The following is a 388,519-nucleotide window of genomic DNA, read 5'->3' on the forward strand; positions in this document are numbered from 1 at the left end:
GATCTCCGCGTAGGAGTCGTACTGGTCCAGCAGGCCGGCGCTGCGCAGCGCGTACGCGCCGGTGGAGCGGGAGTGCCGGGCCCGGGGCGTCTTGTAGTAGTCGTGGAACTCGCGTACGGACGCCGGGGTGGCATCGTCGACCGTGTCGGGCAGCACGGGGACCATCCGGACCGGGCCGCCGAGCGCCTCCTGGGTGCGGGCCCGTCCGGATTCCTCGACGAGCTTCCGGAAGCCTTCGGGGTCGGCGCTCCGGAAGAAGGCCGGCACATCGGCGGCGCTGACGGTGGCCACGGCCTTCATACGGTGGTCGGTCTGGGCGGCGTACGGCACATAGCCTCCGGAGCCGCAGATGCCGAGGACGCCGATGCGCTCGGGGTCGGCATCGGCGCGGGTGGTCAGGTAGGTGACGGCGTTGCGGAAGTCCTCGGCTCGCTGGAACGGGTCCTCCAGACCGCGCGGCTCGCCCTCGCTGGCGCCCTGGTGGGCGGCGTCGAAGGTGAGCACCAGATAGCCCGCCGCGGCGAGCCGGGGCGCGTACGAAGCGGGGGCCTGTTCCTTCACCCCGGTCGTCGGGTGGCCGATCACGAGCGCGGGAAGGCGGTCGCCCTCGGCGCGGTCGGCGGGGGCGTAGAGGTGGCCGGCCAGGTTCATACCGCTGCTGGGGAAGGTGACATCTGTCTTCGTGTCCTTCGCCGTGTTCTTCGCCATATCCTTGATCCTTCACCTTTTCTTTCGCGGGGAAATTCCTGTGGGGGGGAATTTTTGTGGGGGGAATTCCTGTGGGGAGGGTGCCGGGTAGCCGGACAGTGGATTCGTGATTCTCCGGCGCGCAATCCTTCGGCACGCGGTCCGGTATCGGTGAACCCGATTACGGATCTCATCGGCCGCCTCATTCACCGTCGCACCCCGCCCGCCCTCCCACAATGGGACGGTTCCGGCCGGACAACACGGTCCAGGGACAGAGTTGGCCCCCTCTCCGCGGGCGCTCGCGCTGGCACACTTGTCGGCATGGGCAGCGATGCGAACGAGTTGGGGGAATTCCTGAAGGCCCGCCGGGCCGAGGTTTCCCCCCGGGCCGCGGGGCTCCCGGAGACCCGGGCGGGCCGGCGCGTCAAGGGGCTGCGCCGTGAGGAGGTGGCCCTGCTCGCCTCGATCAGCACCGACTACTACACCCGGCTCGAACAGGGCCGCAGGCAGGCGTCCGCCCCGGTCCTGGCCGCGCTCGCCCGGGTGCTCGACCTGGACGAGGAGGAGCGGGCCTACCTCTTCGAACTGGCCGGGAAGGCCACCGCGAAACCGCGCGGGCAGGCCGCGCAGCAGGCCCACCCCCAACTGCGGCGGCTGCTCGACGAACTGCCGGTCAGCCCGGCCCTCGTCCTCGGCCGCCGTATGGACGTACTCGCCTGGAATCCGATGGCCGCCGCACTGCTCACCGATTTCGCGGCGCTTCCGCAGAAGCAGCGGAATTACGCGTGGCTGGTTTTCTCGGACCCGGCCATGAGGGAAATCCACGTGGATTGGGAGGGCACCGCGCGTGCGTGCGTGGCGATGCTCCGTATGGAGGCGGGGCGTAATCCGGATGATCCGCGTATGGCGGCACTCGTCGGCGAACTGTCGATAAAGGACGCGGACTTCCGCCGCTGGTGGGGCGAGCACCACGTCGCCGCGCGGACCCGGGGCAGCAAAGTCCTGCGCCACCCCGTCACCGGCGACCTCACGCTCGACTGGGACGCTCTCGCCTGCGCCCACGACCCGGATCAGCAGTTGGTCGTCTGGACCGCCGAACCCGGCACCCCGTCCCACGACGGCCTGCGCATCCTGGCCTCCTGGGCGACGACGGGAGCCGCGGGCTCCGCCCCCGCGCCGTCCGGCGGTCGGTCCCGCGCGGACGCGGAACACGGGCATCGCGGGGATCGCGAGGATCGCGAGGATCGCGAGGGTCAGCGCGGCGGACACGACGGGAACCGACGCTGAGGGGCGTGCGCCCCGCCGCCCCCACCCGGTCGGCCGCGCAGGGCCCATTAGCGGCCTGTTAGCGGAACGGCAGGGCGCTCTCCCAGAGTGGTGGTCGTCCGGGAAACGGGACACCCAAGACACTGCATCGGGAGCACATGATGATCACCGCCACCGCCCACCGCTTTCGCGGTCGCGCCGCCCGCCGTATCGCCCTCGCCGTGGCCGCCGCGGCGGCGCTGGGGACGGGGCTCACCGCCTGCGGCCAGAGCGACACGGGCGTGGGCAAGGTGAACTCCTCGTCGGCCATGGAGGAAGCGGACCGGTCGCAGTCCGCGGGCGGCTCCGACGGACAGGGGCAGGGCGGCGGCGAGGGATCCGCGCGGAGCACGGGGTCCGGTGCGCACTCCACGACCGGGGGCAGCGGGTCCACCGGGGGCAGCGGATCCACCGGAAGCGGCGGGTCCACCGGGGGCGGCACCGCGCCGGGGCAGGCGCGGACGATCGTCGGCAAGCTGTCCTACCTCGCACCCGGCAAGCTGATCGTCAAGCCCGACAGCGGCGGCATGGACCAGGCGTTCCTCGTCGCCAACGCCACGAAGGTGCTCGGCGCGGCCGCGATCTGCGGTGACCCGGAGGGCAACGTCGCCATCGACAAGGAGGGCTTCGGCACCTACAAGTGCGACGTGGAGCAGTTGGAGACGGCCGCCAAGACCAACAGCGTGACCGTCCGCGTCACCCTGGACGCCAAGCTCGGCGCCGCCGAGGTCGTCGCGGAGAAGTACCACCCGTAGAACCGGTGACCGTCGTCGGCCGGGGCGGATACCTCGCCGGCGACGGGACCGGCGACGCGCCCGGCCGCCGCTGACAGCGGCTCCGCCGGGCCCGGGTGCGGTTTCCCGGCGCCCGCCCGCCCAGCGCCTCGCCCCGTCGATCGTCCGGTCGGCGGGGCGAAGCGCCGCGGCTGCGGCTGCGGGCTCAGAGCAGCGGTGCCGCGCCGGACAGCAGGGCCGCGGCGGTGAAGAGTTCGACGCCGGTGCGGATGGCGGACTCGTCGACGTCGAAGTCGCCGCGGTGCAGGTCGTGGCGGTCGTTGCTGCCGGGGGCGCGGACGCCGAGGCGGGCCATGGCGCCGGGGACCTGCTCCAGGTACCAGGAGAAGTCCTCGCCGCCCAGGGACTGTTCGGTGGACTCGACGGACGCGGGGCCGCAGCGGGCGGTCATCGCGTCGTGCAGAAGCTGCGCGGAGGTGGCTTCGTTGACGACGGGCGGGACGCCGCGGACGTAGGTGATCTGCGACTTCGCGCCGTGCAGGGTGGCGATCTCGTCGATGGCGGCGTGGACGAGGTCGGGGGCGCGCCGCCAGGCGTCGAGGTCGAGGCAGCGGACCGTGCCGGAGAGTTCGGCGTGCTGCGGGATGACGTTGCAGGCGTGCCCGGCGTCGAGGCGGCCCCAGGTGACGGCGAGACCGGAGCGGGCGTCGACGCGGCGGGCGACGAGCGCGGGGACGTCGACGGCCACCCGGGCGGCGGCGGTGACCAGGTCGGTGGTCAGGTGCGGGCGGGCGGTGTGGCCGCCGGGACCGTCGAGGGTGACCTCCAGACGGTCGCAGGCGGAGGTGATCGGTCCGGTGCGCAGGCCGATGCGTCCGGCGTCGACGCGCGGATCGCAGTGGACGGCGAGGATGCGGCCGACGCCGTCCAGGGCGCCGGACTCGATGGCGTCGGGGGCGCCGCCGGGCAGCACCTCCTCGGCGGGCTGGAAGAGCAGCCGGACCGGGTGCGGCAGCAGACCCCGGCGGGCGAGGTCGGCGAGGACCAGTCCGGCGCCGAGGACGACGGTGGTGTGGACGTCGTGACCGCAGGCGTGCGCGCGGTCGGGGACGGTGGAGCGGTACGCGACCGTCTTGGTGTCCGGGATGGGCAGCGCGTCGATGTCGGCGCGCAGGGCCAGCAGCGGGCGGGCGCCGTCGCCCGTCCCGGTGGCGCCGTCCGCCCCGGTGGCGGCGGCCGTCCCGGTGGCGGCGCGGGCGGGGTCGGCCGGGTCGGTACCGATGTCGCAGATGAGGCCGGTGCCGACGGACAGCACCCGGGGCCGCAGCCCGGCCGCCTCCAGCCGGCCGCGGATCGCCTCGGTGGTGCGGAACTCCTGATTACCCAGCTCGGGGTGCATGTGCAGGTCGCGGCGGAAGGCGATGAGTTCGGTGTGCAACGCCTCGGAGAGGGCTCCGGGGAGCAGGTCCTGCGGGTCGGCGGGGTCAGGGGCGGCGGCAGGGTACATCAGTTGGTTCACGCCGGGAAGGTTACGGTCCCGGCGGGGGCAACTGTCCCTGGATCAACAAAAGTTCAGCCCGTCAGGGGAAGATTTCCGATCCGAACGCCGCATGGATGACCCGGTGGTGGGGTACTTCCTCTGGTTTTCGCATCGCCCCGGGCCGGGCCGCGTCGCCGCCCGGGGCCGTCCGCTCATCCCCGCTCCGGCCGCTCCGGGGTCAGCCGGTCGACGCCCCGGGCGGTGCCGGTGACGTCGTCGAGGAAGCCCTGGGCGCGGGGCGAGGCGCGGCTGGTCAGCCAGGCGGGGTCGACGTCGCAGACCGCGACGCGGACGCCGGTGCCGACGAGGGCGAGCGGCAGGGTGTGCACGACCGTCGAGGGGAAGCTGACGATCAGCCGGCCGATCGGTCCGCGGCGGGCGATCAGCTCCAGGGGCAGGTCGGGGCGGACCACCTCCAGACCGGTCTCGGTGGCGAGGCGGTGGAGCTTGTCGGTGTGCTCGCGGCGGTGGGCGAAGTAGCGGGTGGCGCCGTGCGTACGGGCGAGACGGGCGACGGCCTCCAGATAGCGGTCGGTGTCGACGACGCCGGTCTCGACGAGGGAGGTGCCGACGATGTCGGCGGCGCGGGTCAGCCGCGGCGGGCCGAAGCGGCGGCGGGTCCAGGCGAAGGCGTTGGTGGCGACGCGGACGCCGGGCGGCGCCTCGACCGGCATGGAGCTGAAGACGCCGACGGTGCGGTGGCCGCCGTCCGGCGCCGGGGTGAGGCGGCGGCGCGCGGCCCGCGCGAACGGCGCGAAGATCAGATCGCGCGCCCCCCGGCCGCTGCCGTGCCGGTGCCAGCGCACCAGCCGCTCCCCGCGCGCCAGTTGGGCGATGAACTCCATCGTCGCGGTGCCGTCGTCGACGACGACCAGGTCACGGGCGCGCGCGAGGGTGAGCAGCAGTTGGACGTAGCGGGAGAAGGGGTCGCCGATGACGATGCGCTCGGCGCGGCGCAGCAGAGGGGCGAGCCCGCCGATGGTCCGGACGGGGGCGGTGGCGCCGTCCCGGGCGTCCTCCCAGCGGACGGTGTGCCCCTCCTCGCGGGCGAGTTCGGCCATCCGGCGCAACTGACCGCGGGTCATCGGGTCGTGCGGGGAGAGCACGACGACGGTGAGGGGGACGGAGCCGGGCGCCCGGGTGCCCACCGGGGTGCCGGGGGCGTGCCCCGGGGAGGTGGCGGCCCCGGGCCCGCAGATGTGCCCCGGGGCGACCGGGGGCGCGACGCCGGGCGGCGGGCCGGCCGGGGCGCCGGTGGCCGCCGGGCCGGAAGCCGCGGGCCCGGAAGCCGCCGGGCCGGAAGCCGCGCCGGGGGCCGGGGTGGCCGGTGTCCCGGCGCCGTCCGGGCCGCCCGCACCCCCTTCTTGGTACGCCCACTCCAGCACGTTGAGGAGCTGGACCGGGCTTTCGACGAAGGCGAGGGTGGCCGGGGGCAGGGCGGTGGCGCCGGTGGCGGCGCGGTCGCGGGGGCGGGGCACCCCCGGGAGCCGGCGGGGGGTGCCCGCCGCCTCCCGGGGCGGGGCCGCCGCGCCGGGCGCGGGCGGCTCGGCGCGGGGGCCTTCGGATGCGCTCACGGTGGTGTCCCGCCGTTTCCCGGGGCCGGTCAGACCGCGGCCGGGGTCTGGGCGGCCTCCGCCTCGGCGACGACGCCGGCGTGGCGGCGGAGCTTCTTCATCGGGCCCAGCTCGCTCTCGTAGACCTTCTTGACGCCGTCGCCGAGGGACTCCTCGATGGTGCGGATGTCGCGGACGAGGCGGGACAGGCCCTGCGGCTCGACGGAGGCGGCCTGGTCGGAGCCCCACATGGCGCGGTCGAGGGTGATGTGGCGCTCGACGAAGGTGGCGCCGAGGGCGACGGCGGCGAGGGTGGTCTGCAGGCCGGTCTCGTGGCCGGAGTAGCCGATCGGGACGTTCGGGTACTCGTCCTGGAGGGTGTTGATCATCCGGAGGTTCAGCTCCTCCGCCTTCGCCGGGTACGTGGAGGTGGCGTGGCAGAGCAGGATGTTGTCGCTGCCCAGGACCTCGACGGCGTGCCGGATCTGCTTCGGGGTGGACATGCCCGTCGACAGGATGACGGTGCGGCCGGTGGCGCGCATGGCGCGCAGCAGCTCGTCGTCGGTGAGGGAGGCGGAGGCCACCTTGTAGCAGGGGACGTCGAACTTCTCCAGGAAGGCGACGGACTCGACGTCCCAGGGGGAGGCGAACCACGCGATGTTCCGCTTCTTGCAGTACTCGTCGATCGCGCGGTAGCCCTCCTCGTCGAACTCGACGCGGTGGCGGTAGTCGATGTACGTCATCCGGCCCCAGGGGGTGTCGCGCTCGATGTCCCACTGGTCGCGCGGGGTGCAGATCTCCGGGGTCCGCTTCTGGAACTTCACGGCGTCACAGCCGGCGTCGGCGGCGGCGTCGATCAGCGCGAACGCGTTCTCCAGGTCGCCGTTGTGGTTGATGCCGATCTCGCCGGTGACGTAGACGGGGCGGCCGGGGCCGGCCTCGCGGTTGCCGAGGTTGCGGATACGGGAGTTGCCGCTCATGGGGAGGTCCTTCGTGTGTGGGTGGGTACCGGGCGTGGTGCCCGGGGGCGTGCGGTTCGGGATGTTCAGAGGGACGGGCCCAGGAGCCAGGAGGCGATCTCGCGGACGGCGCCGCTGCCTCCGGGTGTGGCGGTGACGGCGCGGGCCGCGCCGCGCACCACGTCGTGCGCCCCGGCGACGGCGACGGGCCAGCCGACGACATCGAAGCAGGGCAGGTCGTTGACGTCGTTGCCGACGTAGAGCACCCGCTCGGGCGCGACGCCGGACTCCTCGCACCACTGCTTGAGGGCGAGGTCCTTGCGGTCGATGCCGTGCAGGACGGGGATGCGGAGCTTGCGGGCGCGGGCGGCGACCACCGGGTTGCGCTCCGAGGAGAGGATCAGCAGCTTCAGGCCCGCCTTGCGGAGCGCGGCGATGCCGAGGCCGTCACCGCGGTGGACGGAGACGAACTCCCGCCCCTCCGCGTCGATCAGCACCCGGTCGTCGGTCTGGGTGCCGTCGAAGTCCATGACGACCGCGTCGATGTCGTCCGCGCCGGGCAGCGCGCCGGGCAGCGCCCCGTCGAGGAGCGGCGCGAGGGCGCGGGCGCGCGCCAGGTCGTGCGGGTCGTCGATCTCCAGGACGCGCGCCGGGTCGGTGCGGACCGGTTCGGTGCGGCCGAAGAAGCGGTGGCCGACGGCGCGGAAGCCGGTGGCGTCCATGGCGTAGGCGGCGCCGGTCTCCAGCAGGTCCTGGGGGCGGTCCTGGCGGCGGGGGCGGAAGGACTTGTCGTGGTTGACGCCGTAGCCGCCGGACGGGGCGACGGCGGTGACGGTGGCGCGCCGGCCGGCCGGGGCGGCGCCGGCAGCCGCCTCCAGGGCGCCGTCCTCCAGGGCACCGGCGGCCTCCGCCATGGTGTCGGCGTCACGCCAGACGAAGCCGTGGAAGGGGGCGACGGTCAGCGCGGTGTCGGCGCCGCCCTCGACGACGGCGGAGGCGACCTTGTCGACGTCCTCGGCGGTGAGGAACGGGCTGGTGCACTGGACCAGCAGCACCGCGTCGACCCGGGTGCCGTGCTCGGCCTCGTACGCGTCCATGGCGTGCAGCACGGCGGCCTCGCTGGTGGCGGTGTCGCCGGCGATGTCGCCGGGGCGGCGGACGACGACGGCGCCGGCGCCGCGGGCGGCCGCCGCGATGGCGTCGTCGTCGGTGGAGACCACGACGTCGGTGATCAGGCGGGCGCCGCGGCAGGCGCGGACCGCGCGGGCGACCAGCGGGACGCCGCCGACGGCCGCGAGGTTCTTGGCGGGCACGCCCTTGGAACCGCCGCGCGCGGGGATGACGGCCACCACGACGGGCGGGGAGGCGGGCGGGCGGTGCGGCATGGCGGGCTCCTTCCGGGGGCCGCGCGGGCTCCCCTGGCGGACGGGCGGAACGGTCACAACTGCCCCCAGCGGCGGATGGCGGGCGCGACGCGCTGGACGCCGTGGCGGTAGGCGCCGCGGGCGGCCTCGCGGACCGCGTCGCGGGCGACCTTGCGCAGCCCGCCGGGCGCCTCGCGGCCCTCCGGCGCGTATCCGGCGACGGGCACGCCACGGGCGTCCAGGCCGTGCCGGGCGAGGATGCCGGGGAGGTAGCCGGGGGCGGTGCGCGGTGTGTAGTACGGGGCGAGCGGCGGCAGCGGCCCGGCGGCGTGCAGGGCCGCGACCTTCTCGCGGACCGCGTCGAAGGCCCGCCCGTAGCCGCCGTCGGCGCAGACGCCCTGGCGGGCGAGCCAGCGGGCGTCGGGCTCGGGCCGGTGCCCGGCGTCGAGCTCGTCCCAGGAGGCGAGGCAGCCGGAGCCGAGGAAGTGGTGGTTGCCGAGGACCTCGCGGATGCCGAGGTCGGTGAGGACGGCGGTGGGCACGCCGCGGTGCAGCGACTCCAGCGCGGCGGTCGAGGAGACCGTGACCATCAGGTCGGTGCGGTCCAGGACCTCGCCCATGTTCCCGTACACCAGGCGGCAATTGGCGGGCAGTCCGCCGGGGACCTTCGCCGCCAGCTTCTGGTAGGGCAGCTCCTCGATGTGCGTGGTGTGCTCGCCCGGCTTGCTGCGGAGCTTGATCAGCACCTCGCGGTCGGGGTGCTTGCGGGCGTGCTCGACGGCGCGGCGCAGCAGGTACGCCCGGTCGGCGCGGTTGTCCGGTACGGACGGCTGGGCGGCGAACACCACGGTGTACGGGGAGTGTTCACCGGTGTAGGGGTCGCCGCCGAGGAACGGCAGGGCGCATTCGGTGACGGCCGAGTCGTCGGCGCCGACGCCGCGGTAGACGTCGCGGAAGCGGTCCGCGTCGTGCCGGGAGTTGGCGAGGACGACGTCCGCGCCGTGGCGCAGCAGCAGCCCGTCGGCGAGCTTCTCGTAGACCACGCCGACGTAGCCGGTGACGACGGCGGGGCGGCGTTCGGTGCCCTCCCAGGCGCGGGCCAGTCCGTGCAGCATCGCCTGGACACCGCCGCCGACCAGCGCGAGGACGAGGGTGTCGTACGGCTCGGCGGAGCCGGCGTCACCGCGCATCAGGTCGAGGAAGTCGGTGCCGCGGATCTCGCGCAGCGTCTCGGCGCGGGCGCCGACCTCGTGGAGCTGGCGGACCGTGGGGGTGGCTCGGCCGCGCAGGAGGTAGCCGTCGAGCCGGGCCTCCGGGTGGATTCGGTACGCTGTCGAAGCGCCCCATTTCCACCGGGTGTCCGAATCGGCGAGTACCGCGACCCGCGGCGTAGAAGGGGTACGTGAGGGCACGTCGATGACGCTAGGAATCCATTTCGTTCGGCGGACCAACCACCGCGCAACAAAGGGTTAACAGCCGGTCGCCGAATGGCGAACCGGGCGCCGGATCGGGCCGGTTAACCGTCCCGCCATTCTTCGTTCACCGTGCCGTCCGCCGCCGGTAAAGACGAATGGCGGCGCCGCCCCTAACGTCACCCGGGTGGTTAAGCTCTCCGTCATCGTGCCGTTCTACAACGTGCAGACATACGCGCCCGACACCCTCAAGAGCCTGGCGGCGAACGCCCGGGAGGACTTCGAATTCCTGCTCGTCGACGACTGCTCGCGCGATGAGACCCCGCAGATCCTTCAGCGCGCCGAACGCGAGCTGCCGGGCGCCCGGCTGCTGCGGCACGAGAAGAACGGCGGACTCGCCACCGCCCGCAACACCGGTCTGGACGCGGCGCGCGGCGAGTACCTCACCTTCCTGGACGGTGACGACTGGCTGGCGCCGGGCCATCTGAGCGATCTGCTGGGCGCCATCGAGGAGTTGGGGTGCGACTTCGTCCGCACCGACCACGTCCAGTGCACGGCGCGGGCGCGCACGGTCAGCCGGGTGCCGCACGGGCGGCGCGGGGTGGTGATGAACCCGCGCGACGTGATCCTGCCCGCCGACCGTTCGACCTCCGTCGACTACGCGTACGCCTGGGCGGGGATCTACCACCGGCGGCTGCTCGACAGCGGTGTGCTGCGCTTCCGCGACGGACTGCGGACGGCGGAGGACCGGCCGTGGATCTGGCGGCTGCACCGCGAGGCGGAATCGATGGCGGTCGTCGGACTGCTCGGTATTTTCTACCGGCGCGGAGTGGCATCGTCGCTCACACAGATCGGCGATGTCCGGCAATTGGATTTCCTGCGCGCATTCGATCAGGTAATCGAGGAAACCGCCCAGGACCGCGATGCGGACAAACTGCTGCCGAAAGCGGTCCGGACGTATTGCGCGATCATTTCCCACCATCTCGGCTCCATTGAACGATTTGAGCCGCAGGTGGCCCGCGCCCTGCGGGAATTGAGCGCGGCGGCGCTGAGGCGTATGCCGCAGGACGTACTGAAGGAAGCGTTGGATTCCATGGATGTGCAGCGTGCGTCCCGGCTGCGGCGGCTGCGCCGCCGGCCCGTCGCCTCGGGGGTCGCCGCCTGATGGGTACCCGGCCGCTCACCCGCATCTTCCTGGCGTCGACCCTGTACGGCACGGCGACCCTCGCCGCCGCCCTGGACAGCGGCGCCTTCTCCCCCGCCGACCGCAACCTGCTGCTGATCTGCAACAACGCGGCGACACCTGAGACCACCCTGGCGCTGGACGCGGCACCCGGCTTCGCGAAGCTGCGCGCCCGCTTCGACTCCGTGCTGTCCTGGAACGAGACCATCCACCCCTTCCACCCCGGCGGCTGGTCCCCGCGCCCGGACGACGTACCGCTGTGGGAGCGCTATCTGCGCAAGGAGTGGGACCTGGGCGACGACCGCGTCGCGCTGGCCGTCGAGTCCATCCAGGTCAACCCGGCGCTGGCGGTGGCCCAGCTCTTCCCGGACGCGCCGGTCGACGTCTACGCGGACGGGCTGATGAGCTACGGCCCGACCCGCAACAAGCTCGACCCGCTGGTGGGCACCCGGATCGACCGGCTCCTCCACCTGGACCTGGTGCCGGGCCTCACCCCGCTGCTGCTCACCGAGTTCGAGGTGGCGCCGCAGACGGTGCCGACGGAGGCGTTCACCAAGGTCCTCGGCGAACTCGACGACGCCTCCGGCCCGTTGGACCTCCCCGAGGGCGGTGCGCTGCTGCTGGGCCAGTACCTCTCCGCGCTCTCCATCCTCACCCCGCAGGAAGAAGAGGACCTGCACGTCCGGATGGTGCGCGGCGCCGTCGCGCGCGGCCACCGCACGCTGGTCTTCAAACCGCACCCGTCGGCCCCGGCCCGCTGGTCGCGTCTGCTGGAGCGGGAGGCCGAAAAGCTCGACGTGGCGCTGACGGTGCTGGACACCCCGGTGCTCGCCGAGGTCGTCTACGCCCGGATGCGGCCGGATCTCGTCGTCGGCTGCTTCTCCACGGCGCTGCTGACGGCATCGGCGTTCTACGGGCTGCCGGTCGCCCGCACCGGCACCGCGCTGCTGCTGGAGCGGCTCACGCCGTACCAGAACAGCAACCGCATCCCCGTGACGCTCGTCGACGCGACCGTGCCGGACCTCGACGATCCGGCGGCCACCGCGGTCAAGCCCGTCCCGCCGGGGCTGGTCGAGGCGGTCGGCTACGCGATGCAGCACCAGATCTATCCGGGACTCCGCCCGGCCGCCGAGCGGTACCTGACGGCGCATCTGACGCCGTACACCCGCCGTTACTTCAAGCGGCGCCGGCTGACCGCGCTCGCGCTGCCCGGCGCGATCCCCTCACAACTGGCGTTCCTGCCGCGCAACCCCGCCGTGCTGCGGGTGGCGCGCCGGGCGCGGGCGGTGCAGCGGCGGCTGAAGAAGCGGGTCGCGACCGGATGACCGGGCAACTGACCGTCCCGGCGCCCGCCGCCGGAGCGGGCGCGCCGCCCGCCGCCCCTCAGCGGGCGCGCCGGGCGCCGTCCCGGCTGCGGGCACTGGACGGGCTGCGGCTGCTGGCCGCGCTGATGGTCGCCGCGTACCACTACGGCGGGCGGGACGGCGAGATCGGTACGGCGTGGGGCTCCTCGCCCGCGGAGCAGTTCCCGACCGCCTCCGGCTTCTTCGCGTACGGCTGTCTGGGCGTGCAGATCTTCTTCGTGATCAGCGGTTTCGTGATCTGCCTCAGCGGCTGGGGGCGCACCCTGCGGGCGTTCATCGCGTCCCGGATCTCCCGGCTGTATCCGGCGTACTGGGTCGCGGTCCTGCTGGTCACGGCCGTCTTCGCGCTGCCGGGCGTGGTCTACGAGGCGGTGGCGCCCAGCGAGGTGCTGACCAATCTGACGATGCTCCAGATGCCGCTGGGCGTGCACCGGGTGCTGGGCGTGTGCTGGACGCTCTGGGCGGAGATGCGGTTCTACGCCCTCTTCGCGCTCTGCGTGGTGCTGCCCGGGGCGACGCGGCGGCGGGTGGTGCTGTTCTGCGCGGGCTGGACGCTGGCCGCCGCGCTGGCGCAGGCGGCCCACGAACCGCTGCTGGACACCGTCCTGATGCCGGAGTACGCGCCGTTCTTCATCGGCGGCATCGGGCTGTACCTGCTGCACCGCTACGGTGCCCGCGACCCGATCGCCTGGTCGATCGTGCTGGTCAGTTGGTTGATCGGGCAGCATTTCGCGGTGGCCGGACTGTGGCACCCGGCGTCCGCCGGCGGCTTCTCCTACCGCTCGCAGTTCGGCATCGTCGCCGTCGTCACCGCCGGTTTCGTCCTCGTCGGGGCGATCGCGCTGGGCCACCTGCGGTGGGCGAACTGGCGTTGGCTGACCGTCGCCGGGGCGCTCACCTATCCCTTCTACCTCGTCCACGAACACCTGGGCTGGGTCGTCGTCCACGCCCTGCACATCGGCGCCGGACTGCCGTCGTACGCGACGCTGGCGCTGACCGTCACCGCGATGCTGGCGCTGGCCTGGCTGCTGCACCGCTGGGTGGAGCGCCCGCTGACCCCGCTGCTGAAACGGGCGATCGACCCGAAGCGGTGAGCGGCGGACGGTGAGCACACGGGGGGCGCGGGCCGACGGGGCTCGCGCCCCTGATGCGTGGCGGGGGCGCGGCGCGGTGGTGGCCGGGGGCGCGGCGTACCGGGACGGCCGGGCGCCGTGGTGGCTCACCCTCCGGCCGGACGTATCTCCGCCGTCGCCTCGATACCGGCGATGATGATCCGCAGCCCGGTCTCGAAGTTCCGCTCGATGTCGCCGAACAGCTCCCCGCCGGCGCGCGCCGCGTACGGGTACCGGCCGCCGAGCCGCCGCTCGCGCTCGATGTCGTCGTAGGCCGGATCGCGGTACTCGGGGCGGGCCGGGTCCGGGTGGACCGACTGCTCCTCGATGACCAGGCCGACGGTGAAGTTGTACGCCGTCCACCACGCCTGGACCGCCTCGGGGAAGCCGAAGCCCGCCTCGACCAGCCGCCGTATGAAGGCGTCGAACGGCGCGGCGTACCCCTGGCCGACCATCCGGGTGCCGCCGAAGACCTTGGCGCCGTCGCGGTAGCCGAGCAGTCCGCGGCGCAGCCCGCGGCAGACCTCGGCCAACTGCTCCTGCCAGGTGACGGCGGGGTCCGGCTCGGCCATCAGCGGGGCGGCCATCCGGCGCATCATCTCGGTGGCCATCTCGTCGAGAAGCTCCTGCTTGTTGCGGACGTGCCAGTAGAGCGCGGGCGCCTGGACGTGCAGCTCCGTGGCGATGCGGCGGACGGTGAGCTTGTCGAGACCGACCTCGTTGAGCAGTTGGAGGGCGGTGTCCACCATCTTTTTCCGGTCGATGCGCGAAACCATGTTGACAACTTAACACCGTTAAGCGCAGCCTCGGAAGCATGGAACTTAACGCTGTTAAGGAAACCTCCGCCGTCCCCCTGCCCACCCCCGAGGGCGCCGGCGCCCCGGTCGACGTCCTGATCTCCGGAGCGGGCCCGACCGGCCTCGCCCTCGCCATCGACCTCACCCGCCGCGGTCTGCGCGCCCTCGTCGTCGAGCGGCAGCGGACCCTCTCCCCCGGCGCCCGCGGCACCGGCCACCAGCCGCGCTCCCTGGAGGTCTACGACGACCTCGGTCTGCTGGACGCCGTCGAGGCGGCCGGCGGCCTCTACCCGGAGATCGGCGTCTGGCGCGACGGCCGCATCGTCAAGACCTTCCGCGCCGTCGAGCGCTACGAGCCGACCCCCGCCGCCCCGTACGCCAACACCGTGATGGTGCCGCTCTTCCGCACCGTCGAGCTGTTCCACACCCGGCTGCGGGAGCTGGGCGGCGAGCTCCGCTTCGGCACCGAACTCACCACGTTCACCCAGGACGCCGACGGCGTCACCGCCGTACTCCGCGGGCCCGACGGCGCCGCGTACCCGGTCCGCGCCCGCTATCTGGTCGCCGCCGACGGCGGCCGCAGCACCGTCCGCCACACCCTGGGCATCACCATGAGCGGCCCGTCCCTGGAGGAGGGCGCGGCCCTCCTCGCCGACGTCCGCGTCGAAGGACTCGACCGCGACCACTGGCACCGCTGGCCCCTGCCGGAGGAGCAGGGCGCGGTGTGGATGCTCCCGCTGGCCCGCACCGATCTCTTCCAGGCGTTCGTCATCGCCCCGGGCGAGACCCCCGACCCGAGCGAGGCGGGCACCCGCGCCGCCCTCGCCCGCCACACCCACCTCGCGCCCGAGCAGATCCGCGAGGTGCTGTGGACCTCCGTCTACCGCCCCCGGGCCGCCCGCGCCGACGCCTTCCGCGCCGGCCGGGTCTTCCTCACCGGCGACGCCGCGCACATCCACTCCCCCGCCGGCGGTCAGGGCCTCAACACCGGTGTCCAGGACGCCTACAACCTCGGCTGGAAGCTCGGCCAGGTGCTCCGCCACGGCGCCCCCGCCACCCTCCTCGACTCCTACGAGGCCGAGCGCCGCCCGATCGCCGACGACATCCTCGCCACCAGCACCCGCCTCCACCGCGCCCGTAGCTGGCGCCGCGACCGCGACCTCCACCAACTCGGCATCGGCTACCGCGACAGCCCCCTCACCCAGGAGCTGCGCCCGCACGTCCCCGACACCACCCCGCACGCCGGCGACCGCGCCCCCGACGCCCCCTGCACCACCCCCGGCGGCGCCCCCGTCCGCCTCTTCGACCTGCTGCGCGGCCCGCACTTCACCCTGCTGGCCCTGGGCGACATCGAGCTGGACGCCGCCGGCCTGCCCACCGACCCCGCCGTGCTCCGCACCGTCCGCACCGAGGGCCCGGCCGCCGATCTCCTCGACACCCACGGCCATCTCCGCGCCGCGTACGGCCCGGACCCGGCCCTGTACCTGATACGGCCGGACGGCTATATCGCCTGGGCGGCCCCGGCGGAGGGCGCCGCGGGCCGGGCGGCCAAGGCCCTGCGCTCCTTCTTCGGGGAGGAGGCACACCCCGGGCGGTGAACCGGGGCGGACCGGCTGCGGGCGCCGGGGCCTCTCCGCCGCCCCACCGGTGCGGAAGGCAGTGGCCCGCCTCCGCGGAGAAGGAGCGGCGGCCGGGCCCCGCCCCCGCACGGCACCGCACCGGCGGCGACGCGACGCCCCGCGCCCGCTCCGCCGGGCGCCCGGACACCACCGCCGGTTCCCCGCCGCGGCACGAACCCGCCGGTGGGAGCGGTGTCCGGTTTACGCTCCCTTGGCAGCCGGGCCGAGGAGAAGGGCCGGGCCAGGTACCGGACCCCGCCGGCCCGCGGGCGGGCACCGCGCGTTCCGGCGGGCCGAGTACAGGTGGAGCGATGGCAACGGCGGCGGAACGGACCGAGGGGACACCGGAGGCGATACCTCCGGGGCAGGCGGGCGGAGCGGACCCGGATGCGTCCCCGGAATCCGGCCCCCGGATACCCGGGCCCCGGGAGAGCGTCGAGCCCCGCCCGGGAAGGCTTCTCCCCGCGCTGCGTGACCGCATCCCCGGGCCCCGGCCCCTCGCCTGGTCCCTCACCGCCGCCTGCTTCGCCCTGTACACCGTCGTCGCCCTGCTGCGCCACCGTCAGATGCTCAACGCCGGCTACGACCTGGGGATATTCGAGCAGGCGATCCGCGCCTACGCCCATGGCCGGGCCCCGGTCGTGGAGTTGAAGGGCCCCGGCTTCAACCTGCTCGGCGACCACTTCCACCCGATCCTGGTCCTGGTCGCCCCCGTCTACCGGCTCTTCCCCGGCGCCACCACGCTGCTCGTCGTCCAGGCCGCCCTGATGGCGCTGGCCTGCTATCCGCTGACCCGGTGGGCGCACCGCGCGGCCGGACCGGTCGCGGGCCTCGTCATCGGCTGCGGCATGGGCGCCTCGTGGGGCATCGCCACGGCGGTCACCAAGGACTTCCACGAGATCTGCTTCGCGGTCCCGCTGCTCGCCTTCGCCGTGACGGCGCTCGGCCACCGGCGGTGGGGCGCGGCGGTGGCCTGGGCCGCGCCGCTGCTGCTGGTGAAGGAGGATCTCGGGCTCACCCTGGCCGCGATCGGCGGCTATGTGGCATGGCAGGCGGCCCGCGACCGCCGCGCCGCCCCCGCGCACCACCCCCGGTGGCCGCTGTTCCTCGGGATCGGCGCCATGGTCGCCGGAGTGGCGGGGACCGCGCTGGAGATGCTCGTCCTGCTGCCCGCCATGAATCCGCACGGCGGTTTCGACTACTGGCAGCAGTTGCCGGGCGGCGGCGCCCCGTCCGGCGGGGCGGCCGGTCTCGCCCCGGCCGTCCTGCGTCTCTTCTGGCCGCCGATGAAGTGGCTGCTGCTGTTCATGCTGGCCGCGCCGGTCGCCTTCCTCGGTCTGCGCTCCCCGCTGGTCCTGCTGACGCTGCCCACCCTCGGCTGGCGGCTGATCGCCGGCAACGAGCACTACTGGCAGCCGAACTTCCACTACAACGCGGCGTTGATGCCGCTGGTGTTCGCGGGTCTGATCGATGTGCTGCACCGGCGCCCGGAGCTGTTCCCGGGCCGTCTGCGCCGCCGGGCGCTGGCCTTCTCCGCCACGTTCACGCTGATCACGGCGGCCGTCTACCCCTTCCACGACCTGGTGCTGCCGTCGGCCTGGCGCACCCCCGCGCACGTCCGCACCGCCGAGCGGGTGGCGGCGCGCATCCCCGACGGCGTACGCGTCGCCTCGTCCAACCGGCTGGCGCCGATGCTGACCGGCCGCACCACCGTCAGCCTGGTCTGCTTCGGCACCGGCGGCGATCCGGCCGCGCCCACCGGGCTGCCGCGCGCCCTGCCGGACTGGGTGATCTCCGACCGGCACGACCCCACCGTCAAAACCCCCTGCCCGGCGGCCGGCACGGCCCGCATGCTCGGCCTCTACCGGGCCCACGGCTACCGGCAGATCACCGAGGAGGACGGCATCGTCCTGCTGAAACGCCCGTCCGCACCGTCCTGACCCGCGGATACGCGACGGGGCCGCACCGGCGGCTCCCCGCCCGTACGGCCCCTCGCGCGGCGGCGTCGCGCGCCGCTAGACGACCAGTGACAGCAGCAGGACGCAGGCGATGCCGACCACCGAGATCAGGGTCTCCATCACCGACCAGGTCTTGAGGGTCTGGCCGACGTTCATGCCGAAGTACTCCTTGACCATCCAGAACCCGGCGTCGTTGACGTGGCTGAAGAACAGCGAGCCGGTGCCGATGGCGAGGACCAGCAGGGCGACATGGGTGCTGCTCATATCGGCGGCGAGCGGGGCGACCAGGCCCGCCGCGGAGATGGTGGCCACCGTCGCGGAGCCGGTCGCCAGCCGGATGGCGACGGCGATCAGCCAGGCCAGCAGCAGTGCGGAGATGTTCCAGCCCTTGGAGATGTCCAGGATCATCTGGCCGACGCCCGCGTCCACCAGCGTCTGCTTGAAGCCGCCGCCGGCACCGACGATCAGCAGCACCCCGGCGATCGGGCCGAGCGACGACTCGACGGTGGTGGCGATCTTGCCCTTGGTGAATCCGGCCGAGCGGCCCAGCGTGAACATCGCGACGAGGACGCCCGCGAGCAGCGCGATCATCGGCGAGCCGACGACGTCGAAGACCCGCTGCACGGAGTCCTCCGGATCGTCGACGACGATGTCCACCAGCGCCTTGGCCAGCATCATCACGACCGGCAGCAGCACGGTGGCGACGGTGACGCCGAACCGCGGCCGCTTCGTCAGCTCCGCCGAGGCACGCTCGGGAACCATGTTCTCGGGCGGCCGGATGTCGACCCAGCGGGCGGCGTAGCGGGCGAAGAGCGGCCCGGCGACGATCGCGGTGGGGATCGCCACGACGACGCCGAGGGCGAGGGTGATGCCGAGGTTGGCGCCGACCGCGTCGATCGCGACGAGCGGCCCGGGGTGCGGCGGGATCAGGCCGTGCATGACGGAGAGTCCGGCCAGGGCGGGGATGCCGATGCGCATCAGCGAGAAGTTGCCGCGCTTGGCGACGAGCAGGACCACCGGGATCAGCAGCACGATGCCGACCTCGAAGAAGATCGGCAGCCCGACGACGCAGGCGATGAGCACCATCGCCCAGGGCATCGACCGCCGGTTCGCCTTCGCCAGGATCGTGTCGACGATCTCGTCGGCGCCCCCGGAGTCCGCGAGCAGTTTGCCCAGGATCGAGCCGAGGGCGATGAGGACACCCGTCCCGGCGACCGTCGAGCCCAGACCGGTGGAGAAGCTGGCGATGGCTTTGTCCAGCGGCGCCCCGGCGACCGCGCCGAGCACCAGCGAGCCGATGATCAGCGACAGGAAGGCATGCAGCTTGAACTTGGTGATGAGCACAACGATGACGGCGATGCCCGCCAGAACGGCGATGCCCAGCTGCGCATGACCGGCCGAGGTGATCGGTTCGGCCGCGTCCGCTGCGAGCATCTCGACGCTGAGATGAGTCACGGCGATTCCTAGAGGAAGGGGGGAAGGAAGGACGGGATCCGGGCGGGCCCGGACCGTACGGTTCGGCGGAGGGCGGGCCCGGGGGCCCCGGGGGTCAGGCGGCGGGGACGGCGCGGAGGGCGTCGGCCGCGCGGGCGGCGATCTCCTCGGGGGTGCCCGAGACATCCACCGCGACGCCGCGTTCATCGGCGCCGAGCGGTTCGAGGGTGGCGAACTGCGAGTCGAGCAGCGCGGTCGGCATGAAGTGGCCCTTCCGCTCGGCCATCCGCCGCTCGATCAGCGCGCGGTCGCCGGTGAGGTGCAGGAAGAGCACGTCGGGGGCGGCGGCGCGCAGCCGGTCGCGGTAGTGGCGCTTGAGGGCGGAGCAGCTCACCACGCCGCCGTGTCCGGCCTGTCCGTGGGCCCAGGCGCCGATGGCGTCCAGCCACGGGCCGCGGTCGGCGTCGTCCAGCGGGGTTCCGGCGGACATCTTGGCGATGTTGGCCGGCGGGTGGAAGTCGTCGCCCTCGGCGTATGTCACACCGAGCGCTCGGGCGACCAGCGGGCCGATCGTCGTCTTGCCGGTGCCGGCGACTCCCATCACGACGATGACGTGGGGCGTGCTCATACCCGTGTACCTCGCTGTCTTCTTCGACCTCGGTATGACACCCCACTGAAACCCATTACATACGACTTATTCAAGGGGATGTGGCGCAAACGTCATACTTAAAGTGGGAGCCGGGCGGAACGTAGGGTTATCCCATGGAGAACCAGGGGCAGGGGCCGCACGCACGGGTGCTGGAGGCTCTCGGCCCGGCGATCACCGCGGGCGATCATCCGCCGGGCACGGTCCTGCGCGCCGAGGAGCTGGCGGCGGCGTTCGACGTCTCCCGCACCGTCGTCCGCGAGGTGATCCGGGTCCTGGAGTCCATGCGGCTGGTGACCTCCCGCCGCCGGGTGGGCGTGACGGTCCTGCCGCCCGAGGAGTGGAACGTCTACGACCCGCGGGTCATCGGCTGGCGCCTCGCCGGACGCGACCGCCCCCGGCAACTGCGCTCACTGACCGTGCTGCGCTCCGCCGTCGAACCGGTCGCCGCGGGGCTCGCCGCCGTCCACGCCGGCCCCGCCCAGTGCGCCGCGCTCACCGAACACGCCATGGGCATGGTCGCCACCTCCCGCGGCCAGCAGCTCGACGCGTACCTGGTGCACGACACCGCGTTCCACCGCGTGGTGCTGACCGCCTCCGGCAACGAGATGTTCGCCCGGCTCGGCGATGTCGTCGCCGCCGTACTGACCGGCCGCACCGCGCACCACGTCATGTTCACCGACCCGGATCCGGCGGCGGTCTCCCTGCATGTCCAGGTCGCCGAGGCGGTACGGGTCGGGGACGCGGCACGCGCCGAGGAGCTGACCCGTCAGATCACCGTCGGCGCCATGGCCGAACTGGACGTCCTCGCCCCGTAGCGCACCCGGACGTCACGGAGCGCCGCTCAGAACAGCGGCTGCTGGCCGGGGAACGGCGGTTCCTCCGGATCGAAGAGCTTCTCCGCGGGCGCCATCATCGGGGCGATCCGCCGCGATCCCGGGCAGGAGACCAGCTCCAGCACCGTGCGCCGCCCGGGCGGGTCGTGGCGGGCGAAACGGCCGCCGACAACGGCGATCTCTCGGGTGCAGACGGGGCACGCGCGGCGGGGTGACGACATGGCACCAGTGTGACGCAGCCCCCGCACGGCCCGCCCGGGGGCCGGGGGCCACCCGCCGGAAAGCCGCTGAGGAAGAGCCGTAAAGCCCCTCGGGCCGCCACCGGGGAAGAGGGGGCGCGGGCAGGGCCGGGGGAACGTGCCCCGCCCGCGCCATGTGCGCGAGGCCCTGGGTACGGGGGGAACCCGGCCCACGCGCCGCCGATGACCAGTCGGCTCACTCAGTACTGCGCCGGGCCCCGAAAAAACGTCACACCGCCACCGGCCGCCGCGCGTCCGGAGAAGCGGCGCGGGCCGGGGACACGGCGCCCGGGGAGACCGCCGACGCCGGGGACGCGGTGCCCGGCGAAGGCGTGGGCGCCGGGTCAGGGACGTCCGGCGCCGGAGAGCTGGGGGCGGGGTCCGGGTCGCCCGGCGCGGTCGGCGGTTGTCCGTCGTCGTCCTCGTCGCCGCCGCCCTTCCCACCGCCCTGTCCGCCGCCGGCGTTCCCGCCACCGCCACCGCCGTGGCCGTTCTCCCCGCCCGTGCCGGAGCCGTCGCCGCCGTCGCTCCCGTCGCCGTTGCCCTGCTGCTGGAGGTAGCGGCGGCAGAACGCGTGGATCTTCGCGGGGCCCCCGGCGGCGCGCTCCAGACGCTGTACGGTCTCGCGGTCCATCGCACCGCGTTTGCCCGCCTCGTAGTCCCGGCAGAGCGCGAGCACCACCGCGCGGCGCTCCGCGGAACCGTTCTCGCCGTCGCCGGGCACCGCACGGCCCGGGCTCCGGGAGGCGCCGGAGGACGGCGGGACGGTGGCGCCGTGCGAGGAGCCCGGGGTCGGGGAGACCGTCGCCGGGCCGGTCGGCCGCTCCCCCGCGGTCGCGTCCGGAGTGCCGGGGGCGGTGGTGCCGGAGGCGTCCGGGGATTCGAGGGCGCCGGGGGTGGCGTCCGTGGAGACGCTGGTCGCCGGGGCGGGGCCGGGGCGGAAGGGGCTGGGCAGGACGCCGGTACCGGCCGCCACCGCCACCCCGCCCAGCGCGCAGGCCGCCAGCGCCACCACGAAACCGCGCCGGAAGGGCCGGGCGATACCGGCACGGCCCCGGGACGGCGCGCGGGCCCCCGGGCGGGCCGGGACGTCGTTACGGGCGCGGCGGAAGGCGGCGAGGGCGGCCTCCTCCCCCGGGAGCGGCGCCGCGCCGGGGCCGGCCGGGGCCGCGTCCGCCAGCAGCCGGGCGAGTTCGGGGGCGCCGGGTGCGGTGGTGCCGACCGGCTCGCCGCGCAGCAGGCGCTCCGCGGCATCGTTGTCGAGCCAGTTGTACCGGTCGTCGGCCATCACATGTCCTTCTGCGTTCGCGCGGCCGTTTCCGTCACACCCGGTACGTACGATTCCGCCACGCCGTCACGGCGTCTTCGCCCCTGGACGGGCACCCCGCCCATCGTTCCACCACCCCCGCGCGGCCCGCCCGTCGCCCGGCGGGCCGGGTCACCTTCCGCCACGCCGTCACCCTCCGTCACGACCGCGGTCCCGTCGTTCCCCTCACCGACGAGTTCGGCCAGGCGCCGCAGTCCGCGGTGGGCCGCCGTCCGGACCGCGCCGGGCCGCTTGCCGAGGACCTTCGCGGTGCTCTTGGCGTCCAGCCCGACGACCACCCGCAGCACCACCGCCTCCGCCTGATCCTGCGGGAGCGTGGCTATCAAGCGCAGCGTGCGGCCGGTGCCGAGGGCGGCGAGCGCCTCGCCCTCGGTGTCGGAGGCGCCCGGGGTGCCGAGGAGTTCGCTCTCGTCGCCGCCGGTCACCGGGCGGCGGCCGCGCATCCGGATGTGGTCCAGGGCGCGGTTGCGGGCGATCCGGGCGGTCCAGCCGCGGAACCGGTCGGCGTCCCCGCTGAACCGCCCCAGGTCACGGGTGATCTGGAGCCAGGACTCCGACGCGACGTCCTCCGCGTCCGCCTCGCCGACCAGCGTCCGCACATAGCCGAGGAGCCGGGGATGCACCGCACGGTAGACCTCGCGGAACGCCGCCTCGTCGCCGTCCTGTGCCGCCTGCACGGCAGCGGTCAGCCGGCTGTCGTCCGGCTGAGTGTCGTCCCCTCGCACGGGTCCATTCCTGTCGCGTGCGGAATCTCCGCTGCCCGGTCCTTGCTGCTGCCCACTGCTTCCGCTACCGGCCGCCGCCTCCGGCGACGTCCGCGGAACCCCCGGTAACACCGGTGGCTTCGCAGACGGTATCCCGGCTGATCACCCCGGAGGGCCCCGGGCCCGGAATCCGCCGCGGACGACCCGGGGCGTACGGCGCGTACGGATCCATCGAACCCCCCGTCGGCGGCGGCCCGACCCGGCCGCGGCAGTCGTACGACAAGCGCGCCGACCGGCGCGAACTGGCACGTTACGGGCCCCTCCCGGCCGTCGTCCAGACCGCCGGGGTGCGGCCTTCCACACCCCCTGTGACGCTTTTGGCGCCTACGGCGCTGTATCGGATGAGGGGCCCGCGACGGCCCCTCCCGCGAACGACGGCCGGAGCCTCTCCTGTGGGGGGTGGCGGCTCCGGCCGTCCCTTTCGACTCCCTCCGCTCATCCGGGGCAGCATGGTCCGAGACACCCGCGTGACCCGCCGTGGAACCGGCGCGGCCGGTTCCGGACGGGCCCGCCGCTCAGTCCGTACCGGACACCTTCGTCGCCAGCTTCTTGAAGTCCGCCCAGCTCAGCGCGGGTTTCCGCAGGTCCCACACCTTCTGCGACAGCGCCGCCAGCGGCAGCCGGATGCCCTGGGCGATCTGCTGCGGCGTCTGCGCCTGCGACCGGTCGCACCAGATCGCGAAGCGCGCGCCCGGGATCCGCTCCGGGGTGGTCATGCTCGCCGGGACGTCGACGGGCGCGGTGTGCCGCAGCACCGCGGGCGTCCACTCGCGGTAGATCCGCTCACCGGTCGGATAGGTGAACTGATTCGGCTCACCGAGGACGTAGTAGAGGTACGCGTCGTTGAGATTGACCACGGTGCGGCCCTCACGCAGGAAGCGGGCCGGGTCGTTGGCGCCGATCTCGGTGCCGGTCCAGTAGCCGACGGTGCGGTTCTTGTCGGCCTTGACCCGCGTGTTCGCGAAGAAGCCGTCGTTCCACGCCTCGACGCGGTCGCGCCCGGCCTTCTCGGCGGCGCGCTGCCGGTCGTTGAGCCAGCCGGTCGTCAGATCCTCGATCGTGCCCTTCGGCCCGTACTTCTTCCGCGCCGCCTGCGCCAGCCCCGGGTAGGACGCGGCCGGATCGGAGACCGTCAGCGCCTGGTACTCGTCGCCGCCCAGATGCCAGTACGCGGCCGAGCCCTCGGGTACGCCGAAGAGCTTCGCGTACTCGCCGATCAGCTCGTCGATGAGCTTCCCGGCGGCCGGTTTCGAGATGTCGATCGCGCCGCGCAGCACCCTCCCGCTCGCGTTCCTCAGCTGAAGCTCGGGGTAATGGTCGAGGACGGCGCCGAGGTGGCCGGGCGAGTCGATCTCGGGGATGACGCTGATGTGCCGGGAGTGCGCCAGCCGCAGGATGCGCCGGACCTCGTCCTTGGACAGATGGTCCTGGGAGACGATCTCCGGGTGGGTGTCGCTGGCGATACGGAAGCCCTGGTCGTCGGAGAAGTGCAGTTGAAGCTGGTTGAGCTTGAGATCGCCCAGCTCCCGTACGCGGTCCTCGATCCAGCTCGCGGTGAACGGTTTCCGGGCGTTGTCCAGCAGCATCCCGCGCTGCGCCCGGTCGGGCCGGTCCTCGACCGTGCCCTCGGGCAGCCCCCCGGCCGCGCGGACCGCCTGTTTGACGGTGCGGGTCGCGTAGAAGATCCCGGCGTCGGTGGGGGCGGTGAGGGTCAGCCGGGTGTCCCGGGCGGTCAGCGTGTACGCCTCGTCGGCGGTGTCACCGGTGGGCGCGTCGTCCGGCCGCGCCGGAGCCGCCTTGCCGTCCTTCCCGGCGAGCTTCACCTCGACGTCCCCGGGCCGTACGGGCTGATCGCCCAAGGCCACCGGCATACCGCCGAGATCCTGCCCGAGCAGCCGCGCCTCGTCGGCGACGGTGCTCTTCTCCCCGGCGGGCACCACGATCCGGGCGCCCTTGGAAGGCCGCCAGCCGCGCCCGTCGGCCGCCCGGAACTCCCGTACGGCCGGGACGGTACGCGGCGTCCCGGTGACCTTCTGCCAGGTGGGGGTGGGCGCCGGGGAGGGGCCGGTGGCGCCCGGCGCCCGGGAGTCGGCCGCGTCCGAGCAACCGGCCAGCGCGAGCGCGGTGACCAGCAGCGCGGCGGGCAGCGCGGCCCGGCCCACGGGCGGCCGGCCACCGCACGGGGCGGCCCGCAGGCCACCGGACCGGCCACCGCGCCGCCCCCGGGGCCGCTCCTCGCACCGCTCCCGGGGCCGCTCCCCGCGCCGGTCGCCCGGCGGGCCATTCTCCGGTGCCGCCTTCGGCCGTTCGGGGCGTCCGGGCCGGTTCGGGTACGACATCGCGCGCTCCTTACTGCTCGGTTCACTCCTCGGTGTGCAGCCGCGCCCCGCACCGGACGCACCGGTACGGACAGCGCGGTTCCCGCCGCGCGGACCCGCCGCGCCACGGGCGTTCGCCCTCCCGGAGCTCCCCGGGGCGGTGCCCGCCCCGTCCGGCGCCCGCCCACCGCCCGCGGGCGCTCACGGACGGACACCGCCCCGTCACAGGGATTCCCTGAAGAAAACCTCTCTCATCCGGGTGAAATTCGCGCATCCGTCGGACAGCGGCCGCCCGGCGTCGTTACGGTGGCGTTTCGGTTCATCACACCGCGCGCAGGGCCTCCGGATCTCCGGACGGCCCCGGCCGGCGCCTCCGTCGCCCCGGCCCGCCCCGGCCGCCGCGCCCGCGATCCGAAACCCCGCACCACAACCCCGTACCGCCTCCACCGCACCCCGCCATCCGCTCGTCCGACCCGTCCGAGGAGCCTCCGCTGTCCGGTGACACTCCGGCCGCCCGGCCGACGATGCTGCGCCCGCCGCGCGCGCCCTGGCGCGGTATACCCACGCAGAGCCACGGCGTCCGGCCGCCGCTCCCGGACTCCACGGTGCCCGCCACCTTCAACACCCTCCCGCCCGACGACGTCCGCACCGCCCTGCTGTCCTGCTGCGGCAGCGACCGCTGGGCCCAGCGGCTGGCCCGGCACCGCCCGTACCCGGACCTCGGCGCGCTGCTCGCCGCCTCCGACGAGGCGTGCTACGACCTCTCCGCCGCCGATCTGGACGAGGCGCTGGCCGCCGAATCGGCCTCCCCGCTGCCGGCCGGCGCGCCCGGTCCGGGCACCCTCGCCGCACACACCGCACTGCGCGCCGCCCACGCCGAGTACGAGCGCCGCTTCCGCCACGCCTTCGTCATCTGCCTCGACGGCTTCGGTGAGGACGAGGTTCTGGACCAGATGCTGGCCGGGATCCGTACCCGGCTGGGCAACGACCCGGACGAGGAGCGCGCGGTCGCCGCCGATGAGCTGCGCCGTACCGTTCGCGGGCGTCTGGCGCGTCTTATCACGGGTTGCCCATAACATCCCGTTTTGCTCTTGTGTGATAGCCCGTTGGTGGCTGTTTGATCACACCTAAAGGGCCCGGGGGCAATGAACCGACAAGGCGTCGCTACGATGGCCAGGGCCGGTGGACCGTACCCGGCCGGGCCCGACCGACAGAGAAGCCGGCAGGCCCCAATCCCCGCTCCCGGAGGGTTTTTCCGTGCCGGCTGGAACGCTGTACCGCGGCCGGGAAGGCATGTGGTCCTGGGTGGCTCATCGAGTCACTGGCGTCCTCATCTTCTTCTTCCTGTTCGTACACGTCCTCGACACCGCTCTCGTCCGCGTCTCGCCCGAGGCGTACGACGACGTCGTCGCGACGTACAAGACACCCATCGTCAACGTGCTGGAGTACGGCCTCGTCGCCGCGATCCTCTTCCACGCGCTCAACGGTCTCCGCGTCATCGCGGTGGACTTCTGGTCCAAGGGCCCGAAGTACCAGAAGCAGATGCTGTGGACCGTTGTGGGCGTCTGGGTCGTGCTCATGGCCGGTGCCTTCTACCCCGTGCTGCAGCACACCCTGCGCACGCTGTTCGGGAGCTGATGACGCGAGATGTCTGCTGAAACGACCTCCCCCGCGGGTGCCTCCGACGTCACCCTCTACGACGTGGACAACCCCGCGCCCGTCATCGAGCCGCCCCGCAAGCGCACCGGGAAGACCCCGAAGTCGACGCGGACCAACTTCGAGCTGTACGGCTGGCTCTTCATGCGGCTGTCCGGCATCGTGCTGGTCGTCCTGGTCCTCGGCCACCTGCTGATCCAGCTCGTGCTGGACGGCGGCGTCTCCAAGATCGGCTTCGCCTTCGTGGCCGGCCGCTGGGCCTCGCCGTTCTGGCAGGGCTGGGACCTGCTGATGCTGTGGCTGGCGATGCTGCACGGCGCCAACGGCCTGCGTACGGTCATCAACGACTACGCCCAGCGGGACAACACCCGTTTCTGGCTGAAGATGCTGCTGTACACCGCCACGGTGTTCACCGTCCTCCTGGGCACGCTGGTGATCTTCACCTTCGACCCGAACATCCGCTAACGCCGGGGCTGACGAGACCAATGAAGATCCACAAGTACGACACCGTCATCGTCGGCGCCGGTGGCGCGGGCATGCGCGCGGCCATCGAGTCGACGAAGCGCAGCCGCACCGCGGTCCTGACGAAGCTCTACCCGACCCGCTCCCACACCGGCGCGGCACAGGGCGGCATGGCCGCCGCCCTCGCCAACGTCGAGGAGGACAACTGGGAGTGGCACACCTTCGACACGATCAAGGGCGGCGACTACCTGGTCGACCAGGACGCCGCCGAGATCCTGGCGAAGGAGGCCATCGACGCCGTTCTCGACCTGGAGAAGATGGGCCTGCCGTTCGGCCGTACGCCCAAGGGCGAGATCGACCAGCGCCGGTTCGGCGGTCACTCCCGCAACCACGGTGAGGCCCCGGTCCGCCGTGCCTGCTACTCGGGCGACCGCACCGGCCACATGATCCTCCAGACGCTGTACCAGAACTGTGTCAAGGAGGGCGTGGAGTTCTTCAACGAGTTCTACGTCCTGGACCAGCTTGTCGTCGAAGAGGACGGCGTCAAGAAGTCCGCCGGCGTCGTCGCCTACGAGCTGGCCACCGGCGAGATCCACGTCTTCCAGGCGAAGTCGGTCATCTACGCCTCGGGCGGCACCGGCAAGTTCTTCAAGGTGACGTCGAACGCCCACACGCTGACCGGTGACGGCCAGGCCGCCTGCTACCGCCGGGGTCTGCCGCTGGAGGACATGGAGTTCTTCCAGTTCCACCCGACCGGCATCTGGCGCATGGGCATCCTGCTGACGGAGGGCGCCCGTGGTGAGGGCGGCATCCTCCGCAACAAGGACGGCGAGCGCTTCATGGAGAAGTACGCGCCGGTCATGAAGGACCTCGCGTCCCGTGACGTCGTGTCCCGCTCCATCTACACGGAGATCCGTGAGGGCCGCGGCTGCGGTCCCGAGGGCGACCACGTCTACCTCGACCTCACGCACCTCCCGCCGGAGCAGCTCGACGCCAAGCTCCCGGACATCACCGAGTTCGCGCGGACCTACCTCGGTATCGAGCCCTACACGGACCCGATCCCGATCCAGCCGACCGCGCACTACGCGATGGGCGGCATCCCGACCAACGTCGAGGGCGAGGTGCTGGCCGACAACACCACCGTCGTCCCGGGCCTGTACGCCGCCGGCGAGGTCGCCTGCGTCTCCGTGCACGGCGCCAACCGCCTGGGCACCAACTCGCTGCTGGACATCAACGTGTTCGGCCGCCGCGCGGGCATCGCCGCCGCCGAGTACTGCGCGGACCACGACTTCGTCGAGCTGCCCGAGAACCCGGCGCAGCAGGTCATCGACCAGGTCGAGCGGCTGCGGAACTCCACCGGCACCGAGCGCGTCACCGAGATCCGCAAGGAGCTCCAGGAGTGCATGGACGCCAACGTGATGGTGTTCCGCACCGAGCAGACGATCAAGACCGCGGTCGAGAAGATCGGCGAGCTGCGCGAGCGCTACCTGAACGTGTCCGTCCAGGACAAGGGCAAGCGGTTCAACACCGACCTGCTGGAGGCCATCGAGCTGGGCAACCTCCTCGACCTGGCCGAGGTCATGGCGGTCTCCGCCCTGGCCCGCAAGGAGTCCCGCGGCGGTCACTACCGCGAGGACTTCCCGAACCGCGACGACGTCAACTTCATGCGGCACACCATGGCGTACCGCGAGGTCGGCGCGGACGGCAAGGAGTCGATCCGTCTCGACTACAAGCCGGTCGTCCAGACCCGCTACCAGCCGATGGAGCGTAAGTACTGATGAGCACCCCGACTCTCGACAAGCACTCCGCGGCGCTGGACGCGGCCGAGGACACCGCGTCCCACACGATCAAGGTCACCTTCCGGATCCGCCGGTTCAACCCGGAGGTCTCGGAAGAGGCGAGCTGGCAGGACTTCCAGCTCGACATCGACCCGAAGGAGCGTGTCCTCGACGCCCTCCACAAGATCAAGTGGGACCAGGACGGCACCCTGACGTTCCGCCGCTCCTGCGCCCACGGCATCTGCGGCTCCGACGCCATGCGCATCAACGGCAAGAACCGTCTGGCGTGCAAGACGCTGATCAAGGACATCAACCCGCAGAAGCCGATCACGATCGAGGCCATCAAGGGCCTGACGGTCCTCAAGGACCTGGTCGTGGACATGGAGCCGTTCTTCCAGGCGTACCGCGACGTGATGCCCTTCCTGATCACCAAGGGCAACGAGCCGACCCGCGAGCGCCTGCAGTCCCCCGAGGACCGCGAGCGGTTCGACGACACCACCAAGTGCATCCTGTGCGCCGCGTGCACGTCGTCCTGCCCGGTGTTCTGGAACGACGGTCAGTACTTCGGCCCCGCCGCGATCGTCAACGCGCACCGCTTCATCTTCGACAGCCGCGACGAGGGTGGCGAGCAGCGTCTCGAAATCCTCAACGACAAGGACGGCGTCTGGCGCTGCCGTACGACCTTCAACTGCACGGACGCCTGCCCGCGCGGTATCGAGGTCACCAAGGCCATCCAGGAGGTCAAGCGAGCGCTGATCACCCGGCGCTTCTGACCCCCTTACGGGCCTGACGTCACCTGCTGACCGACGGCCCGGGGCAGCGAAGAGCCCCGCATCCGGTTTCCGGGTGCGGGGCTCTTCGCGTCGGCATCGGCATCCGGTTCTGTCGGGGGCGGGGCTCTTCGCGTCCGCGTCCGGATTTCCGGGTGCGGGGCTCTTCGCGTCCGCGTCCGCGTCCGGTTCGGGTGCGGGGCTCTTCCTGTCCGCGTCCGGCCTTCCGGCGGGGCTCTTCGCGTCGTGAGGCTCGGGCGGGGCGCGCCGGATCACCGCCTGCGGGCCGCCGACGCACCCGCCGTGACCTTCTCCAGGAACTCGTCCAGGTTCCGCGCCATCCGCGCGATCCGCTCCTCGACCGGCAGCGTCTCCTCGTACCGCGCGGCGAGCTGGGACCGCTTCTTGCCGCGGACGTAGAGCGAGCACGCGAGGTCGGCGCAGAAGTACGCCCCGACGGTGTTCCCCTCGCGCCCGGAGGCGCCCGCGCGGCGGGCGGCGAGCAGGCTGACACCGGAACCGGGATGCCCCGTGAGACACACCGAACAGACCGTCGTCTTCGTGAAACTCCGCCGCACCCCCTGCGGCACCCGCAGCGTGACCCCCGTCAGCCCGTCCGCCCGCGGCACCACCAGATAACTCCGGTCCGGCGCCCCTTGATCCCGCCACCCCAGGAAGTCGAGATCTCCCCACGGCAGCTCCCCCAGATCCCGGGGCAGATTGATCCGGCTCGCCTCCCCCTTCGAACAGTTCACAAAGGAGGCACGGATCTGTTTTTCACCTACGGGGTCCATGAGCCAGAACGTAGCAGCGGGCTCCGGAAGGTGTCGTCCGAATTTCTCTTCGGGTGGCCGGGCGACGCTCGGAGAGGGAGGCGTCATGAGCGGGGCTGCCTGGTCGTGTGCGACGGCCGCGGCCTCGTCGCTCGACCTACGCGCATCTCGCGGTCTCGCGGTCTCGCGGTCTCGCGGTCTCGCGGTCTCGCGGTCTCGTACAACGGTTGAGGCCGCCGCCCGGTGTCGGGTGGCGGCCTCAATCTTGGGTCACGGGCGGAGCTGTGCGTTCCGTCTTACATTCGTACGTTCATGTGCGGCCCGGGGGCTGCGCAGGGGCTCGGCTCCGGAGCTAGCTGACCGCGTTCGCCTTGCGCCGGGCCAGCGCCACGCCACCGATGATCACACCGAGCACGATCACCACGCCCAGCCCGATACCGCCGTACAGCAGCACCGCCTGCTTCCCGCCCATCGGCGGGTCGGGGTCCTTCCCCTTGTCCGCCCCCGCGACAACCGGAGTCTTCGACGCCTTCCCCTCCGGCATCGGCAGCGGACCGGCGGCGGGGCCGGCGGGGATGTCCCTCGTCAGCGCGACCAGCGGCTTGATGAATCCGTAGCCGTAATGCGCGTCAGGAAGCTTGAGCCCTTCCTTCTGCGCCGACGCCGGCAGCCCCGCGGTCTTCACCAGCCGATTCGCGATCTGCCCCGGCGTGAGATCCGGGAACTTCTCCTTGAGCAGCGCGACGGAGGCGGAGACGTAGGCGGTGGAGATGGAGGTACCGCTGGATTTGCCGTAGCTCTTACCGTCACCCGTGAGAACAGGTGCCTCCACGCCCGGGGCAAGGAGATCGACAGTGGAGTTGTAGTTGCTGCCGTCCCAGAACTTCCCGTACTCGTCCACGGCGCCCACACCGATCGCGCCCGGGCAACCCGCCGGAAGGTTCTTTTCCGACAGCCCGTCATTCCCCACACCTGCGACGACAACCGCACCCTTCTCCACCGCGTAGTGGACGGCAGGGCACAGGTCCGGAGTGTTTTTATCCGCCACAAATGCCAAGTTGATGACATCGGCACCGTGATCGGCCGCGTACCGGATGGCCTCCGAAGATTTCTTGTCCGCTGACAGCGGCAAGATCTTCGCATCGGGCGCCAGCCCCTTGAGGCCCTGCCTCCCTCCAGCACCATGCCCATGACCGGCGATGAGGGCAGACATGGTGGTGCCATGCGTACGCGGATCCTCGCCCGGCGTGGGCTGAAAATCACCTTCCGCGGTGGAATTCGGAAAGTCGTGCCCTGCCAGGAACTTACCGGCGACGTCCTGGTGGTCGACGAAGAAGCCCACGTCCACGACGGCGACTGTCACGCCCTTGCCCGTGGCTTGCTCGTGGATTTTCGCCGCGTCAAAGGCAGTGAGCGGCCATTGATCGTTGCCGGACTCGTCCGCGGCGGCCCACCCAGCGGTGCCGAGGAAAAGCGCTCCGGTCAGCGCAGCGCCAACGGTCGCGCGAAGGGTACGTGTGACCCTCATGCCTTGCTCCTCACTTGCTTCTTCCCGGGCGGCAGCCGACCGCCTGCGAAGGTGCCCCGTACCAGGCTGTACGGGGCACCCGTGAGCACCGGCGGGTCGCCGGAGCCGTCTTCGTGCTACTCGATCACGCGCGGCGCCACATTACGTCGCGAGGCCCAGGTCTCCTCGTCCTCGACAAGGTAGTCGGGGCGCTCCTTGCCCTCGCGCTTCTTCTCCTTCTTGCCCTTGCCGGCGGCGCCGGCCATACCCGGGCCGCCCTGAGCCCCGCCGCGGCTGCGGTGCAGTCCGGCACCGCCCTGCTTCAGGCCGCCGGCCGGGCCGCCCGGCTTCCCCTTCCCGGCGCCGGGAACGCCACTTCCCACCGCGCCCGGTCGCGCACCGCCACCGATACCGGCACCGGACCGCATACCTCCGGAACCCGGCATGCCGATGAGGCCCGGCGGGACCATTCCCCCCGTCCCGACACCGGCGTTGGTGCCACCGGAGCTTCCGCCGCTGCCCGGAAATCCACTGCCGACGACGGGAGAGTTCGAGATTCCACCGTGGACACTGTCGAGGTCGGTCCGAGGAACCGGCCCGAGCGACTTGATGTTTCCGAGTGCGTCACGCTGAATTCCGGGACCGACACCCCGGGGGTGAGTCGATACCGATGTCGGACGAGGGGAAGTCCCCCCGATGATCGGCATGCTGACCGGCGTCGGCGGCACATGCGGAACAGGCTTGGTAGGCCATTCGACCCCGTTGCCCGGAGGCTCTCCCGGCACGACCTGTTTGGTCTGCGCACGGTAATTCGCAGCCAGTTCCTCCATCACGATGACCGCTTCCACCTGGCGCTCCTTGCTCAACGAGAGCTTGTCCCGGTTGAGTTCGAGGGCCATCTTGGCGTCCATCTTGGGGTTCGCCATGTCCTTGTGGAACTGGGTGTCGTCGCCGGACGAGTTGAACGCGCTCTCGACCTTGCCCGGGTCCTCGATCTTGGACATGGCCTTCTTGGCCTCACGCAGGTTGTGGGCGACCCCGACCTCAGCTCCCATTCCCCGGGTACCGATGAGCATCGCCTCGACATTGCGCGCATGACCGTACGTGTTGTCGATCTTCACCAGGACTTTTTTGGCTGCGCTCTGGAAGGCTTCGGATGCCTGCCCCTGCCAATGCTGGGCCGCGTGCTCCACCGCATCGACAAATGCCTTGCGGATACCGCCCCGGCCATCCTCCCCGGCAAGCCGGTCGGCCGACGCCCGCCAATGGTCACCGGCACGCTCAATCGCCTCGGGTGAAGAGTTCTTCACCATCTCGCGTAGCGCGTTGATCCCATGATGATGGAAGTCCGAGTTGGATTTCAGTACGGGCCGGTACCCCTCGAACTGCTTCATCCGATCCGATCGATGCATGTCATCGATCGATTTCGCGTATGCCTTGTTCCCGTCAGTGTCCATCGAGCCGGGCATGATCTCTCCCCCTGGTCCTCGGCGATGCGTCCGTCCTTCGCGCAGTGAAGTCACTCACTCATCGACGACTTCGTCTCCTGCTCCTGGTCGTCGTACGCACCGTGACTGCGTTCGGCCTTGCCACCGAAGTCCCGCATGAGGTCCTGAAGTGCGGCGATGACCTGCGCCATGTAGTCGTGCATCTTGTCGTGAGCGCTGCTGATGTCCTCAGCCTCGTTGAAATTGACACCGAACGCGGACTTGGGGATGACCGTGCTGTATTTGATCTTCTCGTTCGGCTCATCCATGTCGGCCTGCAGGCGCTTGAGCCTGCGTACGACCCCGTCCAGCTCGTCCAGGTCGACTTGAAACTTGTCGCTCACCGCGATCACTCCCCCGTTGTCCTTCGTTCCGCGTCCGGCAAACCTTCACTCAGAGCGGCGTCAAAGAGTGTCAATACTAGGGAGTTAACGTCTGCTCGGGCAACGTCGAAAGTCCTGATGTGTCCGATTTAGTGCCAGATGGCGCGACGCTCTGTAGGGCTGTTGTTACCAAGTCGAGGCAACCTGTCCCGCGAAGAACGCATCCGGCGGAATGTGTACGAGGGGCCTCAGGCGCAGCCGTGGCGGCGGCCGGGAGCCGGTGCCGGGTGCGGGTCCGCGTACGGCGGCGCGGACCCGCGGGCGTGAGCGCGTGGGAAGGCACGGGCGGGCGCGGAGAGCAGCCAGGCCGTGCGGGGTGGGTGCCGTGTGTTCAGGGGTGTGGCTCCGGAAGGGTGGCTACGGCTGTTCGCCGGTCGGAGCCGTCGGGACGCCGGTCGCCGACCGTTCGCGGTGGTGGGCGCGGACCGCGCGGAACCCGATCACGCCGATTGCCGTCCCCAGAAGAAAGGAAGCCACCGCGAGCAGCAGGTGGACCCAGAAGTAGGCGGTCGGGTCACCCGCGTCGTCGAAGGCGAGGCCGCTGCCGTCCTTCCAGAGGTTCTTGACGAAAGTGATCCAGATGAACCAGCTCCAGACCCCGAAGGCGAGCAGGAACCAGGAGACGGGGCGCGAGAGCTTCATGGCTTCCAGTATGGGCAGGGCGGTCGGGAAGCGGGCGGCCGGGGCAAGAACGCGCGGGGTCCCCGGCGCGGGCACAGGGGCGGCGGGTACGTTCGCGGACGTGTCGACGATGTCCTCCTCCCCGGTTCCCCTGCCCGTTCCCCGTGGTGCCGTCCGTCGGGCTTCCGTGTCCGCGTCGCGGTCGGCGCGGATTCCCGGTCCGCGGCCGGCGCGGATCCCCCGTCCGCGGTCGCCGCGGGCGGTGTCCGCGCTCGCGCTGTCCGCTTTGCTGGTGCCGTCCGTGGTGGGCGGTGGCCAGAGTGCGTACGCCGCGGACGGTGACGGGGGGAAGCGGGCGAAGGAGCCGGCGCCGCCCGCCGTGATGTCGCGGGTCGGCGGGGAGCGGCTGGGGACGCCCGGCGTGCAGGTGCAGCTCAAGGACGGGGCGCCGGCGCTGCCGAAGGAGATTTCGGCGCGGTCGTGGATCGTGTCCGACGCGGAGTCGGGTGAGGTGCTGGCGGCGAAGAATCCGCATTGGCGGCTGCCGCCCGCCAGCACGTTGAAGATGCTGTTCGCCGATACGGTTCTGCCGAAGTTCCCCAAGAGCGAGAAGTACAAGGTCAAGCCCGCGGACCTGGCGGACATGGGGGCGGGCAGCAGCCTGGTCGGGATAAAGGAGAACCTGACGTACACCGTCCACGACCTGTGGCTCGGTGTCTTCCTGCGGTCCGGCAACGACGCGGTGCACACGCTCGCGGCGATGAACGGCGGTACCGAGGCGACGGTCGCCGAGATGCGGCAGCGGGCCAAGGACCTGAACGCCGTGGACACCCATGTCGTCACGCCGGACGGCTACGACGCGCCGGGGCAGGTCTCCAGCGCGTACGACCTGAGCCTGTTCGCCCGCGCCGGGCTGCAGAACGCCGACTTCCGCGAGTACTGCGCGACGGCGACCGCGCAGTTCCCCGGCGACACGGACAAGAACGGCAAGCGGATGACGTTCGGTATCCAGAACACCAACCGGCTGCTCACCGGTGCCCCCGGGCTCAAGCCGTACCCGGGGATCGCCGGGGTGAAGAACGGCTACACGACGCACGCCGGGAACACGCTCACCGTCGTCGCCCAGCACGGCAAGCGCAAGCTGCTGGTCACCGTCATGAACCCGGCGAAGAACGAGGCCAACGAGTCGTACAAGGAGAGCGCGGCGCTCTTCGACTGGGGGTTCGCGGCGGCGGGCAAGGTCGAGCCGGTCGGGCGGCTGGTCGGGCCGCGGAGCGAGGAGGGCGACGCGGCGGCCGCCGGGCACCACGGAGCCGGTGGCGACGACGCGAAGTCCGGCGATCGGTCCGGGAGGAGCGGTGACGCCGCCGCGCCGGAGGCGGACGATGCGTCGAGCGGGGTGTGGACGGCGGTCGGGGTCGCCGGCGGGGCGCTGGTCGCGGTGGGCGCGGTGGCCCTCGTGGTACGCCGTCGCCGTCCGCTGCCGGAGGCGGTGCGGCGGCGGAGGAAGAAGTAGGAGAAGGAAGCGGGAAGAAGCAAGGAAGGGGGAGCGGGGAGGAGCAAGGAAGAGGGGCGGGGAGGAGCAAGGGGCGGGACGGCGGCCCTGGCAGCGGGGGCGGGGCCGTGCTGCCGGGTTCCGCGGGGCCGGGCCCGTAGGGGAAATCCCGTAAGGGTCCGGAATCCCCCTTGCGGGCCAACTCCCCCTCGCCCCAGCGGAGTTAACGCTTCCGAACGGCGGGATCTCCGTCCTTCTCCGGCTCCCGCCGGTCAGCCCGCCTCCGGCGCATCCCGCCCGCCCCTCGGCTCAGCCGACTCACCCTCCTCGCCCGCCTCATCCGCCTCATCCGCCGGTTCCTGCGTAGCCGTCCACGCCGCGCAGAAGACCAGGAGCTTGGCGGTGAAGTTGATCCACAACAGGAGAGCGATGGGGGTGCCGAAGGCGCCGTACATGCTCTTGGAGGCGACGCCCTGGAGGTAGCCGCTGAGCAGCAGTTTCAGGGCTTCGAAGCCGACGGCGCCGATGAGTCCGGCGATGAGGACGGCGCGGCGCGGGGGCCGGACGCCGGGAAGCCGGGTCAGGACGTAGACCAGGAGCAGGAAGTCGGCCAGGACGGCGATGCAGAAGCCGGCGGCGGTCAGCAGGGCGCCGCCGATGCCGCCGCCGGCCAGTCCGACGCTGTGGGCGGCGCGTCCGACGGCGGCGGAGGCGAAGGCGGAGCAGGCGACGGAGAGCAGGGCGACGCCGCCGAGACCGATGAGGACGGCGCCGTCGCGGAGCTTGCCGAGGAAGAAGTTGGTGTCGTCGTCCGGCTTCTCCCAGACGGCGCGGAGGCAGTCGCGGAGCGCCTGGATCCAGCCGATGCCGGTGAAGAGCAGGGCGGCGCCCGCGATGAGGCCGACGGTCCCGGCGTTGTCGACGAGTGCGCCGAGGTCGAGCTGGCCGGAGATGCCGGGGATCTGGGCGGCCAGCCGGCCTTCGAGGGTGTGGAGTTGGCTCTTGCTGAGGACGGTGGCGCCGATCGCGGCGCCGACGGTGATCAGCGGGAAGAGCGCCACGAAGCTGGTGAAGGTGATCGCGGCGGCCAGCCGGGTCCAGTGTGCCCGCTGTATCCGCGTCCAGGCCCGCCACAGGTGCGTGGTCATCAGCCAGGTCACCGCCGGTCCGATCAGCGGCAGCCTGCTCAGCCAGTCCATGGCGTTCCCCTCGTCGCGCGTCGTACGCCCGGTGTCCCGTGTTCCGTGTTCCGTGTCCCGGGTGATCCGGAACCTTAGCGTCCGCGTACCCCGGAACCGGGTGTTGTACGGGTGCGGGGCCGGGCCGTCGCGCGGAGGCGGCCACCCGTTCGGGCGAGACGCGGTCGCGGTGGGCGGTTCGAGCCGCTAATAGGGATGTCACACCGTTTACCGTCGCCGCATGAACGACGCCTGTGGGAGCCCGCGGTCGCTGCTGGTGCTCGGCGGGACCTCCGAGATCGCGCTGGCCACCGCGGCGCGGCTGGCCGCCCGCCGCACCCGCACGATCTGGCTGGCCGGGCGCCCGTCCCCGGGCCTGGAGGAGGCGGCGGACCGGCTGCGGACGTACGGCGCGGAGGTGCGGACCGTCGCGTTCGACGCGCTGGAGACCGCCGGCCACCGGGAGACGCTGGAGGCGGTCTTCGCCGAGGGCGAGCTGGACATGGTGCTGCTGGCGTTCGGCGTCCTCGGGGACCAACCGCGCGACGAACGCGACGCCCGGCACGCGGTACGGCTCGCGCAGACCAACTACACCGGCGCCGTCTCCGCCGCGCTCATCTGCGGCCAGGAACTGCGGCACCAGGGCGGCGGCTCCCTCGTCGTCCTGTCGTCGGCGTCCGGCGAACGGGCCCGTCGCTCGGACTTCCTCTACGGATCGAGCAAGGCGGGCCTGGACACCTTCGCGCAGGGGCTGGGCGACGCCCTGCACGAGTCCGGGGTCCACGTCATGGTGGTGCGGCCCGGCCGGGTGCGGACGCGGATGACACCGGAGCTGTCGTCGGCGCCGCTGGTGACCACCCCGGAGGAGGTCGCCGAGGCCGTCGAAACGGGGCTGCGCCGCAGGTCGGAGGTGGTCTGGGTGCCGGGAAAGCTGCGGTATGTGATGGCGGCGCTGCGCCATGTGCCACGGCGGACGTTCCGGCGGCTGGCGCTGTAGCCGTCATGGGGGCCGGGGTGGGCCGGCTGCGAGGGCCGGTGTGCGCCTCATCCGTCGGGTACGGGCCGGGGCCGGGGGGCGCACCAAGGCCGGGCCCGTACGGGAGATCCCGTAGGGGTACGGCGGCCCCCTTGCGGGCCAATTTCCCCTCGGACCAGCGGATTTAACGCTTCCGGCCGAGGGACGCACCGTCCGTCACCGGGCTCCGGAAGCCCCGAACCTCGGAAGCCCTCGGGAGCCCCGAACCTCGGAAGCCACGGGCCCCGGAAGCCCCGGCCCCGGAAGCCTCAAGGCCCGTGCGTCACGCCGTCACGGGTTCGGCCCGGAGCCCGGCCGTCACACCAGCGCCACGTACGGGCCCGGGTCCCGGAGCCCGGCACCGCGCATCCCGCCCCTACGGCCGCCGGAACGGCCGTCCAGCGGGACGGGCCCGCTCAGCAGGACGGGGCCCGTTCAGCGGGACGGGGCCGGGGGCCGGGTCAGGTCGGCCTGGCGGGGGACGGCGGCGGAGTGGGGGCCGAAGGGGTATTCGCGTTCCAGGCGCCAGACGGCGTCGGGGCCCTGTTCGTAGAGGGCGAAGCCGCCGATGGTCCAGGTGGCGCGGAAGTCGCGGAGGTCGTGCTGGGCGCGGTCCATCGCGGCGTCGTCGAGGTGGTGGGCGACGGTGACGTGCGGGTGGTACGGGAACTGCAGCTCGCGGGCGCAGGGGCCGCCGGGGGCGCGGACGCGGGCCTGGAGGGCGGCGCAGCCCTCCTCGCCCTCGGCGACCTTCACGAAGACGACGGGCGACAGCGGGCGGAAGGTGTCGGTGCCTTCCAGACGCAGCGGGAAGGGGCGGAAGTCCGCGGCGACCTCGGCGAGGTGCTGTTCGACGGCGGGCAGCGCGGCGCGGTCCACCTCGGTCGGTGGCAGCAGGGTGATGTGGGTGGGGATGCCGTGTGCGGCGCTGTCGCCGAAGCCCTCGCGCTGCCTTTGGAGGTAGCTGCCGTAAGGCTCCGGGACCGCGATCGAAACGCCCAGCGTTACGGTCCCCACTGTGTTCTCCCTCCACTGTGTGCGCGGTGCCGGGCGGCCGCCCCTCCGGGGGCCGCACGAGCGGGTGCGCCGCTTCGTCCGAGGCGTCGCACCGTTACCAGTGTGACGCGTGTGGGCACCGCCCGGCGGCGGTGCGGGCCCCGGGCGGGTGGGGCCGGGGCGGCCGGCGGGGCCGCTTCCGGTGGCCCGTCCGGGGGCCGCCGGGCCGGTCGGCGACCGGCCCGGCGGGGTGCCGTCAGTGTGCGGCGGGGAGGAATCCCAGCCGGTCATAGGCGGTGGCCAGGGTGTCGGCGGCCACCGCGCGGGCCTTCTCGGCGCCCTTGGCGAGGATCGCGTCGAGGGCCGCGGGGTCGTCGAGGTAACCCTGCGTACGGTCCCGGAAGGGTGTGACGAAGTCGACCATGACGCCCGCGAGGTCGGTCTTGAGGGCGCCGTACATCTTGCCCTCGTACTCCTTCTCCAGTTCGGGGACGGCGGTGCCGGTGAGGGTGGAGAGGATGGTGAGGAGGTTGGAGACGCCGGGCTTGGCCTCGCGGTCGAAGCGGATGACGGTGTCGGTGTCCGTCACGGCGCTCTTGATCTTCTTCGCGGTGACCTTGGGCTCGTCGAGCAGATCGATGATGCCCTTCGGCGAGGACGCCGACTTGCTCATCTTGATCGACGGGTCCTGGAGATCGAAGATCTTCGCGGTCTCCTTGACGATGTACGGGTTGGGGACCGTGAAGGTGTCGCCGAAGCGGGTGTTGAAGCGGTCCGCGAGGTCGCGGGTCAGCTCCAGGTGCTGGCGCTGGTCCTCGCCGACCGGGACCTGGTCGGCCTGGTAGAGCAGGATGTCGGCGACCATCAGCACGGGGTAGGTGAACAGGCCCACGGTGGTGCGGTCCTGGCCCTGCTTGGCGGACTTGTCCTTGAACTGCGTCATACGGGACGCCTCACCGAAGCCGGTGACGCAGTTCATCACCCAGCCGAGCTGGGCGTGCTCGGGCACATGGCTCTGCACGAAGAGGGTGCACTTCTCCGGGTCGAGCCCGGCGGCGAGCAACTGGGCCACCGCGACGCGGGTGTTCTGCCGGAGCGTGGCGGGGTCCTGCGGGACGGTGATCGCGTGCAGGTCGACGACCATGTAGAAGGCGTCGTGGGACTCCTGGAGCGCCACCCACTGGCGGACGGCACCGAGGTAGTTGCCGAGGTGGAACGAGCCTGCGGTGGGCTGGATGCCGGAGAGCACCCGCGGGAGATCGTGAGCCATGCCGTTGATTGTCTCAGGTCCGGCGAACTCCCCCACGCGAGGTCGCCCGCGGGCGGCGGCACCCGGGGCGCGCGGCCCGGGACGGCGGGCGCGGGGACGCGCCCCCGGGGACCGCGGGGCGCGCACGGGAGCACAGCGGGGCGGGCGGGGAGGGGACGGGGCCGTGGCGGGGCGGGCCCGGACCCGGCGGCCCGTTGCCCGTCTCCGCCGCCCGGCTCCCCCACCGCTCCGGCCCCGGTCACCGCCCTCAGAGGATCACGTGCGGCAGGAACCGTGCGTACTCGTCCGTGATCAGGCCGGAGGATTCGCGGATGCCCAGGCCCGCCGCCTCGTTCTCGACGACCCAGGCGCCGAGGACGACGCGGTTGCCGTCGAAGTCCGGCAGGGGCGCCAACTGCTGGTAGCAGCACGGGTCCTCGGGGCCGCGCGGGGCCGCCGGGGTGCCCGGCGGGTGGAGGGTGACGCCCTCGCCCTCGCGGCCCAGCAGCGGTTTGGCGGCGTAACCGGCCGTGCCGGCCAGTTCGCGGGGCCCGTCGAGGTAGGCGGGCAGGAGGTTCGGGTGGCCCGGGTACAGCTCCCAGAGGATGGCCAGCAGCGCCTTGTTGGAGAGCAGCATCTTCCAGACCGGCTCGATCCACAGGGTGGTGCCGGTGCCGCCGCCGTTGTCGAGGGTGTCCAGGACGTGCGGTCCGAAGGCGTCGGTGGCCAGCCACTCCCAGGGATAGAGCTTGAAGCAGGCACGGATGAAGCGGAGCCGCTGGTCGACGAAGCGGCCGGTCAGACCGTCCCAGCCGATCTCCTCGACGGGGATCGCGACCGTCTCCAGGCCCGCCTGGCGGGCGGTCTCCTCCAGGTAGGCGACGGTCATCAGGTCCTCGCCCAGTTCGTCGCCCGTGGAGTGCGCGAAGTGCAGCGGGGCGCCGGGCGGCAGCAGCGGGGCCTGCCGTTTCCAGGCGTCGACGAGGCGCTCGTGGAGGGAGTTCCACTGGTCGGCGCCGGGGAAGCGCTCCTCCATCCAGAACCACTGCGGGCTCGCCGCCTCCACCAGCGACGTCGGCGTATCGGCGTTGTACTCCAGCATCTTCGCCGGGCCGCTGCCGTCGTAGTGCAGGTCGAACCGGCCGTAGAGGGAGGGCAGTTCGGCGCGGCGGTGCCAGGACTCACCGATCAGCTCGGCCAGCCGCGGATCGCGGATGCCGAGGTCGGCGAGGCGGCCGTGGGTGACGAGGTGGTCGGCGGCGGCCAGGCACATGGTGTGCAGTTCCTCGACCGTCTCCTCCAGCGCCTCGACCTCGGGGAGCGTGAAGGAGTAGTACGCGCTCTCGTCCCAGTACGGGCGGAGTTCACCGTCCGGGTAGCGGGTGAGCGGGTAGATCAGGCCCTGCTCCTCCACGGTCTGCTGCCAGCCGGGGCGCGGGGTGAGGGTGTGGCGTTCCACGGTCCGGTCACCCGCCGCTGGAGCCGGAGTGGCCGAAGCCGCCGCGGCTGACCGAGCCGCCCTTGCTGAACGAGCCGCCGTCGGCGTACGAGCCGGACTTGCCGGGGCCGTAGTACCACTGGCCGAGGACGGACTTCTTGCCGGTGCGGCCGTTGCCGGTGCGGCCGGTACCCGTGTGGGACGAGGTGTCGCCGCCGGGGCGGCAGTACTTGGCGTCGACGACGCGGTAGCCGCGGGTGGCGTCGTAGCTGTTGCGGTCCACACAGCGCTTGTCGGGCTCCGAGCTGCAGGCGGTGAGCGTCGCGGCGAGGACGCCCATGCCGCCGAGGATCACCGTGCCCGAGCGCAGCCGGCGGTGTGCTTTTTCGGCCATCTTCCGTCTCCCCCGTGGAGCAGTAGCAGGAACATGCCAACCCTAAACGGTGTCCGCGGACGGGTCAGGGGGCAGGGCCCGCAACAGGGCCTCCAGGGCTCCGGTGAAGGCGTGCTCCGGGGGCCTGCCGTACGGGACGACGAGGCCGTCGCGGGCGGGCATCGCACGGGCCGCCGGATCGCGGAAGGCGTGCAGACCGTTCAGTTCCAGACCCTGCCAGCGGGCCGCCTCGATGATCGACCGTTCGGTGCCGGGCGGGAGTTCGAGGACGGCGTGGAGTCCGGCGGCGATACCGGAGACCTCGATGTGCGGGGCGCGCTCCGCGAGCGCGGCCACCAACCGGTCGCGGCGGCGCCGGTAGCGCAGCCGGCTGCCGCGCACATGGCGGTCGTACGCGCCGCCGGCCATGAACTCGGCGAGGGTGAGCTGGTCGAGGGTGCCGGACTGCCACTCACCGCCGCTCTTGACCGCGAGAACGGGGTCGACGAGGCGGTCCGGGAGCACCAGCCAGGCCAGCCGCAGCGCCGGGGCGAGGCTCTTGCTGGCGGTGCCGAGGTAGATCACGCGGTCCGGGTCGAGGCCCTGGAGCGCGCCGACCGGCTGCCGGTCGTAGCGGAACTCACCGTCGTAGTCGTCCTCCAGGATCCAGCCGTCGTGCGCCACGGCCCAGTCGAGGGCGGCGGCGCGGCGGTCGGGATGGAGCGGGACGCCGGTGGGGAACTGGTGCGCCGGGGTGAGCAGCGCCGCCGACACGCCCTCGTACGACGGGAGTTCGGCGGTGCGGGCGCCGAGCGCGTCGACGGGGAGGGGGACGGTGCGCAGTCCGGCGCGGGCGAGGACATCGCGGTGGAATCCGAGGCCGTACCCCTCGGTGGCGACGGCGGGGGCGGTGCGGGACGGGCCGCGGACGGCGGTCAGCGCGCGGGCGACGAGGGCGAGGCCCTGCATGAACCCGGCGCAGATCACGATGCGGCCCGGGTCGGCGCGGACGCCGCGGACGCGGGCGAGGTAGTCGGCGAGGGCCGTCCGCAGTTCGGGGCGGCCCTGCGGGGCGCCGTAGCCGAGCGCGTCGTACGGGGCGGCGTGCAGCGCGCGGCGGGCGGCGGTGAGCCAGGCGGCGCGGGGGAAGGCGGAGACGTCCGGGGTGCCGGGGGTGAGGTCGAAGCGGGGCGCGGGGCGGCCGGGCGGGGTACGGCGGGCCGGTGCCGGGCGCGGCGGGGTGCGGTCGGCGACGCGGGTGCCGGAGCCCTGGCGGGCGCTGAGCCAGCCCTCGGCGACGAGGTCCGCGTACGCCTCGGCGACGGTGTTGCGGGCGATGCCGAGGTCGGCGGCGAGGGTGCGGGAGGACGGCAGACGGGTGCCGGGGGCGAGCCGTCCGGTGCGGGCCGCCTCGCGCAGCGCCCGTGTCAGCGACAGGCGCAGCCCGCCCGGTCCGGCGAGGTCCAGATGGAGGTCGCGGCCGAAGGCGTCCCAGGAAGTGGCCCAGGAATTGTCCATGGAAGTGGACCATACGCGGGTGCCACCACGGTCGTAGATTCGGTGGCATGACGACGAACGACACCACCACGAACGCGACCGAGCACGCTCCCCGTCTGCGGATGGCCGAGCTGGCGCCCGAGGTCTACAAGTCCATGATCGCGCTGGACGCGGCGGCCCGTAAGGGCATCGACCCGACCCTGGCCGAGCTGGTCAAGATCCGCGCCTCGCAGCTCAACCACTGCGCGTTCTGCCTGGACATGCACACCAAGGACGCCCGGAAGAACGGCGAGAGCGAGGAGCGGATCTACCTGCTGAGCGCCTGGGAGGAGGCGGCCGGCTACTACACCGAGCAGGAGCGGGCGGCGCTGGCACTGACCGAGGCGGTGACCGTCCTGACCGACGGTTTCGTCCCGGACGCGGTGTACGCGCGGGCCGCGGCGCACTTCGACGACACCGAGATGGCGCAGCTCATCGCGCTGATCACCACCATCAACGCGTGGAACCGCTTCGCGGTGACCACCCGGATGGCCCCGGGCCGGGTGTGATTCCGGTGGCCGCCGGGTTGACGCCCGCGCGCCCGGGCGGGGCGCCGTGCTGACCGGCGCCGCCGCGCTGCGCGCCCTCCACCACGGGCCCGTGCTGCCGCTGGTGCTGCCGGGCCCGTGGGACGCGGCGAGCGCGAAGGCGTTCGCCGACGCCGGGTTCCCGGCGCTCGCCACGCCCTCCGCCGGGGTGGCCGCCGCCCTCGGGTACGCGGACGGCGAGGTGCCGCCGGACGAGATGTTCGCCGCGATCGGCCGGATCGCCCGCGCCGTGGACATCCCCGTCACGGCGGACGTGGAGGACGGCTACGGACTCGGTGCCCGGGAGCTGACCGAGCGGCTGGCCGAGGCGGGCGCGGCCGGCTGCAACCTGGAGGACGGCGACCGCGCCACCGGCAAACTCGTCGACGCCCAGCGTCAGGCCGAGCGGCTGGCGGAGGTCCGCGCCGCGGCGGGCGACGCGCTGGTGCTCAACGCCCGCGTCGACACGTACGTCCGCCGGGCGGGCGGTGCGGCGGAGACGGTGCGGCGCGGCCGGCTCTACGCCGCGGCCGGGGCGGACTGCGTCTACCCGATCCTGGCGCCCCCCGCGGAGCTGGCGGCCCTCGCCGACGGCATCGGCCTGCCGCTCAACGCCCTCGCCGTACCCGACGGCCCCTCGCCGGACGAGCTGGGCGCACTCGGCGCCACCCGGGTCACGTTCGGCCCCTGGCAGCAGCGCCGGGCGATGGCGGCGGTGACCGCCGAGGCGCGGAACCTGCGCGGCGCATGAGAAAGGGCGGGGCGGTGGCCTCGGTGCCAACGCCCCGCCCTTTCGGTGCCTCAGCCGCTACGGCGCAGATGCAGGGCGCCGTCGAAACCGCGGAAGCCTTTTCGAGCACAGGAACTCCCCTTAACTCTCGGTGGCGAAGTCACTACCCAAGCGGCTCAGGCGCCCTACAGTCGGACTGCCCTCAACTTGCGTAGATGAGACGGGGAGTTGGATATCCAGATGGTCAATCGCAAGGACCTGGACCCCGAAAGGTCGCCCGCCGCGCGCTTCGGACAACTGTTACGCGCACTACGGGACGAGCACGGTTGGACACAGGACGAGCTGGCGGAGCGCATGGGCTGTTCCGCCACACACATTTCCGCTGTCGAAACCGGCCGTCGCCCGCCAACTCCCCGCTTCTCGGTGAGCGCGGACAGGGCACTCGGCACGGGAGACCGGCTCCAACGCCAGGCGCGTGCGGTGCGGTACACCGCGCTCATCGAAGGGTTCCCCGAGTACGTCACGCATGAGGCGAGAGCCGCGGAAATCAGGCTGTACGAGGTGGGGGTGATCCCCGGGCTGCTCCAGACACCGGAGTACGCGACGGCGCTGGAGGCAGATGCGGTACGGCGGGAAGCGATCACTCCTGAGCAGGCCGACGAGCGGGTCGGTCTGGTGGCGCAGCGGCAGGGCGCCCTCATGCGGTCGCCGTCGCCACTGATCCTCGCAGTGCTCGACGAAGGATGCATCCGGCGACCTATGGGCGCCCCTGCCGTCATGGCGGCCCAGTTCGCGCGCCTGCTCGAGTTCGCCGAGCTGCCGAACACCCTCTTACAGGTCGCACCGTTCTCCATGGGAGCGCGCAGACCGTTCAGCCTGCCCGTCACCCTGCTCACGATGCCGGACCGCTCGCTGATGTCCTACGCGGAGTCCACTCACCGAGGCCATCTTGAACGCGAAAGCGCGTTCGTGCTGCCCATACTGACGGCCTACCATCAGCTGCAGGCCGAAGCGCTCTCCCAGGCGGAATCCGTGGCCATGATCGAGCAGTTGAGAAAGGGCTCCCCGTGACGACCGAATCCCCTCGCTGGTTCAAGTCCTCCTACAGCGGCAACGGTGGCCAGTGCGTCGAGGTCGCCGCCAACCTCGCCGCCTCTCGCGCCATCATTCCCGTCCGCGACTCCAAGGACCCGCACGGCCCGGCGCTCGCCTTCCCCACCGCCGCGTTCTCCTCCTTCGTGGCAGGCGTCAAGAACGGACAGTTCGGCGCCGTCTGATCCGCAGGAAACGCAGCCGGGGCGCGGCCCGAACCCTCAAGGGATACAGGCCGCGCCCCCGTTGCGTTCAACGGCTGCCGACGGTCACTTCTGCGCCACCCACCGCTTCCACACGTCCGGATGGTTCTTCACCCAGCGTTCGGCCGCCTCGTCGGCGGTCAGGCCCTGGGAGGCGATCATCTCGGAGACCTCGTTCTGGTTGTCCTTCGTCCAGTGGAAGGACTTCAGGAAGGACGCGGCGGTGCTGCCGCTCTTCGCGAAGTCGGTGTTGAAGAACTTCTTGAGCGGGGTCGTCGCGTAGGCGCAGTCGACGGTCGTCGGGTCCTTCGCGCCCTTCTCCGCGCACGCGTCGGTGTACTTCGGCAGTTTCACCTCGACCATCGGCACCTGGTTGAAGAGCCACTGCGGCTCGTACCAGTACGTCAGGAAGGGCTTCTTCTCCTTGGCGAACTGCTGGATCTGGGTGATCTGGGCGGCCTCGGAGCCGGCGAAGACCACCTGGTAGTCCAGCTTGAGGTTGTTGACCAGCGCCTTGTCGTTGGTGACGTAGGACGGGGAGCCGTCCATCAACTGGCCCTTGTCGCCGCTCTCGGGGGTACGGAGCTGCTCGGCGAACTTGTTGAGGTTCTTCCAGTCGGTGACCTCGGGGTGCTCGTCGGCCCAGTACTTGGGGACGAACCAGCCGATGTGGCCGGTGACGCCGTTACCGCCGCCGTCGGTGATCGTCTTCTTGTCCTGGACGTAGCGCTTCTCCTGGTCCGGGTGGCCCCAGTCCTCCAGGATCGCGTCGACGCGGCCCTGGCTGAGCGCGTCCCAGGCGGGGATCTCGTCCACCTGGACGGTGTCGACGTGGTAGCCCAGCTCGTGTTCGAGGAGGTACTTGGCGACCGCGACGTTGGACTGCGCGCCGACCCAGGTCTGCACGGAGAGCGTCACGGATCTGGTGCCCTTGGCGGCGGCGAACGGCGACGCCTGCTTGGTCATGTCGGCCTTGCCGCAGCCGGACAGCGCCAGCAGCGCCGCCCCGGCCAGCAGCGAGGCTCCGGCGGTGGTACCGATCCGTCGGGTACGGGACATGGTCAGGCTCCCTTCGCGGCGCGGCGTTCGGTCGGCTGGGTGACCCGGTCGAGCATCAGCCCCAGGCAGACGATGGCGACACCCGCGACGAGGCCGAGGGCCAGATCGCCGGTGGCGAGGCCGGTGACGACGTCGTAGCCGAGGGCGCCGCCGCCGACCAGACCGCCGATGATGACGACGGCGAGGACGAGGACCACGCCCTGGTTGACGGCGAGCAGCAGCGCCGGGCGGGCCAGCGGCAACTGGACCTGGCGCAGGATCTGCCAGCGGGTCGCGCCGAGCGAGGTCGCCGACTCCATCGCCGCCGGGTCGACCTGGCGCAGGCCCTGGGTGGTGATGCGGATGACGGCGGGCAGCGCGTAGACGACGGCCGCGGCGGCGGCCGGGGCGCGGCCCACGGCGAACAGTGCGACGACCGGGATGAGGTAGACGAACTGCGGCATGGTCTGCATGACGTCCAGGACCGGGCGGAGGATCGCCTCCAGGCGTTTGCTGCCGGCCGCGAGGATGCCGGTGCCGACGCCGATGACCAGCGTCACCACGAGGGCGGCGAGCACCTGCGACAGGGTGTTCATCGACGGCTTCCACACGCCCAGCACGCCGATGACGGCCATCGCGAGGACGGCGGTCAGCGCGGTGCGCCAGGTGCCGATCAGCCAGGCCAGCGCGGCGACGATGAGCAGTGTGGCGTACCAGGGCAGGGCGGTCAGGCCGTCGCGCAGCGGGTTGAGGACCCAGTTGGTGAAGTGCGCGGCCCAGTCGGCGGTGCCGCCGACGACGGGGATGCCGGAGTAGAGGTGGTCGACCATCCACTCCTTGGCGTCGTTGACGGGCCGGGCGATGGCGACGGTCGCGCCGGTCGGCCAGACCGCGGAGCCGGCGAGCCGGCCGGCCACCGCGACCACGGCGGTCGCGACGGCGACACCGGCCCAGCCGCGCCATCCGCGCAGGGCGGCGGGTCCGGCGGCGCGGGCGCCCCCGGCCTTCTCGCCCGCCGCGGCGGTGGTGCGGTCCATGACGATGGCGAGCAGCACGATCGGGACGGCGGCGGCGAGGGCCGCGCCGACATCGACGGAGGCGAGGGCCTGGTAGACGCGGTCGCCGAGACCGGCGGCGCCGATCATCGAGGCGATCACGGCCATGGACAGCGCCATCATGATCGTCTGGTTGAGGCCGAGCAGCAGTTCCTTACGGGCCAGCGGCAGCCGGGCGGTCAGCAGCCGCTGCCGTCCGGTGGCGCCGAGCGAGGTGACGGCCTCCAGGACCCCGGCGTCCGCGCCGCGCAGCCCGAGGGCGGTGAGCCGGGCCATCGGCGGCGCCGCGTAGACGACGGTGGCCAGCAGCGCGGCGGGCACCCCGATGCCGAAGATCAGCACGACGGGCAGCAGGTACGCGAAGGCCGGGAGCACCTGCATGGTGTCCAGGACCGGGCGCAGCAGCCGGAACATCCGGTCCGACAGGCCGCCGGCGAGACCGAGGAGCGCGCCGACGACGACCGACGCGAGCACCGCGACGATCATCAGGGCGAGGGTCTGCATCGTCGGCACCCACATCCCCAGCACGCCGCTGACCAGGAAGGACACCAGGGCGGTCGCGGCGATGCGCCAACCGGCGACGCGCCAGGCGACGAGGGTGACGCCGACGGTGACGCCCGTCCAGCCCAGCGCGAGCAGCACCAGGTACACGCCGCGGACGGAGAGCACCACGGCGTTGGAGAGGTGGCCGAGGAAGTAGACGAACAGCGGGTGGCTGTCGCGGTTGTCGATGATCCAGTCGCTGGCGCTGCCGAGCGGCCCGGAGACGTCGACGGTCAGCGCCTCGGGCCAGACGCCGCCGGACCACTTGGCGTGCAGCAGCGGGACGAGGACCGCGGCGGCGACGGCGAGCAGCACCAGCTTGGCCAGGCCCCGGCGGCGCAGCAGGGCGCGCAGCGGGCCGGCGGACGGGGCGTCGGGCACGGCGGTGGTGGTGGCGGTGGCGGCACTCATGCGCGGCCCCGTTTCACCGTGCCGGCGGGCACGTTCATCGCGGCGGCGCGCTGCGCCTGCCGCCAGTGGCGGCGCAGCGCGGCGCGCAGCCGCGGCAGCACCGGGGTGCGGGGGACGCGGGCGCCGCGCAGCGCGACGCCGTGGGGGGTGGCGGGGTACATCAGGCGGCCACCTCGGTGCGCGCCACGTCCACCCGGGCGACGACGTTCAGCAGGCAGGCGTGGTCGACGATGCCCAGGCAGCGGCCGTTCTCGGCGACGCGGACGGCGCCGCCGGAGCGGGCGACGGCCTCGATGGCTTCGGAGATGAGGGTGGACGGCGCCAGCGCCGGTCCCTGTTCGGCCTCGTCGCCCTCAGCCGGGCGCATGGCGCGGCGGACGGTGAGGACCTGCTCGCGCGGGACGTCGCGGACGAAGTCGCGGACGTAGTCGTCGGCCGGGGAGCCGACGATCTCCTCGGGCGTGCCGAGCTGGACGATCTCGCCGTCGCGCATCAGGGCGATGCGGTCGCCGACGGTCAGCGCCTCGGCGAGGTCGTGGGTGATGAAGACCATCGTCCGGCCCTCCTCGCGATGCAGGCGGACGACTTCCTCCTGCATGTCGCGGCGGATGAGCGGGTCGAGGGCGCTGAACGGCTCGTCGAACAGCAGGATCTCGGGGTCGACGGCGAGGGCGCGGGCCAGGCCCACGCGCTGCTGCTGGCCGCCGGAGAGCTGGCCGGGGCGGCGCTTCTCCAGTCCGGCGAGGCCGACCTTCGCCACCATCTCGGCGGCCCGCGCGCGGCGTTCGGCCTTGCCGACGCCCTGGATCTCCAGGCCGTAGGCGACGTTGTCGAGGACGGTGCGGTGCGGCAGCAGACCGAAGTGCTGGAAGACCATGGCGGCGCGGCGGCGGCGCAGGTCGCGCAGGGCGGCGCGGTCCATGCCGAGGACGTCCTCGCCGTCCATCTCCAGGGTGCCGCCGGTCGGTTCGATGAGCCGGGTCAGGCAGCGGACGAGGGTGGACTTGCCGGAGCCGGAGAGGCCCATGACGACGAAGACCTCGCCCTTGTGGACGTCGAAGGAGACGTCACGGACGGCGGGCGTGCAGCCGGTGCGCTCGCGCACCTCGGGGACGCTCAGGCCGGTCAGGGAGGTGTCGCCGGGGATGCGGTCGGCCTTGGGGCCGAAGACCTTCCACAGGTTGCGGGCGGAGAACACGACCTCGCGGGCGGTGGTGTCCTCGGGGCTCGCGGCGGGGGCCGGGACGGCCGGGGCCGGGGCCCCGGTGCCGTTGCCGTTGCCGGCCGCGGATATGCCGGAGGTGCCGGAGGCGGTGGTACCCATCAGGCATCACCGCCTCGGGCCGGGGCTTCGCGGAGCAGGTCGGCGGCCTTCTCCCCCAGCATCAGGACGCCGATCATCGGGTTGACGGCGGGCATCGTCGGGAAGACGGAGGCGTCGGCGATCCGGACGTGCGACAGGCCGCGGATCTTCAACTCAGGGTCGACGACGGCGAGTTCATCGTCCTCGGCGCCCATCTTGCAGGTGCCGGCGGGGTGGTAGACGGTGTGCGCGGCCTTGCGGACCAGTTCGCTGATCTCCGCGTCGTCGGTGACCTCGGGGCCGGGGAAGACCTCGCGCTTGAGCCACTTCTTGAACGGCTCGGCCTCGGCGACCTTCCGCGCCAGCTTGATGCCGTCGACGAGGGTCTTGCCGTCGTAGTCCTCGTCGTCCTCGAAGTACTTGAAGTCGAGGGCGGGCTTGACCTCGGGGTCGGCGGAGGTGAGGTAGAGGCGGCCGCGGGCGCGGGACTTGGGGATGTTGGGGGTCATCGAGACGCCGTGTTCGGGGCGCTCGTAGCCCAGCCGCTCCGGGTTGTCCGTGAACGGGATCTGGTAGAAGTGGAACATCAGGTCAGGACCCTTGTGGTCGGCGTCCCGCTTGATGAACAGGCCCGCGTCGGAGTCCATCGCGGAGTTGCCGGGCAGCGGCCCGTTGGTCTCCCAGACGATGACCGACTCGGGGTGGTCGATGAGGTTCTCGCCGACGCCCGGCAGGTCCAGGACGCAACGGATGCCGAGCGCCTCCAGGTCCTTCTTCGGGCCGATGCCGGAGAGCATCAGCAGCCGCGGGGTGTCCACCGCGCCGGCGCAGAGCAGCACCTCGCGCCCGGCCTCGACGAACAGCTCCTCGCCGTCCTTCGTCCGGGCGTGGACGCCGGTGGCACGGGAGCCGTCCAGCTCCAGCTTGTCGGCCCAGGTCTCCAGCAGCAGCGTGAGGTTGGGGCGGTCCCCGGCCTCGATGTGCGGGTGGAGGTAGGCGACGGAGGCGGAGGAGCGCTTGTTGTTCTCCGGGTGGTACGAGAGGTCGAAGAAGCCGACGCCCTCGTCGAAGGGCTGGTCGTTGAAGCCGACGACCTCGGGCACGTCCAGGGCGGTCTTGACGGCCTCGACCCAGTCGGTGGCGATGGCGTTCTGGTCCTTCTTGGCGACCCGCACGATGTTGTTGCGGAGCTTGCCGAAGTAGGGGTCCATCTTCGCGGCGCCCCAGCCGGCGGCGCCCGCGGCCTCCCACTCGTCCCAGTCGGACGGCAGCGGCTTGAAGGAGATCAGCGTGTTGTGCGAGGAGCAGCCGCCGAGGACCTTGGCGCGGCTGTGCAGGATGTGGGAGTTGCCGCGCGGCTGCTCGGTGGTGGTGTAGCCGTAGTCGAGGTCGCCGCCGAGCAGACCGAGCCAGCGGCGCAGCGTCAGCACGTCCTCACGGTCGATGTCGGTGGGGCCGCCCTCGATGACGACGACGCTGACGTCCGGGTCCTCGGTCAGCCGGGAGGCGATCACCGAACCCGCGGTACCGCCGCCGACGATGACGTAGTCGGCCGTGACGGTGCGGGGTGCGGGGGAAGACGGGGGCATACGGGTACTCCTTCGTGCACAGTGCCTGAGCTGCTGCGGGTGGTGCGGGGCCGCGGGGGTTCGGCGGCGCCGCGGGGCGGGGGCGGCCCCGGGCGGCCGGGGCGCGGGGCCCCGGCACGGCGGGCGGCGGTCAGGGGCGCCGCCCGCCGTGCGGCGAGGTCAGCCGCCGAACCAGCGGACCGGCTCGGGCCGGAGGTTTTCGTAGATGTGCTTGGCCTCGCGGTACTCGTCCAGACCGGACGGGCCCAGCTCGCGGCCGATGCCGGACTTGCCGAAGCCGCCCCACTCCGCCTGCGGGAGGTAGGGGTGGTAGTCGTTGATCCACACGGTGCCGTGGCGCAGCCGGGCGGCGACGCGGCGGGCGCGGGCGGAGTCGCCGGAGAAGACCGCGCCGGCCAGGCCGTACTCGGTGTCGTTGGCGAGGGCGACGGCCTCGTCCTCGGTGGTGAAGGTCTCGACGCTGAGGATCGGCCCGAAGGTCTCCTCACGGACCACCTTCATCTCCCGGTGGCAGCCGTCGAGGACGGTCGGGGAGTAGAAGTAGCCGCTCGCCGGGCGGATGTCGCTGGGCTCGGGGCGCGAGCCGCCGGCGCGCAGCTTCGCGCCCTCGGCGAGCGCGGAGGCGACGTACGCCTCGACCTTGTCGAGCTGCTGCTGGGAGACGAGCGGGCCGCACTCCACACCGTCCTCGGTGCCGCGGCCGAGCTTGATCTTCTCGGCGCGGCGGGCCAGCTCGGTGACGAAGCGGTCCTTGACGGACTCCTCGATGATCAGGCGGGCACCGGCCGAGCAGACCTGGCCGCTGTGGATGAACGCGGCGTTCAGCGCCTGGTCGACGGCGGTGTCGAAGCCCTCCTCGGTGGCGCAGGCGTCGGCGAAGACCACGTTGGGGTTCTTGCCGCCCAGCTCCAGGGCGATCTTCTTGGCGCCCGAGACCGCGGCGGCACCCGCCTTGGTGCCGCTGACCAGGCCGCCGGTGAAGGAGAAGAGATCGACGTCCGGGTGGTCGGCCAGCCGCTGGCCGACCGGCACCCCGGCGCCGGTGACGATGTTGGCGACACCGTCCGGCAGACCGGCCTCGACCAGCAGCTTCACCAGGTACACCGTCGACAGCGGGGTGACCTCGCTGGGCTTGACGACGAAGGTGTTGCCCGCGGCGAGCGCCGGGGCGACCTTCCAGCTGACCTGGAGCAGCGGGTAGTTCCACGGTGTGATCAGCGCGCAGACGCCGACCGGCTCGTGGACGACGACGCTGTGCACATCGGCGGAGCCGGCGTCGACGACACGGCCGCCGCTCTCGTTCATGACGGTGTCGGCGAAGTAGCGGAAAGCGCTGGTGACGTCGTCGACGTCGACCCGGCCCTCCTCCAGCGTCTTGCCGGTGTCGCGGCTCTCGATGAGCGCGATCTCCTCGCGGTCGCGCTGGAGCAGGTCGGCGACGCGGCGCAGCAGCGCGGCGCGCTCGGCGACCGGGGTGGTGGGCCAGGCGCCGTCGTCGAAGGCGCGGCGGGCCGCGGCCACCGCGGCGTCGGTGTCCTCCGCATCGCCCTCGGCCACCAACTGGATGACCGTGGCGTCGGCGGGATCGAGGACCTCCCGCGTGGCGCCGGATGCGGCGGCGCGCCACACCCCGTCTACGTGAATGGTCTCGCTTGCCGACACGTCTGTTCTGCCTTCCGTTACCGATTTGTTCCACTGGTTCACACCAGCAACGGGGACCCCTCCCCGAAACCTCTACAGCTATGCCCAACCATTCGTCGAAAGTGGCCCGAGTCACTCAATGTGCGGCCGAATGTCCTCATACGTACCCTGAATAGCCGTACGTCCCCGCGTACGCCCCTTTCGGTGCGGAGGTGCCCACGGATGAGCAGCAGACGCCGAACCGCGACCACCCTCACCGCCCTGACCTGCGGCGCAGCCCTCCTCGGCGGATTCGCGGGGTCCGCGCCCGCCCGGGCGGGCGACTCCGGGGACGAGGGCGATCTGGCCGGGAAGTCCGCCGAACAGATCTCGGAGCTGGCCCGCAAGGAACTCCTCGCCGCGACCTCACTGCGGCTGCGCACCAGCACCAGCGTCGACGCCACCCGCCTCGACCTCACGATGAACCGCTCCGGCGACTGCACCGGCGCCATCAGCAAGGGCCGCTACGGCAAGGTCGAGCTGATCAAGCACGGCCGGGAGATCTGGCTCAAGCCGGACGACGCGTTCTGGAAGGGCCAGCTCTCCGCGGACGCCGCCGCCTCCGTCATCGCCCGCGTCAAGGGCCGCTACCTGCACGGCACCACCGACGATCCGCTCCCCGCGAGCATCGCCGCCGCCTGCGACCTGGCCGCCTTCCAGAAACAGACCGCCGGCTCCGGCAGCTCCGAATCCCCCACCCCGCCCCCGCCCGGCTCCTCCCCCGAGCCGAAGCTCACCCTGCGCAAGGGCAAACCGACCGTCCAGGAGGGCACCCGCGTCCTGCCCATCCTCAAAACCCGCGGCAACGCCAGCCAGACCCTCTACGTCGCCATCGACGGCAAACACGTCCCCCGCCGCATGACCGCCGAGGTCGACCACCAGACCGCGACCATCCTCCTCAGCGACTACGGCGCGCACGTCTCGTCCAAGACCCCGACCCCCGCCCAGAGCCTCGACATCTCCGAGGTCGAGGACCAACTCCCGGGCGCGAAACCGCCGTCCCAGGAGACCTGAGGGGCCGGAACGGGCAGCGCCGCCAACTCCCGTCCCCCGTACGCAAAGAGGAACGGTTTTCGCACGTACGCACGTAACGCCTCCCCGCGCGTATCGTTGGACCGTGCGGCTGCCCGCGCCGCGCGGCAGCGGGGAGGAGCGGCACGATGACCATCAGCCTCGTACGGACCGACGTAATCGAGACCGACAGGATCGACATGCCCGAGAACGGCGACCTCAGCTTGGACGACCTGTTCGAGCGCCTGGAGAAGATGCCAGTCCCCGAGGGTTACAAGGCCGAGATCGTCGAGGGGAACGTCTTCATGTCGCCGCAGCGGGACGCGCACTGGCAGACCATCCGCAGGATCGTACGGGCGCTGGAGGACCGCCACGGCATGGGTGCCGTCATCCTCTCCGATGTCCGCATCGACTTCCCGGGGCAGGCCAACGGCTTCGCCCCGGACGTCGCGAAGTTCGCCGCCGACGCCGAGAAGGACGCCCACGGGCGCTGGCGCCACCAGGACATCGAGTTCGTCGCCGAGGTCATCTCGAAGGGCACCGGCATGAACGACTACGGCCCCAAGAAGACCGCCTACGCGCAGGCCGAGGTGCCGGTGTATCTGATCGCCGACCCGTACACCGCCCGCTGCCGGGTCTTCACCCACCCGGAGGGCGGCGACTACAAGAGCGATCTCACCCTCGCGTACGGCGAGCCCGTCGATCTGACCGGCACGGTCGTCGGCATCACGCTCACCACCGAGGACTTCCCCCGCGACTGACCGGCCGGCCCGGAGGCGCGCCCGCCCTCAGGCCCGCTCGGCCCGGCCCCGGCGCACCGTGTAGGTGAGGAGGCCCGCGACGATCAGGGCGGTCAGGGTCAGGCCGACGACCGCCGGGGCGGCACGGCCGAAGGCCGCCGAGGCCAGGGCGAGCGTCATCGGGATGGCGATCTGTACGGCCATCACCAGCACGATCAGGCCGACGCCGACCCGGGCGATGAACCCGAGGCCGGGACGGCGCAACCGCTGGACCTCGTCCTCCAGCCGCTCGATCTCGGCGGCCATGCGCCGGTGGTTCTCCTCCAGGGCCGCGATCCGGGCGTCCGCGTCGGCGCCGCCGGACGGCGGTGTGGTGGGCGTGTTCATTCCCACACCCTATGCGGGAGCCGCGGAGCGGACCGCCCGGCCGTCATGCCGCGCGCCCGGGGAATCCAACTCCCCTGTGAAACACATCAGTTGAGAATCCCGCACACCTCAGCCATGGCCCTGGCCGCGTTCCGGGGCGCCCTCGTGCCGCCGGGCGCGTTCCGCGGACGGAGTGTCCGGGTCCGGGTCGGAGGGGCGCGGGCCCTCCGGTCCGTCCGGGCCGATCCGGACCAGCCGCTCGACGCGTACGACCTTGAAGCAGCGGCCCGGGTGCCCCTCGACGCGGATGTCGTTGCCGGGGCGCCGGGCCAGCCGGTCACCGGCCCGCTCGTACGCCTCCCGCTCCGCACCGGCGAGTTTGAGGGTGACGGGGGCGAGGACGCGCAGCCACATCGTGAGCGCGTCGCGGGCGTCCTGCGGGGTGTCGCAGGACGCGGTGTGGGCCTGCCATTCGCCGCCGGTGCGTTCGGCGACCATGAACGCCGCGGGGAGCAGCACCCCGCCCGGGTGGCTGACGGCCGCCCGCCGCTCGTCCCGCTCGACGTCCGGCGGCGCCGAGCCCGCCGCCCGGACGAACTGCAGCAGATCGAGTTTGAGGACGCCGTCCGACATGCCCGTACCGGCCGCCGGATCGATGACGAACCCTTGTGTCCGGCCCGGGTGGCAGGCATCGCCGTACCGCGCCGGGTCCGGGTCCGAGGGGCGCGGCGGCTCCGGTCCGTCGGGGCCCATCCGGACGAACTCCTCGCAGCGCACGACGCGGTAGCGCTCCCCCAGGACGGTCAGGTCGTCGGGCCGCTCGCGCTCCAGCCGGGCGGCGGCCGCCAGGAACGCGGGGGCGTGCGCGGTACGGGCGGAGCGGCGGGCCCGGCGCCGGAACTCCGCGGCCAGGGCGTCCCGGGCGGTCTGCGGGCCGCTGCCGCCGAAGCACCGCACCTCCCAGCCGCCCTGCTCCCGCTCCCGCGCGGCGCCGAAGACCGGGCCGCCCGTCCCCAGAAGCTCCGGGTAGCGCTCCCGCGCCCGCCATGCCTCCTCCTCGGACAGCTCCGCCACCGGGCCGTCCTGGGCGGTGACCCTGATGGTGCGGTACGCGGGCACTTCCTCACCGTGTTCCGTCATGTCCGCAGTGTGGGCAGCGGCCCGCCCGCAGGGCGTCGGGTCGGCGGACAAACCACCTGTGGGGGTGGCGCCGGGGCCCGGCCGGAAAGCGTCCGCCGTCCGTGCGCCCGTCGCCGCCCCGGCGCGTACCGCGTCGGCGTGGTGCCGCCCGGCGACGGCGGGCGGCGGACGACAATCCGGGCATGGCTGACACCGAGACGAAAGCAGTGCTGAGCGGCGGACCCGCCGACTTCCCGGAGCGGATCGTGCCGATCGAGCCACCGGGACCGGAGATCAAGATCGCCTGGCGCAACGGCTACGAACACTTCCGCGCCACCGGCCGCCACGAGGAGACGGCGGAGGGCCGGCTGCCGGTCTACGAGTGGTGGGAACGGACGGAACTGCCGGGCTGAGTGCCTGCGCTGCCGGGGTGCGGGCCTGTACTGCTGGCGTGTGCGGGGCGCGCCCCGCCGGGTGAGTGGCGGGGCGCCCAGGGTCCGGGGCGCCCGGTGACGGGCCGGGGCCCGGACGGCGGGCGGCAGGCGGCGGGAGGCCGGCGGCGGGGCCGGGCCGGAGCGCCTGACGGCCGGCCAGGCCCCGGGGCGCCGGCCCGCGCCCCGGCCCGCCCGCCAGGAGACCCGGACGGCCGCCCGCCCTGGCCCGGCGTCAGGACCGCGCCCCGTCAGGGGCCGTCAGCCCCGCGTCCTCCCCGCCCTCCTCACGCATGCGGAACGAACGCGTTGAGCGCCGCGCGCAGGGTGGATTCCTGTTGGGGCCAGTCGGTGACGGGACCGCGGACCAGGACCGCGAACTGGCGGCCGTCGGGGGTGCTGAAGGCGCAGTCCACCACCTGGACACGCTCGCCCAACTGCGCGCTGTCGTAGGCGTAGACCAGCTTGGCGGCGTCCGAGGAGGGCGCGCCGTCACCGAACGCGCCGCGCTCGATCTCCGTGTAACCGGGGTTGCCCGCCAGGCTCTCCGAGGCGGTCTCCAGGGAGTGGCGGGGCGTCTCGTCCGGATCGCTGATCTCGAAGACCTGCACCAGACCGCGCTCGTCGGGCGAGGTGTAGAACTCACCGTCCGTACGGGAGCTGTGCTGCCAGCCCTCCGGTACGGCGAGGGTGAAGTCCTTGTCGGTGTTGTGGACGAGGTGGAAGCCCTCGGGGAGGCCGGTGCCGGTCGGCGTCGGCTCCGTCGGTTCGGTGGGCAGCTCCGGGTACGACGTCCCGCCGTTCGCCGCGGCGGTGGGCGAGGGCGCCGGTTTCGGATCGGGTGCCGCGCCGCTGCCCCACAGCAGCCAGCCGCCGCCGAAGCCCAGTCCGATGACGGCGACCGCGGCACCCGCCACGAGCGCGGCGGTACGGCGCGGGGAGCGGCGCCCGGCGACCGTCGGCCGCTCGTCCCACGTCATGCTCCCCGGCAACGCGTCCAGCGCGGCCTGGCCGGGGTACGGCGCGGGGGCCGCCGCCGGCTCCGCTCCGGACGGCGGCGGGGATCCGGGCGCGGCGGCCGGAGCGGCCTCGTCCGGCGCGGACGCGGCACCGGCACCGGATGCGCCCGCGCCGCTCTCCGTCCCCCCGCCCGCCGGTGGCGCGGACGGGGCCGCGGGCGGCGGGGTCCAGGCCGGGCGGGGCGGCGGGCCCGTGTACGGGGCGGGCGGCGGGGCGCCGTCCTCCCACCGCTGGGTGTCGCTGTTCCAACGGGCGGGGCCACCGCCGTGTGCGGTCATCCGCCCACCAGCGCGGCGACGGCCTCGACGACGGCCGTACCGGAGGAGAGCAGTCCGACGACGGACCCGGCGTCGGTGAGCGCGGTCCGCAGCCGCTCCAGGCGCCGGGGGCCCGCCGCGCCCCGCGTCGCGATCTCCGTCTCGGTGTCCGCCAGTTCCCCGCCCAGCGCCTCGGTCTGCGGGGTGGTGACCGCGCGGGCGAGGTCCTCGCGGAGTGCGCGGACGGCGCGCAGCAACTCCTCGTGCGCCGGGTCGGTGGCCGGGCCCGCGCCGGTGTTCTGGGTGACGGTGTTGTGGTTGCCGATGGCGAGGGCACCGTTCACCGTGCCGATGTGGATGCCGTTGCCCTGGTCGTCAGTTGTTGCCACGGGTGGCCCCTTCTCCGGGCGCGCCGGTGCGCCGGTCGTTGTGGGTGACGGTGTTGTGGTCGCCGATGGCCACCGCGCCCTGGGCGGACTCGACGTAGACGCCGCCCTCGGCGACGTTGATCACGCGCCGTTCGAACTCCTCGGTGACGTACCCGGCCTCGTGCAGCGCGGTGGTCACCCCTGCGGCGACCCGCTGCTGCACGGTCTTGAGGTACCGGGCCGCGTCCATGCCCTGGAAGAGCGAGGCGTCGCCGTACGAGCCCAGCTCCCGCACCGCGAGGCCGGGGCCCTCGGGCAGCGCGGTCCCGTGGCCGCCGATGGCGAGCCGCCAGGCGGAGCGCAGCCACCGCGCGACGCCGGTGGCCGCGTGCGCGCACGCCCGCGACGTCCCGGTCAGCGCCCGCAGGCCCTGCACGACGGGGTGGAGGTGGGCCTCCTGGTGGGCGAAGCGGTCGGCGTCCTGGAAGTCCTGCCGAAGCGGCCACAGCACATGCGGCGCGACCTCCAGCATCAGCATGCCGCCCTGGGTGTGGACCCGTACGAAGAGCGTCGTCACCACGCCCTCGTGCCAGCCGCCGACCCGGATACGCAGGAAGTGCCGCCGGGTCTCGCCGCCTTCCTCCACGGCGTCGGCGAGGTGCCGGGCCAGCTCCTGCGGGGCGTACGGGGCGGCGGCGCGCGAGGGGAGGCCGTCGGCCGGGAGGAAGACGCACTCGTCGGTCTCCAGCTCCCGCAGCCGGTCGCGGACCGCGGAGCGCGCCCGCGGCGAACGGTGCGCCGAGGGCACCCGCAGCGCCTGCACCAGCGGGACGATGCGCTCCAGGAACGCGGCGTTGTCCAGCGGCCGGACCTCGGTGTCCGTCCGGGGCCGCAGCTCCACCGAGAGCGACCAGGTGCCGTACGCCTCCCCGGCGCCGCGGAACGGCTCGCCCGGCCGGTACATCGCGAGCCGGCTGTGCTGTTCGGTACGGATACGGTCGCGCAGCCGCTGGAAGCGGGCGCCGGTGTGCGCCTCGGCCGGGTCGCGGCGCAGGTCGGGGAAGCGGGTGCGGGAGAGTTCCTCCCGCAGGACGCGGGCGACGCGGCGGCGCTGGAGGGCGACGAGGACGGCGGTGGCGACGGGCAGCATCAGCGCCGTCCACATCTGCACCACGCCCGGACCGGACGAGGAACCGCCGTCGAGTCCGCCGGAGCCGGCCCAGCCGGTGGCGTCGGCGCCGTCGCCCGCGTAGGTCGAGTACCCGTCGTCGGAGACGCCCGGGACGAGCCAGTCCAGCATCGACGCGGTGGAGCCGAACGCTCCGGCCGCCAGGAACACCACGATCATCGCCGCCGTGATCCGTCCGTACCAGCGGAGCAGGAAGGCGCCGCCCGCCGCCAGCCAGAACGGCAGCGGCAGCCGCCGGACGAACCGGCCCAGGCCCAGCAGCAGTACCGGCCAGACGTAGAGCCCGCTCAGGCCGAACGAGATCGGGACGGAGAGGAGCCACAGGCCCAGGAGGGCGGCGGCCCAGCCCAGTTGGAGGCGGCGGGCGCGCAGGGCGTGGGCGAGGACGCGGGCCGCGTCGATGCCCAGGGACGGAGCGGCGAACCGCTCCTCGTGGACGTACAGCTCGTCGATGACGGCGTCACGGAAGGTGTCGTCCAGGTAGGTGCCGGCGCACAGCAGGCGGGTGGCCTCGCTGGCGGCGGGCGGCACGGCGGCGGACGGCGGCGCCGCGGGCGGCGGAGGCGCGGCCGGGCCCTTGCCGAAGGAGGTGTGGTTGTCGTGGTCGCCGGGCTGGGCAGGCACGTTCGTCTGACTCACCGCTCTTCCCCCAAGGCGCGTGCCGGAGCCGTGATACGGGCTCTGCCGGCCCCTTTGCCGCGCGTTCTACGGAGCGGCAGCATAGGCGAGCCGACCGCTTCGGGCCAGCGCGTTCGGCGGGCGGGCGGGGCAACGGCCGGGCCCGCGCGATCCGTTGGGGACCGCGCGGGCCCGTGGCCGTGCGCCGGGTGTCCGCGCCGGTGCCGTCGTCCCCGGTCGGGGCGGCGGCCCGGCGGCGCGGATCAGAGCAGGCCGAGACCGCGGACGGCGTCGCGCTCCTCCGCCAGCTCCTTGACGGAGGCGTCGATGCGCTCGCGGGAGAAGTCGTTGATCTCCAGGCCCTGGACGATCTCGTACGCGCCGTCCTTGGTGGTGACGGGGAACGACGAGATGAGGCCCTCGGGGACGCCGTAGGAGCCGTCCGAGGGGATGCCCATGGAGGTCCAGTCGCCGGCGGCGGTGCCGTTGACCCAGGTGTGGACGTGGTCGATGGCGGCGTTGGCCGCGGAGGCGGCGGAGGACGCGCCACGGGCGTCGATGATCGCCGCGCCGCGCTTGGCGACGGTCGGGATGAACTCGTCGGCCAGCCACGCCTGGTCGTTCACGGCCTCGGCGGCGTTCTTGCCGGCCACCTCGGCGTGGAAGATGTCGGGGTACTGGGTGGCGGAGTGGTTGCCCCAGATCGTGAGCTTGCGGATCTCGGAGACCGGGGTGCCGGTCTTCTTCGAGAGCTGCGAGAGCGCACGGTTGTGGTCCAGGCGGGTCATCGCGGTGAAGCGCTCACGCGGCACGTCCGGCGCGGCGGCCTGGGCGATGAGGGCGTTGGTGTTGGCCGGGTTGCCGACGACGAGGACCTTGATGTCGTCCGCGGCGTGGTCGTTGATGGCCTTGCCCTGCGGCTTGAAGATGCCGCCGTTGGCCTCCAGCAGGTCGCCGCGCTCCATGCCCTTGGTACGGGGGCGGGCGCCGACGAGGAGGGCGACGTTGGCGCCGTCGAAGGCGACGTTCGGGTCGTCCGAGATGTCGATGCCCTGGAGCAGCGGGAAGGCACAGTCGTCCAGCTCCATGGCGGTGCCCTCGGCGGCCTTCAGGCCCTGGGGGATCTCCAGCAGGCGCAGCTTGACCGGCACGTCCGCGCCGAGCAGGTGACCGGAGGCGATGCGGAAGAGGAGGGCGTAACCGATCTGGCCGGCGGCGCCGGTGACGGTGACATTGACGGGAGTGCGGGTCATGGCGATCTCCTGCGCGATGTGTTCCGGGGGCAAGCCCCGGTCCACCTTGGGTGGCGGTGGGTGTCTGCCCGTTTTCGAGGTCTCATCGATGACTCTCGACGAGTCTCTTGGTATCGAGAGACCTGTCCGTCAGGCTATCGGACCCCGTCCCGCCCCCGGCGCCGGGCCGGTGTGGCGCGGCTCACCGGCGCCCTCCCGGGCGCCCGGACGGGCGCGGCGGGCCACCGGCGCGCGCCCTCGCGCCTGTCCCCCGTGGGAGTGACCGCGTCTCCCCGGCGGGTGCGCCGTACGGGCCGGTGGGGGGCCGGCCCGTACGGGGCGGGCCCGGTGCCGTGGGGGTCCGCGCGGCCCGTGCCGGTCCGGTCCTTCCGGTCCGTGCCGTCCGGTCCGCGCGCCGGCGCCCGGGGCCCCGTCCGCACGACGCGGCGGCCGCCCGCTGATGGAGGGGCGCGGGCGGCCGCCGGGTTGTGCACACCCGTGGGGGGTTGATGTCCGCCTGCCCGGGATGGACGGCGGCATGCCCCACGACACGGGCCACACCGGCCCCTCCGGTCATTACCGGCCAGTTCACCGGAGGCCGTCCGCGCCCCGGCACACGACCGCGCACCGCCGGCACCTGGGGAATCGTCCCGGGGGCGCGGGTTCCTGAGGCGATGCCAGGAGCGCGCGGGTCGGCCGGGATGTGCTGGGCGAGGACCGGGTTCTTCCTCACGGGGCGGGCCCGGGCGCCGGGGAAGCCGTGGGCGCGTTCCCCGGAGCGCTCTGCTCGGCGCCCCTCAAGAGGTGGGAGCGGATGCGCGGGGTGAAGTAGGGCCGGGCGGGGCCGGGTTCCTGGCCGATGTCCTCGTTCGCCCTTGTTGCCCGGGGCTTTGCGAGGCGGGGCCCGGTGCCGGGGCGGGCGTCGGGCGCCGGGCCGGACGGGCGGTGAGGGCGGCCCGTACGGGGCGGGCCCAGGGGCGCGCGCCGGGCCGCCGCGCGCCGGGCCGTCGGTCTCCTACGATCCGGCGCCCGGCGCCGCCACCGGTACCGGTGTGGCGAGTGGTTGGGCGCACCCTTGGGCGCCGTGGGCGGTGGTGCCGCAGGCGGTGGCGGTGCCGGGGGCGCCGGGCACGGTGACCATGGGGGTGGTGGCGCCGCCGGAGCGGCCCGCCGCGGCGCGGGCGCTGTGGCCGTGGGCGCTGACGCTGACCTGGCTGCCGGGGTCGGCGCCCACCATCCATGCCCAGGCGGCCCGGCAGTCCGCGTTGTAGCGCACCTCGATCAGTACGCCGCCGGCCGTGCCCCGGGCGGTGGTGACCGCCTTCGCCGCGCAGCCGGACGCCTCCGGGTCGCGCCCCAGGCAGCCGTCGGCCGTGCACCGTACGCCCGGGGGCGGGAGGGGGCGGGCGCTCCGCTCCGCCGTCGCCGTGGCGGCGGGGGTCCGGGGTACCGCGTCGCTGCTGCCGGGCCGGACCAGCAGTACGGCGGCGGCCACCAGCAGCAGCGCGCCGCCCGCGCCCGCCACCGGCACGACCCGGCGGCGCCGGCCGCCCCGCGCACCGCCCCGGGACGCCGCGGGCGTCCCCCATGCCCCGGACTCCCCCGGGCTCCCGGGCTTCCCCGGCGTTCCCGACGGGCCGTCACCCCGCTCGGCCCGGCGGCGCCAGGCCGCTTCGGCGTCCTCCCCCATGGCGGCTAGGTGCTCGGCGGGGACTCCGGCCGCCCGGGCGAGCCCGTCGAGCGCGGTGCGCGGCGGTGGCTGCCGGCCGTCGAGGTAGCGCACCCAGTCGGCGCGGGGCGTGCCGGTCCGCTCGGCGACGTCGGACACGCTGAGCCCGCCGCGGTCCACGACGCCGCGCAACTGCCGGACGAACTCCCTTATCTCCGGCTCCAGTTCCGCCGGAAGTGCCCGCCAGCGCGGCATGCCTTCCCCTCTCCCCCGTACGCGTACATCGCGCCGTACGGTCGCCGTCCGTCCCCGGGCCGCCCACCGGCACCGGCCGTTCCACAGATCCCCCGCCCCATCGAACCAGGCGCCCCCGGCACCCGCGCACGCCCCCGGCGCTCACGGTCACCACACGCGCGGCTCCCGTACGGAAATCCCCCCGGGAAGCCGTCCGTGCGCCCACGGGGTGCGGACGCCGGCCGGAGGGTCCTGGCCCGAGCCCCGCGGCTCCCGGCACGGGGCGCCTCGTAGCACCGCCCCTGACCAGCCACTTCAGGCCCGTCATGAACCGCGGCTCTCCGGATGCGGGGGGCGCTCCGCCGCCGCGCCGCTCCAGACCCCGCCCCGGGGCGATTCGCAACTCGCCCTTGGGCCGCGTGACTTCGGGTGCCGCCCCCGGTACGGGGCCCCATCGCCGCGTGGCGCCAAGGCCCTGCCGGGACCAGGCACTTCGCCCCGTCGGCACCGGGGCCCGGGCCGAGCCGCCCCGGGCCCCGGTGCGGGGGAGGCGCCACGCCTCCCCCTCGGACCCGGCCGCCCTCCACGGCCGGGCCCCGGGGCCGGGCCCGACCCCGGCCCCGCCGAGGGGGCCGATGCCGCACCGGACGCGGCGCCGGCCCCCTCTTCGGACGCACCGGCGGACGGCGCGCCGCAGGCGCCTCCCACCGGTACGCCGTCCTCGGGCGCCGCGTCACACGACGCCCCGCTCCACCGCGCCCGGGAGAGGGACGGGCCGGCGCCGGCCGGCCGCGCGTGGGGAGGACGTGATCCACCCGCGCCGGTCCACCGCCCGCACCCGGCGGGCGCCCCGCCCGCCCGGGAAGGAACCCGTCCCGGCACCGCCCCGCCCAGCCCCCGTACGCCCTGTCGTTCATCGCCGCAACGCCCCCCAGGTGTCGGGGCCGACGATGCCGTCCCGGGCCAGTCGCGCCGCCTTCTGGAACGCGCGGACCGCGCGCTCGGTCCGTACGCCGTACACGCCGTCGGCGACGCCCGGGTCGAGGCCGTGGTGGCGCAGCAGGCACTGGGCCTCGACGACAGCCCAGCCGGTGCTGCCGGTGCCCAGCAGCCGGACCTCGGTGCGGCTGTGCCCGGCGTACAGGAAGCCGCCGCTGCGGGTCAGCACACAGCCGCGTTCCTGGCCGCGGCGGACGGTGAACACGCCCTGCGCCGCGTCGACCGGCTCCGGGCCCAGCCAGGGACGGCCCGCCAGCAGCCCGGCGACGAAGGTCGCCAGCATCACGCCGCCCAGCACCCCGACCACCTTGGTCCGGGCGCCGCCGTCCTCACCCGCGTCCTCACCGCCGTCGAGCGGCCGCGGAGCCCCGGGGCGGGGCAGTTGGGCCGGGAGCACGGGGCGCTCCGGCACCGCCGCGCGCCGGGCGGCCGGCCGCGCGCGCCGCTCCTCCCACGCCTCGGCGGCCGACCGCCACAGCGCCAGCAGCCGCACCGGATCGGCCGCGCAGAGCCGCGCCAGCGCCTCGACGGCGTCGCGCGGCGGCAGTTCCTCGGCGTTGAGGTAACGCTCCCAGGACGCCCGTCCGTACGGGGTCCGGGCCGCGAGCGTGGTGAGGCTCAGCCCGCTGCGGCGCTTCAGCGTCCGCATCCGTACCGCGAGGTGTCGCACCCGGTGGTCCGGAGGGACGGGCAGTTCCTGCCAACGTGCCATGTTCACCCCATAGGCATGCGGTGTCTCCCGGCAAGGAGGCGCCTCGATCTGCCTACAGATACCAAGGTTCCGGCCACCGGTGAGCGGCGGAAACGGGGGCGGTGAGGGCCTTCCCGGCGCGTACAGGTCCCCCGCGCCCGCGCTCCGCGCTCCCTCCCCCGGACCCCGCGCCCGCCGCCCGGCGCGCCCCGTCCGCACCGTCCCGTCAGGTCGGCGAGGCACCGCACCCGAGACAACGCCCGCCCCGGGGCCGCCGGCCGGGACGTACGGACTGATGGACGGGCCCGACCCCGTCACCGGCGGGCACGGACAGCGCCGGACAGGCTTCAGGAAACCTCCCTGAACGAGAAGCCCCCTGCACGATCCGGCCGGACCGGCGGCACCGGGAACGGCGGCCCGCCCGCCCCGACGGACCACCGCCGAGCCGCGGGCCCGGCCCCGTCCGCACGGAAAACGGCGGGCCGCCCTCCCCGGAGGAAAGGGCGGCCCGCCGTCAGGAACGGCCCGGCTACCGGACCGTGAGATGCACCAGATCGTCCAGGAACGGCAGGTGCAGCCACGGCTTCGGCTGCACCATCAGCGCCAGGATCACGATCACGAAGCCCAGCACGCCGTACGTCAGCATGTCCGTGAAGCGGGAGCGGACGGCCAGCATGCCGACCGAGGGCAGCGCCCAGCGCAGCGCGGCGCCGCCCAGCAGGGCCAGGCCGATCACGATCGAGCCGATCCGGAACACATCGACCGCGACGAGCAGCAGCCCGAGGCCGACCCCGCCCATGACCGAGAGCAGCGGCCACTGGCGGACCGGTGCCGCGTGGTCGCCCGGTGCGGCCCGGCCGCCGCCCTGCGGGCGTGCGGTGTCCCTCGTGAGCTGCGGGAAGCGGCGCGTCAGGCGCCGGGGCCCGGACGCGCCGTCCGGGTGCGCTGCGTCGCCCATGGCCGCCTGTCCCTCCGTGTTCATTCGTGCCGTCCGTCGTCCTGGATCGTGGGGGTCGCTCAGCCTGCCGCGCGCTCGGCCGCCTCGACGACGTTGACCAGGAGCTGGGCGCGGGTCATCGGGCCGACGCCGCCCGGGTTGGGGGCGACCCAGCCGGCGACCTCGGCGACGCCGGGGTGCACATCGCCGACGATCTTGCCGTTCTCGTCCCGGCTGACGCCGACGTCGAGGACGGCCGCACCCGGCTTGACGTCCTCGGGCTTGACGAGGTGCGGCACACCGGCGGCGGCGACGATGATGTCCGCCTGCTTGAGGTGCGCGGACAGGTCGCGGGTGCCGGTGTGGCACTGCGTGACCGTGGCGTTCTCCGACTTGCGGGTCAGCACCAGCGGCATCGGGCGCCCGATGGTGATGCCCCGGCCGACCACGACGACGTGCGCGCCGTCGATCTGCACGCCGTGGCGGCGCAGCAGCTCCACGATGCCGTACGGGGTGCAGGGCAGCGGGCCGGTCTCGCCGAGGACGAGCTTGCCCAGGCTCATCGGGTGCAGGCCGTCGGCGTCCTTGGCCGGGTCCATCAGCGCGAGGACGCGGTTGGTGTCGATGCCCTTGGGGAGCGGGAGTTGGACGATGTAGCCGGTGCACTCGGGGTTGTCGTTCAGCTCACGGACGACCGCCTCGATGTCCTCCTGGGTGGCGCTCGCGGGCAGCTCACGCTGGAGGGAGGCGATGCCGACCTGGGCGCAGTCGCGGTGCTTGCCGTTGACGTACCAGCGGCTGCCGGGGTCGTCGCCGACCAGGACGGTGCCGAGACCGGGCTGGACACCCTTGGCCTTCAGCGCTTCCACCCGCTCGGTCAGTTCGGACTTGATCGCGGCGGCGGTGGCCTTGCCATCGAGAATCTGGGCGCTCATACCCCCATCCTCCCGGATGGAGGCGGCCGCGTACCAATCGGGCCCGCCGCTCGGCATCCTCGCTGCTCAATGCCGAGAAAACGGAAGTTGATCATTGCACTTGCACAACACCTTCCCACCGCGACTGGACAACGTTCATCGACAACTAGAAGGATTGCCCGCCAGTGCCGCAGGCATCATCGGGGGCAAGCCAAGTGAAACAACCTGTATTCCTCCGAAGTCGCGCCGCGTCGTCCCCCACTGACCCAACGGAGGAAAACACCACATGAGCTTCGGCGACCCGAACAACCCGTACGGCCAGCAGCCGCAGCAGGCCCCGTACGGCCAGCAGCCGCCGGTCCCGCCGCAGGGCCAGCCCGGTTACGGCTACCCGCAGCAGCAGCCCGCCGCTCCCCAGCAGCAGCCCTACGGCTACCCGCAGCAGCAGGTCCCGCAGCAGGGCTACGGCTACCCGCAGCAGGCCGGCATGCCCGGTATGCCGACCGGCTACGCGAGCTGGGGCGCCCGCGTCGGCGCGTACCTGATCGACGGTCTGATCGTCGGTGTCGTGCCGATGGTCCTCTACGTCATCGCGCTCATCGTCGCCGCCTCGTCGGCCAGCTCGGTCCAGTCGGACCTCAACAGCTGTGCGCCGGGCGACCTCCAGTGCGTCAACGACGTCTCCCACTCCGCCTCCGCCGGTATGCCGATCTTCGCGATCCTGCTGATCATCCTGGCGGGTCTGGCCGGCCTCTGCGGCGGCATCTTCCTGATCGCCAAGGAAGGCAGCACCGGCCAGACGCCCGGCAAGAAGGCGCTGCACATCAAGCTCGTCAGCGAGGCGACCGGTCAGCCGCTCGGCTTCGGTATGGCCTTCCTCCGGAAGATCTGCCACGCCGTGGACAGCATGCTCTGCAGCCTGGGCTACCTGTGGCCGCTGTGGGACGAGAAGTCCCAGACCTTCGCCGACAAGATCGTCAGCTCGGTCGTCGTCAAGACCCAGTGAGCCGGTGCGGGGCCGGCTCCCCGCGTCTCACGAAGGCCCTCGCCGCACCGCGGCCGGGGGCCTTCGCGGCGCCATGAGGACCCGGCCACCGTCCCCGCTCATCCGGCCACCCCGCCTGAAGGACACCGCTCGTGAGCTATCCGAACCAGAACCCCTACAGCCAGCCGCCCGCGCCCCAGCCGGGATACGGCTACCCCGCCCAGCAGCCCGGCCCTTACGGGCCCTTCCCGGGTGGCGGTATGCCGCCCGGGACACCTCCGGGCGGCATACCGCAGCAGCCGCTCACCGGTATGCCCGGCGGGGTGAAGGCCGCCCGGGTGCTGCTGTTCGTGCTCGCCGGGCTGAACCTCATCGGTCTGTGCCTGGCGGTGGCCGGACTCGGCGCGGTCAGCAAGGCGGCGCGCACCGCCATGGGGGAGAGCCGTGACACGACCGCCGTCGGCAAGGGCCTGCTGATCTTCCTGATCGTGATCATCGCGATCTTCACGGTGCTGGCCGTCGCGCTGGCGCTGCAGTTCGCGAACGGCGGCAACGGCGTCCGCGTCGGCGCCGCCGTCTTCGGCGCGGCGACCCTGGTGGTCAGCTTCTGCGTCTTCCCGTTCGGTCTGGTCCACACCGTGATGGGCATCATGATCATCGCCTTCACCTCGAAGGAGGACGGCAAGGCGTGGTTCAACCGCCCGCGGTACTGACCCCGTACCGCCCGTCCGCAGGCCCCCTCCGCACCGCGCGAGGGGGCCTGCGGCCGTTCCGGGCGCCTCCGCCGGACGGGACGGTGGCGGAGCCCGCCCCGTCCGACGAAGGCCCCGGCGCCTTTGCCCGTCCCGCCCCCTCACACGCGGGACACAGATCGAGACCGGAAACGACGCGATCACGGGATCATCCCCGCGCACGCGGGGCGCAACCGAAATCCGCGACACACCACGGGGTCGCCACGGGGGCATCCCTGCTGACGCGGGGCACGCCCTTCCTTCCCGAGCTGCGATTTCAGCAGAACTCGGTGTGGAGTGGGGGTGGTTCGGCGGATTGCGGTGGGCGGGGCGGCTGCGGGAGCGTTCCCGTCCCGTCCGCGCGAAGGCGCCTCGGCCCACTTCATCAAGTTTGCTCACCGAGCACCATGGGGCGGGGTAGCGCCGCAGGTCGGGGAGGGTGAAGCCCGCGTGCGCGGGGGTGGTCCGACGCGGGCCCATGGGCCGAGGCCGCGCTGGGTGTGAAGCCCGCGTGCGCGCCGACGGACCGCACGCCGTCACAGAGGACGACGCACGGCCCGTCGGTATGCCCGGTAGGGGGCGGCGGCTCAGTGGAAGAAGTGCCGGGTTCCGGTGAAGTACATCGTCACGCCGGCCTTCTCGGCGGCCTCGACGACCTGGTCGTCGCGGATCGAACCGCCGGGCTGCGCCACGGCCTTGACGCCCGCCTCGGCCAGCACCTCGAAGCCGTCGGGGAAGGGGAAGAACGCGTCGGAGGAGGCGTACGCGCCGCGCGCCCGCTCCTCGCCCGCGCGCTGGACGGCGAGCTTGGCGGAGTCGACGCGGTTGACCTGGCCCATGCCGACGCCGACGGTGGCGCCGTCCTTGGCGAGCAGGATCGCGTTGGACTTCACCGCGCGGCCGGCGCGCCAGGCGAAGGCCAGCTCGGCCAGTTCGGCGTCGGAGAGCGCCTCGCCCGCGGCGAGCGTCCAGTTGGCCGGGGAGTCGCCGTCGGCCTGGAGACGGTCGGTGACCTGAAGGAGCGCGCCGCCGTCGATCGGCTTGACCTCGACGGGCGCCGCCGGGGCGCCGGGCACCCGCAGCACCCGGATGTTCTTCTTGCCGGTCAGCGCCTCCAGCGCGCCGTCCTCGTAGCCGGGCGCCACGATGACCTCGGTGAAGATCTCCGCGACCTGCTCGGCCATCGCCTTGCTGACCGGACGGTTGACGGCGATGACACCGCCGTACGCGGAGAGCGGGTCGCACGCGTGGGCCTTGCGGTGCGCCTCGGCGACGTCGTCACCGATCGCGATACCGCAGGGGTTGGCGTGCTTGATGATCGCCACGCACGGCTCGTCGTGGTCGTACGCGGCACGGCGCGCGGCGTCCGTGTCGGTGAAGTTGTTGTACGACATCTCCTTGCCGTGCAACTGCTCGGCGTCGGCGAGGCTGCCCGGCGCGGCCGGGTCGAGGTAGAGCGCGGCGCCCTGGTGCGGGTTCTCGCCGTAGCGCAGGACGTTCTTGCGCTCCAGGGCGGAGCCGAGGAAGTCGGGGAAGCCGGAGTCGTCGACGGCGGCGTAGTCGGCGGCGAACCAGGAGGCGACGGCCACGTCGTAGGCGGCGGTGTGCCCGAACGCCTCGGCGGCGAGCCGCTTGCGGGCGGTGAGGTCGAAGCCGCCCCGGCCGACCGCGTCGAGGACCTCGCCGTAGCGGGCGGGGTTGACGACGACGGCGACCGACGGGTGGTTCTTGGCGGCGGCGCGGACCATGGAGGGGCCGCCGATGTCGATCTGCTCGACGCACTCGTCGGGGGTGGCGCCGGAGGCGACGGTCTCCCGGAACGGGTAGAGGTTGACGATCACCAGGTCGAAGGGCTCGACGCCGAGGTCGGCGAGCTGCTTCTGGTGCTCGGTCAGCCGCAGGTCGGCGAGGATGCCCGCGTGGACCTTGGGGTGCAGGGTCTTGACCCGGCCGTCCAGGCACTCGGGGAAGCCGGTCAGCTCCTCGACCTTGGTGACCGGCACACCGGCGGCGGCGATCTTCCCGGCGGTCGAGCCGGTCGACACCAGTTGGACACCGGCCGCGTGCAGCCCCTGCGCCAGCTCCTCCAGACCGGACTTGTCGTAGACGCTGACCAGAGCGCGGCGGATCGGCCGCTTGCTGTCTTCGGCGGTGGCGGTCACGAGATACGTACCTTTCGTCCCTCAATGCGATAGCCGTGACGGGCCAGACGCCCCACGACCTCGACGAGCAGAGTGCGCTCGACTTCCTTGATGCGCTCGTGCAGCGCGGCTTCGTCGTCCTCGTTACGGACCTCCACCACGCCCTGCGCGATGATCGGCCCGGTGTCGACGCCTTCGTCGACGAAGTGGACGGTGCACCCGGTGACCTTGGCGCCGTACGCGAGCGCGTCGCGGACGCCGTGGGCCCCGGGAAAACTGGGCAGCAGGGCGGGGTGGGTGTTGATCACCCGGCCGCCGAAACGGGCCAGGAACTGCGGCCCGAGGATCTTCATGAATCCGGCGGAGACGATGAGGTCCGGCGCGTGGGCGGCGGTCGCTTCGGTGAGCGCGGCGTCCCACGCGGCGCGCGAGGCGTGGTCGCGGACCTGGCAGACGAAGGTCGGCAGCCCGGCGCGTTCGGCGCGCTCCAGACCGGCGATGGCGTCACGGTCGGCGCCGACGGCGACGATCCGCGCGCCGTACGCGGCGGGCCCCGCCTCGTCGATGGCGTCCAGCAGCGCCTGGAGATTGGTGCCGGATCCGGAGACGAGGACGACGAGCCGGACCGGGGACGCCTCGGCGTCCGGACGGCGCGGGGGGAGAAGGGGATCCACGGTGCGGGTCTCTCTCGCGTGGTGCTGCTGCGGTGCGGTGGGCGTGGGTGCTGCGGGCCGGTGCCCGCACCCGCCGCCCGACGGCCTTGTCCGGCGTTTGTGCGGTCGTACGAAGCCATGGGTCGCGTGAATACGGGGAACCCTACGAAGGCGCCGACCGTCAGCAACGATACCGGCACACCGAGCGGCCCCCACGGGACGGGGGCGGGCACGGGAGGTAGCGTCGGGCGCAGGAACGCACGCAGTTCACGGTGCTCGTCCCCCGGCCCCGGCCGGAAGGGCGGCCGAGACAAAGGGAAGACTCACTCCAGATGCCGGACCGACGCCGCCGCGCGGCCCCCCTCCTCCCGCTGCCCGCGACGGCCCCCGGCGCGGCCCGCCTGCCGGGCGGGGGAGCCCTTTCCACCGCCGGTGCTTCCTCCGCCCCGTACTCCCTGCGGCTCCCCGCCGCCGGCCCGCACCTCCGGCCCGGCGGCGGCCTCGCGTCGCGGTCGGGCGAGCCCGGGGGCGGTACGGGTCCCGGCCCGGACGGCGGTACGGACAACGACTCCGGGGCGGGCTCGGGCTCCAGCTCCGGGGCGGGCTCCGGCGCGGACAACGGCTCGGGCGGCGGGAACGGCGACGGATCAGGCAACGGCTCCGGCCGGCAGGAGCGCAACCCCTTCGCGCCGCCGCCCGAGGGCGCGCCGGACCAGGAGTGGCGGCCGCGGCGCCGGGCGGGGCACGACGGCGACCAGGGGGCGCACCCCGAGGGCGGCCAGGGTGAGGACGGGCCGCCGGCCTGGGGCAGCCAGTGGAGCAGCCGGCAGCCGGGGCGGCAGAGCGGCGGTTTCGGCAACCGTCCCGGGCGCCCCACCGGACAGGGCGGCTCCGAAGGACGCCCCGGCGGACTGCGCTGGGACCCGACCGACCCGGCCCAGCGGCGCGCCCGTTACGCCCTGCTCGCCGGTATGTGGGCGTTCTTCTTCGCGCTCTTCAGCCTCCCGGAGATCGCGCTGCTGCTCGGCGCGCTCGCCCTCTACTGGGGCATCAGCTCGCTGCGGGCCAAGCCGCGTGCCGGGAAGCCGTCCGCCGCCGCGACGACGGCGGCCATGGAGGGCCGCCCGGCACCGTCCGCCGCCCCCTCCGCAGCGGACCGGACCGCACCGGCCTCCACCCGCCCGCAGACCACGGCGGCGATCAGCGGCCTGGTCATGGCGTCCCTGGCGCTGCTGATGGTGGCCGCGACGTTCTTCGTCAAGCTCGCCTACCGCGACTACTTCACCTGCGTCGACGACGCCCTGACCCGCTCCTCCGCCCAGTCCTGCGAGAAGCTGCTCCCCGAGGAGTTCCGCCCGCTGCTGGGCTCCCAGGACTGACCCCCGCTCCCCCACCGCACCGGACCGTGCGGCCACCAGGCGCCGGTCCTCGCATCATCGTGAACGTCCCGAGCCCCTGGCCCGGCCGCCGAACCCGGCGGTTGTGCCGGGGGCTCGCCGCTTTCCGGACGGCGGGGCGGGCGTCGGAGGGACGGGCCCGCAGAAGCCGAGCCCTCCGGCTCGCGGCCCCGGCCGCACCTGCCCGGCACCGCCACCCGCGTACGCGCCGTCCGCCGGCGCCTCGGCGCTCTCCCGTTCCCTTCCCCGCCCCGGCCGTCCCGCCCCCGCGGCGTCCTTCGCCCGCGCACGCGCGAGCCGTCGGGCCCGCGTAACGCGCGAGCCATCGGTGTCATCCGGCCCTCACCCGATGACCCCGGTGCCACGGGCGCCCCCGGCAAAGCGGCGCCCGCCCGTTTCCGCCGGTTCTCCGGGCGCTCCCGGCGAGGTGGTCTCCCCCTCACGTTCCGGCAGGTCGTCGTCGGAGTGGGCCCGTAGTTCCGCCCAGCGGGCCGTCCGGGTGTCGGCCTCGTGCCAGGGGTCGAAGCGGTGGAGGAGGATGTCGAGCCCGTACTCGTCGGACGACGCCCGGTCCGCGCCCTGCCGCCCACCGCCGGCCCGCGCCGCCCGCGCCGCTCTCCGCTCCGCCTTCGCGGCCTTGCGCTCCGCCTTCGCGGCCTTGCGCTCCGCCCGCGTGGCCTTGCGCTCCGGTGCGGCGGCCCGCCGCTCCGGCTCGGTCGCCCGGCGCTCCGGCCGCCCGGCCTTCCCCTCCGGCACCGCGGCCCGCCGCTCCGCTCGCCCGGCCTTCCCCTCCGGCTCGGCGCCCGCGCGCGCCGCCTCCGCGGCTTCCGTCCTCCCGGTCTTCTCCGCCCCCGCCGCCTCTCCCCGCGTGCGCCGGGCCTCGCGGCCGGGCCGCCGGGCGCCGTCTGGAGCGCCTTCCCCGGTGCCCGTACGGCGGGACCGGCGCTTCCGGGCGGGCGCGGGCGCACCGGCGCCGTCCGCCGCGTCCGCGCGCGGCCCGGCGGGTGACGGGACCACGGGCGTCGTGCCGGAGCCGGCCGGCGGGGGCGGCGCGTCGACGCTCTCCGCCGGACCGGGCGGTACGGCCGCGCTCCCCGCCGGTACGGCCGGGCGCGCCGCCTTCCCGCCGCTTCCGGAGGCCGCGTTCCGGTCCTCGGGGCGCTGCGGTGTGCGCGGGGCGCCGGGGGCGCTCGCCGTGCCGTCCGCGCCCTCCGTTCCGGTCGTACGCCCCTCGGCTCCCGGTGCGTCCGGTGTGCCGCACCCGGGGCGGGTACGGGCGCGCTTGCGCTGGGAGCGGAGGCGGCAGGCGCGGAGCAGGAGGGCGGACGGGAGGCCCGTGAGGGCGGTCCAGCCGGTGGCGGCCAGGCCGGTCAGCCACCAGGACGGGCCGAAGAGCGCGAGGCGTCCGGTGCCCAGGGCGCCGCCCGCCGCCGCGGCCAGTACGGCCGTCGCGACGCCGCAGGCGAGGGCGGCGAGGGCCGCCACGCCCACGGTGGTCCGGCGCCGCCAGGGCCCCCCGGCGTCCGGCCGCGTCGCGCAGTGGGCCGCGTACCGGCCGAGCAGTACGCCCGCGAGGACCGGTCCGGCCGCGGCGGCCCAGGTCAGCGGTGTGCCGGGGCCGGGGTCGGGGAGGGCGGCGAGGAGCGGGACGTGCGGGAGAGCGGTGGGTGCGGAGGTGCCCAGCGGGCTCGCGAGGGCGCCCGCGCCCGCGGTGAAGCCGGGGCCCAGGCCGTACGCGGCGCCCCAGACGGCCGCGTTGGGGAGCAGGGCGAGGCAGAGCAGCAGCACGGTGCCGCGGCCGACCCAGTCGGGGGCGAGGGTGAGCAGGTCGCGCCGGGCGTCACCCACGTGCGGGGCCAGGCCGACGAGGGTCAGCACCAACCCGGAGGCGAGCAGGGCGAGGGTCGCGGCGGTGGCCGCACGGCGCACCGCCTCCCCCCGCACGCCCCCCGAAACGGCCCGCAGCCATCGGGGCGCGGGCCCCGGGGACCCGTAGCCGTACCAGGCGCCGAGGGCCGGTGTGCCGACGGTGACGGCGGGGACCCAGAGCGCGGCGCTGAGCGGGTCGACGCGCAGCGGGCCCGTCGACGTATAGGCCACGGCACCGGCGGTGACCAGCAGGTATCCGGTGACCAGAGCGGCCAGACGGGCGCCCGGCGATGCCTCGGAGGGCACGGGCGGGGCGGTCGCGGGGCCGGCGTCGTACGGTCCGGCGAGGACATGGCGGGCGGTCCGGTGGAGCAGCCAGACGGGCAGGACGGCGAACAGCAGCGGGGTGAGCGCCACCGGGGCCGGTGCCCCGCCGAGCGTGACGGTGCGGACGAGGTCGGCGCCGTGCGCGAGGAGCCACAGACCGGCGGCGAGGTGCAGGGCCTCCTCCGGGTCGCTGCCGGGGTAGGGCGAGGCGACCCAGAGCAGGAGCACGACGACGGTGACCGCGCCGAGGCCGAGGCCGGCGGCCGTCGCCCCGCCGAAGAAGGCCGCGCCGATCGCGGAGGGGCGGCGCGCGGCGGGGCGGCCGGTCGGGAACGGTCCGGGGCCACGTTCGGTCAGCTCGCTCACGGCGCCATGCTGCCAACAACACCCGATTCCTTCGCGTAGTGACCAAATGACCGACGTGTCGCACATGATCCGCTTATCTGGTTTTTCACACTGTCTTGTGTTCCGGATTACGCACGATCCCCTGAGCGACCCCGAGGCGACTTCGATCGGCGAATCCGGTGCGCCGCGTACCGGCCTGTCGGGCCGCGTACCGCCGGGGCGCCGGGGCCGCGTGGAGAGGACGGCATGAGTCACCGCAAACGACAGCACCCACGCCGACGGCACCCCGAGCCCCCCGCCCGGCGGCCCCGGGCCCGGCGGACCACCCCCCCGCCCCCCGAGGCGGGCCCGGCACCCGAGGCGGGCCCGGAACCGGCGGCCCCCCACCCGCGGCCCGGCCCGGCGACGCCCCCCGGGGACGCCGGGCCCGGCCACCGCCGGGGCGCCGCCGGGCAGGCCCCCCGCACCGCCCGCCCCGTACCGCCCCGCGACACCTCGCTCGACGACACCGCCGAGCTGCCGATCCTCACCGGGGACCCCGCGGACACCATGGAGATCCCGGTCGTCACCATCGCCCCGCCGCGGCCCGGCGTCCGGACCGGTCCGGGCCCGGGCCCGGCGCAGGACCCCGGCGCCGCCGCCGTCGCCGCGTTCGACGTGCTGTACGACCGTCACGCGCAGGCGCTGATCCGGCAGGCGTATCTGCTCACCGGGCGGCCCCGGCGCGCCCAGGAGGCGGCCGAGCGGGCGTTCCGGCTGGCGTGGCAGCGGTGGCCCGAGGTGGCCGGCGCCCCGGACCCGGTGAGCTGGGTACGGGCCGCCGCCCACGAGTACGCGCTGTCGCCGTGGCACGGACTGCGTGTCGGCCGCCGTACGGCGGAGCGCCCGACGCCCACCGCGCCCGCGCCGCCGCCCGCCGGGCCCGGCGACCGGGCGCTGCTGGGCGCCCTGCTGGAGCTGCCCGCCCCGTACCGGCGGGTCCTGGTGCTGCACGACGGCGTCGGGCTGGGGCTCGGTGCGACCGCCCTGGAGGTCGAGGCGAGCACCCGGGCGGCGGGCGGACGGCTGGCCCACGCGCGGGCGACCGTCGCGGAACGGATGCCCGAACTGGAGCTGTCCGACGTGTCCCCGGAGCGGCAGGGCGCGATCCTGCACGGCCGGCTCACGGCGCTGGCCGCCGCGCAGCCGGTGGCGCCGCCCGACCCCGAGGCGGTGCGCGGCGGCAGCGATCTGAGCGTGCGCCGGCTGACCTACGGGGCGCTCGGGCTGACCGGACTGCTCGCCGCGACCACCGTCTTCGCGCTGGTCACCGCGGTGTGGCCGGACCGGCCCGCGCCCCCGGAACACCCCCGGGCGACCGCCCGCCCCGCCACGGCCCCGAGCGGCCACCATCCGCCCCGGGACGCCGCCGGACCCGCCCACGGCAGCCCGTCACCCGGCACCGGCCCGGCGCACGACCGGGACGACCCCGGGGGCGACGCGTCCGACCAGGGCTACGGCCCCGACCCGGCGGACGGCGGCGGGGACTACGGGGACGACGAGGACGGCAAGCCCGCCCGCCCCGCCCCGGGCGGCCACCCCGGCCCCCGGCCCGCACCGGGTACCGCCCCGGGCGCCGCGCCGAAGACCGCGCCCTCCACCGCTCCGGGAACCGCCCCGCCACGGAAACCGGGCGCCGCGCCCCACCCGGCCCAGCCCGGCCCCTCCGCACCGGCGCCCGCCGCACCCGGACCGGCCGCCCGCGGCTCGGCCGCACCCCGGTCCGTCACCCCGCCCACGGCCCACCCGACCGCACCACCCGCCCGGCCCGCGTCCTCCCCGGCCCCGCACGGCTGACGTACGCCCCGCCACCCGCCGCCGTACGGAACCGGCCCCGTACGTACGGCCACCGGCCCGGGCACGGCACCGTACGGAACCGGCCACCGGCCGACCGCACCACCCACCCGCGCAAACGCCACCGGGCCCGCACCCCCGAAAGGGTGCGGGCCCGGTGTTGCCGGAAGGCTTGGCGTCAGCCGACGAGGATCTCGCGGGCCAGACGGGCGGTCTCCGACGGGGTCTTGCCGACCTTGACGCCGGCGGCCTCCAGGGCCTCCTTCTTCGCCTGGGCGGTGCCGGAGGAGCCGGAGACGATGGCGCCGGCGTGGCCCATGGTCTTGCCCTCGGGCGCGGTGAAGCCCGCGACGTAGCCGACGACCGGCTTGGTGACGTTGGCCTTGATGAAGTCGGCCGCACGCTCCTCGGCGTCGCCGCCGATCTCACCGATCATGACGATCAGCTCGGTCTCCGGGTCGGCCTCGAAGGCCTCCAGAGCGTCGATGTGGGTGGTGCCGATGACCGGGTCGCCACCGATGCCGACGGCCGAGGTGAAGCCGATGTCACGCAGCTCGTACATCATCTGGTAGGTCAGCGTGCCCGACTTGGAGACGAGACCGATCTTGCCGGGCTTGGTGATGTCGCCCGGGATGATGCCGGCGTTGGACTGGCCGGGGGTGATCAGACCGGGGCAGTTCGGACCGATGATCCGGGTCTTGTTGCCCTTGGTCTTGGCGTGCGCCCAGAAGGCGGCGGAGTCGTGGACCGCGATGCCCTCGGTGATCACGACGGCGAGACCGATCTCGGCGTCGATCGCCTCGACGACGGCGGCCTTCGCGAACTTCGGCGGCACGAAGATGACGGAGACGTCGGCGCCGGTCTGCTCCATCGCCTCGGCGACGGAACCGAAGACGGGCACCTCGGTGCCGTCGAAGTCGACCTTCTCGCCGGCCTTGCGGGGGTTCACGCCGCCGACGATGTTGGTGCCGTCACCGAGCATGAGCTTGGTGTGCTTCATGCCGGTGGCACCGGTCATCCCCTGGACGATGACCTTGCTGTCCTTGGTGAGGAAGATAGCCATGGTGGTGTCTGACCTCGTCCCTTACTTCGCAGCCGCGAGCTCGGCGGCCTTGTCGGCCGCGCCGTCCATGGTGTCCACGCGCTGCACCAGCGGGTGGTTGGCGTCGCTGAGGATCTTGCGACCCAGCTCCGCGTTGTTGCCGTCGAGGCGGACGACCAGCGGCTTGCTGACGTTCTCACCCTTGGACTTCAGCAGCTCCAGAGCCTGGACGATGCCGTTGGCGACCTCGTCACAGGCGGTGATGCCACCGAAGACGTTGACGAAGACGGACTTGACGTCCGGGTCGCCGAGGATGATCTCCAGGCCGTTCGCCATGACCTCGGCGGAGGCGCCGCCACCGATGTCGAGGAAGTTGGCGGGCTTGACGCCACCGTGGTTCTCACCGGCGTAGGCGACGACGTCCAGGGTCGACATGACCAGACCGGCACCGTTACCGATGATGCCGACCTCGCCGTCGAGCTTGACGTAGTTCAGGCCCTTGGCCTTGGCGGCGGCCTCCAGCGGGTTCGCCGCGGCCTTGTCCTCCAGGGCCTCGTGCTCCGGCTGGCGGAACTCGGCGTTGGCGTCCAGGGACACCTTGCCGTCGAGGGCGATGACCTCACCGGAGGCGACCTTGGCCAGCGGGTTGACCTCGACGAGGAGCGCGTCCTCGGCGACGAAGGTCTTCCACAGGGTGACCAGGACGTCGGCGACCTTGTCGGCGACCTCGGCCGGGAACTGGCCCGCGGCGACGATCTCCTGGGCCTTCTCCTTGGTGACGCCCTCGTTGGCGTCGACCGGGATCTTGGCGAGCTTCTCGGGGGTGGTCGCCGCGACCTCTTCGATGTCCATGCCACCGGCGACGGAGGCCATGGCCAGGAAGGTGCGGTTGGTGCGGTCGAGGAGGTACGAGACGTAGTACTCCTCGACGATCTCGGGAGCGGTCTCCGCGATCATCACCTTGTGGACCGTGTGGCCCTTGATGTCCATCCCGAGGATGTTGGTCGCGTGCTCGACCGCCTCGTCGGGGGTGCCGGCCAGCTTGACGCCGCCGGCCTTGCCGCGGCCGCCGACCTTCACCTGCGCCTTGACGACCGACTTGCCGCCCAGACGCTCGGTCGCCTCGCGGGCTGCCTCAGGCGTGTCGATGACTTCACCGGCCAGCACCGGTACACCGTGCTTGGCGAAGAGGTCCCTCGCCTGGTACTCGAACAGGTCCACGCGCGTCCGTCCCTTGTCTTCTCAGAATCGCCGTAGTGATCGCGGGTCGTTCTCTGCGATGGGCGTGCCGCGAAGGGCAACGTGACGGCGCTGTCACAGGGGAGGCGTACACGGTGACCGAATACGCGGCATGTCCGTCTCGCAGGTTATCGCCGCAGGCGGTGCGGCCCTAAATCACAGCTCACGCTGGAGCGGTGATTACGGTCACAGAATCCCAGGCAGCACCCGTACGGACGCCTTGGACCGGGGGTTTCGCGGCGTCCGGGCGCGTCACTGTGGAACGCCTCACGTCACCGCCCGAACGGCCGTCCGCCACGGAATCCGCATACCGTTCCAGCCACCCCGGCCGCCCCGTAGAGCGCACCGGCGCACGACGACCCGCACGGCGCACGACGACCCGGTGCACTACCCGCCGCCCACCTGGGTACAAGGGGAGTGCCCGGCCCGGGGCCGGGTGCCCGCGCCGTCCGGCCGTCCCCGCGACGACCGGCGCGCGGCCGCCGGGACCGTCCGTCCCGCTCCGGCACGGCCGGCGGCGACGGCCACGACGACTGCATGGGGGAATCCGATGGCGACACCGCTCACCGCGTCCGGCCTGCTCAAGGCGTTGCGCGACGAGGGGCTGACCGTCCACGAGGTACGCGACTGGCGTACCCACAACCGCAACGCCCAGGGCGCCTGGGGCCCGCTGAACGGCGTGATGATCCACCACACCGCCACCAAGGGCACCGACGACTCCGTGGCGCTCTGCTACGAGGGCCGCTCCGACCTGCCCGGACCGCTCTGCCACGGAGTGATCGACAAGAAGGGCGAGATCCACCTCGTCGGCAACGGCCGCGCCAACCATGCCGGGTTGGGCGACGGCGACGTCCTGCGCGCCGTCGTCGCCGAGGAGAAGCCGCCGCGCGACAACGAGAGCGACACCGACGGCAATCCGCACTTCTACGGCTTCGAATGCATCAACCTCGGCGACGGCGACGACCCGTGGCCCGAGGCCCAACTCCAGGCGATCGTCCGCGCGTCGGCGGCGCTCTGCCGCGCCCACGGCTGGGGCGAGCGCTCCGTCATCGGCCATCTGGAGTGGCAGCCGGGCAAGGTCGACCCGCGCGGCTTCACCATGGACGCGCTGCGCGCCCGTATCCGCGCCCGGTTGGCCGGACCGGCCGGCGCCGGGGAGACGGAGGGCGGCGGAACGGACGGCGGCGGGGACGCCCCCGCGGCCCACGAGCCGTTCCCCGGGCGGGACTTCTTCCGCTCCGGCACCCGCAGCGCGGTGATCACGGCGATGGGCGAACGCCTGGTCGCGGAGGACTGCGGCCGCTACCGCCAGGGCCCGGGCCCCGAGTGGACCGACGCGGACCGCGAGTCGTACGCCGCCTGGCAGCGGAAGCTCGGCTTCTCCGGCGACGACGCGGACGGCATCCCCGGCCGGGTGAGCTGGGACCGCCTGAAGGTCCCCGCGTCCTAGCACGCCGCCACGGACGGGCGCGGCACGGAGCCGCGGCGGTGCGGCGGTGCGGTGTCACGGGCGTACGGTGCGCAACCGCGGTGTCGCGGGCGTACGCATCGGCCCGATCACCCGCACCGCCGCGGGCCGGGGCACACGCCCGGGCCGGGCCTGTACGCGAGCGGGGCTCCGGACGTACGCCAAAGGTTCCGGACGTGCCTGCGGGGCCGGGCCGCCGCCGACGGCCCGGCCCCGCAGGCAGCCGGAAGACATGACGAAGCCGGGTGGCCCTCCCCCACAGAGGGCCACCCGGCTGTTCATGGTGCGACGTCACCCGCGCAGGGGGTGCGTCGCGGAGTTACCTCCGTCAGACGGTCTGGGCCGGGAGCGCCGGGACGGAGGGAACGCTGTCACCGGCCGGGATGCCGGGGAGCGCCGGAATCGAGGGCACGGTGTGACCGACCGGGATGCCCGGGAGCGCCGGGATCGCGGGCACGGTCTCACCGGCCGGGATGCCCGGGAGCGCCGGGACCGAGGGCACGGTCTCACCGGCCGGGATGCCCGGGAGCGCCGGGATCGCGGGCACGGTCTCACCGGCCGGGATGCCCGGGACGGCAGGCACGGACGGGACGGCGGGGACGGCGGGGACGGCGGGGACGGACGGCACACCGGCCGGGAGGGCCGGGATGGCGGCCGGGTCGGTCAGGCCGGCGGGCACGGTGCCGGCGGGCAGCAGCGTCACGACGACGCTCTGCACGGCGGCCGGGGTCACCCCGTTGACGGTGCCCTTGGTGACCGGGAGGACGAGGGCGAGCGCGCCCTTGACGAGGGAGCCGGTGGCACCGTGCGCGGGCTTACCGGGGATCGCCGGGACGGACGGCACCGTCGAGTGGGCCGGGAGCGCGGGGATCGACGGGACCGAGGGAACGGCCGGGGTCGTGGGCAGCGCCGGGACGGACGGAACCGGGTCGGTCAGGTTCGTGAGCTGGGTCAGGTCGGTGAGCTTCGTCAGCTTGCCCAGGTCGGTCAGCTCGGTGGCCTTGGTCAGCTTCGTGACCTTGGTGAGCTTCTCCAGCTTCGTCAGGCCGGTCAGCTCGGCGCCGGGAACCGCGCGGTTCAGGTCCTCCTGGAGGCGCCCGTACTGGTCACCCTTGGCGATCGTGGTGTGGATGCCGCCCAGGGAGTTGAGGACCGGGCCCAGACCGTCGGTGGCGGGCAGGGCGTCGGTGGCGGGCAGCGCCGGGACCTCGGGAACGCCCGGCAGGTCGGCCAGGTCGGTCAGGTCCGAGGCGGCCGGGACGCCGTGCTGCAGCGGGATCGAACGCGTCGTCTTCTTGGCCGCCTTGGAGAGACCGGCCGGGACGCGGGGCTGCGCCGGAATGACGTGCGGGGTCTTCTTCGCCGCGTCCGACAGACCGGCCGGCAGGCCCTTCTCGGCGGGGAGGGCGGGAACGGTGTCGGTCACCTTCTTGCCCGCGTCGGACAGCGAGCCGACGGCGGGAAGGTCCGAAGTGCCGGGCAGTTCGGCGGCGTTGGCGGCAACGGTGCCGAGGGCCCACAGCCCGGTGGCGGTGGCGGCGACGGCGATGGAACGGCGGATGGCGATACGCATGGGAAGGGATCCTTCGAATTCAGGGGAGTGAACGGGCAGACCTGTGCCGCCCCCGCGCGGCAGGTCACAAGGGACGCGGAACGGTCCGCCCTACCCGGGGAATTCGAGGATGTCGTGGGGCCGGTGACGCGTCGGCGCGCCCTCGGTCCGGTGCGCACCGCCGGGCATCCGCCCGGTGTACGCGGCCTCCGCCACGTATGCGGCGTGCTGATGATCACCGCGGGGCCCGTGGCCGTCGCCGGTGGTCGGCGAGGCGGGGGTGAACGTCACCCCGGGGAGCGGCGCCGACGCACCGTCCCGGCCCGGCACACCCGGCGCACGAGAGGCGTCACGCGCCCCCTCGCCACCTCGTGCCCGCTTCCCGCCGTCCTGCGGCAGGTTCGCCTTCTTCGCAGGTCCGACGCGGTGCGCTGGGCTCTGCGGAGTGCCGTGCGGAGCGCCACCGTGCTGCGGCCGGCCACCGTCCCCGGGGTGCCCCGGGTGCGTTCCGGACGGCAGCGGCAGCGTGGCGCCCACCGTGTCACCCAGCCGCCGTACGAGACCGGTCACCGGGTCGATGACGGCGCGCTCGGCGGTGGGCCGTACGGCGTCGGCGAGGTCACCGGCCGCGGCCCGTGCCCGGCGTTCGGTCGCCGCGCCCGCCCGGGATCCTTCCCGCGTGACCGCGGTTGCGGAGTCCTCCGGACGGTCCGGCGACGCGGTCCGGGTGGCGGCCCGGACCGGTGCCGCCGCCTCGGCCGTGGCCTCGGCGGGCGAGGCCGTCGCGCGATCCACGGGCACGGCCCGGACCTGCGGTGACGGCTGGTCCGACGGCTGATCCCCGGTCGGCGCGACGGCGTTGGCCGGGGAGAGCTTCCCCGGCAGCCGCGCCGTGCGGCCGTCCGCGTGGGCGCCGGGGCCGAAGGCGAAGCCGAGGGCCACGAAACCCACCAGGAAGAGCCCCGCCAGCAGCGCACGCCGCACGGCCACGGTGCGCGGCAGGCGCACGGCGGCAGACACGGCGAACACAGCGGACAACGGAGGGGACCTTCCCAGAAGGACGGGGACACCGGGCACAGGCCACGGCGTCACTCTCGTCACGGGTGATCAAGCGATGTCCCGATCCTTGCACGAGAGGCCAGGGCGCCCGCAAGTCCCCTCGGCGCTCCTGTCACGTTCCTCCGCCATGTCCGGTATGACGTACGAACGGGTTTCGATTTACCGGGGGATGGAGGCCGAACACGGGGCGACCGGAGGGCGGGGCGAGGCAGGCGAGACGCCTGGCCGGGGCCCCTCTTGGTCTTCCTCGGAGGTCTACGCGCGTTCCTTGTGCACGTGCGTCGCGCGGGCCCCTGGTACGGCCCATGGATCGGCAGGTTCATGACAGATCGTCAAGTGCGTTCGGGGTACGCGAACCACGGCCAGGGCCGGGCGGACGCACAGGCCGGAAGGGAGCGGGAGGTACGGGGCCGGGGCCCTGCCGAGGACCGGATCGCGGCGAGGTCGCATCACCATATCCAGCTGCACATACGTGAGTTGAAGCGCTCAAGACCCCCGCCACCGGAGCCGGAAACGCCGAGGCCGGATGATCCTCCCCCACAGAGGACCACCCGGCGGTTTCGGGGCGTCGGCGCGTCAGTCACGCCGACGGGAGTGCGGCGGGGTGCCGCCGCCGTACCGGTTCGGTACGTCAGCCGACGGGCAGGCAGACGACGCGGCCACCGTCGGTGTGGATGCAGCGAACCTCACGGGGGAGGTCGCCCTTCTCGGCCGGGATACGGGGGATGATCTCACCCTCGTCGCCGGACGGGAGCGACGCCTGCTTGACGGAGTAACCGGTCGGGCGCTCCGGGTCCACGCGGCAGATCTCGCCGGGCCCGGGGTCGCAGTCGTCGGACGGCGGCAGGACCACGCGGCCACCGTCCTCGGCCGCGGAGAAGATCTGGCTGCCGATCTTGTCGGTGCCCTGCCAGTCATCGGCCTGGGCGGCGGTAGCGCCGAAGGCGAGCAGGCCGGCTGCGGCGGCGGCCACGGCCAGGGAACGGCGAACGGGATGACGCATGGTGACGATCCTTCGCTTCTGGAATTGACGGACTGACCTGCCCCGCCCCGCTCGGCAGAGCCCGGCGCCGACGGTGCAGGCGCACAACCGGGCTTCTCCGACGCCCCGTTGATGGCGGGAGCCGGCCGATCCGGGCGTGCGGGGTGCGGGTGTGCCGCGCCCGCCGCGCCGCTCTCCCCGGACACCGCGCGTGCGCGGACAGGGCGTACGGGTACGGCGGAAACGGTGAGTGCTTCGCGGGAGGACGGGAACGGTCACAGCCCGCGGGCCGTGGTGCCGCTCACGTCGTGGGCGATACGGCGACCTTGCCCGGAGCGGCGGCCGGGCCGCAAGGTCCGCCCGTACGACCCGTCAGCGTTGCTCCGGTATGTCGGCTATGGATAGGGGTCGCTTTTCGATTGCTGCGGCCATGACATCCGGGAATCGGTCCGGCGTACAGGCGAACGCCGGTACACCCAGGGCCGCCAGAGCCGCGGCGTGCTCCCGGTCGTAGGCGGGCGCGCCCTCGTCGGACAGGGCGAGCAGGCAGACGAACTGCACCCCCGCCGCCTTCATCGCGGCGACCCGCCCGATCATTCCGTCGCGGATCCCGCCCTCGTAGAGGTCGCTGATGAGGACGACGATGGTGTCGGCGGGGCGGGTGATGCGGGACTGGCAGTAGGCGAGCGCGCGGTTGATGTCCGTGCCGCCGCCGAGCTGTGTGCCGAAGAGGACGTCCACCGGGTCGTCGATCCGGTCGGTGAGGTCGACGACGGAGGTGTCGAAGACGACCAGCCGGGTGTCGAGGGTCCGCATCGAGGCGAGGACCGCGCCGAACACCGAGGCATGGACGACGGACGCGGCCATGGACCCGGACTGATCGAGGCAGAGCACCACCTCCTTCCGCACGGAGCGCGCGGCACGCCCGTACCCGATCAGCCGCTCGGGGACGACCGTGCGGTGCTCGGGCAGGTAGTTCTTGAGGTTCGCGCGCAGGGTGCGGCCCCAGTCGATGTCGCGGTGGCGGGGGCGGGCGGTGCGGGCCGAGCGATCCAGCGCGCCGGTGAGGGTGGCGCGGGTCCGTGCCGCCAGCCGTCGCTCCAGCTCCGCGACGACCTTCCGGACCACGGCCCGTGCGCTCTCCCGGGTCGTCTCGGGCAGGGCTTTGCCGAGCGTCAGCAGGGTGCCGACCAGGTGGACGTCCGCCTCCACCGCCTCCAGCATCTCCGGCTCCAGCAACAGTGCGGCCAGGCCGAGCCGGTCGATGGCGTCCCGCTGCATGAGCTGGACGACCGGGGTAGGGAAGTATCTGCGGATGTCGCCGAGCCAGCGCGCCACACCGGGTGCGGACGCGCCGAGCCCGGCGGTGCGCCGCCCCCCGGTGCCCCGTCCGGCGCTGTCCCGACCGGCGCCGCCCCGGCCGTAGAGGGCGGCGAGCGCCTCGTCCATCGCCCGGTCCTGACCGCGCAGTTCGCGTCCGGTGCCGTCCGCCTCTCCCCCGCCGAGCACCAGCCGCCAGCGCCGCAGCCGCTCGTCCGCCGGTACAGAGGGAGCGAGGGCGGCGGGCTCGGGTGCGGTGGGGCAGGTGGTCGCGGCGCCCGGGTCGGTACGGTCGGTGGCGTTCAACAGGCCCTCCCCAAAGGGTCGTCGGCGTACGAGGCGGAGTCGAGCAGCAGGTGGAGGACGGGCAGGACGGCGGCGGCGCGGTCACGGTCGAGCCCGGGGCCGAAGCCCGGTACCGGTACGGCGTCGTCCGGGCCCGCGCCGGGCCCCGGCGCCCGTGGCGCGAGGGCGGCGGGGCCCCGGCGTATCAGCTCGCCGAGGGCCCGGCGGACCCCGGGCCCGTACCCGGCGAACGTCCGGCGCAGCAACGGCAGGACGTCCGTGAACGCCTCGGGCGGCACCCCCGTCAGCCAGCCGTCGACGAGGGCGAGCAGCCGCTCGTCGTGGACCAGCAACATGCCGTCGCCGTCCCCGCCGCCGGCGAAGCCCTCGATCCATCCGGCGGCGTCCGCGGGCGGGGCGGCGGGTGACAGGGCGAGCCCCATCAGCCGCTCCACATCCTCGTCACCGAGCCGCCCGTCATCCCGCAACAGCCGCGCCGCCCGCCCCCGGAGCAGCCCCGGCACCCGCTCCCGCCCGGCGACCGCACGCAGCGCCCGCGCCCAGCGGTCACCGGGGGTCACGTCGGAGGTGGCGGGCCCGGGGGTGGCCGGGGGTGGCTCGGTGGTGGGTGGGTCTGGGGTGGGTGCGTCTGTGGTGGGTGCGAGGGCGGTGAGGGATGCGGTCACGTTGACGTGCTGGGTGGGGCCTGAACTCGCCGTGATTTCAGTACTTTCGGCCGACTCGCCCGCACCGGCACGTTCGGAGGAAACGGAACTCACGCTGGCATCAAGACCATTGGCCGATTCGGCCAAACCCGCGCACTCGGGGGTCTCTGCGAGCCTGGTGCCCTCGGTGGCTCCGCTCTCGGCGGATTCGGTGGCTTCGGTGGCCCTGGCCCTCTCGGTGTCCGCGTCGGCTCCGGTGACCCCGGCCACCTCGGCGGATTCGGGGGCTCCGGCTCCCCCGGTGGCCTCCGGGCGGCTCAGCAGGGTGACCGCCCGGTGGGTGGCGTCGAGATGGCCGCGCATCTCGGTGGCGGCGTCCGCGTCGAGGCCGGCGCAGGCGGGCGGCAGTCCGACGAAGACGCGCTCGGCCAGTCCGGCGGCCACCTCGCGCAGCGCCGCGCCGTCCGTGCCGCGCACATCGCCGTAGCGGACGGCCCGGACGAGGGCGGGAAGCGCCTGGGCGAGCCGTCCGACGTCGGTGTCCAGCGCGGCGCGGTCCGCCAGGACGCGCATGACCTGCGGCAGGGCAGCGGAAAGCCCGGCGAGCAGACAGCTCTCGACGACGGCGGTGACCTCGGCGAGCACGGTGGCGGCGCTCGCGTCCGCCTCGGCCTTGGCGGTGGCCGCGGAGCGCACGGTCGTCCCCCAGATCCCGGCCTCGGCGACCTTCACCGACAACTCGGGCTCCCAGCGCAGCCGCCAGGTCTCACGGAACGTACCGGTGGTGGTGCGCGACCGGACCGGCTCGCCCCAAGGGATGCCGAGGAGGCGCAGCCGGTGCAGCAGGCGGCTGCGTCCGGCGTCCGTCTCCTTGCGCAGATCCAGCTCCAGTTCGCGCTCGGCGGCCTCCGGCTTGAGGCGCAGGGTGCGGGCGGTGCGGGTCAGATCGCGTTGCAGGGGGACGGCGGGTGCGTCGTCGGGCACCTCGCCGAGGGCGTCCCCGACCACGAGCCGGTCGTGGATCAGGGCGGCCGGGACGTCGGAGCCGTCGCCCATCACGGCGCGGATCGCGTCGGTGGTCTCGGCGAGCCCCGGGAGCGGCCTGCCGCGGACCGCGGCGAGCCCTTGGGCGAGGCGTACGGCCTCGATGACGTATGCCGGGGAGACGGCGTAGTCCTCCTCCCGGAGCAGCCCGGCGGCCCGGGTCAGCCAGCGTTCGACGGGCCGGTCGGGCGCCCGGAAGAGGTGGCCGTACCAGCCGGGGGAGGCGATACCGGCGCCGTACCCGCTGTACCGGGAGAGGCGGCGGTGGGTCCAGGGCACCCAGGTCAGCTCGGTCTTGACCTTGGGCAGGCCGGTCAGGAGACGGCGGTCGGCGGCCACCGTCGTGCGGCGGGTCAGCGCCGGGACGTGCCAGGCGCCGCAGACCACGGCGACGCGGTCCCCGAACTCCCGCCGGGCGGCCCGGATCCGCAGCCGCATATGGGCCTCGCGGACCGGGTCGTCGGACCGCCCGCCGTCGCCGTACGTCTCGCGCAGAGCGGACATCGCCTCGGCGACGGCGGCGAACGGGGCCAGGGCATCCGTCTCCCCGGCTCCGCCCCCGGTGCGGTGCTCGACGACGTCCTCCCACCACGCCTCGGCATCGTCGTATCCGGCGGCCCGGGCGAGCGCGCCCAGCGGATCGGTCCGGAGCGCGGCGTCCGCCGTCCCCGGTGCGGCTTCATCGCCGGCGCTCTCCTCACCCGGGAGGCCGGGTGCGGTCGCCGCGTCCGGGGTGCCGTCCGGGGTGCCGTCCGGACCCGGCGCGGCGTCCCGGGTTTCTGCGATGTCCGGGGGTCCGCCCCGGTGGGGGCCGTCCGGCGCCCGTCCGGCACCGGTGTCCGGCCGGGCCTCGCCGCCCCGCTCCGGTGCGGGCCCGGGTGCGGGCTCCGGCATGGCCAGGGAGTGGGCGGCCGGGAGGTCGATGAAGCGGACCGGCACCCCCCGCTCCAGGGCCCAGCGCAACGCCACCCACTCCGGGGAGAACTCCGCCAGCGGCCAGAACGCCGACCGTCCCGGTGCGTCCCGGACATGGGCGAGCAGGGCCACCGGCGGACGCATACCGGGATGCCCGGCGAGCGGTACCAGGGCGTCCGCCTCCGGGGGCCCCTCGATGAGCACCGCGCGCGGCGCGGTCCGCTCCAGGGCGGCGCGCACCGCCCGCGCCGAGCCGGGGCCGTGGTGCCGCACCCCGAGCAGCACCGGCTCCGTGGCTCCGGCGGCACCGGAGCCGCGCCCGCCGGCGGGCCCGCTCATCTCACCGGGCGTGTCCGCTCCGTGTGGCCCGCTCATACCGTCACCTCCCGGCAGGCGCGGTAGAAGTCCTTCCAGCCGTCCCGCTCGCGGACGACCGTCTCCAGGTACTCCTGCCAGACGACGCGGTCCGCGGCCGGATCGCGGACGACGGCGCCCAGGAGCCCCGCGGCCACGTCGCCGGGGCGCAGCACACCGTCCCCGAAGTGGGCCGCCAGCGCCAGGCCGTTGGTCACCACGGAGATCGCCTCGGCCGTGGACAGCGTCCCGGAGGGGGACTTGACCTTCGTACGGCCGTCCGCGGTCACACCGCCGCGCAGCTCCCGGAAGACGGTGACGACCCGCCGGATCTCGTCCAGCCCCTCGGGGACGGCCGGCAGGTCCAGGGAGCGGCCGAGCTGTCCGACCCGGCGGGAGACGATCTCCACCTCGGCCTCGGGGGTGGCGGGCAGTGGCAGGACGACGGTGTTGAAGCGGCGGCGCAGGGCACTGGAGAGGTCGTTGACCCCACGGTCGTGGTCGTTGGCCGTGGCGATGAGGTTGAAGCCCCGGACCGCCTGCACCTCCTCGCCCAATTCCGGGATGGGCAGCGTCTTCTCGGACAGGATGGTGATCAGGGTGTCCTGGACATCGGCCGGGATACGGGTCAGCTCCTCGACGCGGGCGGTCGCCCCCCGCGCCATCGCCCGCATCACCGGACCGGGCACCAGCGCCTCCCGCCCGGGGCCCTCGGCGAGGAGGCGGGCGTAGTTCCAGCCGTAGCGCATCGCCTCCTCGGGGGTGCCGGCGGTGCCCTGGACGAGCAGGGTGGAATCGCCGCTGACCGCGGCGGCCAGATGCTCCGACACCCAGGTCTTCGCCGTCCCCGGCACCCCCAGCAGGAGCAGTGCGCGGTCCGTGGCCAGCGTCGTCACGGCCACCTCCACGATACGGCGCGGGCCGACGTACTTCGGTGTGACGACCGTGCCGTCGGGCAGCGTGCCGCCGAGGAGATACGTCGCCACCGCCCACGGCGACAGACGCCAGCGCTCCGGCCGCGGGCGGTCGTCGGCGGCGGCCAGCGCGGCGAGTTCGTCGGCGAAGGTCTCCTCCGCGTGCGGCCGCAGCACCTCTCCCCCGCCGTCCGCCGCACGCCCGGCGGCCCGCTCACGCGGCGCCGCGCGCACCCCGCCGGTCGCTTCCGGCGTCGCTTGCTCCGCCGCTGCTTCCGCCGTCTTCCACCCGTCCGCGGACATGACTCCCCCTCATCGAACGAACTGCCACCGACGCCCGGCAGGCCGTCGGCCGCTTGCTGGATCCCACTCTGCACCCGACCACTGACAACGCCCTCGAAACCGCACTTGACCTGCGGTTTCCCCATGCCGTCCGGCCGATTGTCAGTGGTGGGCCGTAGCGTCGGTGACATGAATCAGCAGGGGGAACGCTGGACGGCGGAGCAGGTGCTCGCGCTCGCGCCTGACACGTCATCACGCAAGGCGGGCGGCAGGCTCGCCCGGCCCGGCCCGTGGTCGGGCGCGGGCACCGGCGACGACGCGGTGTGGGGCCTGTGCGAGGGCAGCGGCTCGGCGCCGTACCGAGCCGTCGTGGACCTCACCGGCCCGGCGTACAGATGCGGTTGCCCGAGCCGTAAGTTCCCGTGCAAGCACGCGCTGGGGCTGCTGCTGCTCTGGTCCGGCGGGAGCGAGTCGGTCCCCGCCGGTACGCCTCCCCCCTGGGCGGAGGAGTGGCTGGCAGGCCGCCGGGAGCGGTCCGACCGCCGGGCGGCCGCACCCCCTGACGGCGAAAGGCCGCCGCCCGCGTCCGACGGCGCGGAGTCCGCGGCCCGGCGCGCGGCGCGGCGGACGGCCCGGATCGCCGCGGGCGCGACGGAGTTGGAGCAGCGCCTGGAGGATTTGCTGCACACGGGGCTCGCCGCCGCGGAGGGCGCAGGCCACGCCTCCTGGGAGGAGACCGCCGCCCGCATGGTGGACGCCCAGGCCCCCGGACTCGCCACTCTTGTCCGGGAGTTGGGCACCCTGCCCTCCTCGGGCGGCGACTGGCCGTCGCGACTCCTGGAGGAGTGCGCGCTGCTCCACCTCCTCGACCAGGGCTTTCTCGCCGTCGAGCGGCTGCCGCCGCCGCTCGCCGCGACGGTACGGGCCCGTGTGGGCCTGACGACGGGCACCGCTGAGCTGCTGACCGGCCCCGAGGCGGCGCCGGTGCGGGACCGCTGGCTGGTGCTCTCCCAACAGGACACCGAGGAGGGCCGGTTGACCGCCCGGCGCATCCACCTGCGGGGCGAGCGGACCGGCCGGATGGCGCTCCACCTCTCCTTCTCCGGCGGCGGCCGCCCCTTGGAGCCGACACTCCCACCCGGCCTGCTGCTCGACGCCGACCTCGCCTTCCACCCGGGGGCCCGGCCCCTGCGCGCCGCCCTGGGCGAACGCCACGCGCCACCGGTCCCCGGGCCGGTGCCGTCGGGGTGCGGCGTCGACGCGGCACCGTGCGCGTACGGCGAGGCGCTCCGCGACGATCCCTGGCTGGACTCCTGGCCGGTGGTGCTCGCAGACGTCATACCGATCCCCGCGGACGGCGGTCCGGAGTGGCAACTTGCCGACGCGGACGGCGAATCCGCGCTGCCGCTGGACCCGCGCGGCCTGCGCCGGCCGGGCCTGTGGCGGCTGGCCGCGATATCCGGCGGCCGCCCCGTCACGGTCTTCGGCACCTGCGGCCACCGCGGTTTCCTCCCCCTGACCACCTGGGACCCGACCCCGGTCTCCCTATGACCGGAAGGGCGCCCCGGGGCGGGCTACAGGGAGGGCCGCAGCCGGGCCACCCGGAGCAGACACCTCGTGCACGGGGCGGCCCCGGACGGGTGGCCTGGGAGCCTGCAGTGCCCTGCGCCCAGGGTTTCCTGCACTCGGATGGTCCCGGGCGGAGGGCTCGCGAACCGGAGCGTCGTAGGCCGGGAGGCCCCGGGCGGGTGGCCTGAAAGCCTGAAACGCCCTGCCCCAGAGGTTCCCGGGCTCGGATGGTCCCGGGCGGAGGGCTCGCGAGCCGGAGCCTCGTAGGCCGGGCCTTCCTGAGCCCAGGCGGCCCGACCTGGGGCTTCCGAGCCCGGATGCCTCTGAGCCGGGGCCTCGCGCCCCGAGTCCGCCCCGCCCCGAGCCCCCGCAAGCCCGATCCACCCGGCCGCACCGTCCCGAGCAGTACGAGCCCGAGGCGACCTGAGCACCAGACGCCCTCGTACTCCCAACCTCCTGAATCCGCCTGCCCCGTACATCAGGCAGCCCCCGCACCCGCGCGCCGCCAAGAACCCACCGGACAACCCCACCCGGCCCACCGCCCGCCGCTCTCCCGCCCCCTTCTCCCCAGCTCACCCACTCACCCCGCAGCTCCAGCCCCACGCCCTCACCCGACGACTCCTGGAGTACGGCATGACACCCACAGGCCCCAGCTCTTCGCCCGCCCTGAGCACCACCGGCCCCACCACCGGATCGAGGTCCCGAGGACTCCCACCGGAGCGAGGCGGCGCAGCCAGCGCCCTCGCCACCGGGGCAGGCACACCGCCACCGACCAGCAGCTTCGCCACCGTCCGGTCCGCCACTCCCCCGCCCCCGGCCGCCCCCTGGTCCGCCCTGGTGAGCGCGGCGCTGCTGGGGACGGAGCGGCGGACGCCGCCCGTGGCGGTGCGGCCCGGACGGAGTGCGGCCGCGGCGCTGCTGGACGCGGCGGCCGTCAGCACGGTGCGCCGCCGCGCCGCGCTGCGGCCCGCGCCCGCGGCCGACCGGCCCGCGCCCGCCCCGGACGATCCGCGGCCGGTGATACCGCCGGCCGCCCGCCGCCGTCTGGCACTGCTGCTCGCGGACCGTGGCGGCACGGGCGGCAGCAACCGCCGCGGCACCGCGCCCGACCTCACCGAGTTGCTGCCCCAGTGGCTGGCCGCCGCCGGGGCCCACGGCTACCGCGCCCCCGAGGCGCTGCTGCCCGCCCTGCTCGACGCCGCCCGCGCACGGACCGACCTACGTCCGGCGGCGCTGGCGCTGGCCGGTCCGCGGGCCCGCTGGCTGGCACGGCTGAACAGCGACTGGAAGTTCGCGCTCCGCGGCACCGGTGGCCCAGCGACGCCGGGCTCCGACGCCCCCGAGGCGGTGCGGCGCCTGTGGGACGAAGGGCTGTTCGCGGAGCGGGTGGCCCTGCTGGCCTCGGTTCGGCGGAGCGCGCCGGACGCCGGCCGGGAGCTGCTGGCCGGCAGTTGGGCGACGGAGCACGCCGAGGACCGGCTGCTGTTCCTCGACACCCTGCGCGAAGGCCTGTCGCCCGCCGACGAGCCCTTCCTGGAACGGGCGTTGTCCGACCGCAGCCGCACCGTCCGCGCCACCGCCGCCGAACTCCTCTCCACGCTCCCGGCGTCCGCGTTCGCCACGCGGATGGCGGCCCGCGCCCACGCCTGCGTCGTCCTCTCCCCCGGAGCGGTCCCCCGCGCGGCCCGCCACGGACAGGCAGGCCCGGTGCTCGTCGTGACGCCGCCGGGCAACTGCGACGAAGACATGCGGCGCGACGGGGTGGCCGCCAAGGCCCCCGCGGGACGGGGTGAACGCGCCTGGTGGCTGGCGCAGTTGCTGGAGTCGGCGCCGCTCCACCGCTGGTCCGAGCGGTTCGGCGGACGTACACCGCAGGAGATCGCCGCTCTGCCGGTGGCGGACGGCTGGCGCACCGAACTGCACGACGCGTGGTGCCGCGCGGCGGTCCGGCAACGCGATGCCGCCTGGGCCCGGGCCCTGCTGGGAGCCCCCGGGGCGGCGCCGGAGGACCCCGAGGGCGCACCGTGCGGCTCGTCCCGCGACACGGCGAAACTGCTGACCGTCCTGCCACCGGAGGAACGCGCCTGCTGGGTGGCGGGGTTCATCGCGGCGCACGGTCTGGCCGACGCGTTCCGGATGCTGGGGGTCTGCGCGGTGCCGTGGTCCGAGCCGTTGGGCCGGGCGGTGGTCGACGCCCTGGACATCGCACGGGACGCGGGCAGCTATCCCTGGAGTTTCAGCGGCGTGATGGGCCTGGCCGAACGCTGCCTGGACCCGTCCGCCGCGGACCGGCTCGACATGCTGACCGCGGTCACCGACGAACCCGAGGGCGCGTCCCCGGGCTCCGGTGGCTACTGGTCCGAAGCGTTCCAGCGCCTCGTCGGCACCCTCCGCCTGCGCGCCACCATGCTCGCCGAACTCACCGACACCTCCGGCACCAGCAGCGACAACGCCGCTCCCGGCCACGCGCCCGGGAGCGCGATACCCGCCCCGGGCCCAGCCCCGGACTCCGCCGCCTCTCCCTCACCCCGGACGGAGTGACCCGATGTCCGAAGCCTCACGAACCCCCGCCCGGCGCCCCGGAGCGCCCCGCCGCCCACCACTGCCGGGGCACGGCGCCCCACCCGACGGCGCCCCACCCGACGGCGGCACGCCACCGGAACACGGCACGCCGCCCGGCAACGGCCCGCGCCCGGACCACGGCGTCCCATCCGGAAGCGGGCCGCCACCAGGACGCGAGCCCCCGGGGCCGCCCGCTCGCCCGGTTCCCTCAGGCCGACAGGGAGCGGACGTTCGCGGTCACCCACTCCACGATCGAGGTGGTCGTGGCGCCCGGGGTGAAGATCTCCGCGACGCCCTGTTCCTTCAGCGGTGCGATGTCCGCCTCCGGGATGATGCCGCCGCCGAAGACCTTGATGTCGTCCGCGTCGCGCTCCTTGAGCAGCGCGATCACCTTGGCGAAGAGGGTGTTGTGGGCGCCGGAGAGGATCGACAGTCCGATGGCGTCGGCGTCCTCCTGGATGGCCGTGTCGACGATCTGCTCCGGAGTCTGGTGCAGCCCGGTGTAGATGACCTCCATACCGGCGTCGCGGAGCGCCCGCGCGATGACCTTGGCGCCCCGGTCGTGCCCGTCCAGCCCCGGCTTGGCCACCACGACGCGGATCGGGCCCTGCGTACCGGCCGCGCCCCGGCCGTGCGCCTGCGCCTCGTCATGCCGTGCCACACCCATAACCGCCTCCAAGTCATGCACGGCACGTCGTGTGTGCCGCCGAGCCGACAACCGATCGTGCGACCGTCCGGTCCGGCGGCCACAGGTGAACGAACGTTATCCCCAGCATCGCGTACCCCGCGGCCCCGTGACATGCGGGGAGGGGGAAATCACACGGCGCACACCCCGCCCCGCCGCACCTCCCCGCCTCCGCGCCCCGCCCCGGACCACCTCCCGGGCCGGAACGCCCCCGACGGCGCCGGCCCCACCGGACCTCCCGCCAACAACCGCACCCGCACCGGAACATCCACCGGAATTCGCCCGATATTCATGGCGCCATTCGTCCGCGCCGTCCGCATTTCCGCTCACAGCGCCCCTTCCGGAACCGTCCGGCGCCGACAAAAGATCGATATCAAGCCATCCCTCGCCATTCCGTGGCGGGAATCCCCGCATTCGGCGGCGGCCCGGACGCCACGCCCGGCATCCACCGGACACGTCAAGGGAATTCCGGCCTCGCGGGCCCGTCCGGGGCGCGCCCCGCCGGGCGCCGCGTCCCCGTACCGACCGGACGGGGACGCCGCGAGCAGGCGGGGATGCCACCGAAAGGCGGCCAAATGCCCGGCCCGGGTCGCGCCGAAACCTGAGGAAGATTGTCGGCGTCGCGTACCGCCGGGTACAGTCGCCGCTAATTCTCCTGCTGCCGAGGCGAAAGAGAAGCTGGTGGTGAACGACCGTCACCCGTCGGAGGTTCCGCTCCCGACAGGCCCCGCTCCCGACGCCTCGTACGGGCACTCCCCCGCGTACGACACCTACGGGCAGCACTCCGCGGCCGGTTACCCCGGATACGACGCCGCCGATCCGCTCTTCGGTTCCCTGCCCGGCGGCTACGACACCGGGCAGTACCCCACGGCCGGTTACGGCACCGAGCCGTACGACGCCGCCTACGACACCGGCACCTACGCCGCGTCGTACGGCACCGGCACCCACGACACCGGGACCTACGCCACCGGCGCGTACGACACGGCCGGGTACGACACCGGTACGCACCACACCATGACGTACGGCACCGGCTACGGCCCGGACACGCAGGACGGCGCCTACGACCCGTACGCCCACACCGGCCACGAGACCCCCGGCGCCCACGCCTACGGTTATGACGACGGGTACGGCCAGGGCACCGGTGCCTACCCGACCGGTGCGCACACCACCTACGCCACCGGCGCCTACGACACGAGCGGGTTCGGCACGGAGACCGGCACCGGTGCGTACGGCTACGGCGACCCCCTCGGCAGCGGCTCCTTCGACGGGCAGGCCGCCGGGTACGACGACCGGACGGCGTACGGCACCGGCGGTTACGAGGCGGCGACCGCCACGATCGTGCAGCCGGCCGTCACCGAGGACGCCGGGCACGACGCGTCCGGGCACGACGCCACCGCCGTGTGGCCCGCGATCGACCAGGCGGCCACCGCGATCATCCCGGCCCAGGGCGGCCCCCCGGCCGAGGACGCCCTGCCGCACGAGCCCGCCGAACCGCCGCTCCCCGAGGCCGGATCCCCGGGGTCCGGTTCGGGTGCGCGTGCCGCCGCGGTCGCCGACGCGATGACCCAGGCGGTCCCCGTCGTCCCGTCCGGCCCCGCCGACGACGCCCCCGGTCACGGCCGGGCCACCGCCTCCGCGGTGCGGGGCCGGGGCCGCCGCCGGACGGCGAAGCGGTCCGCGCTGCTGACCATCGCGGTGCCCTCCGTCGCCGCCCTCGGCGTCTGCGCCGCAGCCGCGGCCACCGTCAGCAACTTCGGCGGCGACGAGAAGGACGAGGCGGCGCAGGCCGCGCCGGAGGCCGGAGGCGTCAAGCCGTCCGCGGCCAACAGCAAGCTCGACACCCAGCTCGCGGGGCTCAGCGCCGGCGCCGACGACTTCGCCAACCGGGCGAGCCGCACCCAGGAGCGCCTCGACCTCAAGGCCCGGCAGGCCGCAGAGAAGAAGCGCAAGGAGGAAGAGGCGCGGCGCAAGGAGGCCGCACGCCCGAAGTTCCTCCTGCCGGTCGCGCAGCACGGGCTGAGCGCCCTCTTCGGCCAGGCGGGCGTCAACTGGATGTCCGTCCACACCGGCATCGACTTCCCCGTGCAGTACGGCACGCCCGTCATGGCCGCGACCGACGGCACCGTCCGCACCCAGTGGAACTCCGCCTACGGCAACATGGCGATCGTGACGGCGCCCGACGGCACGGAGACGTGGTACTGCCACCTCAGCAGCACCAAGATCCGCTCCGGTTCGGTCAAGGCCGGGGACCAGATCGCGTACTCGGGCAGCTCCGGCAACTCCACCGGCCCGCATCTGCACTTCGAGGTGCGGCCGGGCGGCGGCTCGCCGATCAACCCGCTGCCGTGGCTGCAGAGCCACGGCCTCAACCCCAACTGACGCCCGGCGCCCGGCGGCTCGAGACCGGCGGGCGCCCGCGCGGCGGCCCGGCCCCTGAGGGCCGGGCCTTTTTCACGGCTTCCGGGCGTTCACAACTTCTCGACCGGCGCGTACCGCAGCAGCAGCCGCTTGGGCTTCTCGCCGCCGAAGTCGATCGTCGCCTCGGCGTTGTCCCCGCTGCCCTTGACGCCGGTGACCGTACCGAGGCCGAAGCTGTCGTGGGTGACGCGGTCGCCGACGGCGAGCGCCACCACCGGGCGGTCGTTGCTCCGCCGGGTGGCGAACCCGCTCGGACCGCTCTTGGCCCGCGAGGGGGTGAACCCGGAGCTGATCCCGCCGCTGCCGCCGGAGGAACGCATCCCGCCCATGGTCGCGGACGGGGTCGCCGGGCCGGTGCGCCGCCAGTCGACGTACGCGGCGGGGATCTCCTCCAGGAACCGCGACGGCGGGTTGTACGACGGCTGGCCCCAGGCGCTGCGCATCGTGGAACGGGTGAGATAGAGGCGCTCGCGGGCGCGGGTGATGCCGACGTAGGCCAGGCGGCGCTCCTCCTCCAGCTCCTTGGTCTGGCCGAGGGCGCGCAGGTGGGGGAAGACGCCGTCCTCCATGCCGGTCAGGAAGACGACCGGGAACTCCAGGCCCTTGGCGGTGTGCAGGGTCATGAGGGTGACGACGCCGCTGCCGTCCTCGTCCTCGTCGGGGATCTGGTCGGAGTCGGCGACCAGCGCGACCTGCTCCAGGAAGTCGGCGAGGGTGCCGCCGGAGACGGGCTCGTCCGCGTCCGCCTCGTCGGCGGCGGGGCCGGCCACCCGGTCCTGCTCGAACTCCAGGGCCACGGCGGCGAGTTCCTGGAGGTTCTCGATCCGGGTCTCGTCCTGCGGGTCGGAGGAGGACTGCAGCTCGGCCAGATAGCCGGTGCGCTCCAGGACCGCTTCGAGGACGGTGGCCGGGCCGGCGCCGGATTCGACGATGGTGCGCAGCTCTTCCATCAGAGTGTTGAAGCGCCGGACGGCGTTGGCGGAGCGGGCGGCCATACCGTACGCCTCGTCGACGCGGCGCAGCGCCTGCGGGAAGCTGATCTTCTCGCGGAGTGCCAGGGCGTCGATCATCGCCTCGGCGCGGTCGCCGATGCCGCGCTTGGGGACGTTGAGGATCCGGCGGAGCGGGACGGTGTCCTCCGGATTGGCGAGCACACGCAGGTACGCGAGGATGTCGCGGACCTCCTTGCGCTCGTAGAAGCGGACGCCGCCGACGACCTTGTAGGGCAGCCCGACGCGGATGAGGATTTCCTCGAAGACGCGGGACTGGGCGTTGGTGCGGTAGAAGATCGCGACGTCCCCGGCGCGGGCGTCCCCGGCGTCGGTGAGGCGGTCGATCTCGTCGGCGACGAACTGCGCCTCGTCATGCTCGGTGTCGGAGACGTAGCCGGTGATGCGGGGGCCCTCGCCCGCTTCGGTCCAGAGGTTCTTGGGGCGGCGGTTCTCGTTGCGCTCGATGACGGCGTTGGCGGCGGAGAGGATCGTCTGGGTGGAGCGGTAGTTCTGCTCCAGCAGGATCGTCGTGGCGTCCGGGTAGTCCTCCTCGAACTGGAGGATGTTGCGGATCGTGGCGCCGCGGAAGGCGTAGATCGACTGGTCGGCGTCGCCGACGACGCACAGCTCGGCGGCGGATTCGGCCGGGCCGACCAGCTCGCGGACGAGGGTGTACTGCGCGTGGTTGGTGTCCTGGTACTCGTCGACCATGACGTGGCGGAAGCGGCGGCGGTAGTGGGCCGCGACGTCCGGGAACGCCTGGAGGAGGTTGACGGTCGTCATGATGATGTCGTCGAAGTCCAGGGCGTTGGCCTCGCGCAGCCGCGCCTGGTAGAGCGCGTACGCCTGGGCCAGGGTCTTCTCGAAGCCGTCGGCCGCCTGCCCGGCGAAGGTCTCCTCGTCGATGAGCTCGTTCTTGAGGTTGGAGACCTTGGCGCTGAAGGACTTGGGCGGGAACCGCTTGGGGTCGAGATCGAGATCGCGGCAGACCAGGGCCATCAGGCGCTTGGAGTCGGCGGCGTCGTAGATCGAGAACGACGAGGTGAAGCCGAGGTGCTTGGACTCGCGGCGCAGGATGCGGACGCAGGCGCTGTGGAAGGTGGAGACCCACATGGCGTTCGCCCGGGGGCCGACCAGCTCCTCGACGCGCTCCTTCATCTCACCGGCGGCCTTGTTGGTGAAGGTGATCGCGAGGATCTGGCCGGGGTGGACGCCGCGGGCGGCGAGCAGATGGGCGATGCGGTGGGTGAGCACACGTGTCTTGCCGGAACCGGCCCCGGCGACGATCAGCAGCGGGCCGCCGGAGTGCACCACGGCGGCCTTCTGGGCGTCGTTGAGCCCTTCCAGGAGCGCGGCCGGGTCGACGGCGGGGCGGGCGGCGCCGTCGCGGTAGTGCGCGTCCCGGGGCACGGGCGCGTCGAACTTTCCGCTGAAGAGGTCGTGCGGGACCTCCTCCGGGGCCGGGCCGTGCTCGTCCTCGGGGGGCGGCGGGGGCTCCTCGTCCTTGGGGGCGAGGTCCGCCAGGAAGCTGTCGTCAAAGAGGCTGCTCATCGCCCACCGAGTCTAGGCCGCCCCACTGACAGTCGGGCCCGGAGCCGGGGAAAGGCCGGAAGGAGGAGGGTTCCGCCCCCAGCTCCCACGAATCCGGCATTCACCGCAGAAACCTCGCCCTGCCCACGCGATCGTCACTTCATGCACACAGGTCACGGAAAGGTTTCGGGCAATTCGAACACCTGCCTTCACAGGAGCCACACGAGTTGGCTAGGTTCACGCTCGGGCAGCCCGCATCCCGCGGACGACAGCGTCCGCACGGGCCGCCTCCGCCGAGTCCGGCCCTGCCCCACGGCACCCGGAGCCGGGGACCCACCAGCACCACCGGGGTGAATCGACCTGCACGGCCGCCGCGCGCGGACGTACCGGCCGTAGGGCAAGCCTTCCGTTGCGACACCGCCCGAACCCGACAGCTAACCCGGTAGGCGGTCCACGGAAGGAGTCGCCGGCCTTGCCGTCGCACCGCAAGCCGCGCACCCGCGCCCTCACCTCGCCCGGCAGCCGCCGGACGGCCGCCGGACTGACGACCGCGGCGTTCGCCACCGTCACCCTGCTGTCGCAGTCCGCCGAGGCGGCCCCCCGGGCCCCGAAGCCGACCGTCGAAGAGGTCAAGAAGAAGGTCGACGCCCTCTACCACCAGGCGGAGGTCGCGACCCAGAAGTACAACGCCGTCAAGGAACGCGTCGACGCGCGGCGGGCGGAGGTCAGCGACCTCCAGGACGCCGCCGCCCGCCGCACAGGGAAGCTCAACGAGGCCCGCCGTGAGCTGGGCACCTTCGCCGCCGCGCAGTACCGCAGCGGCGGGATGAGCACCACGGCGCAACTGATGTTCGCCAAGGACCCGCAGCAGTTCGCCGACCGCAGCCACCTCATGGAGCGGCTGACCGGACGGCAGCAGCAGGCCGTCGACGCCTACCAGGAGCAGCAGGCGGCCGCGGCCCGCCAGCGGGCCGCGGCGACCCGCAGTCTGGAGCGCCTCCAGGAGTCGCAGAGCGAGCTGGCCGGCTCGAAGCGGACGGTCCAGGGCAAGCTGGCCGAGGCCCGGCAGTTGCTCTCCGACCTGACCGCCCAGGAGAAGGCGCGCCTGGCGGAGCTGGAGCGCAAGAAGGAGGAGGCCGCCCGCCGCAAGGCCGAGGAGGAGGCCCGCAAGCAGCGCGAGCGGCCCGGTGGCGGCGGCACGGACACCGGCTCCCCCGGGACGACCGACCCCGGCCAGGGCGGCGGACCGGCCGACGGCTCGTACCGTACGAAGGCCGCGAAGGCGCTCGCGTTCGCCCGCGCGCAGATGGGCAAGCCGTACGTCTGGGGCGCCACCGGCCCCAACTCCTACGACTGCTCCGGGCTGACGCAGGCCGCGTGGAAGGCCGCCGGGGTGGACCTGCCGCGGACGACCTGGGACCAGGTGAAGTTCGGCCAGCGCGTCGCCACCAAGGACCTCGCCCCCGGTGACCTGGTGTTCTTCTACAACGACATCAGCCATGTCGGGATGTACATCGGCGACGGCAAGATGATCCACGCCCCGAAGCCGGGCGCGAGCGTACGCATCGAGTCGATCTACTACATGCCGATCTACGGGAGCGTCCGCCCGGCGTGACGCCCCGCCGGGCCGCGTGACCGCCCCGGAGAACGCCACCGGCCCGGCCCCTTCGGTGAGGGGCCGGGCCGGTGGCGTGCGCGGGGTGGGCCGGGGGCGCGGGGGAATCGCCGCGCGCCCCTCCCGGGGTCAGACCCAGAGCACCGCGATGAAGATGTTGACCATGGTGAGCAGGCCGACCGTGCCGAACAGCGGCTTGGCGACGCTCTCCTCGTCCCGCTTGACGTAGACCAGCCCCAGGATGACGACCAGGACGGCCAGCTTGATGCCGATCTTGATGTTGTCGACCGGGCTGCCCTGGGCCTGGTTCAGGCCGACCAGCACGATGCCGGTGACCAGCATCGTCAGCGCACCGTGCAGCATCGCCGGCACGAACCGGGCGGTGCCCGCGCTCATCGCCTTCATCTGCGTCAGAAAGCCTCCCAGCAGGGAGGCGATACCGATGATGTGCAGACCGACGAAGATATTGATTACTACGTCCATAGTGCGGATCGTAACGGTCTCCCCCATACCTCCTCCCGGGGGCCTCGTCGCGGCTGTTCCTGGCCTGTTCACGGCCTGTCCGCGCCGTGGGGGCGGCTCTAGGGTGCGGCGCATGGACCGTGCCGATGCCGCCCGCCGCCCCGTCCCCGACACCCCGGAGCGGGGCCCTGGCGCCCCGGAGCGAGGCGGACATACGGGCGGCCCGGCCGGGCCGGGTGCCCCGGCCGGTCCGCCGGTGGCGGGTGACCCCGCCGCTCTGGCGCGGATCGCCGCCGTCTGGGCACACGGGTGGGCACGGTCCCGCGCGACGCCGCCGCCGCGAGCGGTTCTGGGCGGCTACCGCATCGAGGTCGGCCGCCCGCGGCACGCCGCCCGCTACGTCCTCCCGGCCGCCGACCCCGCGGTCCTGCGCGAGCTGGCCCGTACGGTGGCGCCGGACGTCTGGCTCAAGATCTGCGCGCCCCGCGACCGCGTCGCGCCGCTGCTCACCGGCGCCTGGCGGTACGACGAACCGCAGTACCTCATGACCGCCCCGTTGCCGCCGTCTCCCCCGGACACCGTGCCCCCGCCCGGCTACCGCCTCGTCACCGAGGAGTGCGACGGGATCCTGGACGTACGGATCCTGGTCACGGGCCGGGCGGCGGCCGACCGGCCCGCCGCGAGCGGCCGGACCGCGCTGACCGGCGGCACGGGCGGTGCCCCGTTGTCCGCCGTCCACGACCTGATCGGCACGGAGCCGGAACACCGCCGCCGGGGCCTGGGCCGCCTGGTGATGGCCGCGCTCACCGCCCATGCCGTCCGGCGGGGCGCCTTCGAGGCCGTACTCGTCGCCGGCCCGCCCGGCCGGAATCTCTACACGGCCCTCGGCTGGCACCTCCGCTCACCGGTCACGGCGGTGGTACGGGAGGGGTGAGGGCCGCTTCCTCGCGGTGAGGGCCGCTTCCTCGGGGTGAGGGCCGCTTCCTCGGGGTGAGGGCCGCTCGGGGCGTCGGCTCGGCCCCGGGGCCCCGGGGTGCGGGGCTTCGGCTCCGGGCGGTAGCCGCTGTGGGGCGGAAGGCTTCAGGGACGGAAGCCTTCGGCGGGCGAACGGTGCCCGGGCCGGGTGCCGCTCGCTCGGGAACCGTGGCGGGTGAGGCGACGGCGCCGGCTCGGGGCATGGCCGGGTGGGACGGCTTCGGCCCGTGGCGGGCGGCTTCGGCCCCTGGCGGGCGGGCCGTCCCTACGACGGGCGGGCTCGGCCCCGGCCGCCGGTCCCCCGATCGCCGCCGCTCGGCCGTCAGCCCCTGACCTGCCCGCTCAGCCAACGGAAGACCTCGGGAACCTGCTGGCGCCAGACCGCGGTGGTGTGGCCGCCGGCGTCCTTGCCGATCCGCCGTACGGTCACCGTGGTCGGCCGCCGGGCCTCCCGCTGGAGTCCGAGCGCGGCCTCGTAGCCGTCGCCGGGGGCGCCGGAGAGGAAGAGCGCGGTGCGCGGCGGGCGGCCCGCGGCGTTCGCCTCCCTCAGCTCGTGCAGCGGATTGCTCTCGATCCGCAGCTTCGGGTCCTTGCCGGCGAGTGAGGTGGCCTCGCCCGCCGGGTCGTTGTACCCGGACATACTGACCGCCGCGTGGTAGCGGTCCGGGTGGGCCAGGGCGAGCCTGGTCGCGCAGTGCGCCCCGGCGGAGTACCCGGCCAGCGCCCAGGAACCGGGGCGGTCCCCGGCCCGGAAGGTGTTGATGACCATCTGGCGCACATCGACGGTCAGCCAACTGTCGGCGTTGACCTTCCCGGGGATGTTGACGCAGCCCGTGTCGGCGCCCCGGTAGATGTTGGTACGCGGCGCGACCAGGATGAACGGCTCGATCTCCCCGCGCTCCATCATCGGCTGGAGCTGACGGGCCACCCCCAGCGTGCCGAGCCAGGACTTGGCCGACCCGGGGTAGCCGGGCAGCAGCTCGACCACCGGGAACTTCTTCGTGCGGTACGCCGGGTCGTGGTACTGCGGCGGCAGCCACACGTACACCTCGCCGCTGACGCCGGAGATACGGCCCTGGAGCTCCGTCATCTGCACGCCGGGCCCGACCACCGGATCGTCGGCGGGGCGGAACGGCTGGGCCCGGCGGGGCTCGTCGGATATCTGGAGGCCGCCCATCCCGTCGGGCCCGAGGTCGTGGGCCGCCTCGATGTGGCTCCCGGTGCCGAGGAGGTCGTCCCAGGTGTCGTAGAGGTTGTTGGCGTTGTTGACCAGCACGAAGACCACGGTGATGGCGGTGACCTGCGCGAACAGCAGCATGGCCAGCCGGATGGCGCCGCGCACCAGGCGCGGCCCCGCTATCCGGCTCCACAGCGCCAGCGGCACGACGAGGGCGACGGTCAGCAGCAGAAGCGAGGTGAGGAAGAAGGGCGTGCCCGTCAGGCTCATCGGGATCTCGCTTCCAGGACGTGTACGGCATGTACGTGGTCGACGGGTGGTGGCCGCGCCGACGGCAGCAGGCTCTCCGCGCCTTTAGATGGCGTTCCACGACGTCCTGGTTGCCCCTCTTCGCCAGGTTCTTTCCTCCTTTTGTCAGAGTTTTTGCCGATGGATCCCCGGTATGTGACGCGGACCTCTCCGGCGGCGGACCGAATCCTTCCGGTGGCGCGCCGGACGCCCGGACACCGCCGGACGGTGCGCCCGGCGCGACCGGCCGTACGTCAGGCCCGCCGCCGTGTCACACCAGGCGGCGGGCGGCGGCCCAGCGGGTCAGTTCATGGCGGTTGGAGAGCTGGAGCTTGCGCAGCACCGCGGAGACATGGGACTCCACGGTCTTCACGGAGATGAAGAGCTGCTTGGCGATCTCCTTGTACGCGTAGCCGCGGGCGATCAGCCGCAGCACCTCGCGCTCCCGCTGGGTGAGGCGGTCCAGGTCCTCGTCCAGCGGCGGCGCGTCCGTCGAGGCGAACGCGTCGAGCACGAATCCGGCGAGCCGGGGCGAGAACACCGCGTCGCCGTCGGCCACCCGGAAGATCGCGCCGACCAGGTCCTTCCCGGTGATCGTCTTGGTGACGTAGCCGCGCGCGCCGCCTCGGATGACGCCGATGACGTCCTCGGCGGCGTCGGAGACCGACAGCGCCAGGAAGCGGACCGGCCGCTCCGGGTCGGCCATCTGCGTCGCACTGCGGCGCAGCACCTCCACACCGCCGCCGCCGGGCAGATGGACGTCGAGCAGCACGACCTCGGGGCGGGTGGTGGCGATGACCGTGATCGCCTGATCGACGTCGGCCGCCTCCCCGACCACCTCGACACCGGTCCGCTCCGTCACCCCGATCTCCGCCTGGACGCCGGTCCGGAACATCCGGTGGTCGTCGACGAGCACCACCCGTACGGTGCGCTCCCCGTCCGCTCCCCCGGCGGCCGGGCCGTCGTCCGCCGGCCCCAGGGACGCGGGCCCGGCGGGGTCCGCGGTGCCGTGGGGAGCCGGTGTACCGGTGCCGACCGGTGTGCTCCGGGGAGCGTCGTCGCTGCTCACGCCCTGCTGTGCGCCGTCGCTGTGCATGTCTTCCGTCCGTCCCTCGTGGTCTGCGTCGTCATCATCGCGCGGTGCGGCGAGCGTGTCGTCGCCGCCGCGTATACGGCGCCCGGCGGGCGCGGCGGTGGGTGTGGGGGTGGATATGGATGCGGATGTGAATGTGGAGCTGGTCATGGAAGTGGCCGTGGGGGCGCGCATCGGGAGAGGTACGGGGACGGCGGCGGGCAGGGGCGCGGGTGCGGTCACGGCCGAGGGTGCGGTCATTCGGCGCGCTCCATCTCCAGCTCGACCTCGGTGCCGCCGCCGGGCACGGACCGCAACCGGGCGGTACCGCCGTTGCGTTCCATCCGGCCGATGATGGACTCGCGGACCCCCATCCGGTCGCCGGGCACCGCGTCCAGATCGAAGCCCGGCCCCCGGTCGCGTACCGAGACGAAGACGGAGCGCCCCTCCACCTCGGCGAAGACCTGCACCGGCCCGCCCTCGCCGCCGTACTTCGCGGCGTTGACCATCGCCTCGCGGGCGGCCTTCATCTGTGCGCCCAGCGCCTCGTCCAGCGGGCAGTCGCCGACGATCACGACCTCGATCGGCACGCCGTGGTGGTCCTCGACCTCGGCCGCCGCCGTCCGCACCGCGTCGGCGAGGGTGGCGGGCTCCTCGTCCTCCTCCTTGGTGCGGCTCTCGGGCCGGTACAGCCAGGCCCGCAGCTCCCGTTCCTGGGCGCGGGCGAGCCGGGCGACCTCGCGGGGGTCGTCGGCGCTGCGCTGGATGAGGGTGAGGGTGTGCAGCACGGAGTCGTGGACGTGGGCGGCGACCTCGGCCCGCTCCTGCGCACGGATACGCATCAGCCGCTCCTCGGACAGGTCCTGGATCAGACGGACGAGATAGGGGCCCGCGAGCAGGGCGATACCGACGAGGACGGCGAGCGCGGCCTGGAGCACCGAGCCGAGATGGCCCACCGAGCCCTGGAGCACGACGATGCCGGTCACCCCGACGCCGACGAGCGCCACACCGGCCGCACCGCGCAGCACCGGGAGGACGCCCTTACGGCGGCCCAGCTCCAGCCACTGCGCGCGGCGCGCGTTGTCGGCCTGCCGCCAGACGAGGGCGACACCCGCGGCTATCAGCAGCACCGGCCACAGATAGCCGCTGCCGATACCGAGCTGGAACCGGGAGGCGACGAACGCGGATCCGGCCAGCAGCGCGATCAACGCGATGACCTGGCCCGTATCGGGTCTGCGGGCGACGGGGCGCCGGGCGCCGTCGGCGGTGGTCCGGCGCTCCTCCACCCCGCCGACGCCGAGCGGGACGAAGAACCAGAACGCGGCGTAGAGCAGCGCGCCCATGCCCTCGGCGAGGAACAGCGCGACGAAGACGACCCGGACCCAGGAGACGGGGAGACCCAGATGTCCCGCGAGTCCGCGCGCGACGCCGCCGAGCAGCCGCCCGTCGGCGCTGCGGTAGAGCTTGCGCACGGGCGGCTCGTCGTATTCCTGCGCGGACGCGTGGTGCGCTCCGGCGCGCGGCGGGGCTGTGGTCATGCACCGATCGTCACACGCGGCAGGTCCGGGGACATCAGGGTCGACCCTGAGGTGATCCCTGAGATTTCGCGGGGGCCCGGCGCCGTTTCGGCACGGACGGAATCCGTCGGCGTGCGGTGGTTGACGCGACGTCGTACGAGGGGCGCGGAGCGGAGGGTGCGGCCCAGCAGGAGAAGTGCAGCCGGGGTCCGGCTGTACGGCGGAAGGAGAAGGCGGCGGTGTCAGGCGGCCCGAGGTGGGCGCGCCGCAGGTCAGCCGTCCCCGCGCTTGCGGAAGCCGTCCTTCACCTTGGAGAAGAGGTCGCGGTAGGTGGCCCAGTCGGCGCTCGGCGCGGAGACGTAGATCGCGTACTCCTTCTCGCCCTCGCGCCCGAACCCGAGGTCGATGCCGCGGTACTCCCGCACCCGGCCCTGGAAGGTGAACTCCCAGATGGCGGCCGGGTCGTTCTGGTACATCGTGTCCTGCAGCCGCTTGCGCGAGTAGCTCGGGTACTGCTTCTGCAGATCGCCCTCGACCTGCTTGAAGTGCGCCACCTGGTCGCCGGACGAGAAGTCCAGGACGCTGATCGTCAACTGGGCGAGCGACTCCTGGGAGATGTAGACGATCTGCCGGCCACCATCGTTGACCTGCCGCTTCCAGCCGTCCGGCACCGGGTAGGAGACGCCGAGCTGCCGCTCCTCGACGCGGTGCATGCCGTCGGGGGTGGGCGGCGGCGGGCCGACGGTCTGCCGGGGCGTGGTGGGCTGCCCGGAGGAGCTGCTCCCCGGTTGCGCCGTGCCGCCGATGCTCCCGTGGAGCGCGTACCAGGCACCGCCCGCGCCGCCCCCGGCGGCCAGCGCCCCGAGGGCGCACCAGAGGACGACCCGTCCGCGGCGCTTACGGGGAGTCGCGGGCACCGCGATCCGGCCCGTGTCGTCGGTGGCCGCCGGCGCCGCCCCGGTTCCGGGCGGTACGAGCGCACCGCCCAGGGAGCCGGTGTCCGCCTCGGCGACCCGCTGGGCCTCCGCGTCCACGCCGACGAGAGCGCGCGCGTCCGCCACGGCTTCCACGACCTGGCCGGTGGGCCCGGTGACAGCGGTTTCGGTGGTGCCGGTGGCCGCGGTGTCGGTGGTGGCGCCGGTCGCGGTGGTGCTCAGGGAGGCCGTTGTCCGGGGGTCGGAGACCGCCCCGGTACCGGTCGTTCTCCCGGCGATCCCGGTGGTGGGGCCCGTACCGCCGCTCCCGGTGGCGGACCGCCCGTCACCCGCGGTGTCCGGCGGGACGACCGGCCGGGTCGGCGCCTCGCCGTCACCCGCCGTGTCGGAGCCGCCGCCGCGCCCCACGGTGCCCAGGGCCAGCGTCGGCCAGCCGATCAGCGCCGTGTCCACCTCCGCCTCGGCGGAGCGCAGTGCCTGCTCGACGACCTTGGCCGTCGGCCGGTCGCCGGGCTCCTTCGCGAGCAGCGCCTCGATCAGCGCCGTCAGCGGCCCGGCATGGCGCGGCGGCTCCAACGGGTCGACGGCGATGGCGTACGCGCTCTCGACCGCCGTGGCCTTACGGAACGGCGGCCGCCCCTCGACCGCCTGATAGAGCGTCGCGCCCAGGGCCCACAGGTCGGACGCGGGCCCCGGGGTGCCGCCCTTGACCCGCTCGGGCGCCAGATAGTCGATGGAGCCGACCAGTTCCCCGGTCTTGGTGAGGGTGGACGTACCGGAGGCGACGGCGATCCCGAAGTCGGTCAGGACGACGCGGCCCTCGTCGCCCAGGAGGACGTTGCCCGGCTTGACGTCGCGGTGCAGCACCCCGGCGGCGTGCGCGGCCCGCAGCGCGGCGATCATGCCGCGGCCGATCCGGGCCGCCTCCCGGGGGTCCACGAAGCGGTTCTCCCGTGCCGCCTGCTTGATGAGGTCGCCGAGCGTCCCGGCCGGTACGTACTCCATGACGATGCACGGCAGCCCGTCGTCGATGACCACGTCATGGACGCTGACCACATTGGGGTGGTTGATGCGCGCCGCGGCCTGCGCCTCGCGGGTGGTCCGCTCGTGGCGCAGGGCCAGCTCGTCCGCGTCCAACTGGGGCGAGACGTGCAACCGCTTGACGGCCACTTGGCGTGCGAGGACCTCGTCCCGGGCCCGCCAGACGGTGCCCATACCGCCGCGGCCTATCCGCTCGATCAGGCGATACCGCCCGGCGACCAGTCGCCCCTCGTCCACCGACGCCGCCTCCGTCACCGCACGCCCCTTCGGAAACCCGTACGTATCCAGGGCGCAACGATAGTCTCCGACCCGGCCGATCCGGCCCCCGCCTGCCGCGCCTGTGCACGGTCCGTTCGCCGCGGCGGCGGATCTCGGGGGGATATGCGAACCCTCGGGCGATATCGGGGTTGCTCAGGGTCGATCTCAGGGTTCAGCCAGGGTTTCCACTGATGCCGGGATTCCACCGCGCTTGTCACCATGGGTTCATGAATCAAGCAGCCCCCGCCGAGGAATCGGCACCGCCCGGCGCCGACGGCATCGCCCCGCCGCGTCCGCCGCTGCGCCGCAGCCGGCGGCACAAGGTCGTCGCCGGTGTCTGCGGTGGCCTGGGCCGGCAGTGGGATCTCGATCCGGTGATCTTCCGGATCGCCCTCGCCGTGCTCTCCGTCACCGGCGGCCTGGGGCTGATCTTCTACGGCTTCGCCTGGCTGCTCATCCCGCTGCACGGCGAGGAGGAGAACGAGGGCCGTCGGCTGCTCTCCGGCCGGGTCGAGGGCTCGGCGCTGACGGCGCTGCTGTTCGCGCTGGTCGGCTGCGGACTGTTCCTCACCACGCTGGGCAAGGGCAGCGTGATGTCCTTCGCGGTGCTGCTGACACTGGCCGTGGCCGGTGCCGCCTACTGGTCGCGCCGGCACCGCGGCCGGACCGACAGCCCCGACGCCCGGGACGCGGCCGCCGCGCAGGTCGCCGCCGACGCACCGCCGGAGACCATGGCTCCGCCCGGCCCGCGGGCACCATCGTGGTGGCGGGGTCCGCTCGGCAAGGAGCCACCCGGGCTGATGTATCTGTGGGGGCCGGAGCTGCCCCACATCACCTATCAGCCCGGCCCCGGTGCGCACGGCGGCTCGGCCCGGCGCCCCGGGCCCTCTTCCGGCGGTGCGGCGGCCCGGACGTCCGGCGCACACGCGACGCCGCACCGGCAGCGGGCCGGGCGGCGGATCGGCGGCGCGGTCTTCCTGCTGGCCGTGCTCGGCGGGGTCGGCACGGCATTCGGCGTCGCACGGCACGCCCCGTTCGCGCACGCGCTCCAGGCGGGCCTCGCCTGTGCGCTGGTGGTCTTCGGACTGGGGCTGGTGGCCAGCGCCTGGCTGGGCCGGACGGGCGGCGGCACCGTCGTCATGGTGGTGCTGACCACGGCCCTCCTCGCGGTGTCGACGGTGTTGCCCGACAACCTCAGCGCCCATTGGCAGAACCGTCATTGGACCCCCACCGAAGTCACCGCCGTCCAGCGGCATTACGAACTCGGCTCCGGAGAAGGCAGGTTGGACCTCGGGGGGCTGCCCGTCAAGGACGGCCGCACGATCCGTACCGGCGCCGAGGTGGGCGCGGGCCGCCTGGAGGTGACACTGCCCCGGGGCGTGCGGACGACGGTCCATCTGTCGCTGGGGCTCGGCGACGTACGTCTGCCCGGCGAGTCCGCCGACGATGTACGGATCTCCGCCGGGGATCGCACCCGGACGGTCACGCTGCCCGCCGAGGGGCTGAAGAAGGGGGAGAAGCCACGCGGTTTCCTCGACCTGACGCTCCGGGTGGGCGCGGGGCAGATCGACGTCCGTCACGCTCCGCCGCCGTCCTCTCCGTCCTCCTCCGCCCCGTCGCCGTCCGGGGAGGCGTCCCCGCCGACGACCGGTTCCCGGGCCGGGGCCCTGCCGGCTGCCGTGGCCGCTCCGTTCACACCGGCCGGCTCGCCGCAGCCGGCCACCGCGCGCATATCCGCCGGCCCCCCGCCGTGCGCCGCTCCCCGCACCCTCGCTCTCGTTCCCGCCGTTCGGCCGTCCCCGGGAGGCACCTCATGAAGCGTCACCCCTTCGAACCGACCCGGTTGATCTGCGGGCTGGCGGCGGTGGCCGTCGGCGTCGGATACGGCCTCGATGCCGTGGGGGGCTGGCACGCGCCCGGCCCCTGGCTCTTCCTGGTGATACCGGCGGGTCTGCTGGCCTCCGGCATCACCGCCGTGGCCTGGGCCGTCGCCCGCCGGGGGCGTCCGGGTCCGGAGCGGTAGCGACGGGCCCCGGGCAGGCGCCGCGGTAGGGCGACGACGGAAGACGGGCCGTCACGTACCGGCCGTGGCGCCGGGGCGGCATCGCGTCCCTGACGCCGGGGGCGGCCGGGCCACCGGGGCTTCCGGTGCCTGGGCCCGGGGTGGCGGGTTACTCCCCGACCTCGGCGGTCCAGCCCGCCGTTTCCGCTCCGGAGGCGGTGATCACCCGGATCTCCGTGGGGCCCGGCTCGATATCGGCCGGTACGGGGACGGTCAGGGTGGCATCCGCGGGGTTGCTGAAGCCGCCGGGGGCGGGCACCAGCGGGACCGGTACGTGGACCGTTCCGATGCGTACGACGATGCGGGCCAGCAGGTCCGGCGTGCGGGCGCCCGGCGGGACGAAGCCGGTACCGCGGATCTCGATGTCGTCACCCGGGCGGATCGGCGCGGGCAGGTCGCCCGGCTCCCGGGCGCGGACGACCGACAGGATGACGGGGCCGCCGCCCTCACCGCACTTGGCGGCCAGGTAGCCGGCGGCCGATACCACGACGAGCGCGGCGGCGGCCCAGCCCTCCGGCGTGCGGACGAGCCCGGGCGGCCCGAGTACCGCGGTCAGGGCCAGCGCCGCCACCACCGCGTTCACCAGCAGATACTGCGTGGCGGCGAGGTCCGCGCGGCCCGCGTCGTCGGCGAACAGGTCGACGGCGCGGGGGCGTTCGGCCGCGGGCTTCTGGAGCCGCCCGGCCCGTACCCGCGCGGCCACCACGGCGCGTGCCGCCACCGCCGTACCGGACACCGCCAGCAGGGCGAGCAGCAGTGGCGGGGCGAGCGCGGCCCGTCCGGGCAGCGCACCGTCCGCGGCGCCCGGGGCGGCCGGGTACGGGCCCGTGTCGGGCAGGACGTTCCCGGCCACCGCGGTCAGCACCGCGAAGACCGTCAGGACGGACCAACCGGCCGCGACCGTACGGGAGGTGGACAGCCGGTGGTCCTCGCCGGTGAGCGGGGCCAGCACCCCGCCGTGCCCGCGGTGGCGCCACGCCGTCACGGTGCCGCCGAGCGCCAGGGCGACGGCGGCGGCCAGCGTGGCCGTGCGGTGCGGGGTCCAGCCGCCGCCGATGGCGGTCAGCGCCTGCCCGAGGAGCAGCACGGCGACCGCGCCCCACAGGGTGCGGAGGGTGCCGCGGTGCACGGCGTCGAGCCAGGTGGCGCGGGTGGCGGCGGCGCGTTCGGTCAAGTTGCGCGCGGAGAGGGCGAGTTCGTCGGAGACCCACTGGCGGGCGGCTCCGGCGGAGCGGGCGAGTCCGGCCGGTATACCGCGTCCGGCGGCGTACTCCTCGCGCAGCGCCACAAACGCCGCGACCGCCTTCCGGTGCGCGGCGTTCACCCCGTGCCCGCAGCGACACCACTCACCTCCGGGATCGTCGCCCGCCCCCGGAGTCACACCCGCGCCGGGCGCCCCCATCGCCCCGCCTGCCGTTTCCACCGCTACGCCACCGCCGCTCGCCATGACCCCGGGCCGCCCTCGGGCCGCGTCCGGTGTCAACTTCCTTTCCCCGTAAGGGATTACGTTCGGAGGGCAGTGTGCCGCAGGTGCCGGGTGGTGCGGCAAAACGTCCAGATGGCGGCGGGTGAACGCGTCACCCCCGGGTTGACGCCCCGGCGTGCGCCCGGGCGTTCGGGCATCCGGCGCCGCGCCGGGCCTTCACTAGTCGGGCCGTGCGGCCGATACTGCCGCCCTGTCCCCGCACGGTGGAGGTGGCCGGGTTGCCGAAGGATCCGCTGATGTATCTCGCACGGCGGGACGCGTACGCCGCGTTCCTCACCGCGAGCGACGCCGAGGGCGCGGTCATCTGGCGCCGGACGGAGGGCCGTTACGACTCCCCCGAGGACGCGCTCGCGGCGACGCGGGAGAGTTACGCGGCGACCCAGGCCGCGTTCAACGTGCTCGACGTGGAGGGCGTCGGCCCCGTCGAACAGGCCCGTGACCTGCGGGATCAGCTCCGGGACCTGCACCGCCTCGACACGGTGCCGGACGGCGCATGGGAGGCGTACACGACGGCGCGCGCCGCGTTCGTCCACGCGGCCCGGGGGTTCCTGGGGCGCAACTGATTACGGAGATGCCCGGCCCGGCCGGGGCGTACGGCGCTGGGGGCGGGCCTCCGGCACGCGGGGACCGCACCCGAGGGCACCTTCGGAGAAGCTGCCCGGCGCATCGGCAGGCTCGCGTCCCGGCCGGATGCAGCGGTCTTCGTCAGGCTCCCCGGCGAACCGGCAGGACCGCGCCCGCCCCGGACGCGATGGCCTCCACCCGCCCCATCGACTCTGCCGTCCAGCCCGCCCCGCGCCCTGAGCAGCCCGAGGACACCGGTCACCCCGCCCGCTCGCCCACCGAACACCCCGAATTCCCGAATCCGCGAAGCCCCAGGGAAGCAGCCCCCGGGCACCCGTGCCTCGGGCCCGCCCGAGGCACACGCCCGGCGCCCCTGAGCTGCCCGAAGAACTGGCCACCCGGCCGCTCGCCCCGCCGAGCACCCCGATATTCCGAAGCCCTCGGGCACCGGCCCCATCCCGGGCACCCGTGCCGGGCCCGCCCGATCCACACGATTCCGGTGCCCCACCCGCCGGGCCGAGGCCGCCCCGTAACCACTGACCCCAGGCCCGCCTCGTACGTCACCAGACCGCCCCACCCCGGAACCGCGAGCGGACCTCCCCGAGGCACACGGCCCACGCTCCGCCCGCAGGCTCGGGCCGCCCCGAGAGGGCGCCCTGCCCACAGAACAGCCCCCGCTCACGGGCAAACTCGCGGACGGGCATCGCCCCCTCGAACGCCCCCGGCCGAAAGGCCCCGCCCGGCCTCAAGCCCCTGCCGAACCCCCAGCCCCGCCCCGTACATCTCCCGGCACACCCCGCCCCGGAACCGCGAGCGGACCTCCCCGAGGCACGCGGCCCACGCCACGCCCCGCCCGCGGACACAAGGCCCACCCAGCGCACAGAGCCCCCGCAGGCAACAGGCCCACCCCAGGCCACACCCCCGCCTGAAAGCCCCAGCCCCCCACCATGAGCGCCCGCCGAAAGGCCCAGCTCAGCCAGCCCCCCCCCCGCCCGCAGAACCGTCCTACCGCCCGCCCCCACTGAGCAGCTCCACCCCCCGTAGCAGCCCCGAGTGGTCCAGCCCGCCGTCCCCGCGGGCGACCGCTGACGCGATCAACTGGGCGGCGACCGAGCCCACCGGGAGCGGGACACCGGCCGTGCGGGCCGCGTCCGTGACGATGCCCATGTCCTTGTGGTGGAGTTCCAGCTTGAAGCCGGGGGTGAAGTCGCGGTTCTTGAAGTTCTCCTTCTTCCGCGCCAGGACCGTCGAACCGGCCAGGCCACCGCCCAGGACCTCCAGGGCCGCGTCGATGTCGACGCCGGACTTCTCCAGGAAGACCACGGCCTCGGCGACCGCCTGAATGTTGACGGCGACGATCAGTTGGTTGGCGGCCTTGACCGTCTGTCCGGCGCCGTGCGGTCCGCAGTGGACCACCGTGGTGCCGACCGCGTCGAAGAGCGGGCGGGCGTCCTCGAAGTCCGCCGCGTCACCGCCCACCATGATCGACAGCACCCCTTCGACCGCACCCGCCTCGCCACCGGAGACCGGCGCGTCCAGGACCCGTACGCCCTTGTCCGCGGCGGCCTTCGCCAGGTCGATCGAGGTCTGCGGGGTGATCGAGGAGTGGTCGATGAACAAGGTGCCGGGCGCCGCGTGCGCGAGGACGCCGTCCGGGCCATAGGCGACCGCCTCGACCTGCGGGGACGCCGGGACCATGGTGATCACCACGTCCGCCCCGCGTACCGCGTCGGCGATCGATTCCGCCTCCTGTCCGCCCGCCGCCACCAGCGCGGCCGCCCGGCCGGGGGTGCGGTTCCAGCCGCGGACGGTGTGCCCGGCCCGGGCGAGGTTCACCGCCATCGGGCTGCCCATGATGCCGAGTCCGATGAATCCGATCGTGCTCATCGCGCGCCGCTCCTCACTGCTCCACCGGCACGCCACCGCCCCGCGGCCCGTACCGCCTACCGTTTCTCAGAAATTCCACATCACGGAGTATCGGTACCGTCATACGAAATCTCCGTCCGCCATGATGCGAGGTCCCGCCGCCGACGTCAACGCCCGCCGGGGACGAACCGCCCGCGCGGCCCCCGGCAGGGCTCGAAAACGCGCCGACGCCGCCGCTCACGGGGAGCGACGGCGTCGGCGTCGTACTGCGGGAGGACCGGCGGACCGGTCAGCGGGTCACTCCCACTCGATGGTGCCCGGGGGCTTGCTGGTGACGTCGAGGACGACACGGTTGACGTCCGCGACCTCGTTGGTGATCCGGGTCGAGATCTTCGCCAGGACGTCGTACGGCATCCGCGTCCAGTCCGCCGTCATGGCGTCCTCGGAGGAGACCGGGCGCAGCACGACCGGGTGGCCGTAGGTGCGGCCGTCGCCCTGGACGCCGACCGAGCGGACATCGGCGAGCAGCACGACCGGGCACTGCCAGATCTCGGCGTCGAGACCGGCCGCGGTCAGCTCCTCACGGGCGATGGCGTCGGCCTCGCGGAGCAGATCGAGGCGGTCCTTGGTGACCTCGCCGACGATACGGATGCCCAGGCCGGGGCCGGGGAACGGCTGGCGCTGGACGATCTCGTCCGGCAGTCCCAGCTCGGAGCCGACCAGGCGGACCTCGTCCTTGAAAAGCTGGCGCAGCGGCTCGACCAGCTCGAACTCGATGTCGTCGGGGAGCCCGCCGACGTTGTGGTGCGACTTGATGTTCGCGGTGCCCTCGCCGCCGCCGGACTCGACGACGTCCGGGTACAGGGTGCCCTGCACGAGGAACGCGACCTCAGGGCCCTCCTCCTGGAGGATCTCCAGTTGCGCCTGCTCGAAGACGCGGATGAACTCCCGGCCGATGATCTTGCGCTTGGTCTCCGGGTCGGAGACACCGGCCAGGGCGTTCAGGAAGCGCTCGCTGGCGTCGACGACCTTGAGGTTCGCCCCCGTGGCGGCCACGAAGTCCTTCTCGACCTGCTCGGTCTCGCCCTTACGCATCAGCCCGTGGTCGACGTAGACGCAGGTGAGCTGGGAGCCGATGGCCTTCTGGACCAGGGCGGCGGCGACCGCGGAGTCCACGCCGCCGGACAGCCCGCAGATCGCGCGCTTGTCGCCGACCTGGGCCCGGATCGCCGCGACCTGCTCCTCGACGATGTTGCCGGGCGTCCAGTTGGGCTCGATGCCCGCGCCGCGGTAGAGGAAGTGCTCCAGCACCTGCTGGCCGTGCGTGGAGTGCATGACCTCGGGGTGGTACTGGACGCCGTAGAGCTTCTTCTCGTCGTTCTCGAAGGCGGCGACCGGGACGACGTCCGTGGACGCGGTGACGGTGAAGCCCCCGGGCGCGGCGGAGCAGGCGTCGCCGTGCGACATCCAGACGGACTGCTCGGCGGGGGTGCCCTCGAAGAGGGTGGAGCCGGGCTTGGAGACGGCCAGCGGGGTGCGGCCGTACTCACGGGCGCCGGTGTTGTCGACCGTGCCGCCCAGGGTGGTGGCCATGAGCTGGAAGCCGTAGCACATGCCGAAGACCGGGACACCGGCCTCGAACAGCGCCCGGTCGACGCTGGGCGCGCCGTCGGCGTAGACCGACGAGGGGCCGCCGGAGAGGATGATCGCCTTGGGGTTCCTGGCGAGCATCTCGGCCACCGGCATGGTGGACGGGACGACCTCGCTGTAGACCCGCGCCTCGCGGACGCGGCGGGCGATGAGCTGGGCGTACTGCGCGCCGAAGTCGACTACGAGGACGACGTCCGGGGCGGCGGCAGGGGGCGCTGATGGCACTTCGGCGGCCTTCCGGCGGTGTGGAGCAGGGGTTGGACTTTCGATTCTAACGGGCTCATACTGAGCGCCATGTCCAAGCAGCTGACCTCCGTCTTTACCTATGGCACCGGCCCGGCCGGCTGCCATGGACGCGCTGCTTGATCAACTGACCAGCGACTTCCCAGGCGCCCCGGGCCGACAAGGCCCGGGGCGCCTGTGTCGTTCCCGGTCCGCCGTCGGCTCGCGGGGCCACCGACCCCAGGAGAGATCCGGACATGAGCAGCGACACCACCACCGCCCCCACCACGACCGCGCCCGCCGCCGGCACCGGGGCGCGTACCCCCGAGGCGGCCGGGGTGATCACCGACGCGCGCGGGCGGATCGACGACCTCGACGGCCGGATCATCGGCCTCGTCCAGGAGCGGATGGCGGTCTCCGCCGTCATCCAGCGCGAGCGCATCGCCTCCGGCGGGCGCCGGGTGAACCTCTCCCGTGAGATGGAGATCCTGGAGCACTACCGCGGGCAGCTCGGCCGGTCCGGGACCACGCTGGCGATGACGCTGCTGGAGCTGTCCCGCGGCCGCGTCTGAGCGGGCCGGACGGCGGGCGAGGACCGGCGTGCGGCACGGGCGTGCGCGCCGGGTGCAGCGGGCGCATCTGAGTTCGGTTGCCCTCTCACCCGTCCGGCGCGTGACCAGCCGCGGAACCGCTTCGTTGTGCCGGGTGCCGCGTCAGCCAGGCGCGGCGGCAGGACTACGCGTAGACGCCGCCCCCGGGGCGGAACGCCGGAGGGATGAGACGCCGGCCGCTCGGCGGCCCGCGTCGTGGGACCTCTCTCCGGTGAGGTGACCGGTCAGCAGGGGACAGCAGCCCGGTCACATCGATGGGTGGCCGGTCCTGGGGACGCCCGGGACCGGCCGCATCCGACACAGCCCGCATCCGCACACCGCGGCGGCGCCGGACCCGGCGCGGCCGCCTCGACGCCCGGCCGGTCCGCTCCGGCCGGTCCCGCTCCGTACTCCACCGAACCCGCGGCGCTCCCCTCCCCCGGCGCCGCTCCCCCGGTGCCCGTCTCCGATACGGGCACCGGCGGCCGAGGGCCCCGCTGCCGTCCGCACCTCCCCCTCGCGGACGTGTCGCGGGGCCCTTCGTGCGTCCGGTGGTCAGTCGCCGTCGGGGGCCGCCTCCGCACCGGTGGTGCGCTTCGGCGGGACGGCCGGCACCGGCAGGAGCGGCAGCTTCAGGGCGGCGAAGGCCGACGGCGGGACGGTGGGGGCGACGGGCTCGACGGGCGTCAGCCGCCGGTACTCCTGACCCGGTCCCGGCCGCGGGTCCGTCTCGCCCTTGTTGGGCCAGAACGCCATGGCGCGCTCGGCCTGCGCGGTGATCGTCAGGGACGGGTTGACGCCGAGGTTGGCGGAGACCGCGGAGCCGTCGACGACGGAGATGCCGGGGTGGCCGTAGAGGCGGTGGTACGGGTCGATGACCCCGTGGTCGGCGTCCTCGCCGATGGGGCAGCCGCCGAGGAAGTGCGCGGTCAGCGGGGTGCCCATCAGTTCGCCGACGTTGCTGCCGGGGAAGCCGTTGATCGCCTCCGCGAGGTGCCCGGCCGCCTCGTACGCCTCGGGGATCTGCTCGGGGTTGGGGGCGCCGTGGCCCTGGCGGGCGGTGAGCAGGCCCTTTCCGGGGCCGGACGGTTTGCGGTACGTCGTCAGGGAGTTGTCCAGGGACTGCATGACGAGGCCGATGATGGTCTTCTCCGACCAGCGGCGGTTGGCGAGCGACTGCGCGGTCTGGAGCGGATGGCGCAGGCCACGGGCCACCCACGCGAGGGCGCGCCGGCCACGGCGGGCGGCGAGCGGGACCTGCACGACGGAGAGCGCCCCCATGGCGTTGGAGCCCTTGCCGTAGCGGACCGGTTCGATGTGGGTGTTCTCGTCGGGGTGGATGGACGAGGTGATCGCGACGCCGCGGGTGAAGTCGGGGCGGGAGCCGTACTTCTTGCGGTAGCGGCGGTCGTTGGTCTGCGCGCCGACGAGGGCCTCGGAGTTGGTGCGGGTCAGCTCGCCCAGGCGCGGGGAGATGCCGGGCAGCAGACCGCTGTCCTTCATGCGGTGCAGCAGCGTCTGGGTGCCGTAGGTGCCGGCGGCGAGGACGACGTGGCGGGCGGTGAAGATCCGGGCGCGGCCGCGGCGTTTGTCGTCGGTGGGCAGCGTGCCGAGGGCGAAGCCGCCGCGGGAGTCCTCGGTGACGGTGACGACGGAGGTCATCGGGTGGATGACGGCTCCGGCCTGTTCGGCGAGGTGGAGGTAGTTCTCGTTGAGGGTGTTCTTGGCGCCGTGGCGGCAGCCGGTCATGCATTCGCCGCATTCGGTGCACGCGGTGCGGGCCGGTCCCTTGCCGCCGAAGTACGGGTCGTGGACCTGGCCGCCGGGCTCCGCGCGGGTGGCGCCGTCCGCGTCCTGGCCGTCGCCGAAGAAGACGCCCACGGGCGCGAGGTGGAAGGAGTCGCCGACGCCCATCTTCTCGGCCGCTTCCTTGAGATGGACGTCGGACGGGGTGGTCGTCGGGTTGAGCCGGACGCCGAGCATCCGCCTGGCCTGGTCGTAGTAGGGCGCCAACTCGTCCTGCCAGTCGGTGAGATGGCCCCACTGCTGGTCGCGGAAGAACTGCGGCGGCGGGACGTAGAGGGTGTTGGCGTAGTTGAGGGAGCCGCCGCCGACGCCGGCTCCGGCCAGCACCATGACGTTGCCGAGGAGGTGGACGCGCTGGATGCCGTAGCAGCCGAGGGCCGGGGCCCACAGGTAGTTGCGCAGGTCCCAGGAGTTCTTGGGGAGCGTCTGGCGGCTGAAGCGGCGACCGGCCTCCAGGACGCCGACGCGGTAGCCCTTCTCGGTCAGCCGCAGCGCCGAGACCGCGCCGCCGAAGCCGGAGCCGACCACGAGCACGTCGTAGTCGTACGGGCGGTCCGGGGCCCGGCGCTGCCCCGGGAGCGGTGGGTGGGCGGAGTTCTGCTGCGGCACGGGCTCTCCTGGGTGTGGGTGGGGCGGCATGTCCGTCCGGACGCGCGGACCGGACGCCGGGGCCGCGGCCGGTGGCCGGGCCCCGGGCGGCTCAGCGCAGCCGGAACGCCTTCATCGCCTGGAGGCTGCGGGTCATCAAGGCGGCGTACTTCTCGTCGGTCAGGCCGAAGGACGGGCCGAGCGGCATCACCCGCTGCTGGGCGATGGTCTGCGCCTCGGTGTACTTCAAGATGCCCTCGGAGCCGTGGCGGCGGCCGAGTCCGGAGTCGCCCATGCCGCCCATGGGCGAGCGGGCGCTGCCGTATCCGGCGGCGTACGCCTCGTTGACGTTGACCGTTCCGGCGCGCAGCCGGGCGGCGACGGCGCGGCCCCGGCGGGAGTCCCGCGTCCAGACGCTGGCGTTGAGGCCGTACGGCGTGGCGTTGGCCCGGGTGACGGCCTCGTCCTCGTCCTCGAAGCGGTAGACGGAGACGACCGGGCCGAAGGTTTCCTCGGCGCAGACGGTCATGGATTCACCGACGCCGTCGAGGACGGTCGGTTCGTAGAAGTACGGGCCGATGTCGGGGCGGGCGCGGCCGCCGGTGACGACGCGGGCGCCCTGGGCGACGGCCTCGTCGACATGGCGGGTGACGGTCTCCAGTTGGCGGGCGCCGGCCAGGGAGCCCATGTCCGCCCCGTAGGCGAGCTGGGTGCCCAGCCGCATGGCGCGGGTGCGGGCGGCGAAGCGCTCCAGGAAGGTGTCGGCGACGGAGGCGTGGACGTAGAGCCGCTCGATGGAGATGCAGAGCTGGCCGGCGGAGGAGAAGCAGCCGCGGACGGCGCCGGCGACGGCCTTGTCCACGTCGGCGTCCTTCAGCACCAGCATCGCGTTCTTGCCGCCGAGTTCGAGTGAGACGCCGACGAGCCGGGCGGCGGCGCCCTGGGCGACCTCGCGGCCGGTGCGGGTGGAGCCGGTGAAGGAGACGTAGTCGGCGTGGCGTACGACGGCCGGGCCGACGACCGGGCCCTCGCCGATGACGACCTGCCAGACGTCCGCGGGCAGCCCCGCCTCGATCATCTGCTGCCGGGCCCACAGGGCGGTCAGCGCGGTCTCCGTGTCCGGCTTCATGACGAGGGCGTTGCCCGCGACGAAGGCGGGCAGGGCGTCGCCGACGGACAGCTCCAGGGGGTAGTTCCAGGGGGCGATCTGGCCGATGACACCGCGCGGTTGGCGTACCTCGCTGACCTTCGTCAGGACCGGGACGGCGCCGGTGTGCCCCTTGGGGCGGAGGTAGGCGGGGCCCTTGCGGCCGTAGTGGCGGGAGGCCATGGCGACCGCCTGGACCTCCTCGTGGGCGTGCAGCCGGGCCTTGCCGGTCTCCAACTGGATGAGGTCGAGAACCTCGGACTGCCGCTGCAGCACCAGGTCGTGGAAGCGGAGCAGAACCGCGGCGCGCCGCTTGAGCGGGACCTTCGCCCAGCGCTCCTGGGCGGCGCGGGCGCGGTCGAAGGCGGTGGCGACGTCCTCGGGGGTGGACTCCGGCAGATCGGCGAGCTTCTCGCCGGTGAACGGCGTGTGGTTGGCGGTGCGGCCGCTGCCGGTGACACCTCTGACGAGCTGGGCGACGATCTCCGGGGTGACGACGCCGGCGGCGGTGCGGGCACCGGGCACGGCGGGGGCGACGGGGTTACGGCGGAAGGGCACGGTCGTCGCGGCGGTTGTGGGGTCCGTCGCGGCGGGCGTCCCGGGGATCTCGGGGGCCTCGCTCGCAGGTTTTCGGTTGTCCTTCAAGTCCGTCATGCGGGCGAGCGTAGGGGTACCCGGCCACTTTGTGTACCCGCTGGTAACGGCTTTTCGGCACCCCTCCGTAATGTCGCCAGCGATTGATGGCGGAATCGCCGCTGGTCAGCGACGACGCCGAACACCCGGAGGATTTCAGGGGATTTGGCATCGCTGGCACGAACCATGACGGGTCGAACGACGGCCCGGGCGCGGCGAAAGGCCAGGTGACCGCGCCGGAGGCCCGGAACGCCGAGGGCGGGGAGGCCGGATCCGGACACCGGTGTGGGAGGGCGGGACCGGCCCGTACGCGATCCCGTCCGCGGCCGGGGGCACCGCCCGGGCGGCAGGGCAGGCGCACGGCGGGCCCGGGGGCGCACGGCGGGCGCGCGGCGCCGGGCGCGCCGTCGGCAAGGCCGCCGCGCCTCAAGGGCGGGTTGACGCACCGTCCGGACGGGCCCGGGGCTTCAGGGGCGGGCCGGCCCGCCGTCCAGGCGGAGCCGGTCGCGGGCGCCCCGGAACACCGCGCGGCCGGTGTGCTCGGCCGCCGGGAGCCGGGGCATCTCCACGTACAGGTCGTAGGCGCGGCCGGTGGCCGCGGTGGTCAGGAGCTGGAGCCGCCGCGTCCTGGTGGGGGTCTGCGGCGAGAAGGTGTACGTGGCGTCGAGGAGCAGCGCGGGGCGCCCCTGGAAGCGGGCCGGTGCGGTGCGCACCTCGGCGTCCGGCCAGAACTGCCGCAGCCGCGCCGCCTCCTGGGCGCCCCAGGCGGCGAGCGTCCGGGGACGGTGGGCGTACGTGGTCAGCCGCAGCCGGTTGCTGTCGTCCCCCGGCACGACGTACTCGACGATCCGGCTGCCCCGGCGGCGGTACGAGGCGTCCCCGTCGTCGTGCACGACCGTGGCGTACGTGGTGGGGACGGCCGGCCAGGCGCGGAGCTTGCGCTCGTGGTGGACCTGCCAGTCGAGGACGACGGGGGTGGTGGGCGAGGGCGCGGGGGCGGCGCGCGGCGGGCGGGACACGCCGGGGGCGGCGCGGCGGGCGCCGTCCGTGCCGAACGGGTCCGCGGCGCTGACCAGTACCGCGGCGAGCGCCGCCGCGGCGGCCGCCGCGAGCACCCCCAGGGTGAGCCGGCCACGCCGGGTGAGGCGGACGCCGCCGTGGTGCGCGGGCCCGTCGTCCGGTGCCTCCCCCGTTTCCGTCATGGCCGCATCATGCCAGCTCCGGGGGCGCCCCGCCGCTGCCGGTGGCGCCGTCGCGCGGGGGCCGGAAAGGCGTCCCCCAGGGGGAGTTCACGGTTCGCGGCGGCGCCGGACGCGGGCTCACGGGGAAGTGCCGGGCGCACTCCGACACGGCTGGGAACCTCCCCCGCCGCTCCTGCCGTCCTTGGCACAGTGAGGCTGCGGTACGGGACGGTCCGGTTATCGCGGCCGGCGGGCGGAGCGGGGGTCTGGGGCATGGCGATGCAGGACGACGGCGCGGTGGATGTGCGCCCCGACCCCGATCCGGCCCGGGCCGACCCGGCGCACCGGGGCCGCTACCGCGCCGCGGGGACGTGCCTGGGCCTCCTGGGGCTCGCGATGGCGTGCTGGACGGTGGCGGGCGTCGTCCAAGGGGGCGGCGGGCTCTGGGACTTCGTCGAGGGGCTGTTCCATCCGGCGCTCCCCGGGGCGGTGCCGGTGCTCGGTCCGTACGAGTGGGCGTTCACCGCGGCGTTCCTCGCCGTCGCCGGTCCGGCGCTGGCCGGGCGGCGGGCGGCCCGGGCGGCGGCGCTGCTGCTCGGCTGGGTACTGCTGGCCGCCGCGGTGCGGGAGGGCGTCGGCCTGTGTGACGCGGCCTACCGCACCCGGTACGTGACCGCCACGGACTGGGGCTGGCTGCTGGCCACCCGGTGCCTGGGGCTGGTGACCGCCCTGGTGGTCCTGGGTGCGCTGCTGCCTCTCGGGGACGGCCGCCGGGGGGCGCCCGGCGGCCCGGGCGCGCCGGGGGGCGCCTGGCGCCGCCGCCCCTCGCGGATCTGCGGGGTGCTGTTCCTGCTGATGGGCGTGGTCCAGTTGGCGTGGACGGTGCGGGGGCCGGTCCTCGCCTCCGGGCACGCGGGGCGGTTCCTGCGGGCGGTCGTCGACGCCTCCGTACCCGGGATGCCGGGGCTCGCGGCGGCCCCGGAGTTCGCCTCCGCGGGCGCGGTCCTGGTGCTGCTGACCCTGGGGGCGCTGGCCTGGGGCGCCCGGTGGGAGGTGCGCAGCGCGCTGCTGGCGTACGGGGCGGTGCAGCTCTACCTGACGGTGCGGTCGGTGGTGGAACTGGCCGTGACCGACTACTTCAACCGGTCACTGGAGACGTCGCAGGGCGTGCTGTGGCTGGTGACGACGGCGTACGGGCTGGCGGCGATGACGTCGGTGGTGGTGCTGGCCTCGGCGCGGCCGGGCGGCCCGTACTGCGGGGCGCGGGGCGAGGGGCTGCGGACGGCGGCCGCGGGGCGCTGAGGGCTCAGGCGGCGGGGCCGGACACCGGGCGCGGGCTCCGGAGAGGAGCGCCGGGACGGCGGAGAAAAACGGCCGCCGCGTGTGGGGGCCGCGGCGGCCGTCGCTGTGAGCTGTACCGCCTCCGGTGCCGGTGGCCCGGCCGGTGGTGCAGCATGAAGGCACTCTGCCGGTGTACGCCCCGGTGAGGCATCGTCCCCAGGTCCCGGGCGTACCCCCGCCGCCCGGCGGGGGTAGGGACCTCCGGAGGGCGGTCCGACCGGGGCGGGCAGGGCGCGGGGGCGGCCGGACGGCGCGCGCCCGCCGGGAACGTGCGAGGAGAGAGGGGCGCCCGGTGATCCGTGTCGCTGTGGTGGACGACGAGCGGCTCGTCAGGTCGGGGCTGCGGATGATTCTGGGCACCGCCCCGGACATCGAGATGGTCGCCGACTGCGGCGGCGCCGAGGCGGTCGAGGCGGTGCGGGACAGCGGCGCCGAGGTCGTCCTGCTCGACATCCGGATGCCGGACGTCGACGGGCTGACGGTGCTGCGGCGGCTGCGCGCCGCCCCCGAGCCACCGGTGATCGCGATGCTGACCACCTTCGACGCCCAGGAGTACCTCACCGCGGCGCTGCGCGAGGGCGCCGCCGGATTTCTGCTCAAGGACTCCGACCCGGAGCAGCTCGTGCGCGCGGTACGGACGCTGGCGGCTGGCGGCAGCGTCCTGGACCCGGGGGTGACCCGGGCGGTGATCGGCGGCTATCTGACCGCCGAGGACCAGGCCGCCGCGGCGCGGGCCGTGACGGGCCTGACACCGCGCGAGTCGGAGGTGCTGGCGCTGCTCGGCGAGGGCCTGGCCAACGCACAGATCGCCGAACGGATCGGCCTCGCGCCCAGCACCGTCAAGGACCACGTCCGGGCCCTCCTGGGCAAGCTGGGCGGCCTCAACCGCATCCAGGCGGCGATCGTCGCCGACCGCGCGGGCCTGGTCGGCGGCATACCCCGCGGGACGTGCTGACGGTGGCGGGCACGGGGGACGCGCGGCGGGCGCCCGCACCCGAGGAGGAGGCGCACGAGCACAGCGGGGCGCCGGGGGCGCGGGACGGCCGGCTGCCGGCGGTATCCGGGGCACGGGGGGACGGGCCGGGAGGCGAGCAGGGCGGCACGGGGGCGCGGGTGCCGGCCGTCGCGCCGGGGGCGCGCGGGGGCCTGCGGGCGCGGGTGCCGGGGTGGCTGCGCCGGGTCGCCCCGGTGGCCGTCCCGGCGCTCCTGGGGGTCGCCGACGCGTTCCTCGTCAACGGTTTCTCGCTCCCTCTGGAGCTGGCCCTGTCGCTGGTCGCGGCCGCCTCGCTGCTGCTGCGCCGCCGCTTCCCGCTGCTGGTCTTCCTCGTCACGCTGCCGGGGCTGTACATCGGCTACATCTGGTTCGCACCGATGATCGCGCTCTACACGGTGGCGGCGCGGCGCCCGGGGCGGGCCCGCCTGGGGAGCTGCGCGGCGCTGCTGATCGCCGCGCATTTCCTCCCGTATCCGCTCTCCGACCTGGAGCTGACCGCGTACCGGGAGAACACCCTGGTGCTGATCGACGCCTGCGTCACCTCGGCGGCGCCGATCACCCTGGGGCTGCTGGTACGCACCCGGGGCGAGCTGGCCGCGCGGGTCGACGAGCTGACCCTCAGCCTGCGCCGCGAGGACCGGCTGCTGGCCGACCGGGTGCAGGCCACCGAGCGCGCCCGGCTGGCCCGGGAGATGCACGACGTGGTCGCCCACCAGGTCAGCCTGATCAGCCTCCAGGCGGGCGCCGTGCAGGTCAGCACGGGTGACGAGGCGGCCCGGGACGGCGCGCGGACCATCCGGGAGCTGTCGGTACGCACCCTGGAGGAGCTGCGGCACATGGTCGGTGTGCTGCGGGCGGCCGGCGGCCCCCAGGAGGCGGGCCGCCCCGCGCCGCAGCCGGATCTGGCGGAGCTGCCGCGGCTGATCAGGATGAGCGGCCTCGATGTGACGTACGAGCCGGGCGTCGTGGCGGGCGCGCAGGGCGCGCGGGCCGTGGAGCGGGCGGCGTTCCGTACCGTCCAGGAGGCGCTGACGAACGTCCGTAAGCACGCCCCGGGGGCGCGGGTCCTGGTCCGGATCGATCCGCTGGAGGCGCCGGACGCCGCGGAGCCGGTGGACACGGTGGACGCCGGGGGGCTGCGGGTGGAGATCCGTAACGGGCCGCCGGACGCCTCGGCGGCGCCCCCGGCGCTGCCGGGCGGCGGACACGGGCTGGTGGGGCTGCGCGAGCGGGCCCAGAGCCTGGGCGGAACGCTGGAGACGCGGCACACCGCCGACGGCGGCTTCGTCGTCCGCGCGCGGTTCCCGTACCGGGCGGAGCCCCCGTACGGGACGGATTCCCCTCACGGGGCGTGGTGACGGGCCCGGGGGCGCGTCGCTCCGGGGAGCGGCGGGCTCAGGCCGAGAGCGGGGCGGCGGTCTCGTCGACCGCGGTGTGCAGGTCGGGGTAGACCTCGAAGAGACGGCGGACGCCGAGGGCGGCGAGGACGCGGTTGACGTGCGAGCCGTCGACGGCCCCCTGGGCGGGGAGGATCAGCCGGAGACGGCCCTGACAGGAGCGCATCAGGCGGCGAGCGGCGATGAGCACGCCGACGCCGCTGGAGTCGCAGAACCGGACCTCGGACAGATCGAGGACGACGTTCCGCCGGCCGTCGGCCACCGCGTCGTGGACGTGCTGGCGTACCGCGGGTGAGGTCACCAGATCCATCTCGCCGGACACCTGGAGGACGGCCCACCGGCCCTGTTCGTCTTCTGCCACCTTCAACGACACGCGCTCGAAGCCTTTCGCTCGCTTGTGGACCGGATGCTCCCGGAATATCCGGAACTCACCCTTCCCCGGCTCGACTGCCCGGCCTCTCTCCCCTGAAACACCGCGGAATGCGTGACGCACTGGGCCGTTCCCGTCAAGGCTATGCCCAGCCCGCGGTCACTCTTTGCCGAATTTCGGTCACACACCCGTAACGCATTCTCCGATCCGGGCGGGAACGATCTTCTTCGCACTCGCCTGACCGGGCATTACCACCCCAAAGTGACGACTCTCTTACCATCCGCTCCCGTCTTCCGGGACGGTTTGCCGCAAAGAAGCATGCGGTGTCGGACCCCCCGACTACATTCGATGGCGCGCACCGCCCACACCGGCGGGACGCGGGCAAGCGGATGACCGCACGACGCACGCCCGGCCGCGCCACGGGCGGTCCGTACGGCGGCGGTGAGGAACGGGGCAGGGGCCGATGGCGAGGGACGCACCACCACGCTGGGACAGACGCATGCAGCAGCGGCTCGCCCGCGGTGAGGCCGCCGCGCTCGGCGAGCTGTACGACCGTTTCGCCTCACTCGTGCACAGCCTCGCCCACCGCGTCCTCGGCGACGAGGACGCCGCCGACCGCGTCACCCGCGAGGTCTTCGGCTACATCTGGGAGAACCCGGACGCCTACGACCCCAAGCAGGGCTCACTGCGCTCCTGGGTCGCCACGCTCACCCAGCGCCAGGCCGTCCACCGGCTGCGCCAGACCGAGGCCGCCCGCGCCCGTGACGAGGGCGGACCCGCGCCCGCCGAGGTCGAACGGAAGATCCGCGACGCCTCCACCGCCGCCCGCGCCGACTACATCGTCACCTCCATGCCCGCCCCGCTGCGCCAGGCCCTGGAGCTGGCCTACTTCCAGCGGCGGGACTACCGCCAGACCGCCGCCGACCTCGGCGTCACCGCGGACGAGGCCCGCCGCAGGCTCCGCCTCGGCCTCCAACTGCTGTCCACCGCCCACCACCAGAAGCTGCCGCCCGGCGGACCCGGCGACGGAAACGGAGCGCCCCGGTGAACGGCCCGGAGGAATGGGAGAGGTACGGCCGCGAGGACGCCTGCCCGCCGTACGACGGCCCCGGCGAGCCGCCCGGCCCAGGCTCCGCCCCGGGCCCGCCCGCGGCCCGGCCCCGGATACCGTCCCCGCGCACCGCGGCCGAGGACCGCGGCCCACTGCCCGGCGGCACGCCCCCGCGAAGCGCCGCGGATCCCGCCGCCGCGAGCGCCGGCCCCGAACGGCCGGACACCGCAGGACCCGGCCCCGGTGCACCCGCCGGCGGCCCTCCCCCGGACGCCCCGGCGGACTCCGGCGCCGCCCACCCCGGTGACGGACGCGCCGGTGACGGACACCCCGGTGACGGATGCCCGGGTGACGGGCGGCCGGGTGACGGACGCCCGGGTGACGGGCGGCCCGAGCTGCCGCACCGCGTGCTGACCTCGCTGCTCGGCGCGTGGGCGCTGGCCGCCTGCTCGGCCGAGGAGACCGCCGCCGTCGAGGCGCACCTCACCGACTGCGCCTCCTGTGCCGACGAGGCGCTGCGGCTGCGGGACGCCGTCGGTCTGCTCCACCCCGCCGACAGCCTCGACCTCGACCCGCTGCTGCGCTCCCGCGTCCTGGAGGGCTGCCTGGGCCGCCGCCCGGCACGCATCCCGGTGCCCGAGTGGGCCGCCCCGTACGACGCGGAGACCGCCAAACTGGACGCCCTGCTGCGCGACATGGGCGAGGCCGAATGGCGCGCCCCGGTGCGGCTGCGGTGGTTCGACGGCGAGCGGCCGGTGCACCGCGAGACCACCGCCGCCGGAGTGCTCGGACACCTGATGGCGGTCGACGGCCTTCTCGCCACGGCGTTGGGCCTGCCCGACCCGCTCGGCGACGCCGCGCCCGCCGCCGGCGCCGGACCCGGTGCCCGCACCCACGCCCTGTGGCGCACCCTCGGGGAGGCGCCCCGGACGCCCGCCGTCCACCGGCCGTGGCGGGAGCAGAGCCATGCACTGATCCGTACGGCCTCGTTCGCGGGCGGCGGGGTGGGTGAGCTGGCGGTGGCGTACGGTCCGGTCCGGCTGCCGTTGCGGGACGCCTTCCTCGACCGGGCCTTCGGTTGCTGGCTGCACGCCGGTGACATCGCCGACGCGGTCGCCTACCCGCACAAGGGCCCGGCCGCGGACCATCTGCACAGCCTGGTGGATCTCGCCGCCCGGCTGCTGCCGCGTGCGCTCGCCCACCGCCGGCGGGCCGGTCTGGCCGCGCCGCCCCGGCAGTTGGTGGCGGCCGGTGCCCCGGGCCGGACGCTCCATCTGGAGATCGAGGGCGACGGCGGCGGCCACTGGTACATAGCCCTGGACTCCCCGGCGGCGGTCGGCTCGCCGGAGCACACCGTGGCCCATCTCGCGCTGGACGGCGAGGAGTTCTGCCAGCTCGCGGCCGGGCACGTCGTGCCGGACGAGGCGGCCGCCGGTTCGGACGGCGAACGCGAGGCGATCCGCGACGTCCTCTACGCGACCGCCTCCCTCTCCCGGCTCTGAGCGGGCGAGGGAGGCGGCGGAAAGCGGCGGAGAGACTCTAGGCGAAGACGACCGTCCGGGTCCCGTTGAGCAGCACCCGGCGCTCGCTGTGCCACTTCACCGCGCGGGCCAGCGCCTGGCACTCCACGTCCCGGCCGATGGCGACGAGCTGGTCGGGGGTGACGCCGTGGCCGACCCGCTCGACCTCCTGCTCGATGATCGGGCCCTCGTCGAGATCGGCGGTGACGTAGTGGGCGGTGGCGCCGATGAGCTTCACCCCGCGGGCGTGCGCCTGGTGGTACGGCTTGGCGCCCTTGAAGCTCGGGAGGAAGGAGTGGTGAATGTTGATGATGCGGCCGGACAGCGCCTTGCACAGGTCGTCGGAGAGCACCTGCATGTAGCGCGCCAGCACCACCAGCTCGACCCGCTCGGCCCGTACCAGCTCCAGCAGCTCCGCCTCCGCCTGCGCCTTGGTCGCCTTCGTCACCGGGATGTGGTGGAAGGCGATGCCGTACGAGGCGACCAGCTCGGCGAAGTCGGTGTGGTTGGAGACGACGGCGGCGATCTCGACCGGCAGCGCCCCGATCCGGGAGCGGAACAGCAGGTCGTTCAGGCAGTGGCCGAACTTCGACACCATCAGGACGATGCGCATCTTCTCGTCGGCGCGGTGGATCTGCCAGTCCATCCGGAACGAGTCGCCGACCGCGGCGAAGCTGGCGCGCAGCTTCTCCACACTGTCCGGGGCGTCCGCGCTGAAGTGCACCCGCATGAAGAACAGGCCGGTGTCGTGGTCGCCGAACTGCTGACTGTCCTCGATGTTGCAGCCCGTCATGAACAGGAAGCTGGACACGGCGTGCACGATGCCCTGCTTGTCCGGGCAGGACAGCGTCAGGACGTACTGGTCGGTGGGGCGGCCCGGACCGGAACCGCCGGTGGCGGACCCGTCGTTCGGGCCGGGCGTGGAGGACTGCGACTCGCTCATGACCTCATAGGGTCGCATACCCGGACACCGCACCGGCGCGGGCCTCGGCTCACACGCCGGCCGCCGCGCCCCCGGTCATCCGCGCCAACGCCTCCAGCGGCAGCGGCGGCGCGTCCGGATCGTCGCCGTCCGCGCGGGCCAGCCAGACATGCGCCTCGCGCGCCGCACGGACCGCCTCGGGCCACGCGGGGTGCTCGACGTACGCGGCGACGGGGGCGTCCGCGCCGACCTGGTGCATGATCCGCAGCACCCGCAGCACGGCGGCGTCGACGAGCGCCGCCTCCTGGGTGTCGCGGAAGATCGTGCCGACATACTTCTCCGCGGACCAGTTGTCGAGCCAGGTGTCCTCGACGAGCCGGTAGACGGCGTCGGTCACGTCGCCGTACCCGGGGCGGCCGGTCAGCCAGGTCTCCTGGTGGAACCCTGGGTCGGAGAGCATGTGCAGCGCGGAGCGCACATTGCTGCGCCAGCGCCACCACGGCATGTCGTTGTGTGGCATGCCGTCCATGGTGGTCGAGCGGCGGCCGCGACGGGAAGACTTCTCCGAACCTTGCACAGTATTCGATCGTACGTTCCTCGTTCCCGATCACCTATCGCCCCCCGGAGTTCACCTCACCGTCACTCTCCGCTGACCTGGAATCACTCACGCGTTTCGGGCGGGCCGCGAGGCTCACGGACCATGACCGGACGGCGCCGCCCCTCCTCCCGCCTCTTCCCGCCCGCCCCCGCACGGACCGCCGCCCGGTGGGCAGCCGGTACGGCGGTGCTGGCGTCCCTGCTCTCCGGCTGCGGCTCACTGCCGGGCACCGGGTCCGGGAAGGCGCCGATCACGGTGATGACATGGGCGCCGGAGGGCACCAACGCCACCAACATGCCCGGTATGCCGGCGATGGCGCAGACGTACGCCCGCTGGGTCAACGCGTCGGGCGGCCTCGCCGGGCACCGGCTCAAGGTCCTGACCTGCAACGACCGTAACGATTCGGTGGGCGCGACCCGCTGCGCGCAGCGCGCGGTCGACGAGGGCGCGGTCGCCGTCGTCGGCTCGTACAGCCAGTTCGGCCGGTCGTTCATGTCGCCGCTGGAGGTCAAGGGCATCCCGTACATAGGCGGCTACGGCGCCTCCGACGAGGAGTTCGAAAGTCCGCTGTCGTACCCGGTGAACGGCGGTCAGGCGTCGCTGCTCGCCGGGAACGGGCGTCAGCTCGCGCGCGATTGCAGCCGCGTCGCCCTGGTGCGGCCCGACACGATCCAGGGCGACCAGATGCCCTCCCTCCTCGACTCCGGGCTCCGGCAGGGGGGCCGCTCGCCGGTCACCGACATCCGGGCGCCCGACGACGGGACGGACTACTCCGCCGAGGTGCGGCGGGCGCTGGACGCCGTCGGCGCCGACCCCGTGCGCTACGGGATGGCGGCGTACGGCGGCCGGGCGCCGGGCTCCTGTGTGGCGGCGTCGCTGGGCGATCACACCGACGCCTTCTTCGACTCCTTCCGGCGCCTGCAGCAGCAGAGCCCGAAGGTGCACGTCGCCTCGGTGCTGGGCAGTGTCGGGCAGGCGCTGGTCAACCGCACCGGCGGCCGCTCCGGACCGCTGGAGGGCGCGCTGGTCACCGGCTGGTACCCGGCGGCGGGCGATCCGCGGTGGACCCCGATGCGCAAGGTCATCAACGAGCACGCCTTCGGTGACAACCGCGTCGACCCGGCCGACCAGGGCGTACAGACGACGTGGATCGCGTACACGGTGCTGCGCGCGATGGTGGAGCGGCTCGACGCGGACGGTGTGGAGGAGATCACCCCGTACGCGCTCCAGAAGGTGCTGGACCGCGGGAAGCATCCGGTGGACACCGGCGGGCTGACGCCGAAGCTGCGGTGGCGCGCGGAGGACATGCTCGCCGTGCAGGACTTCCCGCGGATCGTGAACGCGACGGTGATGTACCAGACGGTCGCGGACGGTCAGGTGCTCGCCGCGTCCGACGGCTTCGTGAACGTCGCCGGGACGCTGGAGCGGCGGCGCACGGACATGTGAGGGGCGCGCCCCGGGCGGCGGGCGCCGGGGGCGTACGGAGCGGGCGCGGCGGTTTCGGCGGGCGCTCCGGGAAGCGTGGCCGCCGGACGGCTCCGGGGCGCGCGGAGCGCCCGGTGGGAGCCGCCCGGCGGAGGGCTCAGAGGTCGCCGGCCTGGTGCGTGCGCAGGCCGTACTTCTGGGCGATCGGGTTCCAGAGGCGGGCCGCCTGCTCCTTGGCCTTGGTGGCCGCGCCGCTGGCCGCGGTGCCCTGCGCGGTGTGGCCGGTGTTACGGGCGTGGCCCTTGTGGCAGCCCTTCTTCCCGGCGACCTGACCGGCCCACGCCGCGTAGTGGTTGTCGGCTGCGGCCGACGACTTCCACGCGGTGGTGAGGGCGGCGGTCAGCTCCGCGTGCCGCGGGACCTTGTCGAGGGGCAGCCCCTGAAGGCGGCTGACCATCTGGTTGCGCTGGTTGGCCGCGCCCTTGAGGTCCTTCGCCGCGCCCGGGAGGTTGTCGCAGCCGCGGATGTCCCGGACGGCGTTGATCACCGCGGAGCGGCTGCTGTTGCTGTCGGCGAGGAGCGCGTCCAGCTTCTTGGCCTGTTCCTCGGCCGGGTCGGCGGTCGGCGACGGCGGGGCGGCGTCCTTGGTGGCCGACCGGGCGGCGCCGGTGCTCGGCTCCTTCTTCTTCGCGTCGTCGTCACCGCCGCTGAGCGCCCAGCCCAGCCCGATACCGGCACCCGCGAGCGCCACCACGACGATGCCGACCACCACGACGGGGCTCAGCCGCCGGCGGCCGGCGGGCGTGTCGTCGTACCCGGGGTGCGGCGCCTCGTGGCCGCCACCGGGCGGGAACCCGTGCCGGTCGCCCCCGGGGCCGTACGGCGGCGGGGCCTGGTCGTCGAAGCGCGGCAGTTGGGCGGTGGCGTCGGGCGCCGGGGGCGGGGCGGCGGCCCCGGGGGCGGCGCGGAACAGGCCCTCGAACTCGGCCGGGGTGGGCCGCTCCGCGCCGCCCCCGGGCTGTGCGCCGAGCGGCGCGCCACCGGGCTGGGGCGCGGGGCCGCCGGCGCCGACCGGCGGGAGGTACTGGGTCGCCTCGGAGTCCCCGGGGGCGGCGGGCGGTGCGGCCGCGCGGTTACGGGGCGGGCGGAGGCTGCGGAGCATCTGGGTGGACTCGCCGGGCGTCTCGGGGCGGCCGGCGGTCTCCGGCGGCAGCGGCGCGGCCCCGGGCGCGGTCCCGGCGCCGACCGGCGGCAGCAGGGCGGTGGCGTCCGCGTCGCCCGAGGCGGGCGGCAGCGGCGCGGCCTGCTGCGGGGTGGCCTTCACCAACTGCCCGCTCGGGGCCTGCGGCGACGGGGCGGCGCCTTCGGGTGGCAGCGCGCCGGAGCCGAAGGGCGGGATCAGAGCCGTCTCCTCGGCGTCCGACACGGCGGGCGGCTGCGGGCCGGGCGCCTGCTGCGGTGCGGTGGGCGGCATCGGCGGCATCGGCGGCTGCCCCTGCGGCGGGGGCGGGAACGCCGGGGCGGCCTGCCCGGACTGGGGCTGCGCGTGGGGCTGGGGCTGCGCCTGCGGGGCCGCGCCCTGACCGTAACCCTGGGCCTGCGGGGGCTGCTGCGGGGGAAGCCCCTGACCGTACGTCGGGGACTGCCCCTGACCGGCGCCCTGGGGCTGGCCCGGATACGTCCCGGATATCTGGCCCTGGGGCTGCGCGAGAGGCCGGCCCTGGCCGTACGTCTGCGGGTTCTGCTGGCCGGGGCCCCAGGGCTGCCCCCAGGGCTGTCCGGCCGGGGGTGCGGCCTGCTGGGCGGGCGGCCATGCCTCACCGCCCGAGGGCAGCACCACGCCCTCCCGCGCCTGGCCGTCCGCGGAATTCTGCGGGTCGTGACCCTGTCCGCTCTGCGTCACCGGGACTCCTACCTCTGCAGACCTACGGAATCGTCGGCTCACGCTACCGGGTCGCCGACGCGTTCGACCACGTCCCCCGGTCACCGCCGCCGCCCGCCCCGGAGGCGGCGGCCGGGCCGGTGCCCCGGGGAACGCACCGCGTCCCCCGGGGCGCCGACACCGAACATCGGGGCATTCGCCGCATTTCCCCGGCCCGTTGACGCCCCGTACGCGACGGGCCCGCGGGCCGCGCACCAGGCGCGGCACCGCGGGCCCGCCCCGGGCTCCCGGCGTCCTCACACCGCGACGCGCAGCTCCAGCCGGGTGCTGAACTCCCGCACCACCGGCTCGTCCCGGTACGGCTCGACGCGCTGGCGGAAGTCGTCGAGGTACTCCACGCCCCGCTGCGAGCGGAGTTCACCGAGCAGCTCCGCGGCCTCGGTGGCGGTGTGGCAGCCCTGTTCGACCTCGCGCTGCTGCACCTGCGCCCCGGCCAGCAGCACCATCCCGATGGCGCGGCGGCGGACCTTGGTGCGCGGCAGGCCCTGGAGCGCCAGGCGGGCCTGTTCCTCGGCCGCGGCGGCCTGGCCCAGGTCACGGTGGCAGTGGGCGAGTTCATCGGCCAGATAGGAGCGGTCGAAGTGGCCGATCCAGTCCGGGTCGTCGCCCGTGTCACCCACCGCCTCGGCGCGTTCCATCGCGGTCAGCGCGCGGGCGGCGACCGACTGGAAGGCCCGGCCGTCCCCCATGAGCGCGTGACCGCGCGCCTCCGCGGCACAGAACATCGCCTCGGCGCGCGGGGTGACGCGGCCCCGCGCGCCCTCCTGCGCGGCCCGCGCGAGCTGGGCGATCTCACGGGGGGTGCCCAGTTCGGCGGCGAGATGGCTCATGCTCGCGGCGAGGACGTAACCGCCGTACGCGCGGTCGTCGGCCGCCTGCGCGAGGCGGAGCGCCTGGATGTAGTAGCGCTGGGCGAGACCGGGCTGCCCGGTGTCGACGGCCATGTAGCCGCCGAGTTCGGTCAGCCGCGCGACGGCGGCGAAGAGTTCCCGCCCCACGGACTCCCGGTAGGACCCGGCGAGCAGTCCGGAGACGACGCTGTTGAGGTAGTGCACGACGACCGGCCGGACATGGCCGCCGCCGAAGCGGTGGTCGAGGTCGCCGAGCGCCGTGGTCATGGCGCGTACCGCCTCCACGTCGGCGCGTCCCACCCGGGCGCCCGCGCTCCGCGCCACCTGGGGGTCCGCCCCGGTGATGAGCCAGTCGCGGCTGGGCTCGACCAGCGCGGAGGCGGCGACGGAGGAGCCGTTCAGGAAGTCGCGCCGCCCCACGTCGCTCCGCCACAACTCGCTGACCTGCTCGATCGCGCCGAGCACGGTCGGGGAGAACTGCAGCCCCACACCGGACGCGAGGTTCTTGCCGTCCGCCATGCCGATCTCGTCGATGGTGACCGTGCGGCCGAGCTTGCGCCCCAGGGACTCCGCGATGATCGCGGGGGCGCGGCCACGCGGCTGCTGACCGCGCAGCCACCGGGCCACCGAGGTCTTGTCGTAGCGCAGGTCGAGGCCGTGTTCGGCGCCGCACATGTTGACGCGGCGGGCCAAACCCGCGTTGGAGCAGGCGGCCTCCTGGATCAGCGCCTGGAGCCGCTCGTTGGGCTGACGAGCGACGAGTGGCCTTGCGGCCATGTTGGTACCCCCTGTTGCGGCAGTGCGTCCACCGGTGAACGCCGGTCGGTGTGATTGGTTGCGATCAATTCCCCGCGTATTCCCAGATATCCGGTGGGATTCCGGATACCGGCGATACGAGTGGGATGTGCCGTGCGGGCGGGGTGCGTCAGGTGCGCGGAGCCCGGGTGGCGGCGGTGCCCGCACGGGGCGCCACGGCGCCGGGTGCGTCCCGGCGCGCTCCACGGCCCTTCGCCCCCACGGTCCGTATGCGGCGATCCTGCTTGCCCGGAAGGGCGGGTCGCTACCCCGCACCCGGCTCACCACCGCTACGCGCCCCCGCCGATGCCTCCATGCGCCCCACGTGCCGGTAGGTGCGCCCGGGACACGCGTTTCTCCCCTCCCTCTTTCCGGTCGCTCCAGGCGGTACGGACCACATCGGGGTGGTTCGTACGGCAGGGGCGCCCCCCGTAGGGGCGGTGGACGGGCCGCTCCGGGCGGTGCCGCGGCTCCCCCGGGGCAGGCGGCCGCCGTTCGTCGCCGCGCGCGGGCGGGGCCCGGCCCGCTGTCAGTACCGGTCCGTATCGTGAACGGGGACGGGGGCCGCCCGGCCTCTGCGGGGACGTCGAAGGGCTGGACCGGTGGCGAACGGACCGGAGAAGAACGGGGAGCCGACCGAGCGGGGCGGCGGGGAGCCGGTGGCCGCGCCGCCGGGGAGCGGGGCGGCCGAGGGCGTGCCCGCGGTGCGGATCCGGGGGCTGACCAAGCGGTTCGGGCAGCAGACCGCGGTGGCCGGTATCGACCTGACGCTGCCCGCGGGCCGCTTCATCGGGCTGGTGGGGCCGAACGGCGCGGGCAAGACCACCACGCTGTCCATGGTCACCGGGCTGCTGCGGCCGGATTCCGGTGAGGTCCTCATCGGCGGGCACGACGTGTGGCGCGACCCGGTGGGCGTCAAGTCGCGGATCGGGGTGCTGCCCGAGGGCCTGCGGCTCTTCGAGCGCCTGTCGGGCCGTGAACTTCTCGGCTACATGGGGCGGTTGCGCGGCCTGCCCGGCGCCGAGACCGACAAGCGCGCCGATCAGTTGCTGGACGTCCTCGGGCTGTCCGGCGCCCAGCACAAGCTGGTCGTCGACTACTCCACCGGTATGCGCAAGAAGATCGGGCTGGCCGCCGCGCTGCTGCACAACCCCGAAATCCTCTTCCTGGACGAGCCCTTCGAGGGCGTCGACCCGGTGTCGGCGCAGACCATCCGCGGCGTCCTGGAGCGGTACACCTCCTCCGGGGCGACGGTGATCTTCTCCAGCCACGTCATGGAGCTGGTCGAATCGCTCTGCGACTGGGTCGCGGTGATCGCCGCCGGACGCATCCGGGCGGACGGGCCCCTCGCCCAGGTGCGGGGCGACGCGCCGTCGCTCCAGGAGGCGTTCCTGGAACTGGTCGGCGCCGGGGGCCGCACCCGCGCCGGGCAGAACCTCGACTGGCTGGGGGGCGGCGCCCGATGAGTGCCCCCTTCGCGCCGGGTGCCCCGCGGCCGGCGTCCCCGACCGCGCTGACGCCGCTGTTCGTCCGTCTGAAGCTCGCCCTGCTCCGCAACGGCCTGCGCCGCTCACCGGGGCGCGCCGCCGCCTACGTCGCGTCGGTCCTCGCGGGCGTGGTGTTCGCCGGGCTGGCGACCACCGGGCTGGTCCTGCTGCGCGGTGCGGCGCACATCGACGCGCTGGTGGTGCTGCTCGTCGGGCTCCTCACGCTGGGCTGGGCGGTCATGCCGCTGTTCTTCCCGTCCGGCGACGAGACGCTGGACCCCACGCGCCTGGTGATGCTGCCGCTGCGGCCCCGTCCCCTGGTCGTGGCGCTGCTGACGGCGTCCCTGGTGGGCGTCGGGCCGCTCGTCACCCTCGTCCTGGCCACCGGTGCGGCCGTCGCGGTCGCCGGCGGTCCGGCCGCCACCGCCGTCGCGGTGTGCGCGGTGCCCCTGGTGATGCTGGTCTGCGTGGCGCTGGCGCGGGTCGTCGCCACCGCGTCCGTACGGCTGCTGACGAGCCGCCGGGGCCGGGATCTGGCGGTGCTGGGCGGACTGTTCGCCGCGCTCGGCGCGCAGTTGGTCAATCTCGTCGCGCAGAAGCTGGGCCGCCCGGACGGGCTGGCCGTCCTGGAGCCGGTCGGTGAGGTGCTGCGCTGGGTGCCGCCGGCATCCGCGATGAGCGCCGTGGCCGACGCGGGCCGGGGCGCGTGGGTCACGGCCGCCGCCGGGCTGGCGCTGACGGCGCTGGCGCTGGTGGCGCTGCTGTGGTGGTGGCAGCGGATGCTGACGGCCCTGATGACCTCGCCCGACGGGTCGACGATCCAGCCGGCGGAGAAGGACGGCAAACGCGCGAGGGGTGGTTCCCGGGGGCCGTCCCGGCTGCTGCCGGACGGCCGGACGGGCGCGGTCATGCTGCGGACCCTCCGCTACGCCTGGCGCGACCCGAAGACGAAGATGGGCTGGGCCACGTCGATGGGCGTGGGCCTGCTGATCCCGGTCGTCTACGCGGCGCAGGGCAACGGCACGGTCTACACCGCGCTCGTGGCGCCCGCGCTGCTCGGCACGCAGATGTACAACCAGTTCGGCCAGGACACCTCGGCGTTCTGGATGGTGGCCTCGACCCTCGCGACGCCCCGGGACGCCTACCGCGAACTGCGGGCCCGCGCCCTGGCGCTGTGCCTGGTGGCGGTCCCGTACGTCACGCTGGTGGTGGTCGGCACCGTCGCGTTCCTCGACGCCTGGCCGTCGCTGGTGGAGATCTACGGGCTGTCGCTGGCGCTGCTCGGCACACTGGTGGCGACGGGCGCGCTCACCTCGGCGCTCTTCCCCTACTCCGTCCCGTCCGACGGCAACAAGAACATCGCGCCGGGCCAGGCGTCCATCGCCTGGTTCAGCCTCTTCGGCGGCCTGCTGGCGGGCACGGTGCTGAGCGCGCCGCTGGTCGCCCTGACCATCTGGCTGCACCTCGCCGGCCACCACGCCCTGCTGTGGATACTCCTGCCCGCCGGGGTCGTCTACGGCACGGTGGTGGCCCAGGCGGGCCTGCGGATCGCCGCGCCCCTGGTGGTGCGCCGGGTGCCGGAGATCCTTTCGGCGGTACGGCAGGGGTGAGAGAGGGGCTGCGACGCGGCGGCCCGGCCGGGGCGGCTCGCGGTCCGGTCGTCCCTGGGCACGGCCCGCGGGGGTGACCGCGAGGCCCGGCGGCGGTTCCCGGCCGGGCCCGCCTCCCGGCCCGGCCGGGCCGGTACGTCCGGGCTTTCGCACCTGCGCGGCAACGCTGCCGTCGCACCGTCGCTGACGTGCCGGAATCGCTGAATCCCGCACGTTGTCCACAGGCCCGCACGGCATCCGCGCGCGGGAGGTAGCGTCAGGGCGTCATGCGGAACGAGGGGGTGGGGGCGGTGCGTCGAGGCGCGCTGATGCTGGTCACGGGTTGGTTGGCGGTGCTGCTGGGCGGTGTCCCCGCGATGGCGCAGCCCGCGTCCCCCGGACGCGCGGCCCACCGGCCCGCGGCGGAGCACACCACCGGGGCGAGCCCGGGCGGCTCCCCCGCGGACACGGCTCCCGGCTCCGGCGCGGCCACCCCGCGCAGCAGAACGGCGTACCTAGCCGAGCAACTGCGCCGCGATCCCGTGTACATCAGCGACCAACTCCCGCGCGCCGTCCCCCGCTCCAGCGCCCCGCTCTTCGCCGCGCAGGCCGCGCGGCTCCGGGTGCCCGTGTACGTCATGGTCCTGCCCGACACCGCGCTGGGCGCCGACGACACCGGATTCCTCGCCGGTGTCCACGACCGGCTCGGCCGCGACGGTCTGTACGTCGTGCTGAGCGGCCCGGGGATGCCGGAGGCACAGGCGTACGGCACGGAGGTGCGCGGCGTCCGGGACGCGGCCCGCGCCACGCTCTACGAGCTGCCGTACGACGCGACGCCCCTGGAGCTGTTCCGGCACTTCGTCGACGTCCTCCGCTCGGGGCGGGCCCATGAGCGGGCGGAGGCGGGCCGCGCCGCGGCCGCCGACGGCGCCGAGGTCCCGAAGCTCCACCCCGACCGCACCGACCAGAAGAACCAGAGCTTCGTCGCGGGCATCGCGGTCGCCGGGCTCCCGCTCTCCGTCCTGCTGCTGGGCCTCTACGTACGCCGCCGACGCCGTCTGCACCGGGCCCGCGGCGGCTCACCGGTCCCCGGGCCCCGCGACGCCCGGGGTGCCGCTGCACCCTCGCTACGTAAATCCGGGGCCGCGGCGGCCAAGGGCGACGGCGGCGGTGCGACGGACGGGGCACGGAAGGACGGCGCCGCCCCGGGGCGCTCCGCCGGGCCGCGGCGGCCGGCCCGGGGCGTGGTGGTGCTGCTGGTCGGCGTGGTGGTCCTGGCGGGCGGGCTCGCCGTCACCGCCGCGCGGCTCTTCGACCGCTCCGACGTCGGCGCCCTCCCGACCGCGGCCGACATGGGCTCCCGTATCGAGCGGGTCACCGCCGGTCTGCGCCACGACCCCCTGTACACCGACCCGGAGAGCGAACCGGTCCTGAGCGCGGCCGAGCGCGCCCGGCTGCACGCGCGGCTCACCTCGCTCGACGTCCCGGTGCTGATCGCCGCGGTGCCCAGCGTCACCGACGACGAATCGGGCGGCGACGGCGATGTGTTCGTCCGTTCGCTCCACCAACGTCTGCACCGCGACGCGCTGTTCGTCCTCGCCGATCCGCTGTCGGACCGCCTCTCCGTCATCAACTACGGCGCGCCCGTGGACGCGTACGCCCTGGAGAGCCGGCACTCCACGTTCCCCGACGAGGACGATCACCGCACGCTGGGCGACCGGCTCGACGCGCTGCTCCGCGATGTCGCCCGCGCTCCGAAGGAGGCGGCGGGCAGCCGGCCGTACAATCCCGGGCCCGCCGCCGACCCGGCCGCGGAGCGGGGGCTGTCCAGCGTGTTCGCGGGGGATTTCGCGCCGGGGCTGATGATCGGCGCGTTCCTCGCGGCGCTGCTGCTCGGGCTGGTGGCGGCGGTGCGGGCATCGGCCGGTGCGGTGCGGCGGCGCCGGAGGCCCGGTGGCCGGGCGCCCGGCGGCGTCCCGGTCACGTTCGAGGCGCCGGACGCGCCGTCCCTGGCGTGGCTGCGGCGCACCGCCCGGCAGGAGGCCGACGCCCTCACCGCCACACTGGACGCCCACAGTGCCCTGCCCGCGGGAACGCACCGCCTGGCCTGGGAGTGTCTGGACGCCGCCGCCCTGCTCATCGACGGTGACGGTGACGGCCGGGTCGACGCGGACGCCACCCCGGTGTCCCTGGTGTGCGCCGTCGCGCTGGCCCGCGCCGGCCGGGCGGCCGCCGAGAGGTCCGCGGTGCCGGAGCGGCTGTGCCACCGCAACCCGCTGCACGGCCCGGCGTCCGCCACCCGCCGGATATCCCCGGCAGGCGGTGGCCGCGCCCGGTCGCTGCCGGTCTGCGAACGGTGCCGGGCCACCCCGGCGCCGGTGCTGCGGCTGGGCCCGGCGACGGACACCGGCCGCGCGGACCGTGTGCCGTACCCCGAGCTCCCCGGGCCGCTGGCCGCGCTCGCCGACGGCGCCCGGATCGACCAACTCGCCCGCGACGTACGGGAGTACTTCGGTGTTCACTGACCTTCGCCACCGCCGCCCGCGCCGGGCCGGGGCCCGCCGCCGGATGTCCGCCGTGGCCGGTGCCGCCGTCGCGGCGCTGGCGGCGCTGACCCTGGTCTGGTGTACGGCGGCGCCGGGAGCCGCCGCCGGGAGCCCCGGACAGAAGATCGCCGACGCGCTGCGCCACTCCCCCGTGTACGTCGATCCGTCGCTGGACTCGGCGGTCGGCGCGGCCGAGCGGCAACGGCTGGCCGAGCGGATCCGCGGGACGCGGCTGCCGATCCGGGTGGTGCTGGTGCCGTTGGTCGAAGGGGACAGTTGGGGCGGTGATCCCGCGCAGCTCGCCGAGGTGGTCCACGACCGGTTGGGCGGCGAACCGTCGATCATCATCACGCTCGGCGACTTCCCCGAGGACATCGCCGCCCGCGAGTGGCCGGCCCGTCTGCACCAGGCGCAGCAGGCCGCGGCGGCCGTTTTCCACCAGAGCGACATGGAGGGCGCCGGGACGGCCCGCCGCGTCGAGCGGGCCATCGACATCATCGCGGCGGGCGACGGTGAGAAGGAGTACGAGAAGGCCACCGCCGACCTCAACGGCCCCGCCCCGTCCGCGTCCTCCAGCGGTCCGGGAGCCTCGGGGGCTGCCGGGGCGCCGGCGTCCTCCGGGTCGCCGGTGGTCCGGATGCTCACGCTGGTGGCCGGGCCGTTGCTGGTGCTCGGCGCGGTGGGGCTGCTGTGGCGGCGGCGGGCCCGGGTGCGGGATCTGGCCACACCGTTCGCGTTGCCGCGCTCCGTCTTCGCGGCCGCCCGGCGGGCGGACGAGGCGGAGCTGCGCGAGCGGGCGGCGCGGGAGGTGGTGCGGCTGGGGGAGGAGGCCCGCGCCGCGCAGGGCGATCCGCAGGCCGTCGGACGGGCCCTCGACGCGTACTCCGCGGCCGGTTCGGTGCTGGACCGCGCGCGGGGCGTGCCGGATCTGGCGGGTGTGTTCGCGCTGATAGCCGAGGGGCGCGCGGCGCTCGGCTCCGAGGACGCCCCGCTGCCCCTGTGCTTCTTCCACCCGCTGCACGGGCCCGCCGCCCGGGTCCTGCCGTGGCGTCCGCTCGGCCGCCGCGAGGAGCTGCGGGTGGCGGCCTGCGAGTCCTGTGTCCGCGCGATACGGGCCCGCCGCGCCCCCGAGGTGCTCACCGACCGGGAGGGCGACCGCCCGGTCCCGTACTTCGAGGTGGACACCGCCCGCAGCCTCTGGGCCGCCACCGGCTACGGCTCCCTGCTCTCCGGGGAGCCCGACGACTCCCTCGCCGTACGCGTCCAACGCGGGGACTTCACCCGCACGTTGGAGGCTTCGTAGGGCAGGGAGCCGGCGGGGTGCGTCCGGCCGGGCGGTCCCGTCGGGCAGCCGGGCAGCCCACCGGACGGGCCGCCGGTGGGCCGGTCCGGTCCGTCAGCCCCGGTGCGGGGCGGCGGTGGCGTGCTGCCGGAGCCGGTCGGCGGGTTCCGGTCGGCGGATTCCGGGGCGAGGCGGGAGCGGGCACGGCCCCGGGGCGGCGGTCGCCGCCTTCTGGACGACGCGGGCCTCCTGGCTTTCCGGGCGTCGCCTTCAAGCGGGTCCTCGGCCTGCCCCTGGGCGAATGCCGCAGGCGGGCGGCGGCGTGCCGCCGGGCCGCGCGCCCGCCTCGCCCGTCGGCAGCCGTCCGCCGGGCGAGGCGCGGTGGCCGCCCCGGGCCGGGCGTCGCCTGACGCGTGCCGAGGCCGCCACGCACCGCGAAACCGCAGCTCGGTCGGGCTGATTCAGACCGCCGGCAACGCGTAGATCTCATTGCCGTGGGTGGCCAGCAGCCGGCGGCCGGAAGCGGTGACGTGCCACTGGTCGAGGCTGCCGGTGTTGTCGTTGTAGTGCCAGCGGACCTTGCCGGTCGCGGGATCGAGGGCGAAGACACCGCCGGCGTCGTCGTACGACGCGCCGTAGAGCGTGCCCCGGACGGACAGGAACTCGGTCGGCGCCCGGCGCGCGCCGGTGTCCTCGCAGAGCCAGAGTTTGCGGCCGCGCACCGGGTCCACCGCCCAGACGCCACCGCTGTGATCGGCGGCGTACACCACGCCGCCCACGACCATCGGCTGGTAGAAGCTGAGCCGCCCGGCGGAGGAGAGCGACCAGTCCTGCTCACCCGTCTCCAGGTGAACGGCGCGCAGCCGCGAACCGCCGAGGAAGATCCGCCGCTCGTGCACGGCGGGCCGCCAGGCGATGTCGTCACCCAGCTTGCGGCTCCACAACTGACGGCCGTCGGCGACGTCGCGGACCGTGACGTTGCTCCGGCCGTCGGTGTAGACGAGGCGGTCGCCGGAGACCGTGCCTTCCAGGTCGAAGTCGGTCGTCCCCTTGTCGCGCGGCTTGCTCCAGTCCTGCTTGCCGGTGCGGAGGTTGATGGCCGCGACGGCGGTCAGGTGCTCGGTGATGTCCTCGCTGCTCACCGACGCGACGACGTAGAGCCGCTGCCCGTCGACCGCGAGGATGCGCTGGACGGTGAGGTCACCGCCGAGGCGGCTGCGCCACACCTCCTTGCCGGTGCCCGGGTCGAGGGCGATGACGTCGCCGTTGTACTCGGTGCTGACGAGGAAGAGTTTGCGGTCGGCCAGGATCAGCGGGGCACCGGCGGCGGCGACACCCTTCCGGCTCCAGGCGGTGGCGCCGGTGCTCGCGCGGCGGGCGACCAGCGGGTCCCCGCTGATCAGCAGCAGATCCTCGTGGACGGCGAGCGGCTGGTCACTGTTGATGCTGTCGGTCTCGGCGGTGCGGTGCCAGAGGACGGCGGGCGCGGTGCCGGGCGGCGGGGTGGTGAAATCGTCGGCCTCCGGGGTCGCGCCCCCGCCCCCGACCCCGCCGTCATCGGCGCCCTTACCGCCCGGCGGGCCGCTGAACGCCCAGACCCCGGCACCACCGAGCGCCACCACCCCCGTCGCGGCCCCGGCGACGAGCCCGAGGAACCGCCGCCGCGAAGGCGCGGCGGCGTCACCGGGGGCGCGTGGGGCGGTCGTCCCCCCGGATATGGACGGCGCGGTCGGTGCGCCCGCTGCGGGGCCGGCCGACGCGTACGCCCCGGGCCCGTTCGGCGCGTACGGCGTTACGGCACCGGGCACGGCGGCGGGGACAGGCCCACCGCCACCGGGCGTACCGGAGACGGGGCCGGGGATACCGGGGTGGCCGCCGCCGGGCGTGCCGGGGCGGCCGCCGCTGGGCCCGGTGTCCTTGTCCGCGCCGATCAGATACGTCGGCGCCGTACCGAACTCGTGCGGCGCTCCCGGCCGTTGGGGTGTGCCGGTTCCCGGGCCGGTGGGGCCGTGGGCGAGCGGCGGGGCGCCAGGCCCGGTGGGGTCCGGGTCGGCGGGGGTCTCCAGGTCGAGGAGGCGGGCGGCGTGGGTGGCGATGGTCGACGCGACGGCGCCGGGCAGCCAGTTGGTGAAGGCCGCGCCGGTGCCCTCCGGGGCGAGCGTCCGCAACACGTCGGCGGGGGCGGGCCGTTGCTCCGGGTCGCGGTGCAGGCAGGCGGTGACGAGCCCCAGCAGCGCTTCGGGCACTCCGCCGAGGTCCGGTTCGCCGTGCACGACCTGGTAGAGCACCGCGGCGGGCGTGCCCTCGGCGTACGCGCCGTGCCCGGTGGCGGCGTAGGTGAGGACCGCGCCGAGGGCGAAGACATCACCGGCCGTGCCGACGCGCTGCCCCAGGACCTGCTCGGGCGGGATGTAACCGGGCGAGCCGACGACCACGCCCGTCTGGGTCATCCGGTTCCCGTCGACGGCGCGCGCGATACCGAAGTCGATGACGCGGGGGCCGTCCGCGGCGAGCAGCACATTGGACGGTTTCAGGTCACGGTGGACCAGCCCGACGGAGTGGATCTCGGTCAGCGCGGCGGCCAGCCCCGTACCGAGGGCGCGGACGCTGTGGTCGGGCAGCGGCCCGTGTGCCTCGACGACCTCGGTCAGCGACGGCCCGAGGACGAAGGCGGTGGCGAGCCAGGGCAACGCCGCCTCGGTATCGGCGTCGACGACCGGCGCGGTGTAACGCCCGGACACGGCACGGGCTATCTCCACCTCCTGCCGGAACCGCCCCCGGAACCCGGTGTCCTGCGCCAGATCCGGCCGCACCACCTTCACCGCGACGGTGCGCCCACCGGCGGACCGCGCGAGGTACACCCGGCCCATCCCACCCGCCCCGATCCGGCCCAACAGACGGTACGGCCCGAGGTGTCGCGGGTCGTCCGGGAGCAAGGAATCCATCGGCGGGCCTTCCACGTCTGTCGAGAAATCGGTCGGGGCTGCGGGAATACCTGACGCGGGCGCCGCACCACGGGTTCCCCGCGCAGACGGACGGCCGACGCGGCACGGCAGCGATCGTAGCGTTGGCCGAAACCCAGCACCGGCCCGTCCCGACGAGCCCCCGTCCCGACACCCCTCGCCCCGACACCGCTCGCCCTGACGAGGCATCGCCCCGGAGAAGCCCCGTTCCGACGGACGGCGAGCCCGCCCCACCGCGCATGGCGCCCCCGGACACACGCCTCCCGCCCCCGGCAGCATCCGAGCCCCGAAGACACCCGGGCAGGCAGGGCCCGTACCAGCAGCCGAGCGGGCACGCCCGGATTGCCGGCCCATCGGCGACCGGCCGAACAACGGAAAGCAGAGCCGACGACCCGGCGGGCACCCGCCACCCGGCCCGGTCGCTACGAGCGGATGTCCGGCTCCGCCGGGCGGCGCCTCGCGGAAGGCACGGCCTCCCTCCTCGGGCCGCCCGGCGCTCTCACTCCGGTATGGCCGCCCGCAGGAAAGGTTCCACGGCGCGCTGCCAGGCGTCGGGGTGTTCCCAGGGCAGCAGGTGGCCCGCGTCGGGTATTTCGGCGTAGCTGCCGCCGGGCAGGACGCGGACCATCTCCTGGGCCTCGGCGCGGCCCAGTTCGCCGTCCTGGCCCCGGACGACGAGGGCGGGACAGCGGACCTCGGCCAGCTCCTCCCAGTGGGCGTCGGTCACCCATGTCTCGCGGGCGGTGAGCATCTGGCGGCGGGAGAAGACCGGGCGCCAGCCGTCGGCGCCCTCGGCCATCACCTCGGCGAAGTACGCGCCGCGCGCCGGGCGGGGCCGCTCCAGCGACGGATCGTCCTCGCCGAACCACCGGCGGACATCCGCGAGGGTGGCGAAGGGCAGCGGCCAGGTGGCGAACCACTCGGCCCATTCGCGCTGTGAGGCGGCGCCCAGCGCGGACGCCCGCATATCGCAGATGACCAGCGCACCGACCAGGTCCGGTCGGCGGGCGGCGAGCTGCCAGGCGGTCAGCGCGCCCATGGCGTGGCCGACGAGGGTCACGGGGGCGAGGCCGAGCTGCTCGATGGCGGCTATCGCGTCCTCGACGAAGGAGGCGCGGTCGAAGGGGGCACCGGCGGGCTTCTCGCTGCGACCGTGGCCGCGCTGGTCGAGAGCGACGGCGCGGTACCGCGCGCCGAGCCAGCGGGCGGTGTCGGCCCAATGGGACGCGCGCCCCATCAGGCCGTGGAGCAGCAGGACGCCGGGGCGCCGCTCACTCACCTCCGGCCCGCCGTCGCCCTTGGGCGGGTCGGTGAACTCCCAGGCCGCGAGCCGCACCCCGCCGGCTCCCGTCACCTCGATGCGCCGCACCATGTGCTCTGACACCCCCACTCGTCCTGTGACCCGCTCCAGACTATCGAATGTCCATTCGAATACGGCGGTCCCGTGCGGAAGTCCCCTCGTTCGGGTGACGGTGCGCAGGGATAGCCGGGGATCCGCACGGGGAGACAGCTACAGGGGGACGGGCCTCGCCGGGCAGGGGGCCCATGGGGCGGGACCTTGAGAGCTCGGGGCTCCAGGTCCTGACGGGGGAGCTGGGGGAGGCGGGGCCTCGGATGTTCGCAGCGCCGGGGCCCCGAGAGCCCGCGCCGTACCGCCGGGCGCCGTGCGTCGCGGGCCCCGTATCGCACCGCGGGCCGTCGCATTCCGCGAATTCCGCGCGCCGCCGCCCGCCGCGTTCGGTCCGGTTCCGCTGCCCCCACCCGCGCCTCCTCCCCCGGAAGCCGTCAGACCCGCGGCTCCCCCGTACCGTTCCGCGTCCGGGCCGCCGCAGCCCGGACCGGGCCCGTCCGCAGGCCGTTCGGCACCACAGCGGGCATCCATGTGGGCGCCAAGGGTGACACGTCCTCGGCCGTTCCGCACCGGTTCGCGCGATTCCTCATCCCGTCCGGAAGCCGCCACGCCGCACACCGTTCCGCCTCTGCGCAGCTCAGGACGGCGGGCGGGGAGAAATCGGCGGATATCCCCACCGCGCCACCGGAGCCCGTCGGCCCCGAGCCGTAAGACGGCTCATCGGTGGCGGCCGTACCCCGCTCCCCCGCGGCCGTGGAGCCCCACGCCCTGGGCGCCGTAGCGCCAGATCCGCGGCGATGCCCGCCCCGGGCAGTGGGGCCGGGCCACGGCGATGCCCGCAAGGCCACCCCGGCCCCCGTACGGCCCATTCGCAGCGGCTTCCCGGGCCGCTGTGGACGGCCCCGGCCCCGTACGCCGGGCCCTCGACGCAGCCCACGCGCTTCCGTCAGGACGTGCTGACGCGACCGCCACGCGCTTCCGTCAGCACGTCCGCGACACACGTCCGCCCCCGTGCTCGGCGAGCACGGGGGCGGATGGTGGTCGGCGGACTCCGGGTCGTCCGGTGTCCGGCGGGTGTCAGCGCTTGGCCACGAAGACGTGCGCGGCGATTCCGGATTCCAGCTCGGCGGCCTCACCGCTGCTGCCGACGAGGACGCCGGTGGGCGCCTCGGTCACGCTGACCACCGCGCCCGGCTGGACCCCGGCGCGCCGCAGGGTGTACATGAGCTGCGCGTCGGCCTGGATGGGCTCGCCGATGCGGCGGACCACGACGTTCTTGCCGTCGGGGCCGGCGTCCAGCTCGGTGAGGCTGACCATGCCCGTCTCCAGGAACGGGTCGGCCTCGGCCTGCTCGCCCAGCTCCTCCAGGCCCGGGATCGGGTTGCCGTACGGCGATTCCGTCGGGTGACGCAGCAGCTCGACGACGCGGCGCTCGACCTCCTCGCTCATCACGTGCTCCCAGCGGCACGCCTCGGCGTGCACCTGCTCCCACTCCAGCCCGATGACGTCGACGAGCAGGCACTCGGCGAGGCGGTGCTTGCGCATCACGCGCGTGGCCAGCCGGCGGCCCTCCTCCGTCAGCTCCAGATGGCGGTCGCCCGCGACGGACAGCAGGCCGTCCCGCTCCATGCGCGCCACGGTCTGGCTGACCGTGGGGCCGCTCTGTTCGAGCCGCTCCGCGATGCGGGCGCGCATCGGGACCACACCTTCCTCTTCGAGTTCGAGGATGGTGCGGAGATACATCTCCGTGGTGTCGATCAGTCCGGACATGCGTGCCCCTAGCTGTGTCGTGCGGTGGCCCTGGATTCAATTCTGACGCATCCCGCTGACAACGGCGTCGCCCGCGCCCTCGGCGGCCGCCGCCCGGGGCCGGGAACAAGCCGTCCGGGGGCCGTCGTGTCAGCCGTATTGACAGCGCACTGGTCCAGACCGCAACGTGATCCGCGCCACGGCCGCCCCCGTCCGGCGCCTCGTGGGCCGGCCGGGGCGGGGGAAAGCGATGAGCTGCGACGAGGGAGTCCGCGGGAATGGCTGAGAGCGACCGGCTTGCCGGGCAGTACTTCGACGCCGCGATCGAGCTGCTGCGGCAGGCGCGCGACGCGGAGGGGCCCGCCGTCACCGCCGCCGGACGGCTGATCGCCGACACCGTCGAGGCGGGCGGCCGGGTCTTCTCCTTCGGCGCCGGGCACTCCTCGCTGCCCGCGCAGGACACCGTCTACCGGGCGGGCGGCCTCGCCGTCATGAACCTGCTGTCGGTGCCGGGGATGGTGGGCGTGGACGTCCGGCCCGCGACACTCGGCAGCGCGCTGGAGCGGGTCGACGGGCTGGCCGCCGCGGTGCTGGACACCAGCCCGCTGCGGGCCGGTGACGTGCTGGTGATCATCTCGCTCTCCGGGCGGAACGCGCTGCCCGTCGAGATGGCGCTGACCGCCCGGGCCCGCGGCATCAAGGTCGTCGGCCTGACGTCGGTCGCCTACGCGGACGCCACCGCCTCCCGGCACGCCTCGGGGACCTTCCTCAAGGACCACTGCGACCTGGTGCTCGACAGCCGTATCCCGGTGGGCGACGCGGAGCTGCGGCTCCCGGGGAGCGGCACGCCGTTCGCGCCCGCGTCCACCGTCGTGACCAGCGCGATCATGCAGGCGGTGGTGGCGACGGCCGCCGGTGCGCTGGCCGAGCGGGGCACCGAACCGCCGCTGCTGCGGTCCGGCAACGTCGACGGCGGCCGCGAGTGGAACGGCCGGGTGCTGCGGGAGTACGCGGACCGGATCTTCTACCAGGAGTGAGCCGGCCGACCCGGGACCGCGAACACCGCACGCTCCCGGGCGCCGCCACCGGTCAGCCGCCGGACGCCGCCGCCAGATCGAGGGCCGCGGCGATCCGGGCGGCGACCTCCTCCGCGTAGGCGGCGTCGGCGCGGTCGAAGGGGCGGCGGGCCGGGGTGCGCAGGAAGGTCACGACGCCGAGGAGGCGGCCGCGGCTGCGCAGCACCACGCAGAGCCCGTGGACCGCGCCGTCCGGCCAGCGGCGGGCCGCCGCCCAGCCGTCGTCACCGGACGCCCCCGCGCTCGTCCGCACCGAGCCGCCGCGCCCGTACGCCTGGAGGGCCGGGTGCCCGTCGGGGTACGCGACGGGGACGGCGGACGGCTGCGGCGCCGTGCAGGGGCCGGGCGAGCCCGCGGGCGAGGCGAGGGCCCGCCGCAGCCGCACGGGGGCGGCGCCGTCCCCGGAACCGTCCCGCGCCTCGTCCTCCTGGGCCGCGCCGGGGCCGGGTGCGACGACGTCGACGAGGGCGTGGTCGGCGAAGCCCGCCAGGGCGTAGTCGAGGTGGACGGCGGCCGCCTCCCGCGGGTCGGGGCAGTCGGCGGCGGCGCGGCTCGCGCGGTGGAGCTGCTGGGTGCGGAAGCGGAGCAGCGCGCCGTCCTGTTCGGCCTGTTTGGCGTCGGTGACGTCCTGGAAGAGCCAGGCGACGCCGAGCGGGGCCGGTTCCTCGGAGAGCGGGGAGGCGAGACGGACGAAGCCGCTGCGCCAGCAGCGGCGGGGGCGCTCGCCGTCGGGGGCGCGCAGCGTCACCCACAGGTCGCTCGGGCCGGGCGGATCGCCCTCCGCCAGCACGTGCTGGAGCACCGCCTCGACCTCCTCGGCACCCTGGTCCAGCAGCTCGCCGAGGGGGCGGCCGAGGAGCACGTCCCGGCCGGATTCCAGGGCGCGGGCGGCGGGTGCGTTGACGACGGCGGGCCGCAGGTCGGCGTCGACGAGGACCACGCCCCAGGGCGCGTCGTCGCAGAGCGCCTCGCTCAGGGCGAGGGAGCGCTCCAGGCCGATCTGGGCGTGAACGGCGCTGAAGACGCAGTAGACGCCGGTGGCCCGGCCGTCGGGTCCGCGTACGGCGGCGCTCTGGCCGCGCACCAGTACGCGGCGGCCGTCCTTGGTGAGCAGGGCGTGGTCGTGGACCTGGCGGCCGGGGGCGCGCAGGGCGGCGAGGAGGGCGGACTCGGTGGCGTCCGCGTCCTCGCCGCGGACCGCCCAGCCGGTCAGCCCGCGGCGGCCGACGGCCTCGGCGGCGGGCCAGCCCAGAAGCGCTTCGGCCTCGTGGTTCCAGTGGGTGACCGTGCCGTCCGCGGCGAGGGCGAGGAACGCGGTGTCCATCCCGTCGAGGAGGGCGGCGAGCAGTCCGGTGTCCCCGGCGGGCACGTCCGGGCCCGGCGGCGCGGCGGCCGGCCCCGGGGTGCGGTGTTCCGCCGAGGAACCGTACGAAGCGGAGCCGTACGAAGCGGTCACGGGAACCCCCTACGGGCGCGGTGGCGCGTTCTGGACCTGGGCACATTCAACTCGAACGTGACTCAGCACACACCCTCTTCGCGGAAATCCCGCGGCCGTCCCGGCCCTCGGGGAACCCCGGGACGGCGCGGGTGTCCCGGGCGCCGCAGCCGCCCCGTACGTGCCGGGAAATTAATTCGGTTGTGCGGGTCCGGAGGCGTTCCTAGGGTGGTGCGCACACGAGAAGGGAGGTGGTTCGGCCAATGATTTCTCACCGGACGCGTGAGGTGGCTGCGGCCTAGGGCCGCCGCTTCACACCCAGTGCAGCGCCGGCCCGCGCATACTGCAGATGCGTCGCCGGCCAATCCCCAGCAGTCACCCGACCCGTGGGCCCCGGTTCGTCCGACCGGTCGCCGCGCCACCCGGCGCGGTGGAAGCGGCCCACGGGTCGTCTGCGTTCTCCGGGCCCCGCACGGGGCCCTTTTCGCTGCCCGGGAAAGCGGGATCTCCCGCCCGGAGGCTTCGATGTCCGCCCGGAGATCCCGGTCCCCGGTCCGGGGCGGCGCGGGCCCCTGCGGCGGCGGCCCCGCCGCGTACCGGCCGCCGCCTGACCCCCGGGCCCGCGAAGGCCCTTCCCGTTCCGGGCGGTGGCCGGGGATCAGGGCGCCGGGCTCACGGCGCGAAGCGTTCCACGGTCCAGCCGGTGGTGGCGCGGGTGTAGCGGAGGCGGTCGTGGAGACGGTTCTCGCGGCCCTGCCAGAACTCGACACTCTCGGCGGTGACGCGGTAGCCGCCCCAGTGCGGGGGCGCGGGGACCTGCTCGCCCTCGGGGTAGCGGGCCGCCAACGCGGCGTAGGCGTCCTCCAGTTCGGCGCGGGAGGTGAGCGGCGCGGACTGGTCACTGGCCCAGGCGCCGAGTTGGGAGCCGTGCGGGCGGGAGCGGAAGTAGGCGGCGGTCTCGTCGCGGCCGATGCGGGCGGCGGTGCCGGTGACGATGACCTGGCGGGCCAGCGGGTGCCAGGGGAAGAGCAGCGAGATGTGCGGGTTCTCGGCGAGGTCGCGGCCCTTGCGGCTGGTGTAGTTGGTGAAGAACACGAAGCCGCGGTCGTCGAACGCCTTCAGCAGCACCGTGCGTGAGCTGGGGCGGCCCGCGGCGTCGGCGGTCGAGACGACCATGGCGTTGGGCTCGTGGAGCCCGGACGCGGCGGCTTCCTTGAACCAGCGCGCGAACTGTGCGTACGGCTCGGCCGCCAGCTCGGTCTCGGTCAGCCCCTCGGCGCGGTAATGGGCGCGCATCGACGAGGGATCGAGGGATTCGTGGGCATCGGGGGTGGGCGCGTCGGCGGAGTGCACGGCCTCATCTTGCAGCATCGGCACGCCCCCGGGGCAGGGCGAGGGCCGGAAGTTTGCCCCTCGTCGCCCGGACGTAACCCTCCCGTAGGCGAATCGACCAGTGTGCCGGACGTCACGCTTCCTTGCAGGTGGGGAAAGCGCCAAAATTGCGGGTCGGTGCACTGTGGGCTTCATATATCGGCGACCATCGTGTCCGGGCCGCCGGACCGGCGGACCCCGCCGTGAACGCGCCGGGGCCGTACGTCCCGTGGACCGCACAGCGCACCACCCCTGCCGCGCCCGAGGGCCGTCCACCCCGGGCGGGTACCGCGTCACCATGCCCTCGCGAGGCATCAGGTGACCGGCGCGGACCGCGAGCTGCCGGGCGCAGCCGTGGAGCCGTTCCGGCACCGCACACCGAGCCGATCGCACGGCAACCGGTCTCCGACCGTGGGCCGTCCGCACCTTGAGGAGTCGCCAGATGTCCGCATTCGTACCCGGACTTGAGGGTGTCGTCGCGTTCGAGACGGAGATCGCCGAACCGGACAAGGAGGGCGGTGCGCTGCGCTACCGCGGGGTCGATATCGAGGACCTCGTGGGCAGTGTGTCGTTCGGGAAGGTCTGGGGGCTGCTGGTGGACGGGGCGTTCGATCCCGGGCTGCCGCCGGCCGAGCCGTTCCCGATTCCGGTGCACTCCGGGGACATCCGCGTCGATGTGCAGTCGGCGCTGGCGATGCTGGCGCCGGTGTGGGGGCTCAAGCCGCTGCTGGACATCGACGAGCGGACAGCACGGGACGATCTGGCGCGCGCCGCGGTGATGGCGCTGTCGTACGTGGCGCAGTCGGCGCGCGGTCAGGGGCTGCCGATGGTGCCGCAGCGGGAGATCGACAAGGCGGAGACCGTCGTGGAGCGGTTCATGCGGCGCTGGCGCGGGGAGCCGGACCCCAAGCACGTCGCGGCGGTCGACGCGTACTGGACGTCGGCGGCGGAGCACGGCATGAACGCGTCGACGTTCACCGCCCGGGTCATCGCGTCGACCGGCGCGGATGTGGCGGCGGCGCTGTCCGGTGCGGTCGGCGCGATGTCGGGGCCGCTGCACGGCGGGGCGCCGTCGCGGGTGCTCGGCATGATCGAGGAGATCGAGCGGACCGGTGACGCGGCGGCGTACGTGCGCAAGACCCTCGACAAGGGTGAGCGGCTGATGGGCTTCGGGCACCGCGTCTACCGCGCCGAGGACCCGCGGGCGCGGGTGCTGCGGCGGACCGCGAAGGAGCTGGGCGCGCCCCGTTTCGAGGTGGCCGAGGCGCTGGAGAAGGCGGCGCTGGAGGAGTTGCACAACCGGCGTCCGGACCGGGTGCTGGCGACGAACGTGGAGTTCTGGGCGGCGATCACGCTGGACTTCGCGGAGGTCCCGGCGCACATGTTCACCTCGATGTTCACCTGTGCCCGGACCGCCGGGTGGAGCGCGCACATCCTGGAGCAGAAGCGCACCGGGCGGCTGGTGCGGCCGTCGGCGCGGTACGTGGGCCCGGCGTCGCGGAGCCCGCGGGAGATCTCCGGGTTCGACGCGGCGGCGCACTGAGGGGTGGCCCTCACGGGGCCTGCGGGTGAGCCCCGCAGGGGCCGGTCCGCGTCTCGTGAAGGGTGAGCCCCCCGGCCCCGTAAGGGCGAGCCTGGAGCCGCCTTCCGTACGGGCGCCCCGGGCCGTGCGGCAGGCCGCGCGCCGGTGGGAATTCCGGTGGCGGCCTGCCGGTGTGCGGTGGTGCGGGTCACCGGGGCGCGAGCACGCCCCGCCCCCGCCCCGTCCGGCTCAGCTCAGGGCCTCGTCGATCAGGGTGGCCCACTGGTCGACGACGCGGGCGCGGCGGGGGGTGTCGTCGCTGAGGAGGGTGGCCAGGCCCAGGCCGCGGGCCATGTCGAGGAGGCCCTGGACGGTCTCGCGGACGCCGGGGACGGATTCGTCGGCGCCGAGCAGGTCGACGGCGGTGCGGTGGGACTCCCGGCCGACCCGGGCCTCCAACTCCGTCACCCGGTCCCGTAGTTGGTCCTCGTAGGGGGCGGCGACCCAGAGGTGGAGGGCGGCGCGGAAGAGGGGGCCGGTGTAGAGGTCGACGACGGCGGCGACGACGGCGCGACGGTCGGCGGGGGCGCCGGTGCCGGGCGGGAAGAGGGCGCGCAGCGCCTGGGAGCGTTCCTCGGCGACGTGCTCGACGGCGGCGGTGAAGAGGTCCTCGCGGGTGGGGAAGTGGTGCTGGGCGGCGCCGCGGGAGACTCCGGCGCGTTCGGCGACGACGGCGACGGTGGAGCCCGCCCAGCCGTGTTCGGCGAGGCAGGCCACCGCCGCCTCCAGCAGACCGCGGCGGGTGGCCCGGCTGCGGTCCTGCTGGGGCACCTTGGCGGTGCGGGCGGTGTTCACCGTGCCCATCGCGGGGCCCTTCGCTCCAGGAAGGCGGTCATGCCCTCGCGTGCCTCGGCGGAGGCGAAGAGCCGCGCGGACTCGGCGGCGAGCCGCTCGGTGTCGCGGTCGAAGGTCCGCAGCACCTCGGCGGTGACCAGCGCTTTCGAGGCGGCGAGGCCCTGCGGGGAGCCCTTGCGGAGCCCGTCGAGCACGGGGGCGAGGGCGGCGTCGACGTCGTCGGCGGCGAGGGTGACCAGGCCGATGCGGGCGGCTTCGGCGGCGTCGAACCGTTCGCCGGTGAGGTAGTAGCGGCCGGCGGCGCGCGCGTCGAGGCGGGGCAGCAGCGGCATCGAGATGACGGCCGGGGCGAGTCCGAGGCGCGCTTCGGTGAAGGCGAAGGTGGCGCCGGGCCCGGCCACCGCTATGTCGCAGGCGCCGAGCAGCCCGGTGCCCCCGGCGCGGACGTGCCCGGTGACGCGGGCGACGACCGGCTTGGGCAGCTCGACGACCGCGCGCAGCAGCCGGGTCAGGCCCAGCGGCGCGTCGGCCGGGGCGCCGCCGGTCGCCTCGGTGAGGTCGGCCCCGGCGCAGAAGGCGGTGCCGGTGTGGGTGAGGACGACGGCGCGGACGGCGTCGTCGGCGGCGGCCGCGGCGAGGGCGGCGTGCAGCTCGCCGACGAGGCGGGCGGAGAGCGCGTTGCGGTTGTGCGGGGAGTCCAGGGTGAGAGTGGTGACGCCCTGGTCATGGGCGGTGCGGACGAGCGGGGCGGGGTCGGCGGCGGGCGCGGGACCGGACGTGGCGGCGGATGCGGCGGCGGGCGCGGAGCCGGGCGTCGCGCCGGATCGGGCGTCCGGTGCCGCACCGGATCCGGCAGCCGGCGTGGGGCCCGGGTCGCCCGGGGGCGTGGCGCCCGGCGTGGTGTCGGTTGTCATCGGGCCGTGGAGCTCCTTTCCCTGGCGCGGAGTTCGCGTCGCAGGATCTTGCCGGTCACCGCGCGCGGCACCGAGTCGGTGAACTCCACGCGGCGCACCCGCTTGTACGGGGCGACTCGTCCGGCAACGTACGTGAGAACGTCGTCGGCGACGAGGGCGGCCCCCGGGCGGGGGACGACGTACGCCTTGGGGATCTCGTTGCCGTCGTCGTCGGGGACGCCGATGACCGCGGCGTCGGCGATGTCGTCGTGGGCGAGCAGCAGCGCCTCCAGGTCGGCGGGAGCGACCTGGTAGCCCTTGTACTTGATCAGTTCCTTGACGCGGTCGACGACGTAGAGCCAGCCGTCGGCGTCGGTGCGGCCGATGTCGCCGGTGTGCAGCCAGCCGTCGGCGTCGATGAGGGCGTCGGTGGCCTCGGGGCGGCCGAGGTAGCCCTTCATCACCTGCGGGCCGCGCAGCACGATCTCGCCGTCCTCACCGGGCGGCAGGTCCTCGCCGGTGGTGAGCGAGACCAGCCGCATCTCGGTGCCGGGCAGCAGCCGGCCGACGGTGCCGGGCGGGGCCTCGGCGCCGGGCGGTACGAGGTGGCTGGCGGGCGAGAGTTCGGTCATGCCGTACGCCTGGAGGACGGCCTTGAGGCCCAGGCGGTGGGCGCAGGCGTCGGCGAGCGCGGCGTCCAGCGGCGCCGCGGCACAGACCAGGTACTTCAGCGAGGTGAGGTCGTACGCGTCGACCAGGGGGTGTTTGGCGAGGGCGAGGACCATCGGGGGCGCGGCGTAGACGGCGGTGATGCGGTACCGCTGGATCGCGCCGAGGAACTGCTCCAGATCGAAGCGGGACAGCACGACGACGGTGGAGCCGGCCCGCAGCGGGGCGTTCATCAGGGCGGTGAGGCCGTACATGTGGAAGAACGGCAGCACGGCGAGGACGCGGTCGTCGGGTCCGCCGCTGAGGAACGCGTCGAGCTGGGCGAGGTTGGTGGCGACGGAGCGGTGGGTGAGCATCACGCCCTTGGGGGTGCCGGTGGTGCCGGAGGAGTACGGCAGGACGGCGAGATCGGTGGCGGGGTCGAGGGCGACGTCCGGTTCGGGGGCGGCGGATCCGGCGAGGTCGAGGACCGAGCGGTGGCCGTCGGCGCGGTCGCAGACCAGGATCTCGGTGACGCCTCCGGCGCGGCGGGCGGCGTCCCGCGCGGCGTCGAGGAGGGCGGCGACGGTGACGATGCGGCGGGCCCCGGAGTCGGCGAGCTGGGTGGCGAACTCCTCGGCGGTGGCGAGCGGGTGGACGGTGGTGACGGCCGCGCCGCAGCGCCAGGCGGCGTAGCAGACGACGGGGAAGAGGACGCTGTTCGGGCTGTGCAGGGCGAGGACGTCGCCCTTGGCCAGGCCGGTTCCGGCGAGTCCGGCGGCGAGGCGGCGGGTGAGGTGGTCGAGGCGGGCGTAGCCGAGGGTCGTGCCGTCGGTGGCGTCGATCAGGGCGGGGTGGTCGCCGCGTTCGGCGGCGCCGGCCAGGACGTAGGAGTGGACCGGCTCGGTGACGGGGGCGATCGGCGGGTGGTCGCTGCGAAGGATGCGGGAGGTCATGCGGGGTTCCTTCCGTGGCGGGAGCGCGGCGCGGGCGCGGGGGTGCGCCGCGCCGCGCTCGGTGGGTGGTGGTGCCCTCCCCCGGTGCCGCCGTGGGTGCGCCCGCCGCGTACGGCCGGTGCGTACGGCCGGTGCGCGGCGCCCCGGTGCCTGCCGCCGCCTTCCCGCCGTCCGTCCGGAGGGCGGGCCCCGCGGTGTCCGGTGCGTGCCGGGCGCGGGCGGGGCGGGCGGCGGTGGCCGGCGCCTCAGTAGGACTTCGGCAGGCCCAGCGTCTGGTGGGAGACGTAGTTGAGGATCATCTCCCGGCTGACGGGGGCGATCCGTGCGACGCGGGCGGCGGTGATGAGGGAGGCGAGGCCGTATTCGTGGGTGAGTCCGTTGCCGCCGAGGGTGTGCACGGCCTGGTCGACGGCGCGGACGGCGGCCTCCCCGGCAGCGTACTTGGCCATGTTGGCGGCCTCGCCGGCGCCGATGTCGTCCCCGGCGTCGTAGAGGTGGGCGGCCTTCTGCGTCATCAGCCGGGCGCACTCCAGGTCGATGTGGGCCTGGGCGAGGGGATGCGCGATGGCCTGGTGGGCGCCGATGGGGTCCTTCCAGACCTGCCGGGTGCGGGCGTAGTCGACGGCGCGTTCCAGGGCGTAGCGGCCCATGCCGAGGGCGAACGCGGCGGTCATGATGCGTTCGGGGTTGAGCCCGGCGAAGAGTTGGAGGAGTCCGGCGTCCTCGTCGCCGACGAGGGCGTCGGCGGGCAGCCGGACATCGTCGAGGACCAGCTCGAACTGCTTCTCGGGGGCGGCGAGTTCCATCGGTATGGGGCTGCGGCCGAAGCCGGGGGCGTCGCGCGGGACGAGGAAGAGGCAGGGCTTGAGGCGGCCGGTGCGGGCGTCCTCGGTGCGGCCGACGATGAGGGTGGCCTCGGCGATGTCGACACCGGAGACGAAGACCTTGCGGCCGGTGAGCACCCAGTCGGAGCCGTCGCGGCGGGCGGTGGTGGTGATGCGGTGGGAGTTGGACCCGGCGTCCGGTTCGGTGATGCCGAAGGCCATGGTGCGGCTGCCGTCGGCGAGCCCCGGCAGCCACTGCCGCTTCTGCTCCTCGGTGCCGAAGCGGGCGATGACGGTGCCGCAGATGGCCGGGGAGACCACCATCATCAGCAGCGGGCAGCCCGCGGCGCCCAACTCTTCGAGTACGAGGGAGAGTTCGACGATGCCGCCGCCCCCGCCGCCGTACTCCTCGGGAAGGTTGACGCCGAGGTAGCCGAGCCCGGCGGCCTCCGTCCACAGTTCATCGGTGTGGCGGCCCTCGGCGACGACGCGGGTGAAGTACTCCCGGCCGTACCGCTTGCCGAGCGCCGCGACGGCGGCGCGCAGATCACGCTGTTCCTCGGTCTCGATCACGGAGTTGCGCAGGGCGGTGCTCATGGGGGCTCCCTCTGTGCGGTGGGTGAGATGTGAGACGTACGGGAGGGGTGGGTGGGGTGGTGGGTGTACGGGTTCGGGGCGCGGGGCCGGCCCGGGAGCGGCGGGCGCCCCGTCCGTTCGGCCCGCGGGCCGCTCAGCCGCTCACCACCGCCAGCAGCGCGCCCACCTCCACCTGAGTGCCGACGCTCACCGGCAGGCTGGTGAGCGTGCCGGTGGCCGGTGCGGTGACGGTGTGTTCCATCTTCATCGCCTCCAGCCAGAGCAGCGGCGCGCCGGCCTCGACGCGGTCGCCCTCGGCCAGGCCGGGGGCGAGGCGGACGACGGTGCCGGGCATCGGGGCGAGCAGGGAGCCGGGCTCGGCGCGGTCGGCAGGGTCGGGGAAGCGGGGCAGGACGGTGAAGGCGTGGCCGCCGGTGGCGGTGTCGACGTGGACCCGGTCGCCGTAGCGGGCCACCGCGAACTCCCGCCGCAGACCGTCGGCTTCGAGGACGACGGTGTCCGCGGTGTGTGCCAGCAGTTGGACGCCGGGGAAGTCCTCGGCCCGCAGGGCGCCGCCGCGCGTCAGCCGGTAGCGGATCTCGTACGGCTCGCCGCCCGGCTCGGCCGCGTACGTCTTGGTCTGCGGCCGGGAGGGGAGGTTGCGGAAGCCGCCGAAGCGGGAGCGGCCGTGGGCGTCGGCGAGGGCGGCGGCGAGCGCGGCGAGGCGGGCGCGGGCTGCGGACGCCTCGTCGGGGGCGGTGAGTTCGGCGAGGTGGCGGTCGTAGAAGCCGGTGTCGAGACCGTCGGTGGTGGTGAAGGCGGGGTGGCGCAGCGAGCGGACCAGCAGGTCGCGGGTGGTGACCGGGCCGTGGACACGGGCGCGTTCGAGGGCGTGGGCGAGGCGGCGGACGGCCTCGGCGCGGGTCGGGGCCCAGGCGATGACCTTGGCGAGCATCGGGTCGTAGTGGGCGGTGATCACGGTGCCGTCGGTGACGCCGGAGTCGAGGCGGACGGAGCCGGGGACGTCGAGGCGGTGCAGCGGGCCGGTGCCGGGGCGCCAGCCGGCCGCCGGGTCCTCGGCGTACAGGCGGGCCTCGACGGCGTGGCCGCGGGGCAGCGGCGGCGCGGCGTCCAGCGGTCTTCCCTCGGCGATGGAGAGTTGGAGGGCGACGAGGTCGAGGCCGTAGATCTCCTCGGTGACGGGGTGTTCGACCTGGAGGCGGGTGTTCATCTCCAGGAAGTGGGCGCGGCCGTCGGCGGAGACGAGGAATTCGACGGTGCCGGCGCCGCGGTAGCCGATGGCGCGGGCGGCGCGGGCGGCGGCCTCGTGCAGCGTGGTGCGCAGCGCGTCGGACAGGCCGGGTGCGGGCGCTTCCTCGATGACCTTCTGGTGGCGGCGCTGGAGGGAGCAGTCACGGGTACCGAGCGTCCAGACGCCGCCGTGCGCGTCGGCGAGGAGCTGCACCTCGACGTGGCGGCCGCCGGTGACGTACGGCTCGGTGAAGACCTCGCCGTCCCCGAAAGCGGCGGCGGCCTCGGCCCGCGCCGCCGCCAACTCTCCTGCCAGCGCGGAAAGTTCACGGACGATCCGCATCCCGCGCCCACCGCCGCCGGACGCCGCCTTGACCAGCAGCGGAAGGTCCGCCTCGGTGGCGGTGGCCGGGTCGACGGGGGCGAGCAGCGGGACGCCGGCCGCCGCCATCAGCTCCTTGGCGCGGGTCTTGGACGCCATCGCCTCGATCGCCTCGGGCGGCGGCCCGATCCAGGTCAGCCCGGCATCGGTGACGGCGGCGGCGAACGCGGCGTTCTCGGAGAGGAAGCCGTAGCCGGGGTGGACGGCGTCGGCGCCCGCGTCGAGAGCGGCCTTCACCAGCAGATCGGCGCGGAGGTAGGTGTCGGCGGGCGCGTCGCCCGGCAGCCGGACGGCGGTGTCGGCCTCGCGGACGTGCGGGGCACCGGCGTCCGCGTCGGAGTGCACGGCGACGGTGGCGAGGCCCAGCTCCCGGCAGGTCCGGAAGACCCGGCGGGCGATCTCCCCGCGGTTGGCGACAAGAACACTCGAAAGAGTGAGGGGTGTCGGGGGTGTGGTGGTCCGATCGGTCATGGGTCGCCTCACATCCGGAAGACGCCGAAGCCGCCGCGCGCGCCCTCGACGGGCGCGGTGTGCACGGCGGACAGGCACAGGCCGAGAACGGTGCGGGTGTCGCGCGGATCGATGACGCCGTCGTCGTAGAGCCGCCCGGAGAGGAAGAGCGGCAGCGACTCCGCCTCGATCTGCTGCTCGACCATGGCGCGCAGCCCGGCGTCCGCCTCGTCGTCGTAGGGCTGCCCCTTCGCGGCGGCGGAGGCGCGGGCGACGATCGACAGGACCCCGGCGAGTTGCTGCGGGCCCATGACGGCGGATTTGGCGGTGGGCCAACTGAAGAGGAAGCGCGGGTCGTAGGCACGGCCGCACATGCCGTAGTGACCGGCGCCGTAGGAGGCGCCCATCAGGACGGAGAGGTGCGGGACCTTCGAGTTGGAGACCGCGTTGATCATCATCGCGCCGTGTTTGATGATGCCGCCCTGCTCGTACTCCTTGCCGACCATGTAGCCGGTGGTGTTGTGGAGGAAGAGCAGCGGGATGTCGCGCTGGTTGGCGAGCTGGATGAACTGCGCCGCCTTCTGGGACTCCTCGCTGAAGAGCACACCGCGGGCGTTGGCGAGGATGCCGACGCCATATCCGTGCAGCGTGGCCCAGCCGCAGGTCAGGCTGGTGCCGTAGAGCGGTTTGAAGGCGTCGAAGTCGGAGCCGTCGACGATCCGGGCGATGACCTCGCCGGGGTCGAAGGGCGCCTTGAGGTCGCCGGGGACGATGCCGAGCAGCTCCTCCGCGTCGTACTTCGGCGGCGGCGCGGGCGCCGGATCGGGGTGTGCCTTGCGCCAGTTGAGGCGGGCGACGACGCGGCGGGCCTGGCGCAGCGCGTCCGGTTCGTCGAGCGCGAGGTGGTCGGCGAGTCCGGAGGTGCGGGCGTGCATCTCGGCGCCGCCCAGCGATTCGTCGTCGCTCTCCTCACCGGTGGCCATCTTGACCAGCGGCGGCCCGCCGAGGAAGACCTTGGCCCGCTCCTTGACCATGATCACGTGGTCGGACATGCCGGGGACGTACGCACCGCCGGCGGTGGAGTTGCCGAAGACCACGGCGACGGTCGGGATACCGGCGGCGGAGAGCCGGGTGAGGTCCTTGAAGAGCGCCCCGCCCGGGATGAAGATCTCCTTCTGGCTGGGCAGATCGGCGCCGCCGGACTCGACGAGGGAGATCACCGGCAGCCGGTTGGCGTACGCGATCTCGTTGGCCCGCAGCGCCTTCTTCAGCGTCCAGGGGTTGGAGGCGCCGCCGCGGACCGTCGGGTCGTTGGCGGTGATCAGGCACTCCACGCCCTCGACCACGCCGATGCCGGTGACCAGCGCGGCGCCGACGGCATAGTCGCTGCCCCAGGCGGCGAGCGGGGAGAGTTCCAGGAACGGCGTGTCCGGATCGAGCAGCAGCTCGATGCGTTCGCGGGCGGGCAGCTTGCCGCGCTCGCGGTGGCGGGTGAGGTACTTCTCGCCGCCGCCCGCGAGCGCCTGCCCGTGAGCCTCCTCGATCTCGGCGAGCTTCGCCAGCATCTCCGTACGCCGCCGCGCGTACGCGTCGTCCGCGGGGTCGAGCGCGGTGGGCAGGACGGTCACAGCAGTGCCTCCGGTATCTCCAGGTGGCGAGAGCGCAGCCACTCCCCCACCGCCTTGGCCTGCGGGTCGAAGCGCGCCTGTGCGGCGACGCCCTCCCCCAGCAGCCCCCGGACCACGAAATTCAGCGACCGCAGACCGGGCAGCAGATGCCGGTCAATGGTCAACTCCCCGGTTTCCGGGAGCAGTTCACGGAAGGTGTCGACGGTCAGTGTGTGGGCGAGCCAGCGCCACGCCGCCTCGGAGCGGGCCCATACGCCGACGTTGGCGGAGCCGCCCTTGTCGCCGCTGCGGGCGCCGCAGACCGCGCCGAGCGGGGCGCGGCGGACCGGCAGCCCGGCGGCCAACGGCTCCGGCAGCTCCGGGTCGGGCAGCCGGGTCAGCTCCCGGGTGGCGGCGGGCGGCGCCAGTACGCGGCGGGTCCCGTCGGGCAGTACCGCCGTGTGCGTCACCTCCGTACGCGCCACCGCCGCCGCCTCGAAGACGCCGTACGGGGTGCCCTTGCCGGGCGGCGCGGTGACGTGGAAGCCGGGGTAGCTGCCCAGCGCCAGTTCGACGGCGGCGCCGCTGACGGCCCGGCCGACGGCCGTCTCGTCGCGGTCGCGGACGACGAGCCGCAGCAGCGCGCTCGCCTCCTCCTGGACCGCCGCGTCGGGGTGATCGGTGCGCGCCAGCGTCCACCGCACCTCGGCGGGGCGCGCCTCCGCCGCGTCGAGCGCCGCCGCCATCTGGCTCTTGACCAGCGCCGCCTTCTCCTCGATGGCCAGCCCGGTCAGCACGAACGTGACCTCGTTGCGCCAGCCGCCGAGCCGGGTCAGCCCCGCCTTCAGCGCGGGCGGCGGCGCCTCGCCCCGCACCCCGTCGATCCGCACCCGGTCGGGCCCGTCCGCTCGCAGCCGTACGGTGTCGAGCCGGGCGGTGACGTCGGGTCCGGCGTAGCGGGCGCCGTCGGTCTCGTAGAGGAGTTGGGCGGTGACGGTGCCGGGGGTGACGGCGCCGCCGGTGCCGGGGTGTTTGGTGATGACGGCGGTGCCGTCGGCGGCGATCTCGGCGAGCGGGAAGCCGGGGCGGCGTACGTCGTGTTCGGCGAAGAAGCTGTAGTTGCCGCCGGTGGCCTGGGTGCCGCACTCCAGGACGTGTCCGGCGACGACCGCTCCGGCGAGCGCGTCGAGGTCGTCCGGGCCCCAGCCGAAGTGGGCCGCCGCGGCGCCGCTGACCAGCGCGGCATCGGTGACCCGGCCGGTGACCACCACATCGGCGCCGGCCCGCAGACACTCCGCGATGCCGTCGCCGCCGAGGTAGGCGTTGGCGGTGAGGACGCCCTCGCCCCACCGGGCGCGGTCCCCGGTGGCGAGCAGATCGTCCCCCTCGACGTGGGCGACCCGTACGGGCACACCGACCTTGTCCGCCAACTCCCGTACGGCGTCGGCGAGTCCGGCCGGGTTGAGGCCGCCGGCGTTGGTGACGAGCTTGACGCCGCGCTCGGCGGCGAGGCCGAGGCCGTCCTCCAGTTGCCGCAGGAAGGTCTTGGCGTAGCCGCGCCCGGGGTCCTTGAGGCGGTCGCGGCCGAGGATCAGCATGGTCAGTTCGGCGAGGTAGTCGCCGGTCAGGACGGAGAGCGGGCCGCCGGTGAGCATCTCGCGCAGAGCGTCGAAGCGGTCGCCGTAGAAGCCGGAGGCGTTGCCGACGCGCAGGACGTCCGCGCTCACCGGGGCGCGCTCCGGCCCGCGGAGGACGGTGCCCGGCCCGGTCCGGGCGGGCCCGCGAACGCCTGGGCGAGGGAGAGCCAGCGGTCGGCGTCGGCGCCCTCGGCACGCAGGGTCGGCAGGTCGTCGCGGTGCGCCCGCTGCGTCACCAGCAGGCAGAACTCCAGCGCGTCGCCGGTGACCCGCTGCCGGGCGTCCGGCGGCCCGTACGTCCACGTCGTACCGCCCGGCGCCCGCAGCTCGACGTGGAACTCCTCGTCGGGCGGCGGGAGTTGGCGTGCGGCGTAGGAGAAGTTCCGGGCCCGGACGCCGATCCGGGCGACGTGGCGGAGCCGGGCGGTGGGTGTCCGCGCGTCGCCGAGCGCGTCGGCGACGTCCTGGCCGTGCGCCCAGGTCTCCATCAGCCGCCCGGTGGCCATCGACGCGACGCTCATCGGCGGCCCGAACCACGCCAGTTTCGTGCCGTCCGGCACCGCCCGCAGCGCCGTCAGCAGCGCCTCGCGCCCGGCCCGCCACCCGGCGAGCAGCGCGGCGGGCTCCTGCCGCGCGCCCTCCTCGGCGCCCTCGTCGACGAAGGTGTCCGGCGCGGCGAGGGCATGCTCGACGGCGCGCGCGAAGGCGTCCGGGTCGGTCGCGGAGGCGAGCGCCTGCCGGTCGGTCCAGGCGAGGTGGGCGATCTGGTGGGCGATGCTCCACCCGGCGGCGGGCGTCGGATCCGCCCACCGCGCGGCGGGCAGCGCGGCCACCCGCGCGTCCAGCTCCTCGCTCTCGTCCCTGAGATCCGCCAGTACGGCGCCGGGATCGGCCACGCGACACTCCCTCCCCGGCCCGCCGCGAGCGGACCCGGATCAGTTCCCTGACTGTTCGGTGTGCACCTTGCTGACGTGCTGACGTGCTGCGCGTACGCGCCCGGGAAGGCCGCTCGGTCGCGGCGCCTTCACCCGTGGCGCGGTCCGAGCGTGGCAGCCCCCGGAGAAACAATCAAGCACGCCTGCATGGTTTTTGGCCGGACGGGCGGGGCGCCCCGGAGCGCGGACGGCGCCCGGCCCGTGGACGCGCGAGGGCGCCCCGCGCCGGGCCCGAAAACGCCGACGGGGCGCGGGCCCTTCGGCCCGCGCCCCGCGCGTCGTACGGAAACCGCCAGGTCAGCCGTGCCCGCTCCCCGCGCTCCGTACGGCGCCGACACTCGCGATGACGACCAGGCCGATGGCGACGATCTCCGCCCAGCCCAGCGCCTGATGGAGGACGAGGAACCCGGCGGTCGCCGCCGCGGCCGGCTCCAGACTCATCATCACGGCGAAGCCGGAGGCCGGAAGCTTGCGCAGGGCGAGGAGTTCGAGGGTGTAGGGCAGCACCGACGACATCAGGGCGACGGCGGCGCCCAGCCCGAGGGTGACCGGGTCGAGCAGCGCCCGCCCGGCGGACGCGATACCCAGCGGCAGACTGAGCAGCGCCGCGACGGTCATCGCCAGCGCCAGCCCGTCGGCCTGCGGGAAACGCTGCCCGGCCCGCGCCGACAGCAGGATGTACGCGGCCCACAGCCCGCCCGCCGCCAGCGCGAAGACCGCGCCGGTGAGGTTCAGCCCGTCGAAGCCCTCGCGGCCCAGCAGCACCACACCGCCGAGGGCCAGCGCCGCCCACACCAGGCTCAGCACCCGCCGGGAGGTCGCCACCGACAGGATCAGCGGGCCCAGGAACTCCAGGGTGACCGCGGCGCCCAGCGGAATACGGTCGATCGCCTGGTAGAAGAGCGAGTTCATCCCGGCCAGCGCGATACCGAAGCCGACGACGGTGGCCCAGTCGCCGCGTCCGTGGCCGCGCAGCTTCGGGCGGCAGGCGATCAGCAGCACCAGCGACGCCACGACCAGCCGCAGCGTGACGACGCCCAGCGCCCCGGCGCGCGGGAAGAGCAGCACCGCCACCGACGAGCCGAACTGCAGCGAGACGATCCCGCCGATCACCAGCGCCACCGACACCAGCCGGCCGCGCCCACCGCCCGCGCCACCGCCCGCCGCCTCGGCCGCGGCGACCTCCGGGGACGGCGGGACGGGATGCGGGGCGCCCGTCGCGTCCGGGGCCGCCGGATCGGGGCGGGCGGCGGACGAGGCGGAGGCGGACGCGGCGCCGTCGGGGCCGGGGGACGAGGTGTTCACGCCACCACGCTAAGGCCCGCCGATCCGGTCCGTGAAATGCCGTTTTTCCTGTTGTTATGCTCCGCGCGTATGAGCATCGAGCTGCGTCACTTCCGCTGCTTCCTCGCCATCGCCGACACCCTCAGCGTCACCCGCGCCGCCGAACGGCTGCATCTGACACAGCCCGCCGTCTCCCGCACCCTGCGCCAACTCGAACAGGAGCTGGGCGTCCGCCTCGTCGACCGCTCCACCCACCATCTGGCGCTCACCCCCGAGGGGCTGCGCTTCCGCGATCAGGCCGCCCTCGCGACCGCCGCCTTCGACCGCGCGCTCGGCGCCGCCCGGAGCGCCGCCCGGCCGCTGCGGGTGGGCCACGCCTGGTCGGCGGCGGGCCCGTACACCCCGCGGCTGCTGCGCCGCTGGCACCGGGAGCATCCGGACACCCCGCTGGAGCTGCTGCGGATCGACGACCGTACGGCGGGGCTGGCGCGCGGCGACGTGGACGCGGCGCTGCTGCGCGGCGAGGTCCGCACCCCCGGGCTCGTCACCGAACTGCTGCTCACCGAGGAACGGGTCGCGGGCCTCGCCGCCGACGACCCGCTCGCCGCCCGCCCGCACCTCGCCCTGGCCGACCTCGCCGGCCGCACCCTCGCCCTGAACACCGTCTCCGGCACCACCACCCTCGACCTGTGGCCCCCGGACGCCCGCCCCGCGTCCACCGTGACCATCGGCAACACCGACGACTGGCTGGCCGCCATCACCGGCGGCCGGGCGGTGGGCGTCACCACCACCGCCACCGCCCGGATGCACCCGCTGCCCACCATGGCGTACGTCCCGCTGGCCGACGCCCCACCGGTCCCGGTCGTCCTCGCCTGGCGCGATGAGCCGGAGCACCCGGCACTGGCGGACCTGCGGCGGCTGGCGCGGGAGGTGTTGCGGGAGGGGTGAGCCGGGGGCGGGACCGCTGGGCCGGGGCGAAGCGGTACGGCCGCCCCGGGGAGCACGGGCCGGGGCCCCGGTGGCCGGGGTCCCGAGCGGGCGGGGGCGCGGGTGCCCCGGGCGGCGCGGGTGCCCCGGGCGGAGCGGGCGCGGGTGCCCCGGGCGGAGCGGCGCGCGCCGGAAGCCGGTGCGTCCGCGGGCGGCGGGGCACCTCGGGCCTCACGCGGGCGGGGCGCCCCGGGGCGGCTGAGGGGCGCGCCGCCGGGACAGCCCTACGCGGACGGCCCGCCCCCCTCCCCCTCCGCCGCGTCCAGCCCCTCCGCCAGCACCTCCGCCAGATGCCGCCCCGGGCGCTCCCCCAACTGGGCGAGCTGGGTCCGGCAGGAGAAGCCGTCGGCGACGACCTCCGCGCCGTCCGGTGCGTCCCGTACGGCGGGGAGGAGTTGCTCCTCGGCGCAGGCGACGGAGACGTCCCAGTGGCCGTCCTCGAAGCCGAAGTTGCCGGCCAGACCGCAGCAGCCGCCGCTGAGGGTGCCGGTCAGACCGGCCTTCTCCCGTAGCCGCCGGTCGGCCGCGTCGCCGAGGACGGCGTGCTGGTGGCAGTGGGTCTGGCCGACGACCGGCCGGTCCAGGCGCGGGGGCCGCCAGTCGGGGGCGCGTTCCTCCAGCACCTCCGCGAAGGTGCGGACGGACGCGGCGAGCGCGGCGGCCCGCGGGTCCTCCGGCAGCAGTTCCGGCAGGTCGGTGCGGAGGGTGGCGGCGCAGCTCGGTTCGAGGACGACGAGCGGGTGGCCGCCGGCCCGTGCCATCCGGTCCAGGGTGCGGCGCATGACCTTCCGCGCGCTGCCGAGCTGCCCGGTGGAGACGTACGTCAGCCCGCAGCAGACACCGGGCCCCGGCATCGCGATCTGCTGCCCGGCCGCCTCCAGTACGCGGACGGCGGCCCGTCCGACCTGCGGCGCGAGGTAGGTGGTGAAGGTGTCGGGCCAGAGCACGACGGTCCGCGCGGCATCGAGCGGCGCGGTCCGCCCCCGGGTGCGCCGGGCGAACCACCGGGTGAACGGTTCCGCCGCCAGCTCCGGGATCTCGCGCTGCGGGGCGATCCCGCCGAGCCGTTTGCCAAGGGCGCCGAGCGGGGTGCGGGCCGCCGCGTTGAACAGCGGCGCGAGCGGGGCGGCGGCCCGCAGCCAGCCCGGCAGCCGCCCCATGCTGTAGTGCGCGGCGGGCCGCACCCGCCCCGCGTAGTGGTGGTGCAGGAACTCCGCCTTGTACGTGGCCATGTCCACGCCGACCGGGCAGTCGCTGCGGCACCCCTTGCACGAGAGGCACAGATCCAGCGCGTCCCGCACCTCCGGCGAGCGCCAGCCGTCCGTGACGACCTCCCCGGCCAGCATCTCGTGCAGCAACCGGGCCCGACCCCGGGTGGAGTGCCGCTCCTCGCCGGTCGCCCGGAACGACGGGCACATCACCTCCGCCGAGCCCGGCGCGACCCGCTCCGTACGGCAGCGGGCGACGCCCACGCACCGGCGGACGGCGGCCGAGAAGTCCCCGCCGTCCTGCGGATAGCCGAACTCCACCGGCACCGGCCCGCGCGGCAACACCGCGAACCGCAGGTTCTCGTCCAGCCGCGCGGGCCGCACCAGCATCCCCGGGTTGAGCCCGTCCGCCGGATCCCAGACCGCCTTGAACTCCTCGAAGACCCCGACGAGTTCGCTCCCGTACATCCGCGGCAGCAGTTCGGCGCGGGCCTGCCCGTCGCCGTGCTCCCCGGAGAGCGACCCGCCGTGCGCGGTGACGAGATCCGCGAGGTCGACGGAGAACTCCCGGAAGCGCCGCACCCCCGCCGCGCTCAGCAGATCGAAATCGATCCGGACGTGGATGCACCCGTCCCCGAAATGCCCGTACGGCGTGCCGCGCAGCCCGTGCTGGGCCAGGAGCGCGCGGAACTCCCGCAGATACGGCCCGAGCCGCGCGGGCGGCACCGCGCAGTCCTCCCAACCGGGCCACGCCTCACTGCCGTCCGGCATCCGCGTCGCCGTCCCCGACGCGTCCTCGCGCACCCGCCACAGCGCGCGCTGCCCGGCCGGGTCGGCGACGACGGTGTGCCCGGTGGTCTCCCCGCCCGCCGCCCGGCAGATCTCCTCGGCCCGCGCCGCCGCCTCCGCCGCGCTCGCCCCGCCCGTCTCCACGAACAGCCACGCCCCGCCCTCGGGCAGCCCGGTCGCGTCCCCCACCAGATCGGCGGCCATCCCCTCGACGGTCAGCGGCCCGTACGGCAACAGTGTGTGCGCCGCCTCGGCGGCACCGGACTCGTCCGGATACCCGAGCACCGCCAGCGCCCGCGCCGCCGGCGCCTCGACGAGCCGTACGGTCGCCTCCGTCAGCACCCCGAGCGTGCCCTCACTGCCGGTCAGCGCCCGCGCCAGATCCGTCCCGCGCTCCGGCAGCAGCGCGTCCAGCGCGTACCCGGAGATCCGCCGCGGCAGCTCCGGGTAACCGGTCCGCAACAGCGCCAACTCCCGCCCCACGAGATCCCGTACGCCGTTCGCGAGCCGCGGCGGCAGCCCGCGCGGCGCCCCGTCCGCACCGGCCCCGCGCCCGGCCCGCACCTCCTCCCCGCCGTACGTCAGCAGCCGCAGCTCCTCGACGTTGTCGGCGGTGGTGCCCCAGGCGACCGAGTGCGATCCGCACGAGTTGTTCCCGATCATGCCGCCGACGGTGCACCGGCTGTGCGTGGACGGATCCGGCCCGAACGTCAGCCCGTGCCGGGCGGCGGCCGCCCGCAGGTCGTCACAGACCACCCCCGGCTGAACGGTGGCCGTCCGCGCCCGCGGATCGAGCGCGGTGATCCCCCGCAGATGCCGGGTGAAGTCGAGCACCACCCCGGCCCCCGTCGCCTGCCCCGCGATACTCGTCCCGCCCCCACGCGGCACGACGGGCACCCCCCGCTCCCGGCACACCCGCAGCGCCGCCGCCACGTCCTCCGCGTCCCGCGGCGCGACCACCGCCTCCGGCACCCGCCGGTAGTTCGACGCGTCCATAGTCATGAGCGCCCGCTCGGCGGCGCCCCCGGAGACCTCCCCCCGCACCACCGCCGCCAACTCCCGCACCAGTTCCCGCCGCTGCTTCTCCGTACGTTCAGGCATGAAGGCAGCCTGCCCACCCGGGGACCGCTTCGCGCGTTACGGCGTGGCCGGGTGGGGCGGAGGGGGTGCGGGTGGCGTAGTGGGGGGGGCGGTGCGGGCCCGCTCTCACCCCCGTTTCGCCGGGCGGTCGTCCCGGTCCGCGTCCCCCTCCGGATCGTCCCCGCCGGCCTTCGCGTCCCGGGTGCGCGGGGGCGGGGTGTCCCCCTTCGCGTCCCGGGTGCGCGGGGGCGGCGTGTCCTCCTCCTCGTCCTCGTCGTCGCTGCGCGGGTCGTCGTGCGGCACCGTCTTCTGCTTGACGCCCTGGCCGTTCTCCACCCGCTGGTCGATCGCGCCGCCGCCGCCGTCGTGGTCGCTGCCGGCGGTGCCCTTGCTCAGGGGGGCCAGGATGTTGAGGGTGCGGTCGACCTCCAGCCAGGAGTCGGCGTTGGAGTTGTCGATCGTGATCAGGGACGGGCCGTGGTGGGTCTCCATGCCGCCGTCGGGGGCGTCGGCGAGGGCCGTGCCCGCCGCGTACGGCACCGCGCAGCAGACGCCGGCCGCGACCGCGAGGGCCGCGCCGGCGGTCCGGAGCGCCTCAGTGGTGCGGGTTCCGTTCCGCCGCCGGTGCGTGCGGGCCGCCGCCGGGCCCCTTCCGTTCGTCATGTTCCGTTTTCCGTTCTCTTGCCGGATGCGGGGCACCCCGTGCCGTACGAGGGGCGGCCCCTGTCGTGTGCGGGGGCCGGCGGGCGCGGCGTGTGCCACGGCCACCGGCCCCGGGTTTGCGTACGGTGGCCGGGCGTCAGACGGAGACGGGGCGGCGCGGGGTGTGGTGTCGGCTGAGGTTCTTCTCCAGCAGTTCGGTGGAGCTGCGGACGCCGACCGCGTTGGCTCCGGCGAATTCCGGCAGCCGGCCGTCGGACTTCTGGATGTTTTCCAGGGCGGCGTCGATGGCGCTGTGCGCGGCGAACAGGCAGGGCGTGCTGTAGATGGCGACCTGGCATTCCAGGTCGGTGAGTTCGGAGAGGGAGAGACGGGGGGATTTTCCGCCGGCGATCTGGTTGAAGAGCAGCGGCTTGTCGCCGATGACCTTACGGATGCGGCGGAGCCATTCGACGCTGCGGACGCCGTCGACGAGGACCACGTCCGCGTCGGTCTCGGCGAGCGCCTCGGCGCGGCGCAGGATCTCGGACTCCTCCGTCGCGTCGGTGCGGGCGACGACCACCAGGTCCTGCCGGCTCTCCAGGACCAGGTTCAGCTTCTCCAGGTACGTATCGAGCGGGAGCACCAGCTTGCCGTCGGCGTGCCCGCAGCGGCGCGGGCGCATCTGGTCCTCCAGGATGACGCCGGAGGCGCCGCCGCGCTCCAGGCGCTGCACCACGTGGCAGGCGACCTCGGGGTCGACGTAACCGTCGTCGATGTCGACCAGGAGGTGGTGGGACGGGAAGGCGAGCCGCAGCCTTTCGGCGAAGGCGACCATGTCGGGCCAGGCGATGAATCCGATGTCGGGCAGGCCGTAGTGCGAGGCGGCGAAGCCGAATCCGGAGACGAAGAAGCCGTTGTACCGGGTGGCGGCGATGGACGCCGAGTACATGTCGTAGACGCCGATGAGCGGGGTGGTTCCGGGGGACCGGATTTCGTCGCGGAGTGCGCTTCCGTAGCTCATGGGACCTCTTTTCCGAGGGACGGGAATATCACTCCTCCCCGGGCACCGGCGCGCGCTGGGCACGGTGAAGGGAGGCGTCATATCGCAAGGGGGATGGAGCCCTCGCGCTCTGCGGGGCCGTGAAGAACTTTGCAAACTTTGCCTGTCTTTTGCCTCGCGACACGCCACCGGACACGCCGTTCCGCTCTCCCGGATGAACCCCTCCATCGCAGGTCAACATGTGTACAGTTCGTCACTCCCGGCCCGATGACGGCACCTCGCACGCGCCCGCCGAAGTGTCACCCGGTGAGGATTCCTTGTTTTCCTTTTACCTACCCATTACCGAACGGGCAGGTAAGGGCGGCGGCCTCTGCCCACCCGAGGCGCAAGACGCCCACATCTCACCCGATGGACGCGGCGCCGGGCCCGCATCCGGGACGGATTAGGCTGCCTGCGTGGCTGATATCCAGATCCCCGCTGACATCAAGCCCGCCGACGGACGCTTCGGCGCGGGCCCCTCCAAGGTGCGGACGGAGGCGCTGGCCGCGCTGGCCGCCACCGGCTCCTCCCTGCTCGGCACCTCCCACCGCCAGGCACCGGTCAAGAACCTGGTCGGCTCGGTGCGCGACGGCGTGCGCGAGCTGTTCCGGCTCCCCGAGGGCTACGAGGTCGTCCTCGGCAACGGCGGCTCCACCGCCTTCTGGGACATCGCGACCCACGGCCTGATCGAGAACAAGTCCCAGCACCTCACCTTCGGCGAGTTCTCCTCGAAGTTCGCCAAGGCGGCCAAGCTGGCCCCGTGGCTCGCCGAGCCCACCGTCATCACGTCCGACCCGGGCACCCACCCGGAGCCGCGCGCCGAGGCGGGCACCGATGTCTACGCGCTGACCCACAACGAGACCTCCACCGGTGTCGCCGCCCCGGTCAAGCGGGTCGCGGGCGCGGACGAGGGCGCGCTGGTCCTGGTCGACGCCACCTCCGGTGCGGGGGGTCTGCCCGTCGACATCGCCGAGAGCGACGTCTACTACTTCGCCCCGCAGAAGTCGTTCGCCTCCGACGGCGGACTGTGGATCGCGGTCTTCTCCCCCGCCGCGCTGGAGCGCGCCCGCGCCGTCCACGCCTCGGGCCGCCACATCCCGGAGTTCTTCTCGCTGCCGACGGCGATCGACAACTCCGTCAAGAACCAGACGTACAACACCCCGGCGCTCTCCACCCTCTTCCTGCTCAACGAGCAGTTGGAGTGGATCAACGGCCAGGGCGGTCTGGAGTGGTCCACGGGCCGCACCGCCGCCTCCGCCGCCGCGCTCTACGGCTGGGCCGAGAAGTCGTCGTACGCCACCCCGTTCGTCACCGACCCGGCGAAGCGTTCGCAGGTCATCGGCACCATCGACTTCGACGACTCGATCGACGCCGCCGCCGTCGCCAAGGCGCTGCGCGCCAACGGCATCGTCGACACCGAGCCGTACCGCAAGCTCGGCCGCAACCAGCTCCGCATCGCGATGTTCCCGGCGATCGACCCCGCGGACGTCGAGGCGCTGACGGTCTGCATCGACCACGTCATCGGCCGGCTCTGACCCACCCGGGCCCGGCCGTACGGCGGCCGGCCCCGGACGGCACGGCATCGGGCCCCCGGATCCCGCCCGGATCCGGGGGCCTCGCCGTGTCCGCGGGGCCGCCGCGACCGCGCCGCGGCCCGGTCGTACGGTCCGTCGTCCGCCCGAACGGCCCCGCCCCCGCGGGCCGGACGCCGTCGCCTGTGCCTCCATGGGAGATATGAGCACTCCCCCCACCGACCCCGACCTCGCCTCCTTCGTCCGCCAGGGCGCGGTGCTGCTCACCACCTTCAAGCGGGACGGCACCGGTGTCGGCACGCCGGTCAACCTCTCCGTCGACGGCGACCACGCGTACTTCCGCACGTACGGCAAGGCGGCGAAGGTCAAGCGGATGCGGAACTTCCCCGACGTGGAGATCTGCTGCTCCACCTGGCGCGGCCGCCCCACCGGCCCCACCTACCGGGCGCGGGTGCGGCCCCTCGACCCGGCGACCCGCGAATACCGCCGCGCCGGACGCAGCCTGACCCGCAAGTACCCGCTGCTGCACGGCCTGTTCGTCCCCCTCGCCCACCGCGTCCTCCGCGACGCCACCCTCCACTACGAACTGCGCCTGACCGGCCTGAAGGAGCCGGTGGCCAGGGACACCGGGACAGAGCCGGAGACGGATGCGGAGAAACGGTGGGATGACGAGGGCGGGGCGCTGTAGCGGGGGCGGTGGCCCGGCGGGCCCTCGGGCGGGCGGGACCCGCCGGGCGGACCGGGCCACGGTCGGCCGGTTCCGCGAGAGGCGCGGTCCGGCACTCGTCCGGCATCCGCCCCCGTACTCGGCCGGGGCCCGTGGCGGGCGGCCCCCACAGCACGCCCGCCACCGGCCCGTACGCCCCCGGACGTGCCGGAGGCCGGCACCGTCGGGGGGCGGTGCCGGCGTCCGGCGGGGGTGACCCCGGCGCCGCGCGCCGCCGGGACCGGGAAGGGGAAGTCCGGTTCCGGCGGCGGGCGGCGCCGGGCCGTGGGTCGGCTCAAGGGAGGCAGGTGTTCCCTTGAGCCGGGATCAGGGGCCCGGGTGCGGGCCCCGGGCGCGGGCCCCGCACCCGGGGCCGCGGCGGGTCAGCTACCGCTGCCGGATTCGAGGGCGGAGACCAGGAACTCGTTGCCGCAGACCCGCAGGCCCTGCGAGGCGCGGGCGGTCATCATGGTCTTCGAGCCCGGCGCGTACACCTGGACCAGGTCGGCGCTCTTCCAGCACGGGCCGTCCTTGAGGCCCTCGTTGACGGTGTGCAGCACGGCGTGCGCGGAGGCACCCGGCGCCAGGGTGACGGCGGAGCCGGCCGGGCCCTCACGGTCCGCGGGGTGGCCGATGGCCACACCGTCCCGGGCGCTCAGGGCGACGCCGGGGTAGCCGCGCAGCGTGCAGCTCTTCTTGCCGGTGTTGGTGAACGACAGCGGGTAGCGGATGTTGCCCGCGCCCGCGTCGCCCTGGCCCAGCTCCAGCTTCAGGACGTCGGCCTCACAGCGGTCGCTGGAGGCGTCCTTCGAGGCGGCCGACGCCGCCGCGCGGGACGCCGCGCCGGAACCGCCGGTCGAACCGCCGGACGTCCCCGAACCACCGGTCGAACCGCCCGTCGAGCCACCGGAGGTACCGGAGCCGCCGGTGGTGGCGGAGTCACCGGGCTTGGCGTCGTCGGACCCCTGGCCCTCGGCGTTCGCCTGACCACCGGAGGTGGCGGACGCCGAGGCGGAGGAGGACGCGGCGGAGTCCGAGCCGCCGTCCGACTTGTCGCACGCGGTCAGACCGAAAGCGGCTGCGGCGACGACGGTGAGAGCGGCGGCGGTACGGACCGGACGGAGAAGAGTGCGGTGCGACATGGTGGTGCGTTCCTTTGCCATGGGGGGAGCGGCCTGCCGGAGGCGCCGGGCCGTGGGGTTCGACCACTCCAAGATGCGCCCCCGCGTTGGCATCCCGCTAACGCCCGGCTAACAGCCGCCGAAAACCCCGGCGACACCCTCCCGTACGCCCCGGACCTGCGCTCTCGTCCCCACCGTCCGGTTTCGCCCCGCCCGCCGCTCCGGCCACCGGCGGCCGCTCCCCGGACGGCGGCTCCCCCGCGTACGGGCCTGGCGTGCATTCCCTCTCCCGCGCCCGCGCCCGGCGCCTACGATCGGCCGTATGCCCCTGCGACTCGTGAACGTGAACTTCAAGGCCCGGTCCGACACGGCGCTCGGCCGGTTCTGGGCGGAGGCCCTCGGCTGGGGACTGTCCAGCGAGGGCCCCGGCGTGACCAACGCGGAGCCCGTCGGCTTCGACTGGCCCGGCCCCGAAGCCGTCTGCGTCGACGTCGTCACCGTCCCGGACCCCGAAAAGGTCGCGTACCGCGTCCACCTCGACCTCGCCACCACCTCCACCGCCCACCAGGCGGAGCTGGTCGCCCGCCTCATAGAACTCGGCGCCACCCCCGCCGACGTGGGCCAGGGCGACGTCCCCTGGACGGTCCTCGCCGACCCCGAGGGCAACGTCTTCTGCGTCCTGGAGCCCCGGGAGATCTGCCGGGACACCGGCCCCATCGCCGCGATCGTCGTCGACTGCGCGGACCCCCGCTCCCAGGCCCGCTTCTGGGACGAAGCGATCGACTGGACCCTCCACGAGGTGACCGACGACCACGCCCGCTTCCGCTCAGCCCAAGGCGTCGGCCCCTACCTGGAGTTCCTCCGCAACCCCGACACGAAGGCCGTCCGCACCCGCGCCCACCTCGACGTGATGCCGTACCGCGGCGACGACCAGGCGGCGGAGGTGGCCCGTCTGACGGAACTCGGCGCCACCCCCACCGACATCGGCCAGGGAGACGCCCCGTGGCGGGTCCTCACCGACCCGGCGGGCCAGCAGTTCTGCGTCCTCAACGCACCGCGCTGAGGGAGTTCCCCCTCCCCGGTGAGGGGGCGCCCCGCCCCCTCACCCCTTCCGCCGCACCAGCCGCCGCAGCCCGGTGACGACGACCACCGCCAGGACGAACACCAGGCCCGCCTTGACCAGTCCGGGGCTGAGCGGGGAGTCGGAGCCGTCCTTTCCGGGGCTGTTCTTCGCGTCGCCGGAGGGCTGACCGGCGGCGGATTCGGGGAGTTGCCCGCCGCTGAGGCCGACCGGTTCGACGGGGCTGTTCGCGCCCTCGGAGCCGAACATCAGGGTGCGGCCGTCGGGGGTGAAGGAGACCGATTCGCCCTGTTGCTGGACGGGGACGCCGACGCTGCCGAGGTCCTCGGGGCGGCCGTCCTTCCAGGCGTACATGCGGGCGCCGAAGTAGCTGCGGAGGATCAGCCGGGTGCCGTCGGGGGAGAACGAGCCGTCGGTGACCCACAGGTCGATCGGGGCGACCTTGCGGAAGACGTTCGTACCGGACGTCGTCAGGTGCTCGGGGGCGGCGTAGAGGGCACCTCCGCCGCCCTGTTTCTTGCTGGCGATGTAGACCCGGCCGGTCTTCGGGTGGACCATCAGCGCCTCGGCATCGCGCGGGCCGTCGGTGTACTCCACGTCGAACTGGGTGGCGGTGACCGTCCGGTCGCGCAGTTGCTTCGGCTCCGGGAAGCGGTAGATCCAGACGTGGTCCCACTTGCCGCCGAGGTTGTCGCCGATGTCGCCGACGTAGAGGTTGCCGTCCGGGCCGAGCGAGATCGCCTCGACGTCGCGGGGGTCGCCGATACCGCGCAGGGTGACGGTGGCGACGGTGCGGCCGGTGCGGGAGTCGACGGCGTAGATGTACGGGCCGTCGTCGCTGTCGTTGTGGGTCCAGTAGACGCCGGGGTGCGCGCGGCTGGCGATCAGACCGCTGGACTCGGTGATCCGGTGGTCGCTGATCCGGAAGCCCTCCGGTTCGTCGGCGGCCGCGGGAGCGACGGCCGCACTCATCAAAAGCCCCGCGGCACCGGCCGCGCACAGAAGCGAACGCATGGGCTCAGGGTGCCATCCCGCCTCCCGGCGCAGGACGCCGCTGCGGTCAGCGGGGACGATCGGGCCGGACGCGGTGGGACATCCCGCCCCTCCCGGTGGCCCGCGGCCCCGCCCTCCCCGCCGTACGCGGGCCCCGGCACCGTCCGCACACCGGACGCGAGCCCCGTACGGCCCGCACGGGCCTCCGCGCGCGTGGGCAGCGTCACGTACCGCCCGGTAACGCGGTCGGCGATCATGTCCGGATGAGGATCATGCCCGTCGGTGACTCGATGACCATCGGCAGCAGCGGTGACTTCACCTGGCGTTACCGCCTGTGGCAGCACCTGCGCGCCACGTACGACGGGCCGTTCCGGCTGGTCGGGCCGCGGGACGCGCTGCACGACGCCGCCACCGGTGCCGCCACCTCGCAGCGCTACGGGGATCCGGCCTTCCCGGCGGACGCGCGGCGCCATCTCGCCGGGTGGGGCGAGGGCTGGCTGCACATGGCGCCGCTGATCGGCGACGCGGTGCGCGCCCACCGGCCGGACACGCTGCTGGTCTCCCTCGGGCTGATAGACCTCGGCTTCTACACCGACCCGGAGCAGACCGCCGCCAACGTACGGGCGTTCCTGACCGCCGCCCGCCGGGCCGATCCGCACCTCCGGGCGGTGCTGCTGCCCGTCCTGGACAACTCCCGCGCGGTGGACGACCCGGAGTTCGCCGCCGGGTGCGCCCGCTTCAACGCGCTCCTCGCCGAGACCGCCGCCGCCCTCACCACGCCCGCCTCCCCCTTCGTCCTCGCCCCGGCCCCCGCCTGGGACCTGGCCCGCCACACCTACGACGGCACCCACCCCTCCCCCGCCGGCGAGCACGCCCTGGCCGCCGCGTTCGCGGGCACGCTGTACACGGCGTGGGGCGTCGGCGGGCCGTACACGCGAGCGGCGACCGCCCCGGAACAGGCGATATCCGCGGACCCGGCCGCACCGGCACCGGTCCCGGAGTACGCGGCGGGCTGAACCGGTCCGCCGCCCTCGCGGCACAACCAGACCCGCGGCAGACGTGTCGTACCCGGCATGACCAGCACCGATCGACCGAGACGCGCAGGCGACCGCGCAGCAGCCGTCGCCTTGTTCGCGTGCGAGCTCCTCGTCCTGCCCGTCCTCTTCGTGCTCTACGGGTCGGGCATGTGGGACGTCGGCATACACACCGGGATGCAGCATCCCGACGCGGCCACGCGTACCGAGGCGAAGTGGGACTTCGTCCGGCTCCTCGCCCTCGGCACGGTCGTCGTCGCCGGCCCCCTCCTGGCCTTCCGGCGGTGGGTTTCCGGCGTGTCGCAACTGGTGGTCCTCGGCGGCTCCGCTCTCGCCATGTGCTTCGTCGAGACGTACTGAAGCCTGCCGTCCGGCGAGGGGACGGGCCGGGCCCGCGGGAGAGGCCGCCGCGCGGCCCGTGCCCGCCCGGGCCGCGCGGCGCGGGGTCGCTCAGCGCAGGGCGGCCGCCACGATGACGACGATGAGCAGGAGCGCGAGCAGGCCGGACATGATCCGGTTCCGGGTTTTGGGGTCCACCCTGTGAGCGTACCGGGCGCGATCCGAACGTTTCAGCGACCGGGTCCGCGGGCCTCCCGCCCCGCCGTCAGGACGGGCCCGGAGCGCCGCCGAGCGGCCAGGTGTCCACCGTCTCGTAGTGCGGCCGCGCGCCCGCGACGCCCGGTGCGGGCGGATGGCTGCGAATGAGCGCGATCTCCGCGACGGTCCAGAAACTGCCCTCGAAGGACTCCAGCGCGGCGGCGAACGGCGCCAGCTCCACCCGCGGGTCGCGGTTGCGGGCCAGCGTCAGATGCGGGGTGAAGCCACGGCGCCCGGCGGCGTCGGGACCGGTGAGCCCCGCCCGGCGCCCGGCCGCCGCGGCGGTCCCCGCCAGCTTCCCGATCGCGGTCAGCTCACCGTCGGCGCCCGCCCACAGCACCCGGTCGGCGAACCGTCCGCCACCGGCGATCCGCAGCCCGTACGGGGGGTGCCGCCGGGCGCCGCGGGCCAGCCGTTCCCGCAGCTCGGGCAGGGTCTCGTCGGGGACCTCCCCGTAGAAGGCGAGCGTGAAGTGCCAGCCGTCCCGCCCGGCCCACCGCAGCCGCCCCGCCCCCGGCAGCGCCCGCAGCGTCCCGACCTCCCGCGCCAGCTCGGCGACGGCGGGGCCGGGCGGCAGCACGGCGGCGAAGAGTCTCACCCGGCCAGTGTCGCGCGGGCGGGAGGGTTCCGTCCGGGGGACGGCGCGTTCGTACGGAACCCCGTACGGGAACGGGTGCCCGGCCCGGAACGGCCACCGGCCCCCGCCTCGTGCGGCAGGGGCCGGTGGCGGAGCGGCCGGGTCAGGCGACCGTCAGCGGCTTGTCCGGTGAGTCGGCCGGCGCCGCGCCGTCCTCCGGGAGCGAGGCGCGGGGGACGAAGGCGACGTGCCGGTGGCCGCGCCGGAGGTCGATCTTCAGCCGCAGACCGCCCGAGCGGGCCAGGACCAGGCCGATGAGGACGGCGGCGAGCAGCGAGATGAGGCCGCCGGAGAGGAAGCCGATCCGCGGGCCGAAGCTGTCGGTGATCCAGCCGACGAGCGGCGCGCCCAGCGGCGTACCGCCGACGAAGACCATCATGAACAGCGCCATCACCCGGCCGCGCATCAGCGGATCGGTGGCCATCTGCACGCTGGAGTTGGCGGTGACGTTGATCGTCAGGCCGACCACGCCGATCGGCGCGAGCAACGCCGCGAAGATCCAGAACGACGGGGCGAGCGCGGCGGCCATCTCCAGCACACCGAAGAGCGCCGCGGCGCCGACCAGCAGCCGCAGCCGGGACGACGCGCGCCGCGCCGCGAGCAGCGCGCCGACCAGCGAACCGGCCGCCATCAACGAGTTGAACAGCGCGTACGTGCCCGGACCCTGGTGGTAGACGTGGTAGGTGAAGGCGGTCAGCCAGATCGGGAAGTTGAAGCCGAAGGTGCCGATGAAGCCGACGAGGACGATCGTCCAGATCAGCTCGGGCCGCCCGGAGACGTACCGCAGCCCCTCCCGGAGCTGGCCCTTGCTGCGCGGCACCCGCTCCACCTTGTGCAGTTCGGCGGTGCGCATCAGCAGCAGCCCGGCGATCGGCGCGGCGAACGACAGACCGTTGAGCAAGAACGCCCAGCCGCTGCCGAACGCGGTGATCAGCGCACCGGCGACGGCCGGACCGATGAGGCGGGCGGACTGGAAGTTGGCGGAGTTGAGGCTGACGGCGTTGCGCAGGTCCTCCTTGCCGACCATCTCGACGACGAACGCCTGCCGGGAGGGGTTGTCGACGACGGTGACGAGTCCGAGGAGGAACGCGGTCAGGTAGACGTGCCAGACCTGCACGCTGCCGGAGAGGGTCAGCGCGGCCAGCGCGAGACCGGTACCGCCCATCGCGGCCTGGGTGAACAGCAGCAGCTTCCGCTTGGGGAAGCGGTCGGTGAGCACCCCGCCGTACAGCCCGAAGAGGAGCATCGGCAGGAACTGCAGGGCGGTGGTGACGCCGACGGCGGCGGAGGAGCCGGTGAGGCTGAGCACCAGCCAGTCCTGGGCGATGCGCTGCATCCAGGTGCCGGTGTTGGAGACCACCTGGCCGGTGGCGAAGAGACGGTAGTTGCGTACGCGCAGTGAGCTGAACATGCCCTTCCGGGGGGCGGCGGGTGCGCTCGGAGGCGTTCCGCGCCCGGGGGCCTGGGGGGCCGTCCCGTTCGGTATGTGCGGTCCGGGGACGGAGTCTGATCCGGATCCCGTACTCAACGTCGGTTCGCCTCCTCGGCTTCGGTGTCGCTACAACTGGGCGAGCTTCTCCAGGACCGGCGCGGCGGCGCGCAGCTTCGCCCACTCGTCGTCGTCCAGCCCGGTGGCCAGCTCGGCGAGCCAGGCGTCGCGCTTGCGGCGGCTCTCGGCGAGCATCGCCTCGGCCTGCTCGGTCTGGGTGACGACCTTCTGCCGGCGGTCGTCGGGGTGCGGCTCCAACCGGACGAGTCCCTTCGCCTCCAGCATGGCCACGATGCGCGTCATCGACGGCGGCTGCACATGCTCCTTGCGGGCCAGCTCACCGGGGGTGGCGTGGCCGCAGCGGGCGAGGGTGCCGAGCACCGACATCTCGGTCGGGCTCAGCGACTCGTCCACCCGTTGGTGCTTGAGGCGGCGGGAGAGGCGCATCACGGCGCCCCGCAGGGCGCTCACGGCGGCAGCGTCGTCGCCGCGGGACAGGTCCGGCATGTTCGTTAGCGTAACTCATTACCCTTTCTAAAGAAAGCCGTGGGAGACGGAGGCATCCGTATCACCCGTACGAGTGAGGACGCGTGGGAAAACGACGCGACCGGCGGGGGTCTGCGGGGACGGTGTCCTCATGGGATCGCGAGTGCTCAGCCTGCGTCTGGACGACGAACTGCTGGAGCGCATCCGGCAGCACGCGGCGAAACGCGGTATGAGCGTCCAGGACTACGTCGTCCGGACGCTCGTCCGCGAGGATTTCGACGAACGCTTCCAGTGCTCCGTCGACGCGACGGAACGTCTCGGCGGCTGGGGCGACACACCGGCGGAAGCGGCCGACGGATCCCCGGCGGCGGCCTCCGGGTGAGCGGGCCGGGGCCTGGTCGGGCGGGGCGGAGCTGAGCGGGCGGGCTGCCCGGCCCGCCGCTCTCCCGCCCCGCTCCGTTCCGCGCATCCGGCCGACGCCCGCACCCGTACGGCCGCCGCGTCCCTCCCCCGCCGGGCCGTTTGCCCCCGGGGCCCTGCCCCGCTAACGTCGCCCGGTCCGCGCGCGAGGTGCGGCCGGGACGCGAGGAGTGCGCGGGCGTGACGGTCTCCGAGGAGCCGCTCGGGCGGCGGTTCAACCGGCTGTGGGCGGCGTACACGGTCAGCGCCTTCGGCACCCGGCTCGCGTTCAACGCCCTGCCGCTGACCGCCCTTCTCGTACTGCACGCCGGGCCCTCGCAGGTGGCGGCGTTGTCGGCGGTGGGTGCCGCGGTCGGGGCGGTGGCCGCCGTACCTCTCGGCCCCTGGGTGGAGCGGCGCCGCAAACGGCCCGTGATGATCGCGATGGATCTGGTGCGGTGCGCGGCGATGCTGAGCGTCCCCGCCGCGTACGCGCTGGGCCTCCTCGGCTTCGCTCAGCTCCTGGTGGTCTGTGTCGTCGTCGGCGCCGCCGACATCGCCTTCGCGGCGGCGAGCGGCGCGTTCCTCAAATCGCTGCTGCCGCCCGCGCGCCTGCTGCGTGCCAACGGCCGCCTGGAGGCCACGACCTGGACCACCACCATGCTCGGACCGCCCCTCGGCGGCGCCGCCGTCGGTGTCCTCGGCCCGGTCCTGACGGTGACGGTGGACGCGGTCAGCTACCTGCTGTCGGCGCTGGGGCTGCGGGCCGTCGGCGACGGCGAGCCCCGGCCGGGCGACGTCCCTGAACCGCGTACGGGGGGCGCGGACGGCGGGAAGGCGGGCGGCTCCGGGGCGGGTGGGCCGGGGCCGGGCGCGGCGGACGGGCGCCGGTCGGGCACCTCCGCCGCGGCCACCACGGAAGCGACGACCGGCTCCCGGGCGCGGCGCCCCCGGCCCCGCCCGGCCGATCTCCTCACCGGCTGGCGGTTCCTGCTCCAGGATCCGGGGCTGCGGCCGCTGTTTCTCAACACCGTGCTGGTCAACGGGCTGATCATGGCGACCGAGCCGCTGCTCACCGTGCTGCTGGTGGAGCGGCTGGGGTTTCCGCCCTGGCTGTACGGGCTGGCCTTCGCGCTGCCGTGTGCGGGCGGGCTGATCGGCTCCCGGCTGGCCCGGCCGCTCGTCGCGCGGTTCGGGCGGCGGGCGGTGCTGCTGACCACCGGGACGCTGCGGGTGTGCTGGCTGCCGTGGCTGGCGCTGACCGGGCCGGGCGCGGGCGGCTTCGCGCTGGTCGTCGCCGTGGAGCTGGCGATGATCTGCTGCATCGGCGTCTACAACCCGGTGCTCGTCACGTACCGGCTCGACCGGATTCCGGCGGACCGGGTGGCGCGGGTGCTGGCGGCGTGGTCGGTGACGGGCCGGGCGGCCATCGCGGCGCTGACCGCGCTGGGCGGGCTGCTCGCCGCCGTCGCCGGGCCGCGGACCGCGCTGCTCACCGCCGGAGTGCTGGCCCTCACCACCCCGCTGCTGCTGATCGGCGCCGCCCGCCCGGCGCGCGAGGCGGCCCCGGAAACACCGGAGGTGCCGGCCCGCTGACGCGGCGGCCGGCACCTCCGGGGAAGCCGTTACCTGCCGAGCAACTGCTCGATCGGGTTGAGCAGGAAGTACACCAGGAAGCACAGGCCCACGGCGTTGAGCAGCCAGGGGATCTCCTTGAAGCGGCCGGTGGCGGAGCGCAGCAGGATGAAGGCGAGCACGCCGATGCCGATGCCGTTGGTGATGCTGTACGTGAACGGCATCGCGATCATGGTGAGGAACGCCGGGATGGCGACGGTGAAGTCGCCCCAGTCGATGTCCCGGACGTTGGACGCCATGATCAGGAAGCCGACGACGATCAGCGCGGGCGTCGCCGCCTGGGCGGGCACCACGGTCGCCAGCGGCGTGAAGACCAGCGCGAGCAGGAAGAGCCCGCCGGAGACGATGTTCGCCAGGCCCGTACGGGCGCCCTCGCCGACACCGGCGGTGGACTCGACGAAGCAGGTGTTGGCGGAGGCGGAGCCGAGGCCGCCCGCGGCGACGGCGATGCCGTCGACCATCAGGATGCGGCCCATGCCGGGCAGATTGCCCCTCTCGTCGGTCAGTCCGGCCTCCTCACCGACGCCGATGATGGTGCCCATCGCGTCGAAGAAGCCGGAGAGCAGCACCGTGAAGACGAAGAGGCAGCCGGTCAGCAGGCCGACCTCCTTGAAGCCGCCGAAGAGGCTGATGTGGCCGATGAGCCCGAAGTCCGGCGCGCCGACGATCTTGTCCGGGACGTTCGGGACGGCGAGGCCCCAGGCGGCGTCCGGGATGGTGGCGACGGCGTTGATGACGATCGCGACGACGGCCATGACGACCATGCCGATGAGGATCGCGCCCTTGGTCTTGCGGACCACCAGCATGAACATCAGCACCAGACCCAGCACGAAGACCAGCACCGGCCAGCCCTTGAGCTGACCGCCCTGACCCAGGCCCAGCGGCACGGTGGTGTGCGCGGCGTCCGGGTTGCGGCTGACGAACCCGGCGTCGACCAGGCCGATCAGCGAGATGAACATGCCGATGCCGATGGCGATGGCGCGCCGCAGCCCCGGCGGGATGGCGTCCATGACGCGCTGCCGCAGTCCGGAGGCCACGAGGATCATCAGCACCAGACCGGCGAGGACGACCATCCCCATCGCGTCCGGCCAGCTCATCTTGGGCGCGAGCTGGAGCGAGACGACGGCGTTGATGCCCAGGCCCGCGGCGATGGCGATCGGGACGTTGCCGACGACGCCCATCAGGACGGTGCTGAGGCCGGCCATCAGGGCGGTGGCGGTGACGAGCTGCCCGTTGTCGAGGTGGTGACCGTATTTGTCCACGCCCGCGCCGAGAATGATCGGGTTCAGCACGATGATGTAGGCCATCGCGAAGAAGGTCGCCAGACCGCCACGGAGTTCGCGGCCGACCGTGGAGCCCCGCTCGGAGATCTTGAAGAAGCGGTCGAGCCCGTTCTTGGGCGGGTGGCCTGGGCTCCGAAGAGCGCTTTCGACCGGCGTGGTGGCCGAGGACGACATGGGCGGGACCTTTGGGGGGACGGGCCTGGATCAGGCGCGGGGGCCCGGCCCGGGGTGGCCCCGGGACGGGTGCACGGACAGTAAGTTTCCCGATCAGTTTGGAGCAATCAACGATCTAAACCAGTCAGATCCGGAAGAGTTCAGTATGAATAAACAATTCGTTGATCGCTATCTTCGCGCGTAGACCCAGGCGCCGCACGGCCGCCCGGCGCCTTCGGGGAGCGGCCGGACCACCCGCGCGGAGCCGCCGGTCCGCCCCCGTAAGCTGGGGCCCATGTGGAAGAAGTCCGAACTGCGCGCGGCTCCGGCGCCGCTCGAAGGCCCCGTCGTCGGCACGATCACCGGCGGCACCCTCATCTGGTTCGTCCTCTTCCTCGGCCAGTTGCCCTTCTACCCGGTGTTCGAGCGGAACGGCCACGCCTGGTGGGTGTGGACCTGCCTGGCCGGCGGCGCGCTCGGCTGCCTCGGCATCTGGTACGTCCGCAAGCGCGACGCCGCCATCAAGCGCGCCGCGGCGGCAGCCGCCGACGACGCCGCCTGAGCCACCCCTTCACCCGCCCAGCGGGTGCGCCGCGCCCCCTCCCCGTACCGTCGAACCATGACGCAGTGGGCGAAACCGGGCGGTGGTCCAGGGCCGGACAGCGGCGGCTCCGGAGGGCCGGACGCCGTTGACGGCGCCGGGACGCCGGGCGGCGAGCCGCCCGCGCACCCGGGGCTGACCGCCGCCGAGGTCGCCGAGCGGGTCGCCCGGGGCGAGGTCAACGACGTGCCGGTACGCTCCTCGCGCTCGGTGGCGGACATCGTGCGGGCCAACGTCCTCACCCGCTTCAACGCCATCATCGGCGTGCTCTTCGTGATCATCCTGATCGTGGGGCCGATCCAGGACGGGCTGTTCGGCTTCGTCATCGTCGCCAACACCGGCATCGGCATCTTCCAGGAGCTGCGCGCCAAGCGGACGCTGGACAGCCTCGCGGTCGTCGGGGAGGCGAAGCCGTCCGTCCGGCGGGACGGGCGCGCCACCGCGCTCTCCACCTCCGCGGTGGTCCTCGGCGACGTCATCGAGCTGGGCCCCGGCGACAAGGTCATCGTCGACGGCACCGTGCTGGAGGCGGACGGCATGGAGATCGACGAATCGCTGCTGACCGGCGAGGCGGACCCGGTGCTGAAGAAGCCCGGGGAGCCGGTGATGTCGGGCAGCTTCGTGGTGGCCGGCGGCGGCGCGTTCACCGCGACGAAGGTCGGCCGCCAGGCGTACGCGGCGCAGCTCGCCGAGGAGGCCAGCCGCTTCACCCTCGTCCACTCCGAGCTGCGCACCGGCATCAGCCGCATCCTGCGCTACGTGACGTGGATGATGGTCCCGACCGCGCTCGGGCTGATCCTCAGCCACCTGTTCACCCTGCACATGGCGGGTGACGACGCGGTGCGGCGGATGGTCGCGGGGATCGTGCCGATGGTGCCCGAGGGGCTGGTGCTGCTGACGTCGGTGGCGTTCGCGATCGGGGTGATCCGGCTGGGCCGCAAACAGTGCCTGGTGCAGGAGCTGCCGGCGATCGAGGGGCTGGCCCGCGTCGATGTCGTCTGCCTCGACAAGACCGGCACGCTCACCGAGGGCGGGATGGACGTCAGCGCGCTGCGGCCGCTGAACGGCGCCGACGAGGGGCGGCTGCGGCAGGTCCTCGGCGCGCTCGGCGGCGCCGATCCGCGGCCCAACGCGTCGCTGCTCGCCCTCATCGAGGCGTTTCCCCGACAGGACGGCTGGCGGTGCGCCGCCGCGCTGCCGTTCTCGTCCGCCCGGAAGTACAGCGGCGCCGTCCTCGACGACCCGGCGGGCGGCCGCGCCACCTGGCTGCTGGGCGCGCCCGACGTGCTGCTGCCGCCCGGCGATCCGGCGCTCGCCGACACCGAGGAGCTGAACGCCGAGGGGCTGCGGGTGCTGCTGCTGGGCCGCACCGACCGGGCGCTGGACGATCCGGCGCTCGCCCGGGACGTCGCGGCGGCGGCGCTGGTGGTGCTGGAGCAGCGGGTGCGGCCGGACGCCGGGGCGACGCTGGCGTACTTCGCGGAGCAGGACGTCGCCGCGAAGGTCATCTCGGGTGACAACGCGGTGTCGGTGGGCGCGGTCGCCGGGCGGTTGGGGATGGCGGGGGCGGCGGCGCCGGTGGACGCGCGGGAGCTGCCCGCCCGGCCGGAGCGGATGGCCGCCGCGGTGGAGGGCGGCACGGTCTTCGGCCGGGTCACCCCGCGGCAGAAGCGGGACATGGTCGCCGCCCTCCAGTCGCGCGGCCACCATGTCGCGATGACCGGCGACGGCGTCAACGACGTGCTGGCGCTGAAGGACGCGGACATCGGTGTCGCGATGGGCTCGGGCGCGGAGGCGACGCGGGCGGTCGCGCAGATCGTGCTGCTCGACAACAGCTTCGCCACGCTGCCGTCGGTGGTCGCCGAGGGCCGCCGGGTGATCGGCAACATCACCCGGGTCGCCACCCTCTTCCTGACGAAGACGGTCTACTCGGTGCTGCTGGCGCTCCTGGTGGCCTGCTGGCAGATCCCGTACCCGTATCTGCCGCGCCATCTGACGCTGCTGTCGACGCTGACCATCGGCGTTCCGGCGTTCTTCCTGGCGCTGGCGCCCAACAAGGAGCGGGCGCGGCCGCACTTCGTGCGCCGGGTGATGCGGTACGCGGTGCCGTCCGGGCTGATCGCCGGTGCCGCGGCGTTCGTGACGTATCTGCTGGCGCGCCACCACTACACCGGGCCGGACGCGCTGCCCGCGGAGACCAGCGCGGCGACGCTGACGCTCTTCCTCACCGCGATGTGGGTACTGGCGATCATCGCCCGCCCCTACACCTGGTGGCGGATCGCCCTGGTCGCGACGATGGGCGCCGCCTTCCTGATCGTGCTGGCCGTCCCCTGGCTCCAGCGCTTCTTCGCCCTGCGCCTGGTGGGCACGGTCCTGCCGTGGACGGCGGTGGGGGTCGCGGCGCTCGCCGGGCTCACGCTGGAGGTGGTGTGGCGCAGGCTGGGGCGGACAGAGGCGTGAGGGGCAGCCCCCGACACGTGATGCGGGGCGGGGCCGGGCTCCTCGGGCATGCGGGCGGCCCGGGGCCGGTCGGCGCGGGGGCCGTCAGGCGTACGTGGCGGGCCCGGCGCGTCAGGCGAAACGGGCGGGCCCGGGGCCGCCGGGGGTACGGGCGGGCCCGGCTCCGTCAGCCGGACACGCGTCCGCGCCCCGGACGCTCCTGCCCCCTGCCGCTCCCCCGGGCCCGCTCCGTCCCCGTCCCCCTCCCCCGTTCCCGCCCCCGTCCTCAGTCCTGCTGGACGACGTCCTCGCCGGGGCCGCCCGAGAGCTGGTCCTTGCCGGGGCCGCCGTAGAGGTGGTCGTTGCCGCTGTTGCCGTACAGGATGTCGTCGCCCGGGCCGCCGTTGAGGATGTCGTCGCCGGGGTCGCCGTACAGCTTGTCGTCGCCCTCGTCGCCGGAGAGGTTCTGGTCACCGGGGCCGCCCTGGAGGACGTCGGCGCCGGGACCGCCCTCGGCGAACGCGGAGTCGCCGTTCACCTCGATCGTGTCGCGGCCCTCACCGCCGAGGGCGATGGCCGCTTCCCCCACCGCGATCCGGTCGTCGCCCGCCCCGCCGACGACCGTGCTGCCGTCGGCGGCGCCGGTGGTCGTCGCGGTGTCACCGCCGTCGCCCAGCAGGACGCGGTTGAAGTAGTACGTCTCGCCCGCGGTGTTGTTCAGCGCGAGGTGGTCGTCGCGGTCGCCGAGGTCCATCGTCAGCGCGGCGTACGGGTCCTGGCTCTCGACGGTGACGACCGTGCAGCGGACGGTGGTGGCGTCGGCGGCGTCGGGGTGGGCACAGCCGCGACCTGCGGCGATGGGGACGACGTCGTCGATCAGGTAGGTGAGCCGGGTGTGGTCGCCCTTCTCGTACGTCTCGGTGACGGTGACGTCGTTGGCCTGGCCCGGGGCGGCGGTGTAGGCGAGTTCCCGGCCGTTGTCGTCGACGGCGGCGGTGGCCCGCGGCGCGGCGGGGGCGGCGACGGCGGCCGGGACGACGGCCCCGGCGGCCAGGGTCAAGGCGAGCGCGGTCGCGGCGCGGAGCGCCGGGCGGTCGGCGAAGGAACGGGACATGGCGGACACCTCCATGGGGCGGTGGCAGGTCCACCGCGGATGTATCCGCAGGTCTACGCAGTGCGGGTGGCGGAAGCGTGAACTCCCGTGTACGGCGTACGAGTTGCGTGTCACAGGCGTGCCACGACGGGCGGACGCGACGGGAGGGACGGGTGCTTCACCGGCGGGGAGCGGGCACGCGGGAACCGCGTACCGGCCCGGTCACGGTGACCGCCCGCGGGTGGCGCCGCCGGTACCGCGCCCCCTAGGGTCCCTGCCCATGGCTCTCTCCGCGGGGGACCTCACCCACGAGGTACTGGCACGGTCGCATCACTACCACCACACCTACTACTCGTCCGGCAGCGGTTCCGGTCCGGTCCAGTGGTGGGAATGGCTGATCCTCCTGGTCGGCGCGGGCGCCCTCATCTGGGGGCTGATCAAGAAGTTCGCCGGATGAGGCGCTGACGGGCGCACCGGGTGTACGGGGCGGCTTTCCGGCGGGTGCCGGGAGCCGCCCCGTGCCGTCCGGGTCAGTCGAACCAGCGGGCGCGGGCCAGTTCGTCGCCCCGGTCCGGGTCCTCCAGCAGGGCGGCGACCTCGAAGCGGCGGGGCCACTGGCCGGTGGCCCAGGCCAGTCCGGCGGCCACGCCCTCCAGCGTCGCGGCGTGCAGCGCACCGTCCGGCGTCAGGCGCCAGTCCAGTTCGGCGGTGGTGTCGCCGTCGCCGACCAGCAGTTCCTCGTGTTCGGTGTACGCCTCGGGGGTGGCGGGCCCCAGCAGCGCCCGGACCTCGTCCGGTACCGCGTGCCGGACGCCCTCGGAGCGCACCTCGGCCGCCACCGCCTCGCTCAGCCGCGCCACCTGGAGGAGGTCGGCCAGCGCCTCGGCGCGGTCCGGGGCGACGGGCAGCAGCGCCCGTCCGGCCGCCAGCGGCATCAGGTCCGGCGCGTCGGCCACCAGCGCGTCGGCCGCGTCGACCACCCGCACCGCGCCGCCGGGCCCGCCGTCGGCGTCCGGGACGACCGCGCGCAGCGCGTCGGGCAGCGTCACCGCCTCCGGGTCGAGTGACGCCAACTCACCGTGGATGGCGTGCAGTTGGGTGGCGCTGACCGGCAGGTCCGGGTCGGCGAGGCGGCCCAGCAGTTCGGCGGCGCCGCCCGGTTCGTCCAGCAGCGCGGCCAGCGAGGTGCGCACCCCCAGCGCCCGCAGCACCTGCGGATCGACATCCCCGGCGTCGGCCGCCTCGTACAGCCCGGCGAGCAGCGGGTCACCGGCGGCGGAGCGCAGTCCGGCCGGGCGGCGGCCGTCGAGGACCGGGTGGCCGCGCAGCCACCACGCGGTGTAGGGGCGGACGGATTCGGTGGTGCCGTCCGGCAGCAGGACCCGTACGGGGCTGGTCAGGGCATCGCGCAGCGGTGGCTGGGAGAGGAGGGCGAGCGCCTGCGGCCAGGCGTCGTCGTCGACGAGGTCGAGGTCGCGGACGGCGATCAGTTCGGTGACGACCGGCGGTACGGGGGTGTCGGGCAGCGCGTCGAGGATGTCCTCGCACCAGACGTCGACGGCGTCGAGCAGCCCGGCGTCGTCCGGTTCGGCGAAGTCGCCGTCGCGCGGCTCCAGTTCATCCGGGTCGAGGACCACATCGGCGGCGCGGACCAGCGCGAAGGCGGCCATCACCCCGACGGCGGTCAGCGGCTGTTCGCCCCAGCGGTCCACCAACTCGGCGTCACAGGCGGCGAGTTCACCCTCACGGAGGACCTGTTCGAAGGGGCTGCCGGGGTAGACCAGCTCGCCGGCGGGGGCGAGTTCGCCGTCCTCGTCGGGGAGGGCGAGCGCGGCCAGCCACGGTTCGTCGCCGGGGGCGAGGTGCGCGTCGCGGACGAGGGCGAGGACCGTCTCGGCGATCTCGTCGGCGCCGGGCGGCGCGCCCGGCCCGTCCGGGTCGGCGAGCAGGTCCCACGCGTCCTCGTCGGCGTCGAGGGAGCCCGCGACGGCCGCTCTGACCTGCGGGGTCGTCAGGACCGCGCGCGGTGAGGCGGGCAGGGCGCCCAGCTTCTCCAGCAGCGGGTGGACGGCTTCGGGGTGCGCGACCTTCAGCCCGAGGCGGGTCAGCGTGGCGTACCGGGCGGCCGCCGCGCCGTCCGCCGTGTCCTCACCGGGCACCGGCAGCAGCACCTGCCGCGGGCCGAGCGTCGTCCGGACGGCGCCGCCGCCGGGTGCGGCCAGCGGTACGGGGAGCCCGGAGAGCCGGTCCGGGTCGGTGCCGGCCAGCGCGTCGTACAGCCGCCACCACCAGGACGGGGCGCGTTCGACGCCCGCCAGCCGGTCGATCATCTCGCCGAGCGGGACGCGGGCGACGCCCAGCGCCCGCAGCTCCGGGCGGCGCTCCAGCCCGGCGGGGAGCAGCGTGGGGAAGAGTTCGGCGAGGACGGCGACGAGCCCGGCGCCGCCGCCCTCCAGGACCTCCGCGTCGACGGGCCGCAGTCCGTCACGGGCGGCGGAGCCGGGCTCGTCCCAGGTGTCGTCGGGCGTGGCGGGCGGTGCGGCGGCCGGGGCGGCGGCGGGCAGGAACCGCGTCCGGGGCAGCAACTGAAGGATCTTTCCGCGCAGTTCGCCGTCGATGCCGCCCTTGCCGAGCGGGCCCGGCACCAGGTCCAGGGCGGCGGTGGTCAGCGGGCGCCAGGCGCCGAGCAGCGTGGCGTAGGCGGTGGCGGCGCGGTCCACCAGGAAGTCGGCGAGCGGGCCGGGCGCGACGTGGCGGCGGGTCGGCTCCAGCGGGAACGACGCGATGAGCAGCGCCGGCAGACCCATCGGCTCGTCCGTCGGCGTCGGCGCGTGCACCACGGGCGCGGTACCGGGCGCCGCCGGGGCGCCGTCGGCGTCCACGGGCACCGCCCACGTCACCGACCACACCGGGCGCAGCCGCTCCTCCACCGGCCGGTCGGCGAGGAGCGCGGGCTGGAGCGGGCCGCCGTCGGTGACCACCCGCCAGCGGGTGTCACCGCGCTCGCTGTCCTCGATCCGCACCAGTTCGCCGTCGTGCGCGCGCCGCAACTCCCGTACGCCGTCCGGGGTTTCGACGACGATCTCGGCGAGGCCGGGGAGCGTCAGCAGCAGTGCGGCGTCGATCCCGGCGAGCAGCCGCTCGGCCAGCTCCAGCGCGGCGCCGTCACGCAGCGGCAGCACCACGGCGGTGTCGTAGCCCTCGGGCGCGGAGCCCTCGGCGGGCAGCGGCAGGCGCAGCAGCGGGACATGGCCGTCGCGGCGGCGCAGCTCCCCGCCGAGCCCGGGGCTGTGGGCGGCGATCTCGCGGGTCAGCTCGCGCGCCTCGGCCAGCGACCAGCGGACGCCGCCGGTGCGGCCGATCAGCGCCGGTTCGTCGGAGACCGACAGCACGGCGGCGAACCCGACACCGAACCGGCCGACCGCGCCCGACGCGGCGCTCGCCTCCCGCTTCGCGGAGGCACGGAGGGTGGCGAGCGATTCGACGCCGGTGGCGTCCAGCGGGGCGCCGGTGTTGGACGCGACGAGGACGGCGGGGGCGGCACCGTCGGCCGGGTGCAGGGTGAGCCGCAGGCGGCCGGGGACGCCGGCGCGGGCGGCGGCGTCGGCGGCGTTCTGGGCCAGTTCGACGGCGAGGCGGTCGCGGTAGCCGCCGAGGGCGAGGTCCTCCTCGGCGTTGGCGTCCTCCCGGAAGCGGGCGGGGGAGGCGGCCCACGCCTCCAGGACTCCTCGGCGCAGCCGGGAGGTACCGAAGGGGTCGGCCCCTTCTGGGGTCCCGTGGACCATGGGCGTACCGGGCACGTTGCGTCTCCGCTTCTACGGGTTGTGTGCCGGCCGTAGCGCGGGGCGCCTGCCCGGCGGGGGGAGGGGGCGGTCCTCGGTGGGTGGTGGGTGCGGTGGCGGGGCCGGGGGTGGTGCCGAGGACTGCTCCGCTTTACGTCCTCGGCACCACCCCCGGCCCCGCCACCTCCCGTTGTACGCCGTCTGCCGGACCGCTTCCTCGGAGAAAGAGGGAGGGAAAAGAAGAACAGACTCGGGGTCAGCTATGGCCCAGGTCTTCGGGTGGGGTGGTGTCCTCCACGGAGCCGCCGGTGGGGGCGGGGCGGAGGGTGAGGGGGTCGATGATCGTTTCGTCGATGACCGGGGCCGGGGGGCGGGGCGGGGCGGGCATGACGGCCGCTTCGGAGTGGCCGCCGCAGCCGTAGGAGAGGGAGACGACGCGGCCGTCGGCGGGGGAGAACTCGTTGGCGCAGACGCCGAACGCCTGGCGCAGGGAGCCGGCGAGCGGGGTGAGGAAGCCGCAGGAGACGCAGGTGGCGGGGGCCGCCTGGGCCATCGCGGTGCGGGCGCCGAACGCTTCGTCCCAGCGGTCGGCGGCCTCGTGCAGGCCGTAGCGGGACAGGACGCGGGCGCGGCGCATGCCCAGCTCGTCGGCGAGGGAGGTGAGGTCGCCGCGGGCGGGGACGGGCTGGACGGCGGGCGAGCCGGGGACGACGTCGGCGTCCTCGGCGTCGGCGATCTCGGCGAGCTCCGCGGTCTCGGCGGGCAGGTCCTCGGTGAGGGCGGAGTTCGGCGGCGGGGCGTCCTCACCGGTGTAGCCGGGCTCCAGGCGCAGGTCGTCGGCGTCGGTGGGCAGCAGGTCGCCGGGGCCCATGTCGCCGGGGCGCAGCCGCTCGCTCCACGGCACCCACTCGGGGGCGAGGATCGCGTCCGGGCCGGGCAGCAGCACCGACTCGTCGAGGGTGACGACCTTGGCGCGGGAGGCGCGGGCGACGGTGACGGCCCAGCGCCAGCCGCGGTAGCCGGGCTCCTTGCAGGCGAAGAAGTGCGTGACGACGCGGTCACCGTCGGCGACGGCTTCCAGGTGCTCGCCGACCATGCCCGGCAGCGCGGTCTCCTCGGCCGCCGCACGGGCCAGGTCGACCGCCTCGGCGCACAGGCGGTCCGGGGTACGGCTTCGCATCGCAGCACTCACAAGAATCGATTCTCTCTTCCACGCCGTCTCACGAGTGCGCCAGCCGGAGCTGTCCTGTCCTTGTCCGGACGACCGGCGGGGCGGGGCGGGCGGAGCGGACCTGGGGACCGCGTCGACGTCCGCGCCCGATCGCTTGGGTCGAGCGCACCTCTCACGACCCATTCTGAGGGATCGCGCAAAGGCGCGCGGCCATGGACGACCGCCGGTGGCGCGCTACACACGCTACCCCTTCGGCCGCGGACGACCCCTCGGCGGGAGCGGCAAATGCGATCACCGGGTGCCGGGGCGGCACCCCCGGGGAGTCCGAGGTGCCGCCGCCTCGCACGACAAGCCCGGGAAACCAGCCGATAGCTGACCAATTCGGGCAGTATGGCCGGATGGCTGCCGCACGGGCGTCGAAGGGGCCGGGAGGCTCGCGGTTCTCGCGCGCGTCGACCCGGAGCGGGATGCGGCGCGACCGGGTCCGCCGGGCGGGCCGGTCCGCCGGGCGGTCGCTGCACCGCCCGTTCACCGGCGCCGCCCGGGGCGTCCGGCGCGCCACCCACGCCCAGGGCGCGGGCGAGACGGGCCTGGGCAAACTCATCGAGCTGCACGCGGTGAACTCCGCGGGCGACATGCTGATCACCATCGCGCTGGCCTCCACGGTCTTCTTCTCCGTACCGACCGATCAGGCGCGGGGCCGGGTGGCGCTGTACCTCGCCGTCACGATGGCGCCGTTCGCGCTGCTGGCGCCGGTGGTCGGGCCGCTGCTGGACCGGGTGCCGCACGGGCGGCGGGCCGCGATGGCCGCCGCGATGCTGGCGCGGGCGGTGCTGGCGCTGACGATGTCGGGCGCGGTCGCCGGCGGCGGTCTGGAGCTGTATCCGGCGGCGCTGGGCGTGCTGGTGGCGTCGAAGGCGTACGGCGTGGTGCGCAGCGCGGTGGTGCCGCGGCTGCTGCCTCCGCGCATCTCGCTGGTCAAGGCCAATTCGCGGGTGACGCTCGCCGGGCTGCTGGCGACCGCGGTGGCCGCGCCGGCCGGCGCCGGGCTGCATCTGATCGGTCCGATGTGGCCGCTCTTCGGGGCGTTCCTGGTGTTCTGCGGCGGCGCCTTCCTGTCGTTCACGCTGCCGCACACGGTCGACTCGGGGAAGGGTGAGGCCCGCGCGCTGCTGGCGTCCGGGGAGTCCACCGGGCGCGGACGGCGGCCGGGGCTGCGGACCGTCGGCCCGTCGGTGCTGCACGGGCTCCAGGCCAACGCCGCGCTCCGCGCCCTGTCCGGCCTGCTGACGTTCTTCCTCGCGTTCCTGCTGCGCGAGCAGCCGCTGGACGGGCTGGGCGCCGCGGCATCGCTGGGGCTGGTCGCGGTCGCGGCGGGCGGCGGCAACGCGCTCGGCACCGCGGTCGGCGCCTGGCTGCGGGCGCGCGGCCCGGAGCGGATCGTCGCCGGGGTGCTGGGCGTCGCCCTGGCCGCGGCGGTGGCGGCGGCGGTCGGGTACGAGCCGCTGCCGCTGGTGGTCGTCCCGGCGCTGGCGGCCACCGCGGGGATCTGCCAGGCGCTGGGCAAGCTGTCGCTGGACGCGATGATCCAGCGCGACGTCCCGGAGACGGTCCGCACCTCCGCGTTCGCCCGCTCGGAGACGGTGGTGCAGTTGTCCTGGGTGCTCGGCGGCGCGATCGGCATCGCCCTGCCCCTCGTCGGCGAGGCCGGCATGGTCGTGGCCGCCGCCCTGGTGGCGCTCGGCGCGCTGATCTCCGTACGGGGCCTGCTGGCCGCGGCCCGGCACGGCGGACGGGCGGGAGCGCGGGTGCGGTGAGGCGCGGCCCGCCCGGGTCCGGTGAGAGGCCGGGGCCGCCCGGGTCCGGTGAGAGGCCGGGCCGCGCGGGCGGATTTGCGAGGCCGGGGTCCGCAGGGGGCGGGCCGCGGATGCGGGGCGTACGGCATACGGGGCGCGGCGGGGCGCCGGGCTCCGGACGCGGCGGTACGGGCCACGGGCCGGGCCGCCGGACACGCGCGGCGGCCTCCGCCGGGCCCGGACAGCAGCGCCCCTCGGGCGCGGGCGGCGTTCCCACCGGACCCGGTGGCCGCCTCCCTCGGCTACGGACACGGTCCCCACCAGGGACGGCCTCCCCCTCCGCCGGGTACGGGCGGCGCTCCCGGGTGCCGGGCCCGGCGCTGCGCAAGCGGGCGGCGTGGGGCGGCACGCCGTACCCGGGCGTGGTGAGCGCCGGGGCGCCAGATAGCCTGCCCGTCATGACCGCTGCGTTGATCTCCTGGGGCAAGGGCCGCCGTGCCGCTGCCGCCATCGGTGCCGTGTCCCTGGGCCTCATCACCCTCTCCGCCTGTGAGAAGCCGACCGACCTGGCGACCGTGACCGTCGGCTCCACGACCGTCACCGCCGAGGCCACGCCCGGCTGCGACGGCGACGGCAAGCTGCTGAGCAAGAAGCAGGTCGAGACCTGCATCTCCAAGAACGGCGGCAAGACCATCACCGTGCACCCCGGTGAGAAGGTCCGCGTCGGCGTGGCGCCGGACGTCGCCGACTCCGGCTGGATCGTCATCGGCGGCGGCCCCGTGATGCGTGAGCCCAGCAAGGAGACGTACCGCTCCTTCGACGCGGACACCCTCTTCATGCAGCAGAACCCGCAGACCGGCCAGACCAGCTACAGCAAGTCGGTCACGCTCCAGGTCGCGGAGCTGGGCAACGGCCAGGGCCCGAAGACCATGTGGCACTTCACCCTGAAGCAGAAGGACTGAGCGCGCTGACCGGGGGCGCCCGCCGGACGGGCCGTCCGGCGCGGACGCTCGTCGTCACGGCGGTCGCCGCCGAACGCGACGCGGTGTGTGCCGCGGGCGGCCCGTACACCCCGCACACCCTGCCCGGCGGCCTCGCGCTGCACCGCGGCACGGGCACCGGCCCCGTCCTCGACGTCCTGGCCGCCGGCGTCGGTCCGGCGGCGGCCGCCGCCGGGACGGCCACCGCACTGACCGCCGCCGCGCTGGACGGCGCGCCGTACTCCCTGGTGATCTCCGCCGGGATCGGCGGCGGCTTCGCGCCCGCCGCCCCGCTGGGCTCGGTGGTCGTCGCGGACGCGCTCACCGCCGCCGACCTGGGCGCCGAGACGCCCGAAGGCTTCCTGCCGGTGACGGAGCTGGGCTTCGGGACGGTCACGCACCACCCGGACCCGGCGCTGGTGCGGGCCGTCGCCGCCGCCTGCGGGGCGCACACCGGCCCGGTGCTGACGGTGTCGACGGTGACCGGCTCCGCGGCCCGCGCGGCGGAGCTGACGGCGCGCCACCCCGGCGCGCTGGCGGAGGCCATGGAGGGCTTCGGGGTCGCCGAGGCGGCCGTGGCCCACGGGGCGGGCGTGCTGGAGATCCGTACGGTCTCCAACGCGGTCGGCCCCCGCGACCGGGCGGCTTGGCGCATCGGCCCGGCGCTCACCGCGCTGACCGGCGCGTTCGCGGCACTGCCCGCCGCACTGCGCGCCCTGTGACACCCCGGCCCGGCCACCGCGCCGGGCCCGTTCGCGAGGAGGACCCGTGACCCGGCCGCTGGACATCGCCTATTCGCCGTGCCCCAACGACACCTTCGTCTTCGACGCCTGGGCGCACGGCCGCGTCCCCGGCGCACCCGAGCTGTCGGTGACCTTCGCCGACATCGACATCACCAACGGCATGGCCGAGCGCGGTGAGTTCGACGTCCTGAAGGTCTCGTACGCGGTGCTGCCATGGGTCCTTCAGGAGTACGCGCTGCTGCCGTGCGGCGGGGCGCTGGGCCGCGGCTGCGGGCCGCTGGTGCTGACCCGCGAGGGCGGCGACGCGGCGGGGCTCGCCGGGAAGACGGTGGCGGTACCCAGCGAGCGGTCCACCGCGTATCTGCTCTTCCGGCTCTGGGCGGCGGCGGAGGTGCCCGGCGGTGTCGGGAAGATCGTGGTGCTGCCGTTCCACGAGATCATGCCGGCGGTCCGGGACGGCAAGGTCGACGCGGGCCTGGTCATCCACGAGGCCCGCTTCACCTACGGGAACTACGGCCTGACCTGCCTCGCCGACATGGGCGAGCACTGGGAGCGCACCACCGGCCTGCCGATCCCGCTGGGCGCGATCATCGCGAAGCGGTCACTGGGCGAGGAGACGCTGCGCCGCCTGGCGGACGCGGCGCGGACGTCGGTGCGGATGGCGTGGGACGACCCGCAGGCGTCGCGTCCGTACGTCCTCGAACACGCCCAGGAGATGGATCCGGCCGTCGCCGACCAGCACATCGGGCTGTACGTGAACGAGTTCACCGCCGACCTCGGCGAGCACGGCTACGCGGCGGTGCGGGGGCTGCTGACGCGCGCGGCGGCCGAGGGGCTGGTGCCGCCCCTCGGCCCGGACGCGCTGGCGTTCGTCTGATCCGGCCGGCCCGGCGCCCTGCGGGAAGGCCCGCGCCCGGCGGGTCCTGACGGACCGGCCGGGCGCGGGCCTTGCCAGGGCGCGGAGCCCGGCGGCGCGGGTCAGACGTCGAGCTGATCGGCGACCGCGCGGAGCATTCCGGCGATCTTGGCGCCGTGCGCCTTCTCGGGGTAGCGCCCGCGCTCCAACTGCTGGGTGACGTTCTCCAGCAGGGTGGTCAGGTCCTGCACGATCGAGGCGAGTTCATCGGGCTTGCGGCGCTGGGCCGCGGCCACCGAGGGCGCCGGGTCGAGGATCGTCACGGAAAGTGCCTGGTCGCCGCGTTGCCCCGCCACGACGCCGAATTCGACGCGCTGGCCCGGCTTGAGTGCGTCCACGCCGTCGGGCAGCACCGACGAGTGCACGAAGACGTCACCGCCGTCGTCGCGGGAGAGAAAGCCGAAGCCCTTCTCGCTGTTGAACCACTTGACCTTGCCGGTAGGCACGTCTGTCCTCGTCCTCGTACTCGTGGGAAAATGCGGGCTGACTGCTCGGAAAATGCCGAATGTGCGGAAATTACGGAAACGCTGCCGGAAAAACTGGTCTGGATAGCAGTGCAGCGGGTCACCCGGACCCGCCGTCACCAAGGCTAATGCTCCCGGCCACGGTGACAAGACGTACCGGGCGGTTCCTCGGAGTTCGTGGCCCGGACTTACCCTGGTCAGGTGTCTGACGAAACGCCCCGGGACGGGGATCTGCTGGTCCGAATCGGCGCGATCGTGTTCCTCATTGGCGCACTGGCCACTTTGGCCACGATGACGCCGCTGTTCATCGGTGCCGAGCCGCTGCCTTCGGTTTTCTACTGGGTGTGCATGCTGATGGGCGTGGGCTTCCTGATCGCCGGGGCGGGCGTGGTGCGCTCCGTTCTCGGCCAGCGCCGCCGGGCTCAGGCGGACGCGGCGTCGCCCGCGAGGTAGCCCGCGAACCACTCCGGGAACGCGGTGAGGTCGTCGAGGACGACATCCGCTCCGGCGGCGCGCAGCTCCAGCGCGTCGCACGGCCCGGAGGCCACCGCGACCGACAGCGCGCCCGCGGTCCGCGCGCCGCGCACATCGCCGGTGTGGTCGCCGACGTAGACGGTGGCGCCGTGTGCGCGCAGCGCCTCCGCCTTGGCCTCCGCCCACAGCGAGCCGGCGAGGATGTCGACCTCCAGGCCCAGGTGGTCGAGGTGGAGCTTGGCGCTGGGCTCGTACTTCGCGGTGACCACGAGTGTGCGGCCGCCGGCGGCGTGGACCGCGGCCAGCGCCTCGCGGGCGCCGGGCAGCGCGGGCGTCGGCCCGATCGCGTACCTCGGGTACAGCTCCCGGTACACCTCGCTGACCTCGCCGATCCGCTCCTCGGGGAACCACTGGCGTATCTCCTGCTCCAGCGGCGGGCCCAGGCGGGTGATCGCGAGGTCGGCGTCGACGTACACGCCGGTGCGGGCGGACAGCTCCTGGTAGGCGGCCTTGATGCCGGGGCGGGAGTCGATCAGCGTCATGTCGAGATCGAAGCCGACGGTCGGGGCGGGCAGCCGCGCGGCGGTCGGGTCGGTGGGGGCGGTCTTGGCAGCCATGCCCTCCATTGTGCCGGGGACCGCTGACAGCCGATGGGGCCGCCCGGCCGGGCCCGGCCCGGCCCCGGGTCGTACCCTTAGCCTTGCCTTACCTAAGAGCGTGCCCCTGGGGCCGGTGGTCCGCCGCCCGACCCGGGGGCGCGTGCTGCGCCCGGATATCTCGAAATGGACCCGATGTCAGCCGACCAGGCAAGCAGCCCCCGGAGCACCGCCGCGCGCCCCGGCCCGTCCGGCCCCGGGGCCGCGCGATGAGCCGGATACGCGGGCGGCGGCTCGTCCTGACGCTGGCGGCGGTGGCGGCGTTGCTGCTGGCCGTCCTGTTCTCGCTCGCCGTCGGCAGCCGCGCGTTCTCCCCGTCCGAGGTGATCGGCGCGCTGGTGCACGGCGGGGACGGTGACGCCGCGCAGGTGGTGCGCTATCTGCGGCTGCCGCGGACGCTGATCGGCCTGATGGTCGGGGCGGCGCTGGCGATGGCCGGGACGGTGCTCCAGGGCATCACCCGCAATCCGATCGCCGATCCCGGCATCCTCGGCATCAGCCAGGGCTCGTCGGTCGGTGTGGTGCTGGCGATCTCGCTGTTCGGGGTGCACACGCTCACCGGGTACGTCTGGTTCGCGTTCACGGGCGCGGCCCTCGCCTCCGTCGTGGTGTACGCCATCGCCACCCGGGGGCGGGGCGGGGCGACGCCGGTGAAGCTGGCGCTGGCCGGGGCGGCGATCAACGCGCTGCTGGTGTCGGTGACGATGGCGGTGCTGACGACGCAGGCGGCGGCGCTGGACGAGTTCCGGTTCTGGCAGGTCGGTTCGCTGACCGGCCGGGACAGTGCGGTCGCCGCCCAGATCTGGCCGTTCCTGCTGGTCGGCGCGGTGCTGGTGCTGTCGGTCGCGCGCGGTCTGGACGCCCTGGCGCTGGGTGAGGACGTCGCCCGGGGGCTGGGCCAGAAGGTCGCGGTCGTACGGATCGTCGGCGGGCTCGGCGCGACGGTGCTGACCGGCGCGGGCGTCGCCGCGGCCGGTCCGATCGCGTTCGTCGGGCTGGCGGTGCCGCATCTGGCGCGCGCGGTGGTCGGCGGCGATCACCGCTGGGTGCTGCCGATGGCGGCGCTGCTCGGCCCGGTGATCGTGCTGGTGTCGGACACCGTCGGGCGGATCGTCTTCCCGCCGTCGGAGGTGCCCGCGGGTGTGATGACGGCGCTGATCGGTGTGCCGTTCCTGGTGACCCTCGTCCGGCGGAAGGCGGTGGCGGCATGAGCGCCCCCACGACCCGTGCGGCGGGCCCCGCGCGGCCGGCCCGCGGGCACCGTCCGGCCGGTTACGCCGTGGTGGGCGGCGGCCGTGTCTCGTTCCTGGTGCACCGCCGGGCGGCGGTCGTCGCCGTGCTGCTGGCGGCGCTGCTGGCCGGGGTGTGCCTGGCGTATCTCTGTGTCGGTGAGGACTTCGTCGCGCCGTCCGATGTGCTGGACGTGATCCTGGGGCGCCCGTCGTCGCAGGAGCTGGTGGTCGGGACGCTGCGGCTGCCGCGGATGACCGTGGGGCTGCTGGTCGGCGCGGCGTTCGGCATCGCGGGCGGGCTGATCCAGACGGTCGCCCGCAACCCGCTGGCCAGCCCGGACATCATCGGCGTGACGCAGGGCGCGGGCGCGCTGACGGTCGGCGCGATGACGCTGGGGATCACCTCGTACACCGTGCTGCCGTACCTGTCGGTGGCCGGCGGGCTGCTGGCGGCGGGCCTGGTGTACGTCTTCGCGTGGCGCGGCGGGCTGCACGCGACGCGCTTCGTGCTGATCGGTATCGGCTTCGCGGTGGCGCTCCGTTCGGTGATCCAGCTTTTCCTGACGAAGGGCGACTACCTGGTCGCGCAGCAGGCGCAGGTGTGGATGACGGGGTCGCTGAACGGCCGGGGCTGGGCGGAGGCGGCGCCGCTGGGCTGGGCGTTGCTGGCGTTGCTGCCCGCGGTGCTGTGGGCGGCGCGGGCGCAGCGGACGGTGTCGATGGACGACGCCACCGCGACGGCGCTGGGCGTCCGGCTGGGCCGCACCCGGCTGGGCCTGGTGGCGCTGGGTGTGGTGCTGGCGTCGATGGCGACGGGGGCGGCGGGCCCGGTGGACTTCGTGGCGCTGCTGGCGCCGCAGATCGCCCGGCGGCTGACCCGTACCGCGCAGATCCCGCTGCTGTGTTCGGCGCTGCTGGGCGCGGCGATCGTGGTGGGCGGCGATCTGCTGGCCCGCAAGCTGTTCGCGCCGACGGAGCTGCCGGTGGGTGTGCTGACCGCCGCGGTCGGCGCGCCGTATCTGATCTGGCTGATCATCCGGGGCCACCGCACCCGTAGCCGGGCGGCGGGCCGTGGCCGCGCCGGGATCCGTAGCCGTGCCGCAGGAGGAGAAGCGTGACCGAGACCGGCGCAACCGCCGCCCCCGCGACCGAGGGGCCCGCCCCGAGCCGGCTGACGGCGCGGGAGCTGACGCTGGCGTACGAGGACCGTACGGTCGTCGACGGGCTGGATCTGGACGTGCCGCAGGGCGCGGTCACCGTCGTCGTGGGGCCGAACGCCTGCGGGAAGTCGACGCTGCTGCGCGCTCTGGGGCGGCTGCTGCGGCCGCGGCGCGGCGCGGTCTTCCTGGACGGCGCGGATCTGGCGCGGATCCCGACGAAGCAGATCGCCCGGTCGCTGGGGCTGCTGCCGCAGACGCCCGTCGCACCCGAGGCGATCACCGTCGCCGACCTCGTCGCGCGCGGCCGCCAGCCGCATCAGCACTGGTGGCAGCAGTGGTCGGCGGAGGACGAGCGGGCGGTGACGGAGGCGATGGAGCGCACCGACGTCGCGCAGCTCGCCGAACGCGCCGTCGATGAACTCTCCGGCGGCCAGCGGCAGCGGGTGTGGATCGCGATGGCGCTGGCCCAGGAGACCGATCTGCTCCTCCTGGACGAGCCGACGACGTATCTGGACATCGCCCACCAGGTCGAGGTGCTGGACCTGGTGCGCCAGCTCAACCACGAGCGGGGCCGCACGGTCGTCGCCGTGCTGCACGACCTGAACCAGGCCGCCCGGTACGCCGATCACCTGGTGGCGATGCGCGCCGGCCGGGTGGTGGCCGAGGGCCCGCCCGGGGAGGTGGTCACCGCGGAGCTGGTACGCGAGGTCTTCGGCCTGGAGGCGGTCGTCATCCCGGACCCGGTGACGGGCTCTCCGCTGGTGGTACCGGGGCAGCCGTGGGCGAAGGGTGAGAGCTCCGGGGGCGCGGCTTCCGGGGCCGGGGCTTCCCGGAGGCGTGAGGTCTCCGGGGGCTGAGGCGGGGCCGCCGGGCCTGACGGGCCGGTGGGGCGCTGCGGGCTGTGGTTCGGGGCCGTTCCGGCCTGTACCGTCCGCTCGCGTACGGGGTGCCCCGGCGCTCCGTGCGGCTGTCGCCGTTCCAGCCGCACGGGGCAGGGTTGTCCCACCCCGTACGGGCGCGTCCCGTCCGTTCCCTTCGTACGGGGCCGCCGTTCCACCCGTACGGGATGGCTCCGTTCCAGCCTTACGGGGCGGTGCCGTCCCACCCGTAAGGGATGGCGTCGTTCCACCCGTAGGGGAGAGCGTCGTTCCACCCGTACGGGCAGCGTCCGTTCCACCTGTACAGCCGTTCCGGCCTCTCTTCCCGTACGAGATGAATACGAGTGAAAGGGCATCCCATGAGTCGTCACCTCGCCCGTCGTGCCGTCGCCCGTCGGGTCAGCCGTGGGACGTGGCCGCGTCCCGTCCGTTCCACCGCGATCGCCGTGGCCGGGACGGTCGTCGCCTCCCTCACGCTCGCCGCCTGCGGGAGCGGCGGGTCCGGCGGCGATGACGGCGGGTCCCTCAAGGCCGCCGCCTGTCCGAAGCAGCCGGTGACGCACTGGGCGCAGCCGTCCTCGGGCGGCGGTCCGCACAAGGTCGCCACGGCGATGGGGGAGGTCGAGGTGCCGGCCGCGCCGAAGCGGGTGGTGGTCCTGGACACCGCGGAGCTGGACTCCGCCCTCACCCTCGGGGTCGAGCCGGTCGGCGCCACCCGCTCCGACGCCGCTTCGGGCTTCCTCGACTACCTGCCGAAGGACAAGGTCGCCGGGATCAAGGACGTCGGCAGGATCGGCGCCCCGAACCTGGAGGCCGTCGCCGCCCTCAAGCCCGATCTGATCCTCACCAGCAAGGTCCGCGACGGCCGCAGTTACCAGCAGCTCACCCGCATCGCGCCGACGGTGATGACCGAGACCACCGGCTACCCGTGGAAGCAGAACTTCGCCGTCCACGCGGCGGCGCTGGGCCGGATCCCGCAGGCCAAGAAGGCCGTCGCGGCGTACGAGGCACACGCCCGGCAGGTCACCGCGGCGCTCGGCGGACCGGCGAAGGCGAAGGCGTTGCGGACCAACGTCGTCCGCTTCGTCGAGGGCGCCGACACCCGCGTCTACGGCTGCCAGAGCTACATCGGCACCGTCCTCGACGACCTCGGCACCGGCCCGACGGACGTCGTCAACGGCGCCAAGGACGGCCTGATGACGGAGTTGAGCGCCGAGCAGATGAACCGCGCCGACGCCGACGCCGTCTTCTACGCGAGCTACGGCTCCCCGGAGAAGTCGAAGGAAGCGCAGGTCACCAGTGGTCCGCTGTGGAAGAACCTGCACGCGGTGAAGGACGGCCGCGCCTTCCGCGTGGACGACCAGCTCTGGATCCAGGGCATCGGCTACACCGCCGCCGACAAGATCCTCGACGAGGTACGGGCACGCCTGGCGAAGGGGTGAAGCGTTCCGGGGAGGAGAGGGCCGCCCGGGGCGTCCCGGGGGGGCGTTCGCGGAACGCATTCCGGGAGGTGACCGGGAATGCGGGGTCCCGTTCCCGGAACGCGTTCCGGGCGGGCGTCGCCGGAACACGTTCCTGGACTGCGTGGCGGGTGGCAGTGGCCCGTTCGGTCTCCCCTATGGGAAGCGCCGTACGGGGATCCCGTAGGGGAGGCGAGTCCGTAGGGCAGGTGAGTCCGTAGGGGACGTCCCGTGAGGGGGCCCGGCACGGCAGATCCCGCGAGGGCGAACGCCCCCTACGGGGCAGCCCTGTGAGGAGTGGTCAGCCGCGGCGGGCCCGGCCCGTCAGCGGGCCCAGCGCCGCATCCGCCACACCAGGAACACCGCCGAGGCGACGGCGGCGACGCGGACCAGGACCGGCAGACCGTCGAGGAGCGCGGCGCCCATCTTCCCGGAGGCGATCGGGTCACCCCACCGGCCGGTGGCACGGCCCCACATCCATACGGCCGCGCCGCCCGCCAGCACACCGGGCACGCCGAGCGCCGCGAACTTCGCCTCGGCGGTGGTCAGACGGCGCGAGAGGAACGTCACCGCCCAGCCCGCGGCCAGCGCGAGCCAGCTCCCGAGGACCGCACCGGCCAGCAGCAACACCACGGCGAGCGTCACCACGGGGCTGAGCCGGGCCCGGGCGCGCGCGGGCGCCTCCTCGGCCGCCGGTTCCGGGGCGGGCGTCTCCGGGGCGGGCGCCGCCTTCTTCCGGCCGAGGGCGCGGCGCAGCAGCCCCGGCAGCGGACGGCCCCCGGCTTCCTCACCGGCGCCCTCCCCCGGCGTACCGTCCGCCGCGTCCGCCGCCTTCTCCGCGTCGTCCTGTTCCCCGGGCCGCTTCCAGATCTCCGGGATCTCGATACCGCCGACGAACCCGGGCACCGTCTCGCCCACGCCCGTCGGCTCCGGGCGGGGCAGCCACCAGTCCGCGTCGCCGTCGCCCAGTTCGTCGGCGCCGGCCAGGTGCGGCGGTGCGGCGCCCCCGGGCGGCAGCGTGAACCGGGGCCCCGCCGCGTCCGCCGGCTCCCCGGAAGCCGCGCCCCGGGCGCCCTTCTTGAACAGCCCGGACCACTGCCCGGCCCGCGCCCCGTCCCGCGGCGGCGGCACCTTCCCCGGCGCCCCCGCCGGCCCGGACTTCCCGAGCGGCACCGGCCGCCCCAGCCCTCCTCGCGCGCCGTCCTCGCCCTGCGCACCCGTCCTGCCCGCGAGCCCGCCGAGCGCGGCGGGACCGCCGAGCCACCCGCGTACGCCACGGGAGGTGGCCGACGCGGAGCCGGTGCCCTCACCGGTCCCGTCCGGACCGGACGGAGTACCGGACGGAGCGGCGCCGGATGTCCGCGTTCCACCCTCCGCGCCATCCGGTGAGGCGGGGTGGGACGGGGCCGGCGGATCGGCCGGCTCGGACGCGTCGGCGGGGCCGGGCGGGGTGGGCCGCCCGGTGGCTCCCGGAGCCCCGGCGGGTCCGGCCGTCCCGGGCCCGCCCGACGGGCCGGAAGAGGCACGCTTCCCGGACAGGCCGGAGGAGGCGGGCGGTTCGGACGCGCCCAGCGGTGCGGCGGGCCCGGTGGCCCCCGTCGGCGGAACGGGTGGAACGCCCGGGGGCGAGGCGGGCGCCGGGTCGGCCGGACCCGGTGGCACGAGCGGCCCCGACGGCACGACCGGGGCCGACGGCCTGTCAGGCACCGGCGCCTCGGGCCCCGTCGGCGACCGCCCGGCCTCCGGCCCCGGCCGCGCGGCCGCCCGCGTCCGAGGGCTGTCCGTCCCGGCGTCCGCCTCCGCCGCCGACACCACCGCCTCCGGGGTGCCCAGCCGGGACAGCACCCGTTTCACCTGGGAGACCGACGGGGACTTCTGGCCCGCGATCCTGGCCGTGGCCTCGGTCCGCAGATCGGCCACCAGCCGCATCCGCACCGACGAGGGCAGGCCCCGCTGCTGGGCCAGGTCGCCGACCCGGCTCAGATAGTCAAAAACGAGCTGATCGCTCTCGATCCCCACGAAATCCCCTGCGGCGTCCGCTGGTTACTGCCCCGACCGTACCGCCTCCCCTCCGGGGCACACCGGGGGCGGCGCGTACGGCCCCGGATACGGGAACGTCCCGCAGGGCGCCCGGCCCCTACGGGAGCCACGGCCGAACTCAGGGCACCCCGGCGGCCGGAGGGCCCGCCCCCTACGGGTCCCCCTGATCCCGGAGTCCGGGGCGCGCGGCGGGTGCGTACGGGCCCGGGTGCGCGCCGTCACAGCGGGAACCCGTTACGGCGGGCATCGGCCCGGCTAACGTAGGGCGGATGACGGATACGCCCCGCACCCTGGCCGAGGAGCTTCGGACCCGCACCGACGACGGGCTCGTCGACCTGCTGCGGACCCGCCCCGACCTGCTCAATCCGGTGCCGGGCGACGTCACCCAGCTCGCCACCCGGGCCGGGACCCGGGCCTCGGTGGCGCGGGCCGTGGAGCGCCTGGACCGGTTCGCGCTGCAGACCGCCGAGGCGCTGGCGGTGGCGCCCGACCCCTGCCCGTACCCCACGCTCGCCTCCCTGATGACCGGAGCCGGAACGCCCGCCCCGGGCACGTCCGGGGGCGCGCCCAAGGACACGGGCGCGCCGGACGCTCCCCAGGGCGGGCCGGACGACCCCTCCCTGGATGCGGCGGTGCTGGCCGCGCTGCCCGGTGCGGTGGCGGCGCTGCGGGCACAGGCCCTGGTGTGGGGGCCCGACGACCGGCTGCGTCTGGTGCGGACCGCCCGGGAACTGCTGGCTCCGAGTGCGGCGCACCCGTCGCCGACCGGCCTCGGGCCGACCCTCGCGGAGGCCGCGGCCGGGATGTCGCCGGGGCGGCTCCAGGAGGTCATCGCCGCCGCCGGACTGCCGCCCACCCACGACCCGGTGACCGCCGTCGCCGCGCTGACCTCGCTGTTCACGGACGGCGAGCGGATGGCGGCGCTGCTGGACGAGGCGCCCGCCGAGTCCGTCGCCGTCCTCGACCGGCTGCTGTGGGGCCCGCCGTACGGCAGCGTCACCGAACGGCCCGCACCGCATCTGCGCTGGCTCCTGGACCGCGGCCTGCTGCTGCCCGCGGGCGCCCGCAACGTCGTCCTGCCCCGGGAGGTGGCGCTGCACCTGCGGGCGGGGCGCGCGCACCGCGACCCCGCGCCGGTGCCGCCTGCCCTCGCGCCGGTCACCGCACGCGATCCACAGGCTGTGGACGCGGCCGCCGCCGGGCAGGCGTTCACGGCGCTGGCGACCGTCGAGGAGCTGCTGAAGGAGTGGGATCTGGGCGGTCCGGCGGTGCTGCGCGCCGGGGGCCTGAGCGTCCGCGACCTCAAGCGCACCGCCGCCGCCCTGGACACCACCGAGCAGACCGCCGCCTTCTGGCTGGAGCTGGCCCACGGGGCGGGCCTGATCGCCTCCGACGGCGAGGCCGACGAACGGTACGCGCCGACGCCCGCCGCCGAGGAGTGGCGGCAACTGCCCGACGCCCAGCGCTGGGCGGAGCTGGTGGCGGCCTGGCTGGACGCCACCCGCACCCCGGGCGTGGTCGGCACCGCCGACGCCAAGGGCCGGGCGGCCGCCGCCCTCGGCCCGCACCTCGACCGCTCCCCCGCCCCCGAGGTCCGCCGCCGCACCCTCACCCTCCTCGCCGAGCTGCCACCGGGCTCCGCCGTCCCGGAGGCCGCCGTCCTGGACCGCCTCCACTGGGAGCGCCCGCTGCGCACCGCCCCGGAGAACGCACCCGCCGCACCCGGTGCCGGTACGGGGAGCGGCCCCGGGAGCGCCGCTCCCCCGCCCGGGGAAGACCTCCGTACCCGCCTCGCCCGGTGGACGCTGGCCGAGGCCGAACTCCTGGGCGTCACCGGACGCGGCGCCCTGTCGGCCCCCGGCCGCGCCCTCCTGGACGCCCCGGGCGCCGGGGCCCCGGGTACCGGCCCCGGAGCGGGAGCGCCCCGTACCGCTCCGACCACCGCCGGGACCCGGGAGGCCGCGGCCCGCGCCGGAGCGCTTCTCGCGCCGCTGCTGCCCGAGCCCCTCGACCACGTCCTGCTCCAGGCCGACCTGACCGCCGTCGCCCCCGGGCCGCTGCGCCGTCCGCTCGCCGAGACGCTGGGCGTCCTCGCCGACATCGAGTCCAAGGGCGGCGCGACGGTCTACCGCTTCACGCCCACCTCGGTACGCCGCGCCCTCGACACCGGCCGCACCGCCGCCGAGCTGCAGGAATTCCTCACCGCGCACTCCCGGACGCCGGTCCCGCAGCCGCTCGCCTACCTGATCGACGATGTGGCCCGCCGGCACGGGCGGCTACGGGTCGGCGCGGCCGGCGCGTACGTCCGCTGCGACGACGACGCGCTGCTCGCCGAGATCCTCGCCGACCGCCGCGCCGCCCCGCTGCGGCTGCGCCGCCTCGCCCCCACGGTGCTGGCCGCGCAGATCGCCCCGGACCTCCTCCTGGACGGCCTGCGGGCGATGGGCTACGCGCCCGCCGCCGAGTCCGCCGAGGGCGACGTCGTGATCGCCCGGCCCGACGCGTACCGCACGGGGCCGCGCACCGCGCCCGTCCCGGTGCCCGAGGGGCCGCCCGTCCCCGACCCGCCCCTCCTGGAGGCGGCGGTCCGCGCCATCCGCGCCGGGGATCTGGCCGCCACCGCCACCCGTAAACCCGTCACCGCCACCGCCCCGTCACCGGGTGCGCCGCCCCGCACCACCTCGGCGGAGACCCTCGCCACGATGCAGGCGGCCGTCCTCACGGGCGCCGCCGTCTGGATCGGCTATGTCAACGCCGACGGTGCAGCCAGCCAGCGCGTCATCGCCCCCGTACGCGTCGAGGGCGGCTTCGTCACCGCCTACGACCACACCGCCGACGAGGTCCGCACCTACCCTCTGCACCGCATCACCGGCGTCGCCGACCTGGCGGACGACACGGTGTGAGCCGGGGGGAACGGGCCTTCCGCAGGCTCGGCCCGTAAGGGGCATCCCGTACGGATCCCCTACGGGCACGGGCACGCCCCGTAGGGGTACGCCCCTCGGGGCCGCCCACACCTCCGGAACATCCCCGGGCTTCTTCCTCCGTCCCATCCCCTACGGGACAAGGGCCCGGAGACAAGGGCCCGGAACAACTGCGGAACGCCGTGATCCACCCCCGTGGGACACGGCGTCCCGCAGTCCGCCCCGCCTCGCCCGTCACCGCCGGTCCCCGCCCCGCCCCGGACCGTCCGTCAGCCTGCGGGTGGCGGCGCGCAGGGCGGCGCGGGCGGCGGGATCCGCGTACCGGCGTATCTCTGCGAGCCGGCCGCGCCGCTTCAGGGCGAGGGCCACACCGAGAACCAGCAGCGCCAGCGCCACCAGCACCGCGGCGAGCACGCCGAACCTGATCAGCAGGAATCCGAGATACGCCCTCATGACATGACCCCGTTCTCTCCGTCGATTTTTCCCTCACAGCCGTGACAGAAAAAGAATTTATCACAGGGGTGATAAAAAACGTGGTAGAAAGGACCCGTGCCGAAGCTCGTGGACCGGGAAGCCCGCCGCCGGGACGTCATCGACGCCGTCTTCCGGATCGTCGTCCGGGACGGCCTCCAGCGCGCCTCCCTGCGCACCGTCGCCGACGAGGCGGCCCTCAACATCGGTTCCGTCCGCCACTACTTCGCCTCGCAGCAGGAGCTGATGCGGTTCGCGATGGAGTCGATGCTGGAGCGGGTCACCGCGCGGCTGACGCGCCGCGTCGACCGGATCGGAGCGCTGGCCGGTCACCCGGTGGCCGAGCAGCTCCGCCTCACCGCGGACCTCCTCGGCGAACTGCTCCCCCTCGACGACCTGCGCCGCGCCGAGGTCACCGTCTTCCTCGACTTCACCACCGCCGCCCGCACCGACCCGGCCTTCGCCGATCTCTCCCGCAAGGCCGCCACCGGCACCCGCACCCTCATCCACCACGTCCTGGCCCGCCTCGCCGGCAGCGGCGCGCTCGGCCCCGGCCGCGACGTTCCCGCCGAGACCGAACGCCTCGCCGCCCTCATCGACGGGCTCTGCCTCACCGCCGTCCTCCACCCCTCCGTCGTCACCCCCGCCCACTGCTCCGGCACGCTCCGGGCCCACCTGGCGGAACTGGCGACTCCGGCTCCGGCCGCGCCCTGACCCGGGAGCCGCCGGGCGTCCGGCGCGACCCGGGCCCGTTCCCTCCCCGATGCGGCACACTGGACGTTTGACCAACCGCCCGGCCACGGGCCACGGCCGGTGACCGGGCGGCGACGGTAGCGGGCAGCACTCAGGTAGGAAGGCGAGGCGCGTGAACGGACCTCTCATCGTCCAGAGCGACAAGACGCTGCTGCTGGAGGTGGACCACGAGGCGGCGGACGCCTGCCGGCGCGCCATCGCGCCGTTCGCGGAGCTGGAGCGGGCGCCGGAGCACATCCACACGTACCGGGTGACGCCGCTCGGACTGTGGAACGCGCGGGCCGCGGGGCACGACGCCGAGCAGGTCGTGGACGCGCTGGTGCAGTTCTCGCGCTATCCGGTGCCGCACGCGCTGCTCGTCGACATCGCCGAGACCATGTCGCGGTACGGGCGGCTGACCCTGGTCAAGCACCCCGCACACGGGCTGGTGCTGACCAGCACCGACCGGCCGGTGCTGGAGGAGGTACTGCGGTCGAAGAAGATCCAGCCGCTGGTCGGCGCGCGGCTGGACCCGGACAACGTCGTGGTCCACCCCTCCGAGCGCGGCCAGATCAAGCAGACGCTGCTGAAACTCGGCTGGCCCGCCGAGGACCTCGCCGGGTACGTCGACGGCGAGGCCCACCCGATCGACCTCGCCGAGGACGGCTGGGCGCTGCGGCCGTACCAGCAGCAGGCCGTCGAGGGCTTCTGGCACGGCGGTTCCGGCGTCGTCGTCCTGCCGTGTGGCGCGGGAAAGACGCTGGTGGGGGCCGGTGCGATGGCGCAGGCGAAGGCCACGACGCTGATCTTGGTCACCAACACCGTCTCGGCCCGGCAGTGGAAGCACGAGCTGGTGAAGCGGACCACGCTGACCGAGGACGAGATCGGCGAGTACAGCGGGACGAAGAAGGAGATCCGGCCCGTCACCATCGCCACGTACCAGGTGCTGACGACGAAGCGGAAGGGCGTCTACCCGCACCTGGAGCTGTTCGACTCCCGGGACTGGGGCCTGATCGTCTACGACGAGGTGCATCTGCTGCCCGCGCCGGTCTTCAAGTTCACCGCCGATCTCCAGGCCCGCCGCCGCCTCGGACTGACGGCGACGCTGGTGCGCGAGGACGGCCGCGAGTCGGACGTCTTCTCGCTGATCGGCCCGAAGCGGTTCGACGCGCCGTGGAAGGAGATCGAGGCGCAGGGGTACATCGCGCCCGCGGACTGCGTCGAGGTGCGTGTCAGCCTCTCCGATTCGGAGCGGCTGGCGTACGCGACGGCGGAGACCGAGGAGAAGTACCGCTTCTGTGCCACGACCGGCAGCAAGCAGCGGGTCACCGAGGCGCTGGTCCGGCGCCACCAGGGCGAACAGACGCTGGTCATCGGGCAGTACATCGACCAGCTCGACGAGCTGGGCGCGCATCTGGACGCCCCGGTGATCAAGGGCGAGACGACGAACGCGCAGCGGGAGAAGCTCTTCGACGCCTTCCGCGAGGGCGAGATCTCGGTGCTGGTCGTCTCCAAGGTGGCGAACTTCTCGATCGACCTGCCGGAGGCGACGGTCGCGATCCAGGTCTCCGGCACGTTCGGCTCCCGCCAGGAGGAGGCACAGCGGCTGGGCCGGGTGCTGCGCCCGAAGGCGGACGGGCACGAGGCGCGGTTCTACTCCGTCGTCGCCCGCGACACCGTCGACCAGGACTTCGCCGCCCACCGCCAGCGCTTCCTCGCCGAACAGGGCTACGCGTACCGCATCGTGGACGCCACGGAGCTGCTGTCGGCGGAGGAAGAGGACGTCTGAGCGCCGGATGACGGCGGATACCCGCCTGAGGACACGGACCGCTGAGGCACGTACCCCGGACGGACGGCGCGGACGCCCGGGGCGCGTACGTCCGTAAGGCGCGCCCGTCCGGGGGTGCTCCTGCGGAGGGAGCGGGCGTCAGCCGCGGCCGGTCGGCCGAGGCGTCAGCCGCGGCCGGTCGGCCGACGGGCTCAGCTCGCTCCCTCCGCCGTTTCCTTGCCGCCGTCCGGCGCGGCTGACGCCGGGGCCGGTATTCGGGACGCTTCGACGGGGACGGCCCGGGGACGGGGGACGGCGCCGCCGGAGAGGGCGGCCGGCAGGGCGGGGGCGGTGCGGGTGTGCCACACCACCGCGGCGAGGAGCGCCAGGCCGAGCAGCGGGTACGGCGAGGTCAGAGGCTGTTCCCACCAGGTGAAGTGCAGGTCGCGGTAGCCGGCGTGCGGGACGATCCACAGGGTGCGGGCGGTGAACGCGACGGTGACGGCGGCGAGCAGCGCGCGGCGCCAGGGGACACGGTGGGTGCGCGCGGCGAGCGTGATGAGCAGCGGCACGCACCAGACCCAGTGGTGGGACCAACTGATCGGCGAGACGAGCAGCGCGGTGACGGCGGTGCACAGCACGCCCCAGAGGTCCGATCCGCGGCGCCGGTGGACGCGGTGCGCGGCCCAGAGGCCGCCGAGCGCGGTGAGCAGTGCGGCGACCGCCCAGACGGCGCCTGGCTCGGGAGTGTGCAGCACACGGGCGAACAGACCCTGGAGCGCCTGGTTGTCGACGATCCAGACCTTGCCGACGCGGTCCGTCTCGAACATCCGCCGGGTCCAGAAGTCGATGCTGGCGTCCGGCAGCACCAGGAAGCCGAGCAGGACCGATCCGGCGAAGCCGGCCAGCGCGGTGCAGGCGGCCTTCACCCGGCCGGTGACCAGCAGATAGACCGCGAAGATCGCCGGGGTCAGCTTCACCCCGGCGGCGAGGCCGACGGCGAGTCCCTTAAAGCGGGCGCCGTCGGGGCGAGCGAGGTCCCAGAGGACGAGGCAGGTCAGGGCGAGGTTGACCTGCCCGAAGACGAGAGTCTGGAAGACCGGCTCCACCCAGATGCCGAGCGCGGTGGCGCCGAGGACGGCGGGCGCGGTGTACACGGAACGGCGTACCCCGGCGGCTTTGCAGGAGAGCTGGATCAGTACGGCGAGCAGTCCGGTGTTGGCGACGAAGCAGGCGATTTTGAGGGTGGTGAGGGAGATCCAGGTGGTGGGGATGAAGAGCAGGGCCGCGAAGGGCGGGTAGGTGGCCGGGAGGTTCCACTTGGTGGTCGTGAAGCCGTAGAGATCGCTGCCGGAGACGGCGGCCTGTCCCTCGGCGCGGTAGACCTCTATATCGGGCATCCCCAGTGGGTGGACGGTGTAGAGCACGCCCAGTCCGATGAGGGATGCCGCGAGCAGTGCTCCGGCGATGACCGTGCGGCGCGGGTGCGCGACGCTCTGCGCCCACGTACGCCGCCATGTCCATGTCCGCGTCCCGTCGGCGGCAGACACTCTTTTCCCCTCCCCATCGCCCTGCGCGCTCTCGGCGGCGACGCTAACCGATATGGGCCGATGGCCCGTAACTGTTTCCGGTCAACCAGATGTCCGGTGGTGGACACACCGGACGCGCGGCGGCACGGACGGACGGATGCCCGGTGCCGGAGTCCCGTCGGGGACGCGGACGGTCAGTGGCGTATCGGGTCGGTGGTGCGGGGGCGGGGCACGCGGTGGTGGGTTCCTTCCTCTCCGTACTCGCCGAGGAGGACGACGCTGAGGGCGGCCGAGGCGAAGACCTTCACGGCGCGCAGGGCGCTGCCGACCGGGTGGCGGCCGGCGTGGTCGGCGCCGAGGGCCGTGGCGCCCTTCATCGGGTGCAGGGATGCCGGGTGTCCGGCTGCTGGGGAGATCGTTGCGCTGCTCATGACTCCATGATGCTTTTCGCGCGAATGCCACACATCGGTCCATGGGTCCATTCCCGCGCCGACCGGTCTCTCACTGCGGTATCACCCCCACCCCCTACCGGAGATGTACGGCCCCCTACGAGAGGGGTACGGACCGACGCCGGGCGCAGGTGGGCGGGTAGTACCAGCGCGACGTGCAGCGACGCCCCGGCGGGGGCCATCGGGCCTTGGCCACGGCCCCGCCGCGTACGCCCGCCCGGCCCCCGCCGCCCCGCTTTCCCGCCCCGCGGAAATGCGTTGGCGCCCGCTGCGCCCGCTGACTAGACTCGCGCGTCTCCCTGCCTCCCGTCGGCTTTCCGTCGAGGAGCGCCGCCGACCGGACGGAAACCGGCCGGTCCTTCGCACCACGCCGATGGCCGCCCCACCTCCCGAGGGCGCGGCCCGTCCGGCGTCCGTTCCGAACGACGGCCCGCCGTGCCCGACCGCAGGGGCGCGTGCCCGCCGCAGTGAGAGTCCACCGGAGGCAACGCCCGTGCCCGCGCACGCTCATCCCGTACCCGATCCGCACGCCCCGGCCGCCGGCGAGGGGGCCGATCCGCTCCGCAGTGAGCGGGATCATCTCGCCGCCTCCCGGGCCGCGCTGCGCGCGATGCGCGCCGACGCCGAGGCGCTGAACATCGCCGACGTCACCGCGAACTGGGTCAACGCCGAGGTCCTCCAGGGCGAGATCGACGCCCGGATCAAGGCGCTCGCCGACCTCGCCCACACCCCGCTGTTCTTCGGCCGCCTCGACTATCTGCACGCGCCGGGCCTCGACCCGTCCGAGGGCGGCGCGGGCGGCCACGGGGGCGAGAACTTCTACATCGGGCGGCGCCACGTCCACGACGCGCACGGCGACCCGATGGTCATCGACTGGCGCGCGCCGGTCTCGCAGCCGTTCTACCGGGCGTCCAAGAAGGACCCGATGGACCTCCGGATGCGGCGCCGGTTCGGCTACACCGGTGGCGAGCTGACCGCGTACGAGGACGAGCATCTGAGCGATCCGGCGGAGGCGGAGCGGACGAGTGCGCTGCTCCAGGCGGAGATCGAGCGGCCGCGCGTCGGCCCGATGCGGGACATCGTCGCGACGATCCAGCCGGAGCAGGACGAGATCGTCCGCGCCGGGATCGGCGGTTCGGTGTGCGTCCAGGGGGCGCCGGGCACCGGGAAGACGGCCGTGGGCCTGCACCGGGTCGCGTATCTGCTGTACGCGCACCGGGAGCGGCTGGCGCGCTCCGGCACCCTCGTCATCGGGCCGAACGACTCCTTCCTGCGCTACATCGAGCAGGTGCTGCCCGCCCTGGGTGAGCTGGAGGTCAAGCAGGCGACCGTCGACTCCCTGGTGGGCCATGTGGAGGTGCGCGCCAAGGACGACGCGGCGGCCGCGTCGGTCAAGGGGGACGCGCGGATGGCCGAGGTGCTGCGGCGGGCGGTGTGGTCGCACGTCGCCTCGCCCGAGGAGGCGTGCGTGGTGGTGCGCGGCTCGCGGCGCTGGCGCGTCCCGGCGTACGAACTCCAGGAGATCGTCGACGAGTTGCGGGAGCGGGACATCCGGTACGGCGCGGCGCGCGAGGCGCTGCCGCAGCGGATCGCGCACGCCGTGCTGGTGCGGATGGAGCAGGCGGGCGAGGCGCCGGACGACCGGGTGCAGGACACGGTGGCCCGTAACGTCGCGGTGAAGGCGGCGGTCAAGGCGGTCTGGCCGCCGGTGGATCCGGCGAAGCTGGTGCTGCGGCTGCTGGGCGACGCGGAGTTCCTGGCCGCGCACGCCGAGGGGCTGCTGACGCCCGAGGAGCAGAAGGCGGTCCTGTGGGCGAAGCCGGCGCGGAGTGTGAAGAGCGCCAGGTGGAGCTCGGCGGACGCGGTGCTGATCGACGAGGCGATGGACCTGGTGGCGCGGACGCCGTCGCTGGGTCATGTGGTGCTGGACGAGGCGCAGGACCTGTCGCCGATGCAGTACCGCGCGGTGGGCCGCCGCTGCACGACGGGTTCGGTGACGGTGCTCGGGGACATCGCCCAGGGGACCACGCCGTGGGCGACCGACACCTGGGAGGAGGCGTTGGGGCACCTGGGCAAGCCCGGTTCGGTGGTGGAGGAGCTGACGCAGGGTTTCCGTGTGCCGCGTGAGGTCATCGCGTACGCGTCCCGGCTGCTCCCGGCGATCGCGCCGGATCTGCGGGAGGCCACCTCGATCCGTGAGGCGGCGGGCGATTTCGAGATCCGCAGGGTGCGCCCGGAGGTGCTGGACGCGTCGGTGCTGGCGGCGTGCCACGACGCCCTGGGCAAGGAGGGTTCGGTCGGTCTGATCGCGGCGGACGCCCGGGTTCCGGGGCTGCGTGCCGCTCTGGAGGAGGCCGGGCTGCCGTGTCTGGCCCCGGGTGAGGAGACGTCCGCCGAGGCGCGGCTGACGCTGGTTCCGGCGACGCTCGCCAAGGGTCTGGAGTACGACTACGTGGTGCTGGACGAGCCCGCCGCGATCGTCGACGGCGAGCCGGACGAACGCACCGGTCTGCGCCGTCTCTACGTCTGCCTGACCCGTCCGGTGTCGGGGCTGACCGTCGTCCACGCGGCGGAGCTGCCGGAGCGGTTGACGGCGGAGGGCGAGGGCGCGGCGGTGCGCTGAGCCGTGTCTTCCCGGGGCGCGGGCAGGTGCGGCGCGCGCCCCGGGGGCGTCACTCCCGCGCGCCGTCCAGGGCGGTGCGCCAGCGCCGTACGGCCGCCGCGTCGACGGGGCCGGACCAGCCGTGCGGGCGGGCGGCGCCGCCGATGTGGAAGGCGTCGAGTCCGGCGGCGCGCAGGGTGGGCAGGTGGTCCAGGGTGAGGCCGCCGCCCACCAGCATCCGAGGGGCGTAGCCGGGTTCGCCGGCCGTGGTGCGGACGTGTTCGTCGAGGAGGACGGGCAGGCCCTCGGCGACGCCGGCGGCGGATCCGGCGGTGAGGAAGGTGTCCGGGCCACCGGGGAGCGCGGCGAGTTCCTTGCGCAGCGCGTCGCGGTCGGCGGCGTGGTCGAGGGCGCGGTGGAAGGTCCAGCGGCAGCCTTCGAGCACGTCGGTGAGCGCCCGTACGGCGGTGAGGTCGGGGCGTCCGTCGGGGGTGAGGAAGCCGAGGACGAATTCGTCGGCGCCCTCCGCCCTCAGGGCGGCGGCGTCCGCGCGGAGGGCGTCGACGTCTCCGGCGGCGAAGCCGTCGTGGTGGCGCAGCATCACCCGGAGCGGGAGGGTGACGGCGGCGCGGATCGCGGCGAAGACGGCGCGGGGCGGGGTGAGCCCGTCGGCGGCGATGTCGGTGACGAGTTCGAGGCGGTCGGCCCCGCCGTTCTGTGCCGCGACCGCGTCCTGCGGGTCGAGCGCGATCACCTCCAGCAATGCGTGGTGGCGCCGAGGGTGTGTGCCCCCAAGGTGGTTACTCATGGGACCCCAATCGGTGGTGGCGATGACGGTGCGGCGGGCGGGCGTCGTGCGGGTGGCGACGCCCGGGGAGCCGCCGCGATAGGTCTAGTCCAATCACGCCCCAGCGTAAACGGTGCCTGCCGCTCCACGACTTTTTTACGGAACGGACACGGCCGGAAACGTTCCGCGATCCCCCCCGGGTGGGCGGGCCACGCACTCCGGAACCCCCGGCGGGCGCCTCCCCGCCGGGGAACGCCCCCCTCGCGGACACCTCTCCGGGCGGCGCCCCGCACCTCCGCGGGCGCCCCGTTCCGCACCTCACGGACCGAGTTGAGAAGAAGGTGTGAAACCCGGCGGATACGGGTAACACGCCTTCCCGGTAAGGGCGTTGCGGTACCGCGCACACGGTCCGCCGACGGGGGGAGACACACATGTCAGAACTGGCCACGGTGTCCGCCGAGATCGCTCCGTATCTCGCGATGGCGGCGAGCAGCCTCGGCACATCCGTGCTCGCGGCGGCCCAGCAGCGGATCACGGAGCGCACGGTCGACGCCGGGGAGGGCTTCTTCCGGCGCCTGCTGGGACGCGACGGCGACCGCCTCGGGGGCGGCACGGAGCCCGTGCTCGACATCGGCCGCGCCGCCTCCCTGGACGCACGGCTGGCGCGGCTGGACGACGCCGAGCGGCAGGCGCTGGCCAAGGCCCTCACCGCCTGGCTGGCCGGCCCCGCCACCGCGCGGGACGCCGCCGGATTCCTCTCCCACCTGGCGCCGCACCTCTCCGGCACCACGGTCAACTCCCCCGTCGCGTACGGGGATCACTCCGCCGCGATCGGTGTGGTGAACGGCACCGTCCATCTGGGCGGCGGTACGGGCGGCGGCGCCTCGTGAGGCGCGGGAGACCGTCGCGCCCCGCACGGGGCTCAGGACGCACCGGGCGCGCGGGGGCCGGAAAGCCCCCGGCCCGGCCGCGCCCCGACGGCGACGCCGCAGGTCAGCGGCGCACCGGCACCGGGGATCCGGAGCGCGCCGGAGCCGGAGGCGGGAAACCGGGCTCCACCGGGAAGCCGGGCTCCGCCCCGAAGTCGGGCCCCCCGGGGAAGGAGGGGCGCGCACGGAAGCCGGAGCCCACCGGGACCGGAGTCGGGACCGGAGCCGACGCCGGGAAGCCGCGCACGGCCGGCGCCGACGCCCCTCCGCCCCCGGGCGGGGCCGGGGACCGGGCGGCCGACGCCCCCGCCGAGGTCCACAACCACCACGTCCGGCACAACAACCCCGTCACCACCGGCCCGCACTCCATCGCGGCCAACGACATCAAGAACGTGATCATCCGCTGGGTGATGCACCCCAGCGCCCGCTGGCTGCCGCTGCTGCTGGCCTGCGCCGCCCTGGTGATCGCCCAGGCGACCGATCCGCACGGCCCGGCCGGGCAGTACACGCCGAGCATCGCGCTGGCCGCGCTCGCCGTCGCCGCGGCGGCCGTGCGGGTGCTGATCCGTAAGACGCCCAGCGTGGCGGCGGTGGGCGCGCTGTCGCTGGTCTCGGTGCTGGCCACGGTCGGCGGCTGGCTCTCGTTCCGGTACGCCGCCGCGCACGCCGACATCGATGTGACGGGGCAGGTGCGGCGCGTCGGCACGCTGCCGCTGGCAGGTCGGGCGCACACCCTGGACTTCACCCTCGGCGGCGCCGCGCTCCGCGAGCCCCGCGAGCGGCTGCGCCTGACCCTGACGGTGTCGGACTACGACCCGAGCGCCCCGGCGTGCGCCTACCGGACCGCGGCGACCGCGTACCTGATGGACGGCGGCGCACCCGCCCAGGAGGTGCCCGTCCGCTCCGGGCGGCCGCTCGATTTCGTCCTGAACGCCGGCACCCCCTCCGTACGGATTCAGGTGATGCTGACGGAGAAGGATCCCGGGCGGCACTGCCGGACGGACATCCGGGCCACCGAAGCCGTGCTGCACGACTCCTGATCCGGGCGGCTCCGGTGGCCGTGCCGCCCGGAGCGCCCACCGGGTACGCCCGCGCCCGACCGCCGCCGCGTACCGCCTGTCACACCACGCACAACGGGGAGATTCCATGACATCAGCCGCGCCCCGGCGCCGCGCCCTCGGGGGCGCCGCGCTGCTCATCCTGACCGCCCTGACCGCGTCCGCCTGCGCGGACGACCCGGCGCCGTCGCTCCTCACCCAGCGTTCGGTGTCGGTCGGGGTGAAGAACGACCAGCCGGGCACCGGTGAGGAGTCCTCCTACAAGTTCGCCGGGTTCGACATCACCGTGGCCCGGCATCTGCTCGAAGGGGTCGGCGCCAAGGCGGACTTCAGCAGTGTGCCGTCGGAGAACCGCGGCCAGGTGATCACCGACGGCGACAAGGATCTGGTCGCCGCGACGTACTCGATCACGCCGTCACGGATGAAGAACGTCGACTTCATCGGCCCGTACGCGACCACCTCGCAGGGCGTGATGATCCGGAACAAGGACGCCCGCCGCATCCGGAAGCTGGAGGACCTCAAGGGCCGGGCCGTGTGCACCTGGAAGGGCACCACCTCGTTCCAGGAGCTGAACAAGCCCGCGTACGGCCAGATCAGCGTCTATCAGGTGGCCGACGCCTCCCGCTGTATCGCCGATCTCCGGGAGGGCCGGGCGACGGCGGTCTCCACCGACCAGATGATCCTTTACGGCTTCACCCAGAAGTACCCGGGGCTCCAGGTGGTGCCCGGCATCGTCGTCGGCTCGCCCAACGACTACGGCATCGCCATCGCGAAGAAGTACCGCGCGGACTGCCGCAAGCTCAGCGACAAGCTCCGCGACTACCTCAACGGCACCGACTGGGAGCGGGACTTCGACCTCTCGCTGCCGTCCATCACCAAGAGCACGCAGAACTGGCAGACGGCCTTCAAACCGTCCGCCGACTCCGTGGGCCAACTGTCGTGCCGGGACGCGCCCGCCTCCTAGGGACGCCGCCCCCGCCGGGCCGGGGCGCGCGGAGAGCGGGAGCCGCCCCCGGCGCCCGGGGCGGGCCGCCGTCCGGCGGGCGCGCCACAATGGCGGTATGACTTCCGACTCCCGTACGGAGCCCGGCGGCCCGGCGGCGGAGCTGCACCGCCGCTGGGCGGCGACCGTGGCCCGCACCCGTGGCGCGACGGGCCCCGATCCGGCCCCGTACGCGGCGAACCTGCTGGCCCGTTGGGCGGAGCCGCAGCGCCGCTACCACACGGTCGCGCATCTGACGGCCGTCCTGGAGCGCATCGACGAACTCGCCCCGTACGCCGCCGATCCGGGCACCGTGGAGCTGGCGGCGTGGTTCCACGACGCGGTCTACCGGCCGGACCGTTCGGAGAACGAGGAGCGCAGCGCGGCGCTGGCCGAGCGCGCCCTGCCGGAGCTGGGGCTCGACGCCGACCGCACGGCGGAGGTCGCCCGGCTGGTGCGGCTCACCGTCACGCACGATCCGGAGCCCGGCGACCGGGACGGCGAGGTGCTGTGCGACGCCGATCTGGCGGTGCTCGCCGGGACTCCGGACGCCTACGCGGCGTACGCGGCGGCCGTCCGCGAGGAGTACGGCTTCGTACCGGATCCGGACTTCACCGCGGGCCGCGCGGCGGTGCTACGCCAACTCCTGGAGCTGCCACGGCTGTTCCGCACCCCGCTGGGCCGGGAGCGCTGGGAGCACGTCGCCCGGCACAACCTGGCGACGGAGCTGGCGCTACTGGGCCGCTGACCTGCGGGGACGGTCGGGGCTCGCGGGCGGGCGCGCGGTGGCCGGCACGGCGCCGGGGGCAGCCGGGGGCGACGGGGACTCGCGCCGGTCCGCGGCCGCGACCACAGGGTCACCGACACTTCCGGACATACCGGATGGCGTCGGCGTGGCGGGAATGCACCGCGGACGGGCACTGTTGGTGACGGACATGCCTGCCCCCTCCCCACGTTCCCGTATGCCCGTCGCTGTCTACATTTTGGGCCTTTCCGTCTTCGCTCTCGGTACGAGCGAATTCATGTTGTCCGGAATCCTCCAACCGCTCGCCCAGGACCTGGGCGTCTCCATTCCGCAAGCGGGGCTGCTGGTCTCCGCGTTCGCGATCGGGATGGTGGTGGGGGCGCCCGTCCTCGCCGCCGCGACACTGCGGCTGCCGCGCCGCACGACGCTGATAGCCCTGCTCGCCGTCTTCGGGCTGGGGCAGGTCGCGGGCGCGCTGGCGCCGACGTACGGCGTGCTCTTCGTCTCGCGGGTGGTGAGCGCGCTGGCGTGTGCCGGGTTCTGGGCGGTCGGCGCCGCCGTCGCGGTGTCGCTGGTGCCGCTGAACCAGCGGGCCAAGGCGATGGCGGTCATGGTCGGCGGGCTGAGCATCGCCAATATCGCGGGCGTTCCGGCCGGTGCCCTGCTGGGCCAGCACGCGGGCTGGCGTTCGGCGTTCTGGGCGGTGGCCGTGCTGGCGGCGATCGGCCTGGTGGGCGTGGTCGTCGCGGTGCCCCGTACGGAGGTGCCGACGGGTGCGGATCAGCCGCGGCTCCGCCGTGAGCTGTCCATCTACAAGGACAAGCAGGTCTGGCTGGCGCTGACCGCCACGGCGATGAACGGCGCCGCGGTCTTCGCGCTCTTCTCGTACCTCTCGCCGCTGCTGACCAAGACCGCCGGGCTGGCGGAGAGCTGGGTGCCGACGGTGCTCGCGCTGTTCGGGCTCGGCGCGCTGATCGGGACGTTCATCGGTGGCCGGGTCGCCGACGCGCATCTCTTCCCGACGCTGTTCGCCGGTATCTCCGCGTCGACGCTGGTGCTGGCGACGCTGGCGCTGACGGCGCACAGCCCGTTCGCCGCGGTCGCGCTCTCGCTGATGCTGGGCGTGACGGCGTTCACCACCGCTCCGGCGCTGAACGCGCGGATGTTCAACGTCGCGAACGCCGCGCCGACCTTGGCCGGGGCGACGACCACCGCGGCGTTCAACGTCGGCAACACCCTCGGCCCCTGGCTCGGCGGGCTGGTCATCAGCGCGGGTCTGGGGTACGAGTACACGGCGTGGCTGGGCGCGGGGCTGGCCGCCGTGGCGGTCGCCACCACCTTCGTCGCCTTCCGCCTGCACCGGGCGCCGCACCGCTCCCGGGTGGTCGCCGCATCGGGGCCGGGCGTGGCGCCGGGTGCGGTCTCCGGAGTGGAGCTGACCAAGGAGGACGACGCGGCAGCGGGCGCACGCCGCTGATCTGTCCGGTACGGAAGCCGGTACGGCCGTGGGAGCCGCCTCTTGGGCGGTGCCCGCGGCCGTTCTCCGTTGCGGGGGCGCGACGGGCCGCCCCTCCGTTCCGGGACCCGGCGAGGCCCGTCCTACCCGCCGGGCCGAACACCGGGACCGCTGCCGGTCCGGTCATCCGGCGCACGGTGCTTGGGGCGGCGCAGACCGGCCGCGGTCAGGCGATGGAGCAGTTCCTTGCTGCCGACCTCGACCGCACCGGCGCGTACCGCCTCGTCGTAGTGCTCCCGAGGCAGGTCGTAGTGGTCGCGCTCGAACGCCTTCGGAGGGATGCCGAGGGCGGCGGCGAAGCGGTGCAGCTCGTCGAACGACACATCGCTGACGAGGTGTGACCACATGCGGCCGTGACCGGGCCAGGTGGGCGGGTCGATGTAGAGCGTCACGTCAGTGCTCCGCGGGCGCGCCGAGCCTGCCGACCCGGGCCACCGCGACCGCCGTCTTGGGGCAGACCCAGTGCGGATCGGGCCCCAACTCGGGCTCCACGTCGAGCGCGTGCGGATCGCCGGACTCCGTGCACACCGGGCACAGCGGCCAGCGGCCGTACCGCTCCAGCAGGGCGTCCTGGACGTCCTGGGCTATCAGCCCGGCGACGAATTCCGCCCCGGCCGGCCACTGCTCCACCCACCAGCGGCGGTGGGCGACCGCGTCCTCGACGAGGGAGACGATGTCGGCGTCGGCGACGTCGTTCGCCACCAGGTCGGCGAGGACCAGCGCCCGCGCGGCGTGCAATGCCTGTTCCAGCTCCATGTCCTCCATTGTCGCGCGGACCGGTGACACCCCGCTCCGCCGTCCACAGCTCCGCCGCGAGCCCGGCCGGAGTTATCCACAGGCCGGGGCCGAGGTATTGACGCACCCCGGCGTTGAAATTACTTTTCAGGCGTGAGCAGCAGCGTGAAGGAAACTTTCACCGAGGCGGCCGTCGCGTCCCGGCCCGCCCCCACTCCGCCCGCCCCCGCGGCGCTGGCGGCCAAGGTCCGTACCCTCGGTCCGTCGATGACCCGCTCCATGCAGCGGGTCGCCGAGGCCGTCGCGGGTGATCCGGCCGGCTGCGCCGCCCTCACCGTCACCGGACTGGCCGAGCGCACCCGCACCAGCGAGGCCACCGTCGTGCGCACCTCCCGGTTGCTGGGCTATCCCGGCTACCGCGATCTGCGGCTCGCGCTCGCCGCGCTCGCCGCGCAGCAGGCCGCGGGCGGCGCCCCCGCCGTCACCGCCGACATAGCGGTCGACGACTCCCTGATCGACGTCGTCGCGAAGCTGGCGCAGGAGGAGCAGCAGTGTCTGGCCGACACCGCCGCCGGTCTGGACGTCACCCAACTGGAGGCGGCGGTCTCCGCGCTGGCCTCGGCCCGTCGTATCGATGTGTACGGCATAGGGGCGTCGAGCCTGGTCGGGCAGGATCTGGTGCAGAAGCTGCTGCGGATCGGTCTGATCGCGCACGCCCACGCCGATCCGCATCTCGCGGTGACCAACGCGGTGCAGATGCGGGCGGGGGACGTCGCCCTCGCCATCACCCATTCGGGCCGGACGACGGATGTCATAGAGCCGCTGCGGGTCGCCTTCGACCACGGTGCGACGACCATCGCGATCACCGGCCGCCCGGACGGCGAGATCGCCTCGTACGCCGATCACATCCTGACCACCTCCACGGCCCGGGAGAGTGAGCTGCGGCCCGCGGCGATGTCGTCGCGGACCAGCCAGCTCCTCGTCGTGGACTGCCTGTTCATAGGCGTGGCGCAGCGGACGTACGACACCGCGGCGCCCGCGCTGTCCGCCTCCTACGAAGCGCTCGCCCACCGTCACTCCCCCCGCCCGCACCGCTGACCGACCGCCGGCCGTGCGCCGCCCCGCCCGGTGGCGCCCGCCCGGCCGTCGACCGACCCGCGCCCCGCCCGGCGCTTCGCCCGCACCCGCACCACCGCACGTCGTACAGATCCGTCCGTACGAGCCGGAAAGAGCCGCCACATGACTTCGACAACCGATCAGGCCCAGCTACGGGCCCAGTTGGACACGCTCACGACCGAGGCGTTCCGTCCCGAGCTGGCCGAGATCGACCGGCGCTCCACGCTGGAGATCGCCCGGACGATGAACGACGAGGACGCCCGGGTGCCCGGCGCGGTCGCGACGCAGTTGCCGCGGATCGCCGCGGCGATCGACGCGATGGCCGCCCGGATGGCCGAGGGCGGCCGGTTGATCTACGCCGGTGCCGGGACGGCCGGGCGGCTGGGGGTGCTGGACGCCAGTGAGTGCCCGCCGACGTTCAACACCGATCCGTCCGAGGTGCTGGGGCTGATAGCCGGCGGCCCGTCGGCGATGGTCACGGCGGTGGAGGGCGCGGAGGACAGCAAGGCGCTGGCCGCCGAGGACCTGACGGCGCTGGGGCTGACCGAGCGGGACACCGTCGTCGGGGTGTCCGCCTCGGGCCGTACGCCGTACGCGGTCGGCGCGGTGGAGCACGCCCGGGATCTCGGGGCGCTGACCGTCGGACTGTCCTGCAACGCCGGATCGGCGCTGGCCGGGGCGGCGGAGCACGGCATCGAGATCGTCGTCGGGCCGGAGCTGCTGACGGGCTCGACGCGCCTCAAGGCGGGGACGGCCCAGAAGCTGGTGCTCAACATGTTCTCGACGATCACGATGATCCGGCTCGGCAAGACGTACGGGAACCTGATGGTGGATGTCCGGGCGTCCAACGACAAGCTCCAGGCCCGTTCGCGGCGGATCGTGGCGTTGGCCACCGGTGCGTCCGACGCGGAGATAGAGACCGCGCTCGCGGCGGCGGACGGCGAGGTGAAGAACGCGATCCTGATCGTGCTCGGCGAGGTCGACGCCCCGTCGGCCACCCGCCTCCTCGACGCCTCACGCGGCCATCTGCGCGAGGCCCTGGAAGCGGCCCGCACCGCCTGATCCCGGCCCGGCCGGCACCGTCCGGTCCCCGGCCGGGCGCCCGGGCGGTCCCGCACCGCCGCGGTTCCGTTCCGTCGCGCCCTCCGGCCACCCGATTCATCCTGATACGAACCGTTCTTTCCCGCCCTTCGTTGTCCGCACAGCAAGGCTCCGCACATGTCCGAAGACAAGAACCGCGCCACCGCCGCCGCGCTCCTCCCCCTCGTCGGCGGCGCCCGGAACATCACCTCCATCGCCCACTGCATGACCCGGCTGCGGCTGGGGATCCGGGACCGTTCGCTGGTCCGGGACGAGGCGCTCAAGGCGCTGCCCGCGGTCCTGGGCGTCGTCGAGGACGACACGTACCAGATCGTGCTGGGCCCGGGGGCGGTCGCCCGCGTCACCCCGGAGTTCGAGCGGCTGGCCGAGGAAGAACGGGCCACCGGGGCGGCGCCGGAGCCGGGTCCCGCACCGGAGGCGGCCGCCGGTGGCGCGGCATCCGGCACCACCGCTCCGGCCGCGTCCGGTGGCCCCACGGCGGACGGCCCGCCGGGCGCCCCGGCCGATGCCGCGCCGGCCTCGGCTTCGGCTCCGTCGTCGGCATCGGCCGGGGCGCCCGCTCCCGGTGCCTCCGCCGCGGCCGCCGGATCGTCCGCGCCCGGCGGTCCCCCGCCCACGGCCGCCGATCTGGCCGCCCAGGGGGCCGCGCTCAAGGCGCGGCAGAAGGCGCGGAACGCCACGCCGTTCAAGCTGTTCCTGCGCCGGATCGCGAACATCTTCGTGCCGCTGATCCCGGCGCTGATCGGCTGCGGCATCGTCGCCGGGATCAACGGGCTGCTGACCAACCTCGGCTGGCTGCCGTCCGTCGTACCGGCGCTGGCGGCGGTCGCCTCCGGCTTCATGTCGCTGATCGCCGTGTTCGTCGGCTACAACACCGCGAAGGAGTTCGGCGGGACACCGGTCCTGGGCGGGGCGGTCTCCGCGGTCATCGTCTTCCCCGGCATAGCGAACATCACGGCGTTCGGGCAGCAGCTCTCACCAGGGCAGGGCGGCGTCCTCGGGGCGCTCGCCGCCGCGCTGCTCGCCGTCCGGGTGGAGAAGTGGTGCCGCCGCCGCGTCCCGGAGGCGCTGGACGTCCTGCTCACCCCGACGCTCACGGTGCTGGTCACGGGCCTGGTGACGATCTACGGCCTGATGTTCGTGGCGGGCGAGGTGGCGAGCGGCATCGGTACGGTCGCCAACTGGCTGCTGGCGCACGGCGGGGCGCTCGCCGGGTTCGTCCTCGGCGGGCTCTTCCTGCCGCTGGTCATGCTCGGGCTGCACCAGGCGCTCATCCCGATCCACACCACCCTGATCGAGCAGCAGGGGTACACCGTCCTGCTGCCGATCCTCGCGATGGCCGGTGCGGGTCAGGTCGGCGCCGCCCTCGCCGTCTACCTCCGGCTGCCCCGGAACGTCTCGGTCCGCCGCACCATCAAGTCCGCGCTGCCGGCCGGTTTCCTGGGCGTCGGCGAGCCGCTGATCTACGGTGTCTCGCTGCCGCTGGGCCGCCCGTTCATCACGGCGTGTGTGGGCGGGGCGTTCGGCGGCGGCTTCGTCGGCCTGTGCAACCAACTCGGCGACGCGGTCGGCTCCACCGCCATCGGCCCGTCCGGATGGGCACTGTTCCCGCTGGTCAAGGGCAATGCCGGCCTCGGCACGACGTTGGCGATCTACGGCATCGGACTGGCCGTCGGCTACCTCACCGGCTTCCTGGCCACGTACTTCTTCGGCTTCAGCCGCCAGATGCTCGCGGAGCTGAACACGGCACCGGAGGGCGCCCCGGGGGAGGCCGCCCCGGGAGCTGCCGGGAGCGGGCTGTCGCCGGAGACCTCCACGGGAGCGGCCCCGGCGCCGCCCGCGGGTGCGTCCCCGGGAGCCGCCGCAGACGGCTCGGCGCGGATAGCCGACGGCGCCGCCCCGGCTCCGGGCGCCACCCCGGCGGGCGCCGAAGCGTCCCCCGCCCCCCCGGCTCCGGACGCCGCTCCCCCGAAGGAGTCCGCCACCGCCTGACCGCCACCTCACCGTCCGGAGACCGGCGACGGGCACCGGCCCGGGGCCCGTCAGCGGGTGCCGGCCCCGGGTGCTCATCCGAAGCTCACCGCCGGGCGCCGGCCCCGGGGCACCACCCACGGAGTGCCCGGGCTCGCCCCTCTGACCGGCTGACGGCTCCGCACAGGCGCCCGTCCGGCGCCGGTCGTTCCGGTTCCGGACACGCCGCCCTGTCCCCCATCGGCCCCGATCCCGCTTCGCCCCCGATCCCGCTTCGACCCCGACCGCCCTGCCACCCGTCGCCATGCGCCGTTCCTCGCCCGGCGATTCGCCCGGCCGCTCGCGCCGCCGTACGCCGCTCCGCGCGGACAGTTCGCCCGTCCCCGCGCTCCGCGCCGTACGTCATCCCGCCCGGGTGCCCGTGTCACCCCCGTCTCCAGCCAGTACGCTCCCCTCCCGAAGAGGGCCGACGTAACGGGGAGTTGGGAACATGCCGCGCGACACCTTCCGCACACCACCGGACCAGCCCCTACCGGACCCGAGCCCGGCACCCTCCCCGGACCCGAGCCCGGCCCCGGCCACCACACCAAGTCCGGTCCCCCACCCGGCACCGGCCCCCACGCCGACCCCGACGCCAAGCCCGGATCCGACCCCGGCACCGGCCCCGGACGCACCTGACACCCGCGCCACCGCCGACCCGAACCCCGACCCGGCCGCCGAACCGACACCGGCACCAGTCCCGGCCACCGACCCGGCGTCCCCGGGCGCGCCCCCGCCCCCGGCCACCGGCCGCCCCAGCCTCCCGCGCCGCCTCCTCCGCTGGTTCACCGCTCTCAACACGGACCGGAAGATCGCCGTGGTCGGGCTGGCGCTCGGGATCGTTCCGCTGGCCACGCCCCTGGTCTCCGCCGGGTACGACGCGGCGTTCGGGGATCCTTCGCTGGTGCTCGCCGCCGCGCAGGATGACGACACCTGTTCCACCGCTTGGCGTGTCGCCCCAGGTCAGGAGGGGCTGCGGTCGGCGCTCCCGAACGCGGACCCGCATGCGCTCACCCGGTGGGAGCGGGACCGGAAGATCACGCACCTGGGCACCGTCGCCTCCGCCATCAGCATCCGCGGCAACACCGGCCCGTCCGTGCAGCTCCGGGATCTCTCCGTCACGGTGCTGCGCCGCACCGCGCCGCTGCCGGGGACCACCCAGCCCACCGTGGACTGCGGTGGCGGGCCCGGTCCGGAGATCTTCACCGTCGATCTGGACACGCTGCCCGTCAACCGCCCGGTCTCCTCGCGCTACCTCCAGAACAGCCCGCACCAGAAGGGGGCGGCCCGCGAGTTGGGCAGAAGGTACGACCGGGAGCCGATGCGGCTGCCGGTCACCGTCTCCACCTCCGAGGTCTACGACCTGCTGGTCGTCGGCCGCAGCCAGGCCCGTTACGTCGAGTGGAAGGCCACGCTGACCTGGTGGGACGGCGAGGAGACGCATACGACGACGCTCGACAACGACGGCACGCCGTTCCGGGTCACCGCGGAGGCACGGTGAACGCCCCGGCCCCCGGGCCCGCCCGGACCGGCCGCTTCCGCCTCCGTGTCCCGCGCTCCCCCTTCGTCTGCGCCGCGCTCCTCGTCGCCGCCGTCCACCTCTCCGGCGCGCTCCCCGTGCAGCTCGACTGGGCGGGGCGCGCGGGCGCGGACGTCGCCCCCGGTGACACCCTCGACGCGCTGCGGCTGATCACCGTCTCGCCGGTCCGCCGCTTCAGCACCGCGGCGGGCGGCGCCGCGCTCGTCCTGGAGGCGGTGTGGACGGCCTGTTTCGTCTTCCTGCTGACGGCCGTCTCCCGTGCTCTCACGGCCCGTACGACGTATCCGCCCGGAGACCCGGAATCCGCGCTGACCAGGTCGTACGCGCATATCGCGGCCTGGCCGGTGCTCGCTCCGGCCGCGCATCTGGTGGCGCTGGCCCTCACCCGGCTGCCGGAGTTGTCCTTCGATCCGACGGCGCGCGGGAACGCCTCGTACGCCCTGTTCCTCGATGTCCGGTCCGGGCTCGGGCATGCCGTGCTGCTCGGCTTCGTCGGTGGTTTCACCACGGCGATGGTGCTGCTCGCCCGCGATCCGGATGTGGCCCGGAGCGCGCCGCCGACCGGTTGGCGCGACATGCTCCGCCGTTTCCGGGGTCCGTTGCCGACACTCGGCCGCCGGATCGGTGCCACGCTCCTCGCCACCGCCGCCGGGGCGCTCGTGCTGTACCTCGTGCTGAGCGCCCTGCCGGGGCACGTGCTCTCCCCGGTGGCGGGTTTTTGGTGCGCGCCGGCCGACCACGCCGACATCTGCGCCGACGATCTCCAGCGGCTGGCCGGTCTGGACGTCCCCGAACTCCTGGGCGCTGAGCCTCTGTTGCGTCGCTTCATGATGCTCTACGCCTGGCAGGCGTTCCTGTTGCTCTTCGCGGCGGCGTATTTCACGGTCACGGCGCTCACCGACGGTCTGCCGCGTACCGCCCGCGCGGCGCTCGCCGGGCTGTGCGGCTACACGGCGGGCGCGATCGGCTTCGGCGCGGTGGCGGGAGCGGTCTCCGCCCTCTGGGCCTCCCCCACCCGCCACCTGGCGCCCCATCAGGTCATCGGCCTGCTCCTGCCGCCCACGGGCCTGAACCACGCCCTGTACGCCGCTCCGCTCGCCGCCCTGCTCTGCGCCGCCCTCGCCCGCCTGCGCTCCCGGCGGACCGAGGCAGTGCCCGACGACGCGTCCCCGGCCGAAGCACAGACCTCCGAAACGCCCGAAGCTCCCGACGCTGCCGAGACCCCCGCCGCACCCGAAGCCGCCGCGCCCTGAAGCGACGCGGCGGCCCCCGCTCACGGCAACCGGCTCGCCTGGTTCACCTCCGCGACCCGGGCCCGGAGTTCTTCCCGCAGCACCGTCTCGCGCAGCGCTTGTGGCGGGCAGTCCCACTCGCGCCCGCCGCCCGCCGGCCGCAGTTGTACGTACGGGCCCTCGCGGCCCATGATCCGCCCGACGCGGCCGTCCCGTACGTCGACGGCGTAGCCACCGGGCCGCAGCCACAGCGGCTCACCGGCGGTCCGCCGCCAGGCGACGGCGCGGGGCACTCCCTGGGGCCGTCCGGTGTTCACGCGCCGCACCTCGCGATCAGGTCCACGAGTTGCCGGGCGGTGGCGAGATTGCACCGGCCCAGCTCGATCAGGGGGCGCGGGTCGACCGTCGCGCACGACACCGGGTCGACGCCCAGGGACGGCAGGACGACGCCGTGCGCCCGCAGCCCTTCGTCCAGCGCCCGCACGGCGTCGTCCGCCTCCCAGAGCGCGTCGGCCGTCAGCCGCCGCCGTTCGCTCATCGCCATCGTTCTCCACCTTCCACACTGTGTATGACGTTCGCCACACAGCGTGGCCGGTCTGGGCTAGCCTGGAAAAGGGGCGCAGACCCAACAACAACCCCTGCCTGACCTGGAGTTCTCCATGGCGAAACCCAAGCGTCTCGATCCATCCGCCTCACCCCGCGCGATGCTCGGCGCGGAATTACGGCACCAGCGGGAGAAAGCGGGCCTCTCCCAGGACGAACTGGGCCTGAAGCTCTTCGTGAGCGGTTCCTTCATCGGCCAGTTGGAGGCGGGAATCCGTCGCCTGCTGCCCGAGTACGCGCAGAAAATAGACGAAATCTTCAAGACCGACGGCTACTTCACACGCAACTGCGAGGCCGCTGCCAGGTCCAAGTACCCGGATCACTTCGCGGAAGTGGCGGAGCTGGAGACTCAGGCGACGTCGATCAAACAGTATTCGCCCAGCCTGATCCCGGGCTTGTTGCAGTCGGAGGGGTACGCGCGAGCCGTTTTCCGTGGAGGTCACCCCACTGCGCCGGATTCGATCATCGATGAGCTGGTGGTGAACCGAATCGAACGCGCGTGGCTCCTCGACAACCCAACAACACCGATGTTGTGGGCCGTTCTCGACGAGGCGGTGCTGCGGCGCAAGGTGGGCGGCCCGGGTGCGATGGCGGAGGCGCTGCGACACATCGCCGCGTTGGCCCGCCGCCGCAGGATCATCGTTCAGGTGCTGCCGTTCAGTGTGGGAGCGCACACCGCGATCGAAGGTTCGCTCAAGCTGATGGCCTTCACCGACGCCCCTCCGCTCGCGTACGTTGACGGCATGGGCTCGGGTCAACTGCTGGACGATCCAGCGACGGTGAGCCAGTACGGACTGTCCTACGATCTTCTCGCGGCCAGCGCACTGTCACCGGAAGCGTCCCTGGCCCTGATCGAAGAGGCAGCGGAGGCATTCACCGATGAAGACCAGCAAGAGTGAGTACGACCTGAGCGCTGCGGTCTGGCACAAGTCGAGCTACAGCGGCCCCAGCGGCGGCGACTGCGTCGAGGTCGCCGACGGCCTCCCCGGCATCGTCCCCGTACGGGACTCCAAGCGCCCCCAGGGTCCCGCGCTGACGTTCCAGGCCACGTCCTGGAACCAGTTCGTGAACGGCGTCAACGGCGGGACGTTCGGCAACGCCTGAACCGTACGCGCAACCGCCTCGGCCCCGGCTCTCCCCTTCAGGAGCCGGGGCCGAGGCGCGTCACGAAGCGGCCCGCATGCCTCCGCCTCCCCCGGGGATTCTCTGCGTAGCAGCCTGACCGGCCCGACAGCGGAGGCACCCACTGTGACCAGCACCATCCAGTACGACCTGTCCACTGCCACCTGGCACAGGTCGAGGTACAGCGATGCGACCGGCGACTGCCTCGAAGTCGCCGCCGGTCTCCCCGGCATCGTCCCCGTCCGCGACTCCAAGCGGCCCGACGGCCCCGCGCTGACCTTCCGGGCCACGGCATGGGCGCGGTTCGTGCGCGGGGTCAACGGCGGAACGTTCAGCGGAAGCTGAGCGGCGGGCGGGCACCGGCCGGGCGCGGGCCGCTGACGGGCACGACCGCCCACTCCCCCACCGCCACCGCCCGCCCTCCACTACCGTGCCGACGTGGACCTGACGCTGACTCTTCTCGGTGCCGCCTTCGGCGGCGTGGCCGGAGCACTCGTGCCGCGTGCCGCCTACCGCTTCGCCGTCGAACCGGCGGAGCCCTGGCGTACGCGGTGCCCCCAAGGGCACGTGCTCGCCGGGCCGTGGGGCGGATGGGTCGGGCTCGCCCGCTGCCCGTCCGACGGGCCCGCGGAGAGCGGATGCCGGTACGGGCCCGGGCAGGTCGTCGCCCCCGTCGTCTCGGCGCTGGTGTGCGGGGTGCTCGCCGCCGTGGTGGGCTCCCGCCCGGAGCTGGCGGTGCTGCTGCTCGTCACGCCGTTCGCGGTGCTGCTGGCGGCGGTGGACGGGGCCGTGCACCGGCTGCCGGACGCGGTGACCCTGCCGCTGGCCGCCACGACCGTCGCCCTCCTGGGCGCGACCGCGCTGCTCCCCGGCCACGGCGGCAACTGGCTGACGGCGGTGGCGGGCAGCCTGGCACTCGCCGCGCTCTACGGCACCCTCTTCCTCGTCAACCCGGCGGGCATGGGCCTCGGCGACGTCAAACTGGCGCTCTCCGTCGGCGCCGTCCTCGGGTGGTACGGCTGGCCCGCCCTCCTCCTGGGAACCTTCGCCGCCTTCGGGACAGGCGCGCTGTTCGGAGTGGCGCTGCTGGTGACGCGGCGCGCGCACCGGCGTACGGCGATGGCCTTCGGCCCGTTCATGCTGGCGGGGGCGCTGATCGGAGTGGTCACGGCGAGCTGACCCCGGCCACCGCGCCGGCGGCGCCCCGGGGCACCCCGCCTCAGCGCATCACCACCCCCAGCCCCTGCTCAAGCACCCGCGCCTGATCAGGGGTCACCAGCGCCAGGATCGTGTCGTAGACGCCGTACTTCTCCCGCGGAAAGTCGACGTACCGGAAGGTCCGCAGGTCATCACCACCAGGAGCCAGGGCGTCGATCGCCTCGGTGGCCGCCAGATGGTCGTAGTACTCGTCCGAGAAATGCTCGGCGGGGACGGCGACCGCTATGCCGTTCCGCTCGAACTCCAGGGTGTCGTCCCGGGAGGCGCCGTCCGGCGAACGGTCGCCCTCCACCAGACGGACCTTGGTGACGGTGACGGCACCGCCTGTCAGCTCCGCGGCACGCTCCAGCAGGGAGGCGTAACCGGGCTCCAGATAATCGATGTCATCGGCGTGGATGGACAGCGCTATGCCGAACGTCTCCAGGGCACAGGCGACCTCGTACGGCCGCAACGGCTCGTCCGCGCCCGTCACACACTCCGCGAGCACCTGCCGGACCCGCTCCGGCGCCACCACCCCGGCTTCCTCCAGGACGGCACCGACCCGCGCGTACGTCATCGTCTGCGTGTTCGACATGAGGGCATCTTGCCAGAGGGGTACGACAACACGAGGCCCTGTGGACAACGGCGTTGGTCCTCCCGCGCTCAGGCGGCGCGGACGGCCACCTCGTCGGTCAGGGCGGTCAGCAGCCAGTCGTGCGCGGTGCCGGGCGTCGGCACCGGACGGCCCCCGCACGGGCCCAGGACCTCGGCGGTGAGCGCCCAGTACGGATCGATCCGCGGATCGGCGGCGAGGCGGGCGGCGAGAGCCCGGCGGAAATCCGGGGTGTCCCGGCCGCCCCCGGAGGCGGCGTACGCGGCGACGAAGCAGTCCAGCGCCTCCCCGGCGTGCGGCGCCCGCTCCCGCCGCAGCCGCGCGCCCGCCAATTCGTACGCCTCGCCCAGCCCGTCGTAGAGGACCTCCGGGCGGAAGTCCGGGCCGGAGCGGTGCGCCGCGGGCTGCGGGCGGGCGGTGCCGTCGCACGGGCGGGTCACCAGGGCGTGCAGCCGGGCGAAGGCGAGGACCTGCGCGGGCGTCGGGTCGTCCGGCGGCACCGGCACCGCCTGGTCCAGGAAGGCGGCGAGCGCGCGGGGCGCCATCCGCGGCGGCAGCCAGGCACGCCAGAAGCGGGCGAGCGGATCGGTGCTGGGCGGCGCCGGAACCGCGCCGATCAACCGCAGCCGGTCGGCGCGCTCCCCGGGCGGGCACTCCTGGACGAGCCGCAGCCCGGCCTCCCGCCAGCGCAGCGCCGCCATCCGGTCACCGAGCTGCCGCAACTGCCCGGCGACGGCATCCTCCAACGCCCCGCCCGCCCCCGCCTCGTCCTCGACGATGCGGCGCACCTCGGGGACGGACAGATCCAGGGCCCGCAGGGAACGGATCAGCCGCAGCCGGTCGAGCGCGTCCGGGCCGTACCTGCGGTGGCCGCCCGCGCTGCGCGACCGCTCCGGCAGCAGCCCGCGATCCGAGTAGAACCGGACCGTCTTGACCGTCACCCCACCGCGTTCCGCCAGCTCACCGATGCTCCACAGCCCGTCGGACGCCGTCACTTGAACCTCCCTCAGGGGGAGTTCCTACCGTACCGGCGGACACGGCGCGGACGGCCCGGACAGGGGACGGGCCGTCCGGCCGTCCATCGGGTCCGGAGGGGCGCACGCCATGGTGGGGCGCGCCCCTCCGCACCCGGTGGAGCGTCCCGACGGACGAGACGAGCGAGGAGCGGACGATGAACGAGCGGACCGGAAACCACGGCGGGCACCCCGCCCACGAGCCACCTCCCGGCGCCCACTTCATCCTGGTGCCCGGCGCCTTCACCGGCGGCTGGGTCTGGGAGGAGACCGCGGCCCACCTGACGGCGGCGGGCGCACAGGCACACGCCGTGACGCTTGTCGGCCCCGAGGGGGCGCGCCCGGGCGGGCCCGCGCCGGACCTGGAGGCGCACATCGCGGCGGTGGTACGCGCGATCGACGCGGTGGAGGAGACGGGCACGGCGGGCGCCACCGCCGAGCCCGCCGAAGGACCGGCCGGTTCCGCACCCGCGGGCCCCGGGGACGCACCCGGCACCGAAGCCGCCGCCTCCACCCGCGCGCCCGCCCCCGGCATCGTCCTCGTAGGCCACGGCTACGGTCTGCACCCCGCCCTGGGCGCCGCGGACCGGCGACCGGACCGCGTGGCGCGGCTCATCGCCCTCGACACCGCCCCGCCCCAGGACGGACAACCGGCCTGGACCACCGTGCCCGACCAGCGCGTACGGGAGGAACTGGCGGGCCACGCGGGAGCGGCCCCGGCGGGCGGCGGGGCCGGGAGCCGGCCGGCCACCGCGAGCGGCGCGCCCGGTGGCGTGCCCGGCGTGCCCGGTGGCGCGCTCCCCGCGCCCGGCTCCCCCGCCGCCTGGCACCGCTGGGGCAGCACCGCGAGCCTCCCGGCAGCGGCCCTGGAACGCCTCACCCGGGACGCCGCCCCGCAGCCCCTCGGCACCCTCCTCCAGCCACTGCGGCTGACCGGCGCCGCCGCCGGCATCCCCACCACCGGCATCCTCTGCACCGCCAACGGCGCGAGCGTCGACCTGGTCCAGATCCAGGTCGACCTCGGCGAACCGGCGCTCCAGCCGCTCACCGCACCCGGTGTGCGCTTCCTCGAACTGCCCACCGGACACTGGCCGATGCTCTCCGACCCGGCCGGTCTCGCCGACGTCCTGCTGCGCGCGGCGGCGGGCGAGGGCCGCCGCCTCACCCCGGCGGGCAGCCAACCGCCGCCGCATCTGCGACCGTTCGTCCTCGACGTACCAGAGGTGCCGCGCGAGCGGAACGAGACCGTCGATCTGTACCTCCCCGGGGGCGGCGGGCCCCACCCGGCGGTGCTCCTCGTCCACGGCGGCCCGGTCCCGAAGAGCGCCCGGCCCGCACCGCGCGACTGGCCGGCGCTCACCGGGTACGCCCGCCTCATCGCGGCCCACGGCGCGATCGGCGCGGTCCTCGACCACCGGCTGCACGACCTCGACGGCTACCCGGACGCCGCCGAGGACATCGCGGCGGCGGTGGCGCGGCTGCGCGCCGACCCGCGGGTGGACGGCGACCGGATCGCGCTCTGGTTCTTCTCCGGCGGCGGACTGCTCACCGCCGACTGGCTGAGCGCCCCGCCGCCGTGGCTGAGCTGCCTCGCCGCGAACTACCCGATCCTCGCCCCGCTGCCCAACTGGGGCCTGGACGGTGACCGCTTCCGGCCGGTGGCAGCGGTCCGCGGCGCGGGCGACCTGCCGCTCGTCGTGGTCCGGGCCGGCCGCGAACTCCCCGAACTCGCCGCGACCGTAGAAGAGTTCCTGACCGCCGCCGCCGAACACGGCGCCACCGTCGACGTGATCGACGTCCCCGAAGGCCACCACGGCTTCGAGACCGCGGACCACCACGCCGACGCCGACCGCGACGCGCTCCGTGACGCCGTCCGCTCGGCGGTCCGGACCGTCGTGGACCACCTGACGCGCCCGTAGGGAACGCACGCGGAAACGCCGCCGGGGCGGCACCTCCTCCGGAAGATTCCGAAGGAGGTGCCGCCCCGGCGAACCGTTGGACGGTGATCCGTCCGTCCCGCCGCGTACGGCGGGACGGGGGCGGGATCAGAAGTCCATGTCACCGCCGGGCATGCCGCCCGGAGCGCCCGCCGCGGCGGCCTTCTCCGGCTTGTCGGCGATGACGGCCTCGGTGGTGAGGAACAGCGCGGCGATGGAGGCGGCGTTCTGCAGCGCGGAACGGGTCACCTTCGCCGGGTCGATGATGCCCTCGGCGATCATGTCGACGTACTCGCCGGTGGCGGCGTTCAGACCGTGGCCGACGGCCAGGTTGCGCACCTTCTCCACGACAACGCCGCCCTCGAGGCCGCCGTTGACGGAGATCTGCTTCAGCGGGGCCTCCAGGGCCAGCTTCACAGCGGCGGCACCGGTGGCCTCGTCACCCTCCAGCTCCAGCTTCTCGAAGACGCTGGAAGCCTGCAGCAGGGCGACGCCACCGCCGGCGACGATGCCCTCCTCGACGGCCGCCTTCGCGTTGCGCACGGCGTCCTCGATGCGGTGCTTGCGCTCCTTCAGCTCGACCTCGGTCGCGGCACCGGCCTTGATGACGGCGACGCCACCGGCGAGCTTCGCCAGGCGCTCCTGGAGCTTCTCGCGGTCGTAGTCCGAGTCGCTGTTCTCGATCTCGGCACGGATCTGGTTGACGCGGCCCTGGACCTGCTCGCTGTCACCGGCACCGTCGACGATGGTGGTCTCGTCCTTGGTGATGACGACCTTGCGGGCGCGGCCCAGCAGGTCGAGACCGGCGTTCTCCAGCTTGAGGCCGACCTCCTCGGAGATGACGGTGCCACCGGTGAGGATGGCGATGTCGCCGAGCATGGCCTTGCGGCGGTCACCGAAGCCCGGGGCCTTGACGGCGACGGACTTGAAGGTGCCACGGATCTTGTTGACGACCAGGGTCGACAGGGCCTCGCCCTCGACGTCCTCGGCGATGATCAGCAGCGGCTTGCCGGACTGCATGACCTTCTCCAGGAGCGGCAGCAGGTCCTTCACGTTGCCGATCTTGGAGTTGACGATCAGGATGTACGGGTCGTCGAGCGACGCCTCCATACGCTCCATGTCGGTGGCGAAGTACGCCGAGATGTAGCCCTTGTCGAAGCGCATACCCTCGGTGAGCTCCAGCTCCAGACCGAAGGTCTGGGACTCCTCGACGGTGATGACGCCTTCCTTGCCGACCTTGTCCATGGCCTCGGCGATCAGCTCGCCGATCTGGGTGTCAGCGGCGGAGATGGAGGCGGTGGAAGCGATCTGCTCCTTGGTCTCCACGTCCTTGGCCTGCTCCAGCAGCGCGGCGGAGACGGCCTCGACGGCGGTCTCGATGCCCCGCTTGAGGGCCATCGGGTTGGCGCCGGCGGCGACGTTGCGCAGACCCTCACGGACCAGCGCCTGGGCCAGGACGGTCGCGGTCGTCGTGCCGTCACCGGCGACGTCGTCCGTCTTCTTCGCGACCTCCTTGACCAGCTCGGCGCCGATCTTCTCGTACGGGTCCTCCAGCTCGATCTCCTTGGCGATGGACACACCATCGTTGGTGATCGTGGGGGCGCCCCACTTCTTCTCAAGGACGACGTTGCGACCCTTGGGGCCGAGGGTCACCTTGACGGCGTCGGCGAGCTGGTTCATACCGCGCTCAAGGCCGCGCCGCGCCTCCTCGTCGAACGCGATGATCTTGGCCATGTGAAGTGGTCCTCCCAGGACGAAGGGGGCACCTCCCGCGCCTTCGGGGCGTGGAGGCTCTTTCCTCCGGACCGCGCTGGCGCCCGCGACGGACGGCCCACCGAGGGAGCGGTTCCTTCCCGCCCCGCCTGCGGACCTCACCGACGGTCCAAAACTGTCACTCTCACCCGGAGAGTGCTAACGCAATGATTAGCACTCGACCCCATCGAGTGCAAGCGCCCTCCGCAAGGAGGGCTCGTTGAGGGGTGGTGGCCGGGCGACGGGCGGGCGCAAGGCGCCCTTCGAAGAAGGGCACGTTGAGGGGCGGCGGCCGGGCGACGGGCGGGCGCAAGCGCCCTCCGCAAGGAGGGCTCGTTGAGGGGCGGCGGCCGGGCGACGGGCGGGCGCAAGCGCCCTCCGCGAGGAGGTCGCCTCGAAGCCTCTCCGTTCCGGTGCCCTCCCCGCACACAGCAGGAGACCCGCACCCCGAGCGGGATGCGGGTCTCCCCGATGCTGCAGTCGGTCGGCGCTCAGCCGGCCGCCACCCGGACCATGTCCGCCTGCGGCCCCTTCTGGCCCTGCGAGATCTCGAACTCGACCCGCTGACCCTCCTCAAGGGTGCGGTAGCCGTCCATCTGAATCGCGCTGTAGTGGACGAAAACATCCGCACCACCGTCGACCGCGATGAAGCCGTACCCCTTCTCCGCGTTGAACCACTTGACGGTGCCCTGAGCCATGCCTAACTCCCCTATTACTGGCCCTTGCGCAGGACCGCACTCCGCGGACCCGGGTCAGACCTCACCCCGCGAATGGCCCGTGGGGTGTGCGCCGGAACGCGTCGACCGCCGCCGAATGTATCCGCACCGACGCCCAGCGCAACAGGTCAATCGGACGAGAATTCTGACGACGCGAGAAGTGGCGATATGCGCAGAACTGGCCATATTCCCGGGCAACTCGGGCCGGACAAAAGGCACTTAAGGCGCAAACACCGCACACACTTTGCACACAACTCATCGCGATCCCGGGGCGTTGGGAAGGCCGCCACACCGTGCTCGACGAGCAGAAGAAGGGGATCCGCGAAATGGTATCGCGTTTTGCAGGACTGTTTCACAACGCGGAATCGCTCCGTCCGGATATCCGAACGGAGCGATTACCAGCCAGCAAGAGAAAGGAATGGCGAAAACTATTCGCCACCCGGGTGGCGGCTCCCCGCCCCCGGCCCCGGCGTCAGCAGCCGCCGGCCACCGCCGGGATGATCGAGATGCCCGCGCCGTCCGGCGTCGGGGTCTCCAGGCCCTGCTCGAAGCGGACGTCGTCGTCGTTGACGTAGACGTTCACGAAGCGCCGCAGCTTGCCCGCGTCGTCCAGCACCCGGGCGGCGATGCCCTGGTGGTTCTTCTCCAGATCGGTGATGACCTCGGACAGCGTCGCGCCCTCGGCGGTGACCTCGGACGCGCCTGCGGTGTACGTGCGGAGGATGGTGGGGATGCGGACCTTGACGCTCATGGGTTCTGCCTTCCAACGACTGCGGATACGTCTGCGGGGCCGCCCGCCGCGTCCGGACGGGACGGGCGGCGGACGGACCGGATCGGCCGGCTGCCGGCCGGGAGCGACCGGGAGTCAGCCGGCCAGACCGGCCGAGCGGAACGCGTCCAGGCTCGGGCGGATGGTGGCCGTGGGGCCGGTGGTCGGAGCGACGGCGTCAAGCGTCTTGAGGCCGTCGCCGGTGTTGAGGATGACGGTGGTCAGGGCCGGGTCGAGCAGGCCCGCTTCGAGGAGCTTGCGGGTCACGCCGACGGTCACCCCGCCCGCGGTCTCCGCGAAGATCCCCTCCGTCCGCGCCAGCAGCTTGATCGCGTCCACGACCTGCTCGTCGTCGACATCCTCCACCGCGCCGCCCGTCCGGCGCGCGATGTCGAGGACGTACGGCCCGTCGGCCGGGTTACCGATCGCCAGGGACTTGGCGATGGTGTCGGGCTTCTGCGGGCGGACCACGTCGTGGCCGGCCTTGAACGCCGTCGACACCGGGGAGCAGCCCTCCGCCTGGGCGCCGTAGATCTTGTAGGGCTTGTCCTCGACGAGACCGAGGGCGATCAGCTCCTTCAGCCCCTTGTCGATCTTGGTGAGCTGGGAGCCGGAGGCCACCGGGATGACGATCTGGTCCGGCAGCTCCCAGCCGAGCTGCTCGCAGATCTCGTACGCCAGGGTCTTGGAGCCCTCGCCGTAATAGGGGCGGAGGTTGACGTTGACGAAGCCCCAGCCCTCGCCGAGCGGGTCGCCGATCAGCTCGGAGCAGAAGCGGTTCACGTCGTCGTAGTTGCCCTCGATGCCGACGAGGTCGCCGCCGTAGACCGCGGCCATGACGACCTTCCCGGCCTCCAGGTCGTGCGGGATGAAGACGCAGGAGCGGAAGCCGGCGCGGCGGGCGGCGGCGCCGACGGCACCGGCGAGGTTGCCCGTCGAGGAGCAGGAGAGGGTGGTGAAGCCGAAGGCGCGCGCCGCCTCGACGGCGATGGCGACGACCCGGTCCTTGAAGGAGTGCGTCGGGTTGCCGGAGTCGTCCTTGACGTAGAGGCCGCCGGTGACGCCCAGCTCGCGGGCGAGGTTGTCGGCCTTGACCAGCTTGGTGAAGCCGGGGTTGAGGCTGGGCTTCTCGGCCACGTCCGCGGGGACGGGCAGCAGCGGTGCGTACCGCCAGATGTTGTTCGGACCGGCCTCGATCTGCTTCTTCAGTGCTTCCGGGTCGCCGCTCGGCAGCTCGTACGCCACTTCCAGGGGACCGAAACAGGTCGCACAGGCGAAGATCGGGCCGAGCGGGAAGCGCTCACCGCATTCGCGACAGGACAGAGCGACGGCGGGACCGAGAGTGACGGAGGAAGCGTTTTCGGTAACTTCGACAGTTTGCGCAGCCATGGAGGCGAGGCCCTTTCTCCTCATCTTCCTCGCGGCGCATCTCGCCGCGAGACGGATTTGGCACCTTCCCTAGCCGGGAGCCTCGCGCCGCGTGACGCGGTCGAGACCGGCTGGAGGGTTGCCGGGGCTTCAACGGGCCGTATCCCTCTGCCCCTCTGGATGAGCGGTATGGCGCTGGGAAATCCCAGGCGTTTGTGGTGCGGTGACCCCGGCATGCGGCGGTCATCCGCGTTGTTCAAGACTGTAACCGACGGCACTGACAGGAGAGCCAGCCGTCCGAACCGCGAGATGGATCACATGCGCCGACGAGACGGCGCGCACCGAGGAGTCTGAAGACGTGCTGGAAGAGGTGGAGCGCTGGCTGGGGCGCCGCTCCTGGTCCGCTGCCGACCGGCCGCTGCCGCAGTTGCTGGAGGCCAAACGGCTCAGCGGCCGCACGGTCAGCGTCGTACTGCCCGCACTCGACGAGGAGGCGACGGTCGGCACGATCGTCGCGGCCATCCGGGCCGCCCTGATGACCGAGGAGGTGCCGCTCATCGACGAGCTGGTGGTCCTCGACTCCGGGTCCACCGACCGGACCGCCGAGGTGGCGGCAGCCGCCGGGGCACGGGTGGTGGCGCGGGACGACGTGCTGCCGCGGCTTCCGGCGGTGCCCGGCAAGGGCGAGGTGCTGTGGCGGTCGCTGCTGGTCACCCGCGGCGACATCGTCTGCTTCGTCGACGCGGACCTGCGGGAGTTCTCGCCGGCGTTCGTCTCCGGGATCGTCGGGCCGCTGCTGACCGACCCGGACGTGCAGTTCGTCAAGGCGATGTACGACCGGCCGCTGGAGACCGGCGGCGCGCCCGGTGGCGGCCCCGGGCAGGGCGGCCGGGTCACCGAACTGGTCGCCCGCCCGCTGCTCAACCTCCACTGGCCGCAGCTCGCCGGGTTCGTGCAGCCGCTGGGCGGCGAGTACGCGGCGCGGCGCTCGCTGCTGGAGCGGCTGCCGTTCCCCGTCGGGTACGGCGTCGAGCTGGGGCTGCTGGTCGACGCGTTGCACACGGTCGGTCTGGACGCGCTGGCCCAGGTGGACGTCGGGGTGCGCAAACACCGCCACCAGGACGGTCAGGCGCTGGGCCGGATGGCCGCGGCGATCTACCGCACCGCCCAACTCCGGCTCGCCCGAGGGCACTTGGTGCGTCCGCGGCTGACGCAGTTCGTCCGCGGCGAGAACGGTTTCGTCCCCCGGACGAGCGATGTCGACACGGAGGAGCGGCCCCCGATGGCCGAGGTCCCGGAGTACGCGGAGAGCCGGGCGGCCTGAGGGCGCCGGGGCGGGCTCGTCCGGTGGGGCGACGGCCCGCCCCCGGGTGTCCCTCCCTTGGCCTCATTCGTACGTGTGCGCCGATCCGGTGCGGGCTAGGGTCGCGGCATGGCCTCCGAACACAGCGGTACCGCCCCTGCCCGGACGCCCGCCGCGGAGCGCGGCGCCGGGGTACTCGTCGCGTCCAACCGCGGCCCGGTCTCGTACACCGTCGGCGCGGATGGTGCGCTGAGCGCGAGACGGGGCGGCGGCGGGCTGGTCTCCGGGCTGTCGGCGATCGGGCCGGAGGCGGACGCGGTGTGGGTGTGCGCGGCGCTCGGCGACGGTGACCGGGAGGCCGTACGGCGCGCGGACGGTGAGCTTCCGGTGGCCGACACCGGCGGACAGCGTGTTCTGATGCTGGACATCCCGGCGGAGGTGCACACCGCCGCGTACAACGGCATCGCCAATTCCGTGCTCTGGTTCGTCCACCACATGCTCTACCAGACGCCGCTGGAGCCGTCGTTCGACTCGGATTTCCGGAAGAAGTGGGCGGCGTACGAGGCGTACAACGCGGCGTTCGCGGAGGCGCTGGACCGGGCGGCGGCACCGGGCGCCGCGGTGCTCATCCAGGACTACCACCTGGCGCTGGCCCCGGGGATGCTCCGCGAGCGCCGCCCCGACCTGCGGATCGGTCACTTCTCGCACACCCCGTGGGCGCCGCCGGAGTACTTCGCGCTGCTGCCCGACGACATCCGGGAGCGGCTGATCCGGGGCATGCTCGGCGCCGATCGCGCGGGGTTTCTGACGCGGCGGTGGGCGGCGGCGTTCGTGGCGTGCTGCACGGCCACCCTTCAGGCGCGGTGCGCCGTCCACCATTCGGACGGCGAGGCACCGCACCTCGTCACCGCGCTCCCGGGGAGGGAGCCGCACACCACCCGCGTCGGGGTGCACGGGCTCGGCGCCGACGCGGAGTTCCTGCGGGAGCGGGCGCACCGTCCGGACGTCGAGGAGCGGCTGACGGCGCTGCGCGCGCAGATCGGCGGCGGTGACGGGCCGGACCGGCGCCGCACGATCGTCCGGGTCGACCGCACCGAGCTGTCGAAGAACATCGTCCGCGGACTGCACGCCTACCGCCGGCTGCTGGCGGACCGCCCCGAGTGGCGTGAGCGCGTCGTCCACCTCGCGTTCGCCTACCCCTCACGCCAGGATCTGGCCGTCTACCGGGACTACACCGCCGAGGTGGAGCGGGTCGCCGAGGAGATCAACTCGGCGTACGGCACGCCCGGTTGGCAGCCGGTGGTGCTGCACGTCAAGGACGATTTCGCGCGTTCGCTGGCCGCGTACCGCCTCGCCGACGTGGCCCTCGTCAACCCCATCCGGGACGGCATGAACCTCGTCGCCAAGGAGGTGCCGGTGGTCTCCGACGCCGGGTGCGCGCTGGTCCTCTCCCGGGAGGCGGGCGCCCACGAGGAACTGGGCGAGGACGCGCTGAGCGTCAACCCGTACGACATCAACGCGACGGCGGACGCGCTGCACGAGGCCCTGTCGATGCCCGGGGAGGAACGCGCGGCCCGCTCCGCCCGGTTGGCCGCCGCGGCGACGGCGCTGCCGCCGGACCGGTGGTTCATGGAGCAGTTGACGGCGTTGCGGGGGTAGGACGGGCGGGCCGGTCAGGGCCGGTGGGAGCGGCACCCGGGGGAGGCCCGCCCCGGCGGCTCCAAGGGGCGGTGCGGTGTGGCCGGGGCGGTGCGCCGCGCGGCCCGTCGCTCCGCTACCGCCCCCTGTCACTCCGTTCCGGTCACCCGGTCCGCGAGGGCTTCGAGGAGGGCGACGACGCCGGCCGGGCCGTCGGCCACCAGGTCGGCGCGGGCGGCGAGTTCGGGGACCTCGGTGCTGCCGCTGCAGACCAGCAGGCCGGTGCGGCGGGGTGTGCCGGGGGCGTCGCGGAGGCGGGTGACGGCGTCGAAGGCGGCGAGGTCGCCGAGGTCGTCACCGGCGTAGAGGACGGCCCGGGCGCCGGTCTCGCGGAGCCAGGCGGTGAGGGCGACGCCCTTGTCCACACCGGGCGGACGGAGTTCCAGGACGTAGCGGCCAGGTTCGACGAGGAGACCGTGGCGGGCGGCGAGGGCGGTCAGGGGGGCGCGCAGGGCGGCGAGTGCGCCCTGCGGGTCGGGGGCGCGCCGGGTGTGGACGGCGAGGGCGCGGCCGCCCTTGCGCTCGACGGCGGTGGCCGTCCACGGGCCGCGCCAGACGCCGGACGCGGCGAGGACGCCGGGGAGTTCGGCCTCGGCGGCGGCTACGCCGGGCGGCGGCCCGTCGGCGTGCAGCGCGCCCGTGGCCGCCTCCCAGCGCTCGGCGCCGTAGTGCCCGAGGACGGTGAGACGGTCCAGCCCGGGGGCGCCCGCGACGCCCGCCAGCCGGACGGCGACGGCGGCCGGCCGGCCGGTGATCACGGCGGCGGCCCGCAGCCGGGGCACCAGCCGCCCCAACGCCCGGGCGGCCCCGGGGTACGCCCGCGCCGTCTCCGGATCCTCGACGATCTCCGCGAGCGTCCCGTCGAAGTCCAGCGCGAGCGCGGTCTCCTCCGGGGCCGCCAGCAGCGCGGCCAGCGCGTCCCGCCCGGCTTCGGTACGGGGTACGGGGAGGTCAGGGCCGGTATCGGGGGTGCGGCCCGTACCGGGCGGGGGAACGGGGCCCGGTTCCGGGCCCGGCGAAGGTGCGGCGTCCGGGGAACTGCCCATGGGGCGAGGGTACCGGCGCGGCCCCGCGCCCACCCGGCGTACGGCGGAGACGAGGCGGGAGCCGGGGCGTCGGCCCCGGACGGGGCGGAGACGGGGGCAGGAGCCGGGGCGTCGGCCCCGGACGGGCAAGCGCGGGACGTCGACCGGCCCCGGCCCCTAATCAGCTCAAGGCACCTCGGGCACAGGCCCCGAGCGGCGGATCACCGGCCCGCCCGGACCTTCACCTCCGCCCCCGCTTGGCCTCCCGTATCCGCAGCAGCCGGTTGACGGTGACCGGGTCGTGGCGGCGGGCGCGCGGGTCGTCGAGGAGGGCGTTGAGGAGTTGGTAGTAGTGCGTCGGGGAGAGGCCGAGGTGCTCGCGGATGTAGCGCTCCTTGGGGCCGGACGACGGCCAGGAGCGGCGCTCCACGGCGAGCACCGCCACATCGAGCGCGGAGAGTTCACCCGGCCCTGGCGCCGTCGCGCCGTCCTCGGCGGCGGACGCCGGGCCGCCTTCGGGCGAGGCGGACGCCGGGCCGCCCTCCGGAGCGGAGGCCGGGCCGCTTCCGGGGCCGGACGCCGCCGTGTCCCCCTCGGTGGCGGACGCCGTACCGCCCTCGGGCGAGGCGGGCGCCGGGCTTCCCCCGGGCGGGCCGGTCACCTCCGTGCCACCGTCCGCCCCCGACCCCGTACCGTCCTCACCGCGCGTCACCACGTCCCCCACGATAGGCCCCCGGTCCGACAACCGGGCTGGTCAGGAGCGGAGCGGGAAAACCGCGCCGCGGCCGGGCACCGGCCGGGGCGCGCGCCCCGGGGCTCAGCCACCCGCCGTGTCCGCCGCCTCCGCCGTGTTCTGGAGGTCGGAGAGGATGCTCGCGGGGTCGCCCTTGGGGCCGACCGCCGCGCCCATCTGGGACTTGACGGCCTTGACGACCTCGGGCCAGGAGGTCTTGTTCGCGGGGTAGAACTGGGCCTCACGCAGCGGGCCGACGAAGTCCTGGAGGCGGCCGAAGCGCTGGTCGCCGGCCATCTTCTGGGCGGCCGACGTGGTGACCGGCAGCAGGCCGAAGTCGTGGGAGAAGGCCAGCACGTTGTCGTCGTTGTAGACGAAGTCGAGGAACTTGCCCGCCTGGGTGCGGTGGCCGTTGCGCTTGAAGGCCATCATCCAGTCGGAGACGCCCAGGGTCGACGGGGACGGGCCGCTCACGCCGGGCAGATCGGCGGTGCCGTAGTCCAGGCCCTTCGCCTCCGCCTGCTTGATCAGCGCCGGGTGGCCGTTGAGCATGCCGACCTTGCCGTCGGCGAAGGCGGCGAAGGCGTCCGCGCGGTTGAGGGTGGCCGGGTCGCCGCCGGTCAGCCCCTTGTCGACGAGTTCGTCCCGCAGCCACTTGAACGTCTTGACGTTGGCGGGCGAGTCGATGCCGTACTTGCCGATGTCGTCGGTGTAGCCGCCGCCTCCGCTGAGCATCCAGATCAGCGATTCGGCCTGCGCCTCCTCCGGGCCGAGCGGCAGCGCGTACGGGGTCTTCACCCCGTGGTCCTTCAGGAGCTGGGCGTCCTCGGCGACGTCGTCCCAGGTCTTCGGTGCCTCGGTGATGCCCGCCTCGGCGAAGAGCTTCTTGTTGTAGAAGAGGCGGCGGGTGCTGGCGCCGAAGGGGATGCCGTACTGCGTCCGGCCCACCTCGCCCGATTCGGCGAGCGTGGGCTGGAGGTCGGCCTGGACGGGTATGGAGAGCAGGTCGTCGGCGCTGTAGAGCTGGTCCTGGGCGGCGTAGTCGGCGTACGAACCGGCCTGGGCGAGGTCGGGCGCGTGGCCCTGGTGCACCAGATCGGCGACCTTCTTGTCGACGTCCTTCCAGTTGTAGATGTCGACGTCGACCTTGATGCCCGGGTTCTTCTTCTCGAAGGCGCGGGTCAGCCGGTCCCAGTACTGCTGGGAGCCGGGGCCCGTGCCGTCGCCGTAGTCCGCGGCGACGAGCTTGAGGGTGACGCGGTCGCCCTGTCCGCCGCCGCAGCCGCTCAGGGTGAGGGTCAGGGCGGTGGCGATTCCCGCCGCCGCCAGGCTCGTGTACCGCCGCTGCACTGCTGTTACCGCCCTTTGTCCGGATTGATGGTGGTACCGGGTCCGCCGTACGGCATCGGGGGTCGCCCTCCGCCGCCCGGCGGCATGCGCCCTGGACGGCGTACCGCACACGAGGTCCGCGCCACGGTCCCCGCCGCCGCGCGGCGCCGCCGGACTCCGCAGGTCACTGCGGCCTTACGGCGAACGAACCATGGGGTGGCACCAAGGATAAGGCGAACGGACGGCCAGGCCGTACCGCGAGTGGACTAGACCTTTCGTGCCGGGGCGCGCGAAACTGTTCCCGTGAGACACGTCATCGCCCTCGATGTGGGCGGCACCGGAATGAAAGCCGCCCTCGCGGGGGCGGACGGGACCCTGCTGTACGAGGCGCGGCGCCCCACCGGGCGCGAGCGCGGCACCGACGCCGTGGTCGAGGCCGTCCTCGGCTTCGCCGCGGAGCTGCGCGACATCGGCCGGGCCCGCTTCGGCACGCCCGCGGCCGCCGCCGGCGTCGCCGTCCCCGGCATCGTCGACGAACACACCGGCGTCGCCGCGTACTCCGCCAACCTCGGCTGGCGCGATCTGCCGCTGCGCGATCTGCTCTCCCGGCGGCTGGACGGCATCCCCGTCGCCCTCGGCCACGACGTCCGCACCGGCGGGCTCGCCGAGGGCCGCATCGGCGCCGGGCGGGACGCCGACCGCTTCCTCTTCGTCCCCCTCGGCACCGGCATCGCGGGCGCCATCGGCATCGGGGGCCGCATCGAGACCGGCGCGCACGGCAGCGCGGGCGAGATCGGCCACATCGTCGTCCGCCCCGGCGGGCTGCTCTGCGGCTGCGGGCAGCGCGGCTGTCTGGAGACGGTGGCGTCCGCCGCCGCCGTCGGCCGCGCCTGGGCCGAGGCGTGCGGCGATCCGGCGGCGGGCGCGGCGGACGCGGCGAAGGCCGTGGAGTCCGGTGATCCGCGCGCCGCCGCGGTGTGGCGGGACGCGGTGGACGCGCTCGCCGACGGGCTGGTCACCGGCCTCACCCTGCTCGACCCGCGGACGCTGATCATCGGCGGCGGGCTCGCGGAGGCGGGCGACACGCTCTTCACGCCGCTGCGCGAGGCGGTCGCCGCGCGGGTGACGTTCCAGCGGCTGCCCTCGATCGTCCCGGCGGCGCTGGGTGACGCCGCCGGCTGCCTGGGCGCGGGGCTCCTCGCCTGGGATCTTCTCTCCACGGAGGTATCCGCCTGATGGCACAGCAACAATCCGCGGGCCGTGCCGGTGACCGGCGCACCGTCCTGGCCGGCGCCCGTATCGCGACCCCGGACGGCGTCGTCGAGGACGGCCGGATCACGGTCGAGGGCGACCGCATCGCCGAGGTGTCAGGACCCGCCCCGGACGGCCCCGGGGACGCCGCGGCGGAGCGCGCCGATCTGACGGGCCATCTCGTCGTGCCCGGCTTCGTCGACATGCACGTGCACGGCGGGGGCGGCGGCTCGTTCTCGTCCGCGGACCCCGAGGAGTGCCTGCGGGTCGTCGACGCCCACCGCCGCCACGGCACCACCTCGATGATCGGCTCCACCGTCACCGGCGACCTCGGCGACCTCGCCCGGCAGGCGGCCGTCCTCGCCGACCTGACCGAACAGGGCGACCTCGTCGGCATCCACTTCGAAGGCCCCTTCATCTCCCCGCACCGCTGCGGCGCCCACCAGCCCGGACTGCTGCGCGACCCCGACCCGGCCGACGTCCGCGCCCTCGTCGCCGCCGGCCGCGGCAGCACCCGGATGATGACCCTCGCCCCCGAACTCCCCGGCGGCCTCGACTCCGTACGGCTGCTCGCCGACGCGGGCGTCCTCGCCGCCGTCGGCCACACCGACTCGACGTACGACGCCACCCGCGACGCCGTCGACGCGGGCGCCACCGTCGCCACCCACCTCTTCAACGCGATGCCCGCGCTGGCCCACCGCGCGCCGGGGCCGATCCTGGCGCTGCTGGAGGACGAGCGGGTCACCGTCGAGCTGATCAACGACGGCACCCATCTGCACCCCGCCGTCCTCCAGATGGCCTTCCGGGACGCGGGCGCCGGCCGGGTCGCGTTCATCACCGACGCGATGGGCGCGGCGGGCATGTCCGACGGGATGTACCGCCTCGGCCCGATGTCCGTGGACGTCACCGACGGCGTCGCCCGGATCGCCGACGGCCCCACCGCCGGGTCCATCGCCGGCTCCACCCTCACCCTCGACCGCGCGTTCCGCCGCGCCCTCACCGTCGACAAGCTCACCGTCGACCAGGCCGTACAGGCCCTTTCGGCCAATCCGGCGCGGCTGCTGGGCATCGACGACCGGACCGGTTCGCTGACCGCCGGCAAGGACGCCGATCTGGTCGTCCTGGACGCCGCGTACGAGGTCGTGGGCGTCATGCGGCGCGGTGCCTGGGTGGTCCGCCCGTCCGGCGTCTGACCCGCCGCGGGGCCGGGGCGCCGCCGTACCCCGCCATCCGGGCGGCGGCCCCGCGGCGGCCCCGGGTCTGGGCCAACCGCCGCCGACGATGGCATGATCTCTCGCGCACTTGTCCGTACGCGGCCGCCCGGGGGCGGTTGCCGGTCCGGTGGCCGCCACGGCGGCCGCCCGGCCCACCACCGCCCGGCCACCGGCCGACCGGGCCCGGCGCGGGAGGGAAACATGATCCTCACGGTCACGCTCAACGCCGCCCTCGACCTGACCTACCGGGTGCCCCGCCTGGCCCCGCACACCACCCACCGCGTCACCGACGTGGCCGAACGCCCCGGCGGCAAAGGGCTGAACGTCGCGCGGGTCCTGGCCGCGCTCGGCCACCGCACCGTCGCCACCGGGTTCGCCGGGGGCGGCACCGGGGACGCGCTGCGCGCCCTGCTCACCCAGGAGAGCGATGTCACCGACGCGCTGGTCCCGGTGGGCGGCGCCACCCGCCGCACCGTCGCCGTCGTCGACGCCGCCACCGGCGACACCACCCAGCTCAACGAACCGGGCCCGGTCATCTCCCCCGCCGAGTGGCACACCTTCCTCGGCACCTACCGCGAGCTGCTGGCCGACGCGGACGCGGTGGCGCTCTGCGGCTCCCTGCCACCGGGCGTCCCCGTCGACGTCTACGCCCGGCTGACCCGCGCCGCCCGCACCGCCGGGGTCCCGGTCCTCCTCGACACCAGCGGCGAACCGCTCCGCCGCGGTCTCGCCGCCCGCCCCGACCTCGCCAAGCCCAACGCCGACGAACTCGCCGCGCTCACCGGCACCACCGAACCGCTGCGCGCCGCCCGCGACGCCCGCCGCCGCGGCGCGCACACCGTCGCCGCGTCCCTGGGCCCGGACGGCATGCTCGCGGTCACCGCCGACGGCGCCTGGCAGGCGGCCCCGCCGCGCCGGATCGCCGGGAACCCCACGGGCGCCGGCGACTCCGCGGTGGCCGGCCTGCTCTCCGGCCTGGTCGAAGGGTTGTCATGGCCCGATCGCCTGGCGCGCGCGGTCGCGCTGTCCGCCGCGACGGTACGGGCCGCGGCCGCCGGGGAGTTCGACGCGGCGACCTACGTGGAGCTGCTGCCCGAGGTACCGGTGACGGAACTGCCCGTCCCGGCCGCACCGGGACGCTGACCGGCCCGGCCCCGGGGACGAGCGGCGGTCAGGAGATCTTCTTCTCCAGCCATAGCTGGTCGATGTTGACGTCGCACTTGTTGCCGTCCTCGCAGGAGAGCGTGACGGTGTTGGTGCCCTTGTTGAGGGGCACCCGCTGCCAGGTCTTCGTCCACTTGTCCCAGGAGCCTTCTTCGGCGTTCGCGAAGTTGCCCATGTTGAGCGGCCGGGAGTCCCGCTTGCCGTTGACCGTCAGCGTGAGGTTCTGGTCCTTGCCCGGCACGCCGTAGCCGACCCACATCTTGTACGCGCCGTCCTCCTCGACGTTCAGCGTCCACGTCGCCGACGCGCCGGGGGTGTTCATCCCGCCGACGTAGACCCCGCCGGCCGAACGGGCCCCGGGGACATCCTTGGAGGTGGTGGCGGTGCCGCCGAGCTTCAGGCTGCCCGCGTCGTCCTTGGGCAGCGGCGCCTTGCTGGGCTTCTCGCTGGGCTTGTCGGCCGGCTCCTCGGAGGTGCTCACCGTCGCGCTCGGCCGGGCCTTGTCGCCGGTGTCCTTCTCCGAGTTCGTCAGCATCACGACGCCGATCGCTATGCACACCACGCCCACCACGGCGACCGCGCCGATCAGCAGGCCCTTGTGGTTGCGCTGCGGCGGCGGGGGCGGACCGGCCGGCGCGGCACGCCGCTCACCGCCGGGCAGCGTCTCGGGCGCCGCGTAGGAGGCGTTCGGCCGGCCGTATCCGGGCTGCTGGGACGCGCCGTACTGCCGCTCGCCGACCGCGCGGACCTGGTTGTAGGAGGTGCGGGGAACGCCCTGCTGCCGCGTCGCGCCGTCGCCGCCGCCCTCGCCGCCTTCCGAGCGGTAGAGGTACCCGAACGGGTCGTCGTTCTCCGGCGTGTCCGAGCCCGTGTTGCCGGCCGTCATTGCGTGTCACTCCCCAGCGATGATCTGTATCGCGTCCGGATGCCCCTATGGTTCTCCGCGCGTTCCTGCACTTTCCGAGCCCCCGGCGGCACCGCGCCGCATCGGCGCAGCCTACCCCGTTCGCACCACACCACGCCGGGCCCGTTCAGGGCACAAGATCGCTACGGATCGGTGAACGACGGGTGCCCGTCCCCGGGCCCGTGACGGGCGGTACGGGGCGGGATCCCGGCCCCGTCACGCACGGCCCGGGGCGGGGTACCGGTCTCGAAGGCCGCGCCCGGGAGGCCCGCGGCGGGCCGGGTCGCGGCACCCCGGCGGTCACCCCGCCCGGCGGTTCGCCTTCGCCCGGGACCGCTTCTCGACGTACATCCGCTGGTCGGCGGATTGCAGCACTTCCTCGGCGGTCATCCCGCATCCGGCCCAGCTGATGCCGAAGCTGGCGCCGACCCGGACCGCGCGGCCGTCCACCCGGATCGGCGGGATGATCGCGTTCCGCAGCCGCACCGCGAGGTCCTGGGCGTCGGCGGTGCCCAGCCCGTCGGCGAGGACCACGAACTCGTCACCGCCGAGCCGGGCGACGGTGTCGCCGTCCCGGACGCCGCTGGTCAGCCGCCTGGCGACCTCGATGAGCACCGCGTCGCCGGTGTGGTGACCGAACCGGTCGTTGATCGACTTGAAGCCGTCGAGGTCGCAGAAGAGGACCGCGAGCCCCTTGGAACCGTCGTCCGCCGGCCCCTCCGAAGGCGCGATGGTGTGCACATGGTGGTCGTACGGCAGCGCCCCGCCGAGGCTCTGCTCCATGCCCTCCAGCCCCTCGTACGCCTCGGCGCCCTCCGCCGGGAAGGGGGACGGATCCCCGGCACCGGCGAAGACGGCGGCGGAGACCGCGTACGCGTCGGCGGCGTCGCCCGGCGCCCGCCCGCAGAGCCGCGCGCTGAGGCGGGCCCGCAGCTCGGCGCTGTTGGGCAGACCGGTCAGCGCGTCGTGGCTGGCGCGGTGGGCGAGCTGCAGCTCGTGCCGCTTGCGCTCCTCGATGTCCTCGACGTGCGTGAGCAGGAACCGCGGCCCGTCGGCGGTGTCGGCGACGACGGAGTTGCGCAGCGAGACCCAGATGTACGTGCCGTCCCGGCGGGCCAGCCGCAGCTCGGCGCGGCCCCCCTCGGCGGAGGTGCGCAGCAGCAGGCCGATGTCGTCGGGGTGGACGAGGTCGGAGAAGGAGTAGCGGCGCATCGCGGAGGCGGGGCGGCCCAGCAGCCGGCAGAGCGCGTCATTGGTGCGCAGCAGCCGTCCGTGCTGGTCACCGCCCATCTCGGCGACGGCCATCCCGCTCGGCGCGTACTCGAACGCCTGCCGGAAGGACTCCTCGCTGGCCCGCAGCGCCTGCTGCTCACGCTCCAGCCGGACCAGCGCCCGCTGCATGTTGGACCGCAGCCGGGCGTTGCTGATCGCCACGGCGGACTGGAACGCGTACATCTGGAGCGCCTCGCGGGCCCAGGCGCCGGGACGGCGGCCGTTGCGCGGCCGGTCCACGGAGATCACGCCGAGCAGCTCACCGCCGCCGTCGGGTGAGGTGTGCATGGGGGCGAAGAGCCGGTCCTTGGGGTGCCACGCGCCGCTGAAGCCGGGGTCGGCGCCGCCGGTGTGCCACTGCGGGACGTCGTCGTCGTCCAGCACCCAGCCCTCGGTGTACGGCACGAAGCACAGCGTGCCCCAGCGCTCCCCCATGGACAGCCGCCGCTCCCAGGAGTCACGCGAGCCGATCCGCCCGGCCATCAGCGCCTCGGCGCCCGCGCTCCCGGCGACCGCGGCCACCACCAGATCACCGTCCGGCCGTACGAGGTTGACCGCGGCCAGCTCGAACCCGAGCCCGGTGGTCACTCCGTCCGCGACGGTCTGCAAGGTGTCCGCCAGGCTACGAGCGGTGTTCAGCTCGGCGACCGCCTGGTGTAGCTGCCGCAAGGTCGTCAGGCGGACATACGGCTCCGACTCGGCCTCCATCGCTCGCTCTCCCTGAGACCTCGACAGCAACTCCACGCTTCTTTGTCGTCCGTTTCCACGGCCACTGAATCACAGTGAGCTGCCCACTCGGTACACAGGGTCAACAATTACCGCATGCTGTGACTCAAGTCACAGGCTGTGACGTGTAGTTGAGAGCCACCGCGGGAAACGGAGAACCGCCCGTTCCGCACTTCCTGAACGCAAATTCCGCGAATCGCCGGGCCGGTGGTCTCTCCGTCGCCGGACCTAGGCCACAGGTGGTCCCGGGGCCCGATGCGTGACGCTACCGCCCGGCGCTAGCGTTCATGGCGTGTTCACGAAAAGCCCCGCCGCCGTATCCGCCGATCCGCCCGCCCCCGCCCCCACCGTCAGCCTCGCGGCCGTGCCGGGAGGCGGTCCGGTCCCGCATTCTGGTGGGGTGAGTGACGACGAGTTCCGCGCCGCCCTGTCCCGCCTCGCCGCCGGCGTGGTGGTCATCACCGCGCACGATCCGGACGGCGGACCGCGGGGCGAGGACGCCGGCATGACCGCCACGGCGTTCGTCTCGGTCTCCCTGGAGCCGCCACTGGTGATGGTGAGCGTTCGCAACGACTCCCGGATGGACGACCTGCTGGCGCAACAGCCCCTCTGGGCGGTTTCGGTCCTGTCGGAGGGCCAACGCCACATCGCGGGATGTTTCGCCATGAAGGGCCGCATCAGCGACCGGCTGCTCTTCGCGGACATCGCTCACGTACGGGGCGAGGCGAGCGGCGCGCCGCTCATCGACGGCGCCCTCGCGACCCTGGAGTGCCGCACGGAGCAGCGCGTCGTGGCGGGCGATCACACCCTCGTCATCGGCCGCGTCCTGACCGCCACCGCGCCCGCCGAGGACGGCGGTCCGCTGGCGTACTTCCGCGGGAAGTACCGGCGTCTGGGCTGAGCCGCCGCGTCCGGTCAGTCCCAGCCGCGACCCGAACGGCCCTTCTTGGCGTCGCCGCGCTGCTTCTTCTCCCGCAGCCGCCGCTCGTTGATGCCGCGGGGGACGCGCGCCTTCCGCCGCTGCTTGGGCGGCGGCGCGGTCGCCTCCGCGAGCAGCGAGGCCAGCCGTACGGCCGCGGTCTCGCGGTTGCGCCACTGGGAGCGGTGGTCGGAGGCGCGGACGGAGAGCACCCCACCGGTCAGCCGGTGTGCCAGCCGTTCCAGTGCGCGCTCCTTCCACACCTCGGGCAGCGCCTGCGTACGGCCGAGGTCGAAGCGCAACTCGACCTGGCTGTCGCTGGTGTTGACGTGCTGGCCGCCCGGACCCGAGGACCGCGAGAAGCGCCAGACCAGCTCGGCCTCGGGAAGAACGACCGCACCGCGGATGACATAGGGCCCGGACATGCCCCTATGGTCGCGCGTTCCGCGCCCCTGGTCATCCGCATTTCCCGGCGGGCCGCGCCGGGACCGGGCGCCCGCGCGCACGCCCCGGCGCCTCGGCCCTTCGGGGGAAAAACCAACCGCAAAGAAAGTAAAGGGAGCTGGAACCTCCCGCCCCCTCGCTCGCGTTCAGTGGGGAAACGGTAGCTTCGTGCGCAGTACGGAGCCCGATGCTTCAACGAGGGAAAGAGGGACATCCCATGGCTGTAAGCCTGTCCAAGGGCGGCAACGTCTCGCTCACCAAGGAGGCGCCCGGTCTCACCGCCGTCACGGTCGGCCTCGGTTGGGACGTCCGCACCACCACCGGCACCGACTTCGACCTCGACGCCAGCGCCATCGCGGTCAACCCGAGCGGCAAGGTCTACTCCGACGCCCACTTCGTCTTCTTCAACAACAAGGCGACGCCGGACCAGTCCATCGTCCACACCGGTGACAACACCACCGGCCAGGGCGAGGGCGACGACGAGTCCATCAACGTCAACCTCGCCGCGCTGCCCGCCGACATCGACAAGATCGTCTTCCCGGTCTCGATCTACGACGCGGAGAGCCGCAGCCAGAACTTCGGCCAGGTGCGGAACGCCTACATCCGCATCGTCAACCAGGCCGGTGGCGCGGAGGTCGCCCGCTACGACCTGAGCGAGGACGCCGCCACCGAGACCGCCATGGTCTTCGGCGAGCTGTACCGCAACGGCGCCGACTGGAAGTTCCGCGCCGTGGGCCAGGGCTACGCCTCGGGCCTGGCCGGCATCGCCCAGGACTTCGGCGTCAACGTCTGACCCGCCGGGCAGCGGCGGGCCGCCCGCACGGCTCCGGCCCGCCGCACCGTCCGACCCCCGCGGGGACGGCTTCCCCGCACCACGGAAACCCCGTGCGCCTGAACGCCCGCGCCCCTGAATTCCCGCGCGCCGGGCGGCCGGTCGCGGGCCCCGGCCCGGGGTGAGGCGAGAGCACCGCCCGCCCCGACGACAGATGCCGTGGGCGCCCCTATGGCGCCGCCACCGCCGCGCCGCGCGCCTTTCCGGTGACGCTTCAGGCGCCGTGCCGTGTGCGCCGATCGATGCCGCCGCTCCCGTAAGACGGTGAACGCGGGCCGCGCCGGAGCGCGGCCGCTCGCGGAACATCCGGATGATCCGGGCCGCGGGAGTCCACCCCGCCTCTTCCCCTCTGCTCCACGCAGCCCTCCTTCCCCGTACGTATCTACGCGGCGGCGGACCCGTGAGGGACGGCCGCCCGTACCGGCGGCACCGGTGCCGCCCCTTCGTCCGGGGCGCCTTCGGGGGTGGCCGCGCGGACGACGTCCTCCATCGCCAGGCCGAGCGTGCCGGCCAGTGCGGCGATCGTGAAGAACGCGGGCGTCGGCACCCGTCCGGTCTCGATCTTCCGCAGCGTCTCGGCCGACAGTCCGGCCACCGCCGCGACCTCGACCATGCTGCGCTCGCCGCGCGCCGCACGCAGCAGCGCACCGAGCCGTTCGCCGCGTTCGCGTTCCCAGGGAGTCAGTGGAGTTCGCACCATGAGCGTGATACTAATACCGGTAATCCAATACCGGTAAAGAAATACCGCTCTGGTGTCGCTTCCGCTGCGCGCCGTCCCTACGGGCCCGGCCTCCGGGCCCTTGTCCCGTATGCCCGGGCTCCGGGCTCCGGGCTCCGGGCTCCGGGCTCCGGGGTGAGCGTCGGATGGGCGGCGGCGTCGGCGGTTCCGGTGCGCGAGTTCCACGGAAGGCATCAACACGATGGTCGAGATCAAAACCGATGCGGCGATGGACGCGATGCGCGTGGCCGGGCGGGTCGTGGCCGACGCGCTCGCCGCCGCCCGCGCGGCCGCCGCGCCCGGCGTACGGCTGCGGGAGCTGGACGAGGCGGCCCGTACCGTCCTGGACGAGGCCGGCGCCACCTCCCCGTTCCTCGGCTACCGGCCGTCCTTCGCCCCGACCCCGTTCCCCGCCGTGCTCTGCGCGTCCGTCAACGACGCGGTCGTGCACGGCATCCCGGACGAGACCCGGCTGCGCGACGGCGATGTGGTCAGCATCGACTGCGGCGCCGTCGTGGACGGCTGGGCGGGCGACGCCGCCGTCAGCTTCCCCATCGGCACGCCGAGCCCGGAGGACCAGCGGCTGCTCGACACCACCCGGCAGGCCCTCGAAGCGGCCATCGCCGTGGCGGTGCCCGGCGGGCGGATGGGCGATATCGCGCACGCCGTCGGCAGCGTCGGCCGGGCCGCCGGCTACGGCATCCTGGAGGGGTACGGCGGCCACGGCATCGGCCGCGCGATGCACGAGGACCCGCCCGTCCCCAACGAGGGCCGCCCCGGCCGCGGTTTCCGCCTGCGGCACGGTCTGGTCCTCGCCATCGAGCCGATGTTCCTCGCCGGCGGCAAGGACGCGTTCGTCACCGCCCCCGACGGCTGGACGCTGCGCTCCGCGGACGGCAGCCGCGCCGCCCACTTCGAACACACCGTGGCCATCACGGACGACGGCCCGCGCGTCCTGACCCTGCCGTAGCGGACCCCGCCCACCGCCGGAGCCCTCGTGAACCGGTCGGGCGGGGCGCCGCCGCAGCCGCCCGTGACGCCCGGCCTCCTTGAGCCGGGCGGGCGGGGCGCCGCCGTACGGCGTGACCCGCGCCCCGGCCCCCGGCACCTCCGTACGGCGCGGGCAGGGACATCGACGCCGCGGCCTCCCCGCCGCGGGCCCGCTCCGGCCATGACACCATCGGCACCGTGATCGACCTCGGCTACTCGCTCTCCCGCCGCTTCCCGGATCCCCCGCAGACCGACTACCGGACCGCGGACGTCCACACTCTGCGGCACGACCTCTTCTGCGGTGACGTCTACCTCGCGGACACCCGGGAGGACCGTGAGGTGTCCACGGCCTGGGGCTGGGTGCCGGTGCTCGACTTCGCGTGGGCGCTGTGCGACATCGTCGAGCAGTTGGACACCGACCCGCGGGGCAACAGGTCGGCCCGCCCGGTCCGCGCCGAGCTGGACTTCACGGAGTCCGCCGACCGGATGCTCTTCGAGCGGCGCTTCGGCTGGGTCGAGGTCACCGCCGACTGGATGACGACGGACGAACCCCCGCTCGTCCTCAACCACACCGCCCTGCGCCGCGAGGCCCGCGACTTCCTCCACGACCTGATCGCCGACCTCGGCGACATGCACGACGGCCTCACCGACAACCCCGCCATCTGGGCACTCCAGTCCCGCTTCCCCCGGGTCTGACCTGCGCGCCGCCCTCACGGGCGGTGCCTGCCGGGAGTCGCACGGCCGGTCCGTGGAGGCTGGGGTGCCGGGTGCGGAGGCTGACGCAGCGGGACGCGTTCGGGGCCGTTCGGCCTGGCCGCAGCCGGCGCGTACGTGCGTCCTGCCTGGCGGGGCCGGTACGTACGGGGCGTCTCGGCCTGCCTCCGACAGGCCGCACGGAGCGTTCGGCCTGGCCAGGGCCGGTGCGTACGTGTTTCCTGTCCGGCCGGGGGCGGTGCGTTCGTGTCCCCTGTCCGGCCAGGGCCGATGCGTACGGCTCGGTCGCCGTCGCCCCTGGCCGGGCGAGGCCCGCGCCGCGCTCGGCCCGCAGGCCGCGGGCACGGGGCACGGGGCGCGGGCCGTACGTTCTCATTCCGTGAGGCGTGCGATCCAGGGATGCGGCGCCCCGTACGTCCGGGTGATCGCTTCGGCGAGCCACCGCCGTTGCGGGGTGGTGAGGACGGGCAGGGCGGCGCGGAAGTCCGTCTCGTCCTTGGGGCGCGGGGCCTGGGCCTTGTAGTAGAGCTGCACCTCGGGCGTGAGGAACGGGATGGTGTCCGCGGACGACGGTGAGCCCGTCAGCGCGTCGAGGGGTCTGCGCACTCCGGGGTCGCGCCGGGAGACCCACTCCTCACCCCGGGACTCGTCCAGCATCACCTGGAGGCGCCATGGCGCCCGCGGGCCCGGGCGGCACCAGATGTCGTGCACCCGCGCGGGCAGGGTTTCGCCCGGCAGCCACGGGCGCAGCCGTCCCGGCGGGTCGGCGGCCCACCACTCCCAGTCCGGCAGGGCCCGCTGCACCACGAGGTGATCACGCCGCAACAGCAGCACATCGAGGTCGGCGTGGTCACGGAACCGCCGGCCCACCGCCCGCTCGATCGCGAACCCTCCGGCCACCCACCAGCGGCAGCCGTGACCACCGAAGGCGACGGCAGCCTCGGCGGGCGAGGCGGGGTCCCAATGGCTCAAGTCACCGGGGGTGCGGGGAGTTTCGTCGTCGTCCTTGGTGCTCCCCTTCCCTTCCCCCGGCCCGCCCGCCCCGCCCTCCGCCCGTGCTCCGCCGTTCCCCCTCACTCCACCCGTACTCCCAACTGAGACGCGAACGACGGCGCCAGGTCGAGGAGTTGGGCGGGGCTGATGACGGCGCCGGCGAGGCCGTCGATGCCTCGGGTCACGTCGAGGGCGGCGGCGCCGCGCAGATCGACGTCCTTCATCCGGACGCCGGTGAAGTCGGCGCGGGCGATCGTGCAGTCCTCGAAGGTGACGCGCTCCAGCTCGGCGCCGGAGAAGTCCGCCTCGACCAGGACGCAGCCCTCGAAGAGCACGTCCCGCAGCTTCGCGGTGCGCAGATTCGGGAAGTCGATCTTTCCGCCGCGCACCACGACCCGCTCCAGCACCGCGCCGTGCAGTTGCGTACCGCCCAGCCGGGCATCGGTGACCTCCACATCGCGCAGCGATGCCTGGGAGAGGTCCGTACCGACGCCCCGTATGCCGCTCAGCACGGTGTCGATGAACCGCGCGCGGCTCAGCACCGTCTCGTCGAGAGCGCAGCGGCGGAGCGTGCAGTCCATGAACCGGGCGCCGCGCGCCGACTGCCCCGCCGCGTCGACATCCGTGAACTCCAGCCCGTCGTAGTCCCCTTCGGGCTCCAGCTCGCCGCCGCCGTACGCCGTCAGCTCAGGCAGCCTCACCTCCGCCCGGCGCACCGCCCGGACCGTCTCCGTACGCCGCCCTGCCATGCTCCACCGCCTTCCGTCCGCCGCCCGCGCGCCCGCGGCCCGCCCGCCGGGCGCGGCGACACCCCCGTGACCGCCGCGCCCGGACGGCCGGCCGCGCGCACCGTGCGTGCGCCCAACCGCCATCTGCCACACATCGTGAACCACACCACTGACAATCCCCGCCGCCGAAGGCTCCCCCACGGCGCCATCCGCCCGCCACCGCCACCCCGGAACCCGCCCTGACCTGCGGTGAAGACCTGAGAAAAGTGATTCCGGGCCGCCCCGGATGCCGCACCCCCGCCGCCCGGCCGGGCGCCCGCCCCGTCCACGAGGACGCCGGAGAGCCCGCGCGACACCCCGCACCCGTACCGCGACCGGCCCGCCGCACGCCTTGTCCGCCGAGCCCTCTCTCCGCGCCCGCGCCGCCGCCCCGTACCCGTTCGCCCGCCCGCACCGGCACCAACACAGCCACAGACGCGGATACGGGCGGGCCCCGTGCCCCGGCGCCGCTACCGCACCAACGCCATCTCCCGCTCCGTGGTGTTGAGGCGGCGGCCGCCCGTCTCCGTGCACAGGACGATGTCCTCGATGCGGACGCCGAAGCGGCCCGGCAGGTAGATGCCGGGCTCGATCGAGAAGCACATACCGGGGACGAGGGGCAGGTGTTCGCCCTCCACCAGGTACGGCGGTTCGTGGGTGGTGACGCCGATGCCGTGGCCGGTGCGGTGGATGAAGTACTCGCCGTATCCGGCGGCCTTGATCACCCGGCGGGCGACGCGGTCGATCTCCTGGCACGCCACCCCGGGGCGCACCGCGTCGAACGCCGCCTGCTGCGCCTCGCGGACGATGTCGTGCACCGTGCGCTCCTCGGCGCTCGGCTCGCCGACGTGGACCGTACGGGTGGTGTCGGAGCCGTAGCCGTCCTTGAGACCGCCGAAGTCCAGTACGACCATGTCACCGTCCTGGATCACCCGGTCGCCCGCGTGGTGGTGCGGGTTGGCGCCGTTGGGGCCGGAGCCGACGATGGTGAAGTCGACCTGACTGTGGCCGTGCCGCAGCAGCAGCCGGCCGAGATCCTCGGCCACCTCCCGCTCACGGCGGCCGGCGAACGGCAGCCCGAGGATGTCGTCGTACGCCGCGTCCGCCGCGGCACCCGCCGCCGCCAGCCGCTCCGTCTCGTACGCGTCCTTGACCGCCCGCAGCATCGGCAGCGCCTCGGACAGCGCGCCGTAACCGCTCTCCGGCAGGGCCCGCTGGAGGCCGAGGAGGTGCAGCGCCCAGGTGGCGTCCGAGACGCCGTACCGGCCCTTCGGATCGAGCCACTTCGCCAGCTCTCCGTAGGGGTCGGTGCCGTCGCCCCACCCGGTGGCGGTGAGGGCCGCGGCGCCCGGGGCGGCCTCGGCATCCGGCTGTTCCAGGGCGGGCACCAGCAGCCGCGGCCGGGCACCGGGGGCGAGGAAGAGGGCGGTCAGCCGCTCGGTGACCGCCGTGACGTGGTAGCCGCACAGCCAGCCCAGATCCGGGCCCGGCGTCACGATCAGTCCGTCGAGTCCCGCCGCGGCGGCCGCGGCGGCGGCCCGTTCCATCCGTTGCCCGTAAGCGTCACGCGTCATGGAGGTCACCATGGCCGCAATCTACGCCCGCCGCTCCGGGGCCCGCACCCGCTCGGGACGGGCATTTTCCGGGCCGCTCCCCGCCGGCCACCGGCGCGAACACCTCACCCGCACGCCCGGCGCGGCCATCCGGGGACGCGCCCCTGATGGGGGCTCCGGCACGCCCCCGGGTACGCCTACCCCCTCGGCTCGGTGAAGCGGAGGTTGTTGCCGAAAGGGTCGCGCAGCCCGCAGTCCGTCCCGTAGGGGCGCTCGGTCGGCTCCTGAGTGAACTCGACGCCCCTCTCCCGAAGCGTCTCGTAGGTCCTGCGGCAGTTGTCGGTGGCGAGGATGAGCCAGCCACCCATCGCCCCCTTGGTGACCAGGTCCCGGACCTGGGCAGCCGTCTCCTCGGACATCGCCGGGGCACCCGGACGCTCCAGGAGGATCTGCCGCTCCGGGTGCCCGGGCACGGCGACGGTCAGCCACCGCATGAACCCCAGATCGATGTCGGCGGCGGCCTCCAGGCCGAGCTTGCCGACGTAGAAGTCGAGGGCTTCGTCCTGGTCGAGGACGTAGAGCTGCGAGTGCGTGATGGCATTGAACATGCCCTCAACCTACGGGCGGGAGTGGCCGGAAACTTCTCCGGAACTGCGCTCTTACGGGCGGCGCGCTCTCCCCTCCGCCCGGAGACGGTCGCGCCCCTCTCACCGGACGGGCCGCGTCCACGCCATGGCGAAACACGTCGGCACGCTCGCCGCCACCGCGTCCCTGCGGTCCTTGCGGTACGTCCTCGGCGACCGTCCGACGATCTCGCGGAACGTCCGGCTGAACGTACCGAGGCTGCCGAAGCCGACCTCGTAACAGATGCCGGTGACGCTGCGGTCGGTCTCCCGCAGCAACGACATCGCCCGCTCGACCCGGCGTCGTTGCAGGTAGCGGTGGGGGGTCTCACCGAAGGTGGCCCGGAAGGTGCGGGCGAAGTGGGCCGGCGACACATGCGCGATCCGTGCCAGCGCCGGTACGTCCAGCGGCCGCGTGTACGCACGGTCCATCGCGTCCCGCGCCCGCAGCATGCGCCGGTTGCGCTCCTCCACGGCCTCTCTCATGGGGACATCAGAGCACGGACGTCGGCCCCGAGGCGCTCTTGCCGCGGCCTCCCGGCGCCTCCACCGTGGAAGGAAGCCGCCGGTCACGTCGGCGCCATGAGGGGGGAGCGAGCCACGGTGGACTCTGTCAGCGGGTGGGCACGGGGAATCTTCGGTGAGGTGGCCGGCGCGGTGGCGAAAGCCGTCCCGGCCTGCCTCCGCCGGGCACACGAGCGGGCCCGGAACGGGCAGGAGGGGGTCCACACCCAGACGTTGGAGGCGTACGGGCACGGTCTGCACGCTGTCCAGTACGAGGAACTGGCCGCCGCACTCGCCCCGTACGGAGACCCGGTGCGCCTCCAGGGCCGCACCCTCATGCTCGTCAGCGGCCACCTCCTCTACCCGCTCCGCTACGCGGCGAAGGACGTACCCGTCACCGCCGCCCGGCTGCGGAGCGCCACCGGTTTCCGGGCCGAGCTGATCCGGCGCCACGGGCCGGAGCCCCAGCAGTTGGCGCTCGACCTCGCTCTGGGGCCGGAGCCCGTACCCGACGTCCCGCCCGACCTGGCACTCCTGCCGGAGGACGTCCGCCTGGTACTCATCGCGTACGCCTGCTCGTTGGAGCGCGGCGTCATGCGCGCCGAATGGGGCGACGCCGAGCTGCGCCGGGAGGACCGCTACCTCGTGTGGCACCACCACGAACCGCTCCTCGGCGGCTGACCGACCCGGCCCCGGCACGGCCTGCGGGAACCAGGCCCGTACGCCGGAGACCGGGCCCGTACGACGAAAGCCGGGCGCGATCGACTGATCGGCCCGGCCATCAGAGATCAAGCACAGCCACGAAGTACGCGCGCCGGAATCCGGACGGAAAAAGGGCGGGCGGTAGGTAAGGACGGGCGGAGAAGGCCCGAAGCAAGCGGGCAGAAAAGCCGGGGAAGCCCCGAAGGACACGCCCGCACCGGCACAGCCCACGCAAGCCGCACCCCCAGACCACACAGGCGCTCCGCACAGAGAAGATCCGGCATGAGGGGGCCCGGCTCACCCGGGCGCCCCCACTCAGCAACAGCGCGCCCCCAGGTCAGAACCGCTCCCGCGCCAACCCCCACGTCTGCAACACATACGCCCGGCCCTTCTCCTCCCCCTCGATCAGCGGCACATCGAGCAGCCGGAAGCCCGCCCGGGTCGCCACCGCCACACTCGCCGCGTTCTCCGCCTCCAACTCCAAAATCACCTGCTCCGCGCCCAGTTCCTCGAAGGCGTAACCAGCCATCACCCGCACCGCCCGCGCCGCCAGCCCCTGCCCCCGGTGCGCCGGCCCGATCGCGTAACCCAGTTCCGTCCCTTCGGGGGCGCGCCGCAGCATCACCTCACCGAGCGGCGCGCCGCCGTCCACCGTGACGGCCAGCAGGATCGCCGTGCCGTCCGCCCGCAACCGCCGCGCCCGCTCCAACCGTCCACGGGCGGCCTCCTCATCGAAGGGCGAGACGATCGGCGTCCAGTACGCGATATCCGGGTGGTCGAACAGCGCCGGCATCCCCTCGCAATCCGCCTCCTCCCAGTCCCGCAGCACCAGCCCCTCCCCCGAAATTTCCATCCGCTCGGGAAAAGCCGGCGTGGCATCACTACTACTCATCAGGGCAAACCTCCTGGCCTTTTCAAGAACGAGGCAGGGTAACCGGAAAGGTCCGGTGGCGAGAGCCCGATGTACGCCCATGCCTTACCCACCCGCACAAAAAGCTCTCCCGGCGTCTCTTCTGCGCAATCTTGATGGGTGACGCCGACGTCGCGAAGGCAGTTCCGCGGACCGGGATCACCCCGACACGCTGGACGCCACGGGCACCACACCTCTGTATCTGGCCTCCGTCAACGGAGAGGCGGACATCGCCCGCCTCCTCCTCAGAGCCGGCGCCTCACCCGACGCCGAGAGCAGCGGATTCGGCGCCGAGGGCGCTCCACTGTGCGCAGCCGCCTGCTGGGGCCATACCCCAACGGTGCGCGCACTCCTGCCCCACGGCGCCGACCTCACTCGCGCGAAGACCACGGCACCGGCCGCCCCCCCCTGGAATGGGCCTCCGCAGGCCCCCACCGGAAACCGCCGCACTCCTCACCGCAGCGGAATCCGCCACCCCCCGGGAACGCCCAAAACCTGTAAGAAGCGGTATCTCCTGCTGCCGCGAGCCCCCTGTTCCAGCCCCGCGCCGGCAAATGCGCGCGAGGGCCACAGTGCTACCGGTTTCCCTCCGGCCGAAGCAGGGGAACGCCCGAGACGAATTCAGTCGACTCAAGGAATTCCAGAAGAACGGGTTAACGCATCGCTCCCCCGAAGCCCGGCTACCACCCGGCCCAAGCGCCAACAGGAACAGCCCGATGCGCGAACGGCACACAATCGCGGCACCCCACTGCCCCCGACCGGCTCGACGGCCGTCACCGGGCGAGCCGCGACAATGCCACCCGGCACCCCATCACCCACGCAAAAGGCCCCGGACCAGAAGTCCGAGGCCGATCACCGGGCCCCCACGCAACAAACCCGCAGGTCATAAGGCCCAAGCTCAGAGCCCCCTGTCGGATTCGAACCGACGACCTTCGCTTTACAAGAGCGGTGCTCTGGCCAGCTGAGCTAAGGAGGCGTGCGGGAGCAGTGTACCCAGGCGGGGTGGGTGCCGGTCGCCATTTCGTGACCTCTGGGGTGCTGACACCCGGGATCGCCGCGGGTAGCGTCGCGCGGGGCCCGCGGTTGTGGGCCACGCCACTCCTTTACTCGGATCGTCCGGCACGTTCCTGCCGGTGAAGGGACACATCATGGCTACGGTCACGTACGACCAGGCAACCCGTATCTACCCGGGTTCCGACAAGCCCGCCGTCGACAAGCTCGACATCGCCATCGAGGACGGGGAATTCCTCGTCCTGGTCGGTCCGTCCGGCTGCGGTAAGTCGACCTCGTTGCGGATGCTGGCGGGTCTTGAGGACGTCGACGGTGGCGCGATCCGCATCGGCGACCGTGACGTCACGCATCTGCCGCCGAAGGACCGGGACATCGCCATGGTGTTCCAGAACTACGCGCTGTACCCGCACATGACGGTCGCCGACAACATGGGCTTCGCGCTCAAGATCGCCGGGGTGCCGAAGGCGGAGATCCGGCAGAAGGTCGAGGACGCGGCGAAGATCCTCGACCTCACGGAGTACCTGGGCCGTAAGCCGAAGGCGCTCTCCGGCGGTCAGCGTCAGCGCGTCGCGATGGGCCGGGCGATCGTCCGCGAGCCGCAGGTCTTCCTGATGGACGAGCCGCTGTCCAACCTCGACGCCAAGCTCCGCGTCCAGACCCGTACGCAGATCGCCGGACTCCAGCGCCGCCTGGGCATCACCACGGTGTACGTCACCCACGACCAGGTCGAGGCGATGACGATGGGCGACCGGGTCGCGGTCCTCAAGGACGGGCTGCTCCAGCAGGTCGACTCGCCGCGGAACATGTACGACCGGCCGGCGAACCTCTTCGTCGCCGGGTTCATCGGCTCGCCGGCGATGAACCTCGTCGAGGTCCCGATCACCGACGGCGGCGTGAAGTTCGGCAACAGCGTGGTGCCGGTGGGCCGGGACGCGCTGGCCACGGCGGCGGACAAGGGCGACACGACGGTCACCGTCGGCGTGAGGCCCGAGCACTTCGAGATCGTCGAGCAGAACGGCGGCGCCGCCAAGGCACTGTCCAAGGAGACGTCCGACGCCCCCGCCGGTCTGGCCGTGACGGTCAACGTCGTGGAGGAGTTGGGCGCCGACGCGTACGTCTACGGGACCGTCGAGGTCGGCGGCGAGCCCAGGGACCTGGTCGTCCGGGTCAACGGCCGCCAGGTGCCGGAGAAGGGCGCCACCCTCCACGTCGTCCCGCAGCCGGGCGAGACGCACGTCTTCTCGACGTCGTCGGGCGAGCGCCTCGCGGACTGACCCGACTCCGTTACGCGGCGGACCGGTTGGCCGGTCGCGGTGTTCCTCCGCCGCGGCCGGCCGCTCCGTTTTCCGCGCCCCCGCTCCTGCGGGCGGGGGCGCGCGACGCGTGGCGGAACAGCCGCTCCGCCGCCCACCGGTGGCGCCCGGAAGGGGGCCGCGCGCCCCCCTTCGTCAACATCGCGCCTGCCCCGACCAACCACCCCATCCCTCGATAAGGTGACGCAATGTCGCCATATCATCACCGCTCGCTACCATCGCGACCGTGAACTCCGCAGCGCGCCGTATCGGCAGAACTCTCGCCCTCGTCCTCCCCGTCGTCCTCGTCCTCTCCGGGACGCTCGCGGTCACCAGCGTCCCGTGGGCCTCGAAGTCCGCGGACACGCAGTTGCTGACCGCGTCCAGCGGGAAGACCGCCACCAAGTCCGCCCCCAAGGCCCCGCAGGACGTCCTCCGCGACCGCCTGCTGCTCGAACTCCAGGAGAAGGACCCGGGGGTGGCGCTGACCCACCTCCAGCGGGCCACCACGGAGCGGCCGTCGCTCGCCAAGCACTGCACGTCCATCGCGCGGGCGCTGGGCCGGGCCGCCGTCGCCAAGTACGGCGCCGGGCACCGGGCGCAGGCGTTCTCCCGCCCGGTGTGCGACACCTCCTTCGCCTCCGGCGTCGCCACCGCCCAGTGACCGACGCTCGCACCGCATAGGGTGCGAACCATGACAGTCGCCCCGTATCCCTATCCGACGCAGGCCGTTGTCCTGGCCGGTGGCCAGGGCTCGCGCCTGCGGCCGTACACCGATGACCGGCCCAAGCCGATGGTCGAGATTCCCGGCACGGGAACCCCGATCATCGGCCACCAGCTCACCTGGCTCGCCTCCGAGGGCGTCACCGACGCGGTGGTCTCCTGCGGCCACCTCGCCCACGTCCTGGAGGACTGGCTGGCCGAGGCCGACCTCCCGCTGAACGTCACGACCGTCATCGAGACCGAACCCCTCGGCCGCGGCGGCGGCCTCAAATACGCGGCGGCGTCACTGCCCCGCCCGGACGAGCCCTGGTACGCCACCAACGGCGACATCTGGACCCGCTTCCCGCTCACCGAGATGGCCGCCTTCCACCTGGAACGCGGCGCGGAGGCCACCCTCGCGCTGGCCCGGCCGCGGATCCCCTGGGGCGTGGTGGAGACCGACGAGTTCGGCCATGTCCTCGACTTCATCGAGGCGCCGCCGTCGCCGTACCTCATCAACGCCGGGGTCTACGTCTTCTCCGCCGCCTTCACCGAACTGCTCCCGGACCGCGGCGACCACGAGCGCACCACCTTTCCCCGGCTCGCCCGCGAGCGGCGGCTGGCCGGCTACCCCCTCCCGCACGGCGCGTACTGGCGCGCCATCGACACCACCAAGGACCTCACCGAAGCTGCCAAGGAGCTGGGCGCGACGGAGAGTTGAGCGCGGCCGGTTTGCCGGAACGGCAAATCCGTATCGGGGCCGCCGGGCCGGTGCCGCATCCTGACGCGACCGACGTCCCCGGGAGGACCGATGCCGCAGCCCGTACCGACACCGCAACCGCAGTGGACCCACCGCCTGGTGGACACCCCCGGCGGCCGCTTCCACCTCGTCGAGCAGGGCAGCGGCCCGCTCGTACTGCTCCTGCACGGCTTCCCGGAGTCCTGGTACTCCTGGCGCCACCAGCTCCCGGCGCTCGCCGCGGCGGGCTACCGCGCCGCCGCCCTCGACCTGCGCGGATACGGCCGCTCCGCCCGGCCCGCGGCCGTCGAGGCGTACGACATGGCGGCGTACGTCGCCGACAACGCCGCCGTGATCCACGCCCTCGGCGCCCGCGACGCGGTCCTCGTCGGCCACGACTGGGGCGCCCCGATCGCCGCGCACACCGCACTGCTGCGGCCCGACATCTGCTCCGCCGTCGCCCTGCTGAGCGTCCCGTACGCGCCGCGCGGCCCCGTCCCGCCGTCCGAAGTCTTCGCGATGCTCGGCGGCGACGAAGAGTTCTACGTCCGGTACTTCCAGGAGCCGGGCCGCGCCGAAGCGGAGATCGAACCGGACATCCGCGCCTGGCTCGCCGGTTTCTACGCCTCGCTCTCCGGCGACACCATGCCGCAGTCCACCGGCCACTTCTTCGTCCCCGAGGGCGGCCGCCTCAGCGACCGCTTCGTCCGCGACCGCACCCCCGCCTGGCTCGGTGAGACCGAACTCGACCGCTACACCGCTGAGTTCACCCGTACGGGACTGACCGGCGCGCTCAACCGCTACCGCAACGCCGACCGCGACTGGGCCGCCACCGCCGGCCTGGAGGGCGCCCCGATCCCCCAGCCGTCGCTCTTCATCGGCGGCACCGAGGACCCCTCCACCACCTGGCTCGCCGACGCCATCGCCGCCTTCCCCACCACCCTGCCGGGCCTCACCGCCACCCATCTGCTGGACGGCTGCGGCCACTGGGTCCAGCAGGAACGCCCGGACGAGGTCAACCGTCTGCTGATCGCATGGCTGCGGGGGCTGCCGGACGCCTGACGCGCCCTCCCGCCCGAGGCCCGCGGCCCGGCCGTCCCCTTACGAGAGCGGCCCCCGCGGACGGTTGCTCTCCGTCCGCGGGGGCCGTTTCGTGGTGCCCGGCGGGGGTCAGCCCAGCAGGCCGCCCAGGGCTCCGGTGTGCTCCTTCGGCTTGCCGGCGGGCGTACCGCCATCGCCGGAGCCGGTGGTTCCGCCGCCCGTGCCGCCGGACGACTGCGCCGGGGCCGTCGACGCGGCCCCGGTCGAGGGGGACTGCTGCGGGGCGCCGGTGGTGGCGGCGGTACCGGGCTGCCGGTCGGCACCGCTGGTCGCCCCGGCCGTCGGGGAGCTGCTGCCCGCGGTCGAGGACGGCGTACCCGTCGGCCCCGCGGTGTGCGCGGCGCCCGGCCGCGGCGTACCGGGACGCTGCGGGACGGCGGTGCGGGTCTGCTGCGGGCGGGTCGCCTGCCGGTGCGGGCTGGGCAGCGGCCGGCCGGGCAGGTTGTTGATCGCCGGTTCGCCGGGCCGCGGGACGGAGGTGACCGTCGCCGACCGTACGGCGCCGCCGAGCACCGAGCCGACCAGCAACGTCAGCCCGGCGATCACCGCGGTCATCGCCGCACCGCGGCGCAGCACCCGGCGCCGCAGGTCACCGACGTCCACACGGGGGCCGAGCCGCCGCCACGCCTCGCCGGCCAGCCGGGCGTCGAGGGAGTACACCGGGGCGCCCGCGATGACCAGCGGACTCCAGGCGGCGAGATAGATGATGTCGGGCGCGTCGTACGCGGGGACGCTGCGCCAGGTGACGGTCATCAGCAGCACCGCGGAGAGCAGTGCGCCGAACGACGCGGCGAGCCGCTGCCACAGCCCGCAGATGGTCAGCACCCCGACCACGACCTGGAGGAACGCGACGGTCAGCCCGGCGCCCACCGGGTGCCCGAGCGCGAAGTCACGCAGCGGGACGGCGAGCGCCCACGGCTCCAACGACGACAGCCACTTCACCATCGAACCGCGCTCACCGCCGTCGAAATAGACGGGGTCGCAGAGCTTGCCCATGCCCGCGTAGATCGAGATCAGGCCGAGGAAGATCCGCAGCGGCAGCAGGACGACGCCGAGATTCATCCGGCGGCCCGGGTAGTACGCGTGGCGGACGCTGTCGCCGCCCCGGCGCCGCCCGGAGGCGTCGTAACTCTCCCGCGCCTCGAAGCGGTCCTCGCCGCCGCCCCCGTAGGCGTCGTCGTACGCCTCGTCGCGCCCGCTGCCGTACGCCGCCTCCCGGCCGGTGCCGGTGATCGGACCGTACGGGTCGTAGGGGCCGCCGGGGCGCACCGGGCGGAGCAGCGTGGTGTCGGCCTCGGCGGGGCCGCGCTGGCCGATGACGGTCGGGCCGGTGTCGGGCACGCGCGGCAGGAGCTGGGTCGCCGCGGCGTCGTCGCTCTCGTCGGTGTCCAGGCCGATGCCGGCGGTGCGGACGGCGCGCAGGAGCTGGGTGGTGGCGCCGGACGAGCCGCCCGGCTCGGTGCGGCCGCTCCACACCACGGGCGCCCGGCGGCCGCCGCCCCGCGCGCCGAGGACGGGGGCGCGGGCCCCGGCCCGGCCCACGACGGGCGCGGCGAGCTGTACGCGGAAGCTGGCGTGGTTGACGATGACCTGCGCGGGATCGCACGGCACCTTGACCGAGCTCAGCGGCGGCTCGTCATCGAAGCCCGGCGAGCGTCCCCCCGTAGGCATGCGGGGTGTTCTGGTGTCCACGCTCATCTAACCGAGTGACGAGCGGTTAAGACACTGCCTTGACCTGGCCGATCTGTCCGAGACCCGTCAAAAAATCACAGGATCGCCGGGAGTCGTACGGAGCGTCACGCCTTGCCCTGCGACTCCGTACGGCGGGTCCGCCGGGCGCGGGCCGGAGCCCGGCGCCCGGCGGTCCGCGCTCAGCCGCGGCGGCGCGCCGCCTCCCACAGGACGACACCGGCGGCGACACCGGCGTTCAGCGACTCGGCGCCGCCCGGCATCGGGATCCGCACCCGTACGTCGCAGGTCTCGCCGACCAGCCGCGACAGGCCCTTGCCCTCGCTGCCGACGACGATCACGACCGGGCCGTCCAGCGCCTCGACGTCCTGGAGCTCCATCTCACCGTCGGCGGCCAGCCCGACGACCATCAGCCCGGCCTTCTGGTACTGCTCCAGCGTCCGGGTCAGGTTGGTCGCGCGGGCGACCGGCGTACGGGCCGCGGTGCCCGCCGACGTCTTCCACGCACCGGCGGTCATGCCGGCCGCCCGGCGCTCCGGCACGACCACGCCGTGGCCGCCGAACGCGCAGACGGAACGGACGACCGCGCCGAGGTTGCGCGGGTCGGTGACGCCGTCCAGCGCCACGATCAGCGGCTCCTCGCCCTCGTCGAACGCGGCGGCCGCCAGGTCCTCGGGGTGCGCGTAGTCGTACGGCGGCACCTGGAGGACGAGGCCCTGGTGGTTGAGGCCGTTGGTCATCCGGTCCAGCTCCGGGCGGGGCGCCTCCATCAGGTTGATGTCGCCGCGCTGGGTGGCGAGCTGGAGCGCCTCGCGGACCCGCTCGTCGGAGTCGATGAACTGCTGGACGTAGAGGGTGGTCGCGGGCACGCCGTCGCGCAGCGCCTCGAAGACCGGGTTACGGCCGACGACCAGCTCGGCCGTGCCCTTCGCGCCACCGCGCCGCGGCGCGGGACGCCGGGCCGCGGCGTGCTTGGCCTTGGCGTTGGCGATGCGGTTCTTGACATGCCCCTTGCGCGCGGAGGCGGGCGGCGTCGGGCCCTTGCCTTCGAGGCCCTTGCGCCGCTGGCCGCCGCTGCCCATCTGCGCGCCCTTCTTGTTGGACGTGCGGCGGTTCCTGCGCTGGCTGTTGCCGGCCATGGGTCACCCGTTTCTTCACTGCGCTCGACGTCTCGCGACGTGGAGTGGATACGTACGTATGGATTGAGTGTCGCCCGCGGCCGCCGGGGAGGGCGAATCCGGACGGCGCCGGAGGCCACGGCGGACGGTGCCGCCGTGGCGTGCGACGCGATCAGGGCAGCGCGGCGGCGCGGCGCCCCGGGCCGGTCACGACAGCGACCAGCGCGGGCCCGACGGGGTGTCCTCGATGGCGAGCCCGGACTGCTGGAGCTGATCGCGGATGGCGTCGGCGGTGGCGTAGTCCTTCCGCCCTCGGGCGGCCTGCCGCTGGTCGAGGACGAGGCGGACCAGCGAGTCGACCACGCCGTGCAGGTCATCGCCGCGCTCCGCGCCGCCGCCGGCCCACTGCTCGTCGAGCGGGTCGAGGCCGAGCACGCCGAGCATCGCCCGCAGCTCCGCGAGGCGGGCGACCGCCGCTTCCTTGTCGTCGGCGGTCAGCGCGGAATTGCCCTGCCGGACGGTGGTGTGCACGATCGCCAGCGCCTGCGGGACACCCAGGTCGTCGTCCATCGCCTCGGCGAAGGCGGGCGGCACCTCGGTGGCGGGCTCGACCGTTCCGGCCTTCTCCACGACGCGCTGGACGAAGCCCTCGATCCGCGCGAACGCCGACTCGGCCTCGCGCAGCGCCTCCTCGCTGTACTCGATCATCGAGCGGTAGTGCGGGGTGCCGAGGTAGTAGCGCAGCACGATCGGGCGCCAGCGCTTGACCATCTCGCTGACCAGCACGGAGTTGCCCAGCGACTTGGACATCTTCTCGCCGCTCATGGTGACCCAGGCGTTGTGCGCCCAGTACACCGCGAAGTCGTCACCGAACGCCTTCGCCTGCGCGATCTCGTTCTCGTGGTGCGGGAAGACGAGGTCGACGCCACCGCCGTGGATGTCGAAGGCGCTGCCCAGGTACTTGTGCGCCATCGCCGAGCACTCCAGGTGCCAACCGGGACGGCCACGGCCCCAAGGCGTCTCCCAACTGGGCTCGCCCTCCTTGGCCGCCTTCCACATCGCGAAGTCCCGCGCGTCCCGCTTGCCGGTCTCGCCCTCGCCGGACGGCTGCCGGAGGCTGTCCAGCTCCTGGTTGGACAGCTCCAGGTAGCCGGGGAAGGAGCGCACGTCGAAGTAGACGTTGCCGTCGGCGGCGTAGGCGTGGCCCCGCTCGATCAGGCCGCGCATCATCTCGATCATCTCGGGGATGTGGCCGGTGGCCCGCGGCTCGTAGGTCGGCCGCAGGCAGCCGAGCGCGTCGTACGCCTCGTTGAAGGCGACCTCGTTGGCGTACCCGATCGACCACCACGGGCGGCCCTGCTCGGCGGCCTTCTTGATGATCTTGTCGTCGATGTCGGTCACATTGCGTACGAACGTCACGTCGTAACCGCGGTAGCTGAACCAGCGGCGCATGATGTCGAAGTTCAGGCCCGACCTGATGTGCCCGATGTGCGGCGCAGCCTGCACCGTCGCGCCACAAAGGTAGATCGAGACACAGCCCGGAACGAGCGGGGTGAAGTCACGGATCTGCCGGGCGCTGGTGTCGTACAGGCGAATCGTCACGGAACCAGGGTAGTCGGAACGAGAGAGTGCCCCGCGCCCCCGGGGGACGCAGTTTCCGAAGCGTGACGCTCACCCGTTCCTCTCCGGATCACCGCACGCGCACTGGGCCACGTACAGGACCACCGGGAGCCTCCCCCGGCCACGGCCGCACACCGGCCCCGGCAGCGGCCTGCCGTTCGCTCAGATGCGGCCCACCACCTTGCGCGGCGTGATCCGTACGACCACCTGCCCGTCCTCCTCCGCCAAGGCGGGACGGAAGTCGGCGTAGTCCTTCCCGGTGTACTTCCGCGACAGCTCGTCCATCAGCTCGCGGCCGCCCTCGGTGGTCAAGGTGGCCGTGCCGCGTATCTCCGCGTACAGGTAGGGCGCGTCGGCCGGCTGGACGAGGACACCGATACGCGGGTCCCGCCGGAGGTTCTCGGCCTTGCGGCGGCCGAGCGTCGTGAAGAACAGCAGCTCCTCGCCGTCCCGCTTCACCCAGACCACGGAGAGCTGCGGGCTGCCGTCCGGCTGGACCGTGGCCACGGTCACGAACACCGGGGTGTCGAGAAGCTTCTTCAAGTCGTCGGAAAGGGTGGCGGTCACGACGGGTCCTTCCAGGGCGGCGAGCCGGGCACGGTCACTCCGTCCCTTCCCCAACTCCCCGCCGCCCAACGACATTCCCGCCCTTGTCAGGGAGATGCCGGGGCTCCCCGTAGGGGTCACACCCCGCACCGGCTCCCCGCCTCCGGGATCACCCCTACGGGCTCATGCCACGAACGGGGCAGGCCCTCCGCACGGCGTCCAGGCCGGGGCCCGGTCACGCGGCGACGCGCCACCCGCCGCACCGATCCGGCGCCGCGACCGCCCCGGCCGGACCGCGCGCCACCGGATCACCGTCCGAACCGGACCGGCACCGCACGACAGTCCGGCCGGGACCCCGCCGAACGCCACCGCGCCCCGGCCGCGGCCCCCGGCCCCGCTCTCACCCCGTACGGACCACCAGCGCCGTGGCCACCGCCGCGAGACCCTCCGCGCGGCCGGTGAGGCCGAGGCCGTCCGACGTCGTCCCGGACACCGAGACCGGAGCGCCGACGGCGGCGGACAGCGCCCGCTGCGCCTCGTCCCGCCGCTTGCCGATCTTCGGGCGCACGCCGATGACCTGCACGGAAACATTGCCGATGGCGAACCCTTCAGCCCGTACGATGCGCGCCGCCTCGGCCAGCAGCGTCACGCCGGAGGCACCGGACCACTCGGGCCGGTCGGTGCCGAAGTGCGCGCCCAGGTCACCGACCCCGGCGGCGGAGAACAACGCGTCGCAGGCGGCGTGCGCGGCCACATCCCCGTCGCTGTGCCCGGCGAGCCCGTACTCCGCGCCCTCCCACAGCAGCCCGGCGCACCACAGCTCCCGCCCCCGCTCGAAGGCGTGGATGTCGGTGCCGATCCCGACGAGCGGCATCCCGGGCAGCCCCACCGGGCCCCCCGCCCCCGCCCCGGAACGCTCGGCCGGCTCAGACATACCCATCAGTGGCCCTCCTACGGGCGAGTACGGCCTCGGCCAGGACGAGGTCCAGCGGCCGGGTCACCTTGAACGCTTCCTCATGACCGGGGACGACGACGACCGGCGCCCCGAGCCGCTCCACCAGCCCCGCGTCGTCGGTGGCACCCTCACCCTCGACGGCCGTGTCATGCGCCTTGAGCAGGGTCTCCCGGTCGAACCCCTGCGGCGTCTGCACCGCGCGCAGCAACGCCCGCTCCGGGGTACCGGTCACCGGCTCCGCCTCGCCCTTGGGCCGCGGATCGACCTGCTTGACGGTGTCGGCGAGCGGCAGCGCCGGAACGACGGCGGGGGCACCGGAGCGGACCGCGGCGATCACCGTGTCGACGGTGTCGGCAGGCACCAGCGGCCGCGCCGCGTCATGGACGAGGACGACGTCGATGCCGTCGGGCAGCGCGTCGAGCCCGCGGCGCACCGACTCCTGGCGGGTCTCACCACCAGGCACCACCAGCAGCTCGGCACGCCCGAAGGAATGCTCGTCGAGAAGGGCACGCACCTCGGGCGCGCCGTCCGGCGGCGCCACCACGACGACGTGGGAGACCGCGCGGGACGCGGCCATCGCGCGGACCGCGTGGACCAGCATCGGAGTGCCGCCGAGCGCGCGCAGCGCCTTGGGGGCACCCGGCCCGAGACGGACACCGCGACCGGCCGCGGGGATCACCGCGGCGGTACGGAGCGGACGGGAAGGATCTGACATCGAGGGCTCCGGAGTCCGGGAGGTCCCGGAATTAAGGCAGACAGGTTTGTTATCGCGGCTGACGTGGGTATGGCCTCACCGTGCCGGGCGCCACGCCTCAACCGCCCCTTCCGTGACAGTGGTCGAGGCAGTCGTTCGAGCCCGGCACACCACCTTCGCCGCCCGGCGGGCGTCAGCCGTCCCGGGAGCGGCCGCTCGGACACAGAGGTGTCTCGGACACAGAGGTGCGGAGCGCAGATATGCCGCAGCGCCCGGCAACAGATCCTCCCGAAAGGTTCGGATCGTCATCGGGCACCGCGGCATCACTGCGTGCTCATCACTACGGCGCGTCGTGCGCGCCGCTCACCACGCCGGTCCGTCCGTGTCGTCGCACGGAGCGCTGCGGCGCGGTCTGCGCGTCGTCAGGACGCGAGGACCTCGTCGAGCAGGGCCTCGGCCTTGTCTTCGTTCGTGTTCTCCGCGAGGGCGAGCTCGCTCACCAGAATCTGACGCGCCTTGGCGAGCATCCGCTTCTCGCCGGCGGACAGTCCGCGCTCACGCTCCCGGCGCCAGAGGTCGCGCACCACTTCGGCGACCTTGATCACGTCACCGGAAGCGAGCTTCTCAAGATTCGCCTTGTAACGACGGGACCAGTTCGTGGGCTCTTCTGCGTATGGTGCGCGGAGCACCTCGAAGACCCGGTCCAGCCCGTCCTGGCCGACCACGTCGCGCACACCGACGAACTCCGCATTGTCCGCTGGTACGCGAACCGTGAGGTCGCCCTGGGCGACCTTCAGCACCAAGTAGGTCTTGTCCACGCCTTTGATCTGGCGAGTTTCGATGGCCTCGATCAGCGCGGCCCCGTGATGGGGATAGACCACGGTGTCGCCAACCTTGAACGTCATGTGACAGGTACCCCTTCCGTGGCTATCCATGCTAACACGGGAACGGACCGTTCTGAATGGCGTTTTCGCAGGTCAGGGCATATCTCGGGGCTTGACAACAGTGGTCGCGTCGTGCTGCGCCGGGGCCCGGAATGCGGGTATCCGCAGGTGAGAGGCGTTTCTCCGAGGGACGGAAACATGCCCGCGACGAGGCTGTGAGGCCCGGCCCGACGGGACGAAAGGCCCGTTTTGCACCGATCCGTATGAGCGACTTCCGCTACTCCGTTCGGTCTCCGCCGTTCTTCCGTACGGGTTTCTGGAATTGATCACCTTCCGGTGTGCCGACCGGGTGATCAATTCCGTGGACGGATGATTTTCTCGGCGAATACTTCTTTCACCGGGGAACCGCATGGAATCCGGCCGCCCGGGTCCGGTAACACCCTCGTCATGCATATTCTCGTCACAAAACATGCGCTGCCACACCCCGCGGAAGACACATCCGGAAGGAGTGGTTCCGGCGCGTCGGGACGGCCCGTGATCGCTCGGGGGGCGGGTCGGGTGCGGCGGCGCGGAGGCGGCTCGGTAACCTAGCGGCGCTGACACACCCTTAGGGCGGCTTTACGTACCCGTCGACCGTGACGCGTACGCTGCGCCGCCCCAGCCGTCCATCCGCGACCGGACGCCGTTCGGCCGCCGAAGCTCGTCCAAGGAGATGCCGCCGCCGTGAGCCGCAGCCTTCGACGCGGCGTCCTCGCCGCCACCGTCCTCACGCTCTCCGTCGCCTCGCTCTCCGCGTGCGGCGCCGGGAACGACGCCCAGACGCTGGAGGTCAAGCCGGACAACGCCGCGACCGCCGTCGGCGACATCAAGGTCCAGAACGCGAACGTGATCACCCAGCCCGACCTGAAGGCCAAGGGTCCGGCCGCGGTCACCGCGACGGTGTTCAACAACGGTTCGCAGGACCAGAAGCTCGACTCCATCACCCTGCCCGGCACCGGCGAGACCGCCGAGCTGAGCCCGGCGAAGGGCGGCAAGGGCCCCGTCACGGTGCCCGCCGGCGGTTCGCTGGTGCTCGGCGGCAAGGGCAACGCGACGGCGGTCCTGGCGAACGGCCGGGAGGCCGTGCAGGACGGCAACGCGCAGAACGTGACCTTCAGCTTCAGCAAGACCGGCAAGGTGCAGATCGCCGCGCTGGTCGTGCCCGCCAACAGCTACTTCAAGGAGTACGGCCCCGAGGTCGTCCCGCAGCCCGGCACGACGCCGACCGGGGCCGGTCAGCCGTCCGAGAGCGGCAAGCCCTCCGAGTCTGGCAAGCCGTCGGAGCCGGGCAAGCCCTCGGAGTCCGGTAAGCCTTCCGAGTCCGGTAAGCCCGGCGGGCAGGGCGAAGAGGCGCACTCCGGGCACTGAGCCGCCCGCTCGCACCGCGAACGCCGCTGGGGCGCTTCTCCGATCGGAGAAGCGCCCCAGCGGCGTTCCGGCGGCCGCCCCGGAGGGCGGCCGGGCCCGGTCACGGCTCGAACTTGTAGCCCAGACCGCGGACGGTGACGAGGTAGCGCGGGGCGCCCGGGTCCGGCTCGATCTTGGCGCGGAGGCGCTTGACGTGCACGTCGAGCGTCTTGGTGTCGCCCACGTAGTCGGCGCCCCAGACGCGGTCGATGAGCTGCATACGGGTCAGCACACGGCCGGCGTTGCGCAGCAGCATCTCCAGGAGGTCGAACTCCTTGAGGGGCAGGTCGACCTTGCCGCCGCCGACGGTGACGACGTGGCGGTCGACGTCCATGCGGACCGGGCCGGCCTCCAGCGCCTGCGGGGTGACCTCCTCCGGCTCGCCGCGGCGGCGCAGCACCGCGCGGATCCGGGCGACCAGCTCGCGCGAGGAGAACGGCTTGGTGACGTAGTCGTCGGCTCCTATTTCCAGGCCGACGACCTTGTCGATCTCGCTGTCCTTGGCGGTCACCATGATGACCGGGACGTTGGAGCGGCCACGCAGTTGGCGGCAGACCTCCGTGCCGGGCAGGCCCGGCAGCATCAGGTCGAGCAGGACCAGGTCGGCGCCGTTGCGCTCGAACTCGTCCAGGCCGTCGGGGCCCGTCGCCGCGATGGCGACCTCGAAGCCCTCCTTGCGGAGCATGTACGACAGTGCGTCGCTGAACGATTCCTCGTCCTCGACGACGAGCACTCGGGTCACGGAAGGACCTCCGGGGCGGGGTGAGCGGGAAGTGGATCGTTGAAGGTCTCGTACGGGCGGTCCTCTTCGTCGAGGCCCTCCGTAGCGGGGTGGCCGTCGGGCCGTTCGCGGTCGCGTACGGCGCCGGCTTCCGGGAGGCGCAGGGTGAAGGTGGAGCCCTGTCCCTCAGCGCTCCACACCGTGACCTCTCCGCCGTGGGAGGCGGCCACGTGTTTGACGATGGCGAGGCCGAGGCCGGTCCCGCCGGTGGCGCGCGAGCGCGCCGGGTCCACGCGGTAGAACCGCTCGAAGATGCGGTCCCGGTCCTTCTCGGAGATGCCGATGCCCTGGTCGGTCACGGCGATCTCGATCAGGTCGCCGCCGGGCGCGGAGACCCGGCGGGCGGCGATCCCGACGCGGGTGTGCGCCGGGGAGTAGTTGACGGCGTTCTCGACGAGGTTGCCGAGGGCGGCGGCGAGCTGGCCGCGGTTGCCCCAGACGTGCAGGTCGGGGACGGGCAGCGGGCGGCGGGCGCCCTCGCTCTCCGCGGTGGCGCCGGAGGGGACGCCCATGTTGGAGGCCATCGTGATCTGCTTCGTACCGGCCGGCTGGCGGCAGCGGTCCATCGCCTCGGCGACCAGCTCCTTGACCGCCACCGGCTCGGCGTCCTCCAGCGGGTCGTCGTTCTGGACCCGGGAGAGGTCGATCAGCTCCTGGACGAGGTTGGTCAGGCGGGTGGCCTCGTTCTGCATGCGGCCGGCGAAGCGGGTGACGGCCTCGGGGTCGTCGCTCGCGTCCATCACCGCCTCGGAGAGCAGGGAGAGCGCGCCGACCGGGGTCTTCAGCTCATGGCTGACGTTGGCGACGAAGTCCCGGCGGACCGCCTCGATACGGCGGGCCTCGGTGAGGTCCTCGACGAGGAGGAGCACCAGCCGGGAGCCGAGCGGGGCGACCCGGGCGGAGACCGCGAGGGTGTCGCCGCGGCCGGTGCCGCGGCGCGGCAGATCCAGCTCGACCTGGCGTATCTCGCCGTCGCGGCGGGTGTCGCGGGTCATCTGCATCATCGGCTCGACGGCGAGCTTCCCGCCGCGGACCAGCCCGAGGGCGTACGCGGCGGAGCTGGCCTTGACGACGGCGCCGGACTCGTCGAGCACGACGGCGGAGGAGCGCAGGACGGAGAGGACGGTGTCGACGCCGGGCGGGAGGACCGCGTCGGTGTGCAGGGAGGTGCGGGTGGGTTTGACCTGGTCCCGCTCGCTCCAGCGGAACGCCAGCATGGCGAAGACGCCGGTACCCAGACCGGCGATCGCTGCCACTGCGGCGAAGGCCGCGTCCACGTTCATGACTCCAGGTTATGCGGCAGGTCCGACACTTCCCCAGCCGTCCGGGTGTCTGCTCGAACACCCGTCGCCCAGAGTTCACCGTGGCGTCAGAGGTGGTTCATTCCGGAGGGCACATATCGGCCGTTCAGGGGACTTGCCGGTCACTTCCGGGCACCGCGGTGACGCCGGACGGCTCCGCGCGCCCTCCCGGAAGCGCCACGTCACGGCCCGGAGCCACGCCCGGACGGCCGCTCCGCGCGCCGCACCGGCCGTGGCCGCGTCGCCCAGAGTTCACCTTGAGGCCGTCCGTGCTTCATCCCCGATGGCACCGCTCGTCGTGATGTCCGCGCACTGTGAGGCCGTGCGGATGCGGGCGCGCAGCGGTCCCGCAGCGGCGCACGGCCACAGCGCCGGCGCGGTCCGCCGGAGCCATCGCTTCCGGTGACCGCTCCGGAACCGGCGCCCGGACGATCCTCCGGAACCGGTCCGGACCGCCCGGGACCCTCTTCCCCGGGCCCCGGGTGGCCCGGCGGACTCTTCGCGGAGTCCGGTCCGTACGCACACCGTCCGTGGGAGCGTGGGAGCGGAACGTGTGTGCGTACCGTCCGCGCCCCCGTTCGTCCACGCCACCACGATGCGAGAGAAGGTCACAGATGCGGGACGCGTACCACGAGGAGCTGGATTCGATCGGCGAGGGCCTGGTCGAGATGGCCCGGCTCGTCGGCTCCGCGATCGGGCGCGCCACCACGGCGATCCTGGACGCGGACCTCAAGCTGGCCGAGAGCGTGATCGCCGCCGACGAGAAGGTCGACGATCTCCAGCGCGATCTGGAGGCCCGGGCGATCACCCTGCTCGCCCGGCAGCAGCCGGTCGCCACCGACCTGCGGATCGTCGTCACCAGCCTGCGGATGAGCGCCGACCTGGAGCGCTCCGGCGACCTCGCCCAGCACGTCGCCAAGCTGGCCCGGCTGCGTTTCCCCGAGACGGCCGTACCGCGTGACCTGCACGCCACCATCCTGGAGATGGGGCAGCTCGCACAGCGGCTGATGGCGAAGGCGGGCGAGGTCATCATCACCAAGGACGTCGATCTGGCGCTCCAACTGGAGCAGGACGACGACGCGATGGACCGGCTGCACCGCGCGCTCTTCCAGCACCTGATGGACGACCGCTGGAAGCACGGCATCGAGACGGCCGTGGACGTGACGCTGCTGGGCCGCTACTACGAGCGGTTCGCCGACCACGCGGTCTCGGTGGCGAAGCGGGTCGTCTACCTGGTGACCGGTGAGCACGCCGACGAGATCGCGCCGCCGACGGCGGTCGAGGGCGCGTGACCCGGTGAGGGTCCCGGGGGCGGTCCGACCGGTGCGGCGGCGCCGGCCGGCCGTCCCCGGGTGCCGGTGGTGTGCGCCGGGGCCGTGTGCCTCCACGCGCCGTTGACGCGCCGCTGTGCGCGGGACTGGAATGGCGGCAGGTGATCCAGAGGAGGCAGTCATGGCACGCAGCACGGAGAACCACGACACGACATCCCGCACCGAACAGGTCCCCGGCGAACGTCCCCGCCTGCCGCTGCTCGGCGCATGCGGCTGCGGCGCCGGATGCAGCTGCGGCTGCCAGGGCGGCGCGCCCTGCCAGTGCGGCGGCTCCTGCGGCTGACATCCGGGCGGCCGCCCGGTGAGCACGACGGCCCCGCGCACCTTCGGGTGGGCGGGGCTTTGTGGTGGGCGGGGCTTTGTGGTGGGTGGGGGCGGGGCGGGGGACGGTGTGCCGGGTTGTCAGCCCCTGTGATGGGGTGAGTAGTGATCTTGAACGGGACCACGGCAAAGGGGAGCCATGACCGAGGCGCAGGAGCCCGACGTCAGGAAAGAGAAGAAGAGCGACTTCACGTGGACGGACTGGCTGGAGGGCGCGCTGATGCTCGTGGTCGCGGTCATGTTCCTGATGTGGTGGCTCAAGAAGTAGCGCGCCGTCGCCCACAGCGGGCCCTGGTACGCCTCACTCCCCCGCCCGCCGGAAAACCGTGGGTGAAGGCCGAGGGTGGCACGGCCGGGGCAGCGCCCGGTCGGCCCATCGGTCCGTACGAGGCCGGGCCCGGCCGGCCCGCAGGTCAGGGGTGCGGCGGGTCACCCGTACGGTCGTAAGCTGGCGGCGCGGCGGGCCGGGGGGCCCGCGGGATTTCGCATCAGGGGGAACGCACACGCCATGCCGCAGCCGACCGACGCGCACACCACAGATGCCTTGATCCAGCACCGCAGGGAGATCGCCGACCTGCAGCAGCGCATCAAGAACCGGCGCCTTCAGGTATTCGGGCTGTACGCCACGCCCATGCTGCTGGCGCTGACGCCGGTGGTCTGGGTGGCGCTGAATCTGCTGTTCTGGCTGCGTACGGATATGCCGGGGGCGCTCAAGGACACTCTGGAAGGGCTGCTCGTCGCCCTGGTGATCGCCACGCTGGCGCAGTTCGCGGCCGAGTTCTTCTTCGAGCTCTGGGAGGACGCCCGCACCCCGCTGAAGAAGCTGAAGCTCGATCTCGAACTCACCGAGGAGCGCCGGATCCTGGAGGCGCGGCGGCTCACGCCGCCGACGGTGGAGCGGCAGGCGTCGTACAAGGAGCGCATCCCCGGGGAGGTCGCCCGGCTGCGCAGGGAGTCGCGGCACTACCGGCGGGTGCATCTGGTGATGCAGTGGCTGCTGTTCCTGAGCTCGGCCGCGATCTCCGCGGTCACCGCCTGGTTCGACCCGCCGCAGCCGGCGAAGGGTGCGCTGATCGCCCTCGCGTTCGTCGTCACCGTCGTCACGGGCGCCGCCGGGTACTTCAAACCGCGGGAGCGTGCCTTCAACCTCCAGCAGACGGCCGACACCATGGAGCAGCACAGCACCGCGCTGGAGCTGGGGATCGCGCCGTACGCCGGGCCGGACGAGCGGGAGAACCTGGAGGCGTTCGCCACCACCGTGGAGGAGCTGCGCGCGGATCAGCGGATGCGTGAGCAGCAGCTCGATCAGCCGCAGCAGGGGCAGCAGGACGTGATCTGACGGCCCAGGAGTGACACCAAGCCCCCTACCAGCGGGAAAACCGCAGGCAGGGGGCTGGTTGCTGCGGGGATTACTTCTTCTTCCCCTGGTTCTTCACCGCTTCGATGGCGGCCTTGGCGGCCTCCGGGTCGAGGTAGGTGCCGCCGGGGGTGACGGGCTTGAAGTCGGCGTCCAGCTCGTAGGAGAGGGGGATGCCGGTGGGGATGTTGAGGCCGGCGATGTCGGCGTCGGAGATGCCGTCGAGGTGCTTGACCAGGGCGCGGAGGCTGTTGCCGTGCGCCGCGACCAGGACCGTCTTCCCGGTGAGCAGGTCGGGGACGATGCCGTCGAACCAGTACGGGAGCATCCGGACGACGACGTCCTTGAGGCACTCGGTCTGCGGGCGCAGCTCCGGCGGGAGGGCGGCGTAGCGCGCGTCGTCGAACTGGGAGAACTCGGCGTCGCGGGCGAGGGCCGGCGGCGGGGTGTCGTACGAGCGGCGCCACTTCATGAACTGCTCCTCGCCGAACTCGGCGAGGGTCTGCGCCTTGTCCTTGCCCTGGAGGGCGCCGTAGTGGCGCTCGTTCAGGCGCCAGCTCCGGTGGACCGGGATCCAGTGGCGGTCGGCTGCCTCCAGGGCCAGTTGCGCGGTGCGGATGGCGCGCTTCTGGAGGGAGGTGTGCACGACGTCGGGGAGCAGACCGGCGTCCTTCAGCAGCTCTCCGCCGCGGACCGCCTCCTTCTCGCCCTTCTCGTTGAGGTTGACGTCCACCCAGCCGGTGAACAGGTTCTTCGCGTTCCACTCGCTCTCGCCGTGGCGGAGGAGGATCAGCTTGTACGGTGCGTCGGCCATGTTTCCGAGCCTAATCGACGCCCGGCCGGGGATCGCTCCGAGGCCGGGCCGGGCCCGGCGGGCGCCGGTGCCGGGGCGAAGCCGCAGGTGGGCGGGGCGCGGTGGGGCGGGCGCCGGGCCGGACGGCCGCCGGGTGCGGGGCGGGGCCGGCTTCCGGCCGTCCGGTGGCGCCCGGCCCCGGGACGCTTGACGGTTCCCGTCAATTCGTTGGTCGCGGGGCCGGTAGCTCAGTAGTTTTCGGTGGAGGGCGGCGCCGGAAGAGGCCGCTCCGGTCAGGTGCCGTGCGCGGCGCCGTCACTCGTTCACCATCGGGGGAAAGCACCATGCCCGCACCAGCGCGGCTCGCCCGGGCCCTGCCCGCCAGTTTTTCCGGTCTGCCGGCGCAGTTCTGGTGGCTGTGGACCAGCACGCTGGTCAACCGGCTCGGCGGGTTCGTCTCGACATTTCTCGCCCTCTATCTGACTGCCGGACGAGGCTACTCAGCTTCGTACGCGGGGCTGGTCGGCGCGTTGTACGGGCTGGGCGGTGTGGTGGGGTCGCTCGGCTCCGGGGTGCTGACCGACCGGCTGGGGCGGCGGCCGACGATGCTGCTGGCACAACTGGTGACCGCCGCGTCGGTCGCGACGCTCGGGTTCATGACGCATCCGGTGGCCATCGCGGTGGTGGCGAGCGCGGTCGGCGCCGCCTCCAGCGCCTCGCGGCCCGCGGTCCAGGCGATGATGGCGGACATCGTCGCGCCCGAGGACCGCGCCCGCGCCTTCGCGCTCAACTACTGGGCGATCAACATCGGGTTCGCCGTCTCCTCGGCGGCGGCCGGGCTGATCGCCGAACACGGCTATCTGGCGCTCTTCCTCGGCGAGTCGGCGCTGGTGCTGACCTGCGCGCTGGTGGTGTTCCGCAAGCTGCCGGAGTCCCGCCCGCAGGCGCCGGAGCGGGGCGGGGCGGCGCCGGAGGCGGCCGCTTCGGTGTCGATGCTGACGGTGGTGCGCGACGGCCGCTTCATGACGGTCGTCGGGCTGAACCTCCTGCTCGCGCTCGTCTTCCAGCAGGCGTACGTGTCGCTGCCGGTGTCGATGGGTCTGGACGGGTTCGGCAGCGCCGACTTCGGGCTGGTCATCGCCGTCAACGGGGTGCTGATCGTGCTGCTCCAGATACCGGCCACCCGTTTCATCGAGCACCGCAGCCCCGCCGCGCTGCTGATCGGCTCCGCGCTGCTGGCCGGGTACGGCTTCGGGCTGACCGCGGTCGGCGGTTCGGTCGCGGTGTACGCGGTGACGGTCGCCGTCTGGACGCTCGGCGAGATCGTCAACGCCCCCACGCAGATGGGGCTGGTGGTCCAGCTCTCCCCCACTCACGGCCGCGGGCGCTACCAGGGCATGTACTCCCTGTCGTGGTCGGTCGCCTCGCTGGCGGCGCCGCTGGCCGGTGGCACCGTCATCGACCGGTTCGGGCCGCAGGCGCTGTGGGCGGGGTGCGCCGTCGTCGGCACCGGCGCGGCGGTCGGCTACGCGCTGCTGCTGCGCCGGGTGCCGGACTTCGGCGGGTCACGGCCGCAGCGCCCGCTGGGCCCGGTGAAGGTTGGCCGGAAGGACCGCGCCCGGATGCCCGTACAGCTCGGTGCGGGTGCGCAGCGGTCCGGTGAAGTCGGGGGTGTCGATCTGGCCGAAGGGGCGGACGGTGCTCAGGGCGACGGTCGCGCTGTACGGGGCGATGTCGTCGAGCCGTAGGCAGCCGGCGCGGTGGTTGGTGACGGTGACGTTCCAGTGGGTGAAGCGGGCGCCGTAGAGGGGGCCGGCGCTGCCGTCGCCGCCGTGGGCGCCGTCGTTGGTGACGGTGATCTCCGTACGGACGTTGGCGAACGGCAGTCCGCGGTGGGTGTCGAAGGTGCCCATCGCCATGTGGCCGCGTGACCAGACGTTGTAGCTGGACAGACCCTCGACGTTGATGCCGTGCAACTGGGTGCCGGGCGGCGCCGGGACGGTGCGGCGGTCGAGGGTGAAGTCCTCGACGAGGTTGTCGTGCGAGCCCTCGCGGCAGCAGTACGGGTGGTGGCTGCCGCGCCCGGAGACGCGGGTGCGGCGCAGGGTGCACGCCTTGGCGGCGACGAGCAGGAAGCCGTTGTCGGCGTGGCGGACGTGGACGTCGTCGACCCAGCAGTCCCAGGCGCACTGGAGGGCGACGCCGTTGTACCCCTTGTCGAGAAGGTGCGGGGACTGCGGGGTCTCGGTCATCTCCAGGGTCAGGCCCTCGACACCGGCGCCGGTCAGCGGGGTGATGTGGGTGGTCAGGCGCGGGTCGAAGGCGGGGCGGGCGTCGAGCGGCAGCGGGCGGTCGAGGGTGATCCGGCGGCGCCGGGCGTCGACGGCGGTGATCCGGCAGGGCCACTCGTAGGGGACGTACGAGGTGAGTTTGGTCTTGTCGTCCCAGGAGTAGGCGGCGGCGCCCGGGATGTCGCCGCTCATATGGCGCAGCAGGGTGTGGTCGGCGTCGTCGGAGAGCTGGAGGAGGACGCGGGCGCCGGGGCGCAGGGCGGTGGTGTCGGCGACGGTGAGTGCGGTGTCGCCGCGGCGGGCGGGGCGGACGGTGGTGAGGGTGCGCCAGGCGTCGCGGCGATTGCCGGTCCAGCCCTCGAACGGCCAGTCGCGGGCCTTGATCGCATCGGTCAGGGAGTCCCAACGGGCTTGCGGGCAGAGCCAGATGAGGCCGCCCGCCCAGGACCAGCCGGACTTGTCGCCGCCGTAGCGGCTGCCGTACGGGCCGATCAGCTCGGTGAGGCTGCGGGTGGCGTGCAGGATGGTGCGGCCGCTGCCCGCGCCGCGGAGCACGACGTCGTCGTGGCCGATGCGGATGATCCCGTCGATGCGGTACGTGCCCGGCGGGAGGTACACGGTGCCGCCGCCGCGCCGCCCGGCCTCCCGCAGCGCGCGGTTGAGGGCGGGGGCGGCGTCGGCGGAGCCGTCGGGGCGGGCGCCGTAGTCCCGGACGGCGTCGGCCACCACGGGGCGGCGGGGCGGCTCGGCGCCGCCGCGGTATCCGGCGCGTCCCACGTAGGGGATCTGCGGATGGGTGAAGGGGGTGCGGATGAACTCCCGCCAGAGGGCGGCGGGCCGGGCGCCTCCGGGGAGCGGGTCCGGCGCGCCCGGGGCGGCCGGGAGCGGCGGCCGGCCGGTGGCCGGGCCGGTCGGGGGTGCGGCGGTCGCGGTGCCGGGCGGCAGGGCGGCCGCCGCCGCGACGCCGATCGCGCTGCCGAGCAGTCCTCGCCTCGTGGTCGCCATGCGCCCCGCCTTCCACGTATATGTATGTGACCGACGTTCATACTGCGGACGGCGTGAGGATGCCATGGGGCGGGGGCGGGCGGAAGGGGCCGGACGGGAACGCCGTGGCATCCGGGCGCGGGGGCGCGCTGTCGGGGTGGCCGCGCATCCGATGCGGGTGTCAGCGCCCTCGCGCCCGGGGCGGCGGGTCCACGATGGTGAACGCGGGGTCGCGGCGGGCGTCCGGCGGTGCCGTGCGGCGGCGGGCGGCGCGCCCCGGGCCCCCCGCGCGCCACCGGGCACGCGGGACGGTGGCGCGGCGGGTGGTGGTCCGGTGGGCCGCAGCCCGGGGCGCCGGTCCCGCGGGTCCGGCTCAGGGGATCGGCCACGTACGGAGGAGGGAGACGGTGCGGATGGATACGGCGGAGCAACGGGTGGTGCGGCGGGCCGTGGCCGCCGCCGCGGTACTGGCAGCCACCCTGATCATGGTGATGACCTGCGGAAACGGCGAGATGCGCGGGCACCCTGGGCCTGCCGCGCCGGTGGCGACGCCTCGTTCCGCCGGGCCGGTGGAGCCCGCGGGGACGGCGGGGCCGCCCGAGGACACACGGGCGCACCGGACGCCCACGCCGTACGCCTCCTGACGGGTGACGGCCCGGAGCGGCCGACGGGGGCGGCCGTCCGCACGGGCGGCGCGGCGGCCTCCCGGCAGCGCGGGAGGCTCGGGGCGGGCGGGGAACTCGGGCGGGACGGAGCCCGGGGCGGGGCGGCGGCTCACCGCGAGACAGCGCCCGCGGCGCTCCGCCGGGCCTCAGTCCTCCCGCGCTGCCCCGCCCGTGAGGTGCGCGAACGCGTCGAGATTGCGGGTGGATTCGCCGCGGGCGGTGCGCCAGGCGTACTCCTTGCGGATCGCGGTGGCGAAGCCCATCTCCAGGAGGGTGTTGAAGCTGCCGTCGGCGTTCTCCAGGACGGTGCCGAGGATGCGGTCCAGCTCGTCCTCGGTGACGGCGGTGAGCGGGAACTTGCCGACGAGGTAGATGTCGCCGAGCCCGTCGATCGCGTAACTCATGCCGTAGAGCCGGGTGTTGCGCTCCAGCAGCCAGCGGTGGACGGCGTCGTGGTTCTCGTCGGGGCGGCGGACGACGAAGGCGTTGACGGAGAGGGAGTGGCGGCCGACGACGAGGGAGCAGGTGGTGGAGAGCTTGCGGGTGCCGGGGAGGGTGACGACGTAGCGGCCGGGGGCGGGGGACTCCCACGTCAGCCCGGCGTCGCCGAGCGTGCGCTCGATCACCTCGGCGGCGGCCGCTCCGGCGCCCCGCCCGTCCCTCACCTCAGCCACCTCGTCAGCCATGGGGTGATCGTAGGTGACGGCGCCGCTCCTGGAGCGCGGCGGTGTAGACGTCGCCGGTGGCGGCCGCGGCGGTGTCCCAGCCGAAGGAGCGGGCGTGCCGGGCGGCCGCGGCGCCCATCGTGGCGGGCAGCGCCGGGTCGGTGACGAAACGGGCGAGCGCGTGGGCGTAGTCCGCCGGGTCGTGGCCGGGGACGAGATGGCCGGTGACGCCGTCGCGCACCGCCACCGGCAGTCCGCCGACCTCGGCGGCGATCACCGGGGTGCCGCACGCCTGCGCCTCGATGGCGACCAGCCCGAAGGATTCGCTGTACGAGGGCATGACCAGCACGGACGCGGCGCGGTACCAGTCGGCGAGCTGCTGCTGGCCGACCGGCGGGTGGAAGCGGACGACATCGGTGATGCCGAGCAGCGCGGCGAGCTTCTGGAGCCCCTCGGGCTTGGCGAGACCGCTGCCGCTGGGGCCGCCGACCACCGGGACGACGAGCCGGGAGCGCAGCTCAGGCCGCCGCTCCAGCAGGACGGCGACGGCGCGGAGCAGCACATCGGGGGCCTTCAGCGGCTGTATCCGCCCGGCGAAGAGGGGTATCAGCGCGTCCTGCGGCAGACCGAGGCGGTCGCGGGCGGCGGCGCGGCTCGCGGCCACGGAGGTACCGGCGGCGGCGCCCGTCAGCGTCACGGGTGTGGCGCCGGGGCCGGTGGGGCGGAAGCGGTCGAGGTTGACGCCGGGGTGGACGACGGCGACCCGCCCGGGGTCGGCGTCGTAGTGCCTGACCAGCTCCTCGGCCTCGTCGGCGGTGTTGGCGATCAGGCGGTCGGCGGCGCGGACGATCTGGGTCTCGCCGATGACGCGGGCGGCGGGCTCGGGGGTGTCACCCTCGGCGAGCGCGGCGTTCTTGACCTTGGCCATGGTGTGCATGGCGTGGACGAGAGGGACGCCCCAGCGCTCGGCGGCGAGCCAGCCGACGTGGCCGGAGAGCCAGTAGTGGGCGTGGACGAGGTCGTAGTGACCGGGGCGGTGGCCGGCCCACGCCTGCATCACGCCGTGGGTGAAGGCACAGAGCTGGGCGGGCAGCTCCTCCTTGGCGAGCCCTTCGTACGGTCCGGCGTCGACGTGACGGACGAGGACGCCGGGGGCCAGCTCCACGGCGGGCGGGAGGGTGGCGGTGGTGGCGCGGGTGAAGATCTCCACCTCGATGTTGATCGCGGCGAGCTTCTTGGCCAGCTCGACGATGTAGACGTTCATCCCGCCGGCGTCGCCGGTGCCGGGCTGGTGGAGCGGGGAGGTGTGGACGGAGAGCATCGCCACCCGGCGCGGTCGGCGGACGGCGCCGGGCAGTCGCAGCCGCGACGGACCCGGGTGCTGGCCGAGGGGACGACTGCGGAGCCGGGACACGTATGAGCTCACTGCGAGCTACCTCTCTTCCGTGGCGGGCTGCGCGCCTCCGACCTGGTCCAACAACACGGACCCGGTATCCATTTCCCCCCGCCCTCCCGACTTCCGCCCGTTACCCAACCGTGACCGTACGGGGCGGAGTGCCGACTGGACGTGACGGGCGGGGCGGCGGAGCGAGCGGGAATTCTACGGAACGGACCGGCCGCCACGGGACGCGGACCGGCCCCGCCCGGGCGCCGCTTAGGCTCGTCGTATGTCCCGCCGCTCCGCCGTCCCCGCGTCCGTCCGTCCCGTCGGGAACGCCACCCGGGGGACGACCAACCCGAACCGGCTGCGCCGGATGGACCGCTGGATCGCCGCCGAGCACGGGGCGGCGCTGCGGCGCAGCCCGGACCCGGTCGCCGTCGATCTCGGGTACGGCGCGGCGCCCTGGACGGCGCTGGAGCTGCTGACCCGGTTGCGGACCGCGCGGCCGGACGCGCGGGTGGTCGGTGTGGAGATCGATCCGGAGCGGGTGGCGGCGGCCCGGCCGTTCGAGCGGCCCGGTCTGGAGTTCCGCCACGGCGGTTTCGAGGTGCCGCTGCCGGGCGCCCCGGGGCGGGCCCCGGCGCTGATCCGGGCGGCGAACGTGCTGCGGCAGTACGACGAGGACGAGGTCGCCGCGGTCTGGCGGCGGCTCTGCGCCCGGCTGGCGCCGGACGGGCTGCTGGTCGAGGGGACCTGTGACGAGATCGGGCGCCGCCACGTCTGGGTGGCGCTGGGCCCCGAGGGGCCACGCACGGTGACCTTCGCGGCCCGCCTCGCCTCCCTGGACACCCCGTCCGACCTGGCCGAACGGCTGCCCAAGGCGTTGATCCACCGCAATGTGCCGGGCGAGCCGGTGCACGCCTTCCTCCGCGACTTCGACCGCGCCTGGGCGGCCGCCGCACCGCTCGGCGCCCTCGGCGCCCGGCAGCGCTGGCTGGCCGCCACCCGCGCCCTGGCCACCGACTGGCCCCTGACCGGCGACCCGCGCCGCCGCCGTCAGGGCGAGGTCACGGTGGGCTGGGAGGCGGTGGCACCCCGGGGGTGAGCGGCGGCCGGGCCGGGTGTACGCACCGGGGGCTCGGGGCCGGGGCTCCGGGTGTTCCCGCACGCGCCGCCCTCGGCTCCGTACGGCCGGATAGGCCGGATAGGCCCGCCGGGGGCCGCGCCGGGCGGGGCCTCACGCCGCCGGGACCCGCTCCCCCGAAGCCGCACCGGACGCTTCCCCGGGCCCCGGGCCCGCCGTCGCCGCCACCGCGCGGGCCAGTTCGCGCAGCCGGGACTCCGTCGGGGAGCCGGGCGGGGCGCTGTACGTGACGAGGGTCTGGTCGTCCTCCTCGGAGAGCCGCAGGCTTTCGAAGGTGAGGTCCAGGGGACCGGCCCAGGGGTGGACGACGCGTTTCACGCCGTACCGGCATTCGCTGACCGCCTGCGCCTCCCACGCCGTACGGAACTCCGGGCTGCGGTCGAGGAGTTCGGCGACGACCGCGCCGATCCGGGGGTCGCCCGGGTACCGGCCGCTCTCGGCGCGCAGGGTGCCGACGACCTGTTCGGCGACGCGGTCCCAGTCCTGGTGGAGGGCGCGGGCCGCCGGGTCGAGGAAGACCAGCAGGGCGGAGTTGCGCCGCTCGGGGGCGACGGCGTCGAGGTCGAAGACGATCCGGCCGCCCAGCGTGTTCCAGGCGAGGAGGTCGAGGCCCCGGCCGACGACCATCGCCGGAACGGCGCCGTCCATCGCGTGCAGCAACTGCCGCACCTCGGGCCGCACGGTGCCGGCGGCCGGTCCCTGGGCGTCGGGGGCGCGGCGGCCGCGGGCGGCGAGGTTGCGCAGGTAGGCCGTCTCCCCGCCGGTCAGCCGCAGCGCTTCGGCGAGGGCGTCGAGGACGGCGTCGGAGATCGCGGGGGCACGGCCCTGCTCGATGCGGGTGTAGTAGTCGACGCTGATCCCGGCGAGCTGGGCGACCTCCTCGCGGCGCAGCCCGCGCACCCGGCGGCGGTGCAGCCCGCCGGGCAGCCCGAGTGCGGCCGGATCGAGCGCCGCGCGGCGCGCCTTGAGGAACGGGCTGATCTCGGCTTCGGCAGACGGCATCCGTCCAGTATGCGACCCGGGCCCGCTCGGGTGGTTCTGCCGGACCCAGGTTGCGGCGGGCCTGGTGGGGCGGGCGCGCGGGCCGCAGGCTGGGGCCACCGCCCGCCGCCGGACCCGCAGCACACCGGCGCGCGGCACCGTCCGCCGTGACCACGGCACCCACCCCGCACTCTCCGCAGGAGGAGCAGCAGATGAAGCGCAGGACACTCGGCGGCACCGGTATCTCCGTCAGCCGGTTCGCACTGGGCGCGATGATGCTCAGCCCGATGGGCGGCACCACCCCCGAGGAGGGCGTACGGACCGTGCGCCGCGCCCTGGACGCCGGCGTCAACTTCGTGGACACCGCCGACATGTACGCGGCGGGCGAGTCCGAGAAGATCGTCGGCAAGGCCATCGAGGGGCGGCGCGACGAGGTCGTGCTGGCGACGAAGTTCTACCACCCCATGGGGGACGACCCCAACGAGCGCGGCGGGTCCCGGCGTTGGATCGTCCGGGCCGTCGAGGACAGCCTGCGGCGGCTGGGCACCGACCGCATCGACCTCTACCAGATGCACCGCCCGGACCCGGACACCGACCTGGACGAGACGCTCGGCGCGCTGTCGGACCTCGTGCGGGCCGGAAAGGTGCTGGCGGTGGGGAGTTCGACGTTCCCCGCCGAGCAGATCGTCGAGGCGCAGTGGGTGTCCGAGCGCCGCGGCCACGTCCGCTTCCGCACCGAGCAGCCGCCGTACTCGATCCTGGCGCGCGGGGTGGAGGCGGCGGTGCTGCCGACCGCGCAGCGGTACGGCATGGGCGTACTGACCTGGGGTCCGCTGAGCGCCGGCTGGCTGTCCGGGCGGGATCTGTCGGTCAGTTCGCGGGCGTCGCTGGAGACGCGGAAGTTCGACCTGTCGCTGCCGGGGAACGCCCGCAAGGCGGAGGCGGTGGCGGAGCTGACGCAGCTCGCGGCGGACGCGGGGCTGACGCTGCCGCATCTGGCGACGGCCTTCGTCCTCGCCCATCCGGCGGTGACGTCCGTGATCATCGGGCCGCGCACCCTCGACCAGCTAGGCGGCCTGCTGGAGGGCGCCGACGTGAGGCTGGACGCGGAACTCCTCGACCGGATCGACGCCATCGTCCCGCCGGGCACCGACCTCAACCCCGCCGACAACTACTACGTGCCCCCGGCGCTGTCGGACGCGTCGCTGCGGCGGCGGTGAGGTACCCGCCCGGCGGCTCCGGGCGGGCCGGCTCACCGGTCACCACGGCACCTCGCCCGCGTCCTCGAAGAATCCGCCGCTCGGACCGTCGTCGGGCAGGGTCGCGAGACGGACCGCGATCGCCGCGCCCTGCCACGCGGGCCGGACGCCGCGGAAGCCGTTGAGGTCAGTGGCGCAGAAGCCGGGGCACGCGGCGTTGATCAGGATGCCCGTTCCGCTCAGCTCCTTGGCGTACTGGACGGTGACGGCGTTGAGGAAGGTCTTCGACGGGGCGTAGGCGACGGCGATCGGGCCGGTATCGGCGCCGGGGGTGCGCTGCCGGGTGAGGGAGCCGGTGCCGCTGGACATGTTCACGATCCGCGGGGACGCCGCGCGGCGCAGCAGCGGCAGCATCGCGTTGGTGGTGCGGATGACACCGATCACGTTGGTCTCCACCACCGCCCGGACCGTCGCCGGATCGACCGCGGTGGGATTCTGCGGTGTCCCGCCGGTGATCCCGGCGTTGTTGACCAGCACGTCGAGGCGGCCGGCGGTCTCCTCGACCGTCCGGGCCGCGGCGGTCACGCTCGCGTCGTCGGTCACGTCGAGCGGCACTCCGAACGCGTCGGCGCCGGCGGCCCGCAGCCGGGCCACGGCCGCCTCGCACCGTCCGGTGTCCCGGGCGCCGACGCCGACCCGCCAGCCGAGGGCGCCCAGCGCGGCCGCGATCTCGTATCCGATGCCCTTGTTCGCGCCGGTCACCAGCGCGGTGGTCTGTTCGTTCATGCCCCGATCCTGGGCGGGGCAGGTGGCGGCGGGCCAACACCGATGCGGTGGGCGGCGATACCGCGCGGGTATCGGCCCGGGCCGGGCGGGCGCGGGGCCGTAGCCTGGCGGGGTGGAGACAAGGGAGTTGCGGTACTTCGTCGCCGTCGCCGAGGAGTTGCACTTCGGGCGGGCCGCCCGGCGGCTCGGCATGGCACAGCCCCCGCTGTCCCGGGCGATCCGGGCGCTCGAACGGCGCCTCGGGGCGGAGCTGCTGGCCCGCACCAGCCGCGCGGTCACGCTGACGGACGCCGGGGAGGTGCTCCTGCGGGAGGCCCGGGCGGCGCTCGACGCGGTCGGCGCGGCCGAACGCCGTACCCGCCGGGCCGCGCTCGCCGCGGCCGGGCAGCCGGACGTGGTCCTCGCCGCGAAGGCCGGGGCGTCCGCCACGCTGCTGGCGGACCTCCTCGACACCTACGCGGCCGAACCCGGCGCGGCCACCGTCGAGCTGCTGCTGTGCGGTATCGGCGAGCAGGAGGCCGTACTGCGCGACGGCCGGGCCGATGTGGCGCTGCTGCACCTGCCGTTCGACAGCGCCGCCGGGTTCGACACCGAGGAGCTGCGCACCGAGGGCCAGGTGGCGGTGCTCCCGGCCGGGCACCCGCTCGCCGCCCGGGACGATGTGCGGACGTCCGAGGTCACCGCTCTGCCCGGGCTGCCGGTGCCGCGTCTCTCCGGCCACGACGGCGGGCCGGACTCCCCGGGCCCGCGGGTCCGGGACCATACGCAGTTGTTCCAGCTCATCGCGCTCGGCCGCGCCTGCTGGATCGCGCCCGAGTCCTGCCGGGACCAGTTGCGCGAGGGCCTGGCCACCGTGCCGGTGGTGGACGCGCCGCGGGTCACGACGGTGATCGCCTGGCCGCCGCACAGCCGGTCCCGGGCGGTCGCCGGGCTCGTACGGGCCGCGACGCGCGCCTGATCCGGGTACGGGGCGGGCGTCCGAGGCGTACCGGGCCGGGCGTAGCCGGGCGGTTCCGCACGGCGGGCCCCGGGGCGGTTCCACGGCGGGCCGGCGGAAGGACCCGGTGGGGAGCGCGGGCCCCGGGACGGCTCGCCGTCCGGACCGGGGCGAGCCGCCCGGCGGGGAGCGCGGGCGGCGGGAAACGGGGGCGGCTGGGAGCGCGGGCGGCGGACTTCGCGCGGCCCGCCTTTCGAATTCCCCGACCGGAATTCGAACTCCTTTCACCCGCCCGGCCCGCCACCGCCGGAACCGTCCGCCCGGGAGCGGAATTCCGCACTAGATTCGACCGGCGCCCGGCTCACGGGAATTACCCGGAGAATTCCGGGCGCACCGTGAATTCCGCATCCGGGAGAGAACATTGACCCTGCCGACCCGACCGCGCCCCGACCGCCCGTCCACCGCCCCGCGCCCGGCGTCCGGGCCCCGCGTGTCCCGCCGTGCCGTCCGTGCCGCCGCCCTCGCGGCGGTCGCCGTGCTGACCGCCGCCGTGCCCGGTACCGGCGTCGCGGCCACCCCGCCGACGGCCGCCGCGCCGGTCGCCGACGGGGTCTACACCCTGGGTCAGCGCGGCCAGTTGGTGACACAGCCGGACGGGGACGCCGCCGCGCACGCCACGCTGGTGCCGCCCGCGGAGCGCCCGGCCACCCAGCGCTGGCGGGTCCGCTGCGACGACCACGGCGGCTGCACGTTCCGCAACGCCGACAGCGGCGCGTACCTCGGCCACCGCGACGGGCCGAGCGCCCACGCCCCGGTGGCGGCGCAACAGGCACCGGTGGCCTGGCGGCTCGCCCCGACGGGCACCCCCGGCACCTACCGGCTGCTCACCGCCGAGGACCCGCATTACGCCCTGGACATCTCCCCGCTGCTCATTTATCCGCCCCGCCTGGACCTGAACACGGCGAACGGGAACAGCAGCCAGCAATGGGAGATTCATCCGGCACATTCCTGAGCCGCAAGGCCGGTCGCCGGGCATTTCCCGGGCCGGGAACGAGGCGTTACGGGCCTCGAAAGCGGGCCTCACCAGGGCCCGGCAGCCGGGCGGACGCGACCGGAACGGCCGCGCCCGCCCTCGGGTGTCCGGGGGCGCCCGCCATGGGTCCGGGGGCACCCGTACGCGCTCCGGCCCGTCCGCCCCGTACGGGAGACGCCCGCGTACGGGCCCGGGCGCGCGTACGGGTCCAAGCGCGCGTACGGCTCCGGGCGCCCGTACGGTCCCGATCGGCCTTCAGGGGCACCCGGCCAGGAGGTCCGTGCCCTCAGGGCCCCGCTCAGGGGCGCACGCCCCGCGACCGCGCGCCTCTTCGCCGGACCGGACGCGCGCTCCTGGCCGCGGGCCCTCTCAGCCCACCGCCCCGGCGCCCCGCAGCGCCTCCAGCAGGGCGTCCACCAGGCCGCGGTCCCGTTCCTGGGTCACCCGGGCGCGGGCCGCTTCCGGGGGCAGCCAGAGCAGCCGGTCGACCTCGCGGTTGGGGATGAAGCCGCCGCCGGTGGCCTCGGCGGCCCAGTAGCGGACCTCCTTGGGGCGGCCGTCGACGACGTAGTGGACGGTGGGCAGCCGGGGGCCGAGGGCGCAGGTCATACCGGTCTCCTCGACCGTTTCGCGGACCGCCGCCGCCCGGAAGCTCTCCCCGCGCTTCAGCTTGCCCTTGGGGTGCGACCAGTCGCCGTACTTGGGCCGCCCGACGAGCGCGATCTCCAGCCCACCACCGGACGCGGCCGGGCGCCACAGCACACAGCCCGCGGCCCGGATCGGGCGCGCCCCCTCACCCGCCGGGCCGGACACCGCTCCGCTCGCCGTCGTCATCTCGTCGTTCTCCCTGCCGGTCACGGGCCTCCTCGGATGTCAGCTCCAGCGGCACTCGGGCGCGGGCCCGGGCAGCCACAGGCGGCTGAAGGCATGGCGGGCCGCGGCCACCTCGTGGCGCTGGTCGGCGTGGAGGACGCCGAGGGCGTACGCGGTGGCCGGGGCGATACGGGGCGTACGGGCGGCGGACGCCGCGGCGGCGGCGGCCTCGGCGGCGTCGCGGTGGCGGCCGAGCGCCCGGCCGGCTTCGGCCAGCCGCGGGTCGGCGGCGCCCGGTGCGGCGACCTCCTGGGCGTAGCGGCTGAGCCGGACCAGTGTCCGCACCTGGTGCCAGGGGGCGTCCTGGCTGTGCTCGGCGGAGAGCGCGTCGGCCTGGTAGGCGTGGCCGGCGCGGGCCGGCGGCAGCGCGGCGACGGCCTCGGCGAGGCGGCGGTGGGCGTTCTCGGCGAGCGGGTGGAGCGCCCCGGCGGCCGGGGCGGTGCCCGCCGCGCGGGCCAGCGGCACCTCGGACGCCAGGACCGCCACGGCGTCGGCGAGCGCGTGGAAGCGGGCCGAGCCCAGCGCCTGGAGGGCGGCGGTGTGGGCGCGGCTGCGGGCGAGGGTGAGCTGCCGGTCGAGGAGGGCGGCGGCGCGCGCGGCACCCGCCGACAGCAGCCCGTCGGTGTCCGGCCCGTCCGCGCCGGCCGCCGCCTCCGGGGCGGCGGCGCGGGCGCGCGTGGCCGCCGCGCCCCGGGCGGCGCGGTCACCGCCGCGTCCGGTGGCGCGACCGGCGGGCTGCGGCCGTCCGTCGCGCCCGGTGAGGCGCGCCAGGGCGGCCATGAGGCGGTCGCGGCGGTCGGCGCCGGCGTGTTCGCGGGCGAGGATGCCCGCCAACCAGCCGAGTTCGGCGCGGAGTTGATCGGCCCACGCCTCCTCGGTCAGCGGCCGGAAGGTGTAGAGGGTGGCGCTGATCCGGCGGGCGGCGCGGCGCAGTTCCCGGGCGGCCTCCTCGGCGCCGTCGGCGTCCGGTCCGCTCTCGCGGTGGCGGCGCAGACTGCGCAGGAAGTCCGCGGACCGGTCGTGGAGGTAGCCGGCGAGGGCCTGCCCGGCGGTGGCGCCGTCCGGCGTCTCCACCGCCGCCCCGGGGCCGTCCCCGTAGGGCCCGGGACCGTCCACGACGGCGGCGCGGGCGCCGCTCGACGGGCCGGACCCGTGTCCGCTGCCGATGCCGATGAGACCGCCCGGCCCTCCGGCCGGCAGGTCAGGTCGCTGGGCCACGCCGGCGCCTCCGCGCGTCAATGAGCATTTCCTGTACGTTGCGCAACGGCTTGCCGTCCGCGTCCACCGCGTTCCGGGTCCAGTCGCCGTCGGGGCCGAGGTGCCAGGACGAGGTGGTGTCCGAAGTCCCGGTCTCCAGCAGTCTGTTGAGGGCGGCGCGGTGCGCGGGGTCGGTGACCCGCACCAGCGCCTCGATCCGCCGGTCGAGGTTACGGTGCATCATATCGGCGCTGCCCAGCCACACTTCGGGCTCGCCGCCGTTGCCGAAGGCGAAGACCCGGGAGTGTTCCAGGAAGCGGCCGAGGACGCTGCGGACCCGGATGTTCTCGCTCAGTCCGGGCACGCCGGGGCGCAGCGCGCAGATGCCGCGCACCCAGACGTCGACGGGCACCCCGGCCCGCGAGGCGCGGTAGAGCGCGTCGATGACCGCCTCGTCCACGATCGAGTTGACCTTGATGCGGACGTAGGCGGGGCGTCCGGCGCGGTGGTGGGTGATCTCCTTGGTGATCCGCTGGACCAGCCCGTCGCGCAGGGAGCGCGGGGCGACCAGCAGGCGGCGGTAGGTGCCGCGCCGGGAGTAGCCGCTGAGCCGGTTGAAGAGGTCGGAGAGGTCCGCGCCGACCTGGGGGTCGGCGGTGAGCAGGCCGAGGTCCTCGTAAAGCCGGGCGGTCTTGGGGTGGTAGTTGCCGGTGCCGACGTGGGCGTAGCGGCGGAGCGTTTCGCCTTCCTGGCGGACGACGAGCGACAGTTTGCAGTGCGTCTTGAGGCCGACGAGGCCGTAGACGACGTGGCAGCCGGCCTCCTCCAGCTTCCGCGCCCATTTGATGTTGGCCTGCTCGTCGAAGCGGGCCTTGATCTCGACGAGGACGAGGACCTGCTTGCCGGATTCGGCGGCGTCGATCAGCGCGTCCACTATCGGCGAGTCGCCCGAGGTGCGGTACAGCGTCTGCTTGATCGCCAGTACGTCCGGGTCGGCCGCCGCCTGCTCCAGGAACGCCTGGACGGAGGTGGAGAACGAGTCGTACGGGTGGTGCAGCAGCACATCGCGGGCGCGGACGGCGGCGAAGATGTCGGGCGCGGACGCCGACTCGACCTCGGCGAGGTCGCGGTGGGTGCCGGCGACGAACTTGGGGTACTTCAGCTCGGGCCGGTCCAGCGCGCCGATGCCGAAGAGTCCGGTGAGGTCGAGCGGGCCGGGCAGCGGATAGACCTCGGCCTCGGAGATGTTCAGTTCCTGGACGAGCAGGTCGAGGACGGACGGGTCGATGGACTCCTCGACCTCCAGCCGCACCGGCGGCCCGAAGCGCCGCCGCATCAGCTCCTTCTCCAGCGCCTTCAGGAGGTTCTCCGCGTCGTCCTCCTCCACCTCCAGGTCCTCGTTGCGGGTGACCCGGAACATGTGGTGGGCGCGGACCTCCATCCCCGGGAACAGCTCTTCCAGATGGGCGGCGATGACGTCCTCGATGGGCACGTACCGCTGCGGGGACGCCTCCAGGAAGCGGGAGAGCAGCGGCGGAACCTTGACCCGCGCGAAGTGGTCGTGGCCGCTGACCGGGTTCCGTACGACGACGGCGAGGTTGAGCGAGAGGCCGGAGATGTACGGGAAGGGGTGCGCGGGGTCGACGGCCAGCGGGGTGAGGACGGGGAAGATCTGCTGACGGAAGAGGGTGAACAGGCGGGCCTGTTCCTTCTCGGTCAGCTCCGGCCAGCGGATGAGGTGGATGCCTGCGTCGGCGAGGGCGGGGGCGACGTCCTGCTGGTAGCAGGCGGCGTGCCGGGCCATGAGTTCGCGCGAGCGGGTCCAGATGAGGTCGAGGACCTCACGGGGCTGGAGTCCGGAGGCGGAGCGGGTGGCGACGCCGGTGGCGATACGGCGCTTGAGCCCGGCGACGCGGACCATGAAGAACTCGTCGAGGTTGGACGCGAAGATCGCCAGGAAGTTGGCGCGCTCCAGCAGCGGGGTCGCCGGGTCCTCGGCCAGCTCCAGCACCCGTTCGTTGAACGCCAGCCAGCTCCGCTCACGGTCGAGGAAGCGCCCCTCGGGCAGCTCCTCACCGCCCGCCCCCGAGGCGCCGCTCCCCTCGTACTCGTCCGGGTCGGAGTCGAGGTCGGGTGCCAGCTCCGGGACGGACGGGCCGACCGCGTGCGGGCGGTGGGCCGCGATGGAGCCGACCGACGGCTGGGCCGCGGGGCCCCGGTCCGGCGACGCCACGGCGGGCCGGGGCGGGACCGGCTCGCCGGTCGCGGTGGTGACCTGAGCGCTCGGCTGCTGCTTCATGACCTCATTCTTCCGCGCCTGGTGCGTTCCAGGCGCGTCGGCGAGGGACGCGGCGGAGCGCCGCGGTGGGGGAACGTTCGGCACAGCGGGCTGCATTCACCGATGTTCGCAAGCGCGTCTGAATCACCGGTAACGCGAACGTGGCGACCAGGCAAGCGGGGGGCTACCGGGCGGGGGCCGGACGGTGTCCGGCCCGTCCGGTGCCCATGCCGTTCCGACTCCTGTGGGCGGGCGATCCACCCGACGCGGAGCGGGCCCGGCCCACTTCCCTCACCTCCCTCGGGCGGAGGGCGGAGAGCTGGTCGGGTTCCCGGCCGGTGGTGGCGCGGTTCCCCCCTCGGTCTCCCATTCCTCTTCGCGGTCCCGTGACTGTGCCGCGTCGCCGGCCGCGCGTTCGTCCGCCATCAGCCCGCTCGCGGTGAGGATGCCTCCGGGGGTCGTCGAGGCGGACATCAGCCTGGCGGCCGCGGCCGGGCCGGTCTCCGGCGGGATGATCAGCAGGTCCAAGCGGTCCGCGGCGTAGGAGAACACGAGGAGCTTGTGCGGATCCTGCTCCTTCGCGAACCACCCCACGTGCACCGTGTGCCCGGCGACGGGAACCTTGCGCGGGATCACGGGCCAGAAGGCCGGATTCACCGTGACGTGGGTGACGCGACCCCAGGAGTGGTCCAGCCTCGCCGCCAGAGCGGGGAGTTCGCGGGAGAGGTCACGCGAGCGAGGCCACCAGGCACCGTCCAGAAGCCCCGGCGCCGTTCCGCGCGTCAGGGACAGGCGGGCGGGCGGCGTAGGGGGACGGCCCTCGGTGGACGTACGGTCGATGGTGACAGCCATGATGCGAACCCTGCCCCGGGCTCGTCGTCGACGGCCCGGCCTGATGTCTCGCCGGGAACGGCACCCGCGTGGCGGCCGGTGTACGAAGTGTTCCTGGTTTCTTCAGCCTACTCCGGCAGGCAGGCCCAGGCCTCGCGCGACCAGGCAATCTCGCGGGAACGCGGGAACGCGTCGGCCCTGTGGCCGACCCGCCCCGGCCCGCGGAGGACGGTGGTGTCCCTGCGAGTGCTTCGTCCGGTACCGCCGGCACGTTCCGGGCGGTGAGCGCATGCGCGAACTCCCGGAGACGGCCGAGCACGCCAGGCGCGTGGGCCCGGATGGGAGCGCCGGGAGGGGCTCCTGACACGGCTGACGTCGACGGCCGGGCCGTGCGCATCGGCACCGGCAGCACTCCGCGGACCTGAAAGCCTGGGCAGCGCGGCGTACGTCAGCCGAGGAAGGACAGGCGGACCTTTCGGTCGGGGGTGTCCCTGCCGGCAGTCACCAGGACGACGGACTGCGAGGTCCCCAGCTCCAGCTCACCGCCTACCACGGGCAGCGTGGCGTGGGGCGGGACCAGGGCCGGGAGCATGTGCTCACGGCCGGAGGGCGCACCACCGTGGCAGTCCTCCCGGCGGTCGTCCGCGCGAAGAACCTCACGGAGGGCCGCCAGCAGGTCGTTGTCACTGCCGGCCCCGGTCTCGATGACGGCCAGGCCGGACATCGCGTGCGGGGTGAAGATGTTCAGCAGTCCGTCTCTCCCGTGCGTGACCTCCCGGAGGAACGCGGAGCACGTGTTCGTCAGGTCGTGCATGGTTTCGGCGGGGTCGACCGTGACGTCGACAGTGCGGGTGGTGAAGGCGCCAGTCATGGTTCACCGGTACCCGCTGGACGCGAGCGGTGCTGACGGCTGGACGGGTTGTTCCGCCGGAATCCGATCACCGAAGCCGCCTCGCCGCCCGGCCCACGGCAAGGGCCATCCGGTACAGCCCAGTTCGCGGTGTACAGGCCCGCCCAGGGCGTGCGCGGCGCGGCGGGGGCCGGCCCTCGCGCGGGACGTGCGGCAGATGGCGAGCGCCAGGGCGCCCGACCCGCGACACGACGGCGGCGCCCGCCCCGCCCCCGTGAGGGACGGGCCGGGCGCCGCCGCGCCGCGGGAGACCGGCCGGAGGGGCCGGGGCCCGCTCAGCCGAACTTCCGCCGTACCACCCGGCAGATCACCAGCGTCACCACGGCCGCCAGGGCGAGGGCGATCCCGGACTCCAGCCAGGCCATCGGCCAGTGGTGGGCGGCGGGGTGCTGGACGACGTAGGAGCCGTCGTCGACGTGGTGGGCGAGCAGGCACTTCTCCATGCCGGGGCCGGCTGAGCAGGTGCCCTCGGGCAGGCGTTCACCGCTGGTGGTGAGGCTGCCCTCGGCCAGGATCCAGGTGTTGTCGGGCATCGTGCCGCCGTGCGGGAAGTCCGTGATCACCGGCGGCAGCAGGGACGAGCGGACCAGCGTGAAGGCGAGGAGCAGGACGCCGGTCACCCCGAGGGTGACGACCATCGCCGCGACGGTCCGGCGGATCAGCAGGCCGGTCAGCGCGCCGACCGCGAACGCCAGCAGGCTCTGGGCGACGGGCACCGGGCCGAGCGCCAGGAACCCGGAGTCGGAGTACCAGTAGGCGCCGAGCGTCTCCTGGCCACCGGAGCGCCACATCCACAGGTAGCCCGCGGCGAGCCCGGCGACGGCCACGGCGGTCAGCACGGCGGGCAGCGCCAGCTTCGCGCCCACCCAGCGCAGCGGGCCGACGGACTGGGTCAGCATCAGCTTGTGGGTGCCGTTCTCCAGCTCCCGGGAGAACAGCGGCGCGCCGGCGAAGAGGCCGATCAGGGCGGGCATCAGCACCAGCAGGAGCTGCGCGAGGCGGAAGCCGTTGCCGTACGCCGCCCGGAAGTCCTCCACCGCGCTCTGGACATTCTCGCAGCGCGGGTCGGTGGAGATCAGCGCGCAGCCCGCGATGTCGTGCTCGGCGAGGTAGCCGGCCATCGCGCTGCCCTGCACCGCCATGCCGATACCGCCGGCCACCAGCAGGGCGAGCAGGACGAGGGCCATGCCCCGGTTCTGCCGCCACACCACCCACAGCAGACCGCCCCGGCGGCCCGTCCCGGCGGCGCGCCGCGCCACCCCGGCCGTCTGCGGCTCCGTCGCCGTGCTCATACCGTCACCCCTTCGTTTCCGTGTGGTTCCCACCGCGCCGCGCGGTGGTTCGCGCCGCCGTCCCGCCGTCCGCGCGGAATGCCGGGCAGCAGCGGGCCCGCGCTCCCGGCCGCCGCCTCGCCGCCGTCCGCGTTACGGGGCAGCCCCGGTTCGCCCGGCCGCTGCCGGAGCCGGGGGCCGACCGCCTCGGCGCCGTACGCGGCCGTCGCGGGCGTCCCGGATGAGCGCAGGTAGCCGAGCAGCAGCTCCTCCAGCGACGGTTCGGCGGCGTCCCACGGCCCGTCGAGCGGTCCGCGCCGCCGTACCAGCGCGGTGTAGCGCCGTCCCGTCCACCGGACGTCGACGAGCTGATGGGCGGCGAGGCCGTCCGGCAGTGCCCCGGGGCGTCCGGCGGTGCCGAGCAGCAGCCGGTGCGCGCCGATGACGTCGTCCACCTCGCCCGCCAGCCGGAGCCGTCCGCCGCCGAGGAACAGCAGGTGGTCGCAGATCCCGTCCAGTTCGGCGAGGGCGTGCGAGGAGAGCACGAGCGTGGTGCCGTACACCGCCGCCTGCTCCATGAGCTGGGCCGCGACCTCGTGCCGCTCCAGCGGGCCGAGTCCGGCGAACGGCTCGTCCAGCAGCAGCAGTTCGGGGTCCTTCGCCAGCGCCAGGGCCAGTCCGAGACGGGCGTACCGCGCCGGTGAGAGCGTGCCGACCCGCGCCTGGAGCGGTACCCGGCCCGCCTCCAGGACCCGTTCGGCGCGCGCCGCCCGCCAGGGTCCGCCGTGCCGGGCGCGGGCGCGGCGCAGCGCCTCGGCGACGGTGCGCCGGGGCCGGGCGGCCCGCTCCCGGCCGAGGTGGGCGACCCGGGCGCGGCCGTCCGCCGTCCGGGGGTCGGCGCCGAAGACGCGGATGGCGCCCTCGGTGGGGCGGAGGTGTCCGGCGGCGAGGGCGAGGAGGGTGCCGGTGCCCGCGCCGGGCGGACCGGCCAGGGCGCAGATACGCCCGGCGGGCAGCCGGAACGTGCAGTCCCGCAGCTCACCGTGGCGCCGGTGGCGCCTGCCGAGGCCGTCGGCCTCCATCGCCGTCCCCCTCGGAACGCCGCCGAGGGGGTCACTCACCGCCCGTCGCACCCGCACACCCCTCATTCCACTAATTAAGTAGTGGAAGAGTGGGGGAAAGGGGCTGCGCCTGTCAACCTGAGCCGTCTACGCTCCCCCGATGCCGACCCCGCCCGCACACCCGCCGCTCCCCTTCACCCCGCCGGACCCGCTGCGCACCGCCCGCCTCGACCTCCGCCCGGTGACCGCCGGCGACTTCGCCGCCATCCACGCCTACCAGCGCCTCCCCGAGGTCTGCCGCTACCTCTACTGGGGCCCGCTCGACGAAGCCGGCTCCCGCAAGTCCGTCGCCGCCAAAGCCGCCCGCACCACGCTGCGCACCGAGGGCGATGTCCTCCAACTCGCCGTCGTCGTCCGCGCCACCGGCACCCTCGTCGGCGACGTCACCTTCGTCTGGAAGAGCGCCGCCCACCGCCAGGCGAGCATCGGCTACGTCTTCCATCCCGCCCACCACGGCCACGGCTACGCCACCGAGGCGGGTCGCGCCCTCCTCTCCCTCGGCTTCGACCACCTCGGACTCCACCGCGTCCAGGCCGAGTTGGATGCCCGCAACACCGCCTCCGCCCGCCTCCTCGAACGCCTCGGCATGCGCCGCGAGGCCCATCTCGTCGAGAACGAGTTCCTGGACGGGGAGTGGACGGACGAGGTCGTCTACGCGATGTTGGCCCGCGAATGGCGGGCACTGCGGGATACGGACACGGGCGCGGGGCAAGGGAGTTGAGAGGCGGGGTGCGCCTCCCGTGGGAGGCGCACCCCACCCGGAGCTGCCGGAGCCCGCACCGGGTGGCCCCGGTCCCGGTGGCCCTCTCCGCCGCCCCGCCGCGCACCGCTCCGACCTGGAGCGGGCGGGGTGCGGGGCGATCCTCTGGAAAACCTCAAGCCGCTTGCCACGCTCAGGGCGCGAATGCCACGGTTGTTCGCATGGCAGCTCTTGCGGGACTGAGCGGAAAACACCACGCCGTACCGGTCATCCGGGACGCGGACGTGGTCGCGTCGGCCCTGCGCCAGGCGCTGGCCGAGGCGTCGCCCGAGGAGCGCCCGGGCCTGGAGCGCGCCGCCGCGCTCGCGGAGGCCACCGCCGCGGCCACCGACGGCCAGATGCGCGCCCGCTGGGTCCGCTCCCGGCTGGCGGCCGTCGGCTTCACCGGGGACCTCGGCTCGGTCGCGGCGGTCAAGGCGCTGCGCACGGCGGAGCCGAAGCTGAGCCTGGTGGCCGCGGTCCAACTGCAGAAGGAAGCCCTGAACCATCCGCAGTGACCCAGCCGGCTCCGGGCCGACCGCGGCACGGCGCGCCCGGCCGATGCCGGTTACCTCGTGGCCGAGCCCCCGCCCGGAGCCCCGTGACCACCGCGGTGTCCGGCGCGAGCACCACACCGACCGGCGCCCGCACCGGCCCGCCCGTGCGCCGCGGCGCTCCCCGCGGGCCGGACTCCGGCCGCCGGGACCGGCGTCACCCGGCCGCCGCCCCGACCCCTTCCGCCCTGGGGCCCGCCCCGCCGGCCGCCGCCGGCTCCCCCGCCGGGTACCGCCGCGCCCCCACGACCGGCCACGCTTCCGGAAACCGCACCGCGTACGGAGACCCGTGCGGCAGGGGCCCGGCCGCCGACCCGCCGCCACCGCCCGGCACATGGCCTCCGCCGGACTCCCCGCGCACCCGCGCCTTCCGCACCCGTACGGCGGCCGGGTCGCCCGGATGCGGGCGGTACCGCACCGCGACCGCCGCACCTTCCGCACCGACCGGCGGCGGCGCCCCGTACGTCCCCTCCGGCCCACCCGGTGGGCGCCCCTTCGGTCCGGACGGCCGGAGCGGTGCCCCGCACCCGGTCCGTCCCGCCGGGCCCTCCCGCCCCGGGCACGGGCCCGGCGGCAACTCCCGCCACCGCCGCCCCGGGCGCACCGTCCGGCGGCGCGGCCGCCCCTCCCCCGGCGCCTTCGCGCTCCGGCTCCGCCGCTCTCCGCCGGTCTCCCCGGCCCGCTCCTCCCGGTGCGCGAGCCCCGGCGCGTCCGTCCGCGGCGGCGGCGCGTAGCCGGCCGCCCGATTTCCGGGGCGCGCGGTGGCGTGCGGAACGGTGGCCCGGCTACGTTTCCCGGAATGCGGTATCACCGTTGCCCTCCCCCGCGCCCGTTCCGTGGCGCATTCCCTGATGAAGTCGCCCCGCCAGGCGTCCCGTTAGCCCCGCGAAAGCGCTACGGGCAAGAGAATGGTGCCACTTGAACGGCGACGCTGTACGCGTCGACCTGCCGTAATGTCGACCCGGAACCCTCAGAAGCAGAGGTCGCGGCATTGGAAGAGACGACACCGCCGGAGCATTTGAATCCCCTGGAACGCTTCGGACTCGACGTGAGACGTGTCCGGTTGAGCCGCAGACTGACCCAGAAGCAGTTGGGCACGGCCACCGGCTACTCACACGCCTACGTCAGCATGGTGGAAGCCGGAAAAGTCATGTCCAGCATGAGGTTCGCCCGCGGCTGCGATCTGGCATTCGGCGCCGACGGCCGGTTCGAGGCCATGCTGGCCCGGATCGACGAGGGGAATCACCCGTCGTGGTTCGTGCCGTATCTGAACCTGGAGCGGGAGGCGTCACAGATCCTGATGTACGCGACGCACCTCGTCCCCGGCATGGTGCAGACGGCGGATTACGCGCGGGCGGTCCTCCGCGCCGCCCATCCACAGGCGACGCCGGAAGGTATCGAGGACAAAGTCGCGGCGCGGCTGCGGCGGCGTGAGGCCCTGGAGCGGGAGAAACCGCCGTTTCTCTGGGTCATCCTGCACGAGGCGTCTTTGCGTACCGTCGTCGGCGGCCCCGAGATCATGGCCGGTCAGCTCGGATATCTGCTGTCCCTGGCCGGGGCGCCGTATTTCAGGCTCCAGGTGATGCCGTTCTCGGCGGGCATTCCCGGCACCTCCGCGATGCCTTTCGTCGTGCTGTGCTTTCCCGATGCCCCGACGGTGCTCTACACCGAAACCCGGGTGGGGGGACGGCTCCACGATTCCGTACCGACGGTCGAAGCCGCCCTGGACGACTACGACGTGATCAGGACGCACGCACTCTCCCCGGACCATTCCCTGGACCTGATCCGGGAACTGCGGGAGGAGTACCGCGCGTAAGTCCCGGCACCGATCTCACCGCGGCGGACGGAGGGCCGTCCTGCCGGGTGAGATCGATTCCGGTGCGCGCCGCCGGTGAGGCGGTGTCCTACTCGATCGAGCCCCGCTCGGCCACGACGAACACCCTTTCGTTGGGCTTGCCGGACTCCCACTTGGTGACCCGGGCGTCCATGAGCTGGATACGCCGGACCGTTCGGCCCGCGGAGTCCTCCTCGTTGATGGTGAGGTTCTCCGCCCCGATGCCGTCGTGCAGTGAACGGTTGACCCATTCGGTGAACGCGGTGCTCGTTTTCACGCCGCGGACGATGGTGACCTTCCCCCCGTTCTTATCGATGCTGAGATGGTTGATGCCCTTCACCGCTTCCAACATGACGCCGTCGAGTTGCAGTTTGAAATGGTGGGCGGCGAGAGTTTCGTTCTCTGTCATGCGCTTTCCCTCCTCTTCCGCGTGGTGGATGTACTCATGGCCCCCGGCGGTAATTCCGGGTGGCCGCGCGAGGGAGAAGAACGCCCATTCGACCCGTTCGGCCGGCGCTCCCCCGCTCCCGTACCTCAGTTGTCCGAGTGATCAACAGCCGCCATGGTGCACCGGCCCCCGCCGATGTCACCAGCCCCCTGTCAGGCAGTGCCGGGTACACATTCCCTGGCACTTTCGGGCAGCGCCGAGAAATGATTCCGGACAGCACCCCGCCCTTTCGGACAGCGCCCCTTCGGATCAGTTCGTCCGGCACGGCGCTTTTCCCGCCCCGGAGTTCACCTCGGCGAGGCCGGGGGCGGACGTGAAGGCGCGAAGGGCGGAGCGACCGCGGAGGCCCGCCCCCTGCGCCGCACGCCGGGGGAAGCGGGTCTCCTTCCTCGCTGCGGAGAGCGGGCCCCGCCAGTCGGGCCGGTCAGCGGTTGAAGATCGGCATGATCTCCTCGCTGTCGTCGCACCACACCTCGTGGTAGCCGTTCGCCTGGGCGTTGGGCAGTTCCTGCGCCTCGCATTCCGCCTTCGAGGGGTACTTTTCGGCGCCGACGGGGACCCAGCCGTCGCCGGGCGGCGGGGCGGCGAAAGCGGTGGCGGCGGAGAGCGGAATGGAAACCGCCGCGGCACCGACGGCGAGACCGATACCGATACGGGAACGCCAGGACTTCATATTTCCTCCAGGAACAGGGCTGCGTTCAGCGCCGTTGAACACGACACACGCGTGAGCCAAGACCCGTCATTCGCACAGGAGTTGGCTCTTCGCTTTTCCATCGAGGGAGATGCGTTCCCCGCGGCGGGAGTTGGCCGCGGAGTGCGGAATTCCCGGGTCTGCCCTTCCGCAGCCGCGCCCCCGGTCCGTACGGGCAACTCCCGGGGCGGCCCGCGTAATGCGGGGGCAAAGCGACGGGTCGCCGGAGGGGCGAGCGGCCGCCCGGCGGCGATCGCGGAAGACCGCGGGCGGCGGGGAGGCGAGGGCGCACGGATCGCCGTGCCGATGAGGGCGGCCGGCCCACCGTGTCGCACCCCACCCCCACCCATGTTTGCACCGCTAACACCCTTGCCTTAATGTGAACAGTGCAAACATTCTGGTCGAGGGCGAGGAGACCCCGATGGCGGACGACCTGTTCACACCGTTGCGGCTGGCGTCGGGCGCGGAACTGCCCAACCGGATCGCGAAGGCGGCGATGGAGGAGAACCTGGCCGGGCCGGGCCAACTGCCCGACCAGCGGCTGTTCACCCTCTACCGCGCCTGGTCCGAGGGCGGCAGCGGCCTGCTGATCACCGGCAACGTCATGGTCCACGCCGAAGCGCTCACCGGTCCCGCCGGTGTCGTCCTCGACGCCGAAGCGCCGCTGGAGCCCTTCACCCGGTGGGCGCGGGCGGCCAGGTCCGGCGGCGCGGCGGTGTGGATGCAGATCAATCACCCGGGCCGCCAGGTCCCCTCCGGCATGCCCGGTGTGGTGTGGGGCCCCTCCGATCTCGGCGTGGACCTCGGCCGGCACAGCGGACGCTTCGGCCGTCCCGCCGCCATGACCGCCGAGCAGATCACGGCGACCGTCGAACGGTTCGCCGTCACCGCCCGCCGCGCCGCCGAGGCCGGTTTCGACGGGGTGGAGATCCACGCCGCCCACGGCTATCTGCTGTCCCAGTTCCTCTCCCCGCTGGTCAACACCCGTACCGACGCGTGGGGCGGCTCCCCGGCCCGCCGCGCCCGGCTGCTCCTGGACGTGGTGCGCGCCGTCCGCGCCGCCGTCCCGGCGTCCTTCGCCGTCGCGGTCAAGCTCAACTCCGCGGACTTCCAGCGCGGCGGTTTCGACGCCGATGACGCCCGCGAGGTGATCGCCCTGCTCGCGCCCCTCGGCGTCGATCTGGTCGAACTCTCCGGCGGCAGCTACGAGAGCCCGGCGATGACCGGCCGCGCCGCCGACGACCGCACCCGCGCCCGGGAGGCGTACTTCCTCGACCTCGCCGCCGATCTGGTCCGCACCAGCCCAGTCCCGCTGATGCTCACCGGCGGCATCACGCGGCGCGCCACCGCAGAGCGGGTCCTCGCGGACGGCGTCGCGGTCGCCGGGATGGGCACCGCCCTCTCCGTCACCCCCGACCTGCCCCGCCGCTGGGCCGACGGCGCCGAGGCGGACCGCGCGCTGCGCCCGGTGACCTGGTCCGACAAGGCGCTCGCCTCGGCCGCGAGCATGGCGCAGGTCCGCCACCAGCTACGCCGGCTGGCCCAGGGCCGCACCGTCGCCCCGGGCACCCGCCCCGCCGTCGCACTCCTCACCGAACAGCTCCAGCAGCGCCAGGCGCTGCGCCGCTACCGCGCCTGGCTGGACGCCCGGCAGCCGGCGGCGTAGTCCGGGCCACGGCGGACCGCCTCGGCCGCCGTGCCCGGGCGGGCCTGCCGGACCGCCCTGCGGCACGGGGGCCGGGCCGTACGGCCGTACGCCGAGGGCCCCGCGACCGGCCGTACGGTCACGGGGCCCTCGGGCGGGGCGGGCCGGGATCAGGTCTCCGAGCGGTACATCAGGTCCGTCTCGTGGGTGACGAAGCCCAGGCGTTCGTACACCGTGACGGCGGCCGTGTTGTCCGCGTCGACGTAGAGCATCGCGGTCGGCAGGCCCTCGGCGGCCAGGTGGCGCAGGCCGATGGTGGTGAGGGCCTTGCCGAGGCCGCCGCCCTGGGCGCCGGGGCGGACGCCGACGACGTAGACCTCGCCGAGGCCCTCGTCGGCGTGCACCTTCGTCCAGTGGAAGCCGAGGAGGGTGCCCTCGCGCTCGGCGAGGAAGAAGCCCTTCGGGTCGAACCACGCCTCGGCCTTGCGGTCGTCGAGGTCGCGCTGGGTCAGCGAGCCCTGTTCGGGGTGGTGGGCGAAGGCCGCGGCGTTCACCTCCAGCCAGGCGGCGTCGTCCTGGCCGGGCTGGAAGGTGCGGACGTCCACGCCGTCGGGGAGCTGCGGTTCGGGCAGGTCGAGGCCGGTCAACGGGAGGCGCATCTGGCGCAGTTCGCGGAATTTCGTCAGGCCCAGGGTCTGCGCGAGGTGGCGGGCGGCGGCGTGGCCGCCGTGGGCCCAGACCCGCAGGCGGCGGCCGGACTGGGCAAGCAGTTCGCCGCCGAGCGCCCGGCCGTGGCCGCGGCCGCGGTGCGCGGGGTGGACGACCAGTTCGGCGGCGGGCGCCTCCACCGGGTCGGTGTCCTCCAACTGGCCGTAGCCGACCAGTTCGGTGCCGTCCGCGGTCTCCTCGGACGGCACCGACACCAGCAGGTGCCGGACCCCTTCCCGGGCCCCGCCGCGCAACTGGAGCCGTCCCTGTTCGGACACGGCCGGCTGTCCGTCGGTCCGCGCGGCCCGCTCGATCAGCGCGAGCGCCGCGGCGGCTTCCTCGGGCGTGAGCGTGTCGGTGATCCGGATACGGCGGCCGGTGGTGCCCATCTCCTGTGCAGCGTCAGTCATGCTCCGAAGCGTACGGCCCCGGGGCCCGGCCCGGACGGACTGCCGGGGGTGGCCCCTACGGGCCCGCTCCCCTGCGGGCCGGGGCCCCGGCGGCGGGCCCGTAGGGGCACCCCGTACGGGACACCGGACCGCGCCGGGCGGGGCCTCGGGGGCGGCCCGTACGGGACCGGCCGGGCCCCGGTGCCGGACCCTTACGGGCCTGACGGGCCTCGGGGCCGGACCCGTACGGGCCGACGGGCCCGGTGCCGGGTCAGCCGAGGGTCACCAACTGCTTGAGCGTCGCGGTGCCGGGGCGCGGCGGGGCGTAGCGGCGCGGGGCCGACCCCGTCGGGTACAGGGCGTGGTGCGCGGCGCGGGACACCTGCTCGATGGTGTTGATGCCGTAGACCCAACCGTCGGTGGCCGGGCGGCCCTTGGGGACGCGGTTGTTCTCGGTGAGGACGACGAGGCCGTAGTCGTACCCGGCGCCGGTGAAGGCACCCAGGCTGTTGACCTTCCAGTCACCGCGGTCGAACGGGTCCTTCGGGCCGGTCTGCGACCGCTGCAGCCAGCCGTTCTTGACGTGGACCGTCGCCCCGGCGGGCGCTCCGGCGGGCGTCCCCCAGCGCTGCGCCTTCTCCACCGCGTGCATCAGCCGGAGGGCGTACGCGCGCGAGGCGGCGGACAGCACGGTATTGCTCCGGCCGGTGAACAGTTTCAGCAGGGTGATCTGGTCCGCCGCGGTGATCTGCGTCAGGCCCCAGTTACCGGTCCGGTCCAGGACGGTGTCCGTCATGCCGGCCGCGTTCAGGAAGCGCTGGATTTTGACGGGGTCGGGCCGCTTCGGATTCCTGAGGTCCGACAACTGCCGCCACAGGGCGGTGGTCGAGGCGTTGTCGGAGTGCTCGATCATTTTCTCCGCGAGTTCCGCTTCCCGCGCGGTGAGCCTCCCCTTCCGGTCCATGAGGAGCGCGCCCAGCACGATCGGTTTGACCGTGCTCGCGGAGTCGTACCGCTTGTGCGCACCGTAGGTGCAGGTGGTCCTGGTCGTACGGTCGTAGAGCGCCAGCGAGGCCATGCTCCTGCGGGTCTTCAGCCGCGCCGCCATGTCGTCGGCCAGGCGCTTCGCCAGACCGGGCTTGACCGACACGCAGGAGACGGCCGTGCCGGCGACCGCGCTCCGCGCCGCGGTGCCGACGGGGAGCGTGGCCGCGTGCGCCGGCGCCACCGCCGCGGCGGAAGCGGTCAGGGCTATGAGCCCGGCGGCCCATTTACGGGCCGTCACCCAGCCCTTCCCCCCGGCCTCCGCTTCGGCCTTCTTTTCTTTTGTCACCCTCGATAACCCCTGGATTTCTTCTCGCGTTACCTTACGCATGCGCCGCGCCGCAGCGACCCGGCCGGATACGTCCGGAATTTCGGCGCGGCCCGGCTCCCGATTTCCGGAAACCGGCCCTGCGGACCTTACCCGGGCGATTTCAAGCGCTCCCCAAGAGAAGCAAAAGGGAGCCGGGGGAGGGGAAAGAGAAGGCGGGGGACAAGGCGGGATAAATGCCAGCGGCAGGGTAATTCCGGGAATTTCCTCGCGGGCCGGAAGCCGCACGGGGCGGCCGGTACGGCGGCCGCCCCGTGGTGAGACCCCGGCGCGCGGGGCGCCCGGACCGGTCAGGCCGGGCGGTACGTCAGCAGCACGTTGCCGGAGCGGAAGGTGGTGGTCCGCCAGTGGGTGAGCGGGAGGCGGCGGCCGAGCGTGGCGAAGAGGGAGTGGCCCGCGCCCAGGAGGACCGGGTTGACGAGGACGCGCAGTTCGTCGACGAGACCGAGTCCGAGCAGGCTCGCCGTCAGCTTCACACTGCCGAACAGCGCGATCTCCCTGCCCGGTTCCCGCTTGAGCGCGGTGACGGTCGCGGCGAGGTCGTCACCGCGGACGAGCGTCGTGTTGTGCCACTCCGCCCGCTCCAGCGTGTCGGAGACCACGACCTTCCGGACCCCGTTCATGAACGTGACGATCTCCGGGTCGGGCCCGGTGGCATCCGGCCAGAACGCGGCCATGTGCACGTAGCCGTCCCGGCCGAACAACAGGGTGTCGATGGCGGCGTTGCTCTGGTTGGCGAACTCGAAGTACTCGGCGTCGATGTTCGCCCAGTCCAGTTCGCCGTCCGGGCCTTCGTAGTAGCCGTCGAGGCTGGTCACCACGTAGGAGAAGAGTTTGCGCACGGAAGTCACGCTCCGATCCGGTCTGCGGGGCACGGGCCCGCCGGACGCCGGGCGGCCCCGCGCGGCGGCGGGACACGGGCGGGCGGGTGCGGGGCTCACCGAAGCCCAACCGCTCCCGGAAGGCAAGTGTTTCGCGCCACGCCGGATCCCGCACCGCGCACCGGCCGCCCCCGCCGCGCCACACCGGGCCAGCGCGACGCCCCGGCCGTACCACGCCTCCGGTCCCGCCGGGCCCGCGCGACGCCCAGGCCGTGCGTGAGGCCCCGGCCCGTACGGCCACCGCGTACCGGCCGGGCCGTGCGCTCCCCGAGGCGCCGGCCACGCACCGGCCGCCTCCGCCGGAGCGCGCTCGCCAGGGCCCCGGCGCCACCCCGCCTTCATCCTCCCGTCCTCCCCCGTCCCCCTTCGGACCTGTTGCGCTACGCGCGTTGACCGTAGGCTGCGGTCCGCCCGGACGCGTCAGCGTGCCGGTGCCGCAGCCACCGCCCGGCCGCCCGCGTCCGCGCGGCGCCGCCGGCCGCCCGGTCCACGGAAGGGAACCCATGCAAGCGACACCCCAACGGCGCCGCCTCGCGCGCAGATTGACGGCCGGAGCGGCGGTGCTCGCCGCCGCCACCGCGGTCACCGCGGCCTCCCTGCCGTCCGGCGCGGGGCCGGACACCGCCCGCGCCCGCACCGCCCAGGGCCGCACCGTCGATGTCCAACTGCTCTCGTTCAACGACTTCCACGGCAATCTGGAGCCGCCGCAGGGCTCGTCCGGGACCGTCGAGGAGATCCAGCGGGACGGCGGCAAGAAGGCCGTTCCGGCGGGTGGGGTCGAGTACCTCGCGCAGTCGCTGCGCACGGCCCGTAAGGGGCACCCCTACTCCGTGACCGCCGCCGCCGGGGACATGGTCGGGGCCAGCCCGCTGCTCTCCGGGCTCTTCCACGACGAGCCGACCATCGAGGCGATGAACAAGCTCGGCCTCGACGTCACCTCCGTCGGCAACCACGAGTTCGACGAGGGCCGCGCCGAGTTGACCCGCCTGCAGCAGGGCGGCTGCCACCCCAAGGACGGCTGCTTCGAGAAGGGCAAGACGTTCAAGGGCGCCGCCTTCCCCTACCTGACGGCGAACGTCACCGACGACAAGACCGGAAAGCCGCTGCTCAAGCCGTACACCGTGTGGAAGCACAAGGGCGTGAGAATCGGCTTCATCGGGGTGACCCTGAAGGGGACCCCCGACATCGTCAACGCCGACGGCGTCAAGGGGCTGACGTTCCACGACGAGGTCGCCACGATCGACAAGTACGCCAAGATCCTCGACAAGCAGGGCGTGAAGTCGGTCGTCGCCCTGATCCACGAGGGCGGGATGCCCGCCTCCACCTCGTACAACTACGACTGCGACAGCCCCGGGCCGGGCGACGGGATCTCCGGGCCGATCACCACGATCGCCAAGAAGGTGACCCCGAAGGTCGACGCGCTGGTCACCGGCCACACCCACCAGGCGTACGTCTGCACCCTCCCCGACCCCTCCGGGAAGCCCCGTACGGTCACCTCCGCCGCGTCGTTCGGGAAGCTCTACACCGAGACCACGCTGACGTACGACCGCGCCACCGGCGACATCGTGCGCACCAACGTCAAGGCGCGGGGCGCCTCGGGGCGCGCCGCCAACCACGTCGTGGACCGGACGCAGCCCAAGGCGGCGGACATGACGTCGCTGATCGCCCGCTGGAACAAGCTGGCCGCGCCGGTCGCGAACCGGCCCGTCGGGCATATCTCCGCCGATATCGCGGGGCGGGGCGCGCAGGCGCCGGAGTCGCCGCTCGGCGATGTCGTCGCCGACGCGCAGCGGGAGGCCGCCGCGGCACCGGACAAGGGCGGCGCGCAGCTCGCCCTGATGAACCCCGGGGGGATCCGTTCGGATCTGGCCTACGCGGCGTCCGGCGCGGAGGGCGACGGGGTCGTCACCTACGGGGAGGCGTTCACCGTCCAGCCGTTCACCAACATGATGCGGACCGTGGACCTGACCGGCGCTCAACTGCTCGCCGCGCTCCAGCAGCAGGTCAGCGGCGCCAACGAGGCGTCGCCGAAGATCCTTCAGGTGTCGGACGGCTTCACGTACACCCTGGACCTGACGAAGAAGGGCGCCGACCGGATCGTCAAGGACTCGGTGAAGCTGAACGGCGCCGCGCTCGACCCGGCGAAGACCTACCGCGTCACGATGAACGAGTTCCTGGCCGGCGGCGGCGACGGCTTCCCCGCCCTCAAGGACGGTAAGAACCCGCTGGTCGGCGGCTCGGACCTGGACTCCTTCACCGCCTATCTGACGGTCCACTCCTCGGCGGACAAGCCGCTGACGCCGCCGAAGGCGGACCGGATCACCGTGGTGAAGTGAGCCCGGGCGGACCGCGGTTGAGCCGTTGAACGGTTGACCTGCGGGTCGGGCCGGCGAGAGGCACCGGGCCGGGGCCCGGTGACCTGGCACCCGGGCCGGTGACCTGGCTCCCGGGCCGGTGACCTGACTTCCGGCCCGGGTGGGCCTGGCTCCCGGGCGCCCAAGGCCGGTGCCCCCGCGCCCTGCCCTCCGGCCCGGCCCCACGGCCCCATCCGTTTCCCCCGCCGCCTCTCTCCCCGCCCCCGCAGGGCCCCGAGGGCGCCCGGCCCGCCCCGTGAGGGAAGGGTCAGCCGCCGTACGGGTTGCCCTGCGGGGGCGCGCCGTAGGGGCCGGGCTGCTGCGGCGACGCACCGTACGGACCGGGCTGCGGCTGACCGTCCGCCTCGCCAGGGACCTGCGGCGACGCACCGTACGGGCCCGGCTGCGGCTGACCGTCCGCCTGGCCAGGGACCTGCGGCGACGCGCCGTACGGGCCCGGCTGCGGCTGGCCTCCCGCCTGGCCCGGGGCCTGCGGGGCGCCCGGATGCCGCGCTCCCGGCTGCCCCTGCGGGTACCCGTAAGGGCCGGACGGCGGGGCCGGGGGTTGCTGCCCCGGCTGCCCTTGCGGGATCCCGTACGGGGCCGGCGGCTGCTGGCCCTGTGGGGCGCCCTGCCCCTGCGGGTACCCGTACGCACCGGGCTGCGGCACCGGGCCGGGCTGCCCCTGGGGGCCCGGCGGGGGCGCCTGGAGAGGTCCGGCGGGCCCGGGTGCGTACCCCTGCGGGGCGCCACCGGGGCCACCGGCGTGGGGGAGGAACTGTTCCAGTTCGGCGCGCCACATCCGGTGGACGTTCAGCCGGACCGGTGCCGGTGCGCCGGGGAGGGCGAGGCGCACCACGCTCCACAGGGGCCGCAACCGGGCTTCGGTGACGAGCGCGTGGGCCTGCTCGCGCGGGATCGCGTACGCGATGTCCGTCGGGCGCTGGCTGACCTCCTGGTGGTGCAGCACCACGGCGCGGTCGGTGAGCGTCACGAAGTAGTAGGTGGCCACCAGATGTCCCAGCAGTCCACCGGTCAACCAGGGCACCGGGCCCGTGAGCGCCTGGAAGGTCACCAGCGCCCGGTCACCGGGCGCCGCCCGGGCGACGGCCTCGGCGACCTGCTGCTTCATCGTGGATTTGAGCATGGCCATGCGGCGGTACCCCCTGTTGCGTGACGGTGGAGCGGGTCGGCGCGGCGGCATCGCCGCGGAAAATCCCCGAGGCCCCATGTTCCCCCACCCCGCGCCCCGGACGCACCGGCGGCGGAAGGAGCACGGCGCCGCGAGGGACGGCCGGACGCGCCCGGCCCCGGGCCTCGGGGCAGGCCGGCGCCCTCCGCCCGCCCCGCCGGACACCGTCGGCCTGCCCTTCCGCTCCGGCCCGTACGCCGGGCCGGGCCCCCGGCACGCCCACCACGACGCTCCGGTCGCGCGACCCGCGGTGACCGGGCCCGCGGCGGGCGCCCCGGGCCGCCCGCCGCGCAGGACGGAGACGCGGGCGCCCCGGCGCGCCCTCCCGGGCCTCCCCCGCACGAGCCGTCCACCGCGCCGCGCGCGCCCGTTTCCCCGACGCTCCGCGGACAATCGTGGCGTTGCGCACTTACGGCCGGGCGGAGTTGCTAACGGGGGACCCGCTCATGGTCAGATGTGCGGATGCGAACCCCCCAACGCATATCTTCACCCCCGTCCCCACGGCCCGGACCGGACACCGCCGCCCCACCGGCATCCGACGATCCGGAGCGGGACACCCGTGAGTTCGAGCCGGTCAACCCGTACGCGGACCTCGCCGCCCTCGCCGACCCGGAGCCCGAACCGGAGCCGGAGCCCGTCGCACCGCACCGGCTGGAGCGCCGCAGGTACCTCAACGAGCGGGACGGCAGCGACGATCCGCTGGGGCTCGGGCTGCGCTCCGACGAGGAGGACGAGGACGCCTGGCAGCCGCCGAACCACCGGCGGAACAAGCGCGGCATCAGCCGTTTCGCCGCCGTCCCGCTCACCTTGAAGCTGGTGGTCGCGGTCGTGGTGGCCGCCGCGTTCCTCACCCTCGGCGACCGGTTCGCCGTGCTGTACGCGCAGAACAAGGCCGAGCAGCAGATCAAGAAGGCGCTGCGGCTGACCGCCGCGCCCGAGGTCGACATCAAGGGCTTCCCGTTCCTCACCCAGGTGCTGGACAAGCACCTCGACCGGGTCGACGTCACCATCCCCGACGTGGCCGCCGACCGGGTCTCGCTCGCGAAGTTCGAGGCCAGCGCCCGCGACATCCGACTGGACGGCGATCTGCCCACCGCCGTCAAGGGCGCCACCATCGGCTCGATGCACGGCGACGTGCTGCTCGCCTTCGACGACATGAACCGTGAACTGGGCGCCTCCCAGGTCAAGTTCAGCGAGCTGGGCCCGAACGAGGTGCGCGCCGTCGGCCGCCTGCCGATCGCCGGACACGAACTGCGGGTGCACGCCCGGGCCCGTATCCAGCGGGCCGGTGACCGTGGTGTCTCCACGCAGATCAGCCGGATGCGGCTGGACATCGGTGACGTCGCCGTCTACCGCCCCGGCACCGGCGAGGAGGAGGGCCTGCGGCTGACCCGTAAGGCCGCCGGTGAGCTGAGCCGCCAGGCCGAAAAGATCAAGTCGATGCTGAGCGTCCCGGCGATCGTGCAGCGCATCGGCATCCCGCAGAAGTACGTCGACGAGGCGCTGCACAGCTCGGACAAGCTGCACGAGCTGACCGGCTCCCCGGACTTCGTGGCGAAGCTGATGAAGGTCAACCTCGTCGATGTCGTCGTCGACCACCCGTGGCTGCTGCAGAAGGTCGGTATCGACCCGAAGGTCCTCGGCGCCCTCTCCGGCCTGACCAAGCCGCAACTCGCCGACCAGCTCTCCCTCTCCTTCCGCCTCCCGAAGACCCCCGGTGACGTGCGGCTGCGCCACATCTCCGTCGAGGAGGACGGCATCCGCGCCGAACTCGACGGCCGCGACCTGCCGTTCGGCGACGCGGCGGAGAAGTCCGGGAAGTAGCGGAAGCGGGACATGCGGGCGGGGCCCGGCCGACCAGGCGGTCCGGCCGGGCCCCGCCCCGTTCCCGCTCCCGTCACATCGGGCCCGGCACCCGGCCGGGCCCCGCCCTCACGCCGAGGGCTCCCCCGGAGAGCCCGGCACCGGCCCCGGAGGCGGCGGCGTCGGTGCCCCCGGCAGCGTCAGCACCGCCTCCGTGCCGCCGCCCGGCGCGGGCCGCAGCAGGACGCCGCCGCCCGCCTGTTCCGCCGTCCGGGCGACGATCGACAGGCCCAGACCGCTGCCGGGCAGCGAGCGGGCCGACGGGGAGCGCCAGAACCGAGCGAAGACGTGCGGGAGTTCGTCCTCCGCGATACCCGGGCCGTGGTCGCGTACGGTCAGCTCGCCCGCGGCCAGGCGGACCTCGACCGTGCCGCCCGCCGGGCTGAACTTCACCGCGTTGTCCAGCAGGTTGACCACCGCGCGCTCCAGCGCCGCCGGCTCCGCGCGGACGTACCAGGGCGCGAGGTCCGAGGTGAGGGTCAGCGCCGGGCCGCGCAGCCGGGCCCGCTCCAGCGCCGTGGCGACCGTGTCGTGCAGCGCCACCACCCGCAGCGACGCACCGCCGCCCGGCCCTGTGTCCGGCGTCCGCGACAGCTCCTGAAGATCGCCGATCAGCGACGCCAACTCCCCCATCTGCGCCTTCACCGACGTCAGCAGCGCCTCCTTGTCGGCGGGCGGGATCGCGCGGCCGGAGCGTTCGCTGCGGACCAGCAGATCGATGTTGGTGCGCAGCGACGTCAGCGGCGTACGGAGTTCGTGCCCGGCGTCCGCGATCAGTTGCCGCTGCAGCTCCCGGGAGGCGGCGAGCGCCGCCGTCATGGAGTTGAACGCGCGCGACAGCCGGGCGATCTCGTCCTCACCGTCGTCCGGGATACGGATCGTCAGATCCTCGGTCCGCGCGACGTGTTCGACGGCGTCGGTGAGCCGGTCCACCGGCTTGAGCCCGGCGCGCGCCACCCACAGTCCGGTGGTCGCCGCGCCCAGCACCCCGACGCCGGAGACGATCAGCAACACCAGCGCGAGCTGGTTCAGCGGCTGGGTGACCTGGTCCATCGGCGCGGCGACGGAGACCGCGATGCGGTTGCCGCGCGCGTCGGTGATCGGGCCCGGGTAGTGGAGCGTGGCCACCCGCATCTCGGTGCCGTGCGCGGAGCGGGTGGTGTGGACGGCGCCCTCCAGGCGCCCGTCCGCGACGGCCACATCGGTGCGCTGCGCGGGCACCGGATCCTTGTCCGGCGCGGTGCAGACGTCCCCCGACGTGGACACCAACTGCACGGTGTACGGCGTCGGCTGGAACGCCACCTGCCCGTCGGCCGCGCCCGAGCAGGAGATCTTCAGCGCCTGCACATAGCTCTGGCCGACGTCCACGCTGCGCAGTGTGGAGTCGAGCTGTTCGGTGAGCCGGTCGCGGGTGATCAGCCAGCAGGCGGCGGCGGACGCCGCGACGGCCAGGGCCACGGCGACGGCGGTGAGCATCGCCAGCCGGGAGCGGAGCGGAAGCTGCCGGTAGCGGCGGGCGGCGCGGGCCAGCAGCCCGGGCGCGGTCTCGGACCCGGTGGCGCCGGCGGTCGCGCCCGGGGCCGGCGCGCCCCCGGGTGCCGGTGCGCCGGGCGGCGGTGGCGGCGTCGTCATTCGCTACCGCCCTCCGCCCGCAGGACGTAGCCGACCCCGCGCACCGTGTGCACCAGCCGCACCTCGCCCGCCGCCTCCGTCTTACGGCGCAGATACATCACGTACACGTCCAGGGAGTTGGAGGTCGGCTCGAAGTCGAAGCCCCAGACGGCCTTGAGGATCTGCTCCCGGGTGAGGACCTGCCGCGGGTGCGCGAGGAACATCTCCAGCAGCGTGAACTCGGTCCGGGTCAGCTCGACGGGCCGTCCGCCGCGGGTCACCTCCCGGCTCGCCAGATCCATCCGCAGATCGGCGAAGGCGAGGATGTCACCGTCGGCGGGCTGCGCCCCGGCGGCCGCCGCGTAGGAGCTGCGGCGGAGCAACGCCCGGATGCGGGCGAGGAGTTCGTCCAGCTCGAAGGGTTTGACGAGGTAGTCGTCGGCCCCCGCGTCGAGGCCGGTGACCCGGTCGCCGACGGTGTCGCGGGCGGTCAGCATCAAGATCGGCACCGTCACCCCGCCCGCCCGCAGCCGCCGGGCGGCGGTCAGCCCGTCCATCCGCGGCATCAGGACGTCCAGCACGATCAGCTCCGGGTCGTACGAAGCGACCTTCTCGACGGCGTCGAGCCCGTCGACCGCCTCCTGCGTGGCGTACCCCTCGAACACCAGCGAGCGCCGCAGCGCCTCGCGGACCGCGGGCTCGTCGTCGACGATCAGGATGCGGGCGGACTGGTCACCGTGGTCGGCGGGGCTCATCTGCGGCTACCTCTGCATACCTCTGGACGCGATACGGAAACGACGGGCGGCGGACCACCCGCGCCAAGCGTCGCACGCCGAAGGCCCCCCACGGGACAGCCCTCACCTGCGACGATCGGCCACCCGCCGGTCCGCCGCCGGAACGGGACGCGCCCGCCGCCCGCCCGCGTCCGGCACGGCAGGGCGGCCGGACGCACACGCGACAGCCACGGCGAGCGCCCGCCGCGCACGGCGGGCCGGGACGGTGAGACCACGGGTCATGGTGTCGTCCTCTCGTGAGATTCGGGTCGGGGGCGGAATACGGGGCCGGGGGCGGGGCGAGGCCGAGGGAGACCCGGCCGGGCGCGGGCCGGGAAGCGGCGCGGTGACCGGCGTCCGGCCCGAGGGGAGGTCGGGCCGGACGCGGGCGGGCATAGGCCGGGAGACCGAACGCGGGCAGGAGGCACGGGCCGGAAGTCCGGACGGCGACCACGGCGGGCCAAGGCCCCGCGGACCGCCCCCGCACGCGACGGCCCGGCTCCCGCGAACAGCTCGGCCCCGGACACGGCCCGGGGGCGGCGGCCCGGCCCCACGCCGGCCCGCCGCCCCGGACTCCGCGGACCGGCCCCACACCGATCCGCCGTCCGCCGTCCGCCGTCCCGCCGCCCGGGGCTCACACCCCGCTGTTGGGCCCGCCGCTGCCGCCACCGCGCAGCGCGTCGAGGTCCGCCTTGACGGTGTTGATCGGGATGGCGAAGCCGAGACCGACACTGCCCGCGGTGCTGCTCGACGCCGAACTCGGCGCGTACATCGCGGAGTTGATGCCGACGACCTGCCCCGCCATGTTGATCAGCGCACCGCCGGAGTTACCGGGGTTGAGCGAGGCATCGGTCTGGATGGCCTTGTACGAGGTCTTCGACGAACCGGTGTCGCCGTTGTAGCGGTTCCCGCCGAACTCGAACGGCCACTGATCCCCGTCCGACTCCTGCCCCCGGCTCTGCCCGTCGCTCTTCGGCACCGTCACATCGCGGTTGAGCGCGGAGATGATGCCGCTGGTCACCGAGCCGGTCAGCCCCTCCGGCGAACCGATCGCCACGACCTGGTCGCCGACCGCCAGCCCGTCGGAGTTCCCCAGGCTCGCGGGCGTCAGCCCCTTCGCGTCGTGCACTTTGACCAGCGCCAGGTCCTTGTCGGGGTCCGTCCCGACGACGGTGGCGGTCTTCCGGCTGCCGTCACTGAACGCGACGGTCACCGTCCGGGCACCGGACACCACATGGTTGTTGGTGACGATCTCGCCCTTGCCGCTGACGACCACACCCGAACCGGTGGACTCGCCCTCCACGGTCCGCGCCTGGATCTCGACTATCGACGGGCTCACCGCCTTCGCCACCGCGGACACCCCGCTCCCGCTGGTCTTCCCCGCGTTGACCAGCGGCGCCGACACCGTCGAGTCCTGCCGGTGCTGCGTCGCCCCGGCGATCAGCGCCGCACTGCCGCCGCCGATCAGACCGGACGCCAGCGCCACCGCCGCGATCAGCGCGACCGGCCGCCGGGCCCGCCGCCGCGGCGGCTCCTGCGGCGCCCGCGGATCAGCACCCGCGAACCCCGCGTACGCGCCCTCGCCACCGGGGGCGTACGGAGGCGGCGGCGGGTACGCCCCCGCCCCGCCCGCGCGGGCGTCGTCGCCGTGGCCGTAGCCGTACGGCCCGTCCTGGGACATCTCATCTCCGCTGCGGCGGTAGCTCTCGGTCATGCGACCACTGTGCGCGGCCACCATGAGAACCGGGTGAGAACGCCCTGAGAGACCCGGCAGAAGTAGGTATGCCCGGTATAAGAACACCCGCCCGGCCGCACACGCCCCGCACCCCGGCGGTACGTCCTTCTGGCGCCGGCGCCCGGCGTCAGCCCCCGCAGCCGCAGGAGCGGCGGACCACCAGCCGGGAGGGGAACTGCCGCAGCCGCTCCCGGCGCGAGCCGGCCACCCGCAGTCCGTCGTCGAGGACGAGATCGACGGCGGCGCGCGCCATCGCCTCCCGGTCCGAGGCGACCGTCGTCAGCGGCGGATCGGTCAGCCCGGCTTCCTTCACATCGTCGAACCCGGCCACCGCCAGCTCACCCGGCACATCGATCCGCAGCTCCCGGGCGGCCCGCAGCACACCGATCGCCTGGTCGTCCGTGGCGCACATCAGGGCCGGCGGCCGGTCCGGCCCGGCCAGCAGCTCCAGCGCGACCTGGTAGGCGTCGTAGCGGTTGTACGGCGCCTGGAAGTAGCGGCCCTCCAGCGGGATGCCCGCCTCCTGCATCGCCCGGCGCCACCCCTCGACATGGTCGGTGACCGGGTCGCCGGACTTGGGTGTCTGCTCCGTACCGCCGAGGAACGCGACGTACGGATGGCCGTGCTCCAGCAGATGGCGGGTGGCGAGCTGGGCGCCCCACACGTCGTCGGTCATCACCGCGACGTCGTCGATCGCGTCGGGCCTGCGGTGCAGCAGCACCACCCGGGCGTCCCAGGCGTCGATCTCGGCGGCGGCGTGCTCGCTGGGGCCCTGGCTGATGAGGATCAGCCCGGAGACCCGCATCCCGAGGAACGCGCGCAGATAGTGGACCTCGCGTTCGTCGAGGTAGTTGGCGTTGCCGACCAGCACCATCTTGCCGCGCTCGGCCGCGGCCTGTTCCACGGCGTGCGCCATCTCCGCGAAGAACGGCTGCCGGGCGTCGGGGACGATCAGCCCTATGAGGTCGGTACGGCGCGACGCCATGGCCTGAGCCACGCGGTCCGGGCGGTACCCCAGCTCCTTGATCGCGGCGAGCACCCGCTCGCGGGTGGCCGGGGCGACCGGCCTCGGTCCGTTGTTGATGACGTAACTGACCACCGCGGTCGAGGTTCCCGCCAGTCTTGCCACATCGTCCCGCGTCACCTTGGCCACGCGCGGCAGTCTACGCGGGCGGACCGGGACGGCCCCAGGCCCTGTCGTCACACTCCCGCCGGCCGCCCGCGGGGCGGCCCGGGAGCGCGACGGCAGGGCCCGGAGGAGGCCGGCGGTTCAGGGGACGGGCGCCGGGCGAACCGCCGGCGGCACTCAGCTCCCGCCGGACCGCGCCCCGGCCGCCGTGCCGCCGGAGCGCGCCGCCTCCTTCGCGGCCGCCGCCTTCTTCTCGTTGGCCGCCTTGTCCTTCGCGGCCTTCTCCTTCGCCTCGGCCGCGCGCTCCGCCTTGTCCGGCACCACGAAGCGGTAGCCGACGTTGCGGACGGTGCCGATCAGCGACTCGTGCTCGGGGCCGAGCTTGGCGCGCAGCCGCCGGACGTGCACATCGACGGTGCGGGTGCCGCCGAAGTAGTCGTAGCCCCAGACCTCCTGGAGGAGCTGGGCGCGGGTGAAGACCCGGCCCGGGTGCTGCGCGAGGTACTTCAGCAGCTCGAACTCCTTGAAGGTCAGGTCCAGGACCCGGCCCTTGAGCTTGGCGCTGTAGGTCGCCTCGTCCACCGAGAGATCACCGGTACGGATCTCCATCGGACTGTCGTCCACGCCGATCTGTTTACGCCCCAGGGCCAGCCGCAGCCGGGCCTCGACCTCGGCGGGACCCGCCGTGTCGAGCAGGACGTCATCGACGCCCCACTCGGCGGTGACGGCGGCGAGTCCGCCCTCGGTCACCACGAGGATCAGGGGACAGCCGGGGCCCGTGGACCGCAAAAGCTGGCACAGCGACCGCACCTGCGGCAGGTCGCGGCGGCCGTCGATGAGGATGACGTCCGCTCCCGGGGTGTCGATCAAGGCCGGGCCCTCGGCAGGAGCCACCCGCACGCCGTGCAGCAGCAGGCCGAGGGCGGGGAGCACCTCCGCCGACGGCTGCAACGCGTTGGTCAGCAGCAGGAGGGAACTCACTTCCGACCACCTGCCCGGTACCCGGCCCGTTCTTGTCGGTACTGCTCGCTTCGCTCGCCCATGACGTCTGGTTCCTCCTCGGTCCCTGCGACGGGGGCACCACCCGGCCGCGGCCGGGGGAGTCTGCGGCACTGCTTCGTACGCTGCTTCCGGCCACGCACCGTGCCTGTCCGAAAGCACAAAAGGATCCGGGGGCAACGCTGCCCGGATCCTCCACGCCCAGCAGAATAGCCCACATGTCCCCCGGACCCGAGGCCGGTCCCGGCCCCTCCCGTGTTCCTTCGGTCACGTCGTGTGGTCACCGAGCGTCGCTGCTGACCGCCGACGGCGTCCGGATCGAGGCCGCGTACACCCCGCGCTCCGGCGCCGTCACCGCAGGTGGGAAAGGGTCCGCCGACGATCTCGCGCTGGTCGTCGCGCACGGCTTCACCGGCTCCCTGGACCGTCCGGCGCTGCGCCGCGCGGCCGCCGCGTTCCACGGCCGGGCCGCGGTGGTGACGTTCTCCTTCCGCGGCCACGGCGGCTCCGGCGGGCGCTCCACCCTCGGCGACCGTGAGGTGGAGGACGTGGCCGCGGCGGTCCGCTGGGCCCGCACGCTGGGTCACCGCCGCGTCGCCACCCTCGGCTTCTCCATGGGCGGCTCGGTGGTGCTGCGCCACGCGGCGCTGCACCCGGCGCACAGGGGGCGCACCGCAGCTCACACCGATGCGGTCGTGTCGGTGAGCGCCCCCGCGCGCTGGTTCTACCGCGGCACCGCACCGATGCGCCGCCTCCACTGGGCCGTCACCCGCCCCGCCGGCCGTCTCGTCTCCCGCGTCGGCCTGCGCACCCGCGTCCACCCCGGGGACTGGGACCCGGTACCGCTCTCCCCCGTCGCCGCGGTCCCGCTCATCGCCCCCGTCCCGCTGCTCCTCGTCCACGGCGACCGCGACCCGTACTTCCCCCTCGACCACCCGCGCACCCTCTACGCCGCCGCCGACCCCGCCACCTGCGACCTCTGGCTCGAACCAGACTTCGCCCACGCCGAGAACGCGGCCGGCCCCGCCCTGCTCGCCCGGATCGGCGGGTGGATCGCGGAGCAGCTCCTCGCGGCGGAATGATAGGGGCTGGGTATCATTGCGTCATGCTCTATCGCACCCCGCACCTCCAGCCCGCCGACCAGAAGGTCCTGGACGAGATCGACGGTCTGCGGGAACAGCTCCGGCACGCGGTACAGCAGGTCCCCAGGAAGTGGGAGCTGGATCTTCGTAAGGCCCTGACCGCCGGAGCCATCGCCGCGTCGAACACCATCGAGGGGTACCGGGTCGACGCCAAGGACGTGGCCGATCTGATGGACGGCGAACGCGAGGTGGACGCCAGCGAGGAGAACAAGGCGGAGACGCTCGCCTACCAGCAGGCCATGACCTACATCCAGTCGCTCCACAACGCCCCTGATTTCCGCTACAGCAAGGGGCTCCTCAACGGTCTGCACTGGATGCTTCAGGGGCACCACCACCCGCTCACCACAGCGGGGCAGTGGCGCCGGACCGCCATCCGCATCACGGCCCCCGGCGACGAGCTCGCCACCGACTACGAAGGGCCCGACCACGAGCTCCTCCCCGGCCTCACCGGCGAGCTCATCACCTGGCTCAACGAGGGCGACCTCGACCGGCACGTCCTCGTGCGGGCCGCGATGGCACACCTGAACCTCGTGAAGATCCATCCGTGGTCCGACGGCAACGGCCGGATGTCCCGCTCGCTCCAGACGCTGGTCATCGCCCGCGGCGGGGTGCTGGCCCCGGAGTTCTCCTCCATCGAGGAGTGGTTGGGCATGCCGGGCAACACCTGGGAGTACTACAAGGTTCTCCGTGAAGTGGGCGGCCCCGTCTGGTCACCCGAGCGCGACACCCTTCCGTGGATCAGGTTCAACCTGCTCGCCTACCACCAGCAGACCCAGCGCGTACAGCACCGGGTGAACCGTTCCAACGACTGCTGGATCCAGCTCATGGAAGCGGCCGACGGGCTCGGGGCCACCGAGCGGCAACTGACCGCGCTGCACGAGGTCGCGATGGTGGGCCGGGTACGGCGCTCGCGCTACGAGAAGGCGGAGGCCCTCAACACCCAGCAGGCGACGAGGGACCTCCAGGCCCTCACCAAGGCAGGGGTGCTGAACGCCGTCGGCCAGACCCGAGGCCGGCACTACACAGCGGGCCCGCACTTCCCCCGGCATGTCCTGGACACCGCACAGCGGCGGCACACCATCACCGACCCGTACGCCGGCTGATCTCCGGCCCCGCCCTGCTCGCCCGGATCGGCGGGTGGATCACCGAGCGGGCGGCGGGCTCGGACGGCGGCGGGGGCGTTACTCCGTTTCGGTGACCGCCTCGGCGAACTGGGCCGCGTAGAGGCGGGCGTAGGCGCCGTCGGCGGCGAGGAGGGTGGCGTGGTCGCCCTGTTCGACGATGGCGCCGGACTCCATGACGAGGATCAGGTCCGCGTCGCGGATGGTGGACAGGCGGTGGGCGATGACGAAGCTGGTGCGGCCGGTGCGCAGCCGGGCCATGGCCTGCTGGATCAGTACCTCGGTGCGGGTGTCGACGGAGCTGGTGGCCTCGTCGAGGACGAGGATCGCGGGCTCGGCGAGGAACGCGCGGGCGATGGTGATCAACTGCTTCTCGCCGACGGAGACGCTGCCGCCCTCGTCGTCCACGACGCTGTCGTAGCCGTCCGGCAGGGTGCGGACGAAACGGTCGACGTGGGTGGCGCGGGCCGCCTCGACGATCTTCTCGTGCGGGGTGCCGTCGGGGGCGCCGTAGGCGATGTTCTCGGCGATGGTGCCGCCGAAGAGCCAGGTGTCCTGGAGGACCATGCCGATCCGGGAGCGCAGCTCCTCGCGGTCGAGGGCGGCGATGTCGGTGCCGTCGAGGGTGATCCGGCCGGAGCGGGTCTCGTAGAACCGCATGAGGAGGTTGACGAGGGTGGTCTTGCCGGCGCCGGTGGGGCCGACGATGGCGACGGTCTGGCCGGGCTCGACGGTCAGCGACAAGCCCTCGATCAGCGGCTTGTCCTCGTCGTAGCGGAACGAGACGTCCTCGAAGGCGACGCGTCCGGCGGTGCGCGGCGGGGCGGGGGCGTCCTCCGGGTCGGGCGTCTGCTCCTCGGCGTCGAGGAGTTCGAAGACCCGCTCGGCGGAGGCGACGCCGGACTGGACGAGGTTGGCCAGCGCCGCGAACTGCGCGAGCGGCTGGCTGAACTGCCGGGAGTACTGGATGAACGCCTGGACGTCACCGACGGAGAGCGCGCCGGAGGCGACCCGCAGCCCGCCGACGACGGCGATCAGCACATAGTTGAGGTTGCCGACGAAGGTCATCGCGGGCTGGATGAGACCGGAGATGGCCTGAGCCTTGAAGCTCGCCTCGTACAGCGCGTCGTTCTGCTCGCGGAAGCGGTCGGCGGACTCCTTCTGGCGGCCGAAGACCTTGACCAGGGAGTGGCCGGTGTACATCTCCTCGACGTGGCCGTTGAGCTTGCCGGTGGACGACCACTGTTTGACGAACTGCGGCTGCGCCCGCTTGCCGACCCGGGTGGCGACGATCACCGACAGCGGCACCGTGGCCAGCGCGACCACCGCCAGCAGCGGGTTGATCCAGAACATCATCGCGAGGACGCCGAGGACGGTCAGCAGCGAGGTGACGATCTGGCTCAGGCTCTGCTGGAGCGTCTGCTGGATGTTGTCGATGTCGTTGGTGGCGCGGGAGAGCACCTCGCCGCGCTGCTGCTTGTCGAAGTAGCTCAGCGGCAGCCGCGCCAGCTTTCCCTCGACCTGCTCACGCATCCGGAAGACGGTGCCCTGCACGGCGGTGGTGACCAGCCGCGCCTGGAGGAAGCCGAAGAGCGCCGCCGCCGCGTAGATCAGCGTGGCGTAGAGCAGGACGGTGCCGACGGCGGGGAAGTCGATGCCGTGGCCGGGGACGAGCGGCAGCGTGCCGATGAGGTCGGCGAGAGAGCCCTGCCCGTGGGCGCGCAACTGCTCGGCGGCCTGCGCCTTGGTGACGCCGGACGGCAGATCGCGGCCGATCAGCCCGGCGAGGAGCAGGTCGGTGGCGTGCCCGAGGACACGCGGGCCGGTGACGGTCAGCGCCACGGACGCGACGGTCAGCGCCAGCGCGCCGGTGAGCGCGGCGCGCTGCGGCCGCAGTTGGCCCAGCAGCCGCTTGCCGGAGCCGGTGAAGTCCAGCGACTTCACCAGCGGCGGGCCGCCCATCATGCGCGCGGGGCCGGCGGCGGGGCGCGCCGTGCGGCGCAGCTCCTCCGCGCTCTCGGCGTCCTCGTCACGGACGCCCGCTTCCTTGTCCGCGGTGGTCACGCCGCCTCCTGCTCGGTGAGCTGGGAGAGCACGATCTCCCGGTACGTCGCGTTGCCGGCCATCAGCTCGGCGTGGGTTCCGGTGCCGACGACGCGGCCCTCGTCGAGCACGACGATGCGGTCGGCACCGCGGATGGTGGCGACGCGCTGCGCCACGATGACGACGCTCGCGCCGCCGGTCTCCCGGGCCAGCGCGGCGCGCAGGGCGGCGTCGGTGGCGTAGTCGAGGGCGGAGAAGGAGTCGTCGAAGAGGTAGAGGTCGGGCTTGCCGACGAGGGCGCGGGCGATGGCCAGGCGCTGGCGCTGGCCGCCGGAGACGTTGGAGCCGCCCTGGGCGATCGGCGCCTGGAGACCGCCCTCCATCGCCGCGACGAACTCCTTGGCCTGCGCGGTCTCCAGCGCCCGCCAGAGGTCGTCGTCGGTGGCGTCCGGATCACCGTGGCGGAGGTTGCTCGCGATGGTGCCGGAGAAGAGGTACGGCTTCTGCGGGACGAGGCCGACGGTGCGGGCGAGCGTCGCCTCGTCGAGGGTGCGGACGTCCTCGCCGCCGACCAGGACGGTGCCGCCGGTCGCGTCGAAGAGGCGGGGCACCAGGCCGATCAGGGTGGACTTGCCGCTGCCGGTGGAGCCGATGACGGCGGTGGTCTCGCCGGGCCGGGCGTGCAGCGAGATGTCCTTGAGTACGGGTTCCTCGGCGCCGGGGAAGCGGAACTCCACGCCGCGCAGCTCCAGCTCGCCGGGGCGGCTGAGGGCGGTGACGGGGTGCTCGGGCGGGGTGACGCTGCTGTCGGTGTCCAGCACTTCCTGGATGCGCTCGGCGCAGACCTCGGCGCGCGGCAGCATCATCGTCATGAACGTCGCCATCATCACCGACATGAGGATGTACATGAGGTAGCTGAGGAACGCGGTGAGCGAGCCGATCTGCATCGCGCCGGAGTCGATGCGCAGCCCGCCGAACCAGACGACGGCGACGCTGGAGAGGTTCACGACCAGCATGACCAGCGGGAACATCGTCGACATCAGCTTGCCGGAGCTGAGCGACACGTCGTAGAGGTCGGTGTTGGCGACGGCGAAGCGGCGCTGTTCGTGGCGGTCGCGGACGAAGGCGCGGATGACGCGGATGCCGGTGATCTGCTCGCGCAGCACGCGGTTGACCGTGTCGATGCGCTCCTGGACGCTGCGGAACAGCGGCCGCAGGCGGCGCACGATGAGGGAGACGATCACCCCGAGGACCACGACGATCACCAGGAGGAGGCCGGAGAGCGGCACGTCCTGGTTGAGCGCCATGATCACGCCGCCGACGCACATGATCGGCGCGGCCACCATCATCGTGAACGTCATCAGGACCAGCATCTGGACCTGCTGGACGTCATTGGTGGTCCGGGTGATCAGCGAGGGCGCGCCGAAGGCGGCGACCTCCCGGGCGGAGAACGTCTGGACCCGGTCGAAGACCGCCGCCCGGATGTCCCGGCCCAGCCGCATCGCCGTACGGGCGCCGTAGTGGACGGCGCCGGTCGCGCAGCCGACCTGGAGCAGCGCGATGGCGAGCATGTAGCCGCCCAGGCGCAGGATGTAGCCCGTGTCCCCGAGGACGACGCCCTTGTCGATGATGTCGGCGTTGAGGGTGGGCAGGGAGATGGTGGCCAGCGTCTGGATGAGCTGGAGGAGGACGATCAGCGCTATCGCGCGCCTGTGGGGCCGCAGATGTGCCCACGCGAGTCGGACCAACACCGTATGACCTTATGCGAACACTTGCCCGTAGCAACCTGTTTCCGACCGGCGGGTGGTCCCTCCGGGCGGCGCGGGGTGGCACGGAGCCGTACCGGTCCGCGCGGTTCCGCGGCGCCGGGCCCGGCTCGTGCCGCCCCGCGCCGGTCCGCGCGCCCTGCGCCACCCGCGTGCCGGTGCGCGCCGCCCGGCCCCGGCACCGGCCCCGGCCGCGACGGGCCCGGACCGCGGTACGCCATCATGGACGGCGCGGCCCGCGGGCGGGCACACCCACGGCGCCGCGACGGGACCACCCACCCGGCACCCCGACACCCACGACGAAGAGGCCGCCGTGACAACAACTGGCACCGTGCGCTACTGGGCAGCCGCCAAGGCCGCCGCGGGCACGGCCGAGGAGCCCTACGCGGCGGAGACGCTCGCCGAAGCGCTGGCCGCGGCGCGCACCGCGCACGCCGACCGCCCGGAGTTCGCCCGCGTCCTGCAGCGCAGCTCGTTCCTGGTGGACGGCGCCCCGGTCGGCACCCGCGACCACGCGGACGTCCCGCTCACCCAGGGCGGCACCGTCGAGGTCCTGCCGCCCTTCGCCGGAGGCTGAGAAAGCGATCATGAACGACTCCCCGCAGCAGCCCTACGGCTCCCCCGACCCGCACCCCGGCCAGGCCCCGCACCCCGGCCCGTACGCCGCCCCCGGCCTGCCCCCGCAGCCCCCGCAGGCGTACGAGCAGCCCCCGCACGGCGGCCCCGCGCACGGCCACCCGTACGACCAGGGGCACGCCGGGCAGACGCCCCAGGGCCAGGCGCCGTACGGCCGGACCGAGCCCGGCCAGGCGCCGTACGGCCAGGAGTACGGCGGCCCGGCCCCGTACGGGCAGACGCCACACGGCCAGGGCCCGGCCGGCCCCGCCGCCCCGTACGGGCAGGCCCCGGCCGCCCCCTCTTACGAGCAGAACCCGGCCGCTCCGTACGGGCAGGCCCCGGCCGCCGCCCCGTACGAGCAGGTCCCGCACGCGCAGCCCGGCCACGCGCAGCCCGGCCACGCGCAGCCCGGCCACGAACAGGTCGCGTACGGGCAGCCCGGGCACCCACAGTCCGGCCACGGGCAGGCCGCTTACGGGCAGGCGCAGGGCGCACCGCAGGCCGTGGGCGCTCCGTACGAGCAGGTGCCGCACTCGTACGCCCCGCCCGCCGCCGTTCCCGCTCCCGGCGACGGCGGCGCGGCATCGCACGGCGCCGCGCGGCCGCACGCGGCGCGGGGCACGGGGGCGGACACGGCCCAGGACGCCCCGCGTCCGGACGCGCCGCAGGACCTCTCCCGGCTCGCGCCCAACCAGCGGGCCCGCGCCGAGGGCCGGTCGCCGATCATTCCGCCGGGGATCCGGCCTGCCGCGCTGACCGCCGTTCTCGCGCTGCTGCTGGCGGTGACCGCGCCGCTGCCGGAGGCGGTGCGGTGTGTGCCGGTGGTGCTGTTGCAGGCGGTCACCGCGGCCGGGTGGTACCGGCTGAACGGGATGTGGCCGGCGCGGCAGGGCATCGCGCTGGCCTTCCTGGCGGGGGTGGTGACGGATGTGGCGCTGCTGGCGACGGACCGCGAGGACGCGCCGCTGGTGGGCCTCGGCACGCTCGGCGTGTGGTGCCTGTTCGTCCTCGTCCTCCAGCTCCGCAACCGCTCCGGCGCCGATGAGCGGATGTACGCGCTGACCGCGGGGCTGACCTCCGCGGCGCTCGCGGTGCTCGCCGCCGGGCAGCTCTCCGCGCTCCCGGACGCCGTGGTGGTGGGTGCCGCCGCCGTCGCCCTGGCCGTCCTGGTGCGCGCGCTGCCGCTGCCGGGCCCGGTCACCGCGGTCCTCGCGCTGCTCGCCGCCGCCGGCGCGGGCGCCGCCGCGGGCCGGCTCAACGACTTCGGCGTCATGGGCGCCGCGTTGGGCCTGGCGGCCGGGGCTTGTGCGCTGATCGGCCTGCGGGTGGCGAGCTACGACTACCCGTCGCGCTTCGTCCACCTCACCGCGGGTGTCGCCCTGCCGCTGGCGCTCGCCGCCCCGGCCGTCCATCTGCTGGGGCCGGTCCTGAGCTGACCCGCCCGTTTCCCGCACCGGCCGCCGCCGGGCGCCCCGCGCGCCCGGCGGCGGCCGTCGGCGTTCGCAGGCCTCCACCGCCCGCCGCCGTCACGGCCGGTCGTCCCCTCCGGTCACCGCCGCCGGTCGTCTAGGCTCGCCGGTGCGCGGGCAGGGGGCCCGTGGCGTACGGAGACGAAGCGAGTGGCCGGGCGGACCGGCCGGGTGTGGGGGAAGGGTTCGATGCGCGCACTGAAGGTGCTGCTGGTCCTGGTCGTGGTGGTCGGCGGGTTGTTCGTCGCCGCCGACCGGGTCGCGGTCAATCTCGCCGAGGACAAGGCGGCGGAGAAGATCCGCGACAGCCAGGGGCTGGCGGCGGCCCCGGAGGTCTCGATCAAGGGCTTCCCGTTCCTGACCCAGGTGGCCGGGCGCAACCTGGACGAGGTCGAGGCCGAGCTGGGCGGGGTGAAGGCCGACGCCGACGGCCACACCCTCCGGGTCGACAAGCTGAAGGCGGTCTTCCACGACGTCAAGCTCTCCGACGACTACAGCTCGATCGAGAACGCCGCGTCGGCCACCGCCACCGCCACCCTCTCCTACGCCGACCTGACCAAGGCGTCCGGCGCGAATGTGCAGGTCACGTACGGCGGGACGAAGGGCGGCCAGGGCCAGGTGAAGATCTCGCCGGCCATCCCGCTGCTCAGCTCGCTGGAGGTGACCGGCTCCGTCACCGCGCACGGCGACACCCTGCGGCTGCGCGCCGACTCCATCCCGACCATGTGCCGGCTGCTCCCCGGCTGCGCCGACAAGATCCGGGAGCAGACCGACCACGAGTGGAAGCTCGACCAACTGCCGGCCAACCTCAAGCTGGACAAGGTCACCGCCGGTCCCGACGGCGTGGCGATCTCCGCGACCGGTACGGACGTCAAGCTCCCCGGCTGACCGGCCCCGCCGCCCGGCCCGGACCCCCACCGTCCAGCCGTTGAGACGACCCATCCCGTACGACAGACCCCCCACCGTCCCACCGCCGCCCGGCCCCCGCGAAGGGGCGCCGGGCGGCGGCTTTCGTTTCACATCTCGGACAATCACATCTCGCCATGTGACACACCGGTGACAGGCCCGGGTTTCCGTCCCTACGATCGACGGCATGCAGAGCGCATCGAGCGGTCTCCGTTTCCGGGGACAGGCGAACCTCACGAAGCGGCGGGCAGTCGACCTGTGCCGCGTCGCCACCATGCTCTGTCGCCCTGTCTGACGGGCCCGTTCCCGTCACCGGCCGGCCCGCCCCCCGGCCGCTCCGTCTGATCGCCGTTCCCGTTGTGCCACGCCGCGCCGCGCGCCGCCCTGACGCCGCCGCGCATCCCCGGCGTATCCGCGTGCCCGTCCGCAAGCACACCCCCGCAACTGCCCCGGAGGAGAAGAACATGAGCCGCACCGACGTTCTGGTGGACGCCGACTGGGTCGAGGCCCACATCGACGACCCGAAGGTCGTCCTCGTCGAGGTCGACGAGGACACCGCCGCGTACGACAAGAACCACATCAAGAACGCCGTCCGGATCGACTGGCAGAAGGACCTCCAGGACCCGGTCCGCCGCGACTTCGTCGACCAGGAGGGCTTCGAGAAGCTGCTCTCCGCCAAGGGCATCGCCAACGACGACACCGTCGTCCTCTACGGCGGCAACAACAACTGGTTCGCCTCGTACGCGTACTGGTACTTCAAGCTCTACGGCCACGACAGCGTGAAGCTGCTCGACGGCGGCCGCAAGAAGTGGGAGCTGGACTCCCGCGACCTGGTCGACGGCTCCGAGGTCCCCAGCCGTCCGGCCACCGCGTACAAGGCCAAGGCGCAGGACACCTCCATCCGCGCCTTCCGGGACGACGTCGTCGCCGCGATCGGCACCAAGAACCTCGTCGACGTGCGCTCCCCCGACGAGTTCAGCGGCAAGCTGCTCGCCCCGGCGCACCTGCCGCAGGAGCAGTCGCAGCGCCCCGGCCACGTGCCGAGCGCCCGCAACATCCCGTGGTCGAAGAACGCCAACGACGACGGCACCTTCAAGTCGGACGACGAGCTGAAGGCGCTCTACGAGACCGAGCAGGTCGACCTGTCCAAGGACACCGTCGCCTACTGCCGCATCGGTGAGCGTTCCGCCCTGACCTGGTTCGTGCTGCACGAGCTGCTGGGCCAGGAGAACGTCAAGAACTACGACGGTTCCTGGACCGAGTACGGCTCGCTGGTCGGCGTGCCGATCGAGCTCGGCGCCAACAAGTAAGTCCGCCCCACCTCTCAACCCTCAAGGAATCCCCATGTGTGGAGCACAGGCCGGCGGCCCCGACGCGTCGACCATCAAGCCCGGTGAGACCACGATCCAGGGCAGCGTGACCCGCGACGGCGAGCCCGTCACCGGCTACGTCCGGCTGCTGGACAGCACCGGCGAGTTCACCGCCGAGGTCCCCACCTCCGCGACCGGACAGTTCCGCTTCTACGCGGCCGAGGGCACCTGGACGCTGCGCGCCCTCGTCCCCGGCGCCACCGCCGACCGCACCGTGGTCGCGCAGCAGGGCGGCCTGGCGGAGGTCGCCATCGCCGTCTGACGACAGCGTGCGGTGGGTGCGCGGCGGCGGCCGCGCACCCACCGGCCGAAGGGCCGCACCCCGGGGTTGGACGCCTTGCGGGGGTGCGGCCCTTCGCATGCCGTACGGACCGGCGGGACCTGTCCGAACGACCCCGCCGGGGCTTCTTTCCGGCGCGGCGCGGACTTACCGTGGAGGTATGCCTCGCCGGCTGCCACCCCGACGCCGTCATCGCTGGTACTTCGTGATGATGGGGGTCTGTCTCACCCTTTTCGTGCTGGCCTGGAGCCTGGTACGGATGTGGTCGGTGACGGCCGCGGTGGCGATGTGCGTGGTCGCGATGGTCATCCCGCCGATCGCGGCGATCGTCGCCAACCGCCGGGGTCCCGACGAACGCTGGTGGGACGAGTCCGGTGACCCGGAGTCCGACCGCTGGTGGCGCGAGCTGGACGACCGCGACGACCACCACTCGCACTGAGCGGCCACCGCCTTCCCGCACCGGGCCGGTGCCCGTACCCGTACTCCACCGCCCGTGCCGCGGCGATGGTGCGTACGGGCGGTGGCGGTGCGTACGGCTCCGGTCGCCTCCGGCCCGCGCGTCGCTCCGGTCACCGCCCGGCCGCCCATCGTGACGTCAGCGCCAGGCCGACGAGCAGTTGCAGGACGCCCAGGGTGAGCAGCAGGGTGAGCGGGGCGCTCCAGCCGCCGGTGGCGGAACGCAGCAGACCGACCCCGAACGGTCCGGCGGAGGCGAGCAGATAGCCGGTGCTCTGCGCGAAGGACGAGAGCGCCGCGGTTTCCCGCGCGCTCCGTCCGCTGGTCCCGATGAGCGCCAGGACCAGCGGGAAGGCGCAGAGCCCCAGACCGGTCAGGACGGCCCAGAGCGGCGCCGCCGCCGACGGTGCGTACAGCAGGCCGAGGTAGCCGGCGGTCAGCGCGGCGCCGACGAGACAGAAGGCGAGCCGCAGCCGCGCCGGGGACCGGGTGAGCGGCAGCAGGACGAACGCCGCGGGCACCCCGACGAGCAGCGCCGTCCCCAGCAGGGAGCCGGCCCGGTCGGCGGGGACTCCGTGATCGGTCAGTACGGTCGGCAGCCAGCCGATCACCGCGTAACTCGCCAGCGACTGGAGCGCGAAGAACGCCGTCACCAGCAGGCCGAACCGGGTGCGCCCGACCGCCCACGCCGACACGGCGGCGCGCTCCGGGGCGGGCCCGGCGCCCCGCTCGGCGGCCGGGCCCGCTGCGCCGTCCTGCGGACCCGGTTCCCCGGCGCCGTCCCGCGGGCCCGGCCCCGTCCCGCCCCGCCTCCGCTCCCGTTGCCGCTCCTGTTCCGGGCCCGCTCTGACGGAGCCCGGGGCGAGTGCCCACACCGCGAGGGCGAGGAGGGCGGGCAGCGCCCAGACGGCGAGGCCGGGGGACGGGCCGCCGGCGAGGTCGGCGACGGGGACCGCGACGGCGGCGGCGAGGGCGGAGCCGAGCGCCATCACCGTGGTGTAGACGCCGGTCAGCAGCGCGACCCGGCCGGGGAAGTGCGCCTTGACGAGGGCGGGCAGCAGGACGTTGCAGAGCGCGAGTCCGGCGGCGGAGAGCACCGTCCCGGCCAGCAGCGCGCCCGTCGACGGTACGGCGCGGACGGCGAGCCCGGCGACGAGCGCGGCGAGCGCCAGCAGGACGGCGCGCTCGGTCCCGGCGCGGCGGGCCAGCGCGGCGCCGGTCGCGCCCACCGCCGCGAAGCAGAGCGTCGGCAGCGCCGGAACGAGCGAGGCGACGAGCGGCCCGAACCCCAGCTCCGCGCGGAGCCGTTCCAGCAGCGCGGCGGCGGTGGCGACGGCGGGCCGCAGATTGACGGCGATCAGCACGATCCCGGCGGCGGTCAGCAGCCCGGCACGGGAACGGGCGGCGGACGGGGCGAGCCCCACGGGGCCGGCAGGGCGGACCTGAGCAGGGCGGACAGGACCGGGGCGGTCCGGGGCGGGGAGGCCCTGAGCAGGGCGGGCCGGAGCGGAGCGGCCCTGAGCGGGGCGGTCGTGACCGGGGTGGCCCTGAGCGGGACAGTCCTCGGCGGGGAGGCCCTGAGCGGAGCGGTCCGGGCCAGGGCGGGGCGGGCCTGGACAGGGCGGGCCAGGGCGGGGCGGACCGGGGCGGGCCCCGGCAGGGCCGGTCGGAGGGGTGCGGCGCGCGGGCGGGAGGTCGTTCGGCGGCGGGGGCTCGGGTGCGGGCATGGACGGAAACATAAAACGTCCAACCTTTAAACGTCCAACCTTTATCGGTGGGGCCGGTAGACTGCCGGGCATCCCCCTGACAGGAAGGCCCCCGTGACTCTCGCCTCCGCCCGCCGATCGGTCCTGGTCGACGACGTCATCGAGCGGCTGCGCGCCGAGATCACCTCGGGCCGGTGGCCGGTCGGCAGCCGTATCCCGACCGAGGCGGCGCTGATCGAGCAGTTGGGCGTCGCCCGCGGCACCCTGCGCGAGGCGACCCGCGCCCTCAGCCACGCCGGACTCCTCCAGGCCCGGCAGGGCGACGGTACGTACGTCCGCGCCACCAGCGAACTCTCCGGCGCGCTGCAGCGGCTCGGCAGCGAGCCGGCCGAGGTGCTGGAGGTCCGCCAGGCCCTGGACGTACAGGCCGCGCGGTTGGCCGCCGCCCGGATCACGCCGGAGGAGCTGACCCGGCTCGGCGCTCTCCTCGCCGAGCGCGCCGCCGCCTGGCGCGACGGTGACCGCGACGCCTGGATCCGCGCCGACCTCGCCTTCCACCAGGGCGTCGCCACGGGCAGCGGCAACACCCTGCTCGCCACCTTCTACACCGCGCTCGGCCCGCCGCTGCGCCGCTCGATGACCGCGCAGTGGGACGGCTCCGGGTTCGACGGGGCGGATCCGCGCGGCCACGAGGAGCTGCTCGACGCGCTGCGGGCGGGCGACCCGGCGCTCGCCGCCCGCAGCGCCACCGCCAACCTCGACGCCGCCGGCGCCTGGTCCGACACCCCGCCGCCCGCCCGCGGCTGACGGCGGGCCCGGGGCGCGCGGCACGACCGCCGTACGGCCGACGCGCGGGCCACGGCGCCGCCACCGTCCGACGGGCCGGCGCCGCCACCGTCCGACGGGGCCGGCGCGGCACCCTCGTGCCACGGAACCCCGCGGGCCCCGGCATCACCGCGGCCCGGCGTCCCACCGGCGCGCGCCCCGGTCCGCCGTCGCGGCGCGCACCCCGGCCCCGCGCCCCCTCGCCGGCCCCCGTCCGCCGTCCTTGATCGCCGGGCGGGGAACCTCACAGCGCCGACGCGAACGGTGCCGACTAGACTCGTCCACGGTCCGTTCCACCCCACTCCGTCCAAGGAGCACGCCGTGCTTGAGGCAGTCTTCACCACCCTGCTCGTCCTGGTCGGCGTCGGCGTCATCGCCTTCGCCGGTCTGACCTACAAGAAGCTCTACCAGGGTCAGCGCTGACGACCGCCTCCCGCCGTGCCGCCTTGTCCCTCCCCACAGATCGCCTGAGCTGATGATCGAGATCCCGTCCGACCTGAACCCGGCCCTCGTTCCCCTGGCCTTCCTCCTCGGCAACTGGGAAGGCGCGGGCGTCGCCGACTTCCCCGGCACCGAGAAGTGCAACTTCGGCCAGCAGGTCACGTTCACCCACGACGGCCGCGACTTCCTGGAGTACACCTCGCACAGTTGGGTGCTCGACGGCGAGGGCGAGAAGGTCCGCCCGCTGGAGAGCGAGAGCGGCTACTGGCGCATCGACGACAACCGCAAGGTCGAGATCGTCATGGTCCGTGACCAGGGCATCGTCGAGGTCTGGTACGGCGAGCTGGCCGACAAGAAGCCGCAGATCGACCTGGCCACCGACGCCGTCGCCCGTACCGAGGCCGCCGGTCCGTACAGCGGCGGCAAGCGGCTCTACGGCTACGTCAACAGCGACCTGATGTGGGTCGGCGAGAAGGCCACCCCCGAGGTGCCGCTGCGGCCGTACATGTCGGCGCACCTGAAGAAGGTCGTCGACCTGGAGGAGTGGGCGAAGACCCTGCCCGCCGACACCCCGGACGGCGTCTCGTTCTTCAACGCCGACGGCACCCCGTACGAGGGCTGAGCCCCGCTCGACGGCGTACGGGGCCGGGCGTCCCGTACGCCGACAACCGCATAGGTATGACGCGCCCCGCGGGGGAAGTCCGGTGAGAGTCCGGCACTGACCCGCAACGGTGAGCGGCGCCCCGTCCGGGGGCGTCCGCGAGTCCGATCACCCGCGGCGGCGCACGCTCCTGACAACTCGCCGTGGACTGCGAGGGGACGCCCGCCGCGGTCGCCCGCGCGGACCGTGCCTTCATCCGTAGGACGGCCCGAGCCGAAGGCGGACCGTCCGTGGAACCGACGCCCTCCCAGGCCACCGCGGCCCGCGCCGCGTACGACGCGCCCGCGCGCCGCATTCCCCTCCCGCCGCTGGTCGCGGCGCTCGTCGTGGTACTGCTCGGCTCCGTGCTGTGCGGGGTGGCCCTCGGTTCGGCCGGGGTCGGCTGGGGGCAGGTGGTGCGCTATCTGGCCGCCGGGGTGAGCGGCGGGACGCTGCCCGCCGAGGACGCCGCGGGATACACCGTCGTGTGGGAACTGCGCTTCCCCCGGGCGCTGCTGGCCGCGATCGTCGGGGCGGGGCTGTCCGCCATCGGCGTCGCCGTGCAGGCGCTGGTCCGTAACGCGCTGGCCGATCCGTTCGTCCTCGGGATCTCCTCGGGCGCCGCCGTCGGCGCCAACGCCGTCCTGCTCTTCGGCGCCGCCGGGGCGCTGGGCGTGTGGGCGCTGTCCACCTCGGCGTTCGTCTGCGCGCTGCTCGCCATGGCCCTGGTCTACGCCGCCGCCCGCACCTCGCACGGCCTGACCCCGCTGCGGCTGGTGCTGACCGGTACGGCGATGTACTACGGCTTCTCCGCCGTGACGACGCTGATGGTGTTCTCCGCCGACCGCGGGGAGGCGGCCCGGTCGGCGGTGATGTGGCTGCTGGGGAGTCTGAGCGGGGCGGGCTGGCCGTCGGTGCCGCTCGCCGCCGGTGCGGTGGCCTGCGCGGTGGTCTACCTGTGGCTGGCCGCGGGCCGGCTGAACGCGCTGGCGATGGGCGACGAGACGGCAGCGGCGCTCGGCGTGGACGCCGGGCGGCTGCGGCGGGAGCTGTTCCTGGTGGTGGCGGCGGTGGCCGGGGCGGTGGTCGCGGTCAGCGGGGCGATCGGCTTCGTCGGGCTGCTGGTGCCGCATGTGACGCGGATGCTGGTGGGCGCCGACCACCGGCGGGTGATGGCGGTGGCGCCGCCGCTCGGCGCGGTGCTGCTGGTCTGGGCGGATGTGCTGTCGCGGGTGGTGATCGCGCCCGTCGAACTGCCCGTCGGCGCGATCACCGCGGTGCTCGGCGTGCCCGGTTTCGTACTGCTGATGCGGCGCAGCGGCTACAGCTTCGGAGGGGGCGTCTGATGCGCGTCGACATCGAGGATCTGAACGTGGAGGTCGCCGGGCGGCGGCTGATCCACGACGTGACGCTGCGCGCCGCGCAGGGGCGGCTGATCGGGGTGGTCGGCCCGAACGGCAGCGGGAAGTCCACGCTGCTGCGGTGCGTGTACCGGGCGCTGCGTCCGGCGGGCGGCACGGTCCGGCTGGACGGTGCCGATCTGCACGCCATGGACGCGCGCGCGGGCGCCCGGCTGCTGGCCGCGCTGCCGCAGGAGGGGCAGGCCGCCTTCGACTTCACCGTCGCCGAGATCGTGGCGATGGGGCGGCTGCCGCACCAGCGCGGTTCGGGCCGGGCGTCCGCCGCCGACCAGGAAATCTGCGCGCGGGCGCTGGACCGGGTCGGCGCCGGGCATCTGGCGCACCGCGGCTTCCCCGGACTGTCCGGCGGCGAGAAGCAGCGGGTGCTGATCGCCCGCGCGCTGGCCCAGCAACCACGGGTGCTGGTGCTGGACGAGCCCACCAACCACCTCGACATCGCGCAGCAGTTGGAGGTCCTGGCGCTGGTCCGCGACAGCCGCCTGACGGTGCTGGCGGCGCTGCACGACCTCAACCTCGCGGCGCGGCACTGCGACGCGCTGTACGTCCTCGACGGCGGCCGGATCGTCGCGTCCGGCGCGCCGCACGAGGTGCTCACCGCCGAGCTGCTGGCGGACGTCTTCGGCGTCCGCGCCCACCGCGTCCGCCACCCGGAGACCGGCGCCGTACACCTGCTCCTCGACCGGCTGCCGGAGCGGCGGGGCGGGGCGGACGGCCCGGGGAGCGCGCCGCCGGACGGGCCGTCCGGACCGTCCGCCCCGGACGCCGCCCCGCCGGACGCGCCCGCGTCACCCGCCCCGGACGCCCCGGACCACGGTCCGCGGACCGCCGCCCCCTCCCCCGCCCCCAGATGAGGCCCCGTATGTTCCGCCGTTCCGCCGCTCTGCTCTCCGTTCTCGCGCTGGCCCTGACCGGGTGCGGGGCGAAGATCTCCGCCGACAAGGGCGGTGGCCGCCAGGACGCCGCCGGGTACCCGGTCACCGTCAAGAACTGCGGCACCGAGCTGACCTTCGCGAAGAAGCCGTCCCGGGTGGTCACCAACGATGTCGGCATCACCGATCTGATGCTGGCGCTCGGTCTTGAGGACCGGATGGCCGGGTACGTCATGCCGTCGTACCGGGGCCATATCGAGAAGGTCGCCTGGCGGGACGCGTACGACAAGGTGCCGTGGCTGTCGAAGAAGGCGATCACCAAGGAGATCGCGCTGGACGCCCGCGCCGATCTCGTCCTCGCGGGCTGGAACTACGGCTTCGGCGAGGGCAACGACCTCACGCCCGCCTCCCTGAAGAAGCTCGGCATCGGCTCCTACGTGCTGACCGAGTCGTGCCGTAACGGCGGCTCCGGCAACGCCCGCGGGGTGATGCCGCCGCTGGAGGCGCTCTACACCGATCTGACCAACCTCGGGAAGATCTTCCACGTCGAGGACCGCGCCGCGAAGCTGGTCGGGGAGTACCGCGCGCAGATCGCCGCGGTCCGCGCCACGCACCCGAAGGACGGGAGGAAGCCCTCCGTCTTCCTCTACGACAGCGGTACCGACAAGCCGCTGACCGCGGGCGCCTTCGCCGGTCCCGACGACATCATCACCAAGGCGGGCGGCGTCAACCTCACCAAGGACCTCAAGGACACCTGGACCACCATCGGCTGGGAGACCGTCGTCGAGCGCGACCCCGACGTCATCGTGATCAACGACTACGGTTCGCCGTCCGCCGCCCGGAAGAAGGACTTCCTGCTCCACTACGGGCCGCTGGCGAACGTCTCCGCCGTCAAGCACAAGCGGATCTTCACGCTGGACTACGCCGACCTCGTCGAATCGCCCCGCAACCCGGCGGCGGTCCGCGCGCTGGCGCGCCATCTCGCCGCCGGGCCGCACGACTGACGCCCGGCCGGGTGGCGCTCCTTACACTGGGGGCGTGGTGAGCACCGACTGGCAGAGCGACCTCCGCAAACGCGGCTACCGGCTGACGCCCCAGCGTCAGCTCGTGCTGGAAGCCGTCGACAGACTGGAGCACGCGACCCCGGACGCGGTCCTCACCGAGGTCCGCAAGACCGCGCGCAGCGTGAACATCTCCACCGTCTACCGGACGCTGGAGCTGCTGGAGGAGCTGGGGCTGGTCTCCCACGCCCACCTCGGGCACGGCTCGGCCACGTACCACCTCGCCGACCGCCACCACCACATGCACCTGGTCTGCCGGGACTGCACGGACGTGATCGAGGCGGATCTGTCGGTGGCCGAGCCGTTCGCCGCCACCCTGCGCGAGCAGTTCGGCTTCACCACCGACCTCAAGCACTTCGCCATCTTCGGCCGCTGCCGCGGCTGTACGGAGAAGGCCGCCGGGCAGGCGGAGGACGGCGGGGCTTGAGGGCCCGGCGGCTCCGCCCGCGATCCCGGCGGACGGCGGCCGGGCCGTAGGCTGGCGGTATGAAGAGTTCCTTGCTGTCGCTGCCCGGCGCCGTCCCCGCCGAGGCCCCCGACGAAGGCGTCGCCGCGCACTACGGCGACCTCTTCCGCGAGCAACGCGCGCTGGCGGACGGCTCGGGTTTCGTGGACCTCTCGCACCGCGGCGTGGTCACCGTCACCGGACCGGAGCGGCTGAGCTGGCTGCATCTGCTGCTCACCCAGCACGTCAGCGAGCTGCCGCCGGGGCAGGCCACCGAGGCGCTGATCCTCTCCGCGCACGGCCACATCGAGCACGCGCTCCACCTCGTCGACGACGGCGAGACGACCTGGATGCACACCGAGCCGGGCGACCAGGAGGCGGTGATCGCCTATCTGGAGAGCATGAAGTTCTTCTACCGTGTCGAGGTCGCCGACCGCACCGCGGACCTCGCGGTGGTGCATCTCCCGGCCGGTTCGATCACCGAGGCGCCCGAGGGCGTGGTGGTCCGCGAGACGCCGCACGGCCGGGACCTCTTCCTGCCGCGCGGCTCTCTGGACGCGTTCGCCGCGGCCCACGGACCGGCGATCGGCGTCCTCGCGCTGGAGGCGCTGCGCGTCGAGGCGCACCGCCCGCGCCTGGGTCTGGAGACCGACCACCGGACCATCCCGCACGAGCTGGGCTGGCTGGAGAGCGCGGTCCACCTCCAGAAGGGCTGCTACCGCGGCCAGGAGACCGTCGCCCGCGTCCACAACCTGGGGAAGCCGCCGCGCCGCCTGGTCTTCCTGCACCTGGACGGCAGCGAGGTGCATCTGCCGCCGCACGGCACGCCGTTGCGGCTCGCCGCCGACGGGCCCGAGGGCCGGCAGATCGGTTTCGTCACCACCTCGGCCCGCCACCACGAGCTGGGCCCGATCGCCCTCGGCCTGATCAAGCGGAACGTCCCCGTCGACGCGCCGCTGGACGCCGCGGGCACCGCCGCGGCCCAGGAGGTCGTGGTCGCGCCGTAGGGCGCCCCGCGTACGGCGACGGCCGCGGTCCCTCACCGGAGGGGCCGCGGCCGTCCGCGTGCGGTCACACCTCGACGAGCACCGTGAACGGTCCGTCGTTGGTCAGCGACACCTTCATGTCGGCGCCGAACCGGCCGGTCTCGACCCGGGCTCCGAGGGCCCGCAACTGAGCGACGACCTCGTCGACGAGCGGTTCGGCGACGGGCCCGGGCGCGGCCGCGTTCCAGGTGGGACGGCGGCCCTTGCGCGCGTCACCGTAGAGAGTGAACTGGCTGATGACCAGCAGCGGGGCGTCCGTGTCCGAGCAGGACTTCTCGCCCTGCAGGATCCGCACCGACCAGAGCTTGCGGGCGAGCTGCGCCGCCTTGCCCTCCGTGTCGTCGTGCGTGACGCCCACCAGCACGCACAGTCCCTCGCCGACGATCTCGCCGACCGTTTCGCCGTCCACGACGACGCGCGCGCCGTCCACTCTCTGCACCACTGCTCGCATACCCGCCATCATGCCGGGGCCCTGAAGGCGTTCGGACAGCCGTGCCCCTCCGGGGGCCGTTCGGGTGTCATGGCCCTGCATACGGACCGCCCAGAGTGGCACGATGCGTGCACGTGGTGCGTTTCATGGACAACATGCCCTGGATGCCGCACCGGACGAGGGGACAAAACCACTCATGAGCACTGCCGGCGCCGGGCGGATCCCCGGTCCCGTACCACCCGCCCGTACGACTCCGAGTGCCGCTCCGGCACCGACCGCCGCCCGTTGGACGACCCTGGCGACGGCCCCGGCCGACGGCCCCCGCACCGAGGATGGCCCCATGCTCCAAGCCGGCCGGTCGCAGCACCGTCCACCGCAGCAGCGCGACCGCTTCCACCCCGTCGACCAGCCGGATCTTTCCGCCCCGACCCTGCCCGAGCTGCGGGCGCTGCGGCGCGACGCCCAGCGCGAGGAGGCCGATCTGAGCTATCTGCGGCGGCTGCTCCAGGGCCGGATCGACATCCTGCGGGCGGAGCTGGCCCGCCGGGCGGCGCCGCTGCCGCCGCTGCTGGACCGGCTCCCCGAGATCCTGGCGGACGTCCCCTCCCGCCACCGCTCGTCCGCCCGGCACGTCACGGTCGGCACCCCGCACGGCGAGGAGTACCGCAGGCTCGCCGACGACATGCTCGGCGAGGTCGAACTCTCCGATCTGGGGGCGCGGACCGACGGGGAGCTGACGGAGGCGATGGCCCGGCTCGTCCGGTACGAGCAGCAGGTCTCCGGGCGGCGGCAGTCGCTCCAGCGGATGGCCGACGATTGCAGCAGCGAAATCACCCGCAGGTACCGTGAAGGGGAAGCACAAGTAGACGACCTGCTGTCCTGACCTGGCCACAAGCCTTCCGGGGAGGACCGGTCCCGTTCCCGGAAGGCTTAGCCGATGTCTTCGTCCCGCCCGATATCCGACCGTTCGGACTCCCCGTACGCCCCCGTCCTCGCCGAGGTCGTCCGCTCCGGTTTCGTCGAGGGGCGCCACCGCGGCTCCCTGGTGGTGCTGGCCGCCGACGGCGGCGTCGAGACGGCGCTCGGTGACGTCGACGCCCCCGTCTTCCCCCGCTCCGCCAACAAGCCGATGCAGGCCGCGGCGCTGCTGCGGGCGGGCCTGGAGCTGTCCGGCGAGCGGCTCGCGCTGGCGGCGGCCAGCCACTCCGGCGAGGCGTTCCACCTGGATCTCGTCCGGACGATGCTGGACGAGTTCCGGCTCGACGCGGCGCAGTTGCAGACACCGCCGGACCTGCCGCTCGATCCGGAGGAGGCCGAGCTGTACCTCGCGTCCGGGCAGGTCCGCTCGCCGCTGACGATGAACTGCTCCGGCAAGCACACCGCGATGCTCGCCGCCTGCGTCGCCAACGGCTGGCCGACGGAGAGCTACCTCGACCGGGACCATCCGCTCCAGCGGCTGGTCCTGGAGTGCGTGCGCGCGGCGTCCGGCACGGAGGTGGCGCACATCGGTACGGACGGCTGCGGCGCGCCGCTGATGTCGCTGTCGCTGACCGGTCTGGCCCGCGCGTTCCGGACGTTCGTCCTGGCCGAGGAGGGCACGCCCGAGCGGCGGGTCGCCGACGCGATGCGCGCGCACCCCGAGTACGTCGCGGGGACCCGGCGCCCGGACACCTGGCTGATGCGGGAGCTGCCCGGCACGCTGTCGAAGATGGGTGCGGAGGCGGTGCAGGCGCTGGCGCTGCCCGACGGCCGGGCCCTCGCCTTCAAGATCGACGACGGGAACACCCGCACGCTGGGCCCGGTGCTGGCCCGGGTGCTGCGCGGGATGGGCGTGGACGCGCCGGTGCTGGCGCGGATCGAGGACGTACCGCTGACGGGCGGCGGGGTCCGGGTCGGCGAGGTCCGGGCGGCGTTCTGAGGGACGGGGCGCGGCGGGGAGCCCGGAACGCCGGGGTCCGCGCTCCCCGCCGGGGCCCGGTGAGGCCGGGAGCGGTGCCCGGTGAGGCCGGGAGCGGTGCCCGGTGAGGCCGGGAGCGGTGCCCGGTGAGGCCGGGTGCGGGGCCCGGTGGGGCCGGGAGCGGTGCCCGCCGTGGTCCGCGCTCCCGCCGGAGCCCGGCCGGTCGCCCCGCGGCTCGGCCGTCCGGCCTTCCGGGTGGCGTTCCGCTCGCGTGGTGTTCGCCGGTCGTACGGCGTTGGCCTGCACAAAGGGCCGGGCGGGTGCCTACAGTGGCGGCGACAGCCAGTTGGCGACGATCACAGCAGGAGGCCGGCGATCATGAGCGACGCGCAGACCGGACCGCAGGGGCCCGAGGCGACCGAGCACGCCCACGACCCCGAGGTGCTACAGCTCGCGGCCAAGGTCTTCGACCTCGCGCGCCACGGTGACACGGACACCGTCGCCGCGTACGTGGACGCCGGGGTCCCGGCCAACCTGACCAATGACCGGGGTGATTCGCTGGTCATGCTGGCCGCGTACCACGGCCACGCGGCCACCGTCGCGGCGCTCCTGCAGCGCGGCGCCGACGCCGACCGCCCCAACGACCGCGGCCAGACGCCACTGGCGGGCGCGGTCTTCAAGGGCGAGGACGAGGTCGTGAAGGTGCTGGTGGACCACGGCGCGGACCCGGCCGCGGGCACGCCGTCGGCTCTCGACACGGCCCGGATGTTCCAGAAGACGGAGCTGCTGAAGCTGTTCGGAGCCGCCTGAGCGGCCGGATCACCGGGGCACGGGCCCCGGGCGGAGCGGGATCGGGCCGGCGTGCGGCCGGGGCCGCCGCCGTCCGGGGCCCGAGGCGTTCTCGGGGGCGGGGGCGCTATCGGGGGCCGGGGCCAGGACCTCCGGTACGGGCCCTGGGCGCTTTCCGGTGCGGGGCCGGGGGCCCGCCGCCGCCCGGGGGCCTGGTGCGTTATCGGGGGCGGGCGCGAGGCGGCCCGGGGCGTTCTCAGCGCGGGACCCGGCCGGGCGAGCAGACGCCGGGCGGCAGGCTCGACGCGGGGCCGGGCGGGCCGCGGCGCCGAGGGGCGGAGGGCAACGCGGGGCAAGGGCGACGCGGGGCCCGGGTTCCGGTTCGTCGGCGGTGAGCGGGGTGCGGCACCCGGCAGTTGACCTCAACTCAGCTTGAGGTTCTAGCGTCGGTCCCGACGGCGGCACCCGCCCCGTCGCACCACGCACTCCCGCTCCCGATTCCGCTCCGGAGGAACCCCATGTCCGAAACCCTCGCCCCCGCCCGGCACACCCTCGCCGTGCTCGTCGCCTCCACCCGGGAGGGCCGGTTCGCGCCGGTCATCAGCGGCTGGTTCGCCCGGCGGGCCGCCGCCCATGAGCACCTCGACGTCGACGTCATCGACCTGGACGCGGTCCGCCCGTACGAACTGCGCCACGGGACACCGGAGTTCGAGGAGTTCGCCGGGCGCATCGCGGCGGCCGACGCGTTCGTGGTGATCACCCCGGAGTACAACCACTCGTTCCCCGCCCCGCTCAAGCACGCCATCGACCTGCTGAACCCGCAGTGGCACGCCAAGCCCGTCGGCTTCGTCTCGTACGGCGGGATCTCCGGCGGGCTGCGGGCGGTGGAGCAACTGCGGCTGGTCTTCGCGGAGTTGCACGCCACGACGGTCCGCGAGACGGTCAGCTTCCCGCTGGCCTGGACCCTTTTCGACGAGACCGGCGAACTCCACGACCCGGCGCCCGCCACCAAGGCGGCCGACACCCTGCTGCACCAGCTCACCTGGTGGGCCCTCACCCTCCGCGAGGGCCGCGCCGCACGGCCGTACGGCGTCTGACGGGGGGCGCGCCCGAGGCCGGGCGCGCCCCCGCTCTTCAGCCCGTGCGCCGGGTCACCGCCACGCACACGGTCATCGCGCACGGGATGCGGCCGTCGGGCAGCGCCGTCGGGGCGGTGGCGGCGGTGAAGCGGGCGCGCAGCTCCGCGACGGTCGCCGCGTCCAGCGGGCCGAGGTCGTAGAGCCCGCCGACCGTCCGCCACACCGTCTCCGGCGGCGCGGTCAGGTCGATCGGTACGCGCTCCCAGGCCACCGGGGCGAACCCGGCGGGCCCGAAGACCGCGTCGAACCCCTCGCGGTCGCGCAGCCTCCGGTCACCGAGGCGGGGGATGCGGCGCTCGGGCGGAGCCGCGTCGAGCACCGGCCGCAGCAGCCGCAGGAACTCCGCGTACGCCCCGCCCTCACCCGGCCCGCCGCCGATGACGGCGGCCAGCGTGCCGCCGGGTACGAGGACCCGGGCGATCTCGGCGGCGACCCGCTCCACCCCGTCCATCAGCATCAGCGCCATGTGCGAGACGACGCCGTCGAACGCGCCGTCACGGAAGGGGAGTCGGTCGGCGCTCCCGGTGTGCAGCTCCGCCGTCCCCAGCCCCGGACGGCACCGGGCCAGGGCCAGTTCCGGCGCCGACAGGTCGAGGCCCGCGACCTCGCGGCCGGGCCCGGCCGCGAGCATGTCCAGCAGCAGCCCGTCCCCGCAGCCCACGTCCAGCACCCGCCGCCGCCCGGCCATCGCGTCCCGCAGCAGCGCGTAACTGGACCGGCCGTCGGGCGCGCGGCCGTGCGCCATGCTGCGGGCGGTGACCGCCGGGTGCGCGGCGTGGAAACGGCGGAGGAAGGCGACGGCGTCGGGGGTGGAGGTGTCCGGGGCGGGGTCACCGGTGGCGGACGGACGCGCGCCGCCGCCAGAAGCCGGGCCGCCAGAAGCCGGGCCGCCGGTGGCCGGGCCGCCTACCGGGGCCGGGCCGCCGCCGGAGAACTCCCCCGCACCGCCGCCGGAGACCGGGCCGCCGGCGGCCGGTTCGGCACCTCGTACCGTTTCCGGACCGCCGGTCGCCGGGCCGAGGCCGTCGGCCGGTGCGGGGCCGCCCCCGGAGGACGCCCCCGCACCGCCGCCGGAGTCCGGCTCTCCCCTCACTTCCCCACCAGCTTCATGCTCCCCTCGTCGTACCGCGTACCGGCCACCCGGTCCGCGGGGGCGGCCGCGTCGATGGCGGCCAGGTCGTCCGCGGAGAGGTCGATCCGCAGCGCGGCGAGGTTCTCCTCCAGGTAGCGCTCGCGGCGGGTGCCGGGGATCGGGACGACGTCGTCGCCGCGGTGCTGCACCCACGCCAGCGCGAGCTGACCTGCGGTCACCCCGCGGGCGGCGGCCAGCTCCTCCAGCTTCCGGACGATCGCGAGGTTCTGCTCCAGGTTGCCGTCGGCGAACCGCGGCTGGGTACGCCGCAGGTCGGACGCGGGAAGGCCATCGACGGACGCGTAACGGCCGGTCAGGAAGCCGCGGCCGAGCGGCGAGAACGGGACGAGGCCGATGCCCAGCTCCCGGCAGACCGGCACGATCTCCCGCTCCAGATCGCGGGTCCACAGCGACCACTCGCTCTGCAGCGCGGCGATCGGATGGACCGCGTGCGCCCGGCGGACGGTCTCCGCGCCCGCCTCGGACAGTCCGAGGTGGCGCACCTTGCCCGCCGCGACCAGTTCGGCCATCGCGCCGACGGTCTCCTCGATCGGCACCTGCGGGTCGACGCGGTGCTGGTAGTAGAGGTCGATGTGGTCGGTGCCGAGGCGGCGCAGCGACGCGTCGCACGCCTGGCGTACGTAGGCGGCGTCGCCGCGGATGGCGGCCGGTTCGCCGAGGCGGTTGGCGAAGCCGAACTTGGTGGCGAGCACCACCTCGTCGCGGCGTTCGGCGAGGAGCCTGCCGAGCAACTCCTCGTTGTGGCCGCCGCCGTAGAAGTCGGAGGAGTCCAGCAGCGTCACCCCGAGATCGAGCGCACGGTGCAGCGTGGCGAGCGACCGCGTATCGTCCGCGTCCCCGTAACCGTGGCTCATCCCCATGCAGCCGAGCCCCTGGGCCGAAACCTCCAGCGCACCGAGCCTGCGCGTGGGCATCCCCGTCATGTCCGCCACCTCCTGGCGCGGCCCGTCCCGGGACCTTCCCGGACCGCGGCCGTCCCCTTGAAGGTAGGAGTTGGAGTGCGGTCGAAGGCAACCGGTGTCCGGTGGCGGGGCGTGCTTCTTGTCCGCGGCGCGGCGCCCCGGCCCGCTTTTGCGGCGGGACGGCGCGCTCCCCGGCGGCGGGACGAGGCTCGACAGCCGGACCCGCCTCCGCTCACCGTCCGCCCCGCGCGTCGGCGGTGATCGCCGCGAGCCGGGCGGCGCACTCGGCGGCGAACTCGGGGTAGCTGTCGCGGTAGTAGGGGAGCCCGGCGGCGCCGACGGCGAGGGCCCAGGCGCGGGCGCGGCTCCAGGTCGCGTCGGGGAGATCCAGCGCGGTGCGGTACGCGTGCCGCGCCTCGGGTGGCAGGTCCCAGACGGGGGCGTGTTCGGCGTCGGGCAGGCCGACGGAGAGTCCCCCGAAGTCGAGGACGGCGTGCAGCCGGCCCGCGCGGACCAGGAGGTTGGTGGGCTTGAGGTCGCCGTGCAGCCAGACCCGCGGGCCGGCCGCGTCCGGCAGGGCGCGCGCCGTCCGCCACAGTTCCGTCAGGACGTCGACATCGATCCCGGGCACGCCCACGCCCCGGCACGCCTCCAGGGCCGCGACGGCCCAGTCGTCGCACTCCCGCAGCCCACCGCCGCGGTACCAGCCGAGGTCGCCGCCGCGCACCGCGCCCATCAGGTCGACGGCGTGCAACTCCCGTACGAAGGCGGCGAGATCGGTGCCGAAGGCGGCCCAGTCGCGGACGGTGCCGGGGCCGGGCAGCTCCCCGTCGATCCAGCGGTGGACCGACCAGGTCAGCGGGAAGCGCTCGGTGGGCGCCCCGGCGTGGACGGGCTCGGGGACCGCCCACGACAGCCGTGGCGCCAGCCGGGGCAGCCACTCCCGCTCCTTCCGCAGCGACCGGGCGGTGCCGGGGGTGCGCGGCAGCCGTACGAGCAGGTCGTCGCCGAGGCGGAGGAGGGTGTTGTCGGTGCCGTGCCCGGCGGGCGTCAGCGGCAGGTCGGCCCACTGCGGGCACTGCGCCGCCAGCAGCGACCGCACCGCCGCCTCGTCGACCGCGATCTCGTCCTCGTGGAGCGTCATGCCGGGAGTCTGACCGGCCGGGTCCCGAGGGGCCAGCGACTTTTGCCGGGTGTACGTAACGGGATCGCGGCCGCACCGGGGCAAGCGGAACGGGAGCCCGCGGCCTTCCCCGGGGGCGGGTGCCGGGCCCGGGAACGCGTCGGGCCCGTGCCCGGTGCGGGCACGGGCCGTCCGGCGCGGGGGTGCGACGCGGTCCGGTGGCGGGGCGGTGGTTCCGGGGCCGGTCGTCGCCCCGGGACCGCCGCGCCGGGTGGTCAGCCGATGGGGTTGACGTAGGTGGCCGGGTGGGTGGCGCCGCGCTGGTCGAGGAGCGGGCCCCAGGGCCACGCGACCCTCAGCGAGGAGGTCTCGTTCGGCGGGGTGATCTCCACGGAGGAGGCGAGCCAGGCGTCGCCGTCCAGACCGGTCATCGCGACATTGAGCGTGAAGTCGGTGGTCTCGCCGGGGGCCAGGGTGATCCCGCTGTACTTGGCGGACGAACGGGCCAGCGACCAGGACTCACCGCTCTCGTTGACGATGTCCACGCCGGGGAAGCCGGCGAGCTTGCAGCTACGGTCGCCGGAGTTGGTCAGCATGATGCTGGTGGTCGTCGAGCCCTCCGCGTCCGGGTCCGGGGCCGCGTCGCCGCCGGTGGCGAAGGCCGCCTTCAGTTCGTTGGTGTGGCAGCGCTCGCCCTGGGTGGTGGCCGAGTTGGCGGCCCCCTTGCCCGCGGACCCCGCGTCGGCGCCGTCCTTCTTACCGGCGTCCCCCTGGGGCTGGCCGTTCTCCACCGTGGTGGACTCGCCGGAGCCCGCGTTCTCCTGGGTGGCCGCGGCCGAGTCGACCTTGCCGGCGGCCTTCGTGCCGGTGTCCCCGCCGGAGCAGGCGGTGAGGGTCAGGCCGGCGGCCATGGTGAGCGCGGCAGCGGCGACGCGCAGGGTACGGCGGCGGGTGGTGAGCGAGCGCATGGCGGGTTCCCCCTGGAGTAGTCGGTGACGCGGTCTCCTCGGTACGTCAACGACTCTGCCGGGAGCCCTTGGCGTGCCACTGGCGCCCGGCTAACACCCGGCTAACACCGTTACGGGCGGCGGGCGTTGACGGCTCCACCGGGGCACACGGGCCGGACCGCCGCCCCACCGTCACCGGGCCCCGGCGCCCCTCCCCCGCCACCGTGACCGCCCGTGCCACCCGCCGGAACGCCGCGGACGGGCCCCGCCGGGACGACGCCCGCCCCGCCTACCGGAAGCGCCCCCGACCCCGGGGCCGGGGCCCCTATAGGCATTTCCTCTACCCGCCACTGCATTTCCGTCTTTGCCCCGCCCGCTTTCCCGTACGTACCGTGAAACAGCCCGGTCCCGAAAAGCACATAGCGCCTGTCACGCGGCACGTACCGCTTATTTGCGCATCAACGGGCCGGGCCCGAACGGAATTGACGTGAGTGAGGGAAAAACGGCGATATGAACACCACCGAGAACACACCGGAGAAGCAGAGCCCCCCGGCCGAGCGGGAACTCACCGGAAAGCGGGCCCTGGTCACCGGCGGCACCCGCGGTATCGGCGCGGCCGTCGTCCGCCGCCTCCTGGAGGCGGGCGCCGAGGTGCTCACCACCGCCCGGTCGGCGGCGGGCACGGCGCCGGAGGGTGCCGCCTTCGTGGCGGCGGACATCGGGACCCGGGCCGGGACGGAGACGGTCGCGGCGGCAGCGCGGGAGCGGTTCGGCGGAGTGGACATCCTGGTCCACAACGCGGGCGGGGCGCAGCCGTACCCGGACTCCTCGGCCATCGGCGACGAGGGGTGGCAGGAGGCACTGGACCTGAACTTCCTGGCGGCGGTGCGGCTGGACGCGCTGCTGGCACCGGGGATGCGGGAGCGGGGCGCGGGGGCGATCGTGCACGTCTCCTCGGCCGCGGTCGCCACGCCGGTGGGGCAGTTCCTGCACTACACGGCGGCGAAGGCGGCGCTGGAGAACTACAGCCGCGGGCTGGCCGCGGAGCTGGCGCCGCACGGGGTGCGGGTCAACACCCTCTCCCCGGGCCGGACCGCCACCCCCGGCGGCGAGGAGACCCGGGAGCGGTGGGCGCGGCTGGCCGCGGCGCCCGGCGCGACCAACGCCGGCGACACCCCGCCGCTGGGCCGCGAGGGCCGTCCCGACGACCTCGCCCACGCGGTGCTGTTCCTCGTCTCCGGCCGGGCGGACTGGCTGACCGGCAGCAAACTCGTCGTGGACGGCGGCGAATTCCCGCGCGGCTGACGCCACCGGAATTCTGGCATACCCTCCCGCCGGTCACCTGGTGACGTAACGGAATTCACTCCGCGGCCACACCGGCGCCTTCCCGGGAAATCCGGCCGGAGGGCGATGAGGAATCACCCCCGCCCCATTCCTCCTTCCGCAGGAATTCCAGCAACGCCGTCTCCGCCGGTCCCGGGCCGGAGCGGAGCACCGCGATGACCGGCTGCGACACGGCCGGGAACACCGGGCGGGCGAGGTGCTCATGGCCCCGGGGCACCGCGGAGGCGGGGACGAGTGTGGCCCCCAGACCGAGGGCCGCCCAGCGTACGGCCGTCGCCGTCTGGGAGACGCGGGCGGCCGTGACCGGGTCCTGCCCGCCCCGCCGCAGGACGTCCAGCAGGACGGCGTCGAGCGCGCTGTCCCGGTCGAACCGCACCCACGCCTCGCCCGCCAGCGCGTCCAGCTCGACCCGGTCGGCGGCGAGCAGGCGGTGCCCGGCGCCCAGCACCACGACGAACTCCTCGTCGCCGAGGTGGTGGGCGTCGGCGGGGCTCCGCTCGCACGCCGCCATCAGGGCCAGATCCAGCGCGCCCCGGCGGCACAGCCGCTCCAGCTCGGCGGAGCTGGGCTCCTCCAGGACGGTGACCTCCAGGCGCGGGGAGCGGCGGCGCAGCGCGCCCAGCGCCGCCGGCAACTGCCGGGCGCCGAAGCCCATCTGCGCCGCCACCGCCACCTCGCCCACCAGCTCCTCGGCACCGGCCCGCGCGGCCGCCCGGGCCCGCCGCGCCGCGCCCACCGCCGCCTCGGCCTCCCGCAGGAACGCGCGACCGACGACGGTGGGCACCAGCCCCGCCGGCGTACGGGCGAACAGCTCCACGCCCAACTCCCGCTCCAGCCCGCGGATCTGCTGCGACACCGACGGCTGGGCGACCCGCAGCCGCCCGGCCGCCGCCGTCACCGAACCCTCCTCGGCCACGGCCAGCGCGTACTCGAACTGACGCAGACTCATGAGCCCGTACCCCTGTCGCCGTCGGAGGCCGCAGCCGCCGTTCCCGCACCGCCAGGGGCGGTAACCCGGTTCCGCCGGCGGGGATTCCCGGGGGCAGGAAGTACGAGGGGCGCGACCGGTCCGGCGGGCGCGCCCCGCCCTCGGACCCGCGCCCTCGGCCCGTACGGCGGGCCGACCGGAAACCGCCCAGGTCAGCACCACCGCCCCGGCCTCCGTTCTCCCCCCTCACCCCTGCGCCGTCGACCGGACGACCACCTCGCCGATGTCCACCCCGTCCGGCTGCTCGATCGCGAACCCGATCGCGGACGCGACGGCCGAGGGCGGCATGGCGATCTCGTCGCGCATCCGGACCAGCTCCGCCGCCACCTCGGGGCTCGCCGCCTTGCCGACCCCTTCGGTGTGGGTGAACCCGGGCGAGACGAGGGTGACCCGCAGGTCGGGCCCGGACTCCTGCCGCAGCCCCTCGGTCAGGACCTTGACCGCCGTCTTCGTCGCCGCGTACACGCCCTGCGGCGACTTCACGACGTGCGCCGCGGTGGAGCCGACGTTGACGAAGTGCCCGGACCGCTGCCGCCGGAAGACGGGCAGCGCCGCGCCGATCCCGTTGAGCAGCCCGGTGATGTGCGTGGCGACCATGGCGTCCCAGTCGTCCTGCCGCAGCTCGTCGAAGGGGGACACCGCCATCGTCCCGGCGTTGGACACCAGCACGTCGAGACGGCCGAACCGCTCGATCGCCGTCTCCGTCAGACGCACCAGATCCTCCCGGCGCGTCACATCGACGACGACACCCACGGCCGACCCCCCGGCCCCGGTGATCTCCTCCACCACCGCGCCGAGCCGGTCCTCCCGTCGCGCGCCCAGCACCAGGTGGGCGCCCTTCCCCGCGAGATACGCCGCCGTCGCGGCCCCGATCCCGCTGCTGGCACCGGTGATCGCCACTACCTTGCCCGCGATTCCCGCCATGGCCATGACTCCTTGGAAGAGGAACGCGCACGGACCGGCCCTTGGCCCGCGCGCCTGCACGCGAACCTGTACCACCGTTTCCCGGGCGGGCGGACGCGAGCGACGCGGTCGGCCACGAACGGGAGCGCCCGCCGCCCGGCCGGGCGGCGAAGGCCCCTCCGCCCGCGGGCCACCCCCAGCAACACTCCCGCAAGCACCCTGCTTGCAATAGTTAGCACCACCGGTGCACGATGGGGGCATGGCATCGCTCAACGTCGGCAATCTCGGCGCGTTCCTGCGGGAGCAGCGGCGCACGGCGCAACTGAGCCTGCGGCAGCTCGCGGAGGCCGCGGGGGTGTCGAACCCGTACCTCAGCCAGATCGAGCGCGGGCTGCGCAAACCGAGCGCGGAGATCCTCCAGCAGTTGGCCAAGGCGCTGCGGATCTCCGCCGAGACGCTGTACGTCCAGGCCGGGATCCTCGACGAGAAGCAGGGGGCGAGCGGCATCGAGGTCCAGGCCGCGATACGCACCGACCCCGCGCTCGACGAGAAGCAGAAGCAGGTCCTGCTCCAGATCTACGACTCCTTCCGCAAGGAGAACGGCCACGGCAGCAGCGGCCCGGACACCGCCCCGACCGGTGACGTCCCCGGCCACGGCTGAGCCACGGCATCCGACCTCAGTCCACGAACGCAGGAGGAAGCACCTCATGGCCATCACCGATGACCTCCGCAAGACCCTGACCGACCCGACCCCGCTGTACGCCCTGGCCGGTACCGCCGACCTGGCGGCCGAGAAACTCGGTGAGGTGCCGGTGCTGGTCGAGCGGATCCGCGCGGAGGCCCCCAAGCACATCGAGGCGGTGCGGGCCACGGACCCCAAGGACGTCCAGGCGCGCGTCGCCCAGCAGGCCAAGGAGGCCCAGAGCAAGCTGAACGACCTGCTCGGCTCGCTCGACACCGATCTGCGCAAGATCCGCGAGCAGGCACAGGTCCTCGCCCTCCAGGGCGTCGGCCGGGCCGCCGAGTACGCGGTCAAGGCACGCGAGACGTACGACGGGCTGGCCGAGCGGGGCCGCGGCGCGGTGCAGGGCTGGCGCGGTGACGCCGCCGACCACGTCGAGGAGCTGGCCGTGGTCATCGAGCCGGACCCGGCGCCGAAGTCCGCCCCGAAGCCGGCGAAGGCCAACGGCACCGCGAACGGCACCGCCAACGGCAAGACCGCCGCCAAGCCGTCCCGCACCGGCGCCGTCCCGAAGCCCGCCGCCAAGCCCGCCACCGCGAAGGCCGACGGCACGAAGGCCGACGGAGCCACCGCCGCGAAGAAGCCCGCGGCCCGCAAGCCCGCCACGCGCCGGAGCACCCCGCCGTCGAAGTGACGCAGACATCGCGACGGGCCGGGCACCCCTCAGGTGTCCGGCCCGTTGTCCGGGTACGGTGGGCCGCGACGGCCCGAGTCGACAAGGTGGAGCACGGCGTGCTGGTGTACGGATTCCAGTCCCTTCTGGGCTGGGCGCAACTGGCCCTGGGCATCTATGCCGCGGTGATGCTGATCGACGCGGCGGTCCGCCGCGACGCCGCGTACCGCGCGGCCGACAAGCAGACCAAGCCCATGTGGCTGATCTTCCTGGCCCTCGCGACGCTGCTGCTCTTCGTCATGCCGCTGATGTCGTTCCTGCCGATCATCGGCGTGATCGCGGTGATCGTCTACACCGTCGACGTCCGCCCCGCCCTCCGCCACGCCACCGGCGGCGGCCCCCGCCGCGGCGGCTCCAGCTCCGACGGTCCGTACGGGCCGTACAACGGCGGACGCTGAGCGGCGGCGCGGAAGAGGCGCGGGCCGCTCCCGCGCGACGGCCCCACGACGGCCCGGAGCCTCACGGCCCGGGCCGTTCCCCGTTCCCGGGCCGGCCCCTCAGACCCGCCCCCGCTCCAGCCACAGCACCGCCACGTCGTCGGTCAGCTCGCCGCCGTTGAGGTCGCGGACCTCGGTGAGGGTGGTGTCGAGCAGTTCCTCGCCGGTCAGGCCCGCGGCCATACGGCGGGCGACCAGGTCGGCCATCCCGTCCTGGCCCAGCCGCAGGCGGCCCTCGCCGACGTGGCCCTCGATCAGGCCGTCGGTGTACAGCATCAGGCTCCAGGCCCCGCCCAGCTCGATCTGGTGGCGCGGCCAGCGGGCGTACGGCAGCAGGCCGAGCGCCGGGCCGCCGTACTCGTACGGGAGCAGCCGCGGGGTGCCGCCCGCGCGGGAGAGCAGCGGGGCCGGGTGGCCGGCGAGGCAGAGTCCGGCGCGGCGGCCGTCCGGGGAGATGTCGACGGTGCAGAGCGTCGCGAAGATCTCGTCGTCGGCGCGCTCGTGCTCCAGGACCTTCTGGAGGGTGGAGAGGAGTTCGTCGCCGCAGAGTCCGGCGAAGGTCAGCGCCCGCCAGGCGATGCGCAGCTCCACGCCGAGCGCCGCCTCGTCGGGGCCGTGGCCGCAGACGTCGCCGATCATCGCGTGGACGGTGCCGTCCGGGGTGCGGACGGTGTCGTAGAAGTCGCCGCCGAGCAGCGCGCGGCTGCGGCCGGGGCGGTAGCGGGCGGCGAAGCGCAGGTCGGAGCCGGCGAGCAGCGGGGTCGGCAGCAGGCCGCGCTCCAGGCGGGCGTTCTCCTGGGCGCGCATCCGGGACTCGGTGAGCTGGCGCTGCGCGAGGTCGGCCCGTTTGCGTTCGACGGCGTAGCGCACCGCGCGGCTGAGGACCCCGCCGTCCAGTTCGTCGCGGAAGAGGTAGTCCTGCGCGCCGACGCGGACGGCCTCGGCGGCGCGTTCGGCGTCGGTCTCCGGCGTCATCACCAGGACGGCGTGGGCCGGGGCCATCCGCAGCACCGCGTGGAGCGCGCCGAGGGTGTCGTCGCCGTCCGCCACCGGTCCGCCGGGGGCCGGGGCGAGGTCGAGGAGGATGCAGTCGACGTCGTCGGTGAGCAGCCGGGCCGCCTCGGTGAGGTTGCGGGCGGTGCGCAGCCGGACCTTGCGGCCGGCCCAGTCCCACATGTCCGGGACGGTGCTGCTGGGGTCGTCGCCGATGAGGAGGACGGTCAGGCCGGGGCCGGAGCCGTTGTCGGCGGACGTCTCGGGGCGGCGGGCGCCGGGGATCGGCAGCCGGGTCTCCGCGGGGGCCGCCGGGAGGGGGTGCGCGGGCGTGGCACCGGGCCCGTCCGCCGTGCCGTCCGCCGTCCGGCGTGCGGCGGCGCAGGCGTCACCGGCCGGGGCCGCCTGCTGCGGCAGCACGGCCGTGCGCCGGTGCGGTACGGGTACGGACATGGCTCTGTTTCCTTCCCTCCCCCTGATTCGTGGTGGGCGGCGTGCCGCCCGGCTCGCCGGGGGCCGCCCTGACGGGCGGGCGAGGCCGCCGCGCAGGCGCTCCCGAGGGTGCCGGGGCGCGCCGTCCGGCGCACCAACGTGCCCGGTCGTGCGCCGCTCGTGGGGGAGAGCGGTGCGCCACCGGGCACCGAGAGTGCGACCATAGCGCCACCGGACAGGTGTACGGAATGACCCACGGCGTGCGACGGGCGTCATATGCCGCCGCTTATAAGCCATTTGACCTGGAGAGAGCGGGAGAAGACGGAAAGGGAATGACGAACATCACCCCCTCGGGGCCGGAACCGATCGCAATGTGCCACGGCCCGGCGACCGTCCGATAACAACGCCGGACCGGCCCGCCACTCCCATTCCGTCATTTATCGGGCCGTACGACACCGAGGATCGGCATCGAACCCGCGCCGGTGATCGTGACCTGCCGGCCCGGTCGCGGTGCGTGGACGATCGCGCCGTCACCGAGGTACATCCCGACATGGCTGGCGTCGGAGAAATAGATGATCAGGTCCCCGGGACGCATTTCGGTGACGGCGACGCGGGGCAGGCGCCGCCACTGCTCCTGTGAGGTGCGCGGAATCGTGCGGCCCCCCGCCTGCCAGGCGCGCAGGGTCAGCCCCGAGCAGTCGAAGGTGTCCGGGCCCTCGGCGCCCCACACGTAATCCTTGCCGATCTGCGCGGTCGCGAAGGAAACGGCTTTCTTTCCGGCGCCGGACGCCTTGTTCCGGATCTCCTTCAGGATGCCGGTGTCGAGCCATTTCTGCTGTTCGGCACGGGCCCGGGAATCCTCCAGCGCTTTCAGCCGGTTCTTTTCCGCGGTGGCCAGCCGGGATTCGATTTTCTTCGCCTCGCCGAGCTTCCTGTTGATGTCGCTCCGCGCTTTTTCCTTCTTCACGCGTTCGGCGTCGAGACGTTCCCAGCGGACGGTCGCCGAGTGCGCGTCGTCCCGCAGTCCGGCCGCGAGGCGGGCCAGCTCCCCGGCGACGTTCGTGGCGGCGCGCTGGCTCTTACGGGCCAGCGTGACGTTGCCGAGGTAGCCCTCGGGATCCGCGTTCAGCATCAGCCGCAGCTCGTCCGGCACACCTCCGGCGCGGTACTGGGCGCTGGCCAGCACGCCCGCCTGCCGCTTGAGCGCGTCCCGCCGGTGCTGCGCGGCATCGATCCGGCGGGCCAGCCCGACGATCTTGCGCTGCTCGTCCTCGACCCGTTCCCGCGCGGCGTTGTACGCGTCGGTGGCGCGCTCCGCGGCGCGGTAGAGCGCCTCGATCCGGCGGTGGATGCCGGCCAGCCGGTCCGCGCCGGAGCCCGCGTCCCCCGTCTCCGGGCCCTTCGTACCGGGCCCGTCCGCCTCCGCCGCCTTCGCCGGGCGGTCCGGCCCGCGCCCGTCGGCCCCGCGCCCGTCCGGCCCGTCGGCCGTCCGTACCGCCGACGCGTACGCCGCCGGGGCCACCGGGGCGAGCAGCCCCGTCGCGCAGAGCACCGCGAGGGTGCGGGCGACGGTCCGGGCCCGCCGCGCCCGGCGGCCGGACACGGAGGCGCCGGGCACAGATCCGGCCAAGGGTGCCGCACCCGCGCGCACCGCGCCGCCGCCCCGTACGTCCCCCGGATCCCTCATGTCCGCTCCACCCCGTACGGCGTCCGCTGTCCCCTGGGTCCCCACCCGTTCACCTCCGGTCGATGCGCACCGTTTCGTGGTGCCTTCGTTGGCGCGGATCGTGCCATACCGATCGGTAAGTCAACAGAGGACGGCGCGATTCCCCGTTTTCCGGCGCCCGATGCACGCCCGGAACGGGCTCCCTGAGCTGACGGGTGAGGTTCACCGTGCGTTCACTCTTCCCCATCGGTCGCTTCATTTGATCTGCCTAATTTCGGCCGTACCGAGTGCGCGTCAGCACCGCGAACCGAATCGGAACGGGCTGACTCCGCACACTCCTGACACACCTCGCACGCCGACGAAGCGGCGCGCCCCAGGAAGGACTCTCGACAGTGAAGCTTCAGCGCAAGAACCGGGTTCGCGCCCTCGCGGTGGGCGCTCTCGCCGTCACCGGTGCCCTGGCCCTGTCGGCGTGCGGCTCCGACGACACCAGCGCCTCCGGTGGCGCGGGAGGCGCCAAGGCCGCCGACATCGCGTGTGAGGGCAAGGGCAAGCTGCGCGCCTCCGGCTCCTCGGCGCAGAAGAACGCCATGGACGTCTGGGTGCAGAACTACGCCGGCGCCTGCAAGGACACCGAGATCAACTACCAGCCGACCGGCTCCGGCGCGGGTATCACCACCTTCCTCCAGGGCCAGACCGCGTTCGCCGGTTCCGACTCGGCCCTCAAGCCCGAGGAGGTCGCCAAGTCGGAGAAGATCTGCAAGGGCGGCAAGGCCATCAACCTGCCGATGGTCGGCGGCCCGATCGCCGTCGGCTACAACGTGCCCGGCGTGGACAACCTCGTCCTCGACGCGCCCACCCTCGCCAAGATCTTCGACTCGGAGATCACCAACTGGAACGACGCCGCGATCAAGAAGCTGAACCCGGGCGCCAAGCTCCCGGACCTCAAGATCCAGGCGTTCCACCGCTCCGACGACTCGGGCACCACCGACAACTTCACCAAGTACCTCAAGGGCGCCGCCCCCGACGCCTGGAAGCACGAGCCCGCGAAGACCTGGGACGGCAAGGGCGGCCAGGCGGCCTCCGGCTCCGCCGGCGTCTCCTCGCAGGTCAAGCAGACCAACGGCGCGATCTCCTACTTCGAGCTGTCCTACGCGACCGCCGGGAAGATCCCCACCGTCAAGATCGCCACCGGCGCCAAGGCCCCGGTCGAGGCCACCGTCGACAACGCCTCCACGGCGATCGCCGAGGCCAAGCAGGTCGGCAAGGGCGACGACCTCGCCCTGGAGCTGAACTACGCCACCAAGGCCGAGGGCGCCTACCCGATCACCCTGGTGACGTACGAGATCGCCTGCGACAAGGGCAACAAGGCCGAGACCCTGCCGGCGACCAAGTCCTTCCTCACCTACATCGCCAGTGAGGACGGCCAGAACGCCCTGAAGGAGCTGGGCTACGCCCCGCTGCCCACCGAGATCGCCGGCAAGGTCCGCAAGACCGTCGCCGCCCTCGCCTGATCCACCGGGCGGCGGCCCGACCCCGCCGTACGGCCCGGGTCACCCCCGCCGTACGGCCCCCGGGCCGCCGCCCGTCCGGTGCACCGCCGCGCCAGGAGCCCCCGGGCTCCGCAGACCGGAGAAACCATGACCCCCTCAGCAACCGCGACACCAGACGCCGCGCCCCCGCCGGCACCGGCCGCAGCCTCCCCCGCGCCGGGGAAGGCCCAGCGCCCCGGCGACCGGATCTTCCTCGGGCTCTCCCGCGGATCCGGTATCGCCCTCCTGGTGATCATGGCGGCCATCGCCGCCTTCCTCACCTACCGGTCCGTGCTCGCCATATCCGGCGACCACGCCAACTTCTTCACCACCCTCGACTGGAACGCCACCGGCACCGAGCCCAAGTTCGGTATCGCCGTCCTCGCGTTCGGCACCGTCGTCAGCGCCCTCATCGCGATGATCATCGCGGTCCCGGTCGCCGTCGGCATCGCCCTCTTCATCTCGCACTACGCCCCGCGCAAGCTGGCCTCGCCGCTCGGCTACGTCATCGACCTGCTCGCCGCGGTGCCCAGCATCATCTACGGCCTGTGGGGCGCGCTCTTCCTCGTCCCGCACCTCGGCGGGCTCTACGGCTGGCTCGACGACTACCTCGGCTGGACCGGCGTCTTCAGCTACGGCGGCGGCGCCGCCCGCTCGCTGTTCACCGTCGGCATCCTGCTGGCGATCATGATCCTGCCGATCGTCACCAGCGTCAGCCGCGAGGTCTTCCTCCAGGCGCCGAAGATGCACGAGGAGGCGGCCCTGGCGCTCGGCGCCACCCGCTGGGAGGTCATCCGGATGTCGGTCCTCCCCTTCGGCCGCTCCGGCATCATCAGCGCCTCCATGCTCGGCCTGGGCCGCGCGCTCGGCGAGACGATGGCCGTCGCCACCGTCCTCTCCCCCAACTTCCTCATCGGCAAGAGCCTGCTCGAACCGGGCGGCGGCACCTTCGCGCAGAACATCGCCGCGAAGTTCAGCGAGGCCGACACCTTCGGCCAGGACGCGCTGATCGCCTCGGGCCTCGTCCTCTTCGTGATCACCCTGCTCGTCAACGGCGCGGCCCGCCTGATCATCGCCCGGCGCAAGGAGTACTCGTGAGCGACGTCATGACGGAACCGCAGGCCCTCGCCGAACGGCCCGGCGCCGCGTCCGGTCTCTCCCTCAAGCAGGCCCGGCTCCCCCGCTGGACCCCGGCGGCCCTCGCCCTCGCCTCGGCCGTGATCGGCTGCGGCATCGGCCTCGGCGCCGGTCTGGACAGCCGCGTCCAGTGGGGTCTGATCGCCGCGCTGGTCTTCATCGTCGGCACGTTCGCCCTGTCCGCCGCCGTCGAAGGCGCCCGGCAGGCCAAGGACCGCCTCGCCACCGGCCTCGTCTGGATGGCCTTCCTCCTCGCCGTCATCCCGCTGGCCTCCCTGCTGTGGGAGACGGTGGACCGCGGCAGCAAGGTCCTGGACGGCTACTTCCTGTCCCACTCGATGGGCACCCTGCCGGACGCGCTGCCCGGCGGCGGTATCTACCACGCGATCATCGGCACCCTGGAGCAGGTGGGCCTGGCCACGCTGATCGCCGCGCCGCTCGGCCTGTTCACCGCGATCTACCTGGTCGAATACGGCCGCGGCCGGCTCGCCAAGGCCGTCACCTTCTTCGTCGACGTGATGACCGGCATCCCGTCCATCGTCGCCGGCCTGTTCATCCTCTCCGTCTGGATCCTGATCCTCGGCTTCGGACCGTCCGGCTTCGCCGGGTCGATGGCGCTGGCGATCTTGATGGTCCCGGTCGTCGTCCGCTCCACCGAGGAGATGCTCAAGCTCGTCCCGAACGAGCTGCGCGAGGCGTCCCTCGCCCTGGGCGTGCCGAAGTGGCGCACCATCTTGAAGGTCGTCCTGCCGACGTCGATCGGCGGTATCACCACCGGCGTGATGCTGGCCGTCGCCCGTATCACCGGCGAGACCGCCCCGGTCATGCTGCTGGTGTGGGGCGCGAAGACGATCAACAACAACCCGTTCCAGGACGCCCAGCAGTCCCTGCCGCTCTACGTCTTCCAGCAGTGGCAGCAGGGCTCCGACGCGTCGTACGACCGCGCCTGGGCGGCGGCCCTCGTCCTCATCGCCTTCGTGATGATCCTCAACCTGGTGGCCCGCGGCATCGCCCGCTGGAAGGCCCCCAAAACCGGCCGCTGACCGCGTCCCCAGAAAGAAGCAGTGATCCCCATGGCCAAGCGAATCGATGTCAGCGGCCTCTCCGCCTTCTACGGCAGCCACAAGGCCATCGACGACATCTCCATGAGCGTCGAGCCCCGCTCGGTGACCGCCTTCATCGGCCCCTCCGGCTGCGGCAAGTCGACGTTCCTGCGCACCTTGAACCGCATGCACGAGGTCACCCCCGGCGGCCGCGTCGAGGGCAAGGTGCTCCTGGACGACGAGGACCTCTACGGTCCGGGCGTCGACCCGGTCGCGGTCCGCCGCACCGTCGGCATGGTCTTCCAGCGGCCCAACCCGTTCCCCACCATGTCGATCTTCGACAACGTCGCGGCCGGTCTGCGGCTCAACGGCACGGTCAAGAAGAAGTCCGAGCTGTCCGGCATCGTCGAGAAGTCCCTCAAGGGCGCCAACCTCTGGAACGAGGTCAAGGACCGCCTGAACAAGCCCGGCTCCGGCCTCTCCGGCGGTCAGCAGCAGCGCCTGTGCATCGCCCGCGCCATCGCCGTCGAACCGCAGGTCCTGCTGATGGACGAGCCCTGCTCGGCGCTCGACCCGATCTCCACCCTCGCCGTCGAGGACCTCATCGGCGAGCTGAAGGAGCGCTTCACGATCGTCATCGTGACGCACAACATGCAGCAGGCGGCGCGCGTCTCGGACCGTACGGCGTTCTTCAACCTCTCGGCGGTCGGGCAGCCCGGCACCCTCGTCGAGATCGACGACACCGAGCGGATCTTCTCCAACCCGTCCGTCCAGGCCACCGAGGACTACATCTCCGGCCGCTTCGGCTGAGCCGCCCGGCGGCCCCACCCGCGTCCTGCGGTGCTGCATGGCGGTGCCACCGCACGACGAAGGGCCCGCCCCTCCGAACCGGAGGGGCGGGCCCTTTCCTTCCGTCCCGTACGGGAACGGATCAGCCGAAGGCCAGTTGGACCACCCAGTAGGCGGCCGCGGCGACGATCGCCGCCGCCGGCATCGTGATGAACCAGCCCATCACGATGTTCTTGGCCACCCCCCAGCGCACCGCGCGCGAGCCCTTGGTCGAGCCCACACCCATGATCGCGGAGGTGATGACGTGCGTGGTGGAGATCGGCGCGTGGAACATGAACGACGCGGTGTACATCACCGACGCCGCCGTGGTCTCCGCGGCGAAACCCTGCGGCGGGTCCAGCTCGATGATCCGCCGCCCCAGCGTCCGCATGATCCGCCAGCCACCCGCGTACGTACCGAGCGACAGGGTGATCGCGCAGACCAGCTTCACCCAGACCGGAATGGCGTCGTTGGCGTCCTGCACATCGGCGATGACCAGCGCCATCACCACGATGCCCATGGTCTTCTGCGCGTCCTGCAGACCGTGGCCGAGCGCCATGCCCGCCGCCGAGACCGTCTGCGCTATACGGAAACCGCGCTTGGCACGGTGCGGATTGGCCCCGCGGAACAGCCACAGGATGACGACCATCACCAGATAACCGAGCACCAGCCCGATCACCGGCGAGATGAACATCGGCAGCACGACCTTCTCGATCACCCCGCCCCAGATCACCTCGGTGCCCCCCGCGAGCGCCGCGCCGACCATGCCGCCGAAGAGTGCGTGGGAGGAGGACGAGGGCAGACCGAAGTACCAGGTGACGAGGTTCCAGACCACCGCGCCGATCAGCGCGGCGAACAGGATGCCCATCCCCTTGTGGCCCTCGGGCGTGGAGATCAGCCCCTCACTGACCGTCTTGGCGACCCCGCTGCCCAGAAAGGCACCGGCGAGGTTCATCACGGCGGCCATCGCCAGCGCCGCCCGGGGCGTCAGCGCCCGGGTCGACACCGAGGTGGCGATGGCGTTCGCCGAGTCGTGGAAGCCGTTGGTATACGTGAAACCGAGCGCGACCGCGATGGTCACGACGAGCGCGAAGGTGTCCATGGCCGGGGCTCAGGACTCCTTGACCGCGATGGTCTCGACGGTATTGGCCACATGCTCGAAGGCGTCGGCCGCCTCTTCGAGGATGTCCACGATCTGCTTGAGCTTCAGCACCTCGATGGCGTCGTACTTGCCGTTGAAGAGGTGCGCGAGCAGCTTGCGGTGGATCTGGTCGGCCTGGTTCTCCAGACGGTTGACCTCGATCCAGTACTCGGTGAGGTTCGACATCGTCCGGAGGTTCGGCATCGCCTCGGCGGTCAGCTCCGCCGCCCGCGCCAGCACCTCGATCTGCTGCTCGACGCCCTTCGGCAGCTCCTCCACCTTGTAGAGGACGACGAGATCGACGGCCTCCTCCATGAAGTCCATGATGTCGTCGAGTGACGAGGCGAGGTTGTAGATGTCCTCGCGGTCGAAGGGCGTGATGAACGAGGAGTTGAGCTGGTGGAAGATCGCGTGGGTCGCGTCGTCCCCCGCGTGCTCCGCCGCCCGCATCCGCTCGGCGATCTCGGCCCGCGCGGAGGTGTCCGCCCCGAGCATTTCCATCAGGAGCTTCGAGCCGGTGACGATGTTGTCCGCGGACGCGGCGAACATGTCGTAGAAGCTCGTCTCCCTGGGGGTCAGACGAAAGCGCACGTGAAATCCTCGGGGTGCATCGGTTTCGGTCGAGTTGATGCTAGGCGCATCATCCAGCCACTGCTTACCAGCATTCCTTCAGTGTCGCCCATCGGGCAGCATGCTCTGCACGGGGTACCGCCGGTACCCGGAAAATTCGGTACCATATACCCACCAGGGGTATATGGACCGACGGGATACCACGGGAGACGGCCATGACGACCACGGACGCCGGCACGGACGGCACCACCGCAGCCGCCCCGGCCACCCCCGCCCCCCAGCCGAAAACCGCCCCCCAGGGCGACCCGAACGCCGTCACCGACCACGACCGCGGCATCCACGGCTACGCCCACCAGAAGGACGCCCACCTCAAGCGGCTGCGCCGCATCGAGGGCCAGATCCGCGGCCTCCAGCGGATGCTGGAGGAGGACGTCTACTGCATCGACATACTCACGCAGGTCTCGGCGAGCACGAAGGGCCTGCAGTCCTTCGGACTCCAGCTCCTGGAGGAACACCTGCGCCACTGCGTCGCCGACGCCGCGGTGCACGGCCCCGAGGCCATCGACGCCAAGGTCCAGGAAGCCACCAAGGCGATCGAGCGGATGCTGCGCACCTGACCGGCGCCGCGGCCACCCGCCCACCGCCGCGGCGCACCGGGCCCGCACCCGCCGGCGGCCCTTCGCTACGCGCCCCGGTGCCCGCCGACGTCCAGCAGTTCATCGATACGGTCCGGGCTCAGCCGCTCCTCGCTCGCGGCGGCGGCGGCGATCATCAGCTCGCCGATCAGCTCGATCTCGACGAGGGCCACGCGGTCCTGAACCGTCGCATCGCAGGTCACGGTCACGGACGACACCTTCCTTCGCGCGCCTCCCCCTCCGGGGCATCACCCCGCCCAGCGTAGAGACGCCCCCACTCCCCCGCCCATGGCACGGAAGGACCATTTCCGCCACCCCGCCCGGGTTACCACCCCCGCCCCCAGCCGCCGCACAGACGGCCGAAAACCGACGCCCAGAATCCGGCTTTCCGGGCCGGTAGGCGCCCGGGCCCGCCTGCGGCGATACCCCGGAGTCCCGCCCGGGGACCGGCCGCCCCGCCCTCACGCCCCGGCGGCCGCGACCCGCCCCGAGTAGATGGCCTCCTTCGGCGGCAGTGCCACCTCCGGCTTGCGGCCGAAGTCGGTGAGCCGGGTCGTCGACGTCACCGCCGCGCCGCGGGGCGAGCCGTTGGCGAAGCGGTAGTGCTGGCTGACCCGGCGCAGCCGCCCGGCGTCGTCCAGATACACGTCGAACGGCACCCGCCGGGTGGTGAACCCTTTTTCCGCCGCCGTCAGCACCGGGCGGGTCCGGGCCGACGCCGCCCCGGCGGCCGTCACGATGTCCGCCGTCCCGCTGTAGTGCCGCACCGCGACCCCGTCGAGCCGCGCCCGGCCCCGGTACGTCACCTCCCGCGCGCCCCGCAGCAGTTCGGCCGCGGCCAGCGGATCGGTGGCCCCGCCGGTGACGAGATTGCCGTCCGCGAGGCCCGTCGCATCGATCCGCACCCATTTGTCCGCGGGCACCCCGGCCCCGCGGTTCTTCATGTACAGCGCGCCCGGCACCAGGATCTCGGTGACCGGCGGGCGTGGCCCGTGCCCGTCGCCCGCCGCGTCCGGGAGCGTCAGCCGCAGCCGCCCCGTACCGCGCCGGAAGTCGTACTCACCGCTGCCCCGGATCGCGACCCGGGTGCCGCCGCTGACCGTCTCCATCGTCGAGGTGACCCGCGCCCCGCCCGCCCGCAGCAGCGCGTCCGCGCTGGTCCGCACCGCCCGTCCGGCCTCCGGGGAGCCCTCGCCCGGCAACCCGTCCGCGGACGCGCCGCCGGCCGAACACCCCGCCGTCAACAGCCCCGCCGCACACACCAGCGCCGCGACGAACGCGCCCGTCTCCCGCCTGACCTGCGCCACCATCGCGTACGAGCCCCTTCGGCCGTATTCCTGGGCGGGCCCGGGACGGCCGGTACCGGAGACCGCCGATCGGGCGCTCCGCTCACCGGCGGTCCGCGCCGGGCGGCCCGTTCCGGACGGCCGGTTTCCCACCGGCCGCCCCGTTCAACGACCGTTTCCGGGGCCCGTCACGCCATGCCACCCGGGGCGCGTAGCGTGGCGGGGTGACCGATCGCGCCCCGCACCCCCACGCTCCGGGCCCCTCCGTCCCCGGCCCGGCACCCGCCCCCGACGCCGCCCCCGCCGACGACACCGGGCACCGCACCTCCACCTCCGAACGCGGCTCCTTCATCTCCGCCGGCTGCTCCTGCGGCTGGCGCGGCGCCGCCCGCCGCGCCCGCTCCCAGGCCCGTACGGACGCCGAACGCCATCTGACCGCCGCCGCGCGACCGGAATGATCCCCCGTCCGGGAACCGCCAACTGCCCCGCCGCATCTGGGTAGGGAGAGAACGACGGCACCGGACACGGCCGTCGCGCCGCCCGGACCGACCTCCGGCCCGCGCGCCGCCACCGGGCACGCCCCACGGCGACGCCCGGCGCCCCGGTGCCGCACCCCTCGGCCACCGGCCGGACCCGTGGCCGTACGGGGACGCCGGACCACAACGAGGGGACATTCTCCAATGAAGCGCCGCACACTCCTGCAAACCGGTGGCGGTCTCGCGGCCACCTCGGTCGTCTGGGCCACCGGCTGCGGCCCGAACGGCGCGGCCTCCGGCTCCCCCTCCGCACCGGGCGGCGGCTCCCTCACCGCCACCGCCACCGGCTCCGACGCGAAACCGGCCGCCACCAAGGCCAATTGGAGCGCCCTCGGCAAGGGCCTCGACGGCACCCTCATCCGCCCCTCGGACGCCTCCTACGCCACGGCCGGCCGTCTCTACAACACCCGCTACGACTCCCTGAAGCCGTCGGCGGTCGCCTACGTCGCCCACCCCTCGGACATCGCCACCTGCCTGTCCTTCGCGCGCCGCTACCGCACCCCCGTCGCCATCCGCAGCGGCGGCCACTCCTACGCGGGCTACTCCAGCGGCAACGGCAAGCTCGTCATCGACGTATCGAAGCTCGATACCGTCGGCGCGCCCTCGGGCGGCGAGGTCGCGATCGGCGCGGGCGCCAGACTCATCGACGTCTACACCGGCCTCGGCGCCCACGGCGTCACCCTGCCCGGCGGCTCCTGCCCGACCGTCGCGATATCCGGCCTCACCCTCGGCGGCGGACACGGCGTCACCTCCCGTGCGTACGGCCTGACCTGCGACTCCCTCGTCGGTGCGACGGTCGTCACGGCCGACGGCAAGACCGTCGAGTGCGACGCCTCGCACCACTCCGACCTCTTCTGGGCACTGCGCGGCGCCGGCAACGGCAACTTCGGCGTCGTCACCGAACTCCGCTTCCGTACCCACCCGGCTCCCCGCTCGGTGATGGCGTACATGACGTGGCCGTGGGCGAAGGCGGCCCAGGTACTGGGGTCCTGGCAGAAGTGGGGCCCCTCGCAGGCGGACGAGATATGGTCCGCCTGCCATCTGGACGCCCGCCCCGGCGGCACCCCCTCCGTCTCCGTCGCGGCGTTCTCCATGGGCGGCTACCGCGACCTCCAGAACGCCGTCGACCAGCTCGCCGACCAGCCCGGCGGCCCGGGCCCCGCGGCCACCGTGCGGCTCACCCCCATCGACCACCTGGACGCGATGGAGGCGTACGCGGGCTGTTCCTCCAAGACGACGGCGCAGTGCCACGCGCCGGGTGCGCTGCCCGGCCGGACCGCCCCGGGTCAGCTCGGCCGCGAGACGTACGCGGCGCGCTCGCACTTCTACGACCGGCCGCTGTCGGCGTCGGGCATCCAGACGGCCCTGTCCCAGATCGAGAGCGGCGGCCACAAGGGCGTGACCGGCAACGTCGCGTTCACCGCGCTGGGCGGCGCGATCAACCGCGTCGGCGCCACCGACACCGCCTTCGTCCACCGCTCGTCGCGCTTCCTCGCGCAGTACCTGGCCTCCTGGCCGGCCGGCGGCTCGTCCGCGGGCCGCACCGCCTGGCTGAACACCTTCCACGACGCGATGCGCCGCCACTCCTCGGGCGCCGCCTACCAGAACTACACCGACCCGTCCCTGACCGACTGGAAGTCCGCCTACTACGGCCCCGCCGCCGCCCGCCTCGACCAGGTCAAGCGGACGTACGACCCGCAGCGGCTCTTCAGCACGTTCCCGCAGGCGCTGTAGGGATACGGGGGCGGGGCACCGGGTCGCGGCGGGTGGTGGCGGGCGGGCGTACGCCCGCCCTCACGCCGCCAGATCGCGCTCCGGCCGCTCGCCGCCGGGCGCCCCGGCGCGTACCGCCGGTCCGCCGGACGCGCCGTCCGCCGCCCGCTCCCCGCCCTCGGGCGCGTACCGCTCACCGTAGGTCTCCGCGAACGCCTGCGCGTACGCCGCCTCGACCGCCGCCTCGGCGTCCGGCGCCGCCACCGTCTCGGGGACCCCGGGCGCCCGGACCAGACGGCCCGCGCGGGACCGGCCCAGCCGGGTCATCAGCGGCACCAGCAGCGCCTGCGCGAGCGGCGCGAGCAGCAACACCACGGCGGTGCCCAGCGCGAACCCGCCGATGACGTCCGTCGGGTAGTGCAGGCCCAGGTAGATCCGGCAGAAGCCCTCGAACAGCGCCAGGCCGATACCGATCAGGCCGTACGAGCGGCGGACGAGGAAGAGACCGACGCCGACCGCCATGGCGAGCGTCGCGTGGTCGCTGACGAACGAGTAGTCCGTCTTCCCGGGGACGAGGACCGCCAGCGCGGGGTGGTCGTGGAACGGGCGGGGGCGGCCGACAATGGCCCGGATCGGGATGTTGGCGAGCAGCGCGAGACCGGCGGCGAGCGGCGCCCACACCAGCCCGGCGACGGCGGCGGGCGCCCCGGCGCGCCGCCGCACGGACCACCAGGCGAGCACGCACAGCACGGCGAGGGCGGCGAGCACGCCGTATTCGCCGAGATACTCCATCGTGTGGTTGACCCACGCCGGAGCATCCTTCGCGAGGCCGTTGATGCCGCCGAGCACGTCGGCGTCCGGGTCCGGCCCCTCAAGTGCGAGTCCAGCCATCTGCTGTGACCCCTTATCTTCCGCGCGCGCGAGCGCCGTGTGTGTGCTGCCGGCCCCCGTGGTCGTTCTGTTCCGCCGTGCCGCCACGACGGGCGCGCCCTCGCGTCCGGCCCGCCCGACGCCAAGAGAACGCGCTCGTCATCACGGTCGTTCCGCTCTCCACCCGATGATCACCAGCTCGTTGTCCCAGCGTGACGCGTACCGCGCGTCAGGCGCCTCATGTTCACGCGCTATTCGCACGCGGCAGCGCTTTCGCGCCATCGGAGGTGACGCGGGTGGCGCCGATGTAGTCCGGCACATCGATCTTGTCGAACCGGATCAGCGCGCCCGTGTGCGGGGCGTTGACCATGTACCCGCCGCCGACGTAGATCCCGACGTGGTGGATCGACCGCGGATCCGTCAGATCGTTGGCGAAGAAGACCAGATCACCGGGGAGCAGCTCATCGCGCTTGGGATGCGGACCGGCGTTCCACTGGTCGTTGGCCACCCGCGGCAGATCGATGCCGACCGAGTGGTACGCGGCCTGGGTCAGCCCGGAGCAGTCGAACCGGCCGTTCTGCGCGGCGGTACCCGTACCGCCCCAGAGATACGGCGTGCCGAGCTTCTCCTGCGCGTAGTAGATGGCGGCCGCCGCCTGCTTGGACGGCGCGACCGGCGCGGACGGCGCCTCGAAGCTCTTGGCGAGCGTGGTGATCGTCTTGACGTAGTTCTGCGTCTCGCCGTAGGGCGGGACACCGCTGTACTGGATGACGCGGTAGGCGCCCGCGTTGTACGCGGCGAGCATGTTGTGGGTGGCGTCGCCCGGCGCGTCCTTCACGTACTTCGCCAGCTCACAGTCGTACGACGCCGCCGACGCGATGGCGTCCGCCGGGTCCCAGACATCCCTCTTGCCGTCGCCGTTGCCGTCGATGCCGTGGGTGGCCCAGGTGCCGGGGATGAACTGCGCCATGCCCTGCGCGGCGGCGGGGCTCTGGGCCCGCGGGTTCCAGCCGCTCTCCTGGTAGAGCTGCGCGGCCAGCAGCGACGGGCTGATCGCCGGGCAGAGCTGCCCCCACTTCTGCACCAGCGACTGGTACTCGGCGGGCACCGCCCCCTTGGCCAGCCCGAGCGCCCGCCCGCCGGCCGCCCCGACGAGCCCGGTGGCCGCCGTGTACGTGCCGATCACGAGCAGCGCGACGAGACAGAGCATCAGCCCCGCCCCGATACCACCTGCAATCCAGAGTTTCCGCACGCCCCAACCCTCCCCCATCCGGGCTCACTTCGCCGCCGATTCCCCGCCACCCCTGGAAGTTCCCACCGCACGGCGGCGCACACCTCGGCGCAGGGGGCGCTCACCGGGGAGCGGCGTACGGGCCAGAGGCTACCGGGCGCGCCGGGCACCGGCCCCGCCCCCGGCGCCGCCCCGCGTCCCGACCGCACGCCCGGCGCCCCGCCGTGGGCAACGGCACACCGCGCGCCCGTCCGCCCGGCGCGCGGATACCGGACACTGGAGGCGAGGAGCGAGGACAGGAAGCGGACATGGATCCCAACAACCAGAAGCAGATGAACAAGCACCTCTGGTGGCGCGTGGCGTACTTCCTCTTCGCCATCCATCTCGTGGCCCTGCTGATGATCTTCGTGATGTCCCACGCGCCGAAGTGACGGCGTGACACCGTGCCGGTGTGGCGGCACCAGGCAGCACCGGCACGTCACGGAACCGCCGGCCCTCCGCCCCACGTCCCTCCCCGGGAAGTGCCGCAAGCCCCGGACCTGCCCCGACTCCTCCACCGCTCCCTCGCCCCCCGCCGACCTCGTACCGCCCAGGCACCGGCCCCGGTCCGACTCCGGTCCGACCCCGGGCAGGGCCCACCCTTCACCCAATCATTGCTCACGGTTATCATACGTGATACACACAGTGACATCTCTGACGTCGACGGGTGACGCGGGACGCCGGGCGAGCCGATCCTCACCCCACCCCCACGGGATCCGCGCAAGAATGCCGCCAAGTCGACATCCGGTGGTGTCTTTGTCGGCGAAGATGGAGACTGACCCCTGTCAGCACACGCGGGGGCCACAACTACCCATAAAGGGGCGGTGAGTTCAAAATGTTCATTGCGGCCGATAAGGGCGACATCTCCACCATCATCGGCGGAATCGCCCCGGACTGGGGCCCGTTCGGCAGCCTGGGCAACGAAGCGCGCGTGATGGTCGAGGTGGTCATGGCCATCGCGATCCTGCTCTGCCTGGGCATCGCCATCTGGGGCGCCGCCAAGCAGCGCATCGGCGCGACCGCGCTCCGCGACACCTTCAGCGCCGAGCAGGGCAAGGGCCTGATCGTCGCCGGCCTCACCGGCGTCTTCATCATCGGCTCGCTCGGCACCCTTTTCACGATCGTCTACGGCATGGCCGTGTAGCGCGCCCAGGGACGCCCCCGGCCGCCGCCCCTCCGGCGGCCGACGGGCCGTCACCACCCCGCCGCCGCACGCCCGCGCGGCCCAACCGGTCGCCGCACCCCGGGCCGGACCGGAACGCCACCGGCACCACCGCATGCGCCCCGTCCGCCGCCCGCGTGCCTCCATCCACCCCCCGACGGCCCCATCTCCCGCGCCGAGGCCCCATGCTGACGTCCGCCCGCCCCTGCCCAGCCGGCCTCCCGGCCGGCCCCGGCACGCCCGCGACCAGCGGACCGGTTGGGGCGGCCGCCCCGTGGGGACAGGTCCGTCCGGGGGGAAGCAGGCCACCGCGGGAGGGGGCGGAACGGGTGCACGCCAAGGGGACGAAAGCCCCCAAGTCCCCCATTCGCTCCCACCGCACAGCAGCTGAGGAACCGTCACCGTGAGATGTACTCGTACCACTTCACCCGAGCCGCCGACCGCGCGGCTACGGTCATACGAGGGCAGCGCCACAGCGGCGAGGACGGCGGAGACGGCAATGACGGTTGAGGGGGCACGTACGCGATGAGTACCAGCGACGACGGCTACGGCGGCGATTACACGAACCCCACCGGCCAGACCCGCACCAGACTCCCGGACAGCGAGGGCGACATCTACGGCTCGGGGCGCCGGTCCCGGTCCGGTCTGTCGAGCCGGAACCTCATCGCCGTCGTCGGCGTGGTGGTCCTCCTCATCGCCGCCATCGCCTTCGCCAACCGCGGCACCTCCTCCCCCGGAACCGACGACGCCGCGAACGGCACCCCCGGCAAAGCCCCCGCCGCCCGCCCCACCGCCCCCACCGGCACCGACCCGGTGGAAGGCAAGAACGGCACCATCGCCAAGGGCTTCGCCAAGACCGAACAGGGGGCCCAGTCGGCGGCGGCGAATTATGCGGTGGCGCTGGGGTCCGAGCGGATGTTCCGCGCGGACGGCCGCCACGAGATCCTGGCCGCCGTCTACACCCCCGGCATGGCCGCCCAGCTCAAGGCGTCGCAGGACAAGGCGTACTCCCCCACGTTCCTGAAGCGGCTCGGGCTCGACGCCGCGGGCAACGCCCCCCGGGGCAAGAACTTCATCTCCCGCACCATCCCGGTGGGGACCAAGGTCGAGAAGTTCGGCGACGGCGCCGCCAAGGTGTCCGTCTGGTACACGGCCCTGATCGGGCTGGCCGGTACGGGTTCCACGGACCCGGTGCGCTCGGACTGGAAGACCTGGACCTTCGATCTGACCTGGACCGGCGGCGACTGGAAGATCGCCGCCGACACCCAGAAGAGCGGGCCCGCCCCGGTGACGGGCGATGTCCCGGCCTCCGGCGCGGAAGAGATCACCAAGGCGGTCGACGAGTTCGGAGGGTTCACTTATGCCCGGTAACACCCGCCGCCGCGCAACCTCGGTGGCCGCCCTGCTGGCCGGTGCGCAGGCGACACTCTTCATGCTGGCGACCAGGGCCATGGCCGCACCGTCACCCGACCCCTCACCGAGCGGGGGCGGCGACGCCTGCGACGCACTGTCCGGCCCCGCCAAGGACTACTGCCAGGACGGCGACAAGGCCCCCGGCGGCGCCCCCACGCCCGGGCTGACCGACAACAACCCCCTCGACCCCCTCACCTCCCTCGCCAAGGGATGCGCCAAGGCCGCTGCGTGGATCGTCGACAAGCTGGCGGAAGCCGTGAAGGCGACCTCGCAGATCGACTTCACCAACGCCGCCTTCCTGCGGCAGTACGCCGTCGTCTTCGCCGCCTCGACCGTCCTCACCCTCGTCCTGTGGCTCCTCGCCGTCGCCAAGCGCGCCGTGCGGGGTGTCCGGCTGACGGAGGCGATCAGCGAAGCCGTCGGGTTCCTCTGGCTGACCGTGCTCGCCTCCGCGTTCACGCCGCTGATCCTTTACACCGTGGTCTCCGCGACCGACGGCATCACCGAGATCATCGCGAAGGGCACCGGTGCGAAGACCGACACCTTCTTCGGCGCGTTCTCCGAGGCGCTGACCAAGGGCACCGACATCGGCGGCGGCCCGATCATGCTGATCGTCGTCTCGCTGGTCTCGGTGCTCGCCGCCGGTGTGCTCTGGCTGGAGCTGGTGATCCGCGCCGCGCTGCTGTACGTCGGCGCGCTGCTGGGCACCGTCGTGTACGCCGGGCTCGTCGACAAGAACATGTGGGGCCACGTCCGCCGCTGGGCCGGGATCATGATCGCCGTGATCATGGTGAAGCCGGTGATCGTGATCGTCCTCGGGATCGCGGGGGCGCTCTCCTCCGACGAGGGTCCCAACGCCTTCTCCGCCGTCGTCTCCGGCCTCGCCATCATCGTCCTCGCGATCTTCGCCAGCGCGATGATCTACCGTTTCGTCCCCGGTTTCGGCGACGAGATGATCTCCGCCCGGACGAACAAGGGCCGCGCCACCGACGGCAGCCAGGCGGCCGCCATGGTCTCCTCGCCCGCCGCCCTCGTCTCACAGGGCATCAAGACCCACAGCACCCGCAAGTCCGACGGCGGCGGCCAGTCCCAGGGCGGGGGCGGCCAGTCCCCCGCCAACACCGTCGCCGGCGGCGTGGCCGCGCACAGCACCCGCAACGCCCCGCCGGCCCCCCGTACCAACCCCGGCACCGGCGCCCCCAGTTCCGGCAAGTCAGCAGGAGGTGAAGGGCGGTGACCACCCATCCGCAACCGATCGCGCCCCGCAGGACATATCTGATCGGCCGCGCCCGGCCCAACGCCGTCGTCGGCAAGAACCGCGAGACCGGCGAGATCGCCCTGATCATCGCCTGCGCCTTCCTCGGCATGATGTGCGGTCTGCTGATCCAGGTCCTCGCCCTGCGGATCATCGCCCTGACCGGCTTCCCGGTGCTGGGCCTGGCCGCCGTGTACGTCCCGTACAAGGGCCGTACGTTCTACAAGTGGTTCGAGATCCGGCGCAGCTACCGGCGGACGCTGCGCCGCGGCACCGCCTACCGTTCCGCCGCCGCCGAGGCCGGCACCCGGCTCGACGGCCGGGAGGTCGAGATCGGCCCGCCGCCCGGCGTCGGCCGTATCAACTGGCTCGCCGCCCCCTTCGGCCCCGACGAGATCGCCGTCCTCCTGCACGCCGACCGCCGCACCGTCACCGCCGCCATCGAGATCGAGGGCCCCGGCGTCGGTCTGCGCGACAGCGAGGACCAGGAGGCGCTGGTCGACCGCTTCGGCACGCTCCTCAAGCACGTCGCCAACGGCGACGGCTTCGTCACCCGCCTGCAGATCCTGGCCCGCACCCTGCCCGCCGACCCGGACGCGCACGCCAAGGACGTCGCCCAGCGCGGCGACGCCTCCTCCCCCGCCTGGCTCCAGGAGTCGTACGACCAGCTCCAGTCGATGGTCTCCACCTCCTCCGAGCAGCACCGCGCCTACCTCGTCGCCTGTATGCACTACGACCGCGAGCTGGCCGCCGAGGCGATGACGATGGCCCGCGCCGCCGCCACCCAGTACGGCGGCACGGGCCGCGGCAAACTCGACCGGGACGCCGGACTCGCCGTCGTCATGGCCCGCGAGCTGACCGACATCTGCGCCCGCCTCGCCGAGGCCGACATCCGCGTCCGCCAGCCGCTCGGCCAGGCCCGCCTCGCCTCCCTCGTGCACTCCATGTACGACCCGGACCACCCCATCGACCACATCCAGGCGATGAGCAAGCGCAACGCCTGGCCCGCCGAGCTGGACGCGGTCGAGCCGACGTACCTCCAGGCCAAGACCCGCGAGTCGACGACCCGCGCCCCCTGGTGCCACGCCACCGCCTGGATCAAGGAGTGGCCGCTGACCCCGGTCGGCGTCAACTTCCTCGCCCCGCTGCTGGTCCACACCCCGGACGTGATCCGTACCGTCGCGGTCTGCATGGACCTGGAGCCCACCGAGATCGCCATCGAGCGGATGCTGACGGAGAAGACCAACGACGACGCCGAGGCCAGCCGCGCCGCGAAGATGAACCGCGTCGTCGACCCCCGCGACGTCGCCCACCACGGCCGCGTCGACCAGCGCGGTGAGGACCTCGCCTCCGGAGCCGCCGGCGTCAACCTCGTCGGCTATCTGACGGTCTCCTCCCGCTCCCCCGAGGCGCTCGCCCGCGACAAGCGCACCATCCGCGCCTCGGCCGGAAAGTCCTATCTCAAGCTGGAGTGGTGCGACCGCGAGCACCACCGGGCGTTCGTCAACACCCTGCCGTTCGCGACCGGAATCCGCCGCTAAGCCGCTGGGAGGCGCGTACGTCATGGCCATGCTCGATCCGCTCGGAGCGCTCACCGACGCCTTCACGACCTTCCTGTTCGGGAAGGTGGAGACGACGCGGCTGCCCGTACGCACCTCCACCGGACAGGCGCAGGCCGTCTATCTGCCCACCGCCGCCCCCGGACTCGGCGACTCCGGCGTCATCATCGGCCGCGAGGTCTACAGCGGCAAGGGCTACATCTACGACCCGTTCCAGCTCTACGGCCAGCAGCTCCCGGCCCCGCACTGGCTGGTACTCGGCGAATCCGGCAACGGCAAGTCCGCGCTGGAGAAGACGTACGTACTGCGCCAGCTCCGCTTCCGGGACCGGCAGGTCGTCGTCCTCGACGCCCAGGGCGAGGACGGCGTCGGCGAGTGGAACCTCATCGCCGAGCAACTGGGCATCACGCCCATCCGCCTCGACCCGACCGCCGCCCTCAACGGCGGCATCCGCCTCAACCCGCTCGACCCGTCGATCACCACCACCGGCCAGCTCGCGCTGCTGCGGACGATCATCGAGGTCGCGATGGGCCACGGCCTGGACGAACGCTCCGGCTTCGCCCTCAAGGTCGCCCACGCAACCGTCCTCGGCGAGTTCGGCGGCGCGGGCGGCGACTCCGGCGCACCGCGCCAGCCCGTCCTCACCGACATCGTCGAGCAGTTGCGCCACCCGGAGGCCGAGGCCGCCGAGGCGATGAATGTCGACATAGACGATGTCCGGGCGTGGGGCCTAGACGTCGCGCTCGTCCTCGACCGTCTCGTCGACGGTGACCTGCGCGGCATGTTCGACGGCCCGACCTCCGCGGGCATCGACCTCGACGCCCCGCTGATCGTCTTCGACCTCTCGCACATCGACCGCAACTCCATCGCCATGCCGATCCTCATGGCGATCGTCGGCGTCTGGCTGGAGCACACCTGGATCCGCCCGGACCGCAAGAAGCGCATCTTCCTGGTGGAGGAGGCGTGGCACATCATCAACTCCCCCTTCGTCGCGCAGCTCTTCCAGCGGCTGCTGAAGTTCGGCCGCCGCCTCGGCCTCTCCTTCGTCGCCGTCGTCCACCACCTCAGCGACGTCGTCGACGGCGCCGCCGCCCGGGAAGCCGCCGCCATCCTCAAGATGGCCTCGACCCGCACCATCTACGCCCAGAAGGCCGACGAGGCCCGCGCCACCGGCCAGGTCCTGGGCCTGCCCCGCTGGGCCGTCGAGATCATCCCGACGCTGACGCCCGGCATCGCCGTCTGGGACGTCAACGGCAACGTCCAGGTCGTCAAACACCTCATCACCGAGGCGGAACGCCCGCTGGTCTACACCGACCGCGCGATGACCGAGGCGTCCGAGGTCTCCGCCGCCTCCGCCCTGCCCACCGACGAGGCCCGCGCCCTGGAAGCCGCCGCCGACGCCGAGGCCGAACAGCGCGCCGAGGCCCTGGCCCTGGCCCGCCAGCTCCAGGGCGAGTCGAGCGAGACGGTGGCGTGACCCCCCGCGGCCCGGCCCCCCGGGACGGCCACCCAGGGGCGTACGACGACGGCTACGCGCCCCCCGGCGCCCGGCACGACCAGGAGGCCGGCCGCACCGGGACGTACGCCCGACGGGGCGGCCCCGCGGGTGCGTACGACGACCGGTACGCACCCCGAGGCGGCCACCCCGCGCCGTACGACGACCGGTACGACCCACGGGGCGGCCACCCGGAGCCGCACGCCACCGGACCGCACGGCCCCCGGTACGGCGGCCCCCGGCCCGCCCGCGGCCCCCGGCAGCACGGCGGCGTCCCGGACTCCCTCCTCCTCGGCCTGCTGGGCTTCCTCCTCGGCCTGAGCGTCCTGATCTGGACGGCGACCGGCCTCGCCGGGCTCCTCAGCCACGGCGCCTGGCCGGACGGCGTCAGCTACTCCGGCACCCCCGGCGCCCTCCGCCACCTCGTCACCGAACCGCACGACCTCCCCGGCGCCTGGCCCGCCACCCCCAAGACCCAGCTCTCCGGCTACGGCCTCTTCTGGGGCCTGCTCATCGGCGAACTGATGGCCCTGCTGGTCCTGACCCTCTTCATCCTCGGCACCCTCACCCGCTACCGCGCCGTCCGCCGCGCCCGCCGCACAGCCCCTCGGGGACCGTCCGGATACGCCCCTACGGACTCCGCCCCGGCCGCTCCTGGGGCTACGGGCCCCGCTGCCACCGGTACACCGCCGGAATCCGCCCCGTCACTTGACGCCCCCTCAACCAACGCCCCACGCACGCCCTTCGGCACGGACACGCCGCCCGCCACGGGCGTCACGACGCCCACCCCTACGGAGACGGCCACCGGGAACAGCCCCGGCACCCTCAACGCCGCTTCCCTTACGGGTACGGCCTCCGGCGCGACCACGGATTCCGGCACATCCCTCGGGGGAGGCGCAGCCCTTGGGGCAAGCGCGGCCGCCGCCCCGGGCGCAGCCCTCGGCACGACTCCCGCCCCGGGCACGCCCCTCGTCGCGGGCACGGCCCCCGGCCCCAGCGTTTCCCCGGACACGCCCACCACAGCTCCCGGTACGAGCACCCCCTTCCCCGGGGGCGCGCTCGCCGCCGCAGCCGCCACCTCTCTCACCGGCGCAGCCTCCACGCCTCTGCCCGGCGCCTCCCCCGAACCGCCTCTGCCCCGTCTCCTCTTCGGCACGGACCGCACCGCCGCCACCGCCGCGGCGCTCGCCGCCGTCGCCGCGGCCCCGGGCCCCGTCGTCGTGGCGACCACCGATCCGTCCCTCTGGTCGGCCTCCAAGGACGCCCGCGCCAAACTCGGCCCCGTCCTCGCCTACGACCCGGCGCACCGCCTCGACACCCCGTCCCGTCTCCGCTGGTCACCGACGGCCGGCTGCGAGGACCTCGCCACCGCCGCCTCCCGCGCCGCCGCGCTGCTGGCCCCCGTGGCACCGCACAGTCCGTTGGACGCGGCCGTCGCCGACGCCGCCCGGACGCTGCTGCGCTGCTGGCTGCACGCGGCCGCACTGGACGGACGCCCGTTCCGCCAACTGCACCGCTGGGCACACGCCACCGGCGGCGCCCAGGAACCGGTCCGCGTCCTGCGCACCGACCCGAAGTCCGCCCCCGGCCAGGCGGGCGAGCTGGAATCCGTCCTGACCGCCCACCCGGAACGCCGCGACCAGGCGAAGAAGCTGGCGGACCGGGCCCTGTCCGCCCTCGGCTCCGTCCACATCCGCGACGCCTGCAACGCCCAGCGCGCCGACGCCCTCGCCCTCGATTCCTTCCTCGACGAGGGCGGCACGCTCTACGTCGTCGGCGATGCCCTGGAGGACCCGCGCCCCGACCCGGGCACGATGCCGCTGCTCACCGCGCTCCTGACGTACGTCGTCGAGCACGGCCGCCGGCTGGCCACCCGCTCCTCCACCGGGCGCCTCGATCCGCCGCTCACCCTCGTCCTGGACGACATCGCCGCACTGGCCCCGCTGCCGGCCCTACCGGACCTCCTCCGTACGGACCCGCCCCGCGGCCTGCTCACCCTCGCCACGATGCGCTCCCCGGAACAGGCCCGCGCCCGCTGGCCCCACGCGACTCCGCCCCTCTGAGCCGTACACCCCGGGGCGGCCCACCCGCTACAACCGGGCCAGCGCCATCTCCCGTTCGACGGCCTCCGCATTCCGCGGATCCGCCGCCGTCCGCCCCGTAGGGGCGAACCCCAGCGCCCGGTACAGCCCCTCCGCCGGCGCGTTCTCCTCGTGCACCCACACCCGTACGCGGGCCACCACCGGCTCCGAAAGGCTCCACGACCAGCCGAGCGCCGCCTCGAACAGCTCCCGCGACAGCCCCGTCCCCCGGTATTCGGGCCGTACGTAGGCCGCCACGATCTCCGTCTGTGCCACCTCGGCCTCGGCGTCCAGCCGCACCACGACCATTCCGCCCCAACTGCCGTCCGGGCCCTCACCGATGAGTGTCAGCGCGGTGCCGCTCTCATCACTCCGCGCGGCCCGTTCCTGCCAGTACTCCGCCGGCTGCGCCGCGACTTCCTCGAACGTCTCCCGGAACGCCACCCGCGCCACGGAATCCGCCAGCGCCGCCAGCCGCAGCTCCTTGAGCCGCTTCCACTCGTCCGCCTTCACCGGTCTGATCAGGTACGCCATTGCCACAGCATCGCAGCGCCCGCCCCCGCTGACCAGTGAAATCCACAGGCACAACGCAAAAATGCTCCGGTCTCCGCAACCAAACTGGTTGCGGAGACCGGAGCTAAAAATTGTTCGGCGGCGTCCTACTCTCCCACAGAGTCCCCTCTGCAGTACCATCGGCGCTGAAAGGCTTAGCTTCCGGGTTCGGAATGTAACCGGGCGTTTCCCTAACGCAATGACCACCGAAACACTATGAAGTTAACCAACCCGGCACAACACAGGTCGTTACTTCAGAACCTACACAGTGGACGCGAGCAACTGAGGACAAGCCCTCGGCCTATTAGTACCAGTCAACTCCAACCGTTACCGGTCTTCCATATCTGGCCTATCAACCCAGTCGTCTACTGGGAGCCTTACCCCATCAAGTGGGAGGGAGCCCTCATCTCGAAGCAGGCTTCCCGCTTAGATGCTTTCAGCGGTTATCCTTTCCGAACGTAGCCAACCAGCCATGCCCTTGGCAGAACAACTGGCACACCAGAGGTTCGTCCGTCCCGGTCCTCTCGTACTAGGGACAGCCCTTCTCAAGACTCCTACGCGCACAGCGGATAGGGACCGAACTGTCTCACGACGTTCTAAACCCAGCTCGCGTACCGCTTTAATGGGCGAACAGCCCAACCCTTGGGACCGACTCCAGCCCCAGGATGCGACGAGCCGACATCGAGGTGCCAAACCATCCCGTCGATATGGACTCTTGGGGAAGATCAGCCTGTTATCCCCGGGGTACCTTTTATCCGTTGAGCGACGGCGCTTCCACAAGCCACCGCCGGATCACTAGTCCCTACTTTCGTACCTGCTCGACCCGTCAGTCTCACAGTCAAGCTCCCTTGTGCACTTACACTCAACACCTGATTGCCAACCAGGCTGAGGGAACCTTTGGGCGCCTCCGTTACCCTTTAGGAGGCAACCGCCCCAGTTAAACTACCCACCAGACACTGTCCCTGATCCGGATCACGGACCCAGGTTAGACATCCAGCACGACCAGAGTGGTATTTCAACAACGACTCCACAACCACTGGCGTGGCCGCTTCACAGTCTCCCACCTATCCTACACAAGCCGAACCGAACACCAATATCAAGCTATAGTAAAGGTCCCGGGGTCTTTCCGTCCTGCTGCGCGAAACGAGCATCTTTACTCGTAGTGCAATTTCACCGGGCCTATGGTTGAGACAGTCGAGAAGTCGTTACGCCATTCGTGCAGGTCGGAACTTACCCGACAAGGAATTTCGCTACCTTAGGATGGTTATAGTTACCACCGCCGTTTACTGGCGCTTAAGTTCTCAGCTTCGCCATGACGAATCATGACTAACCGGTCCCCTTAACGTTCCAGCACCGGGCAGGCGTCAGTCCGTATACATCGCCTTACGGCTTCGCACGGACCTGTGTTTTTAGTAAACAGTCGCTTCTCGCTGGTCTCTGCGGCCACCACCAGCTCACGGAGAAAATCCGATCACCAGCAATGGCCCCCCTTCTCCCGAAGTTACGGGGGCATTTTGCCGAGTTCCTTAACCATAGTTCACCCGAACGCCTCGGTATTCTCTACCTGACCACCTGAGTCGGTTTAGGGTACGGGCCGCCATGAAACTCGCTAGAGGCTTTTCTCGACAGCATAGGATCATCCACTTCACCACAATCGGCTCGGCATCAGGTCTCACCCACCATGTCATCCGGATTTGCCTAGATGACGGGCTACACCCTTACCCCGGGACAACC

General features: G+C 73.9%; 330 protein-coding genes, 1 tRNA gene, 2 rRNA genes, 3 pseudogenes and 3 riboswitches (2 of these 339 only partly in view). Of the genes and pseudogenes, 156 read left to right on the forward strand and 180 right to left on the reverse strand.

The window, feature by feature from the left end:
• Window positions 1-708: the 5' portion of an alpha/beta hydrolase gene (locus tag ACGH2B_RS09065; protein ID WP_399086794.1), read on the reverse strand. It extends 207 nt beyond the left edge of the window; the window shows 708 of its 915 coding nt (coding positions 1-708); its start codon is at window positions 706-708; the stop codon falls past the left edge of the window.
• Between the two features lie 300 nt (window positions 709-1,008).
• Between ACGH2B_RS09065 and ACGH2B_RS09070 the strand changes: the two genes are divergently transcribed.
• Both ACGH2B_RS09070 and ACGH2B_RS09075 read left to right on the forward strand, forming a co-directional pair.
• Window positions 1,009-1,974: a helix-turn-helix domain-containing protein gene (locus ACGH2B_RS09070; protein WP_399086797.1), complete on the forward strand. Its 966-nt coding sequence runs from the start codon at window positions 1,009-1,011 to the stop codon at window positions 1,972-1,974.
• A gap of 137 nt (window positions 1,975-2,111) precedes the next feature.
• Window positions 2,112-2,747, forward strand: coding sequence for a hypothetical protein (locus ACGH2B_RS09075; RefSeq protein ID WP_399086800.1), 636 nt, complete (start codon window positions 2,112-2,114; stop codon window positions 2,745-2,747).
• Window positions 2,748-2,931: 184 nt separating this feature from the next.
• Here the strand turns inward: ACGH2B_RS09075 and ACGH2B_RS09080 are convergent, their stop codons facing one another.
• The 5 genes from ACGH2B_RS09080 to ACGH2B_RS09100 all read right to left on the reverse strand — a co-directional run bounded on the left by ACGH2B_RS09080 (window position 2,932) and on the right by ACGH2B_RS09100 (window position 9,554).
• On the reverse strand, window positions 2,932-4,233 hold the full coding sequence (locus ACGH2B_RS09080; protein ID WP_399096852.1) for an amidohydrolase: 1,302 nt from the start codon (window positions 4,231-4,233) through the stop codon (window positions 2,932-2,934).
• 185 nt (window positions 4,234-4,418) lie between these two features.
• On the reverse strand, window positions 4,419-5,744 hold the full coding sequence (locus ACGH2B_RS09085) for a hypothetical protein (protein ID WP_399096855.1): 1,326 nt from the start codon (window positions 5,742-5,744) through the stop codon (window positions 4,419-4,421).
• Between the two features lie 125 nt (window positions 5,745-5,869).
• On the reverse strand, window positions 5,870-6,799 hold the full coding sequence (locus ACGH2B_RS09090) for an N-acetylneuraminate synthase family protein (protein ID WP_399086803.1): 930 nt from the start codon (window positions 6,797-6,799) through the stop codon (window positions 5,870-5,872).
• Between the two features lie 65 nt (window positions 6,800-6,864).
• Window positions 6,865-8,163 carry a cytidylyltransferase domain-containing protein gene (locus tag ACGH2B_RS09095; protein ID WP_399086806.1) on the reverse strand — a complete coding sequence of 433 codons (1,299 nt, stop codon included), beginning with the start codon at window positions 8,161-8,163 and terminating at the stop codon, window positions 6,865-6,867.
• A 53-nt stretch (window positions 8,164-8,216) separates the two neighbouring features.
• Entirely contained in the window at window positions 8,217-9,554 is a 1,338-nt protein-coding gene (locus ACGH2B_RS09100) for a DUF6716 putative glycosyltransferase (protein ID WP_399086809.1), read from the reverse strand.
• Between the two features lie 187 nt (window positions 9,555-9,741).
• Between ACGH2B_RS09100 and ACGH2B_RS09105 the strand changes: the two genes are divergently transcribed.
• From ACGH2B_RS09105 to ACGH2B_RS09115, 3 genes are read left to right on the forward strand one after another with little or no spacing between them, the layout of a single operon-like run.
• Window positions 9,742-10,719 (forward strand): glycosyltransferase family 2 protein, encoded by a 978-nt coding sequence (locus ACGH2B_RS09105; RefSeq protein WP_399086812.1) that lies wholly within the window; start codon window positions 9,742-9,744, stop codon window positions 10,717-10,719.
• A complete protein-coding gene (locus ACGH2B_RS09110; RefSeq protein ID WP_399086815.1) occupies window positions 10,719-12,062 on the forward strand; it encodes an alpha-2,8-polysialyltransferase family protein in 1,344 nt (447 codons plus the stop codon). Before ACGH2B_RS09105 ends, ACGH2B_RS09110 begins: the two co-directional genes overlap by 1 nt.
• A complete protein-coding gene (locus ACGH2B_RS09115) occupies window positions 12,059-13,195 on the forward strand; it encodes an acyltransferase family protein (protein ID WP_399086817.1) in 1,137 nt (378 codons plus the stop codon). Before ACGH2B_RS09110 ends, ACGH2B_RS09115 begins: the two co-directional genes overlap by 4 nt.
• A 125-nt stretch (window positions 13,196-13,320) precedes the next feature.
• On the opposite strand, the gene ACGH2B_RS09120 is transcribed toward ACGH2B_RS09115, so the two are convergent.
• Window positions 13,321-13,989 (reverse strand): TetR/AcrR family transcriptional regulator C-terminal domain-containing protein, encoded by a 669-nt coding sequence (locus ACGH2B_RS09120; protein WP_399086820.1) that lies wholly within the window; start codon window positions 13,987-13,989, stop codon window positions 13,321-13,323.
• 38 nt (window positions 13,990-14,027) lie between these two features.
• Here ACGH2B_RS09120 and ACGH2B_RS09125 point away from each other — a divergent pair, with 38 nt between their 5' ends.
• Window positions 14,028-15,608 (forward strand): FAD-dependent monooxygenase, encoded by a 1,581-nt coding sequence (locus ACGH2B_RS09125; RefSeq protein ID WP_399086823.1) that lies wholly within the window; start codon window positions 14,028-14,030, stop codon window positions 15,606-15,608.
• A 332-nt stretch (window positions 15,609-15,940) separates the two neighbouring features.
• A complete protein-coding gene (locus ACGH2B_RS09130) occupies window positions 15,941-17,569 on the forward strand; it encodes a DUF2079 domain-containing protein (RefSeq protein ID WP_399086826.1) in 1,629 nt (542 codons plus the stop codon).
• 75 nt (window positions 17,570-17,644) lie between these two features.
• Here the strand turns inward: ACGH2B_RS09130 and ACGH2B_RS09135 are convergent, their stop codons facing one another.
• Complete coding sequence (locus ACGH2B_RS09135; RefSeq protein ID WP_399086829.1) at window positions 17,645-19,042, reverse strand: gluconate:H+ symporter; 1,398 nt, start codon at window positions 19,040-19,042, stop codon at window positions 17,645-17,647.
• 94 nt (window positions 19,043-19,136) lie between these two features.
• Window positions 19,137-19,649 (reverse strand): gluconokinase, encoded by a 513-nt coding sequence (locus tag ACGH2B_RS09140; RefSeq protein ID WP_399086832.1) that lies wholly within the window; start codon window positions 19,647-19,649, stop codon window positions 19,137-19,139.
• 134 nt (window positions 19,650-19,783) lie between these two features.
• On the opposite strand from ACGH2B_RS09140, the gene ACGH2B_RS09145 reads away from it, so the two are divergent.
• Entirely contained in the window at window positions 19,784-20,485 is a 702-nt protein-coding gene (locus ACGH2B_RS09145) for a FadR/GntR family transcriptional regulator (protein WP_399086835.1), read from the forward strand.
• Between the two features lie 26 nt (window positions 20,486-20,511).
• On the opposite strand, the gene ACGH2B_RS09150 is transcribed toward ACGH2B_RS09145, so the two are convergent.
• The 4 genes from ACGH2B_RS09150 to ACGH2B_RS09165 form a co-directional block, all read right to left on the reverse strand.
• On the reverse strand, window positions 20,512-20,724 hold the full coding sequence (locus ACGH2B_RS09150; protein ID WP_030284618.1) for a hypothetical protein: 213 nt from the start codon (window positions 20,722-20,724) through the stop codon (window positions 20,512-20,514).
• A 247-nt stretch (window positions 20,725-20,971) separates the two neighbouring features.
• Window positions 20,972-22,030: a hypothetical protein gene (locus tag ACGH2B_RS09155; protein ID WP_399086838.1), complete on the reverse strand. Its 1,059-nt coding sequence runs from the start codon at window positions 22,028-22,030 to the stop codon at window positions 20,972-20,974.
• A complete protein-coding gene (locus ACGH2B_RS09160; protein WP_399086841.1) occupies window positions 22,030-22,794 on the reverse strand; it encodes an RNA polymerase sigma factor in 765 nt (254 codons plus the stop codon). The genes ACGH2B_RS09155 and ACGH2B_RS09160 overlap by 1 nt, the downstream gene beginning before the upstream one ends.
• 554 nt (window positions 22,795-23,348) lie before the next feature.
• Window positions 23,349-25,172, reverse strand: a complete 1,824-nt coding sequence (locus ACGH2B_RS09165) for a glycoside hydrolase family 20 protein (protein ID WP_399086844.1) — start codon at window positions 25,170-25,172, stop codon at window positions 23,349-23,351.
• A gap of 584 nt (window positions 25,173-25,756) precedes the next feature.
• On the opposite strand from ACGH2B_RS09165, the gene ACGH2B_RS09170 reads away from it, so the two are divergent.
• The 5 genes from ACGH2B_RS09170 to ACGH2B_RS09190 all read left to right on the forward strand — a co-directional run bounded on the left by ACGH2B_RS09170 (window position 25,757) and on the right by ACGH2B_RS09190 (window position 29,820).
• Window positions 25,757-26,227 carry a 2-oxo-4-hydroxy-4-carboxy-5-ureidoimidazoline decarboxylase gene (locus ACGH2B_RS09170; protein WP_399086847.1) on the forward strand — a complete coding sequence of 157 codons (471 nt, stop codon included), beginning with the start codon at window positions 25,757-25,759 and terminating at the stop codon, window positions 26,225-26,227.
• Between the two features lie 181 nt (window positions 26,228-26,408).
• Window positions 26,409-26,789: a succinate dehydrogenase, cytochrome b556 subunit gene (sdhC, locus tag ACGH2B_RS09175; protein WP_037678497.1), complete on the forward strand. Its 381-nt coding sequence runs from the start codon at window positions 26,409-26,411 to the stop codon at window positions 26,787-26,789.
• A 9-nt stretch (window positions 26,790-26,798) separates the two neighbouring features.
• Entirely contained in the window at window positions 26,799-27,272 is a 474-nt protein-coding gene (locus ACGH2B_RS09180; RefSeq protein WP_345079781.1) for a succinate dehydrogenase hydrophobic membrane anchor subunit, read from the forward strand.
• Window positions 27,273-27,292: 20 nt separating this feature from the next.
• Complete coding sequence (gene sdhA, locus ACGH2B_RS09185) at window positions 27,293-29,047, forward strand: succinate dehydrogenase flavoprotein subunit (RefSeq protein ID WP_399086851.1); 1,755 nt, start codon at window positions 27,293-27,295, stop codon at window positions 29,045-29,047.
• Window positions 29,047-29,820, forward strand: a complete 774-nt coding sequence (locus tag ACGH2B_RS09190) for a succinate dehydrogenase iron-sulfur subunit (RefSeq protein WP_399086854.1) — start codon at window positions 29,047-29,049, stop codon at window positions 29,818-29,820. The genes sdhA and ACGH2B_RS09190 overlap by 1 nt, the downstream gene beginning before the upstream one ends.
• 269 nt (window positions 29,821-30,089) lie before the next feature.
• Here ACGH2B_RS09190 and ACGH2B_RS09195 read toward each other — a convergent pair whose 3' ends face one another.
• The 5 genes from ACGH2B_RS09195 to ACGH2B_RS09215 all read right to left on the reverse strand — a co-directional run bounded on the left by ACGH2B_RS09195 (window position 30,090) and on the right by ACGH2B_RS09215 (window position 34,609).
• Window positions 30,090-30,611 (reverse strand): FBP domain-containing protein, encoded by a 522-nt coding sequence (locus ACGH2B_RS09195; RefSeq protein WP_399086857.1) that lies wholly within the window; start codon window positions 30,609-30,611, stop codon window positions 30,090-30,092.
• Between the two features lie 331 nt (window positions 30,612-30,942).
• Window positions 30,943-32,118 (reverse strand): S8 family serine peptidase, encoded by a 1,176-nt coding sequence (locus ACGH2B_RS09200; RefSeq protein ID WP_399086860.1) that lies wholly within the window; start codon window positions 32,116-32,118, stop codon window positions 30,943-30,945.
• 116 nt (window positions 32,119-32,234) lie between these two features.
• The gene (locus tag ACGH2B_RS09205) at window positions 32,235-33,566 is read right to left on the reverse strand and encodes a hypothetical protein (RefSeq protein WP_399086863.1); all 1,332 of its coding nucleotides are present in this window, start codon (window positions 33,564-33,566) and stop codon (window positions 32,235-32,237) included.
• A gap of 50 nt (window positions 33,567-33,616) precedes the next feature.
• Window positions 33,617-33,853, reverse strand: a complete 237-nt coding sequence (locus tag ACGH2B_RS09210; protein ID WP_399086865.1) for a hypothetical protein — start codon at window positions 33,851-33,853, stop codon at window positions 33,617-33,619.
• A 471-nt stretch (window positions 33,854-34,324) separates the two neighbouring features.
• Window positions 34,325-34,609, reverse strand: a complete 285-nt coding sequence (locus ACGH2B_RS09215; protein ID WP_399086868.1) for an SCO4848 family membrane protein — start codon at window positions 34,607-34,609, stop codon at window positions 34,325-34,327.
• Between the two features lie 271 nt (window positions 34,610-34,880).
• Between ACGH2B_RS09215 and ACGH2B_RS09220 the strand changes: the two genes are divergently transcribed.
• A complete protein-coding gene (locus tag ACGH2B_RS09220; RefSeq protein WP_399086871.1) occupies window positions 34,881-36,104 on the forward strand; it encodes a D-alanyl-D-alanine carboxypeptidase family protein in 1,224 nt (407 codons plus the stop codon).
• A 251-nt stretch (window positions 36,105-36,355) separates the two neighbouring features.
• Here ACGH2B_RS09220 and ACGH2B_RS09225 read toward each other — a convergent pair whose 3' ends face one another.
• Window positions 36,356-37,282 (reverse strand): YihY/virulence factor BrkB family protein, encoded by a 927-nt coding sequence (locus ACGH2B_RS09225; protein WP_399086874.1) that lies wholly within the window; start codon window positions 37,280-37,282, stop codon window positions 36,356-36,358.
• A gap of 220 nt (window positions 37,283-37,502) precedes the next feature.
• Here ACGH2B_RS09225 and ACGH2B_RS09230 point away from each other — a divergent pair, with 220 nt between their 5' ends.
• The gene (locus ACGH2B_RS09230; protein ID WP_399086877.1) at window positions 37,503-38,258 is read left to right on the forward strand and encodes a decaprenylphospho-beta-D-erythro-pentofuranosid-2-ulose 2-reductase; all 756 of its coding nucleotides are present in this window, start codon (window positions 37,503-37,505) and stop codon (window positions 38,256-38,258) included.
• A gap of 453 nt (window positions 38,259-38,711) precedes the next feature.
• On the opposite strand, the gene ACGH2B_RS09235 is transcribed toward ACGH2B_RS09230, so the two are convergent.
• The 5 genes from ACGH2B_RS09235 to ACGH2B_RS09255 all read right to left on the reverse strand — a co-directional run bounded on the left by ACGH2B_RS09235 (window position 38,712) and on the right by ACGH2B_RS09255 (window position 43,850).
• Window positions 38,712-39,293, reverse strand: a complete 582-nt coding sequence (locus ACGH2B_RS09235; RefSeq protein ID WP_399086880.1) for a 2'-5' RNA ligase family protein — start codon at window positions 39,291-39,293, stop codon at window positions 38,712-38,714.
• A 235-nt stretch (window positions 39,294-39,528) separates the two neighbouring features.
• A complete protein-coding gene (gene trpS, locus ACGH2B_RS09240; RefSeq protein WP_399086883.1) occupies window positions 39,529-40,542 on the reverse strand; it encodes a tryptophan--tRNA ligase in 1,014 nt (337 codons plus the stop codon).
• A 247-nt stretch (window positions 40,543-40,789) separates the two neighbouring features.
• Window positions 40,790-41,980, reverse strand: a complete 1,191-nt coding sequence (locus ACGH2B_RS09245; RefSeq protein WP_399086886.1) for a glutathionylspermidine synthase family protein — start codon at window positions 41,978-41,980, stop codon at window positions 40,790-40,792.
• Between the two features lie 7 nt (window positions 41,981-41,987).
• Window positions 41,988-42,353: a hypothetical protein gene (locus ACGH2B_RS09250; protein WP_399086889.1), complete on the reverse strand. Its 366-nt coding sequence runs from the start codon at window positions 42,351-42,353 to the stop codon at window positions 41,988-41,990.
• A 42-nt stretch (window positions 42,354-42,395) separates the two neighbouring features.
• Window positions 42,396-43,850, reverse strand: coding sequence for a PLP-dependent aminotransferase family protein (locus ACGH2B_RS09255; protein WP_399086892.1), 1,455 nt, complete (start codon window positions 43,848-43,850; stop codon window positions 42,396-42,398).
• Window positions 43,851-43,897: 47 nt separating this feature from the next.
• On the opposite strand from ACGH2B_RS09255, the gene ACGH2B_RS09260 reads away from it, so the two are divergent.
• The 4 genes from ACGH2B_RS09260 to ACGH2B_RS09275 all read left to right on the forward strand — a co-directional run bounded on the left by ACGH2B_RS09260 (window position 43,898) and on the right by ACGH2B_RS09275 (window position 46,402).
• Window positions 43,898-44,377, forward strand: a complete 480-nt coding sequence (locus ACGH2B_RS09260; protein ID WP_399086894.1) for a carboxymuconolactone decarboxylase family protein — start codon at window positions 43,898-43,900, stop codon at window positions 44,375-44,377.
• Between the two features lie 46 nt (window positions 44,378-44,423).
• Window positions 44,424-45,146 (forward strand): isocitrate lyase/phosphoenolpyruvate mutase family protein, encoded by a 723-nt coding sequence (locus ACGH2B_RS09265; protein ID WP_399086896.1) that lies wholly within the window; start codon window positions 44,424-44,426, stop codon window positions 45,144-45,146.
• A gap of 219 nt (window positions 45,147-45,365) precedes the next feature.
• Complete coding sequence (locus ACGH2B_RS09270) at window positions 45,366-46,196, forward strand: helix-turn-helix domain-containing protein (RefSeq protein ID WP_399096858.1); 831 nt, start codon at window positions 45,366-45,368, stop codon at window positions 46,194-46,196.
• Window positions 46,193-46,402 carry a DUF397 domain-containing protein gene (locus ACGH2B_RS09275; RefSeq protein WP_399086898.1) on the forward strand — a complete coding sequence of 70 codons (210 nt, stop codon included), beginning with the start codon at window positions 46,193-46,195 and terminating at the stop codon, window positions 46,400-46,402. Before ACGH2B_RS09270 ends, ACGH2B_RS09275 begins: the two co-directional genes overlap by 4 nt.
• An 84-nt stretch (window positions 46,403-46,486) precedes the next feature.
• Here ACGH2B_RS09275 and ACGH2B_RS09280 read toward each other — a convergent pair whose 3' ends face one another.
• The 6 genes from ACGH2B_RS09280 to ACGH2B_RS09305 form a co-directional block, all read right to left on the reverse strand.
• Window positions 46,487-47,479, reverse strand: coding sequence for an ABC transporter substrate-binding protein (locus ACGH2B_RS09280; RefSeq protein ID WP_399086900.1), 993 nt, complete (start codon window positions 47,477-47,479; stop codon window positions 46,487-46,489).
• A gap of 2 nt (window positions 47,480-47,481) precedes the next feature.
• The gene (locus ACGH2B_RS09285; RefSeq protein WP_399086902.1) at window positions 47,482-49,467 is read right to left on the reverse strand and encodes an ABC transporter permease; all 1,986 of its coding nucleotides are present in this window, start codon (window positions 49,465-49,467) and stop codon (window positions 47,482-47,484) included.
• Window positions 49,464-49,628, reverse strand: a complete 165-nt coding sequence (locus ACGH2B_RS09290) for a hypothetical protein (RefSeq protein ID WP_399086904.1) — start codon at window positions 49,626-49,628, stop codon at window positions 49,464-49,466. Before ACGH2B_RS09290 ends, ACGH2B_RS09285 begins: the two co-directional genes overlap by 4 nt.
• Entirely contained in the window at window positions 49,628-50,791 is a 1,164-nt protein-coding gene (locus ACGH2B_RS09295; RefSeq protein WP_399086906.1) for a glycine betaine/L-proline ABC transporter ATP-binding protein, read from the reverse strand. The genes ACGH2B_RS09290 and ACGH2B_RS09295 overlap by 1 nt, the downstream gene beginning before the upstream one ends.
• Complete coding sequence (locus ACGH2B_RS09300) at window positions 50,791-52,359, reverse strand: GMC family oxidoreductase (protein ID WP_399086908.1); 1,569 nt, start codon at window positions 52,357-52,359, stop codon at window positions 50,791-50,793. The genes ACGH2B_RS09295 and ACGH2B_RS09300 overlap by 1 nt, the downstream gene beginning before the upstream one ends.
• Before the next feature lie 159 nt (window positions 52,360-52,518).
• Window positions 52,519-54,021, reverse strand: a complete 1,503-nt coding sequence (locus ACGH2B_RS09305) for an aldehyde dehydrogenase family protein (RefSeq protein ID WP_399086910.1) — start codon at window positions 54,019-54,021, stop codon at window positions 52,519-52,521.
• A gap of 201 nt (window positions 54,022-54,222) precedes the next feature.
• Here ACGH2B_RS09305 and ACGH2B_RS09310 point away from each other — a divergent pair, with 201 nt between their 5' ends.
• Both ACGH2B_RS09310 and ACGH2B_RS09315 read left to right on the forward strand, forming a co-directional pair.
• Complete coding sequence (locus ACGH2B_RS09310) at window positions 54,223-55,053, forward strand: hypothetical protein (protein WP_399086912.1); 831 nt, start codon at window positions 54,223-54,225, stop codon at window positions 55,051-55,053.
• A 146-nt stretch (window positions 55,054-55,199) separates the two neighbouring features.
• Window positions 55,200-55,811, forward strand: a complete 612-nt coding sequence (locus tag ACGH2B_RS09315; RefSeq protein ID WP_399086914.1) for a Uma2 family endonuclease — start codon at window positions 55,200-55,202, stop codon at window positions 55,809-55,811.
• Window positions 55,812-55,838: 27 nt separating this feature from the next.
• Here the strand turns inward: ACGH2B_RS09315 and ACGH2B_RS09320 are convergent, their stop codons facing one another.
• Both ACGH2B_RS09320 and ACGH2B_RS09325 read right to left on the reverse strand, forming a co-directional pair.
• Window positions 55,839-56,177: a hypothetical protein gene (locus ACGH2B_RS09320; protein ID WP_399086916.1), complete on the reverse strand. Its 339-nt coding sequence runs from the start codon at window positions 56,175-56,177 to the stop codon at window positions 55,839-55,841.
• 108 nt (window positions 56,178-56,285) lie between these two features.
• A complete protein-coding gene (locus tag ACGH2B_RS09325) occupies window positions 56,286-57,296 on the reverse strand; it encodes a DUF5954 family protein (RefSeq protein WP_399086918.1) in 1,011 nt (336 codons plus the stop codon).
• 182 nt (window positions 57,297-57,478) lie between these two features.
• On the opposite strand from ACGH2B_RS09325, the gene ACGH2B_RS09330 reads away from it, so the two are divergent.
• On the forward strand, window positions 57,479-57,688 hold the full coding sequence (locus ACGH2B_RS09330) for a DUF5988 family protein (protein ID WP_399086920.1): 210 nt from the start codon (window positions 57,479-57,481) through the stop codon (window positions 57,686-57,688).
• Window positions 57,689-57,993: 305 nt separating this feature from the next.
• Here ACGH2B_RS09330 and ACGH2B_RS09335 read toward each other — a convergent pair whose 3' ends face one another.
• The 8 genes from ACGH2B_RS09335 to ACGH2B_RS09370 form a co-directional block, all read right to left on the reverse strand.
• Window positions 57,994-59,004 (reverse strand): hypothetical protein, encoded by a 1,011-nt coding sequence (locus ACGH2B_RS09335; RefSeq protein ID WP_399086922.1) that lies wholly within the window; start codon window positions 59,002-59,004, stop codon window positions 57,994-57,996.
• Window positions 59,001-59,372, reverse strand: coding sequence for a hypothetical protein (locus ACGH2B_RS09340; RefSeq protein ID WP_399086924.1), 372 nt, complete (start codon window positions 59,370-59,372; stop codon window positions 59,001-59,003). The genes ACGH2B_RS09335 and ACGH2B_RS09340 overlap by 4 nt, the downstream gene beginning before the upstream one ends.
• Complete coding sequence (locus ACGH2B_RS09345) at window positions 59,359-61,179, reverse strand: hypothetical protein (protein ID WP_399086926.1); 1,821 nt, start codon at window positions 61,177-61,179, stop codon at window positions 59,359-59,361. The genes ACGH2B_RS09340 and ACGH2B_RS09345 overlap by 14 nt, the downstream gene beginning before the upstream one ends.
• Before the next feature lie 242 nt (window positions 61,180-61,421).
• Window positions 61,422-62,411: a malate dehydrogenase gene (locus tag ACGH2B_RS09350; protein WP_399086928.1), complete on the reverse strand. Its 990-nt coding sequence runs from the start codon at window positions 62,409-62,411 to the stop codon at window positions 61,422-61,424.
• Between the two features lie 994 nt (window positions 62,412-63,405).
• Window positions 63,406-64,314 carry a DUF2690 domain-containing protein gene (locus tag ACGH2B_RS09355; RefSeq protein WP_399086930.1) on the reverse strand — a complete coding sequence of 303 codons (909 nt, stop codon included), beginning with the start codon at window positions 64,312-64,314 and terminating at the stop codon, window positions 63,406-63,408.
• An 892-nt stretch (window positions 64,315-65,206) separates the two neighbouring features.
• Window positions 65,207-66,004 (reverse strand): peptidoglycan-binding protein, encoded by a 798-nt coding sequence (locus tag ACGH2B_RS09360; protein WP_399086932.1) that lies wholly within the window; start codon window positions 66,002-66,004, stop codon window positions 65,207-65,209.
• 508 nt (window positions 66,005-66,512) lie between these two features.
• Entirely contained in the window at window positions 66,513-66,941 is a 429-nt protein-coding gene (locus ACGH2B_RS09365) for a DUF3017 domain-containing protein (protein WP_399086934.1), read from the reverse strand.
• Between the two features lie 59 nt (window positions 66,942-67,000).
• Entirely contained in the window at window positions 67,001-67,855 is an 855-nt protein-coding gene (locus tag ACGH2B_RS09370; RefSeq protein WP_399086936.1) for a bifunctional methylenetetrahydrofolate dehydrogenase/methenyltetrahydrofolate cyclohydrolase, read from the reverse strand.
• A gap of 265 nt (window positions 67,856-68,120) precedes the next feature.
• On the opposite strand from ACGH2B_RS09370, the gene ACGH2B_RS09375 reads away from it, so the two are divergent.
• Together ACGH2B_RS09375 and ACGH2B_RS09380 are read left to right on the forward strand one after the other, a co-directional pair.
• Complete coding sequence (locus ACGH2B_RS09375) at window positions 68,121-68,840, forward strand: RDD family protein (protein ID WP_399086938.1); 720 nt, start codon at window positions 68,121-68,123, stop codon at window positions 68,838-68,840.
• 131 nt (window positions 68,841-68,971) lie between these two features.
• The gene (locus ACGH2B_RS09380; RefSeq protein WP_399086940.1) at window positions 68,972-69,532 is read left to right on the forward strand and encodes a hypothetical protein; all 561 of its coding nucleotides are present in this window, start codon (window positions 68,972-68,974) and stop codon (window positions 69,530-69,532) included.
• Between the two features lie 605 nt (window positions 69,533-70,137).
• Here the strand turns inward: ACGH2B_RS09380 and purH are convergent.
• Window positions 70,138-71,712 carry a bifunctional phosphoribosylaminoimidazolecarboxamide formyltransferase/IMP cyclohydrolase gene (gene purH, locus ACGH2B_RS09385; RefSeq protein ID WP_399086942.1) on the reverse strand — a complete coding sequence of 525 codons (1,575 nt, stop codon included), beginning with the start codon at window positions 71,710-71,712 and terminating at the stop codon, window positions 70,138-70,140.
• Window positions 71,709-72,365 carry a phosphoribosylglycinamide formyltransferase gene (purN, locus tag ACGH2B_RS09390; RefSeq protein ID WP_399086944.1) on the reverse strand — a complete coding sequence of 219 codons (657 nt, stop codon included), beginning with the start codon at window positions 72,363-72,365 and terminating at the stop codon, window positions 71,709-71,711. The genes purH and purN overlap by 4 nt, the downstream gene beginning before the upstream one ends.
• Before the next feature lie 311 nt (window positions 72,366-72,676).
• Between purN and ACGH2B_RS09395 the strand changes: the two genes are divergently transcribed.
• Window positions 72,677-73,723, forward strand: a complete 1,047-nt coding sequence (locus ACGH2B_RS09395; protein ID WP_399086946.1) for a hypothetical protein — start codon at window positions 72,677-72,679, stop codon at window positions 73,721-73,723.
• 360 nt (window positions 73,724-74,083) lie between these two features.
• Here the strand turns inward: ACGH2B_RS09395 and ACGH2B_RS09400 are convergent, their stop codons facing one another.
• Window positions 74,084-76,303 carry a DUF6350 family protein gene (locus tag ACGH2B_RS09400; RefSeq protein WP_399086948.1) on the reverse strand — a complete coding sequence of 740 codons (2,220 nt, stop codon included), beginning with the start codon at window positions 76,301-76,303 and terminating at the stop codon, window positions 74,084-74,086.
• 225 nt (window positions 76,304-76,528) lie between these two features.
• Between ACGH2B_RS09400 and ACGH2B_RS09405 the strand changes: the two genes are divergently transcribed.
• Window positions 76,529-78,118, forward strand: a complete 1,590-nt coding sequence (locus ACGH2B_RS09405; protein WP_399086950.1) for a hypothetical protein — start codon at window positions 76,529-76,531, stop codon at window positions 78,116-78,118.
• Window positions 78,119-78,293: 175 nt separating this feature from the next.
• Here ACGH2B_RS09405 and sucD read toward each other — a convergent pair whose 3' ends face one another.
• Together sucD and sucC are read right to left on the reverse strand one after the other, a co-directional pair.
• Window positions 78,294-79,178 carry a succinate--CoA ligase subunit alpha gene (gene sucD / locus ACGH2B_RS09410; RefSeq protein ID WP_399086952.1) on the reverse strand — a complete coding sequence of 295 codons (885 nt, stop codon included), beginning with the start codon at window positions 79,176-79,178 and terminating at the stop codon, window positions 78,294-78,296.
• A 21-nt stretch (window positions 79,179-79,199) separates the two neighbouring features.
• Window positions 79,200-80,378, reverse strand: a complete 1,179-nt coding sequence (gene sucC, locus ACGH2B_RS09415) for an ADP-forming succinate--CoA ligase subunit beta (protein WP_399086954.1) — start codon at window positions 80,376-80,378, stop codon at window positions 79,200-79,202.
• Window positions 80,379-80,946: 568 nt separating this feature from the next.
• On the opposite strand from sucC, the gene ACGH2B_RS09420 reads away from it, so the two are divergent.
• Window positions 80,947-81,846 carry a peptidoglycan-binding protein gene (locus ACGH2B_RS09420; protein ID WP_399086956.1) on the forward strand — a complete coding sequence of 300 codons (900 nt, stop codon included), beginning with the start codon at window positions 80,947-80,949 and terminating at the stop codon, window positions 81,844-81,846.
• A gap of 346 nt (window positions 81,847-82,192) precedes the next feature.
• Here ACGH2B_RS09420 and ACGH2B_RS09425 read toward each other — a convergent pair whose 3' ends face one another.
• The 6 genes from ACGH2B_RS09425 to ACGH2B_RS09450 all read right to left on the reverse strand — a co-directional run bounded on the left by ACGH2B_RS09425 (window position 82,193) and on the right by ACGH2B_RS09450 (window position 91,257).
• Window positions 82,193-83,437 (reverse strand): hypothetical protein, encoded by a 1,245-nt coding sequence (locus ACGH2B_RS09425; RefSeq protein WP_399086958.1) that lies wholly within the window; start codon window positions 83,435-83,437, stop codon window positions 82,193-82,195.
• A 90-nt stretch (window positions 83,438-83,527) separates the two neighbouring features.
• A complete protein-coding gene (locus tag ACGH2B_RS09430) occupies window positions 83,528-84,436 on the reverse strand; it encodes a hypothetical protein (RefSeq protein ID WP_399086960.1) in 909 nt (302 codons plus the stop codon).
• Between the two features lie 670 nt (window positions 84,437-85,106).
• A complete protein-coding gene (locus tag ACGH2B_RS09435; protein ID WP_399086962.1) occupies window positions 85,107-85,478 on the reverse strand; it encodes a hypothetical protein in 372 nt (123 codons plus the stop codon).
• A gap of 351 nt (window positions 85,479-85,829) precedes the next feature.
• Window positions 85,830-87,083 carry a VWA domain-containing protein gene (locus ACGH2B_RS09440; RefSeq protein ID WP_399086964.1) on the reverse strand — a complete coding sequence of 418 codons (1,254 nt, stop codon included), beginning with the start codon at window positions 87,081-87,083 and terminating at the stop codon, window positions 85,830-85,832.
• Window positions 87,080-90,025, reverse strand: coding sequence for a DUF5682 family protein (locus ACGH2B_RS09445; protein WP_399096861.1), 2,946 nt, complete (start codon window positions 90,023-90,025; stop codon window positions 87,080-87,082). The genes ACGH2B_RS09440 and ACGH2B_RS09445 overlap by 4 nt, the downstream gene beginning before the upstream one ends.
• Window positions 90,026-90,057: 32 nt before the next feature.
• On the reverse strand, window positions 90,058-91,257 hold the full coding sequence (locus ACGH2B_RS09450) for an AAA family ATPase (RefSeq protein ID WP_399086966.1): 1,200 nt from the start codon (window positions 91,255-91,257) through the stop codon (window positions 90,058-90,060).
• A gap of 168 nt (window positions 91,258-91,425) precedes the next feature.
• Here ACGH2B_RS09450 and ACGH2B_RS09455 point away from each other — a divergent pair, with 168 nt between their 5' ends.
• On the forward strand, window positions 91,426-92,787 hold the full coding sequence (locus tag ACGH2B_RS09455) for an SWIM zinc finger family protein (protein ID WP_399086968.1): 1,362 nt from the start codon (window positions 91,426-91,428) through the stop codon (window positions 92,785-92,787).
• Between the two features lie 651 nt (window positions 92,788-93,438).
• On the forward strand, window positions 93,439-95,346 hold the full coding sequence (locus tag ACGH2B_RS09460) for a DUF5691 domain-containing protein (RefSeq protein WP_399086970.1): 1,908 nt from the start codon (window positions 93,439-93,441) through the stop codon (window positions 95,344-95,346).
• 229 nt (window positions 95,347-95,575) lie between these two features.
• Here ACGH2B_RS09460 and ACGH2B_RS09465 read toward each other — a convergent pair whose 3' ends face one another.
• Window positions 95,576-96,034, reverse strand: a complete 459-nt coding sequence (locus tag ACGH2B_RS09465) for a cobalamin B12-binding domain-containing protein (RefSeq protein ID WP_399086972.1) — start codon at window positions 96,032-96,034, stop codon at window positions 95,576-95,578.
• Between the two features lie 702 nt (window positions 96,035-96,736).
• On the opposite strand from ACGH2B_RS09465, the gene ACGH2B_RS09470 reads away from it, so the two are divergent.
• Entirely contained in the window at window positions 96,737-98,431 is a 1,695-nt protein-coding gene (locus tag ACGH2B_RS09470) for a peptidoglycan DD-metalloendopeptidase family protein (RefSeq protein ID WP_399096864.1), read from the forward strand.
• Between the two features lie 89 nt (window positions 98,432-98,520).
• Here the strand turns inward: ACGH2B_RS09470 and pcrA are convergent, their stop codons facing one another.
• The gene (pcrA, locus tag ACGH2B_RS09475; protein WP_399086974.1) at window positions 98,521-101,013 is read right to left on the reverse strand and encodes a DNA helicase PcrA; all 2,493 of its coding nucleotides are present in this window, start codon (window positions 101,011-101,013) and stop codon (window positions 98,521-98,523) included.
• A 260-nt stretch (window positions 101,014-101,273) separates the two neighbouring features.
• A riboswitch (cyclic di-AMP (ydaO/yuaA leader) is annotated at window positions 101,274-101,457 on the forward strand.
• A gap of 7 nt (window positions 101,458-101,464) precedes the next feature.
• On the opposite strand from pcrA, the gene ACGH2B_RS09480 reads away from it, so the two are divergent.
• Entirely contained in the window at window positions 101,465-102,607 is a 1,143-nt protein-coding gene (locus tag ACGH2B_RS09480) for an NlpC/P60 family protein (protein ID WP_399086976.1), read from the forward strand.
• 129 nt (window positions 102,608-102,736) lie between these two features.
• Here ACGH2B_RS09480 and ACGH2B_RS09485 read toward each other — a convergent pair whose 3' ends face one another.
• Window positions 102,737-103,090, reverse strand: coding sequence for a hypothetical protein (locus tag ACGH2B_RS09485; protein WP_399086977.1), 354 nt, complete (start codon window positions 103,088-103,090; stop codon window positions 102,737-102,739).
• Window positions 103,091-103,202: 112 nt separating this feature from the next.
• On the opposite strand from ACGH2B_RS09485, the gene ACGH2B_RS09490 reads away from it, so the two are divergent.
• Entirely contained in the window at window positions 103,203-104,003 is an 801-nt protein-coding gene (locus ACGH2B_RS09490; protein WP_399086979.1) for a GNAT family N-acetyltransferase, read from the forward strand.
• Window positions 104,004-104,366: 363 nt separating this feature from the next.
• Here the strand turns inward: ACGH2B_RS09490 and ACGH2B_RS09495 are convergent, their stop codons facing one another.
• From ACGH2B_RS09495 to ACGH2B_RS09510, 4 genes are all read right to left on the reverse strand, one after another.
• Complete coding sequence (locus ACGH2B_RS09495; protein ID WP_399086981.1) at window positions 104,367-105,491, reverse strand: alpha/beta hydrolase; 1,125 nt, start codon at window positions 105,489-105,491, stop codon at window positions 104,367-104,369.
• Between the two features lie 289 nt (window positions 105,492-105,780).
• Window positions 105,781-106,605, reverse strand: a complete 825-nt coding sequence (locus ACGH2B_RS09500; protein WP_399096867.1) for a LuxR C-terminal-related transcriptional regulator — start codon at window positions 106,603-106,605, stop codon at window positions 105,781-105,783.
• Window positions 106,606-106,838: 233 nt separating this feature from the next.
• The gene (locus ACGH2B_RS09505) at window positions 106,839-108,119 is read right to left on the reverse strand and encodes a PspC domain-containing protein (RefSeq protein WP_399086983.1); all 1,281 of its coding nucleotides are present in this window, start codon (window positions 108,117-108,119) and stop codon (window positions 106,839-106,841) included.
• A gap of 251 nt (window positions 108,120-108,370) precedes the next feature.
• Window positions 108,371-110,329, reverse strand: coding sequence for a serine/threonine-protein kinase (locus ACGH2B_RS09510; protein ID WP_399086985.1), 1,959 nt, complete (start codon window positions 110,327-110,329; stop codon window positions 108,371-108,373).
• Window positions 110,330-110,559: 230 nt separating this feature from the next.
• Between ACGH2B_RS09510 and ACGH2B_RS09515 the strand changes: the two genes are divergently transcribed.
• Both ACGH2B_RS09515 and ACGH2B_RS09520 read left to right on the forward strand, forming a co-directional pair.
• Window positions 110,560-112,149 (forward strand): PspC domain-containing protein, encoded by a 1,590-nt coding sequence (locus ACGH2B_RS09515; RefSeq protein WP_399086986.1) that lies wholly within the window; start codon window positions 110,560-110,562, stop codon window positions 112,147-112,149.
• Window positions 112,146-112,355: a hypothetical protein gene (locus tag ACGH2B_RS09520; RefSeq protein WP_399086988.1), complete on the forward strand. Its 210-nt coding sequence runs from the start codon at window positions 112,146-112,148 to the stop codon at window positions 112,353-112,355. The genes ACGH2B_RS09515 and ACGH2B_RS09520 overlap by 4 nt, the downstream gene beginning before the upstream one ends.
• Before the next feature lie 148 nt (window positions 112,356-112,503).
• Here ACGH2B_RS09520 and ACGH2B_RS09525 read toward each other — a convergent pair whose 3' ends face one another.
• A complete protein-coding gene (locus ACGH2B_RS09525; protein WP_399086990.1) occupies window positions 112,504-113,796 on the reverse strand; it encodes a hypothetical protein in 1,293 nt (430 codons plus the stop codon).
• A gap of 320 nt (window positions 113,797-114,116) precedes the next feature.
• Between ACGH2B_RS09525 and ACGH2B_RS09530 the strand changes: the two genes are divergently transcribed.
• Window positions 114,117-114,443, forward strand: coding sequence for a hypothetical protein (locus tag ACGH2B_RS09530; RefSeq protein WP_399086992.1), 327 nt, complete (start codon window positions 114,117-114,119; stop codon window positions 114,441-114,443).
• A 1,006-nt stretch (window positions 114,444-115,449) separates the two neighbouring features.
• On the opposite strand, the gene ACGH2B_RS09535 is transcribed toward ACGH2B_RS09530, so the two are convergent.
• Window positions 115,450-116,331 (reverse strand): 2-hydroxy-3-oxopropionate reductase, encoded by an 882-nt coding sequence (locus ACGH2B_RS09535; RefSeq protein ID WP_399086994.1) that lies wholly within the window; start codon window positions 116,329-116,331, stop codon window positions 115,450-115,452.
• A gap of 276 nt (window positions 116,332-116,607) precedes the next feature.
• Window positions 116,608-118,185 carry a glutamine-hydrolyzing GMP synthase gene (gene guaA / locus ACGH2B_RS09540; RefSeq protein WP_399086996.1) on the reverse strand — a complete coding sequence of 526 codons (1,578 nt, stop codon included), beginning with the start codon at window positions 118,183-118,185 and terminating at the stop codon, window positions 116,608-116,610.
• 254 nt (window positions 118,186-118,439) lie between these two features.
• Here guaA and ACGH2B_RS09545 point away from each other — a divergent pair, with 254 nt between their 5' ends.
• Window positions 118,440-118,754: a chorismate mutase gene (locus tag ACGH2B_RS09545; RefSeq protein ID WP_399086998.1), complete on the forward strand. Its 315-nt coding sequence runs from the start codon at window positions 118,440-118,442 to the stop codon at window positions 118,752-118,754.
• A 573-nt stretch (window positions 118,755-119,327) separates the two neighbouring features.
• Here ACGH2B_RS09545 and ACGH2B_RS09550 read toward each other — a convergent pair.
• From ACGH2B_RS09550 to ACGH2B_RS09560, 3 genes are all read right to left on the reverse strand, one after another.
• Window positions 119,328-121,187: a GMC family oxidoreductase N-terminal domain-containing protein gene (locus ACGH2B_RS09550; RefSeq protein WP_399087000.1), complete on the reverse strand. Its 1,860-nt coding sequence runs from the start codon at window positions 121,185-121,187 to the stop codon at window positions 119,328-119,330.
• 91 nt (window positions 121,188-121,278) lie between these two features.
• Window positions 121,279-122,967, reverse strand: coding sequence for a succinic semialdehyde dehydrogenase (locus ACGH2B_RS09555; protein ID WP_399087002.1), 1,689 nt, complete (start codon window positions 122,965-122,967; stop codon window positions 121,279-121,281).
• Between the two features lie 446 nt (window positions 122,968-123,413).
• Complete coding sequence (locus tag ACGH2B_RS09560) at window positions 123,414-124,148, reverse strand: hypothetical protein (protein ID WP_399087004.1); 735 nt, start codon at window positions 124,146-124,148, stop codon at window positions 123,414-123,416.
• Between the two features lie 252 nt (window positions 124,149-124,400).
• On the opposite strand from ACGH2B_RS09560, the gene ACGH2B_RS09565 reads away from it, so the two are divergent.
• The 3 genes from ACGH2B_RS09565 (at window position 124,401) to ACGH2B_RS09575 (ending at window position 127,820) form a co-directional block, all read left to right on the forward strand.
• The gene (locus ACGH2B_RS09565; protein WP_399087006.1) at window positions 124,401-125,429 is read left to right on the forward strand and encodes a hypothetical protein; all 1,029 of its coding nucleotides are present in this window, start codon (window positions 124,401-124,403) and stop codon (window positions 125,427-125,429) included.
• A gap of 331 nt (window positions 125,430-125,760) precedes the next feature.
• The gene (locus ACGH2B_RS09570) at window positions 125,761-126,423 is read left to right on the forward strand and encodes a response regulator (protein ID WP_399087007.1); all 663 of its coding nucleotides are present in this window, start codon (window positions 125,761-125,763) and stop codon (window positions 126,421-126,423) included.
• A gap of 158 nt (window positions 126,424-126,581) precedes the next feature.
• Window positions 126,582-127,820, forward strand: a complete 1,239-nt coding sequence (locus tag ACGH2B_RS09575) for a sensor histidine kinase (protein ID WP_399096870.1) — start codon at window positions 126,582-126,584, stop codon at window positions 127,818-127,820.
• A 37-nt stretch (window positions 127,821-127,857) separates the two neighbouring features.
• Here ACGH2B_RS09575 and ACGH2B_RS09580 read toward each other — a convergent pair whose 3' ends face one another.
• Window positions 127,858-128,232, reverse strand: a complete 375-nt coding sequence (locus tag ACGH2B_RS09580; RefSeq protein WP_030288295.1) for an STAS domain-containing protein — start codon at window positions 128,230-128,232, stop codon at window positions 127,858-127,860.
• A gap of 460 nt (window positions 128,233-128,692) precedes the next feature.
• Between ACGH2B_RS09580 and ACGH2B_RS09585 the strand changes: the two genes are divergently transcribed.
• On the forward strand, window positions 128,693-129,277 hold the full coding sequence (locus ACGH2B_RS09585; RefSeq protein WP_399087010.1) for a sigma-70 family RNA polymerase sigma factor: 585 nt from the start codon (window positions 128,693-128,695) through the stop codon (window positions 129,275-129,277).
• Window positions 129,274-130,782: a zf-HC2 domain-containing protein gene (locus ACGH2B_RS09590; protein ID WP_399087012.1), complete on the forward strand. Its 1,509-nt coding sequence runs from the start codon at window positions 129,274-129,276 to the stop codon at window positions 130,780-130,782. The genes ACGH2B_RS09585 and ACGH2B_RS09590 overlap by 4 nt, the downstream gene beginning before the upstream one ends.
• A 37-nt stretch (window positions 130,783-130,819) precedes the next feature.
• On the opposite strand, the gene purU is transcribed toward ACGH2B_RS09590, so the two are convergent.
• Window positions 130,820-131,743: a formyltetrahydrofolate deformylase gene (gene purU, locus ACGH2B_RS09595; RefSeq protein WP_399087014.1), complete on the reverse strand. Its 924-nt coding sequence runs from the start codon at window positions 131,741-131,743 to the stop codon at window positions 130,820-130,822.
• Between the two features lie 49 nt (window positions 131,744-131,792).
• On the reverse strand, window positions 131,793-132,242 hold the full coding sequence (locus tag ACGH2B_RS09600; RefSeq protein WP_399087016.1) for a hypothetical protein: 450 nt from the start codon (window positions 132,240-132,242) through the stop codon (window positions 131,793-131,795).
• A 180-nt stretch (window positions 132,243-132,422) separates the two neighbouring features.
• Between ACGH2B_RS09600 and ACGH2B_RS09605 the strand changes: the two genes are divergently transcribed.
• Window positions 132,423-133,766, forward strand: a complete 1,344-nt coding sequence (locus ACGH2B_RS09605) for an ABC transporter substrate-binding protein (protein WP_399087018.1) — start codon at window positions 132,423-132,425, stop codon at window positions 133,764-133,766.
• A gap of 136 nt (window positions 133,767-133,902) precedes the next feature.
• Here ACGH2B_RS09605 and ACGH2B_RS09610 read toward each other — a convergent pair whose 3' ends face one another.
• Both ACGH2B_RS09610 and ACGH2B_RS09615 read right to left on the reverse strand, forming a co-directional pair.
• On the reverse strand, window positions 133,903-135,648 hold the full coding sequence (locus tag ACGH2B_RS09610; protein ID WP_399087020.1) for a hypothetical protein: 1,746 nt from the start codon (window positions 135,646-135,648) through the stop codon (window positions 133,903-133,905).
• 275 nt (window positions 135,649-135,923) lie between these two features.
• Complete coding sequence (locus ACGH2B_RS09615; protein WP_399087022.1) at window positions 135,924-137,315, reverse strand: transcriptional regulator; 1,392 nt, start codon at window positions 137,313-137,315, stop codon at window positions 135,924-135,926.
• A 677-nt stretch (window positions 137,316-137,992) separates the two neighbouring features.
• On the opposite strand from ACGH2B_RS09615, the gene ACGH2B_RS09620 reads away from it, so the two are divergent.
• The 4 genes from ACGH2B_RS09620 (at window position 137,993) to ACGH2B_RS09635 (ending at window position 144,258) form a co-directional block, all read left to right on the forward strand.
• Window positions 137,993-138,799 (forward strand): ABC transporter ATP-binding protein, encoded by an 807-nt coding sequence (locus tag ACGH2B_RS09620; RefSeq protein ID WP_399096873.1) that lies wholly within the window; start codon window positions 137,993-137,995, stop codon window positions 138,797-138,799.
• Window positions 138,796-140,430, forward strand: coding sequence for a transporter (locus ACGH2B_RS09625; protein WP_399087024.1), 1,635 nt, complete (start codon window positions 138,796-138,798; stop codon window positions 140,428-140,430). The genes ACGH2B_RS09620 and ACGH2B_RS09625 overlap by 4 nt, the downstream gene beginning before the upstream one ends.
• 308 nt (window positions 140,431-140,738) lie before the next feature.
• Window positions 140,739-142,934 carry a hypothetical protein gene (locus ACGH2B_RS09630; RefSeq protein WP_399087026.1) on the forward strand — a complete coding sequence of 732 codons (2,196 nt, stop codon included), beginning with the start codon at window positions 140,739-140,741 and terminating at the stop codon, window positions 142,932-142,934.
• On the forward strand, window positions 142,924-144,258 hold the full coding sequence (locus tag ACGH2B_RS09635) for a hypothetical protein (protein ID WP_399087028.1): 1,335 nt from the start codon (window positions 142,924-142,926) through the stop codon (window positions 144,256-144,258). Before ACGH2B_RS09630 ends, ACGH2B_RS09635 begins: the two co-directional genes overlap by 11 nt.
• A 440-nt stretch (window positions 144,259-144,698) precedes the next feature.
• Here the strand turns inward: ACGH2B_RS09635 and ACGH2B_RS09640 are convergent, their stop codons facing one another.
• The 3 genes from ACGH2B_RS09640 to ACGH2B_RS09650 all read right to left on the reverse strand — a co-directional run bounded on the left by ACGH2B_RS09640 (window position 144,699) and on the right by ACGH2B_RS09650 (window position 150,321).
• Complete coding sequence (locus ACGH2B_RS09640) at window positions 144,699-147,182, reverse strand: serine/threonine-protein kinase (RefSeq protein WP_399087030.1); 2,484 nt, start codon at window positions 147,180-147,182, stop codon at window positions 144,699-144,701.
• A 517-nt stretch (window positions 147,183-147,699) separates the two neighbouring features.
• Window positions 147,700-148,572, reverse strand: coding sequence for an alpha/beta fold hydrolase (locus ACGH2B_RS09645; RefSeq protein ID WP_399096876.1), 873 nt, complete (start codon window positions 148,570-148,572; stop codon window positions 147,700-147,702).
• A gap of 1,056 nt (window positions 148,573-149,628) precedes the next feature.
• Window positions 149,629-150,321 carry a metal-dependent transcriptional regulator gene (locus tag ACGH2B_RS09650; protein ID WP_399087032.1) on the reverse strand — a complete coding sequence of 231 codons (693 nt, stop codon included), beginning with the start codon at window positions 150,319-150,321 and terminating at the stop codon, window positions 149,629-149,631.
• Window positions 150,322-150,578: 257 nt separating this feature from the next.
• Here ACGH2B_RS09650 and ACGH2B_RS09655 point away from each other — a divergent pair, with 257 nt between their 5' ends.
• On the forward strand, window positions 150,579-151,337 hold the full coding sequence (locus ACGH2B_RS09655; protein WP_399087034.1) for an SIS domain-containing protein: 759 nt from the start codon (window positions 150,579-150,581) through the stop codon (window positions 151,335-151,337).
• A 52-nt stretch (window positions 151,338-151,389) separates the two neighbouring features.
• On the opposite strand, the gene ACGH2B_RS09660 is transcribed toward ACGH2B_RS09655, so the two are convergent.
• Complete coding sequence (locus ACGH2B_RS09660) at window positions 151,390-152,832, reverse strand: PAS domain-containing protein (protein ID WP_399087036.1); 1,443 nt, start codon at window positions 152,830-152,832, stop codon at window positions 151,390-151,392.
• A gap of 651 nt (window positions 152,833-153,483) precedes the next feature.
• Window positions 153,484-154,182, reverse strand: a complete 699-nt coding sequence (gene pdxH / locus ACGH2B_RS09665) for a pyridoxamine 5'-phosphate oxidase (protein WP_399087038.1) — start codon at window positions 154,180-154,182, stop codon at window positions 153,484-153,486.
• A 442-nt stretch (window positions 154,183-154,624) separates the two neighbouring features.
• On the opposite strand from pdxH, the gene ACGH2B_RS09670 reads away from it, so the two are divergent.
• The gene (locus ACGH2B_RS09670) at window positions 154,625-155,725 is read left to right on the forward strand and encodes a citrate synthase 2 (protein ID WP_399087040.1); all 1,101 of its coding nucleotides are present in this window, start codon (window positions 154,625-154,627) and stop codon (window positions 155,723-155,725) included.
• Between the two features lie 228 nt (window positions 155,726-155,953).
• Here the strand turns inward: ACGH2B_RS09670 and ACGH2B_RS09675 are convergent, their stop codons facing one another.
• The 9 genes from ACGH2B_RS09675 to ACGH2B_RS09715 form a co-directional block, all read right to left on the reverse strand.
• Complete coding sequence (locus ACGH2B_RS09675) at window positions 155,954-156,568, reverse strand: TetR/AcrR family transcriptional regulator (protein ID WP_399087042.1); 615 nt, start codon at window positions 156,566-156,568, stop codon at window positions 155,954-155,956.
• Window positions 156,556-157,473, reverse strand: a complete 918-nt coding sequence (locus ACGH2B_RS09680; RefSeq protein WP_399087043.1) for an enoyl-CoA hydratase family protein — start codon at window positions 157,471-157,473, stop codon at window positions 156,556-156,558. Before ACGH2B_RS09680 ends, ACGH2B_RS09675 begins: the two co-directional genes overlap by 13 nt.
• Window positions 157,470-159,056, reverse strand: coding sequence for an AMP-binding protein (locus tag ACGH2B_RS09685; protein WP_399087045.1), 1,587 nt, complete (start codon window positions 159,054-159,056; stop codon window positions 157,470-157,472). Before ACGH2B_RS09685 ends, ACGH2B_RS09680 begins: the two co-directional genes overlap by 4 nt.
• A gap of 245 nt (window positions 159,057-159,301) precedes the next feature.
• A complete protein-coding gene (locus tag ACGH2B_RS09690; protein ID WP_399087047.1) occupies window positions 159,302-160,477 on the reverse strand; it encodes an acyl-CoA dehydrogenase family protein in 1,176 nt (391 codons plus the stop codon).
• A 133-nt stretch (window positions 160,478-160,610) separates the two neighbouring features.
• Window positions 160,611-162,560 carry an acetyl/propionyl/methylcrotonyl-CoA carboxylase subunit alpha gene (locus ACGH2B_RS09695; RefSeq protein ID WP_399087049.1) on the reverse strand — a complete coding sequence of 650 codons (1,950 nt, stop codon included), beginning with the start codon at window positions 162,558-162,560 and terminating at the stop codon, window positions 160,611-160,613.
• A gap of 8 nt (window positions 162,561-162,568) precedes the next feature.
• Window positions 162,569-164,167: an acyl-CoA carboxylase subunit beta gene (locus tag ACGH2B_RS09700; protein ID WP_399087051.1), complete on the reverse strand. Its 1,599-nt coding sequence runs from the start codon at window positions 164,165-164,167 to the stop codon at window positions 162,569-162,571.
• The gene (locus tag ACGH2B_RS09705; protein ID WP_399087053.1) at window positions 164,164-165,873 is read right to left on the reverse strand and encodes an acyclic terpene utilization AtuA family protein; all 1,710 of its coding nucleotides are present in this window, start codon (window positions 165,871-165,873) and stop codon (window positions 164,164-164,166) included. The genes ACGH2B_RS09700 and ACGH2B_RS09705 overlap by 4 nt, the downstream gene beginning before the upstream one ends.
• Window positions 165,870-166,679 (reverse strand): TIGR03084 family metal-binding protein, encoded by an 810-nt coding sequence (locus ACGH2B_RS09710; RefSeq protein WP_399087055.1) that lies wholly within the window; start codon window positions 166,677-166,679, stop codon window positions 165,870-165,872. The genes ACGH2B_RS09705 and ACGH2B_RS09710 overlap by 4 nt, the downstream gene beginning before the upstream one ends.
• A 336-nt stretch (window positions 166,680-167,015) precedes the next feature.
• A complete protein-coding gene (locus ACGH2B_RS09715; protein ID WP_399087057.1) occupies window positions 167,016-168,023 on the reverse strand; it encodes an EamA family transporter in 1,008 nt (335 codons plus the stop codon).
• A gap of 69 nt (window positions 168,024-168,092) precedes the next feature.
• Between ACGH2B_RS09715 and ACGH2B_RS09720 the strand changes: the two genes are divergently transcribed.
• The gene (locus ACGH2B_RS09720) at window positions 168,093-168,950 is read left to right on the forward strand and encodes a LysR family transcriptional regulator (protein ID WP_399087059.1); all 858 of its coding nucleotides are present in this window, start codon (window positions 168,093-168,095) and stop codon (window positions 168,948-168,950) included.
• Window positions 168,951-169,213: 263 nt separating this feature from the next.
• On the opposite strand, the gene ACGH2B_RS09725 is transcribed toward ACGH2B_RS09720, so the two are convergent.
• The 3 genes from ACGH2B_RS09725 to ACGH2B_RS09735 form a co-directional block, all read right to left on the reverse strand.
• Window positions 169,214-172,087 (reverse strand): FAD-binding and (Fe-S)-binding domain-containing protein, encoded by a 2,874-nt coding sequence (locus tag ACGH2B_RS09725; protein WP_399087061.1) that lies wholly within the window; start codon window positions 172,085-172,087, stop codon window positions 169,214-169,216.
• A gap of 105 nt (window positions 172,088-172,192) precedes the next feature.
• Window positions 172,193-172,729, reverse strand: coding sequence for a hypothetical protein (locus tag ACGH2B_RS09730; RefSeq protein ID WP_399087063.1), 537 nt, complete (start codon window positions 172,727-172,729; stop codon window positions 172,193-172,195).
• A 136-nt stretch (window positions 172,730-172,865) separates the two neighbouring features.
• Entirely contained in the window at window positions 172,866-173,729 is an 864-nt protein-coding gene (locus ACGH2B_RS09735; protein WP_399087065.1) for an oxaloacetate decarboxylase, read from the reverse strand.
• 434 nt (window positions 173,730-174,163) lie between these two features.
• Here ACGH2B_RS09735 and serC point away from each other — a divergent pair, with 434 nt between their 5' ends.
• Both serC and ACGH2B_RS09745 read left to right on the forward strand, forming a co-directional pair.
• Window positions 174,164-175,282: a phosphoserine transaminase gene (serC, locus tag ACGH2B_RS09740; RefSeq protein WP_399087067.1), complete on the forward strand. Its 1,119-nt coding sequence runs from the start codon at window positions 174,164-174,166 to the stop codon at window positions 175,280-175,282.
• Between the two features lie 199 nt (window positions 175,283-175,481).
• On the forward strand, window positions 175,482-175,967 hold the full coding sequence (locus ACGH2B_RS09745; protein ID WP_399087069.1) for a PPOX class F420-dependent oxidoreductase: 486 nt from the start codon (window positions 175,482-175,484) through the stop codon (window positions 175,965-175,967).
• A gap of 401 nt (window positions 175,968-176,368) precedes the next feature.
• On the opposite strand, the gene ACGH2B_RS09750 is transcribed toward ACGH2B_RS09745, so the two are convergent.
• On the reverse strand, window positions 176,369-177,127 hold the full coding sequence (locus tag ACGH2B_RS09750) for a DUF4232 domain-containing protein (protein WP_399087071.1): 759 nt from the start codon (window positions 177,125-177,127) through the stop codon (window positions 176,369-176,371).
• A gap of 301 nt (window positions 177,128-177,428) precedes the next feature.
• Between ACGH2B_RS09750 and ACGH2B_RS09755 the strand changes: the two genes are divergently transcribed.
• Window positions 177,429-178,169 (forward strand): VOC family protein, encoded by a 741-nt coding sequence (locus ACGH2B_RS09755; protein ID WP_399087073.1) that lies wholly within the window; start codon window positions 177,429-177,431, stop codon window positions 178,167-178,169.
• Between the two features lie 39 nt (window positions 178,170-178,208).
• Here the strand turns inward: ACGH2B_RS09755 and ACGH2B_RS09760 are convergent, their stop codons facing one another.
• Window positions 178,209-179,201, reverse strand: coding sequence for a hypothetical protein (locus ACGH2B_RS09760; protein ID WP_399087075.1), 993 nt, complete (start codon window positions 179,199-179,201; stop codon window positions 178,209-178,211).
• A 251-nt stretch (window positions 179,202-179,452) separates the two neighbouring features.
• Here ACGH2B_RS09760 and ACGH2B_RS09765 point away from each other — a divergent pair, with 251 nt between their 5' ends.
• Both ACGH2B_RS09765 and ACGH2B_RS09770 read left to right on the forward strand, forming a co-directional pair.
• Window positions 179,453-180,196, forward strand: a complete 744-nt coding sequence (locus ACGH2B_RS09765; protein ID WP_399096879.1) for a GDSL-type esterase/lipase family protein — start codon at window positions 179,453-179,455, stop codon at window positions 180,194-180,196.
• 57 nt (window positions 180,197-180,253) lie between these two features.
• Window positions 180,254-180,574, forward strand: coding sequence for a hypothetical protein (locus ACGH2B_RS09770; protein ID WP_399087077.1), 321 nt, complete (start codon window positions 180,254-180,256; stop codon window positions 180,572-180,574).
• Between the two features lie 244 nt (window positions 180,575-180,818).
• Here ACGH2B_RS09770 and thpR read toward each other — a convergent pair whose 3' ends face one another.
• The 3 genes from thpR to ACGH2B_RS09785 all read right to left on the reverse strand — a co-directional run bounded on the left by thpR (window position 180,819) and on the right by ACGH2B_RS09785 (window position 183,444).
• The gene (thpR, locus tag ACGH2B_RS09775) at window positions 180,819-181,409 is read right to left on the reverse strand and encodes an RNA 2',3'-cyclic phosphodiesterase (protein WP_399087079.1); all 591 of its coding nucleotides are present in this window, start codon (window positions 181,407-181,409) and stop codon (window positions 180,819-180,821) included.
• Between the two features lie 142 nt (window positions 181,410-181,551).
• Complete coding sequence (locus tag ACGH2B_RS09780; protein WP_399087081.1) at window positions 181,552-182,976, reverse strand: MFS transporter; 1,425 nt, start codon at window positions 182,974-182,976, stop codon at window positions 181,552-181,554.
• A gap of 30 nt (window positions 182,977-183,006) precedes the next feature.
• The gene (locus ACGH2B_RS09785) at window positions 183,007-183,444 is read right to left on the reverse strand and encodes a MarR family winged helix-turn-helix transcriptional regulator (RefSeq protein ID WP_399087083.1); all 438 of its coding nucleotides are present in this window, start codon (window positions 183,442-183,444) and stop codon (window positions 183,007-183,009) included.
• A 130-nt stretch (window positions 183,445-183,574) separates the two neighbouring features.
• Between ACGH2B_RS09785 and ACGH2B_RS09790 the strand changes: the two genes are divergently transcribed.
• Both ACGH2B_RS09790 and ACGH2B_RS09795 read left to right on the forward strand, forming a co-directional pair.
• Window positions 183,575-183,805: a ribbon-helix-helix protein, CopG family gene (locus ACGH2B_RS09790; RefSeq protein WP_399087085.1), complete on the forward strand. Its 231-nt coding sequence runs from the start codon at window positions 183,575-183,577 to the stop codon at window positions 183,803-183,805.
• Window positions 183,806-184,023: 218 nt separating this feature from the next.
• Complete coding sequence (locus tag ACGH2B_RS09795; protein ID WP_399087087.1) at window positions 184,024-185,418, forward strand: MFS transporter; 1,395 nt, start codon at window positions 184,024-184,026, stop codon at window positions 185,416-185,418.
• Between the two features lie 29 nt (window positions 185,419-185,447).
• Here ACGH2B_RS09795 and ACGH2B_RS09800 read toward each other — a convergent pair whose 3' ends face one another.
• The gene (locus tag ACGH2B_RS09800; RefSeq protein WP_399087089.1) at window positions 185,448-186,914 is read right to left on the reverse strand and encodes an NCS2 family permease; all 1,467 of its coding nucleotides are present in this window, start codon (window positions 186,912-186,914) and stop codon (window positions 185,448-185,450) included.
• 274 nt (window positions 186,915-187,188) lie between these two features.
• Here ACGH2B_RS09800 and ACGH2B_RS09805 point away from each other — a divergent pair, with 274 nt between their 5' ends.
• Window positions 187,189-187,455 carry a DUF2530 domain-containing protein gene (locus tag ACGH2B_RS09805; protein ID WP_399087091.1) on the forward strand — a complete coding sequence of 89 codons (267 nt, stop codon included), beginning with the start codon at window positions 187,189-187,191 and terminating at the stop codon, window positions 187,453-187,455.
• A gap of 57 nt (window positions 187,456-187,512) precedes the next feature.
• Window positions 187,513-189,954, forward strand: a complete 2,442-nt coding sequence (locus ACGH2B_RS09810; protein ID WP_399087093.1) for an HAD-IC family P-type ATPase — start codon at window positions 187,513-187,515, stop codon at window positions 189,952-189,954.
• A 265-nt stretch (window positions 189,955-190,219) separates the two neighbouring features.
• On the opposite strand, the gene ACGH2B_RS09815 is transcribed toward ACGH2B_RS09810, so the two are convergent.
• Entirely contained in the window at window positions 190,220-191,047 is an 828-nt protein-coding gene (locus ACGH2B_RS09815; protein ID WP_399087095.1) for a calcium-binding protein, read from the reverse strand.
• A 259-nt stretch (window positions 191,048-191,306) separates the two neighbouring features.
• Between ACGH2B_RS09815 and ACGH2B_RS09820 the strand changes: the two genes are divergently transcribed.
• Window positions 191,307-191,483 carry a hypothetical protein gene (locus ACGH2B_RS09820; protein ID WP_399087097.1) on the forward strand — a complete coding sequence of 59 codons (177 nt, stop codon included), beginning with the start codon at window positions 191,307-191,309 and terminating at the stop codon, window positions 191,481-191,483.
• Window positions 191,484-191,556: 73 nt separating this feature from the next.
• Here the strand turns inward: ACGH2B_RS09820 and ACGH2B_RS09825 are convergent, their stop codons facing one another.
• Together ACGH2B_RS09825 and ACGH2B_RS09830 are read right to left on the reverse strand one after the other, a co-directional pair.
• Window positions 191,557-194,811, reverse strand: coding sequence for a sacsin N-terminal ATP-binding-like domain-containing protein (locus ACGH2B_RS09825; protein WP_399096882.1), 3,255 nt, complete (start codon window positions 194,809-194,811; stop codon window positions 191,557-191,559).
• 253 nt (window positions 194,812-195,064) lie between these two features.
• Complete coding sequence (locus ACGH2B_RS09830) at window positions 195,065-195,988, reverse strand: DUF3027 domain-containing protein (protein ID WP_399087099.1); 924 nt, start codon at window positions 195,986-195,988, stop codon at window positions 195,065-195,067.
• Window positions 195,989-196,377: 389 nt separating this feature from the next.
• Here ACGH2B_RS09830 and ACGH2B_RS09835 point away from each other — a divergent pair, with 389 nt between their 5' ends.
• The 4 genes from ACGH2B_RS09835 to ACGH2B_RS09850 all read left to right on the forward strand — a co-directional run bounded on the left by ACGH2B_RS09835 (window position 196,378) and on the right by ACGH2B_RS09850 (window position 200,375).
• The gene (locus ACGH2B_RS09835; RefSeq protein ID WP_399087101.1) at window positions 196,378-197,796 is read left to right on the forward strand and encodes an MFS transporter; all 1,419 of its coding nucleotides are present in this window, start codon (window positions 196,378-196,380) and stop codon (window positions 197,794-197,796) included.
• A 437-nt stretch (window positions 197,797-198,233) separates the two neighbouring features.
• On the forward strand, window positions 198,234-198,737 hold the full coding sequence (locus tag ACGH2B_RS09840) for a hypothetical protein (RefSeq protein ID WP_399087103.1): 504 nt from the start codon (window positions 198,234-198,236) through the stop codon (window positions 198,735-198,737).
• A 5-nt stretch (window positions 198,738-198,742) separates the two neighbouring features.
• Window positions 198,743-199,477 carry a futalosine hydrolase gene (locus ACGH2B_RS09845; protein WP_399096885.1) on the forward strand — a complete coding sequence of 245 codons (735 nt, stop codon included), beginning with the start codon at window positions 198,743-198,745 and terminating at the stop codon, window positions 199,475-199,477.
• Window positions 199,478-199,523: 46 nt separating this feature from the next.
• Window positions 199,524-200,375 (forward strand): 1,4-dihydroxy-6-naphthoate synthase, encoded by an 852-nt coding sequence (locus ACGH2B_RS09850; protein ID WP_399087105.1) that lies wholly within the window; start codon window positions 199,524-199,526, stop codon window positions 200,373-200,375.
• Between the two features lie 101 nt (window positions 200,376-200,476).
• Here the strand turns inward: ACGH2B_RS09850 and ACGH2B_RS09855 are convergent, their stop codons facing one another.
• Window positions 200,477-200,860 carry a cold-shock protein gene (locus ACGH2B_RS09855; protein ID WP_143942785.1) on the reverse strand — a complete coding sequence of 128 codons (384 nt, stop codon included), beginning with the start codon at window positions 200,858-200,860 and terminating at the stop codon, window positions 200,477-200,479.
• Window positions 200,861-201,079: 219 nt separating this feature from the next.
• Here ACGH2B_RS09855 and ACGH2B_RS09860 point away from each other — a divergent pair, with 219 nt between their 5' ends.
• Entirely contained in the window at window positions 201,080-201,331 is a 252-nt protein-coding gene (locus tag ACGH2B_RS09860) for a hypothetical protein (protein ID WP_399087107.1), read from the forward strand.
• Here ACGH2B_RS09860 and ACGH2B_RS09865 read toward each other — a convergent pair.
• Window positions 201,301-201,969 carry an HAD family hydrolase gene (locus ACGH2B_RS09865; RefSeq protein WP_399087109.1) on the reverse strand — a complete coding sequence of 223 codons (669 nt, stop codon included), beginning with the start codon at window positions 201,967-201,969 and terminating at the stop codon, window positions 201,301-201,303. The genes ACGH2B_RS09860 and ACGH2B_RS09865 overlap by 31 nt on opposite strands.
• Before the next feature lie 248 nt (window positions 201,970-202,217).
• Here ACGH2B_RS09865 and ACGH2B_RS09870 point away from each other — a divergent pair, with 248 nt between their 5' ends.
• The 4 genes from ACGH2B_RS09870 (at window position 202,218) to ACGH2B_RS09885 (ending at window position 206,720) form a co-directional block, all read left to right on the forward strand.
• Window positions 202,218-203,219: a FecCD family ABC transporter permease gene (locus ACGH2B_RS09870; protein ID WP_399087111.1), complete on the forward strand. Its 1,002-nt coding sequence runs from the start codon at window positions 202,218-202,220 to the stop codon at window positions 203,217-203,219.
• Window positions 203,216-204,358 (forward strand): FecCD family ABC transporter permease, encoded by a 1,143-nt coding sequence (locus tag ACGH2B_RS09875; protein WP_399087113.1) that lies wholly within the window; start codon window positions 203,216-203,218, stop codon window positions 204,356-204,358. Before ACGH2B_RS09870 ends, ACGH2B_RS09875 begins: the two co-directional genes overlap by 4 nt.
• Window positions 204,355-205,257 carry an ABC transporter ATP-binding protein gene (locus ACGH2B_RS09880; RefSeq protein WP_399087115.1) on the forward strand — a complete coding sequence of 301 codons (903 nt, stop codon included), beginning with the start codon at window positions 204,355-204,357 and terminating at the stop codon, window positions 205,255-205,257. Before ACGH2B_RS09875 ends, ACGH2B_RS09880 begins: the two co-directional genes overlap by 4 nt.
• Window positions 205,258-205,637: 380 nt before the next feature.
• Window positions 205,638-206,720: an ABC transporter substrate-binding protein gene (locus tag ACGH2B_RS09885; protein ID WP_399087117.1), complete on the forward strand. Its 1,083-nt coding sequence runs from the start codon at window positions 205,638-205,640 to the stop codon at window positions 206,718-206,720.
• Between the two features lie 342 nt (window positions 206,721-207,062).
• Here the strand turns inward: ACGH2B_RS09885 and ACGH2B_RS09890 are convergent, their stop codons facing one another.
• Window positions 207,063-208,757: a hypothetical protein gene (locus tag ACGH2B_RS09890; RefSeq protein WP_399087119.1), complete on the reverse strand. Its 1,695-nt coding sequence runs from the start codon at window positions 208,755-208,757 to the stop codon at window positions 207,063-207,065.
• A gap of 290 nt (window positions 208,758-209,047) precedes the next feature.
• Between ACGH2B_RS09890 and ACGH2B_RS09895 the strand changes: the two genes are divergently transcribed.
• Entirely contained in the window at window positions 209,048-211,681 is a 2,634-nt protein-coding gene (locus tag ACGH2B_RS09895; protein WP_399087121.1) for a helicase-associated domain-containing protein, read from the forward strand.
• A 252-nt stretch (window positions 211,682-211,933) separates the two neighbouring features.
• Here the strand turns inward: ACGH2B_RS09895 and ACGH2B_RS09900 are convergent, their stop codons facing one another.
• Entirely contained in the window at window positions 211,934-212,152 is a 219-nt protein-coding gene (locus tag ACGH2B_RS09900; RefSeq protein WP_399087123.1) for a hypothetical protein, read from the reverse strand.
• Between the two features lie 96 nt (window positions 212,153-212,248).
• Between ACGH2B_RS09900 and ACGH2B_RS09905 the strand changes: the two genes are divergently transcribed.
• Together ACGH2B_RS09905 and ACGH2B_RS09910 are read left to right on the forward strand one after the other, a co-directional pair.
• Window positions 212,249-212,884, forward strand: coding sequence for a TetR/AcrR family transcriptional regulator (locus ACGH2B_RS09905; RefSeq protein ID WP_399087125.1), 636 nt, complete (start codon window positions 212,249-212,251; stop codon window positions 212,882-212,884).
• 151 nt (window positions 212,885-213,035) lie between these two features.
• The gene (locus ACGH2B_RS09910) at window positions 213,036-214,691 is read left to right on the forward strand and encodes a DNA repair helicase XPB (RefSeq protein ID WP_399087127.1); all 1,656 of its coding nucleotides are present in this window, start codon (window positions 213,036-213,038) and stop codon (window positions 214,689-214,691) included.
• A 191-nt stretch (window positions 214,692-214,882) separates the two neighbouring features.
• Here the strand turns inward: ACGH2B_RS09910 and ACGH2B_RS09915 are convergent, their stop codons facing one another.
• Both ACGH2B_RS09915 and ACGH2B_RS09920 read right to left on the reverse strand, forming a co-directional pair.
• Window positions 214,883-216,220: a glycosyltransferase 87 family protein gene (locus ACGH2B_RS09915; protein ID WP_399087129.1), complete on the reverse strand. Its 1,338-nt coding sequence runs from the start codon at window positions 216,218-216,220 to the stop codon at window positions 214,883-214,885.
• A 173-nt stretch (window positions 216,221-216,393) separates the two neighbouring features.
• On the reverse strand, window positions 216,394-216,630 hold the full coding sequence (locus ACGH2B_RS09920) for a hypothetical protein (RefSeq protein ID WP_399087131.1): 237 nt from the start codon (window positions 216,628-216,630) through the stop codon (window positions 216,394-216,396).
• Between the two features lie 511 nt (window positions 216,631-217,141).
• Here ACGH2B_RS09920 and ACGH2B_RS09925 point away from each other — a divergent pair.
• Window positions 217,142-219,271 carry a HelD family protein gene (locus ACGH2B_RS09925; protein WP_399087133.1) on the forward strand — a complete coding sequence of 710 codons (2,130 nt, stop codon included), beginning with the start codon at window positions 217,142-217,144 and terminating at the stop codon, window positions 219,269-219,271.
• A gap of 49 nt (window positions 219,272-219,320) precedes the next feature.
• Here ACGH2B_RS09925 and ACGH2B_RS09930 read toward each other — a convergent pair whose 3' ends face one another.
• Window positions 219,321-220,058, reverse strand: a complete 738-nt coding sequence (locus ACGH2B_RS09930; RefSeq protein WP_399087135.1) for a copper homeostasis protein CutC — start codon at window positions 220,056-220,058, stop codon at window positions 219,321-219,323.
• Between the two features lie 410 nt (window positions 220,059-220,468).
• On the opposite strand from ACGH2B_RS09930, the gene ACGH2B_RS09935 reads away from it, so the two are divergent.
• The 5 genes from ACGH2B_RS09935 (at window position 220,469) to ACGH2B_RS09955 (ending at window position 225,228) form a co-directional block, all read left to right on the forward strand.
• Window positions 220,469-220,927, forward strand: coding sequence for a hypothetical protein (locus tag ACGH2B_RS09935; protein WP_399087137.1), 459 nt, complete (start codon window positions 220,469-220,471; stop codon window positions 220,925-220,927).
• A 446-nt stretch (window positions 220,928-221,373) separates the two neighbouring features.
• Window positions 221,374-222,006, forward strand: coding sequence for a hypothetical protein (locus ACGH2B_RS09940; protein ID WP_399087139.1), 633 nt, complete (start codon window positions 221,374-221,376; stop codon window positions 222,004-222,006).
• A gap of 106 nt (window positions 222,007-222,112) precedes the next feature.
• Window positions 222,113-222,988, forward strand: coding sequence for a transporter substrate-binding domain-containing protein (locus ACGH2B_RS09945; RefSeq protein WP_399087141.1), 876 nt, complete (start codon window positions 222,113-222,115; stop codon window positions 222,986-222,988).
• Window positions 222,989-223,085: 97 nt separating this feature from the next.
• The gene (locus ACGH2B_RS09950) at window positions 223,086-223,754 is read left to right on the forward strand and encodes a hypothetical protein (protein WP_399087143.1); all 669 of its coding nucleotides are present in this window, start codon (window positions 223,086-223,088) and stop codon (window positions 223,752-223,754) included.
• 214 nt (window positions 223,755-223,968) lie between these two features.
• The gene (locus ACGH2B_RS09955) at window positions 223,969-225,228 is read left to right on the forward strand and encodes a Cmx/CmrA family chloramphenicol efflux MFS transporter (RefSeq protein ID WP_399087145.1); all 1,260 of its coding nucleotides are present in this window, start codon (window positions 223,969-223,971) and stop codon (window positions 225,226-225,228) included.
• A gap of 122 nt (window positions 225,229-225,350) precedes the next feature.
• On the opposite strand, the gene ACGH2B_RS09960 is transcribed toward ACGH2B_RS09955, so the two are convergent.
• Both ACGH2B_RS09960 and ACGH2B_RS09965 read right to left on the reverse strand, forming a co-directional pair.
• The gene (locus tag ACGH2B_RS09960; protein ID WP_399087147.1) at window positions 225,351-225,659 is read right to left on the reverse strand and encodes a DUF4031 domain-containing protein; all 309 of its coding nucleotides are present in this window, start codon (window positions 225,657-225,659) and stop codon (window positions 225,351-225,353) included.
• 1 nt (window position 225,660) lies between these two features.
• Entirely contained in the window at window positions 225,661-226,032 is a 372-nt protein-coding gene (locus ACGH2B_RS09965) for a hypothetical protein (RefSeq protein WP_399087149.1), read from the reverse strand.
• A gap of 123 nt (window positions 226,033-226,155) precedes the next feature.
• On the opposite strand from ACGH2B_RS09965, the gene ACGH2B_RS09970 reads away from it, so the two are divergent.
• The 5 genes from ACGH2B_RS09970 to ACGH2B_RS09990 all read left to right on the forward strand — a co-directional run bounded on the left by ACGH2B_RS09970 (window position 226,156) and on the right by ACGH2B_RS09990 (window position 233,022).
• Window positions 226,156-227,100, forward strand: a complete 945-nt coding sequence (locus ACGH2B_RS09970; RefSeq protein WP_399087151.1) for a MurR/RpiR family transcriptional regulator — start codon at window positions 226,156-226,158, stop codon at window positions 227,098-227,100.
• Window positions 227,101-227,241: 141 nt separating this feature from the next.
• Window positions 227,242-228,180, forward strand: coding sequence for an N-acetylmuramic acid 6-phosphate etherase (murQ, locus tag ACGH2B_RS09975; RefSeq protein WP_399087153.1), 939 nt, complete (start codon window positions 227,242-227,244; stop codon window positions 228,178-228,180).
• Window positions 228,181-228,336: 156 nt separating this feature from the next.
• Window positions 228,337-230,211, forward strand: coding sequence for a PTS transporter subunit EIIC (locus tag ACGH2B_RS09980; protein ID WP_399087155.1), 1,875 nt, complete (start codon window positions 228,337-228,339; stop codon window positions 230,209-230,211).
• 469 nt (window positions 230,212-230,680) lie between these two features.
• On the forward strand, window positions 230,681-231,730 hold the full coding sequence (locus ACGH2B_RS09985) for a hypothetical protein (protein WP_399087157.1): 1,050 nt from the start codon (window positions 230,681-230,683) through the stop codon (window positions 231,728-231,730).
• Window positions 231,727-233,022 carry a hypothetical protein gene (locus ACGH2B_RS09990; RefSeq protein ID WP_399087159.1) on the forward strand — a complete coding sequence of 432 codons (1,296 nt, stop codon included), beginning with the start codon at window positions 231,727-231,729 and terminating at the stop codon, window positions 233,020-233,022. The genes ACGH2B_RS09985 and ACGH2B_RS09990 overlap by 4 nt, the downstream gene beginning before the upstream one ends.
• Window positions 233,023-233,042: 20 nt before the next feature.
• On the opposite strand, the gene ACGH2B_RS09995 is transcribed toward ACGH2B_RS09990, so the two are convergent.
• Complete coding sequence (locus ACGH2B_RS09995) at window positions 233,043-233,252, reverse strand: hypothetical protein (RefSeq protein ID WP_399096888.1); 210 nt, start codon at window positions 233,250-233,252, stop codon at window positions 233,043-233,045.
• Between the two features lie 62 nt (window positions 233,253-233,314).
• Window positions 233,315-233,545, reverse strand: a complete 231-nt coding sequence (locus tag ACGH2B_RS10000) for a hypothetical protein (RefSeq protein ID WP_399087161.1) — start codon at window positions 233,543-233,545, stop codon at window positions 233,315-233,317.
• Between the two features lie 115 nt (window positions 233,546-233,660).
• Here ACGH2B_RS10000 and ACGH2B_RS10005 point away from each other — a divergent pair, with 115 nt between their 5' ends.
• From ACGH2B_RS10005 to ACGH2B_RS10020, 4 genes are all read left to right on the forward strand, one after another.
• Window positions 233,661-234,503, forward strand: coding sequence for a helix-turn-helix domain-containing protein (locus ACGH2B_RS10005; protein ID WP_399087163.1), 843 nt, complete (start codon window positions 233,661-233,663; stop codon window positions 234,501-234,503).
• Complete coding sequence (locus ACGH2B_RS10010; RefSeq protein WP_399087164.1) at window positions 234,484-234,708, forward strand: DUF397 domain-containing protein; 225 nt, start codon at window positions 234,484-234,486, stop codon at window positions 234,706-234,708. Before ACGH2B_RS10005 ends, ACGH2B_RS10010 begins: the two co-directional genes overlap by 20 nt.
• 144 nt (window positions 234,709-234,852) lie before the next feature.
• Window positions 234,853-235,071 (forward strand): DUF397 domain-containing protein, encoded by a 219-nt coding sequence (locus ACGH2B_RS10015; RefSeq protein ID WP_399087166.1) that lies wholly within the window; start codon window positions 234,853-234,855, stop codon window positions 235,069-235,071.
• A gap of 93 nt (window positions 235,072-235,164) precedes the next feature.
• Window positions 235,165-235,905 carry a prepilin peptidase gene (locus ACGH2B_RS10020; RefSeq protein ID WP_399087168.1) on the forward strand — a complete coding sequence of 247 codons (741 nt, stop codon included), beginning with the start codon at window positions 235,165-235,167 and terminating at the stop codon, window positions 235,903-235,905.
• Between the two features lie 40 nt (window positions 235,906-235,945).
• On the opposite strand, the gene ACGH2B_RS10025 is transcribed toward ACGH2B_RS10020, so the two are convergent.
• On the reverse strand, window positions 235,946-236,518 hold the full coding sequence (locus tag ACGH2B_RS10025; protein ID WP_399087170.1) for a hypothetical protein: 573 nt from the start codon (window positions 236,516-236,518) through the stop codon (window positions 235,946-235,948).
• A 68-nt stretch (window positions 236,519-236,586) separates the two neighbouring features.
• Window positions 236,587-237,531: a MerR family transcriptional regulator gene (locus ACGH2B_RS10030; RefSeq protein WP_399087172.1), complete on the reverse strand. Its 945-nt coding sequence runs from the start codon at window positions 237,529-237,531 to the stop codon at window positions 236,587-236,589.
• A gap of 176 nt (window positions 237,532-237,707) precedes the next feature.
• Between ACGH2B_RS10030 and ACGH2B_RS10035 the strand changes: the two genes are divergently transcribed.
• Window positions 237,708-239,468 (forward strand): alpha/beta hydrolase, encoded by a 1,761-nt coding sequence (locus ACGH2B_RS10035; protein ID WP_399087174.1) that lies wholly within the window; start codon window positions 237,708-237,710, stop codon window positions 239,466-239,468.
• 126 nt (window positions 239,469-239,594) lie between these two features.
• Here the strand turns inward: ACGH2B_RS10035 and groL are convergent, their stop codons facing one another.
• The 4 genes from groL to thrC form a co-directional block, all read right to left on the reverse strand.
• Window positions 239,595-241,220: a chaperonin GroEL gene (groL, locus tag ACGH2B_RS10040; RefSeq protein ID WP_399087176.1), complete on the reverse strand. Its 1,626-nt coding sequence runs from the start codon at window positions 241,218-241,220 to the stop codon at window positions 239,595-239,597.
• A 509-nt stretch (window positions 241,221-241,729) separates the two neighbouring features.
• Complete coding sequence (locus ACGH2B_RS10045) at window positions 241,730-241,936, reverse strand: cold-shock protein (RefSeq protein WP_030576453.1); 207 nt, start codon at window positions 241,934-241,936, stop codon at window positions 241,730-241,732.
• A 490-nt stretch (window positions 241,937-242,426) separates the two neighbouring features.
• Window positions 242,427-242,705, reverse strand: a complete 279-nt coding sequence (locus tag ACGH2B_RS10050; protein ID WP_399087179.1) for a MoaD/ThiS family protein — start codon at window positions 242,703-242,705, stop codon at window positions 242,427-242,429.
• 114 nt (window positions 242,706-242,819) lie between these two features.
• Window positions 242,820-244,112, reverse strand: coding sequence for a threonine synthase (gene thrC, locus ACGH2B_RS10055; protein ID WP_399087181.1), 1,293 nt, complete (start codon window positions 244,110-244,112; stop codon window positions 242,820-242,822).
• 17 nt (window positions 244,113-244,129) lie between these two features.
• Window positions 244,130-244,278, reverse strand: a riboswitch (SAM riboswitch).
• A 171-nt stretch (window positions 244,279-244,449) separates the two neighbouring features.
• Here thrC and ACGH2B_RS10060 point away from each other — a divergent pair.
• Both ACGH2B_RS10060 and ACGH2B_RS10065 read left to right on the forward strand, forming a co-directional pair.
• On the forward strand, window positions 244,450-245,415 hold the full coding sequence (locus ACGH2B_RS10060) for a glucosyl-3-phosphoglycerate synthase (RefSeq protein WP_399087183.1): 966 nt from the start codon (window positions 244,450-244,452) through the stop codon (window positions 245,413-245,415).
• Between the two features lie 108 nt (window positions 245,416-245,523).
• Window positions 245,524-247,053, forward strand: a complete 1,530-nt coding sequence (locus ACGH2B_RS10065; protein WP_399087185.1) for a trehalose-6-phosphate synthase — start codon at window positions 245,524-245,526, stop codon at window positions 247,051-247,053.
• Between the two features lie 128 nt (window positions 247,054-247,181).
• Here ACGH2B_RS10065 and otsB read toward each other — a convergent pair whose 3' ends face one another.
• From otsB to ACGH2B_RS10080, 3 genes are all read right to left on the reverse strand, one after another.
• Window positions 247,182-248,138, reverse strand: a complete 957-nt coding sequence (gene otsB / locus ACGH2B_RS10070; protein ID WP_399087187.1) for a trehalose-phosphatase — start codon at window positions 248,136-248,138, stop codon at window positions 247,182-247,184.
• 220 nt (window positions 248,139-248,358) lie between these two features.
• The gene (locus ACGH2B_RS10075; protein ID WP_399087189.1) at window positions 248,359-248,832 is read right to left on the reverse strand and encodes a DUF3263 domain-containing protein; all 474 of its coding nucleotides are present in this window, start codon (window positions 248,830-248,832) and stop codon (window positions 248,359-248,361) included.
• A gap of 102 nt (window positions 248,833-248,934) precedes the next feature.
• Window positions 248,935-250,200 (reverse strand): extracellular solute-binding protein, encoded by a 1,266-nt coding sequence (locus ACGH2B_RS10080; protein WP_399087191.1) that lies wholly within the window; start codon window positions 250,198-250,200, stop codon window positions 248,935-248,937.
• Between the two features lie 282 nt (window positions 250,201-250,482).
• Here ACGH2B_RS10080 and ACGH2B_RS10085 point away from each other — a divergent pair, with 282 nt between their 5' ends.
• From ACGH2B_RS10085 to ACGH2B_RS10095, 3 genes are all read left to right on the forward strand, one after another.
• Window positions 250,483-251,415 (forward strand): ROK family protein, encoded by a 933-nt coding sequence (locus ACGH2B_RS10085; RefSeq protein WP_399087193.1) that lies wholly within the window; start codon window positions 250,483-250,485, stop codon window positions 251,413-251,415.
• On the forward strand, window positions 251,415-252,623 hold the full coding sequence (gene nagA / locus ACGH2B_RS10090; protein WP_399087195.1) for an N-acetylglucosamine-6-phosphate deacetylase: 1,209 nt from the start codon (window positions 251,415-251,417) through the stop codon (window positions 252,621-252,623). The genes ACGH2B_RS10085 and nagA overlap by 1 nt, the downstream gene beginning before the upstream one ends.
• A 222-nt stretch (window positions 252,624-252,845) precedes the next feature.
• Complete coding sequence (locus tag ACGH2B_RS10095; protein ID WP_399087197.1) at window positions 252,846-253,787, forward strand: 1-phosphofructokinase family hexose kinase; 942 nt, start codon at window positions 252,846-252,848, stop codon at window positions 253,785-253,787.
• 28 nt (window positions 253,788-253,815) lie between these two features.
• Here the strand turns inward: ACGH2B_RS10095 and ACGH2B_RS10100 are convergent, their stop codons facing one another.
• Together ACGH2B_RS10100 and cdgB are read right to left on the reverse strand one after the other, a co-directional pair.
• Window positions 253,816-254,694, reverse strand: coding sequence for a carbohydrate-binding protein (locus tag ACGH2B_RS10100; protein WP_399087199.1), 879 nt, complete (start codon window positions 254,692-254,694; stop codon window positions 253,816-253,818).
• Window positions 254,695-255,012: 318 nt separating this feature from the next.
• A complete protein-coding gene (cdgB, locus tag ACGH2B_RS10105) occupies window positions 255,013-256,692 on the reverse strand; it encodes a diguanylate cyclase CdgB (RefSeq protein WP_399087200.1) in 1,680 nt (559 codons plus the stop codon).
• A 310-nt stretch (window positions 256,693-257,002) separates the two neighbouring features.
• On the opposite strand from cdgB, the gene ACGH2B_RS10110 reads away from it, so the two are divergent.
• Window positions 257,003-257,611 (forward strand): flavin reductase family protein, encoded by a 609-nt coding sequence (locus ACGH2B_RS10110; protein ID WP_399087202.1) that lies wholly within the window; start codon window positions 257,003-257,005, stop codon window positions 257,609-257,611.
• A gap of 14 nt (window positions 257,612-257,625) precedes the next feature.
• On the opposite strand, the gene arfB is transcribed toward ACGH2B_RS10110, so the two are convergent.
• A complete protein-coding gene (arfB, locus tag ACGH2B_RS10115; RefSeq protein WP_399087204.1) occupies window positions 257,626-258,054 on the reverse strand; it encodes an alternative ribosome rescue aminoacyl-tRNA hydrolase ArfB in 429 nt (142 codons plus the stop codon).
• Window positions 258,055-258,290: 236 nt separating this feature from the next.
• On the opposite strand from arfB, the gene ACGH2B_RS10120 reads away from it, so the two are divergent.
• Complete coding sequence (locus ACGH2B_RS10120) at window positions 258,291-258,866, forward strand: TerD family protein (protein WP_399087206.1); 576 nt, start codon at window positions 258,291-258,293, stop codon at window positions 258,864-258,866.
• Between the two features lie 421 nt (window positions 258,867-259,287).
• Here the strand turns inward: ACGH2B_RS10120 and ACGH2B_RS10125 are convergent, their stop codons facing one another.
• Window positions 259,288-259,605: a helix-turn-helix domain-containing protein gene (locus ACGH2B_RS10125; protein WP_399087208.1), complete on the reverse strand. Its 318-nt coding sequence runs from the start codon at window positions 259,603-259,605 to the stop codon at window positions 259,288-259,290.
• 220 nt (window positions 259,606-259,825) lie between these two features.
• On the opposite strand from ACGH2B_RS10125, the gene map reads away from it, so the two are divergent.
• Entirely contained in the window at window positions 259,826-260,593 is a 768-nt protein-coding gene (gene map, locus ACGH2B_RS10130; protein ID WP_399087210.1) for a type I methionyl aminopeptidase, read from the forward strand.
• A 218-nt stretch (window positions 260,594-260,811) separates the two neighbouring features.
• Window positions 260,812-261,309 carry a hypothetical protein gene (locus ACGH2B_RS10135; RefSeq protein ID WP_399087212.1) on the forward strand — a complete coding sequence of 166 codons (498 nt, stop codon included), beginning with the start codon at window positions 260,812-260,814 and terminating at the stop codon, window positions 261,307-261,309.
• 390 nt (window positions 261,310-261,699) lie between these two features.
• Here the strand turns inward: ACGH2B_RS10135 and ACGH2B_RS10140 are convergent, their stop codons facing one another.
• From ACGH2B_RS10140 to ACGH2B_RS10160, 5 genes are all read right to left on the reverse strand, one after another.
• The gene (locus ACGH2B_RS10140; RefSeq protein ID WP_399087214.1) at window positions 261,700-262,299 is read right to left on the reverse strand and encodes a nucleotidyltransferase domain-containing protein; all 600 of its coding nucleotides are present in this window, start codon (window positions 262,297-262,299) and stop codon (window positions 261,700-261,702) included.
• A gap of 101 nt (window positions 262,300-262,400) precedes the next feature.
• Window positions 262,401-263,069 carry a pentapeptide repeat-containing protein gene (locus tag ACGH2B_RS10145; RefSeq protein ID WP_399087216.1) on the reverse strand — a complete coding sequence of 223 codons (669 nt, stop codon included), beginning with the start codon at window positions 263,067-263,069 and terminating at the stop codon, window positions 262,401-262,403.
• Window positions 263,070-263,557: 488 nt separating this feature from the next.
• Window positions 263,558-264,661: a M24 family metallopeptidase gene (locus ACGH2B_RS10150; protein WP_399087218.1), complete on the reverse strand. Its 1,104-nt coding sequence runs from the start codon at window positions 264,659-264,661 to the stop codon at window positions 263,558-263,560.
• A 176-nt stretch (window positions 264,662-264,837) separates the two neighbouring features.
• A complete protein-coding gene (locus tag ACGH2B_RS10155) occupies window positions 264,838-265,248 on the reverse strand; it encodes a VOC family protein (protein ID WP_399087220.1) in 411 nt (136 codons plus the stop codon).
• Between the two features lie 99 nt (window positions 265,249-265,347).
• Window positions 265,348-265,749: a helix-turn-helix domain-containing protein gene (locus ACGH2B_RS10160; RefSeq protein ID WP_399087222.1), complete on the reverse strand. Its 402-nt coding sequence runs from the start codon at window positions 265,747-265,749 to the stop codon at window positions 265,348-265,350.
• Window positions 265,750-265,866: 117 nt separating this feature from the next.
• Between ACGH2B_RS10160 and ACGH2B_RS10165 the strand changes: the two genes are divergently transcribed.
• Window positions 265,867-266,448, forward strand: coding sequence for a hypothetical protein (locus ACGH2B_RS10165; protein ID WP_399087224.1), 582 nt, complete (start codon window positions 265,867-265,869; stop codon window positions 266,446-266,448).
• A gap of 358 nt (window positions 266,449-266,806) precedes the next feature.
• Here ACGH2B_RS10165 and ACGH2B_RS10170 read toward each other — a convergent pair whose 3' ends face one another.
• Window positions 266,807-267,361: a GNAT family N-acetyltransferase gene (locus ACGH2B_RS10170; RefSeq protein WP_399087226.1), complete on the reverse strand. Its 555-nt coding sequence runs from the start codon at window positions 267,359-267,361 to the stop codon at window positions 266,807-266,809.
• A gap of 134 nt (window positions 267,362-267,495) precedes the next feature.
• On the opposite strand from ACGH2B_RS10170, the pseudogene ACGH2B_RS10175 reads away from it, so the two are divergent.
• Window positions 267,496-267,843 (forward strand): annotated as a pseudogene (locus tag ACGH2B_RS10175) (ankyrin repeat domain-containing protein); the annotation flags it as partial.
• Between the two features lie 438 nt (window positions 267,844-268,281).
• On the opposite strand, the gene ACGH2B_RS10180 reads toward ACGH2B_RS10175, so the two are convergent.
• A tRNA-Thr gene (locus ACGH2B_RS10180) sits at window positions 268,282-268,355 on the reverse strand.
• Between the two features lie 172 nt (window positions 268,356-268,527).
• Between ACGH2B_RS10180 and ACGH2B_RS10185 the strand changes: the two genes are divergently transcribed.
• The 4 genes from ACGH2B_RS10185 to ACGH2B_RS10200 all read left to right on the forward strand — a co-directional run bounded on the left by ACGH2B_RS10185 (window position 268,528) and on the right by ACGH2B_RS10200 (window position 272,185).
• Window positions 268,528-269,664 (forward strand): ABC transporter ATP-binding protein, encoded by a 1,137-nt coding sequence (locus ACGH2B_RS10185; protein ID WP_399087228.1) that lies wholly within the window; start codon window positions 268,528-268,530, stop codon window positions 269,662-269,664.
• A gap of 265 nt (window positions 269,665-269,929) precedes the next feature.
• On the forward strand, window positions 269,930-270,346 hold the full coding sequence (locus ACGH2B_RS10190; RefSeq protein ID WP_399087230.1) for a hypothetical protein: 417 nt from the start codon (window positions 269,930-269,932) through the stop codon (window positions 270,344-270,346).
• A 30-nt stretch (window positions 270,347-270,376) separates the two neighbouring features.
• Window positions 270,377-271,105, forward strand: coding sequence for an NDP-sugar synthase (locus ACGH2B_RS10195; protein ID WP_399087232.1), 729 nt, complete (start codon window positions 270,377-270,379; stop codon window positions 271,103-271,105).
• A gap of 90 nt (window positions 271,106-271,195) precedes the next feature.
• Entirely contained in the window at window positions 271,196-272,185 is a 990-nt protein-coding gene (locus tag ACGH2B_RS10200) for an alpha/beta fold hydrolase (RefSeq protein WP_399087234.1), read from the forward strand.
• A 108-nt stretch (window positions 272,186-272,293) separates the two neighbouring features.
• On the opposite strand, the gene ACGH2B_RS10205 is transcribed toward ACGH2B_RS10200, so the two are convergent.
• The 7 genes from ACGH2B_RS10205 to ACGH2B_RS10235 all read right to left on the reverse strand — a co-directional run bounded on the left by ACGH2B_RS10205 (window position 272,294) and on the right by ACGH2B_RS10235 (window position 279,751).
• Window positions 272,294-273,895 carry a DoxX family membrane protein gene (locus ACGH2B_RS10205; protein WP_399087236.1) on the reverse strand — a complete coding sequence of 534 codons (1,602 nt, stop codon included), beginning with the start codon at window positions 273,893-273,895 and terminating at the stop codon, window positions 272,294-272,296.
• A gap of 200 nt (window positions 273,896-274,095) precedes the next feature.
• Window positions 274,096-275,052, reverse strand: a complete 957-nt coding sequence (gene rlmB, locus ACGH2B_RS10210; RefSeq protein ID WP_399087238.1) for a 23S rRNA (guanosine(2251)-2'-O)-methyltransferase RlmB — start codon at window positions 275,050-275,052, stop codon at window positions 274,096-274,098.
• Window positions 275,053-275,238: 186 nt separating this feature from the next.
• A complete protein-coding gene (gene cysS / locus ACGH2B_RS10215; RefSeq protein WP_399087240.1) occupies window positions 275,239-276,633 on the reverse strand; it encodes a cysteine--tRNA ligase in 1,395 nt (464 codons plus the stop codon).
• A gap of 180 nt (window positions 276,634-276,813) precedes the next feature.
• Entirely contained in the window at window positions 276,814-277,218 is a 405-nt protein-coding gene (locus tag ACGH2B_RS10220) for a PPOX class F420-dependent oxidoreductase (RefSeq protein ID WP_399087242.1), read from the reverse strand.
• A 379-nt stretch (window positions 277,219-277,597) separates the two neighbouring features.
• Window positions 277,598-278,131 carry a 2-C-methyl-D-erythritol 2,4-cyclodiphosphate synthase gene (ispF, locus tag ACGH2B_RS10225; RefSeq protein WP_399096891.1) on the reverse strand — a complete coding sequence of 178 codons (534 nt, stop codon included), beginning with the start codon at window positions 278,129-278,131 and terminating at the stop codon, window positions 277,598-277,600.
• Window positions 278,124-278,867, reverse strand: a complete 744-nt coding sequence (gene ispD, locus ACGH2B_RS10230) for a 2-C-methyl-D-erythritol 4-phosphate cytidylyltransferase (protein WP_399087244.1) — start codon at window positions 278,865-278,867, stop codon at window positions 278,124-278,126. Before ispD ends, ispF begins: the two co-directional genes overlap by 8 nt.
• A gap of 401 nt (window positions 278,868-279,268) precedes the next feature.
• A complete protein-coding gene (locus ACGH2B_RS10235; RefSeq protein WP_003953493.1) occupies window positions 279,269-279,751 on the reverse strand; it encodes a CarD family transcriptional regulator in 483 nt (160 codons plus the stop codon).
• A 702-nt stretch (window positions 279,752-280,453) separates the two neighbouring features.
• On the opposite strand from ACGH2B_RS10235, the gene ACGH2B_RS10240 reads away from it, so the two are divergent.
• On the forward strand, window positions 280,454-281,137 hold the full coding sequence (locus tag ACGH2B_RS10240; RefSeq protein WP_399087246.1) for a copper chaperone PCu(A)C: 684 nt from the start codon (window positions 280,454-280,456) through the stop codon (window positions 281,135-281,137).
• A 100-nt stretch (window positions 281,138-281,237) separates the two neighbouring features.
• Here ACGH2B_RS10240 and ACGH2B_RS10245 read toward each other — a convergent pair whose 3' ends face one another.
• Window positions 281,238-281,918 carry a response regulator transcription factor gene (locus ACGH2B_RS10245; protein WP_030288822.1) on the reverse strand — a complete coding sequence of 227 codons (681 nt, stop codon included), beginning with the start codon at window positions 281,916-281,918 and terminating at the stop codon, window positions 281,238-281,240.
• Window positions 281,915-283,240 carry a sensor histidine kinase gene (locus ACGH2B_RS10250; protein ID WP_399087248.1) on the reverse strand — a complete coding sequence of 442 codons (1,326 nt, stop codon included), beginning with the start codon at window positions 283,238-283,240 and terminating at the stop codon, window positions 281,915-281,917. The genes ACGH2B_RS10245 and ACGH2B_RS10250 overlap by 4 nt, the downstream gene beginning before the upstream one ends.
• Before the next feature lie 632 nt (window positions 283,241-283,872).
• Here ACGH2B_RS10250 and phoU point away from each other — a divergent pair.
• From phoU to ACGH2B_RS10270, 4 genes are all read left to right on the forward strand, one after another.
• The gene (phoU, locus tag ACGH2B_RS10255; RefSeq protein WP_143940600.1) at window positions 283,873-284,550 is read left to right on the forward strand and encodes a phosphate signaling complex protein PhoU; all 678 of its coding nucleotides are present in this window, start codon (window positions 283,873-283,875) and stop codon (window positions 284,548-284,550) included.
• 160 nt (window positions 284,551-284,710) lie between these two features.
• Complete coding sequence (locus tag ACGH2B_RS10260) at window positions 284,711-284,872, forward strand: hypothetical protein (RefSeq protein ID WP_399087251.1); 162 nt, start codon at window positions 284,711-284,713, stop codon at window positions 284,870-284,872.
• Between the two features lie 177 nt (window positions 284,873-285,049).
• Entirely contained in the window at window positions 285,050-285,178 is a 129-nt protein-coding gene (locus tag ACGH2B_RS10265; protein WP_399087253.1) for a hypothetical protein, read from the forward strand.
• 240 nt (window positions 285,179-285,418) lie between these two features.
• A complete protein-coding gene (locus ACGH2B_RS10270) occupies window positions 285,419-286,249 on the forward strand; it encodes a DUF4231 domain-containing protein (RefSeq protein ID WP_399087254.1) in 831 nt (276 codons plus the stop codon).
• A 70-nt stretch (window positions 286,250-286,319) separates the two neighbouring features.
• Here the strand turns inward: ACGH2B_RS10270 and ACGH2B_RS10275 are convergent, their stop codons facing one another.
• On the reverse strand, window positions 286,320-287,081 hold the full coding sequence (locus ACGH2B_RS10275; RefSeq protein ID WP_399087256.1) for a phosphoglyceromutase: 762 nt from the start codon (window positions 287,079-287,081) through the stop codon (window positions 286,320-286,322).
• Between the two features lie 323 nt (window positions 287,082-287,404).
• On the opposite strand from ACGH2B_RS10275, the gene ACGH2B_RS10280 reads away from it, so the two are divergent.
• Window positions 287,405-288,808: an MDR family MFS transporter gene (locus tag ACGH2B_RS10280; protein WP_399087258.1), complete on the forward strand. Its 1,404-nt coding sequence runs from the start codon at window positions 287,405-287,407 to the stop codon at window positions 288,806-288,808.
• A 1,011-nt stretch (window positions 288,809-289,819) separates the two neighbouring features.
• On the opposite strand, the pseudogene ACGH2B_RS10285 reads toward ACGH2B_RS10280, so the two are convergent.
• The 3 genes and pseudogenes from ACGH2B_RS10285 to ACGH2B_RS10295 all read right to left on the reverse strand — a co-directional run.
• Window positions 289,820-290,467 (reverse strand): annotated as a pseudogene (locus tag ACGH2B_RS10285) (glycoside hydrolase family 55 protein); the annotation flags it as partial.
• A gap of 679 nt (window positions 290,468-291,146) precedes the next feature.
• Entirely contained in the window at window positions 291,147-291,686 is a 540-nt protein-coding gene (locus ACGH2B_RS10290; protein WP_399087260.1) for a YbjN domain-containing protein, read from the reverse strand.
• Window positions 291,679-293,091: a glycosyltransferase gene (locus ACGH2B_RS10295; RefSeq protein WP_399087262.1), complete on the reverse strand. Its 1,413-nt coding sequence runs from the start codon at window positions 293,089-293,091 to the stop codon at window positions 291,679-291,681. The genes ACGH2B_RS10290 and ACGH2B_RS10295 overlap by 8 nt, the downstream gene beginning before the upstream one ends.
• Before the next feature lie 241 nt (window positions 293,092-293,332).
• On the opposite strand from ACGH2B_RS10295, the gene ACGH2B_RS10300 reads away from it, so the two are divergent.
• A complete protein-coding gene (locus ACGH2B_RS10300; RefSeq protein WP_399087264.1) occupies window positions 293,333-294,151 on the forward strand; it encodes a class I SAM-dependent methyltransferase in 819 nt (272 codons plus the stop codon).
• Window positions 294,152-294,283: 132 nt separating this feature from the next.
• On the opposite strand, the gene ACGH2B_RS10305 is transcribed toward ACGH2B_RS10300, so the two are convergent.
• On the reverse strand, window positions 294,284-295,192 hold the full coding sequence (locus ACGH2B_RS10305) for a helix-turn-helix transcriptional regulator (protein WP_399087266.1): 909 nt from the start codon (window positions 295,190-295,192) through the stop codon (window positions 294,284-294,286).
• Window positions 295,193-295,383: 191 nt separating this feature from the next.
• Between ACGH2B_RS10305 and ACGH2B_RS10310 the strand changes: the two genes are divergently transcribed.
• On the forward strand, window positions 295,384-296,391 hold the full coding sequence (locus tag ACGH2B_RS10310) for an aldo/keto reductase (protein ID WP_399087268.1): 1,008 nt from the start codon (window positions 295,384-295,386) through the stop codon (window positions 296,389-296,391).
• Between the two features lie 39 nt (window positions 296,392-296,430).
• Here ACGH2B_RS10310 and ACGH2B_RS10315 read toward each other — a convergent pair whose 3' ends face one another.
• Window positions 296,431-297,156 (reverse strand): SDR family oxidoreductase, encoded by a 726-nt coding sequence (locus ACGH2B_RS10315; RefSeq protein ID WP_399087270.1) that lies wholly within the window; start codon window positions 297,154-297,156, stop codon window positions 296,431-296,433.
• A gap of 112 nt (window positions 297,157-297,268) precedes the next feature.
• Here ACGH2B_RS10315 and ACGH2B_RS10320 point away from each other — a divergent pair, with 112 nt between their 5' ends.
• Complete coding sequence (locus ACGH2B_RS10320; protein ID WP_399087272.1) at window positions 297,269-298,114, forward strand: LysR family transcriptional regulator; 846 nt, start codon at window positions 297,269-297,271, stop codon at window positions 298,112-298,114.
• 469 nt (window positions 298,115-298,583) lie between these two features.
• On the forward strand, window positions 298,584-299,105 hold the full coding sequence (locus tag ACGH2B_RS10325) for an RICIN domain-containing protein (protein WP_399087274.1): 522 nt from the start codon (window positions 298,584-298,586) through the stop codon (window positions 299,103-299,105).
• Between the two features lie 390 nt (window positions 299,106-299,495).
• Here the strand turns inward: ACGH2B_RS10325 and ACGH2B_RS10330 are convergent, their stop codons facing one another.
• From ACGH2B_RS10330 to ACGH2B_RS10360, 7 genes are all read right to left on the reverse strand, one after another.
• A complete protein-coding gene (locus ACGH2B_RS10330) occupies window positions 299,496-299,960 on the reverse strand; it encodes an NUDIX hydrolase (protein ID WP_399096894.1) in 465 nt (154 codons plus the stop codon).
• Window positions 299,961-299,999: 39 nt separating this feature from the next.
• Entirely contained in the window at window positions 300,000-301,217 is a 1,218-nt protein-coding gene (locus ACGH2B_RS10335) for a CHAD domain-containing protein (protein WP_399087276.1), read from the reverse strand.
• Complete coding sequence (locus tag ACGH2B_RS10340) at window positions 301,201-303,495, reverse strand: RNA degradosome polyphosphate kinase (protein ID WP_399087278.1); 2,295 nt, start codon at window positions 303,493-303,495, stop codon at window positions 301,201-301,203. The genes ACGH2B_RS10335 and ACGH2B_RS10340 overlap by 17 nt, the downstream gene beginning before the upstream one ends.
• Before the next feature lie 270 nt (window positions 303,496-303,765).
• Window positions 303,766-304,326 (reverse strand): DUF5994 family protein, encoded by a 561-nt coding sequence (locus tag ACGH2B_RS10345; RefSeq protein ID WP_399087280.1) that lies wholly within the window; start codon window positions 304,324-304,326, stop codon window positions 303,766-303,768.
• 427 nt (window positions 304,327-304,753) lie between these two features.
• Complete coding sequence (locus ACGH2B_RS10350; protein ID WP_399087282.1) at window positions 304,754-305,176, reverse strand: YjbQ family protein; 423 nt, start codon at window positions 305,174-305,176, stop codon at window positions 304,754-304,756.
• A gap of 314 nt (window positions 305,177-305,490) precedes the next feature.
• Entirely contained in the window at window positions 305,491-306,507 is a 1,017-nt protein-coding gene (locus ACGH2B_RS10355) for an ABC transporter permease (RefSeq protein WP_399087284.1), read from the reverse strand.
• Window positions 306,504-307,568 carry an ATP-binding cassette domain-containing protein gene (locus ACGH2B_RS10360; protein ID WP_399087286.1) on the reverse strand — a complete coding sequence of 355 codons (1,065 nt, stop codon included), beginning with the start codon at window positions 307,566-307,568 and terminating at the stop codon, window positions 306,504-306,506. The genes ACGH2B_RS10355 and ACGH2B_RS10360 overlap by 4 nt, the downstream gene beginning before the upstream one ends.
• A gap of 139 nt (window positions 307,569-307,707) precedes the next feature.
• Here ACGH2B_RS10360 and ACGH2B_RS10365 point away from each other — a divergent pair, with 139 nt between their 5' ends.
• The 3 genes from ACGH2B_RS10365 to ACGH2B_RS10375 all read left to right on the forward strand — a co-directional run bounded on the left by ACGH2B_RS10365 (window position 307,708) and on the right by ACGH2B_RS10375 (window position 310,716).
• On the forward strand, window positions 307,708-308,328 hold the full coding sequence (locus tag ACGH2B_RS10365; protein ID WP_399087288.1) for a GNAT family N-acetyltransferase: 621 nt from the start codon (window positions 307,708-307,710) through the stop codon (window positions 308,326-308,328).
• A 200-nt stretch (window positions 308,329-308,528) separates the two neighbouring features.
• The gene (locus tag ACGH2B_RS10370) at window positions 308,529-308,864 is read left to right on the forward strand and encodes a hypothetical protein (protein ID WP_399087290.1); all 336 of its coding nucleotides are present in this window, start codon (window positions 308,529-308,531) and stop codon (window positions 308,862-308,864) included.
• Between the two features lie 1,084 nt (window positions 308,865-309,948).
• On the forward strand, window positions 309,949-310,716 hold the full coding sequence (locus ACGH2B_RS10375; protein ID WP_399087292.1) for a helix-turn-helix transcriptional regulator: 768 nt from the start codon (window positions 309,949-309,951) through the stop codon (window positions 310,714-310,716).
• 88 nt (window positions 310,717-310,804) lie between these two features.
• Here ACGH2B_RS10375 and ACGH2B_RS10380 read toward each other — a convergent pair whose 3' ends face one another.
• Together ACGH2B_RS10380 and ACGH2B_RS10385 are read right to left on the reverse strand one after the other, a co-directional pair.
• Entirely contained in the window at window positions 310,805-311,143 is a 339-nt protein-coding gene (locus ACGH2B_RS10380; protein WP_399087294.1) for a hypothetical protein, read from the reverse strand.
• 463 nt (window positions 311,144-311,606) lie between these two features.
• Complete coding sequence (locus ACGH2B_RS10385) at window positions 311,607-311,855, reverse strand: hypothetical protein (protein ID WP_399087295.1); 249 nt, start codon at window positions 311,853-311,855, stop codon at window positions 311,607-311,609.
• Between the two features lie 439 nt (window positions 311,856-312,294).
• Between ACGH2B_RS10385 and ACGH2B_RS10390 the strand changes: the two genes are divergently transcribed.
• Entirely contained in the window at window positions 312,295-313,539 is a 1,245-nt protein-coding gene (locus ACGH2B_RS10390) for an NADH:flavin oxidoreductase/NADH oxidase family protein (protein WP_399096897.1), read from the forward strand.
• 149 nt (window positions 313,540-313,688) lie between these two features.
• On the opposite strand, the gene mshD is transcribed toward ACGH2B_RS10390, so the two are convergent.
• The 3 genes from mshD to ACGH2B_RS10405 all read right to left on the reverse strand — a co-directional run bounded on the left by mshD (window position 313,689) and on the right by ACGH2B_RS10405 (window position 316,838).
• Window positions 313,689-314,615, reverse strand: a complete 927-nt coding sequence (gene mshD, locus ACGH2B_RS10395) for a mycothiol synthase (protein ID WP_399096900.1) — start codon at window positions 314,613-314,615, stop codon at window positions 313,689-313,691.
• A gap of 271 nt (window positions 314,616-314,886) precedes the next feature.
• Window positions 314,887-315,948 (reverse strand): serine hydrolase, encoded by a 1,062-nt coding sequence (locus tag ACGH2B_RS10400; protein WP_399087297.1) that lies wholly within the window; start codon window positions 315,946-315,948, stop codon window positions 314,887-314,889.
• Between the two features lie 329 nt (window positions 315,949-316,277).
• Entirely contained in the window at window positions 316,278-316,838 is a 561-nt protein-coding gene (locus tag ACGH2B_RS10405; RefSeq protein ID WP_399087299.1) for a dihydrofolate reductase family protein, read from the reverse strand.
• Window positions 316,839-317,371: 533 nt separating this feature from the next.
• On the opposite strand from ACGH2B_RS10405, the gene ACGH2B_RS10410 reads away from it, so the two are divergent.
• Window positions 317,372-319,204: a bifunctional metallophosphatase/5'-nucleotidase gene (locus ACGH2B_RS10410; RefSeq protein WP_399087301.1), complete on the forward strand. Its 1,833-nt coding sequence runs from the start codon at window positions 317,372-317,374 to the stop codon at window positions 319,202-319,204.
• Window positions 319,205-319,490: 286 nt separating this feature from the next.
• On the opposite strand, the gene ACGH2B_RS10415 is transcribed toward ACGH2B_RS10410, so the two are convergent.
• The gene (locus tag ACGH2B_RS10415; protein WP_399087303.1) at window positions 319,491-320,375 is read right to left on the reverse strand and encodes a hypothetical protein; all 885 of its coding nucleotides are present in this window, start codon (window positions 320,373-320,375) and stop codon (window positions 319,491-319,493) included.
• A 501-nt stretch (window positions 320,376-320,876) separates the two neighbouring features.
• Between ACGH2B_RS10415 and ACGH2B_RS10420 the strand changes: the two genes are divergently transcribed.
• Window positions 320,877-322,238 (forward strand): DUF2993 domain-containing protein, encoded by a 1,362-nt coding sequence (locus ACGH2B_RS10420; RefSeq protein WP_399087305.1) that lies wholly within the window; start codon window positions 320,877-320,879, stop codon window positions 322,236-322,238.
• A 108-nt stretch (window positions 322,239-322,346) separates the two neighbouring features.
• Here the strand turns inward: ACGH2B_RS10420 and ACGH2B_RS10425 are convergent, their stop codons facing one another.
• The 5 genes from ACGH2B_RS10425 to ACGH2B_RS10445 form a co-directional block, all read right to left on the reverse strand.
• Complete coding sequence (locus tag ACGH2B_RS10425) at window positions 322,347-323,909, reverse strand: sensor histidine kinase (protein ID WP_399087307.1); 1,563 nt, start codon at window positions 323,907-323,909, stop codon at window positions 322,347-322,349.
• Window positions 323,906-324,643, reverse strand: a complete 738-nt coding sequence (locus tag ACGH2B_RS10430; protein WP_399087309.1) for a response regulator transcription factor — start codon at window positions 324,641-324,643, stop codon at window positions 323,906-323,908. The genes ACGH2B_RS10425 and ACGH2B_RS10430 overlap by 4 nt, the downstream gene beginning before the upstream one ends.
• A 652-nt stretch (window positions 324,644-325,295) precedes the next feature.
• Window positions 325,296-326,375 carry a S1C family serine protease gene (locus ACGH2B_RS10435; RefSeq protein WP_399087311.1) on the reverse strand — a complete coding sequence of 360 codons (1,080 nt, stop codon included), beginning with the start codon at window positions 326,373-326,375 and terminating at the stop codon, window positions 325,296-325,298.
• A gap of 148 nt (window positions 326,376-326,523) precedes the next feature.
• Window positions 326,524-327,549, reverse strand: a complete 1,026-nt coding sequence (locus ACGH2B_RS10440) for a LacI family DNA-binding transcriptional regulator (protein ID WP_399087313.1) — start codon at window positions 327,547-327,549, stop codon at window positions 326,524-326,526.
• 153 nt (window positions 327,550-327,702) lie between these two features.
• Window positions 327,703-328,506, reverse strand: a complete 804-nt coding sequence (locus ACGH2B_RS10445; protein WP_399087315.1) for a response regulator transcription factor — start codon at window positions 328,504-328,506, stop codon at window positions 327,703-327,705.
• A gap of 236 nt (window positions 328,507-328,742) precedes the next feature.
• On the opposite strand from ACGH2B_RS10445, the gene ACGH2B_RS10450 reads away from it, so the two are divergent.
• Together ACGH2B_RS10450 and ACGH2B_RS10455 are read left to right on the forward strand one after the other, a co-directional pair.
• Window positions 328,743-329,606, forward strand: coding sequence for an alpha/beta hydrolase family protein (locus tag ACGH2B_RS10450; RefSeq protein ID WP_399087317.1), 864 nt, complete (start codon window positions 328,743-328,745; stop codon window positions 329,604-329,606).
• Between the two features lie 23 nt (window positions 329,607-329,629).
• On the forward strand, window positions 329,630-330,769 hold the full coding sequence (locus ACGH2B_RS10455; protein WP_399087319.1) for a Fic family protein: 1,140 nt from the start codon (window positions 329,630-329,632) through the stop codon (window positions 330,767-330,769).
• 78 nt (window positions 330,770-330,847) lie between these two features.
• Here ACGH2B_RS10455 and ACGH2B_RS10460 read toward each other — a convergent pair whose 3' ends face one another.
• Window positions 330,848-332,749, reverse strand: a complete 1,902-nt coding sequence (locus tag ACGH2B_RS10460; RefSeq protein ID WP_399096903.1) for an ABC transporter ATP-binding protein — start codon at window positions 332,747-332,749, stop codon at window positions 330,848-330,850.
• Window positions 332,750-332,847: 98 nt separating this feature from the next.
• Window positions 332,848-334,581 carry an ABC transporter ATP-binding protein gene (locus tag ACGH2B_RS10465; RefSeq protein ID WP_399087321.1) on the reverse strand — a complete coding sequence of 578 codons (1,734 nt, stop codon included), beginning with the start codon at window positions 334,579-334,581 and terminating at the stop codon, window positions 332,848-332,850.
• Window positions 334,582-334,927: 346 nt separating this feature from the next.
• On the opposite strand from ACGH2B_RS10465, the gene ACGH2B_RS10470 reads away from it, so the two are divergent.
• The 7 genes from ACGH2B_RS10470 (at window position 334,928) to ACGH2B_RS10500 (ending at window position 339,678) form a co-directional block, all read left to right on the forward strand.
• Window positions 334,928-335,173: a MoaD/ThiS family protein gene (locus ACGH2B_RS10470; RefSeq protein WP_399096906.1), complete on the forward strand. Its 246-nt coding sequence runs from the start codon at window positions 334,928-334,930 to the stop codon at window positions 335,171-335,173.
• 10 nt (window positions 335,174-335,183) lie between these two features.
• On the forward strand, window positions 335,184-336,650 hold the full coding sequence (locus tag ACGH2B_RS10475) for a hypothetical protein (protein WP_399087323.1): 1,467 nt from the start codon (window positions 335,184-335,186) through the stop codon (window positions 336,648-336,650).
• A gap of 222 nt (window positions 336,651-336,872) precedes the next feature.
• Window positions 336,873-337,571 (forward strand): DUF2993 domain-containing protein, encoded by a 699-nt coding sequence (locus tag ACGH2B_RS10480; protein ID WP_399087325.1) that lies wholly within the window; start codon window positions 336,873-336,875, stop codon window positions 337,569-337,571.
• Window positions 337,572-337,776: 205 nt separating this feature from the next.
• Entirely contained in the window at window positions 337,777-337,884 is a 108-nt protein-coding gene (locus tag ACGH2B_RS10485; protein ID WP_391640940.1) for an Ms5788A family Cys-rich leader peptide, read from the forward strand.
• Between the two features lie 169 nt (window positions 337,885-338,053).
• Window positions 338,054-338,899, forward strand: coding sequence for a sulfurtransferase (locus ACGH2B_RS10490; RefSeq protein WP_399087327.1), 846 nt, complete (start codon window positions 338,054-338,056; stop codon window positions 338,897-338,899).
• A gap of 34 nt (window positions 338,900-338,933) precedes the next feature.
• Entirely contained in the window at window positions 338,934-339,221 is a 288-nt protein-coding gene (locus ACGH2B_RS10495; protein WP_143943862.1) for a DUF1416 domain-containing protein, read from the forward strand.
• Between the two features lie 229 nt (window positions 339,222-339,450).
• On the forward strand, window positions 339,451-339,678 hold the full coding sequence (locus ACGH2B_RS10500; protein WP_399096909.1) for a hypothetical protein: 228 nt from the start codon (window positions 339,451-339,453) through the stop codon (window positions 339,676-339,678).
• 130 nt (window positions 339,679-339,808) lie between these two features.
• On the opposite strand, the gene ACGH2B_RS10505 is transcribed toward ACGH2B_RS10500, so the two are convergent.
• Window positions 339,809-341,119, reverse strand: a complete 1,311-nt coding sequence (locus ACGH2B_RS10505) for an MFS transporter (protein WP_399087330.1) — start codon at window positions 341,117-341,119, stop codon at window positions 339,809-339,811.
• 396 nt (window positions 341,120-341,515) lie between these two features.
• Here ACGH2B_RS10505 and ACGH2B_RS10510 point away from each other — a divergent pair, with 396 nt between their 5' ends.
• The 7 genes and pseudogenes from ACGH2B_RS10510 to ACGH2B_RS10540 all read left to right on the forward strand — a co-directional run bounded on the left by ACGH2B_RS10510 (window position 341,516) and on the right by ACGH2B_RS10540 (window position 348,110).
• A complete protein-coding gene (locus ACGH2B_RS10510; RefSeq protein WP_399087332.1) occupies window positions 341,516-342,208 on the forward strand; it encodes a FadR/GntR family transcriptional regulator in 693 nt (230 codons plus the stop codon).
• A gap of 493 nt (window positions 342,209-342,701) precedes the next feature.
• On the forward strand, window positions 342,702-343,289 hold the full coding sequence (locus ACGH2B_RS10515) for an FABP family protein (RefSeq protein WP_399087334.1): 588 nt from the start codon (window positions 342,702-342,704) through the stop codon (window positions 343,287-343,289).
• Between the two features lie 71 nt (window positions 343,290-343,360).
• Window positions 343,361-343,442, forward strand: a riboswitch (cobalamin riboswitch).
• A 278-nt stretch (window positions 343,443-343,720) separates the two neighbouring features.
• A pseudogene (locus tag ACGH2B_RS10520) lies at window positions 343,721-344,563 on the forward strand (FecCD family ABC transporter permease); the annotation flags it as partial.
• A gap of 89 nt (window positions 344,564-344,652) precedes the next feature.
• Complete coding sequence (locus tag ACGH2B_RS10525) at window positions 344,653-345,579, forward strand: ABC transporter ATP-binding protein (RefSeq protein ID WP_399087336.1); 927 nt, start codon at window positions 344,653-344,655, stop codon at window positions 345,577-345,579.
• A gap of 8 nt (window positions 345,580-345,587) precedes the next feature.
• Window positions 345,588-346,601: an ABC transporter substrate-binding protein gene (locus ACGH2B_RS10530; RefSeq protein ID WP_399087338.1), complete on the forward strand. Its 1,014-nt coding sequence runs from the start codon at window positions 345,588-345,590 to the stop codon at window positions 346,599-346,601.
• Window positions 346,602-346,635: 34 nt separating this feature from the next.
• A complete protein-coding gene (locus ACGH2B_RS10535; protein WP_399087340.1) occupies window positions 346,636-347,085 on the forward strand; it encodes a Fur family transcriptional regulator in 450 nt (149 codons plus the stop codon).
• 59 nt (window positions 347,086-347,144) lie between these two features.
• Complete coding sequence (locus tag ACGH2B_RS10540; protein WP_399087342.1) at window positions 347,145-348,110, forward strand: YgfZ/GcvT domain-containing protein; 966 nt, start codon at window positions 347,145-347,147, stop codon at window positions 348,108-348,110.
• A 64-nt stretch (window positions 348,111-348,174) separates the two neighbouring features.
• On the opposite strand, the gene dtd is transcribed toward ACGH2B_RS10540, so the two are convergent.
• Window positions 348,175-348,600 (reverse strand): D-aminoacyl-tRNA deacylase, encoded by a 426-nt coding sequence (dtd, locus tag ACGH2B_RS10545; RefSeq protein ID WP_399087344.1) that lies wholly within the window; start codon window positions 348,598-348,600, stop codon window positions 348,175-348,177.
• A gap of 175 nt (window positions 348,601-348,775) precedes the next feature.
• On the opposite strand from dtd, the gene ACGH2B_RS10550 reads away from it, so the two are divergent.
• The 4 genes from ACGH2B_RS10550 (at window position 348,776) to ACGH2B_RS10565 (ending at window position 352,362) form a co-directional block, all read left to right on the forward strand.
• Window positions 348,776-349,462 (forward strand): ABC transporter substrate-binding protein, encoded by a 687-nt coding sequence (locus ACGH2B_RS10550; protein WP_399087346.1) that lies wholly within the window; start codon window positions 348,776-348,778, stop codon window positions 349,460-349,462.
• A 54-nt stretch (window positions 349,463-349,516) separates the two neighbouring features.
• Window positions 349,517-350,497 carry an asparaginase gene (locus ACGH2B_RS10555; protein ID WP_399087348.1) on the forward strand — a complete coding sequence of 327 codons (981 nt, stop codon included), beginning with the start codon at window positions 349,517-349,519 and terminating at the stop codon, window positions 350,495-350,497.
• Between the two features lie 357 nt (window positions 350,498-350,854).
• Window positions 350,855-351,286: an ankyrin repeat domain-containing protein gene (locus tag ACGH2B_RS10560; RefSeq protein WP_399087350.1), complete on the forward strand. Its 432-nt coding sequence runs from the start codon at window positions 350,855-350,857 to the stop codon at window positions 351,284-351,286.
• Between the two features lie 497 nt (window positions 351,287-351,783).
• Window positions 351,784-352,362 carry an NADPH-dependent FMN reductase gene (locus ACGH2B_RS10565; protein WP_399087352.1) on the forward strand — a complete coding sequence of 193 codons (579 nt, stop codon included), beginning with the start codon at window positions 351,784-351,786 and terminating at the stop codon, window positions 352,360-352,362.
• Window positions 352,363-352,399: 37 nt separating this feature from the next.
• On the opposite strand, the gene ACGH2B_RS10570 is transcribed toward ACGH2B_RS10565, so the two are convergent.
• The 4 genes from ACGH2B_RS10570 to ACGH2B_RS10585 form a co-directional block, all read right to left on the reverse strand.
• Window positions 352,400-353,497 (reverse strand): class I SAM-dependent methyltransferase, encoded by a 1,098-nt coding sequence (locus ACGH2B_RS10570; protein WP_399087354.1) that lies wholly within the window; start codon window positions 353,495-353,497, stop codon window positions 352,400-352,402.
• Window positions 353,494-354,480: an aldo/keto reductase gene (locus ACGH2B_RS10575; protein ID WP_399087356.1), complete on the reverse strand. Its 987-nt coding sequence runs from the start codon at window positions 354,478-354,480 to the stop codon at window positions 353,494-353,496. The genes ACGH2B_RS10570 and ACGH2B_RS10575 overlap by 4 nt, the downstream gene beginning before the upstream one ends.
• 211 nt (window positions 354,481-354,691) lie before the next feature.
• Window positions 354,692-355,603, reverse strand: a complete 912-nt coding sequence (locus ACGH2B_RS10580) for an aminoglycoside phosphotransferase family protein (RefSeq protein WP_399087358.1) — start codon at window positions 355,601-355,603, stop codon at window positions 354,692-354,694.
• 254 nt (window positions 355,604-355,857) lie between these two features.
• Entirely contained in the window at window positions 355,858-356,550 is a 693-nt protein-coding gene (locus tag ACGH2B_RS10585) for a DUF4232 domain-containing protein (RefSeq protein WP_399087360.1), read from the reverse strand.
• Window positions 356,551-357,039: 489 nt separating this feature from the next.
• Here ACGH2B_RS10585 and ACGH2B_RS10590 point away from each other — a divergent pair, with 489 nt between their 5' ends.
• Complete coding sequence (locus ACGH2B_RS10590) at window positions 357,040-357,834, forward strand: SDR family oxidoreductase (protein ID WP_399087362.1); 795 nt, start codon at window positions 357,040-357,042, stop codon at window positions 357,832-357,834.
• A gap of 55 nt (window positions 357,835-357,889) precedes the next feature.
• Here the strand turns inward: ACGH2B_RS10590 and ACGH2B_RS10595 are convergent, their stop codons facing one another.
• Complete coding sequence (locus ACGH2B_RS10595; RefSeq protein ID WP_399087364.1) at window positions 357,890-358,822, reverse strand: LysR family transcriptional regulator; 933 nt, start codon at window positions 358,820-358,822, stop codon at window positions 357,890-357,892.
• Between the two features lie 225 nt (window positions 358,823-359,047).
• Entirely contained in the window at window positions 359,048-359,785 is a 738-nt protein-coding gene (locus ACGH2B_RS10600) for an SDR family oxidoreductase (protein WP_399087366.1), read from the reverse strand.
• A 238-nt stretch (window positions 359,786-360,023) separates the two neighbouring features.
• On the opposite strand from ACGH2B_RS10600, the gene ACGH2B_RS10605 reads away from it, so the two are divergent.
• From ACGH2B_RS10605 to ACGH2B_RS10615, 3 genes are all read left to right on the forward strand, one after another.
• Complete coding sequence (locus tag ACGH2B_RS10605) at window positions 360,024-360,425, forward strand: helix-turn-helix domain-containing protein (RefSeq protein ID WP_399087368.1); 402 nt, start codon at window positions 360,024-360,026, stop codon at window positions 360,423-360,425.
• Window positions 360,426-360,471: 46 nt separating this feature from the next.
• Window positions 360,472-361,140 (forward strand): hypothetical protein, encoded by a 669-nt coding sequence (locus ACGH2B_RS10610; protein WP_399087370.1) that lies wholly within the window; start codon window positions 360,472-360,474, stop codon window positions 361,138-361,140.
• Between the two features lie 98 nt (window positions 361,141-361,238).
• Complete coding sequence (locus tag ACGH2B_RS10615; RefSeq protein ID WP_399087372.1) at window positions 361,239-361,577, forward strand: DUF2516 family protein; 339 nt, start codon at window positions 361,239-361,241, stop codon at window positions 361,575-361,577.
• A 99-nt stretch (window positions 361,578-361,676) separates the two neighbouring features.
• On the opposite strand, the gene ACGH2B_RS10620 is transcribed toward ACGH2B_RS10615, so the two are convergent.
• Window positions 361,677-363,062: a PP2C family protein-serine/threonine phosphatase gene (locus ACGH2B_RS10620; RefSeq protein WP_399087374.1), complete on the reverse strand. Its 1,386-nt coding sequence runs from the start codon at window positions 363,060-363,062 to the stop codon at window positions 361,677-361,679.
• A gap of 412 nt (window positions 363,063-363,474) precedes the next feature.
• Window positions 363,475-364,671 (reverse strand): NlpC/P60 family protein, encoded by a 1,197-nt coding sequence (locus ACGH2B_RS10625; RefSeq protein WP_399087376.1) that lies wholly within the window; start codon window positions 364,669-364,671, stop codon window positions 363,475-363,477.
• Window positions 364,672-365,099: 428 nt separating this feature from the next.
• On the opposite strand from ACGH2B_RS10625, the gene pstS reads away from it, so the two are divergent.
• From pstS to pstB, 4 genes are all read left to right on the forward strand, one after another.
• Complete coding sequence (gene pstS / locus ACGH2B_RS10630) at window positions 365,100-366,221, forward strand: phosphate ABC transporter substrate-binding protein PstS (RefSeq protein WP_399087378.1); 1,122 nt, start codon at window positions 365,100-365,102, stop codon at window positions 366,219-366,221.
• Between the two features lie 126 nt (window positions 366,222-366,347).
• A complete protein-coding gene (gene pstC, locus ACGH2B_RS10635) occupies window positions 366,348-367,337 on the forward strand; it encodes a phosphate ABC transporter permease subunit PstC (RefSeq protein WP_399087380.1) in 990 nt (329 codons plus the stop codon).
• 8 nt (window positions 367,338-367,345) lie between these two features.
• Window positions 367,346-368,419 carry a phosphate ABC transporter permease PstA gene (gene pstA, locus ACGH2B_RS10640; protein WP_399096912.1) on the forward strand — a complete coding sequence of 358 codons (1,074 nt, stop codon included), beginning with the start codon at window positions 367,346-367,348 and terminating at the stop codon, window positions 368,417-368,419.
• Between the two features lie 30 nt (window positions 368,420-368,449).
• A complete protein-coding gene (gene pstB, locus ACGH2B_RS10645; RefSeq protein WP_399087382.1) occupies window positions 368,450-369,229 on the forward strand; it encodes a phosphate ABC transporter ATP-binding protein PstB in 780 nt (259 codons plus the stop codon).
• 121 nt (window positions 369,230-369,350) lie between these two features.
• On the opposite strand, the gene ACGH2B_RS10650 is transcribed toward pstB, so the two are convergent.
• Window positions 369,351-370,349 (reverse strand): anion permease, encoded by a 999-nt coding sequence (locus tag ACGH2B_RS10650; RefSeq protein ID WP_399087384.1) that lies wholly within the window; start codon window positions 370,347-370,349, stop codon window positions 369,351-369,353.
• A 9-nt stretch (window positions 370,350-370,358) separates the two neighbouring features.
• On the reverse strand, window positions 370,359-370,979 hold the full coding sequence (locus ACGH2B_RS10655) for a DUF47 domain-containing protein (RefSeq protein WP_030286220.1): 621 nt from the start codon (window positions 370,977-370,979) through the stop codon (window positions 370,359-370,361).
• Between the two features lie 194 nt (window positions 370,980-371,173).
• On the opposite strand from ACGH2B_RS10655, the gene ACGH2B_RS10660 reads away from it, so the two are divergent.
• Window positions 371,174-371,575 carry a metal-sensitive transcriptional regulator gene (locus ACGH2B_RS10660; RefSeq protein ID WP_399087386.1) on the forward strand — a complete coding sequence of 134 codons (402 nt, stop codon included), beginning with the start codon at window positions 371,174-371,176 and terminating at the stop codon, window positions 371,573-371,575.
• A 65-nt stretch (window positions 371,576-371,640) separates the two neighbouring features.
• On the opposite strand, the gene ACGH2B_RS10665 is transcribed toward ACGH2B_RS10660, so the two are convergent.
• Window positions 371,641-371,802, reverse strand: coding sequence for a hypothetical protein (locus tag ACGH2B_RS10665; protein WP_399087388.1), 162 nt, complete (start codon window positions 371,800-371,802; stop codon window positions 371,641-371,643).
• A 252-nt stretch (window positions 371,803-372,054) separates the two neighbouring features.
• The gene (locus ACGH2B_RS10670; RefSeq protein ID WP_399087390.1) at window positions 372,055-372,903 is read right to left on the reverse strand and encodes a hypothetical protein; all 849 of its coding nucleotides are present in this window, start codon (window positions 372,901-372,903) and stop codon (window positions 372,055-372,057) included.
• Window positions 372,904-373,103: 200 nt separating this feature from the next.
• On the opposite strand from ACGH2B_RS10670, the gene ACGH2B_RS10675 reads away from it, so the two are divergent.
• On the forward strand, window positions 373,104-373,337 hold the full coding sequence (locus ACGH2B_RS10675; protein WP_399087392.1) for a hypothetical protein: 234 nt from the start codon (window positions 373,104-373,106) through the stop codon (window positions 373,335-373,337).
• 222 nt (window positions 373,338-373,559) lie between these two features.
• Window positions 373,560-375,149 carry an FAD-binding oxidoreductase gene (locus ACGH2B_RS10680; protein ID WP_399087394.1) on the forward strand — a complete coding sequence of 530 codons (1,590 nt, stop codon included), beginning with the start codon at window positions 373,560-373,562 and terminating at the stop codon, window positions 375,147-375,149.
• A 60-nt stretch (window positions 375,150-375,209) separates the two neighbouring features.
• Here ACGH2B_RS10680 and ACGH2B_RS10685 read toward each other — a convergent pair whose 3' ends face one another.
• Window positions 375,210-376,019, reverse strand: coding sequence for a phosphatase PAP2 family protein (locus ACGH2B_RS10685; RefSeq protein WP_399087396.1), 810 nt, complete (start codon window positions 376,017-376,019; stop codon window positions 375,210-375,212).
• Window positions 376,020-376,242: 223 nt separating this feature from the next.
• Window positions 376,243-377,250: an NlpC/P60 family protein gene (locus ACGH2B_RS10690; RefSeq protein WP_399087398.1), complete on the reverse strand. Its 1,008-nt coding sequence runs from the start codon at window positions 377,248-377,250 to the stop codon at window positions 376,243-376,245.
• Window positions 377,251-377,537: 287 nt separating this feature from the next.
• Here ACGH2B_RS10690 and ACGH2B_RS10695 point away from each other — a divergent pair, with 287 nt between their 5' ends.
• The 7 genes from ACGH2B_RS10695 to ACGH2B_RS10725 all read left to right on the forward strand — a co-directional run bounded on the left by ACGH2B_RS10695 (window position 377,538) and on the right by ACGH2B_RS10725 (window position 386,215).
• Window positions 377,538-377,660, forward strand: a complete 123-nt coding sequence (locus tag ACGH2B_RS10695; RefSeq protein WP_399087400.1) for a hypothetical protein — start codon at window positions 377,538-377,540, stop codon at window positions 377,658-377,660.
• A gap of 443 nt (window positions 377,661-378,103) precedes the next feature.
• A complete protein-coding gene (locus tag ACGH2B_RS10700) occupies window positions 378,104-378,412 on the forward strand; it encodes a hypothetical protein (protein ID WP_399087402.1) in 309 nt (102 codons plus the stop codon).
• A gap of 543 nt (window positions 378,413-378,955) precedes the next feature.
• Window positions 378,956-379,801: a hypothetical protein gene (locus ACGH2B_RS10705; protein ID WP_399087404.1), complete on the forward strand. Its 846-nt coding sequence runs from the start codon at window positions 378,956-378,958 to the stop codon at window positions 379,799-379,801.
• Window positions 379,791-381,080: a hypothetical protein gene (locus ACGH2B_RS10710; RefSeq protein WP_399087405.1), complete on the forward strand. Its 1,290-nt coding sequence runs from the start codon at window positions 379,791-379,793 to the stop codon at window positions 381,078-381,080. Before ACGH2B_RS10705 ends, ACGH2B_RS10710 begins: the two co-directional genes overlap by 11 nt.
• On the forward strand, window positions 381,077-382,639 hold the full coding sequence (locus tag ACGH2B_RS10715; protein ID WP_399087407.1) for an SCO6880 family protein: 1,563 nt from the start codon (window positions 381,077-381,079) through the stop codon (window positions 382,637-382,639). The genes ACGH2B_RS10710 and ACGH2B_RS10715 overlap by 4 nt, the downstream gene beginning before the upstream one ends.
• A 28-nt stretch (window positions 382,640-382,667) precedes the next feature.
• Window positions 382,668-384,134, forward strand: coding sequence for an ATP-binding protein (locus ACGH2B_RS10720; RefSeq protein WP_399096915.1), 1,467 nt, complete (start codon window positions 382,668-382,670; stop codon window positions 384,132-384,134).
• On the forward strand, window positions 384,131-386,215 hold the full coding sequence (locus ACGH2B_RS10725) for a type VI secretion protein (protein WP_399087409.1): 2,085 nt from the start codon (window positions 384,131-384,133) through the stop codon (window positions 386,213-386,215). The genes ACGH2B_RS10720 and ACGH2B_RS10725 overlap by 4 nt, the downstream gene beginning before the upstream one ends.
• Before the next feature lie 27 nt (window positions 386,216-386,242).
• Here the strand turns inward: ACGH2B_RS10725 and ACGH2B_RS10730 are convergent, their stop codons facing one another.
• From ACGH2B_RS10730 to ACGH2B_RS10740, 3 genes are all read right to left on the reverse strand, one after another.
• A complete protein-coding gene (locus tag ACGH2B_RS10730; RefSeq protein ID WP_399087411.1) occupies window positions 386,243-386,767 on the reverse strand; it encodes a GNAT family N-acetyltransferase in 525 nt (174 codons plus the stop codon).
• Window positions 386,768-386,879: 112 nt separating this feature from the next.
• Window positions 386,880-386,996: ribosomal RNA gene (gene rrf / locus ACGH2B_RS10735) — 5S ribosomal RNA — on the reverse strand.
• A 73-nt stretch (window positions 386,997-387,069) separates the two neighbouring features.
• Window positions 387,070-388,519 (reverse strand): 23S ribosomal RNA (locus tag ACGH2B_RS10740) (it continues 1,671 nt past the right edge of the window).

Origin of the sequence: Streptomyces sp. BBFR2, assembly GCF_044497305.1 — a bacterium.
GTDB lineage: Bacteria > Actinomycetota > Actinomycetes > Streptomycetales > Streptomycetaceae > Streptomyces.

Coding starts and splice junctions, on each gene's coding strand:
- ACGH2B_RS09450 (WP_399086966.1), bottom strand. CDS start 91,257: ATGTCCGCGGACGGGTGGAAGACGGCGGAAGCAGCGGCGGAGCAAGCG.
- ACGH2B_RS10270 (WP_399087254.1), top strand. CDS start 285,419: ATGCCGCAGCCGACCGACGCGCACACCACAGATGCCTTGATCCAGCAC.
- sucD (WP_399086952.1), bottom strand. CDS start 79,178: ATGGCTATCTTCCTCACCAAGGACAGCAAGGTCATCGTCCAGGGGATG.
- ACGH2B_RS09640 (WP_399087030.1), bottom strand. CDS start 147,182: ATGGATTCCTTGCTCCCGGACGACCCGCGACACCTCGGGCCGTACCGT.
- ACGH2B_RS09120 (WP_399086820.1), bottom strand. CDS start 13,989: ATGGTTTCGCGCATCGACCGGAAAAAGATGGTGGACACCGCCCTCCAA.
- ACGH2B_RS09495 (WP_399086981.1), bottom strand. CDS start 105,491: ATGAGCCTGACGGGCACGCCCTTCTTCCTCACCTCGCTTCTGCTGCTG.
- ACGH2B_RS10435 (WP_399087311.1), bottom strand. CDS start 326,375: ATGACCGAGAGCTACCGCCGCAGCGGAGATGAGATGTCCCAGGACGGG.
- ACGH2B_RS09205 (WP_399086863.1), bottom strand. CDS start 33,566: ATGCCCGGCTCGATGGACACTGACGGGAACAAGGCATACGCGAAATCG.
- ACGH2B_RS09515 (WP_399086986.1), top strand. CDS start 110,560: ATGAATCAAGCAGCCCCCGCCGAGGAATCGGCACCGCCCGGCGCCGAC.
- ACGH2B_RS09690 (WP_399087047.1), bottom strand. CDS start 160,477: ATGAGCACCGCCCTGCGCAACTCCGTGATCGAGACCGAGGAACAGCGT.
- ACGH2B_RS10480 (WP_399087325.1), top strand. CDS start 336,873: ATGCGCGCACTGAAGGTGCTGCTGGTCCTGGTCGTGGTGGTCGGCGGG.
- ACGH2B_RS09720 (WP_399087059.1), top strand. CDS start 168,093: ATGAGCATCGAGCTGCGTCACTTCCGCTGCTTCCTCGCCATCGCCGAC.
- ACGH2B_RS09215 (WP_399086868.1), bottom strand. CDS start 34,609: ATGAAGCTCTCGCGCCCCGTCTCCTGGTTCCTGCTCGCCTTCGGGGTC.
- ACGH2B_RS10185 (WP_399087228.1), top strand. CDS start 268,528: ATGGCTACGGTCACGTACGACCAGGCAACCCGTATCTACCCGGGTTCC.
- ACGH2B_RS09435 (WP_399086962.1), bottom strand. CDS start 85,478: ATGCGTCATCCCGTTCGCCGTTCCCTGGCCGTGGCCGCCGCCGCAGCC.
- ACGH2B_RS09285 (WP_399086902.1), bottom strand. CDS start 49,467: ATGAGTGCCGCCACCGCCACCACCACCGCCGTGCCCGACGCCCCGTCC.
- ACGH2B_RS10050 (WP_399087179.1), bottom strand. CDS start 242,705: ATGAGCGTCAAGGTCCGCATCCCCACCATCCTCCGCACGTACACCGCA.
- ACGH2B_RS10565 (WP_399087352.1), top strand. CDS start 351,784: ATGTCCGAAACCCTCGCCCCCGCCCGGCACACCCTCGCCGTGCTCGTC.
- ACGH2B_RS09545 (WP_399086998.1), top strand. CDS start 118,440: ATGAGCAGCGACACCACCACCGCCCCCACCACGACCGCGCCCGCCGCC.
- ACGH2B_RS09600 (WP_399087016.1), bottom strand. CDS start 132,242: ATGCCACACAACGACATGCCGTGGTGGCGCTGGCGCAGCAATGTGCGC.
- pdxH (WP_399087038.1), bottom strand. CDS start 154,182: ATGCTGCAAGATGAGGCCGTGCACTCCGCCGACGCGCCCACCCCCGAT.
- ACGH2B_RS10580 (WP_399087358.1), bottom strand. CDS start 355,603: ATGACGCTCCACGAGGACGAGATCGCGGTCGACGAGGCGGCGGTGCGG.
- ACGH2B_RS09095 (WP_399086806.1), bottom strand. CDS start 8,163: ATGCCGCACCGCCCGCCCGCCTCCCCGCCCGTCGTGGTGGCCGTCATC.
- ACGH2B_RS09310 (WP_399086912.1), top strand. CDS start 54,223: ATGAGCAGCAGACGCCGAACCGCGACCACCCTCACCGCCCTGACCTGC.
- ACGH2B_RS10430 (WP_399087309.1), bottom strand. CDS start 324,643: ATGAGCCCCGCCGACCACGGTGACCAGTCCGCCCGCATCCTGATCGTC.
- ACGH2B_RS09955 (WP_399087145.1), top strand. CDS start 223,969: ATGCCCGTCGCTGTCTACATTTTGGGCCTTTCCGTCTTCGCTCTCGGT.
- ACGH2B_RS10720 (WP_399096915.1), top strand. CDS start 382,668: ATGCTCGATCCGCTCGGAGCGCTCACCGACGCCTTCACGACCTTCCTG.
- ACGH2B_RS09875 (WP_399087113.1), top strand. CDS start 203,216: ATGAGCGCCCCCACGACCCGTGCGGCGGGCCCCGCGCGGCCGGCCCGC.
- ACGH2B_RS10660 (WP_399087386.1), top strand. CDS start 371,174: ATGACGACCACGGACGCCGGCACGGACGGCACCACCGCAGCCGCCCCG.
- ACGH2B_RS09840 (WP_399087103.1), top strand. CDS start 198,234: ATGACCGCTGCGTTGATCTCCTGGGGCAAGGGCCGCCGTGCCGCTGCC.
- ACGH2B_RS10300 (WP_399087264.1), top strand. CDS start 293,333: ATGTCCCGCCGCTCCGCCGTCCCCGCGTCCGTCCGTCCCGTCGGGAAC.
- ACGH2B_RS10345 (WP_399087280.1), bottom strand. CDS start 304,326: ATGGCTGTCACCATCGACCGTACGTCCACCGAGGGCCGTCCCCCTACG.
- ACGH2B_RS09625 (WP_399087024.1), top strand. CDS start 138,796: ATGAGTGCCCCCTTCGCGCCGGGTGCCCCGCGGCCGGCGTCCCCGACC.
- ACGH2B_RS09145 (WP_399086835.1), top strand. CDS start 19,784: ATGGAGAACCAGGGGCAGGGGCCGCACGCACGGGTGCTGGAGGCTCTC.
- ACGH2B_RS10250 (WP_399087248.1), bottom strand. CDS start 283,240: ATGAACGTGGACGCGGCCTTCGCCGCAGTGGCAGCGATCGCCGGTCTG.
- ACGH2B_RS09075 (WP_399086800.1), top strand. CDS start 2,112: ATGATGATCACCGCCACCGCCCACCGCTTTCGCGGTCGCGCCGCCCGC.
- ACGH2B_RS09335 (WP_399086922.1), bottom strand. CDS start 59,004: ATGACCGCACACGGCGGTGGCCCCGCCCGTTGGAACAGCGACACCCAG.
- trpS (WP_399086883.1), bottom strand. CDS start 40,542: ATGGCTCACGATCTCCCGCGGGTGCTCTCCGGCATCCAGCCCACCGCA.
- ACGH2B_RS10450 (WP_399087317.1), top strand. CDS start 328,743: ATGTCCCCCGGACCCGAGGCCGGTCCCGGCCCCTCCCGTGTTCCTTCG.
- ACGH2B_RS10100 (WP_399087199.1), bottom strand. CDS start 254,694: ATGACGGCCGGCAACACGGGCTCGGACACGCCGGAGAACGACGACCCG.
- ACGH2B_RS10155 (WP_399087220.1), bottom strand. CDS start 265,248: ATGTTCAATGCCATCACGCACTCGCAGCTCTACGTCCTCGACCAGGAC.
- ACGH2B_RS09290 (WP_399086904.1), bottom strand. CDS start 49,628: ATGTACCCCGCCACCCCCCACGGCGTCGCGCTGCGCGGCGCCCGCGTC.
- mshD (WP_399096900.1), bottom strand. CDS start 314,615: ATGGGCACCACCGGCCGCCGTATCCGGATCACCGACACGCTCACGCCC.
- ACGH2B_RS09455 (WP_399086968.1), top strand. CDS start 91,426: ATGAATCAGCAGGGGGAACGCTGGACGGCGGAGCAGGTGCTCGCGCTC.
- ACGH2B_RS10495 (WP_143943862.1), top strand. CDS start 338,934: ATGTGTGGAGCACAGGCCGGCGGCCCCGACGCGTCGACCATCAAGCCC.
- ACGH2B_RS10610 (WP_399087370.1), top strand. CDS start 360,472: ATGGCCATCACCGATGACCTCCGCAAGACCCTGACCGACCCGACCCCG.
- ACGH2B_RS09165 (WP_399086844.1), bottom strand. CDS start 25,172: ATGTCGTACCCGAACCGGCCCGGACGCCCCGAACGGCCGAAGGCGGCA.
- ACGH2B_RS09815 (WP_399087095.1), bottom strand. CDS start 191,047: ATGTCCCGTTCCTTCGCCGACCGCCCGGCGCTCCGCGCCGCGACCGCG.
- ACGH2B_RS09260 (WP_399086894.1), top strand. CDS start 43,898: ATGACGACGAACGACACCACCACGAACGCGACCGAGCACGCTCCCCGT.
- ACGH2B_RS10590 (WP_399087362.1), top strand. CDS start 357,040: ATGAACACCACCGAGAACACACCGGAGAAGCAGAGCCCCCCGGCCGAG.
- ACGH2B_RS10205 (WP_399087236.1), bottom strand. CDS start 273,895: ATGCCTACGGGGGGACGCTCGCCGGGCTTCGATGACGAGCCGCCGCTG.
- ACGH2B_RS10315 (WP_399087270.1), bottom strand. CDS start 297,156: ATGAACGAACAGACCACCGCGCTGGTGACCGGCGCGAACAAGGGCATC.
- otsB (WP_399087187.1), bottom strand. CDS start 248,138: ATGGGCAGTTCCCCGGACGCCGCACCTTCGCCGGGCCCGGAACCGGGC.
- ACGH2B_RS10000 (WP_399087161.1), bottom strand. CDS start 233,545: ATGGCGATGAGCGAACGGCGGCGGCTGACGGCCGACGCGCTCTGGGAG.
- ACGH2B_RS10095 (WP_399087197.1), top strand. CDS start 252,846: ATGATCCTCACGGTCACGCTCAACGCCGCCCTCGACCTGACCTACCGG.
- ACGH2B_RS10455 (WP_399087319.1), top strand. CDS start 329,630: ATGCTCTATCGCACCCCGCACCTCCAGCCCGCCGACCAGAAGGTCCTG.
- ACGH2B_RS10290 (WP_399087260.1), bottom strand. CDS start 291,686: ATGGCTGACGAGGTGGCTGAGGTGAGGGACGGGCGGGGCGCCGGAGCG.
- ACGH2B_RS09565 (WP_399087006.1), top strand. CDS start 124,401: ATGGCGATGCAGGACGACGGCGCGGTGGATGTGCGCCCCGACCCCGAT.
- ACGH2B_RS09765 (WP_399096879.1), top strand. CDS start 179,453: ATGCCCGTCGGTGACTCGATGACCATCGGCAGCAGCGGTGACTTCACC.
- ACGH2B_RS09870 (WP_399087111.1), top strand. CDS start 202,218: ATGAGCCGGATACGCGGGCGGCGGCTCGTCCTGACGCTGGCGGCGGTG.
- ACGH2B_RS10025 (WP_399087170.1), bottom strand. CDS start 236,518: ATGTCGAACACGCAGACGATGACGTACGCGCGGGTCGGTGCCGTCCTG.
- ACGH2B_RS09935 (WP_399087137.1), top strand. CDS start 220,469: ATGTCAGAACTGGCCACGGTGTCCGCCGAGATCGCTCCGTATCTCGCG.
- ACGH2B_RS09530 (WP_399086992.1), top strand. CDS start 114,117: ATGTATCTCGCACGGCGGGACGCGTACGCCGCGTTCCTCACCGCGAGC.
- ACGH2B_RS10500 (WP_399096909.1), top strand. CDS start 339,451: ATGGGGGTCTGTCTCACCCTTTTCGTGCTGGCCTGGAGCCTGGTACGG.
- ACGH2B_RS09695 (WP_399087049.1), bottom strand. CDS start 162,560: ATGACCGATCGGACCACCACACCCCCGACACCCCTCACTCTTTCGAGT.
- ACGH2B_RS09760 (WP_399087075.1), bottom strand. CDS start 179,201: ATGCGTTCGCTTCTGTGCGCGGCCGGTGCCGCGGGGCTTTTGATGAGT.
- ACGH2B_RS10010 (WP_399087164.1), top strand. CDS start 234,484: ATGAAGACCAGCAAGAGTGAGTACGACCTGAGCGCTGCGGTCTGGCAC.
- ACGH2B_RS09365 (WP_399086934.1), bottom strand. CDS start 66,941: ATGGGCGACGCAGCGCACCCGGACGGCGCGTCCGGGCCCCGGCGCCTG.
- ACGH2B_RS09150 (WP_030284618.1), bottom strand. CDS start 20,724: ATGTCGTCACCCCGCCGCGCGTGCCCCGTCTGCACCCGAGAGATCGCC.
- ACGH2B_RS10065 (WP_399087185.1), top strand. CDS start 245,524: ATGGCCTCCGAACACAGCGGTACCGCCCCTGCCCGGACGCCCGCCGCG.
- ACGH2B_RS10120 (WP_399087206.1), top strand. CDS start 258,291: ATGGCTGTAAGCCTGTCCAAGGGCGGCAACGTCTCGCTCACCAAGGAG.
- ACGH2B_RS10515 (WP_399087334.1), top strand. CDS start 342,702: ATGATCGAGATCCCGTCCGACCTGAACCCGGCCCTCGTTCCCCTGGCC.
- ACGH2B_RS10700 (WP_399087402.1), top strand. CDS start 378,104: ATGTTCATTGCGGCCGATAAGGGCGACATCTCCACCATCATCGGCGGA.
- ACGH2B_RS09395 (WP_399086946.1), top strand. CDS start 72,677: ATGCCGGACCGACGCCGCCGCGCGGCCCCCCTCCTCCCGCTGCCCGCG.
- thrC (WP_399087181.1), bottom strand. CDS start 244,112: ATGGCTGCGCAAACTGTCGAAGTTACCGAAAACGCTTCCTCCGTCACT.
- ACGH2B_RS09460 (WP_399086970.1), top strand. CDS start 93,439: ATGACACCCACAGGCCCCAGCTCTTCGCCCGCCCTGAGCACCACCGGC.
- ACGH2B_RS10410 (WP_399087301.1), top strand. CDS start 317,372: ATGCAAGCGACACCCCAACGGCGCCGCCTCGCGCGCAGATTGACGGCC.
- ispD (WP_399087244.1), bottom strand. CDS start 278,867: ATGTCAGATCCTTCCCGTCCGCTCCGTACCGCCGCGGTGATCCCCGCG.
- ACGH2B_RS09655 (WP_399087034.1), top strand. CDS start 150,579: ATGGCTGAGAGCGACCGGCTTGCCGGGCAGTACTTCGACGCCGCGATC.
- ACGH2B_RS10045 (WP_030576453.1), bottom strand. CDS start 241,936: ATGGCTCAGGGCACCGTCAAGTGGTTCAACGCGGAGAAGGGGTACGGC.
- ACGH2B_RS09630 (WP_399087026.1), top strand. CDS start 140,739: ATGCTGGTCACGGGTTGGTTGGCGGTGCTGCTGGGCGGTGTCCCCGCG.
- rlmB (WP_399087238.1), bottom strand. CDS start 275,052: ATGGCCGGCAACAGCCAGCGCAGGAACCGCCGCACGTCCAACAAGAAG.
- ACGH2B_RS10265 (WP_399087253.1), top strand. CDS start 285,050: ATGACCGAGGCGCAGGAGCCCGACGTCAGGAAAGAGAAGAAGAGCGAC.
- ACGH2B_RS10670 (WP_399087390.1), bottom strand. CDS start 372,903: ATGGTGGCGCAGGTCAGGCGGGAGACGGGCGCGTTCGTCGCGGCGCTG.
- ACGH2B_RS09295 (WP_399086906.1), bottom strand. CDS start 50,791: ATGGGTACCACCGCCTCCGGCACCTCCGGCATATCCGCGGCCGGCAAC.
- ACGH2B_RS09885 (WP_399087117.1), top strand. CDS start 205,638: ATGAGTCGTCACCTCGCCCGTCGTGCCGTCGCCCGTCGGGTCAGCCGT.
- ACGH2B_RS10365 (WP_399087288.1), top strand. CDS start 307,708: ATGCCGACCCCGCCCGCACACCCGCCGCTCCCCTTCACCCCGCCGGAC.
- ACGH2B_RS10605 (WP_399087368.1), top strand. CDS start 360,024: ATGGCATCGCTCAACGTCGGCAATCTCGGCGCGTTCCTGCGGGAGCAG.
- ACGH2B_RS09465 (WP_399086972.1), bottom strand. CDS start 96,034: ATGGGTGTGGCACGGCATGACGAGGCGCAGGCGCACGGCCGGGGCGCG.
- phoU (WP_143940600.1), top strand. CDS start 283,873: ATGCGGGACGCGTACCACGAGGAGCTGGATTCGATCGGCGAGGGCCTG.
- ACGH2B_RS09280 (WP_399086900.1), bottom strand. CDS start 47,479: ATGTCCCGTACCCGACGGATCGGTACCACCGCCGGAGCCTCGCTGCTG.
- ACGH2B_RS09355 (WP_399086930.1), bottom strand. CDS start 64,314: ATGCCGCGCTGGCGGGCACTTCCGGCGGAACTGGAGCCGGAGATAAGG.
- ACGH2B_RS10280 (WP_399087258.1), top strand. CDS start 287,405: ATGCCCGCACCAGCGCGGCTCGCCCGGGCCCTGCCCGCCAGTTTTTCC.
- ACGH2B_RS10415 (WP_399087303.1), bottom strand. CDS start 320,375: ATGGCCATGCTCAAATCCACGATGAAGCAGCAGGTCGCCGAGGCCGTC.
- ACGH2B_RS09930 (WP_399087135.1), bottom strand. CDS start 220,058: ATGAGTAACCACCTTGGGGGCACACACCCTCGGCGCCACCACGCATTG.
- ACGH2B_RS10355 (WP_399087284.1), bottom strand. CDS start 306,507: ATGAGCACGGCGACGGAGCCGCAGACGGCCGGGGTGGCGCGGCGCGCC.
- ACGH2B_RS09900 (WP_399087123.1), bottom strand. CDS start 212,152: ATGAGGGCGTATCTCGGATTCCTGCTGATCAGGTTCGGCGTGCTCGCC.
- ACGH2B_RS09605 (WP_399087018.1), top strand. CDS start 132,423: ATGACCGGACGGCGCCGCCCCTCCTCCCGCCTCTTCCCGCCCGCCCCC.
- ACGH2B_RS09750 (WP_399087071.1), bottom strand. CDS start 177,127: ATGTCGCACCGCACTCTTCTCCGTCCGGTCCGTACCGCCGCCGCTCTC.
- ACGH2B_RS10575 (WP_399087356.1), bottom strand. CDS start 354,480: ATGACGGGGATGCCCACGCGCAGGCTCGGTGCGCTGGAGGTTTCGGCC.
- ACGH2B_RS10330 (WP_399096894.1), bottom strand. CDS start 299,960: ATGACGACGGCGAGCGGAGCGGTGTCCGGCCCGGCGGGTGAGGGGGCG.
- ACGH2B_RS09485 (WP_399086977.1), bottom strand. CDS start 103,090: ATGGACGTAGTAATCAATATCTTCGTCGGTCTGCACATCATCGGTATC.
- ACGH2B_RS09965 (WP_399087149.1), bottom strand. CDS start 226,032: ATGGAGGACATGGAGCTGGAACAGGCATTGCACGCCGCGCGGGCGCTG.
- ACGH2B_RS09785 (WP_399087083.1), bottom strand. CDS start 183,444: ATGCCGGACCTGTCCCGCGGCGACGACGCTGCCGCCGTGAGCGCCCTG.
- ACGH2B_RS09180 (WP_345079781.1), top strand. CDS start 26,799: ATGTCTGCTGAAACGACCTCCCCCGCGGGTGCCTCCGACGTCACCCTC.
- ACGH2B_RS10145 (WP_399087216.1), bottom strand. CDS start 263,069: ATGGCAGGGCGGCGTACGGAGACGGTCCGGGCGGTGCGCCGGGCGGAG.
- ACGH2B_RS09825 (WP_399096882.1), bottom strand. CDS start 194,811: ATGGTCCACGGGACCCCAGAAGGGGCCGACCCCTTCGGTACCTCCCGG.
- ACGH2B_RS09225 (WP_399086874.1), bottom strand. CDS start 37,282: ATGGACTGGCTGAGCAGGCTGCCGCTGATCGGACCGGCGGTGACCTGG.
- pstA (WP_399096912.1), top strand. CDS start 367,346: ATGACGGAACCGCAGGCCCTCGCCGAACGGCCCGGCGCCGCGTCCGGT.
- ACGH2B_RS10620 (WP_399087374.1), bottom strand. CDS start 363,062: ATGTCCGTACCCGTACCGCACCGGCGCACGGCCGTGCTGCCGCAGCAG.
- ACGH2B_RS10150 (WP_399087218.1), bottom strand. CDS start 264,661: ATGACGCGTGACGCTTACGGGCAACGGATGGAACGGGCCGCCGCCGCG.
- ACGH2B_RS10460 (WP_399096903.1), bottom strand. CDS start 332,749: ATGGGCGGCCCGCCGCTGGTGAAGTCGCTGGACTTCACCGGCTCCGGC.
- ACGH2B_RS10340 (WP_399087278.1), bottom strand. CDS start 303,495: ATGAAGCAGCAGCCGAGCGCTCAGGTCACCACCGCGACCGGCGAGCCG.
- ACGH2B_RS09755 (WP_399087073.1), top strand. CDS start 177,429: ATGCCCCTGCGACTCGTGAACGTGAACTTCAAGGCCCGGTCCGACACG.
- ACGH2B_RS09250 (WP_399086889.1), bottom strand. CDS start 42,353: ATGGCCGAAAAAGCACACCGCCGGCTGCGCTCGGGCACGGTGATCCTC.
- ACGH2B_RS10685 (WP_399087396.1), bottom strand. CDS start 376,019: ATGGCTGGACTCGCACTTGAGGGGCCGGACCCGGACGCCGACGTGCTC.
- ACGH2B_RS10650 (WP_399087384.1), bottom strand. CDS start 370,349: ATGGACACCTTCGCGCTCGTCGTGACCATCGCGGTCGCGCTCGGTTTC.
- ACGH2B_RS09500 (WP_399096867.1), bottom strand. CDS start 106,605: ATGCACAGCGACGGCGCACAGCAGGGCGTGAGCAGCGACGACGCTCCC.
- ACGH2B_RS09125 (WP_399086823.1), top strand. CDS start 14,028: ATGGAACTTAACGCTGTTAAGGAAACCTCCGCCGTCCCCCTGCCCACC.
- ACGH2B_RS10540 (WP_399087342.1), top strand. CDS start 347,145: ATGAAGAGTTCCTTGCTGTCGCTGCCCGGCGCCGTCCCCGCCGAGGCC.
- ACGH2B_RS09490 (WP_399086979.1), top strand. CDS start 103,203: ATGGACCGTGCCGATGCCGCCCGCCGCCCCGTCCCCGACACCCCGGAG.
- ACGH2B_RS09375 (WP_399086938.1), top strand. CDS start 68,121: ATGAGCTTCGGCGACCCGAACAACCCGTACGGCCAGCAGCCGCAGCAG.
- ACGH2B_RS10600 (WP_399087366.1), bottom strand. CDS start 359,785: ATGGCGGGAATCGCGGGCAAGGTAGTGGCGATCACCGGTGCCAGCAGC.
- ACGH2B_RS09320 (WP_399086916.1), bottom strand. CDS start 56,177: ATGAACACGCCCACCACACCGCCGTCCGGCGGCGCCGACGCGGACGCC.
- ACGH2B_RS09255 (WP_399086892.1), bottom strand. CDS start 43,850: ATGGACAATTCCTGGGCCACTTCCTGGGACGCCTTCGGCCGCGACCTC.
- ACGH2B_RS09300 (WP_399086908.1), bottom strand. CDS start 52,359: ATGCCCCCGTCTTCCCCCGCACCCCGCACCGTCACGGCCGACTACGTC.
- ACGH2B_RS09405 (WP_399086950.1), top strand. CDS start 76,529: ATGAGTCACCGCAAACGACAGCACCCACGCCGACGGCACCCCGAGCCC.
- ACGH2B_RS09735 (WP_399087065.1), bottom strand. CDS start 173,729: ATGAGCTACGGAAGCGCACTCCGCGACGAAATCCGGTCCCCCGGAACC.
- ACGH2B_RS09745 (WP_399087069.1), top strand. CDS start 175,482: ATGAGCACTCCCCCCACCGACCCCGACCTCGCCTCCTTCGTCCGCCAG.
- murQ (WP_399087153.1), top strand. CDS start 227,242: ATGACTTCGACAACCGATCAGGCCCAGCTACGGGCCCAGTTGGACACG.
- ACGH2B_RS10235 (WP_003953493.1), bottom strand. CDS start 279,751: ATGACGTTCAAGGTTGGCGACACCGTGGTCTATCCCCATCACGGGGCC.
- ACGH2B_RS09725 (WP_399087061.1), bottom strand. CDS start 172,087: ATGCCTGAACGTACGGAGAAGCAGCGGCGGGAACTGGTGCGGGAGTTG.
- ACGH2B_RS10035 (WP_399087174.1), top strand. CDS start 237,708: ATGAACGAGCGGACCGGAAACCACGGCGGGCACCCCGCCCACGAGCCA.
- arfB (WP_399087204.1), bottom strand. CDS start 258,054: ATGTCCGGGCCCTATGTCATCCGCGGTGCGGTCGTTCTTCCCGAGGCC.
- ACGH2B_RS09140 (WP_399086832.1), bottom strand. CDS start 19,649: ATGAGCACGCCCCACGTCATCGTCGTGATGGGAGTCGCCGGCACCGGC.
- ACGH2B_RS09585 (WP_399087010.1), top strand. CDS start 128,693: ATGGCGAGGGACGCACCACCACGCTGGGACAGACGCATGCAGCAGCGG.
- ACGH2B_RS09200 (WP_399086860.1), bottom strand. CDS start 32,118: ATGAGGGTCACACGTACCCTTCGCGCGACCGTTGGCGCTGCGCTGACC.
- ispF (WP_399096891.1), bottom strand. CDS start 278,131: ATGTCTGAGCCGGCCGAGCGTTCCGGGGCGGGGGCGGGGGGCCCGGTG.
- purU (WP_399087014.1), bottom strand. CDS start 131,743: ATGAGCGAGTCGCAGTCCTCCACGCCCGGCCCGAACGACGGGTCCGCC.
- ACGH2B_RS09325 (WP_399086918.1), bottom strand. CDS start 57,296: ATGACGGAACACGGTGAGGAAGTGCCCGCGTACCGCACCATCAGGGTC.
- ACGH2B_RS09950 (WP_399087143.1), top strand. CDS start 223,086: ATGACTTCCGACTCCCGTACGGAGCCCGGCGGCCCGGCGGCGGAGCTG.
- ACGH2B_RS09130 (WP_399086826.1), top strand. CDS start 15,941: ATGGCAACGGCGGCGGAACGGACCGAGGGGACACCGGAGGCGATACCT.
- pstB (WP_399087382.1), top strand. CDS start 368,450: ATGGCCAAGCGAATCGATGTCAGCGGCCTCTCCGCCTTCTACGGCAGC.
- ACGH2B_RS09790 (WP_399087085.1), top strand. CDS start 183,575: ATGGGATCGCGAGTGCTCAGCCTGCGTCTGGACGACGAACTGCTGGAG.
- ACGH2B_RS10160 (WP_399087222.1), bottom strand. CDS start 265,749: ATGAGAGAGGCCGTGGAGGAGCGCAACCGGCGCATGCTGCGGGCGCGG.
- ACGH2B_RS10525 (WP_399087336.1), top strand. CDS start 344,653: ATGCGCGTCGACATCGAGGATCTGAACGTGGAGGTCGCCGGGCGGCGG.
- ACGH2B_RS09155 (WP_399086838.1), bottom strand. CDS start 22,030: ATGGCCGACGACCGGTACAACTGGCTCGACAACGATGCCGCGGAGCGC.
- ACGH2B_RS09650 (WP_399087032.1), bottom strand. CDS start 150,321: ATGTCCGGACTGATCGACACCACGGAGATGTATCTCCGCACCATCCTC.
- ACGH2B_RS09330 (WP_399086920.1), top strand. CDS start 57,479: ATGGCTGACACCGAGACGAAAGCAGTGCTGAGCGGCGGACCCGCCGAC.
- ACGH2B_RS09210 (WP_399086865.1), bottom strand. CDS start 33,853: ATGGATGAGCCGAACGAGAAGATCAAATACAGCACGGTCATCCCCAAG.
- ACGH2B_RS10195 (WP_399087232.1), top strand. CDS start 270,377: ATGACAGTCGCCCCGTATCCCTATCCGACGCAGGCCGTTGTCCTGGCC.
- ACGH2B_RS10490 (WP_399087327.1), top strand. CDS start 338,054: ATGAGCCGCACCGACGTTCTGGTGGACGCCGACTGGGTCGAGGCCCAC.
- pstC (WP_399087380.1), top strand. CDS start 366,348: ATGACCCCCTCAGCAACCGCGACACCAGACGCCGCGCCCCCGCCGGCA.
- ACGH2B_RS09835 (WP_399087101.1), top strand. CDS start 196,378: ATGGCTGCCGCACGGGCGTCGAAGGGGCCGGGAGGCTCGCGGTTCTCG.
- ACGH2B_RS10360 (WP_399087286.1), bottom strand. CDS start 307,568: ATGGAGGCCGACGGCCTCGGCAGGCGCCACCGGCGCCACGGTGAGCTG.
- ACGH2B_RS10350 (WP_399087282.1), bottom strand. CDS start 305,176: ATGACTGGCGCCTTCACCACCCGCACTGTCGACGTCACGGTCGACCCC.
- ACGH2B_RS09270 (WP_399096858.1), top strand. CDS start 45,366: ATGGTCAATCGCAAGGACCTGGACCCCGAAAGGTCGCCCGCCGCGCGC.
- ACGH2B_RS09350 (WP_399086928.1), bottom strand. CDS start 62,411: ATGACCCGCACTCCCGTCAATGTCACCGTCACCGGCGCCGCCGGCCAG.
- ACGH2B_RS10170 (WP_399087226.1), bottom strand. CDS start 267,361: ATGAGTAGTAGTGATGCCACGCCGGCTTTTCCCGAGCGGATGGAAATT.
- ACGH2B_RS09675 (WP_399087042.1), bottom strand. CDS start 156,568: ATGGGCACGGTGAACACCGCCCGCACCGCCAAGGTGCCCCAGCAGGAC.
- ACGH2B_RS10425 (WP_399087307.1), bottom strand. CDS start 323,909: ATGACGACGCCGCCACCGCCGCCCGGCGCACCGGCACCCGGGGGCGCG.
- ACGH2B_RS10260 (WP_399087251.1), top strand. CDS start 284,711: ATGGCACGCAGCACGGAGAACCACGACACGACATCCCGCACCGAACAG.
- sdhA (WP_399086851.1), top strand. CDS start 27,293: ATGAAGATCCACAAGTACGACACCGTCATCGTCGGCGCCGGTGGCGCG.
- ACGH2B_RS10485 (WP_391640940.1), top strand. CDS start 337,777: ATGCAGAGCGCATCGAGCGGTCTCCGTTTCCGGGGACAGGCGAACCTC.
- ACGH2B_RS10310 (WP_399087268.1), top strand. CDS start 295,384: ATGAAGCGCAGGACACTCGGCGGCACCGGTATCTCCGTCAGCCGGTTC.
- ACGH2B_RS09360 (WP_399086932.1), bottom strand. CDS start 66,004: ATGGCACGTTGGCAGGAACTGCCCGTCCCTCCGGACCACCGGGTGCGA.
- ACGH2B_RS10530 (WP_399087338.1), top strand. CDS start 345,588: ATGTTCCGCCGTTCCGCCGCTCTGCTCTCCGTTCTCGCGCTGGCCCTG.
- ACGH2B_RS09190 (WP_399086854.1), top strand. CDS start 29,047: ATGAGCACCCCGACTCTCGACAAGCACTCCGCGGCGCTGGACGCGGCC.
- ACGH2B_RS10005 (WP_399087163.1), top strand. CDS start 233,661: ATGGCGAAACCCAAGCGTCTCGATCCATCCGCCTCACCCCGCGCGATG.
- ACGH2B_RS09800 (WP_399087089.1), bottom strand. CDS start 186,914: ATGTCGTCCTCGGCCACCACGCCGGTCGAAAGCGCTCTTCGGAGCCCA.
- ACGH2B_RS10730 (WP_399087411.1), bottom strand. CDS start 386,767: ATGGCGTACCTGATCAGACCGGTGAAGGCGGACGAGTGGAAGCGGCTC.
- ACGH2B_RS10710 (WP_399087405.1), top strand. CDS start 379,791: ATGCCCGGTAACACCCGCCGCCGCGCAACCTCGGTGGCCGCCCTGCTG.
- ACGH2B_RS10305 (WP_399087266.1), bottom strand. CDS start 295,192: ATGCCGTCTGCCGAAGCCGAGATCAGCCCGTTCCTCAAGGCGCGCCGC.
- ACGH2B_RS10595 (WP_399087364.1), bottom strand. CDS start 358,822: ATGAGTCTGCGTCAGTTCGAGTACGCGCTGGCCGTGGCCGAGGAGGGT.
- ACGH2B_RS09370 (WP_399086936.1), bottom strand. CDS start 67,855: ATGAGCGCCCAGATTCTCGATGGCAAGGCCACCGCCGCCGCGATCAAG.
- ACGH2B_RS10370 (WP_399087290.1), top strand. CDS start 308,529: ATGGCAGCTCTTGCGGGACTGAGCGGAAAACACCACGCCGTACCGGTC.
- ACGH2B_RS09945 (WP_399087141.1), top strand. CDS start 222,113: ATGACATCAGCCGCGCCCCGGCGCCGCGCCCTCGGGGGCGCCGCGCTG.
- ACGH2B_RS09070 (WP_399086797.1), top strand. CDS start 1,009: ATGGGCAGCGATGCGAACGAGTTGGGGGAATTCCTGAAGGCCCGCCGG.
- ACGH2B_RS09810 (WP_399087093.1), top strand. CDS start 187,513: ATGACGCAGTGGGCGAAACCGGGCGGTGGTCCAGGGCCGGACAGCGGC.
- ACGH2B_RS09230 (WP_399086877.1), top strand. CDS start 37,503: ATGAACGACGCCTGTGGGAGCCCGCGGTCGCTGCTGGTGCTCGGCGGG.
- ACGH2B_RS09985 (WP_399087157.1), top strand. CDS start 230,681: ATGCCGCGCGACACCTTCCGCACACCACCGGACCAGCCCCTACCGGAC.
- ACGH2B_RS09520 (WP_399086988.1), top strand. CDS start 112,146: ATGAAGCGTCACCCCTTCGAACCGACCCGGTTGATCTGCGGGCTGGCG.
- ACGH2B_RS10475 (WP_399087323.1), top strand. CDS start 335,184: ATGAACGACTCCCCGCAGCAGCCCTACGGCTCCCCCGACCCGCACCCC.
- ACGH2B_RS09420 (WP_399086956.1), top strand. CDS start 80,947: ATGGCGACACCGCTCACCGCGTCCGGCCTGCTCAAGGCGTTGCGCGAC.
- ACGH2B_RS10390 (WP_399096897.1), top strand. CDS start 312,295: ATGGCGGACGACCTGTTCACACCGTTGCGGCTGGCGTCGGGCGCGGAA.
- ACGH2B_RS09425 (WP_399086958.1), bottom strand. CDS start 83,437: ATGCGTATCGCCATCCGCCGTTCCATCGCCGTCGCCGCCACCGCCACC.
- ACGH2B_RS09555 (WP_399087002.1), bottom strand. CDS start 122,967: ATGACGGACTTGAAGGACAACCGAAAACCTGCGAGCGAGGCCCCCGAG.
- groL (WP_399087176.1), bottom strand. CDS start 241,220: ATGGCCAAGATCATCGCGTTCGACGAGGAGGCGCGGCGCGGCCTTGAG.
- ACGH2B_RS09680 (WP_399087043.1), bottom strand. CDS start 157,473: ATGACAACCGACACCACGCCGGGCGCCACGCCCCCGGGCGACCCGGGC.
- ACGH2B_RS09445 (WP_399096861.1), bottom strand. CDS start 90,025: ATGAGCGGGCCCGCCGGCGGGCGCGGCTCCGGTGCCGCCGGAGCCACG.
- ACGH2B_RS09820 (WP_399087097.1), top strand. CDS start 191,307: ATGGCTCTCTCCGCGGGGGACCTCACCCACGAGGTACTGGCACGGTCG.
- ACGH2B_RS10705 (WP_399087404.1), top strand. CDS start 378,956: ATGAGTACCAGCGACGACGGCTACGGCGGCGATTACACGAACCCCACC.
- map (WP_399087210.1), top strand. CDS start 259,826: ATGGTCGAGATCAAAACCGATGCGGCGATGGACGCGATGCGCGTGGCC.
- ACGH2B_RS09895 (WP_399087121.1), top strand. CDS start 209,048: ATGACGGATACGCCCCGCACCCTGGCCGAGGAGCTTCGGACCCGCACC.
- ACGH2B_RS09830 (WP_399087099.1), bottom strand. CDS start 195,988: ATGCGAAGCCGTACCCCGGACCGCCTGTGCGCCGAGGCGGTCGACCTG.
- ACGH2B_RS09615 (WP_399087022.1), bottom strand. CDS start 137,315: ATGGCCGCAAGGCCACTCGTCGCTCGTCAGCCCAACGAGCGGCTCCAG.
- nagA (WP_399087195.1), top strand. CDS start 251,415: ATGGCACAGCAACAATCCGCGGGCCGTGCCGGTGACCGGCGCACCGTC.
- ACGH2B_RS09805 (WP_399087091.1), top strand. CDS start 187,189: ATGTGGAAGAAGTCCGAACTGCGCGCGGCTCCGGCGCCGCTCGAAGGC.
- ACGH2B_RS09525 (WP_399086990.1), bottom strand. CDS start 113,796: ATGGGGGCGCCCGGCGCGGGTGTGACTCCGGGGGCGGGCGACGATCCC.
- ACGH2B_RS09560 (WP_399087004.1), bottom strand. CDS start 124,148: ATGACGGAAACGGGGGAGGCACCGGACGACGGGCCCGCGCACCACGGC.
- ACGH2B_RS09505 (WP_399086983.1), bottom strand. CDS start 108,119: ATGACCACAGCCCCGCCGCGCGCCGGAGCGCACCACGCGTCCGCGCAG.
- ACGH2B_RS09670 (WP_399087040.1), top strand. CDS start 154,625: ATGTCCGCATTCGTACCCGGACTTGAGGGTGTCGTCGCGTTCGAGACG.
- ACGH2B_RS10200 (WP_399087234.1), top strand. CDS start 271,196: ATGCCGCAGCCCGTACCGACACCGCAACCGCAGTGGACCCACCGCCTG.
- ACGH2B_RS10560 (WP_399087350.1), top strand. CDS start 350,855: ATGAGCGACGCGCAGACCGGACCGCAGGGGCCCGAGGCGACCGAGCAC.
- ACGH2B_RS10695 (WP_399087400.1), top strand. CDS start 377,538: ATGGATCCCAACAACCAGAAGCAGATGAACAAGCACCTCTGGTGGCGC.
- ACGH2B_RS10125 (WP_399087208.1), bottom strand. CDS start 259,605: ATGGTGCGAACTCCACTGACTCCCTGGGAACGCGAACGCGGCGAACGG.
- pcrA (WP_399086974.1), bottom strand. CDS start 101,013: ATGAGCAGCCTCTTTGACGACAGCTTCCTGGCGGACCTCGCCCCCAAG.
- ACGH2B_RS09315 (WP_399086914.1), top strand. CDS start 55,200: ATGACCATCAGCCTCGTACGGACCGACGTAATCGAGACCGACAGGATC.
- ACGH2B_RS10550 (WP_399087346.1), top strand. CDS start 348,776: ATGAGCACTGCCGGCGCCGGGCGGATCCCCGGTCCCGTACCACCCGCC.
- ACGH2B_RS09865 (WP_399087109.1), bottom strand. CDS start 201,969: ATGGCTGCCAAGACCGCCCCCACCGACCCGACCGCCGCGCGGCTGCCC.
- ACGH2B_RS09920 (WP_399087131.1), bottom strand. CDS start 216,630: ATGAGCAGCGCAACGATCTCCCCAGCAGCCGGACACCCGGCATCCCTG.
- ACGH2B_RS09535 (WP_399086994.1), bottom strand. CDS start 116,331: ATGAGCACGATCGGATTCATCGGACTCGGCATCATGGGCAGCCCGATG.
- ACGH2B_RS09685 (WP_399087045.1), bottom strand. CDS start 159,056: ATGACCTCCCGCATCCTTCGCAGCGACCACCCGCCGATCGCCCCCGTC.
- ACGH2B_RS10680 (WP_399087394.1), top strand. CDS start 373,560: ATGAAGCGCCGCACACTCCTGCAAACCGGTGGCGGTCTCGCGGCCACC.
- ACGH2B_RS09730 (WP_399087063.1), bottom strand. CDS start 172,729: ATGACGAACGGAAGGGGCCCGGCGGCGGCCCGCACGCACCGGCGGCGG.
- dtd (WP_399087344.1), bottom strand. CDS start 348,600: ATGCGAGCAGTGGTGCAGAGAGTGGACGGCGCGCGCGTCGTCGTGGAC.
- ACGH2B_RS10380 (WP_399087294.1), bottom strand. CDS start 311,143: ATGACAGAGAACGAAACTCTCGCCGCCCACCATTTCAAACTGCAACTC.
- ACGH2B_RS10275 (WP_399087256.1), bottom strand. CDS start 287,081: ATGGCCGACGCACCGTACAAGCTGATCCTCCTCCGCCACGGCGAGAGC.
- ACGH2B_RS09080 (WP_399096852.1), bottom strand. CDS start 4,233: ATGTACCCTGCCGCCGCCCCTGACCCCGCCGACCCGCAGGACCTGCTC.
- ACGH2B_RS09090 (WP_399086803.1), bottom strand. CDS start 6,799: ATGAGCGGCAACTCCCGTATCCGCAACCTCGGCAACCGCGAGGCCGGC.
- ACGH2B_RS09110 (WP_399086815.1), top strand. CDS start 10,719: ATGGGTACCCGGCCGCTCACCCGCATCTTCCTGGCGTCGACCCTGTAC.
- ACGH2B_RS09770 (WP_399087077.1), top strand. CDS start 180,254: ATGACCAGCACCGATCGACCGAGACGCGCAGGCGACCGCGCAGCAGCC.
- ACGH2B_RS09980 (WP_399087155.1), top strand. CDS start 228,337: ATGTCCGAAGACAAGAACCGCGCCACCGCCGCCGCGCTCCTCCCCCTC.
- ACGH2B_RS10420 (WP_399087305.1), top strand. CDS start 320,877: ATGCGAACCCCCCAACGCATATCTTCACCCCCGTCCCCACGGCCCGGA.
- ACGH2B_RS09645 (WP_399096876.1), bottom strand. CDS start 148,572: ATGGTGCGGCGCATCGAGGTGACGGGAGCCGGCGGGGTGCGGCTCGCG.
- ACGH2B_RS10585 (WP_399087360.1), bottom strand. CDS start 356,550: ATGCGCTCGCTCACCACCCGCCGCCGTACCCTGCGCGTCGCCGCTGCC.
- ACGH2B_RS10555 (WP_399087348.1), top strand. CDS start 349,517: ATGTCTTCGTCCCGCCCGATATCCGACCGTTCGGACTCCCCGTACGCC.
- ACGH2B_RS10385 (WP_399087295.1), bottom strand. CDS start 311,855: ATGAAGTCCTGGCGTTCCCGTATCGGTATCGGTCTCGCCGTCGGTGCC.
- ACGH2B_RS09195 (WP_399086857.1), bottom strand. CDS start 30,611: ATGGACCCCGTAGGTGAAAAACAGATCCGTGCCTCCTTTGTGAACTGT.
- cdgB (WP_399087200.1), bottom strand. CDS start 256,692: ATGGAGGCCGAGTCGGAGCCGTATGTCCGCCTGACGACCTTGCGGCAG.
- ACGH2B_RS09115 (WP_399086817.1), top strand. CDS start 12,059: ATGACCGGGCAACTGACCGTCCCGGCGCCCGCCGCCGGAGCGGGCGCG.